We start from the raw sequence: 438,930 nt of genomic DNA, 5'->3' as shown, positions 1-438,930 counted from the left end.
TCGCGTCTTCCCCGTTCGCGGGGAGCGTGGAAGAAGGGCGGCCTCCGGGCCGCCCTTTTTTTGTTGCCGCCAGGGGATGGCAATCCTTCGGGGCGCCGGCAAGCAGGGGCGGAAATCGTTCTCGGCGGTTCCTGGTCGCCATCTTCCGGGCAGGCGGCGCTCCTGAGCGTCGTTGCCACGGGTACCCGGCACACGCTTTGGGCGAGGCCATTGCAGCCGTCATACGCGACCGGCCGGGATGACAGGATCGGACGCAAGCGTCAGCCGTCGAACGGATCCGTGCCCAGCGTTTCGACCACGTGGTCGACGAAGCAGGTGATCCGCGCGGCCAGTGCGGTGTTGCGGTAGTAGACCGCGTTGACCGGCTGGCGCACGTCCAGCGTCTGCGCGGCGAACAGCGGTACCAGCCGGCCCGCGTGGCGGTCCTGGCGGGTCATGAAATCGGACAGGCAGACGATGCCCTGTCCGGCCAGGGCCAGATGGCGCAGCGTCTCGCCGCTGGAGGACGCGACCGTCGGCCGGATGCGCAGCACGTTGCCGGCCGCATCGCGCAGCGGCCAGTCGTTGAGCGTTTCGGGCTGGGTGAAGCCCAGCAGGGAATGCCGGGCCAGGTCGCCGGGTTCGGCCGGCATGCCGTGGCGTTCGAGATAGGCGGGGCTGGCCAGCACCCGTACACGGCTGCCGCCCAGCGGGCGGGCGTGCAGGGTGGAGTCCTTCAGGCTGCCGATGCGGAACGCCACGTCGGTGCGCTTCTCGATCAGGTCGACGATGCCCTCGTTCGAATTCAGTTCCAGCTCGACCTCCGGGTAGCGCTCGCGGAAGCCGGCGACCAGCGGCACCAGCACGTGCAGCATGAAGGGCGTGGCCGCGTCGACCCGCAGCCGCCCCGCCGGGCGCATGCGCCTGGCGGCCATCTGCTCCTCGGCCTCGTCCACCGACGCGAGGATGGCGCGTGCGTGCTGCAGGAAGGTGGCGCCTTCCTCGGTCAGCTCCAGGCGCCGTGTCGTGCGCCGCAGCAGGGTGGTCTGCAGCTTTTCCTCCAGGCGCCCGAGCGCACGGCTGGTGGCCGAGATCGTCAGCCCCAGCAGTTCCGACGCGGCGGTGATCGACCCGGCGTCCACCACGGCCACGAAGGCCTGCAGTTCATCGAGGGTGGTCTTCATTGTTGATCCTGATTCAAATGAATAATGAAGACCACCCTCGATGATTGGTCGATACAGGGCTTAATCCGCAAATATTAGCCGGGCACACTGCGCGCCATGAAATCTTCCAACGCCCTGTTCGCCCTCGCCATCGGTGCCTTCGCCATCGGCACCACCGAATTCACCCCGATGGGACTGCTGCCCGTGATCGCCGATGGCGTGCAGGTCGGCATTCCCACCGCCGGCATGCTGGTCTCCGCCTATGCGATCGGCGTCATGGCCGGTGCGCCGGTGATGACCCTGCTGTTCAGCCGCTTCGGCAAGCGCGCGGCGCTGATGTGGCTGATGGTGCTGTTCACCGTCGGCAACCTGCTGTCCGCCTCCGCGCCGGGCTACACGACCCTGCTGCTGTCGCGCCTGGTCACCAGCCTCAACCACGGCGCGTTCTTCGGCATCGGCGCGGTGGTTGCCGCCAGCGTCGTGCCGAAGGACAGGCAGGCCAGCGCCATCGCCACCATGTTCATGGGCCTGACCATCGCCAACATCGGTGGCGTGCCCGCCGCGACCTGGATCGGCCAGCAGGTAGGCTGGCGACTGGCCTTCGGCGGTACTGCCGTGCTGGGCCTGGTCACCATCGCCGCGCTGTGGCTGGCGCTGCCCAAGGGCGAGCCGGGCACGCGCCCGGACGTGCGCCGCGAACTGAAGGTGCTGGCCCGCCCCGAGGTGCTGCTGGCCATGGGTACCACGGTGCTCGGCGCCGGCGCGATGTTCGCGCTCTATACCTATGTGGCGCCGGTGCTGGCCGAGATCACCCATGCCAGTCCGGGCTTCGTGGCCTTCGCGCTGGTGTTGATCGGCATCGGTTTCACCCTGGGCAACAGCATCGGCGGTCGCCTGGCCGACTGGTCGCTGGACGGCGCGACCAAGCTGATCCTTGGCGTGCTCGCGCTGGTCATGGCGGTGCTGCCGTTGGTGATGACCACCCATGTCGGCGCCGCCATCGGCCTGGTGGTCTGGGGCGCAGCCGCCTTCGGCATCGTGCCGCCGGTGCAGATGCGGGTGATGCAGGCCGCCGCCCAAGCGCCCGGCCTGGCCTCGTCGGTCAACGTGGGTGCGTTCAACCTCGGCAACGCGGTGGGGGCGGCCCTGGGTGGCGCCGTCATCGGCCAGGGGCTGGGCTACGCCGCCGTGCCGCTGGCCGGCGCCGCGCTGGCAGCGGGCGGCCTGGGCCTGGTGTGGCTGGGCAATGCCGGCCGCCGCCGGGTGGTACAGGGCGCCTGACCAACCGGTCCGCCGCGCGCGGACAGCCTCCATTTCCTTTCCTGCAGGAGTCATTCCATGAGCATTCCTTCCTTCGGTCTCGGCACTTTCCGCCTCACCGGCCAGACCGTCATCGATTCGGTGAAGTCCGCGCTCGAGCTGGGCTACCGCGCCATCGACACCGCGCAGATCTACGGCAACGAGGCCGACATCGGCCAGGCCGTCGCCGAAAGCGGTGTGCCGCGTGCGGACCTGTTCCTCACCACCAAGATCTGGGTCGACAACTACGCCGCCGACAAGCTGATCCCGAGCCTGCGCGAGAGCCTGGCCAGGCTGCGCACCGACCATGTCGACCTGGCCCTGATCCACTGGCCGGCGCCCGGCAATGGCGTCGAGCTGGCCGAATACATGGCCGCGCTGGCCGAAGCCAAAGAGCTGGGCTTGACCCGGCAGATCGGCGTGTCCAACTTCAACATCGAACTGACCCTGCAGGCCATCGCCGCCGTCGGCGCGGGCGAAATCGCCACCAACCAGATCGAACTCAGTCCCTACCTGCAGAACGGCAGGCTCACCGCTTTCCTGAAGGAACAGGGCATCGCCGTCACCTCCTACATGACCCTGGCCTACGGCAAGGTGCTCAAGGACCCCGTGCTGGCCGGGATCGCCGCCAGGCACGGCGCCACCGTGGCGCAGGTTGCCCTGGCCTGGGCGATGCAGCTGGGCCATGCGGTGATTCCGTCCTCGACCCGCCGCGAGAACCTGGCCAGCAACCTGCTCGCCCGCGACCTGGAGTTGGACGCCGAAGACATGGCGCGCATCGCCGCGCTCGAGCGCAATGGCCGCGAAGTCAACCCGGAAGGTCTGGCGCCGGCCTGGGACTGAGCGACAGCGGTCTGGCCGCCGGGGCCGCATCCGTAACGCCGGCTTGTGGGGCGGCGGCTGTCCGGGCGCCTCGGGCCGGCGCTGCATGCCGGATCACGGCGGCCTCCGCCGGCCGGATTTTCATGCGCTGGCGCGTGCTCTGGCGATGTGGGGCGCGCTGCGGTGATGCGGCGCAGGTGCCCCAGGGGGCCAACAAGCCGATGGCCGGTGCCATCGGCTCTCCGGCATTCTCCAGGGACGTACTCGACCAGTGTTGCAAGCCAGGGACCCCTCGCGCGGTCCCTTGGCGTTTGCGGATGGCGGAAAACGCCCGTTGCCCCGCTCTTGTATCCATGGGCCGCGCATGCGCGCGCACCGGCCACGGCACCGCCATGACCTTCGCTACGTGAAGCGGGGCGGCGGATGCGCCTAAGGTGTGTGATGGCCGTGCCACCGGCAGGAAAAACGCGAGGAGAAAACGGGATGTTGCGAATGACGGGACAGGGGCGGCGCAGGGCGCTGGCAGTGGCGCTGGCGGCGTTCGCCGCGGTGGCGCAGGCGGCGGCACCATCGCCGAAGGAGCACTTCGGTTTCACCATCGGCGACGATTACATGCTCGCCAACTACACCCAGACCGAAGCGTATTTCCGCAAGGTCGCGGCCAGCTCCGACCGTTTCCGGCTGGTCGAACTGGGCAGGACCTCGGAAGGCCGCCCGCAGCTGATGCTGATCGCCTCCTCGCCGGCCAACCTGGCGAAGCTGGACGAATACCGCGGCATCTCCGAGCGCCTGGCTCGGGCGCGCGACGACGAAGCGGTTGCGCGCCGGCTGGCCGGGCAGGGCAAGGCGGTGGTGTGGATCGACGGCGGCCTGCACGCCAACGAGACCGTCGGCGCGCACCAGCTGATCGAGACCGTCTGGCAGCTGGCCAGCCGCGACGACGCCGAGACCCGGCGCATCCTCGACGACACCATCGTGCTGCTGGTCCACGCCAACCCGGACGGGCAGGAACTGTATTCGGACTGGTACATGCGCGAACCGGTACCGGCCAGGCGCGTGCTCGACAAGCCGCCGCGCCTGTACCAGAAGTACGCCGGGCACGACAACAACCGCGACTTCTACATGGCCGCGCTGCAGGAGACGCGCAACCTCAACCTGGCCATGTACACGCGCTGGTACCCGCAGATCGTCTACAACCACCACCAGACCTCGCCCAAGGGCACGGTCATCGTGATCCCGCCGTACCGCGATCCCTACAACTACAACATCGACGCGATGATCCCGGTCGGGCTGGAGTCGCTGGGCTCGACGATGAACCTGCGCTTCCTGCAGGAGAACAAGCCCGGTGCGGTGTCCAAGGGCGGCAGCGTGTATTCCACCTGGTGGAACGGCGGCCTGCGCACCATGCCGTACTTCCACAACATGCTGGGCGTGCTGACCGAGATCACCGGCAACCCGACGCCGATGCAGATCCCGTTCCTGCCGGACCGGCAGCTGCCGGACAGCAACCTGCCGGCGCCGGTGCCGGCGCAGACCTGGCATTTCCGCCAGTCCATCGACTACAGCCTGACCGCCAACTGGGCGCTGCTGGACTACGCCTCGCGCAACCGCGAGCAGTTGCTGTGGAACATCTACCGCATGGGCCGCAATTCCATCGAGCGCGGCAGCCGCGACAGCTGGACGGCCAGCCCGAGCGCGCTGGCCAGGGCGCGCGAGGCCGCCGGCAAGGACGGCAAGCCGGCCGCGGAGCTGGACGCGGCGCAGGTGAAGGCGCTGCTGCGGCGCCCGGAGCAGCGCGACCCGCGCGGCTACATCATCCCCGCCGACCAAGCGGATTTCCCGACCGCGACCGCCTTCGTCAACGCGCTGCAGCTGGCCGGCGTCGAAGTGGAGCGCGCCACCCGGCCGTTCGCGGTGGGCGGCCGCAACTACCCGGCCGGCTCGTTCGTGGTCAAGGCCGACCAGGCGTTCCGGCCACATGTGCTGGACATGTTCGAGCCGCAGGACCACCCGCACGACTTCGAATACGCAGGGGGTCCGCCGATCGCGCCCTACGACTCGGCCGGCTGGACGCTGGCCTTCCAGATGGGCGTGGCATTCGACCGCGTGCTGGAGGGCTTCGACGGCCCGTTCGAGGCGCTGCCGGCCGGGCAGCTGCAGGTGCCGGCCGACGCGCCGGTGCCGGCTTCGGCCAATGGCTACCTGCTCGATGCGCGCGCCAACAACAGCGTGATCGCGGTCAACCGCCTGCTGAAGGCGGGCGTGCCGGTACGGCGCCTGCAGGACCGCGACGGGGCCTTCTTCGTGCCGGCGGCCTCACCCGAGGCGCTGGCCGCCGCCCTGCGCGGCACCGGCGTGCGGGCCGTTGCCGCCGATCGCCGCGTCGATGGCGGCGTGCCGGTGAAGGCGCCGCGGATCGCGCTGTGGGACCACTACGGCGGTTCCATGGTCTCGGGCTGGACCCGGCTGGTCCTGGACAGCTTCGGCTTCGACTATGAAGTGGTGTACCCGCGGCAGATCCTCGACGGCGACCTGCGCAGCCGCTTCGACGTGCTGATCCTGCCCAGCGGCGCGCTGCCGCTGCCCCGGGAACTGGCGATCGAGGGCAAGGCCGGGCGTGCGCCGGCGTCGCCGGACTCGGCCACCATCCCGGCCGAGTTCCACGCCATGCTCGGCGAACTGGACGGCGAGCCGGCGGTCGCCGCGCTGCGCCGCTTCCTGCAGGCCGGCGGCCATGTCGTCGCCACCGGTTCCTCCAGTGGCCTGGCGCTGCAGCTCGGCCTGCCGCTGCGCAGCCACCTGCTCGGCAAGGGGCCGGACGGCCAGCCGCGCGCGCTGAGCCAGCGCGAGTACTACATCCCCGGCAGCGTGCTGCAGGTGGCGGTGGACAAGTCGCGCCCGCTCAACTGGGGCCTGCCGCCGCGCCTGGACGTGTACTTCTCCGACGGCCGCTGGGACAATGCGCCGGTGTTCGACCTGCCGGCCGGCCGCGGCGACATCCGCCCGCTGCTGCGCTTCGACTCCGCCACGCCGCTGCGCAGCGGCTGGGCCTGGGGCCAGGAGCACCTGCAGGGCGGGGTGCTGGCCGCCGAGGCCGATGTCGGCGCCGGGCGCCTGACCTTCTTCGGCACCGACATCACCTTCCGCTCGCAGACCCACGGCTCGTTCAAGCTGCTGTTCAACAGCCTGCTGCAGGCTGGCGCCACCGCCGAATGAGGCGCGGGGCAGGGGGCGCGGCAGCGCGCCTCCGCCCCGGCATGGCCGGCAGCTGAAGCGCAAGAGGCGAAGAGCCCCCGGGACTTGCAAAGCCCAGGAAATGCTGACAGAATGCACGACCACTCGCGGGACTCATGCTTGCATGGGCTCCGCAACCAGCGAAATGAAGGGCAGGACGCGCTTCGTATTCGCCAGACTAAGGACAGGTCGCGTGGGTCGCTCCAGGGCATCGGGGCGCTTTCTGCGCGTTTGTTTGTGTCTGGGGCGGGCCGGGAAACCGGGCCGCCTTGCTGTTTTGAAGGGATTCGCGCGACGGCCGGGTGGCAAGGCCGCGCATTCATGGGGTCCGGTACACAAGAGGCCGGGCCTGTCGCTCTTTAGACCTATAGGAACACCGTCATGGCGGACCAAAAGATCCGGATTCGGCTGAAGGCGTTCGATCATCGCTTGATCGACCGCTCGGCCAGCGAGATCGTTGAAACGGCCAAGCGGACCGGCGCGCAAGTGCGTGGCCCGATCCCGCTGCCGACCAAGATCGAACGTTACACCGTTCTGGTTTCCCCGCACGTCGACAAGGACGCGCGTGACCAGTACGAAACCCGCACGCACAAGCGCGTGCTCGACATCGTCGACCCCAACGACAAGACCGTGGACGCGCTGATGAAGCTCGAACTGGCTGCCGGCGTCGACGTTCAGATCAAGCTGACCTGAGGACTGCGACCATGACGAAGAAGTATTCGTTGGGCTTCGTGGGCCGCAAGGCCGGCATGAGCCGCGTTTTCACTGAAGATGGCCAGTCCATCCCGGTGACCCTGATCGAAGCCACCCCGAACCGCATCGCGCAGGTCAAGACCGTCGAAACCGACGGCTACAGCGCCGTGCAGGTGACCGTCGGCGCCCGTCGCGCCGCCCTGGTGAACAAGCCAGAAGCCGGCCACTTCGCCAAGGCCAAGGTCGAAGCCGGCCGTGGCCTGTGGGAATTCCGCGTCGAGGACGCCCAGATCGGCGATTACGCCGTCGGTGGCGAAGTCAAGGCGGACATCTTCGCCGTCGGCCAGAAGGTCGATGTCCAGGGTGTCACCAAGGGCAAGGGCTTCCAGGGCACCATCAAGCGCTACAACTTCACCATGGGCGACGCCACCCACGGTAACTCGCTGTCGCATCGCGCGCCGGGTTCGTTGGGCCAGCGCCAGACCCCGGGTCGCGTTTTCCCGGGCAAGAAGATGGCCGGCCACATGGGTGCCGTGCAGCAGAGCACGCAGAACCTGGAAGTGGTCAAGGTCGACGTCGAGCGTGGTCTGATCGCCGTTCGTGGTGCCGTTCCGGGTGCTGCCGGTGGCGACGTGATCGTGCGTCCGGCGAGCAAGGCATAAGGAGAGATGACGATGGAACTCGTTATCACGGGTAGCAACAACAAGGTCTCGGTCTCCGAAGCCGTGTTCGGCCGCGATTTCAGCGAAGATCTGGTCCACCAGGTCGTCGTTGCCTACCGCAACGCCGCTCGCGCCGGTACCAAGGCACAGAAGACGCGCTCTGAAGTGGCCGGCACCACCAAGAAGTCGAAGAAGCAGAAGGGTGGTGGCGCTCGCCACGGTGCCCTGACCGCTCCGATCTTCGTCGGCGGTGGCGTCACCTTCGCGGCCAAGCCGCGCAGCTTCGAGCAGAAGGTCAACCGCAAGCAGTATCGCGCCGCCATGTGCGCCATCCTGTCCGAGCTGAACCGCCAGGGTCGCATCAAGGTCGTCGAGGCCTTCGACGTCGACGCCGTCAAGACCAAGGGTCTGGTGGAAAAGCTGGCCGGTCTGGAAGTGGGCAAGCGCCCGCTGATCGTGACCGAGGACGCTTCCGAATCGCTGTACCTGTCGGCCCGCAATCTGCCCTACGTGCAGGTGCGTGACGTGCAGGGTCTGGATCCGGTCGCGCTGGTCGGTGCCGACACGGTCGTCATCACCGCCGATGCGGTCAAGAAGGTCGAGGAGTGGCTGGTATGAGCAGCAACGAAAAAATCTTCAGCGTGCTGCGCGCTCCGCGAGTCTCCGAAAAGACCGCGCGCCTGCAGGAACTCTCCAACCAGTACGTCTTCGAAGTCTCGAACGAAGCAACCAAGGCCGATGTGAAGGCCGCGGTCGAGCAGCTGTTCGACGTCAAGGTCGAGGCAGTCAACGTGGTCAACGTCAAGGGCAAGAGCAAGTCCTTCCGTAACCGCGCTGGCCGTCGCGGCGATTGGCGCAAGGCGTACGTGCGTCTGGCCGATGGCCAGTCCATCGATGTAACGGCCAAGGCCTGAGGTACATCCCATGCCATTGATGAAATTCAAGCCCACCTCCGCAGGCCGTCGTTCGGCCCTGCGCGTGGTCACGCCCGATCTGCACAAGGGCGCACCGCACGCGGCGCTGGTGGAGTCGCAGAGCAAGTCCGGTGGTCGCAACCACCACGGCCGCATCACCACCCGTCACGTGGGCGGTGGCCACAAGCAGCACTACCGCATCATCGACTTCAAGCGCAACAAGGAAGGCATTCCGGCGCGCGTGGAACGCATCGAATACGATCCGAACCGCACCGCCCACATCGCCCTGCTGTGCTACGTCGACGGTGAGCGCCGCTACATCATCGCCCCGAAGGGCCTGAAGGCGGGTGACCAGGTCATCTCCGGCGCGCATGCGCCGATCAAGACCGGCAACACCCTGCCGCTGCGCAACATCCCGGTCGGTACCACCATCCACGGCATCGAGCTGAAGCCGGGCAAGGGCGCCCAGATCGCCCGCGCCGCCGGTGCTTCGGTGCAGCTGGTTGCCCGCGAAGGCATCTACGCCACCCTGCGCCTGCGCTCGGGTGAAATGCGCAAGGTGCCGGTCGAGTGCCGCGCCACCATCGGCGAAGTCGGCAACGACGAGCACAACCTGGAGAAGCTGGGCAAGGCCGGCGCCAAGCGTTGGCGTGGTGTCCGCCCGACCGTCCGCGGTGCCGCCATGAACCCGGTGGACCACCCGCACGGTGGTGGTGAGGCCAAGGCCGGCCAGGGTAACCCGCATCCGGTCACTCCGTGGGGTGTCCCGACCAAGGGCTACAAGACGCGCCATAACAAGCGCACCCAGCAGTTCATCGTCCGCGATCGTAGGGGCTAATCGACCATGGCACGTTCACTCAAGAAGGGCCCGTTCGTCGATCACCACCTCGTCAAGAAGGTGGAGGCCGCTGCGGGCAGCAAGAAGCCGATCAAGACCTGGTCGCGCCGTTCGATGATCCTGCCGGAAATGGTAGGCATCACCATCGCCGTGCATAACGGCAAGAACCACGTACCGGTTCTCGTCAACGAGAACATGGTCGGCCACAAGCTCGGCGAATTCGCCATCACCCGGACCTTCAAGGGTCACGGTGCTGACAAGAAGTCGGGCAAGTAAGGAGAGATGACGATGGAAGCGAAAGCAATCCTGCGCACCGCGCGCATCTCCCCGCAGAAGGCCCGTCTGGTCGCTGACCAGGTGCGCGGCCTTCCGGCCGAGCGTGCGGTCAATCTGCTGAAGTTCTCGGACAAGAAGGCTGCCGCCCTCATCAAGAAGGTGGTGGAGTCGGCCATCGCGAACGCCGAGAACAACCAGGGCGCCGACGTCGATGAGCTGAAGGTCAAGACCATCATGGTTGATGAAGGTCCGAGCCTGAAGCGCTTCATGGCCCGCGCCAAGGGCCGCGGCACGCGCATTCTCAAGCGCACCAGCCACATCACCGTGGTCGTGGGCGAGGGCAAATAACGATGGGTCACAAAGTTCATCCGATTGGTATCCGCCTGGGCATCGCCAAGGACTGGAACTCCAAGTGGTACGCCAACAAGGCCGAGTTCGCCAGCTACCTGGCGGCCGACCTGAAGGTCCGCGAGATGCTTCGCAAGAAGCTGGCGCAGGCCGGTATCTCCAAGATCCTGATCGAGCGTCCGGCCAAGACCGCGCGCGTGACGATCCACACCGCCCGTCCGGGCGTGGTGATCGGCAAGCGTGGTGAGGACATCGAGAAGCTGCGCAAGGAAGTGAGCGAAGTGATGGGCGTCCCGGCGCACATCAACGTCACCGAAGTGCGCAAGCCGGAGCTGGACGCGCAGCTGGTCGCCGAGTCGATCGCGCAGCAGCTGGAGCGTCGCATCATGTTCCGCCGCGCGATGAAGCGTGCGGTCGGCAACGCGATGCGCCTGGGTGCCCTGGGCATCAAGGTCAACGTGGCTGGCCGCTTGAACGGCGCTGAAATCGCCCGTTCGGAGTGGTACCGCGAAGGCCGCGTGCCGCTGCACACCCTGCGCGCCGACATCGACTACGGTTTCGCTGAGGCCAGCACCACCTACGGCATCATCGGCATCAAGGTCTGGATCTACAAGGGCGAAGTCTTCGATTTCTCCCAGGTTGGCCAGGAAAAGCAGGACGACAGCCCGCGCGGCGATCGCAACGATCGTGGCGATCGTGCCGACCGTCCGTCGCGCCCGGCTCGTGAAGCGAGGTAACGGCAATGTTGCAACCCAAGCGAACCAAATACCGCAAGATGTTCAAGGGCCGCAACGACGGCCTGAGCTGGAGCGCCAACGCCGTCAGCTTCGGTGAGTACGGCCTGAAGGCCACCGCTCACGGCCAGCTGACCGCGCGCCAGATCGAAGCGGCCCGTCGTTCGATCAGCCGTTACGTCAAGCGTGGCGGCAAGATGTGGATCCGCGTTTTCCCGGACAAGCCCATCACCAAGAAGCCCATCGAAGTCCGAATGGGTGCCGGTAAGGGTGGCGTGGAGTACTGGGTCGCCCAGATCCAGCCGGGCCGCATGATCTATGAAATCGAGGGTGTTTCCGAGGAAGTGGCGCGCGAGGCGTTCCGCCTGGCGTCGGCCAAGCTCTCGGTCACCACCACTTTCGTGACCCGGACGGTGCGCTGATGGACATCAAACAACTCCGCGAGAAGTCGGCTGACGAACTCAAGGCCCACCTGGTCGACCTGCGCAAGGAGCAGTTCTCGCTCCGCATGCAGGCCGCCACCGGCCAGCTGCCGAAGACCCACGAAACCCGCCGGGTGCGCCGCGAGATCGCTCGCGTCAAGCACCTGATCGGCAGCACGAAGTAAGGATGGCTGCGATGAGCGAAAATACTGAAAGCAAGACGCTGCGCACGGTCGAAGGCCGTGTCGTCAGCAACAAGATGGACAAGACGGTCACCGTGTTGGTGGAGCGCCAGGTCAAGCACGCCCTGTACGGCAAGTACATCAAGCGCTCGACCAAGCTGCACGCGCACGACGCCGAGAACACCTGCAATGAAGGTGATTTCGTGCGTGTGACCGAGATTGCGCCGCTGTCCAAGACCAAGAACTGGCGAGTGGTGGAAATCATCACCCGCGCAGCGAAATAAGGAGCCTGAATCATGATCCAGATGCAGAGCTACCTCGACGTCGCTGACAACTCCGGTGCCAAGGAAGTGATGTGCATCAAGGTGTTGGGCGGCTCGAAGCGCCGTTATGCCCACATCGGCGACATCATCAAGGTCACCGTGAAGGACGCGATCCCGCGCGGCAAGGTCAAGAAGGGCGAAGTGTACGACGCCGTCGTGGTGCGTACCCGCAAGGGTGTGCGTCGCGCCGACGGTTCGCTGATCCGTTTCGACGGCAACGCCGCCGTCCTGCTGAACAACAAGCAGGAGCCGATCGGCACCCGCATCTTCGGGCCGGTGACCCGTGAACTTCGTTCCGAGAAGTTCATGAAGATCGTCTCGCTCGCTCCCGAAGTGCTGTGAGCGACAGGAGATAATCATGGCTAACCGTATCAAGAAGGGCGACCAGGTCGTCGTCAACACCGGCAAGGACAAGGGCAAGCAGGGCGAAGTCGTCCGCGTCGACGGCGACCGCGTGGTCGTCGCCAACGTGAACATCGTCAAGCGCCACACCAAGCCGAACCCGCAGGCAGGCGTTGCCGGCGGCGTGGTCGAGCGTGAAGCTTCGATCCATATCTCCAACGTCAATGTCCTGAACCCGGCTTCGGGCAAGGGCGAGCGCGTTGGCTTCAAGGTGCTGGAGGATGGACGCAAACTGCGTGTGTTCCGCTCCAGCGGTGAGGCGATTGACGCCTGAGGAATGAGCTGATGACTTCCCGTCTCGAAAAAATCTACAAGGAAGAAGTGGTGCCGGCGCTGATGAAGCAGTTCGGCTACACCAATCCGATGGAAGTGCCGAAGCTGGTCAAGATCACCGTCAACATGGGCGTCGGCGAAGCCGCGACCAACAAGAAGGTGCTCGAGAACGCCGTGGCCGACATGACCAAGATCACCGGCCAGAAGCCGGTGGTCACCAAGTCGCGCATCTCGGTGGCCTCGTTCAAGATCCGCGACGGCTGGCCGATCGGCTGCAAGGTGACCCTGCGCCGCAACACCATGTTCGAATTCCTGGACCGCCTGATCAACATCTCGCTGCCGCGCGTGCGTGACTTCCGTGGCGTGTCGGGTCGTTCGTTCGACGGTCGCGGCAACTACAACATGGGCGTGAAGGAACAGATCATCTTCCCGGAAATCGACTTCGACGCCGTCGATGCGATCCGCGGCATGGATATCGCCATCACCACCACCGCCAAGACCGATGCGGAAGCGAAGGCGCTGCTGGCAGCGTTCAAGTTCCCGTTCCGTAACTGATCCGTCGAGGAAACCGAAATGGCAAAGACCTCCATGGTCAACCGCGACATCAAGCGGGAAAAGCTGGCCAAGAAGTACGCCGACAAGCGTGCGGCTCTGAAGAAGATCGTGTCCTCGGTGGACGCGAGCTACGAAGAGAAGATCGAAGCGGCGGCCAAGCTGTCCAAGCTGCCGCGCGATTCGTCGCCGAGCCGTCAGCGCAACCGCTGCGAACTGTCGGGCCGCCCGCGCGGCGTGTACCGCAAGTTCGGCCTGGGCCGCAACAAGCTGCGCGAAGCCACCATGCGTGGCGACGTGCCGGGCCTGCGCAAGGCCAGCTGGTAAGAAACCCCGCGCCGGGCCGCCAAGGCCCGGCCGGCGGGCCGGAAGGGCGACCTGCCGGCAATACAGGGAGTCCGACGCAAGTCGGACTTTTTGTCGTATACTCCCGCGTCTTGCCCGCTTGAAAACGTGGGCGACGTTGGAAAGGGCCCCGGCCCATCCCGGGAAAACTCGAGATTTTCGCGAAAGCGGATATCGGTGCACTCAAAGGCATATACATGAGCATGACTGATCCCATCGCCGACCTGCTGGTCCGCATCAAGAATGCGGCCGCGGTTGGCAAGCAGACGGTGAAGGCGCCGTCGTCCAAGATCAAGGTGGCGATTGCCCAGGTCCTGAAGGACGAGGGCTACATCACCGACCTGCGCGTCAACCAGCTGGAAAACAACAAGGCCGAGCTGGAAATCGTCCTGAAGTACTTCGAGGGCAAGCCGGTCATCGCGACCCTGAAGCGCTACTCGCGTTCGGGCCTGCGCCAGTACCGTGGCAAGAGCGAGCTGCCGAAGGTCCTCAACGGCCTGGGCATTGCCATCATTTCCACCTCCAAGGGCATCATGACCGATGCGCAGGCGCGCCAGCAGGGCGTCGGCGGTGAAGTCCTGTGCTTCGTGGCCTAAGCGAGAAGGAGTAGAACATGTCCCGCGTAGCCAAGAAGCCGATCAACCTGCCCAAGGGCGTTGAACTGAACATCCAGCCGGAATCCGTGAGCGTGAAGGGCCCGAAGGGCACCCTGTCGCTGAACAAGGCCGCTGGCGTTGAAATCACCATCGACAACGGCGTTGCCACGCTGAACCCGAAGGACCCGTCCTTCGATGCGCTCACCGGCACCGTCCGCGCGATCCTGGCCAACATGGTCAAGGGCGTGTCCGAAGGCTTCGAGAAGAAGCTGGAGCTGGTGGGCGTGGGTTACCGCGCCGCCATGCAGGGCAAGGACCTGAACCTGTCGCTGGGCTTCTCGCACCCCGTCGTGTTCGTGGCGCCGGAAGGCATCACCCTGGCCACCCCGACGCAGACGGAAATCGTCGTGCAGGGCGCGGACAAGCAGGTGGTCGGTGAAGTCGCCGCCAAGATCCGTGGCTACCGCCCGCCGGAGCCCTACAAGGGCAAGGGTGTGAAGTACGCCGGTGAGAACATCATTCGCAAGGAAGCCAAGAAGGCCTAATTCCTAGGTTTTCAGCTTTCGAGGATAAAGATCATGAACAAGAACATCGCTCGCCTGCGCCGCGCCAAGTCGACCCGTTCGCACATCCGCACCCTGGGCGTGCCGCGCCTGTCGGTGCTGCGCACCGGCCAGCACCTGTACGCGCAGGTCTTTACTGCCGACGGCTCGAAGGTGCTGGCTGCCGCCAACACCACCCAGGCCGACGTCAAGGACGGCCTGAAGAACGGCAAGAACGCCGACGCCGCCGCCAAGGTGGGCCGCATCGTTGCCGAGCGCGCCAAGGCCGCCGGCGTCGAGAAGGTCGCCTTCGACCGTTCGGGCTACCGCTACCACGGCCGCATCAAGGCCCTGGCGGACGCCGCGCGCGAGGCCGGCCTGCAGTTCTAAGGCACAAGGGCAGGGGGCTTCGGCTTCCTGCCCGCCTGCTCGCCGGCCTGAGTGAGGCCGGACGGCGCCGCTCTTCTGCAGCGGCCCACCGGAACGACGCGTCACTTCACAACCATAAGCGGCCCCGAGCCGTACATACCCAACAACCAAGGAATCAACATGGCAGAAGAGCGTCAGCAGCGGGGTCGCGATCGCGACCGTAACCGCGAAGAGAAGATCGACGACGGCATGATCGAAAAGCTGGTCGCGGTCAACCGCGTCAGCAAGACCGTCAAGGGCGGTCGTCAGTTCACCTTCACCGCCCTGACCGTGGTCGGCGACGGCGAAGGCAAGGTCGGTTTCGGCTATGGCAAGGCGCGCGAAGTGCCGGTCGCCATCCAGAAGTCGATGGAACAGGCCCGCAAGAACCTGGTCAGCGTGGACCTGCACAACGGCACCTTGTGGCACACCGTCAAGGACGGCCACGGCGCGGCCCGCGTGTTCATGCAGCCGGCTTCGGAAGGTACCGGCGTGATCGCCGGCGGCGCCATGCGTGCCGTGCTGGAAGCGGTGGGCGTGAAGAACGTGCTGGCCAAGGCCACCGGTTCGCGCAACCCGATCAACCTGGTGCGCGCCACCGTGAAGGGCCTGGCGGGCATGCAGTCGCCGGCGCGCATCGCGGCCAAGCGCGGCAAGAAGGTGGAGGAACTCAACCATGGCTAATGAGTCCAACAAGACCGTGAAGGTGCGCCTGGTGCGCGGCCTGCGTGGAACCCAGTCGCGTCACCGCCTGTCGGTGCGTGCCCTGGGCCTGAACAAGCTCAACGATGTGCGTGAACTGAAGGACAGCCCGCAGGTCCGCGGCCTGATCAACAAGGTTCAGTACCTCGTCCAGGTTGAGGAGTAATCGACCATGACTCTGCGTCTCAATGAACTGAGCCCGGCACCGGGCGCCCGCACCGAGCGCACCCGCGTCGGCCGCGGCATCGGCTCCGGCCTGGGCAAGACCGCCGGCCGCGGTCACAAGGGTTCGTTCGCCCGCAAGGGCGGCGGCAAGATCAAGGCTGGCTTCGAAGGCGGCCAGACCCCGATGCAGCGCCGTCTGCCGAAGATCGGTTTCCGTTCCAAGACGGCCAAGGACACCGCCGAAGTGCTGTCCTACCACCTGGATCGCCTGGAAGCCGGCGAGATCGACTTCGCGGCCCTGCGCGCGGCGAAGCTGGTCCCGACGACGGCCAAGAAGGCCAAGATCGTCCTGAAGGGCGAGCTGACCAAGGCGTTCACCCTGAAGGGTGTGGCGGCTACCGCCGGCGCCAAGGCTGCGATCGAAGCTGCCGGCGGCAGCGTACAGGAGTAACTGAAACATGGCGCAAGCTGGCATCGGTAACCTCGCGGGCGGAATGGGCAAGTTCACTGAACTTCGCCAGCGTCTTCTGTTCGTAGTCGGGGCATTGCTCGTCTACCGCATCGGCTGCTACGTGCCGGTGCCGGGCGTCAATCCCGATGCCATGCTTGCGCTGATGCAGGCGCAGGGCGGCGGTATCGTGGACATGTTCAACATGTTCTCGGGCGGCGCCCTGCACCGTTTCAGCATCTTCGCGTTGAACGTGATGCCGTACATCTCGGCATCGATCGTGATGCAGCTGGCCGTGCACATCTTCCCCGCGCTCAAGGCGATGCAGAAGGAAGGCGAGTCCGGCCGCCGCAAGATCACCCAGTATTCGCGCATCGGCGCGGTGCTGCTGGCCATCGTGCAGGGCGGTTCGATCGCCTTGGCGCTGCAGAACCAGCTGTCGCCGGGCGGTGCGCCGGTCGTCTATGCGCCGGGCATGGGCTTCGTGCTCACCGCCGTGGTCGCGCTGACCGCCGGTACCATCTTCCTGATGTGGGTCGGCGAGCAGGTGACCGAGCGCGGCATCGGCAACGGCGTGTCGCTGATCATCTTCGCCGGCATCGTCGCCGGCCTGCCGGCCGCGGTCATCCATACGCTGGAGGCCTACCGCGACGGCAACATGAGCTTCATCTCGCTGCTGCTGATCGTCATCGTGGTGCTGGCGTTCACCTACTTCGTGGTGTTCGTCGAGCGCGGCCAGCGCCGCATCACGGTCAATTACGCCCGCCGCCAGGGTGGCCGTAATGCCTACATGAACCAGACCTCGTTCCTGCCGCTGAAGCTGAACATGGCGGGCGTGATTCCGGCGATCTTCGCTTCCAGCATCCTGGCCTTCCCGGCCACGCTGGCGATGTGGTCCGGCCAGGCCAGCTCGGCTACCTGGCTGCAGAAGGTGGCCAACGCGCTGGGTCCGGGCGAGCCGCTGCACATGATCGTGTTCGCCGCGCTGATCACCGGTTTCGCGTTCTTCTATACCGCGCTGGTGTTCAACTCGCAGGAAACCGCCGACAACCTGAAGAAGTCGGGCGCGCTGATCCCCGGCATCCGTCCGGGCAAGGCCACGGCCGAGTACATCGACGCCGTGCTGACCCGCCTGACGGCCGCCGGCTCGCTGTACCTGGTGATCGTCTGCCTGCTGCCGGAACTGATGCGCACGCAGCTGAACGCCTCGTTCTACTTCGGCGGCACCTCGCTGCTGATCGTGGTGGTGGTGGTGATGGACTTCATCGCGCAGGTGCAGGCGCACCTGATGTCGCACCAGTACGAAAGCCTGCTGAAGAAGGCGAACCTGAAGGGCGGCAACCGCGGCGGTTTTGCGCGCGGCTGATTCCCCCGCTATACTTTCCGCTTCATAGCGCGAAGCGCCGCCCCGGCTCCCGGGGCAGGCCTTCAAGACAGAAGGGCGGCCCCCGCAGCGGTCTCGGGTGGGGGTGTGATGTGGTTGTTCCGCGCGGGAGTAGCGCGGGCGGCTCGGAGAGGAATCTCCCTGCCAGGCACATCCGGCGCCGGAGCATGGGCACACTCCCCACGCCGGGTCCATGGAACCTTGTGTTCCACGGACTTCCAAGCAAACCGGGACCTTGTTAGAATCGCTAGTTCACTTTTTTGATCCATCCTGCCGGAATGGCGCGCCACGCGGTGCGCATTCGGCCATCACTCAGCTGGAGAACCGCGTCATGGCGCGTATTGCAGGCGTCAACCTGCCAGCCCAGAAGCACGTCTGGGTCGGGTTGCAAAGCATTTACGGCATCGGCCGTACCCGCTCGAAGAAGGTCTGCGAAGCCGCAGGCGTTACTTCGACCACCAAGATCCGCGACCTGTCGGAGCCGGAAATCGACCGTCTGCGCCTTGAAGTGGGCAAGTACATCGTCGAAGGCGACCTGCGTCGTGAAGTCGGCATCGCCATCAAGCGCCTGATGGACCTGGGCTGCTACCGCGGCTTGCGTCACCGTCGCGGCCTGCCGCTGCGTGGTCAGCGCACCAAGACCAATGCCCGCACCCGCAAGGGTCCGCGCAAGGCGCTTAAGAAGTAAGGGACCTAGAAAATGGCTAAGCCCGCTGCTGCTAAGACCAAGAAGAAGATCAAGCGCGTCATCACCGACGGCGTCGCCCACGTCCACGCTTCTTTCAACAACACCATCGTGACCATCACCGACCGCCAGGGCAATGCACTGTCCTGGGCGACCTCCGGTGGTGCCGGCTTCCGCGGTTCGCGCAAGTCGACTCCGTTCGCCGCGCAGGTCGCCGCCGAAAAGGCTGGCAAGGCCGCGCTGGACTACGGCGTGAAGTCGCTGGAAGTCCGCATCAAGGGCCCGGGTCCGGGCCGTGAGTCGGCCGTGCGTTCGCTGAACAACGTCGGCTACAAGATCACCAACATCATCGACGTGACGCCCATCCCGCACAACGGGTGCCGTCCGCCGAAGAAGCGTCGCGTCTAAAGGAGCGATAAGAAATGGCTCGTTATATCGGTCCTACCTGTAAGCTCGCCCGTCGCGAAGGCGCCGACCTGTCGCTGAAGAGCCCGGCCCGCGCGCTGGACTCCAAGTGCAAGCTGGAGCAGAAGCCCGGCCAGCACGGCGCCACCGCCCGCAAGGGCAAGCTGTCCGACTACGCCACCCAGCTGCGCGAGAAGCAGAAGGTCAAGCGCATCTACGGCCTGCTGGAGCGCCAGTTCCGCAACTACTACAAGAAGGCCTCGACCAAGAAGGGCAACACCGGCGAGAACCTGCTGCAGCTGCTGGAAACCCGCCTGGACAACGTCGTCTACCGCATGGGCTTCGCCGTGACCCGCCCGGCCGCGCGCCAGCTGGTCTCGCACCGCGGCGTCACCGTGAACGGCAAGTCGGTCAACCTGGCCTCGTACCAGGTCAAGGCCGGCGACGCGATCGCCCTGTCGGAAAAGGCTGCCAAGCAGCTGCGCGTGCAGGAAGCCCTGACCATCGCCGAACAGCATGACCTGAGCCCGTCGTGGGTCGAAGTCGATTCGAAGAAGTTCAGCGGCGTGTTCAAGGCCGTGCCGGATCGCGCCGACCTGCCGGCGGACATCAACGAAGCGCTGATCGTCGAGCTGTACTCGAAGTAATTCACATTGGAGAGCCCCCGGCGACGGCCGGGGGTTCACTAGGAGAACCCGCAACATGACGGTTACCGCCAACCAGGTTCTGCGTCCCCGCGGTCCGCAGATCGAACGCCTTACCGACACCCGCGCCAAGGTCGTTATCGAGCCCTTGGAGCGGGGTTACGGGCATACGCTGGGCAATGCCCTGCGTCGCGTGCTGCTGTCGTCCATCCCGGGCTTCGCCATCACGGAAGTCGAGATCGACGGCGTGCTGCATGAATACACCACGGTCGAAGGGCTGCAGGAGGACGTGCTCGAAGTCCTGCTCAACCTGAAGGACGTGGCCATCCGCATGCATTCCGGCGACAGCGCCACCATTTCCCTGTCCAAGCAGGGTCCGGGTGTGGTGACTGCCGCCGACATCAAGGTCGACCACAACGTCGAAGTCCTCAACGGCGAGCAGGTCATCTGCAACCTGACCAAGGACACGGCGATCAACATGCGCCTGAAGGTCGAGCGTGGCTTCGGCTACCAGCCGGCGGCTTCGCGTCGTCGTCCGGACGAAGAAACCCGCGCCATCGGCCGCCTGGTCCTGGACGCCTCGTTCTCGCCGGTCCGCCGCGTCGCCTATGCCGTGGAAGCGGCCCGCGTCGAACAGCGCACCGACCTGGACAAGCTGGTCATCGACATCGAAACCAACGGCACGATCGATGCCGAGGAAGCCGTGCGCACCGCCGCCGACATCCTCAGCGACCAGCTGTCGGTGTTCGGTGACTTCACCCACCGTGACCGCGGTGCGGCCAAGCCGGCCAACAACGGCGTGGATCCGGTGCTGCTGCGCCCGATCGACGACCTGGAGCTGACCGTGCGTTCGGCCAACTGCCTGAAGGCCGAGAGCATCTACTACATCGGCGATCTGATCCAGAAGACCGAAGTCGAACTGCTCAAGACCCCGAACCTCGGCAAGAAGTCGCTGACCGAGATCAAGGAAGTGCTGGCCCAGCGTGGCCTGTCGCTCGGCATGAAGCTGGAGAACTGGCCGCCGGCCGGAGTCTCCGCGCACGGCATGCTGGGTTGATGACAGCACCTGTTCCCCCGCATGGGCGACCATGCGGGGGAATGTCGTAGGCAACACCCGCGCCGACGGCTTCAAAGCCGCGGCGCCGGTCGTCCACGGAAAGGGCGGCCAGGACCATCCGCAGTCCACAGCAGCAACGCCAGGATGGCGACAACGAAGTCCAACGAACCATCATTGACCAAGGAATAGACCCATGCGCCACCAGAAGTCGGGCCGCAAGTTCAACCGCACCAGCGCCCACCGCGAAGCGATGTTCAAGAACATGGCCGCCTCGCTGTTCAAGCACGAGCTGATCAAGACCACCCTGCCGAAGGCCAAGGAACTGCGCCGCGTCGCCGAGCCGCTGATCACCCTGGCCAAGGTCGACTCCGTCGCCAACCGCCGCCTGGCCTTCGCCCGCCTGCGTGACAAGGAAGCCGTCGGCAACCTGTTCACCGTGCTGGGCCCGCGCTACGCCACCCGTCCGGGCGGCTATCTGCGCCTGCTGAAGTGCGGTTTCCGCGCCGGCGACAACGCGCCGATGGCCTACGTCGAGCTGGTGGACCGCCCGGCCGCCGTCGCCGAGGAAGTGGCCGAGTAATCGCGCCTTCCGCAGCACGCAGGTGCGAAACGAAAAGCCCGGCCCTTGGCCGGGCTTTTTGCTTCTGGGTGATCGGTCTCGGGGCAATGCTTCAAGGCTGGGGGATTTCCCGGTTGCGGGCGCTGTGCGGTGGCGCGTGAGCAAGGGCCGGTGGTGGATCAGGGTGGCTCCCCGCAGCAAGGCGCAGGACGGACGCGGCGTGCGCTCATGCAGGATCGTCATGCCGGGCGATGCTGTCCTGCAGCTGCCGGCCTGTTACGCTTGCCGGATCATTGATCGGGAATGACACGATGAATCCTTTGCGGTGGAGTTTCCGCGCGCAGTGCCTGCTGGGCTTGCTGGCCTGCGCCGGCCTTCTGGCGTTCGCCATCTGGATGCAGCTGAAGATGGGGCTGGAGCCTTGCCCGCTGTGCATTTTCCAGCGCATCGCCTTCGCCGCGCTGGGCCTGGTGTTCCTGCTGGGCGCGCTGCATGGGCCGTCGTCGCGTGGCGGTCGTGGTTTCTACGGCGTGCTGGCGTTCATCGCCGCGGCCGTGGGCGCAGGCATCGCCGGGCGGCACGTCTACGTACAGCTGCTGCCGAAGGACCTGGGCAGCAGCTGTGGCCCGCCGTTGGGCTTCCTCAGCGAGACCATGGGGCCGTTCGAGGTGTTCCGCACGGTGCTCACCGGCACCGGCGACTGCGGCAACATCGACTGGACGTTCCTTGGCCTGAGCATGCCGATGTGGAGCCTGGTGTGGTTCGTGCTGCTCGGCGGCTGGGCACTGTATGCCGGCCTGCGCGCGCGCAGGACGCGCCTGTTCTGATTCCCCTTTCCCTGCTGTTTCCCTCAAGCACCACAACGGTAATCGCATGAACCTGTCCCCGTCCTTGTCCCCGGCCGCTTCCGCATCACCGTGGGCGCCGGACAGCTGGCGAGGGCGACCGGCGCTGCAGATGCCGACCTATCCCGATCCGCAGGCGCTGGAAGCCGCGCTGGCGCAGCTGCGCCAGCTGCCGCCGCTGGTGACGTCCTGGGAGATCCTCGCGCTCAGGCAGCAGCTGGCCGAGGCGCAGGAGGGCAGGCGCTTCCTGCTGCAGGGCGGCGACTGCGCGGAGAATTTCGCCGACTGCGAATCCGGCACGATTTCCAACCGGCTCAAGGTGCTGCTGCAGATGAGCCTGGTGCTGGTGCACGGCCTGCGCAAGCCGGTGATACGGGTAGGGCGCTTTGCCGGGCAGTACGCCAAGCCGCGTTCGGCCGACACCGAGACCCGCGACGGCGTGACCCTGCCCAGCTACCGCGGCGACGTGATCAACGCGCCGGAGTTCACCGAAGCCGCGCGCGTGCCCGATCCGCAGCGCATGATCGTCGCGCATTCGCGTTCGGCGCTGACGATGAACTTCGTGCGCGCGCTGATCGATGGCGGTTTCGCCGACCTGCACCATCCCGAGTACTGGAACCTGAGCTGGATGGGCTGTTCGCCGCTGGCGGCGGAATACCAGGAAATGGTCGGTGCCATCGGCGATGCGGTGCGTTTCATGGAAACGCTGTCCGGCGCGCAGGTGCACAACCTCAACCGGGTCGATTTCTACACCTCGCACGAGGCGCTGCTGCTGCCCTACGAGCAGGCGCTGACCCGGCAGGTGCCGCGCCAGCACGGCTGGTTCAACCTGAGCACGCATTACCCGTGGATCGGCATGCGCACCGCCGCGCTGGACGGCGCGCACGTGGAGTACCTGCGCGGCGTGCGCAACCCGATCGCGATCAAGGTGGGCCCGTCGGTGCAGCCGGACCAGCTGCTGCGCCTGATCGACGTGCTCAATCCCGACGACGAGCCGGGCCGGCTGAGCTTCATCCATCGCATGGGCGCGGCGCAGATCGCGGAGAAGCTGCCGCCGCTGCTGGACGCGGTGAAGCGCGACGGCCGGCGCGTGCTGTGGGTATGCGACGCCATGCACGGCAATACCGAAAGCACCCGCAACGGCTACAAGACCCGCCGCTTCGACAATATCCGCAGCGAGGTGGAGCTGTCCTTTGATCTGCACGCGGCCGCCGGTACGCGCCTGGGTGGCGTGCACCTGGAACTGACCGGCGAGGATGTCACCGAATGCACCGGCGGCGCGCGCGAACTCACCGAGCTGGATCTGGAACGGGCCTACCGTTCGACCGTGGATCCACGCCTGAACTACGAGCAGTCGCTGGAGATCGCGATGGCGATCGTGCGCAAGCAGCAGGCGCCGGCGGCCTGACGTACGGGCGCCGGCGGCCTGACGTACGGGCAGGCTTGCCGGGTGGGCGGCGCGCAGAACGAAGGCGCGTCCGCAGGGCGGCAGGTGATCGCGGCGGGAAGCGGCACGCCCGCGGCATGACATCGCGCTCATGCCGCCTGGCGCATCATGCGCGGCACATCCTTTCGTTTCCCTGGAGGATACGCATCGATGGCCGACTGGACCGTCACCCGCGCCTATGCATTGCCGTTGGGGGCGGCGATTCTCGCCGGCTTCGTCGTCTGGATGCTGATGCTGTGGCTGTTCCGGCGTACCCAGGGGCGTGACTACCGCCGCGCGCGCATCGTGCGCGTGGTGAGCCTGCCACTGGCGTTCTTCCTGCCGCTGCTGTTCCTGGAGATGGCGCTGGGCGCGACTCCGCTGCAGGGGCGGGCGCTGCAGGCCACGCAGCAGCTGCTGCATGTCGGCGTGGTGGCGTGCCTGACCTGGCTGCTGGTGCGCGCGGTCGCCGCGGGCGAGCGCGCGATCCTGCGCAGCCACCCGATCGAAGTGGCCGACAACCTTGCCGCACGCCGCATCCAGACCCAGGCCAGGGTGCTGAGCCGGGTGCTGATGGGCGCGATCGTGCTGTGCGGCGTGGCCGTGGTGCTGTTGACCTTTCCGCAGGTACGGCAGGTCGGCAAGACCCTGCTGGCCTCGGCGGGCATCGTCGGCCTGGTGGCCGGCATCGCCGCCAGGCCGGTGTTCGGCAACCTGATTGCCGGGCTGCAGATCGCGCTGACCCAGCCGATCCGGCTGGACGACGTGGTGATCGTGGAAGGCGAATGGGGCCGGATCGAGGAGATCGGCAGTTCGTACGTGGTGGTGCGGATCTGGGACGAGCGGCGCATGGTGGTGCCGTTGTCCTGGTTCATCGAGAACCCGTTCCAGAACTGGACCCGGCGCAGCGCCGATCTGCTGGGAACCGCGTTCCTGTGGCTGGACTACCGGACGCCGGTCGCGGCGGTGCGCGCCGAACTGGAGCGGATCTGCCGCGGCACGCCGCTATGGGACGGGCGGGTCTGCGTGACGCAGGTGACCGAGACGAGCGAACACGCCATCCAGGTGCGGCTGCTGGTGAGCGCACGCAGTTCCGGCGATGCCTTCGACCTGCGCTGCATCGTGCGCGAGCGCATGATCGAGTTCCTGGCGCGGGAGCATCCCCATGCCCTGCCGCGGCTGCGCGCGGAGATCGGGCGCCAGGCCAACGCGCCGCGCCCGTTGCGGGACAGTGGCACGGAGGACGTGCGTTCGCCAGGCGCCGAAGACGGCGCGCCGGCGTAGCCGCCGCTGGCGTCAGTGGCCCTGCGTCGTGTCGGCGAACACTGGCGGCCTGCGCGCCCGCGTCAGCTGTTCGTAGGCGTGGCCCAGCTCCAGCAGGCGTGGTTCGCTCCAGGCGGTGCCCATGAACAGCAGGCCCAGCGGCAGGCCATCGGCGTGGCCCATGGGCACGCTCAGGCTGGGGTAGCCGGCCACCGCGGCGGCGCCGTAGCTGCCGCCGGGATAGGCGTCGCCCTGGCCGGGCGTGGTGCGCCAGGCCGCGCCGGTGGTGGGGGCGATCAAGGCATCCAGCCGGTCGGCGCGCAGGGTGGCATCGATGCCCTCTGGGCCGGCCAGGCGGCGGGCATTGCCGCGCGCGGCAATGTAGGCCGGATCGTTGAGCGAGCCGGCCTGTTCGGCCTGCAGCAGCAGCTCCTGGCCGAAGTAGTGCAGTTCCTGCGTGGCATGGGCCTCGTTGAAGGCGATCAGCGCGCCCAGCGAATCCACCGGCGTGCGCCATTGCCGGAAATAGCGGTTCAGCCCGCTCTTGAATTCGTACAGCAGGACCGTGTGCTCGTCTTTTTCCCAGCCGTCCTCGTTGGGCAGGGTGGTCTCGATGACGGTGGCGCCGGCGCCGCGCAGGGTCGCCACCGCCTGGTCCAGGAGCGGCTTGATCTCGGCGCGTTCGGCGAGCGCGTTGCGCAGCACGCCGATGCGCGCGCCGCGCAGCGCGTCCGGGCGCAGGCGCGCGCCGTAGTCGTAGACGGCGCGTCCGGGCATCGCCGCGGTGGCGGGATCGGATTCGTCGCGTCCGGCGATCGCCGCGAGCAGCAGGGCGGCATCGGCGACGCTGCGCGTCATCGGTCCGGCCGTGTCCTGGCTGAAGGAAATGGGGATGATGCCGTCGCGGCTGACCAGGCCCACGGTCGGCTTGAGCCCGACGATGCCGTTGACCGCCGCCGGGCAGACGATGCTGCCATCGGTCTCGGTGCCGATGGCGGCCACGGCCAGGTTGGCGGCGACGGCCACGGCACTGCCGGAGCTGGACCCGCAGGGGTTGTGGTCGAGCGCGTACGGATTGCGGGTCTGGCCGCCCACCGCGCTCCAGCCCGAGGTCGAACCGGTGGAGCGGAAGTTGGCCCATTCGCTCAGGTTGGTCTTGCCCAGGATCACCGCCCCGGCCTGGCGCAGGCGCTGCACCAGGAAGGCGTCGCGCTGCGGGCGGAAGGCCTTCAGCGCCAGCGAACCGGCGGTGTTGTGCATGGGCGTGGCGCCGATGTTGTCCTTGAGCAGGATCGGCATGCCGTGCAGCGGGCCGCGGACGCGGCCGGCACGGCGTTCGGCGTCGCGCTGCGCGGCCTCGCGGCGCGCGGCGGGGTTGATCTCGATCACCGAGCGCAGCGCAGGGCCGGCGCGGTCCAGCAGGGCGATGCGGCGCAGGTAGGCGTCGGTGAGCGTGACGCTGTCGAGTTCGCCGGCGGTCATCCGCGCCTGCAGTTCGGCGATGCCCGCTTCCTGGTAGGGGAACGGCGGTTCGCTGGCGGGGCCGGGGCTGGACGTGCGCTGGCAGGCGCCGCACAGCATGGCCGCCAGCATCGGCAGGAGCAGTCGGGAATACGTCGGGATGGGCCGCATGCCGCGCAGGCTATCGGGCCGGACCGGCCTTGGCAAACCGTTGTAGCGCTGCGGCGGGGTTGGGCGCGAACCGGAATCGGACCCGCCGTGGGAGCGTGCGCGTCCAGCCAGTGCCCGGCGGACGCTCGTCAGTGCGTGGCAGGCGGGCGGCGTTTGCCGATGTCCCGGCCCAGCACCCAGACCACGAGCAGGTTCACGGCCAGCAGCAGCCACGAGGCCCAGCCGGGATGGCGGACGATGGCGTAGACATCCAGCGGCAGGTACAGCGCCGCGGAGATGCAGCCCAGCCACGAAGCCCAGGCCCTGGCGCGCCACAGGCCCCAGGCTTCCAGCGAGCGCAGCAGGCCATAGGCGACCAGGGCGATGGCGCCGACATGCACGGTGTCGGGCGTGATCATGTCCAGCAGCGTGGAGAACGAGCCGTGCTCGGGATCGGCGCCAACGCGGCGGATCAGCGTATTGACGATGGTGCGCAGGGGAGCGGGCCCGGAAATCTCCAGGCCCGCGGCGGCGAGGAAGGCCAGCACGGCCTTGACCGCTTCCAGCAGGGCGATGGCGGCAAGTCCCGGATGCGCGTGCGGATCCGGGTTGTAGGGCTTGCGCGCGGTCAAGTCGATCAGCCGGCGCGGGACGCGCGCTTGCGCTCGTTCTCGGTCAGGTGCTTCTTGCGCAGGCGGATTTCCTTCGGCGTGACTTCCACCAGCTCGTCGTCCTCGATGAAGTCCAGCGCCTGCTCCAGCGAGAACTTCAGCGCCGGGGTCAGCTTGATCGCGTCGTCCTTGCCCGAAGCGCGCATGTTGGTCAGCGGCTTGGTCTTGATCGCGTTGACGGTCAGGTCGTTGTCCTTGGAGTGGATGCCGATCAGCTGGCCTTCGTACACCTGGTCGCCTTCGGCGGCGAACAGGCGGCCGCGCTCTTCCAGCGGGCCCAGCGCGTAGGCCGGGGTCGGGCCGGGGGCGTTGGCGATCATCACGCCGTTCAGGCGCTTGGCGATGGCGCCCTGTTCCTTCGGGCCGTAATGGTCGAACACGTGGAACAGCAGGCCCGAGCCCTGGGTCAGGGTCTTGAACTCGTTCTGGAAGCCGATCAGGCCACGCGCCGGGATCTTGAAGTCCAGGCGCACGCGGCCCTTGCCGTCCGGCTCCATGTTCTCCAGCAGCGCCTTGCGGGTGCCCAGCTTCTCCATCACGCCGCCCTGGTGCTGCTCCTCGATGTCGATCACCAGCTGTTCGATCGGCTCCATCATCTGGCCGTCGATTTCCTTGATGATCACTTCCGGGCGCGACACGGCCAGCTCATAGCCTTCGCGGCGCATGGTCTCGATCAGCACCGACAGGTGCAGCTCGCCGCGGCCGGAAACGAGGAACTTGTCGGCGTCCTCCAACTGCTCGACCTTCAGCGCCACGTTGTGCACGGTCTCGCGCTCCAGGCGCTCCTTGAGCTGGCGGCTGGTCAGGAACTTGCCGCCGGACAGGTCCTTGTTGCCGGCGAACGGCGAGTTGTTGACCTGGAAGGTCATGGAGATGGTCGGCTCGTCCACGGTCAGCGGCGGCAGCGCCTCGGGGGCCTCCAGCGCGCACACGGTGTCGGAGATGGTCAGTTCCTGGATGCCGGAGATGGCCACGATGTCACCGGCCTGGGCCTCTTCGACCTCGATGCGTTCCAGGCCCATGAAGCCCAGCACCTGCAGCACCTTGCCCTGGCGCTTGTTGCCCTCGCGGTCGATGACGATGACCGGCTGGTTCTTGCGGACCTTGCCGCGCTGGATGCGGCCGATGCCGATCACGCCGACGAAGTTGTTGTAGTCCAGCTGGCTGATGCGCATCTGGAACGGACCTTCGGCCTCGACTTCCGGTGCCGGCACGTACTTCATGATCGCTTCGTACAGCGGGGTCATGTCGCCGTCGCGCACGGTGTCTTCCATGCCGGCATAGCCGTTCAGGCCCGAGGCGTAGACGATCGGGAAGTCCAGCTGCTCGTTGGTGGCGCCGAGCTTGTCGAACAGGTCGAACACCTGGTCGATCACCCAGTCCGGGCGCGCGCCGGGGCGGTCCACCTTGTTGACCACGACGATCGGCTTGAAGCCCATCGCGAAGGCCTTCTGGGTGACGAAGCGGGTCTGCGGCATCGGGCCGTCCATCGCATCGACCAGCAGCAGCACCGAATCCACCATCGACAGCACGCGCTCCACCTCGCCGCCGAAGTCGGCGTGCCCGGGGGTGTCGACGATGTTGATGCGGTTGCCGCGCCAGTTGATGGCGGTGTTCTTGGCCAGGATGGTGATGCCGCGTTCCTTTTCCTGGTCGTTGCTGTCCATCACGCGCTCTGCCAGCACCGTGCGCTCGGACAGGGTGCCAGACTGCTTCAGCAACTGGTCGACGAGGGTGGTCTTGCCATGGTCGACGTGGGCGACGATGGCGATGTTGCGAAGGTTTTCGATGGACATGCGAAAGACGGCCAGCCGGTGCCGTGAATGGGGAAAAGAAGTCCAACATTATACGGGCATGCGGCCGATCCGCGAAAAGGGGCGGTGACGGGCCCCGGGGCGGGCATTCAGCCGGGGGCGGGCGCGGTGAGGGCGGGGGAGGCCGGCCGCCGGGGGCGGGTGTATCCTATGCGGTCTGCGATAGACGTCTTCTCCCACAAGGATTCCCATGTCCCTGACCGCCCATTTCGACACCTCCCGCGGCCCGATCACGGTCGAGCTGTTCGCCGACAAGGCGCCGCTGACCGTGGCCAATTTCGTCAACCTGGCCAGGCGCGGGTTCTACGACGGCCTGAATTTCCACCGCGTGATCGCCGATTTCATGATCCAGGGCGGCTGCCCGGAAGGTTCCGGCCGCGGCGGCCCGGGCTACCGCTTCGAGGACGAGACCAGCAACGGCGTGCGCCACGAGCGCGGCGTGCTGTCCATGGCCAATGCCGGCCCGAACACCAACGGCAGCCAGTTCTTCATCACCCACATCAAGACCGACTGGCTGGACGGCAAGCACACCGTGTTCGGCAAGGTCACCGAAGGCCTGGACGTGGTTGATGCGATCAAGCAGGGCGACCTGATCAACCGGATCACCATCGAGGGCGATGCCGACGCCGTGCTGGCCGCCAAGGCCGACCGCGTGGCCGAGTGGAACAAGGTCCTCGCCGCCTGATCCTGCCGACGGCCACCCGCACAGGTGGCCGTTTCCGGTATTGCGCACCCATTCCGGCCCGCCTCCGCGACCGCGAAGTCCGGGCCAACCCGATGACACCTTCTTAGCAGAGGAAACCCCCATGAAAGCTCCCGTACGTGTCGCCGTGACCGGCGCTGCCGGCAATATCGGCTACGCCCTGCTGTTCCGCATCGCTTCCGGCGAAATGCTGGGCAAGGACCAGCCGGTCATCCTGCAGTTGCTCGAGATCGACAACGAAAAGGCCCAGGCCGCGCTGAAGGGCGTGGTCATGGAGCTGGAAGACTGCGCGTTCCCGCTGCTGGCCGGCGTGGTGACCACCGCCGACCCGCTGGTGGCGTTCAAGGACGTCGACGTGGCCCTGCTGGTCGGCGCGCGTCCGCGCGGCCCGGGCATGGAGCGCAAGGACCTGCTGCTGGAGAACGCCAAGATCTTCACCGTGCAAGGCAAGGCGCTGAACGCCGTGGCCAAGCGCGACGTGAAGGTGCTGGTGGTCGGCAACCCGGCCAATACCAATGCCTACATCGCCATGAAGTCGGCGCCGGACCTGGACCCGAAGAACTTCACCGCCATGCTGCGCCTGGACCACAACCGCGCCCTCAGCCAGCTGTCGGCCAAGACCGGCAAGGCCGTGGACAGCTTCGAGAAGTTCACCGTGTGGGGCAACCACAGCCCGACCATGTACCCGGACTACCGCTTCGCCACCACCGGCGGCGCCTCGGTGGCCGAGCTGATCAACGACCAGGAATGGAACGCCAATACCTTCATCCCGACCGTCGGCAAGCGCGGCGCGGCCATCATCGCCGCCCGTGGCCTGTCCTCGGCCGCGTCGGCCGCCAATGCCGCCATCGACCACGTGCATGACTGGGTGCTGGGCAGCAACGGCAAGTGGGTGACGATGGGCGTGCCGTCCGACGGCTCCTACGGCATTCCGGAAGGCGTGGTGTTCGGCTTCCCGGTGATCACCGAGAACGGCAGGTACACCATCGTCAAGGACCTGCCGATCGACGACTTCTCCAGGAAGTACATCGACATCACCCTGGCCGAGCTGGAAGAAGAGCGCGCCGGCGTGGCCGACCTGCTGTAACCGCAGCGGTCCGATGCACGACGAACGGGGAAGCTCAGGCTTCCCCGTTCTGTTTTGACATCGCCTGCGCGGACGCTGCACCAACCGTTCCCGATCGCCGCATGTATTCCGACATCGCGCTGCACCACATCGACGAGGCCCTGCTGGTGGCGGAAAAGCCGGCCGGCCTGCTGTCCGTGCCCGGGCGACTGCCGGAAAACCAGGACTGCCTGGTATCGCGCCTGCAGGCGGTCTATCCGGACGCACTGACCGTGCACCGCCTGGACCAGGTGACCTCCGGGCTGATGCTCTACGCGCGCGGCAGGCAGATGCAAGTGGCGTTGTCGGCGCAGTTCGAACAGCGCCGTGTCGGCAAGCGCTATGAAGCCGTGGTCGAAGGCATGCTTGCGGATGACGCCGGCGAGATCGACCTGCCCTTGATCTGCGACTGGCCGAACCGGCCGAAGCAGAAGGTGGACCCCGTGCATGGCAAGCCGGCATTGACGCGCTGGCGGGTGCTGGCGCGGGATGTGGCGACCCGCCGCACGCGGGTCGAACTGGAACCGGTGACCGGGCGCAGCCACCAGCTGCGGTTGCACATGGCCAGCCTCGGCCATCCCATCGCCGGCGACGTGCTGTATGGCGCCACGCCGGCCGCGCGCGTGCACCTGCATGCGTGCCGCCTGGCGTTCGCGCATCCGCTGACCGGTGAAGCGCTGGCGTTCGCTTCGCCCTGTCCGTTCTAGCGGCTGCGGCTTTCGTCGTACGACCATCGTCGCAGGGAGCGGCGTCCGCCCCGGGACTATGCTCGAAGCGGACCAGGCAGGTGCCGGAGGACGTCGTGCAGTACGAGCAGATCCATCGCCGTTCCATCGAGGAGCCCGAGGCGTTCTGGGCCGAAGAAGCCAGGGCCATCCACTGGCATCGCCCGCCGCAGCAGATCCTGGACTACTCCCACCCGCCGTTCCGGCGCTGGTTCGTCGGCGGCCTGACCAACCTCTGCTACAACGCCGTCGACCGCCACCTGCAGGAGCGGCCCGACCAGCTGGCGCTGGTGGTCGTTTCCACCGAGACCGGCACCACCCGGGAGTTCACCTACCGCCAGCTGCACCGCGAAGTAAACGCCTTCGCCGCGGTGCTCAAGGCGCTGGACGTGGGCCGTGGCGACCGCGTGGTGATCTACATGCCGAACATGGCCGAGGCGGTGTTCGCCATGCTGGCCTGCGCGCGCATCGGCGCGGTGCATTCGGTGGTGTTCGGCGGTTTCGCCGCGCACAACCTGGCGCTGCGCATCGACGATGCCCGGCCGAAGCTGCTGATCGCGGCGGACGCGGGCATGCGCGGCGGCAGGGTGATCCCGTACAAGCCCATGGTCGACGCGGCATGCGCCGAGGCCGCCAGTCCGCCGCCGAAGGTACTGATCGTCTCGCGCGGGCTGGATGCGGCGCTGCCGAAGGTGCCGGGCCGCGACGAGGATTACGCCGCGCTGCGCGCGCAGGTGGACGAGGCTGACGTGCCGGTGGAATGGCTGGAATCCAACGAACCCAGCTACCTGCTCTATACCTCGGGCACCACCGGCAAGCCGAAGGGCGTGCAGCGCGACGTCGGCGGCTACGCCGTGGCGATGGCGCAGTCGATGCGCACGGTGTTCGACTGCGCGCCGGGGCAGGTGATGTTCTCCACTTCCGACGTCGGCTGGGCGGTGGGCCATTCCTACAACGTGTACGGGCCGCTGATCGGCGGCTGCACGTCGCTGCTGTACGAAGGGCTGCCGACCCATCCCGACCCCGGCATCTGGTGGGCGCTGTGCGAGCAGTACGGCGTGCGCACGATGTTCTCATCGCCCACGGCGATCCGCGTGCTGAAGAAGCACGACGTGGACTTCATCCACCGCCACGACCTGTCCGGGCTGAAGTACCTGTTCCTGGCCGGCGAGCCGCTGGACGAACCCACCGCGCAGTGGATCAGCGACGCGCTGCGCAAGCCGGTGATCGACAACTACTGGCAGACCGAGACCGGTTGGCCGGCGCTGACGCTGCTGCCGGGCCTGGACATGAAGCCGGTGAAGTTCGGTTCGCCGGGTTTTCCCAACCTCGGCTACCGGATGAAGGTGATCGACGAGCAGACCGGCGCGGAAGTCGCGCCGGGGCAGAAGGGCGTGCTGGTGATCCAGCCGCCGCTGCCGCCGGGTTGCATGAGCACCGTCTGGAACGACGATGCACGCTTCCTCGGCAGCTATTTCAGCCATTTCGACGAACTGCTGTACAGCTCGCTGGACTGGGCCATCCGCGACGCGGACGGCTACACCTTCATCCTCGGCCGCACCGACGACGTGATCAACGTGGCCGGGCACCGGCTGGGCACGCGCGAGATCGAGGAGGCCATCAGCAGCCACCCGCGCGTGGCCGAGGCGGCGGTGATCGGCGTGCACGACGAACTGAAGGGGCAGGTGCCGCTGGTGTTCGTCACCCTCAGGCAGGCGGCCGCTGCGGATGAGCTGGCGGCGCTGTCGGCGGAAATGACGCAGCGGGTCACCGCTTCGCTGGGGGCGGTGGCGCGCCCGGCCCACGTCCACGTGGTCGGTGCGCTTCCCAAGACGCGTTCGGGTAAGCTGCTGCGGCGTTCGCTGCAGGCTCTGGCGGAGCGGCGCGACCCGGGCGACCTGTCGACGCTGGACGACCCGGGCGCACTCGAGGAAATCCGTCGCGCGCTGGGGACATAGCGCGGGCCGCTGATGCGGCGATCGCAGGGGGCGATGCGCGTGCAGGCAGGAAGGACGGGGCGGGGGCCCCGGATGCCGGTCGCGCGCATCGTGGTTGCGATGCACAAAATGCGGGAGGGGGAATGGCATTGATCCATGCCAAGACGGCGGCTGGCCGTCGCGAGATCGAGGACCGCGGCCTGCGCCTGGCGCCGGCGCTGCGTTCGGTATTGCTGCTGGTGGACGGGCAGCGCGACAGCCACGAGCTGCAGCAGATGGCGCAGGGGCTGCGGGCGCCGGCGGACGTGCTGGAACAGCTGCTGGCGCTGGGGCTGATCGAGGCGGTGGGCGGCAGCGTCGAGCGCGCGCCGGAGGTCCCGGTCACCACGCAGCTGGGCGACGATCCGCTGCGCTGCCAGCAGCTGCGCGACTGGATGGCCGAGTCGGTGCGCAGGCATCTCGGGCTGAAAGGCTATCTGATCCAGCTCAGGATCGAGCGCAGCCGCAATGCGGTGGGGCTGGAACAGCTGTGGCCGGAAGTGGCGGCCGCCCTGGGCAAGGCCAAGAGCCCGGCCTTTGCCAACCGCTGGCTGGAAGAAACCCGGGCGTTGGTACTGGGGTGACGCCTGCGGCGGCGGTCGGGACGCGCGGCGCTCCCGCGCGGACCTGACCGCCTGCCGATGGCCGGCCCTATCATGCGGCCACTTACCCAGGGAGCTCCCGGCATGGATCGACAGGACGGCGAAGACACCGGCACCGCCGGATGGGATGCCATCAACGCGGCGTTGCGCGCGTTGTACCCGGGGCAGGAGCCCAGGCACTACGGCACGCCGGTATCGCACACGCTGGGTGGCGACGCTCCGCTGGACGGCATCAGCGTGTACTGGAACGAATCGCCGCGCCCGCATTGGCACTACGTCACCTACGGCTTCTCCGAGCTGTACGGCAAGCAGAGCGACGATCCGCAGGAAAGCGGCTTCGGTTTCGAGTTGACCTTCCGCCTCGCCACCGGCGATGGCCGCGATGGCGGGGTCCCCACGTGGCCGCTGAACCTGCTGCAGAACGTGGCGCGCTACGTGTTCGGCAGCGGCAACGTGTTCGAGGCCGGACACCACCTCGATGCCAATGGCCCGATCGCGCTGGACGTCGACACGCAGCTGCGCCACCTGGCCTTCGTCGCCGATCCGCGGCTGCCGGCGATCGGCACCCCCAACGGGCGCGTGGCGTTCCTGCAGATGGTGGGCGTGACCGACGATGAGATGGCGGCGATCCGGCGCTGGTCGACGCTGGGCGTCATGGCCACGCTCGAACCTGCGATGCCGTCGTGGGTCACCGTGCTGGAGCGCGCTTCGCTGCTGGGCGATCCTGCGCTGGCCGCGCAGGTGGAGGCGGGGAGCCGGCGCGAGGGGTCCGGCACCGGCATGCTGTTCGTGGACACGCTGGACTGGTCCGCCGACGGTACGTGCATCACCCTGGTATTCGGCGCCGCGCAGGTGGAAAGCGTGCTCGAACTGCTGCCGCTGCGCCTGCCGCACGACAGGCCGCTGGTGGTGCTGGGCCGGGAGCGGCAATGGCGCTTCGAGCCGGGCGTGGCGGACGACCTGCAGCTGGACGAGGACAGCGCGCGCTGCGTGCTGTCCGACGCCACGCTCGCGGCGATGCTGGGCACCGTCCGTGCCGAGCGTGGCGTCTACGCGCTGCCGGGCGCAAGGCTGCAGGTGGAAGTGGTGCCGACGCAGCTGCGCGACGGCCGCGGCAACGTGATCCGCGAGATCGGCTGAGCGGTCCGGCCGCCCGCCGTCATCCGGCGGCGGGCCTGCGGCCTGCGGCCGCCAGCGAAAAGACGAACACCGCGCCGGCATCGCTGGCGGCCAGTTCGATCCTGCGCTGGTGCAACTGCAGGATGCGATGCACGATCAACAGGCCGAGGCCGCCGCTGTCCGGGCGCCGGCTGTCGAGCGCGGACGGCGCGCTGAACAGCTGCGTGCGCCGCTCCGGGGCGATGCCCGGGCCGGTATCGGCGATGCGGACCTCGACATCGTCGCCGGCGGCGCGCAGCGTCACCGTGATGCGGCCGCCTTCGGGCGTATGGCGTATGGCGTTGTCGAGCAGGTTGGTCAGCACGCGTTCGACCAGGCCGAGGTCGGCCAGCACGGCGGGCAGGCCCGGCGGGATGTCCGCGGCCAGCGACTGCCGCCTCGCCCGTGCGGCCAGTTCGAATTTCTGGAACACGTCCTGCACCAGGTCCGGCAACGAGAACGCCTGCGGCTCCAGCACCACGCCGCCATGTTCCAGCCGCGCCAGTTCGAACAGCGCCTGCGCCAGGCCGCCGACCTTGCTGCTCTGCGCCAGCGCGATGGATAGGTAGCGTTGGCGTTCGCCGGCGTCGAGCGTGGCGTCCTTCAGCGCCAGCGTTTCCAGGTAGCCGTGCAGCGACGACAGCGGCGTGCGCAGGTCGTGGGAAATATTGGCGACCAGGTCGCGGCGCTGCTGGTCCTGCAGGCGCAGCTGCCGCCACTGCTCGCCGATGCGCTGCGCCATGTGCGCGAAGCTGTGCTGCAGGATGGCCAGTTCGTCGCGTTCGCCCGGCCGCAGCGGCGCCGGCGGCACCGGCAGCGTGGGCACGGCGGCGTCGACGTCGAAGGCCTGGATGTCGTGGGTCAGCCGGCGCAGCGGCCGCGTGACCCAGCGGAAGGCGACGATGCCGGCGAGCAGGCCGATGGCCGCCACGATGGCCAGCGACCACAGCGTGGTGCGCAGGCTGGCGCTGGCGGCGATGTCCGCTGCCAGCGCCTCGCGCTGCTCGCCGGCCAGCACCACGTAGATGTAACCGACCTGGCGGCCCTGCACGCGCAGCGGCGCGGCGTTGAAGATCTTGCGTCCTTTGTCGCTGCGCGGGTCGTCGCCGAGGATGGGCAAGGGCGCGCCGGCCAGCAGCGCCCGCACCGGCGCCAGGTCGACGCGGTCGCGCCGGAGGTGCCCGTCCGGCGCGTCGTGGCCGAGGATGCGGCCCTGGTCGTCGAGCAGGTAGACCTCGACGCTGGGGTTGACCGCCATCAGCTTGCCGAACAGCGCGCGCACCTCGCCGTCGCGCAGGCCGCGCGCGTCCATCAGCTCGCCGCTGCGCGCGATGTGCTCGGCCAGCCCGCGCGACAGGCGCTGCACGGTTTCCTGCTCGTGCATGCGCGTGCTGCGCATCTGCATCCACGCCAGCGCGCCGCAGCACACCAGCAGCAGCGCGCAGAACACCAGCGCCAGCCGCTGCGAGAGCGTCAGCCGGTTCATGCCCCGCTCCCGGGGCCGCCGGCCAGCTTGTAGCCGCGCCCCCACACGGTGAGGATGCGCCGCGGCACCGCGGGGTCGCGCTCGATCTTGTTGCGCAGGCGGTTGATGTGGGTGTTGACGGTGTGCTCGTAGCCGTCGTGGCGGTGGCCCCAGACCTGGTTGAGCAGGTCCATGCGCGAATACACCTGGTCCGGATGGCGGGCGAAGAAATACAGCAGGTCGAATTCGCGTGGCGTCAGTTCCAGCGCAGCGCCGTCGACCTGGGCGGTGCGCGCGACTGGATCGATGCGGAGGCCGGCCACCTCGACCGCGCCGGCGTCGATACGCGCGTTCTGCGCCATCGCCTCGGCCCGGCGCAGCAGCGCCTTGACCCGTGCGACCAGTTCCAGCATCGAGAACGGTTTGGCCAGGTAGTCGTCCGCGCCCAGCTCCAGGCCGAGGATGCGATGCACCTCGCTGGCGCGCGCGCTGGTGATGATGATGGGCGTGTAGCGCGTCATCGCGCGCGCACGCCGGCAGATCTCCAGGCCATCGACGCCGGGCAGCATCAGGTCCAGCACCAAGGCGCTCCAGGTGTCGTTTTCGAGCAGGCGCAGGCCCTCGTCGCCGGTGGCCGCGTGGGTCACGTCATAGCCTTCGTCGCGCAGGTGCATGCGCAGCAGGTGGGCGATGTGCGCGTCGTCCTCGACGATCAGCACATGTCTGGCGCGGTTCATCGGCACGTCGGGCCTGCTGGGAGGTGGCATCCATTGTCGGCCGAACCCGGCGTCGATGTGTCACGGAAAATTTAACTCCGCGTGAGGATTCGTTGATCGCCGCGGGCGCAGCATGGCCGTGTCGTTCCTGCCTGGAGACCGCCCATGTCCCTCACCCGACGCAAGCTGCTGGGCATCGGCGGCACGGTGGCCGCGGCCGGCCTGTTCGGCGTGGGCGCCTGCAGCCGGGCCGCCCCGGTGCCGCCGGCCAGCCGCGGCAACTTCGAGATCATGCGCAGCGACGCCCAGTGGCGCCGGCAGCTGACCCCGGCGCAGTACGCGGTGCTGCGCGGGCAGGGCACCGAGCGCGCCTTCAGCAGTCCGCTCGACGGCGAGCACCGGCGCGGCACCTTCCACTGCGCCGGCTGCGCGCTGGCGCTGTTCTCCTCGGCCACCAAGTTCGACAGCGGCACCGGCTGGCCCAGTTTCTGGGCGCCGCTGCACGGCGCGGTCGGCGAGGACCGCGACACCACCTTCGGCATGTTGCGGGTGGAGGTGCACTGCCGGCGCTGCGGCGGCCACCTCGGCCACGTGTTCGACGACGGGCCACGCCCGACCGGGCTGCGCTACTGCATGAACGGCGTGGCCATGACCTTCGCAGCGGCCTGAGCGCCGCATCCCCGATTCCACAAAGGACACTCCATGTTCCTGCTCCTGCTGGCCTACCTCGGCGGTGTGCTCACGCTCCTCAGCCCCTGCATCCTGCCGGTGCTGCCATTCGTATTCGCGCGTGCGGACCGGCCATTCCTGCGCAGCACCCTGCCGCTGCTGGCGGGCATGGCGCTGATGTTCGCCGCCGTCGCCAGCCTGGCGGCGGTGGGCAGCCGCTGGGTCGCGCAGGCCAACCAGGCCGGACGCTGGATCGCGCTGGCGGTGATGGCGGTCTTCGCGCTGGCCCTGTTGTGGCCCGCGCTGGCCAACCGGCTGCTGTCGCCGCTGCAGCGGCTGGGCGGGCGGCTGGACGCGTCGGCCGGCGAAGGCGGTGGCGTCGGCAGTTCGCTGCTGGTCGGCGTCGCCACCGGATTGCTGTGGGCGCCCTGTGCCGGGCCGATCCTGGGCCTGATCCTCACCGGCGCGGCGCTGCAGGGCGCGAACATCGGCACCAGCGGCCTGCTGCTGGCCTACGCGCTGGGGGCGGCGACGTCGCTGGCGCTGGCGGTGTGGATCGGTGGCCGCGTATTGGCCACGCTGAAGCGGCATCTGGGCGCGGGCGAGTGGATCCGGCGCGGGCTGGGCGTGGCCGCGTTGCTGGCGGTGGTCGCGATCGCGATGGGCTGGGATACCGGCGTGCTGACCCGGCTGTCGACGGTGAGCACCGCGCGCCTGGAGCAGGGGCTGCTCGATGCGCTGCCCGCGCAACGACCGGCGGCGGGCGCGTCGATGATGATGATGGCGGCGGGCAATGCCGCGCGGCCGGCGTTGCCGGTCGAAGGCACGCTGCCGTCGCTGGCCGGTGCCACCGGCTGGCTCAACAGCCCACCGCTGGATGCGCAGGCGCTGCGCGGCAAGGTGGTGCTGGTCGACTTCTGGACCTACTCCTGCATCAACTGCCTGCGCGCGCTGCCGCACGTGCGCGCATGGTACGAGCGTTATCGCGACCATGGGCTGGTGGTGGTCGGCGTGCATGCGCCGGAGTTCGCGTTCGAGCGCGACGTACGCAATGTGCAGCGGGCGGTGGAGGACCTGGGCGTCACCTGGCCTGTCGCGCTCGACAACGATTTCGCGATCTGGCGCGGCTTCGACAACCGCTACTGGCCCGCGCATTACTTCATCGATGCGCAGGGGCGCATCCGTGCTCATCATTTCGGCGAGGGCGATTACGAGGACGCCGAACGCATCATCCGCCAACTGCTGCGCGAGGCGGGCAACGCCTTGCCCGGCGATGCGGCGCCGGCGATGACGGTGGCCGCGGCGCCTGGCGGGGTCGAGCGCGAGGCGGACATGGACAACCTGCGCTCGCCGGAAACCTACATCGGCCATGCGCGCGCGGAGAACTTCGCGTCGCCGGGCGGGCTGCGCGCGGACCGCGCGTTCGACTACACCGTGCCGCCCACGCTGCGGCTCAACCAGTGGGCGCTGGGCGGACGCTGGTTGGTCGGTGACGAGGATGCGCGGCTGCAGCAGGCCGGCGGCCGCATCGTATTCCGTTTCCATGCGCGCGACCTGCACCTGGTGCTGGCGCCGGACGCGGCCGGCAGGCCGGTTCGTTTCAGGGTGCGCATCGATGGCCATGCGCCAGGCGCCATGGCCGGCGGCGACGTGAGCGCCGATGGCGACGGGCAGGTGGACGGCAATCGCCTCTACCAGCTGATCCGCCAGGGCGGCGCCGTGAAGGAGCGCAGCTTCGAAATCGAGTTCCTCGATCCGGGCGTGCGCGCCTACGCTTTCACCTTCGGTTGAAACAAGGAGCCCGGCGATGAAACCTGCGATGGACAAACTCGTTGCCGGTGGCGTTGCCGCCCTGGTCGCCGGCCTGCTGTTGCTCGCCGCATCCGGCCTCGACCGGCCGGTGCACGCCGCTTCCCCGCCGGTGAGCGTGCCGGTGCCCACCGGTGCCGCCGACCTGCGCCAGCCGGGCGTGGCGCATGCGCGCGTGGTGTTCGCCGGCGGCTGTTTCTGGGGCGTGCAGGGCGTGTTCCAGCACGTGAAGGGCGTGGAGAGCGCGGTAGCCGGTTACATCGGCGGCAGCGCGGCCGACGCCCGCTATGCGCGCGTGGGCACGGGCAGGACCGGCCATGCCGAAGCGGTGCAGGTGACCTACGACCCGGCGCAGGTCGGCTACGCGCAGCTGATGCAGGTGTTCTTCTCGGTGGTGCACGACCCCACGCAGCTGGACCGGCAGGGCCCGGACCATGGCAGCCAGTACCGCTCGGCGGTCTATGCCGACGACGCGCCGCAGCGCGCGGCGACGCTGGCCTACATCGACCAGCTGCGGCGCAGCGGCGTGTTCGCCGCGCCGCTGGTGACGCGGGTCGAAGGCGGCAGACGCTTCTACCCGGCCGAGGATTACCACCAGAACTATCTGGCCCTGCACCCGGACGCGCCGTACATCCGCATCAACGACCTGCCCAGGGTCGAGGCGCTGAAGCGGCAGTATCCGGCGCTGTACCGCGACAAGCCACGCCTGATCGCGACGCTGTCGGTGCGCTGAAGCCCGGCCCTGAAACGCAACGGGCCGCCGGTCGTGCAACCGGCGGCCCGTCGTTCATGCGGCAAGGCGTCCGCTTACTCCAGGCCTTCGGCCTTGAGCGCGGCCTGCACCGCAGGATCGGCCCGCATGCGCTGCTCGAAGCGGTCCAGCGCGTCCATGCCGGCCAGGTCGATCTTCAGGCCGCGCGCCCAGCGCAGGGTCACGTAGGTGTAGGCATCGGCGATGCTCGGGCGCGGCGTGCCGCCCAGCCAGTCGACCTGCGCCAGGCGGTCGTTGAGGCGCTGGTACAGGCCCTTGAGCTTGTCGCGCGAGTTCTGCTGGGTGCGGGCGATGACCGCTTCGTCCTCCAGGTACTTGGTCGAGCCGAAGATCGGGTAGTACACCGGGTGCAGGTCGGCGTTGACGAAGGACAGCCAGCGGTTGACCTCGGCGCGGGTGCGCGGGTCGCTGCCGCCCTCCAGGCCGGCGGCCGGCGCCTTGTCGCAGATGTAGTGCAGGATGGCCGCGTTCTGGGTCAGTACCCAGCCCTCGTCCTCCAGCACCGGGACCGCGCCGGCCGGGTTCATGGCCAGGTACTGCGGCGACTTCATGGTCGCGTGGTCCACGATCTGCACCTCGAAGGGCAGGCCGGACCAGATCAGCGCGATGTGGTCGGCCAGGGAGCAGGCGCCGGGTTTGGTGTAGAGCTTCATCGGGTACCTCGGGGGTGGAATGACCCCCGCATTATCGTCCCGGGCGCGTCGGCCGGTGTGACTGCTGGTACCGCTCTTGCGTGGCATTGCGCCTCAGGAGGCGCGCGGCTTGAGCGACTGCACCTTGTAGAAGGTATGCCCGCCGATGGTGGCGACCTGGTAGGCATTGCGCCAGCTGGGGCTGGCGATGGCGTGGGCGGCGAAGTGGCTGGCGCCCGGCACGATCTCCTTGCGCTGGCCGGCCGGCAGGGCCCAGTTGCGCTCGGCGGCGAAGGCCACGTCCACGGCTTCGGCCCAAGCGTCGTTGTTGCGCAGCTGGGTGTCCGGCGCCACCAGGGTGGGGGCGAACTGCTTGCGTGCGGTCACCACCTGGCACATCGAGTCGCCCCACAGCCCGCTGTCGAGGCGGCGCAGCGCGACTTCGGCCACGGCCTGCTGGCCGCGCAGGGTCTGGTCGCGGGCTTCCAGATAGACGGTGGTACTCAGGCACAGCGAATCGGCGGCCGGCTGCGGCAACAACTGCGACAGCCAGAGAATCCAGGCCAGTTTCATAGGTCTCCTTGCTCCGTATGGGCCGCAACCTGCCTGTTCCTCGCAATGGGAGGGGAACCGGAGGGCTGGGGCTTGGCGTCATGGGGAGGCGGCCATGGCATCGGGGCCGCCCCGTGGGCAGTCCCCGGTCACCGACCGTGGGGCTGCGCCGTGCTCACCAGAACTGGGGGGTGAGCGGAAAGTCGGCGCAAGGTAGGGGGGCTATCCCAAACTCATCCTGAATGCGCTTTCTTGACATTCAGCTTCGTTGCCTGGGCCGGAATCGTCGCCGACAGCCGGCGCGCGCGGCCCGCAATGTGGTTTCCATCACGAAAAATCGGCGTTTTTTGCCGCCGACAGGGGGCGCGTGGGCAGGGGACGAACGCTGTCCACGCGGTTGTGCCGTGGGGTGCCGTTGTTCACGTCCGGGCCGGCGCGAGGCCGGTACCCCTGCATGCCGGAACGGTGCTAGAGCGCGGCGGCCAGGCGGCTGCCTTGGTCGATGGCGCGCTTGGCGTCCAGCTCGGCGGCGACGTCGGCGCCGCCGATGACATGGGCGCTGACGCCGGCCGCCGCCAGCGCATCGGCCAGGGCGCGCATCGGTTCCTGCCCGGCGCAGACCACCACGGTGCCGACGTCCAGCAACTGCTCGGCGCCATCGGCGCGAATGCGCAGGCCACGGTCGTCGACGCCCAGGTATTCCACCCCGCCCAGCATCTGCACGCCCTTGGCCTTGAGCGTGGCGCGGTGGATCCAGCCGGTGGTCTTGCCGAGGCGGGCACCGGGCTTGCCGGGGCTGCGCTGCAGCAGCCAGACCTTGCGCGCCGGCGCTTCCGGCCGCGGCTGCGCCAGCGCGCCGCGGCCCTCGAAGCTCGCATCCACGCCCCATTCGGCCATCCACCGCGCCGGGTTCAGCGACGGCGAGGGGCCTTCCTGCACCAGGAACTCGCCCACGTCGAAGCCGATGCCGCCGGCGCCGATGATGGCCACCTTGTCCGCGGCCTGGACACGGCCCTGCAGCACGTCCAGGTAGCTGACCACCATCGGGTGGTCGGCACCGGGGAAATCCACCCTGCGCGGCGAGATGCCGGTGGCCACCACCACCTCGTCGAAGCCGGCCAGCATCGGCGCATCCACCCGGGTGCCCAGGCGCAGGTCCACGCCGGTGTCGGCCAGGCGGTGGCGGAAATAGCGCAGGGTCTCGTGGAATTCCTCCTTGCCGGGAATACGCTTGGCCACGTTGAACTGGCCGCCGATCTCGTCGGCCGCATCGAACAGGGTGACGGCGTGGCCGCGTTCGGCGGCGACGGTGGCGCAGGCCAGGCCGGCCGGGCCCGCGCCGACCACCGCCACGCGTTTTGGCGCACCGGTCGGGCGGTAGACCAGCTCGGTCTCGTGCGCGGCGCGCGGATTGACCAGGCAGGTGGCGCGCTTGTTGACGAAGATGTGGTCCAGGCAGGCCTGGTTGCAGGCGATGCAGGTATTGATGGTCTCCGGCCTGCCGGCGCGGGCCTTGGCCGGCCACTGCGGGTCGGCCAGCAGCGGCCGCGCCAGCGAGACCATGTCGGCCTGGCCATCGGCCAGCACCCGTTCGGCCACGTCGGGCATGTTGATGCGGTTGACCGCGATCACCGGCACGCCCACGTGCGGGCGCAGCTTGGCGGTGACGCCGGTGAAGGCCGCGCGCGGCACCGAGGTGGCGATGGTCGGCACGCGCGCCTCGTGCCAGCCGATGCCGGAATTGATCAGGGTGGCGCCGGCGGCTTCGATGGCGCGGGCCTGCCGCAGGATTTCTTCCCAGTTGCTGCCGTCCTCCACCAGGTCCAGCAGCGACAGCCGGTAGATGATGATGAAGTCCGGGCCGCAGGCCTCGCGGATGCGGCGCACGATCTCCACGGCGAAGCGCATGCGCCTGTCGGCGTCGCCGCCCCACGCATCGCTGCGTTTGTTGGTGCGCGGGGCGATGAACTCGTTGATCAGATAGCCTTCCGAGCCCATCACTTCCACGCCGTCGTAACCAGCCTCGCGCGCCAGCCGCGCGGCGCGGGCGTAGCTGGCGATCTGGCGTTCCACCCCCCGCGCCGACAGCGCGCGCGGGGTGAACGGATTGATCGGCGCCTTCAGCTTCGACGGCGCCACCTGCAGCGGGTGGTAGGCGTAGCGCCCGGCATGCAGCAGCTGCAGGCAGATGTGGGCGCCGTGGCCGTGCACGGCGGCGGTGACCTGCCGGTGCCGGCCCACTTCCCACGGCCAGGACAGCTTGCTGCCGAACGGCGCCAGCCAGCCGGCGATGTTCGGCGAGAAACCGCCGGTGACCAGCAGCGCGGCGCCGCCCGCCGCGCGCTCGCCGAAATAGGCGGCCAGCTTGGGAAAGTCGCGCACATGGTCCTCGAGCCCGGTGTGCATCGAGCCCATCAGGATGCGGTTGCGCAGGCGGGTGAAGCCCAGGTCCAGCGGGGCGAACAGGTGGGGGTAGGCGGTGTCGGTGGCGGGCGTCATGATGGATACGCTTGCGTACGGATCACCCCAGCGTGCCGCGAAACCCCGCCTGCGGCAAGGGGTTCAGTCCGCCGGCGGTGCCGCGGCCGGCGATGGCGCCGGAACGCGGCGGTCGAACAGGGGCAGCGTGATCCCGCACAGCGGCCCGATCAGCAGCGCGAAGGCCAGGGTGCCCAGGCCGGCGTTGCCGCCCAGGCACCACCCTGCCGCCAGCGCCGCCGCCTCGATCAGGGTGCGCACCTTCCAGATGGCCCAGCCGCTGCGCGCGTGCAGCCCGGTCATCAGCCCGTCGCGCGGCCCCGGGCCCAGGCGCGCACCTATATATAGGCCGGTGGCGATCGCCAGCAGCACCAGGCCCGCGGTGAACAGCAGCACCTGCCCCGGCAGTCCCTGCGCGGCGGGCACGGCGTACAGGCCGACCTGGGCGCTGGGACCGATCAGCAGCACGTTCAGCACCGTGCCCAGCCCCGGGCGCTGCCGCAGCGGCCACCACATCAGCAGGACGGCGACGCCCACCAGGTTGGTGACCAGGCCGAAGGCCAGCCCGCTGCGCAGGGAGATGCCCTGCGCCAGCACGTCCCAGGGCGCGATGCCGATACCGGCGCGTATCATCAGCGCCGAGGCGATGCCGAACAGGAACAGCCCGAGCAGCAACTGTAGCAGGCGCAGGACGAACGGAAAGGACGGCATCGGCATGGGGAAACGCGGGGAAAGGGGCGCGGGGAAGCGGCGGTCCCGCTTTCCACGCCCCGTGCCGGTCGTGTTGCTCCTCAGTCCCAGCCCTCGAGCACCAGCTTGCCGATGGTGCTGCCCGATTCCAGCAGCCGGTGCGCCTGGCGCAGGTTGGCCGCGTTGATCGGGCCAAGGCGCCGGGTCAGCGGGGTACGCAGTTCGCCGGCATCGATCAGGCTGGCGGCGCGGGTGAGGATGCGGTGCTGCTCGATCATGTCGGCGGTACGGAAACGCGCGCGCGCGAACATGAACTCCCAGTGGATGCCGATGCACTTGGCCTTGTACGGATCGCCGATGCGCAGGTCGCCGGCCGGCTCCACGATCAGGCCGACATGCCCCTGCGGCGCCAGCAGCTCGCCGAGCGCCTGCCAGTAGCGGTCGGTGTCGGCCAGGTTCACGGCCGCGTCCACCTGGTCGATGCCCAGCGCCTGCAGCTGCGGCGCCAGCGGCTGGCGATGGTCGATGACATGCTCGGCGCCCATCTGCCGGCACCAGGCACGGCTTTCATCGCGCGAGGCGGTCGCCACCACGGTGAATCCCGCATGGCGGCCGAGCTGGATCGCCATCGAACCCACGCCGCCGGCGCCGCCGATGACGAGCAGGGTCCTGCCGGCGTTGCGCCGCCCGTCCAGCTGGTAGGGCATGCGCTGGAACAGCAGTTCCCAGGCCGTCAGCGTGGTCAGCGGCAGCGCCGCGGCCTCGGCGAAATCCAGCGTGGTCGGCTTGCGCCCGACCAGCCGTTCGTCCACCAGCTGCAGCTGCGCATCGCAGCCCGGCCGGGTGACATCGCCGGCGTAATAGACCTCGTCCCCCACCTCGAAGGCGGTGACATCGGGGCCGACGGCCAGCACGGTGCCCGCGGCGTCGAAGCCGAGGATGCGGGGCGGAACGTTCTCGCCCTTGCCCGAGCGCCGCAGCTTGGTGTCCACCGGATTGACCGACACGGCCTGCACCCCGACCAGCAGGTCCCGCCCCTGTGGCGCCGCGGGCGAGGGCAGTTCGAAGTCTTCCAGGGCCTGGGGATCCTCGATTGGCAGGGAGCGGCTCAGACCGACAGCTTTCATGGAAAAAGTTCCGTTCGGTGAGGGGGAGGCCACCATGATACGCAGGGACGGTTCAGGCACAGATGACATCCAGCGCTGCAGGCATGACATCCGCGCCGCAACCCGGAGCCTCCCCGTGTCGCGGTCGGCGGCCCCGGAAACGCCCGTCAGGCCTGGCTCTTGCGTGTCTTTACCAAGCTGTATAGGGTTGCCATTCGCCGGTCATTCCGAAGTCCGGGGCTGCGTCATTTGTTACGCAGCTGTTAACGTCGTCTTCACGGGCCAGCGCATAATGTGCACCGCGTTGGCGTGCGGAAACGGCCATCTTTCGGACGCGACGAACGAAATCGCTGTGCTGGACCATGCCATTACCGGTTTCATACCCCCGAAACAAGGAGTTGTATTCATGAACAAGAAGATCCTTACCGCCGCGCTGCTGGGTGGTCTGGCATTTGCCCAGGCCGCGTCGGCCCAGGAATTCGACGACCGCTGGTACCTGACCGGTTCGGCCGGCTTCAACTTCCAGGACGGCGACCGTGGCACCAACGATGCTCCGTTCGGCACCCTGGGCCTGGGCAAGTTCATCAGCCCGAACTGGTCGCTGGACGGCGAGCTGAACTATCAGAACCCGAACTTCGACAAGAATCAGGACCTGAACTGGTCGCAGTACGGCGTGTCGCTGGATCTGCGTCGCCACTTCATCCAGGACGGCCGCGGCTGGAACCCGTACCTGCTGTTCGGCCTGGGCTACCAGAAGGCCGAGGAAGAGTACGTCATCAACTCGCCGAACTCGCCGGCTGAGCGCAAGGACGGCAACCTCGCCGCCAAGGTCGGCGTTGGTCTGCAGACCACCTTCGAGAAGCGCGTCGCCGTGCGTGCCGAAGTGGCCTACCGCGCCGATTTCGACGACCAGAGCGTGAACCCGCGCCTGGCCGGCAAGGACAACGACTGGTTCGGCGACGTGCTGGCTTCGGTCGGCGTCGTGATCCCGCTGGGCCCGGCTCCGGTCGCCGCCGTTGCTCCGCCGCCGGCTCCGGTCGCGCCGAGCTGCGCCGACCTGGACGACGATGGTGACGGCGTCAACAACTGCGACGACAAGTGCCCGAACTCGCAGGCCGGCCAGATCGTGGGTCCGGACGGCTGCCCGGTGCCGGTGTCGATCGACCTGAAGGGCGTGAACTTCGACTTCGACAAGTCGACCCTGCGTCCGGATGCCGTCGCGATCCTGAGCGAGGCCAGCGAGATCCTGAAGCGTTACCCGGAACTGCGCGTTGAAGTCGCCGGTCACACCGACTCGAAGGGTACCGACGCCTACAACCAGAAGCTGTCCGAGCGTCGCGCCAAGGCCGTGTACGACTACCTGACCACCAACGGCGTCGAAGCTTCGCGTCTGGTCGGCCCGATCGGCTACGGCGAGAGCCGTCCGATTGCTCCGAACACCAACCCGGATGGTTCGGACAACCCGGAAGGTCGCGCCAAGAACCGTCGCACCGAGCTGAACGTCCAGAACTGATCGGACGTATCGGTTGATTCGAGCAAGGCCCGGCGAAAGCCGGGCCTTGTTTTTTGCGTCGCAGGAGCGGGCGTGTCCGTGGCCCCGATCACCGGTCGGTCGCCTTTCATGGGCGCACGAGAACCCACTTTCCGCGAACCCTGCCACGATGGTTGAAAGCCCTGCGGGGCATGCCTACACTCGCGGCGTCCCTGCACGAATGGAAATACCGATGCTGCGTATCGCACTGGCCGGCGCCGTCGCCCTGGTCCTCGTTCCCGCCGCCCACGCAGCCGTCGATTGCTCGGCCAGCGCCATCGTGCCGCCGCCGCTGCCGGCCACGGTGATCGAGCCGGTCGCCGTGGAACTGTATGCCCGTCCGGGGCAACTGGGCATGCCGTCGGGTGTGCTGACCTCGAACGCCGGCGACGAGCAGTCGCTCGACCGCGTGCTGATGCGCCTGCGTGTGGAAAGCTGCAACAACGTCGCCAGCGCGATGCCGGCGCGGCCGGCGATCAATCCCAATGACCCGGCCGCCTATAAGCCGCAGACGCAGTACGACAATACGCCGTGGCGCTTCGACATGAGCCAGGGCGGCAAGCGCATGACCGCCGACGAGTTCGACGCCTGGATGAAGGCGCGCGGCGTGCGTGTGGTCAAGGCGGCAGCCCCGGCCGCCGAAGGCGCGGCCGAAGCCAAGCCCGCGCCCGAGGTCAAGTAACGCAAGCTGCCTGGATGCCGCGCAGGATTTCCCGCGATGCCCGCCCTGCCAGACAGGGCGGGCATTTCGTTTCGCCTTCCGCAACCGGCGCGAAGAAGGCCGCCGCGCCGCGCCATGGCCTGGCGCGCGTGCTGTCCAAGGCGGGCGTGTGTTCGCGCGCCGAAGCCGCGCGCCGGGTGCTGGCCGGCCGGGTCGCCGTGGATGGCCGGGTGGTCCGCGACCCTGAGTTCCCCGTCGTCCTCACCCGGCAGCGGGTCACGATGGACGGCGAGCCCCTGGTGGCGGCGCGCCGCCTGTACGTGGCCCTGAACAAGCCGCGTGGCCTGGTCACCAGCGTGCGCGACGAGCAGGGCCGGGACACCGTCTATCGCTGCTTCGATGGTGCCGGCCTGCCATGGCTGGCGCCGGTCGGCCGTCTGGACAAGGCCAGCGAAGGCCTGCTGTTCTTCAGCAACGATCCGGAATGGGCGGCGCGGCTGACCGACCCCGCGACGGGGCCGCTGAAGACCTACCGCGTGCAGATCGATGGCGTGCCCGACGCGGCGCAGCTGGCGCGCATGCAGGAGGGCATCGAGGATGCCGGCGAGCACCTGGCCGCGCACTCGGTTGCCGTTCTGCGCCGGAGCGAGCGCACCGCATGGCTGGAGATCGTGCTCGACGAAGGGCGCAACCGGCATATCCGGCGGCTGCTGCAGGTGCTGGGGTTCGAGGTGCTGCGGCTGGTGCGCGTGGCGATCGGGCCGGTGTCGCTGGGCGAACTGGGCAAAGGGCAGTGGCGCATGCTCGAGGCGGCGGAACTGGAAGCGCTGGCCGGCGCGGCTGCTGGATCGCACGCCAATTCATAAAATTCTCCATGTAATTCATGCAAATAGCTTGATTTCTTCAAGTGCATGATTAGGCTGTAGGCCTGTTCCCAGAGAGGTCGAGCGGCCATGCCAGCTTCCATCCGCGGTGTTTTCATGACGCACATCCCTGTGCGTCACCCTTTCGGGCGGCTTCGCCGTGAAGAACGGCCGTCCTGCCGTTCTTTCATGACGCACATCCCTGTGCGTCGCCTTTTGGGGCGGCTTTGCCGTGAAGAACGGCTGTCGTGCCGTTCTTTCATGACGCACATCCTTGTGCGTCACCCTTTCGGGCGGCTTCGCCGTGAAAAACGGCTTTCCTGCCGTTCTTTCATGACGCACGGCTCCGCGATGAAAAACGGCATTCCCGTTGCTTTTGCACTGGCGGCTGCCGCGGTTCTGGCCGGTTGCGCCTCGTCCGGCAAGCCGGTGGCGGTGGCCGTCGAGGAAAAGCCGATCACGGTGACGGTGGAGGCGCCGATGGCGGAAAAGGACGCGCTGGGCAACTACCGCTTCCTGATGCAGCAGGAAGGGCAGAACATGAGTGCCGACCAGTTCGATGCCTGGATGAAGGCCAATGGCATCCGGGTAGCGCGCGGCAATACGCCTGACGGGGCCTCCGCGGAGCCGGCACAGGCCGCCAAGAACTGAGTCGGCGTTCCCGCGGGCCAGCGTCGTGCACATGAAGCGTGGATGCCGGCGCAGCGTTCGCAGGCCGGATACGGAACAGGCGCCCTTGGGCGCCTGTTCTCGTCTGTGAAGCCGGGCCGGATCAGCCCTTGATGACGCCCAGCTCCCGGCCGATGCGGGTGAAGGCATCGATGGCGCGATCCAGGTGTTCGCGGCTGTGCGCGGCGCTCATCTGCGTGCGGATGCGCGCCTGGCCCTTGGGCACCACCGGGAAGAAGAAGCCGATCGCATAGATGCCTTCTTCCAGCAGGCGCTGGGCGAATTTCTGCGCCAGCGGTGCGTCGTACAGCATCACCGGGCTGATCGGGTGCACGCCCGGCTTCACGTCGAAGCCGGCGGCGGTCATCTTCTGGCGGAAATACGCGGTGTTCTCGGCCAGCTTGCGGCGCAGGTCGTCGGCCTTGTCGAGCATGTCGAAGGCCTTGATGCCGGCGGCGACCACGTGCGGCGGCAGCGAGTTGGAGAACAGGTAGGGGCGCGAGCGCTGGCGCAGCAGTTCGACCACCTCGGCGCTGGCGCAGGTGAAGCCGCCCAGCGCGCCGCCCATGGCCTTGCCCAGGGTGCCGGTGATGATGTCGATCTTCTCCAGCACGCCCTTGACCTCGGCCGAGCCGCGGCCGGTGGCGCCGAGGAAGCCGGTGGCGTGGCATTCGTCGATGTGCACCAGCGCGTTGTACTTCTTCGCCAGCGCGGTGATCTCGTCCAGCGGGGCGATGAAGCCGTCCATCGAGAACACGCCGTCGGTGGTGATCAGTTTGGTACGGCAGCCGGCGGCGTCGGCGGCCTGCAGCTGCGCCTCCAGATCGGCCATGTCGCAGTTGGCGTAGCGGAAGCGTTTGGCCTTGCACAGGCGCACGCCGTCGATGATCGAGGCATGGTTGAGCGCGTCGGAGATGATCGCGTCGTTCTCGCCGAGCAGCGGCTCGAACAGGCCGCCGTTGGCGTCGAAGCAGGCGGCGTAGAGGATGGTGTCTTCCTTGCCGAAAAAGTCGGCGATCTGCTTCTCCAGCTGCTTGTGCAGGTCCTGGGTGCCGCAGATGAAGCGCACCGAGGCCATGCCGAAGCCGTGGCTGTCCAGCGCGTCCTTGGCGGCCTGGATCAGGTCCGGGTGGTCGGCCAGGCCCAGGTAGTTGTTGGCGCAGAAGTTCAGCACGGTGCGGCCGTCGTCCAGGGTGATCTCGGCCGACTGCGGGCTGGTGATGATGCGTTCGGACTTGAACAGCCCCTGCGCGCGGATGGCGTCCAGTTCCTCGGCGTAGTGCCGGGTGAGCGGGGAAGTGTTCGCGGTTGCGGTCATGGCAGGGTCTTGCGGTGGAAGGAGTGCCGATTCTAGCGGTCGGGCGGGGTCGCCGCCGGTTTCATGGGGAATGGCTATAAGCGTCGCGGCCGAAGTCATTTCCCGGCCGGCGTGTGCGCCCGCAGCATCGACGCTCCCTCCCCACCCAACTCAAGGAGCCGCCGATGAGCGCGTCCCCCCTCCCGTCCACCGTGCCGACCAGGAAGCTGCTGTGCCTCAGCCTGGCCGTGGCGCTGTGCGGGGCGGCGGCATCGGCGCAGGCGCAGCAGCCCACGGTGGAACAGCTGCAGCAGCGCCTGGAGCGGCTGGAACGCCTGGCCGGCGTATCCGGCGACGCCGCCGTCGAGGGCGTCGGCCTGGCCGACCTGGACCAGCGCCTGCGCATCCTCGAGCGCCGCCTGGAACTGCAGGAAGAAGAACGCGTGGCCGCGGCCAGGGCGGCGCCGAAGATCACCGTCGACCAGAAGGGCGCCGCGTTCAAGTCCGGCGACGGCAATTACGAACTGAAGCTGCGTGGCCTGCTGCAGGGCGATGCGCGGGTGTTCCTCGGCGACAGCGGCCAGAACGACACCTTCCTGCTGCGCACCGCGCGGCCGACGCTGGAAGGTTCGCTCGGCACGCTGGTGGCCTACCGCTTCACCCCCGAGTTCGCCGGCGACAGCGCCAGCATCGTCGATGCCTATGCCGACCTGCGCTTCGATCCGGCCTATACGGTGCGCGTGGGCAAGTTCACCTCGCCGGTCGGGCTGGAGCGCCTGCAGTCGTCCTCGGCCCTGGTCGATGTCGAGCGCGCGCTGGCCAGCGAACTGGCGCCCAACCGCGATCTCGGCGTGCAACTGCAGGGCGAGGCGGCCAAGGGCAGATTCAGCTACGCATTGGGCCTGTTCAACGGCGCGGTCGATGGCCGCGACGCGGTGACCAGCAATCCGGACGACGATTTCGAGGTTGCCGGCCGCGTGTTCTTCGAGCCGCTGAAGGGCACGGACAGCGCCTGGGCGGGGCTGGGCTTCGGCCTGGGCGCCAGCAGCGGCGAGAAACACGGCACCGGCAGCAACTTCCTGCCGCGCTACCGCACACCGGGTCAGGCGACCTTCTTCAGCTATCGCGGCACGGTGCTGGCCGACGGCAGCCACCGCCGCTGGTCGCCGCAGGGCTGGTTCTACCGCAACGGCTTCGGCCTGCAGGGCGAGTACATCGTCTCGCAGCAGCAGGTGGCGCGCGACGGCCGGCGTGCGGAACTGGACCATCGCGCCTGGCAGGCCACGGCCAGCTACGTGCTCACCGGCGAGGACGCCGGCTACCGCGGGGTGACGCCGTCGCGGCCGTTCGGCAGCAACGGCGGCCTGGGCGCCTTCGAACTCACCGCGCGCTACGGCGTGCTGGACATCGACGATGCCGCGTTCCCGTTCTATGCCGACCCGGCCGCCTCCGCCTCGCGCGTGCGCGCCTGGACGCTGGGCGCGAACTGGTACCTGACGGCCAACCTCAGGCTGGCGACCAACTACCTGCACAGCCGCTTCGACGCCGCCGCCGGCGGCGCCGCCCTGCCTGCCGAGAAGGCCGTGTTCTCGCGCCTGCAGGTTTCCTTCTGACGGAGCTTCCCCCATGACGCAGATCTTCCGTTCCCGTGCCGGCCTCGCCTCGCTGGCCTTCCTGCTGGCCCTGGTCGCCGGCGGCGCCTTCGCCCGCGACGTGCAACTGCTCAACGTGTCCTACGACCCCACCCGCGAGCTGTACCGCGATTTCAACGCCGCCTTTGCCCGCCACTGGAAGGAAACCAAGGGCGACACCGTCACCATCGAGACCTCGCACGGCGGTTCCGGCAAGCAGGCGCGCGCGGTGATCGACGGCATCCAGGCCGACGTGGTGACGCTGGCGCTGGCCTACGACGTGGATGCGATCGCGCAGAAGGCGCGGCTGCTGCCGGCCAACTGGGAATCGCGCCTGCCCGACAACAGCGCGCCGTATACCTCGACCATCGTGTTCCTGGTGCGCAAGGGCAACCCCAAGGGCATCCGCGACTGGCCGGACCTGCTGCGCGCCGGCGTGTCGGTGGTGACGCCCAACCCGAAGACTTCCGGCGGCGCGCGCTGGAACTACCTCGCCGCCTGGGCCTACGCCGAACACATCTTCAACGGCGACCGCGCGCGCATCCTCAACTACATGCGCGCGCTGTTCCGCAACGTGCCGGTGCTGGACACCGGTGCGCGCGGCGCCACCACCACCTTCGTCCAGCGCGGCATCGGCGACGTGCTGCTGGCCTGGGAGAACGAGGCCTTCCTGGCGCAGGAGGAACTGGGCCCGGACAAGTTCGAGATCGTGGTGCCGCGGCTGTCGATCCTGGCCGAACCTTCGGTGGCGCTGGTCGACCGCAACGCCGACCGCCACGGCACCCGCGAGGTGGCGCAGGCCTACCTGCAGTACCTGTATTCGGCCGAAGGCCAGCGCATCGCCGCGCGCCATTACTACCGCCCGCGCCACCCCGAACTGGCCGACCCGGCCGACGTGGCGCGCTTCCCGCAGGTGCGGCTGGTGACCATCCGCGAAGCGTTCGGTTCGTGGGAGAAGGCGCAGGCCGAGCACTTCGCCGACGGCGGCGTGTTCGACCAGATCCAGGCGGGCAAGTAGGTGAATGCCGGCGTGCAGGCATTGCCGCCCGCGCGGCGCCAGCGCCGGGTCCTGCCCGGCTTTGGCATCGGCATGGGCATCACCGTGTTCTGGCTGGGGTTGATCGTGCTGATTCCGCTGGCCGGCGTGTTCCTGCGCGCGGCCGGCCTGGGCGTGGACGGCATCTGGCGCATATGGAGCGAGCCGCGCGTGCTGGCGGCGCTGCGGCTGAGCTTCGGCACCGCGTTGGCCGCGGCGGCGTTCAACACGCTGATGGGCACCTGGGTGGCCTGGGTGTTCGTGCGCTACCGCTTCCCGGGCCGGCGCCTGTTCGACGCGATGATCGACCTGCCGTTCGCCCTGCCCACCGCGGTGGCCGGCATCGCGCTCACCGCGCTGTACGGCGGGCAGGGCTGGGCCGGGCGCTGGCTCGAACCGCTGGGCCTGAAGATCGCCTATACGCCGCTGGGGATCATCATTGCGCTGGTGTTCGTCGGCCTGCCGTTCGTGGTGCGCATCGTGCAGCCGGTGCTGGCCGAAGCCGAACGCGAACTGGAGGAAGCGGCGGCCACCCTGGGCGCCAGCCGCTGGCAGACCATCACGCGCGTGGTCGTGCCCGCGCTGTGGCCGGCGATGCTGACCGGTTTCGCGCTGGCATTCGCGCGCGGCGTGGGCGAGTACGGCTCGGTGATCTTCATCGCCGGCAACCTGCCCAACGCCACCGAGATCGCGCCGCTGCTGATCACCATCCGCCTGGAGGAATTCGACTACGCCGGCGCCACCGCCATCGCCGCGGCGATGCTGCTGCTGTCCTTCGCCGTGCTGCTGCTGGTCAACACCCTGCAGGCGCGCCTGCAGCACCGGGGCGCGCGATGAGCGAGCTGGTGTCGGAACTGCCGGTACAGGCTGCGCATGAAACGGCAGTGCGCGCCCCGCGCGGCGTCACCACCGAGCCGGGCTGGGTGCAGGCGCTGCTGGTCCTCGGCGCGCTGGGCTTCCTGCTGTCGTTCCTGCTGCTGCCGCTGCTGCTGGTATTCGCCGAGGCGCTGCGTGGCGGCGTGCAGGCGTTCTGGAGCGCGGTGAGCGATGCCGACGCGCTGTCGGCCGTGCGCCTTACCCTGCTGGTCACCGCCATCGTGATCCCGCTGAACCTGGTGTTCGGCGTCGCCGCGGCCTGGGTGGTGAGCAAGCACCACTTCCCCGGCAAGCGCTGGTTGGTGACCCTGATCGACCTGCCGTTCTCGGTGTCGCCGGTGGTGGCCGGGCTGGTGTTCATCCTGCTGTTCGGCCGCGACGGCTGGCTGTGGCCGCTGATCGAGGACGGGCTGCGCCTGCACCTGCCGGTGGCCGGCGAGGTGCTGCTGCAGCTGCCGCGCATCGTGTTCGCGCTCCCCGGCATCGTGCTGGCGACCACCTTCGTCTCCTTTCCGTTCATCGCCCGCGAGCTGATGCCGCTCATGGAGCAGCAGGGCAGCGACGAGGAACTGGCGGCGCTGACCCTGGGCGCCAACGCCTGGCAGATGTTCTGGAAGGTGACCCTGCCCAACATCCGCTGGGGCCTGCTGTACGGCGTGCTGCTGTGCAGTGCGCGGGCGATGGGCGAGTTCGGCGCCGTGTCGGTGGTGTCCGGGCACATCCGCGGGCGCACCAACACGCTGCCGCTGCACGTGGAGATCCTCTACAACGAGTACGCCTACGGCGCCGCGTTCGCCTGTGCTTCGCTGCTGGCCGGTACCGCGCTGCTGACGCTGGTGCTGAAGACTTTCCTGGAATGGCGCCACGGCCAGTCGCTGGCCGCCGCGCATCGCCCGAGGTGACATGAACATCCGCATCCAACAACTGGGCAAGCGCTTCGGCGCGTTTCCCGCGCTCGATGGCGTCAGCCTGGACATCCGCAGCGGCGAGCTGCTGGCCCTGCTGGGGCCGTCGGGGTCGGGCAAGACCACCCTGCTGCGCGCGCTGGCCGGGCTGGAACAGCCCGAACAGGGCCGCATCCTGTTCGACGGCGAGGATGCCACCGCGCTGAGCGTGCAGGCGCGCCGCGCCGGTTTCGTGTTCCAGCACTACGCGCTGTTCCGGCACATGGACGTGCGCGCCAACATCGCCTTCGGGCTGGAGGTACGGCGTGGCGCGCAGCGCTGGCCGAAGGCGCGCATCGACGCGCGCGTGGAGGAACTGCTGGCGCTGGTGCAGCTGGACGGCCTGGGCGGGCGCTATCCCACGCAGTTGTCCGGCGGCCAGCGCCAGCGCGTGGCGCTGGCGCGTGCGCTGGCGATCGAGCCGCGCGTGCTGCTGCTGGACGAGCCGTTCGGCGCGCTGGACGCGCAGGTGCGCCGCGACCTGCGCCGCTGGCTGCGCGAACTGCACGACCGCACCGGCCTGACCACCGTGTTCGTCACCCACGACCAGGAAGAGGCGCTGGAACTGGCAGATCGCGTGGCCATCCTCAACCGCGGCCGCATCGAGCAGGTCGGCAGCCCGGGCGAGGTCTACGACCGGCCCGCATCGCCCTTCGTCTACGGCTTCGTCGGCGAGGCCAACCGCCTGCCGGCGCGGGCCGAGGGCGACGCGCTGGAGGTCGCGGGCGCGCGCTGGTCGCGGCCGGCGGGCCTGCCGGAGGCCGCTGCGCTGGAGGTCTACGTACGCCCCGAGGACATGCGTGTCGGCGATGCCGGCGACTGGGTGGGCACGGTGCTGTCGGTGCAGCGCAGCGGCGCCCGCGCGCGGCTGCGGGCACGCCTGCGCGCGGCCGCCGTGGACGTGGAGGTCGAGCTGCCGCCCGATGCGCCGGCCTACGCGGCGGGGCAGCTCGTCGCGCTGGCGGCGCGGCGCCATGGGGTGTTTCCGGCGTCCGTTGCCGGTTAGCGGGAAGAGGGGCATGCCGGTTGTCGGGTCCCGGCACGAAACGCTGGCGCCGCGGTTCATTCTGGTTAAGAATTCGTGAATTCTGCGCCGTGGCGGCGCCGAACCCCCACCCCGGAGACCCCCGCATGATTCCCTGCAAGCGCCTTGCCGCCGTTGCCTGTGCCGGCCTGCTGTCCCTCCCGTTCGCGGCCTGCGCCGAAGACGCCGCATCGCCCCTGAGCTGGGAAGTCGGCGCGGTCTCGGACTACCTGTTCCGCGGCGCCTCGCAGACCGACGAGAAGCCGACGGCGCAGGGCAGCATCACCTGGACCTCGGCGAGCGGCCTGTACGTGGGCGGCTTCGCCTCCGGCGTGGATTTCGGCGAAGGCAGCCCCGACGTCGAGGTCGACTACTTCGTCGGCTATGGCTTCGACCTCAGCGACAAGGTCAACCTCGATGTGATGCTCAACCGCTATACCTACCCGGGTGCCAGCGAGATGGCCTACAACGAGCTGGTCACCACCACCACCATCGCCGAGCACTGGAAGGTCAACGTCAGCTACACCAACGACGTGTGGGGCAGCGACACCACCGGCTGGTACTACGGCGTGGGCGGCGAATGGGGCCTGCCGAACGACTTCAGCCTGAACGCCAGTGTCGGCCGCAGCGTGTTCAACGACAGCGACGTGGCGCAGGACTACACCGACTGGGGCGTGGGCGTCGGCCGCAGCTTCGGCATCGCCGATGTCTCGCTGGGCTACTACGGCACCGACGGCAAGGGCCGCGACAACTTCGGTAAGCTGGCCGACAGCCGCGTGGTGCTGGCGGTGAAGATCGCGCGCTGAGCGCGGCACGGGTGCGCTAACGAAAAACGGCAGGACAGCCGTTTTTCACGGCGCAGCCGCCAAGGGTGACGCACAGGGATGTGCGTCATGAAAAAAGGCGCCGTCAGGCGCCTTTTTCCTTTCGTCGCGTCCTGGGCGGGATCAGTTCCAGCTCAGCACGACCTTGCCGGCCTTGCCCTGTTCCATCAGGTCGAAGCCTTCCTGGAAGCGGTCCACCGGCAGCTGGTGGGTGAGTACCTTGCCGAGCGGGAAGCCGGACAGCACCAGCTGGGTCATCTTGTACCAGGTCTCGTACATCTTGCGGCCGTAGATGCCCTGCACGGTCAGGCCCTTGAAGATGATCTTGTCCCAGTCGCAGCCGGCGCCCTTGGGCATGATGCCGAGCATGGCGATCTTGCCGCCGTGGTACATGCAGTCGAGCATGTCGTTGAACGCGCGCGGGTTGCCGCTCATCTCCAGGCCCACGTCGAAGCCCTCCATGTGCAGGTCGGCCATCACGTCCTTCAGCGACTGGTTGGCGACGTTGACCACGCGCGTGGCGCCCATGTCGGCGGCCAGCTTCAGGCGGAAATCGTTGACGTCGGTGACCACCACGTTGCGCGCGCCGATGTGCTTGCAGATGCCGGCGGCGATGATGCCGATCGGGCCGGCGCCGGTGATCAGCACGTCCTCGCCGATCACGTCGAACTCCAGCGCGCAGTGCGCGGCGTTGCCGTAGGGGTCGAAGAACGCGGCCAGTTCGGACGGGATCTGGTCCGGGATCGGCCACAGGTTGCTGGCCGGCATCACCATGTACTCGGCGAAGGCGCCGTTGACGTTGACGCCGATGCCCACGGTGTTCGGGCACAGGTGCGGGCGGCCGCCGCGGCAGTTGCGGCAGTGGCCGCAGACGATGTGGCCTTCGGCCGACACGCGCTGGCCGATGTCATAGCCGGTCACGCCGGGGCCGATGCCGGCGATGCGGCCGACGAACTCGTGGCCGATGGTCAGGCCCGGCTTGATGGTGCGCTGGCTCCACTCGTCCCACAGGTAGATGTGCAGGTCGGTGCCGCAGATGGCGGTCTTCTCCAGCTTGATCAGCACCTCGTTGGGGCCGGGCACCGGCACCGGCACCTCTTCCATCCAGATGCCCTTGGTCGCCTCGCGCTTGACCAGCGCGCGCATCGTGTTCTGTGTCATTGCCGGAAAGCCGCAGTGGGAAAGAGCGGCGATTATATGCTTTCGGCGGTAACCGCCCGCACCGGCAGGCGGGGCTGCGGCGACGGTTTCACCCGCTACAATCGGGGCTTCCATTCTTCGGGGATACGCCTCATGCGTCTGAATCTTCTCGCTTTTTCCGTCGTCGCCGGGCTCGGCCTAGCGCAGGCGGCCAGCGCCGCCGAGGGCATGTGGGTGCCGCAGCAGCTGCCGCAGATCGCCGGGCCGCTGAAGCAGGCCGGGCTGAAGCTGGACCCGCAGCAGCTGGCCGATCTGACCGGCGACCCGATGGGCGCGGTGGTGGCGCTGGGCGGCTGCACCGCCAGCTTCGTTTCGCCGCAGGGCCTGGTGGCCACCAACCACCACTGCGCGTATGGCGCCATCCAGCTCAACTCCACCGCCGAGAAGAACCTGATCAAGGATGGTTTCAGCGCGGCCAGCTTCAAGGATGAGCTGAGCGCCGGCCCGAACGCGCGCATCTACGTGCTGGACGACATCACCGACGTCACCGCCCAGGCCAGGGCCGCCATCGCCGGCGCCGGCAGCGACCCGCTCAGGCGCACCGAGGCGCTGGAGGCGCTGGAGAAGAAGCTGGTGGCCGAGTGCGAGGCCGACGACAGCTACAGCTGCACGCTGTACAGCTTCTCCGGCGGCAACACCTACCGCCTGTTCAAGAACCTGGAAATCAAGGACGTGCGCCTGGCGTACGCGCCCCCGGGCAGCGTCGGCAAGTTCGGCGGCGACGTCGACAACTGGATGTGGCCGCGCCACACCGGCGACTTCTCGTTCTACCGCGCCTACGTCGGCAAGGACGGCAAGCCGGCCGCATTCTCGGCCGACAACGTGCCGTACCAGCCGAAGCACTGGCTGAAGCTGGCCGACCAGCCGCTGGGCGAGGGCGATTTCGTGATGGTGGCCGGCTACCCCGGTCGCACCGACCGCTATGCGCTGGTGAGCGAGTTCGAGAACACCGCCGGCTGGAGCTATCCGGCCGTTTCCAGGGCCTACAAGGACCAGATTGCGCTGGTCGAGGCCGCGAGCCGGGACAACAAGGACATCGCGGTGAAGTACGCCGCGAGCATGGCCGGCTGGAACAACACCAGCAAGAATTTCGACGGCCAGCTGGACGGCTTCAAGCGCAACAACGTGCTGGCGCAGAAGCAGAAGGAAGAGGCCGCGGTGCTGGAATGGCTGCGCGGGCAGGGCGAGAAGGGCAAGCCGGCGCTGGACGCCTATGCGCAGCTGCAGGCGCTGGGCACCCAGGCGCGCCGCACCCAGCAGCGCGATTTCACCCTGGGCATGTTCAACCGCACCGGCACGCTGGGGACCGCCGTGCGCCTGTACCGCCTGGCGATCGAAAAGGCCAAGCCCGACGCGCAGCGCGAAGACGGCTACCAGGAACGCGACCTGCCGGCCATCGAGGGCGGCCTGAAGCAGATGGACCGCCGCTACGTGGCGGCGATGGACCGGCAGTTCCAGCAGTACTGGCTGCAGCGTTACGCCGAACTGCCGGCCGACCAGCGCGTGCCGGCCTTCGACGCGTGGCTGGGCGGCAGCGACGCCGCGGCCGTGGATGCCGCGGTGGCGCGCCTGGACGGTTCGCGCCTGGGCGACCTGGCCGAGCGCATGAAGTGGTTCAACGCCGACAGGGCCGCGTTCGAGGCCAGCACCGACCCGGCCATCCAGTACGCGGTGGCGGTGATGCCGGCGCTGCTGGAGATCGAGCACCAGAACAAAGTCAAGCGCGGCGAGGAACTGGTGGCGCGCCCGCTGTTCCTGCAGGCCATCGCCGACTACAAGCAGAGCAAGGGCGAGTTCGTCTACCCGGACGCCAACCTGTCCCTGCGCATCACCTTCGGCAACGTGAAGGGTTACACCGGCCTGGACGGCAAGGTGCAGCAGCCGTTCACCACCATCGAAGGCGTCGCGGCCAAGGAAACCGGCGTCGATCCGTTCGACTCGCCGAAGGCGCTGCTCGATGCGGTCAAGGCCAGGCGCTACGGCGGCCTGGAAGACAAGCGCCTCGGCAGCGTGCCGGTGGACTTCCTGTCCGACCTGGACATCACCGGCGGCAACTCCGGCTCGCCGGTGCTGGACGCGCACGGCCGCCTGGTCGGGCTGGCGTTCGACGGCATCTGGGAATCGGTGGCCAGCAACTGGGTGTTCGACCCGGTGATGACCCGCATGATCTCGGTGGACCAGCGCTACATGCGCTGGATCATGCAGGAGGTGGCGCCGGCGCCGCAGCTGCTGAAGGAACTGGAAGCCGCGTCGAAGTAAGCCGCGCTCCGGTTTGATCGAGGACCCCGGACGGGAAAGCGTCCGGGGTTTTTTTGTTGGCGCCCTTCCCGATGGCAAGCCTTCGCTCCATCGACGGGCCGCAGGTGTGCAGCTCGCCCCACGCCGGCTTTCTCCTGGCGGTCATGCGCGGCAAGCCCCGCTTCTGCGAACCGTGTTGCGGGAAGCGCGCCATGGAATGTCGCGGGAGCGGGCCGGACCCGCAGGCGCCTCAGCGGTACGGTCCGGGCCCGCGCCAGACCAGTTCGCCGCGCCGGTAGACGTACATCACCGTGACCACATCGCGCGCATCGCCGATGGAGCGCAGTTCCGGCGCGTCGGGTGGAAGCAGGCGGCACTTGCTGGAGCCGCGCCTGAGCGCGACTTCCGCCGGGCAGACCATCAGGTAGGTGGTGCCGGGCAGGGGGATGGAGAGCTCCTTCATGCCCTGTTCCATCCAGGTGCGCAGCCGCGTTTCGGCGAGCAGGTCGTAGACGATCTGGTAGCCGCCCACTTCCATGGCCGGTTCGCCGGCGGCCGCGTCGTTGCGGTAGCCGTTGCGGTTGAGCGGCCCGGCCGAGCGCCCGTCGTCGGGCGCGGTTTCCCTGGGCTGCCAGCCCGGAGGACGCCCGGTCCAGGTCTGCGGCCGGCGCTGGACGCTTTCCGGCGGACTGGTGGCCGCGGCCTGCGCCGCCTCGGGCGCGGGCGGCTGCTCGCTCCTGTCCGGCTTCTGCTCCGGTTCGGCCGGTGGCTCGATGTACCGGGCCTGCGGCACCGGCCTGCGTGCATCGGCCTGCCGGCGTGCCACCGGCTTGGAAGGCCGCTTGCGATCATCCACCGGCTTCGGCCCCGGCGGCTGCTGCGCGGTGGGCGGGGAAGGCGGCGCTTGGCCGACGAAATCCACCTTGACCCGGCCGCCGCCGGATGTCCCCTGCGGCGTGGTCACCACCGGCGGCGTGGAGTGCAGCAGGAGCAGCAGTACCAGCAGGTGCAGCAGTGCGCTCAGGACCGCCGCCGCCCAGGGTTGCAGGCGTTCGTTCCAGGTCTTGCGGCCAGGCCGTGGGGAAAGCGAAGGGCTGCTCATGCCACTCTGGGGGCGTGGGAGGTGCTGGCCCTCATGTGGAAGTCACACCGTGCAGCGGATGGGGCCGCCATGGTAACGCCTGTCGTTGGCCTGCAATGCGCCGTTCGCAACGGTGCGCCGCGCCGCGCGGGGGCCGCCAAGGATTTTCGTAACGTGGGCAACCGTAGCCTGCGCCGTGGCGGCGACAGGCTATGATGCGGGCCCCCCGCCACGGACTCCCCACTGCATGCGCATCCTGCTTGCCCGCCACGGCGAAACGCCGTGGAACGCCGAAGGCCGCTACCAAGGCCAGATCGACATTCCGCTCTCGCCGGTGGGCGAGGCGCAGGCCAGGGCGCTGGGCGAACGCCTGCAGTCGGTGGAGATCGCGCGTGCGGTGGCGTCGCCGCTGTCGCGCGCGCAGAGCACCGCCCGCGCCGCGCTGGGCGGCGCCCGCGAGTCGATGCTGCAGACCGATGCGGACCTGCAGGAAATCGCCCACGGCGAATGGGAAGGGCTGCTCGCCAGCGAGATCAACGACAAGGACCCCGCGCGCCTGCGCGCATGGCGCGAGGAACCGGACACGGTGCTGATGCCCGGCGGCGAATCGCTGCGCCAGGTGCTGGACCGCAGCTGGCGCGGCCTGGCCCGCGCCGCCGAGGGACTGGGCGCGGACGACACCCTGCTGGTGGTCGCGCACGACGCGGTCAACCGCGTGATCCTGTGCAGGGTGCTGGGCCTGCCGATCGGCAAGCTGTGGACCTTCCGCCAGGCGCCGACCACGCTGAACCTGCTCGAGGGCCCGGACGTGGAGCACCTGGAAGTCGTGCGCCTGAACGACTGCGCGCACCACACCCCGTTCTTCGGCGAGGCCAGACACCGGGCGCTGTGATGGCCGGCCCACAAGCGCGCATGCGCTGGCTGGCGGCCGCGCTGTGCGCGCTGCTGCCGCTGCCGGTCGTGGCGCAGCCGCCGGGCGACGCCTGCCCGCCATTCGCCGCGCAGGACAACCGCGCGCCGTCCTATCCGCCTTCCGAGCTCTGGCGGCTGCTCGGTTACACGATCAACGTGATCATCGAGGCCGACGCCTGCGGGCGGGTGACCGGCGCGCGCGTGGAGCAGGCCGGCGTGGCGGCACTGGACGCGGAGGCGCTGGCGGCGGCCCGCGCCTGGACCGTGCCGCCCGCGTACCGCGGCCAGCCGCGCTACCGCCTGCCGTTCGCGTTCGAACCGCTGCCCGAGGACAGGCCGGCGCGGAGCGGGCAGCGCCCGCGCGATCCGTTCTTCGACGAACGCAGCAGCGGCCAGGTGCCGGCGGCGGCGCTGGACGACGACGGCACGCTGCCCGGCTATATCGCCGATCCGTATCCGATCGGTTTCCTGCAGATCCCCGAGGCGATCGCCACCCTCGGCCCGCTGGCGCTGTTCCGCCGCTACGGCGGGCAGGCCAACTTCTGGCTGCATGACGAAGAAGGCCTGAGCCTGTTCCAGCTGGAAGGCGCGATGATGGTGCGCAACCGGCTGGTCAGCGACGGCCGGCACCGCTTCGTGGTCACCAGCGTGCTGTGCGGCAACGACCTGGATGCCTGCCGCCAGTCGCTGGCCGACCTGCGCGCGCGCCGCGGCCGGCAGCGGCCGCAACCGGTGGCGCCGGACCCGTCCTAGCGCGCCGCGCCGGGGCACGCCGCGGCGCGGCTGTATCATGTGCGCCCCATCCGCGCCGCCGCACCGCGCCGGCGCGCGTCACCCGAGAAACCCGCATGCCTTCCGCACGTCCCGCCACGCTCGAACAGTGGCTCGCCCATATCGACCGACAGCATCCGCAGCCCATCGCGATGGGGCTGGAGCGCGTGCGCGAGGTGGCCGCGCGCATGGGCCTGGAGCGTCCGGCGCGGCGCTGCATCGTGGTCGGCGGCACCAACGGCAAGGGCTCGACGGTGGCCTTCATCGAGGCCATCGCCCGCGCCGCCGGCTGGAAGGTGGGCGCCTACACCTCGCCGCACCTGCTGGCCTACAACGAGCGCGTGCGCATCGACGGCGCCGACGTGGACGACGCCACCCTGGTGGCGGGCTTCAACGCCGTGGAGGACGCGCGCGGCGACACCGCGCTGACCTATTTCGAATACGGCACGCTGTGCGCGCTGTGGGCGTTCGCGCGCGCCGGCCTGGACCTGGCGGTGCTGGAAGTGGGGCTGGGCGGGCGCCTGGACGCGGTCAACATCGTCGATGCCGACGTATCGGTCATCACCACCGTGGACATCGACCACGCCGACTGGCTGGGCAGCGACCGCGAAACCATCGGCGCGGAGAAGGCCGGCATCATCCGCGGCTGGAAGCCGGTGATCCTGGGCGAGATCGATCCGCCGTCCAGCGTGCTGCGCCGCGCCTACGTGCTGGGCGCCAACGCCATCCGCTTCGGCAGCGACTTCTTCGCCGACGCCATCGACGCCGACACCTGGCGCTGGCGCGACGTGTCCTTCCGCATCGAGCTGCCGCAGCCGGCGCTGTGGGCGCCGGTGCAGCGCGCGAACGCGGCCGCCGCCATCGCCGCGCTGCGCGCGCTGGACCGCCCGCTGCCGCGCGCGGCGTGGGCGCAGGGCGTGGCCGCGGCGCAGGTCGCCGGGCGCCTGCAGCGCTTCGAGCGCAACGGGGTGGAAGTGCTGGTCGATGTCGGCCACAACCCGCAGGCCGCCGCCGCCCTGGGCGCCGCGCTGCAGGCGCGCCCGGCCACCGGGCGCACCCTGGCGGTGTACGCGGCACTGGCGGACAAGGACGCACCGGGCGTGGTCGCGGCCCTGCAGGCGCGCATCGACCGCTGGTACCTGGCCGGGCTGGACGGCGCGCGCGGGCAGAGCGCCGCGCAGCTGCGTGAGCGGCTGGCCGGCACCGCCGCCGCCTGCGCCACCTCCTGCGCGGACGTCGAGCAGGCGCTGGCCGCCGCACTGGAACAGGCCCGGCGCGGCGACCGCGTGCTGGTGTTCGGCTCCTTCCATACCGTGGCCGAGGCGCTGCCGCTGCTGCGGCCGTGACCGGCCCGCGGAAGCGCGCCGCGGCGCGCGGCCAGGCTCTGCGCGCGATCGCATCGCATCGACGCGCGCTCCTGCCTGTTCAGCTGCGGCGGCGTTGCCCGGCGATGGCGCCGCATATAATCGGCGGACATTCCGCCCTGCCGCCATACGCCTTGCCGTGGATACTCCCCTGAAACAGCGATTGATTGGCGCCATCGTCCTGGTGGCCCTGGCCGTGATCTTCCTGCCCATGCTGGTCAAGGGCCCGGCGCCGGACAGCGGCGTGCAGGACGTGCCGCTGCGCGCGCCCGATGCGCCCGCCGATGGCCAGTTCGAAACCCGTGAGCTGCCGCTGGTCGCGCCCAACGCGCCGGCTGCCGGCAGCGCCACCGGCATGCCGGCCGCGCAGCCCGTGGCCGAAGCCGCCCCGCCGGCGGACACCGGCGGCGGCGCGCTGCCGCCGACCGCTGCCGCCGGCAACTACGCGGTGAATTTCGGCGCCTATGCGACCGAGGCCGATGCCGATGCGGTGATCGCCCACCTGAAAAAGTCGAACCTGCCGGGCTTCCGCCAGCAGGACACCATCAACGGCCGCCCGGCCTGGCGCGTGCGCATCGGCCCCTATGCCGACCGTGCGCAGGCCGAGCTGGTCCGCCTGGAGGCGGGCAAGGTCCGCAACGACGTGAACGCGCAGGTGGTGGTGCTCGACGCCGGCAAGGAACCGGCCGCCGCACCGGTCGCCGCCCAGGCCGCTCCGGCACCGGCGCCCGCCACCGCAACGCCGCCGGTGCGTACCGAAGCCCTGCCCGCGGAGCCGGCCAGGCCGGTGGCCGCCGCGCCGAAGCCGGAAGCCCCCAAGCCCGAAGCCCCCAGGCCCGCCGCGCCCAGGCCTGCGGCGCCGGAGCGCACCGCCCCTGCGGCTTCCACCGCGCCGGCGGCCAGCAAGGTCGGCTTCGCCGTGCAGCTGGGCGCGTTCGGCCAGCCGGCCGACGCCAACGCGCTGCGCGACCGGGTGCGCGCGGCCGGTTTCAGCGCCTTCGTCGAACAGGTGCGCAGGGGCGATGGCGTGCTGCTGCATCGCGTCCGGGTCGGACCGGTGGCCAACCGCGCCGACGCCGAGCAGCTCAAGGCGCAGGTGGCGGCCAAGGTGGGCATTGCCGGCATCGTCAGTCCGCACCCCTGATGCGGCGACCGGCCTGATGCCCGGGCAGGGCAGACCGTGATCGACCTGCTGCTGCTGGGGCTGATCGTCGTATCGGCCCTGTTCGGGCTGATGCGCGGCCTGCTGGCCACCGTGTTCGGCGTGCTGGGCTGGCTGCTGGCCGGCTGGGCCGCGTTCCGCTTCGGCCATGACGCCACGCTGGTGTTGAGCGGCGGCGCCGCGCCGGGCATGGGCCAGTACGCCGCCGGCCACGCCATCGTGTTCTTCGGCGTGCTGCTGGGCGTTTCGGCCATCGGCATGCTGCTGCGCGGCGTGGTCGATTCCACCCTGCTGCTCAAGGGGCCGGACCGCCTGCTCGGCTTCGGCCTGGGCCTCGTGCGCGGCGTGCTGCTGGCCGTGCTGGCGGTGCTGGTGCTGGGCTTCACCTCGCTGGCCGAGGGCGAGGAATGGCGGCGCTCGCAGGTGGTCGGGTGGCTGCGCCCGCCGGCCGACTGGCTGCGCGCGCGTCTGCCGGAGCTGCCGGAACTGCCCGCCGTGCCGGAACATGCGCTGCTGGACTTGGGCAAGGCGGTGCTGGCAGGCGATAATGCCGCGCTCAGCGAACATGAAGCGGGCAGCGGACTGCCGCATGCGGTGCCGGAAGGGGCGGAAGACGCCCGGCCGGCCGCGACCGGAGGCAGCCGCCAGGACCCGGCGAAGGCGTGGCCTTCCAACATCGATCCGGCGCAGGTGCGCACGGATCACCCCGGTCCGGCACGGACCGGGCCATCGGGCCAGGCACGGCCCCCTTCACGTTAACCGGGCCACGGCCCAGCGGAGATCGCGCAACATGTGTGGCATCGTCGGAATCGTCGGCAACCAGAACGTCGCCGGGCAGCTCTATGACGGCCTGACCGTCCTCCAGCACCGCGGCCAGGACGCTGCCGGCATCGCCACCGCGCACGGCACACGCCTGCGCGTGGAAAAGGGCAACGGGCTGGTGCGCGACGTGTTCGACGAACGCCGCATGGCGCTGCTGCAGGGCCGCATCGGCATCGCCCACGTGCGCTACCCGACCGCTGGTTCGGAAGGCACGGACGAGGCGCAGCCGTTCTACGTCAACTCGCCCTACGGCATCGCCCTGGCGCACAACGGCAACCTGATCAACACCGAGGCGTTGCGCCAGCAGGTGTTCGAGGCCGACCGCCGCAACATCAACACCGATTCGGACAGCGAGGTGCTGCTGAACGTGTTCGCCTACGAACTGGACGCGCAGCGCATGCTCACCCCGGAAGCGGCGATCCGCGCCGTGGCCGGCGTGCATCGCCGCTGCAAGGGCGGCTACGCGGTGGTCAGCGTGGTGCTGGGCCTGGGCCTGGTCGCCTTCCGCGACCCGCACGGCATCCGCCCGCTGGTACTGGGCAGGCGCAGCCATGCCGAAGGCGAGGAATACATCGTGGCTTCCGAGTCGGTGGCGCTGGACGTGCTCGGCTTCGAGCGCGTGCGCGACGTGGCCCCGGGCGAGGCGGTGGTGATCACCGAACGCGGCGAACTGTTCACCGAGGTCTGCGCCACCACCACGCAGCAGACCCCGTGCATCTTCGAGTACGTGTATTTCGCGCGCCCGGATTCGATGATCGACAACGTGTCGGTGCACAAGGCGCGCATGCGCATGGGCCAGAAGCTGGGCGAGAAGATCCTGCGGCTGAAGCCCGACCACGACATCGATACCATCATCCCGATCCCGGACACCTCGCGCGACGCGGCGCTGGAAATCTCCAACGTGCTCGGCGTGAAGTACCGCGAGGGCTTCGTCAAGAACCGCTACGTCGGCCGCACCTTCATCATGCCGGGGCAGGGCGAGCGGGTGAAATCGGTGCGCCGCAAGCTCAACCCGATCCACCTGGAATTCCGCAACCGCGTGGTGCTGCTGGTGGACGACTCGATCGTGCGCGGCACCACCAGCCAGCAGATCGTGCAGATGGCGCGCGACGCCGGCGCGCGCAAGGTGTACCTGGCCAGCGCCGCACCGCCGGTGCGCCACCCCAACATCTACGGCATCGACATGCCGGCCGCCGAGGAACTGGTGGCGCACGAGCGCAGCGTCGAGGACATCGAGAAGCACCTGGGTTGCGACTGGCTGGTCTACCAGGACCTGGAAGACCTGGAAGCGGCGGTGCGCGAGGGCAACCCGGAGCTGAAGGCGTTCGATTCGTCCTGCTTCAACGGCCACTACGTCACCGGCATCGAGCCGGGCTACTTCGAGCGCATCCAGCAGCTGCGTTCGGACGAGGCCAAGAACAAGCGCCGCGCCTGACGCAGCGAAGCGCATTTGAAGTCCCTCTCCCTTCGGGAGAGGGGTTGGGGTGAGGGGCAAACGAAGTGGCAATGTGCGACGTCCAATGACAATGCAACAAGCGCCCACCCCTTCGGGAAACCAACCCTCATCCGGCGCTGCGCGCCACCTTCCACCCCATGGGCACCCGGTCCCGGAGGGAGAAGGGAACACCACCACCCTCCTCGACGCAGCCCGCATCTGCTTGGCCGAAGCCGACCCGCTTGAGAAGGTCGCCCTCACCCGGCACTACGCCACGCAGTTCCGCGCCGGCAAGCTGCAGCTGCCGGAAAACGCGCCCGATCCCGAGCCGATCCGCATGCCCGGCCGCCCCGCGCGGCTGCTGCTGGTGCATCCGCGCGACCTGCCGCGGCGCGGCCTCGGCAGCCCGGAAGGCCGCGCGGCCTTCATCCATGCCATCGCCCATATCGAACTGAACGCCATCGACCTGGCCTGGGACGCGGTGTACCGCTTCCGTGGGCTGCCGGGCAGTTTCCATGCCGACTGGGTGAGCTGCGCCGACGACGAAGCGCGCCATTTCCTGCTGCTGCGCGAGCGCCTGCTGGCGCATGGCCACGATTACGCCGATTTCCCCGCCCACAACGGCCTGTGGGAAATGTGCGAGAAGACCGCGCACGACGGCCTGGCGCGCATGGCGCTGGTGCCGCGCGTGCTGGAGGCGCGCGGCCTGGACGTGACGCCGGCGATGATCGCCAAGCTGCGCTCGCTCGGCGACGACGCCACTGCCGACGTGCTGGAGGTGATCCTGCGCGAGGAAGTGGCGCACGTCGCCGCCGGTTCGCGCTGGTACCGCTGGTACTGCGCGCGCGCCGGCGTCGAGCCGCGCGCCCGCTTCAAGGAACTGCTGCGCGAATACGCCGGCGGCTACCTGCATGGCCCCTTCAACGTCGAGGCGCGCCTGCTGGCCGGTTTCGACGCGGACGAACTGGCGGACCTGGTCGAACAGGCCGGATGATGGGGTGGGCAGGGGCGGTTCCCTGCCTGGAGCCGGACGCCGTCAGCCGCGTGGATCGCATGGCGTTTACCCGGCGCGTGCGATGCTGGCCGCCATCGTGTTCCGCAGCCCTGGAGAATCGCATGCCTTCCTTCCGCCTCCTGTCGATCGCCTTGCCGATGGCGGCGTTGCTGGCCTGCAGCCCGGCCACGCCGGATGCCGATACGCCTGCGCGCGAAGCGGCCGCGGCGCAGGTGGATGCGGGCATTGCCGCATTCCCGGCGGCCCTGCAGGCCGCTGGCGTCGAGCCGTTCTGGGGCGTGAAGGTGGAAGGCGACGCCCTGACCTATACGACGCCGGACACGATGGACGCGCCACGCCAGCTGCGGGCCACGCGCCGCGTCGACGCCGATGGCCTGCACCTGGAGGGCGAGGACGGCGGTACGCCGTTCCGGCTGGACGTGCGCCGCGAACCCTGTTCGGACGGCATGTCCGACATCAGCTACCCCTTCAGCGTGTCATGGCGGCTGGACGGCAGGACGCAGAAGGGCTGCGCCTTCGATCCGGCGTCGCCGCCACCGCCGCAGTGAGCCATGGCGCGTCCGGCGGAGAGTCGGGTACGTTCCTGATCTGCATCGACGCGCTCAGGACGGCGCCCGAGCAGGCCCCCTGCAATTTCGCCGAGGCGGGAACGCCTGTCCCTCGAAGCCAGCGCAAGGCGTTGCCGCGCAGGGCGGCGTGCTCTCGTTGCGACGGCCGCCCGTCCGGCACGGGTTTCACCGACCAGGCTTCAAGCGGGGCGCGCCCCGCATCTACGGTGCCAGCGCTTCCAGCCGGTAACCGTCGGCATCCACGCGCAGCACCGAGCCCTGTTCGTACCAGTCGCCGAGCACGATGCGGGTGCAGGTGGCGTCGCCGGCCTGCACGCTGTGCACGGCGGGGCGGTGGGTGTGGCCGTGGATCATGGTGTCCACGCCATAGCGCCGGAACGTGGCGACGACCTCGGCCGGGGCCACGTCGGTGACGGTCTCGAACCGGGCGCGGTCGCCTTCCTTCATCTCCGACTGGCGCGCCTGGCTGGCCGCGCGCGCCTTCTGCGCGAAGGCGATGCGCGCTTCCAGCGGCTGCGCCAGGAACTGGGCGATGAAGGCCGGGTCGCGGGTCTGCGCGCGGAACGCCTGGTAGGCGGTGTCGTCGGTGCACAGCAGGTCGCCGTGCTGCAGCAGCACCGGCTTGCCGTACAGCGTGATCACGCACGGATCGGGCAGGATGCGCATGCCGGCGCGGCGCGCGTAGTCCTCGCCGACCAGGAAGTCGCGGTTGCCGCGGATGAAGAACACCGGCACGCCGGCGTCGGCCAGTCCGCGCAGGGCGGCGGCGACCGCATCGGCGGCGGTGGAGGGCGTGTCGTCGCCGATCCAGGCCTCGAACAGGTCGCCGAGGATGTACAGCGCCTCGGCCTGCCGGGCCTGCCCGCGCAGGAACTCCAGGAACAGTTCGGTGATGGCCGGACGGCTGGGGTCCAGGTGCAGGTCGGAAATGAACAGCGTGGTCATGGCGGTATTGTAGGGGCAACGCCGCGATGTCACGGACAACGTGCCGGCCATCGGCCGGCCCGCTCTCAGAACGGCAGCGGCATCAGCTGCAGCGAGGCGGTGCCCAGCAGCAGGGCGATGCCGGTGGCGGCCAGCACGTCGCTGGGGTAGTGCAGGCCGAGCACCACGCGCGACAGCGCCACGCCCGCGGTGAACGGCAGCAGCAGCGGCGCCAGCCACGGGTAGTAGGCCAGCGCGACCACGCTGAACGACACCGCGTGCAGGGTGTGGCCGGAGGGGAAGCTGTATTCGTCCAGCGGCGCGACCCAGGCGCGGATGCGCAGGTCGGCGGCGAACGGGCGCGGGCGCCGGGTCCAGCGCTTGAGGGACTTGTAGAGGGTGAGCGCGACCACGCCGGTGGCGGCCATGTGCGCCGAGGCGCGCAGGCCGTCCATGCCATCGGCCAGCACCAGTGCGCCCATCAGCAGGTACCAGAACATGCCGTCGCCCAGCCGGCTGATGGCCGCGAACAGGGTGCGGATGCGGCGGCGCCGGCAATAGTGGTTGGCCCGCCGGCACCAGCGCGTTTCGCGGGCGAGCAGGCCGTCAGGCGGCAGCAAGGGCATGGGCGCGTCTCCGTTGCGACAGTTCCTGCAGCAGCGCCTCGAATTCGGCGACCACGTGGTCCGGGTGCAGGCGCCGCATCGCCAGGCTGGCGTTGGCGCCGAGCGGCGCGCGCAGGGCGTCGTCGCCGGCCAGGCGCAGCGCCGCGTTGATGAAGTTGTCGTCGTTGTCCACGGCCACGCCGCTGTGCCCGCTCTGCAGATGTTCGCGCGCGGCGCCGTAGTCGAAGGCGACCGTGGCCACGCCGCTGGCCATGGCTTCCAGGGTGACGTTGCCGAAGGTCTCGCTGCGGCTCGGGAACAGGAACAGGTCGCCGCTGGCGAAATGGCGGGCCAGCGCCTGTCCGCGCTGGATGCCGCAGAAGACGAAGTCGGGGTTTTCCTGCGCGATGCGCTCGCGCAGCGGCCCGTCGCCGACCCAGACGAAGCGCGCGTCCGGGCGCTGCTGCTGGATCCGGCGGAATGCCTGTATCGCCAGGCCAAGGTTCTTCTCCGCGGCGATGCGGCCGACGTGGATCACCGCCAGTCCGCGCGGGTCCAGCCCCCATGCCCGGCGCAGCTCCGCATCGCGCTGCCGCGGCGAGAACTGCGAGGCATCCACCGCGCGCGCCAGCAGGCGCGGATGGTGGAACCCGTTGCCGTCCAGGAAGTCCTGCAGTTCGCGGGTGGGCACCAGCGTGGCATCGCCCCGGTTGTGGAAGCGGCGCATCCAGGCCAGGGCGACGGGCTGCAGCCAGGCCGCGCCGTAGTCGGGCAGGTAGGTATCGAACCGGGTGTGCAGGCCGGTGGCGACCGGGATGCCGAGCCGGCGCGCGGCACGCAGCGCCGACCAGCCCAGCGGGCCCTCGGTGGCGATGTAGACCGCATCGGGGCGCTGCCGGCGCCAGTGCCGGGCCAGCCGGTATGGCAGCGGAAGCCCGAAACGCAGGCCGGGATAGCGCGGCAGCGCCACGCCGCGCACCAGCAGTTCGTGCGGCTGCGCCGCGTCCTGCGGCTGGCGTGGGCGCACCACGTCCACCTCGTTGCCACGGGCGCGCAGGCCGCGCTCCAGGCCCTGCACGGTCAGGGCGACGCCGTTGACCTCCGGCGGATAGGTCTCGGTGACGATGGCGTAGCGCATGCGCGTTCTCCCGTTTGCATCAGCATGGGGAGGGGCGGTGGCAGCGCCGTTACCGGCATGCGTCACGGGTGTTACAGCAGGCAGGCCGTGGCCGAAGGGGGCGCGACACAATCCGGCGGCGGGCCGGCTTCAGTCGCGATGGGCTCTGGCGGGAAAGCTCCGTCGGGGAAGCCTCTTCGCGGCTGAAGCCGCTCCTACCTACGGTGCGCGCGTTCAGGCCACAAACGGCCGGAACGTGATGCCCAGGCCGGCCATGCCTTCGGTCTCGCCGACCAGGTCGGCGCGCAGCAGCGGGCGGGCGTCGATGAAGGCCTTGTCCAGCACCAGCGACAGGGTGTTGCCGTCCACGCTCAGTTCCAGCGTCGGGATCGGGTCGTCCTCGTGTGAGCGGTGCAGCAGCACCGCCAGCCGCAGCAGCGCGGCGGTACGCCGGGCCGGCAGCAGCAGGCGGTCGGGCAGGGCGTCGAAGGCGGCCTTGGGCACGCCGCGGCGGTGGGTGCGGATCAGCGCGGCCAGCATCTGCTGCTCCTGGCGCGAGAAGCCGGCGATGTCCGAGTGCTCGATCACGTAGCTGCCATGGGTGTGGTAGCCGCTGTGGGCGATCATCAGCCCCAGCTCGTGCAGGCGCGCGGCCCAGCCCAGCATGCGGGCGTCGTCCGAATCCAGTTTCCAGCTCTCGGCGACCTGCTCGAACAGGCGCAGGGCGGTGGCTTCCACGCGCAGCGCCTGGGCGGCGTCGATATCGTAGCGGCGGGTCAGCGCGGCCACCGATTCGTCGCGCGGGTCGTTGTCGCTGGCGCGGCCCATGATGTCGTGGAGGATGCCTTCGCGCATCGCCGCCTTGCTGACCAGCAGTTTCTGCAGGCCCAGCGACTGGAACGCGGCCTCGAGCACCAGCACGCCGCCGGCGATGATCGGCCGCCGCTCGCTGGACAGGGTCGGCAGGTTGATGTCGTCGATGTGGCGGGCGCGCAGCAGTTCCTCGCGCAGCTGCGGCAGCGCCTGCGCGGTGATCGCGCCCTTGCTCAGCTTCATCGCCGCGCAGATCTCGCTGATCGCCTTGTGGGTGCCGGACGAACCCAGCGCCTCGTCCCAGCCCAGCGCCCGGTATTTGGCCGCGAACGGCTGGAACTCGGCGCCGATCTCGGTCAGCGCGTCCTTCCAGCGCTTCTTGCTCAGCTTGCCGCCGGGAAAGAAACGGCGCGTGCTGGCGATGCAGCCGGCCTGCAGGCTCTCGCGCTCCAGCGGCTGCATGCCGCTGCCGATGATGAACTCGGTGGAGCCGCCGCCGATGTCGATCACCAGCCGGCGCTGGCCCGGTTTGGGCGGCTGCGCATGGGCCACGCCCAGGTAGATCAGGCGCGCTTCCTCGCGGCCGTTGACCACTTCGATGGCGTGGCCCAGCGCGGTCTCGGCCGGCATCAGGAACGACAGCGGCGAGCGCAGCTGGCGCACGGTGTTGGTCGCCAGCGCGCGCACCCGGTACGGCGGGATGTTGCGGATGCGCTGGCCGAAGCGGGCCAGGCATTCGAGCGCGCGCTGCCGCGCCTCGGCCGACAGCCCGCCCTTGCCGTCGAGCCCGTCGGCCATGCGCACGGTCTCGCGCAGGCGGTCGACCACCCGCAGCTGGCCGAGCAGGTAGCGGGCGATGACCATGTGGAAGCTGTTGGAGCCCAGGTCGATGGCGGCCAGCAGGTCGCCGTCCTGCAGGGGGGGGAAGGTCGGGGAGGACTGGGGCATGGCGGAATGGTAGTGGATGGCCGGGGGGGCATGTCACCCCGGACGCGATAGGGGCAGCGCCTTCCGTAGGAGCGGCTTCAGCCGCGAACGGGGCTTCCCCGGCCAACCGGCCCGATGACGCGGGTGGGATAGTGCAGGCAAGCCCCGTTCGCGGCTGAAGCCGCTCCTACGGGCGCTGGTGGATGTCCTACAGCGCTTCCAGCAGCGCCTGCTGCGCCGAGTGCGGCGGCTGGCCGGGCTGCGGCGTGCACTTGCGGTAACGGCCGTCGGCCTGCAGCTCCCAGGCGTTGAGGTTGTCGTCCAGGTAGTTCTGCAGCACCTCGCGGTAGATGCGCCGCGCCAGGTCGCTGTCCAGGATCGGGAAGCAGGTCTCCACGCGCCGCAGCAGGTTGCGCTCCAGCCAGTCGGCACTGGCGCAGAACAGCTCGGGCGCACCGTTGTTGCCGAACCAGTACACGCGGCTGTGCTCGAGAAAGCGGCCGACGATCGAACGCACGCGGATGTTGTCCGACACGCCTTCCACGCCGGGGCGCAGGGTGCAGGCGCCACGCACGATCAGGTCGATCTGCACGCCGGCCTGCGAGGCCGCGTACAGGGCGCGGATCACCTGCGGCTCGTTGAGCGCGTTCATCTTGGCGATGATGCGTCCCGGCTTGCCGTCCAGCGCCAGTTGGGTCTCGCGTTCGATCCGCTGCAGCAGCCCGGCGTGCAGGGTGAACGGCGATTGCAGCAGGCATTCCAGCTTCATCTTCGAGGCCAGCCCGGACAGCTGCTGGAACAGCTGGTGCACGTCGTTGCCGATGTCCGGATCGGAGGTGATCAGGCTCAGGTCGGTGTAGGCGCGCGCGGTGCCGCTGTGGTAGTTGCCGGTGCCCAGGTGCACGTAGCGGCGCAGCTTGCGGCCCTCGCGGCGCACGATCAGCAGCATCTTGGCGTGGGTCTTGTAGCCGACCACGCCGTAGACCACCTGCACGCCGGCGTCCTGCAGGCGGTCGGCGAGACCGAGGTTGGCTTCCTCGTCGAAGCGCGCGCGCAGCTCCACCACCACGGTCACGTCCTTGCCGTTGCGCGCGGCCTGGATCAGCGCCTCGACAATGCCCGAGTCCTTGCCGGTGCGGTACAGCGTCTGCTTGATCGCCAGCACGTTCGGGTCCACCGCCGCTTCGCGGATCAGCTCCAGCACGGTGCTGAACGAATCGAACGGGTGGTGCAGCAGCACGTCCTCGCGCGCCACCGCCTCGAAGATGCCTTCGGAGGTCTTGAGCACGCGCGGCGTCATCGGCGGGTATTTCAGGTCCGGCCGCTGCACCAGGTCGTAGACCTGGATGACGCGGTTGAGGTTGACCGAGCCGTCGATGCGGTAGGCCGCGTTCTCGGACAGGCCGAAGTTCTGCAGCAGGGTCTGCACGATCGGGCGCGGGCAGTCGTGGGCGATCTCCAGCCGCACCGCCGGGCGGTAGCCGCGGTCCACCAGCTCGTCGCGCAGCGCCAGCGCCAGGTTCTCCACTTCCTCCTCGTCCACCACCAGCTCGGAGTTGCGGGTGACGCGGAACTGGTAGGCGCCGCGCACGTCCATGCCCGGGAACAGTTCGTTGACGAAGGTGGACAGCACCGCCGAGAGCAGCACGAAGTCCTGCGAGCCGCCCAGCGACCTGGGCAGCTGGATGATGCGCGGCAGCGAACGCGGCGCGCGCACCAGCGCCAGGTGGCCGGCGCGGCCGAAGGCGTCGGTGCCCTTGAGCACGACGACGATGTTCAGCGACTTGTTGAGGATCTTCGGGAACGGGTGCGACGGGTCCAGCCCCAGCGGCGAGAGCACCGGCATGATCTCGTTGCGGAAATAGGCGCGCAGCCAGCGGCGCTGGCGCGCGGTCCAGGTCGACGGCGACAGGATGCCGATGCCGGCGTCCTGCAGGGCCGGGCGCAGCACGTCGTTCCAGCAGCGGTACTGCTGCTCCACCAGTTCGGCGGCGCGGTCGTGGATGGCGGCCAGGATTTCCTGCGGGCTCAGGCCGTCCGGCGCCGGCGGCAGGCCGAACTCCTGCGCGTGGCGCACGGCCGCGGCGCGGATCTCGAAGAATTCGTCCAGGTTGGTGCAGGAAATGCACAGGAAGCGCAGCCGTTCCAGCAATGGCACCTGCTCGTCCATCGCCTGCGCCAGCACGCGGAAGTTGAAGTCCAGCTGCGACAGCTCGCGGTTGATGTACAGCGCCGGATCGCGCAGCGGATCGTTGCCGGGGGCCGCGGCGGCGGGGGACGGGGCGGGAGCGTTCATGCCGGGAAATCTTCCGTGGACGGGGACGAGGGGAGGGCGCTGCGCGGACGCACGTGCTCGGCGTCGAAATGGCAGGCGAAGGTGCTGCCCTGGCCGACTTCGCTGCGGATTTCCAGCCGCGCCTGGTGCAGGCCGAGGATGTGCTTGACGATGGACAGGCCCAGGCCGGTACCGCCGCTCTCGCGCGAACGGCTGCTGGACACGCGGTAGAAGCGTTCGGTCAGTCGCGGCAGGTGGTTGGCCGGAATGCCGTAGCCGGTGTCGGTCACCGCCAGCACCGTGCCCTGGCCCTCGCGGGCGAAGGTCAGGGTGATGCGGCCGCCGGCCGGGGTGTAGCGCACGGCGTTGGTGACCAGGTTGGAGAACGCGCTGTGCAGCTCCTTGTTGGAGCCGGCCAGGTCGATGCCGGCGCTGTCCTCGACGATGATCGTGTGGCGGCCCTGGCTGTGCGCTTCGGCTTCGCGCCGCAGCGAGGCGAGCATCGAGGTCATCGCCACGGTTTCCAGCTCGGTGTGCTGCTGCGATTCCAGCCGCGACAGGGTGAGCAGGTCTTCCACCAGCTGCGCCATGCGCTGGGACTGTTTGCGCATCTCCGCCAGCATCGGCCCGGTATCGGGGAAGTCCTCCGGGTCCATCATGTCGAGGTAGCCATGCACCACGGTCAACGGCGTGCGCAGCTCGTGCGAGACGTTGGCGACGAAATCGCGGCGTACCTGTTCCAGGTGCAGCAGCTTGGTGACGTCGCGCGCCACCAGCAGCCAGTGGTGGTCCGAATACGGGATCAGGCGCAGGTGCAGGCGGATGCCCGGATCGACCGGCGAATTGGCGTCCAGGATCGGTTCGGCATTGCGGCCGCCGGCCAGCCAGTGCGCCAGCGGCAGCGGCTGCAGGCGTTCGACCAGCGGCGCGTCCATGTCCGCCGGGTGCTGCAGGCCGAGCAGCGAGGTGGCCGCTTCGTTGAACCACTGCACGCGCTGGGTGTTGCGGTCCACCACCACCACCGCGTCGGGCAGCGCGGCGGCGGCGGCACGGTAGCTGCGCAGCATGTCGATCAGGCGCCGCTTGCGCGCGCGCATTTCCTGCTGGTTGCGGTGGAGCAGGCGGTCCAGCTCGTTCCACACGCCGGTGCCGTCCGAGGTTTCCCAGCGCTGGCGCGCGGTCAGGCGCAGCAGCACCTGGCGCAGCCGCCAGTAGTGCCAGCCCAGCACGCCCAGCGCGCCCAGCGCCACCACCAGCGCCGGGTGGCCGAGCAGGGCGCCGATCAGCAGGGCCGACAACAGCAGCACGGCCACGGTGGCCAGTGTCTTCAACCAGGCGGATCGGAATTGGCGGGGCATTGCGCTCTCGGGTGGTGCGGATGGATCCGTCGGAACTGCGACCGGTTATAGCAGGAAGCGCCGGGGCCGGCCGCGGCCCGGGCGCTCAGACCGAGGCCGAGAAGCGGTAGCCTGCGCCACGCACGGTCTGCACCATGTTCTCCGCGCCGAACGGTTCCAGCGTCTTGCGCAGGCGGCGGATGTGCACGTCGATGGTGCGTTCCTCCACGTACACGCTGCCGCCCCACACGTGGTCCAGCAGCTGCGAGCGGGTGTAGACGCGCTCGGGGTGGGTCATGAAGAAATGCAGCAGGCGGTATTCGGTGGGGCCGATCGAGACCGGCGCGTCGCCGGCGAACACGCGGTGGGCGGCGCCGTCGATGCGGATCGGGCCGATCGCGACGCTGCCGTCCTCGTCGTCGTCGCGTGTGCGGCGCATCACCGCGCGGATCCTCGCCAGCAGTTCGCGCGCCGAGAACGGCTTGACCACGTAGTCGTCCACGCCGGCTTCCAGCCCGCCGACGCGGTCGTTTTCCTCGCCGCGCGCGGTGAGCATGATGATCGGCACGTCGCGGGTCAGCGCCTCCTTGCGCCAGCGCCGGGCCAGCTCCAGCCCGCTGGTGCCGGGCAGCATCCAGTCCAGCAGGATCATGTCCGGCACGCGGTCGGCGATGGCGGTCTGTGCCTCCAGCGCGTCGCCGGCATGCACCGGCTCGTACTCGCCCTTGCGCAGGGCGAAGGCGACCATGTCGCGGATCGCCGGTTCGTCGTCGACGATGAGGATGCGTTTCTGCACGTCTTGCCTGCCGTAAAGCCCATCAGGACCGGGATGTGCCCAGTAGACTACGGTTTGATGACAGGTTTGTGACAGCGCGGGCCGGGCTGGCGCGACGCGGTTCGCAGAATGGCGCGCCGTCCCACGGAAGCCCTCAGCGCCGTTCCATGTCCGGGTCGCGCACGCCCAGCCGGCGCATTTCCAGCACGGTGGGCATGATCGCCTCGATCCGCGCATCGACCCGGGAGCGGCTGATGTAGTCCAGGTCCGGCTGCTTGAGCAGTGCCTGGAACTGGAGCAGGGCCTGCTCCGGGCGTCCATTCAGGTAGGCGGCCTCGGCGTAGGCCTCGCTGGCGCGCACGGTGTCGCCGGCCAGCTCGCAGGCGCGGGCGAAGGTGCGCTGGAACACCGGGTCGTCGCCGGCGCGGGCCAGCAGCGGGCGCAGCATGGCCTGGGCGCGTTTGCCGGCCTCCACCCCGCCCTGTTCGTTGAGCACCTGCGCGTAGGTCAGCGCCACCGGGCGGCTCTGCGGCAGCTTCTGCAGCAGGGCGTCGAAGCGGCGGTTGGCCTCGGCGTGGCGGCCGTTGCGCGACTCGGCCTCACCCAGCGCCAGGTTCACCCAGAGGTTGTCGGGATGTTCGGACTGCAGCTGCTGCAGGTCCTGCAGGGCCTGCTGGACCGCGCTGCCGCCGTCGCGCAGCTGGGCGATGGCCACGCCATAGCGCTGCGGATCGCTGAGGCCGTTCTTCTGGCTGCGGCGCAGGTCCTGGTATTCGCGCACCAGTTCGGACGGGGTGGGCGCGCTGAGCACGCGCAGGCGCTCACGCGCCCAGTCGAACTGGCCGCTGGGCCCCCGCGGCAGGCCGATCGACGGCAGCGACAACTGCATCGAGCCAGGCAGCAGCGGGTTGCCGCTGGCCTTGATCGGGTCGGTGCTGGGTTCGGCCGGGTTCACCCGCTCCTGGCGAACGCCGGTGGGCGTGGCCGTGGTCAGCAGCACCGTGTCCTTCTTCATCTGCTCGGCGCGGGATTTGGCCTCGCTGATGCGGGTGACGGTGACCGGGTGGGTGCGCAGGAAGTCCGGCGTGGAATAGCCGCCCTCGTTGCCGCGCATGGCCGCCGACATGCGCTCGAAGAAGCCGGCCATCGCATCGACGTCGTAGCCGCTGCGCGCCAGCGTGCGGATGCCGAGACGGTCGGCCTCCGACTCATTGGAGCGGGTGAAGTTGATCTGCAGCTGCTGCATCAGGCCCATGCCCGAGGTGATCGCCGCCATGGTGGCGTCGCCGGAGGAGTTGCCGCCGGCCTGCTGCGCGGCGACCACCGCCGCCAGCATGCCCAGCAGGATCGGGATCTGGTCGCGCTGGGCCTTCTCGACGCTGCGCAGCACATGCTGCTGGGTGACGTGCGAGATTTCGTGCGACAGCACCGCCGCGACCTCGTCCTCGCGCTCGGCGGTCAGCACCAGACCGGCGTTCATGCCGATGTAGCCGCCCAGGGTGGCGAAGGCATTGATTTGCCGGTCCTTGAGCATGAAGAAGGTGAACTTCTGCTGCGGCTGGGCGCTGTTGGAGCCGAGCCGGGTGCCCATGGCCTGCAGCCAGTCGTCGACCAGCGGGTCGTCGACCAGGTAACCGTAGTTGCGCAGCTCGCGCAGCATCATGCCGCCGTACTCGGCCTGCCGCGCCGGGGTAAGCAGTTCGCCGGCGGACGAGCCGATGTCGGGCAGCTTGCTGTCCTGTGCCCGGGACAGGGGGGCGGCCAGGGCCAGGGCGACGGCGGTGGCGAGCAGCAGGGTACGCAAACGTGAGGCTCCGATGGGGCTGGGCGGAGGATGACGGGGAAGCAGGGGCCGGGTGTGAAGCACAGGTTAACCCGCAGTGTTCCAGCGTTGGCCGGTGTGTTCCGGCACGCCGCTACCATATAGGGACAACATTTACCGCGCGGAGTTTCCCGTGAGCAGCCAGACCCCCGAGATCACCATCTATTCCACCGCCGTCTGCCCCTACTGCGTGGCGGCCAAGAACTTCCTCAAGAGCAAGGGCCGCACCTGGAACGAGGTGCGCATCGACCTGGACCCGGCCGAACGCGAAAAGATGATGGCGCTGACCCGCCGCACCAGCGTGCCGCAGATCTTCGTCGGCGACGTCCACGTCGGCGGCTACGACGACATGATGGCGCTGCACCGCGCCGGCAAGCTCGAGCCGCTGCTGGCGGGGCAGGGCGCATGAGCGGCGGCGACAGGGACCGCGTGGCCGAATTCACCGAATTCCGCCAGCGCATGAACCAGCGCATCCTGGCCGAGCCCAACCAGGTGGTGCGGCGCTTCTTCGCCCTGGACACCCAGACCTACCAGGCCGGCGCGCTGGATGTGAAGACCAAGGAACTGCTGGGCCTGGTGGCCTCGCTGGTGCTGCGCTGCGACGATTGCATCAGCTACCACGTGGCCCAGTGCAAGGACGCCGGGGTCGGCCGCGAGGAGTTCTTCGAGACCTTCTCGGTGGGCCTGGTGGTCGGCGGCTCGATCGTGATCCCGCATCTGCGGCGCGCGGTGGACTTCCTGGACCAGCTGGAGTCCGGGGCCGCGCAGGCGCCGGCCGGGCACGACCACGGCTGAACCTGCGACCTTGGTCCAGTTGGGGCGGGGCGGGCGGATCAGGCATAATTGACAGTTGAAACTTTTGGATGCGCCTGATTCCGGGCAGCCGGCCGGCGCGCTCCCCCACCCAGTTCGGAACCCAAATCATGACGCAGACAATCACCGTCATCCGCGGCGATGGCATCGGCCCGGAAATCATGGACGCCACCCTGTTCGTGCTGGACAAGCTCGGCGCCGGGCTGTCCTACGAATTCGCCGACGCCGGCCTGGCCGCGCTGGAAAAGCACGGTGAGCTGATCCCGGCCAGCACGCTGGAATCGATCAAGAAGAACAAGGTGGCGCTGAAGAGCCCGCTGACCACGCCGGTCGGCGGCGGCTTCAGCTCGATCAACGTCGCCCTGCGCCGCCAGTTCGACCTGTACGCCAACGTGCGCCCGGCCATCTCGTTCCCGAACACCAAGTCGCGCTACGAGAACGTCGACCTGATCACCGTGCGCGAGAACACCGAAGGCGCCTACCTGTCCGAAGGCCAGGAAGTGTCGGCCGACGGCGAGACCGCGTTCTCCGGCACCCGCATCACCCGCAAGGGTTCCGAGCGCATCGTGCGCTACGCCTTCGAACTGGCCCGCAGCACCGGCCGCAAGAAGGTCACCGCCGTGCACAAGGCCAACATCATCAAGTCGACCTCGGGCCTGTTCCTGAACGTCGCCCGCGAAGTGGCCGCGAACTATCCGGAAATCGAGTTCCAGGAAATGATCGTGGACAACGCCTGCATGCAGCTGGTGATGCGTCCGGAGCAGTTCGACGTGATCGTCACCACCAACCTGTTCGGCGACATCATCTCCGACCTGTGCGCCGGCCTGGTCGGTGGCCTGGGCCTGGCCCCGGGGGCCAACATCGGCGAGGGCGCGGCCATTTTCGAAGCCGTGCACGGCACCGCGCCGGACATCGCCGGCAAGGGCATCGCCAACCCGTGCGCGCTGCTGCTGGGCGCGGCGCAGATGCTGGACCATGTCGGCCAGCCGGAAAACGCCGAGCGCCTGCGCAAGGCCATCGTCGCCACCATGGAAGCCAAGGATTCGCTGACCGGCGACCTGGGCGGCACCGGTGGCACCATGGATTTCGCCAGGGCCATCGCCAGCCGCCTGTAAGCGGCCCGGCGAAGCATGCAGCGACACGAAGAAGGGCGCCGGTGGCGCCCTTCTTCGTTCAGTCGTCGTTCCCGGCAGGAGCGCACCGACGTGCGCCCTGCGGAAGGGGCGGCAGCGATCAGTTGCGCGACTGCAGCTTGGACAGCAGGCGCAGGAATTCGATGTACAGCCACACCAGGGTCACCATCAGCCCGAACGCGCCGTACCACTCCATGTACTTCGGCGCGCCGGCGTCCACGCCGCTTTCGATGAAATCGAAATCCAGCACCAGGTTCAGCGCGGCGATCACCACCACGAACAGGCTGAAGCCGATGCCGATCAGCCCGGACTCGTGGATGAAGGGGATGCTGATGTTGAAGAAGCCCAGCACGATGGTCGCCAGATAGACCAGCGCGATGCCGCCGGTGGCCGCGACCACGCCGAGCTTGAAGTTCTCGGTCGCCCGGATGAGCCCGCTGCGGTAGGCGAACAGCAGGGCGAACAGGGTGCCGAAGGTCAGCAGCACCGCCTGGAACACGATGCCCTCGAAGCGCGCCTCATAGATCGCCGAGATCGTGCCCAGGAACAGGCCTTCGGCCAGTGCGTAGAGCGGTGCGCTCACCGGCGCCCAGGTCTTCTTGAAGATGGTGACCATCGCCAGCACGAAGCCGCCGATCAGGCCGCCCCACAGGTACAGCCGTGCGCCGCTGGCGAGCTCGCCGGTGTCGGTCAGCGTGTGGTTCCAGGCGAAGGCCGCGGTCAGCACGGCCAGCAGCAACAGCAGGCCTGTCTTGTTGACGGTGCCGTTGAGGGTCATCGCCCCGGCGCCGCGCGAGACCACGGCGCCGCTGCCGAGGTCGAGGAAGGTGGAGTCGGAAAGGGCGGGATTGCCGCTGCGCATGAGGGGCTCCTTGAGGGGCGGGAATGCCGGAAGCATAACCAACGCCGTCGCGATGAAATCCGCCGTTGACAGAGCGCCCGACAGTTCCGACAATAGCCGACCTTTCGGGGGGAACCTCGGGAGATTCACCGCCGGGGTATAGCGCAGTCTGGTAGCGCGCCTGCTTTGGGAGCAGGATGTCGGGGGTTCGAATCCCTCTACCCCGACCATCCGATGCGACCAGCGCGTATTGGAGTGCGACGATCCGGTCAGAGCGCCCGTAGCTCAACTGGATAGAGCACCGGCCTTCTAAGCCGGCGGTTACAGGTTCGATTCCTGTCGGGCGCGCCAATCGGCGCAAGCGGTGGGTTGTTGGTTTTCAGTGGTGGCTGTAGCTCAGTTGGTTAGAGTACTGGATTGTGATTCCAGTGGTCGGGGGTTCGAATCCCCTCAGCCACCCCACTGAACAAAAGGCTTCGGAATGTGCATTCCGGGGTTGAAAGAACTGAAGGGCGCAGGTAACATTCGCACCCTGATTTTCAGGGCCGTTAGCTCAGTTGGTAGAGCAGTTGACTCTTAATCAATTGGTCCAAGGTTCGAATCCTTGACGGCCCACCAATAAGGACAGCCACCTGGTACACCAGGTGGCTGTTTTCCTCTCCAAAAGTGAGAGGGCCTGCATTCCAAGGCAGGCATCCGGTGTCGCAGGCAGCAGCGCGCACCGAAGTTTCAGGGCTGTTAGCTCAGTTGGTAGAGCAGTTGACTCTTAATCAATAGGTCCAAGGTTCGAATCCTTGACAGCCCACCAGACAAGGGCATCCGCTGCGGCGGGTGCCCTTTTCTTTGTCTCCTTCCTGCTGAGGAGCTCGGGCCGCGGCGTGATGCGCCCGGTGGCTGCCCGGCTGGCTGGCGGCGGTTCCTTATTTGTCCGCAGGTCTGCAACAATGCCGGCCGGACGCGAAAGTGGCGGAATTGGTAGACGCCCTGGATTTAGGTTCCAGTGCCGCAAGGCGTGGGGGTTCGAGTCCCCCCTTTCGCACCATCCGTGTGTTGGCCGGATGGTCTCCCGGGCGGACCTGTCCGGCGGCAGGCTGGAAGCGCCAGCCGGAATCGGCGAAACTACAGGGCTGCGGCGGAATCATGTCCGTCGGAACCGTTCATCTTCCACATCGTACCGGCGGCCTGGGCGCCACCGGTGGCAGGAGTCCACATGCAAGCTTCGATCGAATCCACCGGCAACCTGGAACGCCGCCTGACCTTCTCCCTGCCGGAGGAGCGCCTGCAGAGCCACATCAGTGGCCGGCTCGGCGAGATCGCCCGCACCGTGCGCATCAAGGGCTTCCGTCCGGGCAAGGTGCCGGCCAAGGTGGTCGAGCAGCGTTTCGGCCAGCAGGTGCGCGCCGAAGCGATGGACGGCCTGCTGCGCGAAACCTTCGACGCCGCGCTGCGCCAGCATGAGCTGCGCATCGCCGGCAACCCGCGCATCGACAAGGCCGGCGACGGCGAATTCGATTTCGTCGCCACCGTCGAACTGGTGCCGGACTTCGGCGATATCGACGTGACCAAGCTGACCGTGGTGCGCCACACCGCCGAGGTCACCGATGCCGATATCGACCAGATGATCGAGAACCTGCGCCAGCAGCGCCGCAGCTGGAAGACGGTCGCGCGGGGTGCGCAGGAAGGCGACCTGGTCGCGCTGGAAACCTGGTCGCAGGCCGGCGACGAGCGCCTGCCGCCCGAAGGCGCCGAGCAGGGCACCATCATCATCGGCCAGGGCATGATGTTCGAGCAGATCGAGAAGGGCCTGGTCGGCCTGGCCAAGGGCGAGGAGAAGACGCTGGACGTCGAGTTCCCGGCCGACTGGCGCGTGCCGGCGCTGGCTGGCAGGAACGTCAAGGTCACGGTCAAGGCCACCGAGGTGTCCGAGCCGGTGGTGCCCGAGGTCGATGCCGCCTTCATCAAGAGTTTCGGCGTGAAGAACGGTGGGCTGGAGCAGTTCCGCGCCGACATCCGTTCCAACCTGGAGCGCGAGCTCAAGGGCGCGCTGATGAACCGCCTGCGCCGCGAAGTGGGCGAGCAGCTGATCGCCGCCTACGCGTCGGTGGAGCTGCCGCCGCGCCTGGTCGAGAACGAAGCCCGCGCCATGCTGGCCCAGCAGATCGACGCGATCCGCCGCCAGGGCGGCAATCCCGGCCAGGTGCCGGCCGACGCGCACGAGGGCTTCAAGGACGCCGCTTCCAAGCGCGTGCTGGTCGGCCTGCTGGTCGGCGAAGTGGCGCGCAGGAACGACCTGCGCCTGGACCCGAAGCGCCTGAACGAAACCATGCGCCTGATCGCCTCGACCTACGAGGAGCCCGAACAGGTCATTGAGATGTACCGCAACGATCCCCAACTGATGGGGGGCCTGCAGAACCGCGTGATGGAAGAGCAGGTCATCGACTGGATCGCCGAGCGTGCCCAGCACACCGAGCAGGCGCTGTCGTTCCAGGAAGCGATCCGCCCGTAAGGCGGCCGCTCCACCCGCCCCGCGCCTTCGCGCGGGGCTGTTCCTCCCGACAAGACAGGTGCCTCACGTAATGGACAACCGAACCAAAGCCTTGAACCTGGTTCCGATGGTGGTCGAGCAGACCAGCCGCGGCGAGCGCGCCTACGACATCTATTCGCGCCTGCTGAAGGAGCGCCTGATTTTCCTGGTCGGTCCGATCGACGACCACATGGCCAACCTGGTGGTGGCGCAGCTGCTGTTCCTGGAAGCGGAAAATCCGGAAAAGGACATCAGCATCTACATCAACTCGCCCGGCGGCGTGGTCACCGCCGGCATGGCGATCTACGACACCATGCAGTACATCAAGCCGGACGTGAGCACCATCTGCGTCGGCCAGGCCGCCTCGATGGGCGCGCTGCTGCTGGCGTCGGGCGCGGCCGGCAAGCGTTTCGCGCTGCCGAATTCGCGGGTGATGATCCACCAGCCGCTGGGCGGCTTCCAGGGCCAGGCCACGGACATCGACATCCACGCCCGCGAGATCCTGACCCTGCGCGCGCGCCTGAACGAGGTGCTGGCCAAGCACACCGGCCAGTCGCTGGAGACCATCGCGCGCGACACCGAGCGCGACAACTTCAAGAGCGCCGCCGATGCGCAGGCCTATGGCCTGGTGGACCAGGTCCTGGAGCGTCGTCCCGACGAGTCGATCCAGCCGGCGTGACCGGTACAAGTAGCCGAAAACACGGCGTTTTCTGCAGGGTCGGAACTGGACTGGCGTCCATCCGGCCCTGTGCTATTCTCGAAATCGAACCCCCTGTTCATGGGGGGAGCAACTGGGTAAGCGAAGCATGAGCGAAGACCGGCAAGGTCGTTCCGGAGACAGCGGCAAGATTCTTTACTGCTCGTTCTGCGGCAAGAGTCAGCATGAAGTACGCAAGCTGATCGCGGGTCCGAGCGTATTCATCTGCGATGAATGCGTGGAGCTGTGCAACGACATCATCCGCGAGGAACTCGAGGAGAAGGCGCAGTCGGCGCGCAGTTCGCTGCCCAAGCCGCGCGAGATCCTCGAGGTCCTGGACCAGTACGTGATCGGCCAGAACCGCGCCAAGCGCACGCTGGCGGTGGCCGTATACAACCACTACAAGCGCATCGAGAGCCGTCAGAAGAGCGACGACGTCGAGCTGTCCAAGTCCAACATCCTGCTGGTCGGCCCGACCGGCTCGGGCAAGACGCTGCTGGCCGAAACGCTGGCGCGCCTGCTCAACGTGCCGTTCACCATGGCCGACGCCACCACGCTGACCGAAGCCGGCTACGTGGGCGAGGACGTGGAGAACATCATCCAGAAGCTGCTGCAGAAGTGCGACTACGACGTCGAGAAGGCGCAGCAGGGCATCGTCTACATCGACGAGATCGACAAGATCTCGCGCAAGAGCGAGAACCCGTCGATCACCCGCGACGTGTCCGGCGAAGGCGTGCAGCAGGCCCTGCTGAAGCTGATCGAAGGCACCGTGGCCAGCGTGCCGCCGCAGGGCGGGCGCAAGCATCCGCAGCAGGAATTCCTGCAGGTGGACACCAAGAACATCCTGTTCATCTGCGGCGGCGCGTTCGCCGGGCTGGACAAGGTGATCCAGGCGCGCTCCAGCGACGCCGGCGGCATCGGCTTCGGCGCCAAGGTCAAGAGCAGCGAGCGCAAGCAGGAAGTGGGCAAGGTGCTGGCCGAGGTCGAGCCGGAGGACCTGATCAAGTTCGGCCTGATCCCCGAGTTCGTCGGCCGCCTGCCGGTGGTGGCGACCCTGGAAGAGCTGGACGAGGCGGCGCTGATCAAGATCCTGACCGAGCCGAAGAACGCCATCACCAAGCAGTTCAGAAAGCTGTTCGAGATGGAGAACGTCGAGCTTGAGTTCCGCCCCGACGCGCTGTCGGCCATCGCCAGGAAGGCGCTCAAGCGCAAGACCGGCGCCCGCGGCCTGCGCACCATCGTCGAGTCGGTGCTGCTGGATACCATGTACGACCTGCCGTCGCAGGAGAACGTGAGCAAGGTGGTGGTCGACGAATCGGTCATCGAGCACAAGTCCGAGCCCTACGTGATCTACCAGACGCCGCCGGCCAAGGCCGCTTCAGGCGACTGAACAGGCAGCCTGGAGTGCGCTGCCGGAGCTGCATGAAGCCCGGTTCAGGCCCCTCCGCCGACGCCACTTGCATCACCCCGCCGATGGCCCCATAACGGGGCCATCGGCTTTTTCATGGCCACCCCCGAATCCAAGTGGAGCCCCCCATGGCCCAGTCCCAAACCGAAATCCTCGACCTGCCGGTCCTGCCGCTGCGCGACGTGGTGGTGTTCCCGCACATGGTCATCCCGCTGTTCGTCGGGCGCGACAAGTCCATGCAGGCGCTGGAGCGGGCGATGGAAGCGGACAAGCGCATCCTGCTGGTCGCGCAGAAGTCGGCCGAGACCGACGACCCCACTGCCGCCGACCTGTATGCCGTCGGCACGCTGGCGCAGGTGCTGCAGCTGCTGAAGCTGCCCGACGGCACCATCAAGGTGCTGGTCGAGGGCCTGGCGCGCGTGGCCGTGGAGAAGATCCGCGAGCAGGACGGCGCGCTGCAGGGGGCCGGCACCGAGCTCGAATCGGACGAGTCGCGCGAGCCGCGCGAGATCGAGGCGATCGCGCGCTCGCTGATGTCGCTGTTCGAGCAGTACGTCAAGACCAACCGCAAGCTGCCGCCGGAACTGCTGCAGACCCTCAATGGCATCGAGGAGCCGTCGCGGCTGGCCGATACCATCGCCGCCCACATCGGCGTGCGCCTGGCCGACAAGCAGAAGCTGCTGGAAACGCTGCAGGTCGGCGACCGGCTGGAAATGCTGGTCGGCCTGGTCGATGGCGAGATCGACGTGCAGCAGCTGGAAAAGCGCATCCGCGGCCGGGTCAAGTCGCAGATGGAGAAGAGCCAGCGCGAGTACTACCTCAACGAGCAGATGAAGGCGATCCAGAAGGAACTGGGCGACCTGGATGACGCGCCGGGCGAGCTGGACGAGCTTGCCCGCAAGATCGCCGAGGCCGGCATGCCCAAGGCGGTCGAGGCCAAGGCGAAGAACGAACTCAACAAGCTCAAGCAGATGTCGCCGATGTCGGCCGAGGCCGCGGTCGTGCGCAACTACCTGGAGTGGCTGCTGGGTGTGCCGTGGAAGAAGCGCACCAAGGTGCGCAAGGACCTGAAGGTCGCCCAGGACACGCTCGATGCCGACCATTACGGCCTGGACAAGGTCAAGGAACGCATCCTCGAATACCTCGCCGTGCAGTCGCGGGTGAAGCAGATGAAGGGGCCGATCCTGTGCCTGGTCGGGCCGCCGGGCGTGGGCAAGACCTCGCTGGGCCAGTCCATCGCCAAGGCCACCAACCGCAAGTTCGTGCGCATGAGCCTGGGCGGGGTGCGCGACGAGGCCGAGATCCGCGGCCATCGCCGCACCTACGTCGGCTCGATGCCGGGCCGCATCGTGCAGAACCTCAACAAGGTCGGCAGCAAGAACCCGCTGTTCGTGCTCGACGAGATCGACAAGATGTCCATGGACTTCCGCGGCGATCCGTCGTCGGCGCTGCTGGAAGTGCTCGATCCCGAGCAGAACAACGCGTTCAACGACCATTACCTGGAAGTGGACCTGGACCTGAGCGAAGTGATGTTCGTGGCGACCTCGAACTCGCTCAACATCCCCGGGCCGCTGCTGGACCGCATGGAGGTGATCCGCATCCCCGGCTACACCGAGGACGAGAAGCTCAACATCGCCACGCGCTACCTGGTGCCCAAGCAGCTCAAGGCCAATGGCCTGCAGCCGGAGGAGCTGGCCATCGAGGAGGGCGCCATCCGCGACATCGTGCGCTACTACACGCGCGAGTCCGGCGTGCGCAACCTTGAGCGCGAGATCGCCAAGATCTGCCGCAAGGTGGTCAAGGAGATCGCGCTTGCCGGCCCGCAGCCGGCGAAGAAGGCGGCAAAGAAGAATGCAAAGAAGCCCAAGGCGCGGGTGGTGGTCGACGCGGCCAACCTGGACAGGTACCTGGGCGTGCGCCGCTTCGACTTCGGCCGTGCCGAGGAGGAAAACGAGGTCGGCCTGGTCACCGGCCTGGCCTGGACCGAAGTCGGCGGCGACCTCCTGCAGATCGAGTCGACGCTGATCCCGGGCAAGGGTGCGGTGACGCTGACCGGCCAGCTGGGCAACGTGATGAAGGAGTCGGCGACGGCGGCGCTGTCGGTGGTGCGCGCACGCGCGCAGACGCTGGGCATCGACGTGGACTTCCTGCAGAAGCACGACGTGCACCTGCACGTGCCCGACGGCGCCACGCCGAAGGACGGCCCCAGCGCCGGCATCGCCATGGTCACCTCGCTGGTGTCCACGCTGACCCGGGTGCCGGTGAAGGCCGATGTCGCCATGACCGGCGAGATCACCCTGCGCGGCCGCGTCACCGCGATCGGCGGCCTGAAGGAGAAGCTGCTCGCCGCGCTGCGTGGCGGCATCCGCACGGTGATCATCCCCGAGGAGAACCGCAAGGACCTGGCCGACATCCCGGCCAACGTGACCCGCGACCTGGACATCATTCCGGTGAAGTGGATCGACGAGGTGCTGGACATCGCGCTGGAGGCGCCGCTGGCGCCGAAGAAGGCCAGGAAGAACGGCCAGCGCGTGGCGGTGCGGGGGCGGGCGAAGGCAGCTCCGGCGGCGCGCGTCAAGCACTGATGATGAACGCAAAACCCCTTGAAACCCGCGCCGTTATTGGCTTTTCGGCTTGCGCGGGTAGGGGGGCGCTGGTATAAAAGTGCGACTCACGCGCCCGCTCGATGAGCGGGCGACGTGTTTGCAGGATCTTACGGTTGCCGCCGCTGCAGTGATGGCGACGACCAACCCAATCTATTCCGCGGGTTGCCGCATAGGGAGTTTTACATAATGAACAAGACCGAATTGATCGATGGCGTTGCCGCTGCTGCTGACCTCTCCAAGGCCGAAGCCGGCCGTGCGGTCGATGCCGTCGTCGCCGAGATCACCAAGGCGCTGAAGAAGGGCGACGCCGTGACGCTGGTCGGCTTCGGCACCTTCCAGGTCCGCGAGCGCGCCGAGCGCACCGGCCGCAACCCGAAGACCGGCGACACCATCAAGATTGCCGCTTCGAAAAATCCTGCGTTCAAGGCTGGTAAAGCCCTGAAGGACGCTGTAAACTAAGCGGCTCACCGGGGGTGCTTAGCTCAGTGGTAGAGCGTCTCCCTTACAAGGAGAGGGTCGGGGGTTCGAAACCCTCAGCACCCACCACGTAAAAGCACCGTCGAGCAGTATTGAAAGTGGAGCGGTAGTTCAGCTGGTTAGAATGCTGGCCTGTCACGCCGGAGGTCGCGGGTTCGAGTCCCGTCCGCTCCGCCAGTTTCAAGAAGGCCCCTGAGCGATCGGGGGCCTTGCTTTCTCTCCACTCTCCTGGAGTGCGATGGAAGGCGAGCCAATCAAGCGCGGAGCGGTAGTTCAGCTGGTTAGAATGCTGGCCTGTCACGCCGGAGGTCGCGGGTTCGAGTCCCGTCCGCTCCGCCAGTTCCACCCGCCACTGCATGCAGTGGCAACCGGTCGCGGTGTCGGCCGGCAACGGTTTCAATATGCGGAGCGGTAGTTCAGCTGGTTAGAATGCTGGCCTGTCACGCCGGAGGTCGCGGGTTCGAGTCCCGTCCGCTCCGCCATTGATTCCAAGCCCCGGGCCAGAAGCCCGGGGCTTTTTTTTGCCCGGCGCCCGGGTATGGCCGGAAACGCCCGGTGGCGTCCGCATGGCGGGAAGTTTCCGCCGCCGCCGGCGCAGGGGCGCCGGTTGGGAGTAGGGCGGGAAGCGGGTTACACTGCCCGGCTCGCCAATCAGGCCTTGATTTTTCCCATGCTGCAGAAACTCCGCGACAAGACCTCGGGCTGGATCGTGACCGTGATCCTGGGGCTGCTGATGATTCCGTTCCTGTTCGTGATCGACAACAGCTATCTCGGCGGTGTCGGCGCGCAGAACGTCGCCAAGGTGTCCGCACCGCCGTCGTGGTGGCGCTCGGCGCCGTCGTGGTGGCCGATGTCGTTCCTGTGGAACCACCACGAGATCAGCGTCGAGGAATTCCGCACGCGCTTCGAGCAGGCGCGCATGGAGGCCCGCGAGCAGCAGGGCGACAACTTCGACCCGCGCGAGTTCGAGACCACCGAGAACAAGCTGGCCGTGCTCGACCAGATGATCGACGAGCAGGTGGTCCGCCTGGCCGCGGAAGACGCGCATATCGTGGTCGGCGACGAGGCGGTGCGCAATTACATCGCCAGCATCCCCGCGTTCCAGCGCGACGGCAAGTTCGATGCGGAGCAATACCGCCTGGTGCTGGCGCAGAGCCAGCCGCCGCGCACGCCGGCGATGTTCGACCAGGTGGTGCGCACCAGCCTGCAGCAGTCGATCATCCCCACCGCGCTGGCGCAGTCGGGTTTCGCCACCAAGGGCGAGAGCGAGCGGCTGCTGAAGCTGCTGGGCGAGACGCGCGACGTGGAGTTCGCGATGCTGCCGGCGCCGGAAGCCGATACCTCGGCAGTGGACGACGCGCAGATCAAGCAGTGGTATGACGCCCATACCCGCGATTTCATGCAGGCGGAAAGCGTGTCCATCGAATACGTCGAACTGGACGCGGCGCGCATGCCGGCGGCCGCGCCGGCGGACGAAGCGGCCCTGCGCCGCCGCTATGAAGAAGAGAAGGCGCGCTTCGTCAAGCCGGAACAGCGCCTGGCCTCGCACATCCTGATCAGCGCCGGCAGCGATGCCGCCTCGCAGAAGGCCGCCGAAGCCAAGGCGGCCAAGCTGGCGGCCGACGCCAGGCAGCCGGGCGCCGATTTCGCCGCGCTGGCCAAGGCCAATTCGGACGACCCGGGCTCCAAGGCCGAAGGCGGCGACCTGGGCTGGGTCGAGCATGGCGTCATGGTGAAGCCGTTCGAGGACGCGCTGTTCGCCATGCAGCCGGGCGAGATCGCCGGCCCGGTGAAGACCGAGTTCGGCTACCACGTGCTGAAGCTGCGCGAGGTCAAGGGGGGCGAAGGCCGTCCGTTCGAGGAGGTGCGCGACCAGCTCGCCGCCGAGCAGCTGCAGGCCGACAGCGAGCGTGCGTTCAACGACCTGAGCGGCCGCCTGGTGGACCTGGTCTACAAGAACCCGACCGTGCTGGAATCGGCCGCCAGGGAAGTGAACCTGCCGGTGCAGACGCTGGGGCCGTTCACCCGCGCCACTGCCAGTGGCATCGCCGCCAACCCGGCGGTGCTGCGCGCGGCCTTCTCCGATGCGCTGAAGGAAGACGGCACCGTCAGCGACCCGATCGAGCTCGGCCCGAACCACAACGTGATGATCCGCGTGACCGCGCATACGCCGGAGCAGGCCATCCCGCTGGCGCAGGCGCGCGAAAAGGTGATCGCCGCGGTGCATGCGCACCGTGCCGAGGAGGCGGCGAAGAAGGCCGCCGATGCACTGCTGGCCAAGCTGCAGGGTGGCCAGACGCTGCAGGCGCTGGCCGAGAGCGAGAAGCTGCAGCTGCTGCCGATGCCGGGCCTGCCGCGCACGGCGCCGATGCCGACCGCCGCCGCCAACCGCGCCGTGTTCAGCGTGGTGCCCCCGGCCGAAGGCAAGCCGAGCTACGGCAAGGTGGAATTGGAGGACGGGCGCTATGCGGTGTTCGCGGTCACCAAGGTCACCCCGGGCGACCTGAAGGAAGTGCCGGAGCCGCAGCTGGTGATGCTGAAGCAGCAGCTGAGCCAGATCGATGGCGCGGCGGCGGCCAAGGCCTTCGTGGAAGGCCTGCGCAAGCGCTTCAAGGTGCAGGTGCAGGAATCCCAGCTCTGAGCCCCTGTGGAGCCGGGGCGATCCCGCGAGGGAACCCCGGCTTCCATGACGTCAAAGCCCGGCTCGCAGCCGGGCTTTGACGTTTCCGGTGCCCGGCGAACCGGGCGGCCCCTCAGCGGCTTTCTTCGAAGCGCAGCACCATGCCGGGCCTGAGGACAGCCTTGGCGTCCAGGTTGTTGCGGGAAAGCAGGGTCTTGACCGGGATGCCGTAACGGCGCGCGATCGACCAGGCCGATTCGCCGCTGCGGACCGTGTGGCGGCGCCCGCTGCCGGCATTGCTCGTGGCCGCCACGGTGGTGGTGGCGACATCGACCGCGGCGGGGGCGGGGAGGGCGGCCATGCTGCCGGAAGCTGCCATGGCCAGGCTTCCGGGGTCGATGCCGGTGTCCGGCAGGGCCGGCGCCAGCACCCGGATGCCGGCACGCTTGCCGGTGACCGCCGGGTTGAGCCGGGCGATGCGCGCCGGGTCCAGCGCGTTGCGGGCCGACCAGTCGGCCAGGGTGGTGCCCGCGGGCAGCGCATGCCCGCGCAGGACCGGCACCGGGCGGTCGAGGGCCGCCATCAGGTCCGGTTCCTTCTCGGCCTGTTCAAGCACGCAGGCCAGGGCGTGGAGCTTCTCGACGTAGGCATGGGTGATGGGGGACAGGCCGGGCAGTTCGGCCGGGCGCGCGTTCTGCGCGTTCATGCCGGCGCGGCGCAGCGCCTGCAGGATGCGGTACTCGCCTGCGTTGTAGGCCATGACCGCCAGTTGCCAGTCGCCACCGAACATGCCGTACAGCGTTTTCAGGTAGCGCACCGCGGCCCGGGTGGAATCCACCGCCGACAGCCGGCCGTCGTAGCCGTTCTCCATCGGTACCCGGTGGTTGCGCGCGGTGGTGGCGATGAACTGCCACAGCCCGGCCGGGCCGCTGGCGTTGCGCGCGCCCGGGCGGTAGCCGCTTTCCACGAACGGGATCAGCGCGAACTCGGTGGGCAGGCCTTCGGCGCGCAGTTCGTCCACCACGTAGCCGAACAGCGGCAGGGCGTCATCCTCGACATTGCCCAGGCGCGATGGCGCATGCGCGAACTGCTTGCGCCAGCGCGGGCTGGTGGCGTCCGCGTCGCACTGCGCCATCGCCAGCCCCTCGCGGAAGCTGGTGAATATCTGGTGGCCGTTGCGGGTGAGCGGTGCCGGCAGCGCGGCCGGGTCGGCCGGCAGGGCCGCAAGCGAGGCAATGTTCTGGGTCAGGCCGGCGCTGGCCGGCAGCGACTGCGCGCCGGCGGTGACGCCGGCACCGGCGCCGAGCAGCAGCCCCAGCGCCAGGGACAGGCCACGCCGCTTCACGCGCGGAAACCGTCTTTCCAGCGCCGCAATTCGGCGAACACTTCCACCTGGTCCACCGGCGCGCGGCCCAGCCGCGCGGCGACGGCCTGGCGCACCGGGTCGGCATGCGTGCGCAGGAAGGGGTTGCATTCCAGTTCGCTGGACAACAGCGAGGGAACGGTCGGGCGGGAACGGCTGCGCATGTCCATGGCTTCCTGTTGGCGGCGGTGCAATGCCGCGTTGGTGGGATCGACATGCCGCGCGAACACGGCATTGCCCAGCGTGTACTCGTGCCCGCAGCAGACCCGCGTCTGCCCCGGCAGCGCCGCCAGCCGCTCCAGCGAGGCCAGCATCCGGGCGGGCGTACCTTCGAACATGCGTCCACAGCCGAGGCTGAACAACGTGTCGCCACAGAACAGATGACCGTGGCCATGGAAGGCGATATGGCTCCGGGTGTGGCCGGGAACGGACAGCACCGTGAAATCGAAGCCGGCGGATTGTACCCGGTCGCCTTCGCCGACCCTTTCACATTCCAGTTGAATCCGTTCATCTTCCGGTGCGAACACTGGCAGGGTGGGCCAGCGTTCCCGCAGTTCCGCCACGCCGCCGATGTGGTCGTCGTGGTGGTGGGTGAGCAGGACCGCCGCCGGCCGCATGCCTTGCGCGGCCGCCTCCAGTACAGGCCGCGCCTGGCCCGGATCGACGAACACGGCGCTCCCGTCGGACGCCTGCAGCGCCCAGATGTAGTTGTCCTGGAATGCAGGCAGGGCGGTCAGTCGCATAGAATTGGACCATGCCTGCCGCCCCGTTCCCCCGTCAAGCTGCAGTCTCGGCCTGGTTTGAGAAGGCTGGAGCGGAGGCGATGCGGGCCGCGGAGCAGCGCCACCTGCTCGACCAGGTCCGGCGTTTCCCCGCGCAGCCATGGCTGTGGCTGGCGCCCTGTGCGGCCTGGCTGCCCGACGAAGCGCCCAGCGGACGCGGGGTGCGGCTGCACCGGGCCGCTGACGGGCGGGGATGGGCAGGGGATGTGAGCTGCGCCCTGCCGCTGCCGCTGCCCTCGGAGGCGGTCAACGCCATCGTCCTGCAGCATGCCGCCACGCTCGAACTGGAGCCGCTGCTGTCCGAATGCGCGCGCGTGCTGATGCCGGGCGGGCGGCTGTGGATGACCCTGCTCAACCGCTACAGTCCCTATCGCGCGCGCTGGCAATGGCAGGGCGCGCGGCCACCCTCGGCGATGCATTGCCAGCTGCGGCTGCAGCGGGAAGGGCTGCGGGTCCGCTCGGTGCGCCATTTCGGGCCGCTGTGGAGCGAGTCCGGGCAGGCCGGCGGCAAGGCCTTGCCGGCGTTGCGCGCGGTCTGCGTGCTGGAATTCGAAAAGCGCGCGGCCGCCTTCATCGGCCCGGAAGCCGCCCGCCCCGTGGGCTGGCGCGGGCCGGTGGCGACCTGACGCTTCATCAACGGAACGACATGAAATCGATTGAAATACATACCGACGGTGCCTGCCTCGGCAACCCGGGGCCGGGTGGATGGGCGGCGCTGCTGCGCTACAAGGCGCATGAGCGCGAGCTGTCCGGCGGCGAAGCCCATACCACCAACAACCGGATGGAACTGATGGCGGCCATTGCCGGGCTGGAGGCGCTCAGCGAGCCCTGCCGGATCATGCTGCAGACCGATTCGCAGTACGTGCGCCAGGGCATCACCGAGTGGATGCCGGGCTGGGTGCGGCGCAACTGGAAGACCGCCGGCGGCGACCCGGTGAAGAACCGCGACCTGTGGGAGCGCCTGCATGCGGCCACCGGGCGTCACCAGATCGAGTGGCGCTGGGTGAAGGGCCACAATGGCGACCCGGACAACGAGCGCGTGGACCAGCTGGCCCGCGATGCAGCAATCCGCGTGCGCGACACCGCCGCAAGCCACTGAGGAAGCCGATGCGCCAGATCGTACTTGATACCGAAACCACCGGCCTGGAGTGGAAGAAGGGCAACCGCGTGGTCGAAATCGGCTGCGTCGAACTGCTCGAGCGCCGGCCCAGCGGCAACAACTTCCATCGTTACCTCAAGCCCGACTGCGAGTTCGAAGCCGGCGCGCAGGAGGTGACCGGCCTGAGCCTGGAGTTCCTGGCCGACAAGCCGCGCTTCGAGGAAATCGTCGACGAGTTCCTGGCCTACGTGGATGGCGCCGAGCTGATCATCCACAACGCCGCGTTCGACATGGGCTTCCTCGAGAACGAGATGGCGCTGTCCGGCCGCGGGCCGCTCGCCGAACGGGTGACGGTGACCGACACGCTGGCGATGGCGCGCGAGCGTTTCCCCGGCCAGCGCAACTCGCTGGATGCGCTGTGCAAGCGGCTGGGCGTGGACAATTCGCACCGTCATCTGCACGGCGGCCTGCTCGACGCGCAGATCCTGGCCGACGTCTACATCGCGCTGACCTCGGGGCAGGAGGAAATCGGCTTCGGCCTGCCGGAGGCCGAGACCGCCGGCGCCACGGGCGTGGTGCAGGCCTTCGACGCCGCGGTCCTGCTGCCGCGCCCGCGGGTGGTGGCCACGGCATCGGAACTGCAGGCGCACGAGGCGCGGCTGGAGCGCCTGCGCAAGAAGGCCGGCCACGCCTGGTGGGACGGCGCGAAAGCGGAAGAAGCGGTCAGCGCGTAGGGGGCGGCGCCGACCCGCATGCCCATGGCAGGCGGCGTCATGCCGGGCAGGCCCGGCACCTGCGAGGCGGGTTGCGGCATGACGGGGGTTTCAAAGGCAGCGTACGAGGATGGCGGTGACGTTGTCCGAGCCGCCGCCGTCCAGCGCCGCGGCCACCAGCGTATCCACGCATTCCTGCGCGCTGCAGTCGGCCTGCGCCAGTGTCTGCGCCAGGCTGCGGTCATCCACTTCCTCGGTCAACCCGTCGCTGCACAACAACAGCTGCATGCCCGGGCGCAGTTCCCCGGTCATGATGGCCACGTTGAGGTGCGCCGGGTCGGTCACGCCCAGGGCCTGGGTGACGACGTTGCGGTGCGGATGGGCGCGGGCCTGCTCGGCGGTCAGCGAGCCCTGGGCGATCAGTTCCTGCACATAGCTGTGGTCCTGGCTGAGCTGGGCCAGCTTGCCGTCGCGCCACAGGTAGGCGCGGCTGTCGCCGACCCAGGCCACCTCGAAACGGTTGCCCTGCACGCGCGCGGCGACCACGGTGGTGCCCATCGGCAGGCTGTCGTTGCGCCGGCGCGAGGCGCGGATGATTTCCTCGTCGGCGATGCGGATGGCCTGCGGCAGCGCGGTGCCGGCGCGGACCTCGCGCACGATGGCCTCGCGCGCCAGCGCGCTGGCGACTTCGCCGCAGGCATGGCCGCCCATGCCGTCGGCGACCAGCCACAGTCCCAGCTCGCCGTCGCCGTAATAGGTGTCCTCATTGAGTTGCCGGCGCAGGCCGACATGGCTGAGGTGTCCGAATTCGATCATGGGCGCCCGCAGGGGGCCGTTTCCAGCGGAAAGGTTTTTCATGATCGCGTCCGCACCGGTGCACGGCAAGGGCCGGCGCCACGCCGGCCCGGGCCGCGATCGGGGAAGGGCGGACGGGGGCGGAAGGCGGCGCGGCGCAAAAAAAACAGCTTGTCCGCGCTGCCAAGGCCTCGTATCATTCGCAGCCCGGTTCGCCGGGAACCACCGGGAAGGTGGCAGAGTGGTTGAATGTACCTGACTCGAAATCAGGCATACGTTAATAGCGTATCGGGGGTTCGAATCCCCCCCTTCCCGCCAAGCATACATAAACCCCTGTTTTTACAGGGGTTTTTTGTTGGCGTGAAATTCGCGGGCAGGGCACAAATCGGGGCACAACTCCGATGGGTTTCCCTCATTGCGCCTCACCCGCAGCGCTTCGGGCCTTTACGTCTTCCGCATGCGCGTCCCCGCCGATCTTCGCGAGGCGCGATGGGGCGGGGCGCGGCAAAAGCCTACGCCGGACCATGAAGAAGAAGCGCAAGGCGGCCCATGCCGCGCGCCAAGGGAAAAAGACCGGAAAAATGCGCGGTAGCTTGGCGCGTTAGTGGCGATGGCTTGACAGCGCGCTCGCCCGTTTTTCGGTCCACGTTTCAGTCCTTTCGAAAGGTCAATCCCAGATAGGTCATCACCTCGCTCCCCGCATCTGTGCTGAAGGACACCGCATCGCCCGTCATGCTCGGGCCCAGCCCGCCGGTCCGCGCCTCGTCTGCGGCGACCGGCACCATCGGATAGGTGAATGTGCCGGTGTTGTAGCTGACCCGCAGCACTGGCAAGCCATCGTCCTGCAGACGCACCTCGGCCTCGGCGATCTTCTCGAACCCCGGCATCGTGTAGCCGAACGGCCGGTAGCGGCCCAGCCGCTGCTTCCACACGGAACCGAGCGCTTCGCTCGCGATGCGGTAGCCCAGCTGCCGCTCACGCTGCCCTCGGCGCCAGAACAGCACGTGATACGGCCCGATATCGCGGAAGTAGTAGAGATCGCCGTCCGCCTCGCCGGCGGCCTGCACGGCGAACACGCCAGGCGATGTCTCGGTCGCCGGGTAGGTTTCCGCGTCGCGCCGGATGGACAGGCCCGCTTCGGTTTCCTCCACCTTCGCGTAGCCGTTCTTCTGCGCGTAGTAACCCGCATGCTGCGAACGGGGAGTATCGGAAGATACAGGCAGTGGCGCGGGTTCGGGGACGATATCCTTCACCGAAAGGCCATGGGTTTCCAGCCAGCGGAACGCGAATTGCTCGCAGACCGCATCGCTACCCACGGTGTTGGCCAGGATGACCGCGGCCGTCTTCTGTTCCGGGATCAGTAGCACCGCGGCATTGGAGTAGAACGTGCTGCCGGCATGGTAGGCGGCGAAGCGGCCGTCGTTGCGGAACAGGAACCACCCCAGTCCCTTCTTGTTGGTATCGATCGGGATATCGGTCCGCAGGGTGAACATCGACCGGATCGTGGCCTCTTTGACCAGAGGGGACGGCTCGCCGTGATACGCGTCCATCAAGGCCGCCGCGTAGGCGGCCAGGTCTTCCGCCGTGGAGTAGATGCCGCCGGAGGCGATGTCGCGCAGTTCGAAGACCGCCGCCTCGGCGCCGTCCGGCCCGTAGGCCTTGCTCCGGCCGGCCGCATGCGGGTCGCCGGAGAATCCGGTGTTCTTCATGCCCAATGGCGCGAAGATCCGCTGTTTCAGGTAATCCGGGTAATCGACCCCGCTGGCCTTAGCCAGCGCATGCCCCAGCAGGTTGTAGCCGGCGTTGGAATACAGGCCCACCGTGCCCGGCGAATGCGCCAGTGCGGTCCGGTTGAGCAGCGTCACCACATCGGTGTAGCGGGCCTGATCGCTCTGCATGTCGCGGAAGACATCGGTCGGCACGCCAGAGCTGTGGGTGATCAAGCGTCTGAGCGTGACCTGGTCGCGGTCTTCGCCATGCGTGCGGATGCGGAACTCAGGCAAGTAGCGGGACAACGGCTGGTCGATATCGACCAGGCCTTGCTCCTGCAACTGCATGGCCGCCAACGCGGTGAACGTCTTGGTCACCGAGCCGATACCGACCTGGGTGCTGGGGGTCATGGCGATGCCGGCGTTCTTGTCCGCATAGCCGAACCCCTGTTTCCACACCACCTTTCCGTCCACGACCAACGCGGCTGACACGCCGACCACGCCACTGTCCTGCTGGCGTTGCGCCAGCCATCGGCTGAACTCTGCGATATCGGCGGACGTCTGCGGCTCGGCGCCCCACGCCATCGCGGGCAGGATTGACCACAGCACGGCCAGGAACACGGCGATGTTCTTTGCTTTCATGGCGTTGCTTGGACTCCGTCGGGTTTGAGGCGCGATGGAAAGTGCAGTTGAGGCCTACTTTTCATCCCGAAGCACGAACGTATCCATCTCGTGCTATCGGCTCAAGGCCAGAAGTCACTTTTGACCCCAAGCGTGCGCGTCAAGGGCATGTCTCTCAAAGCAGGGGAGCTTTCCGAAAAGCTTATTGCAGAGAAAAGGCCAACCCGCAGCGCTTTTACTGCTTCCGGCAAGCAGATCGGCCGCGCGTCGCGCGCTTGCACCAACTCGCTGCTACTGGTTGCGGCTTCAGGGCCTCATCCCGGGCGAGTTCTCCCTGTCATCTTCTTCTTGCTGCTGGGCACGTTCGCGATCTGCTTCCGCCTGCTTGGAGGCAGCGTTCTCTATGAAGGCTGCTTTCTCTGCATAGTGGGCGATCTGTTGCTCTGCTTGGATAGCCGCGATCGTGGTCCGGACTTTGCTGAGCAACTTTTGCTGGCGAGCCTGCAAACCCTCCCGTGCTGGACCAGGGGGGATATCACTGGATAGTTGCTCGACAAGTGTTTCGACTCTCCCCAGTAATCCCGGGCTCGGAGAGCCAACGGTGAGCGCTTCGTTCTCAGCCTCCAACTCGGCCGTGCGCACTTCCAGAGCGGCGAAACGACGCTCGATTTCCTCTTTCTCCATGGGGCCCCGGGGGAGTTGGCTTGGAAGCCCGATTCTGCCACTGGCATGCCGCCGCAAGGCGGCCAAGGAGCGCTTCCGCAGGCTAGCCGCCCAACCGGCTGATCGACTAAACTGCGCTGGGCACAAAACAGGGCACAATCCCGGTTTGTGAATGCCGGCGCCTTCAAGGGGTTGGGGTGGACTCAACTACATCCCCCCCTTCCCGCCAGATCTGGAAACGGCCCCCGACGGGGCCGTTTTCGTTTCCGGGCCCGGGTGGCGCCGCGCGCGCCGGTGCCGGCCATCCACCCCGGCCGCTACACTGCCCGCTTCGTTCCCCCTGGTGTCCGTCATGTCCGAAATCCTGGTGCCCGTTTCCTTCGGCGAGCTGCTCGACAAGATCTCGATCCTGCAGATCAAGTCCGAGCGCATGAGCGATCCGGCCAAGCTGGCGAACGTGCGCAACGAACTGGCGGCGCTGGAGCGCACCTGGAACGCGCATCCGGCCGCGACGCGGGAGATCGACGACCTGCGCGTGGCGCTGAAGGCGGTGAACGAGCGGCTGTGGGACATCGAGGACGACATCCGCCTCAAGGACAGGGCGCAGGCCTTCGATGCGGAGTTCGTCGAACTGGCGCGCAGCGTGTACTTCGAGAACGACGAGCGGGCGCGGATCAAGAAGGCGATCAACCTGGCCCTGGGCTCGGGCTACGTGGAAGAGAAGTCCTACGCGGACTACCGCGCGCGCTGAGCCGGCGTCCATCGGCAGGGGGGGCGGGATGTGCCAGGAGCGCACCAGAGGGCGCTCCGGCCTGCGTTGCAGGTGTTTCAGCCGCGGTGATCGGCCACGTAGCGCTCGAACGCGGCGATGCCGTCGTCCACGCTGACCAGCTCCATCACCCCGTCGAACTCGATCTTCGTACCCCATTTCAGTTCGGCCGCGGGCCTGCGCAGGAAGCGGCGGGCCGCGTCGTCGTAGCGGTCCACGCAGTAGCGGCGGTCCGAGTACGGGCCGCTGCGCGCCGGGTTGCTGGCCGCGTGCAGGCCCAGCACCTTGGTGCCGACCGCATTGGCGATGTGCATCGGGCCCGAATCGGGCGTCATCAGCAGGTTGGCGCGTGCCAGCAGGGCAGGCAGCTGCTTGAGCGTGTCCCTGCCCACCAGGTCCAGCGCCGGCGCGCGCATCGCCGCCAGGATCGCGTCGGCGGTGCGGCGTTCCAGCTCGCTGCGGCCACCGCACAGCACCACCCGCCAGCCGCGCGCGGCGGCATGGTCGGCGACCGCCGCGTAGCGGTCGGCGTACCAGTTGCGGCGCTCGTGGCTGGAGCAGGGCGAGATCATCAGCACCGGCCGGCCATCGTCATCCCACTGCGCGCGCGCCCAGTCGTGGGCGTCGGCCGGCGTGGCCAGGTCCCAGCTCACCGTGGTCTGCTTCATGCCCAGCGGCTCGCAGAAGCTGCCGATCGCATCGAGCACATGGATGCCGGGGCGGTCGGGAATGCGTTCGTCGATGAACAGCCCGTGCAGGTCCCTGGAGCGGGAACGGTCGTAGCCGATGCGGCGCCGGGCGGGGATGAAGGCCGACAGCACGTTGGCGCGCAAGGCGACCTGCATCTGCAGCAGCGCGGCGAAACCCGCGGCGGGCAGTTCGCGGCGCAGCGCGCGCATGCCGGCCAGGCCGGACTTCTTGTCGTAGACATGGAACACCACGCCGGGCAGGCCTTCCAGCAGGCGATGGCCGGCCTTGTCGATCACCCAGTGCAGTTCGATGCCCGGACGGCCCTGCTGCAGCGTGCGCACCAGCGGGACCACGTGGGTCACATCCCCGAGCGCGGACAGGCGCAGGAGGCACAATGGGGAGGACGCTGGAGGCATGGTGTTGTTAGACTCGCGGTGAATGGTCGCTTTCGACGCCACTGAAGCGCTGACGCCTTGCCGCGAAGGCCGCGGCTATGGCGCCATTCTGTTCGACCGCCAACATCTGCGGCAAGCCGAAACCGCCTTGTTTTCGCCTGCGCACTGGGGCGGCAGGGCGCGTCCGGTGGGCGAGGGCGGGCGTGGCGGGGCGTGGTTCGTGGACGCGCCGTTCGGGCACTGCGTGCTGCGCCATTACCTGCGCGGTGGCGTCGCCGCCAAGCTCAGCCGCGACCGTTACCTGTGGCAGGGCGCCGACCGCACCCGCAGCTTCGCCGAGTTCCGGCTGATGCGGAAGCTGATCGCGCTGAAACTGCCGGTGCCGCGGCCGCTGGCGGCGTTCTACATGCGCCAGGGCGCGACCTACCGCGCGGCGATCCTGCTGGAACGGCTGGACGGCGTGCGCTCGCTGGCCGACCGCGCGCTGGTGGCCGGGCGCGGCGCGCCGTGGGAGGAGGCCGGGCGCCTGATCGCGCGCTTCCACCGCGCCGGCCTGGACCATGCCGACCTCAACGCGCACAACATCCTGTTCGACGCCGGCGGCCATGGCTGGCTGATCGATTTCGACCGCGGCGTGCTGCGCATTCCCGCCACGCGCTGGCGCGAGCGCAACCTCAGGCGCCTGCTGCGTTCGCTGCTCAAGCTGCGTGGCGAGCGCAGCCGCGAGGACGTGGAGAAGGATTTCGCGCGCCTGCGCCGCGCCTACGACCTGGCCTGGAACCGGGGCGTGTGATGGCGTGGTCCCTGCGCTTCCTCGGCGTCGGCAACGCCTCGGCGGTCGAACTCGGTTCGCCGATGGCGGTGATCGAGCGCGACGGCCAGCCGTGGCTGACCATCGACTGCGGCGGCGAAGGCTTGACCGCCTACCAGGCCCGCTACGGGGCGATGCCGGACGCCTTGTTCGTCACCCACGTGCACCTGGACCATGTGGCCGGTTTCGAGCGCCTGTTCGTCGATGCGTATTTCAATCCGCGGCGGCGTGGGCGGGTGCGGCTGTACGTGCCGGCGCCGGTGGTGCCGCTGCTGCACCGGCGCGTCGGCGATTACCCGAACGTGCTGGCCGAGGGCGGCGCCAATTTCTGGGATGCGTTCCAGCTGATCGTGGTCGGCGAGGCGTTCTGGCACGACGGCGTGCGCCTGGAAGTCTTCCCGGTGCGCCACCACTGGCCGGAAACGGCCTGGGGCCTGCGCCTGCAGGGCGCGCTGGTATGGAGCGGCGATACCCGGCCGATCCCGGAGATGCTGGCGCGCCATGCGGACGACGGCGAGCTGGTGGCCCACGACTGCGGCCTGCATGGCAACCCGTCGCATACCGGCGTGGACGATCTGGAGCGCGAATACCCGGCCGAGCTGCAGGCGCGCATGGTGCTGTACCACTACGCCAGCGCGGCCGACGGGCAGGCGCTGCGCGCGCGTGGCCACCGCGTGGCCGACCCGGGCGAGAGCGTGGCGCTGGCCGAACCGACCGCGCCGCGGGCGGTACCGTTTACGGGCTGAATCGCCGCCTGCAGTGCCGGCATTGGCTGGCCGCATTCACGAGGGGCTATTGCGGCGTGGTGCGGACGTTCACCACGCGGCCACGCATGCAGGCAGTGCATGCAACGGTGCGCGGGGGCCCAAAAAGGTGGCGGCCCCGCCGGCTGACCTCGGCGCCCGCGTCGATCGATACCGTTGCTGCCTTCCGGCCCTGGCGGGATTTTCGACCTAGCGTCGCGAGGGGCCGACGGGGCCACCATAGACGCGGGCCGCGCAACGCGCGGCCCGGTTTTCGATGTTCCGGACGAACCGGACATGAATCTGGCGGAGAGAGGGGGATTCGAACCCCCGAAGCGCGGTTTAGACGCTTACACACTTTCCAGGCGTGCTCCTTCAACCACTCGGACACCTCTCCGGGACCTGCCGCCACCCGAAGGCGCTGCAGGGGCGCAGATTCTATAGGGCCGGCGCGGCGGCCACAAGTCAAACCTGTCCACGCAGGTGCGGAACGGCACCGGGCGCGGTGCCGGTGCGTGGATGCAGGCGGAATACCGCCACCTTCCGCGCCGGTCGGCTGCTGCAGCGAGCGTGCCGACGCGGCGACTTCTTCCGCCCCGGCCGCGTTCTGCTGGGCGGCGCCATCGATGTGCACCATGGTCGGCTTCGCCCAGGCCGCCCGTACACTGGCCCGTCGCCTGTGCCCGCATGATTCCGGCCGTTCCCGGTGGAGTGGGGGGCAAGCCGCCGGCGGGTGGGTCCGTCACCTGCCGCATCCGTTCATGGGACGCATCGCTGCCCGGATATCGAGCGGCCGGCGTGGGGCGGGCGCGGCAGGGGCGTGGCACAATGGCGGCTCAGATGAAGACGGTTGCCTGATGTCCTATCTCGTCCTCGCCCGCAAGTGGCGCCCGAAGCGTTTCGCCGAGCTGGTGGGCCAGGAACACGTGGTCCGCGCGCTGAGCAATGCGCTGGACAGCGGTCGCGTCCACCATGCCTTCCTGTTCACCGGTACCCGCGGTGTCGGCAAGACCACCATCGCCCGCATCTTCGCCAAGTCGCTGAACTGCGAGCACGGCACCAGCGCCGACCCCTGCGGCCAGTGCCCGGCCTGCCTGGACATCGACAGCGGCCGCTACATCGACCTGCTGGAGATCGACGCCGCCTCCAACACCGGCGTGGACGACGTGCGCGAGGTGATCGAGAACGCGCAGTACATGCCCTCGCGCGGCAAGTACAAGGTCTACCTGATCGACGAAGTGCACATGCTGTCCAAGGCGGCGTTCAACGCGCTGCTGAAGACGCTGGAGGAGCCGCCGGAGCACGTGAAGTTCCTGCTGGCCACCACCGACCCGCAGAAGCTGCCGGTCACCGTGCTGTCGCGCTGCCTGCAGTTCAACCTCAAGCGGCTGGACGAGGAGCAGATCCGCGGGCAGATGACGCGCATCCTCGGCGCCGAGCAGATCGAGTTCGACGACGGCGCGATCGTGCAGCTGGCGCGCGGCGCCGATGGCTCGCTGCGCGACGGTCTGTCGCTGCTGGACCAGGCCATCGCCTACGCCGGCGGCGCGCTGCGCGACGACGTGGTGCGGGCCATGCTCGGCACCGTCGACCGCACCCAGGTGGCGGCCATGCTCGACGCGCTGGCGGCCGGCGACGGCGCGCGGCTGCTGCAGGTCGTGGCCACCCTGGCCGATTTCTCGCCGGACTGGAGCGGCGTGCTCGACGCGCTGGCCGAGGCCCTGCACCGCATCCAGGTGCAGCAGCTGGTGCCGGGCGCCACGGTGCCCGGCGACGGCGTCGACGCGGCGGCGTTCGCCGCGCGGCTGCGCCCGGAAGTGGTGCAGCTCTGGTACCAGATGGCGCTCGGCGGGCGTCGCGACCTGCATCTGGCGCCGAGCCCGCGCGCCGGTTTCGAGATGACCGTGCTGCGCATGCTGGCGTTCCGCCCGGCCGGCGCGGTGCCGGCGGTACCGGAAGGCGCCGGGCCGGAGGGCGCGGTGTCCTCGGCAAGCGGCGCCGCACCGGGCGCATCAACGGCTGCGGTCGCAGCCGCGCCGGCGCAGCAGGCACCGGTCCCGGCGGTGGAAGCGGCATCCACGACGTCCGCCCCGGCAGCCCGGGCGCCAGCGAACCCCATGACCGTCGCGCCCGAGCCGCTGCGCGTGCGCGAGCCGCAGCCCGAACCGGCGCCTGCCGCGCCGCCGGCAGCGTCCCGCAACGACGACGACCTGCCGCCGTGGATGGAGGAAACCGCCGCCGCCCAGGCGCGCGACGACGCGGCGGAGGCCATGCCGGCCGCGCCGCGCCAGGCGCCGCCGTCCCCGTTCCGCGCCGAAGGCATCGCCATCGCGCCGCCGACGCCTGCCGCGGCACCGGCCGGCAATCCGCCGCGCGCGCTGGAAACCGCCGAACAGTGGCTGGACCTGGTCGCCGCCAGCAGCCTGTCCGGGCCCTCGCGCGAGCTGGCCGCCAATGCCGCCTTCGTCGGTTACCGCAACGGCGTGCTGCGGCTGGCGCTGCTGCCGGGCTTCGAATACCTGCAGTCCGAACGTTCGCTGGGCGCGCTGGCGCAGACCCTGGCGCAGGCGCTGGGCAGCGCGCCGAAGATCGTGATCGAGACCGGCAACGCCGAAGCCGAAACCCTGCACGAGCGCGCCGACCGCCAGCGCGGCGAACGACAGAACGCGGCCGAGGCCGTTTTCATGGCCGACCCCCAGGTGCAGCACCTGCTCGCGCAGGGCGCCCGGGTCGTGCCCGATTCCATCCGTCCCTTTGAAGAGTAGGAAACCATGCGCGGCAACATCGCCCAACTGATGCAACAGGCCCAGAAGATGCAGGAAAACCTGCAGAAGGCCCAGGAAGAACTGGCCAAACTGGAAGTCACCGGCAGCGCCGGCGGCGGCATGGTCAGCGTGACCCTCACCGGCACCAAGGAGTGCCGCAAGGTGCGCATCGACCCGTCGGTGCTGTCCGACCAGGAAATGGTCGAGGACCTGATCGCCGCGGCGTTCAATGATGCCTCCAACAAGATCGACGCCGAATCGCAGAGCCGCATGGGCTCGGCCACGGCCGGCATGAAGCTGCCGCCGGGCATGAAGCTGCCGTTCTGAGGGCGGTGGGCGCCAGCCATCGAGCCCCTCTCCCTTCGGGCGAAGGGAGAGGGCAAGGGCAAGGCCCTCGGCGCCTTTAGATCGCAAGGGGCTTCGCCCGTCCCCTCATCCGCCCCTGTGGGGCACCTTCTCCCGGTGGGAGAAGGAAACAGCCGGCATCGTCAGGCCCTCACGACTCTCCGTGTCTTCTCTCCTCGAACAACTGATCGAAGCCTTCCGGGTGCTGCCCGGGGTCGGCCAGAAGAGCGCCCAGCGCATGGCCTACCACGTGCTCGAGCGTGCGCGCGACGGCGGCCTGCGCCTGTCGCAGGTGCTGGCCGAGGCGATCGAGCGGATCGGCCACTGCGCGCAGTGCCGCGATTTCAGCGAGACCGAGGTCTGCCCGCTGTGTGCGAGCAGCAGCCGCGAGCGGCAGACACTGTGCGTGGTGGAATCGCCGGCCGACCGCCTGGCCATCGAGCACGCCACCAGCTACCGCGGCCTGTACTACGTGCTGCAGGGCCGGCTGTCGCCGCTGGACGGCATCGGCCCGCGCGAACTCGGCCTGGACCAGCTGGAAGCGCGGCTGGCGCAGGGCGAGGTCGCCGAGCTGATCATCGCCACCAACTCCACCGTCGAGGGCGAGGCCACCGCGCACTATCTGGCGCAGCTGGCGCGCCGCCACCAGGTGCGGCCGAGCCGGCTGGCGCAGGGCCTGCCGCTGGGTGGCGAGCTGGAATACGTGGACCGCGGCACGCTCTCGCACGCCTTCGGCAGCCGCAGCGAAATCCCGTAGCGCCGGCCGCCGGCCGGCATTGCTGAAAAAACCACAGGCATCCTCATTCCTGCGGTCGCCGGCCGGCATTACCTTGGTGGCGTTGCATACAATGCTGGCGATATTCCGCCGAGGCAGGCCATGAGCAACGACACGATTTTCGGCAAGATCATCCGCCGCGAGATTCCCGCCACCATCGTCTACGAGGACGAGGACGTGCTGGGCTTCAAGGACATCGCGCCGCAGGCGCCGGTGCATGTCCTGTTCATTCCGAAGCACGAGGTCATCCCGACCCTGGATGACGTGCAGCCGGCGCAGGCGCACCTGATCGGCAAGCTGGCGCTGGCCGCGGCCGAATACGCGCGTCGCGAAGGCTTCGCGCAGGACGGCTACCGCATCGTGATGAACTGCCGCGAGAACGCCGGGCAGACGGTGTTCCACATCCACCTGCACCTGCTGGCCGGCGCGCCGCTGGGGCATTTCGGCGCGGCCTGAGCGGGCGCGGAACCCCGTCTCCATCCGATGGGAGGAGCCAAGATGCGGCAATTCGTCCGCAGTTGTATCTACCTTGCGCTGTCGCTGGCCGCATCGGCCAGCGCGATGGCCCAGGCGCCACTGGAGCCGGCCCCGGCCATGGCGGCATTCCAGCGCATGCAGTCCCTGTGCGAAGCCGATGCCGGGAAGGCCTGGGGCGTGGACCTGTGCGGTCCCACCCTGCTGGCCGACCCGGCGACGCGGCGCTTCGTGGCCAACATGGAGGGGCTCGAAACCTCCCTGGAACGGGACGGAGCGCTCTTCCACGGGCGCCTGCCCGACACGGTGCCGGTCGCCAACACCGCGGTGAAATGGAACGGGCGCACCTGGACCATGCTGATGTTGCCCCTGCCGCAGGCAGAGCCGGCGCTTTCCATCCTGCTGATGCACGAGGCCTGGCATCGCATCCAGGGCCAGATCGGGCTGGCGGCGACCCATGCCGACCAGGACCAGCTGGAAACGGAGCAGGGGCGGCTATCGCTGCGCCTGGAACTGCGCGCGCTGGCGGCGGCCGTCGCCGCCACGGAACCGAAGACACGGCAGCGCGCCATCCACGATGCGCTGGTCTTCCGCGCCTGGCGGCAGGCGCGGTTCCCGCAGGCGCAACAGGCCGAAGATGCGATGGAGCGGCATGAAGGGATCGCCGAGTACACCGGCCGGCTGCTGTCGCAGGACCCCGCCATGGCCGCGCACCTGGCCGATCACCTGCGCAAGGGCGATGGCGTCGCCGCCTATGCCCGTTCCTTCGCCTATTACACGGGCCCCGCGTACGGCGTGCTGCTGGACAGTACGTCCCCGGGCTGGCGGACGGCCTGGAACCGGCACGATGGTTTGCCGGCGATGCTCGCCTCCGCCTTGGGCCTGACCGTTTCTTCCGGCGATGCGGCTTTCGCGCGGAGCGGAGCGCGTTACGGCATGGAGGGGATACGGGCCGAGGAGGCCGCGCGGGCCGTCAGGCAGGCTGCCGTGTCGGCGGCGTTGCGCGCCCGGCTGGTCGATGGGCCGGTGCTCATCGCACCGGTGAATGGCGCCAGTTTCAGCTTCGATCCGAACCGGGTGACACCGTTGCCGCCGGAAGGCGCGGCGTACGCAACCCTCCGTGCGGCGGCGACCTGGGGCGTGCTGGACGTCCAGAAGGGCGGCCTGCTCTCGGCGGACTGGTCGCGCCTGTCCGTGCCGTACCCGGGCGCGGTGGCGTCCGCCGACGGCCTGCAGGGGGAAGGCTGGTCGCTGTCGCTGAAGCCGGGCTGGGTGCTGGTGCCGGGCGCGCGGGACGGCGACTGGACGATCCGCGCGCAGGACTGATCCAGGGCCCCGGCCGGCGGCCACCTGCGCGGCGGTGGTCGATCAAAAAAGACGCCGCCCGAAGGCGGCGTCTGTCCTGGATACAGAGGTGGGCCCGGCCCGGCCGATCACCACCAGCCGCGCCAGCCCCAGCCCCAGCCGGGGCCCCAACCCGGGCCCCACGGGCCGTACGGGTAGGCCGGCACCACTTCGACCTCGCGCTGCACCGGCCACAGGTACACCACGTCGGCGGCGATCTTCGGCAGCGGGTAGTCGTATTCGCCGATCTTGGTGGTCTGGTAGCCCTCGACGCGGCCGATGAAGGTCACGTCGCGGCCCGGCTCGAACACCGCCGGATCATAGAAACCGGCGCGGCAGGCGAGGAAGCGGCCGTCGCTGGCATCGGCGGAGGTGGTGCTCGGGCGGCCATTGCCGTTGAGCGGGCGGGCGATCATCTGGAAGCAGGTTTCGCCCTGGCCGGGGATGGTCTCGATGATGCGGCCACCCCAGCGTACCGGCGTGCCGGTCTGCTTCTGCGCGACGGTATCGCGCGGGGACACGGTACTGAACTGCCCCTGCAGCGGCTTGGGAGCGGTGGCACAGGCGGCCAGGGCAAGGCTGGCGGCGACGGTAAGGAGGATGCGGGTCTTCATGTTCGTGCTCCGGTTCGTACTCCGGGTTGAGGGCGGTGCCTGTGCAGGTCACGCAATAATGAAGCGAGGTCCGACGAGGCGCCAGCGTAGCGCGCGTCGCTGAAACGCCGGCTGAGTGCATCCAGGCCGCTGCCGGGCCGGGCGGCTTCCACGCGGGCGGCCCAGTCGCCCGCCGTTTCGTGCGCCTGCCGGCCCAGGCCGAGGCGGGCGTAGCGGCGGTCGAGCCGGTGCCAGGCGCGCAGCAGCGGGTCGCGTTCGCGCTCGCCGCGCGCCAGCAGCCAGGCCATGGCGGCGATGGCGACGAGCGCGAAGCCGGCGAGCAGCCCGACCAGTTGCGAAGGATCCAGGCGCTCGATGCCGAAGGGGCGCAGCAGCTGCTGCTGGCGCCGCGCGTCGAAGGACAGGACCATGCCGTTCCAGTTGCGGCGCAGCCAGTCGCCGGCCTGCGCCAGCTGCAGCCAGCGCGTGCCCAGGTCCAGGTTGCCGCCTTCGGCATCGCCGCGCGCCAGGCGGTCTTCCAGCGTGTCGCGGATGCGTTCGGGCGCCACCGCCGCGGTCGGGTCGACGCGGGTCCAGCCGCGCTGCGGCAGCCAGACCTCGGCCCAGGCGTGGGCGTCCATGCGGCGTACCAGCCAGTAGCCGCCATATCGGTTGCGGGTGCCGCCGGCATAGCCGGTGACCACGCGCGCGGGAATGCCGGCGCCGCGCATCAGCACCACGAAGGCCGAACTGAAGTGCTCGCAGAAGCCGGCCTTCCAGTCGAACAGGAATTCGTCGGCACCGTGCCGGCCGGGCAGCGGCGTGCTCAGGGTGTAGCTGAAATCGCGGCCGATCCACTGCATCGCGCGGCGGACGATGGCCGCGTCGTCGGTGCCGGCTTCAAGACGCCACTGCCGGGCCAGTGCCAGCGTGCGTGGATTGAAGCCGGCGGGCAGCTGCAGCGCCTGTTCGCGCAGGGCGGGCGGGAGGTCCAGCTGGAAGCGTGCCGGTGGCGCGGAGCGCAGGTGCCAGCGGGTCAGCACGGTCAGCGGGCGCGCGCTCACCAGGGTGTAGTCGGCATCCAGGCGGGTTTCGTCCGGCGCGGCCAGCAGCAGGTCCAGCGTCACCAGTTCGCGCCGCTCGGTGGGTTCGTACTCGATCTGGTAATCCCACTGTGCGGGCGCGGTGGCGAGGGGCGGCGGCGCGCTGCGGCGCTGGCTTTCCAGCCGCGTCCAGGTGCGCCCGTCGAAGCGGGTGAGCACCGGCCCGCGCCAGTAGCGTTGTGCGGGCGCGGGCACCGCGCCGGCGAACTGCACGCGCAGCGCCGGGCTGTCGTCGGCCATCAGGTCCAGCCACTGCCCGGGTGCCATGGTGTCGGACAGGCCCGGCTGCGCCACGGCCCGCTGCGGGATGCCCCACAGCGGCGTCGGCAGCCGCGGCAGCAGCCAGAAGGCGGCCAGTGCCAGCGGCAACGCGACCGCCAGCAGCCGGCCGACCGTCCGCAGCTGGAATGCGACCGGCCGCGGCGCCGTGCCGGTCTCCGCGTCGGCCAGGCGCTGCAGGCCGAGCAGGGCGCAGGCCAACGCCGCCAGCGACAGCAGCAGCGTGCCGGGACCCTGGTCGAGCAGGAAGGCGGCAAATGGCGCGAACAAGGCGAAGCCGAGCAGGCTGCGTGCGTCGCGCAAGCTGCGCAGTTCGCTGGACTTGATCGCCAGCATCGCCGCCAGCAGCGCGCAGCCGGTGTCGCGGCCCGGCGAGGCGCCCATCTGCCAGTAGATCGCCACCAGCATGATGGCCACCAGCAGCAGGCGCAGCGGCAAGGGCACCTGCCGTCGCCAGGACAGCGCCGCCACCAGCAGCGCCGCGGCGGCGAACACCCCGGCCAGCATGCCCGGCAGCTGCAGCAGCAACGGCAGCAGGGCCAGCGCGGTGGTCAGCAGCGCCCAGCCGCGCGCGGCTGGATTCAGGGGTGGGAGCGGTGTGGCGGCGTTCATGGCGCACATCCCTGTGCGCCGCCCTTGGGGCGGTTTCGCCGTGAAAAAAGGCTGTCCTGCCGTTCTTTCACGGGGCGCATTTCCGTGTGCCACCCTCCGGGAGGCTTTGGCGCGAAAAACGGCTGTCCTCGTTGCTTCATGCGTCGGGCATCAATGCCAGCGCACGCAGGCACTGGTGGCGATGGGCGTCGCCGGAGGCCGGGCCCAGGGCCGGCTGGCCGGGCAGCAGCAGGCGATAGCGGCGGCCCTCGCGCTCGGCATCGTCCACCCAGCGCGCCAGCCGTGCGATGCGGCGCTCATGCGGCAGCGCGCCCAGGGCCTGCCAGTCCAGCAGCAGTTCGGTGCCGGTCGGGCGTTCGTACTCGCGCACCAGTAGCGTGTCGCGGCGGGCGGAGTGCTTCCAGGCGATGGTGCGGCGGGCGTCGCCGTGCCGATAGGGGCGCAGCTGCTGCAGTTCATCGCCGAGCGGATGCTGACGGGTGCGGGCCGAGGTGCTGCCGGTATCGGGCAGCGGCGGGGCAGGGTGTTCCGGGGCGGGATAGACCAGCACCGGCGCTGCCGGCCAGACCCAGCTCCAGGCGCGCACCAGGCCCAGCGGCTGGGTGGTGGACAGGCGGATCCGCTGCAGGTCGAGCCAGCCGCGGCGGACGGTGGGCAGCCACAGGTCCACTTCCGTGCGGTCGGCATCGGCGAGCTCGGCGCTGGCCGTGGCCGGGCCGCGGGTCACCTGCAGCCCGCGACGCCGACGGCGGTCGTCGCGGGCCAGTGCCAGCCGCAGCCGCAGCGGCGTGCCGGCCGCCACCGGTTCGGCCGATACCGCATCCACGCGCAGCCCGGCCAGCTGCAGATGCGCCTGCAGCGCGCTGGCCAGCGCCGTGGCCGCGAGCAGCAGGGCCAGCAGCAGCGCCGGGTTGTTGTTGTAGTTCAGCGCGCCCACCAGCATCACCGCCAGCAGCGCGGCGAGGAACAGGCCGAAGCCGGTGGGCAGGACATAGATGCGATGACGGTCGAGCCTGACCGGCAGCGGTTCGGGCCGGCGCGGGCGCGCCAGCCACTGCAGGGCCTGCAGGCGGGTGCGCAGACCGCCGCGCATGTCAGTCGACCTGGACGCCAAGCAGGATGATGCTGGCCAGCGCGGGCCCGGAGGACGACTCCGCCTCGGCGACCAGCCGATGCCCGGCCACGGCGACGAACAGCGCCTGCACGTCCTCCGGCAGTACGTGTTCCCTGCCGGCCAGCAGCGCATGCGCCTTGGCCGCGCGCAGCAGGGCGATGCCGGCGCGCGGCGACAGGCCCACGCGCACGCCGGGCTGCTGGCGGCTGCGCGCGAGCAGGCGCTGCACATAGTCGACCAGCGCGTCGCTGGCATGCACCTGTTCGACGGCCATGCGCAGGTCGCGGATGTCCTGCTCGGCCAAACTCGGCAGCGTGCGCGCGATCAGTTCGCGGCGGCTGGCGCCGGCGAGCAGCGCGCGTTCGGCGCCAGCGTCCGGATAGCCGAGGGTGAGCCGCAGCAGGAAGCGGTCCAGCTGCGAATCCGGCAACGGGAAGGTGCCGGACATGTCCACCGGGTTCTGCGTGGCGATCACGAAGAACGGATCGGGCAGCGCGTGGGTGGTGCCGTCCAGCGTCACCTGCTGTTCGGCCATGGCTTCCAGCAGCGCGCTCTGCGTGCGTGGCGGCGCGCGGTTGATTTCGTCGGCCAGCAGCACGTTGCTGAACACCGGGCCCGGATGGAAACGGAAACCGCGGCTTTCCGCCTCGTAGATGGAAATGCCCAGCACATCGGCGGGCAGCAGGTCGGAGGTGAACTGCACGCGCTGGAACTGCAGCCCCAGCGTGGAAGCCATGGCATGGGCGAGCGTGGTCTTGCCCAGCCCGGGCAGGTCCTCGATCAGCAGGTGGCCGCCGGACAGCAGCGCGACGAACGCCAGCCGCACCTCGGCGGTTTTGCCCAGCAGCAGCGCGTTGACCTGTTCCTGCGCCTGCTGCAGGGACCGCAACGCTACTTCGGGTAGCATTCCTGTCTGCGCCGAGGGCATCTGTTGTCTCGCAAATGGGGAATCCAGGGGGAGTGTAAGTGGCAATGCAGGGTGAACAGCGCATGCGGACGATTTTTCTGCTTCTCTGGGTCGTCGTGACGTTCCTCAAGGTGATCGTCGCCTGGCGGCTGCCCTTGTTCGTGGACGAAGCGTTCTATTGGCAGGAAGGGCAGCATCTGGCGGCGGCCTATTCCGATCTGCCGGGCCTTACTGCATGGCTGACCCGGCTCGGGGTGGAAATAGGTGGAGGGCATCGGCTTGGCCTGCGCCTTCCCTTCCTGCTGCTTGGTGCGCTGTTGCCGTGGATGGTGGCGGGAATCTCCGCGCGCTGGTTCGGTGAACGGGCCGGCTGGCAGGCGGGTGTGCTGACGCTGCTGATGCCTCTTTCGGCGACGCTCGGGATCCTGGCGGTCCCGGATGTCCCCATGGCCATCGCCGCCGTGCTGTGCCTGGACGCGGGCGCCCGGCTGCTGCGCAGCGTTGATGCCGGCGCGGCCTTGCTGCTTGCGGCGGGGCTGTTGATCGGCGCCCTGAGCCATTACCGGTTCATCGGCGTGATCGGTTTCGGCTTCGTCGCGCTGCTGCTGCTGCCGGAAGGGCGCAGGATGCTGCGCGATGCGCGGGTATGGATGGCGTTGTCGCTTGGCATTCTGGCGTGGCTGCCCTTGATGTCATGGAATCTGGACAACCAGGACGCCGGGCTGCGGTTCCAGATCGTCGAGCGCCATCCATGGTCCTTCCACTGGACAGGCCTGTGGTTCCTTGTGATCCAGCCGCTCCTGGTCACGCCCTTGCTGGGTCTGGCGATGTGGCAGGCAGGGAGTGCAGGCCTGCGGCCCTCCGTAGAGGGAGGGCACAAGGTGCAATGGCGTTATTTCGCCCTTGTTGGCGGTGTTTCCACGCTGGCGATCTTCCTGCTTGGATTCTTCACCGACGTCGAACGCGTCAGTTTCCATTGGCCGTTGCCCGGGTATCTGGCGTTGCTGGTGGCCGTGCCTTCGGTGGTCAACCGTTGGCGGCGCTTCTGGCGCAGGGCCGCCTGGGGAGTGGCAGGCGTCGGCCTGGTCCTGGCGCTGGGCTATTACCTGGTGGCGGCGACCCCGGCTTTGCGGGAGCAACTGGCGGACAGCAAGTTCTATCCACGCAACTTCGCAGGCTGGAGGCCGTTGGCCGAGGCGGTAGAGGAAGAGCTGAAGGAGATGCCCGCCAACACGAGGGTATTGGCGAGCAGTTTCAAGATCGGCTCCGAGCTCGGTTTCCAGCGCGGCGATGCGTCCATCCTGGTGCTGCCGCATTCCCTCAACGACAGGCATGGGCGGACCGCGCAGCTGGCGTTGTGGAAGCTGCTCAGCGACGGCAATCGCTCGGAGCCGCTGCTGCTGGTTGTCGCGCCCGGCGACCAGCGCTATCGCGAACTGCTTGACCGGTACCATCAGATCTGTGATCTCGTCGGGCCGTTGCCACCTCCGAAAGTGGTGTCCATCGATCACGGTTATCAGCGCTTTCTGCTCTTCCGCCTTCCGCCGGCAAAGCAGGCGGGTCCCTGTGTCACGCCCGCCATGGCGTGGGTGGATTCCCCATTGCCCGACGCTGCCCTGAAGGGTGCCTTCGAGGTGCGTGGCTGGGCGTTCAAGGACGGTGTGGGGTTGGTGGGGGTCGATGTACTGGTGGATGGAAAGCCGGCAGCCAAGGCGGATTACGGCCTCGATTACGATGTCACCGGCTTCTGGAAAATATCCACCGACCCGCACCATCCCCGCGTGGGGTTCAGGGCGGAGGTGGATGTCGAGGGCCTGTCCCCCGGCAGGCACTGGCTGGGCCTGCGCCTGCATGGCACCGACGGCAGTGTCGAGGAGTGGCAGGAGCAGCCTTTCGATGTGCCGGAGCGTTGAGCGGCGCCGATCTCAGGGCAGGGTGAATCCCGCTTGCCGCAACAGCCTGCAAAGCGCGATCAGCGGCAGCCCGACCAGCGCGGTCGGGTCCTGGTTGTGGATGGCGTCGAACAGCGCGATGCCCAGGCCTTCGCACTTGAAGCTGCCGGCGCAGTCCAGCGGTTGTTCGGCGTCGACGTAGCGCGCGATCTCATCCGCGCGCAGCGTGCGGAAGCGGACCCGGGTCAGGTCGGCCGCCTGCAGGTGCCGTTCGCCGTCGCTCACGCAGACCGCGGTATGGAACAGCACCTCGCGGCCCGACATCGCGGTCAGCTGCGCGCAGGCGGCTTCGCCGGTGCCGGGCTTGCCGAGCGGCGCGCCCGCCAGTTCGGCCACCTGGTCCGAGCCGATGGCCCAGGCGCCCGGGTGGCGCGCGGCCACGGCGATGGCCTTGGCCCGTGCGAGCCGTACGGCCAGCGCGGAGGGCGATTCGCCGGAAAGCGGGGCTTCGTCCACCTCCGGGGCTGCGCAGCTGAACGGCAGCCGCAGCCGGGACAGCAGTTCTGCCCGGTAGCGGGACGTGGAGGCGAGGATCAGGGCGGGCATGCGAGAATACCGGCGTGGAAGCCGCGCCGAGTCTGCGTTGCCGCTGCCCCCATGGCAATGGCCGGCCGGGCGGATTTGACAGCGGGTTGGCTCGTCCTTAACATTCTGCAGCTTATGTCCGCGAACGTGCCCGAATTGCTGGATGCCTGGCGGATGGTCGCAGCGCGCAGGCGCTTCGAGGGCCGGGTGCCGTTGTCCGCGCTGGGCCGCCTGCAGGGGCTGGTCGCCGATGCCGAAGGAGAGTGCAGCTATGCGCTGGAATTCGGCCGCGACGAGGTCCTGTGGGTCGCCTATGTCGAACTGACCATCGATACCGCGCTGCCGTTGATCTGCCAGCGCAGCATGCAGCGTTTCCTGCTGCCGGTGAACATGGTGCAGCGTCTGGGCCTGGTCCGCGACGAAGAAGAGGAACAGGCGCTTCCGCCGGATTACGAAGCGCTGCTGGTGCCGGAAGACGGCAGCCTGCGGCCGCTGGACCTGGTGGAGGACGAGCTGGTGATGGCGGTGCCGGTAGTGCCGGTGGCGCCGGGAAGCGAAGCGGTCGAGCGCGACTTCTCCGCAACCAGCGAGGAACTGGGCAAGGCCAATCCGTTCGCGGCATTGGCGGCGCTGAAAAAACAATAGCAGCCGGTTGTCGTCGGCGGCTGCGGCGAAAGCAAAACCAGTGCCGGATGCCTGCATCCCGCGCACTGCAACGACGAAACGAACGAACCGAGTTTGGAGCAATCCCATGGCTGTGCAGAAATCCCGTGTTACCCCGTCCCGCCGCGGCCAGCGCCGTTCGCACGACTCGCTGAGCGCCAAGCAGCTGTCCACCGACCCGACCACCGGCGAAGTGCATCTGCGTCACCACATCACCGCCGACGGCTTCTACCGCGGCAAGAAGGTGATCACGACCAAGACCTCGGTCGTCGAAGAAGATTGATCCGCGTCGGGCCGCCACCGCGAGGTGGCGGCCCGCACCGATTTCTTCCGGGGCCGCCGCAGCGCGGGCCCGTGCAACAGGAACCAGCATGAGCAAGCGGATCTACTCGAGGATCGCGGGCACCGGTAGTCATTTGCCCGAGAAGGTGTTGACCAATGACGATCTGGCCAGGATCGTCGACACCAGTGACGAGTGGATCCAGTCGCGAACGGGCATCCGCGAGCGGCACGTCGCCGCCGAGGGCGAGACCACGGGCGACCTGGGCTACAACGCCGCGCTGCGTGCCCTGGAAGCGGCCGGCATCGAGCCGTCGCAGCTGGACATGATCGTCGTGGGCACCACCACGCCGGACCTGATCTTCCCGTCCACCGCCTGCCTGATCCAGGCGCGCCTCGGCGCGGCCGGCGCGGCGGCGTTCGACGTCAACGCGGCATGTTCGGGCTTCCTGTATGCCCTGAGCGTGGCCGACAAATTCATCCGCAGCGGCGACGCCAGGCATGTGCTGGTGATCGGTGCGGAAACCCTGACCCGCATCGTCGACTGGAACGACCGCACCACCTGCGTGCTGTTCGGCGACGGCGCCGGCGCCGTCGTGCTCAAGGCCGACGAGGAAACCGGCATCCTCAGCACCCATCTGCATGCCGACGGCAGCAAGAAGGAGCTGTTGTGGCACCCGGCCGGCGTGTCCACCGGCCTGGACAAGCCGGGCAAGCTGACCATGAAGGGCAACGACGTGTTCAAGTACGCCGTCAAGGCGCTGGATTCAGTCGTGGACGAGACCCTGCAGGCCAATGGCCTGGACAAGTCCGACCTGGACTGGCTGATCCCGCACCAGGCCAACCTGCGCATCATCGAAGCCACGGCCAAGCGCCTGGAGATGTCGATGGACCAGGTGGTGGTGACGGTGGACAAGCACGGCAACACCTCGGCGGGCTCGGTGCCGCTGGCGCTGGATCATGCGATCCGCTCCGGCAAGGTCGAGCGCGGCCAACTGCTGCTGCTGGAAGCCTTCGGCGGCGGCTTCACCTGGGGTTCGGCGCTGCTGCGCTATTGATAGACCGGATTGACCGGGGGCATGAGGCTCCCGGCGCGGCCAGGGGCCGCCGTTTCCGGGAGGTACCGTCATGGCTGAACCCATTCTCATCGAAGGGCAGCGCGCATGGCTCAAGCATTATGGTGAGAGCAGCCGGGCAGTGGCCCTCGGGCTGCTGAATTTCGTTGCGCGCCGTTTCCAGCTCGATGCACTGCGGCCGCCGCCGCACCGTGGCGGCGCGCAGGCGCGCGAGATCGAGGCGCGGCGCCTGGTCGAACTCAAGGCGCAGGGCGTCCATGTTCCCGACGTGATCGGGGAGGGCAGGGCCGCGCTGGTGCTCGAGCATACCGGCGCCTCGTTCAATACCTGCCTGCGCGAGGCCGATGCGGCCGGGCGCGACCGCCTCGTGGCGGCCGCCATTGAGGCCATCGCCGAGGCGCACCGGGGTGGCGCGTATTTCGGCCAGCCCCTGCCGCGCAACATGACCTGGGACGGGCAGCGCGTGGGCTTCATCGACTTCGAGGAAGACCCGCTGGAGGTCATGGACCTGGACCAGGCGCAGGCCCGCGACTGGCTGATGTTCGGCTATGGCGTGGCCCGGTACTACGAGGAGCGCCCGCAGGTGCTGCGGGCGATGCTGGCCGACGCGATGGAGGCCGCGGACCGGCCGGTGGTCGCGCACGCGCACGAGGTGACCGGCCGCCTGCAGCGCCTGGCCCGCGTGCTGCGGCGTGCCGGCAAGTCGGGGCGCGCGCTGGCCCACGCCATCCTGGTCGTGCACGCGGCCACCACGTTCGGTTTCATCGCCCTGGCGGTGCTGTCGCTGGACTGGCTGGCCGACGGCGAGCTGGACCTGCTGGCGCTGCTGACCTGAGCCGGCCGGGAGCGGCCTGCATACGCGCCAGTACAGACGAGCGGGGGCATTCACGCTTATGATGCGCCGCTTCGATTCATGCAGCAGATGACCGCGTGACTGATTCCCGACTCGCTTTCGTATTCCCCGGCCAGGGTTCCCAGTCGCTGGGCATGCTCGCCGAACTGGCAGAACTGCACCCGCAGGTGCGCGATACCTTCGCCGAAGCCTCGGAAGGCGCCGGCGTCGACCTGTGGGCGCTGTCGCAGGGCGGCCCGGAGGAGCAGCTCAACCGTACCGAATACACCCAGCCGGCCCTGCTGGCCGCGGGCATCGCGGTGTGGCGGCTGTGGAATGCGCAGGGCGGGGCCAGGCCGGCGCTGCTGGCCGGGCACAGCCTGGGCGAGTACACCGCGCTGGTCGCCGCCGGCGCGCTGTCGCTGCGTGACGGCGCGCACCTGGTGCGCCTGCGCGGCCAGCTGATGCAGGAGGCCGCGCCGGCCGGCGTCGGTGCCATGGCCGCCGTGCTCGGTGCCGAGGATGCGCTGGTGCAGGAGGTCTGCGTGCAGGCCAGCGGCAGCCAGGTGGTGGTGCCGGCCAATTTCAATTCCCCGGGCCAGATCGTGATCGGCGGCGACGCCGCGGCGGTGGACCGCGCGCTGGCGCTGCTGGCCGAGAAGGGCGTGCGCAAGGCGGTCAAGCTGGCCGTGAGCGTGCCCTCGCATACCCCGCTGATGCGCGAGGCCGCCAACCGGCTGGCCGAAGCCATGGCCGGGCTGGACTGGCGCCAGCCGGCGCTGCCGGTGGTGCAGAACGTCGATGCGCAGGCGCATGACGGCGTGGAGGCCATCCGCGACGCGCTGGTGCGGCAGCTGTACCTGCCGGTGCAGTGGACCGGCTGCGTGCAGGCCCTGGCCGCGCGCGGCGCCAGCCGCGTGGCCGAATGCGGCCCGGGCAAGGTGCTGACCGGCCTGGTCAAGCGCATCGACAAGAGCCTGGACGGCCGTTCGCTCGCCACCCCGGCCGATTTCGCCGGCGCGCTGGAAGAGTGGGCCGCCTGACCCCTACGATACGGCCGGCGCGCGCATTCGCGCCCGGCCCCGACCTGCAGCCGCGATGCGCGGCGCACCAAGAGGAAACCGCATGAGCAAGCCATTGCAGGGTGAAATCGCGCTCGTTACCGGCGCCAGCCGTGGCATCGGCGCGGCCATCGCCGACGAACTGGCCGCGCAGGGCGCGACCGTCATCGGCACCGCCACCACCGAATCCGGCGCCGCCGCCATCGGTGCGCGCCTGGCCGCGCAGGGCGGCCACGGCCGCGCGCTGAACGTCACCGAGCCGGGCGCGGTCGACGCGCTGATCGACGCGGTGGCCAAGGAATTTGGCGCCATCAGCATCCTGGTCAACAACGCCGGCATCACCCGCGACAACCTGCTGATGCGCATGAAGGACGAGGACTGGCAGGCCATCCTCGACACCAACCTGACCAGCGTGTACCGCACCTCCAAGGCGGTGATGCGCGGCATGATGAAGGCGCGCAAGGGCCGCATCATCAACATCGCCTCGGTGATCGGCGTGACCGGCAATGCCGGCCAGGCCAACTACGCCGCGGCCAAGGCCGGCATCATCGCCTTCTCCAAGTCGCTGGCCAAGGAGATCGGCAGCCGCGGCGTGACCGTGAATGTCGTGGCGCCGGGCTTCATCGATACCGACATGACCAAGGACCTGCCCGAGGACGCCAAGACCGCGATGCTCGGCCAGATCGCCCTCGGCCGCCTCGGCGAGCCGGCGGACATCGCCCGCGCGGTGGCATTCCTGGCCGGCCCGTCGGCCAGCTACATCACCGGCGAAACCCTCCACGTGAACGGCGGCATGTACATGCCGTAAGCGTGCGGCGCAGGGACTGCGCCCAAGTGGTTGATCGCCGTGGCTTTTTGCCAGAATGCATGGCTCCGGCGCTTTCCACTACACTATCCCACGGCCATCGCTTCCGATGGCGCCTTTTGAACCACTACTCCATCTGGAGCGATATCCAATGAGCACCATCGAAGAACGCGTCAAGAAAATCGTCGTCGAACAGCTTGGCGTCAAGGAAGAGGAAGTCACCAACAGCGCATCGTTCGTCGATGACCTGGGCGCTGACTCGCTGGACACCGTCGAACTGGTGATGGCGCTGGAAGAAGAGTTCGAGTGCGAGATCCCGGACGAAGAAGCCGAGAAGATCAGCACCGTGCAGGCCGCCATCGATTACATCAAGGCCCACGTCAAGGCCTGATGGCCGGCGGCCGATGCGTGGCGGCGGCCTGGCCGCACGCCGCGCACGGCAAGCCCATGGGGCCGCGACAAGCGGCCCCATCCCCATTGGGGTGCTGGCCGCGCAGCGTCCAACCCCTTCGGGTGTGGCCGCAGCGGCCCCATCCGACCCGTGTAAGCTGCGGCAGCGGCTGACCACCAAGTCTGGAATCTGGCCGCAAGCGGCCTTTGCAAGAGCGTCCCCCGCGTCATACCCGCATCGAGCATCGGGTCAGGAGAAACCGCAATGAAGCGTCGCGTCGTCGTTACCGGCCTGGGCATGGTCTCGCCCCTGGGCAATGATCTGGCCAGCAGCTGGCAGGGCATCATCGAAGGCCGCTCCGGCATCGGTCCGCTGACCCATATCGCCGACGCCTACCTGGAGCGCTTCACCACCAAGATCGCAGGTGAGGTCAAGGATTTCGACATCACCGCCGACAACGAACAGTTCGGCAAGTACCGGGTCAGCGGCAAGGATGCCAAGAAGATGGACCCGTTCATCCATTACGGCCTGGGCGCCTCGTTCATGGCCCTGCACGATTCGGGCCTGGAGATCACCGAGGCCAACGCCGAGCGCGTCGGCGCCATCGTCGGCGCCGGCATCGGCGGCCTGCTGGGCATCGAGGAACAGACCATCGAGTTCCACGAGGGCAAGAAGATCTCCCCCTTCTACGTGCCCAAGACCATCATCAACATGCTGCCGGGCCAGCTGAGCATCATCGCCGGCCTGAAGGGGCCGTCGTTCTCGGCGGTCTCGGCCTGCGCCACCTCCAACCACTCCATCGGCACCGCCATGCGCATGATCCAGTACGGCGACGCGGACGTGATGGTGGTCGGCGGCGCCGAGCGCGGCTCCTCGCCGACCGCGGTGGGCGGCTTCTGCGCGATGAAGGCCATGTCCACCCGCAACGACGACCCGACCCGCGCCTCGCGGCCGTGGGACAAGGACCGCGACGGCTTCGTGCTGGGCGACGGCGCCGGCATCCTGATCCTCGAGGAATACGAGCACGCCAAGGCGCGCGGCGCGAAGATCTACTGCGAGCTGGCCGGCTTCGGCGCCAGTTCCGACGCCTACCACATGACCGCGCCGAGCGAGAACGGCGAAGGTGCCGCGCGCTGCATGGTCGCGGCCATGAAGGACGCCGGCGTCACCCCGGAACAGGTGGGCTACCTCAACGCGCACGGCACCTCGACGCCGCTGGGCGACCTGGGCGAGACCATGGCGATGAAGACCGCCTTCGGCGACCACGCGTACAAGATGATGGTCAGCTCCACCAAGTCGATGACCGGCCACCTGCTCGGCGCCGCCGGCGGCGTGGAAGCCATCTTCTCGGTGCTGGCGCTGCGCGACGACGTGATCCCGCCGACCATCAACCTGGACGAGCCGGGCGAAGGCTGCGACCTGGACTACGTGCCCAACGAGGCGCGCCAGGCCAGGGTCGACGTGGTGATGTCCAACGGCTTCGGCTTCGGCGGCACCAACGGCACGCTGGTGTTCAAGCGCGTCTGATGCCGTTGGTCCCTCTCCCTGCGGGAGAGGGGTTGGGGTGAGGGACAACGCGGTCCAGGCGGTTCGAACATCGCGGGTCGCGTTCGCGCCCTCATCCGCCCCTTCGGGGCACCTGCATTCGGCACATCCCTGTGCCTCACCCTCCGGGCGGCTTCGCCGTGCAGCCCGGCAATCCTGCCGGACTGTCTCCCACCGGGAGAACGGCTGGCTCTCCTGGACTCTCCTGGGGCGACGATGCACCTCTTCCCCCTGCACGCCGACACCGACCTGCTGGCGCTGCATCGGCTCGCTCCGCAGCGTTATCCGCTGCTGCTTGAATCCACCGCCGCGGGGCGCCAGGGACGCTGGGATCTGCTGCTGGTCGCCGATGGCGGGCAACTGCGCCTGGAAGCCGATGGGCAGGTGCGGCGCGAGGATGGCAGCCGGGTCGAAGGCGGCTTCCTCGATGCGCTGGACCGCGACTGGCAGGCGATGCGCACCGCGCGCGAACCGGCCGATGCCGGTGTTCCGTTCCGTGGCGGCTGGGCGCTGCTGCTCGATTACGAACTGGCCGCACAGATCGAACCGGTGCTGCGGCTGCCGCACCGCGCCGACGGCCTGCCCGCCGCGCTGGCCCTGCGCTGCCCGGCCGCCGTGCTGCGCGACCGCGTGAGCGGGCGCTGCATGGCGGTGGCCGAGGAAGGGCATGACGCGCTGCCCGGGCAGCTCCACGAGGACCTGCAGGCGCTGCGCCACCAGCCGGCGTTGCCGGCATGGCAGCCGCCGCTGGCCATCGACGAGGACACCGATGCGCGCTTCATCGAGGGCGTGGGGCGCGTCATCGATTACCTGCATGCCGGCGACGTGTTCCAGGTCAACCTCTCGCGCGGCTGGCAGGCCCGCTTCGAGCAGCCGCTGGCGCCGGCGGCGCTGTACGCGCGCCTGCGCCAGGCCAACCCGGCGCCGTTCGCCGGGCTGTTCGATGCGGCCGGGCGCGCGGTGGTCAGTTCCTCGCCCGAGCGGCTGGTCTCGGTGGAAGGCGACGTGGTGCAGACCCGGCCCATCGCCGGCACGCGCCCGCGCTTCGTGGGCGACGACGATGCCGCCCGCATCCGCGAACTCGTGGGCCACCCCAAGGAGCGCGCCGAGCACGTGATGCTGATCGACCTGGAGCGCAACGACCTGGGCCGCATCGCGGTGCCGGGCAGCGTCGAGGTGGACGAACTGATGACGGTCGAAAGCTATGCCCACGTGCATCACATCGTCAGCAACGTGCGCGCGCGGCTGCGGCCGGAAGTGACGCCGGGGCAGGTGATCGCGGCGACGTTTCCGGGCGGCACCATCACCGGCTGTCCCAAGGTGCGCTGCATGGAGATCATCGCCGAACTGGAGCGGACCGCGCGCGGCGCCTACACCGGTGCCTTCGGCTGGCTCAACCGCGACGGCGACATGGACCTGAACATCCTGATCCGCACCGCCGAGGTGCAGGGCGACACGGTGCGTTTCCGCACCGGCGCCGGCATCGTGGTCGACTCCGATGCCTCCAGGGAGCTGGACGAGACCCGCGCCAAGGCGCGTGGCCTGCTGCGCGCGCTGTAGCGGGGCAGGCATCGATCCGCTGCCGCCCTCGCTGGCGGCGACCTCCAGGCGATGCCAGGAACCGCTCCTGACGGTTCCCTTTGTTCCCGCCGTCCCCGGCGGGGACCCTCCGGGCCATCGGCAGGCGGTGTCGGGAACCGCTTCCTGCGGTTCCTTTGTTGTCGCTCCTTTGGCGGCTGCGAGGCGGTGCGCGGTATCCTGCACGGCAGGATCGGACTTCGAGGTAATCCATGGCGCGAGCCAAACGCGGCTGTCTTCTGGTGGTGCTGATGCTGCTGCTGGTCGTGGCGGGACTCGCCGCCGGCGTAGCCGGCTGGCTCTACTACCGGCAGGTGCAGTTCGCCGATGTGCGGCTGACGCCGAGCCAGCAGAGCGTCGTGGTCGCCCGCGGCGACGGCCTCAATGCGGTGCTTGGCAAGCTGCGCCAGGCTGGCATCGAGGAAGGCAGCAACTACCAGTGGCAGCTGCTGGCCCGCGAGCTCGACGCTGCCGGCAAGCTCAAGGTCGGCGAATACGCGCTGGACGACACGCTCACCCCGCGCGAACTGCTGCTGCGCATGCGCCAGGGCAAGGTGCTGCAGCACCGCGTGACCCTCGTCGAAGGCTGGAACATCCGCCAGCTGCGCGCCGCGCTGCGCCGCGCCGAGCCGCTGCTGCACGAGACCGACGCGCTGGACGATGCCGAACTGATGCGCCGCCTCGGTTTCCCCGACCAGCACCCGGAAGGCCGCTTCCTGCCGGAAACCTACGTCTACCAGCGCGGCGACAGCGACATCGACGTGCTCAGGCGCGCGCACGCGGCGATGGAAAAGGAACTTGCCGCGGCCTGGGCCGCGCGCAGCGACGACCTGCCGCTGGCCTCGCCGTACGAATTGCTGGTGCTGGCCTCGATCGTCGAGAAGGAAACCGGCCTGGCCGCGGAGCGGCCGCAGATCGCCGGCGTGTTCGCGCGCCGGCTGAAGCTGGGCATGCGCCTGCAGACCGACCCGACCGTGATCTACGGCATCGGCAGCGCCTACGACGGCAACATCCGCAAGATCCACCTGACCACCGACACGCCGTACAACACCTATACGCGCGCCGGCCTGCCGCCCACGCCGATCGCCATGCCCGGCAAGGACGCGCTGCTTGCCGCGGCGCGGCCGGCCGCGGGCGACGCGCTGTACTTCGTCGCGGTGGGCGATGGCAGTGGCGCGCATGTGTTCTCCGCCACCTATGCCGAGCACAACGCCGCCGTCGCGCGTTACCTGCGCCAGCTGCGCGAGAACCGTGGCGCGGAGGTGCAGCAGTGAACGATGGCTTCGCCCCCTGGCAGCAGCGCGCCTACGAACAGACGGTGGCGGCGCTGGACGCCGGCCGCCTCGGCCATGGTCTGCTGTTGTGCGGGCCGGCCGGCATGGGCAAGCGCGCCGTGGCGATGGCGCTGGCCCGGCATGTGCTGGGCACCGGCATGGACGCGGCGGGCCGCGAGCGCAACGCCCAGCTGATCGCCGCCGGCACCCATCCGGACCTGCAGGTGGTCTCCTTCATCCCCAACAAGACCGGCGACAAGCTGCGCACCGAGATCGTGATCGAGCAGGTGCGCGAGATCTCGCAGAAGCTGGCGCTGACGCCGCAGTACGGCGCGGCCCAGGTGGTGATCGTCGATCCGGCCGATGCGATCAACCGTGCCGCCTGCAATGCGTTGCTCAAGACGCTGGAAGAACCGGCGCCGGGCCGTTACCTGTGGCTGGTCAGCGCCGATCCGGCGCGCCTGCCGCAGACCATCCGCAGCCGCTGCCAGCGGCTGGAGTTCCGCCTGCCGCCGCGCGAGGAAGCGCTGGCCTGGCTGCAGCGCCAGGGGCATGGCGAAAGCGCGGCGCGCGAGGCGCTCGATGCCGCGCGTGGCCACCCCGGCCTGGCCGACCGCTGGCTGCAGGGCGAGGGCATGGCGCTGCGCCGGCAGGTGGCCGATGAACTGGACAGGCTCGCCGCCGGCCGCGTCGGCGCGGTGGAACTGGCCCAGCGCTGGAGCGGCGACGAACACGCCGACCTGCGCCTGCGCCACGCCGCCGACCTGGCCCTGCGCCGGGCCACGGATGGCTTGACCGATCCGGAGCGATTGAACAAGCTGGCCGCCTGGTTCGACGCCGCCAACCGCACGCGCGACCTGCTGCGCACCACGGTGCGCGCCGACCTGGCCGTGGTGGAACTGCTGCTGGGCTGGGCTGCGGCCAACCAGGTGCCATCCAGAGGGAACATCCGATGAGTGCGACGAACGCCCGCCAGGGCATCCTTTCCCTGGCGGTCAAGGACAAGGCCGCGCTGTACAGCGCCTACATGCCGTTCGTGAAGAACGGCGGCGTGTTCGTGCCCACGCCCAAGCGCTATTTCCTGGGCGACGAGGTGTTCCTGCTGCTGACCCTGCCCGACTCCAGCGAGCGCCTGCCGGTGGCCGGCAAGGTGGTCTGGGTCACGCCGCTGGGCGCGCAGGGCAACCGCCAGGCCGGCATCGGCGTGCAGCTGGCCGATGGCGCCGACGGCGAGGCGATCCGCGGCCGGATCGAGACGCTGCTGGCCGGCACCGCCACGTCCGACAAGCCGACCCACACCATGTAAGGGTTCCGGGTGCGCCGGGAGGCCCCGGAAAGCCCCGGAAAGCGCCCGCAGGGAGGCTGCGATCGGCATGCCCGCGGCGGCCAGCGGAAGGGGCTGCAGAAAATTGCATCCATCCGTTGACGTCTTCGCGATTCCCCCTATAATGAGCGGCTCGCAACACGGGCGGTTAGCTCAGCGGTAGAGCATTGCCTTCACACGGCAAGGGTCGCAGGTTCGATCCCTGCACCGCCCACCAAGCGAAGAAAGAACCGGCCCCATGGCCGGTTTTTTTGTTTCTGCCGTTCATGGCGGAAACCCCGCGGGCATCGGCGAGCGGTGGCAGAACCGCTTCCGGCGGTTTTTGCCGCCGTTCCCCATCGAGGCACCAGCGCGCATGCCCGTGTGCAAGCGCATGCTGTGCGATGCGCATGCGCTTCACTCGGCTTTTGTCGGGCCGCACGCTATCGTTGCGCCGCCGAAAGGGCACAGCGGAATGGAGCGATGGCGATGGCGGCGGGTGGCGGTGCAACGAACCGGCATGGAAACAGCGGCTTGCGGGCGCTGCCAGGGCCGGCGGGCAGGGAACGGGGGCGTGCTTGATCACCGATGAGCAGGGCGCCCTGCGCCGGGTGCTGCGCGGGATCGGTGGCGCCGTCCTGATGCTCGCCTGCCTGGCGATGGGCGTCTGGGGCGGATTGGCGCTGTGGTTCCAGTTCCCGGGCAATACCGTTGCCCGGGTGGTGGCGATCCTGGCCTGGTGTGTCCCCTGCGTCTGGGCGCTGCGCGCCAGTTTCGCGCGCCGGCGGCGCTGGCATTCGCTCGCCGTGTTCGCTGCGGGTTTCGTCCTGCTGCTCGGCTGGTGGGCAACGATCCAGCCGCGGCAGGACCGGCAATGGGCCGACGACGTCGCCCAGCCGCTGCATGCCCGCATCGACGGCGACCGCCTGCTGCTGGACAACGTGCGCGATTTCCACTGGCGCGGCGAGGACGACTACGACGTGCGCTGGGAGCGGCGCGAATACGACCTGTCGCAGGTGCGTTCGGTGGACCTGCTCCTGTCCTACTGGATGGGGCCGGCGATCGCGCACACCCTGGTCTCCTTCGGTTTCGCCGATGGCCGGCAGCTGGTGTTCTCGCTGGAGATCCGCAAGGAGCGCGGCGAATCGTTTTCGGCGCTGGGCGGTTTCTTCCGCAGGTTCGAGGCGGTGCTGGTGGCCGCCGACGAGCGCGACATCGTGCAGGTGCGCACCAGCGTGCGTGGCGAGGATGTCTATCTCTACCGGCTGCACGGTCTGGACCAGGAGGAGATGCGACAGCTGCTGCGCTACTACGTCGCGCAGGCGCAGGCCCTGGAGCGCGCGCCGGCGTTCTACAACACGCTGACCAGCAACTGCACCACCATCGTCTACGAACTGATGCACCGCATCGTGCCGACGCTGCCGCTGGACCATCGGCTGCTGCTTTCCGGTTACCTGGCCGAGTATGCCGCCGACGTGGGCGGGCTCGCCCCGGGCGTGCCCTACGCGGAGCTGCGCGAACGCGGCCGCATCACCCTGCGTGCCCGCGAGGCGGGCGACACGGCCGATTTTTCCCGGCGGATCCGCGAAGGCGTCCCGGGCATTCCCGAAGGAGGCGCTCCATGAGACAGGGACTACAGGTACACCTGCGCCGCTGGCTGGTTCCGCTGCTCGCCGCCACGCTGCTGCTGTCCAGCGGCTGCGCGATGGTGAAGATCAAGCAGGTCACCCCGGCCGACTACGCGATGCTCAAGCGCGACGACATCCTCAACAGCGGCCGCCTGAGCGCGCTGTCGCAGGAGTCGTTGAGTGTCATCGGCCTGACCGCGGCGCAGTGCGCCAAGGACCTGCCCGCCTGCCGGCAGACGGTGGCCAGCATCGACGGGCTGCAGACCGAGCAGCGGCTTTCCACGCTGGCGGAACTGTGGATGCAGCAGGCGCTGGCGCTGACGCCCAAGGCCAAGGTGGGCGAGACGCCGCCGCTGTCGGATGCCGCGCTCGACGCCTGGCTGGAGACCGCGCGCTATTCCTACGCCTACCTGTTCTTCAGCGGGCGGACGCCGGCCGAACGCGCGCTGGAGGACCGGCTCACCCAGGTGCGCGACTATTACAACTACGCGGCCGAGCAGACCGCCTCGGTGGTGTTCCAGTACACCCGCGCCCGCGCGCTGGAAGGCGCCGACTACCGCAGTCCGGTGCAGGTGGACCGCTGGACGATCCGCTCCGATTTCGACCGCCTGCAGCTGGACGGCATCCCGCGGCAGCTGGTGTCGGCCACCGCGGTGAGCTTCGCCGGCCTGCGCAGCACCTACCGCCGCGATGGTTTCGGCGCCGAGCTGGTGGTGGTGATGGACGCGCCGACGCTGGCGACCCCGGTGGACGGCGAGAGCCGGGACGCCTCGCCGGTGTTCAGCGAAATGCCGGCGATCAACGCCACCGCGCTGCTGCGTTTCAGCGGAAACAGCCTGGACGAGGTGCTGGCCACGCGCGACATCCTCCTGGAAGGCTGGTCGCCGGATACGACCACCAGCATCCAGCTGGAAGGGCAGCAGGTGCCGCTGGCGGCCAATTTCACCGCGGCCTACGGGCTGTGGATGGCGCAGTCCGGCTTCGCCACCGAGTCGCTGCGCACCCTGTTCGGCCGCGGCGAAGGCATCCGCGAGCCGCATATCTACCTGATGCAGCCCTATGACCCGGACCGCCGCATCATCTTCCTGCTGCATGGCCTGGCCAGCAGCCCGGAAGCCTGGGTCAACCTGGTCAACGAGATCATGGGCGACCCGGAAATGCGCCGGCACTACCAGGTCTGGTCGGTCTACTACCCGACCAACGCGCCCATCGCGCTGAACCGCTACACGATCAGCAATGCGTTCAACCAGACGCTGGACCATTTCGACCCCAAGCGCACCGCGGCGGCGACGCACGACATGGTGTTCATCGGCCACAGCATGGGCGGGGTGATCGCGCGGCTGATGCTCAGCGAATCGGGCGATACGTTGTGGAACGGCGCGGTGGAGCGCTTCAACCTGCACGGCGAGCGCCTGCGCAGGGTGGAGGCGCGGCTCGGTCCGCTGGTGCGTTTTTCGCCGCAGCCCGATGTCGGGCGCGCGATCTTCATCGCCTCGCCGCACCGGGGCACCAATATCGCCGGCGACCGGCTGGGTCGGCTGATCGGCAAGCTGGTGCGCCTGCCGTTGACCATCCTGGGCAAATTCGAGGAGGTGTTCCTGGCCCTGCAGGATGCCGGCGAGCCCGGCGCCAAGCCGAAGGCGCCGCGCATCGACACCAGCATCGACAACCTCAAGGCGAGCGATCCGTTCATCCGCGCGTCGTCGGCGCTGCCGATGGCGCCGCAGGTCAGGTACCACTCGATCATCGCCAGGCGCAAGGCGGAGGGACCGCTGGCCGACGCCGACGACGGGCTGGTGCCGTACTGGAGCGCGCACCTGGACGGCGTGCTGTCGGAGAAGGTGATCGTCTCCGGGCACAGCGTGCAGGAAACGCCGGAAGCCGTGCTCGAAGTGCGCCGCATCCTGCGCCAGGACCTGCGCGAACACGCCGGCGGCACGGGCCACTGAACGGACGCGGCCGCCAGCGAAGCGGCGGAGTGGCTGGCCGCGTGTGATGCGTTGCCGCCCGGGGCGAGGCTGGCGTCAGCCGGCGCGCGCCAGTTCCCGTCCGCGCCGCGTGGCCGCGGCCACGGCCTTGCCCACCAGTTCGTGGAAGCCACCCTCGGCCAGCGTTTCCAGCGCGGCCTGGGTCGTGCCGTTGGGCGAGGTGACCGCCTGGCGCAGGGCGCCCGCGCTCTGCCCGCCCTCGGCGAGCATGCGCGCCGCGCCAAGGATCGTCTGCACCACCATCTGCCGCGCCGCTTCGTCCGGCAGTCCCTGCGCGCGCGCGGCGTCCTCCATCGCTTCGGCCAGCGCGAACACGTAGGCCGGGCCGCTGCCGGACACCGCGGTGACCGCGTCCATCAATGCCTCTTCGTCGATCCAGCGCGTCTGTCCGGCGCCGGCGAGGATGGCCTGGGCGGTCTGCCGGCCGGCGCTGTCGACCTCGGCGCCGGCGTACAGGCCGGTCATGCCGGCGCCCAGCAGCGCCGGGGTATTGGGCATGGCGCGGACCAGCACCGCGCCACTCCCCAGCCACCCGCGCAGGGCGGCCAGCGGAATGCCGGCGGCGATGGACACGACAAGGGTGCCGGCGGCCAGCCGCGGCGCCAGCTCGGCGCAGACGGCCGCCATCACCTGCGGCTTGACCGCCAGCACCACCACCTGTCCGTCCAGCGCCGCCGAGGCGATGGCGCTGGCCGTGCGCACGCCGTGCTCCTGCTGCAGGGTCTGGCGCAGGGCGACCTGCGGTTCCACGACCTCGATCGAAGCGGCGGGCACGCCTGCCCGGGTCACGCCCGCGATCAGGCTGCGGGCCATGTTGCCCCCGCCGATGAAGGTGATGCCGGAGGGAAGGGAAGACGTGGGGTGGTTGCCGCTCATGCAGGCCTCGGTAGCGATCGGGTGGCGTGTGGCGGGCATCCGGCGGAAAACCGGCGCCCGTCGGGACAGTGTAGCCAGCCCGGCCGGAGCGGGGGCCGGCAGGAAGGCGCGGCCCGGGGGATGGCCGCGGGGCTACCCGCCGGTCCGGCTGCCGGGCCGCGCGCCGGTCGCCGCCGGAGCGTTGTGACGCGCTGCCTGCAACCGGCGGATGCGCATCGACCTCTTACGCCGGAGGGCTATACTGCGTGGCAGGGGAAACACCTTCCAGCCATCCGCAACCTCGGGGAAACGCAGCGCATGGACATCGCTGAACTTCTGGCGTTCTCGGTCAAGAACAAGGCCTCGGACCTGCACCTGTCCGCCGGCCTGCCGCCGATGATCCGCGTCGACGGCGACGTGCGCCGCATCAACATCCCGGCCCTGGACCACAAGCAGGTCCACGCGCTGGTATACGACATCATGTCGGACAAGCAGCGCCGCGATTACGAGGAATTCCTCGAAGTCGACTTCTCCTTCGAGATTCCCTCGCTGGCGCGCTTCCGCGTCAACGCGTTCAACCAGAACCGCGGCGCCGGCGCGGTGTTCCGCACCATTCCCTCCGAAGTGCTGACCCTGGAAGACCTGGGCTGCCCGCCGGTGTTCCGCCAGCTGATCGAGCAGCCGCAGGGGCTGATCCTGGTCACCGGCCCGACCGGTTCGGGCAAGTCGACCACGCTGGCGGCGATGGTGGACCACATCAACAAGAACGAATACGGCCACATCCTCACCGTCGAGGACCCGATCGAATTCGTGCACACCCCGCAGAAGTGCCTGATCAACCAGCGCGAGGTGCACCGCGACACGCATGGCTTCAACGAGGCCCTGCGCTCGGCGCTGCGCGAGGACCCGGACTACATCCTGGTCGGCGAACTGCGCGACCTGGAAACCATCCGCCTGGCGCTGACCGCCGCGGAAACCGGCCACCTGGTGTTCGGCACCCTGCACACCAGCTCGGCGGCCAAGACCATCGACCGCATCATCGACGTGTTCCCGGCCGGCGAGAAGCCGATGGTGCGCTCGATGCTGTCCGAGTCGCTGCGCGCGGTGATCTCGCAGGCGCTGCTGAAGAAGGTCGGCGGCGGCCGCATCGCCTCGCACGAGATCATGGTGGCCACCCCGGCCATCCGCAACCTGATCCGCGAGGACAAGGTGGCGCAGATGTACTCGGCCATCCAGACCGGCCAGCAGGTGGGCATGCAGACGCTCGACCAGAACCTGCAGGACCTGGTCAAGCGCAGCCTGATCACCCGCAACCAGGCCCGCGAGTACGCCAAGGACCGGCGCCTGTTCGAATAAGGCCGGACGACGGCGCGGGAAGCCGCGTCGCCGCCGTACCGGCGAAGGCGTACAGTCCGTACCGGCAGCGCCGTCATCCAGGGGGACGGCGCCGGCATGCAGATCATGGTTCCACAGGAGCCCATCATGAGCACCATCGATTTCACCTCCTTCCTCAAGCTGATGGCGCACCAGAAGGCGTCGGACCTGTTCATCACCGCCGGCATGCCGCCGTCGATGAAGGTGCACGGACGCATCAGCCCGATCACGCAGACGCCGCTGACCCCACAGCAGAGCCGCGACATGGTGCTCAACGTGATGACGCCGGCGCAGCGCGAGGAGTTCGAGAAGACCCACGAGTGCAACTTCGCCATCGGCCTGTCCGGGGTGGGCCGCTTCCGCGTGAGCTGCTTCTACCAGCGCAACCAGGTCGGCATGGTGCTGCGCCGGATCGAGACGCGCATCCCGACGGTGGAAGAGCTGAACCTGCCGCCGGTGATCAAGACGCTGGCGATGACCAAGCGCGGCATCATCCTGTTCGTCGGCGCCACCGGCACCGGCAAGTCGACCTCGCTGGCGGCGATGATCGGCTACCGCAACCAGAACTCGACCGGGCACATCATCACCATCGAGGACCCGATCGAATTCGTGCACAAGCACGAGGGTTGCATCATCACCCAGCGCGAGGTCGGCATCGATACCGAGAGCTGGGAAGCGGCGCTGAAGAACACCCTGCGCCAGGCGCCGGACGTGATCATGATCGGCGAGGTGCGCACCCGCGAAGGCATGGACCACGCCATCGCCTTCGCCGAGACCGGCCACCTGGTGCTGGCCACGCTGCACGCCAACAACGCCAACCAGGCGATGGACCGCATCATCAACTTCTTCCCGGAAGACCGCCGCAACCAGCTGCTGATGGACCTCTCGCTCAACCTCAAGGGCGTGGTCGCGCAGCAGCTGGTGCCGACGCCGGATGGCAAGGGCCGCCGCGTGGCGATGGAAATCCTGCTGGGCACGCCGCTGGTGCAGGACTACATCCGCGACGGCGAGATCCACAAGCTCAAGGAAGTGATGAAGGATTCGGTGCAGCTGGGCATGAAGACCTTCGACCAGAGCCTGTTCGAGCTGTACCAGGCCGGCGAGATCAGCTATGACGACGCGCTGCGCTACGCCGATTCGCAGAACGAGGTGCGCCTGCGCATCAAGCTCTCGCAGGGCGGCGATGCCAAGACCCTGTCGCAGGGGCTGGACGGGGTGGAGATCGCCAGTACGCGCTGAGCCGGCGTTCCAGCTTTGCCGCGAAGCCCGGCCCTCGAGGCCGGGCTTCGTGTTTTCCGGGGGCGGAGATCAGCCGCGCATCCACGGCGGGTCGTGGGCGGCGATCTCGGCCATCACCGGGCAGTCGGCGCGGTGCGCGCCGGGCAGGTAGCCCAGGCTCATCAGGAATTCGCCGGTGATCTCGCCGCCGGTGAAGCGGAAGGTCTTCCTGAACAACTTCACCCAGTCGGCCCTGGGCCGCGGGTGGTGGGCGTCCAGCCATTGCGCGAAACCGCCGTGCGAATCGCGCAGGCCACGGATCACCCCGGCGTTGTGGATGGCGGCCAGCACCTTGAGCCGGTTGCGGATGATGCCGGCGTCGCCCAGCAGGCGGGCGATGTCGGCCTCGCCGTAGGCCGCCACGGTGTCCACGTCGAAGCCGTGGTAGGCGCGGCGGAAGCCCTCGCGCTTGCGCAGGATGGTTTCCCAGCTCAGGCCGGCCTGGTTGATCTCCAGCAGCAGGCGCTCGAACAGCTCCCGTTCCGCGCGCTGCGGAAACCCGTATTCGTGGGCGTGGTAGTGCGCGTGGACCGGGTGGCCGGGCGCGAGGTCGCAGTAGGCGCTCATGGGCGGCGATGGAGCGTGGGCGGGCCAGTATAGGCCGCCGCCACGGCGCACTTGCCCGCGGGCGCCGCCTCGCGCATCGTGCGCTTGCCCCCAGCAGAACCGGATTCCCGATGTCGCGGCCCTTCGTCGTTCGTCTGCTCCATGCCCCGTCGGCGGCCATGCGATGGCTGCGCGAGGTTCCCATCGACGACCCGGTGGACCGCCGCAATGCGCCGGTGATCCAGGTGATCGCCCTGCTGCTGGCGGTGCTGCCGCCGCTGATGTGGCTGCTGCGCGCGCTGGTGCCGGGCGTGCCCTGGCGGCCCGGCGAGGTCGCCTCGATGCTGGTGGGGCTGTCGGTCAGCGCGCTGGCGGCGCTGAGTTTCGGGCTGGTGCGCGGAGGGCGCTTCGTCGCCGCATCGCGCCTGCTGCTGACCGGGTTCGCCGCGTCGGCGATGCTGGCCTACGCCGCCACCGGCTTCGCCGCCCAGCGTTTCGAACAGCCGGTGCTGGGCGTGTGGATGGCGATCGCCGCGCTCACGCTGGGGCGGGGCACGCTGTGGCTGATGTATGCGGCCGTGCTCGCCGCGTTCGGCTTCGGCATCGCGGTGGATATCGGCGCACAGGGCGACATGGCCGCGCGCCTGACCGACCTCGCGGTCAGCGCGGCGATCTTCCTGATGCTGTCGGTGGTGCTGGACCGCAGCTCGGCCGCCCTGCGCGACAGCCTGCGCGAGGCCACCGCGCGCGGCCATGCGCTGGAAGCGGCCAACGCGCGGCTGCAGGCGGAAATGGCCGAGCGCGAACGCACCCACGCGCAGCTGGTCCAGGCGCAGAAAACCGAGGCCATGGGGCGGCTGGCCAGCGGCGTGGCGCACGACTTCGGCCACCTGGTGGGCCTCATCCAGGGCCACGCGCACCGGGGCCGGAGCACGGACGACGTGGCGCGCATGCGCGCCGCGCTCGCCGGCGTGGAATCGGCCGCGACCCGCGCCGCCGTGCTCACCCGGCGCCTGCTGGCATTCGCGCGCGCCGACGAGGAGGCGCGCGAATGGTTCGACCCGGCGGAGGCGATCGCCAGCCTGGAACCGCTGCTGCGCCAGCTGCTGTCGCCGACGGTGGCAGTTCGCATCTCGGTGACCGCGCCGCTGCCGGAAATCCATTTCGACCGTACCCGCTTCGAGCTGATGGTGCTCAACATCGCCGCCAACGCCGACCACGCCATGCCCGGGGGCGGCACGTTCACCCTGGGCGCGCGCGAGGACGCGCATGGTCATCTGCTGCTGACCCTGGGCGACGAGGGTGCGGGCATGGAGGCGGCGGTGCTGGCGCGCATCTTCGAGCCGTTCTTCACCACCAAACCGCGCGGGCAGGGCACGGGGCTGGGGCTTTCGGTGGTCAAGGAGCTGGTGGAAGCCGGTGGCGGCAGCATCCATGCCGAGAGCGAGCCGGGGCGAGGCAGCACATTCTTCCTGCGCATCCCGGGGCGGGTGCCGGAGGCGCGGCATGTCGCCGCGGCGTGAGCGCGCGCGGGCGGGGCTGCGTGGCTGACGGTAGAATGCCGCCATGTCCACGCACTTCGACAACCTGGCCAATCACCTGCTGGTCGCCTTGCCCACGCTGACCGATCCGGGGTTCGCGCGCAGCGTCGCGCTGATCTGCCAGCACGACGACAACGGCGCCATGGGCGTGGTGGTCAACCAGCCGTCGGAATACACGCTGGGCGAAGTGCTCTCGCAGATGGAGATCGACACTGGCGACGAGCGCCTGCGCGCGCTGCCGGTGCTCAATGGCGGCCCGGTGCATACCGGCCGCGGTTTCGTGATCCACGACGACGCCCGCGACTGGGATTCCAGCCTGGCGGTGGGCGAGGGCCTGTACCTGACGACCTCGCGCGACATCCTCGAGGCCATGGCCCGCGGCGATGGCCCGCGCAATGCGCTGGTCACGCTGGGCTGCGCCGGCTGGGGCGCGGGGCAGCTGGAACAGGAACTGGCCGAGGACAGCTGGCTGACCGTGCCGGCCGACCCGGTGGTGCTGTTCGATGCGCCGCTGGACGAACGCTGGCAGCTGGCGGCCTCGCGCATCGGCGTGGACCTGTTCCGCCTGGCCGGGTACAGCGGCCATGCCTGAACCGGCCGCGCTTTCGCCCGACAGCACCGTACTGGGCTTCGATGTCGGCTCGCGCCGGATCGGCGTGGCCATCGGCAGCGCCTTCAGCGTCGGCGCCCGCGCCCTGGCGGTGATCGACGTGCGCGGCGACGGCCCGGACTGGGCCGCACTGGACCGCCTGCACAGGGAGTGGCGACCGCACGGCCTGATCGTCGGCGACCCGCTCACCCTCGACGGCGACGACCAGCCCAACCGCAGGCGCGCCCGGGCCTTTGCCCGCCAGCTGCAACAGCGCTACCGGCTGCCGGTGCTGCTGGTGGACGAACGCTCCAGTTCGGTGGAAGCCGCGCGCCGTTTCGCCACCGAGCGCGCCGAGGGCCGCAGGCGCCGCCGCGATGCCGCCAACCTGGACGCGGTCGCCGCCGCGGTCATCATCGAACGCTGGCTGTCCGCCCCGGGCGACGCCATTCCTGTTTCCTGACCCCCCAAGACCTGCCATGACCGCCTCCCAACTCGATGCCGACGGACGCCTGCGCCACCTGCTGACCCTGGAGGGCCTGCCGCGCGAACACCTGCTGCAGCTGCTGGACCGCGCCGGGCAGATCCGCGATGCGGCAGTGGGCCGGGTCGGCAACAAGCGCGGCGTGCTGGCCGGCACCGCGGTGTGCACGCTGTTCTTCGAGCCGTCCACCCGCACCCGCAGCTCGTTCCAGCTGGCCGCGCAGCGGCTGGGCGCGGACGTACTGAACTTCGACGCCTCGACCTCGTCCACGCGCAAGGGCGAGACCGCCTGCGACACGCTGCGCAACCTGGAAGCGATGGGCGTGCGCGGCTTCGTGGTGCGCCACCCCGACGACGGCGCCGTGGCCGAACTTGCCGCCGCCGCGGGCGAGGGCACGGCGCTGATCAACGCCGGCGACGGCCGCAGCGCGCACCCCACCCAGGGCCTGCTGGACATGCTGACCCTGCGCCAGGCCAAGGGCGCCGACTTCTCGAAGCTGAAGGTGCTGATCGTCGGCGACGTGAAGCATTCGCGCGTGGCGCGCACCGACCTGCACGCGCTGCGCACGCTGGGCGTGGGCGAGATCCGCGTCTGCGGCCCGCAGTCGCTGCTGCCGGACGACGACACCCTGCGCGGCTGCGTGGTCGGGCAGGACTTCGACGCCATGCTCGAAGGCGCCGACGCGCTGATGATGCTGCGCCTGCAGCGCGAACGCATGGAGGAAGGCCTGGTGCCGTCGCTGGAGCAGTACCACGCCGAGTACGGCCTGGATGCCGCGCGCCTGCGCCGCGCCGCCACCGACGCGGCGGTGCTGCATCCGGGCCCGATCAACCGCGGCGTCGAGGTCACCGACGAAGTGGCCGACGGCCCGCAGTCGTGGGTGCTGCGCCAGGTCGCCAACGGCGTGGCCGTGCGCATGGCGGTGCTGGAGACGCTGCTGGGCTGACCCGCCTGCGGTAGAGCCGGCCGTTGCCGGGCGCTACCGCATCAGCGTTCCTGCGCGAACAGCCAGCGCCACATCGCCGGGTCGGCGTAGGCCGCATCCCAGGCGTTGTGGTTGCCCTGCGGATACTCGGTGTAGCGCGCATCGCGGGCGCCGGCCACCTGGAAGGCGGCGTACAGCCTGCGGTCGTCGTCTGGCGGCACCACGTCGTCGCGCGCGCCATGGAAGATCCAGACCGGCGTTTCCTTCAAACGCAGGGCCATCGCGGTGTAGGGGTCGGCTTCCTGCGCGACGGCCTCCACGCGCAGGCCCTGCCGCTCGCTGCGCGGCGCGCGCACCGCGCCGCACACCGGCACGATCGCGGCGAAGCGCAGCGGTTCGGCCAGGGCGATGTTCCAGCTGCCGTAGCCGCCCATCGACATGCCGGTCAGGTACTGGCGCCGCGGGTCGGCGCCGAACTCGCGCATCGCCGCGTCGAGCGCGGCGACCGCCAGGCGGTTGTTGCGCCCGCTCCATTCCTCGCCTTCGGCGACCTGCGGCAGTACCGCCAGCGCGGGGAAATCCCCCGCATGGGCACGCAGGTAGGGGCCCAGCCCGGCCTCGGTCTGGCGGACGCCGTCACTGCCGCGCTCGCCCGACCCGTGCAGGAACAGCACCACCGGCGGCGCGCCGGGTCCGCGCGCCGATGCGGCGGGCACGAACACCTGGTAGGGCATGCGCACGCCGTCGAGTTCGACGCTGCGGGCGACGAAGCGGCCATGGCTGGCGTCGGGTGTCGAGGCGCAGCCGGCGATGGCGGCCATCAGCAGAAGCAGGGCAAGGCGATGCAGGCGGGGGATGGCCATGGAACGCTCCGCGTCGGGGGTGCGCCCATCGTAGCGGCGGTGCCGTGTTCCTGCCCGGTGCGGCGCATCATCGGGGGCGCGGCGCGCTGGCGAGGATCGCCAGCTGCTCGCCTGCCTCGGCATTGCCGGCCGCCGCCGCGGCCTGCACCTGCGCCAGGTCCGGATGGAGCACCACCAGCAGAGGAAACTCGCACTGCGGGCAGGCGTATTCGCTCTGCTCGTCGTGCAGCTCCATTTCCATCTGCCGGGAATTTCCCTGCCACCCGCAGGCGGGGCAGGCGTGCTCGTGTTCGCGCCAGCCTGGCTGGTAGTAATCGGTGACGGTGGTGGTCATGGCGAAGTGTCCGGCGTGTCGCCCGCATGATAGCCGGCGGGCGCCGCCGTCCGTCGGAACGGGGGCGGACGCGGGCGCGCTTTCCGCTAGAATCGCCGCGCCCGTCGGGGCGTCCATCCACACAGGAAGTGAACGCATGAAGAAGGAAATCAGGGCCGCCTGCGCCGGTGCCGCCGTGCTGGCGGCGATGGCCTGGATGCAGGACGCGCAGGCGCAGCGCGCGCCGTGGTGGGAGCGGCAGAAGGCGGCGCAGGCCGCCGCGCAGGCGGCCGGCGGCAATGAAGCCGTCGCACAGGCCGGTGCCGCGCAATCGCCGCCGCCGCAACAGGCAGCGCCAGCGCCGATGGTCAGGCGCGAGAAGATCGAGGGGCCGGGCTACACGTGGATCGAGGCCGGCGTGGTCCGGCTGGACGTGGACCTGTACGACGCCAGCGAGCACGGCAACGGCGGTTATGCGCGCGGTTCGGCGGCGGTGACCGACACCCTCTACGTGTTCGGCGGCTACGACCGGGTGTCGAAGCAGTGGAACATGGGAAGCGAGCGCCTGGAGATCGCCATCGACCAGGCCGAGATCGGCCTTGGCTCGCGCCTGTCCCTCTCCCCGCGCGTGGATTTCGTCAGCGAAGTGTCGCTGCTGCGACTGGGTGCGAAGCTGGACTACCGGGACCGGGAATACCCCGAAGACGATTTCAGCGGCCGCGACTACCTGTATGCCGGCAAGCTGATGCTGGGCATCCGCGCCCGGCCGGTGCAGAACCTGGAGCTGTGGGCCAAGGCGGGCTACCTGCGGGTGGACGACAACCTGCTGGTCGACCATTCGATGGTCGGCAATATCGGCCTGCAGTACCGCTTCTCCCCGCAATGGGGGCTGGTGGGCGAAGCCGAGTTCTACGAGGACGCGCGCTTCTACCGCCTGGGCGTGCGCGCCAGCTTCTGACCGGCAAAGCGGGCCGGGGGCGCCGGGACCGCGGTTGCGGTTTCCGGCGCGCCGCGCTCAGCGCAGCAGCACCAAGGTCGCCAGCCCCAGGAAGGTGAAGAAGCCCATCGAGTCGGTGATGGCGGTCAGGAAAATGCCGCTGGCCAGTGCCGGGTCGAAGCCGAGCCGCTTGAGCGTCATCGGGATCAGCACGCCGGCCGATGCGGCCAGCAGCAGGTTGCAGGTCAGGGCGATGAAGATCACCAGCGACAGCCCCGGGTTGTGGAACCAGGCCAGCACGATCAGGCCCAGCACCGCGCCCATCAGCAGGCCGTTGAGCAGGGCCACGCGCAGCTCCTTCCACAGCAGCGTCCTGACGTTCGAGGCGCCCACCTGGCCCAGCGCCAGGCCGCGCACCATCAGCGCCAGCACCTGGGTACCGGCATTGCCGCCGAGGCCGGCGACCATCGGCATCAGCACCGCCAGCGCCACCAGCTGGTCGATGGTGCCTTCGAACTGGCCGACCACGTTGGCGGCCACGAAGGCCGTGCACAGGTTGACGAACAGCCACACCAGGCGCCGGCGCATCGCGCGCCAGACCGGGCTGAACAGGTCCTCGTCCTCGTCCAGGCCGGCGGCGCCCAGCGCCTGGTGCTCGGCCTGGGCGCGGATGATGTCCACCACGTCGTCGATGGTGATGCGCCCGATCAGGATGTTGTTGTCGTCGACCACCGGCGCCGATACCCAGTCGTGGTCGGAAAACTGCCGGGCGACCTCGTCGGCGCTCTCGCCCACGTCGATGGCCGGCTGCTCGTCGTCGACCAGGCGGTTGATCGGGGTGCCGTCCTCGTGGGTGACCAGCGAGGCCAGCGAAACCCGGCCCAGGTACTGGTGGCGGCGGCTGACCACGTACAGGTAGTCGGTGTGGTCGGGCAGTTCGCCGCGCAGGCGCAGGTAGCGCAGCACCACGTCGATGTTGACGTCGGCGCGCACGGTGACCACGTCCGGGTTCATCAGGCGCCCGGCGGTGTCCTCCGGGTAGGACAGCACCTGCTCCAGCCGCTCGCGGTTCTCGCGGTCCATCGACTTGAGGACCTCGTCGATGACCGTGTCGGGCAGGTCCTCGACCAGGTCGGCCAGGTCGTCGATGTCCAGGTCCTCGACCGCGGCGATGATCTCGTCCGGGTCCATGTCGGCCAACAGGCTCTCGCGCACTTCCTCGCCGACGTGGACCAGCACCTCGCCGTCGTCTTCCTGGTCGACCAGCCCCCACACCACTTCGCGCTTGCCCGGCGGCAACGACTCGAGCAGGTTGCCGATCTCCGCCGGCGCCAGCGTGTTGACCAGCCGCCGCACCGGCCCCAGCCGGCCGCTGTCCAGCGCGTCGGAAAGCATGCGCAGCTGGCGTGCGGTCTTGTCGTGGCGTACGGCTTCGGCCATCGGGACTCCGGGAAGGGGAGGGCCGCGCTGCAGGATGCGGCAAGGGAGGTGTCGGGCGCGTCATTATCACGCGCGGATGTTTCAGTGCACACCCTCTGCGTCGATGCGGGCGCGGGTGCAGATGCCGGAAGCTGCCGGTTTGCTGCCTGGGCCGGGCGATTCGGGGAGAACTCCAGCGCAGCAGGCTGCTCTGCAAGGCGTATTGCCGGCCTGTCCGCAGGGCCCTGCCGGGCGGCCAGGGTCAGGATGGAGTGGCGTCCGCGATCCAGCGCTCGATGCCACGGCGGTCGCGCGCCTGCAGCAGCTTGCCGGCGCGTGCGCGCAGCTCGGCGTGGTTGCAGTCGCGGATGGCGCGGCGCACTTCCAGCAGGGTGGCCGGGTGCAGGCTGAACTCCGCCAGGCCCAGGGCCAGCAGCAGCGGCGTCATGCGCGGGTCGCCGGCGATCTCGCCGCAGACCGACAGCGGCGTGGCATGCGCGCGGGCGGTGTCGATCACCTGCGCCAGCAGCTGCAGCACCGCCGGATGCAGCGGCGAGTACAGCTCGCCCACCGCCTCGTTGTTGCGGTCGGCCGCCAGCAGGTACTGCACCAGGTCGTTGGTGCCCACGGACAGGAAATCCACCTGGTCGATGAAGGTCGGCAGGGCAATGGCCGCGGCCGGTACCTCGATCATCGCCCCGACCGGCACGTGCTCGGCCAGGGCGTGGCCTTCCTCGCGCAGCGCCGCCAGCAGCCGCGCCATGCGGCGCTTGAGCGCGAGGATTTCCTCGCGGGTGCTGACCATCGGCACCAGGACGCGCACCGGGCCATAGCCGGAGGCGCGCAGCAGCGCGCGCAGCTGGGTGTCGGCGACCCTGGGGTGGGCCAGCAGCAGGCGGATGCCGCGCAGGCCCAGCGCCGGGTTCTCCTCGCGGCCCAGCACCAGCCCGCTGCGGTCGGCCTTGTCCGCGCCCAGGTCGAGGATGCGGATGGTGACCGGCCGGCCGCTCATGCCGAGCACGGCGTCGCGGTAGTGATGGAACTGCTCTTCTTCGTCCGGCAGGCCGTTGCGTTGCAGGAACAGGAACTCGGTGCGGTACAGGCCCAGCCCGTGCGCGCCCAGGGCGTGCGCGCGCGCCACGTCCTCGCGCGACTCGGCGTTGGCCAGCAGGGTGATGTCCACGCCGTCCACGGTGCGGCTCGGCTTGGAACGCAGGTGGCCGAGCTCGCGCTGTTCGCGCGCCAGTTCGCGCAGGCGCTGGCGGTACTGGCGCAGGTCCTCGGCGGCCGGTTCCAGCACCACCTCGCCGCTGCCGCCGTCCACGATCAGCACGTCGCCGTCGTTGATCCGGTGCAGCACGCCGCTGGCGCCGACCACCAGCGGCAGGTGCAGGCTGCGGGCCAGGATGGCGCTGTGCGACAGCGGGCTGCCGGCGCTGGTGACGATGCCGACCACGCCCTGCGACTGCAGCTGGGCCAGCTCCGAAGGCGCGACGTTCTCGCACACCAGGATTTCGCCGGCCAGGCCCTTCATGCCGGCCGGGCGCTTGTGCAGGAAGGCGTTGATGCGGCCGATGACGTGGTCCAGGTCGTCCAGCCGGCTGCGCAGGTAGTCGTCCTCCATGCCCTCGAACACCTGCGCCAGGGTGTCGCGCTGCAGGCGCAGGGCATAGGCGGCGCTGTAACGCTGGCGGCGGATGCGCTCGTCCAGCGCCAGCAGCAGTTCGGGATCGTCCAGCAGCATGGCGTGCAGGTCGAGGAATTCGCCGACCTCGGCCGGCAACGCGCCCTGCAGGCGCTGGCGCAGTTCGCGCATCTCCGCGCGCGCCGATTCGATGGCCTGGTGCAGGCGCTGCAGTTCGGCATCGACGGCGTTGGCGGGAATGCGCTTTTCGGTGACCTCCTGCGCATGCGGCAGGCGCACGCGGGCGCGGCCGAGCGCGCTGCCGCGCGAGGCGCCGTGGCCGTGCAGGCGCAGCGTCGTCATGCCGCCGCGCCTTCCGGCGCGGTGCTGGCAGGGGCCGACGCTGCGTCGGGCGCCATCAGCTGTCCTCGTCGAAACGACGCTCGAACAGGTCCACGACCGCCGCCATCGCTTCGGCTTCGTCCTCGCCCTGTACCCGCACCGTGACCGGCGTGCCCTGGCCGGCGGCCAGCAGCATCACGCCCATGATGCTCTTGGCGTTGACCTCGCGGCCCTTGGCCACCAGCGTGGCGTTGGCGCGGAAGCCGGACAGCAGCTGCACCAGCTTGGCGGTCGCGCGGGCATGCAGGCCCAGGCGGTTGGATACGGTGAGTTCGCGTTCAAGCATCGTCGACGATGGCTCCATTGCGGGCGCCCGCCGCGGCGGTGGCGGGCAGTTGGTCCAGTCCCTGTTCCGGGTAGTTCATCACCCGCAGCAGCATCGGCAGGCTCAGCGCCGACACCCGCCGCACCGGCGTGCCCAGCCGCGCCAGCCGCGCCGCCAGGTTGCTCGGGCTGGCCCCGTACAGATCGGTCAGCACCAGCACGCCGCCTTCGCCCTCCACCCGCCGCATGGCCGCCGAGGCCAGCGGCAGCTGCGCGTCCAGGTCCGCGTCGAACGGCACCTCGAAGGCCTCGGCCTTGAGCGGAAGCTGGCGCAGCAGGCGCGTGGCCACTTCCAGCAGGGAAGAGCCGACGCCGGGATGGGTCACGAGGAGGATGCCGCAGGTCATTACTGAACGTTAACAGGTCAGGCGCAGTCCGCGATAGCGCCCGGATCGTGTCTTCTGTGTGCCATTCAGTCCTGTTCCCGGTGGAACGTGGCCACGTCCTGCCAGCCCTGCGCGCGGGCGTGCCGGGCCATGCGTTCGGCCAGGTAGACCGAGCGGTGCTTGCCGCCGGTGCAGCCGAAGGCGACAGTCACGTAGCTGCGGGTATCGCTGCCCAGCTTGGGCAGCCAGGTATCGAGCAGGTCCTCGAGCTGGGCCGCGTAGCGGGCCACGTCCGGCTGCGCATCCAGGTACTCGCGGACACCGCGGTCGCGGCCGGTCAGCGAGCGCAGCTCCGGATCCCAGTGCGGGTTGGGCAGCACCCGCGCATCGAACACGAAGTCGGCTTCGGCCGGCACGCCGCGCTTGTAGGCGAAGGACTCGAACAGCAGCGACAGGCTGCCGCCATGGCCGAGCGCGTACTCGGTGATCAGCTTGCGCCGCAGCTGGTGCACGTTGAGCTGGCTGGTATCGACGACCGCGTCGGCTTCGCGGCGCAGCGGCGCGGTCAGTTCGCGCTCGCGCGTGATGGCCTCGGGCAGGGACAGGCCCAGCTGGCTGAGCGGATGGCGCCGCCGGGTGTCGGCGAAGCGCGCCAGCAGGGTGTCGTCGTCGGCCTCGAAAAACAGCAGGGTCGCGTCGATGTCGTAGTCGCGCGCGCGCTGCCGCCACTGGCCGAGCTGGCTCAGGTCGCTGCGGCCGCGCACGTCGATGCCCAGCGCCATGCGCTGCGGGCGCCCCGGGCCGCGTTCGCCGAGCACGCCGCGCACGAACTCCGGCAGCAGGTTCACCGGGATGTTGTCCGAGCAGTAGTAGTCCAGGTCCTCGAAGGTCTTCAGCGCCACTGACTTGCCCGAGCCGGACAGGCCGCTGACGATGACCAGCACCGGGGACGGCGTGGCGTTCATGGGGTGCGTTGCTCCAGCAGGTTGCTGTGGCGGGCGATGAACATCGCCGCCGGGTCGATGCCCTTGGTGCGCAGGATGTGCAGGCGGGTGGCGGCCTCGGTCAGCACCGCCAGGTTGCGGCCGGGCATCACCGGCAGGGTGATCAGCGGCACGTCCAGGTCGAGCACGTGGCGCTTGCCGGAATCGCCGGTCAGGCGTTCGTAACCGTAGCTGCCGGGTTCGGTCATCGGTTTGGTCAGGTGGACGATGAGCCGAAGGTACTTGTTCTTCTTTACAGATGTGTCACCGAACATCTGGCGCACGTTGAGCACGCCCAGGCCGCGCACTTCCAGCAGGTCCTGCAGCAGTTCCGGGCAGGTGCCGTCGAGCACGTCCGGGGCGATCTGGGTGAACTCGGGGGCATCGTCGGCCACCAGCCGGTGGCCGCGGCTGAGCAGTTCCAGCGCCAGTTCGCTCTTGCCCGACCCGGCCTCGCCGGTGATCAGCACGCCGATGGAGTAGATCTCCATGAACACGCCGTGCAGGATGATCCGCGGCGCCAGCGTGCGCGCCAGGTGGTAGGACAGGTGGTTGAGCAGTTCGTGGCCGCGCCGCGGCGACACCCACAGCGGGGTCTGCGATTCGTCGGCGGCCGCGCGCAGGTCTTCCGGGCAGCCGTGGCTCTTGGTGATGACCAGCGCCAGCGGCCGGGCCTGGATGATGCGCTCGATCACTTCCCAGCGCTGGCGCGAATCCAGCGAGTCCAGCCAGGACAGTTCCTCGGTGCCGAGGATCTGCACCTTGTTCGGGTAGATGGTGTTGAGGTAGCCGGCCAGCGACGGGCGCCGCGCGACGGTGTCGCCGGCGTCCAGTTCGCGGTTGCCGCCGGCCTGGCCCGCGGCCCAGCGCAGGTCCAGTTTCTCGCGCTGCTGGTCGAACAGTTCGCGCGCGGTGATGCGGGTGTTCATGAGGGACGGATCCGCTGCGGATGGTCGAGGATCTGCTTGAGCGCGCTGCCGTCGTTGGCCGCGCGCAGGGCGTTGCGGACGTGGGCGTCGGAGAAGATCTCCGCCAGTTCGGACAGCAGCATCAGGTGCTGGTGGGTGTAGTGCTCGGGCACGGCCATGGCGAAGACCAGGTCGACCGGCTCGGCACCGCCGAAATCGATGGGCCGCAGCAGCCGCAGGAAGGCACCGCGCGGGCGTTGCAGGGTGGGGGAGCGGCCGTGCGGGATGGCGATGCCATGGCCGATGGCGGTGCTGCCCACGCTTTCCCGGTCGCACAGGCTGCGGAAGATGCTTTCGGCGCCGGCTTCGCGGCAGGCGAGCAGGCCGGCGGCGGCGCGCAGGGCGCTGTCGCGGTCGGCGGCCGCGAGTACCCGGGTACTCACGGCCGCCATCAGGTCATTCAGGGGCATGACTGCAACGGACGGTGACAGATGTCAGCCATTGTCGCGCAGTGCATGGGAGGCGTGGGGAAGATGCTTTTCCTTGTGCTTGATCACCAGCCGGTCCAGCTTGTCGGCCAGCACGTCGATCGCCGCGTACATGGTCTGGCCGCCGGCCTCGGCGTGCAGGGTCTGGCCGGGAAGGTTGGCGCTGGCATCGACATGGTGCTCGTTCTTCTGCAGCGACAGGGTCACCCTGACTTCGCAGTGCTGGTCGAAGTGCTTGCCCAGCCGTTGCAGTTTGGTTTCCACGTACTCCTTCAGGGCGGGGGTGACTTCCACGTCTTTGCCAAACGTTTCGATACGCATCGGATGCCTCCTGTGGTTCGGGGTTGCCAATGAACCCTGCCGCCGGCCGCGAGCGTTTCAGACAAGGCGTACGCGTTCGTGGGAGGCGGAGATGTTCATGGCTTCACGATACTTCGCCACGGTGCGGCGCGCCACCGGTATTCCGCTGCTCTTGAGCAGGTCGGCCAGCTTGGCGTCAGAAAGCGGCTTGCGCGGGTTCTCGGCCTCGATCAGGCGCCGGATCATCGACTGGATCGCGGTGCTGGACGCCTCGCCGCCACCTTCGGTATCGATGCCCGAGGCGAAGAACGCGCGCAGCGGCAGGGTGCCGCGCGGGGTGCGCACGTGCTTGCGCGCGATGGTGCGCGAGATGGTGGATTCGTGCAGGTCCAGTTCGGCGGCGATCTCGCGCAGGGTCAGCGGGCGCAGCGCCTGCGCGCCGAACTCGAGGAACCCGGCCTGGTGGTGCAGCAGGCTGTTGACCACGCGCAGCAGGGTTTCGCCGCGCGCCTCCAGGCCCTTGAGCAGCCAGCGCGCTTCCTGCAGCTGGGCGCGCAGGTAGCTGGCGTCGGCTTCGCCGCAGCGGCGGATCAGCTGCTCGTAGCCGCGGTGGATCACCACCCGCGGCCCGGCATGGCCGGCCAGCGCGGCCTTCCAGACGCCGCGCTGGCGCCAGACCACGCAGTCGGGAACGATGTAGTCGTCCTGGGACACCTCGCCCAGCTGCCGGCCCGGGCGCGGGTCCAGCGAGCGCAGCAGCTGCACGGCTTCCTCGACGGCGTCAGCGGGCTGCCGCAGTTCGGCGGCGATGCCGGCGACACCGGCGCGCGGCAGGCGTTCCAGCGGGCCTTCGGCGATCCGCCGGGCCAGGCACAGGCCCGGGGTGTCGGCGGACAGGGCGTCCAGCTGCAGCGCCAGGCATTCGCCCAGCGTGCGCGCGCCGACGCCGGCGGGGTCGAAGCGCTGGATGCGGTGCAGCACGGTGAGGATCTCGTCCTCGCCGGCGGCGATGTCCGGGCGCAGGGCCTCGGCGATGGCCGGCAGCGGTTCGCGCAGGTAGCCGTCCTCGTCCAGCGCGTCGATCAGGGCGACGCCGATGGCGCGGTCGCGCGCGCTGAGGTGGGAGAGGTGCAGCTGCCACAGCAGGTGGTCGGCCAGGGTGTCGACCTCGGCGATGCGCTCGCCGGCATCGCCGTCGTTGTCGTCGAACGAGCCGCCCTGGCTGCCGCTCCATTGTTCGCCCTCGCCGGGCCATTCCGCGCCGTCGTCGCCGCGGCCGTCATCATCGGTGCCGGCCTGCGCGGGCGCATCGGCAGCCTCGCCGGCCGGCTCCGCCGGCGCGGCGTCCTCGGCCCATTCCAGCAGCGGGTTGGTTTCCACCGCTTCGGTCAGTTCCAGCTCCAGCTCGGCGCTGGACATCTGCAGCAGGCGGATGGCCTGGCGCAGCTGCGGCGTCATGACCAGCTGCTGTCCCAGCGATGTCTGCAGCCGTGCTTTCATCCGGGTTCCCGGCGGAAGGAGGGGCGACCCGCCATGCCGGATCAGAGCGTGAAGCTGTCTCCAAGGTAGACACGGCGGACGTCGGTATTGGACAGCAGTTCTTCCGGCGCCCCCTGCGCCAGCACGCTGCCTTCGGCGAGGATATACGCGCGGTCGCAGATTCCCAAGGTCTCGCGCACGTTGTGGTCGGTGATCAGCACGCCGATGCCGCGCTGCTTGAGGTGGGTGACGATGCGCTGGATCTCGCCGACCGAGATCGGATCGACGCCGGCGAACGGCTCGTCGAGCAGGATCAGGCGCGGCCTGGCGGCCAGCGCGCGCGCGATCTCGCAGCGGCGGCGCTCGCCGCCGGACAGGCTGGCGCCGGCCTGGTCGGCGACATGGCCGATCTGCAGTTCGTCCAGCAGCGCCGACAGTTCGCGTTCGCGGCCGTCCGCGTCCAGGTCCTCGCGCAGTTCCAGCACCAGGCGGATGTTGTCGGCCACGCTGAGCTTGCGGAACACCGACGGCTCCTGCGGCAGGTAGCCGACGCCGAGCTTGGCGCGCGCGTACATCGGTTCGCCGGTGATGTCGCGGCCGTCCAGTTCGATGCGGCCGGCATCGCTCTCGACCAGGCCGACGATCATGTAGAAACAGGTGGTCTTGCCGGCGCCGTTGGGGCCGAGCAGGCCGACCACCTCGCCGGCATCGAGGGTGAGGCCGAACTCGCGCACGACCTCCCGGTTCTTGTAGCGCTTGCGCAGGCCCTGGGCGACGAGCATTACTTCTTCTCTCCCGCCGCGGCCGGCGCCTTGTTCTTGGGCTGGATCACGGTGCGCACGCGGGTGCCGTCGCCGCCGCTCTGCATGTCGCCGGTGCGGGTGTTGTAGACCATGCGCTGGCCGGCGTTGGAGCCGCGCTCGGAATCGACCTTGTAGTTGCCGGTCAGCACGATCACCTCGCTGTTGACGTTGTAGTCGAGGTTGTCGGCGCGGGCGTTCATCCAGGTGCCGTCGTCCATCTGCTGCTTGAGCGTGGCTTGCCTGCCGGTGAGCACAACGCGTTCGGTCTCGCCGTTCTTCTGGATCACGTCGGCGGTGTCGGCGTGGATCTCGAGCGTGCCCTGGACGATGACCACGTTGCCGGTGAAGCGGCACTTGCCATTGTCGCCGACCAGGTTGCAGTTGCTGCCGGTCGAGTCGATGGTCATTTCCTGGTTGCGGTCCGAGGCCTTGCTCCATGCCAGCGCGGGAACGAGTGCGGCGGCGAGCAGGACGGTCGGCGCGAGCCTGGCGAGCTTAGCGGGCCTGGCGGGCAGCGTTGGGTTCATAGCGGGTCTTGACCTGGGAAAGGAGGGAGTACTGCTGCGATTTCAGGTCGGCCTCGAAGCCGACGCCAGTCTGCTCCAGGCCCGGGCGGGTCAATGTGACGCGCTCGGCGGTACGGGCCTGGTTGCGTTCCGGGAAGACGTCCAGCGCGGTGGTGCGGAAGGTGGTGGGCGGGGTCCTGCCGTCCTGCGGGCTGTCGCCGGCGACGTTGCCGCGCAGGCGCAGTTCCTCGCCCTTGGCGCTGACCCAGCCGGTATCGGCCTGCAGCTTCCAGTGCTGACCGGCGGCGTCGGGCAGCAGGAACACGGGGCGGGCGATGGTCGAGGTCTGGTCGGCGGCGTTGCGCTCCATGGACGGCGCGCGCAGCGTGGCCGCTTCCTTGCCGTCCTTGTCCAGGGTGACGATCTCGAAGTTGCCCAGCACGTAATCGGCGCGCACCTGGGTGGCGCCGGACGGCGCCCTGGTCTCGCGGTGCCGCCACGCCGACCAGCCGCTGGCCAGTGCCGCCAGCAGCAGGCCGATGCCGATGACCATGCGCCAGCTCATCGCGCGTACTCCGCCACGACCGTGTCCAGCCGGCCCTGCAGCGCCAGCAGCACGTCGCACAGTTCGCGCGCGGCGCCGCGGCCGCCTTCGGCGCGGGTCTGCCAGTGCACGCGTGCGGCGACCAGCGGGTGCGCATTGGCCGGCGCCACCGCCAGCCCGACCGCGCACAGCGGCGCCAGGTCCGGCAGGTCGTCGCCCATGAACGCCACCTGCTCCAGGCCGATGCCGAAGCGCCCGCACAGCGCGCGCACGCTGGCCAGCTTGTCGCCGACGGCGATCTGCGTGTCGATGCCCAGGTCGGCGCCGCGCCGCTGCGCCGACAGGCTGTTGCGCGCGGTGATCAGCACCGGGTGGATGCCGTGTTTCTGCAGCAGCTTCAGGCCCAGGCCGTCCTGCACGAAGAACGCCTTGCTCTCGTTGCCGGCGTGGTCGTAGAACAGCCGCCCGTCGGTCAGCGTCCCGTCCACGTCGAAGCACGCCAGCCGGATGTTGGCGGCGGCGGCGTGCAGCGCGGCGGGGAAATGGGCGAGGGGAGACCAGGGCATGGTGCGGGCGATCCGTTGCGGCGGGAGGGGCCATCTGGCCCGGAAGCGTGATTGTGCGGGCTTTTAAACCACTTTTGCCCGCAACAGGTCATGAATGTTCAGGGCGCCGACCGCGCGGCCGGCGCCGTCCACCACGATCAGGCCGTTGATCTTGTACTGCTCCAGCAGGCGCGCGGCCTCCACCGCCAGCTGGTCGGCGCCGATGGTACGCGGCGCGCGGGTCATCACCTGGGCGATGCCGGCGGTGCGCACGTCCAGGTCGGTGTCCAGCGCCCGGCGCAGGTCGCCGTCGGTGAACAGGCCGACCAGGCGGCCCCCGGCGTCGACCACGGCGGTCATGCCCAGGCGCTTGCGGCTCATTTCCATCAGCGCTTCGCTGAGGCTGGCGTCCTCGCGCACGCTGGGCAGGTCGTCGCCGCTGTGCATCACGTCGGTGATGTGCAGCAGCAGGCGCCGGCCGAGGCTGCCGGCCGGGTGCGAGCGGGCGAAGTCGTCGGCGGTGAAGCCGCGCGCGTCCAGCAGGGCCACCGCCAGCGCGTCGCCCATGGCCAGCGAGGTGGTGGTGCTGGAGGTGGGGGCCAGCGCCAGCGGGCAGGCCTCGTGGTCCACGTTCACGTCCAGGTGCACGTCCGCGGCGCTGGCCAGGCTGGACTGCGGCCGGCCGGTCATGGCGATCAGCGGGTTGCCCTGGCGCTTGAGCACCGGCAGCAGCATCAGCACCTCGTCCGACTCGCCCGAATAGGACAGCGCCAGCACCACGTCGTCCTCGGTGATCATGCCCAGGTCGCCGTGGCCGGCCTCGCCCGGGTGCACGTAGAACGCCGGGGTGCCGGTGGAGGCCAGGGTGGCGGCGATCTTGCGCGCGATGTGCCCGGACTTGCCCATGCCGGTGGCGACCACGCGCCCGCGCGAGCCCAGGATCAGCCGGCAGGCGGCGGCGAACTCGGCGCCGATGCGGCCGCCGACCCGCTCCAGCTCGGTGCGCTCGATCTCGAAGACGCGGCGGCCGCTGGCCACCAGGTCGGCGTCGTGCAGCGTATCCAGCGAAAGGGGGGAAGCAGCCATGCGGGCGCCACTCGGAGGGTAGAATGGGCGTTCATTTTATTAGGAAAGCGCCTTGGACGCCGAGACCATCCAGAACCTGATCGAAGCCGGCCTGCCCGGCGCCCGCGCCGAGGTGCGGGGCGATGACGGCGTGCACTTCGAGGCCACCGTGGTCTGCGAGGCCTTCGCCGGCAAGCTGCCGCTGGCCCGGCACCGCATGGTCTATGCGACGCTGGGCGAGCTGATGGGCGGCGCGATCCATGCGCTGGCCCTGAAAACCGTCACTCCCGGCGAAGCCGGCTGAGCCGGCCCCCTCCCAACCTACTGGCCTGCATATATGGCGAAAATCGTGGTCACCGGCGGCAACGCGCTGAACGGTGAAGTGAATGTCTCCGGCGCCAAGAACGCCGTCCTGCCCATCCTGTGCGCGACCCTGCTGGCCGATGCGCCGGTGGAGATCACCAACGTGCCGCACCTGCACGACGTGATCACCACGGTGAAGCTGCTCGGCGAGCTGGGCGCCAAGGTCACCATCGACCAGGGTACGCTCTCGCGCGGCAGCGCGATCGTGGTCGACCCGCGCAGCGTCAACCAGCATGTGGCGCCGTACGAACTGGTCAAGACCATGCGCGCCTCGATCCTGGTGCTCGGCCCGCTGCTGGCCAAGTACGGCGCGGCGGAAGTGTCGCTGCCCGGCGGCTGCGCGATCGGTTCGCGCCCGGTGGACCAGCACATCAAGGGCCTGCAGGCGCTGGGCGCGGAAATCACCGTCGAGAACGGCTTCATCAAGGCGCGTGCCGAGCGCCTGAAGGGCGGCCGCTTCACCTTCGACATGGTCAGCGTCACCGGCACCGAGAACGTGCTGATGGCCGCGGTGCTGGCCGAAGGCACCACCGTGCTGGAAAACGCGGCGATGGAGCCGGAAGTCACCGACCTGGCGCACTGCCTGATCGCGCTGGGCGCGAAGATCGAGGGCCTGGGCACTGCGCGGCTGGTGATCCAGGGCGTGGAGCGCCTGGACGGCGGCCGCCACGCGGTGCTGCCGGACCGCATCGAGACCGGTACCTTCCTGGTCGCCGCGGCGATGACCGGCGGCCGCGTGGTGATGCGCAACGCGCGCCCGGACACGCTCGACGCGGTGCTGGCCAAGCTCGTCGAGGCCGGCGCGGAGATCGAGACCACCGAGGACAGCATCACCCTGGACATGCGGGGCCGGCGGCCGAAGGCGGTCAACCTGACCACCGCGCCGTACCCGGCGTTCCCGACCGACATGCAGGCGCAGTTCATGGCGCTCAACTGCGTGGCCGACGGCGTGGGCGTGGTCAACGAGACGATCTTCGAAAACCGCTTCATGCACGTCAACGAACTGCTGCGGCTGGGCGCGGACATCCAGATCGAAGGGCATACCGCCATCTGCCGCGGCGTCGAACGCCTGAGCGGGGCGCCGGTGATGGCTACCGACCTGCGCGCCTCGGCCAGCCTGATCCTGGCCGGCCTGGTGGCCGATGGCGAGACCACCATCGACCGCATCTACCACCTGGACCGCGGCTACGAGAACATCGAGGAAAAGCTCGGTGCGCTCGGGGCCCGCATCCGGCGGGTGCCATGATCCTGCGCGGCAGGTTCACCCCGCGGCGCCGCGCGCTGTTGGTCCTGGTGCTGCTGGCGCTGGGCTGGCTGGGCTGGGCCTGGTACGCCGGCATCGCCATCACCCGCGGCGTGGAGAAGGAGCAGATGGACTGGAACGGCGACGGCCAGGTCAGCCGCGACGAGTTCTTCCAGGCCTTCTACGCGGTGAAGGTGGCCGACACCCAGGAAGGCAACCGCCACTGCCGCAGCTTCAGCTGGCGCAGCAGCGGCGAGGAATTCCGCCGCGACTGCCGGACGGTGTTCAAGGCGGACGGCGCGGACGCGGCGGAAACCGCCAGGCCGTAACCGGCATCGCAGGAGCGCACCGGGAGTGCGCTCCTGCACGTGCGCCCGGCCCGCCGGGGCCATCTCCGCCGCCGCAGCAACAAAAGGCCGCCTGGAGCGGTTTTTGACATCGCCTGTCGATGGCCCGAAGGATTCCCGCCAGGTATGGCGGCAACAAAAAAAACGCCCCTCGCGGGGCGTTTTTCGTTGCGCGCGGATGCCGGCAGCTCTTACTTGCGGCTCATGCGGGCGTTGCGCTGGCCGGTGGCGGCGGACTTCTCGCCGGCGAACGGGTTGAGCTTGCGGGCGATCCACGGGTACTTCGGCCAGTCGCCCTGCAGCCACGGGTGGCCGGGCTCGTTCAGCTCCAGCACGCGGCGGGCGTCGTCGGCCAGGGTCTTGTTGCCCAGGTGGACGTAGGACTCGCCGAGCAGGGCCACCGCGTCGTTCTGGAAGGCGCTCTGCGGGTAGGTTTCCAGCAGGTAGGTGGCGCGGCCGGCGGCCGAGACCCAGGCGCCGCGGCGCGCGTAGTACAGGGCGTTGTCCATTTCGTGCTGGGCGAACACGTCGCGCAGTTCGATCATGCGCTGGCGCGCATCGGCGGCGTAGCGGCTGTTCGGGTAGCGCTCGGCCACGATGTTGAAGTCGGCATAGGCCTGGCGCGGCGTGGACAGGTCGCGGCGGCTGGAGTCCAGCGACCACACCCGGCGCAGGAACACGGTGTCGCTGTTGCCGTTGGCCAGCCCGCGCAGGTAGTACAGGTAGGCGATGTTGCGGTGGGTCGGGTAGGTGCGGATGAAGCGGTCGATGCTGGAGACCGCGTCGTCGTTCTTGCCGGCCTTGTACTGGGCGTAGGCGCTTTCGATCATCGCCTGCTCGGTGTACGGGCCGTACGGGTACTGGGCGATCAGCCGCTTGAAGCTGTTCTCGGCGCCGGACCAGTTGCCGCCCTCCATCAGCTTGTGGCTCTTTTCGTAGAGCTGCTCGACCGGCATGCCTTCGTCCGCGTTCTTGCCCTTGGTGCCGCGATGGCAGCCAGTGGCGGCGAAGACCAGGACCAGCAGCAGGGCGGTGATGCGGACGGGAGCGGACAGCAGCGGGGAGCGTCGGATCATGGGTCGGGGCGGGACGCGGCAGGAATACGAAGGGGCGATGATAGCCTAGTGGCCTGTCCTGCGACTGACTCCCGTCGCCCGGCCCCCCCGAATTCCGCCGATACCCCCCTGCCATGTCCGACAACGCTTCCCTTCCTTCCCGCCAGGCGCGGGTGCCCGATGCCGCCGCCGGCCGTCGTTTCGACGCGGTGCTGGCCGAGCTGTTCCCCGAGTTTTCCCGGTCCCGCCTGAGCGAATGGATCAAGTCCGGGGCGGTCCTGCTCGACGGCTCCCCGGTGCGCGGCCGCGACCCGGTGCGCGGCGGCGAGCTGGCCACCCTGAATGCGACCCTGGATACCGAGACCGACGCCCAGCCCGAGGACATCCCGCTGTCGGTGCTGTACGAGGACGAGCACGTCTTCGTGATCGACAAGCCGGCCGGGCTGGTGGTCCACCCGGGCGCCGGCAACCCCACCGGCACCCTGGTCAACGCCCTGCTGTTCCGCGACCCGTCGCTGGCGGCGGTGCCGCGCGCCGGCGTGGTCCACCGGCTGGACAAGGACACCAGCGGGGTGATGGTCGTGGCCCGCACCCTGCAGGCGCAGACCGCACTGGTCGAACAGCTGTCCGCGCGCGAGGTGCACCGCCAGTACCTGGCGGTGGTGAGCGGCGCGCTGGTCTCCGGCGGCACCGCCGACGCGCCGATCGACCGCCATCCACGCGACCGCCTGCGCATGGCCGTGCGCGAGGATGGCCGCGACGCCGTCACCCACTACCGCCTGCGCGAGCGCTTCCGCGCCCACACCGCGCTGGAGTGCCGGCTGGAAACCGGCCGCACCCACCAGATCCGCGTGCACATGGCGCACCTGAAGCACCCGATCATCGGCGACCCGCTGTACGGCGGCGCGCTGAAGCTGCCCAAGGGCGCCACCGACGAACTGGTCGCGCAGCTGCGCGGCTTCCGGCGCCAGGCGCTGCATGCCGAGACGCTGGAGTTCATGCACCCGATCACCGGCGAGGCGATCCGCAACAGCGCACCGGTACCTGCGGACATGCTGGCGCTGATGAAGGCGCTGCGCGAGGACTCGCAGCTGTTCGCCGAACGCGAGCGGCGCTGAGCCATGGCCGCCGTGTTGCCGCTGCTGCAGGCCGGCTGGCCGGCGCCGCCGGGCGTGCATGCCTTCACCACGCTGCGGCATGGCGCGGGCGGCTCGCTGCCGCCGTTCGACAGCTTCAACCTGGGCAACCGCAGCTTGCCCGAGGGCGACGACCCGCTGCAGGTGCAGCGCAACCGCGACGAACTGCAGCGGCTGGCGGGCCTGCCGTCGGCGCCGCACTGGCTGCGCCAGGTGCACGGCACCGGCGTGCTGCGGTTCGACGCGCCGCCCACGGCGCAGGGCGTGGACGCCGAACCCGTCGCCGACGCGGCGGTGACGTCGCAGCCCGGCGTGGTGCTGGCCATCCTCACCGCCGACTGCCTGCCGGTGGTGTTCGCCGCCGGCGATGGCGGCGAAGTGGCCGCCGCCCACGCCGGCTGGCGCGGGCTGGCCGACGGCATGCTGGAAGCGACGCTGGCGGCGATGCGCACGCCGCCGGCCGGAGTCGTGGCCTGGCTCGGCCCGGCCGCCGGACCGGCGCGCTACGAGATCGGCGCCGACGTGCGCGATGCCTTCCTGGCGCATTCGGCCGACGCCGCAGCGGCGTTCACCGCCACCCGGCCCGGGCACTGGCGCGTGGACCTGTACGCGCTGGCGCGGCAACGGCTGCAGGCCGCCGGCATGGCGCCGGCCGCGATCCACGGCGGCGACCAGTGCACCCTCGCCGATCCGGCGCGCTGGTTCTCGCACCGCCGCGACCGCCGCAGCGGGCGCATGGCCACGCTGGTGTGGATGGCGCGATGAACCGGCCGCTGTTCGGGCGCGTGCTGGGCGCCGCGTTCGTGCAGCTGCCGCCGCTGCTGCGCGCGCTGCATTCGGTGCCGCGGCGGCAGGCCTGGCGCGGCCAGGGCCGCGTGCGCCGCGGCGAGCACTGGCTGGTGGCCCCCTGCGCCTGGCTGGCGCGCCTGCCGCCCAGCGCGGACGCGGTGCCGGTGACGGTCGAGTTCGTGGTGGACGACGGCGGCGAACGCTGGAACCGGCGCTTCGGCGCCGCGCGCATGGCTTCGCGCCTGTGGCAGCGCGACGGGCGCCTGTTCGAGCGCCTGGGCGCGCTGCGCTTCCGTTTCGCGCTGCAGGTCGTGGACGGCGAAATCCACTGGCGGGCCGAGCGGGTCTGGGCGTTCGGCGTCGTGCCGCTGCCGGCCGCCTGGTTCGCGCAGGTGCGCTGCCGCGAACGCGAACATGGCGGCCGCTACGAGTTCCTGGTGGACGTGGCGCTGCCGCTGCTCGGCCCGCTGGTCCGCTACGAAGGCTGGCTGCTGCCCGCGCAGGAGCCGGCATGAGCGATGGCGGCGCGGTGATCGTGTTCGACGGCGTCTGCGCGCTGTGCAGCCGCTGGGTGCGCTTCCTGCTGCGCTTCGACCGTCGCGGCCGCTACCGTTTCGCGGCGATGCAGGGCGCGCACGGGCGGCAGCTGCTGGCCGCGCACGGGCTCGACCCCGACGACCCGCTGTCGTTCCTGCTGGTCGAGCAGGGCCGCGCGTACACCGATACCGACGCGATCGTGCGCGTGCTGGCGGGCCTGGGCGGTATCTGGAAGCTGGCGGCGCTGGCACGGCTGCTGCCGCGGCCCCTGCGCGATCGCGGCTACCGCTGGCTGGCGCGCAACCGCTACCGCTGGTTCGGCCGCCACGACGCCTGCTACCTGCCGACGCCGGCGCAGGCGGGGCGTTTCCTCGACTGAGGTCGAGGAAGCGCGCGGCGTTCGTGCGGGCTTGCCCTGCAAGGAGGCTGCCCCGGCCAAGGCAACGTAGCGGGCGCGCAGGAGCGGCTTCAGCCGCGAACGCTCCGTGCTGGCCATGCTCGAAGAGCGTTCGCGGCTGAAGCCGCTCCTACGGGCATCCTCGTGGCCGCTCAGTTGCCTTCCAGTGCCTGCAGGTAATCGCGCCGCCAGCGGTTGATGTCGTATTCGCGCAGGTGCTGCATCATCGCCTGCCAGCGTTCGATGCGTTCGCCGCGCGGCATGTTCGCGGCGGTGGCGATGGCATCGGCAACGCCGTCCAGGTCGTGCGGGTTGACCAGCAGCGCCTGCTTCAGTTCGTCGGCGGCGCCGGCCAGCAGCGACAGCACCAGCACGCCGGGATCGTCCGGGTCCTGCGAGGCCACGTATTCCTTGGCCACCAGGTTCATGCCGTCGCGCAGCGGCGTGACCAGCCCCACCGCCGCTTCGCGGTAGAAGCCGGTGAGGGTGCTGTGCGCGTAGTTCTGGTTGACGTAGCGCAGCGGCGTCCAGTCGGCCTCGGCGTGCCCGCCGTTGATGTGCCCGGCCAGCCGCTCCAGCTCGCTGCGCAGCGCGCGGTACTCGGCCACGCTGCCGCGCGAGACCGGTGCGATCTGCAGGAAGGTCATGCTGCCCTTCTGCTGCGGGTAGCGCTCGAGGTAGCGCTCGAAGCCGTGGAAACGCTCGGGCAGGCCCTTGGAATAGTCCAGCCGGTCCACGCCGATGGCCAGCTTGCGCTGCTGCAGGCTCTGCCGCAGCGCGCGCACCGCGCTGTTGCCGGTGGCCGCGCGCGCCTGCCGCGCGATGTGCGCGGTGTCGATGCCGATCGGGAAGGCGGCGATGCGCACGCGGCGGCCGTCGGGGGACTCGATGTGCTCGCCGTCGATGGCGCGCCCGTCGCCGAACAGCCGCGCCCAGGAGCGGAAGCGGTCCACGTCGCGCCGGGTCTGGAAGCCGAGCAGGTCGCAGGCGTACAGCGCCGAGAACAGCGAGCGGTGTTCGGGCAGCGCCTGTACCAGGTCGGCCGACGGGACCGGCACGTGCAGGAAGAAGCCGATGCGGCAGCCGATGCCGCGTTCGCGCAGCAGCGCCGCCAGCGGGATCAGGTGGTAGTCGTGGATCCACACCGTGTCGTCGTCGCGCAGCATCGGCGCCAGCCGGTCAGCGAACAGCGTGTTGACCCGCCAGTAGCCCTCACGCTTGCTGCGGTCGTAGTCCACCAGGTCCAGGCGGAAATGCAGCAGCGGCCACAGCGCGCGGTTGGAAAAGCCGTTGTAGTAGCTGTCCAGGTCGACCCTGGACAGGTCCAGCGTGGCGTAGCGGATGGCGCCGTCGCTCTGTTCGTGCAGTTGGCCGCTGGCGCCGGCCACGCTGCGCCCGCTCCAGCCGAACCACAGGCCGCCACGCTCCTTCAGCGCCGCCAGCAGGCCCACGGCCAGGCCGCCAGGACGGTTTTCGCCGGGCAGTGCGACCCGGTTGGAGACCACCACCAGACGGCTCACGACGCCTCCTGCCAGCTGCGCGACAGCCGCATCGCCGCGGTGATCAGGCCCACGTGCGAATAGGTCTGCGGGAAATTGCCCCATTGCTCGCCGTCGCTGAAGGCCAGGTCCTCGGACAGCAGGCCAAGATGGTTGCGACGCGCCAGCACGCTTTCGAACAGCGCCCGCGCCTCGTCGAGGCGGCCGATCGCGGCCAGCGCGTCGATGTACCAGAACGTGCAGATGGTGAAGCTGGTCTCCGGCGCGCCGAAGTCGTCCGGGGCGATGTAGCGGAACAGCGCGTCGCCGCGGCGCAGGCCGTGGCCGATGGCATCGACCGTGGCGACATAGCGCGGGTCGGCGGCGTCGATGAAGCCGATGTCGGCCAGCAGCAGCAACGAGGCATCCAGGTGGCTGCCATCGAAGGTGTCGGTGAAGTGCCCCAGCTGCGCGTTCCAGCCGCGCGCCAGCACCCGCTGGCGGATGCTGTCGGCGCGTTCGCGCCACAGCGCGGCGCGTCCGCTCAGTTCCAGCCGGGCGGCGATCTTGGCCAGGCGGTCGCAGGCGGCCCAGCACATCGCCGCGGTATAGGTGTGCACCGCGGTGCGGCCGCGGAATTCCCACAGCCCGGCATCGGGCACGTCGTGCAGCGCATAGGCGCGCTCGCCCAGCGGTTCCAGCCGGCCGAAGGTGTGCAGGTCGCCCGGGTCCTTCAGGCGCTGGTCGAAGAACAGCTGGGTGGAGGCCAGCACCACCGAGCCGTAGACGTCGTGCTGCTGCTGCAGCCAGGCCAGGTTGCCGCGCCGCACCGGGCCCATGCCGCGGTAGCCTGCCAGCGACGGCACCTCGTGTTCGTCCAGCCGTTCCTCCATGCCGATGCCGTACAGCGGCTGCAGGCTGCCGTCGGTGGTGGCCAGGTTGAAGATGTAGCGCAGGAAGTCCTCCATCGACTTGGTCGCGCCCAGGCGGTTGAGCGCGCGCACCACGAAGGCGGCGTCGCGCAGCCAGCAGTAGCGGTAGTCCCAGTTGCGCGCGCTGCCGGGCGCCTCGGGGATGGAGGTGGTCATCGCCGCGATGATCGCGCCGCTGTCCTCGTACTGGCACAGCTTGAGGGTGATGGCGCTGCGGATCACCGCGTCCTGCCATTCCAGCGGAATGGACAGGTAGCGCGTCCATTCGCGCCAGTAGTCCTCGGTGCGCTGCTGCGCTTCCTGCGCATAGCTGGCGAGGGCGCGGTCCAGGGTCTCGTCCACGCCCAGTACCAGTTCCATCGGGTGCGCGAGCACGAATGGCAGCGCCTCGCGGATGAAACGCACCGGCACGTCGGTGGTCAGGCGCAGGGTGAAGCCAGGCAGCAGCCAGCGCAGGTGGTTGCTGCCCCAGGTGGATTCGGGAACACGCGCGCCCCAGTCGGCCAGCGGCCGCGCCAGCACGCGGATGCGCGGGCTGCCGGCCAGCGGGCGGATGCGGCGGATCACGCTGGGCGGGCGGTAGAAACGGCCGTTGCGGCGCCAGCGCGGCGCGAAGTCGATCACTTCCACCTGGCCACCGCGGGTGTCGTGCAGCACCGTGCGCAGGATCGCGGTGTTGGTGATGTAGTGCTGTTCGCTGCCGGCGTAGTCCTCCAGCTCGATGGCGAAATCGCCGCCTTCATGCGCGCGCGGCGACAGCAGCGCGCAGAACGCCGGGTCGCCGTCGAACGCCGGCAGGCAACTCCACACCAGGCGCGCGTGGCGGTCGATCAGGGCGCCGAAACTGCCGTTGCCGATGACGCCCATCTCGAGGTTGGCTCGAAGCATCGTTTCCTCCTTGCTGGCCGGGAGGCCAGGGCCTCCCGGGTGATACGGCCGCACGCGACGCCGGCGCCGCGGCGCGGGATCAGGCCGCGCCCACGCGCAGCCAGTCGTGCATCGCGGCGATGTCGGGCAGGGCATGGCGCGCCTGGCTGCCGGCACGCGCGCCGACCAGGATGCCGTAGCCGCCCAGCCGCGCCGCCGCGGCGAAGCCGTCCTCGTCGGTGAGGTCGTCGCCGACGAAGACCGGAACGCGGCCGGCGAACGGCGCGGTGCCCATCAACGCCGTCACCGCGGTGCCCTTGTCGTGGCTGGCGGACACCAGTTCCACCACGTGGTTGCCCGGCTGCAGGCGCACGCCGGGCAGCAGCGGCAGCTGCGCGTGCGCGAAGGCGATCACCGCCTGCGCCGCGGCCGGCGCGTTGCGCCAGTGCAGGGCCAGGGCCTGGCCCTTGGCTTCCACCCGCACGCCGGGATGCGCATGCGCGAAACGCATCGCCTGCAGGTGCAGTTCGTGCAGCCACCGCGCGGTCTCCGCGGCCTGTGGCGTTTCATCGGCGCTGCGCCGCAGCTGCGTGCCGTGCAGGCCGGCGGCCGGCAGGCGCAGCGGCGCGAACAACTGGTCCAGCTGCGCCAGCGGGCGGCCGCTGACCAGCGCCAGCGCACCGTCCAGGCGTTGGCCGATGCGGGCGATCCAGTCGCGGACCTGCGGCGACAGGCGGACATCCTCGGGTTGCGCGGCGAACCCGACCAGTGTGCCGTCCACGTCGAGGAACAACGCACAGGCGGGATCCAGCGCGGGGGGCGGGCTGGGAGACGCAATGACCATGCGCCCACCATGCCATGCGCGGCGTGAGCGGAAAGTTATCGAAGGTGGACGCGGAGCAGACGCCGCCTCCACGAGCGCACGATCAACAGCAACGGATGCGGGTCCGCGGCACGGGGAAAACCACTTCCCCGTGCCCGCTTCCCCTTTCCCGTCCTCAGAACGCGTAGCGCACGCGCCCGTACCAGTACGCGCCGTTGCTGCCGATCGGCGAGAGCACGTCGTAGGGCAGGTTGCCGAAGTAGTGGATGTCCTCGTTGGAGCGGTCCGGGTAGTTGTCGGTCAGGTTCTGCCCGCCCACGGCCACGCTCCACTTCGGCGTGATGCGGTATTCCACTTCCGCGTCCAGCTGCCATTCCGCGGCATAGGTCTGGGTCGGGATGTAGCCGCCGCCGAAGTCGAACACGCGCCGCGCGCTGCCATGGCGGCTCAGGCGGCTGCTCAGCGACCAGCGATCGTCGGCCCAGCTGGCGGCCAGCTGCGCGCGGGTGCGCGGCGCGGCGTCGGTGAGCGTATTGCTTTCCTCCACGCCGAACAGCACGTAGTCCGGGTCCAGCGCCAGCAGCTGCGCGGGCGTGGCCAGCACGTTCTTCAGCTCGGTCTTGGCATAGCTCCAGGTGCCGGTCAGCAGCAGGTCGCCGCCGCCCAGCGTCTGCCGCCAGTTGGCGACGAACTCGGCGCCGCGGGTGCGGGTGTCGGCGGCGTTGACGAAGTAATGCGCGCTCTCCAGCCCGCTCACGCCGAAGCGCTGCTGCACGAAGTCGGTCAGCGCCTGGCCGGTGATGCTTTCGGAAAGCGCGATGCGGTCGTCGATGTCGATCTGGAACAGGTCCAGCGACAGGTCCAGGTGGCTGCCGATCTGGCTGGTGAAGCCCAGGCTGTAGTTGATCGACTTCTCCGGCTTCAGGTCGGTGGCGCCCAGCGCGCGCGCGATGGGGTTGTTCACCGACAGCAGGCGGCCCTGCACCAGCTGGCCGCCGGCGGTGTAGCCGGTGGAGGTGGACTCGAAGCCGGTCTGGCTCAGCGACGGCGCGTGGAAGTTGTTGGAGATGGCGCCGCGCAGCGCGAACGCCGGCGCGAAGGCGTAGCGCGCGCCGAGCTTGCCGGTGAGCTGGCCGCCGAAGTCCTGGTAGTGCTCGTAGCGGGCGGCGACGTCGGTGGAGAACTTTTCGCCGAAGGTCGAGGACAGGCTGCTGTAGGCGCTGAACACATCGCGGGTGAGGTGCGCCTCGTCCTGCGGGGTCAGGCCGCCGCCGGCCTGCGAGCCGGTCGGGCGGTCGGTGAACGGACCGGCGGCGTAGCTGGCCGGGTCGCCGGCGCCGGTCTCGTAGCGTTCGCGGCGCGCTTCCACGCCGAAGCCGAGGCTGTGGCTGTCGTCCTGGCGCACGAAGATGCGGCCGACATCGAGGTTGGCCACGGTCTGGTCGAAGGCGTAGTCGCCGGTCTTGAAGCGGGTCGGGCTGGCCGGGCCGAGCGAGGCGTTGAGCGAATCGCGCAGGCGGTAGGTGAACGCGTTGCGGCCGTGGTCGAGGCTGGCGTCGTAGTTCCAGTCGCCCCACTGGCCGCGCGCGCCGGCCACCAGCTGCACGTCGAGGTTCTCGCCTTCGGACACCGGGCGGTAGCCATGCGGGTAGAGCTGCTTCCAGTTGGCTTCGCCGTCCGGGTAGCGGAAGTAGTTGGCGCCCTCGGTATCGCGCTGGTTGTAGGTGCCGAAGGCATAGGCTTTGGACGTGGCGCCGAACGGCACCTCGGCGTTGAACCAGGCGTTGAGGTCCTTGCTGGCGCCGTCGCCCAGCGAATAGTTGCGCCTGCCGGCCAGGGCCAGGTTGTCCGGGGTCTGCGCCTCCCACGGCGGGATCTGGTCGAAACCGGCGCGGTTGGTGGCCTCGCGGTTCTTCAGTTCCAGGCCCACGCGCAGGAAGCCGCCTTCGTCGCTCAGCGCGGTGCCGACCTTGGCGCTGAAGTAGCTGGTCTGGCCGTCGGTCAGGGTGCGGCCGATCGGCTTGAGGTCGGTGTGGTGCGCGCCGAAGCTGGCCTCGATGGCGCCGCCTTCCGGCGCGTCGTCGAGGATCACGTTGATCACGCCGGCCACCGCGTCCGAGCCGTACAGCGCGCCGGCGCCGTCGCGCAGCACCTCGATGCGCTTGATCGCGCTGACCGGGATGGCGTTGAAGTCCACCGGCGTGGTGCCCTTGCCGATCTTGCTGTCGGTATTGACCAGCGCGCTGTTGTGGCGGCGCTTGCCGTTGACCAGCACCAGCACCTGGTCCGGCGACAGGCCGCGCAGCTGCGCCGCGCGCACGTGGTCGGCGCCGCCGGAGTTGGACTGGCGCGGGAAGTTGAACGAGGGCAGCAGCGCCTGCAGCGCGCTGCCGAGTTCGCCGTTGACCACGCCGGCCTTGCGGATGTCCTCGGCGCTGAGCACGTCCACCGGCGAGGTGGATTCCAGCACGGTGCGGTCGGTGGCGCGGGTGCCGGTGACGATCACGGTGTCGAGCGTGGTCGCCTGGCCGGGCGCGTCCTGGGCGTGGGCGGGGCAGGACAGCGCCAGCGCTACGGCCAGGCCGAGCGGAGCCGGGGAAATACGGGGCATGGTGGAACTCCGGGATGACGTGGGGAAGGGGGTTCCGGATGTCTTGTTACATTCATCCGGATGGAGCGATATGTTATCTTCGCGTGATGCCGGCCCCGGGTGCAAGTCCCGCACGGCATCAGTTCATCCGTAAACGTGATATGCCGGTGCAGTGGCGAGGATGCCACCCTGCAGATCCCCCGACCGAGGTCATCCATGAAGTTTTCCGCTTTCCTGTTCCCGTTGCTGCTGTGCCTGGGCGGGGCTGCCTGCGCCTCCTCACCGGCGGCCGATCCGCCGCCTACCGCCGCGCTGCACGGCGACGCCGCACGTCCCGCCGAAGGCGCCCACTGGGTGCGCAGCGAACTGTATTTCGGCGTGGGCCAGGAAAGCGGCGACTCCAGCCGCGAGCAGACCGACGCGATCAGCGAGACGCAGTGGCGCGCCTTCCTCGACAAGGAGGTGACGCCGCGCTTCCCCGATGGCCTGACCGTGTTCGATGCCTATGGCCAGTGGCTGTTCCGCGGCGCGCCGCAGCCCGAGCGCCTGCGCACCAAGGTGCTGGTGGTGCTGCACGAAGACACCCCGCAGCGCCGCAACGACATCGAGGCGATCCGCCTGGCGTGGAAGCAGGCCACCCACCACCAGTCGGTGCTGTGGTCGCGGCAGGCGGTCGAGGTGTCGTTCTGAGCATCGCGTGAGCCGGGCTGGAACGCGGCGCATGCGTTCCGGCCCGGCTTCATCTCTTTTCCTTCCGGTCTGCCCATGGCTCACATCCCCGCTTCCGCACGCCCGCGCTGGTTCGTCGCCGGCGACCTCAACGGTTTCTTCGGCCTGGTGGTCGACAACCTGTCCATCCTCGGCTTCATCGCCATGGCGCTGGTGGGCCTCTTCCAGTTCCCGGCCGAGGTGGTGTTCGGGCGCATGTTCCCCGGTACCGCGTTCGGCGTGCTGGTCGGCAACCTGCTGTACACGCTGATGGCGCGGCGGCTGGCCGCGCGCAGCGGCCGCGACGACGTCACCGCGATGCCGCTGGGGTTGGATGCGCCGACCAGCATCGGCATGGCGCTGCTGGTGCTGGGCCCGGCCTTCGCCGGTTTCCGGCAGCAGGGCATGGAGCCGCAGGCCGCGGCGATGGCCACCTGGCAGCTGGGCATGGCGGCGCTGGTGATCATGGGCGCGCTCAAGCTGGTGCTGTCCTTCTTCGGCGAGGCGGTGACCCGCGCGCTGCCGCGCGCCGCGCTGCTGGGCTCCATCGCCGGCATCGCGCTGGTGCTGATGGGCCTGCTGCCGCTGCTGGAAGCGCTGCGCTCGCCGGTGGCCGGTTTCGTCACCCTCGGCCTGCTGCTGTACGTATTGATCGCCAAGGGCCGGCTGCCGGTGCGGGCGCCGGGCGTGCTGGTGGCCTTCGTCGTGGGCACCGCGCTGTACTACGGGCTGGGGCTGGCCGGGCTGGGCGCGCCGGGCTTCGCGCTGCCGCAGTGGACGCCGCCGCAGGTGGTGCTGCCGCTGCCGACCCTGGGGTTCATCGACGGCCTGCCGGCGGCGATGGACTACCTGCCGCTGCTGCTGCCGTTCGGCCTGCTGATGGTGGTCGGCGGCATCAACGTGTCCGAGAGCGCGCGCGCGGCCGGCGACGACTACCGCACCCGCGACATCCTGCTGGTCGAGGCGGTGGCCACGCTGGTGGCCGGGCTCTGCGGCGGCGTCGCCCAGACCACGCCCTACATCGGCCAGCCGGCCTACAAGCACATGGGCGCGCGCAGCGGTTACACGCTGCTGACCGGCCTGTTCGTCGGCATCGGCGGCATGCTCGGGGTGATCTCCGGGCTGGTGCAGTGGCTGCCGCTGGCGGTGCTGGCGCCGATCATCGTGTACGTGGCCATCGACATCACCACCCAGGCGTTCGAGGCCACGCCCAAGCGGCACGCCGCGGCGATGGTGCTCGGCTTCCTGCCGTCGGTGGCCTACCTGCTGGCGATCAAGGCGCCGGGCTGGATCGCCCCGCAGCGGTTGGCCGAACTGACCACCGCCCTGGACGGCCACGGCCTGCCGGAACTGGCGGTGATCTTCGCCCTCGGCAACGGCTTCATCATCACCGCGATGCTGTGGATCGCCACGGTGGTGGCGATGATCGAGCAGCAGCTGCGCCGCGCCTCGGTGCTGCTGCTGGTCGCCGCCGTGCTGACCCTGTTCGGCCTGATCCATTCGGTCGACCCGCGCGGCGGCGTATACCTGCCGTGGACGCTGGAAGGGCTGCAGCGCAGCATCAGCTGGCAGCTCGCCGGCGCCTACGTGGCGCTGGCGGCGGTGCTCGGCCTGCTGTCGCTGCAGCGGCCGCGGCCGGCCGGCTGAGCCGGCGCGGGGAACCCCTGGCGATCTCCCGGGTCACACCCGGGGTGATCGCAACGACAGAGGTGGTTCCCGATGCAGGACAGGAAAGCGGTATGGCCGTGGGCCGTGGCGGGCGTGCTGGTGCTGGGCGGCGCGGGATGGTGGCTGTTCCGCGATGAGCTGCGGACGGTCACGCCGGCGGCCTTGCCGCCTGCGGCGCAGGCGCCGGCCGACGGCAGCCGCATCGTTCCCGCCGACAGGCCGGAAGCGCCGGGCGCGCCGGCGCCGGCCCGGCATCCGCTGCCGCGCGACGCCGCCATCGACGCCGCGCTGCCTTCGCTCGAGGACAGCGACGCGCGCGTGCGCGAAGACCTCGGCACGTTCTTCCCCGAGCCGGTGCTGGCGCTGCTGCTGCCCGACCACCTGATCCAGCGCCTGGTCACGCACATCGACAACCTCACCCAGCCCAGCGCGCCGGCCACCGCGCTGGCGCTGCGGCCGCTGCCCGGCAGCCTGCAGGTCGAAGGCGACGCCGCGTCGGGCATCACCTTCGCCGGCGGCAACGCCGCGCGTTATGCGCCGTACGTGGCGGCCTTCAGCGCCGCCGACGCCGACACGCTGGCGGCGGCCTACATGCGCCTGTACCCGCTGGTGCAGCAGGCCTACCGCGAGCTGGGCCATCCCGGCGGCCACTTCAACGACCGCCTGGTCACGGTGATCGACCACCTGCTGCAGACCCCCGAGCCGGCGCGGCCGCCGGCGTTGGAGCGCGATGCGCGCGGCCGCTACCGCTTCGTCGATCCCGACCTGCAGGCGCGCTCGATCGGGCAGAAGGCCCTGCTGCGGCTGGACGCGGAGCAGGCGCAGGCGGTGAAGCGGCAGCTGCGCGCGATCCGGCTGGCGGTCACGCGCGGCGGATCGGCCTGATTGCGCCGGATCAAGGCAGCGCGGCCGCGCCCGCCGATACTGGAAGAGCGGGGGCGGCCGCGGCTGAACGGGCTCCGGGCCCGGGCTTGAATCACACCGCCGCAACCGCATCTGAACGAGTATCGCCGGCAGCGCCGGCCTCCAGATTCGGGATGACCACCATGCGGATGGACAAGCTCACCTCCAACTTCCAGAAGGCCCTGGCCGACGCGCAGTCGCTGGCCGTGGGCCGCGACCACAACATCATCGAGCCGGTGCACGTGCTGGCCGCGCTGCTCGACCAGGCCGGCGGCAGCAGCCGGCCGCTGCTGGCCCAGGCCGGCGTCAACGTGCCGCTGCTGCGCGAGCGCCTGGGCGAGGCGCTGGACGCGCTGCCCAAGGTCTCCGGCCAGGCCGGCAACCTGTCGATGGGCAACGACCTCAGCCGCCTGCTCAACGCCACCGACAAGCTGGCGCAGCAGCACAACGACCAGTTCATCGCCAGCGAGTGGTTCCTGCTGGCCGCCACCGACGACAGCGGCGCGGCCGGCATGGCGCTGCGCGCGGCCGGCGCCGACAGGAACAGGCTGGAGGCCGCCATCGACAAGCTGCGCGGCGGCGAGACCGTGCAGAGCGAGAACGCCGAGGAGCAGCGCCAGGCGCTGGAGAAGTACACCATCGACCTGACCGCGCGCGCCGAGAGCGGCAAGCTCGACCCGGTGATCGGCCGCGACGAGGAAATCCGCCGCACCATCCAGGTCCTGCAGCGCCGCACCAAGAACAACCCGGTGCTGATCGGCGAGCCCGGCGTGGGCAAGACCGCGATCGTCGAGGGCCTGGCCCAGCGCATCGTCAACGACGAGGTGCCCGAGGGCCTGCGCGGCAAGCGCGTGCTGTCGCTGGACATGGGCGCGCTGATCGCCGGCGCCAAGTTCCGCGGCGAGTTCGAGGAGCGGCTGAAGGGCGTGCTCAACGACCTGGCCAAGAACGAAGGCCAGATCATCCTGTTCATCGACGAGCTGCACACCATGGTCGGCGCCGGCAAGGCCGACGGCGCCATGGACGCGGGCAACATGCTCAAGCCGGCGCTGGCGCGCGGCGAGCTGCACTGCATCGGCGCGACCACGCTGGACGAATACCGCCAGTACATCGAGAAGGACGCCGCGCTTGAGCGCCGCTTCCAGAAGGTGTTCGTCGGCGAGCCGAGCGTGGAGGACACCATCGCCATCCTGCGCGGGTTGAAGGAGAAGTACGCCGTGCACCACGGCGTGGAGATCACCGACCCGGCCATCGTCGCCGCGGCCACGCTGTCCAACCGCTACATCACCGACCGCCAGCTGCCGGACAAGGCCATCGACCTGATGGACGAGGCCGCCTCGCGCATCCGCATGGAGATCGACTCCAAGCCGGAGGAGCTGGACCGCCTCGAGCGCCGCCTGATCCAGCTCAAGATCCAGCGCGAGATGCTGAAGAAGGAAAAGGACGAGGCCTCGCGCAAGCGCCTGGCCGACCTGGAAGCCGACATCGACGGGCTGGAGCGCGAGTTCTCCGACCTCAACGAAATCTGGAAGTCGGAAAAGGCCGCGCTGCAGGGCACGACCAAGGTCAAGGAGCAGATCGAACAGGCCCGCCTCGAACTGGAGGCCGCGCAGCGCCGCCAGGACTTCGCCCGCATGAGCGAGATCCAGTACGGCCTGCTGCCCAACCTGGAAAAGCAGCTGGCCGCCGCGCAGGAAGTCGAGCGCAAGGACTTCCGGCTGGTACAGGACCGCGTGACCGACGAGGAGATCGCCGAGGTCGTTTCGCGCTGGACCGGCATTCCGGTCAGCAAGATGCTCGAGGGCGAGCGCGACAAGCTGCTGCGCATGGAAGAGGTGCTGCATGCCCGCGTGGTCGGCCAGGAAGAGGCGATCCGCGTGGTGTCCGACGCGGTGCGCCGTTCGCGCGCGGGCCTGTCCGACCCGAACCGCCCGAGCGGCTCGTTCCTGTTCCTCGGCCCGACCGGCGTGGGCAAGACCGAACTGACCAAGGCGCTGGCCGACTTCCTGTTCGACAGCCCCGACGCGATGGTGCGCATCGACATGAGCGAGTTCATGGAGAAGCACAGCGTCGCGCGGCTGATCGGCGCGCCCCCGGGCTACGTCGGCTACGAGGAAGGCGGCTACCTCACCGAGGCGGTGCGCCGCCGCCCGTACAGCGTGATCCTGCTGGACGAGGTGGAGAAGGCGCATCCGGACGTGTTCAACATCCTGCTGCAGGTGCTGGACGACGGCCGCCTTACCGACGGCCAGGGCCGCACCGTGGACTTCCGCAACACCGTCATCGTGATGACCTCCAACCTGGGCTCGCACCAGATCCAGGAACTGAGCGCGGACGATTCGCCGGAGGCCTACCTGCAGATGAAGGCGGCGGTGATGGGCGTGGTGCAGGCGCACTTCCGCCCGGAGTTCATCAACCGCCTGGACGACATCGTCGTGTTCCACCCGCTGGACAAGCAGCAGATCCGGCAGATCGCGCGCATCCAGATGCGCGGGCTGGAGAAGCGGCTGGGCGAGCGCGGGCTGAAGCTGGACGTGGCCGATTCGGCCTTCGACCTGCTGGGCAACGTCGGCTTCGACCCGGTGTACGGCGCGCGCCCGCTCAAGCGCGCGATCCAGCAGCAGCTGGAAAACCCGCTGGCGCAGAAGATCCTCGCCGGCGAGTTCGCCAGCGGCGACACCATCCACGTCGAGGCCGGCGGCGGCCAGCTGCGCTTCGCCAGGGGCTGATGCCGCAGGCGGGCACCCCGCGCCGGGGTGCCCGCTCATGCGCACGGGTTATCGGCTCATCGCCATCGGGCAGCAGTAACCGCTGCAACCAGCGGCCATGAGCGCTGCGGGCTCGGCTATGGTCTGGAGCCACTCCCCGCATCGAGCCCGCGATGTCCCCGCCGAACTGGAAGCCCGAAACCATCGCCGTGCATGGCGGCTATCGTCCCGACCCGACCACCCGCGCGGTGGCGGTGCCGATCTACCAGACGGTGGCCTATGCCTTCGACGACACCCAGCACGGCGCCGACCTGTTCGACCTGAAGGTGCAGGGCAACATCTACACCCGCATCATGAACCCGACCACCGACGTGCTGGAACAGCGCATCGCCGCGCTGGAAGGCGGCGTCGGCGCGCTGGCGCTGGCGTCGGGGCAGGCGGCCATCACCTATGCGATCCAGACCATCGCCGAGGCCGGCGACAACATCCTGGCCTCCAGCGCGCTGTACGGCGGCACCTACAACCTGTTCGCGCACACCCTGCCGCAGTTCGGCATCCAGACCCGCTTCGCCGACTACCGCGACCCGCAGGCGTTCGCGGCGCTGATCGACGAACGCACCAAGGCGGTGTTCGTCGAGTCCATCGGCAACCCGCGCGGCAACATCACCGACATCGAGGCCATCGCCGCGATCGCGCACGCGCACGGCGTGCCGCTGATCGTCGACAACACCGTGGCCACGCCGTACCTGCTGCGGCCGTTCGATTTCGGCGCCGACATCGTGGTGCATTCGCTGACCAAGTACCTGGGCGGGCATGGCACCAGCCTGGGCGGGGCGATCGTCGATTCCGGGCGTTTCCCGTGGGCCGAGCACAGCCGGCGCTTCCCGCGCCTCAACACGCCGGACGTGAGCTACCACGGCGTGGTCTATACCGAGGCGCTGGGCCCGGCGGCGTACATCGGCCGCGCGCGGGTGGTGCCGCTGCGCAATACCGGCGCGGCGATCTCGCCGTTCAACGCCTTCCAGATCCTGCAGGGCATCGAGACCCTGGCGCTGCGCATGGACCGGATCAACCGCAACACGCTGGCGGTGGCGAGCTACCTGCAGCAGCATGCCAAGGTGGCGTGGGTGAACTACGCGGCGCTGCCGGACCACCCCGAGCACGCGCTGGTGCGCAAATACCTGCGCGGGCAGGGCTCGGGCGTGCTGACCTTCGGCCTGCCCGGCGGCCGCGAGGCCGGCGCGCGCTTCCTCGACGCGCTGCAGCTGTTCACGCGGCTGGTGAACCTGGGCGACGCCAAGTCGCTGGCCACGCACCCGGCCTCGACCACCCACCGCCAGCTGGACGAAGCCGAGCTGGAGAAGGCGGGGGTGACACTGGACACGGTGCGGCTGTCGGTCGGCATCGAGCACATCGACGACCTGCTGGCCGACCTGGAGCAGGCGCTGGCGCAGGCCTGAGAACGGCACGTCCCGCTCCGGCGGGAAGAAGCCGGCGTGCTGCCGGCCGTCGCGATCCGAGCCCCTCTCCCTTCGGGAGAGGGGGCGGGGAGAGGGGCGCCGCGCCGGCCCGCTTCACCACGCGATGGTGAAGCGCTGGCGCAGGTGCCGCGGCTGTTCCAGTTCGTCGACCAGGGCCACCGCCAGGTCCTCCGGACTGATGGTGCCGGGGCCGTCGGCGGCCATCAGCGGCGTGTCGGTGCCGGTGCGGTAGCGGCCGGTGCGGCCGCTCGGGCCGCCGGCATGGAAGGCGACCGGCGGGCTGAGGAAGGTCCAGTCCAGCGTCGACTCGCCCTTCAGGTCCTCCAGCGCGTCGCGCGCGGCGCGGGCGCCGTCGTGGAAGGCCGGCGGGAAGTCGGGGGTGTCCACCAACTGCACGCCGTCGGCGGTGTACAGGCTGCCGGCGCCGCCGACCACCAGGTAGCGCTTCACCCCGGCGGCGCGGGTGCCGGCCACGATCGCGCGCGAGCCGCGCATGAAATCGCGGTAGATGTCCGGGTTGTCCCAGCCGGCGTTGTAGGCGCTGAGCACCGCGTCATGGCCGGCCACCGCGGCCTGCACCTGCGCGGCGTCCTGCACGTCGGCGCGGACCACGCGCAGGCCGTCGCGCGCGGCCAGTTTTTCGGGGTGGCGGACCAGGGCGGTGACGGCGTGGCCACGGGCCAGCAGTTCTTCGAGCAGGGCGCGGCCGACGAAGCCGGTGGCGCCGATCAGGGCGACGTTCATGGCGATTCCTCGCGGGGTTGGGAGGCCGCCAGTGTCCTCCCGCGCCGCTGGCGGCGGCAGTCCCCGGGGGCCACAATCACCTTGAAGCCAGGCTTCACGGTGGCCGGACGACAGGAGGGGCGGTGGAGAATCCCAGGCGCATGGCGCTGTTCGCGCAGGTGGTCCAGCACGGCTCGATGAGCGCGGCGGCGCGCGCGCTGGGCATGAGCACCTCGGCGGTCAGCCAGCAGCTGCGCGCGCTGGAGCGCGAGGCCGGCGTCGCCCTGCTGCACCGTTCGACCCGGCAGCTGTCGCTGACCGACGTGGGCAGCCGCTACTACGCGGCCTGCGCGCGCCTGCTGGACGCGGCCGGTGAGGCCGAGGCCGAACTGTCGGCCGCGCGCCACGCGCCCAGCGGCGAGCTGCGCCTGTCCGCGCCGCTGGGCATGGCCGACCACATCGGCCCGGCGCTGGGGCCGTGGCTGCGCGAGCACCCGCAGCTGCGCCTGCACCTGCATTTCGAGGACGGCTGGACCGACCTGGTGCAGGCGCGCATCGACCTGGCGCTGCGCTTCGGCCGGCTGCCGGACAGCGACTGGATGGCGCAGCGCCTGGGCACCCTGCAGCGCTGGCCCTGCGCCGCGCCCGGCTGGCTGCAGCGGCATGGCGAACCGGCCGATCCGCTGCAGGTGCCGGCCGGCGAATGGCTGGGCCTGGCGCAGGTGCCGGGGCTGGCGTGGCGGCACCGGGTGTCCGGGCAGGAGCGCCTGGTGCCGGCGCATCCGCGCCTGGTCAGCCACAACCAGCCGGCGGTGCGCCAGCTGTGCGAGTCGGGGCTGGGCGTGGCGGTGCTGACCAGCCTGGACGTGACGCCGCTGCTGGCCGACGGCCGGCTGCTGCGGCTGCTGCCCGAATGGGACGTGCCGGCGCTGCCGGTATGGGCGGTGACCCCGCACCGGCAGACCCAGCCGGCCAAGGTCCGCCAGGCCATCGAGCGGCTGGGCGATTACCTGGCGCGCCTGCCCGGCGCCGTCGCTGCCGGGGCCTGAGCGGCCCGGCAGCGCGTTTCCCTCAGGGGGCGGCGCCGGCGCGCATCGCGCGGTACGGCGGCGTGGCCATGACCATTTCCGCCAGCGAGTGCGCCAGCTCGCGCTCGGCCATCACCGTGCCGTCGGCGCCGTGCTCGAGCAGGTGCTTGACCTCGGCATCGCTGTGCGCGCGCGCCAGCAGGGTCAGGCCGGGGTTGATGGCGCGCAGCTTGGCCAGCGCCTCGCCGGCTTCCAGCGGCTGCGGGATGGCGAGGATGGCGATCTTGGCGTGCTCGGGGTGCGCTTCGGCCAGCACCTTGTCGGCGGCGGCGCTGCCGCGGATGCCGGGGATGCCGGCCGCGTGCGCGCGCTCGACGTGGTCGCGGTTGTCGTCGATCACCAGCACCGGCACGCCGCGGTCGCGCAGCACCTGCGCCAGGGTGCTGCCGACGCGGCCGTAGCCGATGACGATGGCGTGGTCGTGCAGGTCCAGCGACGGGCCGGGCGGGATGTCCGGCGTCTCCGGCACCGGCAGCGCGTCCTTGTGCCGCGCCTGCCAGCGGTCGAGCAGGCCGAACACCAGCGGGTTGAGCATGATCGACACCAGCGCGCCGGCCAGCACCAGCGACTGCCCGGTGGCGGGCAGGATCTTCAGCGCCACGCCGAGCCCGGCGATGATGAAGGCGAACTCGCCGATCTGCGCCAGCGACGCGGAAATGGTCAGCGCCGTGGCCTTGGAGTGGCCGAAGGCGCGCACGATGAAGAACGCCGCCGCCGACTTGCCGAACATGATGATCGCCACCGTCGCCAGCACCTGCCACGGGTGCTCGACCACGATCATCGGGTCGAACAGCATGCCCACCGAGACGAAGAACAGCACCGCGAACGCGTCGCGCAGCGGCAGCGAATCATGCGCGGCCTTGTGGCTCAGTTCCGACTCGTTGAGCATCATGCCGGCGAAGAACGCGCCCAGCGCGAACGACACGCCGAACAGCGCGGCCGCGCCGAACGCCACGCCCAGGGCGATGGCCAGCACCGACAGGGTGAACAGCTCGCGCGAGCCGGTGCCGGCGATGCGCTCCAGGATCCACGGGATCACCCGGCGCCCGACCACCAGCATCACCGCCACGAACAGGCCCAGCTGCACGAAGGTCCAGCCGATCGAGGCCAGCACGCTGCCCACGCTGTGGTTCTGGCCCTGCGCCTCGGGGCCGAACACGCCGGCGATCACCGGCATCATCACCAGCGCCAGCACGCAGGCCAGGTCTTCCACGATCAGCCAGCCCACCGCGATCTTGCCGCGCGTGGTCTCCAGCAGGCGCCGTTCCTCCATCGCGCGCAGCAGCACCACGGTGGACGCGGTGGCCAGCGAGAAACCGAAGATCACCCCGTGCAGCGGCGGCCAGCCCATCAGCGTGGCCACGCCCCAGCCCAGCACGGTGGCCACGGCGATCTGGCCGATGGCGCCGGGAATGGCGATGGCCTTCACCGCCATCAGGTCCTTGAGCGAGAAATGCAGGCCGACGCCGAACATCAGCAGCATCACCCCGATCTCGGCCAGCTGGTTGGCCAGCGCCTGGTCGGCGACGAAGCCGGGCGTGAACGGCCCCACCACCACCCCCGCGACCAGGTAGCCCACCAGCGGCGACAGCCGCAGCCGGTTGGCCAGGGCGCCAAGCACGAAGGCCAGGCCCAGGCCGATGGCGATCATGTTGATCAGGGCGGTGTCATGGTGCATCGGAACTCGCAGGGGTGGGGGATGGAGCGATTCTACGGGGGCGAAGCGTGCAGACAAGAAAACGCAGCACGCAATGTCGCGGCGGCGGGCGCAAAAACAATGCCCCGGTTTCCCGGGGCATTGCGCGACGCGTCCGGCGGCTCAGGCGCGGCTTACCACTTGTAGCCGATGCGGCCGTAGACGTAGGCGCCGTTGAAGCCGGCCGGGGAGTAGTTGCTGTACGGCATCTGGCCCCAGGCATTGACCCCGGTGAAAGCCGGGTTGATCTTGTCCGGGTGCGAATCGAGCACGTTGTCCGCGCCCACGGTCAGCGTCCACTGCGCGCTCGGCCTGAAGCTGGCCGACACGTCCAGCACCCACTGCGGGTCGTAGCTCTGGTCCTGTGCGGCGTTGAGCTGGCGCACGGTGAACCTGCCGTAGCGGGTGGCGTTCAGGCCCAGCGTCCACTGGTCCGAGGTCCAGGTGCCGCCGAGGATGGCCTTGTCGCGCGGGAAGGCGTCTTCCAGGCGGCCGATCTCGTCGCGCGCGACCAGCGGCGTGGTCAGGCCCAGGCTGGTCAGCACGCCCGGCGAGGGCGCCAGCCGCTGCACCTCGGTCTTGTTGTAGCTGTAGCTGGCGGTCAGATCCAGCGCGCTGGCGGCCAGCGGGATGTTGTAGCTGCCCACCACGTCCACGCCGCGGGTGCGGGTGTCGGCGGCGTTGTTGAAGTAGCGGAACGCGGTGACGTTGTTGATGCCCAGCGAGGTCAGCAGGGCGTTGGTGGCCGCGTTGGTGGTGATGGTGGAGGACAGCAGGATGCGGTCGTCGATGTCGATCTGGAACGCATCGATGGTCAGGTACAGGCGCTCGGCCGGCTGCAGCACCAGGCCCAGGCTGTAGGAGGTCGAGGTCTCGGCCTGCAGCGGCCTGGAACCCAGCGCCTGCGCCACGGCGCTGGTCGCCGGGAAGGTGCCCGATTCGACGAACACGCCGCTGGAGTAGTTGCTGGTGATGACCTGGTAGCTCTGCTGGGCCAGCGACGGCGCGCGGAAGCCGTTGGAGACGGTGGCGCGCAGCGCCACCTTGTCGGTGAACGCATAGCGGGCCGAGAGCTTGCCCGAGGTCTTGCTGCCGAAGTCCGAATAGTCCTCGTAGCGCGCGGTGGCGCCGGCGGACAGCCGGTCGCTGAGGTCGGCTTCAAGGCCGGCGTAGAGCGCGTAGTTGTGGCGGTCGGCGTGCACCGCGTTGATCGGGGTGAAGCCGCCGAAGCCCTGCGCGCCGGTGCCGAGGTAGGAGTTGGGCTCGCCCGGCGACTGGTTCCACTTCTCCTGGCGGTACTCGCCGCCGAAGGACAGGGTGACCGGGTAGGCCAGGCCCCAGTCCAGCGCCTGCGAGAAGTCGGCGTTGACGATGTTGTGGGTGTACTCCAGCGCGCCGTCGTGGAAGCTGGTCGGGCTGCTGGCGCCCAGCGCGTAGTTCATCGTATTGCGGGTGGCGAAGTCGATGCGGCTGTAGCCGTAGTTGTAGCTCACGTCCCAGTTGAAGCCGCCCTCGGTGCTGCCCTTCAGCCCGGCGACCAGCGAACGGTCCTTCAGGTACTGGTTGATCTGCGGCACGAAGCCATCGGGATACAGCAGCGAGGTGGCCGCGTTGTGGTTCTTCGAGCGGTAGAACGCGAACGAAGTGATGTCGCGGTTGCTGGCGATGGCGGTGGCATAGCCGTGCAGGTTGTCGCTGAAATCGAAACCGGCGTTGCCCGACACCGCGCGGGTATCCACTTCGGGGTCGCCGACGACGAAGGTCTTCTCGCCCACACCCGGGTAGTTGCCGGTGTTCGGCTGTACATTCGGGGGCAAAGGCAGGCCGTAGGCGTTGAACGGGCCGGCGCGGTTGGTGCGGTCCTGGTGGGTGAGCTGGCCGGCGAAATGCACCGTGCCGCGGCCGTCGGCGAAGCTGACGCCGGTGTCGCCGGAGAGCTGGTACTGCCTGCCGTCGCCGGCCGAGTACTGGCCCAGGTCCAGCGCCAGGCTGCCGCCGCTGCCGGCGCCCTTGAGCACGATGTTGACCACGCCGGCGATGGCGTCGGAGCCGTACTGGGCCGAGGCGCCGTCGCGCAGCACTTCCACGCGCTCGATCGCCGACACCGGGATGGTGTTCAGGTCCACCGCCGACGAGCCGCGGCCCATGCTGCCGTTGACGTTGAGCTGGCCGGACAGGTGCCGGCGCTTGCCGTTGACCAGGATCAGCACCTGGTCCGGCGACAGGCCGCGCAGCTGCGCCGGGCGCACGCCGCTGGTGCCGTCGGTCAGCGCCGGGCGCGGGAAGTTGAGCGAGGGCAGGGCGCGCGACAGCGCGGTGGCCAGTTCGGTGGAGCCGGTGGCCTGAAGGGCCTCCGGGGTGATGATGTCGATGGGCGACTGCGACTCGGCCACGGTGCGGTCGGACACGCGGGTGCCGGTGACGATCACGGTGTCGAGGGTCTGCGCGCCGGACTGGGCGAAGGCGGGGGCAACCGGGAGGCCGAGGGCGATGGCGACGGCAGCGGCGAGCGTACTGGACTTGCGGTTCATCAGATTGCAGCTCCGGTATGAATGGGCGGCACCGGCGGACGGGGCAGGCCCGTCACGGAGGGGTGGTGCGGTGCGCCATCATGGATTAATGGAATTTTTACGTTGTGTCAAATGCCCATCGGCCTGCCTATATCGTTGCTTTTGAAAGCATTTCGGCCGGCATGCGCGGTGTGGGCGTGGTCTGGGGGAGGGCGTCCCGGGACGGAGTCCGTGCGCGGGAAGCGTCAGTCAAGTATTCGTTAACGCTAGAATCGCGTCGCAGGAATGTTGCTTGTGTGCACATTCCGTTTCGTTATAACGGACCCCCTCATGATTTCCCTTCGTAATTTCGCCCTGCGCCGGGGCGAGCGCCTGCTGTTGTCCAACGTCGACCTCACCCTGCATGCCGGCTACCGCGTGGGCGTGGTGGGACGCAACGGCGCCGGCAAGTCCAGCCTGTTCGCCGCCGTGCGTGGCGAGCTGGAAGCGGACAAGGGGGACGTGTCGCTGCCGGGCAAGATCCGCATCGCCGACGTGGCCCAGGAAACCCCCGCGCTGCCCGACCGCGCCATCGACTTCGTGCTCGGCGGCGACGACGTGGTGGCCGCGGTGCTGGCCGAGGAAGCCGCCGCGACCGCGCGCGAGGACTGGGAGGCGGTCGCCGACGCGCACCAGAAGATGGCCGAACTGGGCGCCTACGACGCCGAGGCGCGCGCCGGCAAACTGCTGCACGGCCTGGGCTTCCCGGCCGAGACCCATGGCCGCCCGGTGGCGGCGTTCTCCGGCGGCTGGCGCGCGCGCCTGAACCTGGCGCGTGCGCTGATGATGCCCAGCGACCTGCTGCTGCTCGACGAACCGACCAACCACCTGGACCTGGACGCGGTGTACTGGCTGGAACAGTGGCTGCTCAAGTACCCGGGCACCCTGCTGCTGATCTCGCACGACCGCGAGTTCCTCGACAACGTCGCCACCCACACCCTGCACCTGCACGGCGGCAGCGCCAGGCTCTATACCGGCGGCTACACCGACTTCGAGCGCCAGCGCGCCGAGCACCTGCGCCAGCAGCAGATCGCGCACGAGAAGGAACAGGCCGAGCGCGCCCACCTGCAGAGCTTCATCGACCGCTTCAAGGCGCAGGCCAGCAAGGCCACCCAGGCGCAGAGCCGCATGAAGCGCCTGGCCAAGATGACCGGCACCGAGGCGGTGCGCGCCGAGCGCGAGTTCCGCATCGAGTTCTCCGAGCCGGCCAAGCTGCCGTTCTCGTTGATCCGCCTCAACCACGTCGATTGCGGCTATCCCGCAGAGGGTACGGGGCGAAGCCCGCGGGGCGATCAAGCGCACGAGGCTTCGCCCGAACCCTCATCCGGCGCTGCGCGCCACCTTCTCCCGCAGGGAGAAGGCAAGAGCACGGTCATCCTTCATGATGTCGGCTTCGGCCTGGAGGCGGGCCAGCGCGTCGGCCTGCTCGGCCCCAACGGCGCCGGCAAGACCACCCTGGTCAAGACCCTGGTGGGCGACCTGCCGCCGCTGGCCGGCGAGCGCAGCGCGCACCCGGACATGAAGATCGGCTACTTCGCCCAGCACACGGTGGAATCGCTGCGCGAGGGCGCCACGCCGATGGACCACTTCCGCGAGATCGACCCGGACGGGGTCAACCAGAGCTTCCGCGACTTCCTCGGCAAGTGGAATTTCCCGGGCGACCGCGCCTTCGAACCGGTGGACGGTTTTTCCGGCGGCGAGCGCGCGCGCCTGGCGCTGGCGCTGATCGCCTGGCAGCAGCCCAACGTGCTGCTGCTCGACGAGCCGACCAACCACCTGGACCTGGAAATGCGCGAGGCGCTGGCCGAGGCGCTGAGCGTGTTCGAGGGCGCCATCGTCATGGTCTCGCACGACCGCCACCTGATCGGCTTGGTCTGCGACACCTTCTGGCGCGTGGCCGACGGCGTGGTCGAGCCGTTCGCCGGCGACCTGGACGAATACGCGGCCTGGCTGCGCACCCGCGCCAGCGCGCAGGGCGCGCGCAGCAAGGCCGACCGCGTCGACAAGGGCGCCAGGGCGCCGGAACCGACGCCCGCGCCGGTCGCGGAAAAGCCGGCCGCGGCGAAGAAGCCGGTCAACCCGCACAAGCTGGAAGCGGCCGAGAAGAAGGTCGAGCAGCTGGGCGCGGCGCTGGCCGACATCGACCGCCAGCTGGCCGACCCGGCCAACTACGCCGACGCGGCGAAGATGACCCGGCTCGGCAGCGAGCGCGACGTGCTCGCCCAGCAGCTGGAGCAGGCCGAAGCGGCATGGATGGAGCTGCTCGACTAGACCGCGCCGCCCCCTGTCTCTCGCAGGAGCGACCGTAGGAGCGACTTCAGTCGCGAAGTAGCTTCACCGGTAAAGCCTCATCGCGACTGAAGTCGCTCCTACCGACGGCCAGCGCCTACGCCCCCTGCGCCTGCAGCCACAGGCGGAAGCGCCGCAGCGGCTCGCGCTCGTGGCGCGAGCGCAGCCGCGTGAGCCAGTAACGGCCCAGGGTCAGGGTCTGCGCGAAGGGCTGCAGCAGGCGGCCATCGGCCAGGTCCTGCTCGAACATGCGCAGCGGCAGCAGCGCCACGCCGGCGCCCGCGGCGGCGGCGCTGGCCAGCGCCAGCGAGGAATCGAACACCGGGCCGCGCGCTTCCACGCCGCTCACGCCGGCCGCCTGCAGCCAGCGCGGCCATTCGTCGTTGCGGTAGGAACGCAGCAGCGGCACCGCGGCCAGGTCGCGCGGCTGGTGCAGGCGCCGCGCCAGCGACGGCGCGCACACCGGCGCGAACGGTGCCTCGACGATCGGCGTGCACTCCTGGCCCTGCCAGTCGCCGTTGCCGAAGCGGATCGCCAGGTCCAGGCCTTCGCCGGCCAGGTCGATGCGGTTGTTGTGGGTCTGCAGGCGCAGCTCGATGTCCGGGTGCGCGGCCTCGAAATCGCCCAGCCGCGGCAGCAGCCAGCCGGTGGCGAAGGTGCCGACCACGCCCACCGTCAGCACCTCGCGGAAGCGGCCGCCGGTGTAGCGGTCCAGGGCGATGGCGATGCGGTCGAAGGCGTCGGTGAGCACCGGCTGCAGCGCCGCGCCCTCGTCGGTAAGCGCCACCCCGCGCGGCAGGCGGTGGAACAGCGTCACCTGCAGTCGCTCTTCCAGCGTGCGGATCTGGTGGCTCAGCGCGGCCTGGCTGACGCACAGCTCCAGCGCCGCGCGGGTGAAGTTGAGGTGGCGCGCGGCCGCCTCGAAGGCGCGCAGGGCGTTGAGCGGGAGCTGGGGACGGATCATGCCTGAGCCATGACGACAGGTGATGGGTGGCCCCATTATTCCTGCACGGCATGCCGGAAGAGTGGGCTTTGCTGCCAATAAATCTAATGGCTTCCGATGGTTTTTCGTGCTGGTGGAAAGCGGCCGCGGCTTCCAATAATCGCCGCCACCCGATGCCCCAGGAGAGCTTCCGCATGATCGCCCGTCGCCAGTTCCTCGCCTTCGGTGGCGCCGCCCTTGCCGGCCTGGTCGCCGCCCCCGCGCTGGCCCGCGCGTCCGGCGCGGCGGCATCCGCGCCCGCGGCCGGCGATTTCGCCGCGCTGGAGGCCGGAAGCGGCGGCCGGCTGGGCGTGTGCCTGTGGAACCCGGCCAGCGGCACCCGCTTCGGGTATCGCATGGACGAGCGCTTCCCGATGTGCAGCACCTTCAAGTTCCTGCTCGCCGCCGCCGTTCTGCACCGCGCCGGGCAGGGCCGGCTGTCGCTGGACCGGCGCGTGCCGGTGCGGGACGCGGACCTGGTCGACCACTCGCCGGTCACCGCGCGCCATGCCGGCAAGGACCTGACGGTGCGCGACCTGTGCCGGGCGACGATGACCACCAGCGACAACGCCGCGGCCAACCTGCTGCTGCCGCTGGTCGACGAGCCGGCCGGGCTGACCGCCTTCCTGCGCGCCCAGGGCGATGCAGTCACCGTCACCGCGCGCTACGAACCGGACGCCAACCGTTTCGCGCCGGACGACCCGCGCGACACCACCAGCCCGGCGGCGATGGCCGGCAACCTGCAGCGCTTCGTGCTCGGCGATGCGCTGGACGAAGCCTCGCGGTGGCAGCTGGCCGACTGGCTGATCGACAACGGGACCGGCGACGCGCGGCTGCGCGCGGGCCTGCCCGAGGGCTGGCGGGTGGGCGACAAGACCGGCAGCAACGGCCGCGACACCACCAACGACATCGCCGTGCTGTGGCCGGAGCGCGGCGGCTCGCCCTGGGTGCTGGCCAGCTACCTGCAGGGCGCCGCGCTGGACGACGCCGGCCGCAACGCGGTCCTGCGCCGGGTCGGCGAACTGGCCGCCGCGCACCTGGGCTGAGCCGCCGCGGGGGCCATGCCGCGACCGGCCACGGCCCGCGTCCGGCCCATGCTCCCGGCGGTACGCGGACAGCAGGCGCGCGTGTACCCTGTGCGCCTTGTCGGAACGGAAACCGGGCGCATGAGCCGCGAACTGGTCTACCTGTCGTTGATCTTCGCGCTGCTGGTGATCCCGCGCGCGCTGCAGCGCTTCTGCGTGCCGGCGCCGCTCACCTGCCTGGCGTTCGGCATCGGCGCGATGCTGTGGCTGGGCGACGGCGCGCACGACCCGGTGGTGACGCTGCTGGCCACGCTGGGCATTTCCTCCCTGTTCCTGTTCGCCGGGCTCGAGGTGGACCTGCAGGACCTGCGGCGCGGCATGTGGCCGCTGCTGGTGCACCTGCTGATCCGCAGCCTGACCCTGGCCGGGGTGGCCTGGCTGGGCTGGCGTTACGGCGGCCTGCAGTGGCAGGCCGCAGGGCTGCTGGCGCTGGCGCTGCTCACGCCATCGACCGGCTTCATCATGGATTCGCTCGCGCGGCTGGGCCTGGACGAGGCCGAACGGTTCTGGGTGAGCAGCAAGGCCATCGCCGGCGAGCTGCTGGCGCTGGCGGCGCTGTTCGTGGTGCTGCAGGCCGGCGATCCCGCGCACATGGCGCTGTCCAGCCTGGCGCTGCTGGCGATGATGGTGGGCCTGCCGCTGCTGTTCGTCGGCCTCGGCCGCTGGGTGGCGCCGCACGCGCCGGGCTCGGAGTTCTCGCTGCTGGTGATGGTCGGCCTGCTCGCGGCCTACATCACCTATTCGCTGGGCGTGTACTACCTGGTGGGCGCCTTCATCGCCGGCCTGGTCGCGCGCCTGCTGCAGCAGCGCATGCCGCTGCTGGCCTCGCACGAGAACCTGCACGCGCTGCGCCTGTTCGCCTCGTTCTTCGTGCCGTTCTACTTCTTCAACGCCGGCACCCACGTGCCCGGCGACGCGCTCAGCCTCGAGGCGCTGGGGCTGGGGCTGGTGATCACCCTGGTGGTGCTGCCGCTGCGCGTGGCGGTGGTCTGGCTGCAGCGGCGGGTGCTGTTCGGCGAGAGCTTCCAGTCCAGCCTGCGGGTGTCGCTGGCGCTGTCGCCGACCCTGATCTTCACCCTGGTGCTGGCCGGCATCATGCGCGAACGCTTCGACGCGCCGGCGGTGCTGTACGGCGCGCTGCTGCTGTACGCGGCCTTGAACACGCTGCTGCCGTCGCTGCTGCTGCGCGCGCCGCTGAGCGTGGACCCGCTGCGCGGCGAGGCCGCGCAGGAAGCGGCGGTGGCGCGGGAAACCGCCACTGTGCCGTCGCCGGACGCCTCGCGCGCGGTCGACGCCGCCCGGCCACCGTCCGGCTAGGCCGCGCGGGGCGGCTCATGCCGGCGCGTGGCATCGCCCGCCTGCGCTGCACCGGCACCGGGGCAGGGGGCGGGGCGGCAACGGGCAGCGCGTGCACGGGCGCTTCGATGCGCCCTGCGGCCTCCATGCTTCGCAGCAGCGGACCGAGCTGACGCAACCGGGTGCCCGATCCCACGGGGAACTGCTGGATGCCGGCGTGCGCGCCGGGCTGGCCGACGGCAAGCAACCGGGGCTCCGGCGACCGTGCGAACGCCTGGCGCAGCCGCGGCAGTGCGCCCGGGCGGCTTGTCGCGGGCGGGGGCAGCGGCTAGGGTCGGGGCATGAAACGTTCCGTGCTCGCAGGTCTCCTGCCGTTGTTCCTCGTTCCGGTGGCGTCGATGGCGGCGCCGGTTTCCCGCGCCACCGATGATGCCGGCGCTGCCGCCTTCCTGGCCGCGCTGGCGCAGCACTGCGGCCAGGCCTTCGCCGGCCGCGTGGTCGCCAACCACCCGGCCAGCGCCGCGCCCGATCCGTTCGAGGGCAAGGCGCTGGTGATGCACGTGCGCGGGTGCGACGCGCCGGAGCAGGAGCTGCGCGTGCCGTTCCACGTCGGCGAGGACCGCTCGCGGACGTGGGTGCTGACCCGCATCGGCGCGCGCCTGCGCCTGAAGCACGACCACCGCCATGCCGACGGCACGGCGGATGCGGTCACGCTCTACGGCGGCGACAGCCGCGAGGCCGGCACCGCGCTGCGCCAGGAGTTCCCGGTGGACGCCGAGTCCGTGGCGATGTTCGGGCGCGAGGGCCTGGCCGGCTCGGTGCGCAATACCTGGGCGATGGAGGTGGAGCCGGGCAGGCGTTTCCTCTACGAACTGTCGCGCCCGGACGGCCGCCTGTTCCAGGTCGAGTTCGACCTGTCGCGCCCGGTGGACGCGCCGCCGCCGCCGTGGGGCGCCACGATGCCGGCCACGGAAAAGGGCGCCTGACCGGCGCCCCCTGGATTCCCGCGCAAGGCCGGCCGTCAGCGTGCGCCGAAGCGTGCGCGGCAGCCGTCGTTCACCCACAGGCTGTTGCCGTTGTAGCCCCAGTTGCGGCCTTCCACGCACTGGGTCCTGGACAACTGCTGGATCAGCACCGGGCGGCCTTGGCGGCGGTCCCAGGCGCAGGAGCGCAGGCGGTTGTCGTCGCTGCTGCATTCGATGCTGTAGTCCGAGCCGCCCCAGTTGCCGCCATGGCCGCCGCCCCAGCCGCCCCCGCGGCCTTCGGCGAACTCGGCGCGGCAGCCGTCGCTGACCCAGACCGCGCCGTTGCTGCTGCCCCAGCTGCGGCCCTCGATGCACTGCGACTTGGACAGCTGCCGCACCAGGGTGGCGCGGCGCCAGTCGGTGCGGCACACGCGCTGGCGGTTGTCGTTGCTTTCGCAGCGGATGGTCTGGCCGTTGCCGCCATTCCAGCCGCCGCCGCCCCAGCCGCCGCGGCCCTCGGCGAACTCCGCGCGGCAGCCGTTGCTGACCCAGACCGAGCCGTTGCCGCTGCCCCAGTTGCGGCCCTCGATGCACTGCGTCCTGGACAACTGCCGGACCAGGGTGGCGCCGCGCCAGCCGGTGTTGCACACGCGCTGGCGGTTGTCGTTGCTTTCGCAGCGGATGGTGCCGTTGTTGCCGTTCCAGTTGCCGCTGCCGCCGCCGCTCCAGCCGCCGCGGCCCGGGCCGAAGTCGGCGCGGCAGCCGTTGCCGACCCACACCATGCCGTCGCGGCTGCCCCAGTTCTGCCCCTCGACGCAGCGGGTGCTGGACAGCTGGCGCACGATGATGGCGTCGCGCCAGCCGGTATTGCAGACCTGCTGGCGGTTGTTGATGCTCTCGCAGCGCACCGCCGCCACCGTGCCCGGGCCATTGCCGTAGGGCGACTGCGCGGCGGCGTCGGCGGCGAGGAAGGCGCCCGGCAGGAGGGCGGAAAGTCCGGCGAGCAGAAGCGGGCGGTACATGGCGGCGTCCCTGTTCAGGTCTGGATGGGGCGAACTATAGGAAGGGGCCGGCTTAAGCGGGCGTGACTGCGGCGCGGATTTGCCCCGTTCGCCGGCCGGCCGCAAAATAGCCGGCTCGCCGGCACCCTCCCGTGCCGGTCATCCCCCTGCGGAGCTTTCCATGCGTACCCACTTCTGCGGCCTGGTCGACGAGACCCTGATCGGCCAAACCGTGACCCTCGCCGGCTGGACCGACGTTGCCCGCAACCAGGGCGGCGTCTGCTTCATCGATCTCCGCGATCACGAAGGCATCGTGCAGGTGACGGTGGAGATCGACAACGCCGAGGTGTTCGCCGTGGCCGCGTCGCTGGGTTACGAGGACGTGCTGCAGGTCGAAGGCGTGGTGCGCGCGCGCCACGCGGTCAACGACAGGATGCGCACCGGCCGGGTGGAAGTGATCGCCAGCCGCATCACCGTGCTCAACAAGGCCGCTCCGCTGCCGTTCCACGCCCACGAAAACCCGGGCGAGGACACCCGCCTGAAGTACCGCTACCTGGACCTGCGCCGCCCGGAAATGCAGCGCATGCAGCGCACCCGCATCAGGCTGGTGCAGGCGCTGCGCCGCCACCTGGACGCGCGCGGCTTCCAGGACATCGAAACCCCGATCCTGACCAAGGCCACCCCGGAAGGCGCGCGCGACTTCCTGGTACCGGCGCGCATGCACCCGGGCGAGTTCTACGCGCTGCCGCAGAGCCCGCAGCTGTTCAAGCAGATCCTGATGGTGGCCGGCTTCGACCGCTACTACCAGATCGCGCGCTGTTTCCGCGACGAGGCGCTGCGCGCCGACCGCCAGCTGGAATTCACCCAGCTGGACATGGAATTCGCCTTCGTGCGCGAGCGCGACGTGCAGGATTTCGTCGAGGACATGATCCGCTCGATCTTCAAGGAAGTCGTGGACGTCGAGCTCGACGCGCAGTTCCCGCGCATGACCTGGGCCGAGGCGATGCGCCGCTACGGGTCGGACAAGCCGGACCTGCGCATCGCGCTGGAGCTGGTGGACGTGGCCGCGCTGGTCAAGGACAGTGAGTTCGCCGTATTTACCGGCCCGGCAAATGATCCTGAAGGCCGCGTCGCCGCGCTGCGCATCCCGGGCGGCGCGTCGCTCAGCCGCAAGCAGATCGACGAGTACGCCGCGCACGCCGCCAAGTACGGCGCCAAGGGCCTGGCCTACATCAAGATCGACGAGGCCGGCGCGGTCAGCTCGCCGATCCAGAAGTTCTTCAGCGAGGAATCCTTCGCCGCGCTGGTCAAGCACGTCGGCGCCGGCAACGGCGACATCGTGTTCTTCGGCGCCGGCGGCTACAACAAGGTCTCCGACTTCATGGGCGCGCTGCGCCTGAAGGCCGGCCGGGACTTCGGCCTGGTCGCCGAGGGCTGGCGCCCGCTGTGGGTCACCGACTTCCCGATGTTCGAATGGGACGAGGAGGAGCAGCGCTACGTGGCCCTGCACCATCCATTCACCGCGCCGGCGGTCGACGACGTGGCCGACCTGCGCGCCAATGCCCGGACCGCGGTGTCGCGCGGCTACGACATGGTGCTCAACGGCAACGAGATCGGCGGCGGCTCGATCCGCATCCATCGCCCGGAAATGCAGAGCGCGGTGTTCGAGCTGCTCGGCATCGGCGCCGAGGAAGCGCGCGCCAAGTTCGGCTTCCTGCTGGACGCGCTGAACTACGGCGCGCCGCCGCACGGCGGCATCGCCTTCGGCATCGACCGCATCGCCGCGCTGATGGCCGGCACCGAATCGATCCGCGACGTGATCCCGTTCCCGAAGACCACCGGCGCGCAGTGCCTGATGACCGACGCGCCGTCGCCGATCGCCGACGCGCAGCTGGCCGAGGTGCACGTGCAGGTGCGTCCGCAGCCGGCCAGGGGCTGAGCGGCGATGGCCGGCGCCATCCGTCGCGCGCTGCCCGATGACGCTGCCACGCTGTGCGCGCTGGCCGGACGTACCTTCGTGGAGACGTTCGGTCACCTTTACCCGCCGCAGGACCTGGCCGATTACCTGGCCGGCGCCTATCCGCTGGAGCTGCAGCGCAGGCAGCTGGAATCGGGCGATTACGCCGCGTGGCTGCTGGAGGTCGGTGGCGAGGCGGTCGGCTTCGCCTTCGCCGGCCCCTGCGGCCTGCCGCATGCCGAGGTACGCCCTGGTGATGGCGAGCTGAAACGGCTGTACGTGCTGCGCGACCACCAGGGCGGCGGCTGGGGCGGCCAGCTGTTCGCGCAGGCCGAGCAGTGGCTGCTGCAGGCCGGCCCGCGCACATTGTGGATCGGCGTCTGGTCGGAGAACCTGGGCGCGCAGCGCTTCTATGCGCGGCACGGCTTCGGCAAGGTCGGCGAATACGAATTCCCGGTCGGCCGCACGCGCGACCGCGAGTTCATCCTGCGCCGACCGGCACGGCACGACTGAACCCATGCGTCCGCGGCGGGGCCGGGCAGCCGGCGCCCGCACCGCGCGGGCGCACCGGCTCAGGGCGCCTTGCCGAGCACGTGCGCGCCGTCGGCGGTGTGGTGTTCGGGGATGCCGTAGACCTCGCCCAGCGCCTGGATGAAGCCTTCCACGTCCTCGCCGCGGAACACGCCGCTGACGCGGTATGACGCCAGCCCCGGGTCGGCCAGCAGCACCGGCTTGAAGCTGTAGCGGCCGAACTCGGCCACCGCTTCCGGCAGCGGCGTGTCGTTGAAGACCAGCCGCCCGGACAGCCAGCCCGGTGCCGAGCCTGCCGCGACCGCCGCGTCGGTCACCTGCATGCGCTGCTCGGCCATGCGCGCGCGCTGCCCCGGAACCAGCACGCCAAGGCGCGTCGCCGGCCGTGCGGCGTCGGTGCCGCCCCGCAGTTCCACGCTGCCCTCGTACAGGGTCACGTCGGCGGCGTCGCCGAGCCGGGATACCTCGAAGCGGGTGCCCAGCGCGCGCACGCTGCCGGCGCTGGTCTGGACCAGGAACGGGCGCGCGCTGTCGCGCGCCACGCGGAAGAAGGCGCGGCCGCCCTCCAGGCGCACCAGGCGCTGGTGAGGGTCGTAGCGCACCTGCACCCGCGTATCCGCGTCCAAGTCCACGCGGGTGCCGTCCTCCAGCTGCAGCGAACGGCGTTCGCCGATGTCGGTGCGGTACGCGCTCTCCACCGCCCGCGGCGCCAGCAGCAGGAAGGCCATGCCGGTGGCGCAGGCGAGCACCGTCGCCGCGGCCGCCGCGGCCAGCCAGCGCCGCCGGCGCGGCGCGCGGGATGCCATGCGCGGACGCGGCATGCGCACGGCGAGCTCGGGCGCGGCGGCGAATTCGCCCAGCGACGACCACAGCGCCTCGACGCGGCCGTAGGCGGTGCGGTGCCCGGGATCGGCGTGCAGCCATTGCTGCCATGCCTGGCGGTCGCGCTCGCTGGCGTCATCGGCGCGCAGGCGGACGAACCAGGCGGTCGCCTGCTGCTCCACGGTGTTGCCGCCGTCGACGGCGGAGAGGTCCGGTCTGCTCATGTTTCCGCCAGTCGCGCCTGCAGGTGCAGCAGGGCGCGCATCATATGTTTTTCCACCGCGCTCACGCTCACCTGCAGCTGCAGCGCGATGGCGGCGTAGGTCATGCCTTCGTAGCGCTGCAGCAGGAAGACCTCGCGGCAGCGCGGCGGCAGTTCGTCGAGCGCCGCCAGGAACCGCTGCAGCCGTTCCCTGCCTGCGTAGACGTGGTCGCTGGCCGGTTCCTCACTGGGCAGCTCGTGCAGGGCGGCGTCGAGCGGCTCATGCTGGCCGGCATGGTGGCTGCGGTCGCGGCGGAAGCGGTCGCGCAGCAGGTTGGAAGCGATCCGCAGCACGTAGGCCTCGGCGTTGTCGACGCGGGCCGGCGAGCGTGCCAGGCGGATCAGCGCCTCCTGGGTCAGGTCCTCGGCGTCGGCATCGTGCTGCAGGTGGCGGCGGAAGTAGCGCAGTAGCATGGGGCGGAAATGCCGGACGTGGTCCGGTTCCCATCGCATGGCCAGGACCTGGTCTGCAGTGAATGGCGGCATCGTGAAGGAATCCACGGTGAGGAGCCCGCCGACGGTAAGCGCAGGTGCGGCACGGGCGCAACCGTGCGGAAAGGGGGGTGAGGAATACGCGTTCCATTGCGTCTGCGTAGGGGGGAGCCTGCCGCAGGCCGCCATCCGACATTGCATTGGGGAGCCAGATGAGAAACACCACACGGGCGTGCAACCGCCCCCGCCGTTCCATTGTCGCCACCGCCCTGGCCACGGCCCTGGGCATCTCGTTGCTGGGCACGGCGCCGGCGTCGTTCGCGCAGCAGGCGGCCACGCACCAGTTCGCCGTCGCCAGCCAGCCGCTGGGCGAGGCGCTCAACCGGCTGGCCGAGACGGCGGGCGTGCAGATCATGGTGCCGCCGGACCTGGTCCGCGGACACATGGCGCCGGCGCTCGCCGGGCAGTACACCGTGGAGCAGGCGCTGGACAGGCTGCTGGCCGGTACCGGCCTGGTCCACCGCAGCACCCGCGGCGGCGTGATCACGCTCGCGCGCGCTCCGGTCGCGACGCCGGAACCACGCCCATCGTCGCCGGCCGCCGCCACCGAGGCCGAAGCCCGCGACATGGCGGCAGTGCAGGTCACCGGTTCGCGCATCAAGCGCGCCGAGGTGGAAGGCCCGTCGCCGGTGATGGTGATCTCCGCCCAGCAGATCGAGAACGAAGGCCACGCCACGGTGTTCGAGGCGCTGGAAACGCTGGTCATGGCCGGTGGCGCGGTGGAGACGGAGTTGTCCGGCGGCTTTTCCGCCAACGCCCATCCGCTCAACCTGCGCGGCCTGGGGCCGGGGCGTTCGCTGCTGCTGATCGACGGCCGCCGCGCCGCCGACTATCCGTTTCCCTATGGCGGCCGCAGCAACTTCCAGAATTTCGGCAATATTCCGTCAGGCGCGGTCGAGCGCATCGAGGTGCTGGCCGGTGGCGCGTCGGCCATCTACGGCGCCGATGCCGTGTCCGGCGTGGTCAACGTGGTGCTCAAGCGCGGCTATGAAGGCGACGTCTTCAAGCTGCGCGGCGGCACCAGCACGATGGGCGGCCGCGACCGTGCCGACCTGCAGTGGACCGGCGGCCGCAGTGGCGACAACTGGAGCGTGACCTACGCGCTGCAGTACTACGCCCAGGAGTTGCTCTATGGTTTCCAGCGCGACGACTGGGACGTGCGCCGGAATCCGCGGATCGACCCGCGCATCGGTGCCGAACCCACCGCCACGCTGCGCATCCGCCGCGGCGGCACCAGCAGCAGCAACCCGCTGATCGCGCTGCCGGAGGGAACCTGCCAGCGGTGGGGCGACGAGTTCGTCGACTGGACCTACCGCCGCATCAGCAGCGGCAGGGTGCAGACCCTGGGCGACGCCTGCGGCAGCTGGAACGACGTGGGCTATGCGCACCTGAGCAAGGGCAAGAACGAGGCGGCCGCCTATGTGTTCGGCACCTACGACTTCAACGATGCGCTGCAGGGCTGGGCATCGCTGCAGGTGTGGGATTCGAAGGCCGAATCGCTGGGTGGCTTCGAGAGCATCACCGGTCCGCATACCGACGGCGTGGGGCGCCGCGGCGACTTCTACGATCCGCAGTTCGGCGCGGTGATCGCCCCGACCCGCTATCTGTCGCCGGTGGACCTGGGCGGCGTGGCGGAGATGAACCAGCACTACAAGGAGCGCTCGGTGGACCTGGCCGTCGGCCTGCGCGGGCGCCTGGCCGAGCGCTTCGACTGGGACGTCACCCTGAGCCGCGCCGAATACGACTTCCAGCGCACGCGCCGGCGCATGGTCGGCAACCTGGTCAACGATTTCTTCTTCGGCCCGCAGCTGGGTACCACCGACAAGGGCGTGCCGATCCACCAGATGAACCTGGAGCGCTGGCTGCGGCCGCTGACGCCGGACGAGTACGCCTCGATCTCCACCTTGGCCCGGTACGAGGCCGAGTCGTGGGTGACCACCGGCAGCTTCGTGCTCACCGGCGACCTGTTCCAGCTGCCCGCCGGGCCGCTGGGCATGGCGGTGGTGATGGAAGCCAGCCGCCAGGGCTATGAACTGGACAGCGACCCGCGCGTGCAGCCGGGCGTGGTGCAGCTGTACAACCTCACCGGCACCAACGGCGGCGGCGAACGCGACCGCTATGCCGCCGGCGTCGAGTTCAGCATCCCCATCGTGGACACGCTGAAGGCCAGCCTGGCCGGCCGTTTCGACAAGTACGACGACATCACCGACGTCAATGACGCCAAGACCTGGAACGCCGGCCTGGAGTGGCGCCCGTTCGATTCACTGCTGGTGCGCGCCAGTCATGCCACCAGTTTCAAGGCGCCGGACATGCACTGGGTGTTCAGCGAAGGCAGCGGCAGCTTCGGCACCAGCACCGACCCCTGGCGCTGCATCGAGGCCGGCGCCAACCCCGGCTGTTCGGGCTACAGCTATTCGATGTTCTCGGTCACCCGCGGCGACCCGGCGCTGGAGGAGGAGACCGGCAAGTCGTGGAGTGCCGGCTTCGTGTGGGACATCGCCGAGGGACTGTCGGTCAATGCCGACTACTGGAACATCGAACTGAACGGCGCGCTCGAGCGTCTTTCCAATACCGACATCCTGCAGGGCGAGGCCGGCTGCCGCACCGGCCGCAAGCTCAACGGCCAGCCGTTCGACTTCGCCGCCGATTCGGGCTATTGCCAGCTGATCACCAGCCTGGTCACGCGCACGCCGGAGGAAGGCCAGAGCATCGGCCGCGTCAGCGAGATCCGCTCCCTGCCGATCAACCAGTCCCACCGCCGCGTGGCGGGCATCGACGCCGGGCTCAACTGGCGGCTGCAGACCGCGCGCTGGGGGCGCTACAACATGCGCCTGAACTGGTCGCACACGCTGGCCTCCGAACGCCAGGTGCAGGCCACCGACCCGGTGCAGAAGCACTGGCGCGACGACCCGGACAACCTGGATTTCCGCAGCCGCATCACCACCGGCATGGACTGGCGGCTGGGCGGCTGGTCGGCGGGCGTGTTCGGCACCCGCTACGGCAGCCTGCCCAAGTACGGCGGCGTGGGCCGCACCGGCGTGCATTTCCTGTGGAATGCCAACGTCGGCCGGAAGATCACCGACAAGGCGGCGCTGAAGCTGTACGTCAACAACCTGTTCAACAACCTGCACCCGCACGACGAGACGAACAGCAGCTTCCCCTACTTCTATGACGTCTACAGCCCGGTGGGCCGTGAAGTGGCGGTGCAGTTCGAGTACCAGCTGCGCTGAGGCCGCGGCCTGCGGAACATCCCGCGGCGGGGTGTTCCGCAGGCGTGCACGTCGAGGACGGGTGATGACGCCGGCCGGGCGGATGCGGGACACTGCCCACATGAGCACCGTGCCTGCAGACAATCCCCGCGTCATCGTGCTGCACGGCATCTGGAACGCGCGGGCGTGGGTGGGGCCGCTGGCCTGGCGCCTGCGCGCGCGCGGCTTCGAGGTCAGCACGTTCGGTTATCCCAGCGTATTCGGCGGCCCCGACGTGGCGGTGCCGTCGCTGATCGAGCGGCTGCGCGGGCAGGGCAGGGTGTCGCTGGTCGGCCACAGCCTGGGCGGACTGGTCGCGCTGGAGGCATTGCGGCAGGCGCCCGGACTGGACGTGCCGCGCGTGGTCTGCCTGGGGTCGCCGCTGTGCGGCAGCGAGACCGCGCGGGCGCTGGCCGGGCATGGCTGGGCGGCGGCGCTGGGGCGCAGCGGCGGCCTGCTCCTGCACGGCCTGCCGGAATGGCACGGGCGCGCCGAAGTGGGGCTGGTGGCCGGCAGCGTGCCGCATGGCCTGGGCGCGCTGATGGGGGCCCTGCACGGCGACTCCGACGGCACCGTGGCATTGGCCGAGACCCGCCTGCCGGGCCTGGCCGACCACTGCGTGGTGCCGGTCAGCCACAGCGGGCTGGTGCTGTCGCCCGAGGTGGCCGCCCTGACCGCCGCGTTCCTGCGCGACGGGCGCTTCGGCGCAGGGGGCGCGCAGCGGGCGGCATGACGGGGCGCGGTGCGGGGATCGGGTAGAATCCGCCCCCTGTTCCCGACAGATGTACGGTAGATCCCCATGGGTAGAGGTCCTTCCATCGAAGCCCGCAAGAACGCGTCCGACGCGAAGCGCGGCAAGATTTTCACCAAGATCATCCGCGAGATCGGCGTGGCCGCCCGCGGCGGTGGAGGCGACCCCAACAACAACCCGCGCCTGCGCGTGGCCATGGACAAGGGCCTGGCCGCGAACATGTCCAAGGACGTGATCGAGCGCGCCATCAAGAAGGCCACCGGCGAGCTGGAGGGCGTCGAGTACGAGGAAGTGCGCTACGAGGGCTACGCGCCGGGCGGTGTGGCGGTCATCGTCGACTGCCTGACCGACAACCGCGTGCGCACCGTGGCCGACGTGCGCCACGCCTTTTCCAAGTGCGGCGGCAACATGGGCACCGAAGGCTCGGTGGCCTTCATGTTCAAGCGCCTGGGCGTGCTGACCTACGCGCCGGGCGCGGACGAGGAGAAGATCACCGAAGCCGCCATCGAGGCCGGCGCCGACGACATCGTCGTCTACCCGGACGACGGCTCGATCGACGTGGTCACCGCGCCGGAGCATTTCCAGTCGGTGAAGGACGCGATGGACGCCGCCGGCCTGGCCGCCGACCACGCCGAGATCACCTTCCGCGCCGACAACGACATCGCCGTGGCCGGCGACACCGCGCTGCAGGTGAAGAAGCTGCTGGACATGCTCGAGGACCTGGACGACGTGCAGGACGTGTACTCCAACGTCGACCAGGCCGGGCTGGAGCAGGCCTGACGGCGCGCCCGCGTCCCGTCCCGTGAGACGGCGGCCGCCGATCATGGCGGCCGTCCCTTCCCGGCCGCCACGGCAATGACCCGCATCCTCGGCATCGACCCCGGCTCGCAGCGCACCGGCATCGGCATCATCGAAATCGATGCCGGCGGGCGCGCCCGCCATGTCCACCACCAGCCGCTGGTGCTGCTGGGCGCGGCGGATTTCGCCCAGCGCCTGAAGCGGCTGGTGCACGGGGTGCACGCGCTGATCGACGAGTACCAGCCGCAGGAAGTGGCCCTCGAGAAGATATTCATGGCCAAGAACGCCGACTCGGCGCTCAAGCTCGGCCAGGCGCGCGGCGCGGCGCTGTGCGCGGTGGTGCTGCGCGACCTGCCGGTCAGCGAGTACGCGGCCAGCGAGATCAAGCTGGCGGTGGTCGGCCGCGGTGGCGCCGAGAAACAGCAGGTGCAGCACATGGTCGGGCTGATGCTCGGGCTGCAGGGCAGGCTGCAGGCCGACGCCGCCGACGCGCTGGCCGTGGCCATCACCCATGCGCACGTGCGCGCCACGGCCGGGCGCCTGGGCGTGGACGTGCGTTCCGCGTGGAGCCGGAAATGAACGAGGCGCGCGCGGACTCAAAGCCCCTCTCCCTGCGGGAGAGGGGGTGGGGTGAGGGGCAACGAAGTCATGATGGACAACATTCAATGCAGCAGAACGAACTCTGCCGTTCGCCTTCCTTGACTCCGTTCACCCCTCATCCGGCGCTGCGCGCCACCTTCTCCCGAAGGGGGAAGGAAACAGCACCAGGAGCACTCGAATGATCGGTCGTCTGCGCGGCATCCTCGCCCACAAGGCTCCCCCGTGGCTGGTGATCGACGTGGGCGGCGTCGGTTACGAGCTGGAGGCGCCGATGAGCACCTTCTACGACCTGCCCGACATCGGCCGCGAGGTGGTGCTGTTCACCCACTACGCGCAGAAGGAGGACAGCGTGTCGCTGTACGGCTTCCTGCGCGAAGGCGAGCGGCGGCTGTTCCGCGACGTGCAGAAGGTCACCGGCATCGGCGCGAAGATCGCGCTGGCGGTGCTGTCCGGCGCCAGCGTCGACGAGTTCGGCCGGCTGATCCAGGCCGGCGACATCACCGCGCTGACCCGCATCCCCGGCATCGGCAAGAAGACCGCCGAGCGCATGATCGTGGAGCTGCGCGACAAGGCGGCCGATTTCGCCGGCGGCGGTTCGCCGGTGGCCGGGCCGCTGGCCACCGACCCGGTGTCCGAGGCGACGGTGGCCCTGCAGCAACTGGGTTACAAACCCGCCGAGGCGGCGAAGATGGCGCGCGACGCGGCCACCGAGGGCGACGATGTCGCCGCGGTGATCCGCAGGGCGCTGCAATCGGCGCTGCGCTGACGCATTCCCCCTTCATGGGCGATCGAGACCACCATGTCCCACGCTTCCAAGCCTGAAACCTCCGGCCACCACGGCAGCCCCGGCGCCGCCGGCGGCCTGGCGCTGGTCATCGGCGCCATCGGCGTCGTGTTCGGCGACATCGGCACCAGCCCGCTGTACACGCTCAAGGAAGCGTTCTCGCCGCACTACGGCCTGGACAGCGACCACGACACGGTGCTGGGCGTGCTGTCGCTGGCGTTCTGGGCGCTGAACATGGTGGTCACGCTCAAGTACGTGACCATCATCATGCGCGCCGACAACGACGGCGAGGGCGGCATCATGGCGCTGATGGCGCTGGCCCAGCGCACCCTGCGCAACGGCTCGCGCTCGGCCTACGTGGTCGGCATCCTCGGCATCTTCGGCGCCTCGCTGTTCTTCGGCGATGGCGTGATCACCCCTGCGATCTCGGTGCTGGGCGCGGTCGAGGGCCTGCAGGTGGCCGCGCCGGCGCTGGGCCATTTCGTGGTGCCCATCACCCTGGTGGTACTGGCGGCGGTATTCGCCGCGCAGCGTTTCGGCACCGAGAAGGTGGGCAAGGTGTTCGGCCCGGTGATGATGCTGTGGTTCCTGTCGCTGGCGGCGATCGGCATCTGGAACGTCTTCGCCGCGCCGGAAGTGCTCAAGGCGTTCAACCCGTGGTGGGCGGCGCGCTTCTTCATGGAACACGGCTGGCACGGCATCTTCATCTTCGGCGCGGTGGTGCTGGCGGTGACCGGCGGCGAGGCGCTGTACGCGGACATGGGCCACTTCGGCGCGCCGCCGATCCGCCATGCCTGGTATTTCTTCGTGCTGCCCTGCCTAGTGCTGAACTACCTGGGGCAGGGCGCGCTGGTGCTGCAGCGGCCGGACGCGGTGGCCAACCCGTTCTTCGAGGCGGTGCCGGGCTGGGCGCTGTACCCGATGATCGTGCTGGCGACCATGGCGGCGGTGATCGCCAGCCAGTCGGTGATCACCGGCGCGTTCTCGGTCTCGCGCCAGGCCATGCAGCTGGGCTACATCCCGCGCATGCGCATCCTGCACACCTCGCACGACACCATCGGCCAGATCTACATCCCCGGCATCAACTGGGGCCTGGCGCTGATGGTGTTCGGGCTGGTGCTGGCGTTCCGCAGCTCCAGCAACCTGGCCGTGGCCTACGGCATCTCGGTGTCGGCGACGATGCTGATCGACACCCTGCTGCTGGCGCTGGTGGCGCGCGCACTGTGGCCGCGCGCGCAGCGCTGGATCCTGGCGCTGTGCGTGGTGTTCTTCATGATCGACCTGGGCTTCGTCGTCGCCAACGGCGCCAAGCTGCTGCAGGGCGCGTGGTTCCCGGTGGCGCTGGGTATCGTGCTGTTCACCATGATGCGCACCTGGCGCCGCGGCCGCGAGCTGCTGCGCGACGAGGTGCGCAAGGACGGCATCCGCATCGACACCTTCCTGCCCGGGCTGATGCTGGCGCCGCCGGTGCGGGTGCCGGGCACCGCGGTGTTCCTGACCGCCGACCCGACGGTGGTGCCGCACGCGCTGATGCACAACCTCAAGCACAACAAGGTCCTGCACGAGCGCAACGTGTTCCTGCACGTGGAAACCCTGCCGGTGCCGTACGCGGCGGCGGGGCAGCGGCTGCGGATCGAGCCTGTGGGCGACGAGTTCTACCGCATCTACGTGCGCTTCGGCTTCATGGAGACGCCCGACGTGCCGCTGGCGCTGATGCGCTCCTGCGACCATGGCGGGGTCTACTTCGACCCGATGGACACCACCTTCTTCGCCAGCCGCGAGACCATCGTCGCCAGCGCCAACCGCGGCATGCCGGTGTGGCGCGACAAGCTGTTCGCCTTCATGCACCGCAACGCCGCCCCGGCGACCAACTTCTTCCGCATCCCCGGCAACCGGCTGGTGGAACTGGGCGCGCAGGTGGAGATCTGATGGGGCAGGGGCCGGGCGCGGCGGGCGGCGCGAAGGTGTGGCCGGGCGCCTCCGGTACACGCGCCGGCGCCGCTTCTCCGCCATAATCCACGCATGACCGACAACCGCATCATCGCCGCCGGCGCCACCCGCGAGGACGAAGCCGCCGATGCCAGCATCCGCCCGCGCCGCCTGGCCGACTACCTCGGCCAGGCGCCGGTGCGCGAGCAGCTGGACATCTACATCCAGGCGGCGAAGTCGCGCAGCGAGGCGCTGGACCACGTGCTGATCTTCGGCCCGCCCGGGCTGGGCAAGACCACGCTGAGCCACGTGATCGCCAACGAACTGGGCGTGGGCCTGCGCGTGACCTCCGGGCCGGTGATCGAGAAGGCCGGCGACCTGGCCGCGCTGCTGACCAACCTGCAGCCCTACGACGTGCTGTTCGTCGACGAGATCCACCGCCTGTCGCCGGTGGTCGAGGAAGTGCTGTACCCGGCGATGGAAGATTTCCAGATCGACATCATGATCGGCGAAGGCCCGGCCGCGCGCTCGATCAAGCTCGACCTGCCGCCGTTCACCCTGATCGGCGCCACCACCCGCGCCGGCCTGCTGACCGCGCCGCTGCGCGACCGCTTCGGCATCGTGCAGCGGCTGGAGTTCTATTCGGCCGAGGAGCTGACCCGCATCGTGCGCCGCTCGGCGGCCATCCTCGGCATCGACTGCAGCGCCGAGGGCGCCGGCGAGATCGCGCGCCGCTCGCGCGGCACCCCGCGCATCGCCAACCGCCTGCTGCGGCGCGTGCGCGACTACGCCCAGGTCAAGGCCGGCGGCCACATCGACGATGCCGTGGCGCAGGCGGCGATGCAGATGCTCAAGGTCGATCCGGAAGGCTTCGACGAGCTGGACCGGCGCCTGCTGCGCACCCTGGTGGAATATTTCGACGGCGGCCCGGTCGGCATCGAATCGCTGGCCGCGGCCCTGTCCGAAGAGCGCGGCACGCTGGAGGACGTGGTCGAACCCTACCTGATCCAGCAGGGTTTCCTGGTGCGCACCGCGCGCGGCCGCATGGCCACCCACAAGGCCTACCGGCACATGGGGCTGAAACCCAAGGCCGCGCCCGCCGACCTGTTCGTGGAGCAGCCCGATGTCGATTGAGGCGCGGTTCAGTTGGCCGACACGCATCTATTGGGAAGATACCGACGCTGGCGGCGTGGTCTACCACGCGCGCTACGTGGCCTTCATGGAGCGCGCGCGCACCGAATGGATGCGGGCGATGGGCTATGGACAGGAAGCCATGCGCAGTGGCGATGGGCAGGTGTTCGTGGTCCGCGCGATGACGCTGGATTTCCTGAAGCCCGCGCGGCTGGACGACGCGCTGCAGACCACGGTGGAACTGCTGCAGTGCCGCCGTGCCAGCCTGGTGATCGGCCAGGCGGTGCTGCGCGACGGCCAGCCGCTGGTGACCGCGCAGGTGCGGCTGGCCGCGGTCGGCGCCCGCGATTTCCGGCCGCAGGCCATGGACGACACGCTGTACGCCACGCTCAAGCAGTTCCAAACCCAACACGCGCAAGATTGAGGAACAACGGATGATCGCTTTGCTTCTGGCCCTGCAGGCCACCGTGACCGAGGCGCTGCCGGCCGATGTCAGCGCCGCCGCGGCGCAGACCGTGGCCGGCGCCAGCCACGGCGGCATCAACTACCTGGACCTGATGCTCAAGGCCAGCATCCCGGTCAAGCTGATCGTGCTGCTGCTGCTGGCCGGCTCGTTCATCAGCTGGGTGATCATTTTCCGCAAGGCGCGCGTGTTCAAGGCCGCCGACCGCGCCGCCGACGACTTCGAGAACCGCTTCTGGTCCGGCGCCGACCTCGGCAAGCTGTACGCCTCGGCCGCCGACCGCAACCGTTCGGTCGATGGCCTGGAGGCGATCTTCGAGTCCGGCTTCCGCGAATACAGCCGCCTCAACGGCCGCCGCGGGCTGGACAGCCGCACCCAGCTGGAAGGCACCCAGCGCGCCATGCGCACCACCTTCGCCCGCGAGGTCGACGGGCTGGAGCGCAACCTGGAGCTGCTGGCCAACATCGGCTCCAACGCCCCCTACGTGGGCCTGGTCGGCACCGTGTTCGGCATCATGGTGACCATGCACGACATGATCAGCAGCGGCGAGCAGGCCGGCATCGCCTCGGTGGCGCCGGGCATTTCCGAGGCGCTGTTCGCCACCGCCATCGGCCTGTTCGTGGCGATCCCGGCGACGTGGGCCTACAACCGCTTCACCACCCGCGTGGAACGGCTGTCGGTGCGCTACGAGACCTTCGCCGAGGAGTTCAGCTCGATCCTGCAGCGCCAGTCCGGCGCCGACGAATGATGCCGGCCACGCGCACCAGCACGCACAGGAACAGCCCATGATTTCAGGCATTTCCCGGCGCAAGCGCCGCAAGCTCAAATCCGAGATCAACGTCGTGCCGTACATCGACGTGATGCTGGTGCTGCTGATCATCTTCATGGTGACCGCGCCCCTGCTGACGCTCAGCTTCGAGGTCGACCTGCCGACCTCCAACGCCAAGGCGCTGGAGAGCAAGCAGGACCCGGTCATCGTCTCGGTGCTGGCCGACGGCCAGCTGAGCCTGAAGCTGCCCGAGGCCAAGAGCCCCGAGCGCATGGAGGCGGCCGCGCTGCAGGCGCAGCTGGGCGCGATGGCGTCCCAGGACAAGAACCTGCGCGTGATCGTCGCCGCCGACCGCGCCGTGGCCTATGAAAAAGTCGTGTCCGCGATGGACGTGATCAAGGCGGCGAAGATCGAGAAGGTGGGTCTGGCGACCGATGCACGCTGACGCTCTGCCGCCGCCGCGCGACCCCGGCAACGAATGGGGCATGCCCGTCGTACTGGCGTTGCTGGTGCACGTGCTGGTCGCGCTGGTGTTCATCATCGCCTGGCTGTGGTCGCCTTCGCGCAGCACCGAGGCGGCCGCCGGCGACCCGGCGGTGGAGGCCAGCCTGCAGCTGTCGGCGGCCGAGGCCGCGGCCGCGCGCAGCGCGCTGCGCGCCTCGGAGAAGCTGCCGCCGCTGCCCGAGCCGGTGCAGGACGTGCAGCCCGAGCCGGTACCGGAGGACACCCTTCCGCCGCCGCAGCCGATTCCCGAACCCCGCCCGCAGGACGCGCCCACGCCGCAGCAGCACAATGCGCAGGAGCGCATCGCCCAGCCGGATACGGTCGACCAGGAGCGGGTCAGCGCGCTGGCCATCTCCGAAGAGAAGGCCAGGCAGGAGCAGGAAGCCAAGCGCCGCCAGGAGCAGATCGACCTGACCGAACGCAAGCGCGTGGAAGAGGCCGAGCAGAAACTGCGCCTGGCCAGGCAGCAGGAAGAAGCCGACCGGCAGAAGAAGCTGGCCGAGGAACAGCGCAAGGCCAACGAGGCCAAGGCCGAGCAGGAACGCCAGCAGAAGATCGCCGAGATCCGCCGCAAGCGCGAGCAGGCCGAGCGTGAGCTCAAGCTCGCCGAGCAGCGCGCGCGCCAGGTCGCCGACGCCCAGGCGCGCGCGCAGGCCGCTTCGTCCAGCGCCTCGCCGGCCAGCGGCACGCCGCAGGCGTCGCCGGGGCAGGGCGGCACCAGCAACGACCTGACCGCCAAGTACGCCGCGGCGATCCAGCAGGCGGTGCTCAACCAATGGGTGCGCCCGGACACGATCCCGCGCGGCCAGCGCTGCCGCCTGACCATCCGCCAGCTGCCCGGCGGCGAGGTGGTGGACGTGCAGTTCGCCGCCGGCTGCCCCTACGACGACGCCGGCCGGCGTTCGGTCGAGGCGGCGGTGCTGCGAGCCCAGCCGCTGCCGTACCGTGGCTTCGAGTCGGTGTTCCAGCGCACGCTGAACTTCACGTTCGAGGCGCAGGACCGCTGAATCGCGGTGGCTTCACGCCGCCATCGGCACCCTCGGTGACGCTTCCTGCCGGCCCGTCGGCGCCGATTCCGGTGCCGGGGGCTGGATTTCACGGGATTTTCGTTCACGATTGCGAAAATGTTCATCCGCCTGCTGCTATCCCTTGTCCCCCTGTTCATCCGATCGTTGAGCACCCCATGAAGAAACCGCTTCGCTGGCTGGCCGCCCTGACCGTACTGCTGTTGCCCCTGGTGGCGATGGCGCAGCAACGGGGGCTGGAGATCGACATCATCGGCGGCAACGCATCGGCCCTGCCGATCACCGTGGTGCCCATGCCCTACCAGGGCAGCGCCGGTGCGCCGGCCACGGACGTGGCGGCGGTGGTGCGCGCGGACCTGGACCGTTCCGGCCAGTTCCGCACCCTGCCCGAGGCGCAGATCGTGCAGCGCCCGACCCGCGGCAGCGAAGTGGAATACCCGACCTGGCGCGCGCTCAAGCAGGATTACCTGGTGGTCGGCCGCGTGCTGGACGCCGGCGCCGGCGCCTACCGCGTCGAATACGAGCTGTTCGACGTGGCCAAGGGCGAGCGCATGCTCGGCCTGGCGATGACCGCGCGTTCCAACGCCATGCGCGACGTCGCCCACCAGATGGCCGACGCCATCTACGAGAAGATCACCGGCGTGCGCGGCGCCTTCTGGACCCGCATCGCCTACATCACCGCCAGCGGCCGCGGCGACGCCATGCGCTACGCGCTGATGGTGGCCGATTCGGACGGCTACAACCCGCAGACCATCGTGCGTTCGGCCGAGCCGCTGCTGTCGCCGTCGTGGAGCCCGGACGGCGGCCGCCTGGCCTATGTCAGCTTCGAGCGCGGCAATTCGGCCATCTACATCCAGAACATCGCCACCGGCGCTCGCGAACTGGTCGCCAGTTTCCGCGGCATCAACAGCGCCCCGGCATTCTCGCCCGACGGCCGCCGCCTGGCGCTGACCCTCTCGCGCAGCGGCAACCCCGAGATCTACGTGATGGACCTGGGCAGCAAGCAGCTGACCCAGCTGACCAACCACTTCGCCATCGATACCGAGCCGACCTGGAGCGCGGACGGCAACACCATCTATTTCACCTCCGACCGTGGCGGCCGCCCGCAGATCTACCAGGTGCCGGCTTCCGGCGGCAGCGCCAGCCGCGTCACCTTCCAGGGCAACTACAACGCCAAGGTGTCGGTGTCCTTCGACGGCAAGAAGCTGGCGATGGCGCAGGGCAGCGGCAACAGCTACAAGATCGCGTTGATGGACAGCAGCCTGGGCTCGCCGCGCTGGAGCACGCTGTCGCCGGGTTCGCTGGACGAATCGCCCAGCTTCGCGCCCAACGCGGGCATGGTGTTGTATGCCGCCCGCGAGGGCGGGCGTGGTGTGCTGTATGCCGTATCGGCCGACGCGCGGGTCCGCCAGCGTCTGGTCCTGGCTGACGGTGATGTGCGCGAACCCGCATGGGGTCCGTACCGCACCGCGCGTTGATAAAATGTTAATATCCGACTCGCCTTAAACCCCATCATTGGCTCAGGAGCCTTTAGGTATCGCCATGAACAAGTCCACTCGCGTTCTGCTTGTTTCGCTTCTGTCGGTTGCCGCGCTGGCCGGCTGCTCGAAGAAGGTGAAGGAACAGCCGGCCCAGCCGGCGGTCGACACCACCCCGACCACTCCGTCGACCGGTCCGTCGACCTCCGGCCTGTACGGCCCGGGCGACCTGGACACCGATGCCTGCCTGCGCCAGCGCGTGGTCTACTTCGACTTCGACAAGGAAGAAGTGAAGTCCGAGTTCCAGGCCATCATGGCCTGCCATGCCAAGTACCTGCGTGACCGTCCGTCCTCGCGCATCACCCTGCAGGGCCACACCGACGAGCGCGGCAGCCGCGCCTACAACCAGGCCCTGGGCGAGCGTCGTGGCAATGCCGTGAACTCGGCCCTGCAGGCCAACGGTGGCTCTGCTTCGCAGCTGACCGTCGTGTCCTACGGCGAAGAGCGTCCGGTCTGCACCGAGTCGAGCGAGTCCTGCTGGTCGCAGAACCGCCGCGTCGAAATCGTCTACACCGCGCAGTAATCGATGCGTACCGGCATCAAGGCGATGATGCTCGTGGTTGCGGCAGCCCTCGTGGCTGCCGCACCCGCTCATGCCCAGCGGCAGAGCCTGGCCGACCGGGTCGGCGCACTGGAACAGCAGGTCCAGAACAGCCAGGCCAACACCGACATGCTCAACCAGCTGCAGCAGCTGCGCAGCCAGATGCAGGCACTGCAGGGCACGATCGAGCAGCTTCAGCACGAGAACGAACAGCTCAAGCAGCGCAACCGGGACCAGTACCTGGACCTGGACGGGCGCCTCAACCGCCTGGAAGGTGGTGCTGCTGGCGAACCGGCGGGCACGCCGGCCCTGCCGGCCGCTCCCGCGGCCAACCCGGCGGCGGCAGCCGAGAAGCCGCCGACCGTGCGCGGCGATGCCGGCGCGGTCGCCGCGGCGGGCGACGAGCGCAGTGCCTACAACGTGGCGTTCGATGCGCTCAAGGCCGGCAATTACGACGAGTCGGCGCGCCTTTTCCAGGGTTTCCTGGAGCAGTATCCAAACGGCGTCTATGCCCCCAATGCGCTGTACTGGCTGGGCGAGAGCTACTACGCCACCCGCAATTTCCAGCTGGCCGAGGCGCAGTTCCGCGACCTGGTGGCGCGCTACCCGACCCACGACAAGGCCGCCGGCGGCCTGTTGAAGCTGGGCCTAGCCCAGTTCGGCCAAGGCGATGCGGCCAAGGCCGAGCAGACGCTCGAGCAGGTCGCCACGCGTTTCCCCGGCAGCGACGCCGCGCGGACCGCGCAGGACCGGCTGCAGTCGATCCGGCTCGGCCAGCAGATCCGCTGAACCCGGGCGGCAGTGTTTCCAGGGAGCCGGGCCATGCCCGGCTGCTTTCGTTTGCGGCATGGTCGCTGCCGCCCGTCTTCCAGAAGTTTCCGCCATGACCGCCGTTTCCCTTTCCAGCGCCGCCGCCACGCCCAGCGAGATCGTGCAGTCGCCACTGCCACGGCTGAAGATCACCGAGATCTTCCTTTCCCTGCAGGGCGAGGCGGACGCCGCCGGCTGGCCGACGGTGTTCGTGCGCCTGACCGGCTGCCCGCTGCGCTGCGGCTACTGCGACACCGAGTACGCCTTCCATGGCGGGCAGTGGCGCGACATCGACGACATCGTCGCCGAGGTGCGCGGCCATGGCGTGCGCCATGTCTGCGTGACCGGCGGCGAGCCGCTGGCGCAGAAGCGCTGCCTGGTGCTGCTGCGCGCGCTGTGCGACGCCGGGCTGGAGGTCTCGCTGGAAACCTCCGGCGCGCTGGACATCGGCGGCGTCGATCCGCGCGTGTCGCGCGTGGTCGACCTGAAGACGCCCGGCTCGGGCGAGATGGCCCGCAACCGGCTGGAGAACCTGCCGCTGCTGACCGCGCGCGACCAGGTCAAGTTCGTGCTCTGCGACCGCGCCGACTACGACTGGGCCAGGGAGATGGTCGCCGCGCAGCGCCTGCACGAGCGCTGCATGGTGCTGTTCTCGCCGTGCAAGGACCGGCTCGACGCCCGCGCGCTGGCCGACTGGATCGTCGCCGACCGCCTGCCGGTGCGTTTCCAGATGCAGCTGCACAAGATCCTCTGGAACGACGAGCCGGGCAGGTAAGCGCGCTCGTTCCCATCTCCGTACCGGCGCGGGACAGCGTGCTGGCGTTCCCTCCCCAACCGGAATATCACTCCATGAAGAAGGCAGTCGTGCTTCTTTCCGGCGGCATGGATTCGGCCGCCGTCGTCGCCATGGCCCAGGAACAGGGCTACGCCGTGCACGCGCTGAGCGTGCGTTACGGCCAGCGCCATACCTCCGAGCTGGATGCGGCCGCGCGCGTGGCGCAGGCGCTGGGCGTGGCCGCGCACAAGGTCGTGGACGTGGACCTGCGCAGCATCGGCGGCTCGGCGCTGACCGACGACATCGACGTGCCCGACGCCGGCGGCGACGGCATCCCGGTCACCTATGTGCCGGCGCGCAACACCATCATGCTGTCGCTCGCGCTGGGCTGGGCCGAGGTGCTGGGCGCCAACGACATCTTCTGCGGCGTCAACGCGGTCGATTACTCCGGCTACCCGGATTGCCGCCCCGAGTTCGTCGCCGCCTTCCAGGCGCTGGCGAACCTGGCGACCAAGGCCGGCGTGGAGGGCGCGGGCATCCGCGTCCATGCGCCGCTGCAGTACCTGAGCAAGGCGCAGATCGCCAGCGAAGGCGCGCGGCTGGGCGTGGATTTCGCGCTGACCGTTTCCTGCTACCGCGCCGACGCGCAGGGACGCGCCTGCGGCCATTGCGATGCCTGCCGCCTGCGCGCGGACGGCTTCGCCGCCGCCGGCCTGCCGGATCCGACCCGCTACGCCTGAGTGCCGCGGCTGCGCCGGGAGCCAGGGCGCGTGCGTTGCGTCGTCGGGTTCCCGCCGGCGCTGCGCCGCTTCGTCCCGATCCCGGCAGGCGCACGGGCCGCACGCGGCCCGGTTCCGAATTCTGTTTTCAGGCATCTTGCGCTAGAATGCGCACCCCGGCGCCATGCCGGGTCTTTGTTTGGGCCGTTAGCTCAGTCGGTAGAGCAGAAGACTTTTAATCTTTTGGTCGAAGGTTCGAATCCTTCACGGCCCACCATGATCGAGCGAGGTCCCGCATGCCGGGGCCTTTCTTTTTTCAGGAACCTGCGCACGGTTTCGCCGCGGCGTGCAGGTTGGCAGTGGGGGGAGCCGCTCCTACCATGGGGACGGCTGGATTTTCCGGCAGCATGGGGGACGCTTGGGTACGCAGATCACGCAACTCCTGCACCGCTGGCAGGGAGGCGACGCGCAGGCGCGGGAGCAGTTGTTCGAAGCCTTGTATTCGGACCTGATGCTGATCGCCCGCAACCGGCTGTTCAACGACACCGGCGGCACCCTGCAGCCGGCGGCACTGGTCAACGAATCGCTGCTGCGCCTGCTGGGCTCGGAAGTGGATTACAGGGACCGCGCCCATTTCATCGCGGTGGCGGCGCTTAAGATGCGTTCGGTGCTGGTCGACCACCTGCGCGCGCGGGCCGCGGACAAGCGCGGCGGCAACCTGGTGCAGCTGACCCTGTCCCACGCCAGCGACGTTGCCGACGACGACGGCAGCGCCTACGACGTGATGGCGCTGCACCAGGCCCTGAGCCAGCTGGCCGAACTGGAGCCGCGGGCGGCGAGCATGGTGGAGCTGACCTATTTCGGCGGCATGAGCCGCGATGAGATCGCCCTGGTGATGGGAGTGTCGGCGCCCACCGTGGACCGCGACCTGCGTTTCGCCCGGGCCTGGCTCAACCGACAGCTGGCCTGATGGCGGGCGCGGACGACGGCGGCGCGGCGCGCTGGCGCCAGGTCCGCGACCTGTTCGATGCCGTGTGCGACCTGCCGGGCGCGCAGTGGCGCCAGCAGCTGCAGGAACGCTGCGACGATCCCGCGCTGGTCGAAGACGTGCTGCAGCTGCTGCAGGCGCAGACCCAGGGCCTGCGCCGGGTCAGCAGCCGGCTGGATACGGCGCTGGCGCGCGCGCTCACGCCGGAGCTGGCGGTGGGCCAGCGGCTGGGGCCGTGGCGCCTGACCGCGCGCATCGCCCGCGGCGGCATGGGCACAGTGTTCAAGGCCGAACGCGACGACGGCCTCTACCAGCGCACGGTGGCGATCAAGCTGCTGCATGGCCTGCCGGGCGCGGGCGAGGTGGAGCGGCTGCAGGCCGAGCGCCAGGTGCTGGCCGGGCTGAACCTGCCCGACGTGGCCCAGCTCTACGACGGCGGCACCACGCCGGACGGCTACCCGTACCTGGTGATGGAATACGTCCAGGGCCTGCCGCTGGACCGCCATTGCGCCGGCCACGCGCCCGGACTGGAGCAGCGGCTGCGCCTGTTCCTGGACATCTGCGCGATCGTGCGTTCGGCGCACGAGCGCCTGGTGCTGCACTGCGACCTCAAGCCGGGCAACGTGCTGGTGCGGCCCGATGGCCGGCCGGTGCTGCTGGACTTCGGCCTGGCGCGCCTGCTCAACGATGCGCGCCACCGCGAGGAAGGCGGCTACTGCACGCCGGCCTATGCCAGCCCGGAACTGGTCAACGGCGAGCCGGTGGGCGTGGCCAGCGACGTGTACAGCCTGGGCGTGCTGCTGGTGGAGCTGCTGTCCACGCGTCCGTGCGAGCGCACCCTGCAGGACAGCGCCGCGCCGGTGGTCCTGCCCTCGGCCCATGCGCCCGAGGGCCTGCGCTGGCGCAGGGCGCTGCGCGGCGACCTCGACGCCATCGCCGGCAAGGCCTGCGCGCGCGATGTCGCCGGCCGCTACCGGTCGGTGGAAACGCTGATGGCCGACGTGACGCGCTACCTGGAGCGGCGGCCGGTGGCCGCGCGCCAGGCCGGCCGTGTGTACCGGCTGGCGCGCGGCATGCGGCGCAACTGGCGTGGGCTGGCGGCGGCCGTGGGCGCGTTCTCGCTGGCCGTGCTGTTCGTGGCCGGGCTGGTGCAGGCGCGGCGCCAGGCCGAGGAGGAAGCCGCCATCGCCCACCAGGTCGGCGCCTTCATGGTGGGCGTGTTCGAGACCGCCGACCCCTTCCTGCGTACCGAGCGCGGGCAGGACGCGCTTTCCTCGCGGCAGCTGCTGGACAAGGCGGCGCTGCGCGTTTCCCAGGACCTGGCCGACGCGCCGGCGCAACTGGCGCGGATGCGCGCCGTGCTGGGAACCGCCTACCGCAACTCCGGCGTCCCGCGCCAGGCCGAAGCGCTGCTGCAGCAGGCCTATGACGGTTTCATGGACGCGCGGGTGAACCGCCCGGCGGATGCGGCGGCGGTGCTGGTCGATCTGTCGGTGCAGAAGACGCAGGGCGGCAATGGCGTGCTGGGGCAGGCGCTGGCCGAGCGCGGGCTGGCGCTGCTGCCTTCGGCCGGCGCCACGGTTACGCGCGCCAGACTGCATGGCGCGCGTGGGCTGGCGCTGGTGAACCAGCAGCATTTCGACCGCGGCGAGGCCGCCTTCGACACCGCGATGGACCTGTACGGGAAGCTGCCCGATGGCAGCGTCGCCACCGAGAAGCTGGCGCTGATCCACAACAAGGGCCTGATGTACCTGCGCTGGGGCCGGCTGGCCTCGGCCGAGCGCGAATTCCGCCAGGTGCTTGCCGGCGCGCAGGGCCGCGGCACCAGCATGGCCCTGGCCGCGGAAATGCGCCTGGCGCAGATCCTGCGCGAGCAGGGGCGGTTCGCGCAGGCGCTGCCGCTGCTGCAGGCCGGGCTGCGCCACGCCCAGGACCTGTACGGGCCGCAGAGCAGTTTCGTGCTGATGCAGCACGACGGGCTCGCCGACCTGTACCGCGACTGGGGCGATTACGCCGCCGCCGAACGCCAGTACCGGCAGCGCCAGCAGCTGAGCGCGCTGATCGATGGCACCGGTTCGGTGGAGTACTCGATGGGCCTGTACAACTATGGCGAGCTGCAGGAACTGCGCGGCGACGTCGGCCAGGCCGAGCAGCTCTACCGGCAGGCCTGGACGATCCGCCGCGAGCGGCTGGGCGGGGAATCGCCCACCAGCCTGCGCGCCGAGTCGGGGCTGGGCGCGCTGCTGATGCGCCTGGGGCGGATGGACGAGGCGGGCGGCCTGCTGCTGCACGCCGACGCGGGGCTGGACGCGGCGCTGCCGCCGGATGCGCCCGGGCGCATCGAAGCGCGCCTCAATCGCGTCGACTGGCACGTCCTGCGCGGCGACACCACGCAGGCGCAGGCGCTGCTGGAGCAATTGGGCGCGTGGGTGCCGACGACCCTGCAACTGCGCCTGCTGCGCACGCGCGCGGACCTGGCCGAACGGCGCGGCGACGCCGCGGCCGCGCTGGCGCTGCGCCGCACGGCGCTGGAATACGCGCGTTCGCTGCATGGCGAGGACAAGGTCGACACCGCGGCCTGCCGCCTGGACCTGGCCGAAACCCTGCTGCGCCTGGGGCCACCGGCAACCGGCGCTGGAGGCGCTGCGGCAGGCGGCGCCGGCGCTCGAACGCCAGCAGGTCGAGGACGCGCCGGCGCGCCGCCGGCTCGAGGGCCTGTTGCTGCTGGCCCGCGGCGGGCAGGGCTGAACGCCTAGCCCTGCTCGCGCACGATCTCGACCAGCCGCTGCCCGTAGCGGGCCAGCTTGCTGCCGCCGATGCCACCGACCCGGCCCAGCGCATCAAGGCTGGTCGGGCGCTGCTCGGCGATGTTGCGCAGGGTGCTGTCGTGGAAGATGACGAAGGCCGGCACGTTCTGTTCGCGCGCCAGCTCGGCGCGCAGGCCGCGCAGCGCGTTGAACAACGCCAGGTCCTGCGGCTGCACCGCCACGCCGGTGCGCGGGGTGCTGCTGCGGTCGCGCTCGCCACGCGTGGCGGCCGGCTCGCGGCGCATCATCACCTGGCGGCGGCCCTTGAGCACGTCGCGGCTGGCGTCGGTCAGGCGCAGGCCGCCATGCGCTTCCGGGTCCACTTCCAGCAGGCTGGCGGCGACCAGTTGCCGGAACACGCCGCGCCAGCTGCGTGCGTCCAGGTCCTTGCCGATGCCGAAGGTGCTGAGCTTGTCGTGGCCAAGCTGGCGCACGCGCTCGCCGTCGCTGCCGCGCAGGATGTCGATCAGGTGGCCCACGCCGAAGCGCTGGCCGCTGCGGTAGACACAGCTCAGCGCCTTCTGCGCGGGAATGGTGGCGTCCCACGCGGCCGGCGGGGTCAGGCAGTTGTCGCAGTTGCCGCAGGGCTGTGGGTAGGTTTCGCCGAAGCCGGCCAGCAGCACCTGGCGGCGGCACTGCATCGATTCGCAGTAGCCGAGCAGGTGATCGAGCTTGGCGCGCTCCAGGTGCTTGCGCTCCTCGCCGGCCTCGCCCTGCTCGATCATCTGCTTGAGCAGCACCACGTCGCCCAGCCCGTAGCACAGCCACGCTTCGGCCGGCTCGCCATCGCGGCCGGCGCGGCCGGTTTCCTGGTAGTAGCCTTCCATCGACTTGGGCAGGTCGGTGTGCGCGACGAAGCGCACGTCCGGCTTGTCGATGCCCATGCCGAAGGCGATGGTGGCGCACATCACGATGCCGTCCTCGCGCAGGAAGCGGCGCTGGTTGGCCGCGCGCACCTCGGCCGGCAGGCCGGCGTGGTAGGGCAGGGCATCCAGGCCTTCGGCACGCAGCATGTCGGCGGTTTCCTCGACCTTGCGCCGCGACATGCAGTAGACGATGCCGGCCTCGCCACGGTGCCCGCGCAGGAAATCCAGCAGCTGGCGCCTGGCGTTGTCCTTCTGCACCACGGTGTAGCGGATGTTGGGGCGGTCGAAGGAGCTGATGAAGTGCTCGGCCTGCGCCAGGTCCAGGCGCTCGGCGATCTCGCGCTGGGTGGGCGGGTCGGCGGTGGCGGTCAGGGCGATGCGCGGGACCTGCGGCCAGCGCTCGTGCAGGACCGTCAACTGCCGGTACTCGGGGCGGAAATCGTGGCCCCACTGCGACACGCAGTGCGCTTCGTCGATCGCGAACAGGGCGATGCGGCTGCGCTCGAGCAGCGACAGGAAACGCCCGGTCAGCAACCGCTCCGGCGCCACGTAGAGCAGGTCCAGGGTGCCGGCCAGCAGTTCGCGCTCGACCCGGCCGGCGCTCTCGGCGTCCAGCGTCGAATTGAGGAATTCGGCGCGCACGCCGAGCTGGCGCAGCGCTTCCACCTGGTCCTGCATCAGCGCGATCAGCGGCGAAACCACGATGCCGCAGCCCTCGCGCAGCAGCGCCGGCACCTGGTAGCACAGCGACTTGCCGCCGCCGGTGGGCATCAGCACCAGGGCGTCGTTGCCGGCGGTGACGTGTTCGACGATGGCCTGCTGGTTGCCGCGGAAGGCGTCGTAGCCGAAGACGCGCTTCAGCAGTTCGTGGGCGGGGGAAGACATGCCGCCTAGGATAACTGCCCGGTCAAGCCCGGCTGTCCGTCAGTACCCCGCGCCCGCGTCGGGAAAACCGGGGCATGTTCATGTTCCGCAGGGCAGGAGGCGGACCTGTCCGCACTTCCGCGCGGCGCCCAGGTGAAGCGGGGCCAGCGTTCCGCCAGACGGAACCCTGGAAAACCGCAGGGCGAACGCCCGAAGGTCAGCAACCACATCCACCAATCCCTCTGGAGAAGAGCCCCCTTTAGTAAAGGGGGCGCGCCGAAGGCGGGGGGGCTGGCAGGCAGAAGAAGCAGGGTCCAGGGTTCCGCAACGCGGAACCCTGGTAAACCGCAGGGCGAACGCCCGAAGGTTTACTGCAACCACACCCACCAATCCTTCTGGAGAAGAGCCCCCTTTAGTAAAGGGGGCGCGCCGAAGGCGGGGGGATCTGGCAGGCAGATGAAGCAGGGTCCAGGGTTCCGCCACGCGGAACCCTGGAAAACCCGCAGGGGCGAAGCCCCAAAGGGTTTACTGCAACAGCGACCGCAGCATCCAGGCGTACTTTTCGTGGGTCTGCAGGCGCTGGGTGAGCAGGTCCTCGCTGGGCGCGTCGCCGGCCTTTTCGGCCTGTTCCAGCACCCGGCGCGCGGTGCGGCACACCGCCTCGTTGCCCTGCACCAGCTGGCGCACCATCTCGCGCCAGTCGGCGCTGTCGGTCAGGCCCGGTTCCTCGGCGATCGAGGTCAGGGCGACGAACTCGCGGTAGGAGCCGGGCGCGTTGAAGCCCAGCGCGCGGATGCGCTCGGCGATCTCGTCCAGCGCCGTCCACTGTTCGGTGTACTGCGCCTCGAACATGGTGTGCAGCGAATTGAACATCGACCCGGTGACGTTCCAGTGGAAGTTGTGGGTCTTCAGGTACAGGGTGTAGGCGTCGGCGAGGAAGTGCGACAGGCCGTCGGCCACCTTCTTGCGATCGGCATCCTTGATCCCGATATCGATACCGGGCGCCGACGGCGCGGAGGCCGCCAGCTTCTTCTTGCCGGTCTCGGGTTTGCTGCTGCTCTTGGCCTTGGCCATGCTGCTTTCTCCTTGGCGGGTTGAATGGCTTCACAATAGTCCCATTGGGACCCTACCGGTATTTCAAGTTTTCTCGTTGAACGATTGATGAGCGCTATCGAAAAGGATATTGCCGCGCGCCTGCGCGAAGCCCGCCAGGGCATCGACGGGGCAATGAGCCGCGACCGCGGGCGCCTGCTCGGGCTGTTGTCGCGCTGGCAGGGCCGGCCGGCCGACAGCGCCGCCGAGGCGGCGTTCCGGCAACTGCTGGAACAGTCCCGCGGCCAGCGGCGGCAGCGCGCGGCGCAGCCGCTGGCGGTCAGCATGGACGAGGCGCTGCCGATCGCGCGTGAAGCCGAACGCATCACCGCGCTGATCCGCGACCACCAGGTGGTGGTGATCGCCGGCGAGACCGGTTCGGGCAAGACCACGCAGCTGCCCAAGCTGTGCCTGGCCGCAGGCCGCGGCGAGGCCGGCATGATCGGCTGCACCCAGCCGCGCCGCATCGCCGCGCGCGCGGTGGCCACGCGCGTGGCCGAGGAACTGGGGACCGAGCTGGGTTCGGTGGTCGGCTACCAGGTGCGCTTCACCGACAAGGTGGGCGAGGACAGCCGCATCAAGTTCATGACCGACGGCATCCTGCTGGCCGAGATCGCCTCGGACCGCTGGCTGTCGCGCTACGACACGCTGATCATCGACGAGGCGCACGAGCGCAGCCTCAACATCGATTTCCTGCTGGGTTATCTCAAGCAGCTGCTGCGCAGGCGCCCGGACCTGAAGCTGGTGGTGACCTCGGCCACCATCGACACCGAACGTTTTTCCCGCCATTTCGACGATGCGCCGGTGGTCAGTGTCGAGGGCCGCACCTATCCGGTGGAGGTGCGCTACCGGCCGCTCGACGAGCTGCGGCCGGCGCCGGCCGCGGAGGCGAAGGGACGCGGCGACCCGGCCGAGTCGGACCCGGTATCGGTCAACGACGCCATCGTCGCCGCGGTGGACGAGATCACCCGCGCCGACCCGCGCGGCGACGTGCTGGTATTCCTGCCCGGCGAACGCGAGATCCGCGACGCGCACCAGGCGCTGGAACGGCGCAAATACCGCGAGACCGAGGTGCTGCCGCTGTACGCGCGGCTCTCGGCCAAGGACCAGGACCGGGTGTTCAACCCGGGGCCGAAGCGGCGCCTGGTGCTGACCACCAACGTCGCCGAGACCTCGCTGACGGTGCCGCGCATCCGCTACGTGGTCGATCCCGGTTACGCGCGGGTCAAGCGCTACAGCCCGCGGCAGAAACTGGACCGGCTGCACATCGAACCGGTGTCGCAGGCCAGCGCCAACCAGCGCAAGGGCCGCTGCGGGCGCATCGCCGAGGGCGTGTGCTACCGGCTGTACGCCGAAGCCGATTTCCAGTCGCGGCCGGAGTTCACCGATCCGGAAATCCGCCGCTCCTCGCTGGCCGGGGTGATCCTGCGCATGCTGCAGCTGGGACTGGGGCGGATCGAGGATTTCCCGTTCCTGGAGCCGCCGGACGAACGCGCGGTGGCCGACGGCTGGCAGCAGCTGGCCGAGCTGGGCGCGATCGACGGCGAACGCAGGCTCACCGCCATCGGCCGGCAGATGGCGCGGTTGCCGGTGGACGTGAAACTGGCGCGCATGCTGGTGGCCGCGCAGAAGGCCGGCTGCGTGCACGAGATGCTGGTGATCGCCTCCTTTCTCGGCATCCAGGACCCGCGCGAACGGCCGCCGGAAGCGCGCGAGGCCGCCGACAACGCGCACGCCGCCTTCGCCGACCCGCGCTCGGAATTCCTCGGCATCCTGCGCCTGTGGGAGGGCTACCGCGCCGCCCACGAAGAGCTGACGCAGTCGAAGCTGCGCGACTGGTGCGGCCGGCATTTCCTCGGCTTCCTGCGCATGCGCGAATGGCGCGAGCTGCACCGGCAGCTGCGCCTGCTGTGCGAAGAGCTCGGGTGGGAAAGCGGCAGCGACGGCGTCTTCGGCAAGGCGCTGCTGGCCGCGCCGGCGGCAATGCCGGCGGGCGGCGATGGCGAAGCCAGGCGCAGGACCACGCGCGGCGAACTGCACAGGGCGGCGCGGCTGGCGCGCGAAGGCGCGAAGCCGGAGGCGGCATCAGCTTCCTCCAGCAAAAACGCAGCAGCCCGGCAGGGCCGGGAGAAAACCGACCCAGGCGCGGATTCCACCTCCATTCCCGAGAAGGCCCGCGCCGCGGCCTACCAGGCCCTGCACCGCGCCATCCTCGCCGGGTTGCCGACGCAGATCGGCCACCGCACCGACAAGGGCGATTTCCAGGCGCCGCGCCAGCGCCGCTTCCATCTGTTCCCCGGTTCGGCATTGTCGAAAAAACCGCCGCCGTGGGTGCTGAGCGCGACCCTGCTCGACACCCAGCGCGTCTGGGGCCTGACCAACGCCGCCATCGAGCCGGACTGGGCGATCGCCGAGCTGCCGCACCTGCTGGCGCGCAAGCACTTCGACCCGCACTGGTCGCGCGCGCAGGGGCAGGTGCTGGCCGCCGAGCAGATCAGCCTGTTCGGACTGGTGCTGGCGCCACGCAGGCCGGTGCACTATGGCCGCATCAATCCCGGCGAGGCGCACGACATCTTCGTGCGCCAGGCGCTGGTCACCGGCGAGATCAATACCCGCGCCGGCTTCGTCGCCGACAACCTCAAGGTGCTGGAACAGGCGCGCGAGGAAGAGGCCAAGCTGCGCCGCGCCGGCATCGTCGCCGACGAGGACTGGCAGGCGCGCTGGTACCTGGACCGCATCCCGGCGGAGATCCATTCGGCCAGCGCGCTGGAGGCATGGTGGACGGCGCTGCCGGCCGAGCAGCACCGCGCGCTGCGCTGGTCGCTGGCCGATCTGCTGCCGGGCGAGGGCAGCGAGCAGGAGCGCTACCCGAAGTACTTCGCGCTGGGCGACGCGCGGCTGGCGATGCATTACCGCTTCGAACCCGGCGCGCAGGACGACGGCGTCACCCTCGACGTGCCGCTGCACCTGCTGGGCGCGCTGGACCCGGCGCGGCTGTCGTGGCTGGCGCCGGGCTTCGTCGCCGACAAGGCCGCGGCGCTGATCCGCAGCCTGCCCAAGGCGATGCGCCGCAACTACGTGCCGGCGCCGGATTTCGGCCGCGCCTTCTTCGAGGCCTGGCCGCAGCCTTCGGCCGACGACATCCGTGGCGAGCTGGCGCGGTTCCTGTCCAAGGCCACCGGCGCGGCGGTGGCGGCCACCGATTTCGACGAGGCCGCGCTGGAGCCGCACCTGCGCATGAACCTGCGCCTGGCCGACGGCGATGGCAGGGTGCTGGCGATGTCGCGCGATCTGGACGCGCTGCGCGCGCGCTTCGGCGAGCGCGCCGGCCAGGCGTTCGCCGCGCGCGCCGGCAAGGCGCTGGCGGCGGAGGGGCTGCGCGAATTCCCGGCCACGGCCATCCCCGAACAGGTGCCGGGCGAAGCCGGGGTGCCGGCGTATCCGGCGCTGGTCGATACCGGCGAGGCGGCGGCGCTGCGCATCTTCGCCGACCGCGGTGCCGCGCGGCTGGCGCATCCGGGCGGCGTGCGGCGCCTGCTGGAAATCGCCCTGGCCGACAAGGTCAAGCAGGCCCGCAAGCAGTTGCCGGTCTCGCCCAAGACCGGTCTGCTGTACGCGGCGATAGAGTCGCAGGAAAGGCTGCGCGGCGACCTCGTCGACGCCGCCATGAACGCGGTGCTGGCCGAGGGCCTGGGCGATATCCGTTCGCCCGAGGCGTTCGAACTGCGCCGCGCCGATGCCGGCAGGCGCCTGTTCGGCGAAGCGATGGAGCGGCTGAAGCTGGCTGAAACCATCCTTGGCCTGGTGGGCGAGCTCAAGCCGCTGCTGGAAGCGCCGTTGATGGGCTGGGCGCGCGGCAACCTCGACGACATGGAGCGGCAGCTGGCCTCGCTGGTCCACGCCGGTTTCCTGCGCGAAACGCCGGCCGATGCGCTGGCGCAGTTCCCGCGCTACCTCAAGGCGATGGTCCTGCGCACCGAACGGGCCAAGCGCGACCCGCCGCGCGACCAGGCGCGCATGCTCGAACTCAAGCCCTTCGTCGATGCGCTGGAGGAAGCGCAGGCGCAGGGCCTGGCGGCGCGACCGGAATGGTCGGCGCTGCGCTGGGACATCGAGGAACTGCGGGTATCGCTGTTCGCGCAGGAGCTGGGCTTCCGCGCCGGCATCTCGCCGAAAAAGCTGGCGCAGCGGGTCGCCGCCCTGCGCGGCTGATCACCGCCGCCGGCGGCGCGCCGCAACGCCCGTGCGGGGCAAACCCCGCACCTACGGCGTCGGGCGGTACTGCTCCACGCAGCGCCGGCGCGCGGCGCTGACCTGCTCATGGGCGTAGGCGTGCTCGCGGCTGATCGCGCGGCGCAGGTTGGCCATGCGCGCCTGCAGCGCCTCGCTGCGCTGCGCGTCGGCCGCGTTGCCGAGCTGCTCGTTGAGCATCGTCATCTGCTGCTGGTAGGTCGCCACGCGGTCGTTGGACGGGCCGTAGATCGACGCGGTCGCGTTGGCGATGCACTCGCGTTCGGCCGTGCGGTCCGGTGCCGGGGCGGGCGGCGGCAGGCCCTCGCTCTCGCGCAGCGGCGACGCTTCCGGTTCCACCGGCGGTGACGGTGACGGTGGCGGAGACGCGGACGGACGTTCGTCGCGCAGCTTCATCGGCTGCGCATGGGCGTCGCAGGGGTGCTCGGAATAGGCGGTTTCCCCGGATTTTCCCTTGCACTTGTAGACCTGGGCCGAAGCGCCGGCCGGCAGCAGGAACAGCAGCACGAGCAATACGATGGCGGGCATGGTGGGCAATCGTCGTGGGCGGGCCTGTCGGCCCGGGGCGGAGGCCGCGCGGGGGCGTGGCCTGCCGGCTTGCGGCCGCAGCCGGCGCAGGCCGGCGCGGGCGGTCTGCTGTTATTTGGTGCGGCGGACCTTGGCGCGGGTGTTGAGTCCTTCGACCTGCAGGTACCACGCGCCCATCACGCCGGGGGTGATCTTCACCCCGGGCGCCTGCCTGCGCACGCCCGAGACGCGTGCATCGTCGGTCTGTTCCCAGACCTGTCCATTGTCCAGCGTGTACTGGCGGCCCTTGCCGAAGCCGTTGAATTCACCGGCCAGCGCCGCCTCGATCGGCTCGCTGGAGCCGAAGTCGAAGAAGCCGCGGTTCTTCACGATCACTTCCTGGCGACCTTCCTCGCGCGCCTGCTCGACGGCGCTGGTGGTGGCTTCCCGCACCTTGCCCTGCAGCCAGGCGTTGAGCGCGGCCAGTTCGTCGGCGGAGAGCTTGTCCAGGCCGGCGGCCTTGAACTCGGCGGCGGACATCTGCTGCTGCAGGTCGCCTTCGACGACGCGTTGCGCCTGTGCGGCGAAGGCCGGCGCGAGCAGCAGGGTGGCGGTGAGCAGGAGACAGAGGCGGGACGGCAGCATGGGCGATTGTTCCCGTGGACGGTTGGGCGCTAGTGTAGGGGCATCCGCCCGCGATCGACCGCTGTGAACCGTTCTTCCCTCTCCGGCCTGGATGCCCTGCTGCAGCGCCCGTCCTGCGGCGCGCTCTCCGATACCCTGCGGCAGGCCCTGCTCGCCGCCTGGCGGCAGCCCGATACCGACGCGCAGCCGCGGCTGCCGTGGCCGGTGCTGGCCGACACGCTGGATTCGCTGGCGCTGCTGTCCGCCGACGAGGCGGTGATCGTGGCCGCGCTGCTGTTCGACCTGCCGGGCCTGCGCGCGCGGCTGCCGGAGCTGCCGCTGGGCAGCGCGGCTGGCGCGGTACGCGGCCTGCTGGACGGCCAGGACGCCGCCGACCAGGTATGGGCGCTGCACGCCGGACGCGACGCCGGCCGCAACAGCGAGGGCCTGCGCCGCCTGCTGCTGTCCATCGTGCACGACCTGCGCGTGGTGCCGGTGTTGCTGGCGCGGCAGCTGGCCTGCATGCGTGCGGCCGACCGCCTGCCCGATGAACAGCGCCGCGCGCTGGCACAGCTGACCCGCGACATCCATGCGCCGCTGGCCAACCGCCTGGGCATCTGGCAGCTGAAGTGGGAGCTGGAGGACCTGGCGTTCCGCTTCCTCGAGCCGGACACCTACCGCCACATCGCGCGCGAAGTCGACGAGACCCGGCTGGCGCGCGAGCGCTATGTCGAGGCGGTCAAGCGCCGCCTGTCCGCGGCGCTGGGCGAGAACGGCATCCGCGCCGAGGTCAGCGGCCGGCCCAAGCACATCTACAGCATCTGGCGGAAGATGCAGAAGAAGAAGCTGGCCTTCGACCAGCTCTACGACCTGCGCGCAGTGCGGGTGATGGTGGACGACGTGGCCGCCTGCTACGCCGCGCTGGGCGTGGTGCACGCGCTGTGGACGCCGATCCCCAGCGAGTTCGACGACTACATCGCCCGGCCCAAGGCCAACGACTACCGCTCGCTGCATACGGCGGTGATCGGCCCGGAAGGGCGCACCGTGGAAGTGCAGATCCGCACCCACGAGATGCATGCGCAGGCCGAGCTCGGTGTGGCCGCGCACTGGAAATACAAGGAAGGCGGCAAGGGCGCGGAGAAGGCCTTCGACCGCAAGATCACCTGGATGCGGCAGCTGCTGGAGCAGGCGCAGGATGCGGCCAACCCCGAGGACCTGGCCGGCGCGCTGGATGCCGAACTGATCGAGGACCGCGTCTACGCGCTCAGTCCCAAGGGCGAGGTGATGGACCTGCCGGCCGGCGCCACGCCGCTGGATTTCGCCTACCACGTGCACACCATGGTCGGGCACCGCTGCCGCGGCGCCAAGGTCAACGGCCGCATCGTGCCGCTGACCTACCGCCTGCGCAGCGGCGACCGGGTCGAGATCATGACCGCGCGCGAAGCCGACCCGCGCCGCGACTGGCTGCTGCCGGCCAACGGCTTCCTCGCCAGCAGCCGCTCGCGCGAGAAGGTGCGCACCTGGTTCCACAAGCTGGACCGCGCGCGCAACGTGCAGGCCGGGCGCGAACTGCTGGAGCGCGAACTCAAGCGGCTGGGCCTGCAGCAGGCCGACCTGATGGTCGCGGCCAGGCGCTTCCACGCCGACAGCGTCGACGACCTGTACATCCAGGTCGCGCTCGGCGATACCGGGCCCAGCCAGGTCAGCCGCGCGCTGCTGGAGGCGGAAAAGGAAAAGAGCCAGCCGGCGCCGGCGGCACCGCCGCTGCCACGGCCGACCGCGCGCCGCGAGGGCATCGGCCGGTCCGATTTCACCGTGCAGGGCGTGGGCAACCTGCTGGTGCAGCTGGCGCGCTGCTGCCAGCCGGTGGCCGGCGAGCCCATCGCCGGCTACCTCACCCGCACCCGCGGCGTCACCGTGCACCGCGCCGACTGCCCGGCGCTGGCACGGCTGTCGGCCGCGCACCCCGAGCGCGTGCTGCCGGTGGAGTGGGGGCGCGCGGGCTCGGGCTACGAGGTGGACGTGATGGTCCGCGCCATGGACCGGCGCTGGCTGCTGAAGGACATCACCAACCTGATCGCGCAGGAAGACGCCTACGTGCTCAACATCAACAGCGATCCGCTGCGCGACAGCGGCCGCATGCAGCTGCGCCTGCGCCTGAAGGTGAGCGACTACGGCCAGCTGTCCACCCTGCTGGGCAAGCTCGACGCCCTGCCGGGCGTGGACGAAGCGCGGCGCATGGGCTGAGGGCGAGGCGACACGCAGTGCCGTGGCGGGCTGCTAGGCTGGTCGCATGCACCACGAGTACCCCCACCTCCCGCGATGGCTGGCGCTGGTCGTCGGCCGCCTGCGCCTGTATGGGCGCTGGTGGGTGGCGCGCGGCTGGGACAGCCCGCGCGCCTGGCGTTCGATCGCTGTCGGCGTCGCGGCGCTGGCGCTGCTGCTGACACTGTTCCGGCAGCCACTGGGCAACCTGCTGTGGCCGGAGACCCGCATCCAGCAGCTTCTCGACGACGGGCAGGACGCGCTGCGCCAGGGGCGCCTGACCGCCGCCGACGGCAGCGGCGCGCGCGAACTGTTCGAGGCCGCCGCGGCGCTGGACCCGGACCGCGGCGACGTGCGCGACGCGCTGGCCGCCACCGGGCGCAAGGCGCTGGAACAGGCGCAGCGGCAGCTGGCCGCCGGCGACGTACCGGCCGCGCGCGCGGCGCTGGACCTGGCGCGGCAACTGCAGGTGCCGCGGGCGCAGCTGGATGCCATCGCCGCGCGCCTGCACCGCCAGGCGCAGGAGCCGGACGGCATCGACGACCTGCTGCGGCGCGCCGAGGCGGCGCAGGCGCAGGGCCGGCTGGACGACGGCGCGGACAGCGCGCTGCCGCTGTACCAGCGCGTGCTGGCGGTGCGGCCGGACCACCTGCGGGCGCTGCAGGGGCGCGACGACGCCCTGTCCGACCTGCTGGCCGAAGCCGGGGCCGCGGCGCGGCGCGACGACACGCAGGCGGCCGCGGGCCTGCTGCACCGGGTGGAAGGCTATGACGCCGGCCACGCCGAACTGCCCGACGCCCGCGCCGCGCTGAACACCGCGCTGGACCGGCGCCGCGGCCAGGCCGCGCGCGACCTGGCGCGCGGGCGCCTGCGCCAGGCCGCGGACGGCTACGCGCAGGTGCTCGCGGTGGGCGAGGACCCGACGGCGCGGCAGGGACTGCAGCGGGTGGCGCTGGCCTGGGCCGGCGAGGCCGCGCGGCTGGCCGGCGATTTCCATTTCGAACAGGCGCGGCAGGCGCTGGACCAGGCGCGCGCACTGGCGCCGGACAGCCCCGAGGTCGCCGCCGCCGCGCAGGCGCTGCAGCGCGCCCAGGGCGCGCACCGGGCGCTGGAAACCCGCCTGCCGGCCGCCGAGCGCGAACGCCAGGTGCGCGCGCTGCTGGCGCAGGTGGAGAGCGCCGCCGCGCAGGGCCAGTGGCTGCTGCCGCCGGGCGCCAGCGCCTACGACCGTTTCAAGGCCGCGCAGGCGCTGGCGCCGCGCGACGCGCGGGTGAAGCAGGCCGGCGCCCGCATCCTGCCGGCCGCGCGCCACTGCCTGGACGACAATCTCCAGGGCAACCGCCTGCAGGCGGCGCGCACCTGCCTGGACGCCTGGCAGGCGCTGGCGCCGGGCGACCCGCTGCTGCCGGCGGCGCGGCGCCGGCTGGCGCAGCGCTGGCTGGCGGTCGGCAGCGAACGGCTGGGCGCGGGCGACGTCGCCTTCGCCAGCCGCGCGCTGGACCAGGCGCGCGAGCTCGATGCGGCCACCCCGGAGCTGCCGGCTTTCGCCGAGCGGCTGGGCAATGCCCGGCGCTAGCTAGGACAGGAACACCCGCGCCACGGTCGCGCGCGCGGCGTCCATCGAGAAATGCCGGGCGATGTTGTGCAGGCCATTGGCCGACAACTGCCGCCACAGGGCTTCGTCGTCGTACAGCCGCACCACCGCGTCGGCGAAGGCTTCGGCGCCGTCGGCGACCAGCACGTCCTGGCCGTCGCGCAGGTGCATGCCTTCGGCCGCGCAGGGCGTGGCCACCACCGGCTGGCCGTGGGCCATGCTCAGGTTGATCTTGCCCTTGACCCCGGCGCCGAAGCGCAGCGGCGCCACCGCGATGCGGCCGCCGGCCATCCACGGCACCACGTCGGGCACGTAGCCATGCACCTGCACGCCGGGCTGCGTGGCCGCCAGCGCCTGCAGGCTGCCGGGCACGTCGGCGCCGATGCAGTGGAAGCGAACCTGTGGCAGGCGCTGCCGGATCCGCGGGAACACCTCGCCGATGAACCACTGCATCGCATCCAGGTTCGGCGGGTGGCGGAAACCGCCGACGAACACCAGGTCATGCCGCTGCGCCCAGTCCAGTCCCTGGCCGGCCACTTCGTGCAGGTTGGACAGCAGTTCCACCCGCACCTGCGGCGCGTCGATGGCCAGCTGTTCCTTTTCGGCGGCGCTGACCAGCAGGGTGACGTCGGTGGCGGCCATCACCGCCAGCTCGCTGGCGCGGGTGCGCTCGGCGGCGCGTACCAGGCGCGGGTCGCCGGCCAGCTCGGCGCCGCGGCGCTCGCGCAGGTAGTGCAGGTCCACGGTGTCGAACACGGTGCGCGCCTGCGGCGCATGGCGACGCAGCAGCGGCAGGCATTCGCTGGCGACGTGGTGGCGCACCAGCATCGCCACCTGGAAGCGCGGGCCGTGCGCGCGCAGCCAGGGGCCCACGCCCTTGAGCCAGGGCGCATGCCAGACCTCCACGCCCAGCGCCTGCAGCGCTTCGGTGGCGGCGCCGCCGTGTTCGCCGCGGGTCGGCAGGAACACCACGTGCGCGCCACCGGCCAGCAGCATGCGGATCAGGTTGAACTGGCGCAGCGAGGCCGAGTCGCGGTCCGGGCGCGGCACCGCTTCGTCGATGATCAGCACCTGCCGCTGGCCGCGGTGCAGCCGTGCGGGGCCGGGCACGCTGCCGGCCGGCAGCTGCCGCGCCAGCGCGGCGTGCCACTTGTCCGCGAACACCTGCTGGTTGCGCACCTGCCAGGCCTTGATGCCGCTGCCGGTATCGGTGCCGTTGCTGGTGCCTTCGTCGTGCACCACGCGGCTGGCCGGCTGCACCAGCACGCGGCGGCCGGCGGCGCGCACCTTGAACGCCAGGTCGGTGTCCTCGTAGTAGGCCGGCGCATAGCGCGTGTCCAGCCCGCCCAGTTCCTCGACCAGGGCGCGCGGAATGGCCAGCGCCGCGCCGGAACAGTAATCGGCGTCGCGCAGGCTGGCGTAGCGCGGGTCTTCGGCCGACTCGAAGCGGCCATAGCTCCAGCAGCTGCCGTCGTCGAACACCACGCCGCCCGATTCCTGCAGGCGGCCGTCCGGGTACAGCAGCTGCGCGCCGACCAGGCCGGCCTGCGGCACGCGCGCGAAAGTGTCGAGCAGGGCGTCCAGCCAGCCTGGCTGCGGCACGGTGTCGTTGTTCAGCAGCACCACGTACTGGCCGCGCGCCAGCCGCAGGCCGTCGTTGCAGGCGGCGATGAAGCCGCCGTTGCGCGCACGGCGGTGGTAGCGCAGGCCGTCGATCTGCGCCATCCAGTCGCCGGTCTCGTCGCGGCTGCCGTCATCGATCACCAGGATCTCGCAGGCCGCCGCCGGCGGGTGCGCGGCCAGCGCGCGCAGGCAGGCCAGGGTGTGCCGGACGTGGTTGTAGACCGGGATGACAATGCTGGCCACCGGCTCGGCGCTGGCGGGCACGGCGAAGGGCGCGAACGGGGCGTCGGCGGGCGCGTACAGCGGTTCGCGCCGCGGCGGCGGCTGCCGCCGCAGGTGCACGCCGACGCGCTGCAGGGTGGTGCGCCAGCCGCGGGTGCGCAGGCTGGCCAGGCCGCGGCGGATCAGGCCGACGATGCGGGCAAGGTGGTAGCGCGCATCGGCCGGGGACATCGACATTCGGTTGCAACTCCAGCTTAAGCAGGTGGGAGCCGGCAGCCGTGCCGTGGCGCACGGCTGCGTTAGACTCGCCTGAACCTACATTCTCGCATCCCCGTGCCGCGACGCTACGATTCCGACGAACTGGACGACGATACCGACGATCTCGGCACGCCCTGGCGCAGCCGGCTGATCACCTGGGGCCTGGCGGCAGCGGCCCTGGGCCTGGGTTTCCTGATTCCCTACACGCTGTACCTGAACTCGCAGGTCACCCAGCGCTTCGGCGAACTGCGCTGGCAGATCCCGACCCGGGTGTATGCGCGGCCGCTGGTGCTGGCGCCGGGGCTGGCGATGGACGTGGACACGCTCAAGACCGAGCTGGCGGCTTCGGCCTACCGCGACGACGGCGTCGGCCGGAGCCCGGGCACCTACCGGCTGCAGGGCGGCCGTTTCACCATTTCCAGCCGCGGCTATGTCGACGTGGACGGGCGCGTGGCGCCGCGCCAGGTCGAGGTGGCCGTTTCCGGCGGGCAGGTGGCCTCGCTGCGCGACGGCGTCGAGCGCAAGGCGCTGAAGGCTGCGCGCCTGGACCCGGCGCGCATCGCCACGCTGTACGGGCAGAAACAGGAAGAGCGGCGGCTGGTGCGCATCGCCGAAACGCCGGAACTGCTGGTCACCGGCCTGCAGGCGGTGGAGGACAGGGATTTCAACAGCCACCACGGCATCGACCTGAGCGGCATCGCGCGCGCGGTCTGGGTGACCGTGCGTTCCGGCGGCAAGGTGCGCCAGGGCGCCAGCACGCTGACCCAGCAGCTGGCGCGCAGCGGCCTGCTCGGCATCGGCAAGGAACAGACCCTCACCCGCAAGTTCAACGAGGTGCTGTACGCGCTGATCATGGAGGCGCGCTACGACAAGCCGGTGATCCTGGAGGCCTACCTCAACCAGGTCTACCTCGGGCAGCGCGGCAGCCAGGCCATCCATGGCGTGGCCTCGGGCGCCGAATTCTGGTTCGGGCGCGACCTGAATTCGCTGACCACCGAGCAGGTGGCGCTGCTGATCGGGCTGGTGAAGGGGCCGTCCTACTACGACCCGCGCCGCAATCCCGAGCGCGCGCTGGACCGGCGCAACTTCGTGCTCGGCAAGCTGCACGAGAACGGGCTGATCGACCAGGCCGAATACCAGCGCGCGCTGAAGGCGCCGCTGGGCGTGCCCAAGGTGCCGGGGCTGGTCGCGGCCAACCGCTTCCCGGCCTACATCGACCTGGTCCGCCGCCAGCTCGGCCACGACTATCCGGAAAGCACCCTGCAGGGGGCCGGCCTCAATGTCTTCACCGGCATGTCGCCCTCGGCCCAGGCCTATGCCGAAGGCGCGGTGGCGCATACCGTCAAGTCGCTGCAGAACAAGCGCCGGCCCGAGCTGCAGGCCGGCCTGGTGCTGACCGACGTGCACAACGGCGACGTGCTGGCGGTGGTCGGCAGCCGCGACGTGGCCGAGCCGGGCTTCAACCGCGCCATCGACGCGCAGCGCCCGGTCGGCTCGCTGCTCAAGCCGTTCGTCTACCTGCTGGCGCTGGCGCAGCCGGACCGCTGGTCGCTGGCGACCTGGGTCGAGGACACGCCGGTCACCGTGCAGCTCGGCCGCGGGCGCAACTGGACGCCGGGCAACGCCGACAACCGCAGCCACGGCACGGTGCGCCTGATCGATGCGCTGGCCCGCTCCTACAACCAGGCCACGGTGCGCGTGGGCATGCAGGTCGGGCCGGAGCGGCTGACCCAGCTGATCCACGTGCTGGCCGGGCTCAAGGCCGAGGCCAACCCGGCGGTGATCCTGGGGTCGACCGACCAGAGCCCCTACGGCATGACGCAGCTGTACCAGTTCCTCGCCTCCGGTGGCGAGATCCAGCCGCTGCACGCCGTGCGCGGCGTGGTCGACGCGCAGGGCAGGCTGCTCAAGCGTTACGACAAGACCCCGGCGCCGGCGCAGGAAGGCGATTCCATCGCCGCCAACCTGATCAGCGTGGCGCTGCAGCAGGTGGTGGCCAGCGGCACCGCGGCCGGGCTCAATGCCGACGGCCTGGGCCGGCTGCAGCCGGCCGGCAAGACCGGCACCACCAACGACGGCCGCGACAGCTGGTACGCCGGCTATACCGGCGACCACCTGGCGGTGGTGTGGATGGGCAACGACCAGAACGAGCAGGCCGGCCTGTACGGTGCCACCGCCGCCATGCGGGTGTGGGCCGGCATCTTCCGCAACCTGCCGAGCAAGCCGTTGCGGGTGAGCAGCAAGGGCCTGGACTGGCAGTACGTGGCCGCCGAAGGCAACAACAGCACCGACGAAGGCTGCCCCGGCGCGCGCCGTTTCCCGTTCGTGGCCGGCTTCGCCCCGGCCTACGCGCCCTGCGCGCCACCGCCGGCACCGGAAGAGGAAACGCAGGAAGGCGGCGGCTGGCGCAGCTGGTTCGGCCTGGACCGCAAGGAAGCGGCGCCGGCGTCCAGCCCGTCTTCAGAACCGCCTGCGCGATAATGCCCGCCATGAACAGCACGCTCCCGATCCGCCACGCGCTGGCCGTCCTGGCCGTTTCCCTCGCCCTGTCCGCCTGCACCAGCACGCCGCCGCCTCCGCCGCCGGTGGTCGATGCGACCACGCCCGCGCAGCGCATGGCCGCGGTGCAGAACATCGCCGGCGTCGACGACAAGGAAGTATCGGTGCAGCCGCTGCGCGACCCGCAGGTGGACGACCTGCGCGAGGCCGCCGGCGAGCGCCGCGCGGCCGGCGACCTGGCCGGCGCCGCCGACGCGCTGAACCAGGCGCTGCTGCTGGTCGAGGACGACCCGGGCGTCCTGCAGGAGCGCGCCGAGATCGCGCTGCTGCAGGGCGACTGGGCGCGCGCCGAGACGCTGGCGCGCAAGGCGGTCTCGCTGGGGTCGCGTACCGGCCCGCTGTGCCGCCGCCATTGGGCCACCATCGAACAGGCGCACCTGGCGCGCGGCGAAAAGGAAAACGCCGCCTCGGCGCATGCGCAGATCGAAGGCTGCACGGTGCCGGGGATCATCAGGTATTGATCGAAGGCAGGGAAGGGGGAACGGGGAGCGGGGAATGGACGCCTGCCTCGTCCCGTTGTCCCCCGCGGTTGCCGGCCATTTCCCATTCCCTGTTCCCTTGTCCCCGTTCCCGGCTTCCGCATGCTTTCCCTAGCCGCCGCCAGCCGTGAGGCCCTCAGCGCAGATGGCGCGCTCGCGCGGCAGCTCGACGCGTTCACGCCGCGTGCGGCGCAGCTGCGGCTGGCCGAGGCCATCGCCGACGCGTTCCAGCAGTGCGACACGCTGCTGGCCGAGGCCGGCACCGGCACCGGCAAGACCTTCGCCTACCTGGTGCCGGCGCTGCTGTCCGGGCTGAAAACCATCGTCAGCACCGGCACCCGCGCGCTGCAGGATCAGCTCTACCACCGCGACCTGCCGCGGGTGCGCGCCGCGCTCGGCGTCGGCCACCGCAGCGCGCTGCTCAAGGGCCGCGCCAACTACCTGTGCCGCTACCGGCTGGACCAGGCGCGCGGCGAACCGCGCTTCGCCTCGCCCGAACAGGCCGCGCAGTTCCAGCGCATCGTCGCCTGGGCCGGGCGCACGCAGTTCGGCGATGTGGCCGAACTGGATGGGCTGGCCGACGACTCGCCGCTGCTGCCGATGGTCACCTCCACCGTCGACAACTGCCTGGGCAGCGACTGCCCGTTCTGGAGCGAGTGCTTCGTGGTGCAGGCGCGGCAGCGCGCGCAGGAGGCCGACCTGGTCGTGGTCAACCACCACCTGCTGCTGGCCGACCTGGCGCTCAAGCAGGAAGGCTTCGGCGAGATCCTGCCGGGCGCGCAGGCGTTCGTGATCGACGAGGCGCACCAGCTGCCGGAACTGGCGGCCAGTTTCTTCGGCGAAGGCTTCGGCATGCGCCCGTGGCAGGAACTGGCGCGCGACTGCCTGGCCGAAAGCCGCGGCGTGGCCGGCGCGCAGCCCGCGCTGCAGGCGCCGGTGGCCGCGCTGGAAATGGCGCTGCGGCAACTGCGCGCGGCGATGGAACCGCTGCCGCCGCGCGGCACGCAATGGCGCGCGCTGGCGGTGCCGGAAGTGGCCGAAGGATTCGACGTGCTGGCCACCGCGCTGGCGCAGCTGCGCGAGGCGCTGGCCGGCGTGCGCGAGGCGTCGCCGGGCCTGGACGCCTGCCACGCGCGCGCGGTCGAAGGCGCCGCGCGGCTTTCGCGCTGGCTGGGCGAGGATGCGCCGCTGCCCGATTTCGAGGCCGACGACGCGGGCGAGGCCGCCGCCGGCAACGACGTGCTGTGGTACGAGCTGACCCCGCGCGGCTTCCGCTGCCAGCGCACGCCGCTGGACGTGTCCGGGCCGCTGCGCGAACACCGCCAGCGCTCGCACGCGGCCTGGGTGTTCACCTCGGCCACGCTTACCGTCGATGGCGGTTTCGACCACCTGGCCGCGCGTCTGGGCCTGGACGATCCGGACACGCTGGTCCAGCCCAGTCCGTTCGACTGGCCGGTGCAGGCGCTGTGCTACCTGCCCAGGCAGCTGCCCGATCCGGCCGCGCGCGGTTTCGGCGCCGCGCTGATCGCCACCCTGCGGCCGGTGCTGGAAGCCTCGCAGGGCCGCGCCTTCCTGCTGTTCGCCTCGCACCGCGCGCTGCGCGAGGCCGCCGATGCGCTGCGCGGCGGGCCGTGGCCGTTGTTCGTGCAGGGCGAGGCGCCGCGCGCCAGCCTGCTGCAGCATTTCCGCGAATCCGGCAACGGCGTGCTGCTCGGCTCGGCCAGCTTCCGCGAAGGCGTGGACGTGGCCGGCGACGCGCTCAGCGTGGTGGTGATCGACAAGCTGCCCTTCGCCGCCCCGGACGACCCGGTGTACGAGGCGCGGCTGGACGCGATCCGCCGCGAGGGCGGCAACCCGTTCCGCGACGAGCAGCTGCCGCAGGCGGTGATCGCGCTCAAGCAGGGCGTGGGCCGGCTGATCCGCAGCGAAACCGACCGCGGCGTGCTGGTGCTGTGCGACCCGCGCCTGCTCAGCCGCGGCTACGGGCGCGTATTCCTCGATTCGCTGCCGCCGTTCCGCCGCACCCGCGAACTGGCCGACGTGCAGGCCTTCTTCGAAGCCCCTCTCCCCACGGGAGAGGGGTTGGGGTGAGGGCTGGGGCGAAGCCTTCCTGAGGCACGATTGCATGAGGCTGCGCCCTTGCCCTCATCCGGCGCTGCGCGCCACCTTCTCCCGATGGGAGAAGGGAAGTGACCCGCTCGATCGAAGGGGGCGCATGGGCACAGTGCTACCCTTGCTCCCTGTTTTCCCGTCCTTTGCCCCATGAACCTGCTCGCCCTGGAAACCGCCACCGAAGCCTGTTCCGTCGCCCTGCATGTCGATGGGCAGGTGCTGGAACGCTTCGAGATCGCGCCGCGCCGGCATGCCGAACTGACGCTGCCGTGGGCCGAACAGCTGCTGGCCGAAGCCGGCATCGTGCGTGCGCAGCTGGACGCCATCGCCCTGGGGCGCGGCCCCGGCGCCTTCACCGGCGTGCGCCTGGCCATCGCCATCGCCCAGGGCATCGCGCTGGCGCTGGACCGGCCGCTGCTGCCGGTGTCCACGCTGCAGGTGCTGGCGCTGCAGGCGCCGGACGACGCCACCCACGTGCTGGCCAGCATCGATGCGCGCATGGGCGAGGTGTACGCCGCGCGCTGCCTGCGCCGCGACGATGGCCGGTGGGACGCGCAGGGGCCGGAAGTGGTGATCGCCCCGGACGCGCTGCAGCTGCCCGACGACGGCAGCCGCTGGGCCGGTGTCGGCACCGGCTTCGCCGCCGCCGACGGCCTGCTCGCCACGCGCCTGCAGGCCCGGCTGTCGTCGGTCGATGCGCAGGCGCTGCCGCGCGCTTCGGACGTGCTGAAGATCGCCGTGCCGGCCTTCGCCCGCGGCGAGGGCATCGCCCCGGAGCTGGTGCAGCCGGCCTACCTGCGCGACAACGTCGCGCTCACCCTGGTCGAACAGCAGGCGCTGCGCGCTTCGCGCTGAGGCATCGTGGAGATCCGGCAGGAGCGCGCCAAGCGCGCTCCTGCAATCCTGCATCTACTTCGCCGGCAAGGCGCTGCGTGCGGACTCGACCGCCTGGATGGAGCCTGCAAGGCGCTCCTCCCGCTCGTGCCATATCTTGTTGGCGGCCAGCGTCGAGCGCACGTGCCGAAGAAGATCTCTGGACGGACCGGACCTCCCTGTTTTTCCAGCCAGGCCGATCATGTTTCTCAACAGGGTGATGGGTGTCCCCAGGATGCCCCACGGAAATCCCCACCATCCGGCGACGGCGGATTGAAGCAGCGCGATGGCCTGGGTCTTCGCCGCACAGCGCTTGCAGCAGAGCATGGCTTTGCTGCGCCATTGGGTCGCGAGCAGGAAGGACACGATGGTGTGGGCGTAGTGCAGGTCGACGGGGCCGTTGCCCTGTTTGCATGTGGGACAGGTGGAGCGGTGAATCTTCATCGCCTCGAGCCGCGTGTGCTCCTCGGGAATGGTGCGGGCGACCTGATGGATCGGGCCGATGGCGGCGCATTGCTCATTGCAGTATCGGTGCTCCCCGGCCTTCTTCGCGAGCAGCACGGTGCTTCCACAGCAGGCACATGACAGCATGTGTTCCCCCTTCCTGGATGGTTGATCGGTAGTGCGGGTTCCCCGGGGCCCAGTGTAGTGGGGAATGTTCCCGCCCCGGCTACCAGTCGATGGTTCCGCGGATCACCGTCTGCACCTGGCCGCCGGACCACACCTCGCCGTGTTCGTCGATGCGCAGTTCCAGCAGCGCGTCGTGGCCGACCTCGCGGCCCTGGCTGGCGGTGTAGCGCCTGCCGCGGCCGGGCAGGGCGTTGCGTTCGTCCAGCCACGCGGCGAGCACGGCGTTGGCCGCGCCGGAGGCGGCGTCCTCGAAGCGGCGGCCGTTGCCGACGAAGGCGCGCACCGCCAGGTCGTGGGAGGGCGCGTCGCTGCGGGCATAGGCGAACACGCCCATCGCGCCGCTGGCCTCGGCCAGCGTGGCGATGGCGTCCCAGTCGGGGGCCAGGGCGCGCAGCGTGGTCTCGTCGGCCAGTTCCACCAGCCACCAGCGGCGGCCGCCGTCCATCAGCACCGGCGGCAGCGCGCCCAGCGACCAGCCGGCGATGGCCGGGCGCAGGCGCGCATCGGCGGCATCCACCACTTCCGCCACCGCGGCGCGCGGCGTGCGGATGGCGATGCGGCGCACGCCATCGGCCTCGTCCACGCGCAGCGGCAGTTGGCCGGCGATGCCGTCCTGCACCAGCAGGCCGTCGACCGGCGCGGCCAGTCCGCATTCCAGCACCGCATGCGCGCTGCCGACGCTGGGATGGCCGGCGAACGGCACCTCCTTCTGCGGCGCGAACATGCGGATGCGGTAGCTGCTGCCCGGCGTGGTGGGCGCGAAGACGAAGGTGGTCTCGGGCAGACGGGTCCAGCGGGCGATGGCCTGCATGGCGGCATCGTCCAGGCCGTCGGCGTCGAGCACCACGGCCAGTGGGTTGCCGGTGCCGGGGCGGGGGGCGAAGACGTCCAGTTGCAGGAAGCGGCGGGTGGTCATGGGATTTTCGTGTGTCTGGTGGGGTACAGGTCGAGGGGGGAGTCCCCTCATCCGCCCCTTCGGGGCACCTTCTCCCGGCGGGAGAAGGAACGAGTCTGTCTTTTCCTCTCCTTCCGGGAGGCGGGCTTACCAGTCCAGATGGCCGTCGATGACCGGCTGCACTTCGCCGCCGATCCAGACATGGCCATCGGCGTCCACCTGCACGTGGACCTCGCCGTTGCGGCCGCGCTCGCGGCCCTGGCTGGCGCGGTACTGCTGCCCCGGCGCGAGCCGGCCCTGCGCCAGCAGCTGCGCGGCGACCAGCGCGTTGGCGCTGCCGGTCACCGGGTCTTCGTCCACGCCCACGCCCGGGGCGAAGGCGCGCACCACGTACTGGTAGCCGACGTCGGGCCGCGCCGCCGCGGCGAACACGGCGAGCTTGCCCTTGCCGGGCAGGGCGGCGATGGCGGCCAGCTCGGGTTTGTAGCGGCGCAGCGCGGTCTCGTCGGTCGCTTCCAGCAGCCACCAGTCCGGGCCGTTGTTCCACAGCGCGGGTTCCGCGCCGGGGTGCGCCAGTCCGGCCAGGCCAGGCGGCAACGGCGCTGCGGCGATGTCGCGGCGCTGCGCCTGCGGGCTGCGCACGTGCAGCAGGCGGAAACGGCCGCCGCCCTGCACGCGCACCGGCAGCAGGCCGGCCGCGCATTGCTGGACCAGCCGGCCCTGGTCGTCGGGCGTGGCCAGGCCCAGTTCCACCGCGGCCCAGGCCGCGCCGACGCTGGGGTGGCCGGCGAAGGGCAGTTCCATCTTCGGGGTGAAGATGCGGATGCGGTAATCCGCGCCGGCTTCCGGCGGCAGGAAGAACACCGTCTCGGACAGGTTCAGCCAGGCGGCGATGGCCTGCATGGCGGCATCGTCCAGGCCGTCGGCATCGACCACGGCGGCCAGCGGATTGCCGGCGCCGGGGCGGGCGGCGAACACATCCAGCTGCAGGAAACGGCGTGCGGACATCGGGCGGCAACTCCAGGGAAGGATGGCGCGCAGCTTAGCCTGTAGTCGCGCCGGGCCGCGCTTCAGAGGCCGTGCCGGCGTGGTTGGCGCGGCCGCCGCCATGACGCACGGCGCAGGCGGCGTCTGCAGGATCACCGTGCCGGCAGCGCTACCAGTGCACGCTGCCGTCGATCACGCACTGCACCTGGCCGCCGATCCACGCCGTGCCCTGCGCATCGACCCGTACCTGCACCTGGCCGTCCCGGCCCACCTCGCGGCCCTGGCTGGCGACATAGCCGTCCCCGCCGCCGGGCAGGGCGCCGCGCCGGTGCAGCCAGGCGCCGATCAGCGCGTTGGCGCTGCCGGTCACCGGGTCCTCCGGCACGCTCACCGCATCGCCCGGGCAGAACGCGCGCACCACCCGGGCGTGGCCGGCGCCGGCTTCGTCGGCGAACACCGCCACGCCGGTCGCGCCGGTGGCATTGGTCCAGTCGCGCAGGGCGGCCATGTCCGGCTGCAGGCCGCGCACGGCGGCGGCATCGCGCAGCGGCAGCAGCCACCAGCGCGGCCCGTTGTCCCACAGCTCCGGGACATGGCCGGCGGCGGCCAGCGCCAGCAGCGCCGGCGGAACCGCGCCGGGCGCGGTGTCCCGCTGCCGCGCCGGCGGGCTGGCCAGCTCGACATGCGGTGCGTCGGCCGCGCCGCCCACCCGCACCGGCAGCAGGCCGGCGGCGCACTGCTGCAGCAGCGCGCCGTCGCGGGGCGTGGCCAGGCCGCAGCGCACCGCCGCCCAGGCGGCGCCGACGCTGGGGTGGCCGGCGAACGGCAGCTCGCTGCTGGGGGTGAAAATGCGGATGTGGTAGTCGGCGCCCGGCGCGTCGGGTTTCAGGAAGAACACCGTCTCGGACAGATTCAGCCACGCGGCCAGTGCCTGCATCCGCGCGGCGGGGAGCCCGTCCGCGTCGAACACGACGCCCAGCGGGTTGCCGGTGCCGGGGCAGGGGGCGAAGACGTCCAGTTGCAGGAAACGGTGGGTGGTCATGGCGGAGGCGTCGGCGAGGGCGGGCCAGCATAGGCCCGGCGCGCTCCGGCCGCGAGCGCTGCGCGGCATGCGGCCCGCCGTTGGCGGGTGTGCCGGCGCTGCAATGCTGTCGCCCGCAAGCGGCGGCTCCGCGCGGCGGGGCATGGCTATAGAATCGACGGTTCCGCCCGCCTGTCGGGTCTTTCCCCCAACGTGAACCCCCACCCCAATGTCCTCTTCCCCCCTCGTCGATCGCTGGATCGTCCTCAAGTTCGGTGGCACCTCGGTGTCGCGTCGTCATCGTTGGAACACGATCGGGGAACTGGCGAAAAAACGTGCGGAGGAGACCGGCGGTCGGGTGCTGGTAGTGGTGTCCGCGCTGTCGGGCGTGACCAATGAACTGACCGCCATCGCCGATGGCGCCGCCGACAGCCGCGAACGGGTCGCCGCGCTGGTCGCGCGCCACAACGACTTCCTCGCCGAGCTGGAACTGGGCGCCGAGGTGCTGGCCGGACGGCTGGCGGCGCTGGCCGCGCTGCTCGACGACCCGCGCGCGGCCCGCCGCCCGCTGGACTGGCAGGCCGAGGTGCTGGGCCAGGGCGAACTGCTGTCCTCGACCATCGGCGCGGCCTACCTGCGCGGCAACGGCCTGGATTTCGGCTGGATGGACGCGCGCGACTGGCTGCAGGCGCAGCCGCCGGCGCCGAACCAGAGCGCCTGGTCGCAACGCCTGTCGGTGAACTGCCAGTGGCAGGGCGAGGCCGGTTTCAGCGAGCGCTTCAACGCCCAGCCCACGCGCATGCTGATCACCCAGGGTTTCATCGCCCGCCATGGCGATGGCGGCACCGCGATCCTCGGCCGCGGCGGTTCCGATACCTCGGCCGCGTATTTCGGCGCGCTGCTGCGTGCCAGCCGCGTGGAGATCTGGACCGACGTGCCGGGCATGTTCAGCGCCAACCCGAAGGACGTGCCGGACGCGCGCCTGCTCACCCGGCTGGACTATTACGAGGCGCAGGAAATCGCCACCACCGGCGCCAAGGTGCTGCATCCGCGCTCGATCAAGCCGTGCCGCGACGCCGGCGTGCCGATGGCCATCCTCGACACCGAGCGCCCGCACATGCCGGGCACCAGCATCGACGGCAGCGCCGAGCCGGTGCCGGGGGTGAAGGCGATCAGCCGCCGCAACGGCATCGTGCTGGTGTCGATGGAAGGCATCGGCATGTGGCAGCAGGTCGGCTTCCTCGCCGATGTATTCGAGCTGTTCAAGAAGCACGGCCTGTCGGTGGACCTGATCGGTTCGGCCGAGACCAACGTCACTGTCTCGCTGGACCCGTCCGAAAACCTGGTCAGCACCGACGTGCTGGCCGCGCTGTCGGCCGACCTGTCGGCGATCTGCAAGGTCAAGGTGATCGTGCCGTGCGCGGCCATCACCCTGGTCGGCCGCGGCATGCGCTCGCTGCTGTACAAGCTCTCGGACGTGTGGGCCACGTTCGGCAAGGAGCGCGTGCACATGATCTCGCAGTCGTCCAACGACCTGAACCTGACCTTCGTGATCGACGAGGCCGACGCCGATGGCCTGCTGCCGATCCTGCACGACGAGCTGATCGACAGCGGCGCCATGCCGGTGTACGAGGAGCAGGTGTTCGGCCCGCGCTGGCGCGAGATCATCGGCCGCGTGCGCCCGCGCGCGACGCCGTGGTGGCGCGCGCCGCAACAGCGCCGGCAGCTGCTGGAACTGGCCGCGCAGGGCACGCCGCGCTACGTCTACCACCTGCCGACGGTGCGCGAGCGCGCCCGCCAGCTGAAGGCGGTGGCGGCGCTGGACCGCCGCTACTACGCGATCAAGGCCAACCCGCACCCGGCCATCCTGCGCGCGCTGGTCGAGGAAGGATTCGGCCTGGAATGCGTGTCGCTGGGCGAGGTCGAGCACGTGTTCGCCACGTTGCCGGCGCTGCCGCCCTCGCGCGTGCTGTTCACCCCGAGCTTCGCCCCGATCGACGAATACGCGGCGGCGCTGGCGCGCGGCGTCAACGTCACCGTCGACAACGTCGAACTGCTGCGGCGCTGGCCGGACGTATTCCGCGACCGCGCGCTGTGGCTGCGCATCGACCTGGGCCATGGCGACGGCCACCACCGCAAGGTCAACACCGGCGGCAAGGAAGCCAAGTTCGGCCTGTCCGCGCAGCGCGTGGACGAATTCCTCGACGTGGCGCGCGGCCTGGGCGTGCGCGTCACCGGCATCCATGCGCACCTGGGCAGCGGCGTGGAGAACAGCGGCCACTGGAAGCAGATGGTGGACGAGCTGGCCGGCTTCGCGCGCCGCATCGGCAGCGTGGAGATACTCGACATCGGCGGCGGCCTGCCGGTGCCGTACAGCGACGACGACGAGCCGTTCGACCTCGAGGCCTGGGCCACCGGCCTGGCCGAGATCAAGGCGGTGCACCCGGCGTTCCAGCTGGCGGTCGAACCGGGCCGCTTCCTGGTCGCCGAGGCCGGCGTGCTGCTGGCCCGCGCCACCCAGGTGGTGGAGAAGGACGGCGTGCGCCGCGTCGGCCTGGACGCCGGCATGAACGCGCTGCTGCGCCCGGCGCTGTACGACGCCTGGCACGACATCGCCAACCTGTCGCGGCTGGATGACGCGCGCGACGTGGATTTCAGCGTGGTCGGCCCGATCTGCGAATCCAGCGACGTGTTCGCGCAGCGGGTGAAGCTGCCGTCCGCCACCGCGCCGGACGACGTGATGCTGATCGCCGACGCCGGCGCCTATGGTTTCAGCATGGCCAGCCACTACAACCACCGCGCGCTGCCGCGCGAGGACGTCATCGACGATGCGCAATGACCTCCATGCCCCGCCCACCCCTTCGCTCCGCCGCGCCAACGCGCCACCGCACGCCGCGCCCCGCTTGATTCCGGATACGCCATGACAGCTTTCGACAAAGACCAGGTTTCCCGCTTCCGTTTCGTCCGCTGCGATTTCGCCGCGGATACCGGCGTGGCGCGGCTGGTGTACGCCTTCGACGACGGCCCGGAGATGACCGAGACCGTCACCGTGCCGGGTGCGCCGTTCCAGCTGGACGGCGAACGCGCGGCGGCGGTGCAGCGCGCCCTGCGCCTGCTGCACCTGGTTGCCGGGGTGAGCTACTACAAGGCGGCGGTGCCGGCGCAGGTGTGCATCGACGGCTACGCCATCGACGCCGATACCGCGGCGCTGGTGGAAACGATCTACCTCAACGGCCTGGGCGAATTCGCCTACCGCAACGGCCTGGACCTGCGCGGCCGCTTCAGGCTGCCGGTTTCGCCCCCCTCTCCCTCCGGGAGAGGGGCCGGGGGTGAGGGGACGGCCGCCACTGCGGTTGCCGGAGCCGCTGCTGCCTCCGTCGAACCCTCACCCCAACCCCTCTCCCAAGGGGAGAGGGGCTCCTCGGCTGCACCCGTACTCAGCCTGCGCGAACACGCGCTGGTCGCCATCGGCGGCGGCAAGGATTCGCTGGTCAGCATCGAGGCGCTGCGCCACGCCGGCGTCGCCGAGACCGTCACCTGGATCGGCGGCTCGCAGCTGATCCGCGCCTGCGCCGAGCGTACCGGCCTGCCGATGCTCAACATCGGCCGCACGCTGGCGCCGGAACTGTTCGAACTGAACCGCCAGGGCGCGTGGAACGGCCACATCCCGGTGACCGCGGTGAACTCGGCGATCATGGTGCTGGCGGCGCTGCTGCAGGGCGTGGACCAGGTGGTGTTCTCCAACGAACGCTCGGCCAGCTACGGCAGCCAGATCGCCGGCACCGGCGAGGTCAACCACCAGTGGTCCAAGGGCTGGGCGTTCGAGAAGGCGTTCGGCGAATACGTGCAGCGCCATGTCGCCGCCGACCTGCACTACTACTCGCTGCTGCGGCCGCTGTCCGAGCTGGCGGTGGCGCGGCAGTTCGCGAAAACCGACTACTACGACGCGCATTTCTCCAGCTGCAACCGCAATTTCCACATCCTCGGCGAGCGCCCGGTGAACCGCTGGTGCGGTGTCTGCCCGAAGTGCCACTTCGTCTTCCTGGCGCTGGCGCCGTTCATGCCCAAGACCCGGCTGGTGCGCATCTTCGGCCGCAACCTGCTCGACGACGGCGACCAGGCCGGCGGCTTCGACGCGCTGCTGGAATTCCAGGACCACAAGCCGTTCGAATGCGTGGGCGAAGGCAGGGAGTCGCGCGCGGCGCTGGCGACGCTGGCCGCGCGCCCGGAATGGAAGGAGGACGTGCTGGTCAAGCGTTTCGCCAGCCTGATCCAGCCGACGCTGGCGGCCGACGAACTGAAGATCGAGCCGCTGCTGGTGATCGATGGCGAGCACCGCATCCCCGCGGCCCTGTGGGAGCGCCTGCGTGCGGATTTCGCAGCTTGAGGGCAGGCGCGTCGCGCTGTGGGGCTGGGGCCGCGAAGGCCGTGCCGCCTTCCACGCGCTGCGTGGACGCCTGCCCGGCCTGCCGTTGACCCTGTTCTGCCCCGAGGCCGAAGCCGAGGGCGCGCGCGCCGAGGGCGGCGGCGCGCTGCAGGTGGAAACCGAAGTGACCGGCGATGCCCTGTCGCGTTTCGAGGTGGTGGTGAAATCGCCGGGCATCAGCCCGTACCGGCCCGAGGCAGTGGCCGCCGCGGCGCGCGGCACGCAATTCATCGGCGGCACCTCGTTGTGGTTCAGCGAGCACGCGCGCGCCGACGGCACGCTGCCCGGCACGGTGTGCGTGACCGGCACCAAGGGCAAGAGCACCACCACTTCGCTGCTGGCGCACCTGCTGCGCGCGGCCGGGCACCGCACCGGGCTGGCCGGCAACATCGGCCTGCCGCTGCTGGAAGTCCTGGACCCGCAGCCGGCACCCGAGTACTGGGCGGTGGAACTGTCCAGCTACCAGACCGGCGAGGTCGCGCGCAGCGGCGCGCGGCCGGACGTGGCCATCGTGCTGAACATTTTCCCCGAGCACCTGGACTGGCACGGCAGCGAGCAGCGCTACATCGACGACAAGCTGTCGCTGGTGACCGGCGGCCACCCGCGCGTGGCGGTGCTCAATGCCGCCGATGAACACCTGCGCGCGCTGCAGCTGCCGCACAGCCGGATCGTGTGGTTCAACCAGCCCGAAGGCTGGCACATGGTCGGCGAGGTGGTGCACCGCGGCGCGCAGCCGGTGTTCGATACTTCGGACACGCCGCTGCCGGGCCGCCACAACCGCGGCAACCTGTGCGCGGTGCTGGCGGCGCTGGAGGCGCTGGGCCTGGACGCGGTGGCGCTGGCACCGGCGGTACGCAGCTTCCGGCCGCTGCCCAACCGCCTGCAGCTGCTGGGCGAGCGCGATGGCCTGCGCTGGGTCAACGATTCGATCAGCACCACGCCGCACGCTTCGCTGGCGGCGCTGGACTGCTTCGCCGGGCAGCGCATCGCGCTGCTGGTCGGCGGCCATGACCGCGGCCTGGACTGGCACGACTTCGCCGCGCGCATGCGCGACGACGCGCCGCTGGAAATCATCACCATGGGCGCCAACGGGCCGCGCATCCACGCCCTGCTGCAGCCGCTGGCCGACGCAGGCCACTTCGGCCTGCATGCCGCCGGCGACCTGCCGCATGCGGTTGAACTGGCGCGCGCCGCGCTGGGCGCGCAGGGCGGGGTGGTGCTGCTGTCGCCGGGCGCGCCGAGTTTCGGTGCCTACAAGGATTACGTGGCGCGCGGCCGTCATTTCGCTGAACTGGCCGGGTTTGATCCGGACCTCATCAGCGCGATTCCCGGGTTGGGCGTGGGCTGAGTTTGTCGCTGGCTTCCTGGGCCAGGAGCTTCCCTCACCCCAACCCCTCTCCCGTGAACGGGAGAGGGGCTCGGATTGCTGCGGCTCGTAGCGCACTGGGGTGAGGGCAGCGTTTGCCCGTAGACTCCGCGGGACAACCCAACCCGGAGCACTCCCATGCAGGCAGCACGAAAGTGGCAGTTGGCAGCGTTGGCATTGTGCGTTTCGGCGGCCATGCCCGCCATGGCGAAGATGCAGCAGCGTCCGGTCGAATGGCAGCACGGCGGCACCACCTACAGTGGGGTGCTGGTCTATGACGACGACGGCGATGCGCGCCGCCCGGGCGTGGTGATGGTGCCCAACTGGCGGGGCGTGAACGCCTCGGCCGTCGCCAAGGCCGCGCAGATCGCCGGCGACGACTACGTGGTGCTGGTGGCCGACGTCTACGGCAAGCAGGTCCGCCCGAAGGACAACGATGAAGCCGCCGCGGCCTCTAGGCCGCTGCGCGAGAACCGCGCCGAACTGCGCGCACGTGCCGGGGCGGCGCTTGAGGCGCTGAAGGCGCAGGCCGGCAAGGCGCCGCTGGATGCCGCCCGTATCGGCGCGGTGGGGTTCTGCTTCGGCGGCACCACGGTGCTGGAAATGGCGCGCGCCGGCATGCCGCTGACCGGCGTGGTGAGCCTGCACGGTGGGCTGGCGTCGCCGGCACCGGCCGCGGCGCACAGCGCCAGGGTGCCGATGCTGGTGCTCAACGGCGCCGCCGACCAGGGCGTGACCGCCGAGGACATCGCCGCTTTCGGCAGGGAAATGGACGCGGCCGGCGCCGACTGGCAGTTCGTCAACTTCAGCGGTGCGGTGCACTGCTTCGCCGAGTCCGACGCCAACAGCCCGCCGGGCTGCGTCTACGACCCGCGCGCGGCCAGACGTGCCTGGAAGATGATGGACAACTTCCTGGAAGAACGCCTGGGCGATTGACCCGTAGCGGCGTAGCCTGCCCCGCAGGGGAGCTTTCCCGGCACAACCTCGGCGAAGGCGGATCAGCGGACCAGGCTGGTTCGGGCGGCGTCGATCGCGCCCGTGATCGCGGCGCGCGCCTGCGGGCTGTTGCGCCAGCAGCTGCTGCCCAGCATCGCCGCGGCCTGGCTGACGATGTCGCCGGGCTCGGCCCGCGCCAGTTGCCGCAGCGTGTGGAAACCCAGTTGTTCCAGCCGCGCCACCACGGTGGCGCCGACGCCCTTCACCGCCAGCAGCACGGCGCGTTCTTCGTCGCTGAAGCGGTGCAGCGCCGTCATCGGGCTCAGTGGCTGCGTTCGACCGCGTAGCGGGCCAGGCCGCGCAGGGCGGCGACCGCCTCGCTTTCGGGCAGGCCATCGAGCGCGCGCTCGGCGGCGTCGGCGTACTCCACCGCGCGCTGGCGGCTGTATTCCAGGCCGCCGGTGGCGTGGATGGCGGCCAGCACTTCCGGCATCGCCCCGGCATCGCCTTCCTGCACGATTTCGCGCAGGCGTTCGCGCACGGCGGCATCCGAGTGCGCCATCGCGTGGATCAGCGGCAGCGTGGCCTTGCCCTCGGCCAGGTCGTCGCCCAGGTTCTTGCCCAGCTCTTCGGCGTTGGCCGAGTAGTCCAGCACGTCGTCGGCGATCTGGAAGGCATAGCCCAGCGCCATGCCGTAGTCGTAGAGCTGCTGCTGCACGACTTCGCCGGCGCCGCTGGCCAGCGCGCCCAGGCGGGTGCCGGCGGCGAACAGCACCGCGGTCTTGCGCTCGATCACGCGCAGGTAGGCGGCCTCGTCGGTGTCCGGGTTGTGGACGTGCAGCAGCTGCAGCACCTCGCCCTCGGCGATGCGGTTGGTGGTGTCGGCCAGGATGCGCATCACCGGCATGCGGTCCAGCTCGACCATCAGCTGGAAGCTGCGCGAGTACAGGAAATCGCCGACCAGCACGCTGGGCGCGTTGCCCCAAAGCGCATTGGCGGTGCTGCGGCCGCGGCGCAGGTCCGACTCGTCCACCACGTCGTCGTGCAGCAGGGTGGAGGTGTGGATGAACTCGATGATCGCCGCCAGCTGGTGGTGTTCGGGGCCGGCGCCGCCGGCGGCGTGGCCGGCCAGCATCACCAGCATCGGCCGCAGGCGCTTGCCGCCGGCGGAAATGATGTGGTCGGCGATCTGGTTGATCAGCACCACGTCGGAGGACAGGCGATGGCGGATCAGGGCATCGACGGCGGCCATGTCCGGGGCGGCCAGGGTCTGGATGGCGGGCAGGCCCAGCGCGGGGCGGAGGTCTTCGGCGATGCTCATGCGATGGCGTCGGGGGGCGTGGGGCAATTATAGGCGGTGCCGCCGAGGACCGGGCGTGAGCGCCCGCGCGGCCGTGAATACGTATGCACAGCGCGCCATGGCTCCGGTGCCGCCGCTAAGCTGGTCGGGTTCATCCATGCCCGGCCGCGGGCACGCACAGCCCGGAGGGGCGCTCGATGTCGAACACTCCCTGGTGGCGGGGCGCCGTCATCTACCAGATCTATCCGCGCAGCTTCCTGGACACCGACGGCGATGGCGTCGGCGACCTGCCGGGCATCATCGACCGGCTCGACTACGTCGCCTCGCTGGGCGTGGATGCGATCTGGGTATCGCCGTTCTTCCGCTCGCCGATGGCCGATTTCGGCTACGACATCGCCGACCAGCGCGACGTCGACCCGCTGTTCGGCACGCTGGACGACTTCGACCGCCTGCTGGCGAAGGCGCACGCGCTGGGCCTGAAGGTGATGATCGACCAGGTGTTCAGCCACACCTCCGACCAGCACGACTGGTTCCGCGAGAGCCGGCAGAGCCGCGACAACCCCCGGGCCGACTGGTACGTGTGGGCCGACGCGCGCGAGGACGGCACGCCGCCCAACAACTGGCTGTCGATCTTCGGCGGCGTGGCCTGGAAGTGGGAGCCGCGCCGGCGCCAGTACTACCTGCACAACTTCCTGTCCTCGCAGCCGGACCTGAACTTCCACAACCCGGCGGTGCAGCAGGCCACGCTGGACTACGTGAAGTTCTGGCTGGACCGCGGCGTCGACGGCTTCCGCCTGGACTCGATCAACTTCTGCTTCCACGACGCGCAGCTGCGCGACAACCCGGCCAAGCCGGAAAGCGAGCGCGTGGGCCGCGGCTTCAGCCCGGACAACCCGTACGCGTTCCAGTACCACTACTACAACAACACCCGGCCGGAGAACGTCGGCTTCCTCGAGCGCCTGCGCGCGTTGCTGGACCAGTACCCCGGCGCGGTGACGCTGGGCGAGATTTCCTCCGAGGATTCGCTGGCCACCACCGCCGAGTACACCGCGCCGGGCCGCCTGCACATGGGCTACAGCTTCGAGCTGCTGGTGGACGACTACAGCGCCGGCTACATCCGCGCCACGGTGGAGAAGCTGGAAGCGACGATGCGCGACGGCTGGCCGTGCTGGGCGGTGTCCAACCACGACGTGCAGCGCGCGGTGACGCGCTGGGGCGGCGCGCCGGCCGATCCGTCGATGGCGAAGATGCTGGCCGCGCTGGTGTGCTCGCTGCGCGGTTCGGTGTGCATCTACCAGGGCGAGGAGCTGGGCCTGGGCGAGGCCGAGGTGCCGTTCGAGGCGCTGCAGGACCCCTACGGCATCACCTTCTGGCCCAACTTCAAGGGCCGCGATGGCTGCCGCACGCCGATGCCGTGGACCGGCGCCGAGCTGGCCGGTTTCAGCAGCGCCAGGCCGTGGCTGCCGATCCCGGCCGAGCACCGCGCGCTGTCGGTGCAGGCGCAGGAAGCCGCGCCGGGTTCGGTGCTCAATGCCTTCCGCGCCTTCCTGGCCTGGCGCCACACGCAGCCCACGCTGGTGGGCGGCGCGATCCGCTTCCTCGACAGCGCCGAGCCGGTGCTGCTGTTCGAGCGCACGCTCGAAGGCGAGACTTTGCTGCTGGCCTTCAACCTGTCGTCCGCGCCGGTGCGGCATGCGTTGCCGGCCGGCCCGTGGCAGGCCCTGGACGTGCCCGGCCCGGTCGCCGGCCATGTTGAGGACGGCGAGCTGGTGCTGCCGGCGCACGCGGTGTACTGCGCACGGCGCGGCTGAGCGGCCGATACACCGGCAGAGCAGGGCGGAGAGCGATCTCCGCCCTTTTTGTTGGGCATCGCCTGAAGCGTGCGTAGAGGAAAACAGGCGATGGCTTCTACCTCGTAGGAGCGACTTCAGTCGCGATGGGGCTTTACCGGTGAAGCCTGTTCGCGACTGAAGTCGCTCCTACGGGAGCAGGCGGGGTGGGGCTGGGTGCTGTTCTGGCTGGTGCATCCCGTCGTTGGATACTGCGGATTCCATCCAGCGCACTTGCGCATCCGGCCTCCCGCGCCCGAAAAACTCGCTGCCTGCGCGACGGCTGCGACAGAACCGGCGCAGGCAATGGCGCGCCCTTCGTAGGAGCGACTTCAGTCGCGATGGGGCTTTGCCGGTGAAGCCTCATCGCGACTGAAGTCGCTCCTACGGGGGGGCAGGCGGGGTGGGGCTGGCTGCTGTTCTGGCTGGCGCATCCCGTCGTTGGCGGATTCCATCCAATGCACTTGCGCATCCGGCCTCCCGCGCCCGAAAAGCTCGCTGCCTGCGCGGCGGTTGCGACAGTACCGGTGCAGGCAATGGCGCGCCCTTCGTAGGAGCGACTTCAGTCGCGATGGGGCTTTACCGGTGAAGCCCTTTCGCGACTGAAGTCGCTCCTACGGGTGCAGGGCGTGGCGGCTGGCGACGCCCACCCGGGCACGAAAAAGCCCGCTGCCTGCGCAGCGGGCCTTGTCGCGCAACAACCGGCGCCGGATCAGAACTTGTAGTTCACGCCGATCTGGTAGCTGCGGCCCCATTCCACGGTTTCCAGCGGGCGGTCCTTGCTGCCGGCGTAGGTCTCGTACTTCGAGTTGGTCAGATTGCTGGCCTGCAGGAACAGGCTCAGGCCCCGGAACATCGTGCCGTCGCCGAAGCTGTAGCCCAGCTGCGCGTCCAGCACGTTCTCGCCCTTGACGTAGCGCAGGGTGCGGTTGCCGTTGAAGTTGCCGATCTCGCCGATGAAGTCCGAGCGCTTGCGCTGGTTCAGGCGCACTTCGAAGCCGTCGTTCTCGTAGTAGGCGGTGAAGTTGTACACGCGCTTGGACAGGCCCGGCAGCATGATCGGGTCATTGCCGACGCTGGAGGTGGTGCCCGGATCCGGCGGGATGTGGATGTTGCTGTCGTTGAAGCTGGCGCTGGCGACCACGCCGAAGCCGCGCAGGGCGTCGGCGAACAGGTCCAGCGGCAGCGAGGCGGTCAGTTCCGCGCCGCGCAGGCTGCCGCCGCTGCCGTTGAACGGCGCGGTGTAGGTGCCGGTCATCTGCGCCGGCGCCTGGAGCTGTGCTTCGTTGGCCGGGATCTTCAGCCACTCGACGACCTGGCTGGTGAAATCGTAACCATCGCGCTTTTCGGTGTAGATGTAGGTTTTCAGGTCCTTGTAGAACACCGCGGCGGCAATATAGGCCTTGTTGCCGAAGTATTTTTCCCAGGACAGATCCACGGCATTGGCCAGCCACGGCTTCAGGTGCGGATTGCCGCCGCTGGCGCCGGGCTTGCCCTGGCCGGTGTCCATGCCGAATTCCATCGAGGCGCGCATCTCGTCCACGCGCGGGCGCGCCGCCTGGCGGGCCAGGGCGAAGCGCACCGTATTCTCGGCCGGCAGTTCGAAGGCCAGGTTCAGGCTGGGCAGGAACTTGAAGTACTTGCTGCCCTCGTCGATCGGAATGACCTGGCTGCCAGCCGGCTGCGAACCGTCCCAGTAGTTGGACTGCGAGGACTGGTCCGCGCGCTGGCCCTGGATGCCGATGTTGCCGCGCACCGGGATCGAGCCGATCTGGGTGCTGATGTTGGCGCGCAGGAACATCGTGGCGATCTGCTCCTCCACGGTCCACTGCTTGGGAATCAGGTAGCTTTCGGTGGTGGTCGGCTTGAACACCATGTACCTGGCCACGGCCGCCGGGACGTTCCAGGCCGGAATATAGCCGGCGCCGGCGAAGCCCAGGTCGACCGGCGCGTACTGCAGGTCGGAGGCGATGCTGGTGATGCCCTGCGCGCCGAGGTTGATGTTGCCCTCGGCCTGGGTCTTGTCCTTGCTGCGGTCGGCGTAGTTGAAGCCCACGTCGATGTCGCTGAACCAGCTGAAGCCCTCCGGCGCCGGGAAGTTGGCCGCCAGCCTGAAGCCCTTCAGCTCGTCGTCCACGTGCGGGGTCTTGCCGTAGCCCGAGCCGTAGATGGTGTTGGTCAGGTACAGCTTGCCGTAGTCCGAGTAGTCCAGGCCCGGCGTGAACCGCGGGAAGTTGCCGCCGGCGAAGTCGAGCTTCACCGAATCCAGCTGCGGCGCCGGCAGCAGCTGCAGGTTGTTTTCCAGGTTGATCTCGTCGCGCTCGGCCTTGGACCAGCTGACGTCGGCCACCACGCGCACGTCGCCGAAGGTGAATTCGTTGTTCCAGCCAAAGGCCTTGATGCTGTCTTCGCGGTGGTTGTACATGCCGCGCACCAGCGGATAGACGTTGTGCGCGGTGCCGCTGACGAAGCTGCCGTCGCGGGTCACCACGTCGGTGAGGTACAGCGGGTCGTAGCCGCCGTTGTAGCCGCCCAGGTGGATTTCCAGCTGGTTGGCGGTGTCGTATTCCTTGGCCTTGGTGTAGAACGCATCGAGCGTGCTGGTCCAGGCGTTGTTGGGGCGGAACTGCAGGGTGGCCATCACGCCGTCGCGCCTGGCGTTGCCGGTGCGGCGCAGCGCCTTGATGCCGTCGGAGTAGAACGTGCCGGCGGCCACGCCCGGGCGCCAGTCGTTGCCGCCCAGCGCCTGCCACGGTTCGTACAGGCCGACCTGGTTCTCCTGCTTGGCCATGTCCGAATGCGAATAGCCGATGGCCAGGCCGAGGGTGTCGTCGGCGAATTTGTCCACGAAGCTGATGTTGAAGCGGTTGCCGTAGGGGTCGACGTTGGCGGCTTCGCCCAGCGAGTTCTTCTGGTAGCGGCCGCTGATGGCGATCACGCGGTCGCTGTAACTGAGCGGACGCACGGTCTGCATGTCCAGCGTGCCGGACAGGCCCTGGCCGACCAGGCCGGCGTCGGGCGTCTTGTACACGGTCACGCCGCTGATCAGCTCGGACGGGTACTGGTCGAACTCGACGCTGCGGTTGTCGCCGGTGCTGACCATCTCGCGGCCGTTGAGCAGGGTGGTGGCGAAGTCCGGCGACAGGCCGCGCACGCTGATCACCTGGGCGCGGCCGGCCACGCGCTGGGCGGCCAGGCCGGGCAGGCGGGCGATGGATTCGGCGATGCTCACGTCCGGCAGCTTGCCGATGTCCTCGGCCGAGACCGCCTCGACGATCGAAGTGGCATCACGCTTGACCGAGATCGCGCTCTCGATGCCGCGGCGGATGCCGGTGACGGTGACCGTGTCCAGTTCGACGGCGTCGGCCTTCTTCTTGCCGTCGTCCGTGCTGCTCTGCGCGTATGCGCCGCTGGCCTGCAGGGCCAGCGCGGATGCGAGCGCCACGCTCAACAGGTTGCGCTTGGTGTTCAACATTCTCCCCTCTCCCAGGTGATGTCGTTTGGTTGTTCCGTGCGTGCGCCCGGTTCGGATTCCGGGCCCTCGTCGCCGATGCGATGCGGTCTGATTGCGACTGTCATGCATGGTAATCAGCGGGCAACGTCGTGGAATCGGCCTGCATACGTATTCAATGCGCCGGGCCGCGCCACGCCCGGCAGGTTTCTGGATGACAACGATGGCAACGGCGCCAGGAGGCGTCGTCGGTCATGCGCAGTCGCGGTAGCCGATGCCGGGCTTGCCCGGCATGAGGCGGCCGAACAGCCATGCGGGGCAGGCGTCGCACCACGGCGCAATCAATCCAGCGGCACGAAGCGGATCGCGGCGCCGCCGCCGGGCGCGAGCTTCAGCACGATGCGGTCGCCGCTGCCGACCTCCCGGGTCTCGCGCGCGAAGGCGAACGGCTGGTCGCGCCAGTTGGCGCCGTCGCCGTCGCGGTAGATCTCGGCGCGGTAGCGGCGGCCCGGTTCGAGGAAGGACAGCGGCGTGTCCAGTTCGCGCGGCTGGTCGTCGCCGACGCTGCCCAGGAACCATTCGCCGCTGCCGCGCGCCCTGCGCGCGATGGTCGCGAACTGCCCGACCTCGCCGTCGAGCACATGGCTTTCCTCCCAGTCCACCGCCACGTCGCGGATGAACTGGAAGGCATCGGCATGCTGCGCGTAATGCTCGGGCAGGTCGGCCACCATCTGCACCGGGCTGTACAGCACCACGTACAGCGCCAGCTGCTTGGCCAGGGTGCTGCGCAGCGGCAGGCCGTTGCGGCCCTTCAGGCTGACGATGCCGGGGGTGTAGTCCATCGGCCCGGCCAGCATGCGGGTGAACACCAGGGTGGCCTCATGTTCCGGCGGATTCGGCGGCGCGCCCCAGGCGTTGTATTCCATGCCGCGCGCGCCCTCGCGCGAAACCCAGTTCGGGTACGTGCGGCGCAGCCCGGTGTCCTTGATCGGCTCGTGCGCGTTGACCGCGATATGCCGCTGCGCCGCCTGCCGCACCACGCGCAGGTGGTGGTTGCTCATCCACTGGCCTTCGTGCCATTCGCGCACCACCGGGCCGCCTTCCTCGTCCTGGCGCTGGATGTCGCCGGCGTCGCAGACGTAGCCGGTCTTGACCACGTCCACGCCGTTGCGCGCGTACAGCTCGAGCGCGGCCGGCAGCTGGCGCTCGTAGTGGCTGACCGCGCAGGCGGTCTCATGGTGGCCGATCAGGTGCACGCCCTTGCCGGCGGCGTACTTCGCCAGTGCCGGCAGGTCGAAATCGGCGGTGGCGCGGGTGAAGTCGAAGCCCCAGCCATTGGCGAACCAGTTGCCGTCCCAGCCGGGGTTCCAGCCTTCCACCAGCACGCCGCGGAAACCGTTGGCGGCGGCGAAATCGATGTAGCGGCGCGTGTTGGCGGTGGTGGCGCCATGCTTCGCGCCGGTCGCCCAGGTCTCGGTCTCCAGGTGCAGCGACCACCACACGCCCACGTACTTGGCCGGGGTGAACCAGCTGACGTCGCCGATGGCGTTGGGTTCGTTGAGGTTGAGGACCAGGCTGGATTCGGCCAGGTCGCCGGCGCGCTCGCCGACCTGGATGGTGCGCCACGGCGTGTGGAACGGCAGCGTGCGCACCACCGCGGCGTCGCCGCTGCCGGGGGTGAGCGCGGCGCGCAGCACGTCGCCGTCGCCGCGGGCCAGGTTCATGCCGGCGTAGTCCACCAGCGCGGCTTCATGCAGGGAGATGTGCAGGCCGCTGTCGTCGCGCAGGGTGAGCGGGGTCTGCGCGGTGCCGATTTCGCGCAGCGGCGTGCGGCGGTACAGGTATTCCTCGCGGTTCCACTCGAACGCCGGAATCCACCACGCGGTGGCGGGGCGGGCGAGCGCGAACTCGGTCAGCTCGGCGCGGATGCGGGCCTGCTGCATCGCCGCCTGCTTCGGGAACTCATAGCGCAAGCCGACGCCATCGTCGTAGACGCGGAACACCACGTCGAAGCGGCGCCCGGGATGGGTGGCGTCCACCGCCTTCTCGGCGAAGCTGGCGCGCAGCTCGTTGTAGTGGTTGCGGGTCAGGCGGCGCTCGCCCCAGGGCTGTTCCCAGGTCTCGTCGAAGCTGCGGCGGGATTGCCCGACCAGTTCGAGATTGCGTTCCAGCCGGCCGTCGCCGAGCAGGAAACCCAGCCGCGACGGCGCGATCACCGCCTGGCCCCCGCGTTCGACGCGGTAGGCGATGCGCCCTTCGTGCTGCGCTTCGAGCGCGACCGTGAGCACCCCGCCGGGCGAACCGATGCGGGCCAGCTCGGCCGCCTGCGCCGCGGGCAGGCCGGCCAGTAGCAGGACGAAGGCGAGTTTCATGCGGAACAGGCGGGAGCAGGGGCGTGGCGGGGCCATGGCGGGTATCGACTCCGGAGTGCGGGAACGGAAAGCGGGTGTCGCCACTATTCCAGTTGGTGCGCAGCGTCATTGCCGGCAGCGGCACTGAATACGTATGCACCGGCGGTGCGCATCCGCCGGGCGGCCTCTACCATGGCCCGGGCGCATCGGCGCCGCACATCGCATCCGTGATTCCCGGAGGGGGGAAGCGCTTGATGAAAAGCAAACCGCAGCTGTCGTTCTGGCAGATCTGGAACATGTGTTTCGGGTTCCTCGGCATCCAGTTCGGCTTCGCGCTGCAGAACGCCAATGCCAGCCGCATCTTCGAGACGCTGGGCGCGTCGATGGAGGCGGTGCCGGGGCTGTGGATCGCCGCGCCGCTGACCGGCCTGCTGGTGCAGCCGGTGGTCGGCTACCTGTCCGACCGCACCTGGACCCGCTGGGGCCGGCGCCGGCCGTTCTTCATGGCCGGCGCGGTGCTGACCACGCTGGCGCTGCTGCTGATGCCCAACTCGCCGACGCTGTGGATCGCCGCCGGCACGCTGTGGGTGCTGGACGCCTCGATCAACGTGTCGATGGAACCGTTCCGCGCCTTCGTCGGCGACCAGCTGGCGCCGCGCCAGCGCCCGGCCGGCTACGCGATGCAGAGCTTCTTCATCGGCGTCGGCGCCATCGTCGCCAGCCTGCTGCCCTACCTGCTGGCGCACTGGGGCGTGGCCAACACCGCCGCGCCGGGCGAGGTGCCGGACACGGTGCGCTATGCGTTCTACTTCGGCGCGGTGGTGCTGCTGGCGGCGATCGCGTGGACGGTGTTCAGCACCCGCGAATACGCGCCGGCGGAGCTGGCGTCCTTCGACGACGCCGAACCCGCCGCCGGGCACCGCGCGGCGGCCAGCGGCGCGCCTTCATGGGCGCAGGCCGGCGCGTGGCTGCTGCTCGGCATCGCGCTTGCGGTGCTGATCGCCTGGCGCCAGGGCGACAGGATGCTCTACGTGCTGGCCGGCCTGTGCGCCGCCTACGGCGTGCTGCTGGCGCTGGCGCGGCTGCTGCCGGGCACGCACATGCTGGCGGCCATCGTCGGCGACCTGCGCGCGATGCCGCCGACCATGCGGCGGCTGGCGTGGGTGCAGTTCTTCTCCTGGTTCGCGCTGTTCGCGATGTGGATCTACACCACCGCGGCGGTGGCCGGCACCCATTTCGGCTCCACCGACCCGCAGTCGGCCGCGTACAACGAAGGCGCCAACTGGGTGGGCGTGCTGTTCGGCGCCTACAACGGCTTTGCCGCGCTGGCGGCGCTGATCATTCCGGCCATGGTGCGGGCCCTGGGCCTGCGCTGGAGCCACCTGCTCAACCTGTGGCTGGGCGGCGCCGGCCTGGTCTCGCTGATGTTCATCGCCGACCCGGCATGGCTGCTGTTGTCCATGGTCGGGGTGGGCTTCGCCTGGGCCTCGATCCTGTCGCTGCCGTATGCGCTGCTGTCCGACAGCGTGCCCGCGGCGAAGATGGGCGTGTACATGGGCATCTTCAATTTCTTCATCGTGATCCCGCAGCTGGTGGCCGCCAGCGCGCTCGGCTTCGCCCTGCGCGCGTGGCTGGGCGGCGTGCCGATGCACGTGCTGGTGCTCGGCGGCTGCAGCCTGTTCGTGGCCGGCCTGTGCGTGCTGCGGGTTCCGTCCCGTCCGGAGGTGGTGTGATGCGCGTGCGTCTGTCGATGGCCAGCCTTGCGCCGGCGCTTTCCCTTGCACTGCTGGCCGGCGGCGCGGCGGCCGGCACCCGCCCGGACTACGTCGGCACCACCGAGCCGTTCGCCAGCGACGCGGTGTACTTCGTCGTCACCGACCGCTTCGTCAACGGCGACCCGGCCAACGACCACCGCGACCAGGGCGGCGCGCACCGCACCTTCGACATTCCGGTGCACTGCCCGGACGGCATCGACGGCAACATCGGCTACCTCGGCGGCGATTTCAAAGGCGTGCTCGACAACGCCGGCTACATCCGCGGCCTCGGCTTCGGCGCGGTCTGGATCACGCCCATCGTCGACAACCCCGACCAGGCCTTCACCGGCAGCAGGCCGGTCACCTGCACCAGCACCCTGACCGACCGCGGCAAGACCGGCTACCACGGCTACTGGGGCGTCAATTTCTACCGGCTCGACGAACACCTGCCGAGCGCGGACCTGGATTTTTCCGGTTTCACCCGCGGCCTGCACGACGCCGGGCTGAAGGTGGTGCTGGACATCGTCGGCAACCACGGCTCGCCGGCGTGGACGATGCCGGTGCGGCAGCCGCAGTTCGGCCAGCTGTTCGACAAGGACGGCAAGCTGGTTGCCGACCACCAGAACCTGCCGCCGCCGCAGCTGGACCCGGAGCACAACCCGCTGCACGCCTTCTACAACGCCATCGGCCCGGTGGACGGCGCCACCGGCTCGATCTTCGACGGCAACCTGGCCGAACTGTCCGATTTCAACCAGGACAACCCGGCGGTGATGGACTACCTGGCCGGCGCCTACCTGCAATGGACGGCGCAGGGCGTGGACGCGCTGCGCATCGACACCATCGGCTGGCTGCCGCATCCGTGGTGGCATGCCTTCGTCAAGCGCATCCGCGGCGAACACCCGGGCATGTTCATGTTCGGCGAGGCCTTCGATTACGACGCCGCGCGCATCGCCGAGCACACCTGGCCGGCCAACGCCAACGTCAGCGTGCTGGATTTCCCGCTGCGCGGCGCGCTGTCGGCGGTGTTCGGCAGGGAAGGCAAGGGTTTCGAGGCGCTGGCCGGGCCACTGCACCTGCAAGGCGGCCCCTACGCCAACCCGTACGCGCTGATGACGTTCTATGACAACCACGACATGGCGCGGCTGGACGCCAGCGACGACGGCTTCATCGACGCGCACAACTGGCTGTTCACCGCACGCGGCATCCCGGTGCTCTACTACGGTTCGGAAACCGGCTTCATGCGCGGCCGCGCCGAGCATGCCGGCAACCGCGCCTACTTCGGCCAGGAACGCATCGACGCGGCGCCGCGCAGCCCGATCTTCGCACCGCTGCAGCGCATCGCGCGTCTGCGCGAGACCACCCCGGCGCTGCAGCGCGGCCTGCAGGTCAACGAACGCCTGCAGGGCGACCAGGCGGTGTTCTACCGCGTGCTGCAGCACGGCGACACCGCGCAGACCGCGCTGGTGCTGCTCAACAAGGGCGATGCGGAGCAGAGCGTCGAGGTGCGCCGCTACCTGCAGGCCGGCACCTGGCGCGACGCGCTGGATGGCGGCGCGGCAGCAGTGCGGGACGTGCTGAAGGCGCGGGTGCCGGCGCATGGCGTCAAGGTGTACGTGCTCGACGCCGAGGTGCGGCAGCCGGAACTGCAGGCGCAGCTGGACGCGGCGATGGCCGACCAGGCCGCCCGCGACGCGCGCCTGGCGCGCTGACGCGCCCCCCGTAGGAGCGGCTTCAGCCGCGACGGGGCCTGCCTGCGGATCCTGCCGGCCGCGCGGGAGGTCACAGGGGAAAGCCCCATCGCGGCTGAAGCCGCTCCTACAGTTGCCGCGCGGCGCCGACGGTACAATCCTCGCCCCGCCGATACCCACCCGCCATGGACACGCTTCCCCCGCAGACTCCGCTCGAAACGCTGCTGAAGGCGGCCATGGACGGTGCCGTGCCGATCAAGGCCTTCATGCAGGCCTTCGTCGCCTCGGAGGTGGTGCTGCTCACCGGCAGCCTGGTCACGCCCGACGGCAGCGGTTTCGATCCGCTGCTGTTCGACAAGCAGGGCGTGCTGCACGTGGCGGTTTTCACCGACATGGCGCGCGTCGGTTTCCACACCCAGCAGGCGCCGCATACGCTGCGCTGGCCGATGCTGGACGTGCTGCGGCGGGTGCCAGGCGGCTACGGCGTGGTGGTCAATCCGGGCACGCCGCTGGGCTTCGAAATCTCGCCTTCGGGCATAGGCGAGCTGCTCAAGGATTTCGCCTGATCCCCTGGATGCGGGGCTGGCCCCGCATGGCGCTTTCCCGGTAAGGCCTCATGTCGCAGGAGCGGCTCCGGGTGGCTTCGGGCCATCAGCCGCGATGGCGCTTTCCCGGTAAGGCCACGAAAGCGTTCGCGGCTCAAGCCGCTCCTACGGTTGCTCCCGCGCCCGCGACGACTCGCGCACCACCAGCTTCACCGGGATGCTCTGGCTCTCCACCGGCTCGCGCGCGATCAGCGCCAGCAGCTTCTCCACCAGCAGCTGCCCGGCCTGCTTGGTGTCCTGCTGCACCGTAGTCAGCGCCGGCGACACCGAGGCTGCCAGCGGAATGTCGTCGAAGCCGGTGACCGCCACGTCCTGCGGTATGCGCAGGCCATGCTCGCGCAGGGCGCGCAGCGCGCCGATGGCGATCAGGTCGCTGGCCGCGCATACCGCGTCGAAACGCTGCCCGCCGGCGAGCAGGGCGGCGCAGGCGGCGTGGCCGGATTCCTCGGTGGTGATGGCGTCGTGCTGCAGCGCCGGCTCGGCCGCCAGGCCGCGCGCGCGCAGCGCCTGCGCGTGGCCGCGGTAGCGTTCCTCGAACTCCGGGTAATGGCTGGAGGCATGGCCGAGGAAGGCGATGCGGCGCCGGCCCTGGTCGAGCAGGTGCGCGGTGATGTCGTAGCCGCCCTGGAAATTGTCGCTGCCCACCGATACGCCCGGCTGGCCGGGCAGGGCCGCGCCCCAGCGCACGAAATGGGTGCCCTGTTCGACCAGCCGCTGCAGCCTTTCCACCGATTCGTGGTAGTCGCCGTAGCCGAGCAGGATGATGCCGTCGGCCTTGTTGCTGTCCTCGAAATCGGCGTGCCAGTCGCTGGACAGCTGCTGGAACGACACCAGCAGGTCCTGTCCCTTCAGCGCGCAGGCGCGGGTGATCGAGCCCAGCATCGAGTGGAAGAACGGGTTGATCAGCGAGTCGTCTGGGGTCGGGTCCTCGAAGAACAGCAGCGCCAGCGTGCCGGACTGCTGGCAGCGCAGGCTGGAGGCGTTCTTGTCGACCTTGTAGTTCAGCTGCCGGGCGATCTCCAGGATGCGCCGGCGCGTCTCGGCGTTGACCATCGGGCTGCCGCGCAGGGCACGCGACACCGTCGGCTGCGAAACGCCGGCCATGTGCGCGATATCCAGTGACGTGGCTTTGCCCTTGATGACCATCATGACCGGCAGCGTGAAGGTGCCGGCCATCATGCCATGCGGCGACGGCGAGGGCGCCGCCGCGCCGGGTCAGCGCAGCGGCGTGGCGCCGGTCCGCCGGCAGACCTCGGCCAACGCGTCCTGCAGCAGGCGCGCGCGCTCGAATTCATGCAGGTCCGGTTCGTCTTCCAGTTCCAGCGCGTCGTGCCATTCGAACGCCCCGGCGCCGTGCGTATTCCAGGCCTGCTGCAGCGCACGGTGCGGATGGTTGCCCAGGCGCAGGGTGAACCACAGCCGGTTGCCGATGGTGGACAGGTCGTTGGCCGGCCCGGCCCAGCTCTCGCCGCTGGCGGTGCAGTGCACCTGGTAGATGCCGCGGCGGACCGGGCGGCGTTTGTAATCGGCGATCTGTTGCCGGCGCTGGTGCTTGTCCATGGGGTTGGTCCTGAAGAAGAGGAATATATTGCCCGGGTAAAAATAGCGTGGCAATATTACCCGGGTCAAATATGGAGACGCTGCATGAACGATCCCCTGAAGGCGCCCCACGCCCTGTTCGAAGGAAGCCGCCTGCTGGCCCGCGGCGAACTGCGGCAGGTGGTGCGGGAAGCCGTCGCGCGCGCGGGCGTGGCGGCCGATGGGCGGCCCCTGCTGCTGCTGGACGACCGCACCGGGCAGAGCCTGGACCTTGACCTGCGCGGCGATGCCGGCGAGGTGCTGGAGCGGCTGCGGGCGTGCTTCCCGGCGCCCGATGAAGCGGAACCGCCCGCGCCGAAGGAACGCGGCCGGCCGCGGCTGGGCGTGGTGGCGCGCGAGGTCACCCTGCTGCCGCGCCACTGGCAATGGCTGGCGGCCCAGCCCGGCGGGGCGTCGGCGACCCTGCGCAGGCTGGTGGAGGAGGCGCGCCGGCGCGAAGGTGGGGCCGGCGGCCAACGCCAGCGCCGCGAGGCGCAGTACCGGGCGATGCTGGCGCTGGCCGGCGACCTGCCGGGCTTCGAGGAGGCCAGCCGCGCCCTGTTCGCGGGCGACGCCGCCGGCTTCGCCGGCCGCGTCGGCCAGTGGCCCGCCGACGTAGGCGCTTACCTCACCAGCCTGTCGGCGGACGACGCGGGATGAGGCGACGGGGTGGGCGGGAAGGGGATGGGTTGTTACCATCCCGTGTCCCGTCCCCTCCCGGCGCCTGCACCCGGGAACCACGGATGCCGGCTGCAGCCGGCACAAACCCCGGCACACAACGCAAAGAGCGAATCCCATGGCGCGCGGCATCAACAAAGTCATCCTGGTCGGCAACCTCGGCAACGACCCGGACGTGAAGTACACCCAGAGCGGCATGGCCGTGACCCGCATCAGCCTGGCCACCACCAGCGTGCGCAAGGACCGCGACGGCAACAACCAGGAACGCACCGAGTGGCACCGCGTGGTGTTCTTCGGCAAGCTCGGCGAAATCGCCGGCGAGTACCTGCGCAAGGGTTCGCAGGTCTACGTCGAAGGCGAGATCCGCTACGACAAGTTCACCGGCCAGGACGGCGTGGAGAAATACACCACCGACATCGTCGCCAACGAGATGCAGATGCTCGGCGGCCGTGGCGAAGGTGGCGGCTACGGCGGCGAGCGCCCGCAGCGCCAGTCGGCCCCGCGCCCGCAGGGTGGCGGCGGTGGCGGCTACGGCAACCAGGACCAGGGCGGCGGCTACGGCCAGCGCCCGCAGCGCCAGGCACCGGCCCAGCAGCCGGCCGCGCCGCCGATGGACGACTTCGCCGACGACGACATTCCGTTCTGAGTCGCGCCAGCGGCAGCATCGATGTCCAGCAGGAGCCCCGATACTTCGGGGCTCTTTGTTTTTGAGGCATCCGCCGAGGCGGGAATCAGGATTTCTCCCGATGCGCCGGCACGGTTTCGGCGCCAGGATCATGCAACGGAGCTGGTGATCCGGCCCCGCATGCGCTGTGGAGCGGAGAAGCATCCTGTACCGTGGCGCGGTGCCCATCTGCCCCGCTGGAGATCGCCGAATGATGAAGCCCTGGTCCATCCTGCTGTTCGCCCTGGCCGCCGGTGGTGCGGTGTCGGCCACGTCCGCGGCCGAGCAGCGGCCGCGGGCGCGCGAGGCGGGCGTGGTGATCGGCACGCTGCCGACCGGGCCGCGCAATGCCATCACCGACGTGGCCGGGGTCGGCGTCGGCCACGCCACGCTGCGCGAGGGCACGCGCCTGCATACCGGCGTCACCGCGGTCCTGCCGCATGCCGGCAATGTGTACCGGCAGCGGGTGCCGGCCGCGATCGTCGTCGGCAACGGCTACGGCAAGCTGGCCGGGATCACCCAGGTGCAGGAACTGGGCGAGCTGGAAACGCCAATCCTGCTGACCGGCACGCTGAGCACGTGGAAGGTTGCCGATGCGGCGGTGGACTGGCTGCTGCGCCAGCCGGGCATGGAGCAGGTGCGCTCGATCAATCCGGTGGTCGGCGAGACCAACGACGGCTACCTCAGCGACATCCGCGCGCGGCCGCTGACGCCGGCGCTGGTGGAGCGTGCCCTGGCCACGCCGTCCTACGCCGAGGTCGAGGAAGGCGATGTCGGTGCCGGCGCCGGCACGGTCGCCTTCGGCTGGAAGGGCGGCATCGGCACCAGTTCGCGGCAGCTGCCCGCGGCCGGGGGCGGTTATACGGTCGGCGTGCTGGTGCAGAGCAATTTCGGCGGCGAACTCACCATCGCCGGCGTGCCAGTCTGGAAGGTACTGCCGGACCCGGCGGCCTACGCGCGCAGCCTGGCGGTGCCGCCCCCCAGCACCGGCGACGGCAGCATCATGATGGTGGTGGCCACCGATGCGCCGCTGGACGCGGCGCAGCTGCAGCGCCTGGCGAAGCGGGCGCTGGTCGGGCTGGCGCGTACCGGTTCGGTGATGTCCAACGGCTCGGGCGACTACGTCATCGCCTTCTCCACGGCGAAGGAGAACCGGCGCGATCCGGAGGTGGCGGCGCAGCCGGCGCGCAGCCTCGCCGGCGAAGCCATGTCGCCGCTGTTCCAGGCCGCCGCCGAGGCGACCGAGGAGGCCATCGTCAATTCGCTGTTTCGTGCCCACACCGTGCAGGGACACCGCGGCACCGCCGCGGCCCTGCCGCTGGAGCCGGTACTGGACGCGGTGCGGCGCGCGAAGGTGGCGGCGCCAGCGTCGCGCTGAGGCGCGCATCCGCGCGCGCACGTGCTGGCACGCCGCGGGCCGCGGGCCGCGGGCCGCGGCGGCCATCGTCATCGCGCACTCGTCCCGGCCGGCTCACGTCTGCCTGGATTGTATGCCTTGCCATGATCCGCCGGTTTCCCGGTCGTTCGGTCGCTCGGTTTTCAGGTGGCCAGCATGGCCCAGCATGCCGCTGGCGACGCATGTCCTCGGCAGGCTTGAAGAACGCCGGTTCGTGCAGGCGGCGAGGCCATGGGCCGACCCCGCATGCAGGGCCACGCGAATGGCCCACGGCGGCTCCGCGTTGGTTCCACTGAAGTGAGGCAAGGCCGCGCTTCGCCCGCTCAGTTCAGCAGCCGTGCCAGCTGCGTGCGGTTGGCGACATTCAATTTGCGGAAGATGGAGCTGATCTGCGACTCGATGGTCTTGCGCGAGCGGCACAGGCGCTCGGCGATGGCCGCGTTGCGCAGTCCCGAGGCGACCAGGCCGGCGACCTTGCGCTCGCTGGGCGACAGGCACCTGAGCAGGGGCAGGGCGCGGGCGGAGAGCGCTTCGGCCATTTCCCCGGCTTCGCCCGCGGGCGCGAGGATCAACAGGTGCTGCGCGTGGCGCAACGAATTGCCGGGTGCCGAACTGATCTCCACGCGCAGGGTTTCGGTGGGCCGCTGCGGATGGGCGATGGCGAAACTGGCGCGCTGGCCAGGCGCCATGGTCGTGCCGGTTGCGTCCTCCATCCAGCGGCGCAGTGGCGCTTCGATCGCGCGCGGCAGGCGCCCGCCGCGTTCGCCGTCCGTGCTCCAGCGCCGGCAGATGCGCCTGGCTTCGCGCGACATGTAGGACGGCGCCAGGTCCCCGTCCACCAGCAGCGCCGCCAGTGGCAGCTCGTACAGCAGGTCTTCCACGGCCTTGTGCCGCAGGCGGTCGGATTCGAGCAGGCGCACGCGCTGCAGGCTCGCGTCCAGCAATGGGTACAGCCCGGCCAGGAAGCCCAGTTCGGCGTCGGACAGTTCGCTGTGCGCGGCGAGGATGCGGATGCTCAGCACCGCCTCCAGCCGCGTGCCGTCCCAGAACGCCAGGTGGATGAACTCGCGCCAGGCCGGCGCCGGGTTCTGCGCCTTGAGCCGTTCCGGCGCCAGCGCGTCCTGCGAGGCGATCTGCGAGAACGTGTACCAGCGGATCCGCGGATTCGCGTCCAGGTAGGGCGCGGCCACCTCCAGGCTGGTGACCAGGCGGCTGTCCCCGTCGCCGGCATCGGCCAGGTGATGGCGGCCCTGCAGCGGCCGGTAGCCGTCGATGTCGAACAGCAGGCTGCAGGAATGGCAGGGCAGGGCCTTGTTGACCAGCGCCGCACAGGCCTGCCACAGCGAGGCCATGTCGAGCGCCTTCACCAGCGCCGCGCGCTCGGCGGCCATGCCGTCCGCGGTGGCGGAGGCGCCGGTGGCATCGAGCATCAACATGGCATCTCCCGGAAGGTGCGGACAACGTGGCGACGGCGCCGCATGCAGGCCAGCGGCGGGTGGCGTTCCGGCTATGTAGCAGCGGCTCCGCGGCGCTGGCAAGCCGCAGCGGCGGCCCCTGCAGCAGCCGCGCTCGATGCTGACAGGAACATCCGGGTTTTTCCCGATTCGCCGCACCGCGCGATATGGTCGAATGGCAACGGGCAGATCCAGCCAGGGCAAAGGTGACAGCGATGCGGTACACGAATGAACGGTGGCAGGCGGCAAGGGAGGCGAAACCATGAGCGCGGCACCCGGCAGGCTGGTCCTGCACATGCCCTACCTGTTGTTCCTGGGCGAGGAGACCAACCCGCTGAAGGCCAAGACCGCCTTCGGCCTGCGCGACTGGACCGCGCAGGGCTGCATCGGCCAGACGCGGCTGCCCGGCGGCAGCATCGACCTCGGCCTGCCGGAGATGGACCCCGCCGCCGCGGCCGCGGCCGGCGCGCGTTCGCTGGTGATCGGCGTCACCCCGGTCGGCGGGCGCATTCCCGCGCATTGGGGACCGCTGCTGATCGCCGCGGTCGAAGCGGGCCTGGACATCGTCAGCGGCCTGCACACGCCGCTGGAATCGGTGCCCGGCCTGGCGCAGGCGGCGACGCGTTCGGGGGCGCGGCTGGTGGATGTGCGGCGGCCACCGGACAACCTGCCGCGCGCCACCGGCAGGCGGCGCAGCGGCAAGCGCGTGGCCATGGTCGGCACCGACTGCGCGCTGGGCAAGAAATACACCGCGCTGGCGCTGGCGCGGGCGATGCGCGGGCAGGGCGTCGATGCCGATTTCCGCGCCACCGGCCAGACCGGAATCATGATCGCCGGCGCCGGCATCGCCGTGGACGCGGTGATCGCCGACTTCATCGCCGGCGCGGCCGAGTGCATCTCGCCCGACGCCGCGCCCGACCACTGGGACCTGATCGAAGGCCAGGGCTCGCTGTTCCATCCGGCCTATGCCGGCGTCACCCTCGGCCTGCTGCACGGCTCGCAGGCCGACGGCCTGGTGTTGTGCCACGACCCGCTGCGCACGCACCTGGTCAGCTGGCCGGATTACCCGGTGCCGACCCTGGCGGTGGCGCGCGACCTGTACCTGCAGGCGGCGCGGCTGACCAACCCCGGCGCGCGTCTGGTGGGGGTGAGCCTGAACACCTCGGCGATGGACGATGCCGCCGCACAGGACGCCTTGGAACGCGCCGAGCGCGAACTGGGCGTGCCCGCCTTCGACCCGATGCGCAGCCGCCTGGACCGGGCCGTCGCCTCGATCATGGGGTGAAGCCGTCATGGCGCGCATGCTGCATGCCAGGCCGCACGCCTGGAGACTGAAGGAGCCCTTCGCCATCGCCCGCGGCGTGCGCAGCGAGGCGTGCGTGGTCATCGTCGAGCTGCACGAGGACGGCCTGCTCGGCCGTGGCGAGGCTGGCGGCATCGGCTACCAGGGCGAGACGCCGGAAAGCATGCTCGCCCAGATCGAACAGGTGCGCGGGGCGCTGGAACAGGGCTGCGATCGCCACGACCTGCTGCGGCTGCTGCCGGCCGGCGGCGCACGGCATGCGCTGGACGCGGCGCTGTGGGATCTGGAAGCCCGGCGCAGTGGCGTGCCGGTGTGGACGCGCGCCGGCATCCGTCACTGGCAGCCGGTCGAAAGCGCGGTGACCATCGGCATCCGCGACATCGCCGCCTACGAAGCCACCGCGCGCGCGCATGCGGATTACCCCTGGCTCAAGGTGAAGGTGGGCAAGGGCTCGCCGCTGGACGCGGTGGCCGCCGTCCGTCGTGGCGCGCCGCGGGCGCGGCTGATCGTCGACGCCAACCAGTCGTGGAGCGTGGACGAACTGCGGGCCTGGGTGCCGGCCCTGCAGCCATTCGGCGTGGAACTGCTCGAACAGCCGATAGCGGTGGCGGACAGCGATGGCCTGCTCGGTTACGACGGTGCGATTCCGGTCTGCGCCGACGAGGCGCTGTCCACGCTGGACGACCTTCCCGCGCTGGTCGGCCGCTACCAGTTCGTCAACATCAAGCTGGACAAGACCGGCGGCCTCACCGCCGCGCTGGAGCTGGCCGCGGCCGCGCGCGCGGCGGGCTTCCGGCTGATGGTGGGCTGCATGCTGGGCGGTTCGGTGTCGGTCGCGCCGGGCATGGTGCTGGCGCAGCTGTGCGAAGTTTGCGACCTGGACGGCCCCTGGCTGCAGGCCGAGGACTGGCCGGGCGGCATCGTCTACCAGCGCGGGCGCATGGCGATGCCGGAACCGGCGGTATGGGGTTGAGCATGCGTTGACCGCAACGACCGGGCCGGTCGCGCAGACAGCGCAACCGGCCTTCGCATCAGTCCTGCGAACTGGACCAGTCGACCGCCGGGTAACTCCCCGGTCCCATGAACGCACGCAGCACCTGTTTGTACGCGCCCGGCCCGTTCTCGCTGTTGGTGAACAGCACCAGGCTCTCGCCGCTGGCCGGGTCGAGCATGAAGAAGGCCTTGAAGCCGGGGTTGTCGCCCCAGTGCCAGACCAGCCGCCTGCCGTCGGCGTCCTGCAGGCCGACGCCCAGGCCCCAGGCGATGAACGGATCGGCCGGCCTGGGCGAGGCCGGATCGTCGGCATCGCTGGATGGCGCGGACATCAGCGCGTGCGTGGCCGGTTTCAGCCCTTCGCCGCGGTACAGCGCCCTCTGGATGAAGTTGTCGTAGTCGTGGGCGTTGGTGACCAGGGTCCACGCCGTGTTCTCCCAGGTGAACACCCGGTCCGGCTCGGGCGCGCCATCCTTGCCGTGGCCGGAGGCGGTGCGCGCGTCGAACCCGGGGACGGTGAGGTAACTGCTGCTGGGCATATCGAACCGCGAAAACACCTCGCGTGCCGCCAGCGCGTTCCAGCGGGAACCGGTGATGTGCTCGAGGGTGCGCTGCAGCAGGTAGAAACCCTCACCGGAGTAGGCGTAGTGCTCGCCGGGCGCGAACTTGCTTTCCAGCGGCGTGCGGTCGATCGCCGGGTCCGAGGGCGATATCTGCCAGTTGCGCAGTCCGCTGGTGTGGTTGAGCACCATGCGCGCGGTGATCCTGCGCGCCAGCGGGTTGTCCCTGGTCCTCGGCGAATGCCAGTAGTCCCACAGGGGTGTATCCAGGTCGAGTTTTCCCGCATCGACCAGGCGCAGCGCTATGTAGGCGGCGACCACCTTGGACAGCGACGCGGCCTGGAAAACCGTGTCGTCGCCGACCTTCGCCGCGCCATGGTTGTTCAGCACGCCATGGCAGTACGCCTCGGAAATGCCGCCGCGCGTATGGACCAGCTGCGCGCCGGGAATGGCCTGCGAACGCATCGCCGCCTCGAAGGCTTCGCGGCTGCCCCGTACAGCCTCCGTTTCCTCCGGCGCGAGCGTGTCGCATCCATGTCGGGCCACGGTGGCGGGTGCGGACGGGCCGGAATGCGCGTCGGCCATGGAAAACAGTGCCAGTGCCAGAACGGCCATGCGTGGTGCCTGGATCTTCATCTTTTCCCCGGTCTGTTCGAAAAGGTGCCGCATGTATCGCGAAGCATGCAGGAATGGCGCGGCCTGTGGCGACGTGGGATACACGCCAGAGCGCATCGGGCGGCGGCAACCATACCGCATCGGCAAACGCATCAAGCCTGCCTGAAGACACTTTTCGCAGGTCGTCCTTCATTGTTTCCGACGTGGCGGAGCGGGCGGCGAAAGCCACTATCACGGGCAGAATCGGGGTTTCTGCCGAGCGGCAGGCCGGGCAGCGTCCCTGGCGGGAATGGAGATGGGGCACTCCATATGACGCCGATGTGCCGCGTGGCTAGAATCCCGCTGGCAGTGGGCCGGATGCCCCAGGGGAGAATGGAATGAGAGCAGGCAGGTTGTGGGGGCTGCTGCTGGCCCTGTCGATGCCGGCGGTGCAGGCGGATGCGGCGGTGGATCTGGGGCAGTTCATCCGCAAGGATGAGTTCAACGAGATCAAGATATCTCCGTCAGGCGAGTACTACGCGGCGACGGTGCCGCTGGAAGGCAAGACCGCATTGGCGATCTTCCGCCGGGCCGATCTCAAGCCCACCGGTACGTTCATGCCGGTGCGCAACGCGCACGTGGGTGATTTCGAATGGGTGAACGATCAGCGCGTGCTCATCGGCATCGCGGAGAAGTTCGGCATGCTCGACCAGCCGCAGCCGACGGGCGAGATTTATGCGATCAACGCCGATGGTGGGCAGGCCGACCTGCTGGTCGGCTTCCGGGTGCAGGGCAATGGCGCCGGCACCCGCATCCAGCCGAAGAAGGTCGAGGACGTGGCTGCGTTCCTGACCGACGTACTGCCGAACGACGACCGCCATGCGGTGATTTCGGTATGGCCGTTGCTGGGCGACGAGCCCTTCACGCGGGCGGAGCGGATGGACGTACGCAGTGGCCGCCGTACCACGCTGGCGCGTGCGCCGGTGCGGCGCGCGAGCTTCGTGACCGACAACGGCGGCGAGGTACGGTTCGCGTATGGCGCCAATGTGGACAATGTCAGCAGGCTGTACTACCGCGATGCCACCGGCGCCGAATGGCGCCTGGTCAACGACCAGAACGCCAGCAGGAAGATCGAGATTCCGCTGGGGTTCTCGCAGGACAACCGGCTTGCCTACCTGCAGGTGCGTGGCGAGGATGCCGGCACCGACCGCATCGTCGCCTGGGATCCGGCGACCAACGTACGCACGACGGTGCTGCATGACGCCGGCGCCGACCCGCTGTCGATCATCCATCGCAATGGCACCTCGATTCCGGTCGGCGCGCAGGTGATGGATGGGCGGCATCGCAATCTTTTCTTCGATGACGCTTCGCCGGAAGCCCGCCAGTACCGCAGTCTGGAGGCCGCCTTTCCCGGCCAGTCCGTTCGTATTACTTCCAGCACCCGCGACGGCAAGCTGCTGTTGATCAGGGTATGGTCGGGCAACAGCCCCGGCGACTTCTACCTGTTCGACACGGCGAACAAGCAGGTGGCCCATGTAGTGAGCAGCGGCAGCTGGATCGATCCGGATGCCGCGGCCCCGGTCGAACCCTTCACCTTCAATGCCCGCGATGGGCTTGCCATCCATGGCTATCTGACCCGGCCGCGCGTCGCATCTGGCGCCCGGCCGATGGTGGTGATGCCGCATGGCGGGCCGTTCGGCATCTTCGACGCATGGCAGTACGACCGCGACGCGCAGATGCTGGCGGCGGCCGGTTATACGGTCATGCAGGTCAATTACCGCGGTTCGGGCAACTATGGCTGGGCGTTCCAGAATGCCGGCGCCCGCCAATGGGGCGGTGCCATGCAGGACGACCTGACCGATGCCACGAAATGGGCGATCGCGCAGGGCCACGCCGATCCGGCGAAGATCTGCATCTACGGTGCCAGCTATGGCGCCTATGCGGCGCTGATGGGCGTGGCGAAGGAGCCTTCGCTGTATCGCTGCGCGGCCGGTTACGTGGGTGTCTACGATCTGCCGATGATGCAGCGCGAGGATGGCCGCAAGCGGCGCAGCCTCGGGAACTGGTCCAGGGACTGGGTGGGCGAGGACATGGCCGCGCTGGCCGCCGTTTCGCCCAACCGCATGGCCGAGCGGATCAAGGTCCCCGTGTTCCTGGCGGCGGGCGGCGAGGATGAGATCGCCCCTGTCGAGCACACGCGCATGATGGAGGCCGCATTGAAGAAGGCGGATGTCCCGGTCGAATCCCTGTACTACGACACCGAGGGCCACGGTTTCTATACCGAGCCGCACCAGCGCGAGTACTACGGCAGGTTGCTGGCGTTCCTCTCGCGGCATCTGGGCGGCGAGACCGCGAAGTAGGCGCGGCGCGCGGGCAGGAAAAGCAACGGCACTTCACGGCGCCGTTGCTTCACCATGGAGCGGCTCAGCGCACGCCGTGCATCATTCGCTTCAGCAGCGGCGAGGCGAGCAGGGCGAGCACCGCGCAGCCCAGGCCGATCCACATCAGCAGCCAGAACAGGTGCTCGTAGCGGGCCGCGGCCTGGGCGATGTCCATCACCTCGCCCTCGGGCACGTCGATGGCGGCGAGCTTGCCGAACAGGGCGGCCAGGGTTTCCGAGAAGGCGGTGGCCAGGAACCAGGTGCCCATCATCAGGCTGACCACGCGCGGCGCGGCCAGCTGGGTGACGGCCGACAGGCCCACCGGCGACAGGCACATCTCGCCGATCTCCAGGACCAGGTAGGCCAGCACCAGCCACCACACGCTGGCCATCTGCCCGGTGGCGCCGACGTGCTGCGCGGCCAGCGCCAGCGGCACGAACGACAGCGCGCCGAACAGCAGGCCGAACGAGGATTTCACCGGCTTGGACGGGTCCAGGCCGCGCCGGTCCAGCCAGGCCCACAGCGCGGCGAACAGCGGCGCCAGCAGCACCAGGAACAGCGCGCCGAGGTAGGTCAGCGAACCGGCGGTCTGCGGCAGCACCAGGCAGTCGCGCACCAGCATCACCAGCATCGCCGCGACGATGGCGGCGAACAGCACGCGCGGCGCATTCGAGGCCGGGTCGCGCTCGGACAGGCGCGCGGCGACCACGAAGCCCAGTGGCGCCAGCAGCAGCGAGGCGATCGACCATGGCAGCGGCGTGCCGTCGCGGACCACCAGCGACGGCACCAGGTCCTTGGTCAGCAGGCGGTCGGTGAACGTGACCCATGAGCCGTAGGTCTGCTCGTACAACGTGAAGAACACCAGCGCCATGAAGATCAGCGCCATCAGCGCGATCATCTGCTGGCGCTGCACCGGCGTGCAGCGGGTGCCGGTGAACCAGGCGAACCACAGCAGTACGCCGCCCAGCACCACGATCATCAGCATCAGCGCCAGGCTGATTTCGCCGCCCAGGGCGAAGGCGCCATTGGCCGCGGCCCACATCAGCGCGGCCACCGGCAGCACGCCGGCGATGGCGATCGCATAGATCAGCCATTCGCGCGGCAGCCCGGCCACGCGCTCGCGCAGCGCCGCCGGCTGCGGCGGCTCGGCATGGCCCTGCAGGTATTTCTGGCCCCACAGGAACATCGCCAGGCCGACCAGCATGCCGATGCCGGCGGCGCCGAAGCCGTATTTCCAGCCGTAGGCCTCGCCGAGGAAACCGCAGACCAGCGAGGCGAACAGCGCGCCGAGGTTGATGCCGGCGTAGAACAGCGAGAAGCCCGAATCGCGGCGCGGGTCGTTCTCGGGGTAGAGCTTGCCGACGATGGTGGAGATGTTGGGCTTGAGGAAGCCCACGCCCATGATGATCAGCGCCAGCGACAGGTAGGTCGCGCCCAGCGCGGCGTCGTCGCGCACCACCTCGCCGCCGACGCGGTGCGCCGCGTGGCCCTCGAAGGCCATGCCCAGGTGGCCCAGCACCAGCAGGATGCCGCCGAACACCACCGCCTTGCGCATGCCCAGCCAGCGGTCGGCGAGCAGGCCGCCGAACACCGGCACGCAGTACACCAGGCCGCCATAGGCGCCGAGCAGGTCCAGCCCGGCCTTGTCGCCGAACAGGTGGTACTTGGTCAGGTAGAGCAGCAGCAGCGCCTTCATCCCGTAGAAGGAAAAGCGCTCCCACATCTCGGTGAAGAAGCAGACGTAGACGCCCTTGGGGTGGCCGAGGAAGTCGCTGGACGGGGAGGCGGCGGTGGCGTGCATCGGGGAGCCGGCGGCGGAATCGGCGGCAAGTATAGGAGCCGGGCACGGCTCGGGCCGCGGACCCAGGGCCGTCCGCCCCCGCGGGAGCGCACTTCCATGCGCGAACGGACAGCACCGGCAAAGCCGCGTGGGGTACCAGGGTGTGCGCCTGCGGTCCGACGACCGCCGCCGCCCCGGCGCATGCTGCGGCACGGCTGGACTTGCCGTTAAGCGGACGTTAGCGTTGCAGCGTTTTTTGCCAGCGGGAAACCTCCATGAACAATGCTGCACCCCCGCAGCTCACCTTCCGCGCGGTGGTCCTGGCCATCGTGCTGGCGGTGGTGCTGTCCGCCGCCAACGCCTACCTGGGCCTGTTCGCCGGCCTGACCGTGGCCACGGCCATTCCCGCCGCGGTCGTCTCGATGGGCGTGCTGCGCCTGCTCGGCGGCGGCACCATCCTGGAAAACAACATCGTCCAGACCGGCGCCTCGGCCGGTTCGTCGATCGCCGCCGGCGTGATCTTCACCATCCCGGCGCTGATCCTGATGGGCTACTGGCCGGACTTCAAATACTGGTGGGTGCTGGGCATCGCCGGCCTCGGCGGCCTGCTGGGCGTGCTGTTCTCGGTGCCGCTGCGGCGCTCGATGATCGTCGAGGAGCCGCTGCCGTTCCCCGAAGGCAAGGCCGCGGCCGAAGTGCTCAAGGCCGGTGAGAACCCGGGCCCGGGGCTGAAGATCCTCGGCATTTCCGCCGCCATCGGCGGCGTGGTCAAGCTGGCCGCCGCCAATGGCCTGAAAGTCATTCCCGACAGCTGGGCGATCGCCGGCTATTTCGCCAACAACAAGGTGATCGGCTACCTCGGCACCGGGCTGTCGCCGGCGCTGCTGGGCGTGGGCTACATCGTCGGCCTGAACGTCGGCATCGTGGTGCTGTCCGGCGCGATCCTGTCCTGGCACATCGCCATCCCGCTGTACCACGCGCTGTTCCTGGGCAGCGACCCGCAGCTGGCCGCGGGCATCGCCGGCGCGCCGGCGGCGGATGCGGCCTTCGCCATCTGGTCGTCCAAGATCCGTTTCCTCGGCGTCGGCGCGATGCTGGTGGGCGGGGTGTGGACCCTGTTCTCGCTGCGCAAGTCGCTGCTGGCCGGCATCAGGAGCGGCTTCGCCGCGGCGCGCAAGAGCGCCGGCGCCACGCAGCTGGCCGAGACCGAGCGCGACCTGCCGATGAAGTGGATGCTGGTGGCGCTGGTGCTGTTCGTGCTGCCGCTGCTGGCGCTGTACCAGGCCATCGTCGGCCAGTGGCACGTCAGCGTGCCGATGACGATCATCATGATCGTGGCCGGCTTCCTGTTCGTGTCGGTGTCCGGCTACCTGGCCGGCCTGGTCGGCTCGTCCAACAACCCGGTCTCGGGCATCACCATCGCCACCATCCTGTTCGCCTCGGTGGTGCTGCTGTTGCTGCTGGGCGAGGGCGGCAAGGTGCAGGTCGGCGGCGCGCCGCTGGGCGCGGTGGCGGCGATCATGATCGGCGCGGTGGTGTGCTGCGCGGCCGCAGTCGGCGGCGACAACCTGCAGGACCTCAAGACCGGCTACCTAGTCGGCGCCACGCCGTGGAAGCAGCAGCTGATGCTGGGCATCGGCGCGTTCTCCTGCGCGCTGATCATGGCGCCGGTGCTGAACCTGCTGCAGGAAGCCTACGGCATCGGTTCCAAGACCCTGCCGGCGCCGCAGGCCAACCTGATGGCCTCGGTCGCGAAGGGCCTGTTCGGCGGCGACCTGCCCTGGACCATGATCATCATCGGCGGCGTCATCGGCGCGGTGGTGATCGCCATCGACGGCTGGCTGAAGAAGACCGGCAAGCGCTTCCGCGTGCCGGTGCTGGCCGCGGCCATCGGCATCTACCTGCCGCTGGAACTGATGGTGCCGATCTTCCTTGGCGGCCTGCTGGCGCACCTGGTCGAGCGCTTCCACAAGGTGCGCGCCGACGACGAGGCCGCGCTGGACCGCGTGCACCGCCCGGGCGTGCTGTTCTCCGCCGGCCTGATCACCGGCGAGGCGCTGATGGGCATCGCCATCGCCCTGCCCATCGTCGTTACCCAGAACCCGGAGGTGCTGGCGCTGCCGCTCAGCCTGGGCGCCGCGGCGCAGTGGGTGGGCCTGGCGGTGCTGTTCCTGGTCGGCTGGCTGCTGTACCGGGTCGGGAAGAAGGGCGAACAGGCCACGTCGGCCCAGGGCTGATTCCGGCCCGTCCCCCGTTCCGCGCGCAAGGCCCCGCTCCGGCGGGGCTTTGCCGTTGCGGGCGGCAGCCGGGGGCATGACTTCAAGCCTTTGCACGGCGGCGCCGGCCGCGCCTACCATCCGTGGTTTGCCTTGTTCCGGGAGAATCCCATGAAGCTCCGTCACGCCCTGCTCCCCTTGTGCCTGCTCGCCGCGCTGCCCTCGCTGGCCAGCGCCCGCGGCTTCGAAGTCCGCGACATGGTGAAGCTGGACCGCGTGTCCGCGCCGCTGCTCACCGCCGATGGCGCCCAGGTGATCTTCGCCAAGCGCGTGGTCGATGCCGACCTGAAGGCCAGCAGCAGCCTGTGGATCCGCGACCTGCGCACCCGCGACATGGCACCGCCGAAGCAGCTCTCGCCGGAAGGCTGGAACGTCAACTCGGCCGCGCTGTCGGCCGATGGCCGCACCGTCTACTTCCTCAGCGCCAAGAACGGCAGCCAGCAGCTGTACGCGATGCCGGTGGCCGGTGGCGCGCCGCGCCAGCTGACCGATTTCGCGCTGGACGTGGACAGCTACCGGGTCTCGCCGCAGGGCGACCGCGTGTTGTTCAGCACCGGCGCGTTCCAGGACTGCGGTTCGGACCTGTCCTGCACCGCCACGCGCCTGAAGGAGCGCGAGAAGGCGAAGAACAGCGGCGTGGTGTTCGACAGCATGTTCGTGCGCCACTGGGACACCTGGGCCGATGGCCGCCGCAACACCCTGTTCGTGGCGCCGCTGCCGGCCGCCGGCGCCGCCGCCGCGAAGACCGCCACGGCGATCAGCGCCAGCCTGGCCGGCGACGCGCCGTCCAAGCCATTCGGCGGCAACGAGGACTTCGTGTGGTCGCCGGACGGCAGCGCGGTGGTGGCCAGCATCCGCGTGCAGGGCCGGCAGGAGCCGTGGTCGACCAACTTCGACCTGTACCGGCTCGATCCCGCCGGCCGGCAGGCGCCGGTCAACCTGACCGCCGCCAACCCGGCCTGGGATGCCGGCCCGGTGTTCAGCGCCGACGGCAGGACCCTGTACTACCGCGCCATGAAGCGCCCGGGCTTCGAGGCCGACCGCTTCGGCCTGATGGCGCTGGACCTGGCCAGCGGCAAGGCGCGCGAGATCGCCCCGCAGTGGGACCGCTCGGCCGACGGCATCACCCTGTCCGCCGATGGCGGCACCGTCTACACGACCGCCCAGGACATGGGCGAGCACCCGCTGTTCGCGGTGAAGCTGGCCGACGGCGCGGTCAGCAAGGTGGTGGGCGAGGGCAGCGTTTCGTCCTTCGACATCGCCGGCGACGCGCTGGCCTTCACCCGTAATTCGCTCAAGAGCGGCGACCAGGTGTTCACCACCACCACCGCCGGCGCGCCGCTGCGCGCGATCACCCCCAGCGCCGGCGAGATGCTGCCGGACGTGGACTTCGGTGAGTTCGAGCAGTTCTCGTTCAAGGGCTGGAACGACGAGACCGTGCACGGCTACGTGGTCAAGCCGCACGACTACCAGGAAGGCAAAAAGTACCCGGTCGCGTTCCTGATCCACGGCGGCCCGCAGGGCAGCTTCGGCAACGGCTGGAGCTACCGCTGGAACCCGCAGACCTATGCCGGCCAGGGCTACGCGGTGGTGATGATCGATTTCCACGGTTCCACCGGCTACGGCCAGGCCTTCACCGACGCGATCAGCCAGCACTGGGGCGACCGCCCGCTGGAAGACCTGCAGAAGGGCTGGGCCGCGGCGCAGCAGAAGTACGGCTTCCTCAACGGCGACAAGGCCTGCGCGCTGGGCGCCAGCTACGGCGGCTTCATGGTCAACTGGATCGCCGGCAACTGGAACGGGCCGTGGAAGTGCCTGGTCAACCACGACGGCGTGTTCGACCAGCGCGCCATGGGCTATGCCACCGAGGAGCTGTGGTTCACCGAGTGGGAGCAGGGCGGCACCCCGTACGACGTCCCGCAGAACTACGAGAAGTTCAACCCGGTCAACCACGTCGCCAACTGGAGCAAGCCGATGCTGGTGGTGCAGGGCCAGCAGGACTTCCGCATCCCGGTGGAGCAGGGCCTGGCCACGTTCACCGCGCTGCAGCGCAAGGGCATCGAATCGAAGCTGCTGTACTTCCCGGACGAGAACCACTGGGTGCTCAAGCCGCACAACAGCGTGCAGTGGCACGACACGGTCAACGCCTGGCTGAAGCAGCACATCGGCCAGTAATGCAGGAAGAGGGCATGCCACCGGCATGCCCTTTTTCGTGGCGGGGCGGCGGCAGCCCGGATGCGGGCCGCGCCCGGCCATGGGCCCCTTCCCCCGCAGGCGGTGGAGGGGCGCGACCAGGACGGTTGCGATCTTCAGGTCCCTCTCCGCAGGCGGCGGGGAACGGTGGCCGGACATGGCTGCGCATCCGGGGCCCTTCTTCCGTCGTCGGCAGAGGGGAGCGGGGGCAGCTCCCGACACTCACGCACCAAGGGGAAAGACGATGACGGCAGCCGCCTCCGGCGCACTCATCAGCAACGACATCATCGTGTTCGGCCTGATCGCCGCCACGCTGGGCGCCATTTTCTGGACATCGGGCAGCAGCAACCGGCTGCTGAAGAAGTTCTACGGCGTCGTGCCGGCGCTGCTGCTGTGCTACTTCATCCCCGGCGTCTACAACACCTTCGGCCTGATCGACGGCGAGACCACCCGGCTCTACAACCCGATCGCGCGCGACGTGTTCCTGCCGGCGGCGCTGGTGCTGCTCACCCTGTCCATCGACCTGAAGGGCATCCTCGGCCTGGGCTGGAAGATGCTGGCCATGTACGTGGCCGCGGTGCTGAGCATCATGCTCGGCGCGCTGGTGGCGTTCTGGCTGATGGGTCTGATCCACCCCGATACGGTGGCGGGCAGCACCTGGGGCGGCATGGCCGCGCTGGCCGGCAGCTGGATCGGCGGCGGCGCCAACATGCTGGCGATGAAAGAGATCTTCGAGGTCGATGCCACCACCTTCGGCCAGTTCGCGGTGGTCGACGTCGGCGTCGGCTACGTGTGGATGGCGGTGCTGATCTTCTTCGCCTCGCGCGCGCCGGCGATGGACCGGCGCAGCGGCGCCGACACGACCGCGCTGGACGACCTGCGCGACCGCGTCGCCAGCTACCAGGCGCAACACGCGCGCATCCCGGCGCTGGGCGACCTGATGGTGATGGCCGGCGTGGCGTTCGGCGCGGTGGCGGTCTCGCACGCGGTGGCCGCGCCGCTGGCCGGCTGGTTCGCCGCCAACGTCGGCTGGTCGGCGTCGGTGAGCCTGGACAAGCCCTTCGTCTGGGTGGTGCTGCTGGCCACCTTCATCGGGCTGGGCCTGAGCTTCACCCGCGCGCGCGAGCTGGAAGGCGTGGGCGCCTCGAAGTGGGGCTCGATGTTCCTGTACTTCCTGATCGCCTGCATCGGCATGCAGATGGACCTGCTGGCGCTGCTGGAGAAACCCTGGCTGTTCCTGCTGGGCGTGCTGTGGATCGGCGTGCACATCGTGCTGCTGTGGCTGGCCGGCAGGCTGCTGCGGGTGCCGTTCTTCTATTTCGCCATCGCCTCGCAGAGCAACATCGGCGGTCCGGCCTCGGCGCCGGTGCTGGCCTCGGCCTTCCACCCGGCGCTGGCGCCGGTGGGCGTGCTGCTGGGCACGCTGGGCTACGCGGTGGGCACGGGCGCGGCCTACGTGGTCGGTATCACCCTGCGGGCGATGGCCGGCGCGGGTTAAAAGCGCCCCGTAGGAGCGGCTTCAGCCGCGAAAAACGCCATGTCGGGGAGCGCGGTTTCGCGGCTGATGGCCCGAGGCCACGTCGAGCCGCTCCTACAGGCAGGCTGACCGCTCCGCGGCCGGGGCCGCCCCTTCGCCGCTCGCCCCGTGCTAGGCTTCGCCTCCCCACGCCACGTCACCAACGTGGCGTTTTTGTTTCCCTTCGATCGACAGGAACTGGCCCTATGCCGACCGAAAGCAGTACCGCCCTCATCACCAACGACATCGTCGGCCTTGGCTTGATCGCCGCCACGCTGGCCCTGATCTTCTGGCTGGCCAGCGGGCCGACCCCGTTCTGGAAGAAAGTCTTCGCCTGGGTACCCGCCCTGCTGCTGTGCTATTTCGTCCCGGCCATCTACAACACCGCCGGCCTGATCGACGGCCACGGCACCAAGCTCTACAACCCCATCGCCCGCGACGTGCTGCTGCCGGCCGCGCTGGTGCTGCTGACCCTGTCCATCGACCTGAAGGGCATCGCCCGGCTCGGCCCCAAGCTGCTGATCATGTTCGTCACCGGCACCGTCGGCATCGTGCTGGGTGCCGCGCTGTCGTTCCAGATCATGAAGCTGGTCCATCCGGAAACGGTGGCAGGCGATACCTGGGCCGGCATGGCCGCGCTGGCCGGCAGCTGGATCGGCGGCGGCGCCAACATGGCCGCCATGCGCGAGACCTTCAACGTCGATGCGACCACCTTCGGCCAGTTCGCGGTGGTGGACGTGGCCTGCGCCAGCCTGTGGATGGCGGTGCTGCTGTGGCTGGCGGGGCGCTCGCAGGTCATCGACGCGCGCACCGGCGCCGACACCTCGGCCATCGACGACATGAAGCGCCGCATCGCCGAGTACGAAGCCAGGAGCGCGCGCAATCCCAGCCTGACCGACCTGATGGTGATCGTCGGCGTCGGCCTGGGCGTGGTCGGCCTGGCGCATGCCCTGGCGACGCCGCTGGCGAGCTGGTTCGGCGCCAACGTCGCCTGGGCGAGCCGCGCGTCGCTGGATTCGGCCTTCGTCTGGGTGGTGATGCTGTCCACCGTCGCCGGCCTGCTGCTGAGCTTCACCCGCGCGCGCAACCTGGAGGCGGCCGGCGCGTCGAAGATCGGCACGCTGTTCCTGTACTTCCTGATCGCCTGCATCGGCATGCAGATGGACCTGCTGTCGCTGGTCGACCGGCCGTGGCTGTTCCTGCTGGGCGTGATCTGGATGGGCGTGCACATCGGCCTGCTGTACCTGGTCGGGCGGCTGTTGCGCACGCCGCTGTTCTTCTTCGCCATCGGCTCGCAGGGCAACATCGGCGCGGCGGCCTCGGCGCCGGTGGTCGCCGCCGCGTTCCACCCGACGCTGGCGCCGGTGGGCGTGCTGCTGGGCACCGTGGGCTACGCGACCGGCACGGTCATCGCCTACATGACCGGGCTGATGCTCAAGTGGATGGCCGGCGCGTAGCGCCGCTGCCGCAGGTCGGGGCTATATCCCCGGCCACCTGCCTGGGTAGATGCCGGGGCGTGCCCCGCATCTACATGAAGCAGGTTTCCGATACGGGAAGGCCGCCTTTCGGCGGCCTTCTGCGTTCCTGCACCGTCGCCGGCTCAGCAGCAGCGGAATCCCTTGCCGCCGCCGAAGCGCGCCTCCTGCCGCTCGCGGAAGAAGGTTTTGTAGTCCATGACCTCGCGCTCGGGGTGCTTTTCGCGCATGTGCCGCACGTAGTTGTCGTAGTCCGGCACGCCGCAGCACAGCCGCGCGGTCTGCACCAGGCGCCGCCAGGTGCGGCGGAACGCCTGGTGCTGGCCGGCGGGGACCAGGGCGGTGCCCATTACAGGTCCACCTCGTGCGGCTTGAGCGCCACGTACGGCGTTTCATGGTCGGTGCGCACCGGCGAGCGGCGCGCCGCGGCGATGGTTTTGACCGAATACACCAGCACCGCGAACACCACGAACAGGAACAGCGCGGTGAGGCCGGCGTTGATGTAGTTGTTGACCATCACCTGGTGCATCTGCCCGAAGTCCTTGGACGGCGGCAGCAGGTTGCCCGCGGCGATGGCGTCGCGGTACTTGTGGGCCTGCGCCATGAAGCCCACCGCCGGCTCGCTGGAGAAGATCTTGATGAAGCCGGCGGCGGTGGTGCACACCAGCAGCCACAGTGCCGGCAGCACCGGCACCCAGGCGTACTTCTCCTTCTTGGCCTTGAACAGCACCACCGCGCACAGCAGCAGGGCGACGCCGGCCAGCATCTGGTTGGCGATGCCGAACAGCGGCCACAGCATGTTGATGCCGCCCAGCGGGTCGGTCACGCCCTGGTACAGGAAGTAGCCCCACAGCGCGACGCAGCCGCCGGTGGCGATGAAGCTGGCCACCCACGAATCGGTGCGGCGCAGCGCCGGCACGAAGTTGCCGAGCAGGTCCTGCAGCATGAAGCGGCCCGAGCGGGTGCCGGCATCGACCGCGGTGAGGATGAACAGCGCCTCGAACAGGATGGCGAAGTGGTACCAGAACGCCATCATGCCGTCGCCCGGCAGCACCGCGTGCAGGATCTGCGCGATGCCCACCGCCAGCGTCGGCGCGCCGCCGGCGCGCGAGAGGATGGTGTTCTCGCCGATCTCGGCGGCGGTGGCGGTCAGCTGCTCGGGCGAGATGGTGAAGCCCCAGCTGCTCACCACCTGCGCGGCGTTGGCCACGTCGGTGCCGATCACCGCCGCCGGGCTGTTCATGGCGAAGTAGATGCCCGGCTCGATGATCGAGGCCGCGACCATGGCCATGATCGCCACGAACGATTCCATCAGCATGCCGCCGTAGCCGATGTAGGCGGCGTGGCCTTCGTTGGCCAGCAGCTTGGGCGTGGTGCCGGAGGAAATCAGCGCATGGAAGCCGGACACCGCGCCGCAGGCGATGGTGATGAACAGGAACGGGAACATGCCGCCCTTCCACACCGGGCCGCTGCCGTCGGTGAACTGGGTCAGCGCTGGCATCTTCAGTTCCGGCATCACGATCAGGATGCCGATCGCCAGGCCGACGATGGTGCCGATCTTGAGGAAGGTGGACAGGTAGTCGCGCGGGGCCAGCAGCAGCCACACCGGCAGCACCGCGGCGACGAAGCCGTAGCCGATCAGCATCCAGGTGATCTGCACGCCGGTGAAGGTGAACATCGGCCCCAGCACCGGGTCGGCGGCGACCTTGCCGCCGTACCAGATCGCCGCCAGCAGCAGGACCAGGCCGACGATGGAGATCTCGCCGATTTTGCCCGGGCGGATGTAGCGCATGTACAGGCCCATCAGGATGGCGATGGGCATGGTCGCGATGACGGTGAACATGCCCCACGGGCTGTCGGCCAGCGCCTTGACCACGATCATCGCCAGCACCGCGAGGATGATGATCATGATCATGAACACGCCGAACAGGGCGATGGTGCCGGGCACCGGCCCCATTTCCTCGCGCACCAGGTCGCCGAGCGAACGGCCGTTGCGGCGGCTGGAGATGAACAGGATCATGAAGTCCTGCACCGCGCCGGCCAGCACCACGCCGGCGATCAGCCACAGCGTGCCGGGCAGGTAGCCCATCTGCGCGGCCAGCACCGGGCCCACCAGCGGGCCGGCGCCGGCGATCGCCGCGAAGTGGTGGCCGAACAGCACGTGCTTGTTGGTCGGCACGTAGTCCAGGCCGTCGTTGTGGATCACCGCCGGGGTGGCGCGGGTCGGGTCCACGCCCAGCACCTTGTTGGCGATGAACAGCCCGTAGTAGCGGAACGCGACCAGGTACAGCGAGACCGCCGCGGCCACGATCCACAATGCGTTGATGTGTTCGCCGCGGCGCAGCGCCACGACACCCAGGCAGAACGCGCCGATCAGGGACAGCAGCGCCCAGCCGGCCTTGGAGAAACCTTTCATCGAGTCACCTCGCGGGAAGACCGTTGCAAGAGTCCTCCCGACGCGGCCGGGGGTCAACGCTCCGGCGGCCCCGGAGGCGTGCGACTTTGGTCTTAGGCCGTCGTCCCGCCGGCGCATGGCCGGCGCGCGACGCGCCGCTAACGCCGGGGCTGGAACGATCGGTTGCGGCGGTGGCGATTGGCGCGGCCGCGCCTGGCGCCCATTGTCCGGGCATTGCTAAGGGAGGCTTGACCATGAGCGACCAGAACCTCGCGCGCGTGCTGCGCGGCATCCGCGGCATGCCCACGTCCGACGGCGCCGGCGTGCGCCTGACCCGGGTCATCGGCACCCCGGCGCTGCCCGACCTGGACCCGTTCCTGATGCTCGACGAATTCGGCACCGACCGCGCCGAGGACTATATCGCCGGCTTCCCCGAGCACCCGCACCGCGGCTTCGAGACCGTCACCTACATGCTCGACGGGCGCATGCGCCACCGCGACAACCACGGCAACGAAGGCCTGCTCACGCCCGGCAGCGTGCAGTGGATGACCGCCGGCCGCGGCCTGGTGCATTCGGAGATGCCCGAGCAGGAGTCCGGGCGCATGCGCGGCTTCCAGTTGTGGGTGAACCTGCCGGCGCGCGACAAGATGACCGAACCGAAGTACCAGGAATTCGCCCCGGACCGCATTCCGCAGGCCACGCCGGCCGAGGGCGTGACCGTCAAGGTGATCGCCGGGCAGGTGGGCGAGGTCCTCGGCCCGATCGTGCAGCCGGCCACCGACCCGCTGTACCTGGACGTGGAACTGGCGCCGGGCCGCAGCTGGTCCCACGAACTGCCGGACGGCCACAACGCCTTCGCCTACGTGTTCGAGGGCGGGCTGACCCTGGGCGGCGGCGACACCGCGCGCGAGGTGGCGCGGCAGGAACTGGCGGTGCTGGGCGGTGGCCGCGGGCTGCGCCTGCAGGCCGGCGCGGAGGGCGCGCGCCTGATCGTGGTGGCCGGGCGCCCGCTGCGCGAACCGGTGGCGCGCCACGGGCCGTTCGTGATGAACACCCGCGAGCAGCTGATGCAGGCCTTCATCGACTACCAGGAAGGGCGCTTCTGACGCCGCCGCGCAGGCCGGCTGCATTCCGGCCTGCGCCCCGCGGCGGCGTTGGCCGCAGCGGCGGAATCACGGACCAGGGCTGCGACCGCTGCCACGCCCAGGCCGGAGCGCCTACTTCCCGGCGAAAGTGGCGGTGGCGTCGTCCAGGGTGCCGGTCAGCTGCTGCAGGCTGGCCAGTTCGCCGACGTCGCCGGCGTCTATCCAGATCTGCGCGTAGCGGTTCCTGGCCAGCTTGACGGTGGTGATGCGCCGCGCTTCCAGCCCGGGCAGGTCGCGCCCGCCCATGTCCAGCCTGTACCAGTACAGCTCCTGGCCGGCGAAGCTGCCCTTCTCGGCGCGCAGGGCGCGGGCCAGGGTCAGCGCCGGGTCGCGCGCGGTCAGCATCACGTTCAGCACGGTGCGGCCGTCGCCGGTGGTGGCCTTGCAGACGATGAAGTCGCTCTGGGCCTGCTCCTGCCACTGCAGGCCGCTGTTGGACGGCAGCAGCGGGCATTGCCCGGCCTGCTGCGCGGACGCGGTGGCGCTGCCGGCCAGCAGCAGCGCACAGGCAACGATACGGACGTGTTTCAGCATGCATTCCCCCGGAACGTCGGCCACGGCGGGCCGGCGGCAATGTTGACTGTCTGGAATGGATCACACCTGCGGGCGGTGTTGCCCCTGCCCGATGCGCGCGTCCCCGTTGCGCGCCAGCTGTGTTTCCACGGTATTACAAAAGCGCCGGCCGCGGCAAACCGCCGGCGGCGGAAAACGCGACGGCCCCCGTGCGGGGGCCGTCACGCGTGCATGCCGCGGGGAAGGTCAGCGCTGGTCGCTGCCCACCCACTTGTAGGCCAGGCCGCCGATCAGCGCGCCCAGGAACGGCGCCACCCAGAACAGCCACAGCTGGCCGATCGCGCCGGGGCCGGCAAACAGCGCCACCGCGGTCGAGCGCGCCGGGTTCACCGAGGTGTTGGTGACCGGGATGCTGATCAGGTGGATCAGGGTCAGCGCCAGGCCGATCGCGATCGGCGCGAAGCCCGCCGGCGCCTTGCCGTGGGTGGCGCCCATGATCACCACCAGGAACATGGCGGTCATCACCACTTCGCACAGGAACGCGGCGGCCACGCTGTAGCCGCCCGGCGACAGCGCGCCGTAGCCGTTGCTGGCGAAGGCGCCGGCCTGGCTGCCATCGATGGCGAAACCGGCCTGGCCCTGCGCGATCTGCAGCAGGATGAAGGCGGCCAGGATGCCGCCCAGCACCTGCGCCACGATGTAGGGCACCAGGTCCTTGCCGGCGAAGCGGCCGCCGGCCCACAGGCCCAGGCTCACGGCCGGGTTGAAGTGCGCGCCGGAGACATGCCCGAACGCATAGGCGCCGGTCAGCACGGTCAGGCCGAAGGCCAGCGCGACACCGTGGAAACCGATACCCAGTGGATTGCCGTCACCGCCGAACTTGGCCGCCAGCACGGCGCTGCCGCAGCCGCCCAGCACCAGCCAGAAGGTGCCGAGGAACTCGGCCGCCAGTCGCTTCCCCATGCTCATCGTTCACTCCCCGCAATGGCCCGGAATGGGCAGGGGGAACATAACCAAGAACCGTGACGGCGGCGTATCGAAAACGTTAACCGGCGCCTCATCCCGGCAGCGGGATGAACTCCTTGTCGTCGCCGGGAATGGTGCCGAAGCGGCCTTCGCGCCAGTCGTCCTTGGCCTGCTCGATGCGTTCCTTCGAGCTGGAGACGAAGTTCCACCACAGGTGGCGCGGGCCATCGAGCGGCTCGCCGCCCATCAGCATCGCCTTGAGCGGGGTCTTGGCGCGCAGGCGCCCGCGCGCGCCCGGCTCGGGGATCACCAGGTGCTGGACCGGGATGTCCACGCCGTCGAGCTGGGCTTCGCCCTCCAGCACATAGAGCGAGCGCTCCACGTGCGAGGTGTCCAGGTCGATCTCCGCGCCCGGTTCCAGGTCGATGGCGACGTTGAGGGTGTCGGCGAACACCCGCACCGGCGATTCCTCGCCATAGGCGCGGCCGGCGATCACCCGCAGCCAGGCGCCGCCGCGGCGCTGCTGCGGCAGCTGCGCCGCGCTGAAATGATGGAACTCGGGCGCGGTTTCCTCGTGCGCCTTCGGCAGCGCCACCCAGGTCTGCATGCCGTGCAGCGGGTGGTCGTGCTCGCGTTCGGGCGGCGGCGTGCGCTCGGAATGGGCGATGCCGCGGCCGGCGGTCATCCAGTTGACGTCGCCGGGGCGGATGACCTGTTCCGAGCCCAGCGTGTCGCGGTGGCCGATGGCGCCGGACCACAGGAAGGTGACCGTCGCCAGGCCGATGTGCGGGTGCGGGCGCACGTCGATGCCCTGGCCGGGCGCGAATATCGCCGGGCCCATGTGGTCGACGAACACGAACGGCCCGACGCTGCGCGCCTGCAGCGTCGGCACCGCGCGGCGCACCTGGAAACCGCCGAGGTCGTGGACGCGGGGGCTGATGATCGTGGTCATGGCGGGGCTCCGGTACGGGGACGGGCAGGATGGCACGCGCCGCGCGCGTTTGCCGGCGGCCGCGCCGTAACGGACTGTTGCTGCGATGGAATCAGCCGCCGCCGTCGCGGCGCGAGGCGATGCGGTCGGCCAGGCGCGTGGGCTCGGGCAGGCGGTAGCGGGTGAGGCAGGCCAGCACCAGCGGCAGGCAGGCCTCCACCGAGACGTGGTTGCCCGGCGAGATGAACAGCGGATTGCAGCGCGGCCTGCTGCGCAGCACCCAGCCGACCTGGCGGCCCCGGTGGAACAGCGGCGTGTGGTCGCCGCGGTCCGGTCCGGGTTCGGTGTAGTCGCCGACCAGCCGGCTCTTGCCCACGCCGATGCTGGGCAGGCCGGTCAGCACGCCGAGGTGCGCGGCGATGCCGAGCCCGCGCGGGTGGGCGATGCCGTGGCCGTCGACCAGCACCAGCTGCGGCGCTTCCTGCAACTGCTGCAGGGCCTGCAGCACCGCCGGCAGTTCGCGGAAGCTGAGCAGGCCGGGGATGTAGGGCAGGGCGGTGGGCAGGCGCGCCAGTGTCGATTCCACGGGCTGCAGGCTGGCGCCGTCGACCCGCACCGCCACCGAGCGGGTGGTGCGGCCCTCGTCCTCGAAGCCGCTGTCCACCCCGGCCACGCGCGCCGGCAGGGCGGACAGGCGGTCGTCCAGCTGCACGCGCGCGGCCAGTTCGACCTGCTGGCGGCGCAGCTCGGCCAGGGTGGCGGGGGCGATGTCGGCGGGAGGCTGGAAGCGCATGCGGCCAGCCTGCCACTTCGGCCGTGGGCGCGCAGTGCAGGCGGGCGCGCGAAGGGATGCGGCTACAATCGTCCGGTTCCTTCCCCTCGACCCGGAGACTTTCGCAGTGACCCGCAAACTCGTGCTGTTGCGCCATGGCCAGAGCCAGTGGAACCTCGACAACCGTTTCACCGGCTGGGTGGACGTGGACCTGACCGAGCAGGGCCGCCGCGAAGCCGCCGCCGCCGGCCGGCTGATGAAGGAGGAAGGGCTGCAGTTCGACGTCGCCCATACCTCGGTGCTCAAGCGCGCCATCCATACCCTGCAGGGCGCGCTGGCCGAACTGGGCCAGGACTGGCTGCCGGTGAACAAGTCCTGGCGCCTCAACGAGCGCCACTACGGCGGCCTGCAGGGCCTGGACAAGGCCGAGACCGCCGCCAGGCACGGCGAGGAGCAGGTCAAGGTATGGCGCCGTTCCTACGACATCCCGCCGCCGCCGATGGACCTTGAAGACCCGGGCCACCCGATCCACGACCGCCGCTACGCCGGCCTGGACCGCAACGCGCTGCCGGCCACCGAATCGCTGGCCACCACCCTGGACCGCGTGCTGCCTTACTGGCACGACGCCATTGCCCCGCAGCTGAAAGAGGGCCGGACCGTGCTGGTCACCGCCCACGGCAACTCGCTGCGCGCGCTGTACAAGTACCTCAACAACGTGAGCCGCGAGGAGATCCTGGAACTCAACATCCCCACCGGCATCCCGCTGCTGTTTGAGTTGAACGAGGACCTGAGCGTGCAGTCGTTCCGCTACCTGGGCGACCCGGAAGCGGCGAAGAAGGCGGCCGAGGCCGTGGCCAACCAGGGCAAGGCGAAGTAACCCGCCCTGCCTTCGCGCTGCACCGACACACCCGGCCCCGGCCGGGTGTTTTCGTTTGCGCGTACCGCGGGCCGGGGAGAGCGGTGAAGGATTTCTTGAAAATCGAGAATCGTTATCATCTAATAATGATTCTCAGTAGCGAGGCATTCCGCCCCGCCCTCCTCAAGGCTCTTCCCCCCATGCCCTCCAAGCTTTCTTCCCGCCCGTTGATCCTGGCCATCGGCGCCGTTCTGACCGGCGCCCCCCTGGCGACCCTGGCCGCCGAGCCGGGCGGGGACGACGGCGCTGCCAGCGCCACCGAACTGGACGCCGTGTTGGTCGTGGCCCACCGCGCCGGGCGCGTCAGCAGCGGTGCCACCAACCTCGACCTGGCGATCAAGGACACCCCGCAGTCGATCAGCGTGGTGAACGGCGAGCAGATGCGCCAGTTCGGCGCCCACAGCGTCAACGCGGCGCTGAAGCTGGCCACCGGCATCCAGGTGGACGAGTGGGAGACCAACCGCACCAGCTACAGCGCGCGCGGCTTCGACATCCTCAATACCCAGATCGACGGCGTCGGCCTGCCCAACGGCTGGGGCGTGGCCACCGGCGCCACTGACACCTTCGGCTACGACAAGGTGGAGGTGATCCGCGGCGCCAACGGCCTGCTCACCGGGGTCGGCAATGCCGCCGGCACCATCAACTACGTGCGCAAGCGCCCGACGAACGACGCCCGGGGCACGTTCGGCATCAGCTATGGCTCCTGGAGCACCCGCCGCGCCGAGCTGGACTATTCGACGCCGTTCACCGACGACGGCCGCTGGGCCGGGCGCGTGGTGGCCGCGCACGAGGACGGCGATTCCTGGCTGCGTGCCAACCGGAACGACCGCAATTACCTCTACGGCGTGGTCGACGGCCAGATCGGCGAGAACGGCACCCTGACCCTGGGCTACTCGTACCAGCGGGCGAAGTCCGACGGCATCATGTGGGGCGCGCTGGTGTTCATGAACAGCGACGGCACGCAGGCCGAATGGCCGACCAGCGCCTCGACCACGCAGGACTGGACCTACTGGAACACCACCACCGGCAACGCCTTCGCCGAATACACCCACCGGCTCGGCGGGGACTGGCAGCTGAAGGCTTCGTACAACTACCGCCGCGCCACCGGCGACCAGAAGATGTTCTTCGCCTACGATGCCTCGGGCGCCGGGCTGGACCCGGCCACCGGCCTGGGCCTGGTCGGCTATCCGTGGGGCGGCAGCGACAAGGCCACCAGCCACCTGGGCGCGGTGACGCTCACTGGCCACTTCCCGCTGTTCGGCCGCGACCAGGAAGCCATGCTCGGCGCCAGCCTGGCCCGCAGCGAATCGAACAGCTGGGAACGCAGCGCCGATCCGTCCTCGCCCGCCTGGGGCGCGTTGCCGGCATTCCCGTATGCGCCCGATGCCATCCCCGAGCCAGGCTGGGGCGATGCCTCGCAGTATTCGCTGCTGAACCAGCGCCTGAAGCGCGCCTACGGCGCTGCCCGCATCGCGCTGAGCGACCGCCTGAAGGCCATCGTCGGCGCCAATTACGCGCAGTACCGTCGCGACGGCCGCTCGTACGCGCTCGACTTCGACCAGACCAGCAGCCACACCAGCCCCTATGGCGGGCTGACCTTCGACTTCAACGAGCACGTGCTCGGCTATGTCAGTTATTCGGACATCTACCAGCCGCAGGACCAGGTCGACGCCAACGACCGCTATCTCGATGCCAGCAAGGGCGTGAACTACGAAGCCGGCCTCAAGGCCGACTGGCTGGACAAGCGCCTGCTGACCACGCTGGCGGTGTTCAAGGCCGACCAGAACGGGCTGGCCACGCCCACCGGCCAGTACAACCAGTACGGCCAGTCGATCTACGCGCCGGTGGACGTGCAGTCCAGAGGCATCGAGCTGGAGGCGGCCGGCAGGCTCGGCGACAACCTGGACGTGGTGCTCGGCTACACCGCGCTGAAGCTGGATGGCCTCAACGGCAGCGACACCTATTCGTGGGTGCCGCGGCGCACCGCCAACCTGCTGCTCAGCGGTCGCCTGCCCACGTACCAGGCGCTGACGCTGGGCCTGGGCGGGCGCTGGCAGAGCGTGATCTCCAACGTGGAATCCAGCGGCCATCGCGTGCGCCAGGACAGCCATGCGGTGTTCAACGCGTTCGCCGCCTGGGACTTCCTGCCCAACGCCACGCTGCAGCTCAACGTCAACAACATCACCGGCGAGAAGTACATCAACACCCTGCGCTACAGCGGCTATTACGGCGCGCCGCGCAACTACACGCTCAGCCTGGACTGGCGTTTCTGAGCGCCCACCCACCACGCAGAGACCCGCCCGACGCCATGTCCCGCAACCCCGCCATCGCCCGCCCGGTCCGCCAGCGACGCCTGCAGCTCGCTGCGCGGCTGGCCGCCGCCGTACTCGGCGGCTACGCCTTCACCTGGGGCTTCATCGCCGCCGCCATGGCCGTGCTGTTCAAGGCCGGCATGGAATTCCACGACGCCGAGTTCCTCGCCAGCGCGCTGGGGCTGCTGCTGTTCCTGGCGCTGTTCCTCTACATCGTCGCCAGCCGGCGGCGGCCGGCGATGATCTGGCTTGCACTGCTCGGTGGCGGCGCGCTGCTGGCCGCGGCCGCGTCGCTGCTCCAGGCCAGCGTGGCCTGAGCCGGCATGCGACAGGGAGAATCCATCGTGTTCCAGAGTTTCCGCCAGGCCATGGCCTGGCTGCATACATGGTTCGGCCTGGTGCTGGGCTTCGTGCTGATGGCCGCGTTCTTCTTCGGCGCGCTGTCGGTGTTCGACCGCGAGATCGACCGCTGGGCGATTCCCTCCAGCCGCTTCGAGCCGCAGCCGATGCCGTCCTTCGAGAAGGTGCTGCGGCCGGCGTTCGAGCGCATGCAGCCGCTGCCGGCGTCGATCGAGGCGATGCGGCCGCGGGTGGACGGGCCGATGCCGGCGCATTACGACAGCATCGCCTACTGGAGCGCCTACACCACCCATCGCGACCCGGTGCTGGCGCTGTACGCCGGCTACCAGGTGCCGGGGGCGAAGAATCCGGAGGAACTCCTGCTGGCCGAGGCCACCATCGACCCGCGTGACGGCCGGGTGCTGCCCAACGACCAGCTGAAGATCGGCAGCGGCTTCTTCTACCCGCTGCATTACAGCCTGACCCTGGACTGGAAGAACCTGGGTTTCTGGATCGTCGGTTTCTCGGCGCTGGTGATGCTGGCCGCGCTGGTCAGCGGCGTGGTCATGCACCGCAAGCTGTTCCGCGAACTGTTCACCTTCCGTCCCGGCAAGGCACGGCTGCGCAGCGTGCTGGACCTGCACAACCTCACCGGCGTGGTGGCGCTGCCGTTCCACTTCTTCTTCGCCTTCACCGGGCTGGTGATCTTCGCCAGCACCTACTACTTCCCGATCGGCCACACCCAGCTGCACGAACTGCACGAGCTGCACGAGAAGCACGAAGCGCAGGAGCTCGGCCTGCCGCACGGCCGCGCCGGGGTGCCGGCCGGGCTGGCCAACGTCGATGCGATGGTGGCGCAGGCGCAGCGGCGCTGGGAAGCGCGGGGCATGGCCGGCGACGTCGGTTTCCTGGTGCTGCAGCATGTCGGCGACGCCAACGGCTACGTCAGCGTCTACCGCGCCGGCACCGACCGCATCGCGCTGGTCGGGCAGGGCGTCCACTTCAAGGCGTCCACCGGGCAACTGCTGCGCGAGGACCCGCCGGCCACGGCGGTCGGCCGCGTCAGCGAGTTCCTCACCGGCCTGCACCTGCAGCATTTCCGCCACTGGCTGCTGCGCTGGCTGTACGTGTTCGGCGGCCTGGCGGGCTGCGCCTGCATCGCCACCGGCTTCGTGTTCTTCGTCGAGAAGCGCAAGCGCCAGCACGCCACGCTGGGCAGCCAAGGCGCGCGCGTGGTCGATGCGCTGGCCGTCGCCACGGTGGCCGGCATGGGGGTGGCGGTGCTGGGCATGCTGGTGGCCAACCGCCTGCTGCCCGAAGCGCTGCCGGCGCGCGGCGACTGGGAACGCCATGCGTTCTGGGGCGCCTGGCTGCTGTCGCTGCTGCACGCGGCCTGGCGCAGCGGGCCGGTGGCCCGCGGCCTGCCCAACCCGGCCTGGCGCGAGCAGGCCTGGGCCATTGCCGTGCTGGCGCCGCTGGCGGTGCTGTTGAACTGGATCACCACCGGCGACCACCTGCTGCGCACCCTGGGTGCCGGCTACTGGCCGGTGGCCGGGCTGGATCTGGCGCTGCTGGTCGTGGCCGTCATCGCCGCGGCCAGCGCGCGCCGGCTCGGCCGCCGTGCCGGCGCGTGCAGCCGCGATGCCGCCGAAGACGTGGAGGCCGCCCATGCATGACCCGACGCACGCGGGCTGGCTGCTGGCCGCCGCACTGGCCGCCTGCCTGGCCGGCATGGGCTGGCTGGCGCTGGGCATGGACGTGCATGCGCGGCAGGCCTGGGGCCGCGCGCTGTCGCCGGCCGAGGCCCGCAGCCTGCGCCTGCCCGGCTGGCTGGCGCTGGTGGCGGGGCTGGGGCTGTGCCTGGGGGCGGACCACCCGAGCATGGCGGCGCTGGTCTGGGTGATGGCGCTGGCGGTTTCGGCGCTGTCGGTGGCGTTCGTCCTGGCCTGGCAGGCGCGCTGGCTGGGCGTGCTGGCGCCGTGGGTGCGGCGGGCGCGGTAAACACGATCGCACGGCTCCCCGGCCCGCCTGCGGGGGACGAAGGTGGCCGCGCCGCAGCGAAAGCCGTCAGTGCATCGCGATGGCGTCGTGGCAGATGCCGATGCCACGCAGGCACGTTCGTGACAACACCGCCTCGCAGTGTGTGTCGCCCCCCCCATGGCCCGACGCGCCGGCGGTTCGAACGAATGTGCGGAGCGCCTGTCTTCCGCACGGAGCGACCAAGGGCCCGAGGGGCGGGTGGCGCCGCCGCGCCGGTGTGCCTGCCTGCCGGGCTATGCTTCGGCCACGGCGATGCGGCCGGCTTCCATCAACGCACAGGGGAACCGCATGAACACGTCCACGGAACGACGCCATTTCTGGCGTGCCCCCTTCCATTCACCGGCCCGGCTGGTCCGCGCCGATGGCAGCGTGCATGTCGGGCAGGTGCACGATGTATCGCTGAAGGGCGCGCTGTTCGAGGTGGACGCCGGCGGCGACTGCCGGCGGGACGAGCGCTGCCAGCTGCAGGTCGATCTGTCCGAAGACACGCCCATCCGCATGCAGGCCACCGTGATGCATGTGGAAGGGCGCAACGTCGGGCTGCGCTGCGACGAGATCGACCTGGACAGCATCACCGCGCTGCGTCGCGTGATCGAACTCAACGCCGCCGATCCGGCCCTGCTGGAACGCGAACTTGGTGCCTTGGTGCGGCCAGGCTGAGCAGGCGCGCGCTCAGCGGAAGAACCGGCTCGGCGTCAGCCCGAAGCGGCGCTTGAACATGGTGGCGAACGCGCTGGGGCTTTCGTAGCCCAGCGCCAGCGCCACGTCGATGACCTTCTCGCCGACCGCCAGCCGTTCCAACGCGCGCAGCAGCCGCGCCTGCTGCCGCCACTGGCCGAAGGTCATGCCCAGTTCGCGCGCGCACAGGCGCTGGATGGTCTTTGCATCCACCTGCAGGCGCGCGGCCCAGTCCTGCAGGGTGGAAGCGTCGTCCGGCTGTCGCTCCAGCCGCCGGCCGATCGCGCGCAGGCGCGGGTCGGCCGGTTCGGGCAGGTGCAGCGGCAGCACCGGCAGGGTCTGCATCTCGTCCAGGATCAGGCGCATCAGGCGGCCGTCGCGCGAGTCCTCGACGTAGGGCTGCGCGACGCCGGCCGCGGCGCGGATCAGCGCCGCCAGCAGCGGCGTGACCGACACCGCCGAGGCGCCGGCCGGCGCCTGCGGCATGGCGGCAGGCGTGACATAGAGGCTGCGCATGCGCACCAGGCCGATGCAGTGCACCACGTGGCCGGTGCCGGCCGGTATCCAGATCGCGCGCGTGCTGGGCACCACCCAGCGGCCCATGCCGGCGCGCACGACCAGCACGCCGCTCTCGGCGTACACCAGCTGGTGGCGGTCGGGGTGGTGGTGCAGCGGGATCAGCGTGCCGGGCGCGTAGTCGCGGGCCTTGCAGTACACCGCCGTCTCCGGGCCGGCGGGCAGCGGCAGGCGCCGCCCGCGGCGGCTGCCACTGTCCTTTTCGAGAGGGTGCATGACCATATCGCGCAGGAAGGGCGTGGCCGGCGACTTTACCATGCGCGCCGCTCCCCACTGCCCGGTACCGCCATGTCCTCCGCCGTTCCCGCTGCCGCTTCCTCCACGACCGCGCGCCGCCCGGTGGCGGTGGGCGTGCTGGCCGCGATCAGCAGTTCGCACCTGGTCAACGACATGATGCAGTCGCTGATCCTGGCGCTGTATCCGATCTTCAAGGGCCAGTTCCAGCTGAGCTTCGCCCAGATCGGCCTGATCACCCTGACCTACCAGCTCACCGCCTCGCTGTTCCAGCCGCTGATCGGCCTGCGCACCGATCGCCGCCCGGCGCCGTATTCGCTGCCGATGGGCATGACCTCGACCCTGTGCGGCCTGCTGCTGCTGGCCTATGCGCCGAACTTCGCCACGGTGCTGGTGGCGGCGATGCTGGTGGGCATCGGCTCGGCGGTCTTCCATCCCGAGTCCTCGCGCATCGCGCGGCTGGCCTCGGGCGGGCGCCATGGCCTGTCGCAGTCGGTGTTCCAGCTCGGCGGCAACGCCGGCACCGCCATCGGCCCGCTGCTGGCGGCGGCGGTGATCGCGCCCAACGGCCAGCGCAGCGTGGCCTGGTTCGGGGGCGCGGCGCTGATCGGCATCGGCCTGCTGACCTATGTCGGCCGCTGGTACCAGCAACACCTGGCCGTCAGCGCCGCCACGCCGAAGGCGGGCGTGGCCGGCAGCGGACCGCTGCTGCCCAGGCGCACCGTGGCCTGGGTGATCGCGGTGCTGCTGGTGCTGATCTTCAGCAAGTACTTCTACATCGCCGGCCTGAGCAGTTACTACACGTTCTACCTGATGCAGAAATTCCACGTGTCGGTGCAGAGCGCGCAGCTGCACCTGTTCGGTTTCCTGCTGGCGTCGGCGGCCGGCACCCTGATCGGCGGGCCGGTGGGCGACCGCATCGGCCGCAAGCCGGTGATCTGGGTCTCGATCCTGGGCGTGGCGCCGTTCGCGCTGATCCTGCCCTACGCCAACCTGGAATGGACGACGCTGCTGACCCTGGTCATCGGTTTCGTCCTGTCCTCGGCGTTCTCCGCCATCCTGGTGTACGCGCAGGAACTGATGCCGCACCGCATCGGCACCGTGTCCGGCCTGTTCTTCGGCTTCGCCTTCGGCATGGGCGGGCTGGGCGCGGCGGTGCTGGGCGTGCTGGCCGACCATACCGGCATCGTGTGGGTCTACAAGGCGATCTCGTTCCTGCCCCTGCTGGGCATGGTGGCGGCGCTGCTGCCGGATCCGCGCGCGCGGGCAGGCTGAGCGCCGCGCCGTCAGCCACATGCACGGGGAGTGAGGGCCGCGCGCGGGCGCTGCGCTACGATCCTGCGTTCCGGCACCGGGCGCGTCGCCTGCCGGCTTTCTTCCGCGAGCGAGGAAACCGCGATGATTCCCAGGAACACGATCTGCCTGTGGTACGACGGTACCGCCCTGGAGGCGGCCACCTTCTACGCCGAGACGTTTCCCGACAGCCGCGTGCTGGCCGTGCACCGCGCGCCCGGCGACTATCCCGCCGGCAAGCAGGGCGATGTGCTGACGGTGGAATTCACCGTGCTCGGCATCCCGTGCCTGGGCCTGAACGGTGGCCCGGCGTTCAAGCACAGCGAGGCGTTCTCGTTCCAGGTCGCGACCGACGACCAGGCCGAGACCGACCGGCTGTGGAATGCGATCGTCGGCAACGGCGGCGAGGAAAGCGCCTGCGGCTGGTGCCGCGACAAGTGGGGGCTGTCGTGGCAGATCACGCCACGCGCGCTGACCGCGGCGATCACCGATCCCGACCCGGCCGCGGCCAAACGCGCGTTCGAGGCGATGATGGACATGCGCAAGATCGACATCGCCACGATCGAGGCGGCACGCCGCGGCTGATCCCGGGCCCGGCGCGGCAGCCGGGTGCGTTGCGCGCGGGCATGACCTTCGGCCTATCCGCGGCGCGGCGCCATCGCCTACGCTCGGGGATTGGCCGCGCGCAGGCGCGGCGTTCCCTGCAAGGCCGGAGATCCGCATGACCCTTTCCAAGCTCGTCCCGTTGTCCCTGACCGTCGCCATCGCCGCCTCGCTGGCGGCCTGCGGCAAGACCGAAGCCCCTGCCACCGAAGCGGCCAAGCCGGCCTTCGACCTGTCGCAGATCAAGACGCCGTCGGTGTCGTTCAACGTCGCCGACCTGGACCCGGCCGTGTCGGCCTGTACCGACCTCAACGGCTTCGTCAACGGCAAGTGGCTCAAGGCCAACCCGGTGCCGGGCGACCAGGTGACCTGGGGCAGCTTCGAAATTCTGCGCGAGCGCTCGCTGGAAGTGCAGCACGCGCTGGTCGAGCAGGCCGCCGCGGCCAACGCCAAGGCCGGCACGGTGCAGGCGCAGATCGGCGACATCTGGAAGAGCGGTTCGGACGAGGCCGCCATCGAGGCGGCCGGCATCACGCCGCTGCAGCCGGAGCTGGACCGTATCGCCGCGCTGAACGACACCGCCGCCATCGCCGGCTACCTGCGCGAGGCCTATGCGCAGGGCCAGGGCTTCCTGTTCTCGCTGTACGCCAGCCCCGACTTCAAGGACTCGGGCAACGTCATCGCCTACGTCGGCCAGGGCGGCCTGGGCCTGCCGGAGAAGGGCTATTACTTCGACGAATCGCAGGCCAAGATCCGCGAGGCCTACGTGGCCTACATCGAACAGATGCTGGCGCTGTCCGGCGTGGACGCCGCACAGGCGAAGGAGCAGGCCAGGGCGGTGATGGAGTTCGAAACGCGCCTGGCCAAGGCCTCGCTGTCGCGCATCGAGCTGCGCGACCCGGCCAAGCGCTACAACCCGGTCAGCGCCGCCGATGCCGACAGGCAGACCCCGAACTTCAGCTGGACCGCGCTGTTCGACACGCTGAAGGTGCCGGCCAAGGACAAGTTCTCGCTGGCGCAGCCGGGCTTCTTCGGCGAAGTGGACAAGATGCTGGCCGACGTGCCGGCCGCCACCTGGCAGGCCTACCTGCGCTTCCACACCGTGGACAACGCCGCGCCGTACCTGAGCAAGGCCTTCGAGCAGGCCAACTTCGACTTCTTCAGCAAGACCCTGCGCGGCCAGCAGGAAATGCAGCCGCGCTGGAAGCGCGTGCTGGAATCGGTGAACGGCGCGATGGGCGAGGCGCTGGGCCAGCTGTACGTGGACGCGGTGTTCCCGGCCGAGTCCAAGGTGGCCATGCAGCACCTGGTGGAGAACCTGTCGGCGGCGCTGAAGACGCGCCTGGAAAACCTGCCGTGGATGGGCGAGGAGACCAGGAAGAAGGCGCTGGAGAAGTGGGCCAGCTTCACCCCGAAGATCGGCTACCCGGACAAGTGGCGCGACTGGTCGGGCCTGGCTACCAGTGGCGACAGCTACCTGGGCAACATGCAGGCCGCGCGCGCGTTCAATTACCGCTACATGCTCGACAAGATCGGCAAGCCGGTGGACAGGACCGAGTGGGGCATGACCCCGCAGACGGTCAACGCCTACTACAACGCGACCAAGAACGAGATCGTGTTCCCGGCGGCGATCCTGCAGCCGCCGTTCTTCGACGCCAAGGCCGACCCGGCGCTGAACTACGGCGGCATCGGCGCGGTGATCGGCCACGAGATGATGCACGGCTACGACGACTCGGGCAGCCAGTTCGCCGCCAACGGCAACTTCGACAACTGGTGGACCGACGCCGACCGCAGCGCCTTCAACGGCCGCACCGACCAGCTGGTCGCGCAGTTCGACGGCTATGAGGCGCTGCCGGGCGTGAACGTGAAGGGCAAGCTGACCCTGGGCGAGAACATCGGCGACCTGGGCGGCCTGACCGTGGCCTACGACGCGCTGCAGATGGCGCTCAAGGAAGACCCGTCGAAGAACGTGGCCATCGATGGCTACAGCCAGGACCAGCGCTTCTTCATGAACTGGGCCACGGTGTGGCGCCGCAACTTCACCGAGGGCGAGCTGCGCGTGCGCCTGAACACCGACCCGCACGCGCCGGCCAACTTCCGCGCCAACGGCGCGCCGTCGAACATGCCGTCCTTCGCCGCCGCGTTCCAGTGCAAGGCGGGCGATGCGATGGTGCGCGGCGACGACAAGCGCGTGGTGATCTGGTAACCGGTCCCGGACGCAGGCCGGCATCCCGGCCTGTCGACGGCAGCAGGCGACGCCCCCGGCCAACACCGGGGGCGTCGCTGTTTCTGCCGCCTGGGCCGGGATGGACGCAGGTCCAGCGGGAAGGCGCCCGCCCGTGGAAGGGGCCTGCATGCGGGCTTCCGCGATGGGCCCCATGCGGCAAGCCCGCGCCCGGGGGCCTGGCATGCGCGGCCGGGGAGTGTGGTATTGATCCGGCAACGTCCCGGGCACGGGCCGTCCAACACGGGAGGTCGCAGGGCCGGCATGGATGAAGCGCATGCGCCATTGCAGCTGGGCATCACCGCCCTGGTATTCGCCGCGCACCTGCTGGTCGCCGCGCGTGCGCTGACCCGCGCCAACCGCGCCCCGGCCTCGCGCGCGGCGTGGGTGGCGGTGGTCATGCTGGCGCCGGTGGTGGGCATGGTCGCCTACCTGCTGCTGGGCGAAACCAGCATCGGCCGCGCGCGCTTCCGCCGCGTGGAGCGCGCGCTGCAGCGGATGGGCAGGGCGGCGGCCGCTACCGCCACGCTGCCCATGGCCGCGCCGGTGGAAGACAACGCCGCGCCGCTGCTGGAACTGGCGCGCTCCATCAATGGCCTGCCGGCGGTCGGCGGCAACCGCGTAGTGCTGCTGGGCGACGCCGACAGCCCCGCGGATGCGCCGGAGAACGACAGCCGCCACGCGCTGGACGCGCTGGTGGCCGACATCGGGCAGGCCCGCGAGAGCGTGCACATCGCCTTCTACATCTGGCTGGACGACGGCGCCGGCGGCCGCGTCGCCGACGCGGTGGCCGCCGCCGCGCGGCGCGGCGTGGCCTGCCGGGTGATGGTCGATGCGCTGGGCTCGCGCGCCTTCATCGATGGACCGCGCTGGAAACAGCTGGGCCAGGCCGGGGTGAAGCGGCTGAAGACGCTGGACGACATCAACCGCCTGCAGCACCTGGCGTTCAGCCGCATGGACCTGCGCGACCACCGCAAGATCGTGGTGATCGACAACCGCATCGCCTACTGCGGCAGCCAGAACTGCGCCGATCCGGAGTTCCGGGTGAAGCCGGCCTGCGCGCCGTGGATCGACATGCTGCTGCGCTGCGAAGGCCCGGTGGTGGCGCAGGTCCAGTTCCTGTTCCTCAGCGGCTGGATACCGGAGACCGGCGAGCCCGGGCTGGACGGCTATGCGGTCGCGGCCACGCCGCAATGGCACGATGGCGGCTGCGTCGCCACCGCCTTCGAGACCGGCCCGATCACGCGGCCCAACGCCATGGCCGACATGTTCGTGGCCTGCCTCTACGCCGCGCGCCGCGAGCTGGTGATCACCACGCCGTACTTCGTGCCCGACGAATCCATCCTGCGCGCGCTGTGCGCCGCGCCGCGACGTGGGGTAAGCACGAAACTGCTGCTCCCGCGCCGCAACGATTCGTGGCTGGTCGGGCAGGCCAGCCGCAGCGCCTATGCCGACCTGCTGCGCAGCGGCGTGGAGGTGCACGAATATCCGCTGGGCCTGCTGCACGCCAAGTCGCTGACCGTCGATGGCGCCATCAGCCTGGTGGGCTCGGCCAACATCGACCGGCGCAGCCTGGAACTCAATTTCGAGAACAGCCTGCTGTTGGCCGACGCGGGCGTCACCGCGGCGATCCGCCGGCGCCAGGAAAAATACCTGTCCGTGTCGGTGCCGGTGACGGCCGAACAGGTCGATGCCTGGTCGTTCGCCACGCGGCTGGTGCAGAACGCGGTGGCGATGATGTCGCCGGTGCTGTGAGCGCCGGGGCGGCGCGCGCGCCCAGGCCGCCGGGACCCGCCGCGCATCAAGCCGCGGGTGCTTGCTGCGCTCGAACGCGGCCGGGGTCGGGATGCGGCAGCACGTCGTCGCGGACGCCGATGCTGCCGACGGTGTGGAAGCGCGCGGCATCCATGCCCGCGCAGCCTATTCGGCCCACCGGGTGTCGCCGGTGAACACCACGGTCAGCCATCGATGTGGCCCCTCTTGGCCGATCGCCGTGCCGACCTCGTCGCGCAGCGCGTCCCATGCGCTCATTGCGCGGTCGTCGCCGTCGCGCACGATGAAATGCAGCTCGATGACGTTCGAGCGGCCCACCCGCGCCGTGTAGGCGCGATAGGACGCCAGCCCGTGCTTTTCCACGAACGCCGCGGCGACCTGCTCGACATGCTCCCTGAGGCTGTCGGGCGTCATCAGCAGCACGTCCGACAGCGCGCGCCGCACGGTAGCGAACGGCACAGGAAGGATGGCCAGGCAGACCAGCGCGAGGACGGCGGGGTCGACGTAGGGCGACAGCCAGGCGTAGCGGGTGCCCTGGATGAAGTAGCCGATGCAGAACGCCACCAGCAGCGCGGCCGTTATGCCCGTGGACATGACCCAGCCCGATATGTCGAGGCGGACGAAATCCGAATCGATCTTCCGGTTGGCGCGTATCTCGACCAGCGCGATGGTGCCGCCGAGCACGATGGTGATCACGGCGTAGACGATGGCGACGCCGAACGCCAGGTCGCGGCCGCCGGCGAGAAGGCTGCTGACCGCGTTGAACAGCGCGTACAGCGCGACGCTCATCAGCAGGATCCCGTTCAAGCCGAGCACCATCGGCTCCAGGTGCCAGAACCCCATCGAAAAACGCTCGCGCAGCCGGCGCGGCAGGTCCCTCGACACCGCGTGCGCGGTGATGAGGTTGACGACCATCAGCGAAAGGCCGCTCATGCCGAGGTCGACGAGCGAATAGAAGCCGTCGAACATGATCGAGAACGATCCGGACGCGAGCCCGAAGCCGATCCCCAGCGCCGAAATCACGAAGCCGACCGCGATTCCCGTCCTGAGGACGCCGCGTTCGCTCGCCAGATCGAACAACCGTTCCTTGTCCGCCATCCGTCCGCGTCTTCTGCAGCCTTGCCGGGGGAGAGCCTACACCAGCTTTCGCCCGCACCCTGTCGCAGGGGCATCCGCCCGCGCCGCTGTACGGCGATTCCGTGCCGATAGCGCCCGGTCAGAGCGCCGTCGAAGCGCGCCCGCGCAGCAGGCCGCGGAACTCGCCGAACAGCCGTGCGTCGATGCGCCGGTGCTTTTCGCGGTCGAGCACGGCCAGGGCGTCGTCGGCATCCAGCGGCCCGCGGTAGGGACGCTGCGAGGTCAGCGCGTCGTAGCCATCGACGATGCCCAGGATGCGCGCCTCCAGCGGAATGTCCTCGCCCTGCAGGCCGTGCGGATAGCCGCTGCCGTCCCATGCCTCGTGGTGGTGCAGGATCAGCCGCGCCACGGCGGCGGCATCGTCGCGGCCGGTGGCCGCGAACAACCGCGCGCCGCGTTCGGGATGGGTGCGCATCTTGCGCATGCGCGCTTCGTCCAGGCGGCCGGGGTGCAGCAGCACGTCGTCGCGGATGCCGATCTTGCCGACGTCGTGGAAGCGCGCGGCCAGCGCCAGTTGCTCCAGCCGCGCGCCGGACAGTCCGCAACGCTCGCCCAGCGCGTGCGCCAGCAGCGAAACGCGGTCGCAGTGCTGGTCGGTGTAGCTGTCGCGCTCGTCCAGCGCGGCGGCGAGCACGGCGATGCCGCAGCGGTCGTTTTCAGGCGGAAGGGACAGGCCCGGGGCCGGGGGAATCGGGAACATGGGGCGCCGTACCGCGCTGATGGCGGGCTGGCCGGGAAGAGGGCGGCCATTGTCCCCGCCGCCCCCGTTCCTGGCAAACCTCACATGCGCTCACGCCGGCCGCAGCGTGGCCAGCAGCGCGCGCGCGGCGTTGAAGCGGTCCGCGCCTTCCGGCAGCGGGTGCTTGATGCGCAGCTTGTCCGGGCCGTCCATCTGGTACAGCTTCGGCTGCTTCTGGATCAGCTGGATCACCGCCATCGGGTCGATGTCCGGCTTGGCTTCGAACACGATGCGGCCGCCGTTCCCGCCCAGTTCCAGCTTGCGGATGCCCAGCGCGTTGGCCTGCAGCTTGAGCTCGGCGATGGCGAACAGGTGCTTGACCGCGTCCGGCAGCAGGCCGAAGCGGTCGATCATCTCCACCTGCAGCTCGCGCAGGGCGGCGCTGTCGCGCGCGGAGCTGATGCGCTTGTACAGGGTCAGGCGGGTATGCACGTCGGGCAGGTAGTCTTCCGGAATCAGCGCCGGCACGTGCAGCTCGACCTCGGCGCCGCGCACTTCCTCGCCGGCGTCCAGGTCGGGCAGCTTGCCGGCCTTGATGGAACGCACCGCGCGCTCCAGCAGTTCGGTGTACAGGCTGAAACCGACCTCGGCCATCTGCCCGCTCTGGTCCTCGCCGAGCAGTTCGCCGGCGCCGCGGATCTCCAGGTCGTGCGTGGCCAGAGTGAAGCCGGCGCCCAGCTCGTCCATCGAGGCGATGGCATCCAGCCGCTTCTGCGCGTCGGGCGTGATCGAGCGCTTGTCCGGCACCACCAGGTAGGCGTAGGCGCGGTGGTGCGAACGGCCGACGCGGCCGCGCAGCTGGTGCAGCTGGGCCAGGCCGAAGCGGTCGGCGCGGTTGATGATGATGGTGTTGGCGTTGGGGATGTCGATGCCCGATTCGATGATGGTGCTGGCCAGCAGCACGTTGAAGCGCTGCTTCTGGAAATCCAGCATCACCTTCTCCAGCTCGCGCTCGGGCATCTGGCCGTGGGCCATGCCGATGCGCGCCTCGGGCACCAGCTCGGACAGCTCGCGCTGCATCCGGCCCATGCTCTCCACGTCGTTGTGCAGGAAGTACAGCTGGCCGCCGCGCGACAGCTCGCGCTGGAACGCCTCGCGCAGCTGCGCGTTGTCCCACTGGGTGACGAAGGTCTGCACCGCCAGCCGGTTGGGCGGCGGCGTGGCGATGATCGACAGGTCGCGCAGCCCGGCCATGGCCATGTTGAGCGTGCGCGGGATCGGCGTGGCGGTGAGCGTGAGCAGGTGCACGTTGGCGCGCATGGCCTTGAGCGCTTCCTTCTGGCGCACGCCGAAGCGCTGCTCCTCGTCGACGATGACCAGGCCCAGGTCCTTGAATTTCACGTCCGGCTGCAGCAGGCGGTGGGTGCCGACGATCACGTCGATGCCGCCTTCGGCCACCTTGTCCAGCTCGGCCTTGATCTCCTTGGTGGATTTGAAGCGCGACAGCACTTCCACCTTGAGCGGGTAATCGGCGAAGCGGTCGCGGAAATTGCGGTAGTGCTGCTCGGCCAGCAGGGTGGTGGGCACCAGCACGGCGACCTGCTTGCCGCCGCTGGCGGCGGCGAAGGCGGCGCGCACGGCGACCTCGGTCTTGCCGAAGCCGACGTCGCCGCAGACCACGCGGTCCATCGGCTGGCTGGACTGCAGGTCGCGCAGGGTGGCTTCGATCGCGGCCAGCTGGTCGGGCGTTTCCTCGAACGGGAAACCGGCGGCGAACGGCTCGTACATGGCGCGGTCGATGTCCAGCGCCAGGCCGGCGCGGGCCTGGCGCCGCGCCTGGATCTCCAGCAGTTCGGCGGCGACGTCGCGCACCTTCTCGGCGGCCTTGCGCTTGGCCTTGGCCCATTGCTCGCCGCCCAGCGAATGCAGCGGCGCGGTTTCCGGCGAGGCGCCGGAGTAGCGGCTGATCAGGTGCAGCTGCGCCACCGGCACGTACAGGCGGTCGCCCTTGGCGTACTCGATTTCGAGGAACTCGCCGGGCATGCCGCCGACGTCCATCGCGATCAGCCCGCGGTAGCGGCCGACGCCGTGGTCCTCGTGCACGATGGGCGCGCCTTCGGTCAGCTCGCCGAGGTCGCGGATGATCGCTTCCGGCTCGCGCCCAGCGCGGCGCGTGCGGCGCGGCTGGCCGGCGCGTTCGGGGAACAGCTGGCGCTCGGTGAGCACCGCCAGCGCCGGCTCGGCCAGGGCGAAGCCGTCGTCCAGCGGCGCCACGGTGATGGCGAAGCGCGGCGCGTCGTCGGCCAGGAAGGCCGGCAGGCCCGGCACCACCGGCGGCCGCAGGTCGGCGGCCTGCAGCACTTCCAGCAGCGCCTCGCGGCGGCCCGGCGAATCGGCGGCGACCAGCACCCGGCCGGGGTAGTGGTCGAGGAAGGATTTCAGCGCCTGCCCGGCCGGCGCGTCCTTGGCCGCCACCGGCAACGGCGGCAGCGGCTGGTCGCCCAGTGCCTGCGCCTCGGCGATACGCGGGTGGTCGGCCGGCCACACTTCCACGCGCGGCTGCCGGTTGAACTGCTCGCGCAGGCTGTCCGGCGACTGGTAGATCTCCTCCGGCGGCAGCAGCGGCCGTTCGATGTCGTGACGGCGCTGTTCGTAGCGGCTGCGGGTCTGCGCCCAGAACGCATCGGCCGCTTCGCCCACGCCGGGCGCGACCACGGTCAGGAAGCCCTCGGGCAGGTAGTCGAACAGCGTGGCGGTTCTGTTGAAAAACAGCGGCAGGAAATACTCGATGCCCGAGGGCAGCACGCCGGCCTTCAGGTCCTGGTAGAGCGGGCTGCGGCGGGTATCCACGTCGAAGCGCTCGCGCAGCGTGGCCAGTACCTTCGCCAGGGCGGCCTCGTCCATCGGCACTTCGCGGCCGGGCAGCATCCTCACCGCGCCCACCTTGTCCAGCGAACGCTGCGATTCGGGGTCGAATTCGCGGATCGAGTCGATGTCCTCGTCCAGCAGTTCGATGCGCAGCGGTGCGTCGGCGCCCATCGGGTAGACGTCGAGCAGGCCGCCGCGCACGGCGAAATCGCCCGGATCCATCACCTGCGGCACGTTGCGGTAGCCGGCGCTTTCCAGCCTGCGCTTCTCCGCGTCCATGTCCAGGCGCTGGCCGACCGCCAGGTCGAAACTGCCGCCGACGATGTAGCTCAGTGGCGCCAGCCGCTGCAGCAGGGTCTGCACCGGCACCACCACGATGCCGCGCGCGAGCGCCGGCAGCCGGTGCAGCGCGGCCAGGCGCTGGGAAATGATGTCCGGGTGCGGGCTGAACTGGTCGTAGGGCAGGGTTTCCCAGTCCGGGAACGGCACCACCGGCAGCGCCGCGTCGCCGCCCAGCAGGGTCTGCAGGTCGGCGACGGCCTGGTGCGCGCCGTGGTTGTCGCGGGTGACCAGCAGCAGCGGCGCGGTGTGCGCCTGCGCGGCGCGGGCCACGTGCCAGGCCAGCGCGCTGGTCGATGCGGGGGCGCGCCACCAGGCGCGGAGCTGGCCCGCGCGGGGCAGCGGCGGAACGGGATAGGGGGCGTGATGCGGCATGAGACCGCGGATTTTACCGCAGTGCCGGCCGGCGGCCGGCAAGTCCGGGAATCAGTGCCATCACGGGTGCCGGCCAGTGGTCGGCGCTGCACGGATCCACCACGAGGGAAGCCCCGGGTCGCCGGTGGCGAAGCGGCGGCGGGCGGGGAGCGCGCGGAGGAAGCGGCAGGAGCGGTGCGATGCGATGGGCTGAAGGGCGCCCGCCGGGCATGATGGCGGGCGCAACGCGGTGCCGCGTCCGGGCCCTCAGCTGCCCAGTTCCAGCACCATCCGCACCAGGCCCGGCGTGCCGGACGGGTGCGGCACCTGCTTGAAGCCCAGCGAGCCGGCCAGCTGCAGCATCGGTTCGTTGTCCTGGGCGATGTCGCCGTACATGCGGTCCAGGTACTTGCCGCGGGCCCATTTGACCAGTTTGCGCATCAGCTGCCGGCCCAGGCCCTGGCCGGCGAGGAAGCGGCTGACCAGGATGGCGTACTCGGCGTCGCGGGTGCCGGGAATGATCGAGGCCCGCGCCACCGCGCCGACCACGGCCTCGCCCGGCGGCAGCGGCTCGGCCGCGACCAGCGAGATTTCGGTTTTTGGATTCGGGTGGGTCAGGCGCTGCGCGGTTTCGTCCGACAGCACGTCCACGGCCTGCAGGAAGCGGTCGCGTACTTCTTCCGGCCCGAACAGCGCGAACGCGCCCTGCAGCGGAGCGCCGTCCTCGGGGCGGATGGGGCGGATGAGCAGTTCGCGGCCGCTGGGAGCCTTGAAGTTTTCATGCCACGGGGGCATGCGGTTGCGGGTAGCCATGACTGCGGTTCCTCCAGAGTCCGCCGATTCTTGCACCTGCAGCGTGAGGTTCTGTGAACGCGATTCAACCGCGGCGACAGGCCGGGCGCAGTGGATTTCCGCAGCCGTAGGACCACCTGCCGCGGCCGGGCGGGACCGGAAGAACCCCGCGGCGCGGCCCTTGCCGCCTGCTGCGGTGGTCCGTGGCCGGCGGGCTCAATCCCCGTTCTTGAGCCACTCCAGGCGGGTGGAGGCGCCGGCTTCGCCCAGTTCGCGCTGCAGCACCGGCAGCGCCGGGGCCAGCGCCTGGTCGAACTGCCAAGGCGGGTTGAGCAGCAGCATGCCGCTGCCGTTCAGTCGCAGCGGCGAGTCGTCCGGGCGCACCATCAGCTCGGCCAGCAGCGCCGACTTCACCGGCAGCGCGGCCGCCTTGCGGAAGAACGGCAGCAGGCTGCGGCGCTGCTTGATCGGGTACCACACCGCGCACTGGGCCTGCGGCATGCGCGCCAGGATCTCGCGCACGGTGGCGATGATCTGCGGGTATTCGGCGTCCTGCGCCTCGTAGGGCGGGTCGATCAGCACCAGGGCGCGGCCGATCTTCGCGGCGCCGGCCCTGGGCGGCAGCAGGGCGCGGATGCTGTCGTAGCCGTTGGCGGCCAGCACCTGCACGCGGCGGTCGCGGGCGAACAGCTCCTTCAGCGCCGCCGCTTCCTCCGGCTGCAGCTCGCAGGCGGCCAGCCGGTCCTGCTCGCGCAGGGCCTGGGCGGCCAGCAGCGGCGAGCCGGGGTAGGCGACCAGCCCGCCCACCGGGTTGTTGGCCTGGATCGCGCGCAGGTAGCGCTCGATCACTTCCGGCAGGGCGGGCGCGGCCATCAGCCGGCTGATGCCCTCGTCGGCCTCGGCGGTCCTGCGGCTTTCCTCGGCCGACAGCAGGTAGCGGCCGCGGCCGGCGTGGGTGTCGAGCACGAAGAACGGCGCGTCCTTGCGCCTGAGCGCGTCGATCAGGGCGAGCAGGACGATGTGCTTGAGCACGTCGGCGTGGTTGCCGGCGTGGAAGGCGTGGCGGTAGTTCATCGGCGCAGTGTACGGGCGCCGCCCCGGGGCGGCTATGCTGGCGCCATGTCCGAACAGCCCGCCCGCGTGCTCGTCGTCGAAGACGAGGCCGCCATTGCCGATACCGTCCTGTACGCGCTGCGCAGCGAAGGCCACGCCGCCGAGCACTGCGCGCTGGGGCGGCAGGCGCTGGAACGGCTGCGCCAGGGCGGCATCGACGTGGTGGTGCTGGACGTGGGCCTGCCCGACGTGGGCGGCTTCGAGGTCTGCCGCCAGCTGCGTACGTTCAGCCAGGTGCCGGTGATCTTCCTCACCGCGCGCAACGACGAGTTCGACCGGGTGCTGGGCCTGGAGCTGGGCGCGGACGACTACGTGGGCAAGCCGTTCTCGCCGCGCGAACTGGTGGCGCGGGTGCGTGCGCGCCTGCGCCGGCCGGCGCAGCCGGCCGCGGCCGAGCCGGGCTGGGTACGGCAGGGCGCCTTCGCGATCGACCGCGAGGGACGGCGGGTGCGCTACCGCGACGCGCCGCTGGACCTGACCCGCTACGAGTACGCGCTGCTGGCGGCGCTGCTGCAGCGGCCGGGGGCGATCCTCAGCCGCGCGCAGCTGATGGAGCGCGGCTGGGACCACGCCAGCGACAGCGCCGACCGCACGGTGGACACGCACGTGAAGACCCTGCGCGCGAAGCTGCGTGCGGCGGGGGCGGAGGAGGATCCGATCCGCACGCACCGGGGCGTGGGGTATGCGCTGGATGTCTGATTGCGGAAGATCAAAGGCTTTCGCCGCCCTTCGAAGCGCGGGTTGTTTCTCTTTGCCTGTGCAAAGGGAAGCAGCCAGGGCAAAGCACGGGCCGGACGCGAGCCGATGCGATCAAGCAGCATCGGTGCCCTGTGCTCCTTGCGGGCCAGGGAGACGACGCACAGCGCGCTTCATTCAGACGTGTGCGCATGTTCACTCCTCGGGCCGCTGCGGTACTCGGCTCGCTTTACGGCCATTGGAAGTCAGAATCCAAGAGCAAAAGCACAGTCGCGGCACCTGCCGGAAGGCAATGCTGGACGATGGCAGCCAAGAGCGGCGGAATAGCGTCAGCTGCTTTTGCCTTTCAGAATCCCCTTCCGCAGCGACGGAGCCGGCGGGAAAAACCCGAAGGGCGACGTGCATGGATGCACGTCGTTTTTCTACGCGACAGGGATGTCGCGTAGAAAAATCCCGCCGGCGGAGTGGACCCGATGCGCTTGCGCATCGGGCGCGGAGGCAGGGGCGTGCTTTCTCTTGGTTACTTCTCTTTGCACGAGCAAAGAGAAGTAACTCGCTCCCCAAAGGGGAGCGAAAGCCTTTGCTCCAGAAACGAAGGCGGCGATAAATGCGCCTCGGCCTGAAACTCTTCCTCGGCTTCTTCCTCATCGTCGGCATCGCCGCGTTCTTCGTGATGCGGGTGTTCGTCGACGAGGTCAAGCCGGGCGTGCGCCAGGCGATGGAGTCGACCCTGGTCGACGCGGCCAACGTGCTGGCGGTGATGGCCGGGCCGGACCTGAAGGCCGGGCGCATCGCCGACGGCCGCTTCGCCGCGCAGATGGCGACCGCGCAGCGCCGCGACCCGCGCGCGATGGTGTGGCGCTTCCCCAAACGCAGCATCGATTACCGCGTCACCGTGACCGACGCGCGCGGCATCGTCGTCTACGACTCGCGCGGGCAGGACGTGGGCCGCGACAACTCGCGCTGGAACGACGTCTACCGCACCCTGCGTGGCCAGTACGGCGCGCGTTCCAGCCCGGGTACGCCGGGCGACGCGGACAGCACGGTCATGCACGTGGCCGCGCCGGTCTACAACCCGGCCGACGGGCGCACCCTGATCGGCGTGCTGACCCTGGCCCAGCCCAACGACAGCATCGAGCCGTTCATCACCGCCAGCCAGCGCGCCATCGTCGCGCGCGGCGCATGGCTGATCGGCTCGGCGGCGCTGATCGGGCTGCTGATGACCTGGTGGCTGGCGCGCGGCATCGGCGGGTTGAGCCGCTATGCCAAGGCGGTCAGCGCCGGCGAACCGGTGCCGCCGCCGAAACCGCGCGGCGACGAGATCGGCGACCTCGGCCGCGCGCTGGAAACCATGCGCCGCAAGCTCGAGGGCAAGGCCTACGTCGAGCAGTACGTGCAGTCGCTGACGCACGAGATGAAGAGCCCGCTGGCGGCGATCCGCGGCGCTGCCGAACTGCTGCAGGAGCCGCTGCCCGAAGCCGAGCGGCAGCGTTTCGCCGCCAACATCGTCCAGCAGGAGCGGCGCCTGACCGAGACCATCGACCAGCTGCTGCGGCTGGCCGAAGTGGAACAGCACGGCTGGCTGCAGCGGCGCACCACGGTGGACCTGGCGGCGCTGTGCCGGCAGCTCGCCGAGGACGCCGGGCCGCGGCTGCAGGCCGCGCGCCTGTCGCTGCACTGCGGGCTGCCCGCGCATGCGCCGGTGCAGGGCGATGCGTTCCTGCTGCGCCAGGCGCTGGTCAACCTGCTGGACAACGCCATCGCGTTCTCGCCGGAAGGCGGCTGGATCGGCCTGCGGCTGGGCGCGGAAAACGGGGGCTGGGAAGTGGAGCTGTCCGACCAGGGGCCGGGCGTGCCGGACTATGCGCTCGAGCGGGTCTTCGAGCGTTTCTATTCGCTGGCGCGCCCCCGCAGCGGGCAGCGCAGTTCGGGGCTGGGCCTGCCGTTCGTGGCCGAGGTGGCGCGCCTGCATGGCGGGCACGCGCGCCTGCGCAACCGCGTGGAAGGCGGTGCGGCGGCGAGCCTGTGGTTGCCGATGACGTAGATGGCGGGCCTGCCCGGCGCGGGCTGCGCCGGGAACGCTTCGTGCGGGGCGGGCCCGGCCTCTACACCGGCGGTGATGCGCCGCCGTGCGGCGGTGCAGGGTCGGCGAAGGCCGGATGGTCGGCGCGCGGCCTGTCCAGGTGGTAGCCCTGCACCATGTCCACGCCCATGCCGCGCAGCATCTGCAGCGTGGCTTCGTCCTCGACGAACTCGGCCACGGTCAGCTTGCCCATGCCATGCGCCACCTCGATGATGGCGCGCACGAACACCTGGTTGTCGTGCTCGCTGGGCAGGCCGCGGATGAACATGCCGTCGATCTTGAGCACGTCGGCCTGCAGGTTCTTGAGGTAGGCGAACGAGGAGAAGCCGGTACCGAAATCGTCCAGGCAGATCGGGCAGCCGGTGTCGCGCAGCGCGGCGATGAAACGCGCCGCGTCGCCCATGTCCGAGACCGCCGAGGTTTCGGTCAGTTCCACCAGCAGGCGCCGCGGCGCGACATGATGGCGGCGCAGCTGGCCGCCGATCCAGGCCGGCAGTTCGGGGTCGTCGAAGGAGCGCCCGGAGATGTTGACGGCGATGGCCGGCAGCTGCGGGTGCGTGGCCAGCAGGCGGATGCTCTCGCCGATCACCCAACGGTCGATCTCCAGGATCTTGCCGCTCTTCTCCGCCGGCTCGATGAACTGCGCGGGCATGATGAACTGGCCGGGGTTGGCTTCGTCCTCCATGCGGATCAGCGCTTCCAGGTGCGCCAGACGGCCATCGCCGGCGTGGTGCACGCCCTGGAAATGCAGGCGCAGCAGGTCGTGTTCCAGCGCGCGCGCGATGCGGTCGTTCCAGGCCAGCCGGGTGGCCATTTCCCGCGAGCTGTCGCGGTCGGGGCGGTAGATGTTCCAGCGGTTCTTGCCGGTGTGTTTGGCCTGGTACATCGCCGCGTCGGCGTGGGCGACCAGGTCCTCGGCGTTGTCGGCATGGGTAGGGAAGTGGGCGATGCCCAGGCTGGTGGTCAGGCGCACGGTGTGCTCGTGCAGGCACAGCGGCGTCTGCGCGATGCGCAGCACGATGCGTTCGGCCAGGTGCTGGGCGTCGTCCAGGCTGGCCTGCGGCATGAGCACGGCGAACTCGTCGCCGCCCAGCCGGAACAGGGTCTCGCCGCTGCGCACCAGGGCGCGGATCTCGACCGCCATGCGGTTGAGCACCGAGTCGCCGGCGCGGTGGCCGAAGGTGTCGTTGATGTACTTGAACTCGTCCAGGTCGAAGAACAGCAGCGCGGTCTGGCTCGGTGTGCGTTCGGCGGCGTGGAAGAAGCGCGCCAGCTCGTCCTCGAAGCGGCGCCGGTTGTACAGGCCGGTCAAGGGATCGTGCTGCGCCAGCCGTACCAGCTGCTCGGCGGTCTGGCGCTCGTGGGTGACGTCCTCCTGCACCCACAGGCGGCCGATGAGATGGTCCTGCGCGTCGCGCACCGGGTAGGCGTCGTGCATGACGATGCGGCCGTCGTGCAGGCGGATTTCCAGGCGCTTGTGCAGCTCGGGCGAGACCGCGGCCTCGTCCAGGTGCCGGCGGAATTCCTGCGGGTCGATCATCAGCCGCTGCGAGGCCTCCAGCCACTGGTCGGTGGTGCTGCCGACCACGGTGATGCCCTCGGGGAAGTCCCACATGGCCAGGAAGGCGGCGTTGCAGTAGGTGGCGCGGTTCTCCTCGCCGACGAACAGGATGCCCAGGTTCATCGCGCCCAGCAGCGCCAGCAGGCGCGCGCGTTCCTCCTCCAGCCGGGTCATGAACTGGCGGCGTTCGTCGATCTCGGTCTGCAGCGCCTGCGCATGCGCGAACTGCAGGGCGCGCTGCTGCACCAGTTCCTCGACCATGTCGTCGAACGCGTCGGCCAGGTGCCCGAGCTCGTCGTTGCCCTGCATCGCGATCGGCCTGGGCTCGCGGCCCTGGCTCAGTTCGTCCACCGCCTGGGTCAGGCGCCTGAGCGGCACCGCGAACAGCGAGCCCACCCGGCGGCGCAGCAGCCACATGGCCGGCAGCAGGCCGAGGATGCCGAAGCCGGAAACCGCCAGCAGGCCCCACATCAGCACCTGGTCCACCCGCGCCTGTGGCAGCAGGAATACCTGGTACCAGCCGGGACCGTGGATCTTCGACCACGCCACCCAGTGGCTGCCGTCCGGCGAGCGGCCCACGCCGCTGTCGGCGCGGGCGTACGCGATCATGCCGTGCACCTGTGCCAGCAGCGGGTCGTCGAGCGCGGACAGCTTCAGCTGGCCGTCGGCGGCGGCGATGCGGCTGCGGAACTGCGGATGCGCGATCAGCGCGCCGTCCGCGCCCATGACCAGTTGCACCACGGCGCCATCGGCATCGGCGGCCCGGTCGATCAGGCTCTGCACCGAGACATCGTGGCCGAGCGTGCCGACCCAGCGGCCCTGCCAGTCCAGCGGCTTGATCACCGACACCATCCAGGTGTCGGCCTGGCGGTCCAGGTAGACCGGCGTCCAGAACACGCCGCGCTGCGGGTTGCGGCGCGGGTCCGAGCCCTGCATCGTCGGGTAGCCGGCATTGCTGGCGCTGGCATCGGCCCGGCTGCCCCAGTCCATGCCATGGGCATAGACCATCAGCCCGTCCTCGACGAAGTCCATGTACACCGAGAAGAACGGCGGCACCAGCGCCGGGCCCTGTTCGCGCAGCAGGTCGTAGGCGACCACCGCGCGCAGCCGCGTCGATTCGTCCAGTCCCTGTGGCGGCTGATGCAGGTACAGGGTGGGCGCGCGTTCGGGATCCAGCTGCGCGGGCTGCAGCCGCCACAGGCCGTCGGCGCTGCGCGCGAACAGGCGGTCGAAGCGCGCCAGGGTGGCGTCGCGGTCGGCATGGTCCAGCCGCCACAGCAGCTCGCGCTGCAGGCGCAGCACGCTCTGCTCGGCTTGCAGGAACTGGCCTTCGTTGGCGCGCGCGCGCAGGTCGACGGTGCGCTGCGCCACCATCGGCACGACGCGGTCGGTCACCACGCGCATGGCCAGGTAGCCGAACGCGGAAAGCAGCAGGAGGAGGGCGAGGAACAGGCCCCATATGCTCAGGGACAGCCGGTGGATCAGCGAAGTACGCGACCTGGCATGCAGCACGTGGGGTTCCTTCGGGGATGGCGGCGCAGCCGGTGAATGCCGGGCGGCGGGGCAACGCGGATTCATACTATGCCGCGGCAGGTATCCGCAACCGGCCACGGTCATCGCCGCGGGCGCCGGTCGCTTCACGCCCACTTCAAATTCGCCACAAACCGCGCACATCCGGCACCGCCACGCTGTGCCCGTTTCCACACGAGGACGGGCCATGACTTCCCTGAAACTGCTGTTGCGCTTCGCCGTGGTCGGCGGGCTGGTGTTGCTGCTGTTGATTCCCCTGATGCTGATCCGCGGCACGATCGGCGAACGCGAGCGCTACCGCGACCAGGCCATCGAACGGGTCGCGCAGAGCCGTGCCGGCGCGCAGTCGCTGATCGGCCCGGTGCGGGTGCTGCCGTGGACGCAGCAGCGCGAGGTCGAGGTGGTCGAGGCGGGCATGCGCAAGACCGAACTGCAGACCGAGCACGGCTACGAGCTGCAGATGCCGCGGCAGCTGCGCGTGCAGGGCGAGATGCGCCCGGACGAGCGCCGCGTCGGCCTGTTCCGGGTGCCGGTGTACAGCTGGCACGCGCGCCTGCAGGCCGAGTTCGCCGACACCGCCTATGCCGCCGTGCCCGGCCGTGTCTACGGCCAGCCCTACCTGGCGCTGGGCATCGCCGACGTGCGCGGCCTGGTCGGCACGCCGAACCTGCGCGTGGACGGGCGCGCGTTGCCGCTGCAGGCCGGCGCGCGGGCGCTGGAGCGCACCTCCAAGGGGCTGCATGCCACGCTGCTGCCGCTGGCCGATCCACGCCAGGGCACCCTGGCCGAAGGACGCAGGGTCGAACTGGAGTTCGTGCTGGACGGCACGCGTTCGCTGTCGGTGGTGCCGGTGGGCGACGACACCCGCGTGGCGCTGTCCTCGCCGTGGCCGCATCCGCTGTTCGGCGGCAGCTTCCTGCCCAACGAGCGCAGCATCGACGATGCCGGCTTCAAGGCCGACTGGGCGGTGTCCTCGCTGGCCTCGGCCGCGCAGGAACAGCTGCGCCGCAGCCTGCGCAGCGAGGCCGGCGGCGTGGAGACGCTGGAGGTGGCGCTGGTCGACCCGGTGGACGTGTATACGCAGGCCGACCGCGCCAGCAAGTACGGCATCCTGTTCGTGCTGCTGACCTTCGTCGGCTTCGTGCTGTTCGAACTGATCAAGCGGCTGAAGATCCACCCGCTGCAGTACCTGCTGGTCGGCCTGGCGCTGGCGATCTTCTTCCTGCTGCTGCTGAGCCTGTCCGAGCACATCGCCTTCTGGCAGGCCTACCTGGTGTCGGCGGCGGCCTGCATCGGCCTGCAGGGTTTCTACCTGAGCGGCGCGCTGCACAGCTGGAAGCGCGGCCTGGGCTTCGCCACGCTGCTGACCCTGCTGTACGGCGTCCTCTACGTGCTGCTGGCCTCGGAGAACAACGCGCTGCTGATGGGCTCGCTGCTGCTGTTCGGGATCCTGGCGGCGATCATGTGGATCACCCGCCGGGTGGACTGGTACGACGTCGGCAGCGGCCTGCGGTGAACGCGATGCGACTGCATGCACGAGTGATCCGGCGGCTGCGGCGACTGCTGCCGCCGGGCCTGGCCGGGGCGGTGCTGCGGCTGGAGCAGGGCGCCGGCTGGTCCGCTTCGCCGCTGGCTGCGCTGGGACTGGGCACGGCCGCGCGCCACGGCTGTCTGCGCCTGCAACTGGACGGCGCGCTGGCGGAGCGGATCCGCCAGCGCGGCGCCGAAGGCCTGCCCGCGCTGGACGGCGTAGGCCGCTGGCAGGCGCTGGGCCGCCGCGGCCTGTGTTTCAGGGCGGTGTTGAGGCAGCGCCAGGTGGTGGTGTGCGACGCCGTGCACCAGCGCCTGTGGCTGCTGTGGCGCGAGCCCGGAACGGCGCGATGCGCACGCGCCTACTGAGGCCGGGATGGGGAGCGGCATGATGCCGCTCCCCCATGCCATGGCGTGCCCCGCGCTGCCGCTACTGGCGATCGTCGCGGCTACCATCGGTGCGGGGTACGGCAAGGTCCCGGCCATTGCCGTGCTGCTGCCGGTATTGGCGGCGACGGGGCTGGCCTTCGCTCTCAAACTGCCGGCCGCATACCGGTGTCCGGGCTCGTGGGATGTCAGCTTCGCCACGCCGCGGCTGCTCACGCCGGAAGAACCCAGGACCCTGCGGCGCATGCCGCCGCTGTGCCCGATGCGCCGCCGAGCCCAGCGCGACGGCCGCGAGGAATGCCTCGTTTCGGACAAGGATGGCGGCGCCTTCGCCGGCTGCGGCTGGGGTACGGGGCGGCGCTAGAATTCCGCCATGGACGTTTCTCCCATCGTCACCGCCCTGCGCGGTCCCGACCTGCTGCCGGTACTGGACGACGTGGCGCGCCTGCGCATCCGCGTGTTCAACGACTGGCCTTACCTTTACCAGGGCAGCCTGGACTACGAGCGCGACTACCTGGCCGCCTACGCGGCCACGCCCGATGCGGTGTGCGTGGTGGCGCGGGCCGGCGACGAGGTGGTGGGCGCCTCCACCGGGCTGCCGCTGCTCGACGACGGCCCGGCCTTCCGCCAGCCGTTCGAGGCGGCCGGCATCGATCCGGCACGGGTGTTCTACTTCGGCGAGTCGGTGCTGTTGCCGGCGTGGCGCGGGCGCGGCATCGGCCACGCCTTCTTCGACGCGCGCGAGGCGCATGCGCGCGCGCTCGGGCGCTTCGCGATGACCGCGTTCTGCGCGGTGGACCGCGCCGGCGACGACCCGCGCCGGCCCACCGGCCACCGCGACAACGACATGTTCTGGCGCAGGCGTGGCTATGCGCGGCAGCCGGGCATGACCATGCACCTGCGCTGGGACGAGGTCGGCCGCGGCGAGGTGTCGCATCCGCTCACGTTCTGGACCCGCGCCCTGGAGCCGGCCGCATGAAGATCGCCGTCGCCCGCTACCGCATCGGCGCGCCAGCCGGTTTCGACGCCTTCGCGCACCGCCAGCGCCAGGAACTGGGTGAAGCCGCGGCGGCCGGCGCGCGCATCGCGGTGCTGCCGGAATACCTGTCGCTGGAGCTGGCGGCCACCTTCGCGCCGCACGTCCAGCGCGACCTGCCGGCCTCGCTGGCCGCCCTCCAGCGCTACCGGCAGGCGTGGCTGGAGCTGTTCGCCGGCCTGGCCCGCGAACTGGACATGCACGTGGTCGCCGGCAGCTTCCTGCTCGACACCGGCGGTGGCCGCTACCGCAACCGCTGCGACTGGCTGACGCCGCAGGGCGCGCACCTGTGGCAGGACAAACTGCAGCTCACCGGCTTCGAAAAGGCCACCGGGCTGATCGACGGTGGCGATGCGCTGAAGGTGTTCGAGATCGACGGCATCCGCGCCGCCGTGGCGGTCTGCTACGACAGCGAGTTCCCGCTGCCGGTGCGCGCGCAATATGAGGCCGGCGCGCGCCTGCTGGTGGTGCCCAGCTGCACCGACACCGAGGCCGGCGCCACCCGCGTGCGCGTGGGCTGCCTGGCGCGGGCGCTGGAGAACCGCATGTTCGTGGCGCAGGCGGTGACCGCGGGCGTGGCCGAATGGAGCCCGGCGCTGGACGTCAACACCGGCGAGGCGACGGTGTATGCGCCGATGGACCGCGGGTTTCCGGACGACGGCGTGCTGGCGCGGACCGGCGATGGCCGCTGCTGGGCGATCGCGGAGCTGGATTTCACCGCGTTCGAGGCCAGCCGCGCGCAGGCGCAGGTGGCCAACGACCGCGACTGGCCGGGCCAGTGGCAGCCGGCGCTGCAGCGCGCGGTGCGGGTCCCCGCCGGCGATGGAACGACGCCGTAGGAGCGGCTTCAGCCGCGAAGATGCTCTCCCGATAAAGCTCCCGTCGCGGCTGAAGCCGCTCCTGCGGAAAGCGGGGCCGCGTTCACCGCATCCATGACCATTGGCCGGCTCGGCCGCCCCCCGGCGCTGGCTAGACTCGGGCCTTTGTCGTGAGTGGCCATGGGCCGGGGGAAGTAATGATCAAGCGGTGCTTGCTGGTATTGGGCATGGGGCTGGCGTTCGCCGGCGGCGCGGGCGCGGCCGAGCAGGTGGACCTGGACATGGTGGGCAAGATCCGCCAGGAAGCGTTCCACCGTTCGCAGGTGATGGACACGTTCTCCCATCTCACCGAATCCATCGGCCCGCGCCTGACCAACTCGCCGGCCATGGCCCAGGCCAACGCCTGGACCCGGCAGAAGTTCGGCGAATGGGGCCTGGTCAACGTGCATGACGAGGCCTTCGACGGCTTCGGCCGTGGCTGGGAATTCGAGTCGGCCAGCGTGGAGATGCTGGAACCGCGCCAGACCCAGCTGTACGCGCTGCCCAAGGCGTGGACGCCGGGCACCGGCGGCACCGTGGAAGGCGAGGTGATCAAGGTCGACATCAAGAAGCTGGCCGACCTGGAGCAATACAAGGGCAAGCTGCGCGGCCGGATCCTGCTGCTGGGCGACGCGCGCGAGTACAAGCGCGGCACCGAGGCCGATTCGCACCGCCACGACGCCACCTCGCTGGAAGGGCTGCAGGAATTCACCATTCCAAAATCCGCGGACAAGGAGCGGGCGAAGCGGCTCAAGGAATACGCCGAGCGCCAGGAACTGGTGCGCGCCACCAATGCCTTCTTCGCCGAGGAGGGCGCGCTGGCGTCCATCAGCATCAGCGGCTGGGACAACGGCATCATCCGCGTCGGCGGCGGCGGTTCGCGCAAGGCCGGCGAACCGGTGGGCATCCCCGAGCTGGCGATGATCGCCGAGCACTACAACCAGCTGGCGCGCGCGCTCGAGCGCAAGCAGCCGGTGAAGCTGAGGGTCAACGTCGATGCGCGCTTCACCGACGAGACCGACCAGCCCGGCCACAACACCATCGCCGAGATCCGCGGCAGCAGCAAGGCCGACGAGATCGTGATGCTGGGCGCGCACATGGATTCCTGGCACACCGGCACCGGCGCGGCAGACAACGCCGCCGGCGTGGCGGTGATGATGGAGGCCATGCGCATCCTCAAGGCGGTGGGCGCCAAGCCCCGGCGCACCATCCGCGTGGCGCTGTGGAGCGGCGAGGAGCAGGGCCTCATCGGCTCGCAGGCCTACGTGGCCCGGCACTTCGCGCACTATCCGGAGCCCACCGACCCGGCGCAGAAGGCGCTGCCGGCCTCGCTGCGCGAGCCGACCGGCCCGCTGCAGAAGCTGCGCGATTACGAGAAGTTCTCCGTGTACTTCAACATGGACAACGGCTCGGGCCGCTTCCGCGGCATCTACGCGCAGGAGAACATCGCCGCGATGCCGATCTTCGAGGCCTGGCTGAAGCCGTTCAACGACGTCGGCGCCTCCACCGTGGTCACCCGCAATACCGGCAGCACCGACCACATCAGCTTCGACCGCGTCGGCCTGCCGGGCTTCCAGTTCATCCAGGACCGGCTGGACTACTTCAGCAACGTCCACCACAGCAACCTGGATACCTGGGACCACGCCGAGCCGGAAGACCTGAAGCAGGCCGCGGCCATCGTCGCCTCGTTCGTCTACAACGCCGCCATGCGCGAGGAGAAGATGCCGCGCAAGCCGCTGCTGGAAGACTGACGCCGCGTTGCCGCGCCGGAAACGACGAGGGGCCGCGGTGCGGCCCCTTCGTCTTTGCGGATTCCGGAACGACGTCGCCGGGTCAGGCAGCGTTCCGCGCCGCGCGGTGGAAAGCGGCCAGCTTGAACGCCAGCGCGGTGCCGACATACCCGCTGCCGGTCAGCAGCAGGTTCCAGAGGACGCGGCCGAGCGGCCGCGTGGTGCCATGGGCGAAGGCATCGACCACCGCGATGGCGGCCGGGTGGAGCACGCGCCGCACGAACAGCGCGGTGCAGGGCGCGACCCGTTCCCGGTAGACATCGAGCAGCTGCAGGCCGGCCAGGCCCAGCAGCAGTTCCAGGCCGAGCGAATCCAGCAGCGGGACCAGCAGGCGCAGTTCCGGATGGCTGATGAAGGCAAGGATCAACAGCCAGGTGAGGATCTGGAAGACGCGCTTCCAGAACTTCCGGTTCCTGAAAACCGCGTGCATGGCAGACCCTGTTGTCGAATTCAGGTGGATGCGGCGCGCACCGCGTCCGGCAGCGGTGCGCTTTTGCCGGTCTGCGTGTCCATCCACACCACCACCACGTTGCCGTCGGAGTACAGCCTGTTCTCGTCCTTCTGGTCGACGATGCGGTGGCCGATGGTCACGCTGCTGTTGCCCAGCCGCTCGACGAACAGCTCGACGACGATGTCGTTGGGCCACACGATCGGCAGGCGGTAGTTGATGTTGGTATTGGCCACCACCGGCGCGATGCGGTCGTTCATCGACACGCCTTCCACGCCCAGCATCCAGCGCACGCGCGCCTCCTCCAGGTAGGAGACGTACTTGGCGTTGTTGACGTGGCCCATCGAGTCCATGTCGCGCCAGCGCACGCTGATCGGCACGCGGGCCAGCTGCTTGTGTTCGGTGCTCATCACGAAACCTTCTTCCTGCTGGTGGCGGCCTTCTTCGCGGCCGCCTTCTTCACGGGTTTTTCCTTGCGCGGCGGCCGCGCGTCGGGCTTGTTGGCCACGGCCGCGGGCTGCTCCGGGCGCGCCGTGGTGGAGGGCAGCATCCTGGCCAGGAACTGGCCGGTGTACGACGCCGGGTGCGCGGCCACGTCCTCCGGCGTACCGGTGACCAGGATGGTGCCGCCGCGGTGGCCGCCTTCCGGCCCGAGGTCGACGATCCAGTCCGCGGTCTTGATCACGTCCAGGTTGTGCTCGATCACCACCACCGTATTGCCTTCGTCGCGCAGCTTGTGCAGCACGCCGAGCAGGGCCTCGATATCGTGGAAGTGCAGGCCGGTGGTCGGCTCGTCGAGGATGTAGAGCGTGCGCCCGGTGTCGCGGCGCGACAGCTCCTTGGACAGCTTCACGCGCTGCGCCTCGCCACCGGACAGCGTGGTCGCGCTCTGGCCCAGCTTGATGTAGCTCAGGCCCACGTCCACCAGCGTTTCCAGCTTGCGGGCGATGGCGGGCACCGGCTCGAACAGCTTCAGCGCATCCTCGACGGTCATTTCCAGCACGTCGTTGATGCTGTAGCCCTTGTACAGGATCTCCAGCGTCTCGCGGTTGTAGCGCTTGCCGTGGCAGACGTCGCAGGGCACGTACACGTCCGGCAGGAAGTGCATCTCCACCTTGATCAGGCCGTCGCCCTGGCAGGCCTCGCAGCGGCCGCCGCGCACGTTGAAGCTGAAGCGGCCCGGCGCGTAGCCGCGCGCACGCGCTTCCGGCACCTGCGCGTACAGCTCGCGCAGCGGCGTGAACAGGCCGGTGTAGGTGGCCGGGTTCGAGCGCGGGGTGCGGCCGATCGGCGACTGGTCGATGTCCACCACCTTGTCGAACAGGTCCAGGCCATCGACTTCCCGGTACGGCGCGACCGGGTGCGAGGCGCCGTTGATCTCGTTGGCGGCCAGCGAGAACAGGGTGTCGTTGATCAGCGTCGACTTGCCCGAGCCGGACACGCCGGTGACGCAGGTCAGCAGGCCGGCCGGGATGTCCAGGTCCACGTCCTTGAGGTTGTTGCCGCTGGCGCCGCGCAGGTGCAGCGTCATCTTCGGGTTCGGCCGGTGCCGGCGCGCCGGGATCTCGATGGCGCGCTTGCCCGACAGGTACTGGCCGGTCAGCGAACGCGGCGCCTCCAGCAGGTCCTGCAGGGTGCCCTGGCCGACGATCTCGCCGCCATGCACGCCCGCGCCGGGGCCGATGTCCAGCACGTAGTCGGCCAGGCGGATCGCGTCCTCGTCGTGTTCCACCACGATCACCGTATTGCCGAGGTCGCGCAGGCGGGTGAGGGTGCCGAGCAGGCGCTCGTTGTCGCGCTGGTGCAGGCCGATGGACGGCTCGTCGAGCACGTACATCACCCCGACCAGGCCGGCGCCGATCTGCGAGGCCAGGCGGATGCGCTGCGCCTCGCCGCCGGACAGCGTGTCGGCCTTGCGCTCCAGGGTGAGGTAGTCCAGGCCGACGTCGACCAGGAAGCCCAGCCGCTCGCTGATCTCCTTGACGATCTTGGTGGCGATCTCGCCGCGCCAGCCCGGCAGGCTCAGCTCGCCGAAGAAGCGCTTGGCCTCGTCGATCGGCAGCACCGCCAGTTCCGGCAGCGGCCGGTCGGCGACGAACACGTTGCGCGCGGCCTTGTTCAGGCGTGCGCCGTTGCATTCGGGGCAGGGCCGCTCGCTGATGAACTTGGCCAGCTCCTCGCGCACCGCCGGCGACTCGGTCTCGCGGTAGCGGCGCTCGAGGTTGGGGATGATGCCCTCGAAGCGGTGCTTGCGCTGGCTGCGGCCGCCGTTCTCGGTGAAGTAGGTGAAGGTGATCTGCTCCTCGCCGCTGCCGTACAGCACGGCCTGGCGCACGTCCTCCGGCAGCGACTGCCACGGCGCGTCCACGTCGAAGCGGTAGTGCTTGGCCAGCGAGGCGATCAGCTGGAAGTAATAGGCGTTGCGGCGGTCCCAGCCGCGCACCGCGCCGGCGGCCAGCGACAGCTCGGGATGCACGACCACGCGACCGGGGTCGAAGAACTCGGCCATGCCCAGGCCGTCGCAGCCCGGGCAGGCGCCGACCGGCGAATTGAACGAGAACAGGCGCGGCTCCAGTTCCGGCAGCGCGTAGTCGCAGACCGGGCAGGAGTACTTGGACGAGAACAGCTGCGGCACCGCCTGCGCGTCGTCCAGCGACTGCACCGTGGCCATGCCGTCGCCCAGCTTGAGCGCGGTCTCGAAGCTTTCGGCCAGCCGCTGCTTGAGGTCCTCGCGCGGGCGGAAGCGGTCGATCACCGCCTCGATGGTGTGCTTCTGGCGCAGCGCCAGCGGCGGCACCGCGTCGATCTCGTACAGCTCGCCGTCCACGCGCACGCGCACGAAGCCCTGCGCGCGCAGCTGGTCGAACACCTGCGCGTGCTCGCCCTTGCGCTCGCGGATCACCGGCGCCAGTAGCATCCAGCGCTGCTCGCCGTCGAGCGCCAGCACCTGGTCCACCATCTGGCTGACGGTCTGCGCTTCCAGCGGGTAGCCGTGGTCCGGGCAGCGCGGGCTGCCGACGCGGGCGTAGAGCAGGCGCAGGTAGTCGTAGATCTCGGTGATGGTGCCCACGGTCGAGCGCGGGTTGTGGCTGGTGGACTTCTGCTCGATCGAGATCGCCGGCGACAGGCCCTCGATGTGGTCCAGGTCCGGCTTCTCCATCACGCTCAGGAACTGGCGCGCGTAGGCCGACAGCGATTCGACGTAGCGGCGCTGGCCTTCGGCATAGATGGTGTCGAACGCCAGCGAGGACTTGCCCGAGCCGGACAGCCCGGTGATCACGATCAGCTTGTCGCGCGGCAGGTCGAGGTCGATGTTCTTGAGGTTGTGCGTCCGCGCGCCGCGGATGCGGATGAAATCCATCGCCATGGGTGGTCCGTTCTTGGCCGCGGCCAGCGGGGAGCGGGCGCGGAGGGGGGCAGGGGATGCAGCTGACGGCAGTCGATCAGCCTAGCGAGCTTGCGATTTGGGGGCAATTGCCGGAATTGCCAGCGTGCATCCGCGGGCTGCGGGCGCGGCGCAGCCCGCTGTTCATGTCGCACATCCGTGCGCGCCCCTTTCGGGCGGCTTCGCCGTGGAAAAGGGCGCTCCCGCCGCTTTCCGGGCATGGTTTCCCGGCCTGGGGGTGGCTTGACCCGGGGAGCCGCCTGCCGGTAAAATCCCGCTTCTGACCGCCCTCGATGGTGGGCAGATCCCAAGAATAACTACAGAAGAGACATCCCATGTATGCAGTCCTGGTAACTGGCGGCAAGCAGTACCGCGTCGCGCAGGGTGAAACCCTCCGCGTTGAAAAGCTCGAAGCCGAAGCCGGCAGCGAGATCAAGTTCGATACCGTCCTGATGCTCGGCGACGCCGACGGCATCAAGATCGGCGATGCCCTCAAGGGCGCTTCGGTGACCGCCAAGGTCGTGGCCCACGGCCGCGCCGACAAGGTGAAGATCATCAAGTTCCGCCGGCGCAAGCACCACATGAAGCGCCAGGGCCACCGCCAGTACTACACCGAAATCGAAATCACCGGCATCGCCGGCTAATCCAAGGAGAATCCGTCATGGCACATAAAAAGGGCGTAGGCTCCTCGCGCAACGGCCGCGACTCCAACCCGAAGTACCTGGGCGTCAAGATCTTCGGTGGCCAGGCCATCGAAGCCGGCAACATCATCGTGCGCCAGCGCGGCACCCAGTTCCACCCGGGCGCCGGCGTCGGCCTGGGCCGTGACCACACGCTGTTCGCGCTGGTCGACGGCAAGGTCGAGTTCTCGGTGAAGGGCCCGAACAAGCGCCGCACCGTCAGCGTCGTCGCGGAAGTCTGATCTCCCGCACGCGCAGGCGCCCAGGCCACGGCGTGGGCGCCGCCGACGAAAGCCCCGCTTCGGCGGGGCTTGTCGTTTCCAGATGATGCGCCGGTTGGCGCGCGGGCAGGAGTCAGGGAAGGTGATCCGTTATTGGGCTGCGGCCCTGCTGGCCGGCCTGCTGGCCTGCGCCGGATGCGCGGCCGATGTTCCCAGCGACCGCGCCACCCTGGCGGTGAGCGGTCCGCTGGCATCGTTGCAGGCCGATACCCTGACGCTGCCGCCAGGTTCGCCGCAGTTGCCGGCCCTGCTGGCCGACCCGCAGGGCTGGCAGCCGCCGCCCGCCGCCGCAGGCGTCGAACGCAGCAGTGTCCGTGGCGATTTCGATGCCGGGGGCTGGCTGCGCACCACGGTTTTCAGCTGGGACGGCAGCCAGGGTTGGGGAGTCCACATGGCCTATGGCGAAGGCGGGCAGTCGCCGCCGGCCGCGGTGCGGATCTGGCTGCGGGCGCCGCCCGGCAGCGGGCAGCCGGACTGGCCGATGGGCGAGGGCAAGGTCCGCTATGCTGGCGCCACGCGCACCCTGAGCTATGAAGGCCGGCGGCCGGGCATCGAAGGCCGCGAGGACTTTGAAAGAAGCTTGACTCTTGGCCCATCCGGCTGGGTCGAGCTGGAAGAATCCACCAGCGTCGCGCCCGATGGCGCCACCGTCCGCAAGCGCCGCCAGGTCGTGGCGCGCGATGCGCAGGGGCGTCCGCTGGACGACGCGGAACTGCTGGAGGGCGTGGAATACCGCGTCTCCAACCAGTATTTCCTGCCCGACGGGCAGGGCAACCCCCGCCGCATCGTGCGCCTGTACCGCGCCGCCGGCGCGGCGCAGGACGCGCCGGTGCTGCGGGCCGAAGTAATTCTGAGAACCTTGCGATACCAAGATGAAACTCGTTGATGAAGCCGAAATCTCTGTAATCGCCGGCAACGGCGGCAATGGCTGCGTCGGTTTCCGCCGCGAGAAGTTCATTCCGCTCGGTGGTCCGGACGGCGGCGACGGCGGCGATGGCGGCAGCGTCTGGCTGCGCGCCGACGAAAACCTGAACACCCTGGTCGATTTCCGCCACGAGCGCATCTTCAAGGCGCAGCGCGGCGAGAACGGCATGGGCCGGCAGGCCTATGGCAAGGGCGGCGAGGACCTGGTCATCACCGTGCCGGTCGGCACCGTGGTCATCAACGTCGACACCGACGAGGTGATCGGCGACATGACCCGCCATGGCGACCGCCTGCTGGTGGCCAAGGGCGGCAAGGGCGGCCTGGGCAACATGCACTTCAAGAGCTCGACCAACCGCGCGCCGCGCCAGGCCCTGCCGGGCGAGGAGGGCGAACAGCGCCTGCTCAAGCTGGAGCTGAAGCTGCTGGCCGACGTTGGCCTGCTGGGCTTCCCCAATGCCGGCAAGAGCACCCTGATCCGCGCCGTCTCGGCAGCGACGCCGAAAGTGGCCGACTACCCGTTCACCACCCTGTACCCGAACCTGGGCGTTGTGAAGGTGGAGAACTACCGCAGCTTCGTGATCGCCGACATTCCCGGCCTGATCGAGGGTGCGGCCGATGGCGCCGGCCTGGGCGCGCAGTTCCTGCGCCACCTGCAGCGCACCCGCCTGCTGCTGCACCTGGTGGACATCTCGCCGATGGAGGGGGGCGTCGAGGGTGTTTCCCCGGTCGAGCAGGTGCGCGCCATCGAGCGCGAGCTGGGCAAGCACGACCCGGAGCTGCTGGAGAAGCCGCGCTGGCTGGTGCTGAACAAGGCCGACCTGATGTTCGAGGACGAGGCGCGGGCCGCGGCCGAGCAGGTGGTCAAGGAGCTGGGCTGGACCGGGCCGTGGTACCTGGTCTCGGCGCTGGGCCGCGAGGGCACCTGGCCGATCATGAAGGACATCATGGCCTTCTTCGACCAGCAGAAGCTGCTCGAGGCCGAGGAGCGCGAGGCGCAGGGCTGAGGCCGGCCCGCTGCCCCGCAACCCAGGAAAAACCCGGCCAAGGCCGGGTTTTTCGTTCCCGTCGGCGCCATGGCATGTCGGCCGCAGGAACGGCTTCAGTCGCGATGGCGCTTTCCCGGGGAGGTCCCGGCGCGGCGGAGGCCGCTGCTGCCAAGGGGCAGGGCGCATCCGGGCAACAAAAAACCCGGCCGGGGCCGGGTTTTTCGCGGCGGAAGCCTTGCGGCCTCCGTTGATCGCACGGATCAGGCGGCCCTGAGGGCCTTGATGCGGGCGGTCAGGCGGCTCTTGTGACGGGCGGCCTTGTTCTTGTGGATCAGGCCACGGGCGCTGAAACGGTCGAGAATCGGCTGGGCGACAGCAAAGGCAGCCTCGGCGCCGGCGGCGTCATTGGCGTCCAGAGCCTTGATCACCTTCTTGACGGCGGTGCGCAGCATCGAACGCTGAGCCGTGTTACGCGCGTTGCGCACGACGGTCTGCTTGGCGCGCTTCTTGGCGGACTTGATATTGGCCACGGTGGTGGTTTCCTGAAAATCGGTATGGTGGGAACAGCAAGCACGCAAGTATGATGGTTGGCCGAATGAACGTCAAGTCAAGTTGTCAAGGGGGCCGTGGGTGAGTTCACCGCGCATGTTGCGGGGGCTGCTGTCGTTCAGCAGCATGACGATGGTCTCGCGAGTGCTGGGGCTGGTGCGGGACCAGGCCATCTCCATCACCTTCGGCGCCAATGCCACCACCGACGCGTTCTGGGTGGCGTTCCGCGTCCCCAATTTCCTGCGCCGCCTGTTCGCCGAGGGTTCGTTCGCCACGGCTTTCGTGCCGGTGTTCACCGAGGTGAAGGAAACCCGGCCGCATGCCGACCTGCGCGAGCTGATGGCGCGGGTGTCCGGCACCCTGGGCGGGGTGCTGCTGGTGCTGACCGCGCTGGGCCTGATCTTCACCCCGCAGATCGCCTGGCTGTTCGCCGACGCCGACGCGGCCGACCCGATCAAGTACGGCCTGCTGGTGGACCTGCTGCGGCTGACCTTCCCCTTCCTGCTGTTCGTGTCGCTGACCGCGCTGGCCGGCGGGGCGCTGAACAGCTTCCAGCGCTTCGCCATGCCGGCGCTGACGCCTGTGATCCTCAACCTGTGCATGATCGCCGGCGCGCTGTGGCTGGCGCCGCGGCTGGAAGTGCCGATCCTGGCGCTGGGCTGGGCGGTGCTGGCCGCCGGCGTGCTGCAGCTGCTGTTCCAGCTGCCGTCGCTGAAGGGCATCAACCTGCTGACCCTGCCGCGCTGGGGCTGGAACCACCCCGATGTGCGCAAGGTGCTGACCCTGATGGTGCCGACCCTGTTCGGCTCGTCGGTGGCGCAGATCAACCTGATGCTGGACACGGTGATCGCGGCCCGGCTCAGCGACGGCTCGCAGTCCTGGCTGTCGCTGGCCGACCGCTTTCTGGAACTGCCGCTGGGGGTGTTCGGCGTGGCACTGGGAACGGTGATCCTGCCGACACTGGCCCGGCACCACGTCAGGACCGATGGCGAAGGCTTCTCCAACGCGCTGGACTGGGGCCTGCGCATGACCCTGCTGATCGCGGTGCCGGCCATGCTCGGCCTGCTGCTGCTGGCCCAGCCGCTGATCGCCACGCTGTTCCAGTACCGCCAGTTCACCGATTTCGACACGCGCATGACCGCGCTGTCGGTCTACGGCCTGAGCTTCGGCCTGCCGGCGTTCGCCCTGCTGAAGGTGGTGCTGCCGGCGTTCTATTCGCGCCAGGACACCCGCACGCCGGTGCGCGCCGGCGTGGCGGCGCTGGTCGCCAACATGGTGTTCAACTTCGCCCTGCTGGCGGTGCTGTACCAGGTGATGGTGCCGGAGGCGCTGAAGGCGCAGGGCGTGATGGCTGCGCTTGCGGCGCAGCCGGGCCTGCACCTGGCGCTGGGCATCGCCAGCGCGCTGTCCAGCTACCTGAACCTCGGGCTGCTCTGGTACTGGCTGGGCAGGACCGGGGTCTACCGGCGCCGTCCGGGCTGGGGCGGCTACGTCCTGCGGCTGGTGCTGGCCTGCGCGGCGATGAGCGCGGTGCTGCTGGCGCTGCTGCACTGGCTGCCGGGCTTCACCGGCATGGACAAGTGGCAGCGCATCGGCGCCCTGGCCCTGCTGGTCGGCGGCGGCGGGCTGACCTATCTGCTGGCGATGGTGGCCATGGGTTTCCGCCCGCGCGACCTGCGCGGGCAGTGAGGCGGGCATGCCCGCGCCGCCGCTATACTTCCCGGCTACACATGACGAAGCGCCGGCCTGCGAGGGCCGGACCCGGGTTTGAATGAGCAGGCTGTTTAGAGACGTCGAAGGCGGGGTGCTGTTCCCGCAGGGAAGCGTGGTCTGCATCGGCGCCTTCGATGGCCTGCACAGGGGCCACCGGGCGCTGGTGCGCCACGCGGTCGAGCGCGCGCGCGCGCTGGGCGTGCCGGCGGTGGCGCTGGCGTTCGAGCCGCTGCCGCGCGAGTTCTTCGCCCGCGACAACCCGCCGCCGCGGCTGATGCTGGCCCGCGACAAGGTGGCCACGCTGCGCGCACTGGGCATCGACAGCGTCGGCCTGCTGCGCTTCGACGCGAAGATGGCGGCCATCACCGCCGAGGACTTCGTGCGCGACATGCTGGTGCGCCGGCTGGGTGCGCGCGAGGTGTGGATCGGCCCCGGTTTCCATTTCGGCAACCGCCGCGGCGGCGACCTGGCCCTGCTGCAGGCCATGGGCGCCGAGCTGGGCTTCGCCGCCGGCGAGATCGCGCCGGTGCACCTGGACGGCGAGCGCATTTCCAGCACCCGCATCCGCGAACTGCTGGTGGCCGGCGAATTCGCCCATGCCGCCGACCTGCTGGGCCGGCCGTATACGATCGGCGGCCGGGTGGTGCGTGGCCGGCAGCTCGGGCGCACGCTGGGCTTCCCGACCGCCAACTTGCGTTTTCCGCGCACGCCCGCACTTTCAGGTATCTACGCCACCTGGGTGCACGGCGTCTCCGGCGATTCTGGCAGGAGCGGGCCCTGGCCGTCGGTGTCGAGCTTCGGCACGCGCCCGACCGTGCAGGGCGTGGAGCCGCTGCTGGAAGCCCACCTGTTCGATTTCCAGGGCGACCTGTACGGGCGCCACATCGAAGTCGAGTTCGTCGCCAAGCTGCGCGACGAAGAGAAGTTCGACGACCTGCCGGCGTTGACCGCGCAGATGCACCGCGACGCCGAGCAGGCGCGCACCCTCCTCAGCGAACATGCGAGTCCCTCGCAACAGCCCGCACATCCATGTGCGGACGCCGGAAATGCGAGTCCCTCGCAAAGGCCCGCACATCCATGTGCGGACTCTTCAATAACAGCCGTGCAAGGGTAAGTACCCGTGACCCAAGACTACAAAGCCACCCTCCACCTGCCGGCGACGGAATTCCCGATGCGCGGCGACCTGCCCAAGCGCGAGCCGGGCATCCTGGCGCGTTGGGAAGAGCAGGGCATCTACGCGCAGCTGCGCGAAAACGCCAAGGGCCGGCCGCTGTTCGTGCTGCACGACGGCCCGCCCTACGCCAACGGCCAGATCCACCTGGGCCACGCGGTCAACAAGATCCTCAAGGACATCATCGTCAAGTCGCGCTATCTGGACGGCTTCGACGCGCCCTACGTGCCGGGTTGGGACTGCCACGGCCTGCCGATCGAGATCGCGGTCGAGAAGAAGTGGGGCAAGGTCGGCACCAAGCTCGACGCCGAGCAGTTCCGGCAGAAGTGCCGCGAGTACGCCGAGGAGCAGATCAACCTGCAGCGCGCCGACTTCAAGCGCCTGGGCGTGATCGGCGACTGGGACAATCCGTACAAGACGCTGAGCTTCGATTTCGAGGCCAACGAGATCCGCGCGCTGGCCAAGATCGTCGCCAACGGCCACCTGGTGCGCGGCGCCAAGCCGGTGCACTGGTGCTTCGACTGCGGCTCGGCGCTGGCCGAGGCCGAGATCGAGTACCAGGACAAGACTTCGCCGGCCATCGACGTGGCCTATGCCGCGCGCGATGCGAAGACGCTGGCCGCCAGCTTCGGCGTCGCGCTGCCCGAAGGCGTGGAAGTGGCGGTGCCGATCTGGACCACCACGCCGTGGACGCTGCCGGCGTCGTTGGCGGTGTCGCTGGGCGCGGACATCGACTATGTGCTGGTCGAAGGCCCGGCCCACGACGGCCGCCCGCGCTGGCTGGTGCTGGCTGCGGCGCTGGCCGAACGCGCGCTGGCACGCTACGGCGTGGCCGGGGTGGTGGTGCACGGCCATGCCAGGGGTTCGGCGCTGGAAAACCAGCTGCTGGCGCACCCGTTCTACGCCGAACGCGACATTCCGCTGCTCAACGGCGAGCACGTCTCCGATACCGACGGTACCGGTGCGGTGCATACCGCGCCCGGCCACGGCCAGGAGGACTACGTGGTCAGCCAGGCTTACGGTCTGCTGGAGCACTACAACGCCGGCCAGATCAACCCGATCGATGGCGCGGGCGTGTACCTGCCGTCGACGCCGCCGGCCGGTACGCAGGAACTGGCCGGGCTGCACATCTGGAAGGCGCAGCCGCTGATCGTCGAGGTGCTGCGCCAGAGCGGCGCGCTGCTGGCGTTCGTCGAGATCCAGCACAGCTACCCGCACTGCTGGCGCCACAAGAAGACGCCGCTGGTGTTCCGTGCCACGCCGCAGTGGTTCATCTCGATGGACAAGGCGGGCCTGCGCGCGGATGCGATGAAGGCCATCGACACCGTGGGCTGGTTCCCGGCCTGGGGCAAGGCGCGCATCGCCAGCATGGTGGAGGGGCGTCCGGACTGGACGATCTCGCGCCAGCGCACCTGGGGCGTGCCGATCGCGCTGTTCATGCATCGCGAGACAGGGCAGCCGCACCCGCGCACCGTCGAGCTGATGCAGCAGGTGGCCGACCGGGTGCAGGTCGAGGGCATCGACGCGTGGTATTCGCTGGACCCGGCCGAACTGCTGGGCGATGAAGCCGCGCAGTACGAGAAGGTCACCGACATCCTCGATGTCTGGTTCGATTCGGGCGTCACCCACGAAGGCGTGCTGCTGGCGCGCGGCTTCGGCAAGCCGGCCGACCTGTACCTGGAAGGTTCGGACCAGCACCGCGGCTGGTTCCAGTCCTCGCTGCTGACCGGCGTGGCCATCGACAGGCAGGCGCCGTACAAGCAGTGCCTCACCCACGGTTTCACCGTGGACGAGCACGGCCGCAAGATGTCCAAGTCGCTGGGCAACGGCATCGAGCCGCAGGAAATCATGCGTACCCTGGGCGCGGACATCCTGCGTCTGTGGATCGCTTCGGCCGACTACAGCAACGAGATGTCGCTGTCGCAGGAAATCCTCAAGCGCAACGCCGACGCCTACCGCCGCCTGCGCAACACCGCGCGCTTCCTGCTCGGCAACCTGGACGGCTTCGACCCGGACCAGCACCTGCGTCCGCTGGACGACATGGTCGCGCTGGACCGCTGGATCGTGCACCGCGCGTTCGAGCTGCAGGAGAAGATCAAGGCCGCCTACGCCAGCTACAACATGGCCGAGATCGTGCAGCTGCTGCTGAACTTCTGCAGCGTCGACCTGGGCTCGCTGTACCTGGACGTGACCAAGGACCGCCTGTACACGATGCCGGCCGATTCGCGCGGCCGCCGCTCGGCGCAGAGCGCGATGTACCGCATCGCCGAGGCGTTCGTGCGCTGGGTCGCGCCGATCCTGACCTTCACCGCCGAAGAGCTGTGGGGCTACCTGCCGGGCGCGCGCGCCGGGAACGTGCTGTTCACCACCTGGTACGACGGCCTGGCGCCGCTGCCGGCCGATGCGCAGCTGTCGGCCGCCGACTTCGAGCAGTTGCTGGCGCTGCGCGAGCAGGTGGCCAAGGTGCTGGAACCGATGCGCGCCAACGGCGCCATCGGCGCCGCGCTGGAAGCGGAAATCACCGTGGCCGCGAACCAGGAGCAGGCCGCGCACTGGCAGCCGCTGGCCGATGAACTGCGTTTCCTGTTCATCAGCGGCGACGTGAGCGTGCGCCCGGCGACCACCGACGAGGTGTTCGTCAGCGCCCAGCCCACCGGCAAGGCCAAGTGCGTGCGCTGCTGGCACCATCGCGCCGACGTCGGCCACCATGCCGGCCATCCGGAACTGTGCGGCCGCTGCGTCAGCAACATCGAAGGCCCCGGCGAGGACCGCCGCTGGTTCTGATGCGCAGGCCGGAGGCCAGGGTCCGGGGGCCGGGAAGGCGCTCGGACCGGGCCCCGCGCCGTGTCATTGCTTTTCACCGACCCCTGGCCCCTGGCCCCTGGACCCCGACATGAAAGATTCCCCCAAGCCCAACGCCCTGATCTGGCTCCTGCTCTCGGCGGCCGTCATCGGCCTGGACCAGTGGAGCAAGGCCTGGGTGCTGGCCAGCCTGCCCGAGTTCACGCCGGTGCCGGTGATCGACGGCTTCTGGAACTGGTACCGCACCTACAACACCGGCGCGGCGTTCAGCTTCCTCAGCGATGCCGGCGGCTGGCAGCTGTGGTTCTTCACCGCGCTGGCGGTGGCCATCAGCGGGCTGATGGCGTTCTGGCTGTCGCGCATCGCGCGCGGCAACTGGCGCAGCGCGCTGCCGTATGCGCTGGTGATCGGCGGCGCCATCGGCAACGTCATCGACCGGCAGATCCACGGCCACGTGGTGGATTTCATCCAGTGGTACGTCGGCGACCACTACTGGCCGTCGTTCAACATCGCCGATTCGGCGATCGTGGCCGGCGCCATCGGCATCGCGCTGTCGGGACTGTTCGATGGAAAGAAGCGGGAACAGGGAACAGCGAACAGGGAATGACGCAGCACGATTTCATTCCCGTTTCCCTTCTTCCCCGTTCCCGCCCTTAGAATCACCGCATGGACGTACTGCTTGCCAACCCCCGCGGCTTCTGCGCCGGCGTCGACCGCGCCATCGAGATCGTCAAGCGCGCGATCGAGACGCTGGGCGCGCCGATCTACGTGCGCCACGAGGTCGTGCACAACCGCTTCGTGGTCGACGACCTGAAGCAGCGCGGCGCGATCTTCGTCGAGGAGCTGGACGAAGTGCCCGACGGCAACACGGTGATCTTCAGCGCGCACGGCGTGTCGCAGGCGGTGCGCGACGAGGCCGGGCGGCGCGGGCTCAAGGTGTTCGACGCGACCTGCCCGCTGGTGACCAAGGTGCATTTCGAGGTCGCGCGCCATTGCCGCGCCGGTCGCGACGTGGTGCTGATCGGCCACGAAGGCCACCCCGAGGTCGAGGGCACGATGGGGCAGTGGCGCAGCGAGGCCGGTAGCGGTTCGATCTACCTGGTCGAGGACGAGGAAGACGTCGCCGCACTGGCCGTCGGCCAGCCCGACAATCTGGCCTACACCACCCAGACCACGCTGTCGGTGGACGACACCCGCAGCGTGATCGCCGCGCTCCGGGCCAAGTTCCCCGCCATCCAGGGGCCGAAGAACGACGACATCTGCTACGCCACGCAGAACCGCCAGGACGCGGTGCGCGAACTGGCGCAGCAGTGCGACCTGGTGCTGGTGGTCGGTTCGCCGAACAGTTCCAATTCCAACCGCCTGGCCGAACTGGCCCGCCGCGAAGGCGTGGAGTCGTACCTGATCGACGGCGCGCACGAGATCGACCCGCAGTGGGTGGCCGGCAAGCGCCGCGTGGGCCTGACCGCCGGCGCCTCCGCGCCGCAGGTACTGGTCGACGGCGTGATCGAGCGCCTGCGCGAACTCGGCGCCGGCAGCATCGCCGAACTGGCCGGCGAACCGGAGTCGATGGTGTTCGCGCTGCCCAAGGAACTGCGCCTGCGCCTGGTCGATTGACCGTCCGGGCGGCGAGCCTCTAGAATTCGCGGCTCCGCCGGAATAGCTCAGTTGGTAGAGCGGCGCATTCGTAATGCGTAGGTCGCAGGTTCGACTCCTGTTTCCGGCACCAGCATCGAAGAAAGGCCAGACGTCCGCGTCTGGCCTTTTCTTTTGTTGCCGCCCGCCGTGGCGGCCCCTTCGGGCCATCGGCGAGCGCTGTCAAAACCCACTCCCGGCGGTTTTCGCCGCACAGGCAACGGATGTGTCAGTGGAACTGCAGGGTGAGCTGGAAATAGCGCCCCAGTGGATCGTCCAGCCCGGTGGACAGGCCGCCATTGCCGGGCAGGTAGTTGACCGGGTTGGTGTCCAGCAGGTTGAGGATGTCCAGCGCCACGCTCATGCGCGCGCCGATCCGGCGGTCCAGGTGCAGGTTCCAGCGCAGCTGCGCCGGGTTGCTGCAATGGTTGCTGCCGCGCTGCGGGGCAGGGCAGGCGCCGCCGGCCGGCCAGGCGCGGGTGCTGCCGGCATGGCGTGCATGCAGGGTGGTTCCCCAGCGTGCGCCCTGCCATTGCAGCGACGCGGTGGCGGCGGTGCCGGGCGTGGCATGGCCACGCAGGTCGATCCAGCGGCCGCTGGCGCGTTCCCGGCGGCGCAGCGTCTGCTGGTGGATGGCGTCGAGCGAGAGCCGCCATTGGCCGCTGGACACGGCGCGCAGGTAATCGCCGTGCAGTACCCAGTTGCGCGAAACCGTGCGCCCGATGTTGTCGAAGTACAGGCGCAGCGACTGCAGCCGGCCGCGTTCGTCCAGCAGCCAGGTATCCGGGTTCCAGGCGGCATCGGCCGGGCGCAGGGCCAGGATCTCGTTGCGCAGTTCGACGCGGTTGTGGGTGAGCGACAGGGTGAGCTCGGGGCGTGGATTCCAGATTGCGCCCAGGCTCTGGTTGCGCGAGGTCTCGGCGCGCACGCCGTCGTTTTCGACGACCTGCACGTCCACCAGGCAGGCGCCGTCCGCGGCATGCGCGCAGGGCGGGAGGCCGGCCGACCACGGCACACTCTCGGCGGCGAAATAGCCCGGCGGCCGCCGGCGTTCGAACAGGCTGGGGGCGCGGTAACCGCGGCCGCCGGACAGCAGCAGCGACCACGCGGCCGACGGGTTCCAGCGCAGGCCGGCGCGGGGCGAGAACGAGACCTCGCCCGCGTCGTGGTCCAGGCGCGCGGCCAGGTCCACGCGCAGGGGTTCGGCCAGTGGCAGGCCCAGTTCGACATAGCCGGCGTTGCTCTGGCGGGAAAGGCGGCGGCGCCCGGTGGGCAGGCCCAGCGCCAGTTCGCCGTCCTCGAGCAGGCGGTCCGGGCGCGAGGTCCAGGTTTCATGGCGCAGGTCGATGCCGCCGGCCAGTTGCGCCGCGCCGCCGGCAAGCTGGCCGAGGTCGCGGCGCAGTCCCCACCACGCCAGCCACTGGTCGGTGCGGCCGCGGTTGCGGGTACGCGGGAACAGCTGTTCGCGCAGTGCCGGGTCCAGTGGCGTGAACCCCGGGTAGTAGCCGTCCGCCACGGCCTCGAACAGGCGCGCGCTGCGCACCGCGCCCTCGGTCGACAGGGTGGTCTGGCTGCGTTGCCGGCTCAGCCCGGCGTCCCAGCCGCGGTCGCCGTCGTCGCGGCCGAGGCCGGCGGCCATGTCCAGTTCGAGGCTGCGGATCGTGGGCCGCACGCTGCCGCCTTCTTCGAACACGTGGTTGATCAGGTCGCCGCCGGCCAGGCGCAGGGCCGCCGCGGTCGGGCCCAGTTCGTAACGCTGGCGGGCCTGGCTGGCGCGCAGTTCGGCATGGGCATGCAGGCCGTTGCCCGCGTCGTGCCGCCAGTGCGTGTACAGCGAGGCGGTGGACGAGGCCGGCTGCAGCGAGCGCGGGCGCGAGCTGTCGTACCAGCAGCCGCTGTCCTCGCGCATGCCCGACGGGCACAGGAAGGCCGGCAGGTAATAGCCGTCGCGGGTCAGCAGGCCGATCGGATAGCGCTGCCGCTCGCGGTGCCAGTCGCGGCGGTCGCCGGCGACGTGGTCGGCCCGCTGCAGGTCGATGCCGAGGAACCAGTCGTCGCCCTCGCCGCCGCGGCCGGTGGCGGCCTGGACCCGGTACTGGGCGCCGTCGCCCTGGTTGCTGGTGCCGGTCTGCAGCATGGCCTCGGGACCGTCGGCGTGGTCGCGCAGCACGATGTTGACCACGCCGGCCATGGCGTCGGCGCCGTAGATGGCCGACGCGCCGCCGCGGACCAGCTCGATGCGTTCGACGAAGCTCAAGGGAATGCCGCCCAGGTCGGTAAGCGCGCCCTGCTGCAGCGACACCATGGGGTAGCGCGGCAGGCGCCGGCCGTTGACCAGGAACAGGGTGGCGCGCGGCCCCATTCCGTCCAGGCTGGTGGCCGCGGCGGCGCCACCGGGCAGGTAGGGCGAGTCGCCGTCGCGCGAGGCGTCCACCGGCGGCCGCCCGTTCATTCCGGGCAGGTGGCGCAGCAGGTCGAACAGCGAGCCGTAGCCGCTGCGGCGGATGTCGTCGCGTTCCAGTACATCCACCACCATGGTGGCCTGCAGCGAGGTGCGCGGCAGGCGGCTGCCGGTGACATGCACCGGGGCGAGTTCGACCTGCGGCGCCGCCGCCGGTTCCGGCGCGCGCGTGGCGGCGGCGGTGCGTGGCGGCGGCCGTGGCGCCTGCACGCGTCGCACCGTGTATATCCCCGCCGGCGAGCGCGCGAGCCGCACCGGCAGCCCGTGCAGCAGTTTTTCCAGGGCGGCCCGGGGCGGCAGCGTGCCGCTGAGCCCGGCGCTGTCCAGTCCGTCCAGTTCGTGGGCGTCGAACAGCAGCGCGGTGTCGCCCTGCCGCGACCATTCGCGCAGGGCCTGCGCCAGCGGTCCGCGCGCGACCTGGTAGTGCACGGCAGTGTCCGCGTCGGCGGCCATGGCCGGTGTCGCGGCCACCAGGGCCAGGCACAGCGCGGTCCGGCGCAGGCGGCGGAGCAGCGCGTCCATCGCGGCGTTCAGCGCGTGCCGCGCAGTTCGAGCGCCCCATCGGCCCGCGCGTGGGCGCTGACCGACCAGCCCAGCTCCAGCGCGGACAGCAGCGCGGCCTGGTCGCCGGCGGCGAACGTGCCGCTGACGGCCAGCGGCGCCAGCGCCGGATCGCCGATGACCAGCGGCGTGGCGGTATAGCGGTTCATGCGCGCGATGGCGACCGGCAGCGGCGTGGCATCGAAGCGCAGCCGGCCCTGCGGCCAGGCCTCGGCCTGGGGCGCCAGCGCCTGCGCCGGTTCGATCCGGCCTGAGGGCAGCACCTGCAGCTGTTGCCCTGGTTGCAGCGGGCGGTGCATGCCCTGCGCGCCGCGGCTGGCGATCTCCAGCGCGCCGTCGAGCAGGGCGATGTCGACCCGCCCGTCGTCCAGCAGCTCGACCTGGAAGGTGGTGCCGATGTCACGCAGCGTGCTGTTGCCCGCTTCCACCCGCATCGCCTTGCGCGACGGGGCTACCTGCAGCTGCATCCGGCCCTGCTGCAGTTCGATGTCGCGCCGGCGCCAGCCGAACCGCGCGGTCAGGGTGGTGCGCGCATCCAGCACCGCGACGCTGCCGTCCTCGAGTACCTGGCGCTGGGGCGCCAGGCCGCTGTTGACATAGGTGTGCGGTGCGGGCCGGCCATCGGTGACCAGCGCCCAGCCGGTTCCCACCGCCAGGCACAGCGCCGCGGCGGCGGCCAGTCCGAACAGCGGCCGCCGGTACAGCGGGCGCCGGACCACATGGCGCGCGCCGGCGCGCAGCCAGGGGTCATCGCGCAATGCCGCCGCGCGCGCATGCAGCCGTTCGGCTTCGGCCCAGGCGCGCACGCGGGCAGGGTCGGCGGCAAGCCAGTCCTCGAAGGCCTCGCGTTCGGCGCGCGTGCAGTCGGCCGCATCCAGCCGCGCCACCCAGGCCGCGGCCCGGGCGAACAGCGCATCGCGGGGCGTTGCGTCGCGTTCCATCAGTCCTCCCCGCCCGTGCCGAAGGCATCGGCGCCCAGTTCCTGGCGCAGGCCCTGCAGGGCGCGCGCGACCTGCTTCTCCACGGTCTTGGCGGTGACGCCGCGATGCCGGGCGATCTGGCTGTAGCTCATGCCGGTGATGCGGTTGAGCAGGTAGACCTCGCGGCAGCGTCCGGGAAGTTTCAGCAGCGCCTGGCGCAGGGCGTTGAGCATCTGCCCCGATTCGGCCTGGCGCAGCGGCCCGGGCGTGGAGAACGGCGCCTCGCTGGGCAGGTCGTGCTCGGCCAGGGGCAGGTGCGGCGCGGCCTGCGCGGAGCGGCCGCGGTCGGCCAGGCGGTTGCGGGCGATCCGATACAGCAGCAGCTTCAATTCGTCGTGCGGATGTTCCCGGTACCGGATCAGCCGTTCCATGCAGTCCTGCACGATGTCCTCGGCGTCCTCCTCGCCGGCACCGCGCGCGCGCAGGAAGGCGCGCAGCGGTCCGCGCTGTTCGCGCAGGAACAGCGCGAAGGCATCGCCGACGGGGGGCGTCGCGCCGTCGGCCGGGGCGGGATGAGCGGACAGTCGGGCAATCCGGTTGCGAAGGATGCCCGAGAGTGTACGCAGCGCGGCGCCGGCGGGAAGCGCCCTCGGGGAATGCGGATGCCGGGATGAATGTGTTCATTTTCATGCGGCGCGGGGACTGGGGGAGAAGGGCGCCCCTGCGCGTTCTGCTGTGGTCCCGCAGGCGCGGGAGGGGCGGGGGGCTCCCGCTGCAACCATGGAGAGAGAAGTGCGAATGAAACGATCGGTATTGAGTACGGCGCTGTCCGGCCTGCTGGCCACCGCCGCGTTCGGCATGGCCGCGGATGCGAACGCGATGTCGGTGCACGTCAACGGCGACCGCATCTTCCTGAGCGGCGATGTCACCCTGGCCGACATCGTGGCGCTGCCGGCCATGCTGGCCAAGGCGCAGGCCGAGGGCCGGCCGTTCCGCGAGGTGGTGCTGCGCACCTCCAACGGCGGCGCGCTGATCAGCGGCGAATGGCTGCAGGCGGTGATCCGTACCGCCGGGCTGAACACCATCGTTTCCGGCCACTGCATCTCCTCCTGCTCGATCATGCAGTCCGGCGGCGTGGAGCGTTACATGGCCGGCGACCTGCCGACCGAGGTCGACTCGGTGCAGATCCACGCCGCCAGTTCCGGCGGCCGCGTGACCTACGGGCCGTCGCCGCGCATGTTCGGCATCTACACCGGCAACTACGGCGGCGGCATGGACGAGGAACTGCTGTACAAGGCGCTGTTCCAGGTCACCCAGCCCAACGGCCTGCTGGTGTTCTCGGATCCGGCGCGTACCCGCGGCGACTCGGTCAGTTTCGACCCGGACGGCAGCGGCCGCATGGAAGAGACCTTTCCCGGCCAGGACATGTTCAACAACAACATCATGACCTCGGCCGACTACAACAACCCGGGGGATACCCTGCAGGTGACGGCCGACGTGACCGGCGACATCAACCCCGGCTACCTGCGCAGCGGCCGGCTGCTGCAGGCGCTGGTGGACGACGACTTCGCGCGCTGGAACGACGACGAGTTCAACACCACCTACATCAACCTGGCCGTGACCATCTACAACCTGGCGCAGGACGGCCCCAACGGCATCGGCCAGTTCTCGATCCAGGACTACCTGGGCGACCCGGGCATCCAGGCATTGCTGCGCTCCAAGCTGCGCCTGGACGAGCTGGATGTCTCGGCCCTGGCCGATTCGGCGGGCGTGATCAGCATCGGCAACGGCGCGGTATGGCGGACCGCGGCGACCACCGGCGCCGACCTGATGCGCGTGGACAGCGGCGCCATCGCCCTGGAGGGCGGCGCCCTGCGCACCACCGAACTGCGCGTGCAGCGCGACGGCGCGCTGATCGGCCACGGCGACATCGCCTCGGCGACCATGGATGCGGACGCGCTGCTCGGCGCGACCGGCCCGTCGTGGCGCGAGGACGGCTTCAGCCGCGTGGTCGTCAACGGCCTGCTGATGCCGCGCGGCGGCGACCTCACCACCCATGGCTACGTCAACATCCAGCCGGGCTCGCTGGTGGCCTTCGACGTGACCGAAGCCGGCGGCGCGGCGGCCGGCCGCCTGCGCGTGGGCGGTTTCTACGACGGCGGCATGAACGAGGGCGCGCTGGTCGTGGCCCCGGGCGCGCAGCTGGCGCTGAACGTCGCCGAGGGCTTCTACGGCGCCGACTACACCCGCGAACTCATCGACGGACCGATCTACATGGCCGGCCCCTACCAGGGCTTCGAGCAGGTCGCGCGCCTGGGCGACGCCGGCTACAGCGCCAGCATCGCCGACGGCGAGGTGTTCCGCCCGCGCCACAACTCGCTGCTCAGCTTCAACGTGCACCAGACCGCCGACGGCCTGTGGCTGACCGCCAACACCGGCTTCGAGCAGACCGGGCTGTTCGCCGGCACGCAGGCCGGCGATGGCCTGGGCCGCGCGCTGGCCGCCGCCGCCAGCGGCGGCCACGCCGGCATGAAGCCGCTGCTGGGCGCGCTGCAGTTCGCCGATCGCGACGTGATCCGGCAGCAGGCCGGGGCGCTGCGCGGCGACGCGCATGCCACCCTGCAGCTGGCCGATGCCGCGCTGGTCGGCAGCATCGGCAGCGTGATCCAGCACCACCAGTTCGACCTGCGCAGCAACGGCGGCGACGCCGACGGCCTGGCCGCGCAGGCGGCGCAGGCGGCCTCGGCGCAGCCGGGCATGGGCAATGGCAGCCTGTTCAGCCAGTTGGCCATGCACCTGGTCGAGCCGGCCGCCAGCGGCGAAGGCGAGGGCGGCCTGCAGGGCGGCGACAGCCGCCGCGGCGTCGGCATCTGGGGGCGCGGTTTCGGCAGCCAGGGACGGATCAAGGCGCAGGGCGACGTCGCCGGCATGAACCAGAACATCGGCGGCATCGTGGTCGGCGCCGACACCCGCGTGGCCGACGACAGGGTGGCCCTGGGCGTGAGCGTGGCCGCGGCCGACATGTCGGCCAGGGCGCGCGATGGCGTGGATTTCCACGGCGATGTGCGCGCGCTGGACATCGGCGGTTACCTGGACGCGGCCTATGCCAAGGGCTACGTGGCCGCCTCGGTGCGCTACACCGACCTGCGCCACGATACCCGTCGCGGCATCGCCGGCATCGAAGGGCTGGAAGGCCCGCTGCGCGCCAGGTACGACAGCAACGCGCTGTCGGCGCGGCTGGAGCACGGGCTGTCGTTCACCACCGCCGGTGGCGCCGTGGTGCAGCCGCTGCTGCCGGTGGTCGACTACACCCGCCTGTCCGATGCCCGCTTCAACGAAGGCCAGGGCGCCGGTGCGCTGGCCGGCCGCAGCGGCAGCCTGGAGAGCCTGCGCGTCGGCGCCGGCCTGCAGCTGTTCAAGACCTTCGACGGCAGCAACGGCGAGCGCATCACCCCGCACGCGCGGGTGCTGTGGCAGAAGGAACTGCGCGACACCCAGGCGCGCTTCACCTCGGCCTTCGCCGCGGCGCCGGACCTGACCTTCGGTGCGGCCAGCCAGACGCTGGGCGAGCAGCTGCTGTCGTGGAACCTGGGCGTCAGCAGCCGCGCCAGCGAGCGCCTGTCGGTAATGCTGGACTACGTGGGCGAGCGCCGCGACGGCCAGACCGTGAATGGGGTCATGCTCGGCCTGGGCTACCGCTTCTGATCCACCGCGCCCTCCCGGTGGCCGGCGCCGGCCACCGGGAGGCGGCGCAGAAATGCCGCGCTGCGCGCGGGTGCGACAACATGTCGCATGCTGAACCGGGCTCCCGCTGCGCCGGATCATTGTCAATGCCTTTCTAAAGTGGTGTGCGGCGCCTAGAATTGCCGGGCTGAATCCGGCAGTCCCGTATACGTTTTCCCCGATGGGCAACCCCGCGGGTGGTCGTTTCGCGCAAGCGTGCAAGGGAGTGCCGGACAAGGCCCCCCCTCGCAATTGGATCGACCGATGATTCCGTTGAAATCACTTGGACGCAGCCTGCGTCCGGGCCTGCTGCTTGCCTTGTCCGCGCTGTTGGCGGGCTGCGACGCGGCCATCCTCAACCCCAAGGGCCAGATCGGCCACGACGAGAAGACCCTGCTGATCACCGCCACGGTGCTGATGCTGCTGGTCGTCGTGCCGGTGATCGTGATGACCCTGGCGTTCGCGTGGAAGTACCGCGCGTCCAACACCAAGGCCCGCTACGAGCCGAAGTGGTCGCATTCCACCGCCATCGAGGTGGTGGTGTGGTCGATCCCGTGCATGATCGTGCTGGTGCTGGCGGTGCTGACCTGGCGCTCCTCGCACGCGCTGGATCCCTACCGGCCGATCGAATCCGAGCACACGCCGGTCGTGGTCGAGGCGATCTCGATGGACTGGAAGTGGCTGTTCGTCTACCCGGAAGAGAACGTGGCCGTGGTCAACGAGCTGACCTTCCCGGTCGATGCGCCGCTGAACCTGAAGATCACTTCCGACACGGTGATGAGCGCGTTCTTCATCCCGCGCCTGGGCAGCATGATCTATTCGATGGCGGGCATGGAGACCAAGCTGCACCTGGTCGCCAACGAGGCCGGCGAGTTCGAGGGCATGGCCTCGCATTACAGCGGCGCCGGCTTCAACAAGATGCACTTCACCGCGCACGCGGTGAGCGAGGAGCAGTATCGCGCCTGGCTGGACAAGGTCCGCGCCGGCGCCAAGGTACTGGACAAGGCCGCCTTCACCGAACTGGGCGCCGAGAAGAACCACGACTGGTACCCGGTGACCTACTACGGGCGCACCGAAGCCGGCCTGTTCGACTGGGTGCTGGCCCGCCACATGGGCGACAACCACCACTTCGGCATGAAGAAGCACGACCACGCGGCCGCGCCGCAGGATGCCGCCGCGCACGAGGGCCATGAAGGCCACGACGCCGGCGACAGCCAGCCGGACGCTGCCGGCGACGCCGGACACAACGCTGACGAGCACGCCGCCCATGCCGGGCACGGCGCCTCGGGAGAATGACAATGCTGGGCAAACTGACTATCGAAGCGGTCCCGTACCACGAGCCGATCATCATGATCACGCTCGGCGCGGCCGGGCTGATCGGCCTGCTGGTGCTGGGCCTGATCACCCGCGCCAGGCTGTGGGGCTACCTGTGGAACGAATGGTTCACCTCGGTGGACCACAAGAAGATCGGCGCGATGTACCTGATCGTCGCCTTCATCATGATGCTGCGCGGCTTCGCTGACGCGATCATGATGCGCCTGCAGCAGGCGGTCGCCGCCGGCGGCGCCGAGGGCTATCTGCCGCCCCATCACTACGACCAGATCTTCACCGCCCACGGCGTGATCATGATCTTCTTCGTGGCGATGCCGCTGATCACCGGCCTGATGAACCTGGTCGTGCCGCTGCAGATCGGCGCGCGCGACGTGGCCTTCCCGTTCCTCAACTCGCTCAGCTTCTGGCTGTTCGTGGCCGGCGCGGGCCTGGTGATGATCTCGCTGGGCGTGGGTGAGTTCGCGCAGACCGGCTGGCTGGCGTTCCCGCCCCTGTCGGGCAAGGAATACAGTCCCGGCGTCGGCGTGGATTACTACATCTGGGGGCTGCAGGTCTCGGGCCTGGGCACCACGCTGAGCGGCATCAACTTCTTCATCACCATCCTCAAGATGCGCACCCCGGGCATGAAGCTGATGCACATGCCGGTGTTCAGCTGGACGGCGCTGGTGACCAACGTGCTGATCATCGCGGCCTTCCCGGTGCTGACCGTCACCCTGGTGCTGCTGACCCTGGACCGCTACCTGGGCATGCACTTCTTCACCAACGACGGCGGCGGCAACGCCATGCTGTACATCAACCTGATCTGGATCTGGGGCCACCCCGAGGTCTACATCCTGGTGCTGCCGGCGTTCGGCGTGTTCTCCGAGGTCATCGCCACCTTCTCGCGCAAGACCCTGTTCGGCTACAAGGGCATGGTGTACGCGACGGCCTGCATCGGCGTGCTGTCCTTCATCGTGTGGCTGCACCACTTCTTCACCATGGGCTCGGGCGCCAACGTCAATGCCTTCTTCGGCATCACGACGATGATCATCTCGATCCCCACCGGCGTGAAGATCTTCAACTGGCTGTTCACGATGTACCGCGGCCGCGTGCACTTCACCTCGCCGGTGCTGTGGACCATCGGCTTCATGGTCACCTTCGTCATCGGCGGCATGACCGGCGTGATGCTGGCGATCCCGGCCATCGACTTCGTGCTGCACAACTCGCTGTTCCTGATCGCGCACTTCCACAACGTCATCATCGGCGGCGTGGTGTTCGGCATGTTCGCCGGCATCACCTACTGGTTCCCGAAGATGTTCGGCTTCAAGCTGGACGAAACCTGGGGCAAGCGCGCGTTCTGGTGCTGGTTCATCGGCTTCTACGTGGCCTTCATGCCGCTGTACGTGCTGGGCTTCATGGGCGTCACCCGCCGCCTGCAGAGCTACCCGAACGCGGACTACCAGCCGTACTTCGTCGTGGCCATGATCGGTGCCTTCATCATCGGCGCCGGCATCCTGTGCCAGATCATCCAGATCGTCGTGTCCATCCGCGACCGCAAGAAGAACGTGGACCTGACCGGCGACCCGTGGGACGCGCGCACCCTGGAGTGGGAAACCGCCTCGCCGGTGCAGTTCTACAACTTCGCCACCCTGCCCAAGGGCGAGGAGCTGGACGATTTCTGGGAGCGCAAGCAGCGCGGTGAAGCCTGGCCGAAGCCGGCCCGGTACAGCGACATCCACATGCCGCGCAACACCGGCACCGGCGTGGTGATCGGCGCCTTCAGCCTGGTGTTCGGCTTCGCGATGATCTGGCACATCTGGTGGCTGGCGATCATCGGCCTGGTCGGCATGATCGGCACCTTCATCTACCGCACCTTCGACAAGGACGTGGACTACTGGGTGCCGGCCGCCGAAGTGGAACGCATCGAAAACGAACATCGCCGCCACCTGGAAGCCCAGGGGCTGGTGAAGACCGAGGTGAAGGCATGAGCACGACCGCCCACACGCTGAACCATGGCCACGCCGCGCACGCGGCGGACCATGGCCACGACCACGAGCACCACCACGACGCCGGCGAGAACACCGTCTTCGGCTTCTGGGTGTACCTGATGAGCGACCTGCTCATCTTCGCCTCGCTGTTCGTCACCTACGTGGTGCTGTCCGGCGGCACCAACGGCGGCCCCGGCGCCAAGGAACTGTTCGACCTGAAGTTCGTGGCCGGCGAAACCGCGCTGCTGCTGGTGTCCTCGCTGACCTTCGGCCTGGGCATGATCGCCATGCACCAGAAGAAAGTCGGCCTGATGTTCGCCTGGCTGGTGGTGACCTGGCTGCTGGGCGCGGGCTTCATGGTCATGGAAATCTGGGAGTTCCAGCACCTGGTGCACGAGGGCTACGGCCCTGACCACAGCGCCTTCCTGTCGGCGTTCTTCGCCCTGGTCGGCACCCACGGCCTGCACGTGAGCGCCGGCCTGCTGTGGCTGCTGGTGATGTTCATCCAGCTCAAGCAGAACGGCCTGACCCAGACCAACAAGACCCGCATGGCGTGCCTGAGCCTGTTCTGGCACTTCCTGGACCTGGTCTGGATCGGCGTGTTCTCTGTCGTCTACCTGTCGGGAGCCCTCTGATGTCCGCACATGACAACCACGCCCACGGTGCCGGCGGCGAGAGCCACGGCAGCGTCAAGTCCTACCTGATCGGCTTCGTGCTGGCCGCCATCCTGACCATCATCCCGTTCTGGGTGGTGATGAGCGGCGGCCTGTCCTCGACCTTCGCCACCGCCATGGTGATCCTGGTCGCCGGCGTGCTGCAGCTGCTGGTCCACCTGGTGTTCTTCCTGCACCTGGACCGTTCCTCGGCGGCCCGCTGGAACGTCAATGCCGGCCTGTTCACCGTGGTGGTGATCGGCATCATCGTCGCCGGCACGCTGTGGGTCATGTGGAACATGAACTACCACATGATGCACTGACGTCGGACGACGCCCTGATCGCAAAGACCGCCCTTCGGGGCGGTTTTTTTTTGCGGCTGCGCTCCTCGGGTGAGCTCGGGACTGGCGGCGGGCGATGCCGGAGGTCGGCCCGGGCGAGGTCCGGCCGGGGATGTCGGCGGGTGTGGTCCGAGCTGCATGCAGGCGGGGTGCTGCCGCGCCGTGGCACTTCGCCGGGAAGGCCCCGGTGCGGCGTTGCCTGTTCTACGTGCAGCGATTCCCGCACGATCTCCGGCCGTTGGCGGGCAAGCTCCGGTGCCGTGCGGAGGGAGCCGGGCAGGGCGCTGGAGGGCGCGCGGCAGGCGCGCGCCGCCGTCGCTCAGCCTGCCTGGCTCAGGAATGTTTCCGGGTCCATCGGCTTGCCGAGGTGGTAGCCCTGCAGCAGGTCGCAGCCCAGCTGGTCGAGGAAATCGCGCTGGGCCTCGCTCTCCACGCCCTCGGCCACGACCTGCAGCTGCAGCGAGCGGCCGAGCGCGACGATCGAGGAGACGATGGCCGCATCCTCGGTGTTGCTCTCCAGGTCGCGCACGAAGGCGCGGTCGATCTTCAGTTCCGAGGCCGGCATGCGCTTGAGGTAGAGCAGGCTGGAGTAGCCGGTGCCGAAATCGTCGATGGCGATCTTCACCCCCATCGCGGTCAGCGCATTGAGCAGCTGCAGGCTGTTCTCCACGTTCTTCATCGCCGTGGTCTCGGTGATTTCCAGCGTCAGGTGCGCCGGATCGAGCGCATGGCGCTGCAGCGTGTCGCGCACCGTGTCCAGCAGCGAGGGCGAGGTGAACTGCAGCGGCGACAGGTTCACCGCCATCGTCCAGTCCGGGTGGCCGGCGTCGTGCCAGGCGCGCAGCTGGGCGCAGGCGCGGTCCAGCACCCAGTCGCCGATGGACAGGATCAGGCCGCTGCGCTCGGCGATGGGGATGAAGCTGTCCGGGCCCAGCAGGCCGAGTTCGGGGTGCTGCCAGCGCAGCAGCGCCTCGGCGCCGATCACCGGCTGGCCGCTGGCCGGGAACTTGGGCTGGTAGTGCAGCAGCAGTTCGTCGCGGGCGACCGCGCGGCGCAGGTCCTGCAACAGGCGCAGGCGGCGGCTGGCGCTGGCCTGCATCGCCGGGGTGAAGAAGGTATAGCCGTTCCGGCCCGACTGCTTGGTGTGGTACATCGCCGCGTCGGCGTGGGCCATCAGCTCGCGCTCGCTGGTGGCGTCGTCCGGATACAGGGCGATGCCGAGGCTGGCGCTGAGCTGCAGCTCGGCCGCGTCGATCACGAACGGCTCGGCCACCGCCGCGGTGATGCGCTCGGCCACCACCACCGCGTCGTCGGTGGATTCCACGCCCAGCACCACCACGAACTCGTCGCCGCCGAGGCGGGCGAGGGTGTCCTGCGGCCGCAGCAGGTCGCGCACCCGTTCGGCCATCTGCATCAGCAGGCGGTCGCCGAACTGGTGGCCATAGACGTCGTTGACCAGCTTGAAGCCGTCCAGGTCGCAGAACATCACTGCCACCGAGGTGCCGCGCCGGCGCGCCTTTTCCAGGGCCTGCTCGATGCGGTCCTGCAGCAGCATGCGGTTCGGCAGGCGGGTGAGCGGGTCGTGCAGCGCGGCCTCCACCAGTTCCCGGTTGGCGCGGGCCAGCGAACTGGCCAGGCGGTCGGTGCGGTTGTGCAGGCGCTTGTCGAACAGCGAGGCGATCAGGGTGATGCCGATGATGCCCAGGGTGGTGACGATCACCAGCACCGCCAGCCAGCGGTTCTCCAGCCCGCCGTCGACCGCCGCGCCGCAGATGCTGCCCGGCGGAAAGCTCGCGGCGGCCATGCCGGTGTAGTGCATGCCGACGATGGCCAGGCCCATCACCAGCGAGGCGGCCAGGCGCAGCCGCCGCGTATGACGGCCCTCGCGGCGCAGGCGCAGGGCGATCCACAGCGCCGCGCCGGAGGCGCCGATGGCGACCAGGATCGAGGCGGCGAACCAGAGCGGGTCGTAGTCGATGCCCGGCTGCATGCGCATCGCGGCCATGCCCAGGTAGTGCATGGTGGCGATGCCGCTGCCCATCAGCACCGCGCCGGCCAGCAGCCGCGGCAGCGGCAACTGTGGCCGCGATACCAGCCACAGCGCGTAGGCCGAAGCGCCGACCGAGGCCGCCAGCGAGTACAGGGTGATGGCCAGGTCGTAGCCGACCGGGATCGGCAGGTGGAAGGCCAGCATGGCGATGAAGTGCATCGACCAGATGCCCAGGCCCATCGCCAGCGCGCCGCCGGCCATCCAGCCGTACACGCCGCGGCCGCTGGCCGTCGCCAGCCGCCCGGCCATGTCCAGGGCGGTATACGAGGCGAGGATGGCAACCAACAGGGAAAAAACGACCAGGGTCGGGTTGTAGGTGCCAACCATGCGGGAATGTCCGACGTTTCGTGGGTGGAAGAGTGCATCAACTGCTGGCCGGACGCCATGCACCATTTAGTCGTAGGGTCGCATCGGCTGCGACGGCCGGCGGGTATCCTGTGCGCGCATCCACCCGGGGAACCTTCCATGGCGAAAAACCGCACCGCCTATGTCTGCAGCGAATGCGGCGCCGAGTACAGCAAGTGGCAGGGCCAGTGCACCGAATGCGGGGTCTGGAACGTGCTCGGCGAGGTCGTGCTGGAAAGCGCGGCGGCGGTCAAGGCGCCGGCGGCGCGGCGCGGCGGCTGGGCCGGCAAGGTTGAATCACCGAAAATCACAGCGCTCAAGGATGTGCAGCAGAGCGAGCATGCGCGCGTGTCCACCGGCATTGGCGAGTTCGACCGGGTGCTGGGCGGCGGCCTGGTCGAGGGCGCGGTGGTGCTGGTCGGCGGCGACCCCGGCATCGGCAAGTCGACCCTGCTGCTGCAGGCCCTGGCACGCATGGCCGGGACCCTGCCGGTGCTCTACGTCACCGGCGAGGAATCGCTGGCGCAGGTGGCCGGCCGCGCGGTGCGCCTGGACCTGCCGCTGGACGGCTTGAACGCGCTGGCCGAGACTGGCATCGAACTGATCCTGCAGCATGCCGCCGCGGCGCGGCCGAAGCTGATCGTCGCCGACTCGGTGCAGACGCTGTGGACCGAGACGCTCACCGCCGCGCCCGGTTCGGTCAGCCAGGTGCGCGAGAGCGCGGCGCGGCTGGTGCGCTTCGCCAAGGAGACCGGCACCGCGGTGTTCCTGGTCGGCCACGTCACCAAGGAGGGCGGCATCGCCGGCCCGCGCGTGCTCGAGCACATGGTCGACGCGGTGCTGTATTTCGAGGGCGAGAGCGGCAGCCGCTTCCGCGTGCTGCGCGCGTTCAAGAACCGCTTCGGCGCGGTCAACGAGCTGGGCGTGTTCGCGATGGGCGAGAAGGGGCTGAAGGAAGTGCCCAACCCCTCGGCCATCTTCCTGTCCGGCGGCAGCACGCGCCAGCCCGGCAGCTGCGTGATGGTCACCCGCGAGGGCACCCGGCCGCTGCTGGTGGAGGTGCAGGCGCTGGTCGATTCCTCGCCGTTGTCCAACCCGCGCCGGGTCGCGGTGGGGCTGGAGCAGAACCGGCTGGCGATGCTGCTGGCGGTGCTGCACCGCCATGGCGGGGTGATGGTCGGCGACCAGGACGTGTTCATCAACGTGGTCGGCGGCATCCGCGTGCAGGAAACTGCGGTCGACCTGCCGGTGCTGCTGGCGGTGCTGTCCTCGCTGCGCGACCAGCCGCTGGCGGAGAAGACGATCGCCTTCGGCGAGGTCGGCCTGTCCGGCGAGATCCGCCCGGTGCCCAACGGCGAGGAGCGCCTGCGCGAGGCGGCCACGCATGGTTTCAGGCGCGCCATCGTGCCCAGGGCCAATGCGCCCAAGGCCGGGTCGGTGAAGGGCATGGAGGTGATCGCGGTCGAGCGGCTGGCCGAGGCGATCGAGGCCGCCTGAGCCTTGCGCCCGCGGCTGGTCGCCCGGCCTGCCTGGCGCGCATCGCAGGGATCGGGCCGGAGTGCCGCCAGCACGACGACTGCCGGCGGGTCGATGATCTGCTCACTTGCGGCGGGTCCAGGCGCGCGTTCCTGGAGCGGCCGCCCGCCTGATGGCAGCGGCCCGGCTTGGTCAGCGCGCGTGGCCGAACACCAGCTCGATCACGAACTGGCTGCCGAAGAAGGCCAGCAACAGCAGCACCATCGCGCTCAGGGTCCAGTGCACGGCCTTCACCCCGCGCCAGCCATGGCGGCGCCGGCCGACCAGCAGCGTGCCGAACACCAGCCACGACAGCACGCTGAGCACGGTCTTGTGCACCAGCTTCTGCGCCAGCAGGTCGTCCACGAACAGCACGCCGGTGACCAGGGTCAGGGTCAGCAGGCAGAAGCCGACCGTGATGGTGCGGAACAGCAGCATTTCCAGGTCGGCCAGCGGCGGCAGGGCGCGCAGCCAGGGCCGGAAATCGCGGCGGCGCAGCGCGCGTTCCTGCAGCCACAGCATGATCGCCAGCAGCGCGGCGATGCTCAGCGTGGCGTAGGCCAGCAGCGCCAGCCAGGCATGGGTGGCCAGCTGCCAGCCCAGCGCCCTGCTCGGTTCATGCCCGTAACCGTGGTAGGCCAGCAGCAACAGCGCGGCCAGCGGGAACACCAGCACGCCCAGCGCCGCCATGCGCCCGCGCGCGCCCACCAGGGTGGTGAGCAGGGCCATGCCCAGCGCCACCAGCGACAGCGCGGCGAAGAAATGCATGTCCGGCCCGCCGCTGGTGCGCATCGCCACGCTCAGGTGGTAGCCGCCGTGCAGCGCCACCGCCGCGGCCGCCGGCCACAGCCAGGTACGCGACGCGGCGGCGCGCCCGCTCGCCAGGCCACGGACGAGCAGGCCGGTGGACAGCAGGTAGAGCGCGGCGGCGATGAGAACGATTGTCATCGCCACAGTTTCGCATACGGGCCCGCCGCTGGCGATGCGCGCGGGGCCAAGGGCGGCGGCCGGCGCGGGTGGCCGCTATAATTTCGATCTCTTTGCCAACGTTCCCGCAGGTTGCACCGCATGTTCGAGTCCCTGACCCAGCGCCTTTCCGGCACCATCGAGCGCCTGCGCGGCCGTGGCCGCCTGACCGAGGAGAACATCCGCGAGGCGACCCGCGAGGTGCGCATCGCGCTGCTGGAGGCCGACGTCGCGCTGCCGGTGGTGCAGGCGCTGATCGAGAAGATCAAGGTGCGCGCGGTCGGCCAGGAAGTGCTCAAGTCGCTGACCCCGGGCCAGGCGCTGATCAAGGTGGTGCGCGACGAGCTCACCGCGGTGATGGGCTCGCAGGCCACCGACCTGAACCTCAACGTGCCGGCGCCGGCCATCATCCTGATGGCGGGCCTGCAGGGCGCCGGCAAGACCACCACGGTCGGCAAGCTGGCCAAGCACCTGAAGGAAAAGCGCAAGAAGAAGGTGATGGTGGTTTCGGCCGACGTCTACCGCCCGGCCGCGATCGAGCAGCTGAAGACTCTGGCCGAGCAGGTCGGCGTGCTGTTCTTCCCGTCCGCCGCCGAGCAGAAGCCGGTGGACATCGTGCGCGCCGCGATCGACGACGCGCGCCGGTCCTTCGTCGACGTGCTGATCGTCGATACCGCCGGCCGCCTGGCCATCGACGAAGCGATGATGGCCGAGATCAAGGCCCTGCACGCGGCGGTCAACCCGGCCGAAACCCTGTTCGTGGTCGATTCGATGACCGGCCAGGACGCGGCCAACACCGCCAGGGCGTTCGGCGAGGCGCTGCCGCTGACCGGCGTGGTGCTGACCAAGACCGATGGCGACGCCCGCGGCGGCGCCGCGCTGAGCGTGCGCTACATCACCGGCAAGCCGATCAAGTTCACCGGTACCGGCGAGAAGGTCGACGGCCTGGACGTGTTCCACCCCGAGCGCGTGGCCAGCCGCATCCTGGACATGGGCGACGTGCTGTCGCTGGTGGAGCAGGTCGAGCAGCAGGTCGACAAGGACAAGGCGCAGAAGCTGGCCGAGAAGGTCGCCAAGGGCAAGAAATTCGACCTCAACGACATGCGCGACCAGCTCGAGCAGATGCAGAACATGGGCGGCATCGGCGGCCTGATGGACAAGCTGCCGGGCCTGGGGCAGATCCCCGAGCACCTCAAGCAGCAGGTGCAGCAGAGCAGGGAAGTGCCGCGCATGATCGCCATCATCAACTCGATGACCAAGAAGGAACGCCGCAACCCGGGCCTGCTCAACGGCTCGCGCCGCGCCCGCATCGCGCGCGGTTCCGGCACCCAGCCGGCCGACGTCAACAAGCTGATGAAGCAGTACATGCAGATGGAAAAGATGATGGGCAAGCTGTCCGGCGGCGGCATGAAGGGCATGATGCGCAACATGAAGGGCATGCTCGGCGCCATGGGCGGCAAGGGCGGCCTGCCGTTCCGCTGAGCCCTTCGGGCGACCGGGGAAACCGGGCTGTGTCCTGGTCGCCGGGCCAGCATGCCGTCCTTCTGGGCCTGGCGCTGGTGCTGGCGCTGCGGCTGGCATCGGGCTGGGCCGCGCTGCCGGCCACGCTGGTGCTGTGGGTAGCACTGCTGCTGGCGGCAGGGTTGGTCGATGCCCTGTTCCGGCGGCGGCGTGCCGGCGCACCCGCGGCGCAGGGAGGGCACGAGCCCGCCGCCCCTGCGGGCGCCGCGCTGGCGCCACTGCATGGCCCGGTGCCGCGCGCCATCGCGATGGCGATGCCGTCAGCGGCTCCGGCCGGGCGCGAATGGCGCCGCCATGTCGCCGATCTGGCGCCGTTCCACAACGAGCGCTACCCGCGCGCGGACATCTGCGCCACGCACGAGGTGTTCCTGCGCGCAGGCGACGTGCTGCTGCTCCGCTTCCACCCCGATGCACCGGACGGCGGCGACGTGCCAGCGCACTGGTCCTGCGACTTGTGCGCGCCGGAACCGGGCGCGCGGCGCTGGTTCGAGGTCGGCAGCGGGGACGAGACCCGCATCGCCATCGAACGCAGCGGCGTGTATTCGCTGGGCATCGGCCAGGACGCGCCGGGCGCGCCCGCGGCCGCCGGCAGCATCGGCATCTGGCTGGCCGTGCCCACGCCGGATGCGCTCTCGCTGCCGCTGGAGCCGGCGCACGGCGCGGGCTGCCGCTACGAGCGCGACGCCGATGGCGGCGTGCGGGTGCGGATCGAAGGCGAGCGCGTGCTGCAGACGCATGCGCGCCTGCCATCGCACACGGTCCGCGAGGTGCCGCACGGCGCGTGCCTGCTGTTCGCCAGCGCCGCCGATGCGTGGGACGTGTCGGGCGTGGGCGATCCTGCCAGCGACTGGCTGGCGCAGTACCGGCACCTGCACCGCTGGTACCTGCAGCTGAGCCGGGGCGACGTACTGGTGCTGGAACAGGCCTGGCGGACCGGCGAACTCGACCGTCCGCTGCCGCGCGACGACGGCGCGACCGGCTTCACCGACGCCCGCCTGCGCCTGTACGCCTTCGTGCGCGGACCGTCCCTGCATGACGGCAGCGCGGTGGATGGCCGCGATGCGCTCACCTGTGGCGCCGACGGCTTCCACTGCCTGGAACTGGAACTGCACGGCCCGCCCGAATGGCGCGGCCGCCCGGCCACGGATTTCGTCGACCTGCGCCTGTGGGGCGCCTTCCTGCAGCGCCCGCAGGCGCTGCGCGATTTCGACCTGCGCGATGGCCGGGTCGAGGACTGGTACCGGATGCCGATGCCCGTGCCGCGGGACCTGGGGTGAGCGGCGACCGGCATTGGCGCCGCTGGACGGCTCGGCGATGATGGCGGCTCCCGATTGGAGTGCGGCATGAACCCGGACATCCGGCAACGCGCGGACCGCTTCTGCCAGCGGTTCGGCATCGAACTTCCGCTCCTGCTGGCGCCGATGGCCGGCGCCTGCCCGGTGGCCCTGTCCGCCGCCGTCGCCAATACCGGCGGCATGGGCGCGATGGGCGCGGTGCTGTCCACCCCGGAACAGATCGGGCAGTGGATGGACGACTTCCGCCGGCAGTCGCACGGCCCGGCCCAGGTCAACGTGTGGGTGCCCGACCCGGCGCCGGCGCGCGATGCCGTGGCCGAAGCGGCGAGCCGCGCCTTCCTCGAACGCTGGGGGCCGGCGGTACCGGCCAGTGCCGGCGATGCCGGGCCGGCCGATTTCGACGCGCAGTTCGATGCCCTGGTCGCGGCGCGGCCGGCGGTGGCCTCGACCATCATGGGCGTGTTTTCCGCGGCGCAGGCACAACGCCTGAAGACCGCCGGCATCGCCTGGTTCGCCTGCGCCACCACGCTGGACGAGGCGCTGCAGGCGCAGGCGGCTGGTGCCGACGCGGTGGTCGCGCAGGGCATGGAGGCCGGCGGCCATCGTGGCGCGTTCGAGGCCGGGCGCGCCGAGGCGCAGATGAGCGGCCTGTTCGCCCTGCTGCCGCGCCTGGCCGACCGGCTCGAGGTGCCGGTGATCGCCGCCGGCGGCATCGGCGACGGCCGTGGCGTGGCCGCGGCGCTGGTGCTGGGCGCCAGCGCGGTGCAGGTGGGCACGGCCTTCCTGGCCACCGACGAATCCACGATCCCCGACGCCTGGAAGCAGGCGCTGCCTGCGACGGAGCCAGAACAGACCCGCGCCACCCGCGCTTTCAGCGGCCGCCTGGGCCGCGCGCTGGACACCGCCTACGTGCGCGCCGCCGAGGCCGCCGATGCGCCGCGCCCGCAACCGTATCCGGTGCAGCGCGGGCTCACCGCCGCGATGCGCCGGCAGGCGCAGGCCGACAACCGCCTGGACGCGATGCAGGCCTGGGCCGGGCAATCGGCCTGGATGGCGCGGCGCGGCCCCGCCGCCGCCGTGGTGCAGGCGTTATGGCGGCAGGCGCAGGCGCTGCTGTGACCCTGCTGTCCTGCAACGGCGAGCCGGTCGAGGCGGCGCTGGTGGGCGCGGCCCTGGTCAATTACGGGCATTTCACCTCGCTGCAGGTGCGCGGCGGCGCGGTGCAGGGCTGGGCGCTGCACATGCGGCGCCTGCAGCAGGGCACGCGCGAACTGTTCGACGCGGAACTGGACGAGGCGCAATTGCTGGGCTGGCTGCGGCGGGCGCTGGAACGCAGCGGCATGACGGACGCCTCGCTGCGCATCACCGTGTTCTCGCGCGCCTTCGACTTCCGCCAGCCGCTGCGCGCGGTGCCGGTGGACGTGCTGGTCGCCGTCGCCGCGCCGGCCACGGCGCCGGCCGATGCCCGGGCGGTATTGCCGGTGCGCTACCAGCGCGAACTGCCGCAGCTCAAGCATGTCGGCACCTTCCCGCTGTTCCAGCACCGGCGCCAGGCCCTGCGCCAGGGCTTCGACGATGCCGTGTTCGTCGATGCGGCCGGGCGGGTGAGCGAGGGCAGTACCTGGAACCTCGCCTTCCTGGCCGGAGACGAGGTGCTGTGGCCGCAGGCGCAGGCGCTGCGCGGCACCGCCGAACAACTGCTCATCGCCGGGCTGGAGCGGCTGGGGCGGGCGCAGGCGTGGCGGGAAGTTCCGCTGGACGTCCTGCCGGGCTGCTCCGGGGCGGTGGCCTGCAATGCCACCGGGCTGTGGCCGCTGGCGCGCATCGGCGACTGCCGGTTCGGCGACTCGCAGGCGCTGCTGGAACGCTTGCGGCAGGCGCTGGCGCAGGAGCCCTGGCGGCCGCTCTGACCCGGCCTGTTCAGGCAGGGCAGGGGGCGGGCTTGGAATGGGACAGGGGCGCGGCTATAATCGCCGGCTTACCGCGCCATCCTGGCGACTGGGCTACAAAGGAAAAACCACCATGGTCAAGATCCGACTGACCCGCGGCGGCGCCAAGAAGCGTCCGTTCTACCACATCATCGTCACCGACGTCCGCAGCGCCCGCGACGGCCGCAACATCGAGCGCGTCGGTTACTACAACCCGGTCGCCCAGGGCGCCGAGCAGCGCGTGGTGCTGGACATCGCCGCGGTCGACAAGTGGGTCGCCAACGGCGCCCAGCTGACCGACAAGGTTCGCAACCTGTACAAGGAAGCGACCAAGGCCCAGGCCGCAGCGGCCTGATCCTGGCGGGCCGCGCGCAAGCGCGGCCCGACTGCTTCATGAAGAAAGATTCCGAGCGCCGGATCCTGCTGGGCAGGGTGACCGGCGCTTTTGGTGTGCGCGGCGAGCTCAAGCTCGAGTCCTGGACCGAGCCGCGGCTGGCCATCTTCAACTATCAACCCTGGATCCTGCGCAGCCCGTCCGGGCAGGAGTCGCAGATCAGCGGCGTGCGCGGCCGCGAGGCCGGCAAGACGCTGGTGGCGACCTTCCCAGGCGTGGACGACCGCAACGTGGTCGAGGCCATGCGCGGTACCGAGATCTACATCGCGCGCAGCGCGCTGCCGCCGCCGAAGCCGGACGAGTACTACTGGGTCGACCTGGAAGGCCTGGACGTGCAGACCGTGGACGGCGTGAAGCTGGGCCGCGCCTCGCACCTGTTCAATACCGGCGCCAACGACGTGCTGGTGGTGCGCGGCGACCGCGAGCGCATGGTGCCGTTCGTGATGGGCGACTTCGTCAAGTCGGTCGATTTCGACGCCAACCTGATCGTGGTCGACTGGGATCCGGAGTTCTGATCCCGATGCGCATCGACGTCATCACCCTGTTCCCCGAGTTCATCGCGCAGTCCGCCGCGCTGGGCGTGGTGGGCCGCGCGCAGGAGCGCGGCCTGCTCGAGCTGCACGGCTGGAACCCGCGCGACCACGCCGAGGGCAACTACCGCCGCGTGGACGACCGCCCGTTCGGTGGCGGCCCGGGCATGGTGATGCTGATCGAGCCGCTGCGCGCGGCGCTGGCCGCCGCGCGCGCCGCCGACCCGACCCCGGCGCCGCTGATCTACCTGAGCCCGCAGGGCCGGCCGCTGACCCAGGCCCGGGTGCGCGAACTGGCGGCGCTGCCGCGCTTGATCCTGCTGTGCGGCCGCTACGAGGGCGTGGACGAGCGCTTCCTGGCCGCCGAGGTGGACGAGGAGATTTCCCTCGGCGACTACGTGCTGTCCGGTGGCGAGCTGGGCGCGGCGGTGATCGTCGACGCGGTCACCCGCCTGCAGGAAGGCGCGCTCAACGACGCCGAATCGGCGGTGCAGGACAGTTTCGAGGGCGATGGCCTGCTCGACTGCCCGCACTACAGCCAGCCGGCCAGCCACGCGCTGGGCGAGGTGCCGGAAGTGCTGCGCTCGGGCAACCATGCCGCGATCGCGCGCTGGCGCCGGCAGCAGTCGCTGCTGCGCACGGCCCTGCGCCGCCCCGACCTGCTGGACGAAGCCAGCCTGGACAAGGCCGACCGCCGGCTGCTGGACGAGGCCCGCGGTAAATTGCCGTAGGCGCAGGGGCTGCCCCGCACGAGGCTTCCCCGGCCAGGGCCCGGCGCAGGCCAGCCCGACCCCGCGGTAGAAGCTGCTGGCGCAGCGCCGGAAGCTCATCTATAATGCGCGGCTTGCTGCTGCCTGACCGGCGGCCGCGGTTCCAACTACAACAAACGTGCAGCGCAATCCGGTGACTGCATGAGACCCCGCTGTCGAATCGACACGCCCACCCCGAATACATCGGTGCAATCATGAGCAAGCTGAACAAATCCATCGTCGCGGACTTCGAATCCGCCCAGATCACCCGCGAACTGCCGAAGTTCAGCCAGGGCGACACCGTCGTCGTCAACGTCAAGGTCAAGGAAGGCAACCGCGAGCGCGTGCAGGCCTACGAAGGCGTCGTGATCGGCACCAAGAACGCCGGCCTGAACTCCTCGTTCACCGTGCGCAAGATCTCGCACGGCTACGGCGTGGAGCGCGTGTTCCAGACCCACAGCGCGCTGATCGACTCGGTCGAAGTCAAGCGCCGCGGCAAGGTCCGCGCCGGCAAGCTGTACTACCTGCGTGGCCTGGAAGGCAAGGCTGCCCGCATCAAGGAAGACCTGGCCGCCGCCGCGCAGGCCAAGGCCGCCCGCCAGGCCGCCAAGTCCGCCGAGTAATACCGCCGCAGGCCTCGCGCCTGGCGCAGCAACGGCCGCCTCCGGGCGGCCGTTTGCGTTTCCGCTCTCCGGCCGCGGCGGGCGGGCGATCAAGCCTGGTCCGGATGCGCGCCTGCCCACGCTGCCATCGTCATTGCTCCGGGGGAAAAGGGCGGCACATCACACCGCCTGCCTGACCCCTAGGGACTGCCAGACCGCATGGCGAAATCGCCGAAGGGCGAGGTGCGGGGTATGCGGCGGCAGGGGCTCCGCAGGGCGATGAGAAGGCGGCGAAGCCCTGGTCATCAGGTTGCGGCCCTCACCCCAACCCCTCTCCCGCGGGGAGAGGGGCTTTGTACGCGGTCAGGCGTCGGCGACCACGACCTCGATGCCGCGGCGCTGCAGCCCCTCGCGGGTCGCCTCGTCGATGCCGGCGTCGGTGATCACCGCATGGATCTGCTCCAGGTAGGCGATGCGGTGCAGGCTGACGCGGCCGAACTTGGAGGCGTCGGTCAGCACCACGATGCGCCGCGCGCGTTCGACCATGCGGTGGTTCAGGCGCGCCTCGGCCTCGTCGTGGGTGGTCAGGCCGAACTGCAGGTCCAGGCCGTCCACGCCCAGGAACAGGGTGTCGAAGCTGTACGGATTGAGGCTGGCCTCGGCCTGGCTGCCCTGCAGCGACAGCGACTGCTTGCGCAGCTGGCCGCCGGTGAGCAGCACGTTCACGCCCGGCGCGTTGGCCAGCTCCCAGGCGATGTTCAGGCCGTTGGTCATCACCGTGACGTCGCGGTGCCCGCGCAGGTGGCGGGCCAGGGTCATCGTGGTCGAGCCCGAGTCGATGATGATGTTGTCGCCGGGCTGCACCAGCTGCGCGGCGCGCGCGCCGATGGACTCCTTCAGCGGCAGGTTCAGCGCATCCTTCTCGTGGATGTCCTGTTCCTGCGGCGGCGTGCGCACCAGGGTGGCGCCGCCGTGGGTGCGCGTGGCCAGGCCCTGTTCCTCGAAATGGCCCAGGTCGGTGCGGATGGTCACCGCCGACACGCCGTAACGCCCGACCAGTTCGGCGACCTGCACCGAGCCCTGCTCGATCAGCTGCTGCAGGATCTGCTGTCGGCGGGAACGGGTGTTGCGCATGGCCATCTCGTGCTTGCTCCGTGAAAGGTCGAGCTTAGCCGTTCGCAAGGTCCGGTTGGGCGGAACTTTCGTTGCGCTTGCGCATGCCGGCGGTATTGGCCGAACAGGCGCGCGCGTATTCGTCCAGGCACAGGCCGATGCGGTGGCGCACCAGCGCGCCGGGCGTGTTGGCCAGCGTGCCTTCGCGCACCGCGCGGAACTGCTCCGGCAGGTACTGGCTGAGCAGCACCAGCGGCGGCGCGTGCCGTTCCAGGTTGGCGAACAGCGTGCGCACCGCCTCCAGCAGCGCCGGCTCGCCCCAGTAGTAGCGGCAGCGGTCGCTGAAGGCGAAGGCGCGCAGCAGGCGCAGCGTGGCTTCGTCGCCGTGGTAGTGCGCCTGCCAGTACTTCGGCTGCGCCCGCATCACCTCTTCCAGCACCTGCGGCAGGCGCGAGCACTGCGCGGCCGGCAGCAGTTCGGCTTCGATCGCGGCCAGCGCGAACAGCGCCTCGCGGTAGGCGAAGGTCGCCGCCGGGCCGACCTTGAGGATGGCGAAGTGGTCGCGCACCAGCGCGTGCAGGCCGCTCTCGCGCTGGTAATCGGTGGAGTGCGCCTCGAACACGATGCGCGGCTGGCGCTCGAGGAAATCGGCCAGTTCGCTGGCGGCGGCCGGGTCGTAGTCGTGCACGCTGCTGTGGTCGAAATCCACGCCCGGCTGCACCACCATCGCGATCACCCGCTGCCAGGCATCGCGCAGCAGCGGCGTGTCGAAGGCCTGGCGGTGGATGTCCAGCGTCTGCGCGGCCGCGGCCGGCGTGGTCACCGCCAGCCCGGCGTCCAGCGAGGCTTCGCCGCCGGGCACCGGCACTTCGGTGCCGATCACGTAGACCGGCGGCGGCAGGCCGTTCGCGGCGGCGGTGCGTTCGGCGATTTCGGCCAGTTCGGCCGAGCGCGCGGCGACGATGGCATCGGGCAGCGGCACCGGGTCGTCGGCGCAGGACATGCTGCAGTCCAGGTGGATCTTGTGGAAACCGGCGGCGACATAGGCCTCGATCAGCACGCGCGCATGCGCCATCGCCTCGGCGGCCGGCTGCTTCTGCCAGGCGTTGGGGCCGAGGTGGTCGCCGCCGAGCACCAGCCGTCCGCGCGGAAAGCCTTCCTCGTCGGCCAGCGCCTGCACGTAGTCGCGGTACTGCGGCGGGGTCATGCCGGTGTAGCCGCCGAACTGGTCGACCTGGTTGGAGGTGGCTTCGACCAGCAGCACGGTGCCGTGGCGCGCGGCCACGTGCATCGCCGCGCGCAGCACCTGTTCGTTGCTGCAGCAGACGCTGTACAGGCCGACGTTGTGGCCGGCGCGATGGTCGGCGAGCAGGGATTGCAGCGGGGACATGGACGGGCTCCCGGTATCAGGAAAAGGCGGGTTGGCAGGCGAGCAGGGCGGCGCCGCGCGCGCCGCCGGCATCGCCGAAGCGGGGCGGCACGATCGGCGGCACCTGCACGCCGGCGAAAAGGTGCGTGGCGATCGCCGCCGGCAGTTGTTCGTACAGCGGCGCGTACTGCGACAGGCCGCCGCCGAGCACGATGACGTGCGGGTCCAGCGCCAGGATCAGCGCCGCGAAGCTGTGGCCGAGCAGGTCGCGGTGGATGTCCAGCGCCTGCCGCGCGCGCGCGTCGCCGGCTTCGGCCAGGGCGATGACGTCGCTGGCGTTGGCGGCGCTGCCGCCCAGGTGGCGTTCGATCATCGCCACGCCGCTGCCGGAGACATAGCGCTCCACGCAGCCGCGCAGCCCGCAGCCGCAATCCAGCAGCGGCAGGTCGTGGCGCTGCAGCAGGTTGGCCGGCACGCTCCAATGGCCCCATTCGCCGGCCAGGCCGTTGAAGCCGCCGATCAGCCGGCCCTGCACGCAGTACCCGCCACCGGCACCGGTGCCGAGGATCGCGCCGAACATGCTGGCGTAGCCGTCGGCGGCGCCGCCGTGCGCTTCGGACAGGGCGAAGCACTGCAGGTCGTTGCCGAACCGCAGCGGTCGCTGCAGGCGCGCCTGCAGGTCCTGCGCCACGCACTGGCCGGTGAGCGCCGGCACGTTGGCGCTGAGCTGGCGGCCGCTGCGGCGGTCGCGCACGCCGGGCAGGGCGATGCCGATGGCGTGCGCGGTCCGCGCAAGCGCCGCATCGGCGTCGGCGACCAGCGTTTGGACCGCCTGCAGGAAGCCGGCGTAGTCGCCCTGCGGCGTGGCGATGCGCTTGCGCCAGGTCACCTGCAGGGCCGCGTCGCAGGCCACCAGTTCGGTCTTGGTGCCGCCGATGTCGATGCCGTAGCAGGTGGCGGTGGACTCAGCCATGGTGGATGGTGACGCCCTTGACCACGCGGTTGACGGTGCCGTCGGGGAACGGGTTGTCCGGCGTCAGCCCCAGCGCGGCCGAGCGGCGCAGCGCGTAGAGCTGGGCGAACGGCAGCCAGGCCGGCGCCAGCCAGGCGTCGGGCAGGGCCGGCACCGGCAGGGTGAAATCGTCGCCGGCGCCGATGTCCGAATGCGGGCCCAGCGACAGCACCTTGCCGGCCACGCCGTCGCCGCGCAGCTCTTCCAGCAGGTCCTGTTCGTAGCGGCGCGCCAGCGGCTGCACGCTGCGCAGCATCACCACCAGGGTGCGCGGGTCGAGCGTGGACTTGGGGCCGTGGCGGAAGCCCAGCGGCGTATTGGCCATCGCCAGCACGCGGCCGGCGGTGAGTTCCAGCACCTTCAGCGCGGCTTCGCGCGCCAGCGCTTCCAGCGGGCCGCTGGCCAGGTAGATCACCCGGTCGAACGGCTGCGCGGCGAGCGCGGCCACCGGCGCATCCCACGCGCGCAGGCCCTGCCGCGCCAGCGCGGCGACCTGGCCGATGCGTGCGCCGCGTTCGTTCCACGGCGCGCGGTCGAACACCGCCAGCGCCGCCAGCAGCATGCAGCTCAGGCTGCTGGTCATGGCGAAGGCGCGGTCGCAGCTGGCCGGCGGCATCAGCAGGGTGCAGGTGTCCTCGCGCCCGGCACCGCGGCGCGCCAGCTCGCCGTCGGCGTTGCAGGTGATGTCCAGGAAGCGGGCGTCGTCCACGTCGGCGCGCACGCGCTCGACCGCGGCCACGCTTTCCGGGCTGGAACCGCTGCGGCCGAAGGACACCAGCAGGGTCGGGCGCTCGCGCTGCAGGTACAGCGCCGGGTGGGTCAGCAGGCTGGTGGTGTGCACCGCGCGCACTTCCGCCGGGAACGAAGCGTTGATCGTGTCGGCCACCATCTCGGCGATGAAGCCGGAGCTGCCGGCGCCGGTGAACAGCACCCGCTGCGCCGGATCGGACAGGCGCTGGCCGAGGAAGGCCTGCAGGCGCTCGCGTTCGCGTTCCAGGTCGGCGGCCAGGGTTTCCCACAAGGCGGGCTGCTGGGCGATTTCGGCGGCGGTATCGGCTCCGCCCAGGCGCTGCCAGGCGGACAGATCGGTAAGCAGGGTGGCGTCCATTCTTGGTTCCTGTTGGGCCTGCGCACGATCTGCTTTTTCTTTCGAAATGTCAAACATCGAAAGAAAAAGGAAAGAAATCTTTCGGGGTCATGATGCCGCGGCGCCGCAGGGGCGGAACGAAAGTTTTTGCGGTATCGACTTTCGCTGCACGGGTTTCACGCATCTGCAGCGCATAAGGAAAGTGGTGCTTTGCACAATCTTTCGCTTCCAGGGAAAATCCTTGTCTTTTGCTTTCATTTTATTGACATCTTTCGAATTGCTGCCCTAGAGTCGGCGCAACGCCATCGAATGCCCGCCTGGGCCTGGGGAGCAAGGTGCACAACCGCGTACGTCGTCTGCCACTGCCGGTGGCGCTGCTTTCGGTCCTGCTGCTGCCGGCGCTGCCGCTGCACGCCGAGCCGGTGGGCAACCTGCGCACGGTCAGCGCCAGCGACGGCCGCGACGGCGTGCGCGGCTGGGACCTGCTCACCGATACCGGCGCGCGCATCCGCATCGAGCTGCCGGCCACCGACATCGTGCGCGTGCAGGCCGGCCGCAAGGGCAGGTTGACTGGCGCTGGCGACAAGGCCGCGCCCATCGTGCTGCCGCAACCGCGGGCCGACGTGCAGGCGCAGCTGGAAGAGGACGCGAAGGAGATCCGCGTGCGCACCGACGCGCTGGTGCTGCACGTGCAGCGCCAGCCGCTGCGCCTGCGCCTGGAACGCATGGAAGATGGCCAGCCCACCGCGCTGTGGCAGGAACTGCAGCCGCTGGACCTGGATGCGGCGCAGAGCGTGCAGGTGCTGTCCTCGCAGGCCGACGAGGCCTTCTTCGGCGGCGGCCAGCAGAACGGCCGCTACCAGTTCAAGGGCCGCGAGCTGGAGATTTCCTATTCCGGCGGCTGGGAGGAGGGCGACCGCCCGAGCCCGGCGCCGATGCTGCTCAGCTCGCGCGGCTGGGGCATGCTGCGCAACACCTGGAGCGATGGCAGCTACGACCTGCGCCAGCCCGACCAGGCCACGCTGCTGCACCGCGAGGACCGCTTCGACGCCTATTACTTCGTCGGCGCCGACCTGCCGAAGCTGATCGAGCGCTACACCCGGCTGACCGGCCGCCCGAATATGGTCGCGCGCTGGGCGCTCTCCTACGGCGATGCCGACTGCTACAACGACAGCGACAACGTCAAAAAGCCCGGCAGCGTGCCCGAAGGCTGGAGCGACGGCCCCACCGGCACCACGCCGGACGTGATCGACAGCGTCGCCCGCCAGTACCGCGAACACGACATGCCCGGCGGCTGGATCCTGCCCAACGACGGCTACGGCTGCGGCTACAAGCAGCTGCCCGAGACCGTGCAGGGCCTGGCGAAGTACGGCTTCAGGACCGGCCTGTGGACCGAGAACGGCGTCGACAAGATCGCCTGGGAAGTGGGCAAGGCCGGCAGCCGCGTGCAGAAGCTGGACGTGGCCTGGACCGGCAAGGGCTACCAGTTCGCGATGGACGCCAACCGCGAGGCGTTCAACGGCATCCTCGACAACTCCGATTCGCGCCCGTTCCTGTGGACGGTGATGGGCTGGGCCGGCATCCAGCGCTATGCGGTGGCCTGGACCGGCGACCAGAGCAGCAGCTGGGACTACATCCGCTGGCACGTGCCGACCCTGGTCGGCTCGGGCCTGTCCGGCATGGCCTACGCCAGCGGCGACGTCGACGCGATCTTCGGCGGCAGCGCCGAGACCTTCACCCGCGACCTGCAGTGGAAGGCGTTCACGCCGGTGCTGATGGGCATGAGCGGCTGGTCGTCGAGCGCGCGCAAGCACCCGTGGTGGTACGACGAGCCCTACCGCAGCATCAACCGCGACTACCTCAAGCTGAAGATGCGCCTGACCCCGTACATGTACGGGCTGGTGCACGAGGCGGCGCAGACCGGCGCGCCGCCGGTGCGCGGGCTGATGTGGGACAACCCGCGCGATCCGCATGCGCGCGACGAGGCCTACAAATACCAGTTCCTGCTCGGCCGCGACCTGCTGGTGGCGCCGGTGTACCGCAGCCAGGCCGCCAGCCGCGGCTGGCGCCGCGACATCCACCTGCCGGCCGGCGGCTGGATCGACTACTGGGACGGCCGTCGTGTGCAGGCCGGCGCCGAGGGCCGCCAGCTCGACCGCCAGGTGGACCTGGCGACGCTGCCGGTGTTCGTGCGCGCCGGCGCGATCCTGCCGATGTACCCGGCCATGCTGTTCGACGGCGAGAAGCCGCTGGATGAAGTCACCTTCGACCTGTATCCGCAGGGCGATTCCAGCTACACGCTGTACGAGGACGATGGCAGCACCCGCCGCTACCAGCAGGGCGAATCGAGCACGCAGCAGATCCGCGTGCAGGCGCCGGCGCAGGGCAGCGGCCCGGTGCAGGTACGCATCGACGCGGTGCAGGGCCAGTACCGCGGCCAGCTGGCGCAGCGCCGCTACGGCCTGCGCGTGCTCAACCGGCAGGCGCCGGCGGCGGTACGGCTGGACGGCCGCGCGCTGCCCGCGCTCGCCGATGCCGCCGCTTTCGACGCGGCCGGCGAAGGCTGGTACTTCGACGCCGGCGAGCGCCGCGGCACCCTGCATGTGCGCACCGCCGTGGTCGACATCCGCCAGCCGCTGCAGCTGCAGCTGGATTTCCCGGTGGCCGCCGCCGTGGCCGACGACGCGTTCCCGGCCGCGCCGGAACAGGGCCGCGCGCTGCCGCCGGACAGCCTGCTGGTGGTCAACCGCCCGGCCGAGGAAAAGGGCTATCCGCTGGAAAACGCCTTCGACGACGACCCGGCCACCTGGTTCCGCAGCGTGCGCAACCAGGCCATCCGCAGCGGCGCCCACGAGTGGGTGATCGGCTTCGGCGAGCGGCGCATGATCGACGGCGTCGAACTGGCCCCGCGCAACGACCAGCACTGGAAGCACGGCCAGGTACGCGACTATGAGATCTACATGGGCGACAGCAACGGCGAATGGGGCGAACCCGTCGCGCGTGGCCGCCTGCAGCTGAAGGAAGGCGTGCAGCGCATCGATTTCCCGGCCCACGCCGGCCGCCTGCTGCGCTTCCGCGTGCTCGGCGTGCAGAACCCCGACGGCGATGGCGCTTCGGGCAGCGACCCGATGGTCAGCGCCGCGCAGGGCGGTGGTGCCGCGCGCGCCATCGACGCGCTGCAACCGCGCGACGTCGGCCCGATCGCGCTGTCCACCTTCCGCATCCTCGAACAACAGCTACCGGAGCGGCCGGCACGGCAGCAGTACCTCTCCCAGCTGCCGCTGCCGGCCGCGCTGGCCGGGCAGGTGCAGGCCGACCGCTCCTTCCGCGGCGACGCCGCCATGCGCATGAACGGCTTGCAGTTCCGCCGCGGCCTGGGCGTGGGCGCCGACAGCCGCGTCGACATCGCGCTCAACGGCCGCTGGCACCTGCTGCGCGCCGACCTCGGCATCGACGACGCCTGCCGCGCCGCCGGCGGCATGCAGTTCCAGGTCTGGGGCGACGGCCGCCTGCTCTACGACAGCGGCCTGGTGAAGGCGCCCGGCGTGATCAAGCCGGAGCTGGACATCCGCGGCCTGTCCTCGCTGAGCCTGCGCACGCTGGGTGCGCAGGGCAGCCAACCCGCCCAGGTCTGCGGCAACTGGGCCAATGCCGTGCTGATCGGCGAGGAGGGCGATTCCGCCGAACTCGTCGCCCCATGACCCCCGCGTAACACCGCTGCTCCCCCACCACACCGACCACGGCCGCCGCGGCCGTGGAACGGGATCGCCATGCCCGCCATCCGCTGTTCCGTGCGTCACCGCCAGGAGAGAACCCCGATGTTGCCAGCCCGCCGCAATCCCAACCGCTGCCTGATCACGCCGCTGTCGCTGGCCGTGGCCAGCGCCCTGATCGCCGTCGCCGCGCCCGCCCTCGCGCAGGACGCCGCCACGGACAAAGACAAGACCACCGAGCTGGCCCGCGTCGAGGTCACCGGTTCCAACATCCGCCGCACCGACGTGGAAACGCCTCGCCGGTGCAGGTCATCAGCAAGCAGGACATCCAGAACATGGGCGCCCGCACCCTGCTGCAGGTGCTGGACAACCTGCCGGCCGCGCGCCCGGCGCAGGTGGATTCCAAATCGCTGTTCACCGGTTCCGACGGCGCCTCGCAGGCCAACCTGCGCGGCCTCGGTCCGCAGGGCACGCTGGTGCTGCTCAACGGCCGCCGCCTGTCGTACTACGGCGCGCCGTCGGGCTTCCAGGCCCAGTTCGTCAACATCGACGCCATTCCCGCCGCCGCCATCGAGCGCATGGAGGTGCTGACCGACGGCGCCTCGGCCGTGTACGGCACCGACGCGGTGGCCGGCGTCATCAACGTCATCACCAAGCGCGACTACCAGGGCCTGGAAGTCAGCGGCACCTGGGACACCGCGCCGCGCTTCGATTCCTACGGCGAGAAGCAGGCCAGCATCACCGGCGGCTTCGGCGACCTGGCCACCGACCGCTACAACGTCTACGCCAGCGTCAACCTGTACGAGCGCAACGGCATCCCGGACAGCGAGTGGTACGACAAGAACCCGGCGCAGTTCTACGTCAACAACCCGGACTACATCAAGAACCTGCGCCTGGACACCGGCAGCGCGCCGGGCGTGTTCAACCCCGGCTACTACTTCGCCTTCGATCCGGTGACCAAGGCGCGCGTGGACGAGGCGGCGCCGGGCTGCAACAACGTGCTGCAGGTGAGCAGCGGCACGCGCTGCATCTGGCAGACCTGGATGAACCGGCAGATCAACGGCGGCGCCGATTCCCGGCGCGTGACCGCCTACGTCAACGGCCACTTCCAGCTGAGCGACGCCACCGAGGCCTTCGCCGAGGTCACCTATACCGACATCGACCTGCGCGCCAACGGCGGCACGCCGCGCGCCTATGGCACCACCACCGGCAACCCGCAGAGCTGGTTCTCGCGCAACACCGGCAACACGGTCAACCAGTTCCTGTATCCGTTCCTGGGCCCGAACAACGAATACAACCATGCCAGCCCGGAAATGAAGGCGCTGATGGGCGGCGTGGTCGGCCTGAGCTACCTGCTGCAGGACGTGGGCGGCAACCACTTCGGCCAGCGCAACACTGACAAGAGCTACCGCGCAGTGGCCGGCCTGCGCGGCAGCCTGGGCGACAGCGACTGGAACTGGGAAACCGCCTTCGCCACCGCCGGTTCGCATTCGGTCACCTACCAGACCACCAACGTCAACCTGCGCGGCTTCGAGAAGGCCTTCGGACCGTACACCATCGACCCGGGCACCGGCCGCGTGATCATCTCCGACCACCCGGCGTACAAGTTCGGCGAGATCAGCGAAGCCAACGCCGCGCTGATCCGCGAGGCGTTCCCGACCTTCGACATCCAGTCCTGGACCCGCCTGCATACCCTGGACGGCAAGGTCGAAGGCCCGCTGTTCACCCTGCCGGCCGGCGAGGTGCGCGCGGCGTTCGGCTTCAACGCCACCCGCGAGACCTTCTACACGCCGGGCAACCAGGACGCCGCCGATGGCCTGATCACCCAGCAGGGCGGCTCGTGGTTCGACGGCAAGCGCAACACCTACGCGCTGTTCTCCGAAGCGGTGGCGCCGATCACCGACAAGCTGGAACTGGACGCCGCGCTGCGCCTGGACAAGTACCCCGGTTTCAGCGCCAACCTCGCGCCGAAGATCGGCCTGAAGTACCAGGCGCTGCCGCAGCTGATGCTGCGCGGCACCTATTCGGAAGGCTTCCGTGCGCCGAGCCTGGCCGAGTCCGGCACCGGCGGCGTGTACGCGCAGATCGGCGGCTACCGCGACGAAACCCGCTGCGCCGAGACCAACGCCATCGCCGGCCTGCTGCGCCAGTCCAACCGCACCGTCGACAGGGACCTGGGCAACAGCCTGTGGAACAGCGACTGCAGCCGCAACGTGGCGCGCATGACCCAGCCCAACCCGGACCTGAAGCCGGAGAAGGCCAAGATCGCCACGCTGGGCTTCGTGCTCGAGCCGACCGACTGGCTGTCGGTGTCGGCCGACTACTGGTTCGTGTACCGCCGCAACGAGATCGTCGCGCCGGATTACAGCAAGCCGGAAGAAATCAGCGAGATGACCCGCTTCCCGATCACCGAGACCGACCTGGCCAACCTGGCCGCGCTGGCCAGCATGTGCGCCGACCCGGCCAGCGGCGTGACCTGTCCGGCCACCCTGCCGGGCTACAGCACCGGCAACGTGGCCAGCGTCATCGGCCAGTACAAAAACCGCGGCCGCACCCTGATCGACGGCCTGGACGTGGACGCGCGCGGCCGCTTCGACCTGGGCGAGTGGGGCCGGCTGAACATCGGCGTGGCCGCGACCATCGCCAACCGCAACATGTACAACGCCGACGACGCCGACGGCTGGTACTACGGCAACGTCGTGGGCTACTACAACAACCCGCGCCTGCGCGCCACGTTCAACACCAACTGGACCTACGGCAACTGGGACACCGGCTTCTACATCAACTACGTCGGCGGCACCAAGTGGGCGTACGACCGCGTCGACGCGGAAGACAACAACGCCGAAACCTGCACCGGCAGCTATGTCGCCGTATCGCCCAGCCAGTGCGAGGGCGCGCCGTCGTGGTGGACCGCCAACCTGAGCGTGAACTGGCGGCCGATCGAGAAGCTGAGCGTGGGCGTGACGGTGAAGAACCTGTTCAACCGCCTGCCGTTCTACGACCCGAACGACTGGATGAACTTCCCCGGCTACACCAACAACTTCGGCCGCATCTACAGCGTGACCGCCACTTACAAGTTCTGATGCTGGCCGTTGCGTCCTCCCCTCTGCGCATGGCATGAAGGGGAGGGCGCTGCTTCGCCCGCCCGGCGCACCCTCCAGCCGCATCGGGCGCGATTCCAAGTGAAAGAGGACATGCAATGAAACGCAGGGAATTCATCCTGGCCGGCGCGGCGCTGGCCGCCACCAGCCTGTTGCCGGATACGCCGGCCTGGGCGCGCGGGCGCAAGGTGCGGCTGGGCATGATCGGCACCGGCATGCGCGGCCAGGTGCTGCTCAAGGAACTGCTGCGCCGCGACGACGTGGACGTGGTGGCGCTGTGCGACATCGAGCCGATCATGCTCGGCCGCGCCACCGCCATGGTCGCCAAGGCCGGCAAGCCGGCGCCGAGGACCTATGGCGCCGACGGCGACGGCAACGCCTGGAAGCGCCTGCTCGAACAGCGCGGCCTGGACGGCGTGGTCATCGCCACGCCGTGGGAACTGCACGCGCCGATGGCGATCGCCGCGATGCAGGCCGGGGTCGCGGTCGGCTGCGAAGTGGTGGCCGGCATCACCCTGCAGGACCACTGGGACGTGCTCAACACCCAGCTGCAGACCGGCACGCCGTACATGCTGCTGGAAAACGTGTGCTACCGCCGCGACGTGATGGCGGCGCTGCAGATGGTGCGCGAGGGCCTGTTCGGCGAGCTGGTGCACCTGCAGGCCGGTTACCAGCACGACCTGCGCGGGGTGAAGTTCAACGACGGCAACCCTGACCACCCCTACGGCAGCGGCGTCGAATTCGGGCCCAGGGGCTGGTCGGAGGCGCGTTGGCGCACCGAGCACTCGGTCAGGCGCAACGGCGAGCTGTACCCCAGCCACGGCATCGGCCCGTGCGCGATGTACACCGGCATCAACCGCGGCAACCGCTTCACCCGCATCAACGCCTTCGCCAGCAAGGCGCGCGGCCTGCACGAATACACCGTGGCCAAAAGCGGCGGCACCACGCATCCGAGTACCAAGGTGCAGTTCAGGCTGGGCGACATCGTCACCACCACCCTGGCCTGCGCCAACGGCGAGACCATCCTGCTGCAGCACGACACCTCGCTGCCGCGCCCGTATTCGCTGGGCTTCCGCGTGCAGGGAACCAAGGGCCTGTGGATGGACCTCAACCACGGCATCCACATCGAGGGCCGCAGCCCGCCGCACGAGTGGGAGGACTTCAAGGCCTACCAGGACCAGTACGAACACCCGCTGTGGAAGCAGCACGCCGACACCGCCGCCGGCGCCGGCCACGGCGGCATGGACTGGTTCGTGATCCATGCCTTCGTCGAGGCGCTGAAGGCGCGGGCGCCGATGCCGATCGACATCTTCGACGCGGTGACCTGGAGCGCGATCACGCCGCTGTCCGAGCAGTCCATTGCCAACGGCTTCCAGACCCTGGACTTCCCGGACTTCACCGGCGGCCTGTGGCAGCAGCGCAAGCCGATCTTCGCGTTCGACGGCAGCTACTAAGCCCGCAACCCTCCACCCGTAGGAGCGACTTCAGTCGCGACCAGGCTTTCCCGACGAAGGTCCCGTTCGCGGCTGAAGCCGCTCCTACGGTGGGTAGGCGATCTTTCAGGCCTGGGCGTTCGCGTCGGTCACTTCCGCCACATTCCCGTAGGAGCGACTTCAGTCGCGAAAGGCTTTTCCGACGAAGGCCCGGTTCGCGGCTGAAGCCGCTCCTACGGTGGGTAGGCGATCTTTCAGGCCTGGGCGTTCGCGTCGGTCATTTCCGCCACATTCCCGTAGGAGCGACTTCAGTCGCGAAAGGCTTTTCCGGCGAAGGCCCGGTTCGCGGCTGAAGCCGCTCCTACGGTGGGTAGGCGATCCTTTCAGGCCTGGGCGTCCGCGTCGGTCATTTCCGCCACATTCCCGTAGGAGCGACTTCAGTCGCGAAAGGCTTTTCCGACGAAGGCCCCGTTCGCGGCTGAAGCCGCTCCTACCGTGGTAGACGATCTTTTCAGGTCTCTGCGTCCGCGTCGGCCACCGGCGAGGGCGGGCAGGCCGGTACTTCGGCCGGCGTGGCCAGCTCCGCCGCATGCGACGGAGCGGCCATCATCTTCGCCCTGCGCCAGCCGCCCCAGCGGTAATAGGCCAGCGACAGCAGCATCGACACCAGCGAACTGGCCGGGAAGCTCCACCAGATGGCGTCCGCGCCCCAGTACGGCTGCAGCAGCTCGGCGAAGGGCACGCGCACGCCCCACAGCGAGGTGGCCAGGATCAGCAGCGGCGCGATCACCGCGCCGGTGGAGCGCACCACGCCGGAGATCACGAAGCTCACGCCGAAGAACAGGAACGACCACACCGCGATGTGGTTCAGGTGCCGCGCCACCGCCAGCGCCTGGCTGCCGTCGGGCAGGAACAGCGCCAGCGAGTGCCGGTCCAGCAGGATCAGCGGCAGGATCAGCACCCCGGTGAGCAGGAAGTTGAACAGCACGCCCTTGCGCGCGGTGCCGCGCACGCGGTCCCAGCGCCGCGCGCCGACGTTCTGCGCGGCCATCGACGAACACGCCGCGCCGATCGCCATCGCCGGCATCTGCACGTAGGTCCACAGCTGCAGCGAGGCGCCGTAGGCCGCGGCGGTGTCGGTGCCGTAGTCGTTGACCATGGTCATCAGCATGATCATCGACAGCGAGATCAGCACCATCTGCAGGCCCATCGGCACGCCCTTGACCACCAGTGCGCGGAGGATGGCCGGGTCGATGCGGAACAGCGCCATGTCCCGGCGGCCCAGCCACAGCACGTGGCCGCGGTGGCGCATGTAGGCCAGCAGGCCGAGCAGCGACAGCGACTGCGCCAGCAGCGTGGCCCAGGCCGCGCCGGCGATGCCCAGCTGCGGGAACGGGCCGACGCCGAAGATAAGCAGCGGGTTGAGCACGATGTCCAGCGCCACCGACACCAGCAGGAAGCGGAACGGCGTGCGCGAATCGCCGGCGCCGCGCAGCGCCGCGCTGAGGAAGGCGAAGGCGTACAGCGTCGGCGTGGCCAGGAAGATGATGCGCAGGTAGGCCTCGGCCAGCGGCAGCGAGGCGGCCGGCGTGCCCATCGCCGCCAGCAGCGGGTGCGCCATGAACCAGCCGGCGATGGCGATCAGCACCGAGATGCCGATGAAGAAGGTGGCGCTGGTGCCCATCACCCGCCGCGCCTGGGCCACGTCGCGCGCGCCCATCGCCTGGCCGATCAGGATGGTGGCGGCCATGCCGATGCCGAACACCGAACCGATCAGGAAGAACATGATGTTGTTGGCGTTGGCCGTGGCGGTCAGCGCCGCCTCGCCGAGGAACTTGCCGACCCAGATGGCGTTGACCGAGCCGTTGAGCGACTGGGCGATGTTGCCGGCCAGGATGGGCAGGGCGAACAGCAGCAGGTTGCGCCCGATCGGGCCTTCGGTCAGCGAGCGGGTGGGGTGGGCGGCGGCGGTCATGGGCGCGGGTCGGTGGCTGAATGCGGACACTAGCACCGCCGGTGTGACGATGCCCGCAGCAGTCGTTACGATGGCGCCTGCGGGTATCCGGAGGAGGAACGGGAATGCTGAAACAGTTGTGTGGCGCGATGGCGGTGCTGGCCTTGTCGGCCTGCGCCAACTCCGAACGCCTGATGGACGCCAGCGTGCGCCCGTCCGACCATGCCGACTGCCTGGTCGGCAACGCGCGTGCCGATGCGCAGGACAAAAACGCCATGCCGTCGATGCGCAGCCGTCGCTGCAATCCCGACGACAGCCTGAACTGGACCATCGGCCAATCGCGCAAGGATGCGATGGAAGTGGATTTCACCAAAAAGCATGACTGAAACGCAGAATGCGCCGGCGGCCGCCGTGCGCCTGGATGTCTGGCTGTGGGCGGCGCGCTTCTTCAAGACCCGCAGCCTGGCCAAGCACGCGGTGGAAACCGGCAAGGTCGAGATCGACGGGCAGCGCCCCAAATCCTCGCGCGCGGTCCGCGTCGGCGATGCGCTGCGCGTGCAGCGCGGCGAGGAGACCTTCGAGATCGGCGTGCGCGGCCTCAGCGACACGCGCGGCCCGGCGCCGGTGGCGCAGGCCCTGTACGAGGAGACCGAGGCCTCGCGCCGGGCGCGCGAGGAACAGCGCCTGCAGCGCGCCGCCGCCCGCGACGGCTACCTGCCGCCCGAGCACAAGCCGGACAAGCGCGCGCGCCGGCTGATCCGCGCGCTGGGCGACATCGACGCGCTCTGACCGTCCCGGCAGCGCCGGGTCCGGGTCGGGTTCAGTGGGAAGCCATGGCCGCCGGAACGGAAAACGCCACCGCGAGGTGGCGTTTTCGTTCTCCATGGTCCCGCCGTCGGCGGCTGTCAGCGCTTGCCGCTGCCCAGCAACCCGCTGCCGAGCTTGATCAGGTCGGACACGCCGAACTGGCCGTCGCCGTCCTGGTCGAACAGGCTGCCCAGCAGGCCGCCGCCGACGCCGCCCTGCTGCACCACCCGCTGCTTTTCCTGGCCGAGCATCTGGCTCAGGCTGCCGGCATCGGCCTGGCCGCCGCTGGACATGCGCTGGGCCAGATAGGCCATCACGATCGGGGCGAGGATCTTCAGCAGTTGCCCGGCGCGGTCGCTGCTCAGGCCGGTGGCCTGCGCCAGCCCGGCCTCGGCACGGCCCTGGCTGCCGCCGAAGATGTGGCCGAGGATGCCGGCGCCGTTGGTGGCCGGGCTGTTGCCGCCGCCCAGCACCGAGCCGAGCACGCTGCCGATGTCCAGGCCGCTGTGGTTGTTCTGCAGGGCGCCGAGCAGGGCTTCGGCGCCCTGCGGCCTGGCGGCGTTGCTGCCCAGCGCGCCCATCAGCAGCGGCAGCGCGGCGCCGATGGCGCCCGAGGCCTGCTGGCTGTCGAGGCCGAGCTGCTGGGAGACCTGCTGCAGCGGTGCGCCCTGCAGCTGGGAAAGAAGGTCGTCGGTGAGGCTCATCGGGGCGTGGTCCTTGCGGTGGGTGAACACGGCCATGGTAGCGCCGTGGGGAGCTGGAGTGAGCGTGCCGGCCGGGAAGGCGGCGGGGCGGTGCCGGCGCCCCGCCGCAGCCGCCTCAGAGCACGATGTCCTCGGCGCCCGGCGTGGCCCGGGGGAACTCCGCTTCCGGCTGCGCCGGTGCGAACGGATCGGCCGGCGGCATCGCCGCCCGCTTCTTCAGCGCCGCCGCCACGCCGGCGCCATAGGCCGGGTCGGCCTTGCTGCAGTTGTCCACGTGGCGCTGCTTGATGAAGTCCGGCGCATCGCCCATGGCCCGCGCGGTGTTGTCGAACAGGCGCTGCTTCTGCGCGTCGTCGTAGCTGCGGAACAGCGCGCCGGGCTGGCTGAAGTAGTCGTTGTCATCCTCGCGGAAATTCCAGAAGTCGGCGTCGCCGCGGATGCGCAGCGGCGGCTCGCGGTACTGCGGCTGCTCCTGCCACTGGCCGTAGCTGTTGGGCTCGTAGTGCGGCAGCCCGCCGTAGTTGCCGTCCACGCGCATGGCGCCGTCGCGGTGGTTGCTGTGCACCGGGCAGCGCGCCGCGTTCACCGGGATCTGGTGGTGGTTGACGCCCAAGCGGTAGCGCTGCGCGTCGGAATAGGCGAACAGGCGCGCCTGCAGCATCTTGTCCGGCGACGGGCCGATGCCCGGCACCAGGTTGCTCGGCGCGAACGCGGACTGCTCCACGTCCTGGTACCAGTTGTCCGGGTTGCGGTTGAGCTCGAACTCGCCCACCTCGATCAGCGGATAGTCGCTCTTGGGCCACACCTTGGTCAGGTCGAACGGATGGAAGCGATAGGTCTCCGCGTCCAGCTCCGGCATGATCTGCACGAACAGCTTCCACTTCGGGAACTCGCCGCGCTCGATCGCCTGGAACAGGTCGCGGCCATGGCTCTCGCGGTCCTTGCCGGCCAGCACTTCGGCCTGCGCGTCGGTCAGCGCCTCGATGCCCTGCTGGCTGTGGAAGTGGAACTTCACCCAGAAGCGCTCGCCGGCGGCGTTGGTGAAGCTGTAGGTGTGCGAGCCGAAGCCGTGCATGTGGCGGAAGGTGCGCGGGATGCCGCGGTCGCTCATCACCACGGTCACCTGCATCAGCGCTTCCGGCAGCAGGGTCCAGAAATCCCAGTTGTTGCGCGCGCTGCGCAGGTTGGTGTGCGGGTCGCGCTTGACCGCCTTGTTGAGGTCGCCGAACTTGCGCGGGTCGCGTAGGAAGAACACCGGCGTGTTGTTGCCGACCAGGTCCCAGTTGCCTTCCTCGGTGTAGAACTTCAGCGCGAAGCCGCGGATGTCGCGCTCAGCATCGGCCGCGCCGCGCTCGCCGGCCACGGTGGTGAAGCGGGCGAACATCTCGGTCTTCTTGCCCACCGCCGAGAAGATCTTGGCGCGGGTGTAGCGGGTGATGTCGTGGGTGACGGTGAAGGTGCCGAACGCACCGGACCCCTTGGCGTGCATGCGCCGCTCGGGGATGACCTCGCGGTTGAGGTTGGCCAGCTTCTCCAGCAGCCATACGTCTTCCATCAGCAGCGGGCCGCGCGGGCCGGCGGTCCGGCTGTTCTGGTTGTCCACCACCGGCGCGCCGAAGGCGGTGGTCATCGGCGTCACCGGCGCGTCGCCGTGCTTCTGCGCGGGCGTGGTGCTGGTATCGCGCTGCGACTGCGCGGCCTGCGCCGGCGTGGGCGCGGCATGGTACGGGCAGGTGGGTTTGCTGTCGTTGCTGCTCATGGCGGGCTCCTGGCTGGCGTGGGAAACATCCTGCGACGACGATAGCTACGGGTTGATGAAATGGAAAATCGAATGATCCGCTCGCGGCCATAGGAATTGCCTATGGCACCGGACGGGGGCGCGGGCCTTCAGTCGCGGTCGGGCGCGCCCAGCGGGAACAGCGGCCGGTAGGGCCGGGCTTCCTCGACGGCGCGCGCGAACGACGGCCGGGCCAGCAGGCGCGCGCGGTAGCCGCGCAGCACGGGCATCGTGTCGGGGATGCGGTGGGTCCAGTCGGCGTAGAACAGCGCCGGCGCGGCGGCGCAGTCGGCCAGGGTGAACGCCTCGCCCGTCGCCCATTGCCTGCCGGCCAGCTGCTGCTCGAGCCAGCTGTAGGCCAGTTCCAGCCGTTGCTCCGCGTCCGCCCGCGCCTCGGCGGCCTTGTCGCCATCGCCGCTCAGCGCGCCGCCGACCGCGTGCTGCACCGGGCTCATCACGTGCAGGTCGAAGAAGCGGTCGAGGAAGCGCGCCTCCAGCGCCGCGGCCGGATCGTCCGGCAACAGGCGCACCGGGCCGCCGTGCTTCTGCTGCAGGTACTCGATGATGATGCTGGTCTCCACCACGCTGCGGCCGTCGTCCACCAGCAGCGGGAACTTGCGCAGCGGCCAGCGCTGCAGCCACTCGGCCGCGTTCTGCGGCGTGTCCGGGCCGAGCATGCGGAACTGGAACGGCGTGGCGTTCTCGTACAGCGCGATGAGCACCTTCTGCGTGTACGACGAGAACGGATGGCCATAGAGCAGCAGCGACATGGAAGCTCTCCGGAGCGGGGGGCCGAGAGGGCACTGTGTTGCCAACGCCGGTCCGGCGCAAGGGGCACGCCGGACGGCCGCGCCGATGTCCGTGGCGCCCCGTATCTGCCAGACTCCGCAGCGCCCATCGAACCGCCCCGGACGCACCGCATGACCGAACGCGCCACCCGCCTGCTGCACCTGCTGGACGAACTGCGGCGGCGCCGCAAGCCGGTGCGCGGCGCGCAGCTGGCCGAGCGGCTGGGGGTGAGCCTGCGCACGCTGTACCGCGACATCGACGCGCTGCGCGGGCAGGGCGCGGACATCGTCGGCGACCCCGGCATCGGCTACCAGCTGCGCGGGGGTTTCCTGCTGCCGCCGATGATGTTCTCGGCCGAGGAACTGGAGGCCATCGTGCTCGGCGTGCGCTGGGTGGCCTCGCATGCCGACCCGGACCTGGCCGTGGCCGCCGGCGCGGCGCTGGACCGGGTGACCGGCGTGCTGCCGGAGGACCTGCGCCTGCAGGTGGAGACCAGCGGGCTGTACGCGCCGCAATGGCATCCGACCGCGCCGGAACCGTGGCTGCCCGCGCTGCGCCGCGCCATCCGCGCCGGCAACCGGGTGCGCATCCATTACCGCGATGGCGAAGGCCGCGCCAGCGAGCGGATGATCTGGCCGTTCGCCATGGCCTTCCTGGCCGAGGTCCGGCTGCTGGCCGCCTGGTGCGAGATGCGTGGCGACTTCCGCCATTTCCGCGCCGACCGCGTGGTGGACCTGGACGACACCGGCCAGCGCTACCCCGAGCAACGCCACCATCTGCTCAAGCGCTGGGGCGAACAACGGCGGCAGCGCGAGGCGCGTTGACTGCTGACAGCGGCTGTCAGCAGCCCCCGCGCACACTGCGGGCTCCTTCCAACGCAGGAACCCGCCATGACCGCCACGCTGACCTTCTACACCCACCCCTTTTCCCGCGGCCGCGTCGCGCGCTGGATGCTGGAGGAAACCGGCCTGCCGTACGAGGAAGTGATCCTCGATTACGGCACCACGATGAAGGCGCCGGAGTACCTGGCCATCAACCCGATGGGCAAGGTGCCGGCGCTGCGCCACGGCGACGGCGTGGTGACCGAGAACGCGGCCATCTGCCTGCACCTGGCCGATCTGGTGCCGGAGAAGGGCCTGCTGCCGCCGCCCGGCTCGCCCGAGCGCGGCGCCTGTTATCGCTGGATGCTGTTCGCCGCCGGCCCGCTGGAATCGTTCATCACCGCGCGCCGGCACGGCGCGCTGGCGCCGTCGGTGGAGGCGGGCTACGGCAATGAGGCCGACCTGATGCGCACGCTGGAGAACGCGGTGACGGGCAGGAAGCATCTGGTGGGCGAGCGTTTCACCGTCGCCGATCTGTACATGGCCGCGCTGCTTGGTTACTACATGCGCGTCGGCGAGCTGGCACCGACGTCGGCGTTCGAAGCCTATGCGGCGACGCACCTGCAGCGGCCGGCGGCGCAGCGGGCCAATGCGCGGGACGATGCGTTGGTGGCGGAACGGGCGGAGAGCGCCTGAGCGCGGCACGCTGCCGCCGTTGCCGTTGCCGTTGCCGTTGCCGTTGCCGTTGCCGTTGCCGTGCTTGTGAAGTTGCTCTGTTTTTGACTTCCGTATCCCCTTCCGCAGCGACGGAGCCGACGGACGAGACCCCGAAGGGGCGACGTGCAGGGACGCACGTCGTTTTTCGACACGACAGGGATGTCGTGTCGAAAAATCCCGGCGGCGGAGTGGACCCGGCGCGCGTAGCGCGTCGGGCGCGTAGGCAGGGGCGTGTTTCTTTGGGCCACGTTTCTTTGCACGAGCAAAGAAAGGTGGCTCGCGCCCCGAAGGGGAGCGAAAGCCTTTGATCCTGTTTCTGCCCTTGCTCTGGCTTCTCCTGGAGGCTTGTGCCAAAGCGATAGGCAAAGGACCAAGCCAGAGGCCAAGCCAGTGCCAGAGGAAAAGGATAGAGTCCAAGGCAAAGCGCAAGGCAAAGCGCAAGGCAGAGGCCAAGCATGAAGCGGAAGCTTGAAAGCAGAGCTTTCGCCCCTGCTTCGCAGGAGCGAGTTACTTCTCTTTGCTCGTGCAAAGAGAAGTAACCAAGAGAAAGCACGCCCCTGCCTCCGCGCCCACGGCACTGCGTGCCGCGGGTCCACTCCGCCGGCGGGATTTTTCGACGAGACATCCATGTCTCGTCGAAAAACGGCGTGCGTCCCTGCACGCCGCCCTTCGGGTTTTTCCCGCCGGCTCCGTCGCTGCGGAAGGGGGCCCGGAAATCAAAAGCGGGAGAGCAACAGCACAATACGGGCAACCGCAACCGCAACCGCAACCGCAACCTCAGGCGCGCGCGATCTGCGAGCGTGCGCTCACAGCAACGACTTCATCCGGTACAGCGCCTCCAGCGCCTGCTTCGGCGTCAGCTCATCCGGATCGATCGCCTGCAATGCCTCCAGCGCCGCCGAGGACACCGGCGCGAACAGGCCGAACTGCTGCGGCGCGTCCAGTGCCTGCGGCGCCATCTGCGCCGCGTGCGTCTCGCCGCCGCGCTGCTCCAGCTCGGCCAGCCGGCGCCGCGCCTGCGCCACGGTGGCGCGCGGCAGGCCGGCCAGCGCCGCTACCTGCAGGCCGAAACTGCGGTTGGCCGGGCCGTCCTTGACCGCGTGCATGAACACCAGCGCCTCGCCATGCTCCACCGCGTCCAGGTGCACGTTGGCGATGCCGCTGGGGCCGCCTTCGTGGGTCTCGTCGGCCAGCGCGGTCAGTTCGAAGTAGTGCGTGGCGAACAGGGTGTAGCAGCGGTTGGCGTGGGCGAGGTGGCGCGCCACCGCGTCGGCCAGCGCCAGGCCGTCGTAGGTGGAGGTGCCGCGGCCGATCTCGTCCATCAGCACCAGCGAGTGCGCGGTGGCGTGGTGCAGGATGTAGCTGGTCTCGGCCATCTCGACCATGAAGGTCGACTGGCCCTTGGCCAGGTCGTCGCCGGCGCCGATGCGGGTCAGGATGCGGTCGATCGGGCCGATCACCGCGCGGCTGGCCGGCACGAAGCTGCCGATGTGGGCCAGCAGCACGATCAGCGCGTTCTGCCGCATGTAGGTCGATTTACCGCCCATGTTCGGGCCGGTAATGACCAGCATGCGCCGCTGCGGGTGCAGGTCCAGGTCGTTGGGTTCGAACGGCGCCTCGCGCACCGCCTCCACCACCGGGTGGCGGCCGCGCTCGATCTTCAGGCACGGCGCGGTTTCCAGCTCCGGCTGCGACCAGTCCAGCGCCTGCGCGCGTTCGGCGAAGCAGGCCAGCACGTCCAGTTCGCTCAGCGCGGCGGCGCAGCGCTTGAGCGGCTCCAGGTGCTGGCCGATGGTGTCGAGCAGGCCTTCGTACAGCAGCTTCTCGCGCGACAGCGAGCGCTCGCGCGCGGACAGCACCTTGTCCTCGAAACTCTTCAGTTCTTCGGTGATGTAGCGCTCGGCGTTGGTCAGGGTCTGGCGGCGGGTGTAGTGCACCGGCGCCTTGTCGGCCTGGCCCTTGCTGATCTCGATGTAGTAGCCGTGCACGCGGTTGTAGCCGACCTTCAGGGTCGGGATGCCGCTGCTCTCGCGCTCGCGGATTTCCAGGTCGATCAGGAACTGGTCGGCGTGGGTGGACAGGCGCCGCAGCTCATCCAGCTCGGCGTCGAAGCCCTCGGCGATCACGCCGCCGTCGGACAGCTTGAGCGGCGGCTGTTCGGCGATGGCGCCGGCCAGCAGGCGTGCGCTGTCGTCGTGCGAGCCGAGTTCGGCGCGCAGCTGCTGCAGGCGCGGCGAATCCAGCGCTTCGAGCTGCGCGGCGATGGCCGGCAGCATGCCCAGGCCGTCGCGCAGGGTGGAAAAATCGCGCGGGCGCGCCGAGCGCAGCGCCATGCGGGTGAGGATGCGCTCGATGTCGCCGAGCGCGCGGAAGGATTCGCGCAGGTCGGCATCCACGCCGCGGTCGATCAGCGTCGCCACGGCATGGTGGCGCTGCTGCAGCACCTCGCGCAGCCGCAGCGGGCGGTGCAGCCAGCGCCGCAGCAGGCGCCCGCCCATCGGCGTGACCGTACTGTCCAGCACGCCCAGCAGGGTGTTGCGGGTGTCGCCGTCCACACGCGTGTCCAGCTCGAGGTGGCGGCGGGTGGCGGCATTCATCGCGATCGCCTCGCCGGCGTTCTCCATCGCGATGGCGGTCAGGTGCGGCAGGCGCTGCTTCTGGGTTTCCTCGACGTAGCCGAGCAGGGCGCCGGCGGCGGCGGTGGCGCGTGGCTTGTCGTCGATGCCGAAGCCGGAAAGATCGTGCAGCTTGAAGAAATTCAGCAGCTGCCGGCGGCCGCTGTCGGCGTCGAACAGCCACGGCGCGCGGCGGCGCACGCCGCTGCGCTGGCGCAGGAATTCCGGCCAGTTCTCCTCGTCCGGGACCAGCAGCTCGGCCGGTTCCAGCCGCGCCAGTTCGGCTTCCAGCGCGTCGTCGGTTTCGACCTCGTTGACCAGGAAACGGCCGCCGGCCAGGTCGGCCCAGGCCAGGCCGTAGCCCTGTTTGCTGCGCGACAGCGCCATCAGCAGGGTGTCGCGGCGTTCGTCCAGCAGGGCCTCGTCGGTGACCGTGCCGGGGGTGACGATGCGCACCACCTTGCGTTCGACCAGGCCCTTGGCCAGCGCCGGGTCGCCGATCTGCTCGCAGATCGCCACCGACTCGCCCAGCGCCACCAGCCGCGCCAGGTAGCCCTCGTAGGCGTGCACCGGCACGCCGGCCATCGGGATCGGCGCGCCGCCGGAGCTGCCGCGCTGGGTCAGGGTGATGTCGAGCAGGCGCGCGGCCTTGCGCGCGTCGTCGTAGAACAGCTCGTAGAAGTCGCCCATGCGGAAGAACAGCAGCAGGTCCGGGTGGTCGGACTTGGCCGCGAAGTACTGCTTCATCAGCGGGGTGTGTTCGACCGCGCCGTTGTCCTGGCGGCCCTTCTTGGTGGGTTCGACGTGTTGCAAGTGCTTGGCTTCCGGCGGATGGCCCGTGCCGCCGGCCGCTGGGGCGGCGGTGCGGGCGTGGTGCATGGATGGCCCCATGATACGGGGCGCGGCCGCAGGCGACGAACCGGGCCGGCGCGCGCCACGGGCGGGGCGGGCGCGCGCCTTACCCCGCGGCGTCTTCGAGGAAGCCGGCCGGCGGCGCGAAAAACAGGTTGCCGCTGACCGTGCGGCTGAAATCCAGCAGGCGGTCGTGGTTGCCCGGCGGGTTGCCGATGAACATGTTGCGCAGCATCTTCTCGATGCGCGTCGGCGTGCAGGCGTAGCCGATGAAGAAGGTGCCGTATTCGCCCCTGGCGGCGTCGCCGAAGGACATGTTGCTGCGCAGGATCTTCAGTTCCCTGCCGTCCTCGACGATGTTGGTCAGCGCGTTGTGCGCGTAGCTGGGCTTGGCATCGTCGTCCAGTTCGATGTTGTCCAGCTTGGTGCGGCCGACGATGCGTTCCTGCTCGGCCACCGGCACCGCGTTCCAGCCCTGCAGGTCGTGCAGGTATTTCTGGGTGACGACATAGCTGCCGCCGGCGAAGCCGGGGTCGTCGGCGCCGACCAGGGCGGCCTCGCGGGCTTCGTCGTCCACCGGGTTCTCGGTGCCGTCGACGAAGCCGATCAGGTCGCGGCTGTCGAAATAGCCGAAGCCGTTCACCTGGTCGGCGCTGGCCACGGCGTCGCCCAGCCGCGTCATCAGCTGCGTGGCCAGTTCGAAGCACAGGTCCATGCGCCCGGCGCGGATGTGGAACAGCAGGTCGCCGGGCGTGGCGACGGCGCGGTGCCTACCGTCGATTTCGATGAAGGGGTGCAGTTCCTTCGGGCGCGGCGCGCCGTACAGGCGGTCCCAGGCCTCCGAGCCGACGCCGGTCACGCAGCACAGCCCGCCGTCGAGCACGCGCGAGCCGATCGAGCGCACCAGGGTGGAGACGTCGCCGCACACCGCGCGGGCGCGGGCGCTGGCCTGCGTGTCGGGCCTGAGCGTGACGACGAGGAAAATGGCCGCGCGGCTGAGGCCGGCGGTGACGGGCTGGGCGGTGGTGGTCATGCGGAACCTGCGAGGTGGCGGTGCGCGGGCAGGGCCGCCCGCGTGGCCGGAGGATTCTAGCCGCTCAGTCGTCCGCGTCCGGCACGCCCTCGGCAAGCGGCACCCGGGTGCCGTCGAGCAGGCCGCGGCTGAGCCGGCCGTCCTCGATGAACAGCAGTTCGCCGTTCTCGCCCTTCTTGATGCTGCTGTCGATGGCGATGATGCGGCCGCCATGGAAGCTGCTGACGTGCGGCATCGAGGTGTGGCCGACGACGATGCGCTTCAGCCCCAGCCGGTCGAGCAGGTCCTGCACGCCGGCGGTATCCAGGCGCCCGTCGAAATAGCCGCGGTACCAGATCGGGCTGGTCTTGCCGTCGTACAGCGGCGCGGTGGCCGGGTCGGCCTTGACCTCGGCCTTGGGCCGGCCCAGCGAGGCCTGGTAGGCGGCGTTGGTGGCGGCCGGGTCCAGCGCCAGCGGCAGCGCCTCGGGCGAGATGCCGCCATGCAGGAATAGGGTGTCGCCGATGCGCAGCAGCACCGGGCGGGTGCGCAGCCACTGCCCGATCACCGAATCGGCGCCGTACAGCTGCGGGTAGCTGCGACCCAGCAGCTGCGCGCTGCGCAGGTACTTGGGATTGACGTAGCGCAGGTCGTCGTACAGCACCATGGTCTCGTGGTTGCCGAGCACGAAATGCACCGCGCCGCCGGCCGCGGCGGCCTGCTGCTGCAGGCCGTACAGCAGCCAGAACGCCTCGGTGACCTGCGGGCCGCGGTCGAACACGTCGCCGGCGATCACCAGGGTGTCGCGGCCCAGCGTCCAGCGGTCCTCGCCGTCGATCACGCCATGGGCGCGCAGCAGCTTCACCAGCAGGCCGTACTGGCCATGGATGTCGGACACGGCGACGATGCGCGGCGCCTGCGGCAGCACCGCCGTGGCCACCGGCGCGGGCGGCGCGACCGCCACCGGATGCGCATAACCGCAGCGCGGGGGCACCGTTGCCTGCGCCGCGTCCCAGGCCTGTTCCTGCACCGCGTCGTCGCAGATCCAGCGGGCGCGCAGGCGGCCGTCCTCGCGGAACACGTAAGGACCGTCGGCATCGACATGCGCGGCCGGCACCGGAGGCTCGGCGGCGAAGCCGGGCGCGGTGGCCAGCAGCGCCAGTGGCAGCAGCAGCGCGCGGAGGCAGCGGGAACTCGGCATCGGGCTTTCCTCGGTCGATGGAAGACCACACAAGGGTAGGCCAGCACGCCCCCGCGGGCATGTGTCATCGGTCCTGCGCGGGGAAGGAACAGCCGCCGCTCCGGCGCTGTCCTGTCTTTCGACGGCGCCGCACGGACAACACGCCATCCGGCACTGATCTTCATGGTGCGCAGGCACTAGACTCCACGCTGATTCCTTCCGCGAGAACAGTCCATGCCGGTTTCCCGAACCCTGCGCGCCGCCGTCGCGGCCTTCCTGTTCGCGGCGAGCGCCGCCCAGGCCGGCGAACCGCGCCTGTCGCCGGAGCAGGCGCAGCTGCTGTCCAGCATTTCCGCCGATGCGATGCGCGGGCACCTGGCCTTCCTTGCCTCGGACGCGCTGGAAGGCCGCGGCACGCCGTCGCGCGGGCTGGACATCGCCGCCGAATACATCGCCTCGCAGTTCCGCGCCGCCGGGCTGGAGCCGCTGGGCGATGAGGGCTATTTCCAGACCGCGGACTGGCGCGAGATCGCGCCCGAGCGCGAGCGCGCAAAGTTCGCCGACGCGCCGGCGCCGCTGCCGGTGCGCAACGTGGTCGGGCTGCTGCGCGGTTCGGACCCGGCGTTGAGCCGCACCTACGTGATGGTGACGGCGCATTACGACCACCTGGGCATCCGCGAAGGCAAGGGCGATGACCCCATCTACAACGGCGCCAACGACGATGGCAGCGGCACGGTTTCGGTGATCGAGCTGGCGCGCGCGTTCGCCGCGCAGGCGCAGCGGCCGAAGCGCAGCATCGTGTTCATGACGGTGTTCGGCGAGGAACACGGGCTGGTGGGCTCGCGCTACTACGGCGCGCACCCGCTGGTGCCGGTGGCCGACACCGTGGCCAACATCAACCTGGAGCAGATCGGCCGCACCGACGACAGCGAGGGCCCGCAGGTGCGGGCCGCCGCGCTCACCGGCGCCGACTATTCCGAGGTGGGCGACGTGCTGCGCAAGGCCGGCGAGCTGACCGGCACGCGCATCACCCGGCACCCGGTGAACAGCGACCGCTATTTCGGCGCCAGCGACAACCAGGCGCTGGCCGATCTCGGCGTGCCGGCGCACACGGTCAGCGTCGCCTACGCCTTCCCCGATTACCACGGCCCCGCCGATACCTGGGACAAGATCGACTACGCCAACATGGCGGCGATCGACCGCACCGTGGCGCTGGCGGTCCTGACCCTCGCCAACGATCCGCAGGCGCCGCGCTGGAACGCCGACAACCCCAAGGCCGCCAAGTACCTGGAGGCGGCGCGCGCGCTGCGCGCCGGGAAGTGATCAGCGCCGGTCCGTTTCCGCTGATGGCGGTGCTGGGGCTCGTCGCCGCCTTCATCGCCTGGCTGTTCGCGCGCGCGCTGGCCGTGGCGGCCGACGGCGCGCGCGGCCGCGCCGGCGCGGTGGTGGTCGACGCGTTCCTGCTGGGCGTGCTCGGCGCGCGCCTGGCGCATGTGCTGTGGCACCTGGGCGACTACCTGCCGCAGCCGCTGTCGATCATCCGCCTGGGCGACGGCGGCTATTCGGTGTGGGCCGGCGCGATCGTGGCGGCGGCGTATGCGCTGTGGCGGACGCGGCGCCATGCGCCGCGCCGGCCGGTGCTGCTGGGGCTGGCGGCCGGCGCCGCGTTCTGGCTGGTGGGCGGCATGGCGCTGTTCGCCGTGCAGCGCTCGACCATCGTGCTGCCCGACATCGTGCTCGCCGACGTGCACGGCGCTGCGGTGCCGCTGTCCACCCACGCGGGCAAACCGCTGGTGGTGAACCTGTGGGCGAGCTGGTGCGGCCCGTGCCGGCGCGAGATGCCCACGCTGGCGCGCGCCCAGGCCGAGCACCCGCGCATCGGCTTCGTGTTCGCCAACCAGGGCGAGGACGCCGCCGAGGTGGCCGACTACCTGCGCAGCGAAGCGCTGGCGCCGGGGAACATCCTGCTGGATCCGGGGTCGGAGCTGATGCGCCTGACCGGCGCGCGCGCGCTGCCGACCACGCTGTTCTTCGACGCCGACGGCCGGCTGCGCGCCGCGCACATGGGCGAACTGTCGCGGGCGACGCTGGAAGCGCGCCTGCGCGAACTGCAATGACTTTCCGATTCCCCCGAAGAGAAACGCGATGATCCGTTCCCGACCGACCCTGTTCCTGCTCGCGGCCACCCTGCTGGCGCCGGCCGCCTGCGCCCGCGATGGCGGCGCCGCGCCGCCCGCCGCCGGCAAGGCCGGCACCGCCGCCGCCGAGCCGGAGGTGGTCAAGACCCTGCGCGGGCAGGGCGTGGAGTTCATGGGCACGTTCCAGACGCCGGTGGGACTGACCGGCTATGCCGGCGTCGCCGGGCAGCGCCCGCTGGCGGTGTACGTGTCCAGCGACGGGCAGCACGCGATCGTCGGCACCCTGATCAATGCCAAGGGCGAGGACGTCGGCGCGGCGAAGCTCAAGGAACTGGTATCCGGGCCGATGGGCGCGAAGCTGTGGCAGCGGGTCGAAGCCAGCCACTGGGTGGCCGATGGCCGCGCCGACGCGCCGCGCGTCGTCTATGCCTTCAGCGATCCCAACTGCCCGTACTGCAATCGTTTCTGGGAAGCGGCGCGGCCGTGGGTGGAGTCGGGCAAGGTGCAGATCCGGCAGATCCTGGTGGGCGTGATCCGCGAGGACAGCGCCAACAAGGCCGCGGCGATCCTGGGCGCGGCGTCGCCGGAGCAGGCGCTGCAGCAGAACGAACGCAATTTCGCCCGCGGCGGCATCAAGGGCCTGGCCAGGGTGCCGGCCGACGCCGAGGCCAAGCTGCGCGAGAACGAACTGGCGATGCTGGAACTCGGTTTCCAGGGCACGCCGGGCATCGTGTTCAAGGACGCCGACGGCAGCGTGCAGACGCGCTCGGGCCTGCCGCAGGGCGAGGACCTGCAGGCGGTGCTGGGGCCGCGTTGACGCCGGCCTGCGCGGCATGAACGCGGCCGTGCCGCAGGCGGCGATGTAATAGTCTCCGCCGCGGCACGCTGACTAAGCTGGCGCGGTCCTGCCAGGAGCCCGCCATGAGCCACGACCACAACCACCTGCCCAGCGAGATCCGCCACGAAAAGCCGCTGTGGTGGGCGCTGGCGCTGACCTCGTCCTACCTGGTGGTGGAAGTGGTCGGCGCGTTCATGACCAACAGCCTGGCGCTGCTGTCCGACGCGGCGCACATGGCTACCGACGCGCTCGCGCTGGTGATCGCGCTGACCGCGGTGCGGCTGAGCCGGCGGCCGCCCGATGCGCGCCGCACCTACGGCTATGCGCGGCTGGAAGCGCTGGGCGCCCTGGTCAACGGCGCGCTGCTGTTCGTGGTGGGCCTGTACATCCTGTGGGAAGCGGTGGACCGCTTCCGCGAGCCGCAGGCCATCGCCTCGACCGGCATGCTGTGGGTGGCCGGCTTCGGCCTGCTGGTGAACCTGGTCGCCATGCGCCTGCTCAGCGCCGGCAGCGGCGAGAGCCTCAACGTCAAGGGCGCCTACCTGGAAGTGTGGAGCGACATGCTCGGCTCGGTGGCGGTGATCGTCGCCGCGCTGGTCATCCGCCTCACCGGCTGGACCCTGGTCGATCCGATCCTGGCGGTGCTGATCGGCCTGTGGGTGCTGCCGCGCACCTGGGTGCTGCTGCGCGACGCGTTGAACGTGCTGCTGGAAGGCGTGCCCAAGGGCATGGCGCTGGCCGACGTGGAACAGGCGCTGCGCGGGCACGCCGGCGTGGCCGACATCCACGACCTGCATGTGTGGGCGCTGGGCTCGAGCACGCCGGCGCTGACCGCGCACGTGGTCACCGCCGGTGGCCAGGACGCGGATGCGCTGCGGCGCGCGCTGGCCGCCATGCTGCATGAGCGCTTCGCCATCGACCACGTGACCCTGCAGGTGGAAGCCGACCACTGCGGCGATGCCTGCAGCGCGCATGCGCCGCCGGCGCGGCACGATCATGGCGATCACGATCACGAAGGCCACGACCACCGGCACTGACGCGGGCAGGTGCGAGGCTTGCCTCGCACGCGGGTGCCACGACGGGAAAGGCCCCTGCGGGGCACGCCCCGCCTCTGCGCGCAGGGGCCGGTGGCTCCGCATCCGGCAAGCCGTCACTAACGGGGCATGCAGCCCAGCGCGCCGAGCACGCCCTGCAGGGCCGGCACCTGCATCAGCCACGGCGCGGCGATGGTCAGCAGACCAGCAGCCAGCACGACGCCGGCCAGGGCCACGCGCAGGCCGGGGCGCTGCAGCCAGCGGCCCATGCGCGCGCCCGACCAGGTCAACGGCAGCATCACCGGCAGCGTCGCCAGGCCGAATACCGCCATCACCAGCGCGCCGCCCAGCGCGCTGGCCTGCAGCCAGGCCACGCCCAGCAGGCCCAGGCTGAGGCCGCAGGGCATCCAGCCCCACAGCGCGCCCAGCGCCACGCGGCGCCAGCCGCGGTCGGCCGGCAGTAGGTGCCGGTGCAGCGGCCGCAGCCACTGCCACAGCTGCCGGCCGGGGCGGGCCAGCAGATCGAAACGGCTGCCGCGGCCGAGCAGGCGCAGCGCCAGCAGGACCAGGGCCAGGCCGGCGGCGACACGCACGCCCAGCGCCAGGCCGTCGCTGCGCGCCAGCCGCAGGATGCCGCCGCCGAGCCCGCCGGCCAGCGCGCCGGCCAGCGTGTAGCCGCCGATGCGGCCGAGATTGGCCTGCCAGGCAACGCTCAACGCGCGGCCCGGCGCCATCGCCGGGAAGCCGGTGGCGATGCCGCCGCACATCACCGCGCAGTGCAGGCCGCCGAGCAGGCCAGCGACGAGAGCGGCGGCCAGGACCGGGATGTCCAGCGGCAGCATGGTCAGCGTCCGCGCGCCGGGTCCGCGGCGCGGACATCCGCGTCGGCCGGCTGGCCGGCGGGCGGGGCGGGGCGGTCGTTGTCCTCGAGGATGTCCAGCGCCGGCGTATCGAGATCGTCGAACTGGCCGCGCTTGACCGCCCAGACGAAGGCGGCCACCGCCAGCCCCAGCAGCACCAGGCTGATCGGGATCAGCATCAGCAGGATGGCCATCAGCGTGCCTCCGGTGTCTTGAGCCGCGCCAGGCGCAGCGCGTTGAGGGTCACCAGCAGCGACGACAGCGCCATGCCCAGCGCCGCCAGCCACGGCGTGACCCAGCCGGCCGCGGCCAGCGGCAGCGCCAGCAGGTTGTAGCCGGTGGCCCAGGCCAGATTCTGGCGGATGATGCGCCGGGTGGCGCGCGCCAGCGCGACCGCGGCGGGAATGCGGCGCAGGCCACCGCCGGTGGTGACCAGGTCGGCGGCGCGGTGCGCCAGCGGGGCGCCTTCGCCCATGGCGATGGAAACATCGGCGCCGGCCAGCACCGGCGCGTCGTTGAGGCCGTCGCCGACCATCGCCACCACCCGGCCTTCGGCCTGCAGCCGCCGCACCAGCGCCAGCTTGTCCTCGGGCGACTGCCGCGCGTGCGCCTCGCCCAGGCCCAGCGCCGTGGCCATGCGCCGCACCGCCGCCTCGCCGTCGCCGCTGGCCAGGTGCAGGCGCAGGCCCTGCGCGCGCAGCGCGGCCAGCGCCTGCGCGGCATCGTCGCGGGCGCGTTCTTCCAGCACGAAGCGGGCGGCGGCGCGCTGGCCGTCGCCCAGCCACAGCGCGCCGTCGTCCTCGCCTGCGGCGGCGAAGTCGGCCCGCCCCAGCCGCCAGTGGCGGCCCTCGACCCGGCCCTGCACGCCGCGCCCGGGCACCGCTTCGACCTGGGCGGCGGCCAGCGCGGCGGCATCGCCCGTTGTGAAGGCGGCGGCCAGCGGGTGGCCGCTGTCGCGTTCCAGCGCCGCGGCGATCCGCAGCGCGGCGGCCGCATCCAGCGTGTCGTCCAGCACCTGCGTGGCGGCCAGCACCGGGCGGCCGTCGCTGAGCGTGCCGGTCTTGTCGAACACGATGTCGGTGGCGCGCGCCAGCGTGTCCATCGCGTCCGGCCGCACCGCCAGCAGGCCGATGCGGGCCAGCGCGCCGTGCGCGGTGGCCAGCGCCGCCGGCACCGACAGCGACAGCGCGCAGGGGCAGCTGATGACCAGCAGGGCCAGGGTGACTTCCAGCGCGCGCCCGGGCTGGTAGTGCCACCAGCCGGCGAACACCGCCAGCGCCACCGGCAGCAGCGCCAGCACGAAACGGCTGCCGATGCGGTCGGCCAGGCGCGCCAGCGCGGGGCGATGCTCCTGCGCCTGCTCGACCAGCCGCGCCAGCTGCGACAGGCGGGTGGCGGTGCCGGTGGCGGCAACGCGCAGCCGCGCCGGGCGTTCGCGGCAGACGGTGCCGGCGTAGACCGGCTCGCCGGGCTGCCTGCGCACCGGCGCCGATTCGCCGGTCAGCAGCGCTTCCTCGAACCAGGCTTCGTCGCCGTCGTCGCCGAGCAGCACGCCATCGGCCGGCACCGCTTCGCCGGCCGCCACGCAGGCCACGTCGCCCACGCCCAGCGCCGCCAGCGGCACCGACTCGCGGCGGCCGCCGGCCAGTTCGCGGGTGGCGAAGGCCGGGCGCGCGCGCGCCAGCGCGTCGACCTGGGCGCTGGCCACGGCGCGCGCGCGCTGTTCGAGCATGCGCGCGGCCAGCAGCAGGAAGACGAACATCACCGCCGCGTCGTACCAGACATGCGGACCGCCGCGGATCGTCTCCAGCAGGCTGGCGAAATAGGCGAGCAGGGTGGAGCCGGCGATCAGCACGTCCATGCCCAGGCGGCGTTCGCGCAGTTCGCGCATCGCCCCGGACAGGAACGGCCAGCCGGAATAGAACACCACCGGCGTGCACAGCAGGAAGGTCAGCCAGCGGAAGAAGTCGCGCGTGGGCACCGGCATGGTGCCGTTGAAATCCAGGTACAACGCCTCGGCCAGCATCATCGCCTGCAGCATGCCGAGCCCGGCGATGCCCAGCCGCAGCAGCCAGCGCCGGCGCTCGCCGGTGCGCTGGCGCTCGGCGGCCTCGCTGCCGGCCAGGTACGGGCGGTAGCCGAGCATCGCCAGCCGCCGCAGCGGCGTGGACAGCGCGGTGCGCGCCGGGTCCCAGGCGATGCGGATGCGGCCGGTGACGGCGTTGGCGCCGCAGTCGATCACGCCCGGCTCGCGCGCCAGCGCGCGGTCGATCAGCCAGGCGCAGGCGGCGCAGCGCATGCCGTCGGTGAGCAGGGTGATCTCGCGGCCGCCCGCTACCGGCCGGCTGTGTTCGTCCTGCACGTCGTCGCGGTCCCAGACCGCCAGGTCCGGCAGGTCCTCGCCCACGCGCGCGGCGTTGGCGCTGCGCAGGCGGTAGTAGCCGTCCAGCTCGGCGCTGGCGATCCACTCGGCGGCCGCGGCGCAGCCGGGGCAGCAGAAGGCGTGCGTGCCGGTGCCCGTTGCCGCCCGGTGCGGCTGCGCCGGCAATGCTTCGCCGCAGTGGTGGCAGATGCCGGTGGCCACCGCGACGGCGGGCGACAGGGCCGGATGGGCGCTCACGGCCAGGCTCAAGGTTCTCCGCCCAGCAAGGGGGAGAGGCGGGCGGCATGCTGCTGTTTCGGCAGCCGGCCATGCAGGCGCCAGCGGCCTTCGGCGTCGCGCAGCTGCACGACCCAGTCGTGCCCGGCGTCCACGGCCGTTTCGACGCGCCAGCCCGGTCCCTGCGGCGCCAGTTCCAGGCGCAGGTCGCCGGACTGGCGGGTGGGGTGTTCCAGCACCAGCTGCAGCGGCGCGCCGGTGGCGAAGCGGCCGGTGGCCGGCAGCACTTCGACGATGCCGTCCTCCACGCGCAGCACCGCGCTCAGGCCCTGCTTGCGTGCCGCCTCGTCCGCGCCGAGGTCGGTGGTCTGGATCTGCGACACGCGCTGCACGGGGTCGGACACGACATCGGCGCCGCCGGAGCGCACGGCGACGATCACCAGGCCGACGCCGGCCACGATGGACAGCAGCGGCAGGCCGACCACCAGCCAGAACGCGGGGATGCGCCAAGGGGATTGGGAACGTTCGTTCATTGCACCGGACCAAAGAAGCTGCTTTCGACGACGCGCTTCTCGCCGCCGTCCTCGCGTTCGACCACGAAGCGCAGGGCGCGGCGGCCGCCGGCCTCGCCATCGGCGACCACGCTCAGCGCCACCGGCAGCACCTGCTCGGGGCCGGCCTGCACCTCGGCCTGGCCCTGCAGGCGCAGCCCGGCGTCCGCCGGCTCCAGCGTGATGCGGTAGCGCCGGGCCTGCTGGCTCTTGTTGATCAGCTTGAGCGTGTAGTCGTTGGCGATGCTGCCATCGGCGGACTGCCGGTACAGCGCGTTGCGGTCGCGCAGCACTTCGGCGATCAGTTCGCTGCGGTGGCTTACGCCCCACGCCCACGCGCCGCACAGGCCCAGCAGGAGCAGGCCGTAGACGAGGATGCGCGGGCGCAGCACGCGGGTGGGCCTGCCGTCGATGGCGTTCTGCGTGGAGTAGCGGATCAGGCCGTGCGGGTAGCCCAGCTTGTCCATCACCTCGTCGCAGGCGTCGATGCAGGCGCCGCAGGCGATGCATTCGTACTGCAGGCCGTTGCGGATGTCGATGCCGGTGGGGCAGACCTGCACGCAGATGGTGCAGTCGATGCAGTCGCCCAGTTCCTCCGGCGCGAACTTCGGCAGCGGCGCCACCTCGGCCAGTTCGCCGTCCCAGGTGATCGTGCCCTTGGCGTGCGCGGCCTGGGTGGCGGCGGAGGGATGGCGGCTGCCGCGGAACACGTAGTCATGGGCGACCGACGGCGCCAGCAGGCCGCGCGCGCGTTCCAGCACGCTGGCGAGGCCGCGCTTGCGCGGGCCGCGTGGCTCGCCGCGCATCGGGTCGTAGGCGATCAGCAGGGTATTGCGGTCGAACATCGCGCTCTGGAAGCGCGCGTACGGGCACATGTACTTGCATACCTGCTCGCGCAGCACGCCGGCGTTGCCCCAGGTGGCGAACGCGTAGAACAGCACCCAGAAGGTTTCCCAGCCGCCCCACGCGAACGGCAGCAGGCGCGCGCCCAGGTCCCGGATCGGGGTGAAGAAGCCGACGAAGGTAAAACCGGTCCACAGCGCGAACAGCAGCCACAGCAGGTGCTTGCCGCCCTTGCGCAGCACCTTCTCGCCGTTCCACGGGCCGGCGTCGAGCTTCATGCGCCGCGCGCGGTCGCCCTCGGTCCAGCGCTCGATCCACAGGAAGGTCTCGGTCCACACCGTCTGCGGGCAGGCATAGCCGCACCACAGGCGTCCGGCCAGGGCGGTGGAGAAGAACAGGGTCATCGCCGCGATGATCAGCAGCAGCGCCAGGAACAGGAAATCCTGCGGCCAGAACACCAGGCCGAAGATATGGAACTTGCGTGCGGGTAGGTCGAACAGCACCGCCTGGCGGCCGTCCCACGACAGCCACGGGAACAGGTAGTACATGCCCAGCAGCCACGCCACCGCGGCCACGCGCAGCCGGTTGAAGCGCCCGGAGACATCGCGCGGGTAGACCTTGCGCTCGCTGACGTAGAACGAGTTGCCCTGGTCGTCCACGACATCCAGCGGAATGCGCCTGCTCATGGCGTGCGTTCCATGGCGGCCGCCGCGGACGGCGAGATAGGGGGCGGGAACGGGCGGATGGCGGTCATGGCGTGGCGTGCGGCTGCGCGGAAACGATCGGTGGGGGACGAGGGGCGGGAGCGGGGGAATGCGCGGCGCCGTTCAACGGTCCGGCGGCAGGGCGCGGTTGAAGCGGCTGGCGGGTCGCAGCAGGATCCAGGTGAACAGGCTGGACGAGGCGGTGGCCAGCCAGAACATGGCAAAGCCCAGCGTATAGCCGAGCTCGCGCGAGATCCGCAGGGTGGGGAAGGTCATGTCGCGCAGCGTCAGCGGGTCGACGAAGGCGAAGAACACCGTCGTCGCCACGCCGGCGGCGAAGAAGCTGGGCCAGGCGATGGCCCCCACGCGCTGCGCCAGCGGGCGTGGGGGATGGTCGAAGCGTGGCGCGCTGAAGCCGGTCACTTCGCGCCTGCCCCGGGCTTCGCGCCGGCCGCATCGTGCGACAGCGACCAGACGTAGGCGGCGACCAGGCGGGCGCGGGTCTCGCCGAGCAGTTCGCGGTGCGCCGGCATGCTGCCGTGGCGGCCTTCGGTGATCGTCGTGTACAGGCTTTGGCGGCTGTTGCCGTACAGCCAGTAGTCGTCGGTCAGGTCCGGCGCGCCGATGTCCTGGTTGCCCTTGCCGTCCACGCCATGGCAGGCCACGCAGACGCCGTCGTACAGCTTCTTGCCGCGCGCGGCCATGTAGTTGTTGTGCAGCGTCTCCGGGGCCGACAGGGTGCGCACGTAGGCGATGGTGTAGTCGATCGCTTCCGGGCCGCCCATGCCGGTCAGCACCGTGCCCCACTCGGGCATGATGCCTTCGCGGCCGTCCAGCACCGTTTCCAGCACGCGTTCGGGCGAACCGCCCCAGTGCCAGATGTCGTCGGCCAGGTTCGGGTAGCCGATGGCGCCCTGGCCCGAGGAGCCGTGGCAGGTGGCGCAGGTGTTGCCGAAGATCGAACGGCCCAGCGCCAGCGCCTTCGGGTCCTTCGCCAACTGGTCGATCGGCTGCCCGGCGTAGGGCTTGAAGGTCTGCTCGAGCTTGGCGTCCTCCACGGCCTTCTCCCTGGCGTGCTCGCCCCTGGAGGTCCAGCCGCTGTAACCGGGAACGTTGCCCAGGCCGCCGTACCAGAACAGGTAGCCGATGCTGAAGACGATGGTCAGGTAGAACAGGTTGATCCACCAGCGCGGCAGCGGCTTGTTGTACTCGGTGATGTCGCCGTCCCAGGTGTGCAGCGTGTCCTCCGGCTTCGGGTCGCCGGGGCGGCGGCGCGCGGTCCACCACAGCAGCCATACGCAGCCCAGGATGTTCAGCGCAACCAGGGCGATGACGTACCACGTCCATCCCATGCTCATCATCGGCGCTCTCCCCCGTTGCCGTATCGCACGTTGTCCTCTTCCAGCGGCAGGCGTGCCGCATCCTCGAATTCACGCTTGCGCTTCGGGCTCCAGGCCCAGATCCAGCCGCCGACGAACAGCGCCAGCAGCAGCGCGGTCACGATGCCGGAGATCATGGCTGGCCCCCCCGCGGCGCATGCCGCCCCAGGCCCTGCAGGTAGGCCACGACCGCATCCAGTTCGGTCCTGCCCTTGACGTCCTCGGCGGCGCTGGCGAGCTGCTCGTCGGTGTACGGGTCGCCCAGGGCCTTGAGCGCGCCCATGCGCCTGGCGACGGTGGCGCCATCCACTTCGTTCTTCTCCAGCCACGGGAAGCTGGGCATGTTCGACTCGGGCACCACGTCGCGCGGGTTGATCAGGTGCACGCGGTGCCAGGCGTCGGAGTAACGGCCGCCGACGCGCGCCAGGTCCGGGCCCGTGCGCTTGCTGCCCCACTGGAACGGGCGGTCGTAGACCGATTCGCCGGCCAGCGAGTAGTGGCCGTAGCGCTCGGTCTCGAAGCGCAGGGTGCGCACCATCTGCGAATGGCAGTTGTAGCAGCCTTCGCGCACGTAGATGTCGCGCCCGGCCAGTTCCAGCGCCGGGTAGGGCTCCACGCCTTCCAGCGGCTTGATCGCCTCGGCCTGGAACATCAGCGGCACGATTTCGGCCAGGCCGCCGAAGGACACGGCCACCGCGATCAGCACCGCCATCAGGCCGACGTTCTTCTCGACTTTCTCGTGGGGATTCTTGTTCTCGCTCATGGGTTTCCTTCCTCCTCAGGCACGCACTTCGGAGGCGTCGACGGGCAGCAGCGGCTGCGCTGCGATCGCGGGGGCGGTACGCCAGGTACGCCACACGTTCCAGGCCATCAGGCACATGCCGCCCAGCACCACCACGCCGCCGCCCAAGCGGATCAGGTAGTACGGGTAGGTGAACCTGAGCGACTCGACGAAGGTGTAGGTGAGGGTGCCGTCGTCGTTGGTCGCGCGCCACATCAGGCCCTGCATCACGCCGGCGATCCACATCGAGGCGATGTACAGCACCACGCCGATGGTGTGCAGCCAGAAGTGCGTGTCGATGGCCTTGACCGAATACATCTGCTCGCGGCCGAGCAGCCTGGGCATCAGCGCGTAGATCGAGCCGATGGAGATCATCGCCACCCAGCCCAGCGCGCCGGCGTGGACGTGGCCCACGGTCCAGTCGGTGTAGTGCGACAGCGAGTTGACCGTCTTGATCGACATCATCGGGCCTTCGAACGTGGCGATCATGTAGAACGACACGGCCACGATCAGGAACTTGAGGATCGGATCGGTGCGCAGCTTGTGCCACACGCCGGACAGGGTCAGCACGCCGTTGATCGCGCCGCCCCAGGACGGGGCCAGCAGGATCAGCGAGAACACCATGCCCAGCGACTGCGCCCAGTCGGGCAGGGCGGTGTACTGCAGGTGGTGCGGGCCGGCCCACATGTACACGGCGATCAGCGCCCAGAAGTGCACGATCGACAGGCGGTAGGAATACACCGGGCGGCCGGCCTGCTTGGGCACGAAGTAGTACATCATTCCCAGGAAGCCGGCGGTCAGGAAGAAGCCCACCGCGTTGTGGCCGTACCACCACTGCACCATCGCATCCACCGCGCCGCTGTAGACCGGATAGGACTTGTCCAGTCCGGCGGGGAGGGAAATGTTGTTGACGATGTGCAGCAGGGCGACGGCGATGATGAAGCTGGCATAGAACCAGTTCGCCACGTAAATGTGCTTGACCCGGCGCCTGGCGATGGTGCCGATGAACAGCACCGCGTAGGCCACCCACACCGCGGCGATCAGGATGTCGATCGGCCACTCCAGTTCGGCGTACTCCTTGCCCTGGGTGTACCCCAGCGGCAGGGTGATGGCCGCGGCCACGATCACCAGCTGCCAGCCCCAGAACACGAAGGCCGCCAGCCTGTCCGAGATCAGCCGCACGTGGCAGGTACGCTGCACCACGTGCAGGCTGGTGGCGAACAGGGCGCAGCCGCCGAAGGCGAAGATCACCGCATTGGTATGCAGCGGCCGCAGCCGCCCGTAGCCCAGCCACGGAATGCCCTCGCCGAGCGTCGGCCAGTAGAGCTGGGCGGCGATGACGACGCCGACCAGCATGCCCACGATGCCCCAGACCACGGTCATCACCGCGAACTGGCGCACCACCTTGTCGTTGTATGTCCCCTGCACGCTTTGCATGCGGCCTGATCCTCGGTCTGAACGGGGCGGATCATCCGCGCCGGGTGCGCGCCGGGCATTGACCTGGATCAATGCGTGGGCGGGCGTTTGCGGCCCCCGCCGTTCGCGGTGGCCGCCGGATCCCGGGCGGTGATGACACGGGCCCGGGCGGTAACCAACCCGGGGCGCGCTTCAAGAAAAATCAGCGGGTTACGACCAGCCGGCCCTTCATCAGCGCCGAATGGCCGGGGAAGGAGCAGTAGAAGCTGTAGTCGCCGCCGGCGCGGAGCCGGTTGCCGGGGAAGCGGACCTGGGTCGTCTGCCCGCCGCCCACCACGGAGGTATGGGCGATCACGCGGGCGTCGTTGGCCGGCACGTAGTGGCTGGCGGCGCCGGCGCGGATCGCGTCGCGGCTGACGCCGGCCATGTCGGCGGTGGTGGACACCACCACGTTGTGGCCCATGACCGTGGCCGGGAGCTTGCCGGTGTGGGCCAGTTCGACGGTGATGCTGGCGCAGCCGGCCGAAACGGTGGCTTCCTTCAGGTCGAACTGCATCGCGTCGTTGCCCTTGAGCGAGACGGTGCAGTTGCCGGCGGCCTGGGCCGCACCGGTGGCGCCGACCAGGGCCAGGGCGAGGAGAAGGCGACGCGGGGTTTTCATGGAGTGCTCCTGTGGACGTGCGAGGGATGCGGTGGCCCGGCGCGGGCGTGCGCCGGGCGACGCGCATAGCCTCGGCCCGGGCGCATCGCGTCGCCTTGATCTGGGTCAATCGCCACGCAGGCGGCGCGGGCCGGCGGCCTGTCCGAAGTCGCCTCCATGCAGCAGCCGGAAACCGCCATGGGTGGTTTCCGGCATCGCCTGCCGATGGCCGATGGGGGCGCCGCCAGGGCGGGCGGCAACAAAAAAGCCGGGGCTGCAGTGCAGCCCCGGCGTTTGTCGTCGTACCGCCTGGTGGACGGTCAGGCGATGGGTTCGCGCAGCACCGGCATGTCCCAGCCCGGGCGCGGCGCGAAGCGGTCGCCGTGGCGCGCCTGCAGGGTGCGCAGTTTGTCCACCAGCGCATCGGCGCCGGTGGCGCGGATGTGCTGGATCGGGCCGCCGCGGAACGGCGCGAAGCCGGTGCCGAAGATCACGCCGGCATCGAGCAGGTCGGCGTCGGCCACCACGCCGTCGTGCAGGCAGGCCACCGCCTCGTTGAGCAGCGGCAGGATCAGCCGGTCCTCCAGGTCCGACGGCGCCTGGTAGTCCCTGGCCACGTCGGGTTTGACCGCGCGGCCGTTCTCCCACTTGTAGATGCCCTGGCCGTCCTTCTTGCCGCGCCGGCCCGCTTCGACCGTCGCCAGCGCGGCCGGGATCTGCAGGCCCAGGAACGGCGCCAGTTCCCTGCCGACGCTGGCGGCCACGTCCAGGCCCACGGTGTCGAGCAGTTCGATCGGCCCCATCGGCATGCCGAACTTCACCGCGGCGCGGTCGATGACCGGGCCGGGGATGCCCTCGGCGTAGGCGGTGGCCGCTTCCAGCATGTAGGGGAACAGCACGCGGTTGACCAGGAAGCCCGGGGTGCCGGCCACCGGCACCGGGAACTTGCCCAGCGCCTTGCAGAACGCGGCCAGCCGCTGCGCGGTTTCCGGCGCCATGCGGTCGTGGTGGATGATTTCCACCAGCGGCATCTGCGCCACCGGGTTGAAGTAGTGCAGGCCGGCGAACTGCGCCGGACGGGCGATGTGCTCGCGCAGTTCCACCAACGGGATCGAGGAGGTATTGCTGGTCAGCAGCGCGTCGGCCTTCATGCGCGGCTCCAGCGACTGGTACAGCTCGCGCTTGGCTTCCGGGTTCTCGATGATGGCCTCGATCACCAGGTCGGCCCTGGCCACGCCTTCGCCGGCCAGGTCGGCCTTCAGCCGCGCCGCCACCTCCGGGCGTTTGGCCGGGTCCTTCACCTTCTTCTCGAACAGCGCCTGGGCGCGGGCCATGGCCGGGTCGATGAAGCGCTGCTCGCGGTCCTGCAGGGTGACGTCGAAGCCCTTGTAGGCCGCCCACGCTGCGATGTCGCCGCCCATCACGCCGGCGCCGACCACGTGCACGTGGCGGATGCCAGCGTCCTTGCCGCCCAGGCCCTTGAGCCGTTCGGTCAGGAAGAAGATGCGGATCAGGTTGCGCGCGGTCGGGCCGCCGGCCAGCTTGACCACCGCGCGGCGCTCGGCGTCCAGGCGCGCCTGGATGCCGCTGCCGCCGCTGCGTTCCCAGGTCGAGATCAGCGCGTAAGGCGCCGGGTACTGGTCCTTCCTGGCCTTGCGCGCGACCTGCTTGACCATCTGCGGGGCAAGGATCCTGCGCGCCAGCCAGGTATTGGTGGCCCAGGCGGTGGCGCGCTGCTTGAACGGCCGGGTCACGCCGGACTGCAGCAGCGACACCGCCGCGTCGACCAGCACCGCCGGCGCGGCCACCTTGTCGACCAGGCCGATGCCGCGCGCGGCCGAGGCCGACAGCGTGCGCCCGGTCAGCATCATGTCCATCGCCGCCGGCGCGCCGACCAGCCGCGGCAGGCGCGCGCTGCCGCCCCAGCCCGGGAAGATGCCAAGCTGGGTCTCGGGCAGGCCGATGCGGGTGGACGGATCATTGGAGGCCACGCGGTAACGGCAGGCCAGCGCCAGCTCGGTGCCGCCGCCCAGGCAGTGGCCGTGGATCGCGGCCACGGTCGGGCAGGGCAGCTCGGCCAGTTTCTGGTAGGTGGACTGGCCGCGGCGGATGGCGTCGTTGACGGTGCCGCGGCGGTCGAACTCCTGGAATTCCTTCAGGTCGGCGCCGGCGATGAAGCCGGCGGCCTTGGCCGAGCGGATCACCACGCCCCTGGGCGGGTCGATCGCCAGCCGCTCGACGATGTCGCCCAGTTCCAGCAGCACGTCCTGCGACATCGCGTTGACCGGACTGTCGCGGCGGTCCAGGGCGAGCACGACGATGCCGTCGTCGCGGATCTCGGCCTGCCAGTGAGTGAAGCGGAGCCCATCGAAACCTGAAAGCATGGGACGTTCCATCCGGTTGTGTATGGAGAAGATCGCTATGATCCAGAGGTTGTTTCCCCGGCGTCAAATCCCAATGCTTGGGAGGCATGGGCGTTCGCGCCGGCCGGTCATCGCCGACAGGCTATCCGAACGCAGGCTGGAACGTGTCTACATCCCCGTCGCGCGCGTCACGGCGCCGCGGGTGCGGTGGCCGCTATGCTCGCGTGTTGCGCGCACGCCGGCCGCGGCCGGCGGAATGTAAACATGCTCTGAAGGATGGCGCGGCGCCCCGGCAACGGGACGCTGAACTTTTTCCGCCACAGGCGGTCTCATTGCCCGACGTCGGTTGGGCTGACAGGAGTGCGGCCCTTTATGGCCGAGGTTGAAACACCGCAGGAGCTGGATCTGGAGCTGGTCCGGCGCGTGCAGCGCGGCGAGAGCGCGGCGTTCGATGTCCTGGTGCGCAAGTACCAGCACCGCATCGTCGCGCTGATCGGGCGCTACATCGCCGACTGGAGTGAATGTCAGGACGTGGCCCAGGACACTTTCGTGCGCGCCTACCGCGCGATCGGGAATTTCCGTGGCGACGCCCAGTTCTATACCTGGTTGCATCGAATCGCAGTGAATACCGCCAAGAACTACCTTGCCGCGCACAACCGGCGCCCGCCGACCGACGACGTCGAGATCGGCGACGCCGAACAGTTCGACGCCGGCGCGCGCCTGCGCGACACCGACACGCCCGAACGCGAGCTGATGCGGCAGGAACTGGAACAGACCGTGATGAAGGCGGTCGACGCGCTTCCCGAGGAACTGCGTTCGGCCATCACGTTGCGAGAGGTGGAAGGCATGAGCTACGAGGAAATCGCGCAGAAGATGGGCTGCCCGATCGGCACGGTGCGTTCGCGGATCTTCCGCGCCCGCGAGGCCATCGACGTCCAGCTGCGCCCGCTGCTGGACACCGCCAGCGCCACCCGTGAAAGGAGCCGCGCATGAACGTTTCCGGTCGTGTCGATGCGGCGGGCGATGCCGCCGACAAGTTCGAGCTGCATTACCGGCAGCAGCTGTCGGCCCTGGTCGACGGCGAACTGCCCACCGACGAGGCGCGCTTCCTGCTGCGCCGGCTGGAGCACGACGGCGAACTGTCCGGGTGCCAGGAGCGCTGGCAGCTGCTCGGCGACGTGCTGCGCGGCCGCGCCTGCGCGCCGGCGCCGGCCGGTTTCGAATTGAAGGTCCGCGAAGCGGTCGCCGCCGAAGCCCGGCACGCGCCGCCGGCGGCGGAGCGGCAGGCGCGCCGCGCCGGCTGGCGGCGCTGGGGCGGCGGCGCCGCGCTGGCGGCCTCGGTCGCGGCCGTGGCGCTGTTCATGACGCGCGAACAACTGCCCGGACCGGGTGTGCCGGAAACCGTGATCGCCACCGCCGCGCAGGTCCCGGCGCCGGCGGTCGTGGCCGATGCCGGCCAGGCGCCGGATGCCGGCGGCCAGGCAGGCCTGGCCGCCGCCGCGCCCGCCGTCGCCGTGGCCGCCCTGCGGCGCGCGGAGGCCCCGGCACGCCGCGGCAGCGCCACCCGCACCCAGCAGGTGGCGCGCAGCGCCGCCCTGCGCCAGGCCGAGCCGGCGCGCGCGGTCGCCGCGCAGGCGCCGGTGCCGGCGTTGCGCACCGACCCGTTCGCCGACCCCGGCAACGTGCTGCGCGCGCGTCCCTGGCCGCGCTCGACGCTGTCGCCGGCGCTGTCCAACCATGCCTTGAATGCCAGCCTCGTGCCCTCCGAGGGCGGGGCGGCCTTCTATCCGTTCGAACCGCGGATGCCCTCGCAGGGCATGTCCGTGGAGCCCGACGCGCAGCCGCGGCACTGAGGCGGCATTCCTTTCCCCGCACCCGCGGCCTGCGCGGGTGCCGTTCCCCGGGATTTCCTTGTCCGGCGGCCGACGCCGGGCGGAAGGTGTTTCCTACTCTTTCAATCGGAGGCTCGATCCTGATGACCCACCGTATCCCTGCGCGGCTGTTCGGCCTGCTGGCGATGACCCTGCCGCTGGCCGCCTGCGCCCAGAGCAACGCACCCACCGCGCCGGCGGAGCAGGCGGTCGCCGCGCGCCCGGCCGCGCCTGCGCCGCAACTGGTCAGCGGCCTGCCTGACTTCACCCAGCTGGTGGACCAGGTCGGGCCGGGCGTGGTGAACGTCGAAACCGTCATCGGCCCGCGCCGCGATCCGCGCATGGCCGCCAGGCGCCCGGACATGGACCAGCTGCCGGATTTCTTCCGCCGTTTCTTCGGCCCCGATTTCCAGATGCCCGGCGACGCGCCGGACAACGGCCCGCGCGGCCGCGGCATGGGCTCGGGCTTCATCATTTCCGCCGACGGCTACGTGCTGACCAACCACCACGTGATCGACGGCGCCGAGACGGTCAAGGTCAAGCTCAGCGACCGCCGCGAGTTCGACGCCAAGGTCGTCGGCAGCGACCAGCAGTACGACGTGGCGCTGCTGAAGATCGACGCCAAGGGCCTGCCGACCGTGCGCGTGGGCGACTCCAACACGCTCAAGCCCGGCCAGTGGGTGGTGGCGATCGGCTCGCCGTTCGGCCTGGACCACTCGGTCACCGCCGGCATCGTCAGCGCCACCGGCCGCAGCAACCCGTATGCCGAGCAGCGCTATGTGCCGTTCATCCAGACCGACGTGGCGATCAACCAGGGCAATTCCGGCGGCCCGCTGCTCAATACCCGCGGCGAGGTGGTCGGCATCAACTCGCAGATCTTCTCCGCCTCCGGCGGCTACATGGGCATCAGCTTCGCCATCCCGATCGACCTGGCGATGAGCGCGGTGGAGCAGATCAAGAAGACCGGCAAGGTCAGCCGCGGGCAGCTGGGCGTCATGGTCGGCGCGGTGACCGCCGACATCGCCCAGGGCTTCAAGCTGCCCGACAGTCGTGGTGCGCTGGTCAACCAGATGGTCGAGGATTCGGCCGCGGCCAAAGCCGGCGTGCAGCTGGGCGACGTGATCCGCTCGGTCAACGGCACCGAGATCGCGACTTCCAGCGACCTGCCGCCGCTGATCGGCGCCATGCCGCCGGGCAGCAAGGTCCGGCTCGGCATCCTGCGCGATGGCCGCGAGCGCGAGATTACCGTGACCCTGACCGAGCTGGCCGAGGACGCGGCGCGGCCCGCCAGTGGCCCGGCCGCCGGCGGCGAGGACAAGCCGATGGCGGGTGCCAATGCCCTGCTGGGGCTGGAGGTGGCCGACCTGACGGCCGCCGAGCGCAGGCAGCTGGGCCTGGACGCCAACGAGGGCGTGCGCATCACCGGCGTGAACGGGCAGGCTGCGCGCGAAGCGCGGCTGTCGCCGGGCATGGTGGTGCTGCAGGTCGGCCGCACCCCGGTCGGCAGCGTCGCCGCGCTCAACCGCGAACTGGCCAACTACAGGAAGGGCGACGTGGTGATGCTGCTGGTGCGTGCCGGCGGCAACAGCGCCTTCGTCGCGGTCCGGGCCGGCGACTGAGGCCTGTCCTTCATCAAGCTGTACGCAGGGGCCGCCTCCGGGCGGCTCCTGCCGTTCCGGCCCGCGCCGGTGCGGGCTGCCTGCCGGGCGTGCGATAATGCCGCGTTATCCTGACGACGCGCCGCGCCGCCGCCACCTTATGTCTGCCGATCCGATGCGGAACATCCGCAATTTCTCCATCATCGCCCACGTCGACCATGGCAAGTCCACCCTGGCCGACCGCATCATCCAGATCTGTGGCGGCCTGACCGCGCGCGAGATGGAAGCGCAGGTCCTGGACAACAACCCGATCGAGCGCGAGCGTGGCATCACCATCAAGGCGCAGTCGGTGTCGTTGCCGTATACCGCGCGCAATGGCGAAACCTATTACCTGAACTTCATCGACACCCCCGGCCACGTCGACTTCTCCTATGAAGTCAGCCGCTCGCTGGCCGCCTGCGAGGGCGCGCTGCTGGTGGTGGACGCCGCCCAGGGCGTGGAAGCCCAGTCCGTGGCCAACTGCTACACCGCGGTGGAGATGGGCCTGGAAGTGGTGCCGGTGCTGAACAAGATCGACCTGCCCACCGCCGACACCGAGCGCGCCAAGGCGGAGATCGAGGCGGTGATCGGCATCGACGCCACCGACGCGGTGCCGGTATCGGCCAAGACCGGCCTGAACGTGGAAGAGGTGCTGGAGGCCATCGTGCACCGCATCCCGCCGCCGGCCCCGCGCGAAACCGACAAGCTGCAGGCGCTGATCATCGACTCCTGGTTCGACAACTACCTGGGCGTGGTGTCGCTGGTGCGGGTGATGCAGGGCGAGGTCAAGACCGGCGACAAGCTGCTGGTCATGTCCACCGGCCGCAACCACCAGGTCGACGCGGTGGGCGTGTTCACGCCCAAGCGCAAGGTCACCGGCAAGCTGTCGGCGGGCGAGGTGGGCTGGATCACCGCGTCGATCAAGGACGTGCACGGCGCGCCGGTCGGCGACACCCTGACCCTGGCGGCCGACCCGGCGCCGGCGCCGCTGCCCGGTTTCCAGGAAATGCAGCCGCGCGTGTTCGCCGGCCTGTTCCCGGTCGACGCCGAGGACTACCCGGACCTGCGCGAGGCGCTGGACAAGCTGCGCCTGAACGATGCCGCGCTGCGCTTCGAGCCGGAAAGCTCCGAGGCGATGGGTTTCGGCTTCCGCTGCGGCTTCCTCGGCATGCTGCACATGGAGATCGTGCAGGAGCGTCTGGAGCGCGAGTACGACCTGGACCTGATCAGCACCGCGCCGACCGTGGTCTACGAGGTGCTCAAGAGCGACGGGTCCATCGTGATGATGGACAACCCGGCCAAGCTGCCGCCGATCAACCAAGTTGAGGAGATCCGCGAGCCGATCATCCGCGCCAACGTGCTCACCCCCGAGGAGTACATCGGCAACATCATCAAGCTGTGCGAGGAAAAGCGCGGCACCCAGATCGGCATCAACTACCTGGGCAGCCAGGTGCAGATCAGCTACGAGCTGCCGATGGCCGAGGTGGTGCTGGACTTCTTCGACAAGCTCAAGTCGGTCAGCCGCGGCTACGCTTCGCTGGACTACCACTTCGTGCGTTTCGAGGCCGGCCCGTTCGTGCGCGTGGACGTGCTGATCAACGGCGACAAGGTCGACGCGCTGTCGCTGATCGTGCACCGCAGCCACGCCGACCGCCGCGGCCGCGAGCTGTGCGAGAAGATGAAGGACCTGATCCCGCGGCAGATGTTCGACGTGGCCATCCAGGCCGCCGTCGGCTCGCAGATCATCGCCCGCACCACGGTCAAGGCCATGCGCAAGAACGTGCTGGCCAAGTGCTATGGTGGCGACGTTTCGCGCAAGAAGAAGCTTCTGGAAAAGCAGAAGGAAGGCAAGAAGCGCATGAAGCAGGTCGGCCGCGTGGAGATCCCGCAGGAAGCCTTCCTGGCCGTGCTGCAGATGGACAACAAGTGATGAGGCGGGGAACGGGGAACAGGGAACGGGGAATGTCGGGATCCGGTGCGCCGGTACCGATGGCGTCCTGTCCCATTCCCGGATCCCCGTTCCCTGTTCCCGCTTTTAGGAATTTCCATGAAATGGTTTGAAATCGCCCTGGTGGTGCTGACCCTCGGCTCGGGCCTGGTGCTGCTGCTGGACAAGCTGTTCCTGGCCAGGCGCCGCGCGGCCAGGGGCGGCCTGCTGGACAGCGAGGAGCCGGCGCTTGTCGACTACTCGCGCGCCTTCTTCCCGGTGCTGGCCGTGGTGCTGGTGCTGCGCAGCTTCATCGCCGAGCCGTACAAGATCCCGTCCAGCTCGATGATGCCCAACCTGCTGATCGGCGATTTCATCCTGGTCAACAAGTTCGCCTACGGCATCCGCCTGCCGATCACCAACACCAAGGTGATCCCGACCGGCGAGCCGAAGCGCGGCGACGTGGTGGTGTTCCAGTTCCCGGGCCACCCGGACATGCCGGGCGACCCGCAGCGCGGCGAGAACTTCATCAAGCGCGTCATCGGCCTGCCGGGCGACCGCATCGGTTTCCATGGCGACACCCTGTCGATCAACGGCCAGCCGCTGGCCTACGAGGTCAGGGGCGAGTACGTCGGCAAGGGCCGCGGCGCGGAAATGAACGGCGCCACCCTGCTCAGCGAGGCGCTGCCGGGCCGCACCCATACCGTGCTGGAATACCTGGGCCGCGCCAATCCGGCCGGGCAGGGCGACTGGGAAGTGCCGCAGGGCCAGTACCTGGTCATGGGCGACAACCGCGACAACAGCGACGATGGTCGTTTCTGGGGCTTCCTGCCGGAGCAGAACCTGCGCGGCAAGGCCTTCCTGATCTGGCTCAACTGCAGCGGCTGGTTCTGCAAGGACGGCTTCGAGCCGTCGCGGATCGGCTCGGGCATCCAGTAACGTAGGCGCAACCGGGGAGAACGCTATGAATCGCAAGCAAGGCGGCATGACGCTGACGTCGTTCCTGATGGTGTTGGCGGTGGTGGGTTTCGCGGCGTACATCGGCATGAAGCTGTTCCCGATGTACCAGGAGTTCTATGCGGTCAAGACCTCGATGAAGGCCCTGGCCAAGGAGCCGGGCAGCGCCGATCCGGTCAAGGCGCAGGAGATGTTCTTCAAGCGCATGGACATGAATTACTCGGACAGCGTCAAGCGCGAGAACGTCAAGTTCGACCGCATCGACGGCGGCGTGCGCATGAACGTGAGCTACGAAGTGCGTCGCCCGCTGGTCGGCAACCTCGACATCGTCGGCCGTTTCGAGAATTCCCAGGACCTGACCTCGCACGGTGAGTAGGACGGTGACACGGGGTGACCGCATCGGCCACCCGTTCAAGGACCAGGGCCTGCTGCGGCAGGCCCTGACCCATCGCAGCGCCGGCGCGCCGCACAACGAGCGCCTGGAATTCCTCGGCGACAGCATCGTCAACCTGATCGTGGCCGAGGCGCTGTTCGCGCGCTGGCCCAAGGCCGACGAGGGCGCGCTGACCCGGGCGCGGGCGGCGCTGGTATGCGAAAGCGCGCTGGCGGCCATGGCCCGCGACCTGGAACTGGGCGAGCGCCTGACCCTGGGGCCGGGCGAGATGAAGTCCGGCGGCCACCGCCGCGATTCGATCCTGGCCGACGCCTTCGAGGCGGTGGTGGCGGCGATCTACCTGGACGCCGGTTTCGAGGCCTGCCGCGCGCGGGTGCTGCCCTGGTTCGAGGCGCCGATGGCCGCGGTGCCGGTTGGCAAGCCGGAGAAGGACCCCAAGACCCGCCTGCAGGAATGGCTGCAGGCGCGGCAGAAGCCGCTGCCGGTGTATGAACTGGTATCGGAAACCGGCGATGACCATGCCCGGCATTTCCGGGTACGCTGCCGCCTGACCGACCCGGACCTCACCACCGAGGGCGAAGGCAGCTCCCGGCGGCTGGCCGAACAACAGGCGGCTGCGGCCGCGATCGAGCAACTGGATTCCAAGTGAACGACACCACCTCCCACCGCTGTGGCAGCGTCGCCGTCATCGGCCGCCCCAACGTCGGCAAATCGACCCTGACCAACGCCCTGGTGGGCGCCAAGGTCAGCATCGTCTCCAACCGGCCGCAGACCACGCGCCACCGCCTGCTGGGCATCGCCACCTTCCCGGAAGGCCAGCTGGTGCTGGTCGATACCCCCGGGCTGCACCGCCAGCAGAAGCGGGCCATGAACCGGGTGATGAACCGCGCCGCGCGCGGCTCGCTGGAAGGCGTGGACGCCGGCCTGCTGGTGATCGAGGCCGGGCGCTGGGACGAGGAAGACACCCTGGCCTTCAACGTGCTGCGCGATGCCGGCATCCCGGTGGTGCTGGTGGTCAACAAGGTCGACCGCCTGAAGGACAAGGGCGCGCTGCTGCCGTTCCTGCAGGAAATCACCGAAGGCCGCGACTTCGCCGGCGTGCATCCGATCTCGGCGCAGAAGCGCAACGGCCTGGAAGCGCTGGTGCGCGACGTGCTCAAGCTGCTGCCGGAAGCCCCGCCGATGTTCGGCGAGGACGAGATCACCGACCGCAGCCAGCGTTTCCTGGCCGGCGAACTGGTGCGCGAGCAGCTGATGCGCCAGCTGGGCGAGGAACTGCCGTACGCCACCACGGTGGAGATCGAGCGTTTCGCCGAGGACGGCAACCTGCTGCGCATCGGCGCGGTGATCTGGGTCGAGCGCGAGGGCCAGAAGGCCATCGTGATCGGCAAGGGCGGCGCGCGCCTGAAGGAAATCGGCGCCAAGGCCCGCCTGCAGATGGAACGCCTGTTCGGCGCCAAGGTCTTCCTGGAAACCTGGGTGCGCGTGCGCGAAGGCTGGTCGGACGACGAGGCCGCGCTCAAGGCCTTCGGCTACGAGTGAAGCGCCGGCCGCACCGATTCCGTAGGAGCGACTTCAGTCGCGAAAGGGCTTTACCCTTGACCTGCGCATTCTCGGTAAAGCTTGTTCGCGACTGAAGTCGCTCCTACGGCAAGCCGGACGAGGCGAGCGGAGCATCCTTCCCATGCGCATCGACGACGAACCCGCCTACGTCCTGCATGCGCGCCCCTGGCGCGAGACCAGCCTGCTGGTCGAGGCGCTGACGCGCGAGCATGGCCGCATCGGCCTGCTGGCGCGCGGCGTGCATGGACCGAAGAAGCAGACCCTGCGCGCGGCCCTGCAGCCGCTGCAGTCGATCCGCCTGGACGCGGTGATGGCCGGTGAGCTGGCGCAGCTGCGCCGCGCCGAGAGCCAGGACGCGGCACCGCGCCTGCACGGGCAGGCGATGCTGGCCGCCTTCTACATCAACGAGCTGGTGCTGCGCCTGGCGCCGCGCCATGACCCGCTGCCCGAACTGCATCATGCCTATGGCCAGGTGCGCGGCCGGCTGGCCGACGCGGCCGGGCTGGCGTGGGCGCTGCGCCGCTTCGAGCGCGACCTGCTCGAGGCGCTGGGGTTCGGCTTCGACTGGACCAGCGCCGCGGACGGGCAGCCCATCGACCCGGCGGCGCGTTACCGGCTGGACCCGCAGGAAGGGCCGCTGCGCTTGCTCAGCGAGCGCAATGCCGCCGAGCGCCGCGGCCTGGCCACCGGTGCGGCGCTGCTGGCGCTGGGCGAGGACCGCATGCCCGATGCGGCCGACCTGGCCAGCCTGCGGCCGCAGATGCGCGCGGTACTGCTGCACCACCTGGGCGGGCGCGGGCTCAAGTCGTGGGAGATGCTGGGGGACCTGAAAGGCCGCAGCTAGGGCTTCAATGCAGCAGCGCGCTCACCGCCGCGTCGAACTGGCGCCGCGCCATGTCCGACTCCGGCGCCTGGTGCAGCTGCCGCACCGCGCGGCCCAGCCGCGAGGCGCCGACGAAGCCGCAGCTGGCCTGCAGCCGGTGCAGCTGCCGGCGCAGGGCGCCGTCGTCGTGCTGCCGCAGCGCCACCGACACCGCATCGCGCGCGACCGGCAGTTCGGACAGGAACAGCTCGCGCAGCGCCACCACGTGGGCCTGCTGGCCATTGAGCGCGCTCAGCGCCGCGTTCTCGTCCCAGTCCGGCGTGGCCGGCTCCTCGGCCGGGGGCGGCTCGCTGGCGCCGGCCGGTCCGAGGCTGGCGCGGACGGCATCGAGCAGCTCGGCGCGGCGCATCGGCTTGACCAGCAGCCGCTCGAAACCGGCCTCGTGCAGCGACTGCTGCATGCCCGCGCCGTTGTCGGCGGTATGCGCCAGGGCGGGCACGCCGGGGTGCAGCGCGCGCAGGCGCTGCAGCAGCTCCTGGCCGCTGCCGTCGGGAAGGTTGGCGTCTATCAGCCACAGATCGTGGCGCGTCGCCGCGCCCATCTGCAGCGCCTGCGCGACCGAGCCGGCGATATCGACCGTGGCCGGCAGCGCTTCCAGTGCGGCGCGGAAAAAGCCCTGGCTGGTCGCGTCGTCCTCGACCAGCAGCAGGCGTGGCGGGGTGCCCTGAGCGTGCGTATTCATCTGCTGCCTCCATGTCAGCCGTGTCAAGCATGATTGGCGATGTGGCGCAGCCGCGCAAGCGGCGGAAGTCAGGCCCATGTGCATCTGCGACAATGGCGCCCCTTTTTGCCCGCAGCCGTCCGCCACGTGGCCCGATCCAGATCCCGCATAGACAAGACCCCGTTCCAGACCGACATCCTCGACCTCAGCCATGACGGCCGCGGCGTCGCCCGCCGTGAAGGCGAGGGCGGCAAGGTGACCTTCGTGGCCGGGGCGCTGCCTGGCGAGACGGTGATGGCCGAGCAGACCGGCAGGAGCCGCCATTTCGACGAAGCCCGCACCGTGGAGGTGCTCACCGCCTCGCCGCACCGCGTGCAGCCGCGCTGCCCGCATTTCGGCGTCTGCGCCGGCTGCGTGCTGCAGCACCTGGAGGAGGGCCAGCAGATCGTGGCCAAGCAGCAGGTGCTGATGGACAACCTGACCCGCATCGGCCATGTCAGCCCGGGGACGGTGCTGCCGCCGCTGGTGGGCGAGAACTGGGGCTACCGGCGCAAGGGGCGTTTCTCGGTGCGCCGCGTCGAGAAGAAGGACAAGACCCTGGTGGGGTTCCGCGAGCAGGACCCGCGCTTCGTCGCCGACCTGTCGCAGTGCCTGACCGTGATCCCCGAGATCGGCACCAAGGTGTCGGCGCTGTCGGCCTTCATCGAGGGCCTAGAAGGCAAGCGCGACATCCCGCAGATCGAATTCATCGGCGGCGATGCCGCCATCGCCCTGACCGTGCGCCACCTGCAGCCGCTGTCCGACGCGGACCGGCAGGCGTGGCAGGCGTTCGGCCAACAGCATGGCTTCGCCATCTACCTGCAGCCCGGCGGCCTGGAATCGGTGCACCCGCTGTGGCCGGCCGAAGGCGTGCCGCTGTCGTTCGCGCTGCCGCAGTGGAACGTGGAGCTGGCGTTCCGCCCGCTCGATTTCATCCAGGTCAACGCCAGGCTCAACCAGCAGATGATCGCGCATGCGCTGACGCTGCTGGACGCGCAGCCGGACGAGCGCGTGCTCGACCTGTTCTGTGGCCTGGGCAACTTCACCCTGCCGCTGGCGCGTACCGTGCGCGAGGTGGTGGGCGTGGAAGGCGAGGCCGGGCTGGTGGCGCGGGCGAAGGAAAACGCGCAGCGCAATGGCCTGGACAACGCGCAGTTCTTCGCCGCCGACCTCACCCAGGACCAGCGCAACGCGCCGTGGATGCGGCAGGGCTTCGACAAGCTGCTGCTCGACCCGCCGCGTTCGGGCGCCATCGACGTGCTGCAGCAGCTGCCGCTCAAACAGTTCAAGCGTATCGTCTACGTCAGCTGCCACCCGGGCTCGCTGGCGCGTGATGCCGGCTACCTGGTCAACGAGCAGGGCTTCACCCTGGTGTCGGCCGGCGCGATGGACATGTTCCCGCATACCGCGCACGTGGAAAGCATCGCGGTGTTCGAGAAAAAGTGAAATCCGCGCACATGGATGTGCGCTGCCCTTGCGAAGGATTCGCACAAATGAAAATCCGCGCAAATGGATGTGCGCTGCTCCTGCGAAGGATTCGCACAAGTGAAATCCGCGCACAGGGATGTGCGCTGCCCTTGCGAGGGATTCGCACAGATGAAATCCGCACACACGGACGTGCGCCGCTTCTGCGACGGACCCGCATCAACGAGGTTGTGAATGGGCATCGAGATCGAGCGCAAGTTCCGGGTCACCCATGACGGCTGGCGCGCCGCCGCGCACGCGGTCGTCCCGATGGCGCAGGGCTACATCAACGACATGGCGGCGATGGACAGCGGCGCGCAGAAGGCCTCGGTGCGCGTGCGCATCCAGGGCGATGCGGCGTACCTGAACATCAAGTCGCGCGAACTGGGCCACACCCGCCAGGAGTTCGACTACCCGGTGCCGGTGGCCGAGGCGCGCGAGCTGCTGGCGCTGTGCGTCGGCGGCCTGATCGACAAGCGCCGCCACCTGGTCAGGCACGGCGGTCTGCTGTGGGAAGTGGACGAGTTCCTCGGCGACAACGCCGGGCTGGTGGTGGCCGAGGTGGAACTGGAAAGCGCCGATCAGCCGTTCGACAGGCCGGACTGGGCCGGTGCCGAAGTGACCGACGAGCCGCGCTACTACAACCTGGCGCTGGCCTCGCACCCCTACACGCGATGGAGCGCCGCCGAGCGCGCCTGAGCCCTACGAGAAGAAGGAATTCCCATGCGCATCGACATCTGGTCCGACGTGGTCTGCCCCTGGTGCTGGATCGGCAAGCACCGCTTCCAGCGCGCGCTGGCGCTGATGGGCGACAAGGCGCCGCAGGTCGAGGTGCGCTGGCATCCGTTCCTGCTCGACCCGGACGCAGACGCCACGCCGGTGCCGCTGCGGCAGGCCTATGCGGCCAAGTTCGGCGGCGCCGAACGCACCGAACAGATGCTGGCGCAGACCCAGTCCGCCGCCCGCGCCGAAGGCCTGCCGATGGACTTCGACCGCGGCCAGGTCAAGGTCACCACCCTGCCGGCGCACCGCCTGCTGTGGCTGGCCGGGCGCGAGGGCGTGCAGGAGCCGGTGGGCGAGGCGCTGTTCCGCGCCCATTTCGAGCATGGCCGCAACCTGGCCGATCCCCAGGTGCTGGCCGAGGCGGCCGCCGCCGGCGGCATCCCGGCCGCGCGCGTCGAGGCCCTGCTGGCCTCGGACGAAGGCCTGGCCGAGGTCCGCGCCGGGCTGGGCCAGGCGCAGGCGCTGGGCATCCAGTCGGTGCCGACCTTCGTCATCAATGGCCGCTACGCGGTGCAGGGCGCGCAACCGCCGGAGGTGTTCGCGCAGGTACTGGAGAAGGTGGCCGCCGAGCTGGCGCCGGCCCCGGCCGCCGGCGCGGATGAACCGGCCTGCGGGCCGGACGGCTGCAGCCTCTGACGCGGCGGGCGCCATCTGCGACAATGCCGGGCTTGGTTGTATGGGAATCCGCACATGCTTCTGATCGGCGTCGCCGGCACCGAACTGACTGCCCAGGAACGCGACTGGCTGCAGCATGACGCCGTGGCCGGCGTGGTGCTGTTCAAGCGCAATTTCGCCTCGCGCGCGCAGGTGGTCGAACTGACCGCCGCGATCCGCGCCGCCACCGCGCGCCCGCTGCTGATCGCGGTGGACCAGGAAGGCGGGCGCGTGCAGCGTTTCCGCGAGGGCTTCAGCGACCTGCCGCCGCTGGACGGCTTCGGCCGGCTGCACGCCACCGACCCGGAGGCCGCGCTGGCGCTGGCCGAACAGCATGCCTGGCTGATGGCCAGCGAGATCCGCGCCAGCGGCCTGGACCTGAGCTTCGCGCCGGTGGTGGACCTGGGGCGCGGCAACCTGGCCATCGGCAACCGCGCCTTCGCCGAGGACCCGCAGGTCGTCGCGGCGCTGGCCCAGGCCTATGTGCGCGGCATGCACGGCGCCGGCATGGCCGCCACGCTCAAGCACTTCCCCGGCCACGGCACGGTGCGCGAGGACACCCATGTCGACACCGCCGTCGACCCGCGCCCGCTGCACGAACTGGAAACGCAGGATCTGCTACCGTTCCGCGCCGGCATCCAGGCCGGGGCCGATGCGGTGATGATGGCCCACGTCATCTACCCGCAGGTCGCGCCGGAACCGGCCGGCTATTCGCCGCGCTGGATCAACCAGATCCTGCGGCAACAGATGGGCTTCCGCGGCGTGGTGTTCTCCGACGACATCGGCATGGCGGCCTCGTTCGCCGCCGGTGGCGTCAAGGCCCGGGTCGATGCCCACCTGGATGCCGGCTGCGACGTGGTGCTGGTCTGCCACCCGGAGCTGGTCGAAGAATCGCTGCAGGCCGTGGCCGGCCGCAGCCTCAACACCGCCGCGCTGCTGGGCCTGATCGCCCACGGCGCCATGGGCTGGGGCGGCCTGCTGGCCGACGCCCGCCACGGCGACACCCAAACCCGTCTGCTCGAAACTCTCGGAAGAACCGCCTGATGTCCAAACTCACTCTCGAACAAGCCGTGGCCCAGGCCGACCTGCTGGTCGATCGCCCCGCCATCGACCAGGCCATCGCCGGCATCGCCGACGCCATCGCGCGCGACTACAGGGGCGAGGTGCCGGTGTTCCTGTCGATCATGAACGGCGCGCTGCCGTTCGCCGGCCAGCTGGCGCTGGAACTGGGCGCGCGCGGCCAGGATGCGCAGTTCGACTACATGCAGGCCTCGCGCTACCACGGCGAGAGCGGCGGCGAACTGGTCTGGAAGCACCGCCCGGTGTCGGCGCTGTTCGGCCGCCGCGTGCTGCTGGTGGACGACATCCTCGACGAGGGCTTCACCCTGCAGGGCGTGCGCGAGTGGTGCCTGGAACAGGGCGCCACCGACGTGCGCATCGCCGTGCTGGCGGTCAAGAAGCACGACCGCTGCCTGCCCGACGTGCAGGCCGACTACGCCGGCATCGAACTGCCGGACCGCTTCGTGTTCGGTTTCGGCATGGACGTCAGCGAATCGCTGCGCCCGCTGCCGGCCATCTATGCGATGAAGCAGTGAGTTTTGCGGGGGCCGGGGACCGGAGGCCGGAGGTCGGGGAGGAGCAGACGCTGCGCCTTCGGACCCGGCTTCTCCCCGGCCTCTGACCTCCGGCCCCTGACCCCTGGAACCCCCCATGCAACCCATCGCACTGGCCGTGATCGGCGGCACCGGTGTCTACAAGCTGGCCGCGCTGGACGACGTCCAGTCCCATGAAGTGCAGACCCGTTACGGCGCGCCGTCCGGCCCGGTCCGTGTCGGGCTGCTGGATGGCCGGCGCGTGGCCTTCCTCGCCCGTCATGGCGAAGGCCATTCGATCCCGCCGCACAAGGTCAACTACCGCGCCAACCTGGCCGCGCTCAAGCAGCTGGGCGCTACCCGCGTGCTCGCGCTCAACACCGTCGGCGGCATCACCGACGACTTCGGGCCGCGCGTGCTGGCCTGCCCGGACCAGCTGATCGACTACACCTGGGGCCGCATTTCGACGCTGTGCGAGGAAGCGGGCAGCGAAGTGCTGCACGTGGACTTCGGCCACCCGTACACACCGGCGCTGCGCGCGCAGGTGCTGGCCGCGGCGCGCGCGCGCGGTGTCGCCGTGCACGACGGCGGCTGCTACGGCGCCACGCAGGGGCCGCGCCTGGAAACCATCGCCGAGATCGCGCGCATGCGCCGCGATGGCTGCGACCTGGTCGGCATGACCGGCATGCCCGAGGCCGGGCTGGCGCGCGAACTGGGCCTGGACTACGCCTGCCTGGCCATCGTCGCCAACTGGGCGGCCGGCTGCGGCGATGCCGCGGAGATCACGATGGACGAGGTGCTGGCGAATGTCGCCGCGGCCTCGGCGGGCCTGCCCGCGCTGATCGGGGAATTGGCCCGGGGGTGATTGTCATCCCGGCCCAAGCTTTGCATACTCCGCCAGTACGCCATTCAGCGTGCATCAATCCATTCATCGAACAAGGTCTCGCATCACCATGCCGAACGGTACCGTCAAGTGGTTCAACGACGCCAAGGGATTTGGCTTCATCTCACCGGAGGACGGCAGCGCCGATGTCTTCGCGCACTTCTCCGCGATCAATTCCAAGGGCTTCCGCAGCCTGCAGGAAGGACAGCGCGTCAGCTATGACGTGACCCAGGGCCCGAAGGGCGCCCAGGCTTCCAATATCACGCCGGTCGAGTGATCCACTCGGCTGTGCCGAAAGAACCCCGCCGAGGCGGGGTTTTTTTTTAGCGCCGCAGGAAACGCAATGAGCAGGTCGCTGGATATCGCCATCGTCGGTTACGGCACCGCCGGCCAGTCGCTGGCCGTGCTGCTGTCGCGCGACGGCCACCGCGTGCAGGTGTTCGAACGGGCCGCGCGCCCCGGGCCGGTGGGCGCCGGGTTCCTGCTGCAGCCCAGCGGGCTGCAGGCGCTGTGGCAGATGGGCCTGTTGCCACAGGTACTCGCCCATGGCGCGGTGGTGCGCCGCCTGTACGGCGAAACGCCCTGCGGCCGCGCGGTGATGGACATGTGCTATGCCGGCCTGGACGCGCGCCTGCACGGCGTGGGCATGCAACGCGGCGCGCTGTTCGCGCTGCTGGACGCGGCATGGGAGCGCGGCGACGGCGCGCTGCACGTGGACAGCTGCATCGACGCCATCGACGACGGCCTGCGGCGGGTGCGCGACCAGCACGGGCAATGGCACGGGCCGTTCGACCTGGTGATCGCCACCGACGGCGCCGCGTCCGGGCTGCGCGCGCAGGTGCGCGGCACGCGGCTGGACCGTCCCTATCCGTGGGGCGCGCTGTGGTGCCTGCTGCCGTGCGGCGACTGGGCGTTCGCCGACGAGCTGCGCCAGCGCTATGTCGCCGCGCGCAAGATGATCGGCCTGCTGCCGGTGGGCACCCGCCCCGGCGACGAGGTGCCGCGGCTGAGTTTCTTCTGGAGCCTGCCGCGCGACGGCTTCGAGGCCTGGGAGCGCGCCGGGCTCGCGCCTTGGCTCGACGAGATCGGGCAGCTGTGGCCGGAGGCGCGGCAGCGCCTGCAGGGCATCACCGTGCAGGCGCAGCTGGCGCGGGCCAGCTACCGCGACGCGGTGCTGGACCGCTGGTACCGCGGCCGGCTGGTGCTGGCCGGCGATGCCGCGCATTCGATGAGCCCGCAGCTCGGCCAGGGCGTGAACATGGCGCTGCTCGACGCGATGGCCCTGCGCGATGCGCTGCGCAGCGAAGCGGACGTGGATGCGGCGCTGGCGCGCTACCAGGCCGCGCGCCAGGCGCATGTGCATCTGTACCAGTTCTGGAGCCGCTGGCTGACGCCGGTGTTCCAGTCCGATCGCGACTGGATCGCGCATGCGCGCGACCTGTTGTTCAAGCCGATGGGCCGCATGCCGGGAGGGCGCGGGCACATGCTGCGCGTGCTCAGCGGCACCCAGCTGGGCGTGTTCGGCAAGCTGCCGCTGGCGCCGGAATTCATCCAGGCGCTGGCTGGAGACGACTGAGCCGGCGCACGCAGGGCGGCGTCATTCTCGCCGGGCCGACACCGGCCTGCGGCAGAATGCGACGCATCGTCCATCGCGCAGGGCCGGCCATGAGCATCGAGGCAGTTCCGTTCGAAACCCACGTGGTGCTCAACCAGCCGCCGCCGTTTCCCGAGCGCAACCTGTGGCGCGACGACATTGCCTTGCGCGAGGCGGTCGCGCGCGAAGGCGGCGAAGGGTTCGCCGCGGCGCTGGACGACTACGGCGCGCTGGCAGGGGGCGAGCTGTACCGGCTCGGCTTCGATGCCAACCGCAGCAGGCCGCTGCTGCGTACCCACGATGCGCAGGGCCACCGCATCGACACCGTGGATTTCCACCCCGCCTGGCACCGTTTGATGGATGCGGCCAAGGCGCACGACGTGGCCGGGCTGTCGTGGCGGCAGCCGCAGGCGGGCGCGCATGTCGCGCGTGCCGCGTTGAGCTTCCTGCATCACCAGGCGGAGGCGGGCAGCAGCTGCCCGCTGACCATGACCCACGCCGCCGTGCCGGTGCTGCGCCGCGAGCCGGCGCTGGCGGAGTGGGCCGCCAAGGCCGCCGCGCCGCATTACGACCCGCGCGACGTGCCCATCGCGCAGAAGGCCGGCATCACCGTGGGCATGGGCATGACCGAGAAGCAGGGCGGCTCGGACGTGCGCAGCAACCGCACCTGCGCCACGCCGCTGGCCGGCGAAGGCGAGTACGCGCTGGTCGGGCACAAATGGTTCTTCTCCGCGCCCATGTCCGATGGCTGGCTGGTGTTGGCGCAGGCGCCGGGTGGATTGAGCTGTTTCCTGATGCCCCGGCGCCTGCCCGACGGCGCGCGCAACGCCTTCCGGTTGATGCGCCTGAAGGACAAGCTCGGCGACTGGGCCAACGCCTCCAGCGAGGTCGAGTTCTGCGGCGCCTGGGCGCGGCGCATCGGCGAGGAAGGGCGCGGGGTGGCGACCATCATCGAGATGGTGATGCTGACGCGGCTGGACTGCATGCTCGGCGCCGCCGCGGAAATGCGCATGGCGCTCGCGCAGGCGCTGCACCATGCACGGCATCGCAGCGCCTTCGGCCGGCGCCTGGTCGAGCAGCCGCTGATGGCCAACGTGCTGGCGGACCTGGCGCTGGAATCGGAGGCCTCCACCGCGCTGGCGCTGCGCGTCGCGCGTGCGGCGGACGCGGCCGCGCGCGCGCCGCAGGAAGCGGCGTTCGCGCGCGTTGCCACGGCCATCGGCAAGTTCTGGCTCTGCCGGCGGGCGGCGGGTTTCGTCAACGAGGCGCAGGAGTGCCTGGGCGGCGCCGGCTACATCGAGGAGTCGATGCTGCCGCGGCTGTACCGGCAGGCGCCGCTCAATTCGATCTGGGAAGGCAGCGGCAACGTGCAATGCCTGGACGTGCTGCGCGCGCTGTCGCGCGAACCCCAGGCGCGGCAGGCGCTGGCGCGCGAGCTGGAGCAGGCGCGTGGGCGCGACGCTGCCTACGATGCGGCGCTGGAGGCCTTGCCGCCCTTGCTGGACGAGGGAACGGTGGCCGAAGCCGCGGCGCGGCGCGTTGCCGCCACGCTGGCGGTCCTGCTGCAGGCTGCCGTGTTGCTGCGTGCCGGCAGCCCCGTGGCCGGCGCGTTCGTCGCCTCGCGCCTGGCGGCCGCCACGCCGCCGGCCTACGGCATGCTGGAGGCGTCGCTGCCGTTCGCGGACATCCTGGAACGGGCCTGGCCGTCAACCTGAGCGGCATCGTGATGCCGCCCTGGACGGAGGCGGAAGCGCCGCGCCTTCCTCCAGGCACCGGAAGGGAACGCGCAGCCGCCCCATGAGGCGGCTGCGCGGTGAAACAGGAATCAACGCTTGGCGTCGTTGGCCTCCTGGCGGGCCTTCTCGGCGGTGTCGTGCGCATGGTCGGCGACCTTCTGCGCGGCGTCGGCAGTCGCGGCGCTGGCATTGGCCGCCGCTTCCCTGGCCGCGACAGCGGCGTCATCGGCGGCGGCGGTGGTCGCATCGGCCGCGCGGTCCAGCGCCTGCTCGGACTTGGCGGCGGCTTCGCGGGTGGCGTCCGCGGCGCGGTCGGCGGCGCTGCGGGCCGCATCGGCCGCGGATTCGCCCGCGTTGCGCGCCGCTTCGGCGGCATGGTCGGCGGCGGCCGCGGCGTCGCGCTTGGCCTGTTCGGCGTTCGGGTCGTTGCAGGCGGTCAGGGCCAGCATCAGGCTGCCGGCCAGCAGCGGGACAAAAAGCTTCATCGCGTTCTCCTGGGTTGGGGGACGACGCGCGCAGCGTAGGAGGGAGCGGATTCAGATTGCGTCAACGCCGCCGGGGACGGCAGCAGCGCAGGGTGGGCATGCCTGCGGGTTCCGCCGGTCGCGGTGCCGGAGGCCCGCGGAGCAGTGGCGAGCCCATGTTGGTCGACGGCGCCATCAAGGGACGACAGGACGGGCCCCGCCGGATGGCGCCAGGGAAGCCGCCGGGCGCGGTTCCCGACATCGCCTGTCGATGGCCGAAGGTTGCCGCCACGAGGGCGGCAACAAAAAAGCCGCTGGCGAACCAGCGGCTTTTCAGACTTGCGTCGAAGAAGAAGTTATTACTTCTTGGCTTCTTCGGCAGCGTCCTTGGCCTTGTCGGCCACGTCTTCGGCAGCCTTGGCGGTGTCGGCAGCGGCGCCGGCAGCGGCGTCGGTGGCAGCGCCAGCGGCGGCGGCAGCGGCGTCACCAGCGGCGTCAGCAGCGGTGGCGGCGGTGTCGGCAGCAGCCTGGGCGGCGTCGGCGGTTTCGGCGCCGGCGGCAGCAGCCTGGTCAGCAGCGGCCTGGGCGTCGGTGGCGGCTTCGTTGGCCGAAGCAGCGGCGTCCTGGGCAGCTTCCTGCTTCGAGCAGGCGGCCAGAGCCAGGCCCAGGGCCATCGCGATCAGCAGCTTGTTGATGCTCATTGTGTGAATCCTCGTCGTTAGATTAGGCAACGCGCCATTGCGCGCCTTGAACATGATGACAAGCCCATTTCGACTGTCAAGCGACCGCGCATTCATTTTTGTCGAACAGGCATTAAGTCCAATCAAATCAATTCGATGGCGATGGCCGTGGCTTCGCCGCCGCCGATGCAGAGGGACGCAACGCCACGCTTGAGGCCACGGCTGCGCAGGGCGTTGACCAGCGTGACCACAAGGCGCGCGCCCGAAGCGCCGATCGGATGGCCCAGCGCGCAGGCGCCGCCGTTGACGTTGATCTTTTCGTGGGGGATGCCCAGCTCGCGGATCGGCGCCATCGCCACCACGGCGAAGGCTTCGTTGATCTCGAACAGGTCCACGTCGCCGACCTGCCAGCCGGCCTTGTCCAGCACCTGCCTGACCGCACCGATCGGCGCGGTGGTGAACCACTCCGGCTCCTGCGAGAAGGTGGCATGGGCGACGATGCGGGCCAGTGGCTGCACGCCGCGGCGCGCGGCCTCGTCGGCGGCCAGCAGCACCACGGCGGCGGCGCCGTCGGAGATGCTGGAGGAACTGGCGGCGGTGACGCTGCCGTCCTTCCTGAAGGCCGGCTTCAGGGTCGGGATCTTGGCGATGTCGGACCTGCCCGGCTGTTCGTCCTGGTCGACCTCGATCTCGCCCTTGCGGGTGGCGACCTTGACCGGGACGATCTCGTCCTTGAACGCGCCACTGGCCTGCGCCGCCTGGGCGCGCTTGACCGATTCGATCGCGTAGGCGTCCTGCTCCTCGCGGGTGAAACCGAACCTGGCGACGGTGCCCTCGGCGAACACGCCCATGGCCTGGCCGTCGTAGGGGTTGGTCAGGCCGTCCCAGGCCATGTGGTCCACCGCCTGGAAGTTGCCGTAGCGGTTGCCGGTGCGCGAATTGGGGATCATGTGCGGCGCGTTGGACATGGATTCCATGCCGCCGGCGACGACAATGCTGGCCGAGCCGGCTTTGATCAGGTCGTGGCCGAGCATGATGGCCTTCATGCCCGAGCCGCACACCTTGTTGAGCGTGGTGCAGCCGGTGCTGGCGGGCAGGCCGGCGGCGAGCGAGGCCTGGCGCGCCGGCGCCTGACCCAGGTTGGCCGGCAGCACGCAGCCCATGATCACCTCGGAAACGTCGGTGGCGGGAATGCCGGACTGCTCCATGGCCGCGCGGATCGCGGTGGCGCCGAGGGTCGGGGTGGGGACGCCATTGAACTGGCCGAGGAAGGAGCCGATGGCGGTGCGCTTTGCGGCGGCGATGACGATGTCGGACATGTGCGGTCTCGGTTGTATCCTGCAACGATTATCGAAAGCCGCTGGCGGCGTGCCCATTGGACCAACGGCACATCCCGGCAGGCAGCGGTTTGTCGTTGCAGTATAGAAGGTGTGCCATCGCATGGCCGGGCGGTGGCAATACCTGAATGCACATCGGTGTCCGGCGAGTCATGGGGGAAGAGCAGATGCGCAGCGCACCACGGGGCCGCAACATACTGGCCGCTTCATTGACGCTGGCCCTGGCCGCATGCGGCGGCGGTGGCGGCACCAAGTCCACGCCGCCGCCGGCCAGCCCGCCGCCGCCCTCGCCGCCGCCCACCTCCACCACGCCGCAGCCGGCGATGGACGCGCACCTGGCGCTGACCAATGCCAGGGCCGCGCAGGCGGCGGGCTACACCGGCGCCGGCATCCGCATCGGCGTGGTCGACTCGGGGGTGATGCGCAACCATCCCGCGCTGGCCGGGCGGGTGGTGGCCAATTTCACCTACGTGGACCCGCGCAGGAACAACCTGGCGGTGGATGACGTGGTCGGCCACGGCACCACGGTGGCGCAGCTGGCCGCCGGCGCCGCCACCGGGCAATGGCCCGGCGGCATCGCGCCGGGCGCGCAGATCGTCTCGGCGCGCATCATCAACGACGAACGGCCCAAGGACGACGGCTCGGGCCAGGGCAACGAGGTGACCGGCGGGTTGGGGATGACGGAGATCCACGACGACCTGATCGCCGCCGGCGTACGCATCATGAACAACTCCTGGGGCGGCCTGTACTGGACCCGGCCCAACGTGACGGCGCAGATCGCCGCCGAATACCGCCCCTTCATCGTCGGCAACGACGGGCTGGTGGTGTTCGCCACCGGTAACGAGTCGCGCGCCAACCCCAGCGACATGGCCGCGCTGCCGAGCCAGCCCGGCGACGGCGGCACGCGGCCGGCGGCGGACCTCGAGCGCGGCTGGCTGGCGGTGGCGGCGCTGGACACGGCCAACCCGGACCGGCTGGCCAGCTACTCCAACGCCTGCGGCGTGGCTAAGAACTACTGCCTGGTGGCGCCGGGCACCGCCGCCTTCCTTGGCGCCAACGCCACCTCGTCGAACCTCTCGTACTACTACGGCAGCGGCACCTCCTATGCCGCGCCGCTGGTATCCGGCGCGGCGGCCCTGGTGTGGCAGGCGTTCCCGTATTTCGACAACACCCTGGTGCGGCAGACGCTGCTGGGCACCGCTACCGACCTGGGCGATCCCGGCCCGGACGCGGTGTTCGGCTACGGCCTGCTCAATGTCGGCAAGGCGGTGCAGGGGCCGGCGAAGTTCGACTGGGGCGACGTGACGGTCAACGTCAACCGGACCGGGCTGGATTCGGTGTGGAGCAATTCGATCAGTGGCGCCGGCGGCCTGGTCAAGCGGGGCATCGGCGCCCTGGTGCTGGCCGGCAGCAATACCTACGGCGGCGCCACCCGCATCGAACAGGGCACGCTGGCCTTGCGCGACGGGGCCTCGATCCGCTCCAGCGTCACCCTGCTGGCGCAGGCCAATCCGGCGCAGGCGGCGTTGCAGTTCATGGGCGGCACCACCCGGGTGACCGGCAACGTCGACAACGGCGCCAGCATCATCATGCTCGGCGGTGGCAACCGCAGCACCATCGACGGCAATTACGTGCAGCGCGATGGTTCGCAATTGATGATCGCGCTGGGGGTCAATGCCCTGCAGGTGACCGGCACGGCGACGCTGGAGGGCGGTGGCGTGCTGGTCAACGGCATGGTTTCCGGCTACGTGGCGCAGGATGGCAAGCGGCAGGACCTGATCCATGCCGACGGCGGCGTCAGCGGGAAGTTCAACGTGGCGGCCCGCGCCACCCAGAACGCCGGTATCGCCTTGCTGCAGGCCGATTACGGTTATGACAGCCAGAACGCCTGGCTGGACCTGCAGCGGGTCAGCGTGACCGCGGCTGCGCAGAGCGCGGGGGCGAGTGCGATGGCGATGGCGTCGGCGCAGCGGGTGGAGCGTGCCTTCGAACTGCTCGATGGCGATGCCGGCCTGCGGGCGGGGGCGTTCGCGGCCGGTGCCAGTGCCCTGCAGCAGGGCGGCGGCGGTTTCAACGGGCTGGGCGCGAGCCTGCGCAGCCTGTCGGGCGAGGCGCATGCGCTGGCGACGGCGATGACCTTCGACAGCATCGACATGAGCCGGCGCGCGTTGTCGGCCCAGTTCGGCGAGGGCAGCGGCGCGCGGGTCGACGGCGCCTGGTCGCGTTCGCTGGGCGGCGGCGGGCAGGGCGGCTATGCCGGCAGCGACTACAGCCTGGGCGGCTGGATGCTGGGCCGCGAGGCCGGCATCGGCGCGGCGCGGATGGGCCTGGCCTTCGGCCAGACGCGCGCCGACGTCGCCGGCGGCCTGGCCGGGGACCGCGGCCGCGACCGCCAGACCCAGGCCCGCTTCTACGCCGGGCAGCAGTGGGGGCAGGCCTACGCGCTGGGGCAGATCGGCTTCGGCCGTTACCAGCGCGAGCTGGACCGCGGCCTGCTGCTGGGGGCTGAGCGTGCCGGGGTGAGCGCGCGCTACGACGGCCGTTTCCTGTCCGGCAGCGCCGAGGCGGGCTACCGTTTCGGCGGCGCGGGTGCCTCGCTCACGCCCTACCTGGGGGCCGACTACGCACGCATCGACAGCGACGCGTTCGACGAGCAGGGCGGCTACGGCTTCGGCCTGAGCGCCGGCGGCTGGCGTTCCAGCCAGGTGCGGGCCATGGCCGGCCTGCGCGGCAATTACCGCTGGCACGGGCTGGAAGTGAACGGCTACGCCGAATGGCAGCAGGCGCTGTCGGCCGGTGGCACGTCGCTGGAGGCGCGCTTCACCGGCGTCGATGCCTGGGCGCCGCTGTACGGCCTGCAGCCTGCGCGCGCGGCCGGGCTGTTCGGCGTGTCGCTGGATGCCTGGCTGGCGCGCGATGCGCGGCTGTCGCTGGGCTACGACCAGCGCTTCGGCGGGCGCGGCGACAACCGGCAGCTGTCGCTGCGTTTCCTGCGCGCGTTCTGAGCTGCCGGCGGCAGGCACGAAAAAAGCGGGCGACAGCGTCGCCCGCTTTTTATCCGCGCAATGCCGCGCCTATTCGCCGCGCAGGCGGCTCATGCGCGGGGTGGCGCGGCCCATCGGCATCTTCAGCTTGCCGATGGATTCGATGCGGGCCTCGGCGATGCGGTCGGCCGCGCGCTGCGGCGAAATGCCGTCGCGCTCGGACAGGTCGAAGATGCGGCCCAGGTTGTGGTAGATGCTGCGGATCAGGCGCATGGCGCGTTCGCGGTTGTAGCCGTCGATCTCCAGCGACACGTTCATCACGCCGCCGGCGTTGACCGCGTAGTCCGGCGCCCACAGCACGCCGCGTTTGTACAGCTCGTCGCCCACGGCGTGGCTGGCCAGCTGGTTGTTGGCGGTGCCGCAGATGACCTTGGCCTTGAGCCGGTCCAGCGTCTCCATGCCGATGGCGCCTTCCATCGCGCAGGGCGCGAACACGTCGGCGGCCACGTCGTAGATGGCGTCGGGCTTGACCGCCTCGCAGCCGTACTCGGTGACCGCGCGCTGCACCAGCACCGGGTCCAGGTCGGTTACGTACAGCTTGGCGCCGCGCTCGCGCAGCAGCTTCACCAGCTCCATGCCGATGTGGCCCAGGCCCTGCACGGCGATGCTGACCTTGCCCACTTCCTCATGGCCGAACTTGCGGTTGACCGCCGCCATCAGCGCCTGCAGCGCGCCATAGGCGGTGAACGGCGCCGGGTCGCCGGAGCCGCCATGGACCTGGTGCACGCCGGTGACGTAGCCGGTCTCCAGGTAGATCTGCTCCATGTCGTTGACGTCGGTGCCGACGTCTTCGGCGGTGATGTAGCGCCCGCCCAGCGCCTCGACCTGGCGGCCGAAGGCGCGGAACAGCACCTCGCTCTTGTCGGTGCGCGGGTCGCCGATGATCACCGCCTTGCCGCCGCCGACGTTCAGCCCGGCCAGCGCGTTCTTGTAGGTCATGGTGCGGCTCAGGCGCAGCACGTCGCGCAGCGCGTCGTCACTGTTGGCGTAGGGGCGCATGCGCACGCCGCCCAGCGCCGGGCCGAGGGTGGTGTTGTGGACGGCGATGATCGCCTTCAGGCCGGCTTCGCGGTTGTGGCAGAACACGACCTGTTCGTGGCCGGAAGTGGCGAGGGTTTCGAAAAGCATGGAAGCTCCGATGGGCGTTACTGCGACAACGTCCGTGATCCTGCAGGCAACTGGCGGTCCAGAAAACAAAAAATGCGACTTCGTCCTGGGGGTGACGGGTCGCGTGGGCGCCATTCTAATGCATTCGGCGGCCAGCGCATGTTCACATCGCCCGGCGGCGCGGAGGGGAAGGGCGGGCCGCGGTCACGCTGCGCTGCAACCTGACCTGCGCGGCCCGCGGCCCTATCATCGGTTTCAACAGAAACCGAGATGTCGCACGGCCCATGAGTACTCCCGCCCCCCACCTTCCGCAGACCCAACCGGAGACCAGCCCGCTGCGCTTCGTCACCGCCGCCAGCCTGTTCGACGGCCACGATGCGGCCATCAACATCATGCGCCGGCTGATCCAGGCGCAGGGCGCGGAGGTGATCCACCTGGGCCACAACCGCTCGGTGGAGGACGTGGTGCGCGCGGCGCTGCAGGAAGACGCCGACGCCATCGCGCTGTCGTCCTACCAGGGCGGCCACGTCGAGTACTTCAAGTACATGGTGGACATGCTGCGAGAGCGCGGCGCCGGCCATGTCCGCGTATTCGGCGGCGGCGGCGGCACCATCACCCCGGAAGAGATCCGCGAGCTGCAGGACTACGGCGTCGAGCGCATCTACCACCCCAACGACGGCATGAAGATGGGGCTGGTGGAGATGATCGAGGACGTGGTGAAGCGCGCCGATGGCGCGCGGGAACGGGGAATCGGGAACGGGGGACGCGAGGTTTCCGCCAAACCCGACATCAATGACGAAATCGGCATCGGCCGCATGCTCAGTGCGCTGGAGGACGGGCGCTTCAGCGATGCCGAACTCGAGAAGCTGCGCAAACACTGGGCCAGGGCGGACGGCGATTCCCCGTTCCCTGTTCCCCATTCCCGGCTCGCCCCCGTCATCGGCATCACCGGCACCGGCGGCGCCGGCAAATCCAGCGTCACCGACGAACTGCTCAACCGTTTCCTGGCCAGCTTTCCGCAGATGCGCATCGCGGTGGTGTCGGTCGACCCGACCCGCCGCCGCACCGGCGGCGCGCTGCTGGGCGACCGCATCCGCATGAACTCGCTGCGCAGCCCGCGCGTGTACATGCGCTCGATGGCCACCCGCCGCCAGCACGCGGCGATCAACACCGTGCTGCGCGACTGCATCGCCTTCCTCCGTTCGCTGGCTTACGACCTGGTCATCGTCGAGACCGCCGGCATCGGCCAGAGCGACTCGGAAATCGTCGACCTGGTCGATTTCCCCATGTACGTGATGACCAGCGATTTCGGCGCGCCGAGCCAGCTGGAAAAGATCGACATGCTCGACTACGCCGAACTGGTGGTGCTCAACAAGTTCGACAAGCGCGGCGCCGAGGACGCGCTGCGCGACGTGCGCAAGCAGTGGAAACGCAACCGCGTGGCGTTCGCGATGAAGGACGAGGACGTGCCGGTCTACCCGACCATCGCCTCGCAGTTCAACGACCCGGGCATCAGCTGGATGTTCGCCAACCTGTGCCGGCTGCTGCGCGAAAAGCGGGGGACGGGGAACGGGGAAGCGGGAGGGGAGGGGCATTGCGATTTCGTCCCTGCCATCGATACCACGCTGAAGGAGCCGCGCGCCACTGTGCTGATTCCCGGCAGCCGCGTGCGCTATCTGGCGGAGATCGCCGAGCAGGGCCGCGCCATCAACGCCCGCATCGAATCGCAGGCCGACGTGGCCGAGCGCGCGCAGGGCTGCTGGCAGGCCCTGAAGGAACTCGGCGACGCCGCGCTGCCGGCCGCGCTGGACCTGTACCCGGCCGATGCCCTGACCGACGCGGCCGCCGACACCAGCCTGCGCACCCTGCGCCAGCGCTACAACGATGCGGTGCAGTCGCTGGATTCGGAGGCCCTGCGCCTGCTGCGCGAATGGCCGGCGCGGCTGAAGTCGATCACCGACGAGGTCAACGAATACCAGGTGCGGGGCAAGACCATCCGCGTGGAGAACTACCGCGAATCGCTGAGCCACCAGCAGATTCCCAAGATCGCCGCGCCCACCTACCGCAGCTGGGGCGAACTGCTGGTGTTTCTGCAGAAGGAAAACCTGCCCGGTTCCTACCCGTACACCGGCGGCGTCTACCCGTACCGCCGCAGCGGCGAGGACCCGATCCGCATGTTCGCCGGCGAGGGCACGCCCGAGCGCACCAACCGCCGCTTCCATTACCTGAGCGTCGGCCAGCCGGCCGCGCGCCTGTCCACCGCCTTCGACAGCGTGACCCTGTACGGCGAGGACCCGGCGCCGCGCCCGGACATCTACGGCAAGATCGGCAACTCCGGGGTCAACATCCCCACGCTGGACGACATGAAGAAGCTGTACTCCGGCTTCGATCTGTGCGCGCCGACCACCTCGGTGTCGATGACCATCAACGGCCCGGCGCCGATGATCCTGGCGATGTTCATGAACACCGCCATCGACCAGCAGGTGGAGAAATACCTGAAGGCCGACCCGGCGCGCTGGGCCGAGGCCGAGAAGAAGATCGCGGCGATGTTCGCAGGCCGCGCCCGCCCGCAGTACCACGGCGAACTGCCGCCGACCAACGACGGCCTCGGCCTGGGCCTGCTGGGCGTCACCGGCGACCAGCTGGTGGACGCCGACACCTACGCGCGCATCAAGGCCGAAACGCTGTCCACGGTGCGCGGCACGGTGCAGGCCGACATCCTCAAGGAAGACCAGGCGCAGAACACCTGCATCTTCTCCACCGAGTTCGCGCTGCGCATGATGGGCGACATCCAGCAGTACTTCGTCGACCACGGCGTGCGCAATTTCTATTCGGTATCGATCTCCGGTTACCACATCGCCGAGGCCGGCGCGAACCCGATCAGCCAGCTCGCTTTCACCCTGAGCAACGGCTTCACCATCGTCGAGTACTACCTGGCGCGCGGCATGAAGATCGACGACTTCGCGCCCAACCTGTCGTTCTTCTTCTCCAACGGCATGGACCCGGAATACACCGTCATCGGCCGCGTCGCCCGCCGCATCTGGGCGCGCGCCATGCGCGAGCGCTACGGCGCCAACGAGCGCAGCCAGATGATGAAGTACCACATCCAGACCTCGGGCCGCTCCCTGCACGCGCAGGAAATCCAGTTCAACGACATCCGCACCACGCTGCAGGCGCTGTACGCCCTGTTCGACAACTGCAACAGCCTGCACACCAACGCCTACGACGAAGCCATCACCACCCCGACCGAGGAAAGCGTGCGCCGCGCGGTGGCGATCCAGATGATCATCAACAAGGAGCTGGGGCTGAACTTCTGCGAGAACCCGTGGCAGGGCAGCTTCATCGTCGACAAGCTCACCGACATCGTCGAGGAGGCGGTGTACAAGGAATTCGAGGCGATCAGCGAGCGCGGCGGCGTGCTCGGCGCGATGGACACCATGTACCAGCGCGGCAAGATCCAGGAAGAAAGCCTGTACTACGAACACAAGAAGCACGACGGCAGCCTGCCGCTGGTCGGCGTCAACATGTTCCTGCCGAAGGAGCATGCCGGCGAGGTGGCGACCGAGATCGAGCTGATCCGCTCGACCGAGGAGGAGAAGGGGCAGCAGATCGAGAACGTGCGCACCTGGCAGCGCAACCGCAATGCGCTGGCACCCGCCGGCGAGACCTCGCACAGCCACGAGGTGGGCGGCGCCGCGAACGAGGACGAGATCCACGACGGCCATGGCCTGGCCTACCTGCAGCGCACCGCACGCGAACGCCGCAATGTGTTCGAGGCGCTGATCGAGGCGGTGAAGACCCACAGCCTCGGGCAGATCAGCCACGCCCTGTACGACGTGGGTGGGGAATACCGGCGGAATATGTGACCGACCATGCAACAAGGCCCGCAATGCGGGCCTTGTTGCTGCGCCTCTTGTATTCCATAGCTGTCCTGGGGCGGATGAAGCAGGTCAGAGGCGCCTGCCTTGGTGGATGCGATCAACTGGTGTGACAGGCGGGACAACAGTACCAGCAGCCATTGGATTTCCAATAGCTCTTTTGGGCTTGCTGGACGGCAGAGGCGCAGTTCTGGTGGTAGCCCAGAGCGAGCTGGTTGCCAGCAAGAGGAAGACGATTGCATGCCCCCGATGTGAGGTCATGGACTTCGTGATCGCCATTGGACTGTGCATTCTTGTTTACGCAGTAGTAGGGCATGGTTTTCCTCCACTTCAGTGAGTGCGGGTGATGTTGCCTCCCCCATTTCTCACAAGCTGAGATCGTCATTGGAAGGCGGCGATCTCCGGCAGCGACCGTCTCGGCCAGCATCGGATGGCCTGCCGGCAGTGTTGGATGGACGACGAGCAGGCCGCCCGCTGGCCGTCGTTTACACGGCGGGCATCAGGCATGCTGCTCCCGCCGCTTGCCGGCGCGATGGCGCTCGGTGACCATAGCCCCGTATGCCCGCCGCCCCCACGCCGTCCACCCACCTGCTGCAACTGCTGCCCGAGGCGGTGGTGCAGACGGATGCGCTGTGGCAGATCACCTACCTCAATCCGGCCTGGCATGGGCTCACCGGGCATGCGGTGGAGGAGGCGCTGGGCCGGTCCCTGCTTGAATTCGTGCACCCGGACGACACCGGCACCCTGCGCTCGGGCATGCCGGTGTTCCGGCTTTGCTTCGCCGACGGGGATTACCGGTGGGTGCGGCTGCAGCTCCATCCGGAGACGGACGCGGCGGAGCGGGTGATCAGCCGCCAGGGGGTGCTGATCGAGATCACCGAGGTGACCGAGCAGGTGCTGGTGGAGGTGCGCCAGCGGTTCCTGCGGCTGCTGGAAACCATCGATGGCGTGGTCTGGGAAGCCGAGCGCGGGGTGGGCAATACCTTCCTCAGCCCGCAGGTGGAGCGGCTGTTCGGCTATACGGTGGAGGAGTGGCGCGCCGATCCGGGTTTCTGGCGCTCGCGCGTGCATCCGGACGACCTGGCCGAGGCGCTGGTCATCGACGAGGCCGCGTACAACGCGACGCACAGCTATGCCTACGAGATGAGTTACCGGCTGATCGCCCGGTCCGGCAAGGTGGTGTGGGTGCGCGACCTGTGCCGCGCGGTGGTCGAGCCGGGGCGACCGAACCGCATGATCGGGCTGATGATCGACGTGACCCGGCAGAAGAATACGGAGCTGGAGCTGCTGCGGTCGGAGAACCGCTATGCGCTGGCCACCCTCGGTTCCAACGACGGCATCTGGGACTGGGACCTGCGCACCGACGTGCTGCATGTGTCCGGGCGTTTCCACGAGATCGTCGGGCTGGGCGACGCCGATCACGTGCATGGCGGCGGCTGGGACTTCCTGCACCGGCTCATCGATCCCGACGACCGCGCGCGCGTGCAGGCGGCCTGCCGCCGGCACCTGGCGGGCGACAGCCCGAACTTCTCGGTGGATTTCCGCGCATTCCATGGGGCCGGGCGGCTGGTGTGGGTGAACTGGCGCGGGGTTGCCCAGTTCGAGGACGGCGTTGCCGTGCGCATGGCCGGCTCGTTGAGCGACCTGGCCGAACGCGGCAGCTCCTACGACGCGCTGACCAGCCTGCCGGGCCGGCCGTTGTTCCGCGATCGCCTGGCGCATGCCATCGCGCTGCAGCGGTACGAGGCGGCGAAGGACGACGACGGGCCGGCGCGGATGGGGACCACGGGGTTCGCCGTGCTGCTGCTGGACCTCAACCGCTTCAAGGCGGTCAACGATACCCTCGGCCACCATGTCGGCGATCAGCTGTTGCAGCAGGTGGCGCGCCGGCTCGAGTCCTGCGTGCGCACGGTCGACCTGGTCGCGCGCATGAGCGGGGACGAGTTCAACGTGCTGCTCGAGTCCATCGATGCCGCCGAGGCGACCGAGCGGGCCCGGCAGATCGCCGCCGCGCTCGAGACGCCCTATGAGATCGGGGGGCACACGGTGCGCAGCGGCGCGAGCATCGGCCTGGTCTGCAGCGCGCCGGGCCTGGCGACCATCGATGACTATCTGCGCGCCGCGGACGCCGCCATGTACCAGGCCAAGAGCCGGTCCATGGGGGTGTGCGTTTTTGCATGACGCACAGCCCTGCGCGCGACCCTTCGGGCGGCTTCGCCGTGGACAACGGGCGGAAATGAGCTGAGGAAGCCGGCATGCGGTCCGGCCCTGCACGCGTCGGCATTCCGCGGCCTGTTGCGAGCGGCTTGCGCCACGAGGGCCTGCCGGACACGGTCGCGTGGATGAGTCGAGGGAAGGGCTTCGCCCCCGTCCTGTCGCCGCAGGCCCGGTTGCTTCACCGATGGCAGTCCATGACAGAACGTGCGGCATCCATGCCGCACGGTTATGGATGCGATGCGGTTCCATCGTCGCCGAACGCATCAGGGGCCTTGCGCCAGGCGCTTTCTTCCCTGGCGGGCACCGGTTTTCCCGACGCCGGAACCGCACTGTCGGGCACGGCGGCCGGTTGCTACCCTCGGCCGGACTTTCTCCAGACAGGCGGTGGCATGGACAGGCGGCGATTCATCGGCGGCACGGCGTTGGCGGGCGCGTTGCTGCCCCTGATGGGCACGGGCAGCGCGCTGGCGGCGCAGCGGGGCGGGCGCCTGCTGCCGCTGCCGCTGGAGAAGGGCGACACGGTGGGGCTGGTCAGCCCGTCGGCGGCCAGCAGCGACGAGCTCAGCCTGCAGCTGGCGCGCGAAGCGATGGAAGCGCTGGGCTTCAAGGTCAAGACCGGCGCGCACTATGGTTCCCGCTACGGGCATCTGGCGGGCACCGATGCCGAGCGCGCCGGTGACCTGAACGCCATGTTCGCCGACCGGCAGGTCAAGGCCATCGTCTGCGTGCGCGGCGGTTCCGGCGCGGCGCGGCTGCTGCCGCTGCTGGATTACGCCGCCATCCGCGCCAATCCCAAGGTGCTGCTGGGCTATTCGGACATCACCGCCCTGCATTGCGCGATCCAGGCGAAGACGGGGCTGGTGAGCTTCCACGGGCCGATCGGCTCGGGCAGCTGGAACCGCTTCAACGTGGACCAGTTCGATCGCCTGTTCTTCAAGCGCGAGCTGATGGAGTACCGCAACAGCGTCGATGCCGAGGACGAACTGGTGCCGCGCAAGAACCGCACCCGCACGATCACCGGCGGCACCGCGCGCGGCGAACTGGTGGGCGGCAACCTGACGGTGCTGACCGCGCTGGCCGGCTCGCCATACATGCCGGACTTCGACGGCAAGATCCTGTTCCTGGAAGACGTGGACGAGGCGCCGTACCGCATCGACCGCATGCTCAGCACGCTGAAGCTGATGGGCGCGCTGGACCGGATCGCCGGTTTCATCTTCGGCGAATGCACCGGCTGCACGCCCGGCGATGGCTACGGCTCGCTGACCCTGGACCAGCTGTTCGCCGACTACATCGCGCCGCTGAAGATCCCGGCCTTCCGCGGCGCGATGATCGGCCACATCCGCGAGCAGTTCATCGTGCCGGTCGGCGGCCGCGTGGAAATGGATGCCGACGCCGGTACGTTCCGGTTGCTGGAACCGGTGTTCGCCGGGCGCTGAGGCGGCGGGCGTGACGGCGCGATCCGTCATCCGGGCGAGGCCTATACTGGCGCCGCCGTCGGATGGCGGCGCCGGCCCGTTTCATGGAGAACCGTCATGTCCATCGCCCGGTTGATGCGTCCGCTGTGGTTGCTGTGGGGGGTGTGCTTCGCGCTGCCCGCGTCCGCCCAGAACGCGGCGGACGAAGGCGAACTGCTGTTCCGCGGGGTGCGGGTGCTGGACACCGCGCGTGGCACGCTCGGCGCGCCGACCGACGTGCTGGTGCGGGGCAACCGCATCGCCGCCATCGGCGCGGCGGCGACGCCGGCACCGGCGGCCCGGGTGATGGAAGGCCGCGGCCGCACCCTGATGCCGGGGCTGATCGACGCGCACTGGCACAGCACCTTCACCGCGCTGTCGCAGGCGGACATGCTGGCCCTGGCCGCCACCCCGGAAAAACTGGCCGCCCGGGTGGCCAGCGAATCCGAGCGCACCCTGCTGCGCGGCTTCACCAGCGTGCGCGACGTGGGCGGACCGATCTTCGAGCTGAAGGCGGCGATCGATGCCGGCCGCGTGCGCGGCCCGCGCATCTGGCCCTCGGGCGCCACCATCAGCCAGACCGCCGGGCATGGCGACATGCGCCAGCCGCACGAGCGCTCGCGCCGCTTCTTCGGCAAGCCGGCGCTGGCCGAGGAGATGGGCGCCACCTTCATCGCCGACGGACGCGACGAGGTGCTGACCGCGGTGCGCGAGAACCTGCGCATGGGCGCCAGCCAGATCAAGCTGATGGCCGGCGGCGGCACATCCTCGGCCTACGATCCGGTGGACGTCACCCAGTACACGCTCGACGAGATGCGCGCGGCGGTGGAGGCGGCCGAGGACTGGGGCACCTATGTCACCGTGCATGCCTACACGGTGCGCGCGGTGCGCCGCGCCATCGAAGCCGGGGTGAAGTGCATCGAGCATGGCCAGATGCTGGACGAGGACACGCTCAGGCTGATGGCCAGCCGCGGCGTCTGGCTGTCCAGCCAGACCCTGCGCGCGAGCACGGAGAACATGGACCCGCTGCGCCGCGAGAAGCGCAGGCCGGTGATCGAAGGCCAGGCGCGCATGTGGGCCATGGCCCGGCGCGCCGGCGTGCGCATGGCCTGGGGCACCGATTTCCTGTTCGAGCCGGCGCTCAATACCGAGCAGAACGCCTTCATCCTCGGCCTGCGCGAATGGTTCACCCCGGCGGAGATCCTGAAGATGGTCACCCACGACAACGCCGAACTGCTGGCGCTGTCCGGCCTGCGCAGTCCCTATGCGGGGCGGCTGGGCGTGGTGGAGGAGGGCGCGCTGGCCGACCTGCTGCTGGTCGAGGGCAATCCGCTGGAAGACCTGCAGCTCATCGCCGATCCGCGCAATTTCGCGGTGATCGTCAAGGACGGCCGCATCGTCAAGGGCGGCGACTGACGGCGGCGGGACGGGGATGGTGGCACCGCCGCGGTGCCGGCAGAATGCCCGCTGTCCTCCCTGCCGGCCGATGCGCGATGAAACCGTCCTTCAAGCCTGGAGTCCTGCTGCTGTGCCTGGCGCTCGTCGCCGCTGCCGGATGCGCGCACCGGGCGCCGGCCGTGGCCGCCGATGCGCCGGCACCGGAGGCGCACATCGTGCCCCTGCCGCGCTCGATCCAGACGCACCCCGGCGAGCTGCGGCTCTCGGCGGTGGCGGTGGAGGGCGGCAACGCCGCGCCCATGGCCGCGCGTGCGCTGGCCGAACTGCTGGCGACGCTGCGCATCGCCACGAAGGAGGCGGCCACGCCCATCCGGCTGCAGTTGGTCGACGATGCGGCGCTCGGCGAGGAGGGCTACCGGCTGGAGGTGGGCGATGCGATCCAGCTGAGCGCGCGCACCGACACCGGGCTGCTGTACGCGGTGCAGAGCCTGCGCCAGCTGCTGCCGGCGCGGGCCGCGCCGGAATACCGGCTGCCGCGCATGGCGATCACCGACGTGCCGGCCTACCGCTGGCGCGGCGTCTCGCTGGACGTGGCCCGCAGCTTCCTGCCGCTCGAATACCTGGAAAAGCACATCGACCGCATGGCGCTGTTCAAGTTGAACCGGCTGCACCTGCACCTGACCGACGACCAGGGCTGGCGCATCGAGATCAGGCGTCATCCGCAACTGGTGCAGGTAGGTGGCGCCAGCGCGGTGGCCGGTGGGCGTGCCGGTTATTACACGCAGGAGGAGCTGAAGCGCCTGGTGGCCTACGCGCAGGCGCGCGGCGTCACCCTGGTGCCGGAGATCGACATGCCCGGGCATGTGCAGGCGGCGCTGGCCTCGTACAACGAACTGGCGTGCAGGGACGTGGCGAACCTGTCCACCTACTCCGGCGTGGAAGTGGGCTTCAGCGTGCTGTGCCTGGACAAGCCCGACGTCGTGTATCCCTTCGTGCGCGACGTGCTGGAGGAGGTGGCGGCGATCTTCCCGTCCACTGAAATCCACATCGGCGGCGACGAGATCAGGCACCCGCTGTACGCCGATTTCGTCGGGCGCGCGGCGGCGATGGTGGATGCGATGGGGCGCACGCCCATCCTGTGGGAGGAAGGGTCGGTGGCCGACCTGAAGCCGGGCGCGCTGCTGCAGCTGTGGAACGACGGCTATGCCATCGACGCCGCGGTCGCCAGGGGGCATGCGTTGATCCTGTCGCCCTGTTCGTACCTCTACATCGACCACGGCAACTACGCGGGCCAGCCCGGCGCCGACTGGTGCCGCGCCGGGGGCGTGCCGCTGGCGCGGGTCTACGCTTTCGACCCGACGCCCTTCAGGACCGCGGTGGGGGTCGAAGCGGCGTTGTGGACCGAGTTCGTGCACGGCGAGGCGGCCGCCGACGAGCGCCTGTGGCCGCGGCTGGCGGCGGTGGCCGAGGTGGCGTGGAGTCCGGCCGGGCAGCGCGGCTATGACGGCTTCGTGCGGCGCATGGGGGCGCTGGGTCCGCAGCTCGACGCCCTGGGCGTCCAGTATCACGCCGAACCGGACCTGGGCTGGGCCGACGCGAAGGATGCGCGTTGAGGCGCGCGCCGGCGTCGGCGCCGTGGCGCATGCGTGCCGGGTGCGCGCCGCGCTCGGTTAGCATGGCGCATCGCCCATGAGGGAAGCCCCGACCATGCACCGCCTGCTGGTGGTCGACGACGACAGTGACATCCGCGGACTGCTGGCCGAACAGCTCGGCCGTACCGGCTACACGGTGAGCACCGCCCGCGACGGCGCCGAGATGCGCCACGCGCTGGCGCGCGAGCACATCGACCTGATCGTGCTCGACCTCAACCTGCCGCGCGAGGATGGACTGGCCCTGTGCCGCGAACTGCGCGCGCGCTCCAGCACGCCGGTGATCATGCTCACCGCCCGCGCCGAGCCGATCGACCGCGTGCTCGGCCTGGAGATGGGTGCCGACGACTACCTGGCCAAGCCGTTCGAGCCGCGCGAACTGCTGGCGCGCATCCGCAGCGTGCTGCGCCGGACCGAGGCGCTGCCGGCCAACCTGGAGCCGCTGGCGATGCGCCAGGCGACCTTCTCCGGCTGGGTGTTCGACCTGGAGCGGCGCCACCTGGTCGATCCGGCCGGGCGCGTGGTGATGCTGTCCGGCGCCGAGTTCCGCCTGCTGCGGGTGTTCGTCGGCCATGCCAACAAGGTGCTTTCGCGCGAGCAACTGGTGGCGCTGAGCAGCGGCCGCAGCTACGAGGCGCAGGACCGCGCCATCGACCTGCAGGTCAGCCGCCTGCGGCAGAAGCTCGGCGACGCCGGCAGCCTGATCCGTACCGTGCGCAGCGAGGGCTATGTGTTCGCCGGCGTGGTGACCCTGGGATGATGGACCGGCTGCGGCGGTTCCTGGCGTCCATGGCCGGGCGGCTGTTCGTGATCCTGCTGGTCGGCATGATGGCCGCGGCGATCGGCGCCACGCTGCTGGCCGAGGCGCACCGCCGCCAGGAGTTCGAGCATCAGAACCTGATGCGCATGGCCGACCGCCTGCAGGGCTTCGTCGCGCTGCTGGAAAACAACCCGGAACTGCGCCCGCGCCTGCTGGAAACCGGCGGGGCGAGCGTGCGCGAAATCCGCGGCGAGGTCCATGTCGGCCCGGAGGATACGGCGCTGATGGCCGTGCTGGGCGACCGCGAAGGGCCGGTGGCCGATGCGCGCGTGCACGCCACCCCGTTCCGCACCTGCCTGCCGCCGCTGCCGGAACTGCTCCCGCAGCGCACGCGGCTGTCCCACCACCTGCGCAACCGCTATCCGGCGGTGGTGCCGCCGCGCTGCCGGCTGGTGGAGCTGACCCTGGGCGACGGCACGCCGCTGCGGCTGGCGCTGCAGTACCCGGCCACCGCGCGCATCAGCATCTTCGCCTTCGATCCGCTGTTCCTGTCGCTGTTGTCGCTGGCCATCGCCGGCCTGGCTTATGGGGTGGCGCGCATCGCCAGTTCGCCGCTGCAGCGCTTGGCCGATGCGGCCACCGATCTGGGCGAGGACCTGCAGCGCGACCCGCTGCCGGTGGACGGGCCGCAGGAGGTACGCCGCGCGGCCGAAGCCTTCAACGCCATGCAGCAGCGCCTGCAGCGGCACATCGGCGAGCGCACGCAGATGCTGGCGGCGATCACCCACGACCTGCAGACGCCGCTCACGCGGCTGCGGCTGCGGCTGGAGAACGTGGCCGACGCGCCGCTGCGCGAACGCCTGGTCGCCGACCTGGCGGCGATGCAGGCGCTGATCCGCGAGGGTCTGGAACTGGCGCGCAGCGCCGAGAGCGCCGAGCAGCGCGTGGTGCTGGACCTGGATTCGCTGCTGCAGAGCGTGGCCGAGGATGCGGCCGAAGCCGGGCACCCGGTCCAGTTCGAGCAGGGCTGCGGCGCGGTGCTGCGGCTGCGGCCGCTGGCGATGCACCGGCTGTTCTCCAACCTGGTGGACAACGCGGTCAAGTACGGGCATTCGGCGCACATCCGCGCGCAGGCGCGCGACGGGCAGGTCGAGGTGCGCATCCGCGACCGCGGGCCGGGGCTGGCGCCGGACGAGCTGGAAGCGGTGTTCACCCCGTTCCTGCGCCTGGAGACGTCGCGCTCGCGCGAGACCGGCGGCGCCGGCCTGGGCCTGACCATCGCCCGCACCCTGGCCGAGAAGAACGGCGCCACCCTGGTCCTGCGCAACCACCCCGGCGGCGGGCTGGAAGCGGTGGTCGCCTGGCCGGCGCCGGAGGCGGCGCGCCGGGGCTGAGCCCGGCCCCGGTGCCGGCCCGGTGCTGCGCGGGGCCGGCAATGCCCCTACCATGTGCGCACTCCCCCCCGTTCGTGCACATGACGCCGCCGCAGCAGCCTGTAGGCATCCGCCTCCGCCGGGGACGGCCATGCCGTTGAACCGCCGCCGTGCCTCGGCCCGCTGCAACCGCCATCCCGGGCGGTGGGCCTGCCATGTCCTGCTGGCGCTGCTGTGCCTGCTGCTGCCGGTGGGCGGCGTGGCCGCCGCGGAAGGCGCGCCGGCGCTGCGTGACTATGCCGTGGACATGTGGACCTCGCGCGACGGCCTGCCGCACAACTCGCTGCGCGACATCGCGCAGACCCCCGAGGGCCACCTGTGGTTCGCCACCTGGGAAGGGCTGGTGCGCTACAACGGCCTGGATTTCACCGTCTACGACCGCGGCTCCACGCCGGGCCTGCTCGACAACGGCGTCGGCGCGCTGCATGTGGACCGCGACGGCGCGCTGTGGGTCAGCGACTCGCGCGGCGACGTGCTGCGGCGTTCGCTGGATGGCCGCTGGGACAGCTGGCCGTGGCGCGCGCCGGCGCCGAACGTGCTGATCCAGGCCATGCGCAAGGACAGCAAGGGGCGCCTGTGGCTGCTGTACGAAGGCAAGGGGCTGGGTTTCCTGGCCCCGGATGGCACGCTGCACTATGAGCCGTCGCCGGCCGACGTGCCGATGAACATGACCTTCACCTGGTTGGCCGTCGATGCCCAGGACCGGGTCTGGGTGGGCACCCTGGATGGACTGGTGGTGCGCGGCAGCGACGGCGTGCTGCGGCGCGCGCCGGCCAGTTTCAACCTGCCGCGCGGGGTGGTCTGGCCCTACCGCGGGCCGGATGGCGTGTTGTGGATCGTGGCCGATGGCGGCCTGTACCAGCTGCAGGGCGAGCGCCTGCGGAAGGTGCGTGGACTGCCGGGCATTTCGCATCCGACGGCGATGCTGGTGGACCGCCACGGCGAAGTCTGGCTGGGCACGGAGAACCAGGGCCTGTTCCGCATCGGCCGCCACGGCATCGAGCAGATGCCGGCCACCCGGCTGCCGCCCAAGGGGCGCATCACCAGCCTGTTCGAGGATGCCGAGGGCAGCATCTGGGTCGGCGCCAATGGCGGCCTGTTCCGCCTGCGCGAAACCCTGTTCAGCAGCTACACCACCCAGGACGGGCTCAGCGGCGACTACGTGCGCACCGTGCTGGAGGACCGCGACGGCCGGCTGTGGGTGGGCGGCGCCGCGGGCCTGGACCGCATCGGGCGCGATGGCCGCATCGGCGCGGTGCCGCTGCTCAACCGCGCCGGCAGGCAGTCCTCGGTGCTGAGCCTGGCGCAGGACGGCGCGGGCGGCGTGTGGGCGGGCACCTTCGGCGACGGCGTGTACCGGATCGACCGCGACGGCCGCGTCCGCCATTACGACGGCCAGGACGGCCTGCCCGGCGGCAACGTGCGGGTCATGGCCACCGACCACGACGGCCGCGGCATGTGGATAGGCACCCAGCGCGGGGTGGTGCGGATCGACGCCGACGGCGTGCACGTGCCGGCCGCGGCCGGCCTGCCCACCGGCCTGGTCACGGCCCTGTACAGCACGGCCCAGGGGCTGTGGATCGGCACCATCGAGGGCGTCCGCGTGCTGCGCGGGAACACGGTGCAGCGGCTGGACCTGGACAGGCTGGGCGGCGGCCGCACCGTCTTCGGTTTCCTCGACATCGACGGCGCGATGTGGATCACCTCCGACCGAGGCCTCTACCGCTACCGCGACGGGCAGCTGGCGCGGGTCGGGCTGGAGCAGGGCATGCCGGTGGATACGGTGTTCCAGATGGTCCCCGACCGCATCGGCAACGTCTGGATCAGCAGCAACCGCGGCGTGCTGCGCACCACCCTGGCGGCGCTGGACGAGGTGGCCGACGGCCGCAGCGCGCGGATCGAGGTCGAGCGCTACAACGAGATCGACGGCATGTACAACGCCCAGGCCAACGGCAGCACCGGGCCGTCGGCGACGCTGCGCGGCGACGGCACCTACTGGGTCGCCACCGCCGGCGGCCTGAGCATGGTCGACCCGCTGCGGCTGCAGCGCTTCCACGAACGCCTGCCGCCGCCGGTGGTGGTGGAAAGCGTGCAGCTGGACGGCGTGCCGCTGCACTGGCAGGCGCAGGGCCGCACCCGCATCCCGGGCGGACGCCGGCTGACCGTGGGCTACGTGGGCCTGAGCTACCTGATGTCGGACCGGATCCGCTACCGCACCCGCCTGGAAGGGCTGGACCGCGGCTGGATCGAACGCGGCAACCAGCGCAGCGTCGAGTTCATCGGCCTGCCACCGGGCGACTACACCCTGCACGTGTCGGCGATGCACCCGGGCGGGCGCTGGAGCGGGAGCGAAGCAGCCTGGCAGTTCACCGTCGAACCGCTGCCGTGGCAGCGGCGCAGCGTGCAGGCGGTGGCCGGCGTGCTGTTGCTGCTGGGGCTGGTGGCGCTGTACCGCTACCTGATCCACCGCTACAAGACCAGCAACATCCGCCTGGCGCGGCAGGTGGCCGAGCGCACCGCCGACCTGCAGCTGCAGGCCGAACGCCTGCTGGCGGCCAACCAGGAGAAGACCGAACTGGCCGAGCGCCTGCGCCAGCAGGCCGAGGCGTTCGAGCGGCAGGCGCACGAGGACCCGCTCACCGGCCTGCCCAACCGCCGCGCCTTCGACGAGGGCCTGGCGCGCGATTTCGCCCGCTCCCAGCGCAGCGGCCAGCCGCTGAGCCTGCTGGTACTGGACATCGACCACTTCAAGACCGTCAACGACACCTGGTCGCACAGCGTCGGCGACCAGGTGCTGTGCGAGGTGGGGCGGCTGCTGGCCGCCAGCTGCCGCGACTCCGACCTGCCGGCGCGGCTGGGCGGCGAGGAGTTCGCGCTGCTGCTCAACGACACCGCGCTGGACGAGGCGCAGCTGGTGTGCACGCGCCTGCAGGGCCTGTTCCATGCGCAGCGCAACTGGGCCGGCGTCGAAGGCCTGCGGGTGACGTTCAGTGCCGGGCTGGTGCAGCTCGGCGCCGGCGACCGCACGCCGCTGCTGCTGTTCCAGCGCGCCGACCGGGCGCTGTACCAGGCCAAGAGCGACGGCCGCGACCGGATCTGCCTGGGGTAGGGCATCCGCGCGATGGGGGCCTTCGGGTGGAGGCCCCGCCACGCGCTGAAGCGCGCTCCTACACGCGGGGCCAGCTGTTGACGATCTGGCAGAACAGGCGCGCGGTCTGTTCGGTGTCGTACACCGCGCTGTGCGCCTGGCTGGCGTCCCACTCGAAGCCGGCGGCCTGTACCGCCCGCGCCAGCACGGTCTGGCCGTAGGCCACGCCGGCCAGCGTCACCGTGTCGAACACGCTGAAGGGGTGGAACGGGTTGCGCTTGTGGCCGCTGCGCGCGACCGCGGCGTTGAGGAAGTTCAGGTCGAAGTGGGCGTTGTGGCCCACCAGGATCGCGCGCTGGCAGTTGTATTTCTTCAGCGCCGCGCGCACCGGCGCGAACACGTGCTCCAGCGCCTCGCGCTCGGGCTTGGCCAGCCGGAACGGATGGTCGAGCACGATGCCGGTGATCTCCAGCGACTTGGGGTCGATGTCGGTGCCTTCGGCCGGCACCACGTGCGCGCAGCTGGTCTGGCCGGGCAGCAGCAGGCCGTTCTCATCCATGTCCAGGGGGATGACGGCGATTTCCAGCAGCGCGTGCCGGTTCCAGTCGAAGCCGCCGGTTTCCACGTCCACCACCACCGGCAGGAAGCCGCGGAAGCGTTGCGCCATCGGCGTGAAAACAGGAGCGGTGGCCGAAGGGGCAGCAGGTGGGTTCATCGCGATAGGGTAACAGAGGCCCGTGCCGGCCCTCCGGCGCTCAGAGCGCGGGCACCCGGCGGCCGTGCTTGACCGCGTACATGTCGGCGTCGGCGCGGCGCAGCAGGGTTTCCGCGTCGCGGCCGTCGACCGGGCAGCAGGCCACGCCGATGCTGACGCCGATGCGGGAAAACGGCACTGGCCCCTGGCTGGCGTCAAGCCCGGCCTGCAGCACGTCGGCCACCGCGCGCGCGTCGGCGTGGCTGGTACAGCCCGGCAGCAGCACCACGAACTCGTCGCCACCGACGCGGGCGATGAAGTCGCCGTGGCGCAGCGCGCGCCGCAGGCGGTCGGCGGTCTCGCACAGCAGGCGGTCGCCCTGCGCGTGGCCGAGGCGGTCGTTGACGGCCTTGAAGCCGTCCAGGTCCAGGTACAGCACCGCCAGCGGCTGCGCGCCGTCGCCGAGGGCGCGTTCCAGTTCCTCGCGCAGCCGGTAACGGTTGGGCAGGCGGGTGAGCGGATCGTGTCCGGCCATGAACTCCAGCCGGCGCTCGAGGTCGCGCAGCTCGGTGACCGGGTGGCCCACGGCGATGCGCACTCCGTACTCGGGCAGCCATTTGGCCGACCACTGCATGTCCACGATCCGGCCGTCGCGGTGCACGTAGCGGTTGCGGAAGTTCGGCAGCGGCCGGCCTTCCATGACCCGCTGCACCGCCTGCGCGGTGATGCCATGGTCCTCGGGATGCACCAGTTCGATCATGCGCCGGCCCAGGACTTCGTCCGGTCGGTAGCCGATGATCTGCTCGAACGCGGCATTGACCGCCAGGTAGCGGCCTTCCGGATCGACCACGCACACCATGTCGGGCAACAGGTCGAGGATCTCGCCCAGGGGCGGCAGCGTCGAAGGCATGCGGGGCACGGCAAGGCGGGGCGGTGAGGAATTATTACGCCGCCACGGGTGTCCAGCGGAAGAGGGGCGCGCACCGGCCGCCGCCTGCGGCGTTTGTTACCCTGTGCCGCTTTTCGATGGCGGCGCCGGCCCGCACCTCGCGAGATATTCCCCCATGAAATGGTTCCGCATCGTCCCGATCCTGCTGCTGATCGCGCTCAACACCCTGCTGCACTGCCTGCCGCTGTTCGCGGTGGCGCTGTTCAAGGCGGTATTGCCGCTGGCGGCCGTGCGGCGCGCCTGCAACCCGCTGCTGACCGGGCTGGCCGAGAGCTGGATCGGCGTCAACAGCGCGATGATGGAGGCCTTCACCCGTACCCGCTTCCAGCTCGACGTGCCGCCGGCGCTGGAGCGCGACGGCCATTACCTGGTGCTGGCCAACCACCAGAGCTGGGTAGACATCCTGGTGCTGCAGAAGGTGTTCAACCGGCGCATCCCGCTGCTGCGCTTCTTCCTCAAGCGCTCGCTGTTCTGGGTGCCGGTGCTGGGGCTGGCGTGGTGGGCGCTGGATTTCCCGTTCATGGGCCGCTACAGCCGCAGGCAGATCGCCCGCAACCCGGAACTGGGCCGGCGCGACATGGAAGCGACACGGCGCGCCTGCGCCAGGTTCCGCGACATCCCGGTGGCGGTGATGAACTTCGTCGAGGGCACGCGCTTCACCCGCGCCAAGCACGACGGCCAGGCCTCGCCGTTCCGCCACCTGCTCAAGCCCAAGTCCGGCGGCGTGGCGTTCGTGCTGGATGCGATGGGGCAGGGCCTGCATGCGCTGCTGGACGTGACCATCGTCTACCCCAGGGGCATCCCCTCGATGCTGGACCTGATGGCCAACCGCGTCCCGGAAGTGAAGGTGCTGGTGCGGCAGCGGCCGATCCCGGCCGAGCTGGTCGCCGGCGATTACCAGGGCGACCGTGCCTTCCGCGCGCGCTTCCAGCAATGGATGAACGGCCTGTGGCAGCAGAAGGACGAGGACATCGCCACGCTGCTGGAAGCGCCGTAGCGCGCAGCAGCGCCGGTAGGAGCGACTTCAGTCGCGATGGGGACTTCCCGGGAACGCCCCATCACGACTGAAGTCGCTCCTACAGTGCCGGCCGCCGAACGGTTTAGAGTGTGCAGCCCCCTGCAACCCGGAGCCGCCATGACCGCCACCACCGCCTTCTATCCCATCGGTACCCCCGGCCAGCCCTGGGGCGCGGCGGAACGGGCGCAATGGCTGGCGCGGCAGCACGTGCAGCGCAGTCATGCCGTCGAAGTGCTGGCCCGCATCGACGCCCTGCGCGACCGCTTCGAGGTGGCGCAGTACGGGCAGCTGGACTACCCCTCCGGCCAGTACCCGCTGCTGGCGATCCGCAGCCGCGACTGGGACGACGCCCTGCCGGTGGCGCTGGTGACCGGCGGCGTGCACGGCTACGAGACCAGCGGCGTACAGGGCGCGCTGAAGTTCGTCGACCGGCACGCGGCCGACTATGCCGGCCGCTGCAACCTGCTGGTCGCGCCCTGCGTGAGCCCGTGGGGCTACGAGCGCATCCAGCGCTGGAACGCGCTGGCGCTGGACCCCAACCGTAACTTCAC

Annotated in this window: 379 protein-coding genes, 15 tRNA genes, 1 other RNA gene and 3 pseudogenes (1 of these 398 cut by a window edge); 262 read left to right on the top strand and 136 right to left on the bottom strand. The window is 70.0% G+C overall.

From position 1 onward, the window contains the following. Positions 1–260: 260 nt before the first annotated feature. Positions 261–1,163, bottom strand: a complete 903-nt coding sequence (locus tag AC06FP_RS09435; RefSeq protein ID WP_456118285.1) for a LysR substrate-binding domain-containing protein — start codon at positions 1,161–1,163, stop codon at positions 261–263. Between the two features lie 96 nt (positions 1,164–1,259). On the opposite strand from AC06FP_RS09435, the gene AC06FP_RS09430 reads away from it, so the two are divergent. The 33 genes from AC06FP_RS09430 (at position 1,260) to AC06FP_RS09270 (ending at position 24,611) form a co-directional block, all read left to right on the top strand. Further along, positions 1,260–2,423 carry an MFS transporter gene (locus AC06FP_RS09430; protein WP_456118286.1) on the top strand — a complete coding sequence of 388 codons (1,164 nt, stop codon included), beginning with the start codon at positions 1,260–1,262 and terminating at the stop codon, positions 2,421–2,423. A gap of 57 nt (positions 2,424–2,480) precedes the next feature. Next, positions 2,481–3,284, top strand: coding sequence for a 2,5-didehydrogluconate reductase DkgB (gene dkgB / locus AC06FP_RS09425; protein ID WP_478075287.1), 804 nt, complete (start codon positions 2,481–2,483; stop codon positions 3,282–3,284). Positions 3,285–3,746: 462 nt separating this feature from the next. Then, positions 3,747–6,479, top strand: coding sequence for a M14 family metallopeptidase (locus AC06FP_RS09420; protein ID WP_478075286.1), 2,733 nt, complete (start codon positions 3,747–3,749; stop codon positions 6,477–6,479). Between the two features lie 399 nt (positions 6,480–6,878). After that, complete coding sequence (rpsJ, locus tag AC06FP_RS09415; protein ID WP_005408208.1) at positions 6,879–7,190, top strand: 30S ribosomal protein S10; 312 nt, start codon at positions 6,879–6,881, stop codon at positions 7,188–7,190. An 11-nt stretch (positions 7,191–7,201) separates the two neighbouring features. Then, entirely contained in the window at positions 7,202–7,852 is a 651-nt protein-coding gene (gene rplC, locus AC06FP_RS09410) for a 50S ribosomal protein L3 (RefSeq protein WP_054663304.1), read from the top strand. A 12-nt stretch (positions 7,853–7,864) separates the two neighbouring features. After that, positions 7,865–8,470, top strand: coding sequence for a 50S ribosomal protein L4 (rplD, locus tag AC06FP_RS09405; RefSeq protein WP_478075285.1), 606 nt, complete (start codon positions 7,865–7,867; stop codon positions 8,468–8,470). After that, positions 8,467–8,766, top strand: coding sequence for a 50S ribosomal protein L23 (gene rplW, locus AC06FP_RS09400; protein ID WP_054663307.1), 300 nt, complete (start codon positions 8,467–8,469; stop codon positions 8,764–8,766). The genes rplD and rplW overlap by 4 nt, the downstream gene beginning before the upstream one ends. A gap of 10 nt (positions 8,767–8,776) precedes the next feature. Beyond that, entirely contained in the window at positions 8,777–9,604 is an 828-nt protein-coding gene (gene rplB, locus AC06FP_RS09395; protein WP_056931946.1) for a 50S ribosomal protein L2, read from the top strand. A 6-nt stretch (positions 9,605–9,610) separates the two neighbouring features. Next, the gene (gene rpsS, locus AC06FP_RS09390) at positions 9,611–9,880 is read left to right on the top strand and encodes a 30S ribosomal protein S19 (protein WP_104938139.1); all 270 of its coding nucleotides are present in this window, start codon (positions 9,611–9,613) and stop codon (positions 9,878–9,880) included. Between the two features lie 12 nt (positions 9,881–9,892). After that, entirely contained in the window at positions 9,893–10,228 is a 336-nt protein-coding gene (gene rplV, locus AC06FP_RS09385) for a 50S ribosomal protein L22 (protein WP_054668596.1), read from the top strand. 2 nt (positions 10,229–10,230) lie between these two features. After that, complete coding sequence (gene rpsC, locus AC06FP_RS09380; protein WP_433853784.1) at positions 10,231–10,965, top strand: 30S ribosomal protein S3; 735 nt, start codon at positions 10,231–10,233, stop codon at positions 10,963–10,965. 5 nt (positions 10,966–10,970) lie between these two features. Next, positions 10,971–11,384, top strand: a complete 414-nt coding sequence (rplP, locus tag AC06FP_RS09375; protein ID WP_054663318.1) for a 50S ribosomal protein L16 — start codon at positions 10,971–10,973, stop codon at positions 11,382–11,384. Beyond that, complete coding sequence (gene rpmC, locus AC06FP_RS09370; protein WP_055767495.1) at positions 11,384–11,569, top strand: 50S ribosomal protein L29; 186 nt, start codon at positions 11,384–11,386, stop codon at positions 11,567–11,569. Before rplP ends, rpmC begins: the two co-directional genes overlap by 1 nt. Positions 11,570–11,580: 11 nt before the next feature. Then, a complete protein-coding gene (gene rpsQ / locus AC06FP_RS09365; protein ID WP_055767498.1) occupies positions 11,581–11,850 on the top strand; it encodes a 30S ribosomal protein S17 in 270 nt (89 codons plus the stop codon). A 12-nt stretch (positions 11,851–11,862) separates the two neighbouring features. Next, positions 11,863–12,231, top strand: coding sequence for a 50S ribosomal protein L14 (gene rplN, locus AC06FP_RS09360; RefSeq protein WP_003479595.1), 369 nt, complete (start codon positions 11,863–11,865; stop codon positions 12,229–12,231). A gap of 16 nt (positions 12,232–12,247) precedes the next feature. Beyond that, entirely contained in the window at positions 12,248–12,565 is a 318-nt protein-coding gene (gene rplX / locus AC06FP_RS09355) for a 50S ribosomal protein L24 (protein ID WP_054663326.1), read from the top strand. Positions 12,566–12,576: 11 nt separating this feature from the next. Continuing rightward, positions 12,577–13,119 (top strand): 50S ribosomal protein L5, encoded by a 543-nt coding sequence (gene rplE / locus AC06FP_RS09350; protein WP_104938140.1) that lies wholly within the window; start codon positions 12,577–12,579, stop codon positions 13,117–13,119. An 18-nt stretch (positions 13,120–13,137) separates the two neighbouring features. Then, positions 13,138–13,443: a 30S ribosomal protein S14 gene (gene rpsN, locus AC06FP_RS09345; RefSeq protein WP_054663332.1), complete on the top strand. Its 306-nt coding sequence runs from the start codon at positions 13,138–13,140 to the stop codon at positions 13,441–13,443. A gap of 215 nt (positions 13,444–13,658) precedes the next feature. Further along, on the top strand, positions 13,659–14,057 hold the full coding sequence (gene rpsH / locus AC06FP_RS09340; protein WP_456118289.1) for a 30S ribosomal protein S8: 399 nt from the start codon (positions 13,659–13,661) through the stop codon (positions 14,055–14,057). 17 nt (positions 14,058–14,074) lie between these two features. Further along, complete coding sequence (rplF, locus tag AC06FP_RS09335) at positions 14,075–14,602, top strand: 50S ribosomal protein L6 (protein ID WP_433853787.1); 528 nt, start codon at positions 14,075–14,077, stop codon at positions 14,600–14,602. A 33-nt stretch (positions 14,603–14,635) separates the two neighbouring features. Beyond that, positions 14,636–14,989: a 50S ribosomal protein L18 gene (gene rplR, locus AC06FP_RS09330; RefSeq protein WP_054663339.1), complete on the top strand. Its 354-nt coding sequence runs from the start codon at positions 14,636–14,638 to the stop codon at positions 14,987–14,989. Between the two features lie 159 nt (positions 14,990–15,148). After that, positions 15,149–15,691, top strand: a complete 543-nt coding sequence (rpsE, locus tag AC06FP_RS09325; protein WP_055767513.1) for a 30S ribosomal protein S5 — start codon at positions 15,149–15,151, stop codon at positions 15,689–15,691. Then, on the top strand, positions 15,684–15,875 hold the full coding sequence (gene rpmD / locus AC06FP_RS09320; protein WP_005408214.1) for a 50S ribosomal protein L30: 192 nt from the start codon (positions 15,684–15,686) through the stop codon (positions 15,873–15,875). The genes rpsE and rpmD overlap by 8 nt, the downstream gene beginning before the upstream one ends. Positions 15,876–15,881: 6 nt before the next feature. Continuing rightward, positions 15,882–16,325: a 50S ribosomal protein L15 gene (rplO, locus tag AC06FP_RS09315; protein WP_456118290.1), complete on the top strand. Its 444-nt coding sequence runs from the start codon at positions 15,882–15,884 to the stop codon at positions 16,323–16,325. 7 nt (positions 16,326–16,332) lie between these two features. Then, a complete protein-coding gene (gene secY / locus AC06FP_RS09310; protein WP_456118291.1) occupies positions 16,333–17,688 on the top strand; it encodes a preprotein translocase subunit SecY in 1,356 nt (451 codons plus the stop codon). 349 nt (positions 17,689–18,037) lie between these two features. Next, positions 18,038–18,394: a 30S ribosomal protein S13 gene (rpsM, locus tag AC06FP_RS09305; RefSeq protein WP_054663350.1), complete on the top strand. Its 357-nt coding sequence runs from the start codon at positions 18,038–18,040 to the stop codon at positions 18,392–18,394. 12 nt (positions 18,395–18,406) lie between these two features. Then, on the top strand, positions 18,407–18,799 hold the full coding sequence (gene rpsK / locus AC06FP_RS09300) for a 30S ribosomal protein S11 (RefSeq protein ID WP_054663352.1): 393 nt from the start codon (positions 18,407–18,409) through the stop codon (positions 18,797–18,799). 14 nt (positions 18,800–18,813) lie between these two features. Next, positions 18,814–19,443 (top strand): 30S ribosomal protein S4, encoded by a 630-nt coding sequence (gene rpsD / locus AC06FP_RS09295; protein WP_054663355.1) that lies wholly within the window; start codon positions 18,814–18,816, stop codon positions 19,441–19,443. 55 nt (positions 19,444–19,498) lie between these two features. Continuing rightward, positions 19,499–20,497, top strand: a complete 999-nt coding sequence (locus AC06FP_RS09290; protein WP_104938143.1) for a DNA-directed RNA polymerase subunit alpha — start codon at positions 19,499–19,501, stop codon at positions 20,495–20,497. Between the two features lie 193 nt (positions 20,498–20,690). Next, entirely contained in the window at positions 20,691–21,077 is a 387-nt protein-coding gene (gene rplQ, locus AC06FP_RS09285; RefSeq protein WP_456118292.1) for a 50S ribosomal protein L17, read from the top strand. 290 nt (positions 21,078–21,367) lie between these two features. Then, positions 21,368–21,883 carry a disulfide bond formation protein B gene (locus AC06FP_RS09280; RefSeq protein WP_456118293.1) on the top strand — a complete coding sequence of 172 codons (516 nt, stop codon included), beginning with the start codon at positions 21,368–21,370 and terminating at the stop codon, positions 21,881–21,883. Positions 21,884–21,929: 46 nt separating this feature from the next. Beyond that, positions 21,930–23,309, top strand: a complete 1,380-nt coding sequence (locus AC06FP_RS09275) for a class II 3-deoxy-7-phosphoheptulonate synthase (protein ID WP_456118294.1) — start codon at positions 21,930–21,932, stop codon at positions 23,307–23,309. A gap of 189 nt (positions 23,310–23,498) precedes the next feature. Beyond that, entirely contained in the window at positions 23,499–24,611 is a 1,113-nt protein-coding gene (locus AC06FP_RS09270) for a mechanosensitive ion channel family protein (RefSeq protein WP_478075284.1), read from the top strand. Between the two features lie 12 nt (positions 24,612–24,623). On the opposite strand, the gene AC06FP_RS09265 is transcribed toward AC06FP_RS09270, so the two are convergent. From AC06FP_RS09265 to typA, 3 genes are all read right to left on the bottom strand, one after another. After that, positions 24,624–26,222: an amidase gene (locus AC06FP_RS09265; RefSeq protein ID WP_478075283.1), complete on the bottom strand. Its 1,599-nt coding sequence runs from the start codon at positions 26,220–26,222 to the stop codon at positions 24,624–24,626. 128 nt (positions 26,223–26,350) lie between these two features. Next, positions 26,351–26,833, bottom strand: coding sequence for a DUF2127 domain-containing protein (locus AC06FP_RS09260; RefSeq protein WP_456118297.1), 483 nt, complete (start codon positions 26,831–26,833; stop codon positions 26,351–26,353). Between the two features lie 5 nt (positions 26,834–26,838). Then, complete coding sequence (gene typA / locus AC06FP_RS09255) at positions 26,839–28,668, bottom strand: translational GTPase TypA (RefSeq protein WP_456118298.1); 1,830 nt, start codon at positions 28,666–28,668, stop codon at positions 26,839–26,841. A gap of 208 nt (positions 28,669–28,876) precedes the next feature. On the opposite strand from typA, the gene AC06FP_RS09250 reads away from it, so the two are divergent. From AC06FP_RS09250 to AC06FP_RS09225, 6 genes are all read left to right on the top strand, one after another. Continuing rightward, positions 28,877–29,371 carry a peptidylprolyl isomerase gene (locus tag AC06FP_RS09250; protein WP_456118299.1) on the top strand — a complete coding sequence of 165 codons (495 nt, stop codon included), beginning with the start codon at positions 28,877–28,879 and terminating at the stop codon, positions 29,369–29,371. Between the two features lie 121 nt (positions 29,372–29,492). Next, positions 29,493–30,476 carry a malate dehydrogenase gene (locus tag AC06FP_RS09245; protein ID WP_456118300.1) on the top strand — a complete coding sequence of 328 codons (984 nt, stop codon included), beginning with the start codon at positions 29,493–29,495 and terminating at the stop codon, positions 30,474–30,476. A 101-nt stretch (positions 30,477–30,577) separates the two neighbouring features. Further along, positions 30,578–31,201, top strand: a complete 624-nt coding sequence (locus AC06FP_RS09240) for an RluA family pseudouridine synthase (protein ID WP_478075282.1) — start codon at positions 30,578–30,580, stop codon at positions 31,199–31,201. An 80-nt stretch (positions 31,202–31,281) separates the two neighbouring features. Beyond that, entirely contained in the window at positions 31,282–33,177 is a 1,896-nt protein-coding gene (gene prpE, locus AC06FP_RS09235; protein WP_478075281.1) for a propionate--CoA ligase, read from the top strand. Between the two features lie 122 nt (positions 33,178–33,299). Then, the gene (locus tag AC06FP_RS09230; RefSeq protein ID WP_478075280.1) at positions 33,300–33,779 is read left to right on the top strand and encodes a hypothetical protein; all 480 of its coding nucleotides are present in this window, start codon (positions 33,300–33,302) and stop codon (positions 33,777–33,779) included. A gap of 102 nt (positions 33,780–33,881) precedes the next feature. Beyond that, a complete protein-coding gene (locus AC06FP_RS09225; protein ID WP_478075279.1) occupies positions 33,882–34,937 on the top strand; it encodes a suppressor of fused domain protein in 1,056 nt (351 codons plus the stop codon). Between the two features lie 19 nt (positions 34,938–34,956). Here AC06FP_RS09225 and AC06FP_RS09220 read toward each other — a convergent pair whose 3' ends face one another. Both AC06FP_RS09220 and AC06FP_RS09215 read right to left on the bottom strand, forming a co-directional pair. Continuing rightward, positions 34,957–36,441, bottom strand: coding sequence for a sensor histidine kinase (locus AC06FP_RS09220; protein ID WP_478075278.1), 1,485 nt, complete (start codon positions 36,439–36,441; stop codon positions 34,957–34,959). Further along, positions 36,438–37,157 (bottom strand): response regulator transcription factor, encoded by a 720-nt coding sequence (locus AC06FP_RS09215; protein ID WP_478075277.1) that lies wholly within the window; start codon positions 37,155–37,157, stop codon positions 36,438–36,440. The genes AC06FP_RS09220 and AC06FP_RS09215 overlap by 4 nt, the downstream gene beginning before the upstream one ends. Before the next feature lie 144 nt (positions 37,158–37,301). On the opposite strand from AC06FP_RS09215, the gene msrB reads away from it, so the two are divergent. From msrB to msrA, 3 genes are read left to right on the top strand one after another with little or no spacing between them, the layout of a single operon-like run. After that, entirely contained in the window at positions 37,302–37,805 is a 504-nt protein-coding gene (gene msrB / locus AC06FP_RS09210) for a peptide-methionine (R)-S-oxide reductase MsrB (protein WP_478075276.1), read from the top strand. A 33-nt stretch (positions 37,806–37,838) separates the two neighbouring features. Next, positions 37,839–39,596 carry a cytochrome c biogenesis protein DipZ gene (locus AC06FP_RS09205; RefSeq protein ID WP_478075275.1) on the top strand — a complete coding sequence of 586 codons (1,758 nt, stop codon included), beginning with the start codon at positions 37,839–37,841 and terminating at the stop codon, positions 39,594–39,596. A gap of 16 nt (positions 39,597–39,612) precedes the next feature. Continuing rightward, positions 39,613–40,347: a peptide-methionine (S)-S-oxide reductase MsrA gene (gene msrA / locus AC06FP_RS09200; RefSeq protein ID WP_478075274.1), complete on the top strand. Its 735-nt coding sequence runs from the start codon at positions 39,613–39,615 to the stop codon at positions 40,345–40,347. A 74-nt stretch (positions 40,348–40,421) separates the two neighbouring features. Here msrA and AC06FP_RS09195 read toward each other — a convergent pair whose 3' ends face one another. From AC06FP_RS09195 to AC06FP_RS09175, 5 genes are all read right to left on the bottom strand, one after another. Continuing rightward, positions 40,422–41,039 (bottom strand): glutathione S-transferase family protein, encoded by a 618-nt coding sequence (locus AC06FP_RS09195; protein WP_478075273.1) that lies wholly within the window; start codon positions 41,037–41,039, stop codon positions 40,422–40,424. Between the two features lie 93 nt (positions 41,040–41,132). Next, entirely contained in the window at positions 41,133–41,591 is a 459-nt protein-coding gene (locus AC06FP_RS09190; protein ID WP_055767569.1) for a cell wall hydrolase, read from the bottom strand. 447 nt (positions 41,592–42,038) lie between these two features. Continuing rightward, the gene (locus AC06FP_RS09185; protein WP_478075272.1) at positions 42,039–44,069 is read right to left on the bottom strand and encodes a 2,4-dienoyl-CoA reductase FMN-binding domain-containing protein; all 2,031 of its coding nucleotides are present in this window, start codon (positions 44,067–44,069) and stop codon (positions 42,039–42,041) included. Positions 44,070–44,132: 63 nt separating this feature from the next. After that, the gene (gene yczE, locus AC06FP_RS09180; protein ID WP_456118312.1) at positions 44,133–44,759 is read right to left on the bottom strand and encodes a membrane protein YczE; all 627 of its coding nucleotides are present in this window, start codon (positions 44,757–44,759) and stop codon (positions 44,133–44,135) included. A gap of 80 nt (positions 44,760–44,839) precedes the next feature. Then, the gene (locus AC06FP_RS09175; RefSeq protein WP_478075271.1) at positions 44,840–45,865 is read right to left on the bottom strand and encodes a zinc-binding alcohol dehydrogenase family protein; all 1,026 of its coding nucleotides are present in this window, start codon (positions 45,863–45,865) and stop codon (positions 44,840–44,842) included. A 385-nt stretch (positions 45,866–46,250) separates the two neighbouring features. Here AC06FP_RS09175 and AC06FP_RS09170 point away from each other — a divergent pair, with 385 nt between their 5' ends. The 4 genes from AC06FP_RS09170 (at position 46,251) to AC06FP_RS09155 (ending at position 49,550) form a co-directional block, all read left to right on the top strand. Then, entirely contained in the window at positions 46,251–47,357 is a 1,107-nt protein-coding gene (locus AC06FP_RS09170; RefSeq protein ID WP_456118314.1) for an OmpA family protein, read from the top strand. Between the two features lie 211 nt (positions 47,358–47,568). Continuing rightward, complete coding sequence (locus AC06FP_RS09165; RefSeq protein WP_456118315.1) at positions 47,569–48,057, top strand: hypothetical protein; 489 nt, start codon at positions 47,569–47,571, stop codon at positions 48,055–48,057. Between the two features lie 14 nt (positions 48,058–48,071). Then, entirely contained in the window at positions 48,072–48,902 is an 831-nt protein-coding gene (locus AC06FP_RS09160) for a pseudouridine synthase (protein WP_478075270.1), read from the top strand. 87 nt (positions 48,903–48,989) lie between these two features. Next, a complete protein-coding gene (locus AC06FP_RS09155) occupies positions 48,990–49,550 on the top strand; it encodes a hypothetical protein (RefSeq protein WP_478075269.1) in 561 nt (186 codons plus the stop codon). Between the two features lie 121 nt (positions 49,551–49,671). Here AC06FP_RS09155 and kbl read toward each other — a convergent pair whose 3' ends face one another. After that, positions 49,672–50,886: a glycine C-acetyltransferase gene (gene kbl, locus AC06FP_RS09150; protein WP_478075268.1), complete on the bottom strand. Its 1,215-nt coding sequence runs from the start codon at positions 50,884–50,886 to the stop codon at positions 49,672–49,674. A gap of 164 nt (positions 50,887–51,050) precedes the next feature. Between kbl and AC06FP_RS09145 the strand changes: the two genes are divergently transcribed. The 6 genes from AC06FP_RS09145 to AC06FP_RS09120 all read left to right on the top strand — a co-directional run bounded on the left by AC06FP_RS09145 (position 51,051) and on the right by AC06FP_RS09120 (position 57,182). Further along, positions 51,051–52,478, top strand: a complete 1,428-nt coding sequence (locus AC06FP_RS09145; protein WP_478075267.1) for an OprO/OprP family phosphate-selective porin — start codon at positions 51,051–51,053, stop codon at positions 52,476–52,478. 13 nt (positions 52,479–52,491) lie between these two features. Next, positions 52,492–53,514: a sulfate ABC transporter substrate-binding protein gene (locus AC06FP_RS09140; protein WP_478075266.1), complete on the top strand. Its 1,023-nt coding sequence runs from the start codon at positions 52,492–52,494 to the stop codon at positions 53,512–53,514. Beyond that, positions 53,515–54,369: a sulfate ABC transporter permease subunit CysT gene (cysT, locus tag AC06FP_RS09135; RefSeq protein ID WP_478075265.1), complete on the top strand. Its 855-nt coding sequence runs from the start codon at positions 53,515–53,517 to the stop codon at positions 54,367–54,369. Continuing rightward, a complete protein-coding gene (cysW, locus tag AC06FP_RS09130) occupies positions 54,366–55,310 on the top strand; it encodes a sulfate ABC transporter permease subunit CysW (protein ID WP_478075264.1) in 945 nt (314 codons plus the stop codon). The genes cysT and cysW overlap by 4 nt, the downstream gene beginning before the upstream one ends. Position 55,311: 1 nt before the next feature. Beyond that, positions 55,312–56,358 (top strand): sulfate/molybdate ABC transporter ATP-binding protein, encoded by a 1,047-nt coding sequence (locus AC06FP_RS09125; protein WP_456118322.1) that lies wholly within the window; start codon positions 55,312–55,314, stop codon positions 56,356–56,358. Positions 56,359–56,483: 125 nt separating this feature from the next. After that, the gene (locus AC06FP_RS09120; protein WP_478075263.1) at positions 56,484–57,182 is read left to right on the top strand and encodes a TorF family putative porin; all 699 of its coding nucleotides are present in this window, start codon (positions 56,484–56,486) and stop codon (positions 57,180–57,182) included. Positions 57,183–57,323: 141 nt separating this feature from the next. Here the strand turns inward: AC06FP_RS09120 and tdh are convergent, their stop codons facing one another. Further along, positions 57,324–58,346: an L-threonine 3-dehydrogenase gene (gene tdh, locus AC06FP_RS09115; protein ID WP_456119396.1), complete on the bottom strand. Its 1,023-nt coding sequence runs from the start codon at positions 58,344–58,346 to the stop codon at positions 57,324–57,326. 147 nt (positions 58,347–58,493) lie between these two features. Between tdh and AC06FP_RS09110 the strand changes: the two genes are divergently transcribed. Next, on the top strand, positions 58,494–60,659 hold the full coding sequence (locus AC06FP_RS09110; protein ID WP_478075262.1) for a S46 family peptidase: 2,166 nt from the start codon (positions 58,494–58,496) through the stop codon (positions 60,657–60,659). Positions 60,660–60,888: 229 nt separating this feature from the next. Here the strand turns inward: AC06FP_RS09110 and AC06FP_RS09105 are convergent, their stop codons facing one another. Next, on the bottom strand, positions 60,889–61,740 hold the full coding sequence (locus AC06FP_RS09105) for a type II toxin-antitoxin system RelE/ParE family toxin (RefSeq protein ID WP_478075261.1): 852 nt from the start codon (positions 61,738–61,740) through the stop codon (positions 60,889–60,891). Positions 61,741–61,966: 226 nt separating this feature from the next. Here AC06FP_RS09105 and AC06FP_RS09100 point away from each other — a divergent pair, with 226 nt between their 5' ends. The 8 genes from AC06FP_RS09100 to AC06FP_RS09065 all read left to right on the top strand — a co-directional run bounded on the left by AC06FP_RS09100 (position 61,967) and on the right by AC06FP_RS09065 (position 69,748). Continuing rightward, positions 61,967–62,611 (top strand): histidine phosphatase family protein, encoded by a 645-nt coding sequence (locus AC06FP_RS09100; protein ID WP_478075260.1) that lies wholly within the window; start codon positions 61,967–61,969, stop codon positions 62,609–62,611. Beyond that, positions 62,611–63,384 (top strand): TonB family protein, encoded by a 774-nt coding sequence (locus AC06FP_RS09095; RefSeq protein WP_478075259.1) that lies wholly within the window; start codon positions 62,611–62,613, stop codon positions 63,382–63,384. The genes AC06FP_RS09100 and AC06FP_RS09095 overlap by 1 nt, the downstream gene beginning before the upstream one ends. Positions 63,385–63,479: 95 nt before the next feature. Continuing rightward, positions 63,480–64,748, top strand: coding sequence for a bifunctional tetrahydrofolate synthase/dihydrofolate synthase (gene folC, locus AC06FP_RS09090; protein ID WP_478075258.1), 1,269 nt, complete (start codon positions 63,480–63,482; stop codon positions 64,746–64,748). A 157-nt stretch (positions 64,749–64,905) separates the two neighbouring features. Beyond that, positions 64,906–65,910 carry an SPOR domain-containing protein gene (locus tag AC06FP_RS09085; protein WP_456118330.1) on the top strand — a complete coding sequence of 335 codons (1,005 nt, stop codon included), beginning with the start codon at positions 64,906–64,908 and terminating at the stop codon, positions 65,908–65,910. A gap of 36 nt (positions 65,911–65,946) precedes the next feature. Then, a complete protein-coding gene (locus AC06FP_RS09080; protein WP_478075257.1) occupies positions 65,947–66,687 on the top strand; it encodes a CvpA family protein in 741 nt (246 codons plus the stop codon). Positions 66,688–66,718: 31 nt separating this feature from the next. After that, positions 66,719–68,185: an amidophosphoribosyltransferase gene (purF, locus tag AC06FP_RS09075; RefSeq protein WP_456118332.1), complete on the top strand. Its 1,467-nt coding sequence runs from the start codon at positions 66,719–66,721 to the stop codon at positions 68,183–68,185. Positions 68,186–68,402: 217 nt separating this feature from the next. Continuing rightward, positions 68,403–69,179 carry a ferritin-like domain-containing protein gene (locus AC06FP_RS09070; protein WP_456119397.1) on the top strand — a complete coding sequence of 259 codons (777 nt, stop codon included), beginning with the start codon at positions 68,403–68,405 and terminating at the stop codon, positions 69,177–69,179. 122 nt (positions 69,180–69,301) lie between these two features. Continuing rightward, entirely contained in the window at positions 69,302–69,748 is a 447-nt protein-coding gene (locus AC06FP_RS09065) for a COG3650 family protein (RefSeq protein WP_478075256.1), read from the top strand. 222 nt (positions 69,749–69,970) lie between these two features. On the opposite strand, the gene lpxH is transcribed toward AC06FP_RS09065, so the two are convergent. The 8 genes from lpxH to AC06FP_RS09025 all read right to left on the bottom strand — a co-directional run bounded on the left by lpxH (position 69,971) and on the right by AC06FP_RS09025 (position 80,346). Then, positions 69,971–70,714, bottom strand: coding sequence for a UDP-2,3-diacylglucosamine diphosphatase (gene lpxH, locus AC06FP_RS09060; protein ID WP_456118334.1), 744 nt, complete (start codon positions 70,712–70,714; stop codon positions 69,971–69,973). A gap of 65 nt (positions 70,715–70,779) precedes the next feature. Then, positions 70,780–71,319 carry a phosphatase PAP2 family protein gene (locus AC06FP_RS09055; protein WP_456118335.1) on the bottom strand — a complete coding sequence of 180 codons (540 nt, stop codon included), beginning with the start codon at positions 71,317–71,319 and terminating at the stop codon, positions 70,780–70,782. Beyond that, entirely contained in the window at positions 71,300–72,436 is a 1,137-nt protein-coding gene (locus tag AC06FP_RS09050) for a glycosyltransferase family 4 protein (protein ID WP_478075255.1), read from the bottom strand. Before AC06FP_RS09050 ends, AC06FP_RS09055 begins: the two co-directional genes overlap by 20 nt. Positions 72,437–72,649: 213 nt before the next feature. Further along, positions 72,650–74,176 (bottom strand): exopolyphosphatase, encoded by a 1,527-nt coding sequence (ppx, locus tag AC06FP_RS09045; protein WP_478075254.1) that lies wholly within the window; start codon positions 74,174–74,176, stop codon positions 72,650–72,652. 187 nt (positions 74,177–74,363) lie between these two features. Beyond that, on the bottom strand, positions 74,364–76,451 hold the full coding sequence (gene ppk1 / locus AC06FP_RS09040) for a polyphosphate kinase 1 (protein ID WP_478075253.1): 2,088 nt from the start codon (positions 76,449–76,451) through the stop codon (positions 74,364–74,366). Then, positions 76,448–77,788, bottom strand: a complete 1,341-nt coding sequence (gene phoR, locus AC06FP_RS09035) for a phosphate regulon sensor histidine kinase PhoR (RefSeq protein WP_478075252.1) — start codon at positions 77,786–77,788, stop codon at positions 76,448–76,450. The genes ppk1 and phoR overlap by 4 nt, the downstream gene beginning before the upstream one ends. An 85-nt stretch (positions 77,789–77,873) precedes the next feature. Beyond that, on the bottom strand, positions 77,874–78,563 hold the full coding sequence (gene phoB / locus AC06FP_RS09030; protein WP_054663482.1) for a phosphate regulon transcriptional regulator PhoB: 690 nt from the start codon (positions 78,561–78,563) through the stop codon (positions 77,874–77,876). Between the two features lie 133 nt (positions 78,564–78,696). Beyond that, positions 78,697–80,346: a M48 family metalloprotease gene (locus AC06FP_RS09025; protein ID WP_478075251.1), complete on the bottom strand. Its 1,650-nt coding sequence runs from the start codon at positions 80,344–80,346 to the stop codon at positions 78,697–78,699. 130 nt (positions 80,347–80,476) lie between these two features. Between AC06FP_RS09025 and grxC the strand changes: the two genes are divergently transcribed. The 3 genes from grxC to AC06FP_RS09010 all read left to right on the top strand — a co-directional run bounded on the left by grxC (position 80,477) and on the right by AC06FP_RS09010 (position 82,292). Next, positions 80,477–80,773 (top strand): glutaredoxin 3, encoded by a 297-nt coding sequence (gene grxC / locus AC06FP_RS09020; protein WP_456119398.1) that lies wholly within the window; start codon positions 80,477–80,479, stop codon positions 80,771–80,773. Further along, positions 80,770–81,159: a carboxymuconolactone decarboxylase family protein gene (locus AC06FP_RS09015; RefSeq protein WP_478075250.1), complete on the top strand. Its 390-nt coding sequence runs from the start codon at positions 80,770–80,772 to the stop codon at positions 81,157–81,159. The genes grxC and AC06FP_RS09015 overlap by 4 nt, the downstream gene beginning before the upstream one ends. A gap of 128 nt (positions 81,160–81,287) precedes the next feature. After that, complete coding sequence (locus tag AC06FP_RS09010) at positions 81,288–82,292, top strand: isocitrate dehydrogenase (RefSeq protein WP_433853847.1); 1,005 nt, start codon at positions 81,288–81,290, stop codon at positions 82,290–82,292. Between the two features lie 118 nt (positions 82,293–82,410). Here the strand turns inward: AC06FP_RS09010 and AC06FP_RS09005 are convergent, their stop codons facing one another. Next, positions 82,411–83,172, bottom strand: coding sequence for a Bax inhibitor-1/YccA family protein (locus tag AC06FP_RS09005; protein WP_456118342.1), 762 nt, complete (start codon positions 83,170–83,172; stop codon positions 82,411–82,413). 132 nt (positions 83,173–83,304) lie between these two features. Here AC06FP_RS09005 and AC06FP_RS09000 point away from each other — a divergent pair. The 16 genes from AC06FP_RS09000 to AC06FP_RS08925 all read left to right on the top strand — a co-directional run bounded on the left by AC06FP_RS09000 (position 83,305) and on the right by AC06FP_RS08925 (position 93,504). Continuing rightward, a tRNA-Pro gene (locus AC06FP_RS09000) sits at positions 83,305–83,381 on the top strand. A 44-nt stretch (positions 83,382–83,425) separates the two neighbouring features. After that, positions 83,426–83,502: transfer RNA gene (locus AC06FP_RS08995), tRNA-Arg, on the top strand. Between the two features lie 34 nt (positions 83,503–83,536). Then, positions 83,537–83,613 (top strand) — tRNA-His (locus tag AC06FP_RS08990). Positions 83,614–83,693: 80 nt separating this feature from the next. Beyond that, positions 83,694–83,769 (top strand) — tRNA-Lys (locus tag AC06FP_RS08985). 114 nt (positions 83,770–83,883) lie between these two features. Next, positions 83,884–83,959, top strand: a tRNA-Lys gene (locus AC06FP_RS08980). A gap of 149 nt (positions 83,960–84,108) precedes the next feature. Further along, a tRNA-Leu gene (locus tag AC06FP_RS08975) sits at positions 84,109–84,193 on the top strand. A gap of 168 nt (positions 84,194–84,361) precedes the next feature. Further along, the gene (gene tig / locus AC06FP_RS08970; protein ID WP_478075249.1) at positions 84,362–85,657 is read left to right on the top strand and encodes a trigger factor; all 1,296 of its coding nucleotides are present in this window, start codon (positions 84,362–84,364) and stop codon (positions 85,655–85,657) included. Positions 85,658–85,727: 70 nt separating this feature from the next. Next, complete coding sequence (gene clpP / locus AC06FP_RS08965; RefSeq protein WP_456118344.1) at positions 85,728–86,354, top strand: ATP-dependent Clp endopeptidase proteolytic subunit ClpP; 627 nt, start codon at positions 85,728–85,730, stop codon at positions 86,352–86,354. Between the two features lie 127 nt (positions 86,355–86,481). Then, positions 86,482–87,762, top strand: coding sequence for an ATP-dependent Clp protease ATP-binding subunit ClpX (clpX, locus tag AC06FP_RS08960; RefSeq protein ID WP_456118345.1), 1,281 nt, complete (start codon positions 86,482–86,484; stop codon positions 87,760–87,762). Between the two features lie 146 nt (positions 87,763–87,908). After that, on the top strand, positions 87,909–90,365 hold the full coding sequence (lon, locus tag AC06FP_RS08955; RefSeq protein ID WP_456118346.1) for an endopeptidase La: 2,457 nt from the start codon (positions 87,909–87,911) through the stop codon (positions 90,363–90,365). A 207-nt stretch (positions 90,366–90,572) separates the two neighbouring features. Further along, positions 90,573–90,845, top strand: a complete 273-nt coding sequence (locus AC06FP_RS08950; protein ID WP_054663508.1) for an HU family DNA-binding protein — start codon at positions 90,573–90,575, stop codon at positions 90,843–90,845. A 12-nt stretch (positions 90,846–90,857) separates the two neighbouring features. Next, positions 90,858–90,932: transfer RNA gene (locus AC06FP_RS08945), tRNA-Val, on the top strand. Positions 90,933–90,963: 31 nt separating this feature from the next. Next, positions 90,964–91,040 (top strand) — tRNA-Asp (locus tag AC06FP_RS08940). Between the two features lie 85 nt (positions 91,041–91,125). Next, positions 91,126–91,202, top strand: a tRNA-Asp gene (locus AC06FP_RS08935). A gap of 66 nt (positions 91,203–91,268) precedes the next feature. After that, a tRNA-Asp gene (locus AC06FP_RS08930) sits at positions 91,269–91,345 on the top strand. A gap of 188 nt (positions 91,346–91,533) precedes the next feature. Further along, a complete protein-coding gene (locus tag AC06FP_RS08925; protein WP_478075248.1) occupies positions 91,534–93,504 on the top strand; it encodes a peptidyl-prolyl cis-trans isomerase in 1,971 nt (656 codons plus the stop codon). Between the two features lie 112 nt (positions 93,505–93,616). Here the strand turns inward: AC06FP_RS08925 and AC06FP_RS08920 are convergent, their stop codons facing one another. Continuing rightward, complete coding sequence (locus tag AC06FP_RS08920; protein ID WP_478075247.1) at positions 93,617–94,828, bottom strand: lytic transglycosylase domain-containing protein; 1,212 nt, start codon at positions 94,826–94,828, stop codon at positions 93,617–93,619. Beyond that, a complete protein-coding gene (gloB, locus tag AC06FP_RS08915) occupies positions 94,825–95,589 on the bottom strand; it encodes a hydroxyacylglutathione hydrolase (protein WP_478075246.1) in 765 nt (254 codons plus the stop codon). The genes AC06FP_RS08920 and gloB overlap by 4 nt, the downstream gene beginning before the upstream one ends. An 80-nt stretch (positions 95,590–95,669) precedes the next feature. Between gloB and AC06FP_RS08910 the strand changes: the two genes are divergently transcribed. The 3 genes from AC06FP_RS08910 to dnaQ are packed head-to-tail and all read left to right on the top strand — an operon-like array spanning position 95,670 to position 97,461. After that, the gene (locus AC06FP_RS08910) at positions 95,670–96,254 is read left to right on the top strand and encodes a class I SAM-dependent methyltransferase (RefSeq protein WP_478075245.1); all 585 of its coding nucleotides are present in this window, start codon (positions 95,670–95,672) and stop codon (positions 96,252–96,254) included. Positions 96,255–96,274: 20 nt separating this feature from the next. Continuing rightward, complete coding sequence (rnhA, locus tag AC06FP_RS08905) at positions 96,275–96,727, top strand: ribonuclease HI (RefSeq protein WP_478075244.1); 453 nt, start codon at positions 96,275–96,277, stop codon at positions 96,725–96,727. An 8-nt stretch (positions 96,728–96,735) separates the two neighbouring features. After that, entirely contained in the window at positions 96,736–97,461 is a 726-nt protein-coding gene (dnaQ, locus tag AC06FP_RS08900) for a DNA polymerase III subunit epsilon (protein WP_478075243.1), read from the top strand. 90 nt (positions 97,462–97,551) lie between these two features. Here the strand turns inward: dnaQ and AC06FP_RS08895 are convergent, their stop codons facing one another. After that, positions 97,552–98,256, bottom strand: a complete 705-nt coding sequence (locus tag AC06FP_RS08895; RefSeq protein WP_456118352.1) for a PP2C family protein-serine/threonine phosphatase — start codon at positions 98,254–98,256, stop codon at positions 97,552–97,554. Positions 98,257–98,462: 206 nt separating this feature from the next. On the opposite strand from AC06FP_RS08895, the gene AC06FP_RS08890 reads away from it, so the two are divergent. After that, positions 98,463–98,553, top strand: a tRNA-Ser gene (locus tag AC06FP_RS08890). Between the two features lie 332 nt (positions 98,554–98,885). On the opposite strand, the gene AC06FP_RS08885 is transcribed toward AC06FP_RS08890, so the two are convergent. Together AC06FP_RS08885 and AC06FP_RS08880 are read right to left on the bottom strand one after the other, a co-directional pair. Then, a complete protein-coding gene (locus AC06FP_RS08885) occupies positions 98,886–100,586 on the bottom strand; it encodes a serine hydrolase domain-containing protein (RefSeq protein ID WP_478075242.1) in 1,701 nt (566 codons plus the stop codon). Between the two features lie 285 nt (positions 100,587–100,871). Continuing rightward, a complete protein-coding gene (locus tag AC06FP_RS08880; protein ID WP_478075241.1) occupies positions 100,872–101,249 on the bottom strand; it encodes a hypothetical protein in 378 nt (125 codons plus the stop codon). Positions 101,250–101,580: 331 nt separating this feature from the next. Between AC06FP_RS08880 and AC06FP_RS08875 the strand changes: the two genes are divergently transcribed. Further along, positions 101,581–101,979 (top strand): DUF6165 family protein, encoded by a 399-nt coding sequence (locus tag AC06FP_RS08875; RefSeq protein ID WP_478075240.1) that lies wholly within the window; start codon positions 101,581–101,583, stop codon positions 101,977–101,979. Between the two features lie 77 nt (positions 101,980–102,056). Here AC06FP_RS08875 and AC06FP_RS08870 read toward each other — a convergent pair whose 3' ends face one another. Beyond that, on the bottom strand, positions 102,057–103,103 hold the full coding sequence (locus AC06FP_RS08870) for a glycosyltransferase family 9 protein (protein WP_478075239.1): 1,047 nt from the start codon (positions 103,101–103,103) through the stop codon (positions 102,057–102,059). 22 nt (positions 103,104–103,125) lie between these two features. On the opposite strand from AC06FP_RS08870, the gene AC06FP_RS08865 reads away from it, so the two are divergent. Together AC06FP_RS08865 and AC06FP_RS08860 are read left to right on the top strand one after the other, a co-directional pair. After that, on the top strand, positions 103,126–103,875 hold the full coding sequence (locus tag AC06FP_RS08865) for a 3-deoxy-D-manno-octulosonic acid kinase (RefSeq protein WP_478075238.1): 750 nt from the start codon (positions 103,126–103,128) through the stop codon (positions 103,873–103,875). Continuing rightward, complete coding sequence (locus AC06FP_RS08860) at positions 103,875–104,639, top strand: MBL fold metallo-hydrolase (RefSeq protein ID WP_456118356.1); 765 nt, start codon at positions 103,875–103,877, stop codon at positions 104,637–104,639. The genes AC06FP_RS08865 and AC06FP_RS08860 overlap by 1 nt, the downstream gene beginning before the upstream one ends. Positions 104,640–104,772: 133 nt before the next feature. Here the strand turns inward: AC06FP_RS08860 and ffs are convergent. Together ffs and AC06FP_RS08850 are read right to left on the bottom strand one after the other, a co-directional pair. Beyond that, positions 104,773–104,869: signal recognition particle sRNA small type (gene ffs / locus AC06FP_RS08855), an RNA gene on the bottom strand. A 71-nt stretch (positions 104,870–104,940) separates the two neighbouring features. Further along, positions 104,941–105,033 (bottom strand) — tRNA-Ser (locus AC06FP_RS08850). A 460-nt stretch (positions 105,034–105,493) separates the two neighbouring features. Here AC06FP_RS08850 and dnaX point away from each other — a divergent pair. The 5 genes from dnaX (at position 105,494) to AC06FP_RS08825 (ending at position 110,321) form a co-directional block, all read left to right on the top strand. Beyond that, positions 105,494–107,401, top strand: coding sequence for a DNA polymerase III subunit gamma/tau (dnaX, locus tag AC06FP_RS08845; RefSeq protein ID WP_478075237.1), 1,908 nt, complete (start codon positions 105,494–105,496; stop codon positions 107,399–107,401). Positions 107,402–107,407: 6 nt separating this feature from the next. Continuing rightward, positions 107,408–107,728: a YbaB/EbfC family nucleoid-associated protein gene (locus tag AC06FP_RS08840; protein ID WP_153192288.1), complete on the top strand. Its 321-nt coding sequence runs from the start codon at positions 107,408–107,410 to the stop codon at positions 107,726–107,728. 181 nt (positions 107,729–107,909) lie between these two features. After that, on the top strand, positions 107,910–108,503 hold the full coding sequence (recR, locus tag AC06FP_RS08835; RefSeq protein WP_478075236.1) for a recombination mediator RecR: 594 nt from the start codon (positions 107,910–107,912) through the stop codon (positions 108,501–108,503). 120 nt (positions 108,504–108,623) lie between these two features. Further along, a complete protein-coding gene (locus AC06FP_RS08830) occupies positions 108,624–108,977 on the top strand; it encodes a histidine triad nucleotide-binding protein (RefSeq protein ID WP_478075235.1) in 354 nt (117 codons plus the stop codon). Positions 108,978–109,004: 27 nt separating this feature from the next. Then, positions 109,005–110,321, top strand: coding sequence for a hypothetical protein (locus AC06FP_RS08825; RefSeq protein ID WP_478075234.1), 1,317 nt, complete (start codon positions 109,005–109,007; stop codon positions 110,319–110,321). Positions 110,322–110,428: 107 nt separating this feature from the next. Here the strand turns inward: AC06FP_RS08825 and AC06FP_RS08820 are convergent, their stop codons facing one another. The 4 genes from AC06FP_RS08820 to AC06FP_RS08805 form a co-directional block, all read right to left on the bottom strand. After that, positions 110,429–110,953 carry a Slp family lipoprotein gene (locus tag AC06FP_RS08820; RefSeq protein WP_456118361.1) on the bottom strand — a complete coding sequence of 175 codons (525 nt, stop codon included), beginning with the start codon at positions 110,951–110,953 and terminating at the stop codon, positions 110,429–110,431. Further along, a complete protein-coding gene (locus AC06FP_RS08815; protein WP_478075233.1) occupies positions 110,950–112,926 on the bottom strand; it encodes a transglutaminase TgpA family protein in 1,977 nt (658 codons plus the stop codon). Before AC06FP_RS08815 ends, AC06FP_RS08820 begins: the two co-directional genes overlap by 4 nt. A 136-nt stretch (positions 112,927–113,062) precedes the next feature. Continuing rightward, positions 113,063–114,019 (bottom strand): DUF58 domain-containing protein, encoded by a 957-nt coding sequence (locus AC06FP_RS08810; RefSeq protein WP_478075232.1) that lies wholly within the window; start codon positions 114,017–114,019, stop codon positions 113,063–113,065. A 1-nt stretch (position 114,020) separates the two neighbouring features. Beyond that, complete coding sequence (locus AC06FP_RS08805) at positions 114,021–114,968, bottom strand: AAA family ATPase (protein WP_478075231.1); 948 nt, start codon at positions 114,966–114,968, stop codon at positions 114,021–114,023. Between the two features lie 44 nt (positions 114,969–115,012). Here AC06FP_RS08805 and AC06FP_RS08800 point away from each other — a divergent pair, with 44 nt between their 5' ends. Next, positions 115,013–116,860, top strand: a complete 1,848-nt coding sequence (locus AC06FP_RS08800) for an ArnT family glycosyltransferase (protein ID WP_456118365.1) — start codon at positions 115,013–115,015, stop codon at positions 116,858–116,860. Positions 116,861–116,872: 12 nt separating this feature from the next. Here the strand turns inward: AC06FP_RS08800 and AC06FP_RS08795 are convergent, their stop codons facing one another. Beyond that, a complete protein-coding gene (locus AC06FP_RS08795) occupies positions 116,873–117,445 on the bottom strand; it encodes a Maf family protein (protein WP_478075230.1) in 573 nt (190 codons plus the stop codon). Positions 117,446–117,559: 114 nt separating this feature from the next. Between AC06FP_RS08795 and AC06FP_RS08790 the strand changes: the two genes are divergently transcribed. The 15 genes from AC06FP_RS08790 to AC06FP_RS08720 all read left to right on the top strand — a co-directional run bounded on the left by AC06FP_RS08790 (position 117,560) and on the right by AC06FP_RS08720 (position 131,808). Then, positions 117,560–118,069 (top strand): YceD family protein, encoded by a 510-nt coding sequence (locus AC06FP_RS08790; protein WP_478075229.1) that lies wholly within the window; start codon positions 117,560–117,562, stop codon positions 118,067–118,069. 106 nt (positions 118,070–118,175) lie between these two features. After that, a complete protein-coding gene (gene rpmF, locus AC06FP_RS08785; protein WP_054663666.1) occupies positions 118,176–118,370 on the top strand; it encodes a 50S ribosomal protein L32 in 195 nt (64 codons plus the stop codon). 88 nt (positions 118,371–118,458) lie between these two features. Beyond that, complete coding sequence (locus AC06FP_RS08780; RefSeq protein ID WP_456118368.1) at positions 118,459–119,424, top strand: beta-ketoacyl-ACP synthase III; 966 nt, start codon at positions 118,459–118,461, stop codon at positions 119,422–119,424. A 70-nt stretch (positions 119,425–119,494) separates the two neighbouring features. Continuing rightward, a complete protein-coding gene (locus AC06FP_RS08775) occupies positions 119,495–120,277 on the top strand; it encodes a BUD32 family EKC/KEOPS complex subunit (protein ID WP_478075228.1) in 783 nt (260 codons plus the stop codon). 95 nt (positions 120,278–120,372) lie between these two features. Then, positions 120,373–121,317, top strand: a complete 945-nt coding sequence (gene fabD / locus AC06FP_RS08770) for an ACP S-malonyltransferase (RefSeq protein ID WP_456118370.1) — start codon at positions 120,373–120,375, stop codon at positions 121,315–121,317. Positions 121,318–121,399: 82 nt separating this feature from the next. Next, the gene (fabG, locus tag AC06FP_RS08765; protein WP_456118371.1) at positions 121,400–122,143 is read left to right on the top strand and encodes a 3-oxoacyl-ACP reductase FabG; all 744 of its coding nucleotides are present in this window, start codon (positions 121,400–121,402) and stop codon (positions 122,141–122,143) included. 148 nt (positions 122,144–122,291) lie between these two features. Next, entirely contained in the window at positions 122,292–122,531 is a 240-nt protein-coding gene (gene acpP / locus AC06FP_RS08760) for an acyl carrier protein (RefSeq protein ID WP_005415509.1), read from the top strand. A gap of 264 nt (positions 122,532–122,795) precedes the next feature. Next, positions 122,796–124,058: a beta-ketoacyl-ACP synthase II gene (gene fabF / locus AC06FP_RS08755; protein WP_478075227.1), complete on the top strand. Its 1,263-nt coding sequence runs from the start codon at positions 122,796–122,798 to the stop codon at positions 124,056–124,058. 234 nt (positions 124,059–124,292) lie between these two features. After that, positions 124,293–125,636, top strand: a complete 1,344-nt coding sequence (locus AC06FP_RS08750) for an aminodeoxychorismate synthase component I (RefSeq protein ID WP_478075226.1) — start codon at positions 124,293–124,295, stop codon at positions 125,634–125,636. A gap of 230 nt (positions 125,637–125,866) precedes the next feature. Continuing rightward, entirely contained in the window at positions 125,867–126,928 is a 1,062-nt protein-coding gene (gene mltG, locus AC06FP_RS08745) for an endolytic transglycosylase MltG (protein WP_478075225.1), read from the top strand. Next, positions 126,925–127,884: a DNA polymerase III subunit delta' gene (locus tag AC06FP_RS08740; protein ID WP_478075224.1), complete on the top strand. Its 960-nt coding sequence runs from the start codon at positions 126,925–126,927 to the stop codon at positions 127,882–127,884. Before mltG ends, AC06FP_RS08740 begins: the two co-directional genes overlap by 4 nt. After that, the gene (locus tag AC06FP_RS08735) at positions 127,881–128,234 is read left to right on the top strand and encodes a PilZ domain-containing protein (protein ID WP_456118376.1); all 354 of its coding nucleotides are present in this window, start codon (positions 127,881–127,883) and stop codon (positions 128,232–128,234) included. Before AC06FP_RS08740 ends, AC06FP_RS08735 begins: the two co-directional genes overlap by 4 nt. 160 nt (positions 128,235–128,394) lie before the next feature. Next, positions 128,395–128,469 (top strand) — tRNA-Val (locus AC06FP_RS08730). Positions 128,470–128,872: 403 nt separating this feature from the next. Next, positions 128,873–129,856 carry an Lnb N-terminal periplasmic domain-containing protein gene (locus AC06FP_RS08725; RefSeq protein ID WP_478075307.1) on the top strand — a complete coding sequence of 328 codons (984 nt, stop codon included), beginning with the start codon at positions 128,873–128,875 and terminating at the stop codon, positions 129,854–129,856. Continuing rightward, positions 129,853–131,808, top strand: a complete 1,956-nt coding sequence (locus AC06FP_RS08720) for an esterase/lipase family protein (RefSeq protein WP_478075223.1) — start codon at positions 129,853–129,855, stop codon at positions 131,806–131,808. The genes AC06FP_RS08725 and AC06FP_RS08720 overlap by 4 nt, the downstream gene beginning before the upstream one ends. 75 nt (positions 131,809–131,883) lie before the next feature. On the opposite strand, the gene proC is transcribed toward AC06FP_RS08720, so the two are convergent. Further along, on the bottom strand, positions 131,884–132,723 hold the full coding sequence (gene proC / locus AC06FP_RS08715) for a pyrroline-5-carboxylate reductase (protein WP_478075222.1): 840 nt from the start codon (positions 132,721–132,723) through the stop codon (positions 131,884–131,886). A gap of 297 nt (positions 132,724–133,020) precedes the next feature. Between proC and AC06FP_RS08710 the strand changes: the two genes are divergently transcribed. Together AC06FP_RS08710 and AC06FP_RS08705 are read left to right on the top strand one after the other, a co-directional pair. Beyond that, positions 133,021–134,058, top strand: a complete 1,038-nt coding sequence (locus tag AC06FP_RS08710) for a type IV pilus twitching motility protein PilT (RefSeq protein WP_153192246.1) — start codon at positions 133,021–133,023, stop codon at positions 134,056–134,058. A gap of 126 nt (positions 134,059–134,184) precedes the next feature. Beyond that, on the top strand, positions 134,185–135,315 hold the full coding sequence (locus AC06FP_RS08705; RefSeq protein ID WP_456118379.1) for a PilT/PilU family type 4a pilus ATPase: 1,131 nt from the start codon (positions 134,185–134,187) through the stop codon (positions 135,313–135,315). Between the two features lie 69 nt (positions 135,316–135,384). On the opposite strand, the gene AC06FP_RS08700 is transcribed toward AC06FP_RS08705, so the two are convergent. Next, positions 135,385–135,921 (bottom strand): DNA-3-methyladenine glycosylase I, encoded by a 537-nt coding sequence (locus tag AC06FP_RS08700; protein ID WP_478075221.1) that lies wholly within the window; start codon positions 135,919–135,921, stop codon positions 135,385–135,387. Positions 135,922–136,031: 110 nt separating this feature from the next. Here AC06FP_RS08700 and AC06FP_RS08695 point away from each other — a divergent pair, with 110 nt between their 5' ends. The 4 genes from AC06FP_RS08695 to AC06FP_RS08680 are packed head-to-tail and all read left to right on the top strand — an operon-like array spanning position 136,032 to position 139,460. Then, a complete protein-coding gene (locus AC06FP_RS08695; protein ID WP_478075220.1) occupies positions 136,032–137,423 on the top strand; it encodes a sensor histidine kinase in 1,392 nt (463 codons plus the stop codon). Positions 137,424–137,466: 43 nt separating this feature from the next. Continuing rightward, positions 137,467–138,033, top strand: a complete 567-nt coding sequence (locus tag AC06FP_RS08690) for a YqgE/AlgH family protein (RefSeq protein ID WP_478075219.1) — start codon at positions 137,467–137,469, stop codon at positions 138,031–138,033. Continuing rightward, positions 138,026–138,493 (top strand): Holliday junction resolvase RuvX, encoded by a 468-nt coding sequence (ruvX, locus tag AC06FP_RS08685; RefSeq protein WP_478075218.1) that lies wholly within the window; start codon positions 138,026–138,028, stop codon positions 138,491–138,493. Before AC06FP_RS08690 ends, ruvX begins: the two co-directional genes overlap by 8 nt. A gap of 16 nt (positions 138,494–138,509) precedes the next feature. Beyond that, the gene (locus AC06FP_RS08680; RefSeq protein ID WP_478075217.1) at positions 138,510–139,460 is read left to right on the top strand and encodes an aspartate carbamoyltransferase catalytic subunit; all 951 of its coding nucleotides are present in this window, start codon (positions 138,510–138,512) and stop codon (positions 139,458–139,460) included. A 41-nt stretch (positions 139,461–139,501) separates the two neighbouring features. Here AC06FP_RS08680 and AC06FP_RS08675 read toward each other — a convergent pair whose 3' ends face one another. Together AC06FP_RS08675 and AC06FP_RS08670 are read right to left on the bottom strand one after the other, a co-directional pair. Further along, on the bottom strand, positions 139,502–140,302 hold the full coding sequence (locus AC06FP_RS08675) for a carboxylesterase family protein (RefSeq protein ID WP_478075216.1): 801 nt from the start codon (positions 140,300–140,302) through the stop codon (positions 139,502–139,504). A gap of 67 nt (positions 140,303–140,369) precedes the next feature. Continuing rightward, positions 140,370–140,636, bottom strand: coding sequence for a hypothetical protein (locus tag AC06FP_RS08670; RefSeq protein WP_456118385.1), 267 nt, complete (start codon positions 140,634–140,636; stop codon positions 140,370–140,372). 136 nt (positions 140,637–140,772) lie between these two features. Here AC06FP_RS08670 and AC06FP_RS08665 point away from each other — a divergent pair, with 136 nt between their 5' ends. Beyond that, the gene (locus AC06FP_RS08665; RefSeq protein WP_478075215.1) at positions 140,773–141,573 is read left to right on the top strand and encodes a hypothetical protein; all 801 of its coding nucleotides are present in this window, start codon (positions 140,773–140,775) and stop codon (positions 141,571–141,573) included. A 57-nt stretch (positions 141,574–141,630) separates the two neighbouring features. Here AC06FP_RS08665 and mgtE read toward each other — a convergent pair whose 3' ends face one another. The 14 genes from mgtE to AC06FP_RS08595 form a co-directional block, all read right to left on the bottom strand. Continuing rightward, on the bottom strand, positions 141,631–142,992 hold the full coding sequence (gene mgtE, locus AC06FP_RS08660) for a magnesium transporter (RefSeq protein ID WP_456118387.1): 1,362 nt from the start codon (positions 142,990–142,992) through the stop codon (positions 141,631–141,633). A gap of 241 nt (positions 142,993–143,233) precedes the next feature. After that, positions 143,234–144,958 carry a phosphoenolpyruvate--protein phosphotransferase gene (ptsP, locus tag AC06FP_RS08655; protein WP_478075214.1) on the bottom strand — a complete coding sequence of 575 codons (1,725 nt, stop codon included), beginning with the start codon at positions 144,956–144,958 and terminating at the stop codon, positions 143,234–143,236. Positions 144,959–145,013: 55 nt separating this feature from the next. Then, a complete protein-coding gene (locus tag AC06FP_RS08650; RefSeq protein WP_456118389.1) occupies positions 145,014–145,283 on the bottom strand; it encodes an HPr family phosphocarrier protein in 270 nt (89 codons plus the stop codon). Continuing rightward, complete coding sequence (locus AC06FP_RS08645) at positions 145,276–145,668, bottom strand: PTS sugar transporter subunit IIA (protein WP_456118390.1); 393 nt, start codon at positions 145,666–145,668, stop codon at positions 145,276–145,278. The genes AC06FP_RS08650 and AC06FP_RS08645 overlap by 8 nt, the downstream gene beginning before the upstream one ends. Before the next feature lie 65 nt (positions 145,669–145,733). Further along, a complete protein-coding gene (gene rapZ / locus AC06FP_RS08640) occupies positions 145,734–146,612 on the bottom strand; it encodes an RNase adapter RapZ (RefSeq protein ID WP_456118391.1) in 879 nt (292 codons plus the stop codon). Continuing rightward, positions 146,609–147,559, bottom strand: coding sequence for an HPr(Ser) kinase/phosphatase (gene hprK / locus AC06FP_RS08635; protein WP_456118392.1), 951 nt, complete (start codon positions 147,557–147,559; stop codon positions 146,609–146,611). Before hprK ends, rapZ begins: the two co-directional genes overlap by 4 nt. Beyond that, on the bottom strand, positions 147,556–148,008 hold the full coding sequence (locus AC06FP_RS08630) for a PTS sugar transporter subunit IIA (RefSeq protein WP_478075213.1): 453 nt from the start codon (positions 148,006–148,008) through the stop codon (positions 147,556–147,558). Before AC06FP_RS08630 ends, hprK begins: the two co-directional genes overlap by 4 nt. Before the next feature lie 24 nt (positions 148,009–148,032). Beyond that, positions 148,033–148,347 carry a ribosome hibernation-promoting factor, HPF/YfiA family gene (hpf, locus tag AC06FP_RS08625; RefSeq protein WP_054663771.1) on the bottom strand — a complete coding sequence of 105 codons (315 nt, stop codon included), beginning with the start codon at positions 148,345–148,347 and terminating at the stop codon, positions 148,033–148,035. A 57-nt stretch (positions 148,348–148,404) separates the two neighbouring features. Further along, complete coding sequence (locus AC06FP_RS08620) at positions 148,405–149,826, bottom strand: RNA polymerase factor sigma-54 (RefSeq protein ID WP_478075212.1); 1,422 nt, start codon at positions 149,824–149,826, stop codon at positions 148,405–148,407. Between the two features lie 41 nt (positions 149,827–149,867). Further along, positions 149,868–150,587, bottom strand: a complete 720-nt coding sequence (gene lptB, locus AC06FP_RS08615) for an LPS export ABC transporter ATP-binding protein (protein WP_055767868.1) — start codon at positions 150,585–150,587, stop codon at positions 149,868–149,870. Continuing rightward, complete coding sequence (gene lptA / locus AC06FP_RS08610) at positions 150,587–151,135, bottom strand: lipopolysaccharide transport periplasmic protein LptA (RefSeq protein WP_478075211.1); 549 nt, start codon at positions 151,133–151,135, stop codon at positions 150,587–150,589. The genes lptB and lptA overlap by 1 nt, the downstream gene beginning before the upstream one ends. After that, positions 151,104–151,679: an LPS export ABC transporter periplasmic protein LptC gene (gene lptC, locus AC06FP_RS08605; protein ID WP_456118396.1), complete on the bottom strand. Its 576-nt coding sequence runs from the start codon at positions 151,677–151,679 to the stop codon at positions 151,104–151,106. The genes lptA and lptC overlap by 32 nt, the downstream gene beginning before the upstream one ends. After that, a complete protein-coding gene (locus tag AC06FP_RS08600) occupies positions 151,676–152,224 on the bottom strand; it encodes a KdsC family phosphatase (protein ID WP_478075210.1) in 549 nt (182 codons plus the stop codon). Before AC06FP_RS08600 ends, lptC begins: the two co-directional genes overlap by 4 nt. Positions 152,225–152,287: 63 nt before the next feature. Next, positions 152,288–153,289 carry a KpsF/GutQ family sugar-phosphate isomerase gene (locus AC06FP_RS08595; protein ID WP_478075209.1) on the bottom strand — a complete coding sequence of 334 codons (1,002 nt, stop codon included), beginning with the start codon at positions 153,287–153,289 and terminating at the stop codon, positions 152,288–152,290. A gap of 52 nt (positions 153,290–153,341) precedes the next feature. On the opposite strand from AC06FP_RS08595, the gene AC06FP_RS08590 reads away from it, so the two are divergent. From AC06FP_RS08590 to AC06FP_RS08580, 3 genes are read left to right on the top strand one after another with little or no spacing between them, the layout of a single operon-like run. Further along, positions 153,342–153,572: a BolA family protein gene (locus tag AC06FP_RS08590; protein ID WP_456118399.1), complete on the top strand. Its 231-nt coding sequence runs from the start codon at positions 153,342–153,344 to the stop codon at positions 153,570–153,572. Between the two features lie 33 nt (positions 153,573–153,605). After that, positions 153,606–154,877: a UDP-N-acetylglucosamine 1-carboxyvinyltransferase gene (murA, locus tag AC06FP_RS08585; protein ID WP_478075208.1), complete on the top strand. Its 1,272-nt coding sequence runs from the start codon at positions 153,606–153,608 to the stop codon at positions 154,875–154,877. After that, the gene (locus AC06FP_RS08580; RefSeq protein ID WP_456118401.1) at positions 154,874–155,203 is read left to right on the top strand and encodes an EF-hand domain-containing protein; all 330 of its coding nucleotides are present in this window, start codon (positions 154,874–154,876) and stop codon (positions 155,201–155,203) included. The genes murA and AC06FP_RS08580 overlap by 4 nt, the downstream gene beginning before the upstream one ends. Before the next feature lie 209 nt (positions 155,204–155,412). Here the strand turns inward: AC06FP_RS08580 and AC06FP_RS08575 are convergent, their stop codons facing one another. Continuing rightward, a complete protein-coding gene (locus AC06FP_RS08575) occupies positions 155,413–156,297 on the bottom strand; it encodes an outer membrane protein assembly factor BamD (protein WP_456118402.1) in 885 nt (294 codons plus the stop codon). Positions 156,298–156,410: 113 nt separating this feature from the next. Here AC06FP_RS08575 and rluD point away from each other — a divergent pair, with 113 nt between their 5' ends. The 4 genes from rluD to AC06FP_RS08555 are packed head-to-tail and all read left to right on the top strand — an operon-like array spanning position 156,411 to position 159,117. Further along, complete coding sequence (rluD, locus tag AC06FP_RS08570) at positions 156,411–157,394, top strand: 23S rRNA pseudouridine(1911/1915/1917) synthase RluD (protein ID WP_456118403.1); 984 nt, start codon at positions 156,411–156,413, stop codon at positions 157,392–157,394. 3 nt (positions 157,395–157,397) lie between these two features. Then, positions 157,398–158,177 (top strand): peptidoglycan editing factor PgeF, encoded by a 780-nt coding sequence (gene pgeF / locus AC06FP_RS08565; protein ID WP_478075207.1) that lies wholly within the window; start codon positions 157,398–157,400, stop codon positions 158,175–158,177. Next, complete coding sequence (locus tag AC06FP_RS08560) at positions 158,174–158,716, top strand: DUF4166 domain-containing protein (protein ID WP_478075206.1); 543 nt, start codon at positions 158,174–158,176, stop codon at positions 158,714–158,716. The genes pgeF and AC06FP_RS08560 overlap by 4 nt, the downstream gene beginning before the upstream one ends. Next, positions 158,713–159,117: a thiol-disulfide oxidoreductase DCC family protein gene (locus AC06FP_RS08555; RefSeq protein WP_456118406.1), complete on the top strand. Its 405-nt coding sequence runs from the start codon at positions 158,713–158,715 to the stop codon at positions 159,115–159,117. The genes AC06FP_RS08560 and AC06FP_RS08555 overlap by 4 nt, the downstream gene beginning before the upstream one ends. A gap of 170 nt (positions 159,118–159,287) precedes the next feature. Here the strand turns inward: AC06FP_RS08555 and otsA are convergent, their stop codons facing one another. From otsA to AC06FP_RS08535, 4 genes are all read right to left on the bottom strand, one after another. Next, complete coding sequence (gene otsA / locus AC06FP_RS08550) at positions 159,288–160,655, bottom strand: alpha,alpha-trehalose-phosphate synthase (UDP-forming) (RefSeq protein ID WP_478075205.1); 1,368 nt, start codon at positions 160,653–160,655, stop codon at positions 159,288–159,290. Further along, positions 160,652–162,433 carry a glycoside hydrolase family 15 protein gene (locus AC06FP_RS08545; RefSeq protein WP_478075204.1) on the bottom strand — a complete coding sequence of 594 codons (1,782 nt, stop codon included), beginning with the start codon at positions 162,431–162,433 and terminating at the stop codon, positions 160,652–160,654. Before AC06FP_RS08545 ends, otsA begins: the two co-directional genes overlap by 4 nt. A gap of 79 nt (positions 162,434–162,512) precedes the next feature. Further along, entirely contained in the window at positions 162,513–163,256 is a 744-nt protein-coding gene (gene otsB, locus AC06FP_RS08540) for a trehalose-phosphatase (protein ID WP_478075203.1), read from the bottom strand. A 154-nt stretch (positions 163,257–163,410) separates the two neighbouring features. After that, positions 163,411–165,846, bottom strand: coding sequence for a TonB-dependent receptor plug domain-containing protein (locus AC06FP_RS08535; RefSeq protein WP_478075202.1), 2,436 nt, complete (start codon positions 165,844–165,846; stop codon positions 163,411–163,413). 195 nt (positions 165,847–166,041) lie between these two features. Between AC06FP_RS08535 and AC06FP_RS08530 the strand changes: the two genes are divergently transcribed. From AC06FP_RS08530 to AC06FP_RS08510, 5 genes are all read left to right on the top strand, one after another. Next, the gene (locus AC06FP_RS08530; protein ID WP_478075201.1) at positions 166,042–166,515 is read left to right on the top strand and encodes a DUF3574 domain-containing protein; all 474 of its coding nucleotides are present in this window, start codon (positions 166,042–166,044) and stop codon (positions 166,513–166,515) included. Positions 166,516–166,566: 51 nt separating this feature from the next. Continuing rightward, positions 166,567–168,180 (top strand): SulP family inorganic anion transporter, encoded by a 1,614-nt coding sequence (locus tag AC06FP_RS08525; protein WP_478075306.1) that lies wholly within the window; start codon positions 166,567–166,569, stop codon positions 168,178–168,180. A gap of 72 nt (positions 168,181–168,252) precedes the next feature. After that, positions 168,253–169,086 carry a DUF3014 domain-containing protein gene (locus AC06FP_RS08520; RefSeq protein WP_478075200.1) on the top strand — a complete coding sequence of 278 codons (834 nt, stop codon included), beginning with the start codon at positions 168,253–168,255 and terminating at the stop codon, positions 169,084–169,086. 161 nt (positions 169,087–169,247) lie between these two features. Continuing rightward, complete coding sequence (gene clpB, locus AC06FP_RS08515; protein ID WP_456119402.1) at positions 169,248–171,833, top strand: ATP-dependent chaperone ClpB; 2,586 nt, start codon at positions 169,248–169,250, stop codon at positions 171,831–171,833. 152 nt (positions 171,834–171,985) lie between these two features. Next, the gene (locus tag AC06FP_RS08510; RefSeq protein ID WP_456118414.1) at positions 171,986–173,272 is read left to right on the top strand and encodes an O-acetylhomoserine aminocarboxypropyltransferase/cysteine synthase family protein; all 1,287 of its coding nucleotides are present in this window, start codon (positions 171,986–171,988) and stop codon (positions 173,270–173,272) included. Positions 173,273–173,386: 114 nt separating this feature from the next. Here AC06FP_RS08510 and AC06FP_RS08505 read toward each other — a convergent pair whose 3' ends face one another. Beyond that, positions 173,387–174,037 carry an NAD(P)-dependent oxidoreductase gene (locus AC06FP_RS08505; protein ID WP_478075199.1) on the bottom strand — a complete coding sequence of 217 codons (651 nt, stop codon included), beginning with the start codon at positions 174,035–174,037 and terminating at the stop codon, positions 173,387–173,389. Between the two features lie 122 nt (positions 174,038–174,159). Between AC06FP_RS08505 and AC06FP_RS08500 the strand changes: the two genes are divergently transcribed. Then, positions 174,160–175,065 carry a LysR family transcriptional regulator gene (locus AC06FP_RS08500; RefSeq protein ID WP_478075198.1) on the top strand — a complete coding sequence of 302 codons (906 nt, stop codon included), beginning with the start codon at positions 174,160–174,162 and terminating at the stop codon, positions 175,063–175,065. A 22-nt stretch (positions 175,066–175,087) separates the two neighbouring features. Here the strand turns inward: AC06FP_RS08500 and ybaL are convergent, their stop codons facing one another. Both ybaL and AC06FP_RS08490 read right to left on the bottom strand, forming a co-directional pair. Beyond that, the gene (gene ybaL / locus AC06FP_RS08495; RefSeq protein WP_478075197.1) at positions 175,088–176,782 is read right to left on the bottom strand and encodes a YbaL family putative K(+) efflux transporter; all 1,695 of its coding nucleotides are present in this window, start codon (positions 176,780–176,782) and stop codon (positions 175,088–175,090) included. Positions 176,783–176,934: 152 nt separating this feature from the next. Then, positions 176,935–179,331, bottom strand: coding sequence for a TonB-dependent receptor plug domain-containing protein (locus AC06FP_RS08490; RefSeq protein WP_456118418.1), 2,397 nt, complete (start codon positions 179,329–179,331; stop codon positions 176,935–176,937). Positions 179,332–179,640: 309 nt separating this feature from the next. On the opposite strand from AC06FP_RS08490, the pseudogene AC06FP_RS08485 reads away from it, so the two are divergent. Both AC06FP_RS08485 and AC06FP_RS08480 read left to right on the top strand, forming a co-directional pair. Further along, a pseudogene (locus AC06FP_RS08485) lies at positions 179,641–180,606 on the top strand (ABC-F family ATP-binding cassette domain-containing protein); the annotation flags it as partial. A 111-nt stretch (positions 180,607–180,717) separates the two neighbouring features. Continuing rightward, positions 180,718–181,620 (top strand): annotated as a pseudogene (locus AC06FP_RS08480) (ATP-binding cassette domain-containing protein); the annotation flags it as partial. Positions 181,621–181,735: 115 nt separating this feature from the next. Here the strand turns inward: AC06FP_RS08480 and AC06FP_RS08475 are convergent. After that, complete coding sequence (locus AC06FP_RS08475; RefSeq protein WP_456118419.1) at positions 181,736–182,602, bottom strand: LysR substrate-binding domain-containing protein; 867 nt, start codon at positions 182,600–182,602, stop codon at positions 181,736–181,738. A 173-nt stretch (positions 182,603–182,775) separates the two neighbouring features. Between AC06FP_RS08475 and blaCESS the strand changes: the two genes are divergently transcribed. The 3 genes from blaCESS (at position 182,776) to AC06FP_RS08460 (ending at position 185,987) form a co-directional block, all read left to right on the top strand. Continuing rightward, entirely contained in the window at positions 182,776–183,666 is an 891-nt protein-coding gene (blaCESS, locus tag AC06FP_RS08470) for a CESS family extended-spectrum class A beta-lactamase (protein WP_478075196.1), read from the top strand. Between the two features lie 120 nt (positions 183,667–183,786). Further along, complete coding sequence (locus AC06FP_RS08465) at positions 183,787–185,022, top strand: cation:proton antiporter (RefSeq protein ID WP_456118421.1); 1,236 nt, start codon at positions 183,787–183,789, stop codon at positions 185,020–185,022. Between the two features lie 320 nt (positions 185,023–185,342). Beyond that, the gene (locus tag AC06FP_RS08460) at positions 185,343–185,987 is read left to right on the top strand and encodes a hypothetical protein (protein ID WP_478075195.1); all 645 of its coding nucleotides are present in this window, start codon (positions 185,343–185,345) and stop codon (positions 185,985–185,987) included. Positions 185,988–186,022: 35 nt separating this feature from the next. Here AC06FP_RS08460 and AC06FP_RS08455 read toward each other — a convergent pair whose 3' ends face one another. Continuing rightward, positions 186,023–186,988, bottom strand: coding sequence for a DUF3011 domain-containing protein (locus tag AC06FP_RS08455; protein ID WP_478075194.1), 966 nt, complete (start codon positions 186,986–186,988; stop codon positions 186,023–186,025). Between the two features lie 160 nt (positions 186,989–187,148). Between AC06FP_RS08455 and aspS the strand changes: the two genes are divergently transcribed. Both aspS and AC06FP_RS08445 read left to right on the top strand, forming a co-directional pair. Next, the gene (aspS, locus tag AC06FP_RS08450; RefSeq protein ID WP_478075193.1) at positions 187,149–188,906 is read left to right on the top strand and encodes an aspartate--tRNA ligase; all 1,758 of its coding nucleotides are present in this window, start codon (positions 187,149–187,151) and stop codon (positions 188,904–188,906) included. A 6-nt stretch (positions 188,907–188,912) separates the two neighbouring features. Next, positions 188,913–189,437, top strand: a complete 525-nt coding sequence (locus AC06FP_RS08445) for an N-acetyltransferase family protein (RefSeq protein WP_478075192.1) — start codon at positions 188,913–188,915, stop codon at positions 189,435–189,437. A gap of 59 nt (positions 189,438–189,496) precedes the next feature. Here AC06FP_RS08445 and AC06FP_RS08440 read toward each other — a convergent pair whose 3' ends face one another. Both AC06FP_RS08440 and AC06FP_RS08435 read right to left on the bottom strand, forming a co-directional pair. Next, entirely contained in the window at positions 189,497–190,501 is a 1,005-nt protein-coding gene (locus tag AC06FP_RS08440; RefSeq protein WP_478075191.1) for a FecR family protein, read from the bottom strand. After that, positions 190,498–190,992, bottom strand: coding sequence for an RNA polymerase sigma factor (locus tag AC06FP_RS08435; protein WP_456118426.1), 495 nt, complete (start codon positions 190,990–190,992; stop codon positions 190,498–190,500). Before AC06FP_RS08435 ends, AC06FP_RS08440 begins: the two co-directional genes overlap by 4 nt. Positions 190,993–191,183: 191 nt before the next feature. Between AC06FP_RS08435 and AC06FP_RS08430 the strand changes: the two genes are divergently transcribed. The 19 genes from AC06FP_RS08430 to AC06FP_RS08340 all read left to right on the top strand — a co-directional run bounded on the left by AC06FP_RS08430 (position 191,184) and on the right by AC06FP_RS08340 (position 211,160). Continuing rightward, the gene (locus tag AC06FP_RS08430) at positions 191,184–194,261 is read left to right on the top strand and encodes a TonB-dependent receptor domain-containing protein (protein ID WP_478075190.1); all 3,078 of its coding nucleotides are present in this window, start codon (positions 191,184–191,186) and stop codon (positions 194,259–194,261) included. Between the two features lie 100 nt (positions 194,262–194,361). Further along, positions 194,362–195,012 carry a lipase family alpha/beta hydrolase gene (locus AC06FP_RS08425; RefSeq protein ID WP_478075189.1) on the top strand — a complete coding sequence of 217 codons (651 nt, stop codon included), beginning with the start codon at positions 194,362–194,364 and terminating at the stop codon, positions 195,010–195,012. Positions 195,013–195,078: 66 nt separating this feature from the next. Continuing rightward, entirely contained in the window at positions 195,079–195,810 is a 732-nt protein-coding gene (locus AC06FP_RS08420; protein WP_478075188.1) for a YebC/PmpR family DNA-binding transcriptional regulator, read from the top strand. Positions 195,811–195,885: 75 nt separating this feature from the next. Next, positions 195,886–196,407, top strand: a complete 522-nt coding sequence (gene ruvC, locus AC06FP_RS08415; RefSeq protein ID WP_478075187.1) for a crossover junction endodeoxyribonuclease RuvC — start codon at positions 195,886–195,888, stop codon at positions 196,405–196,407. 199 nt (positions 196,408–196,606) lie between these two features. Next, positions 196,607–197,194: a Holliday junction branch migration protein RuvA gene (ruvA, locus tag AC06FP_RS08410; RefSeq protein WP_456118431.1), complete on the top strand. Its 588-nt coding sequence runs from the start codon at positions 196,607–196,609 to the stop codon at positions 197,192–197,194. 33 nt (positions 197,195–197,227) lie between these two features. Continuing rightward, on the top strand, positions 197,228–199,141 hold the full coding sequence (locus tag AC06FP_RS08405; protein ID WP_456118432.1) for a potassium transporter Kup: 1,914 nt from the start codon (positions 197,228–197,230) through the stop codon (positions 199,139–199,141). A 93-nt stretch (positions 199,142–199,234) separates the two neighbouring features. Beyond that, complete coding sequence (ruvB, locus tag AC06FP_RS08400; RefSeq protein ID WP_456118433.1) at positions 199,235–200,275, top strand: Holliday junction branch migration DNA helicase RuvB; 1,041 nt, start codon at positions 199,235–199,237, stop codon at positions 200,273–200,275. Next, entirely contained in the window at positions 200,265–200,696 is a 432-nt protein-coding gene (gene ybgC, locus AC06FP_RS08395) for a tol-pal system-associated acyl-CoA thioesterase (RefSeq protein WP_456118434.1), read from the top strand. The genes ruvB and ybgC overlap by 11 nt, the downstream gene beginning before the upstream one ends. A 10-nt stretch (positions 200,697–200,706) precedes the next feature. After that, a complete protein-coding gene (gene tolQ, locus AC06FP_RS08390) occupies positions 200,707–201,483 on the top strand; it encodes a protein TolQ (RefSeq protein WP_456118435.1) in 777 nt (258 codons plus the stop codon). Positions 201,484–201,520: 37 nt separating this feature from the next. Next, positions 201,521–201,949 carry a protein TolR gene (gene tolR / locus AC06FP_RS08385; RefSeq protein WP_456118436.1) on the top strand — a complete coding sequence of 143 codons (429 nt, stop codon included), beginning with the start codon at positions 201,521–201,523 and terminating at the stop codon, positions 201,947–201,949. Continuing rightward, positions 201,939–203,015 carry a cell envelope integrity protein TolA gene (gene tolA / locus AC06FP_RS08380; RefSeq protein ID WP_478075186.1) on the top strand — a complete coding sequence of 359 codons (1,077 nt, stop codon included), beginning with the start codon at positions 201,939–201,941 and terminating at the stop codon, positions 203,013–203,015. Before tolR ends, tolA begins: the two co-directional genes overlap by 11 nt. Positions 203,016–203,191: 176 nt before the next feature. Then, entirely contained in the window at positions 203,192–204,511 is a 1,320-nt protein-coding gene (gene tolB / locus AC06FP_RS08375; RefSeq protein WP_456118438.1) for a Tol-Pal system beta propeller repeat protein TolB, read from the top strand. Between the two features lie 64 nt (positions 204,512–204,575). Then, entirely contained in the window at positions 204,576–205,094 is a 519-nt protein-coding gene (gene pal, locus AC06FP_RS08370; protein ID WP_456118439.1) for a peptidoglycan-associated lipoprotein Pal, read from the top strand. Positions 205,095–205,097: 3 nt separating this feature from the next. Further along, positions 205,098–205,901 carry a tol-pal system protein YbgF gene (gene ybgF / locus AC06FP_RS08365; protein WP_456118440.1) on the top strand — a complete coding sequence of 268 codons (804 nt, stop codon included), beginning with the start codon at positions 205,098–205,100 and terminating at the stop codon, positions 205,899–205,901. A gap of 94 nt (positions 205,902–205,995) precedes the next feature. After that, positions 205,996–206,697, top strand: a complete 702-nt coding sequence (queE, locus tag AC06FP_RS08360) for a 7-carboxy-7-deazaguanine synthase QueE (protein WP_456118441.1) — start codon at positions 205,996–205,998, stop codon at positions 206,695–206,697. 74 nt (positions 206,698–206,771) lie between these two features. Next, the gene (queC, locus tag AC06FP_RS08355) at positions 206,772–207,437 is read left to right on the top strand and encodes a 7-cyano-7-deazaguanine synthase QueC (RefSeq protein ID WP_456118442.1); all 666 of its coding nucleotides are present in this window, start codon (positions 206,772–206,774) and stop codon (positions 207,435–207,437) included. Between the two features lie 180 nt (positions 207,438–207,617). Next, positions 207,618–207,693, top strand: a tRNA-Lys gene (locus AC06FP_RS08350). Positions 207,694–207,834: 141 nt separating this feature from the next. Next, positions 207,835–208,386 carry an ECF-type sigma factor gene (locus AC06FP_RS08345; RefSeq protein ID WP_456118443.1) on the top strand — a complete coding sequence of 184 codons (552 nt, stop codon included), beginning with the start codon at positions 207,835–207,837 and terminating at the stop codon, positions 208,384–208,386. Then, entirely contained in the window at positions 208,386–211,160 is a 2,775-nt protein-coding gene (locus AC06FP_RS08340) for a tetratricopeptide repeat protein (RefSeq protein WP_478075185.1), read from the top strand. The genes AC06FP_RS08345 and AC06FP_RS08340 overlap by 1 nt, the downstream gene beginning before the upstream one ends. Here the strand turns inward: AC06FP_RS08340 and recQ are convergent. Both recQ and AC06FP_RS08330 read right to left on the bottom strand, forming a co-directional pair. After that, entirely contained in the window at positions 211,157–212,962 is a 1,806-nt protein-coding gene (gene recQ, locus AC06FP_RS08335; RefSeq protein ID WP_478075184.1) for a DNA helicase RecQ, read from the bottom strand. The genes AC06FP_RS08340 and recQ overlap by 4 nt on opposite strands. A gap of 504 nt (positions 212,963–213,466) precedes the next feature. Further along, positions 213,467–214,015, bottom strand: coding sequence for a Dps family protein (locus tag AC06FP_RS08330; RefSeq protein WP_456118446.1), 549 nt, complete (start codon positions 214,013–214,015; stop codon positions 213,467–213,469). Positions 214,016–214,102: 87 nt separating this feature from the next. On the opposite strand from AC06FP_RS08330, the gene hrpA reads away from it, so the two are divergent. Next, entirely contained in the window at positions 214,103–218,245 is a 4,143-nt protein-coding gene (gene hrpA / locus AC06FP_RS08325) for an ATP-dependent RNA helicase HrpA (protein WP_478075183.1), read from the top strand. 51 nt (positions 218,246–218,296) lie between these two features. Here hrpA and AC06FP_RS08320 read toward each other — a convergent pair whose 3' ends face one another. Further along, the gene (locus tag AC06FP_RS08320; RefSeq protein ID WP_478075182.1) at positions 218,297–218,812 is read right to left on the bottom strand and encodes a DUF4124 domain-containing protein; all 516 of its coding nucleotides are present in this window, start codon (positions 218,810–218,812) and stop codon (positions 218,297–218,299) included. A 111-nt stretch (positions 218,813–218,923) separates the two neighbouring features. Further along, positions 218,924–219,436, bottom strand: a complete 513-nt coding sequence (locus tag AC06FP_RS08315) for a hypothetical protein (protein ID WP_478075181.1) — start codon at positions 219,434–219,436, stop codon at positions 218,924–218,926. Between the two features lie 63 nt (positions 219,437–219,499). On the opposite strand from AC06FP_RS08315, the gene AC06FP_RS08310 reads away from it, so the two are divergent. Beyond that, positions 219,500–221,662: a RelA/SpoT family protein gene (locus tag AC06FP_RS08310; RefSeq protein ID WP_478075180.1), complete on the top strand. Its 2,163-nt coding sequence runs from the start codon at positions 219,500–219,502 to the stop codon at positions 221,660–221,662. 46 nt (positions 221,663–221,708) lie between these two features. After that, a complete protein-coding gene (locus AC06FP_RS08305; RefSeq protein ID WP_478075179.1) occupies positions 221,709–223,256 on the top strand; it encodes a hypothetical protein in 1,548 nt (515 codons plus the stop codon). Here the strand turns inward: AC06FP_RS08305 and AC06FP_RS08300 are convergent, their stop codons facing one another. Continuing rightward, positions 223,257–225,356 (bottom strand): glycosyltransferase, encoded by a 2,100-nt coding sequence (locus AC06FP_RS08300; protein ID WP_478075178.1) that lies wholly within the window; start codon positions 225,354–225,356, stop codon positions 223,257–223,259. A gap of 96 nt (positions 225,357–225,452) precedes the next feature. Here AC06FP_RS08300 and mrcB point away from each other — a divergent pair, with 96 nt between their 5' ends. The 4 genes from mrcB to tsaB all read left to right on the top strand — a co-directional run bounded on the left by mrcB (position 225,453) and on the right by tsaB (position 231,382). Then, on the top strand, positions 225,453–227,858 hold the full coding sequence (gene mrcB / locus AC06FP_RS08295; protein WP_456118453.1) for a penicillin-binding protein 1B: 2,406 nt from the start codon (positions 225,453–225,455) through the stop codon (positions 227,856–227,858). A gap of 8 nt (positions 227,859–227,866) precedes the next feature. Beyond that, positions 227,867–228,397 (top strand): hypothetical protein, encoded by a 531-nt coding sequence (locus AC06FP_RS08290; protein WP_478075177.1) that lies wholly within the window; start codon positions 227,867–227,869, stop codon positions 228,395–228,397. Between the two features lie 120 nt (positions 228,398–228,517). Next, positions 228,518–230,506 carry an ATP-dependent DNA helicase gene (locus AC06FP_RS08285; RefSeq protein ID WP_478075176.1) on the top strand — a complete coding sequence of 663 codons (1,989 nt, stop codon included), beginning with the start codon at positions 228,518–228,520 and terminating at the stop codon, positions 230,504–230,506. 171 nt (positions 230,507–230,677) lie between these two features. Further along, positions 230,678–231,382: a tRNA (adenosine(37)-N6)-threonylcarbamoyltransferase complex dimerization subunit type 1 TsaB gene (gene tsaB, locus AC06FP_RS08280; RefSeq protein WP_478075175.1), complete on the top strand. Its 705-nt coding sequence runs from the start codon at positions 230,678–230,680 to the stop codon at positions 231,380–231,382. A 54-nt stretch (positions 231,383–231,436) separates the two neighbouring features. Here tsaB and AC06FP_RS08275 read toward each other — a convergent pair whose 3' ends face one another. From AC06FP_RS08275 to AC06FP_RS08260, 4 genes are all read right to left on the bottom strand, one after another. Then, positions 231,437–231,961, bottom strand: coding sequence for a hypothetical protein (locus AC06FP_RS08275; protein WP_478075174.1), 525 nt, complete (start codon positions 231,959–231,961; stop codon positions 231,437–231,439). A gap of 109 nt (positions 231,962–232,070) precedes the next feature. Continuing rightward, positions 232,071–232,946, bottom strand: a complete 876-nt coding sequence (locus AC06FP_RS08270; protein ID WP_478075173.1) for a PhzF family phenazine biosynthesis protein — start codon at positions 232,944–232,946, stop codon at positions 232,071–232,073. Positions 232,947–233,072: 126 nt separating this feature from the next. Then, positions 233,073–233,933 carry a PhzF family phenazine biosynthesis protein gene (locus tag AC06FP_RS08265; RefSeq protein WP_478075172.1) on the bottom strand — a complete coding sequence of 287 codons (861 nt, stop codon included), beginning with the start codon at positions 233,931–233,933 and terminating at the stop codon, positions 233,073–233,075. A 148-nt stretch (positions 233,934–234,081) separates the two neighbouring features. Further along, positions 234,082–234,954, bottom strand: coding sequence for a PhzF family phenazine biosynthesis protein (locus AC06FP_RS08260; RefSeq protein WP_478075171.1), 873 nt, complete (start codon positions 234,952–234,954; stop codon positions 234,082–234,084). Between the two features lie 208 nt (positions 234,955–235,162). Between AC06FP_RS08260 and AC06FP_RS08255 the strand changes: the two genes are divergently transcribed. The 4 genes from AC06FP_RS08255 (at position 235,163) to AC06FP_RS08240 (ending at position 241,661) form a co-directional block, all read left to right on the top strand. After that, positions 235,163–237,772, top strand: coding sequence for a bifunctional aspartate kinase/diaminopimelate decarboxylase (locus AC06FP_RS08255; protein WP_478075170.1), 2,610 nt, complete (start codon positions 235,163–235,165; stop codon positions 237,770–237,772). Positions 237,773–237,853: 81 nt separating this feature from the next. Beyond that, positions 237,854–239,320: a UDP-N-acetyl-alpha-D-muramoyl-L-alanyl-L-glutamate epimerase gene (gene murL / locus AC06FP_RS08250; RefSeq protein ID WP_478075169.1), complete on the top strand. Its 1,467-nt coding sequence runs from the start codon at positions 237,854–237,856 to the stop codon at positions 239,318–239,320. Beyond that, positions 239,301–240,707, top strand: coding sequence for a UDP-N-acetylmuramoyl-L-alanine--D-glutamate ligase (gene murD, locus AC06FP_RS08245; RefSeq protein ID WP_478075168.1), 1,407 nt, complete (start codon positions 239,301–239,303; stop codon positions 240,705–240,707). Before murL ends, murD begins: the two co-directional genes overlap by 20 nt. Positions 240,708–240,863: 156 nt before the next feature. Then, positions 240,864–241,661, top strand: coding sequence for a dienelactone hydrolase family protein (locus tag AC06FP_RS08240; RefSeq protein ID WP_478075167.1), 798 nt, complete (start codon positions 240,864–240,866; stop codon positions 241,659–241,661). 62 nt (positions 241,662–241,723) lie between these two features. Here AC06FP_RS08240 and AC06FP_RS08235 read toward each other — a convergent pair whose 3' ends face one another. Beyond that, positions 241,724–241,978 carry a helix-hairpin-helix domain-containing protein gene (locus tag AC06FP_RS08235; protein ID WP_478075166.1) on the bottom strand — a complete coding sequence of 85 codons (255 nt, stop codon included), beginning with the start codon at positions 241,976–241,978 and terminating at the stop codon, positions 241,724–241,726. A 5-nt stretch (positions 241,979–241,983) separates the two neighbouring features. After that, positions 241,984–242,982, bottom strand: coding sequence for a polyprenyl synthetase family protein (locus AC06FP_RS08230; RefSeq protein ID WP_478075165.1), 999 nt, complete (start codon positions 242,980–242,982; stop codon positions 241,984–241,986). 176 nt (positions 242,983–243,158) lie between these two features. Here AC06FP_RS08230 and AC06FP_RS08225 point away from each other — a divergent pair, with 176 nt between their 5' ends. Next, positions 243,159–244,772, top strand: coding sequence for an alpha-glucosidase (locus AC06FP_RS08225; protein ID WP_478075164.1), 1,614 nt, complete (start codon positions 243,159–243,161; stop codon positions 244,770–244,772). 730 nt (positions 244,773–245,502) lie between these two features. Here the strand turns inward: AC06FP_RS08225 and AC06FP_RS08220 are convergent. Then, positions 245,503–248,265, bottom strand: a complete 2,763-nt coding sequence (locus AC06FP_RS08220; RefSeq protein ID WP_478075163.1) for a TonB-dependent receptor — start codon at positions 248,263–248,265, stop codon at positions 245,503–245,505. Positions 248,266–248,582: 317 nt separating this feature from the next. Then, the gene (locus tag AC06FP_RS08215) at positions 248,583–250,649 is read right to left on the bottom strand and encodes a glycoside hydrolase family 97 protein (RefSeq protein WP_478075162.1); all 2,067 of its coding nucleotides are present in this window, start codon (positions 250,647–250,649) and stop codon (positions 248,583–248,585) included. A gap of 197 nt (positions 250,650–250,846) precedes the next feature. Between AC06FP_RS08215 and AC06FP_RS08210 the strand changes: the two genes are divergently transcribed. The 3 genes from AC06FP_RS08210 (at position 250,847) to AC06FP_RS08200 (ending at position 254,600) form a co-directional block, all read left to right on the top strand. After that, positions 250,847–252,325 (top strand): MFS transporter, encoded by a 1,479-nt coding sequence (locus AC06FP_RS08210; protein WP_478075161.1) that lies wholly within the window; start codon positions 250,847–250,849, stop codon positions 252,323–252,325. After that, the gene (locus tag AC06FP_RS08205; protein WP_478075160.1) at positions 252,325–254,055 is read left to right on the top strand and encodes an alpha-amylase family glycosyl hydrolase; all 1,731 of its coding nucleotides are present in this window, start codon (positions 252,325–252,327) and stop codon (positions 254,053–254,055) included. Before AC06FP_RS08210 ends, AC06FP_RS08205 begins: the two co-directional genes overlap by 1 nt. A gap of 164 nt (positions 254,056–254,219) precedes the next feature. After that, positions 254,220–254,600: an SseB family protein gene (locus AC06FP_RS08200; RefSeq protein WP_478075159.1), complete on the top strand. Its 381-nt coding sequence runs from the start codon at positions 254,220–254,222 to the stop codon at positions 254,598–254,600. Between the two features lie 144 nt (positions 254,601–254,744). Here AC06FP_RS08200 and AC06FP_RS08195 read toward each other — a convergent pair whose 3' ends face one another. Both AC06FP_RS08195 and AC06FP_RS08190 read right to left on the bottom strand, forming a co-directional pair. Further along, positions 254,745–255,785, bottom strand: a complete 1,041-nt coding sequence (locus tag AC06FP_RS08195) for a LacI family DNA-binding transcriptional regulator (RefSeq protein ID WP_478075305.1) — start codon at positions 255,783–255,785, stop codon at positions 254,745–254,747. A 69-nt stretch (positions 255,786–255,854) separates the two neighbouring features. After that, complete coding sequence (locus tag AC06FP_RS08190) at positions 255,855–256,199, bottom strand: GIY-YIG nuclease family protein (protein WP_478075158.1); 345 nt, start codon at positions 256,197–256,199, stop codon at positions 255,855–255,857. Positions 256,200–256,283: 84 nt separating this feature from the next. Here AC06FP_RS08190 and AC06FP_RS08185 point away from each other — a divergent pair, with 84 nt between their 5' ends. The 3 genes from AC06FP_RS08185 to AC06FP_RS08175 all read left to right on the top strand — a co-directional run bounded on the left by AC06FP_RS08185 (position 256,284) and on the right by AC06FP_RS08175 (position 258,937). Beyond that, positions 256,284–256,877: a DUF2239 family protein gene (locus AC06FP_RS08185; RefSeq protein WP_478075157.1), complete on the top strand. Its 594-nt coding sequence runs from the start codon at positions 256,284–256,286 to the stop codon at positions 256,875–256,877. 136 nt (positions 256,878–257,013) lie between these two features. Next, the gene (locus tag AC06FP_RS08180; protein WP_478075156.1) at positions 257,014–257,541 is read left to right on the top strand and encodes a single-stranded DNA-binding protein; all 528 of its coding nucleotides are present in this window, start codon (positions 257,014–257,016) and stop codon (positions 257,539–257,541) included. 232 nt (positions 257,542–257,773) lie between these two features. Beyond that, positions 257,774–258,937 (top strand): DmpA family aminopeptidase, encoded by a 1,164-nt coding sequence (locus AC06FP_RS08175; RefSeq protein ID WP_478075155.1) that lies wholly within the window; start codon positions 257,774–257,776, stop codon positions 258,935–258,937. 341 nt (positions 258,938–259,278) lie between these two features. Here AC06FP_RS08175 and AC06FP_RS08170 read toward each other — a convergent pair whose 3' ends face one another. Continuing rightward, positions 259,279–260,391, bottom strand: coding sequence for a helix-turn-helix transcriptional regulator (locus AC06FP_RS08170; protein ID WP_478075154.1), 1,113 nt, complete (start codon positions 260,389–260,391; stop codon positions 259,279–259,281). A 280-nt stretch (positions 260,392–260,671) separates the two neighbouring features. Between AC06FP_RS08170 and AC06FP_RS08165 the strand changes: the two genes are divergently transcribed. Together AC06FP_RS08165 and dgcA are read left to right on the top strand one after the other, a co-directional pair. Beyond that, positions 260,672–261,694: an N-acetyltransferase DgcN family protein gene (locus AC06FP_RS08165; protein WP_478075153.1), complete on the top strand. Its 1,023-nt coding sequence runs from the start codon at positions 260,672–260,674 to the stop codon at positions 261,692–261,694. A gap of 7 nt (positions 261,695–261,701) precedes the next feature. After that, the gene (dgcA, locus tag AC06FP_RS08160; RefSeq protein ID WP_478075152.1) at positions 261,702–262,685 is read left to right on the top strand and encodes an N-acetyl-D-Glu racemase DgcA; all 984 of its coding nucleotides are present in this window, start codon (positions 261,702–261,704) and stop codon (positions 262,683–262,685) included. A 58-nt stretch (positions 262,686–262,743) separates the two neighbouring features. Here dgcA and AC06FP_RS08155 read toward each other — a convergent pair whose 3' ends face one another. Continuing rightward, positions 262,744–263,880 (bottom strand): serine hydrolase domain-containing protein, encoded by a 1,137-nt coding sequence (locus tag AC06FP_RS08155; protein ID WP_478075151.1) that lies wholly within the window; start codon positions 263,878–263,880, stop codon positions 262,744–262,746. Between the two features lie 377 nt (positions 263,881–264,257). Between AC06FP_RS08155 and AC06FP_RS08150 the strand changes: the two genes are divergently transcribed. Further along, on the top strand, positions 264,258–266,219 hold the full coding sequence (locus AC06FP_RS08150; protein ID WP_478075150.1) for an alpha/beta hydrolase family protein: 1,962 nt from the start codon (positions 264,258–264,260) through the stop codon (positions 266,217–266,219). A gap of 64 nt (positions 266,220–266,283) precedes the next feature. On the opposite strand, the gene AC06FP_RS08145 is transcribed toward AC06FP_RS08150, so the two are convergent. Further along, on the bottom strand, positions 266,284–268,041 hold the full coding sequence (locus AC06FP_RS08145; protein WP_478075149.1) for a peptide MFS transporter: 1,758 nt from the start codon (positions 268,039–268,041) through the stop codon (positions 266,284–266,286). Positions 268,042–268,295: 254 nt separating this feature from the next. Here AC06FP_RS08145 and AC06FP_RS08140 point away from each other — a divergent pair, with 254 nt between their 5' ends. The 4 genes from AC06FP_RS08140 (at position 268,296) to AC06FP_RS08125 (ending at position 275,462) form a co-directional block, all read left to right on the top strand. Then, on the top strand, positions 268,296–270,257 hold the full coding sequence (locus AC06FP_RS08140) for an OPT family oligopeptide transporter (RefSeq protein ID WP_478075148.1): 1,962 nt from the start codon (positions 268,296–268,298) through the stop codon (positions 270,255–270,257). Positions 270,258–270,407: 150 nt separating this feature from the next. Beyond that, positions 270,408–272,471, top strand: coding sequence for a dipeptidyl-peptidase 5 (locus AC06FP_RS08135; protein ID WP_478075147.1), 2,064 nt, complete (start codon positions 270,408–270,410; stop codon positions 272,469–272,471). Positions 272,472–272,733: 262 nt separating this feature from the next. Beyond that, the gene (locus AC06FP_RS08130) at positions 272,734–273,987 is read left to right on the top strand and encodes a DUF819 family protein (RefSeq protein ID WP_456118484.1); all 1,254 of its coding nucleotides are present in this window, start codon (positions 272,734–272,736) and stop codon (positions 273,985–273,987) included. 224 nt (positions 273,988–274,211) lie between these two features. Further along, complete coding sequence (locus AC06FP_RS08125) at positions 274,212–275,462, top strand: DUF819 family protein (RefSeq protein ID WP_478075146.1); 1,251 nt, start codon at positions 274,212–274,214, stop codon at positions 275,460–275,462. Between the two features lie 143 nt (positions 275,463–275,605). On the opposite strand, the gene AC06FP_RS08120 is transcribed toward AC06FP_RS08125, so the two are convergent. Together AC06FP_RS08120 and AC06FP_RS08115 are read right to left on the bottom strand one after the other, a co-directional pair. After that, positions 275,606–275,830: a YbdD/YjiX family protein gene (locus tag AC06FP_RS08120; RefSeq protein ID WP_054664081.1), complete on the bottom strand. Its 225-nt coding sequence runs from the start codon at positions 275,828–275,830 to the stop codon at positions 275,606–275,608. Next, positions 275,830–277,896 (bottom strand): carbon starvation CstA family protein, encoded by a 2,067-nt coding sequence (locus AC06FP_RS08115; protein WP_456118486.1) that lies wholly within the window; start codon positions 277,894–277,896, stop codon positions 275,830–275,832. The genes AC06FP_RS08120 and AC06FP_RS08115 overlap by 1 nt, the downstream gene beginning before the upstream one ends. Before the next feature lie 233 nt (positions 277,897–278,129). Here AC06FP_RS08115 and AC06FP_RS08110 point away from each other — a divergent pair, with 233 nt between their 5' ends. Next, the gene (locus tag AC06FP_RS08110) at positions 278,130–278,981 is read left to right on the top strand and encodes a pirin family protein (RefSeq protein WP_478075145.1); all 852 of its coding nucleotides are present in this window, start codon (positions 278,130–278,132) and stop codon (positions 278,979–278,981) included. A gap of 111 nt (positions 278,982–279,092) precedes the next feature. On the opposite strand, the gene AC06FP_RS08105 is transcribed toward AC06FP_RS08110, so the two are convergent. The 4 genes from AC06FP_RS08105 to nfi form a co-directional block, all read right to left on the bottom strand. Further along, positions 279,093–279,554, bottom strand: coding sequence for a hypothetical protein (locus tag AC06FP_RS08105; protein WP_456118488.1), 462 nt, complete (start codon positions 279,552–279,554; stop codon positions 279,093–279,095). Positions 279,555–279,779: 225 nt separating this feature from the next. Further along, positions 279,780–280,502 (bottom strand): aquaporin Z, encoded by a 723-nt coding sequence (gene aqpZ, locus AC06FP_RS08100; RefSeq protein WP_478075144.1) that lies wholly within the window; start codon positions 280,500–280,502, stop codon positions 279,780–279,782. Between the two features lie 88 nt (positions 280,503–280,590). Continuing rightward, positions 280,591–281,451, bottom strand: coding sequence for a pirin family protein (locus AC06FP_RS08095; RefSeq protein ID WP_456118490.1), 861 nt, complete (start codon positions 281,449–281,451; stop codon positions 280,591–280,593). Between the two features lie 91 nt (positions 281,452–281,542). Next, positions 281,543–282,223: a deoxyribonuclease V gene (nfi, locus tag AC06FP_RS08090; protein ID WP_478075143.1), complete on the bottom strand. Its 681-nt coding sequence runs from the start codon at positions 282,221–282,223 to the stop codon at positions 281,543–281,545. A gap of 106 nt (positions 282,224–282,329) precedes the next feature. Here nfi and gpmA point away from each other — a divergent pair, with 106 nt between their 5' ends. The 6 genes from gpmA (at position 282,330) to AC06FP_RS08060 (ending at position 288,469) form a co-directional block, all read left to right on the top strand. After that, positions 282,330–283,079, top strand: a complete 750-nt coding sequence (gene gpmA, locus AC06FP_RS08085; protein WP_478075142.1) for a 2,3-diphosphoglycerate-dependent phosphoglycerate mutase — start codon at positions 282,330–282,332, stop codon at positions 283,077–283,079. A gap of 179 nt (positions 283,080–283,258) precedes the next feature. Further along, complete coding sequence (locus AC06FP_RS08080; RefSeq protein ID WP_478075141.1) at positions 283,259–285,391, top strand: TonB-dependent siderophore receptor; 2,133 nt, start codon at positions 283,259–283,261, stop codon at positions 285,389–285,391. A 35-nt stretch (positions 285,392–285,426) separates the two neighbouring features. Continuing rightward, the gene (locus tag AC06FP_RS08075) at positions 285,427–285,747 is read left to right on the top strand and encodes an iron uptake protein (protein ID WP_478075140.1); all 321 of its coding nucleotides are present in this window, start codon (positions 285,427–285,429) and stop codon (positions 285,745–285,747) included. A 6-nt stretch (positions 285,748–285,753) separates the two neighbouring features. After that, positions 285,754–287,445: a PepSY-associated TM helix domain-containing protein gene (locus AC06FP_RS08070; protein ID WP_478075139.1), complete on the top strand. Its 1,692-nt coding sequence runs from the start codon at positions 285,754–285,756 to the stop codon at positions 287,443–287,445. After that, on the top strand, positions 287,438–287,770 hold the full coding sequence (locus tag AC06FP_RS08065; protein WP_478075138.1) for a DUF3325 domain-containing protein: 333 nt from the start codon (positions 287,438–287,440) through the stop codon (positions 287,768–287,770). The genes AC06FP_RS08070 and AC06FP_RS08065 overlap by 8 nt, the downstream gene beginning before the upstream one ends. A gap of 327 nt (positions 287,771–288,097) precedes the next feature. Next, positions 288,098–288,469, top strand: a complete 372-nt coding sequence (locus AC06FP_RS08060; RefSeq protein WP_478075137.1) for a PilZ domain-containing protein — start codon at positions 288,098–288,100, stop codon at positions 288,467–288,469. 12 nt (positions 288,470–288,481) lie between these two features. Here the strand turns inward: AC06FP_RS08060 and AC06FP_RS08055 are convergent, their stop codons facing one another. After that, positions 288,482–289,279 (bottom strand): AraC family transcriptional regulator, encoded by a 798-nt coding sequence (locus AC06FP_RS08055; protein WP_456118498.1) that lies wholly within the window; start codon positions 289,277–289,279, stop codon positions 288,482–288,484. 72 nt (positions 289,280–289,351) lie between these two features. On the opposite strand from AC06FP_RS08055, the gene AC06FP_RS08050 reads away from it, so the two are divergent. The 4 genes from AC06FP_RS08050 (at position 289,352) to cls (ending at position 295,172) form a co-directional block, all read left to right on the top strand. Further along, complete coding sequence (locus AC06FP_RS08050) at positions 289,352–290,572, top strand: MFS transporter (RefSeq protein WP_456118499.1); 1,221 nt, start codon at positions 289,352–289,354, stop codon at positions 290,570–290,572. A 123-nt stretch (positions 290,573–290,695) separates the two neighbouring features. Continuing rightward, positions 290,696–291,175, top strand: a complete 480-nt coding sequence (locus AC06FP_RS08045; protein WP_478075136.1) for a VOC family protein — start codon at positions 290,696–290,698, stop codon at positions 291,173–291,175. A 136-nt stretch (positions 291,176–291,311) separates the two neighbouring features. Continuing rightward, positions 291,312–293,399: a M13 family metallopeptidase gene (locus AC06FP_RS08040; protein WP_456118501.1), complete on the top strand. Its 2,088-nt coding sequence runs from the start codon at positions 291,312–291,314 to the stop codon at positions 293,397–293,399. Positions 293,400–293,681: 282 nt separating this feature from the next. Next, a complete protein-coding gene (gene cls / locus AC06FP_RS08035) occupies positions 293,682–295,172 on the top strand; it encodes a cardiolipin synthase (protein WP_478075135.1) in 1,491 nt (496 codons plus the stop codon). A 165-nt stretch (positions 295,173–295,337) separates the two neighbouring features. On the opposite strand, the gene AC06FP_RS08030 is transcribed toward cls, so the two are convergent. From AC06FP_RS08030 to AC06FP_RS08010, 5 genes are all read right to left on the bottom strand, one after another. Next, the gene (locus AC06FP_RS08030) at positions 295,338–296,288 is read right to left on the bottom strand and encodes a cation diffusion facilitator family transporter (protein WP_478075134.1); all 951 of its coding nucleotides are present in this window, start codon (positions 296,286–296,288) and stop codon (positions 295,338–295,340) included. 118 nt (positions 296,289–296,406) lie between these two features. After that, positions 296,407–297,027, bottom strand: coding sequence for an HD-GYP domain-containing protein (locus AC06FP_RS08025; RefSeq protein ID WP_478075133.1), 621 nt, complete (start codon positions 297,025–297,027; stop codon positions 296,407–296,409). A 90-nt stretch (positions 297,028–297,117) separates the two neighbouring features. Further along, positions 297,118–300,588: a transcription-repair coupling factor gene (mfd, locus tag AC06FP_RS08020; protein WP_478075132.1), complete on the bottom strand. Its 3,471-nt coding sequence runs from the start codon at positions 300,586–300,588 to the stop codon at positions 297,118–297,120. Positions 300,589–300,834: 246 nt separating this feature from the next. Further along, a complete protein-coding gene (locus AC06FP_RS08015) occupies positions 300,835–301,380 on the bottom strand; it encodes a GNAT family N-acetyltransferase (RefSeq protein WP_456118509.1) in 546 nt (181 codons plus the stop codon). Positions 301,381–301,575: 195 nt separating this feature from the next. Next, positions 301,576–302,433 carry a 23S rRNA (adenine(2030)-N(6))-methyltransferase RlmJ gene (locus tag AC06FP_RS08010; protein ID WP_478075131.1) on the bottom strand — a complete coding sequence of 286 codons (858 nt, stop codon included), beginning with the start codon at positions 302,431–302,433 and terminating at the stop codon, positions 301,576–301,578. A gap of 45 nt (positions 302,434–302,478) precedes the next feature. Between AC06FP_RS08010 and creB the strand changes: the two genes are divergently transcribed. Together creB and creC are read left to right on the top strand one after the other, a co-directional pair. Further along, positions 302,479–303,171 (top strand): two-component system response regulator CreB, encoded by a 693-nt coding sequence (creB, locus tag AC06FP_RS08005; RefSeq protein ID WP_456118512.1) that lies wholly within the window; start codon positions 302,479–302,481, stop codon positions 303,169–303,171. Positions 303,172–303,775: 604 nt separating this feature from the next. Beyond that, a complete protein-coding gene (gene creC / locus AC06FP_RS08000) occupies positions 303,776–305,212 on the top strand; it encodes a two-component system sensor histidine kinase CreC (RefSeq protein ID WP_478075130.1) in 1,437 nt (478 codons plus the stop codon). Between the two features lie 61 nt (positions 305,213–305,273). Here the strand turns inward: creC and AC06FP_RS07995 are convergent, their stop codons facing one another. Continuing rightward, positions 305,274–308,324 carry a putative bifunctional diguanylate cyclase/phosphodiesterase gene (locus AC06FP_RS07995; protein WP_478075129.1) on the bottom strand — a complete coding sequence of 1,017 codons (3,051 nt, stop codon included), beginning with the start codon at positions 308,322–308,324 and terminating at the stop codon, positions 305,274–305,276. A 205-nt stretch (positions 308,325–308,529) separates the two neighbouring features. On the opposite strand from AC06FP_RS07995, the gene creD reads away from it, so the two are divergent. The 6 genes from creD to AC06FP_RS07965 all read left to right on the top strand — a co-directional run bounded on the left by creD (position 308,530) and on the right by AC06FP_RS07965 (position 313,903). Next, positions 308,530–309,858: a cell envelope integrity protein CreD gene (gene creD / locus AC06FP_RS07990; protein WP_478075128.1), complete on the top strand. Its 1,329-nt coding sequence runs from the start codon at positions 308,530–308,532 to the stop codon at positions 309,856–309,858. A 5-nt stretch (positions 309,859–309,863) separates the two neighbouring features. Further along, positions 309,864–310,241, top strand: a complete 378-nt coding sequence (locus AC06FP_RS07985; protein ID WP_478075127.1) for a hypothetical protein — start codon at positions 309,864–309,866, stop codon at positions 310,239–310,241. Positions 310,242–310,260: 19 nt separating this feature from the next. Next, positions 310,261–310,623 (top strand): hypothetical protein, encoded by a 363-nt coding sequence (locus AC06FP_RS07980; protein WP_478075126.1) that lies wholly within the window; start codon positions 310,261–310,263, stop codon positions 310,621–310,623. 9 nt (positions 310,624–310,632) lie between these two features. Further along, the gene (locus AC06FP_RS07975) at positions 310,633–311,238 is read left to right on the top strand and encodes a GNAT family N-acetyltransferase (protein ID WP_478075125.1); all 606 of its coding nucleotides are present in this window, start codon (positions 310,633–310,635) and stop codon (positions 311,236–311,238) included. Continuing rightward, positions 311,235–312,134, top strand: a complete 900-nt coding sequence (locus tag AC06FP_RS07970) for a carbon-nitrogen hydrolase family protein (RefSeq protein WP_478075124.1) — start codon at positions 311,235–311,237, stop codon at positions 312,132–312,134. The genes AC06FP_RS07975 and AC06FP_RS07970 overlap by 4 nt, the downstream gene beginning before the upstream one ends. Before the next feature lie 176 nt (positions 312,135–312,310). Further along, entirely contained in the window at positions 312,311–313,903 is a 1,593-nt protein-coding gene (locus tag AC06FP_RS07965) for a M20/M25/M40 family metallo-hydrolase (RefSeq protein ID WP_478075123.1), read from the top strand. A gap of 82 nt (positions 313,904–313,985) precedes the next feature. Here AC06FP_RS07965 and AC06FP_RS07960 read toward each other — a convergent pair whose 3' ends face one another. The 3 genes from AC06FP_RS07960 to uvrA are packed head-to-tail and all read right to left on the bottom strand — an operon-like array spanning position 313,986 to position 317,757. After that, positions 313,986–314,372, bottom strand: a complete 387-nt coding sequence (locus tag AC06FP_RS07960; RefSeq protein ID WP_478075122.1) for a hypothetical protein — start codon at positions 314,370–314,372, stop codon at positions 313,986–313,988. 20 nt (positions 314,373–314,392) lie between these two features. Continuing rightward, complete coding sequence (locus AC06FP_RS07955; RefSeq protein WP_478075121.1) at positions 314,393–314,800, bottom strand: acyl-CoA thioesterase; 408 nt, start codon at positions 314,798–314,800, stop codon at positions 314,393–314,395. Next, on the bottom strand, positions 314,800–317,757 hold the full coding sequence (gene uvrA, locus AC06FP_RS07950; RefSeq protein WP_478075120.1) for an excinuclease ABC subunit UvrA: 2,958 nt from the start codon (positions 317,755–317,757) through the stop codon (positions 314,800–314,802). The genes AC06FP_RS07955 and uvrA overlap by 1 nt, the downstream gene beginning before the upstream one ends. Before the next feature lie 353 nt (positions 317,758–318,110). On the opposite strand from uvrA, the gene rplU reads away from it, so the two are divergent. The 4 genes from rplU to obgE all read left to right on the top strand — a co-directional run bounded on the left by rplU (position 318,111) and on the right by obgE (position 320,664). After that, positions 318,111–318,419, top strand: a complete 309-nt coding sequence (gene rplU / locus AC06FP_RS07945) for a 50S ribosomal protein L21 (protein WP_054664165.1) — start codon at positions 318,111–318,113, stop codon at positions 318,417–318,419. 17 nt (positions 318,420–318,436) lie between these two features. Then, complete coding sequence (gene rpmA / locus AC06FP_RS07940) at positions 318,437–318,697, top strand: 50S ribosomal protein L27 (protein ID WP_456118534.1); 261 nt, start codon at positions 318,437–318,439, stop codon at positions 318,695–318,697. Between the two features lie 121 nt (positions 318,698–318,818). After that, positions 318,819–319,622: a hypothetical protein gene (locus AC06FP_RS07935; protein WP_478075119.1), complete on the top strand. Its 804-nt coding sequence runs from the start codon at positions 318,819–318,821 to the stop codon at positions 319,620–319,622. Beyond that, complete coding sequence (gene obgE / locus AC06FP_RS07930; RefSeq protein ID WP_456118538.1) at positions 319,609–320,664, top strand: GTPase ObgE; 1,056 nt, start codon at positions 319,609–319,611, stop codon at positions 320,662–320,664. The genes AC06FP_RS07935 and obgE overlap by 14 nt, the downstream gene beginning before the upstream one ends. Positions 320,665–320,906: 242 nt before the next feature. Here the strand turns inward: obgE and rpsT are convergent, their stop codons facing one another. Continuing rightward, a complete protein-coding gene (gene rpsT / locus AC06FP_RS07925; RefSeq protein WP_478075118.1) occupies positions 320,907–321,176 on the bottom strand; it encodes a 30S ribosomal protein S20 in 270 nt (89 codons plus the stop codon). Between the two features lie 115 nt (positions 321,177–321,291). On the opposite strand from rpsT, the gene murJ reads away from it, so the two are divergent. The 6 genes from murJ (at position 321,292) to AC06FP_RS07895 (ending at position 328,610) form a co-directional block, all read left to right on the top strand. Next, complete coding sequence (gene murJ / locus AC06FP_RS07920; protein WP_478075117.1) at positions 321,292–322,884, top strand: murein biosynthesis integral membrane protein MurJ; 1,593 nt, start codon at positions 321,292–321,294, stop codon at positions 322,882–322,884. Between the two features lie 82 nt (positions 322,885–322,966). Continuing rightward, on the top strand, positions 322,967–324,022 hold the full coding sequence (locus tag AC06FP_RS07915; RefSeq protein WP_478075116.1) for a bifunctional riboflavin kinase/FAD synthetase: 1,056 nt from the start codon (positions 322,967–322,969) through the stop codon (positions 324,020–324,022). Between the two features lie 6 nt (positions 324,023–324,028). Beyond that, complete coding sequence (gene ileS / locus AC06FP_RS07910; protein ID WP_478075115.1) at positions 324,029–326,863, top strand: isoleucine--tRNA ligase; 2,835 nt, start codon at positions 324,029–324,031, stop codon at positions 326,861–326,863. 109 nt (positions 326,864–326,972) lie between these two features. Next, entirely contained in the window at positions 326,973–327,488 is a 516-nt protein-coding gene (gene lspA / locus AC06FP_RS07905; RefSeq protein WP_478075114.1) for a signal peptidase II, read from the top strand. Positions 327,489–327,547: 59 nt separating this feature from the next. After that, the gene (ispH, locus tag AC06FP_RS07900; protein WP_456118546.1) at positions 327,548–328,498 is read left to right on the top strand and encodes a 4-hydroxy-3-methylbut-2-enyl diphosphate reductase; all 951 of its coding nucleotides are present in this window, start codon (positions 327,548–327,550) and stop codon (positions 328,496–328,498) included. Positions 328,499–328,534: 36 nt separating this feature from the next. Further along, a tRNA-Thr gene (locus tag AC06FP_RS07895) sits at positions 328,535–328,610 on the top strand. 135 nt (positions 328,611–328,745) lie between these two features. Here the strand turns inward: AC06FP_RS07895 and AC06FP_RS07890 are convergent. From AC06FP_RS07890 to AC06FP_RS07880, 3 genes are read right to left on the bottom strand one after another with little or no spacing between them, the layout of a single operon-like run. Next, a complete protein-coding gene (locus AC06FP_RS07890; RefSeq protein WP_478075113.1) occupies positions 328,746–331,499 on the bottom strand; it encodes a TonB-dependent receptor domain-containing protein in 2,754 nt (917 codons plus the stop codon). Between the two features lie 8 nt (positions 331,500–331,507). After that, complete coding sequence (locus tag AC06FP_RS07885) at positions 331,508–332,479, bottom strand: FecR family protein (protein WP_478075112.1); 972 nt, start codon at positions 332,477–332,479, stop codon at positions 331,508–331,510. Beyond that, complete coding sequence (locus AC06FP_RS07880) at positions 332,479–332,982, bottom strand: RNA polymerase sigma factor (protein ID WP_456119406.1); 504 nt, start codon at positions 332,980–332,982, stop codon at positions 332,479–332,481. Before AC06FP_RS07880 ends, AC06FP_RS07885 begins: the two co-directional genes overlap by 1 nt. Positions 332,983–333,256: 274 nt before the next feature. Here AC06FP_RS07880 and AC06FP_RS07875 point away from each other — a divergent pair, with 274 nt between their 5' ends. The 5 genes from AC06FP_RS07875 to cyoD all read left to right on the top strand — a co-directional run bounded on the left by AC06FP_RS07875 (position 333,257) and on the right by cyoD (position 340,456). Next, the gene (locus AC06FP_RS07875; protein WP_478075111.1) at positions 333,257–336,163 is read left to right on the top strand and encodes an autotransporter domain-containing protein; all 2,907 of its coding nucleotides are present in this window, start codon (positions 333,257–333,259) and stop codon (positions 336,161–336,163) included. 282 nt (positions 336,164–336,445) lie between these two features. Continuing rightward, the gene (gene cyoA / locus AC06FP_RS07870; RefSeq protein WP_456118554.1) at positions 336,446–337,477 is read left to right on the top strand and encodes a ubiquinol oxidase subunit II; all 1,032 of its coding nucleotides are present in this window, start codon (positions 336,446–336,448) and stop codon (positions 337,475–337,477) included. A 2-nt stretch (positions 337,478–337,479) separates the two neighbouring features. Then, the gene (gene cyoB / locus AC06FP_RS07865) at positions 337,480–339,480 is read left to right on the top strand and encodes a cytochrome o ubiquinol oxidase subunit I (protein WP_456118556.1); all 2,001 of its coding nucleotides are present in this window, start codon (positions 337,480–337,482) and stop codon (positions 339,478–339,480) included. After that, positions 339,477–340,115 carry a cytochrome o ubiquinol oxidase subunit III gene (gene cyoC / locus AC06FP_RS07860; protein ID WP_456118558.1) on the top strand — a complete coding sequence of 213 codons (639 nt, stop codon included), beginning with the start codon at positions 339,477–339,479 and terminating at the stop codon, positions 340,113–340,115. Before cyoB ends, cyoC begins: the two co-directional genes overlap by 4 nt. Continuing rightward, positions 340,115–340,456 (top strand): cytochrome o ubiquinol oxidase subunit IV, encoded by a 342-nt coding sequence (gene cyoD, locus AC06FP_RS07855; protein ID WP_456118560.1) that lies wholly within the window; start codon positions 340,115–340,117, stop codon positions 340,454–340,456. Before cyoC ends, cyoD begins: the two co-directional genes overlap by 1 nt. A gap of 337 nt (positions 340,457–340,793) precedes the next feature. Here cyoD and AC06FP_RS07850 read toward each other — a convergent pair whose 3' ends face one another. After that, the gene (locus AC06FP_RS07850; protein WP_478075110.1) at positions 340,794–342,851 is read right to left on the bottom strand and encodes a putative bifunctional diguanylate cyclase/phosphodiesterase; all 2,058 of its coding nucleotides are present in this window, start codon (positions 342,849–342,851) and stop codon (positions 340,794–340,796) included. 138 nt (positions 342,852–342,989) lie between these two features. Here AC06FP_RS07850 and radA point away from each other — a divergent pair, with 138 nt between their 5' ends. Further along, entirely contained in the window at positions 342,990–344,366 is a 1,377-nt protein-coding gene (radA, locus tag AC06FP_RS07845; protein ID WP_456118564.1) for a DNA repair protein RadA, read from the top strand. Between the two features lie 171 nt (positions 344,367–344,537). On the opposite strand, the gene AC06FP_RS07840 is transcribed toward radA, so the two are convergent. Next, complete coding sequence (locus tag AC06FP_RS07840; RefSeq protein WP_456118566.1) at positions 344,538–345,332, bottom strand: cytochrome C assembly family protein; 795 nt, start codon at positions 345,330–345,332, stop codon at positions 344,538–344,540. Between the two features lie 120 nt (positions 345,333–345,452). On the opposite strand from AC06FP_RS07840, the gene ffh reads away from it, so the two are divergent. The 8 genes from ffh (at position 345,453) to rplS (ending at position 352,390) form a co-directional block, all read left to right on the top strand. After that, positions 345,453–346,832: a signal recognition particle protein gene (gene ffh, locus AC06FP_RS07835; RefSeq protein WP_456118568.1), complete on the top strand. Its 1,380-nt coding sequence runs from the start codon at positions 345,453–345,455 to the stop codon at positions 346,830–346,832. Positions 346,833–346,861: 29 nt separating this feature from the next. Beyond that, on the top strand, positions 346,862–348,148 hold the full coding sequence (locus tag AC06FP_RS07830; protein ID WP_478075109.1) for a hypothetical protein: 1,287 nt from the start codon (positions 346,862–346,864) through the stop codon (positions 348,146–348,148). 66 nt (positions 348,149–348,214) lie between these two features. Then, positions 348,215–349,285: an NAD(P)H-dependent flavin oxidoreductase gene (locus tag AC06FP_RS07825; RefSeq protein ID WP_478075108.1), complete on the top strand. Its 1,071-nt coding sequence runs from the start codon at positions 348,215–348,217 to the stop codon at positions 349,283–349,285. Continuing rightward, complete coding sequence (locus AC06FP_RS07820) at positions 349,282–350,076, top strand: aminotransferase class IV (RefSeq protein ID WP_478075107.1); 795 nt, start codon at positions 349,282–349,284, stop codon at positions 350,074–350,076. Before AC06FP_RS07825 ends, AC06FP_RS07820 begins: the two co-directional genes overlap by 4 nt. Before the next feature lie 112 nt (positions 350,077–350,188). Continuing rightward, positions 350,189–350,449 carry a 30S ribosomal protein S16 gene (gene rpsP / locus AC06FP_RS07815; RefSeq protein ID WP_054664242.1) on the top strand — a complete coding sequence of 87 codons (261 nt, stop codon included), beginning with the start codon at positions 350,189–350,191 and terminating at the stop codon, positions 350,447–350,449. A 38-nt stretch (positions 350,450–350,487) separates the two neighbouring features. Next, positions 350,488–351,003, top strand: coding sequence for a ribosome maturation factor RimM (rimM, locus tag AC06FP_RS07810; protein ID WP_456118576.1), 516 nt, complete (start codon positions 350,488–350,490; stop codon positions 351,001–351,003). A gap of 5 nt (positions 351,004–351,008) precedes the next feature. Next, positions 351,009–351,749: a tRNA (guanosine(37)-N1)-methyltransferase TrmD gene (gene trmD / locus AC06FP_RS07805; protein ID WP_478075106.1), complete on the top strand. Its 741-nt coding sequence runs from the start codon at positions 351,009–351,011 to the stop codon at positions 351,747–351,749. Between the two features lie 233 nt (positions 351,750–351,982). Then, positions 351,983–352,390, top strand: coding sequence for a 50S ribosomal protein L19 (rplS, locus tag AC06FP_RS07800; RefSeq protein ID WP_054664251.1), 408 nt, complete (start codon positions 351,983–351,985; stop codon positions 352,388–352,390). Positions 352,391–352,732: 342 nt separating this feature from the next. Here rplS and AC06FP_RS07795 read toward each other — a convergent pair whose 3' ends face one another. From AC06FP_RS07795 to AC06FP_RS07780, 4 genes are read right to left on the bottom strand one after another with little or no spacing between them, the layout of a single operon-like run. Beyond that, positions 352,733–353,509: a DeoR family transcriptional regulator gene (locus tag AC06FP_RS07795; protein WP_478075105.1), complete on the bottom strand. Its 777-nt coding sequence runs from the start codon at positions 353,507–353,509 to the stop codon at positions 352,733–352,735. 28 nt (positions 353,510–353,537) lie between these two features. Then, on the bottom strand, positions 353,538–354,872 hold the full coding sequence (locus tag AC06FP_RS07790; RefSeq protein ID WP_478075104.1) for a D-tagatose-bisphosphate aldolase, class II, non-catalytic subunit: 1,335 nt from the start codon (positions 354,870–354,872) through the stop codon (positions 353,538–353,540). A gap of 16 nt (positions 354,873–354,888) precedes the next feature. Further along, complete coding sequence (locus tag AC06FP_RS07785; RefSeq protein WP_478075103.1) at positions 354,889–355,824, bottom strand: ROK family protein; 936 nt, start codon at positions 355,822–355,824, stop codon at positions 354,889–354,891. Next, entirely contained in the window at positions 355,817–356,971 is a 1,155-nt protein-coding gene (locus AC06FP_RS07780; protein ID WP_478075102.1) for an SIS domain-containing protein, read from the bottom strand. Before AC06FP_RS07780 ends, AC06FP_RS07785 begins: the two co-directional genes overlap by 8 nt. Before the next feature lie 314 nt (positions 356,972–357,285). Between AC06FP_RS07780 and AC06FP_RS07775 the strand changes: the two genes are divergently transcribed. From AC06FP_RS07775 to AC06FP_RS07765, 3 genes and pseudogenes are all read left to right on the top strand, one after another. Continuing rightward, positions 357,286–360,651 carry a TIM-barrel domain-containing protein gene (locus AC06FP_RS07775; protein WP_478075101.1) on the top strand — a complete coding sequence of 1,122 codons (3,366 nt, stop codon included), beginning with the start codon at positions 357,286–357,288 and terminating at the stop codon, positions 360,649–360,651. A 117-nt stretch (positions 360,652–360,768) separates the two neighbouring features. Further along, positions 360,769–363,746 (top strand): annotated as a pseudogene (locus AC06FP_RS07770) (TonB-dependent receptor domain-containing protein). A gap of 116 nt (positions 363,747–363,862) precedes the next feature. Continuing rightward, positions 363,863–365,218: a Gfo/Idh/MocA family protein gene (locus AC06FP_RS07765; protein WP_478075100.1), complete on the top strand. Its 1,356-nt coding sequence runs from the start codon at positions 363,863–363,865 to the stop codon at positions 365,216–365,218. Between the two features lie 490 nt (positions 365,219–365,708). On the opposite strand, the gene AC06FP_RS07760 is transcribed toward AC06FP_RS07765, so the two are convergent. After that, positions 365,709–367,172, bottom strand: coding sequence for an MATE family efflux transporter (locus AC06FP_RS07760; protein WP_478075099.1), 1,464 nt, complete (start codon positions 367,170–367,172; stop codon positions 365,709–365,711). Positions 367,173–367,276: 104 nt separating this feature from the next. Between AC06FP_RS07760 and AC06FP_RS07755 the strand changes: the two genes are divergently transcribed. Both AC06FP_RS07755 and AC06FP_RS07750 read left to right on the top strand, forming a co-directional pair. Beyond that, positions 367,277–367,537 (top strand): hypothetical protein, encoded by a 261-nt coding sequence (locus tag AC06FP_RS07755; protein ID WP_478075098.1) that lies wholly within the window; start codon positions 367,277–367,279, stop codon positions 367,535–367,537. Then, positions 367,530–367,940, top strand: a complete 411-nt coding sequence (locus AC06FP_RS07750) for an RNA-binding S4 domain-containing protein (protein WP_456118599.1) — start codon at positions 367,530–367,532, stop codon at positions 367,938–367,940. Before AC06FP_RS07755 ends, AC06FP_RS07750 begins: the two co-directional genes overlap by 8 nt. A gap of 116 nt (positions 367,941–368,056) precedes the next feature. On the opposite strand, the gene AC06FP_RS07745 is transcribed toward AC06FP_RS07750, so the two are convergent. The 3 genes from AC06FP_RS07745 to AC06FP_RS07735 all read right to left on the bottom strand — a co-directional run bounded on the left by AC06FP_RS07745 (position 368,057) and on the right by AC06FP_RS07735 (position 371,209). Further along, positions 368,057–368,662: a DUF937 domain-containing protein gene (locus AC06FP_RS07745; protein ID WP_478075304.1), complete on the bottom strand. Its 606-nt coding sequence runs from the start codon at positions 368,660–368,662 to the stop codon at positions 368,057–368,059. Positions 368,663–368,777: 115 nt separating this feature from the next. Then, complete coding sequence (locus AC06FP_RS07740; RefSeq protein WP_478075097.1) at positions 368,778–370,421, bottom strand: catalase; 1,644 nt, start codon at positions 370,419–370,421, stop codon at positions 368,778–368,780. Positions 370,422–370,549: 128 nt separating this feature from the next. Continuing rightward, a complete protein-coding gene (locus tag AC06FP_RS07735) occupies positions 370,550–371,209 on the bottom strand; it encodes a glutathione S-transferase family protein (RefSeq protein ID WP_478075096.1) in 660 nt (219 codons plus the stop codon). 150 nt (positions 371,210–371,359) lie between these two features. Between AC06FP_RS07735 and AC06FP_RS07730 the strand changes: the two genes are divergently transcribed. Together AC06FP_RS07730 and AC06FP_RS07725 are read left to right on the top strand one after the other, a co-directional pair. Next, positions 371,360–372,052, top strand: a complete 693-nt coding sequence (locus tag AC06FP_RS07730; protein ID WP_456118605.1) for a helix-turn-helix transcriptional regulator — start codon at positions 371,360–371,362, stop codon at positions 372,050–372,052. Between the two features lie 66 nt (positions 372,053–372,118). Next, the gene (locus tag AC06FP_RS07725) at positions 372,119–372,745 is read left to right on the top strand and encodes a glutathione S-transferase family protein (protein ID WP_478075095.1); all 627 of its coding nucleotides are present in this window, start codon (positions 372,119–372,121) and stop codon (positions 372,743–372,745) included. 827 nt (positions 372,746–373,572) lie between these two features. Here AC06FP_RS07725 and mutS read toward each other — a convergent pair. The 3 genes from mutS to AC06FP_RS07710 all read right to left on the bottom strand — a co-directional run bounded on the left by mutS (position 373,573) and on the right by AC06FP_RS07710 (position 378,446). Then, positions 373,573–376,128, bottom strand: coding sequence for a DNA mismatch repair protein MutS (gene mutS, locus AC06FP_RS07720; protein ID WP_478075303.1), 2,556 nt, complete (start codon positions 376,126–376,128; stop codon positions 373,573–373,575). A 211-nt stretch (positions 376,129–376,339) separates the two neighbouring features. Further along, on the bottom strand, positions 376,340–377,266 hold the full coding sequence (locus AC06FP_RS07715; protein ID WP_478075094.1) for a Dyp-type peroxidase: 927 nt from the start codon (positions 377,264–377,266) through the stop codon (positions 376,340–376,342). Between the two features lie 64 nt (positions 377,267–377,330). After that, a complete protein-coding gene (locus AC06FP_RS07710; RefSeq protein WP_478075093.1) occupies positions 377,331–378,446 on the bottom strand; it encodes a metallophosphoesterase in 1,116 nt (371 codons plus the stop codon). 213 nt (positions 378,447–378,659) lie between these two features. Between AC06FP_RS07710 and AC06FP_RS07705 the strand changes: the two genes are divergently transcribed. From AC06FP_RS07705 to AC06FP_RS07690, 4 genes are all read left to right on the top strand, one after another. After that, positions 378,660–379,748 (top strand): M28 family peptidase, encoded by a 1,089-nt coding sequence (locus tag AC06FP_RS07705; RefSeq protein WP_478075092.1) that lies wholly within the window; start codon positions 378,660–378,662, stop codon positions 379,746–379,748. Beyond that, positions 379,745–380,542 (top strand): prolipoprotein diacylglyceryl transferase family protein, encoded by a 798-nt coding sequence (locus tag AC06FP_RS07700; protein WP_478075091.1) that lies wholly within the window; start codon positions 379,745–379,747, stop codon positions 380,540–380,542. The genes AC06FP_RS07705 and AC06FP_RS07700 overlap by 4 nt, the downstream gene beginning before the upstream one ends. 28 nt (positions 380,543–380,570) lie before the next feature. Continuing rightward, a complete protein-coding gene (gene dsbG / locus AC06FP_RS07695; RefSeq protein ID WP_478075090.1) occupies positions 380,571–381,380 on the top strand; it encodes a thiol:disulfide interchange protein DsbG in 810 nt (269 codons plus the stop codon). Positions 381,381–381,484: 104 nt separating this feature from the next. Continuing rightward, complete coding sequence (locus tag AC06FP_RS07690; RefSeq protein WP_478075089.1) at positions 381,485–382,438, top strand: cation diffusion facilitator family transporter; 954 nt, start codon at positions 381,485–381,487, stop codon at positions 382,436–382,438. Between the two features lie 116 nt (positions 382,439–382,554). Here the strand turns inward: AC06FP_RS07690 and AC06FP_RS07685 are convergent, their stop codons facing one another. From AC06FP_RS07685 to AC06FP_RS07630, 12 genes are all read right to left on the bottom strand, one after another. Further along, positions 382,555–383,277, bottom strand: coding sequence for a sulfite exporter TauE/SafE family protein (locus tag AC06FP_RS07685; protein WP_478075088.1), 723 nt, complete (start codon positions 383,275–383,277; stop codon positions 382,555–382,557). A 2-nt stretch (positions 383,278–383,279) separates the two neighbouring features. Beyond that, positions 383,280–383,489 (bottom strand): cbb3-type cytochrome oxidase assembly protein CcoS, encoded by a 210-nt coding sequence (ccoS, locus tag AC06FP_RS07680; RefSeq protein WP_478075087.1) that lies wholly within the window; start codon positions 383,487–383,489, stop codon positions 383,280–383,282. Next, a complete protein-coding gene (locus AC06FP_RS07675; RefSeq protein WP_478075086.1) occupies positions 383,489–385,915 on the bottom strand; it encodes a heavy metal translocating P-type ATPase in 2,427 nt (808 codons plus the stop codon). Before AC06FP_RS07675 ends, ccoS begins: the two co-directional genes overlap by 1 nt. 8 nt (positions 385,916–385,923) lie before the next feature. Beyond that, positions 385,924–386,427 carry a FixH family protein gene (locus AC06FP_RS07670; RefSeq protein ID WP_478075085.1) on the bottom strand — a complete coding sequence of 168 codons (504 nt, stop codon included), beginning with the start codon at positions 386,425–386,427 and terminating at the stop codon, positions 385,924–385,926. Then, a complete protein-coding gene (locus tag AC06FP_RS07665; protein ID WP_478075084.1) occupies positions 386,424–387,974 on the bottom strand; it encodes a 4Fe-4S dicluster domain-containing protein in 1,551 nt (516 codons plus the stop codon). Before AC06FP_RS07665 ends, AC06FP_RS07670 begins: the two co-directional genes overlap by 4 nt. A gap of 141 nt (positions 387,975–388,115) precedes the next feature. Further along, on the bottom strand, positions 388,116–388,415 hold the full coding sequence (locus AC06FP_RS07660) for a hypothetical protein (RefSeq protein ID WP_456118631.1): 300 nt from the start codon (positions 388,413–388,415) through the stop codon (positions 388,116–388,118). Beyond that, positions 388,412–389,350 carry a cytochrome-c oxidase, cbb3-type subunit III gene (gene ccoP, locus AC06FP_RS07655; RefSeq protein ID WP_456118633.1) on the bottom strand — a complete coding sequence of 313 codons (939 nt, stop codon included), beginning with the start codon at positions 389,348–389,350 and terminating at the stop codon, positions 388,412–388,414. Before ccoP ends, AC06FP_RS07660 begins: the two co-directional genes overlap by 4 nt. Then, the gene (locus tag AC06FP_RS07650) at positions 389,350–389,508 is read right to left on the bottom strand and encodes a cbb3-type cytochrome oxidase subunit 3 (protein WP_456118635.1); all 159 of its coding nucleotides are present in this window, start codon (positions 389,506–389,508) and stop codon (positions 389,350–389,352) included. Before AC06FP_RS07650 ends, ccoP begins: the two co-directional genes overlap by 1 nt. Then, positions 389,505–390,134 (bottom strand): cytochrome-c oxidase, cbb3-type subunit II, encoded by a 630-nt coding sequence (ccoO, locus tag AC06FP_RS07645; protein WP_478075083.1) that lies wholly within the window; start codon positions 390,132–390,134, stop codon positions 389,505–389,507. The genes AC06FP_RS07650 and ccoO overlap by 4 nt, the downstream gene beginning before the upstream one ends. 15 nt (positions 390,135–390,149) lie before the next feature. Next, entirely contained in the window at positions 390,150–391,589 is a 1,440-nt protein-coding gene (gene ccoN, locus AC06FP_RS07640; protein WP_456118639.1) for a cytochrome-c oxidase, cbb3-type subunit I, read from the bottom strand. Positions 391,590–391,770: 181 nt separating this feature from the next. Beyond that, positions 391,771–392,229, bottom strand: a complete 459-nt coding sequence (gene azu / locus AC06FP_RS07635) for an azurin (RefSeq protein ID WP_478075082.1) — start codon at positions 392,227–392,229, stop codon at positions 391,771–391,773. Between the two features lie 299 nt (positions 392,230–392,528). Then, positions 392,529–394,592 carry a 3-hydroxyacyl-CoA dehydrogenase NAD-binding domain-containing protein gene (locus tag AC06FP_RS07630; protein ID WP_478075081.1) on the bottom strand — a complete coding sequence of 688 codons (2,064 nt, stop codon included), beginning with the start codon at positions 394,590–394,592 and terminating at the stop codon, positions 392,529–392,531. Positions 394,593–394,943: 351 nt separating this feature from the next. Here AC06FP_RS07630 and rpoE point away from each other — a divergent pair, with 351 nt between their 5' ends. The 9 genes from rpoE to recO all read left to right on the top strand — a co-directional run bounded on the left by rpoE (position 394,944) and on the right by recO (position 403,764). Beyond that, positions 394,944–395,564, top strand: a complete 621-nt coding sequence (gene rpoE / locus AC06FP_RS07625) for an RNA polymerase sigma factor RpoE (protein ID WP_153192518.1) — start codon at positions 394,944–394,946, stop codon at positions 395,562–395,564. Next, positions 395,561–396,424 carry a sigma-E factor negative regulatory protein gene (locus tag AC06FP_RS07620; RefSeq protein WP_478075080.1) on the top strand — a complete coding sequence of 288 codons (864 nt, stop codon included), beginning with the start codon at positions 395,561–395,563 and terminating at the stop codon, positions 396,422–396,424. The genes rpoE and AC06FP_RS07620 overlap by 4 nt, the downstream gene beginning before the upstream one ends. Positions 396,425–396,546: 122 nt before the next feature. Further along, positions 396,547–398,061 (top strand): DegQ family serine endoprotease, encoded by a 1,515-nt coding sequence (locus tag AC06FP_RS07615; RefSeq protein WP_478075079.1) that lies wholly within the window; start codon positions 396,547–396,549, stop codon positions 398,059–398,061. Positions 398,062–398,215: 154 nt separating this feature from the next. Beyond that, a complete protein-coding gene (gene lepA, locus AC06FP_RS07610) occupies positions 398,216–400,009 on the top strand; it encodes a translation elongation factor 4 (protein WP_456118649.1) in 1,794 nt (597 codons plus the stop codon). A 117-nt stretch (positions 400,010–400,126) separates the two neighbouring features. Then, positions 400,127–400,945: a signal peptidase I gene (lepB, locus tag AC06FP_RS07605; RefSeq protein WP_456118651.1), complete on the top strand. Its 819-nt coding sequence runs from the start codon at positions 400,127–400,129 to the stop codon at positions 400,943–400,945. Positions 400,946–400,970: 25 nt separating this feature from the next. Continuing rightward, the gene (locus AC06FP_RS07600; protein ID WP_456118653.1) at positions 400,971–401,339 is read left to right on the top strand and encodes a DUF4845 domain-containing protein; all 369 of its coding nucleotides are present in this window, start codon (positions 400,971–400,973) and stop codon (positions 401,337–401,339) included. Continuing rightward, positions 401,332–402,006: a ribonuclease III gene (gene rnc, locus AC06FP_RS07595; RefSeq protein ID WP_456118655.1), complete on the top strand. Its 675-nt coding sequence runs from the start codon at positions 401,332–401,334 to the stop codon at positions 402,004–402,006. The genes AC06FP_RS07600 and rnc overlap by 8 nt, the downstream gene beginning before the upstream one ends. Beyond that, positions 402,003–402,899 carry a GTPase Era gene (gene era, locus AC06FP_RS07590; RefSeq protein WP_456118657.1) on the top strand — a complete coding sequence of 299 codons (897 nt, stop codon included), beginning with the start codon at positions 402,003–402,005 and terminating at the stop codon, positions 402,897–402,899. The genes rnc and era overlap by 4 nt, the downstream gene beginning before the upstream one ends. Before the next feature lie 142 nt (positions 402,900–403,041). Continuing rightward, positions 403,042–403,764, top strand: coding sequence for a DNA repair protein RecO (gene recO, locus AC06FP_RS07585; protein WP_478075078.1), 723 nt, complete (start codon positions 403,042–403,044; stop codon positions 403,762–403,764). Positions 403,765–403,768: 4 nt separating this feature from the next. Here recO and AC06FP_RS07580 read toward each other — a convergent pair whose 3' ends face one another. Next, complete coding sequence (locus tag AC06FP_RS07580) at positions 403,769–404,485, bottom strand: Hpt domain-containing response regulator (RefSeq protein WP_456118661.1); 717 nt, start codon at positions 404,483–404,485, stop codon at positions 403,769–403,771. Between the two features lie 126 nt (positions 404,486–404,611). On the opposite strand from AC06FP_RS07580, the gene rlmD reads away from it, so the two are divergent. The 9 genes from rlmD to AC06FP_RS07535 all read left to right on the top strand — a co-directional run bounded on the left by rlmD (position 404,612) and on the right by AC06FP_RS07535 (position 413,188). Next, entirely contained in the window at positions 404,612–405,949 is a 1,338-nt protein-coding gene (gene rlmD / locus AC06FP_RS07575; RefSeq protein WP_456118663.1) for a 23S rRNA (uracil(1939)-C(5))-methyltransferase RlmD, read from the top strand. Positions 405,950–406,162: 213 nt separating this feature from the next. Continuing rightward, positions 406,163–406,666, top strand: a complete 504-nt coding sequence (locus AC06FP_RS07570; protein WP_478075077.1) for a CYTH domain-containing protein — start codon at positions 406,163–406,165, stop codon at positions 406,664–406,666. A gap of 24 nt (positions 406,667–406,690) precedes the next feature. Then, entirely contained in the window at positions 406,691–407,386 is a 696-nt protein-coding gene (locus tag AC06FP_RS07565) for a DsbA family oxidoreductase (protein ID WP_478075076.1), read from the top strand. Between the two features lie 54 nt (positions 407,387–407,440). Next, positions 407,441–408,448 (top strand): beta-N-acetylhexosaminidase, encoded by a 1,008-nt coding sequence (gene nagZ / locus AC06FP_RS07560; protein ID WP_456118669.1) that lies wholly within the window; start codon positions 407,441–407,443, stop codon positions 408,446–408,448. Further along, entirely contained in the window at positions 408,448–408,999 is a 552-nt protein-coding gene (locus tag AC06FP_RS07555; protein ID WP_433851051.1) for a hypoxanthine-guanine phosphoribosyltransferase, read from the top strand. The genes nagZ and AC06FP_RS07555 overlap by 1 nt, the downstream gene beginning before the upstream one ends. 115 nt (positions 409,000–409,114) lie before the next feature. Then, positions 409,115–409,861, top strand: coding sequence for an S-methyl-5'-thioinosine phosphorylase (locus AC06FP_RS07550; RefSeq protein ID WP_478075075.1), 747 nt, complete (start codon positions 409,115–409,117; stop codon positions 409,859–409,861). A gap of 88 nt (positions 409,862–409,949) precedes the next feature. Beyond that, the gene (gene cspE / locus AC06FP_RS07545; protein WP_003488188.1) at positions 409,950–410,156 is read left to right on the top strand and encodes a transcription antiterminator/RNA stability regulator CspE; all 207 of its coding nucleotides are present in this window, start codon (positions 409,950–409,952) and stop codon (positions 410,154–410,156) included. Between the two features lie 66 nt (positions 410,157–410,222). Next, complete coding sequence (locus AC06FP_RS07540) at positions 410,223–411,455, top strand: FAD-dependent oxidoreductase (RefSeq protein ID WP_478075074.1); 1,233 nt, start codon at positions 410,223–410,225, stop codon at positions 411,453–411,455. Positions 411,456–411,544: 89 nt separating this feature from the next. Then, positions 411,545–413,188 (top strand): isovaleryl-CoA dehydrogenase, encoded by a 1,644-nt coding sequence (locus AC06FP_RS07535; protein ID WP_478075073.1) that lies wholly within the window; start codon positions 411,545–411,547, stop codon positions 413,186–413,188. Between the two features lie 110 nt (positions 413,189–413,298). Here AC06FP_RS07535 and AC06FP_RS07530 read toward each other — a convergent pair whose 3' ends face one another. From AC06FP_RS07530 to AC06FP_RS07520, 3 genes are all read right to left on the bottom strand, one after another. Beyond that, positions 413,299–413,694 carry a hypothetical protein gene (locus AC06FP_RS07530; protein WP_456118697.1) on the bottom strand — a complete coding sequence of 132 codons (396 nt, stop codon included), beginning with the start codon at positions 413,692–413,694 and terminating at the stop codon, positions 413,299–413,301. A gap of 338 nt (positions 413,695–414,032) precedes the next feature. Next, complete coding sequence (locus AC06FP_RS07525) at positions 414,033–414,374, bottom strand: hypothetical protein (protein ID WP_054664409.1); 342 nt, start codon at positions 414,372–414,374, stop codon at positions 414,033–414,035. Between the two features lie 122 nt (positions 414,375–414,496). Continuing rightward, entirely contained in the window at positions 414,497–415,672 is a 1,176-nt protein-coding gene (locus tag AC06FP_RS07520; RefSeq protein WP_478075072.1) for a thiolase family protein, read from the bottom strand. 185 nt (positions 415,673–415,857) lie between these two features. Between AC06FP_RS07520 and AC06FP_RS07515 the strand changes: the two genes are divergently transcribed. After that, positions 415,858–418,695 carry a S8 family serine peptidase gene (locus AC06FP_RS07515; RefSeq protein ID WP_478075071.1) on the top strand — a complete coding sequence of 946 codons (2,838 nt, stop codon included), beginning with the start codon at positions 415,858–415,860 and terminating at the stop codon, positions 418,693–418,695. Positions 418,696–418,764: 69 nt separating this feature from the next. On the opposite strand, the gene AC06FP_RS07510 is transcribed toward AC06FP_RS07515, so the two are convergent. Then, positions 418,765–419,862: a Glu/Leu/Phe/Val dehydrogenase dimerization domain-containing protein gene (locus AC06FP_RS07510; protein ID WP_478075070.1), complete on the bottom strand. Its 1,098-nt coding sequence runs from the start codon at positions 419,860–419,862 to the stop codon at positions 418,765–418,767. A 263-nt stretch (positions 419,863–420,125) separates the two neighbouring features. Between AC06FP_RS07510 and AC06FP_RS07505 the strand changes: the two genes are divergently transcribed. From AC06FP_RS07505 to AC06FP_RS07470, 8 genes are all read left to right on the top strand, one after another. Continuing rightward, a complete protein-coding gene (locus AC06FP_RS07505; protein ID WP_478075069.1) occupies positions 420,126–423,707 on the top strand; it encodes a methylmalonyl-CoA mutase family protein in 3,582 nt (1,193 codons plus the stop codon). A gap of 570 nt (positions 423,708–424,277) precedes the next feature. After that, positions 424,278–425,900, top strand: coding sequence for a PAS domain-containing protein (locus AC06FP_RS07500; protein WP_478075068.1), 1,623 nt, complete (start codon positions 424,278–424,280; stop codon positions 425,898–425,900). Between the two features lie 425 nt (positions 425,901–426,325). After that, positions 426,326–427,372, top strand: a complete 1,047-nt coding sequence (locus AC06FP_RS07495) for a S66 peptidase family protein (RefSeq protein ID WP_478075067.1) — start codon at positions 426,326–426,328, stop codon at positions 427,370–427,372. Positions 427,373–427,468: 96 nt separating this feature from the next. Beyond that, positions 427,469–428,806 (top strand): metal-dependent hydrolase family protein, encoded by a 1,338-nt coding sequence (locus AC06FP_RS07490; RefSeq protein WP_478075066.1) that lies wholly within the window; start codon positions 427,469–427,471, stop codon positions 428,804–428,806. Between the two features lie 77 nt (positions 428,807–428,883). Next, positions 428,884–430,401, top strand: a complete 1,518-nt coding sequence (locus AC06FP_RS07485; protein WP_478075065.1) for a beta-N-acetylhexosaminidase — start codon at positions 428,884–428,886, stop codon at positions 430,399–430,401. Positions 430,402–430,495: 94 nt separating this feature from the next. Then, on the top strand, positions 430,496–431,197 hold the full coding sequence (locus tag AC06FP_RS07480; RefSeq protein WP_456119409.1) for a response regulator: 702 nt from the start codon (positions 430,496–430,498) through the stop codon (positions 431,195–431,197). After that, positions 431,197–432,591, top strand: a complete 1,395-nt coding sequence (locus tag AC06FP_RS07475) for an ATP-binding protein (protein WP_456119410.1) — start codon at positions 431,197–431,199, stop codon at positions 432,589–432,591. Before AC06FP_RS07480 ends, AC06FP_RS07475 begins: the two co-directional genes overlap by 1 nt. 136 nt (positions 432,592–432,727) lie before the next feature. After that, on the top strand, positions 432,728–435,739 hold the full coding sequence (locus AC06FP_RS07470; protein WP_478075064.1) for a two-component regulator propeller domain-containing protein: 3,012 nt from the start codon (positions 432,728–432,730) through the stop codon (positions 435,737–435,739). 58 nt (positions 435,740–435,797) lie between these two features. Here the strand turns inward: AC06FP_RS07470 and rnt are convergent, their stop codons facing one another. Continuing rightward, a complete protein-coding gene (gene rnt, locus AC06FP_RS07465) occupies positions 435,798–436,433 on the bottom strand; it encodes a ribonuclease T (RefSeq protein WP_478075063.1) in 636 nt (211 codons plus the stop codon). A gap of 40 nt (positions 436,434–436,473) precedes the next feature. Next, entirely contained in the window at positions 436,474–437,322 is an 849-nt protein-coding gene (locus tag AC06FP_RS07460) for a diguanylate cyclase domain-containing protein (protein WP_478075062.1), read from the bottom strand. 154 nt (positions 437,323–437,476) lie between these two features. Between AC06FP_RS07460 and AC06FP_RS07455 the strand changes: the two genes are divergently transcribed. Both AC06FP_RS07455 and AC06FP_RS07450 read left to right on the top strand, forming a co-directional pair. Further along, complete coding sequence (locus tag AC06FP_RS07455) at positions 437,477–438,358, top strand: acyltransferase (protein ID WP_478075061.1); 882 nt, start codon at positions 437,477–437,479, stop codon at positions 438,356–438,358. A gap of 138 nt (positions 438,359–438,496) precedes the next feature. Further along, on the top strand, positions 438,497–438,930 hold the beginning of the coding sequence (locus AC06FP_RS07450; RefSeq protein WP_478075060.1) for a M14 family metallopeptidase. Its footprint extends 490 nt past the window's final position; 434 of the gene's 924 nt are visible here — the first part of the coding sequence; its start codon is at positions 438,497–438,499; the stop codon falls past the right edge of the window.

Source organism: Stenotrophomonas sp. Steno-Z2, assembly GCF_056393235.1.
The sequence above is the reverse complement of the archived record's forward strand: the minus strand, read 5'-3'. Positions and strand labels throughout refer to the sequence as shown.

Bases quoted from the DNA above. Each gene is read 5' to 3' on its own strand.
- cyoB (WP_456118556.1), top strand. From the start codon at position 337,480: ATGCTGGGCAAACTGACTATCGAAGCGGTCCCGTACCACGAGCCGATC.
- AC06FP_RS07525 (WP_054664409.1), bottom strand. From the start codon at position 414,374: ATGAGCATCAACAAGCTGCTGATCGCGATGGCCCTGGGCCTGGCTCTG.
- AC06FP_RS07570 (WP_478075077.1), top strand. From the start codon at position 406,163: ATGGGCATCGAGATCGAGCGCAAGTTCCGGGTCACCCATGACGGCTGG.
- rimM (WP_456118576.1), top strand. From the start codon at position 350,488: ATGAAGAAAGATTCCGAGCGCCGGATCCTGCTGGGCAGGGTGACCGGC.
- AC06FP_RS07580 (WP_456118661.1), bottom strand. From the start codon at position 404,485: ATGAATACGCACGCTCAGGGCACCCCGCCACGCCTGCTGCTGGTCGAG.
- AC06FP_RS07790 (WP_478075104.1), bottom strand. From the start codon at position 354,872: ATGTCCCCGCTGCAATCCCTGCTCGCCGACCATCGCGCCGGCCACAAC.
- AC06FP_RS09165 (WP_456118315.1), top strand. From the start codon at position 47,569: ATGCTGCGTATCGCACTGGCCGGCGCCGTCGCCCTGGTCCTCGTTCCC.
- yczE (WP_456118312.1), bottom strand. From the start codon at position 44,759: ATGCCGTCCTTTCCGTTCGTCCTGCGCCTGCTACAGTTGCTGCTCGGG.
- AC06FP_RS08285 (WP_478075176.1), top strand. From the start codon at position 228,518: ATGCTTTCCCTAGCCGCCGCCAGCCGTGAGGCCCTCAGCGCAGATGGC.
- folC (WP_478075258.1), top strand. From the start codon at position 63,480: ATGCCTTCCGCACGTCCCGCCACGCTCGAACAGTGGCTCGCCCATATC.
- AC06FP_RS09005 (WP_456118342.1), bottom strand. From the start codon at position 83,172: ATGCGCAGCGGCAATCCCGCCCTTTCCGACTCCACCTTCCTCGACCTC.
- rplC (WP_054663304.1), top strand. From the start codon at position 7,202: ATGACGAAGAAGTATTCGTTGGGCTTCGTGGGCCGCAAGGCCGGCATG.
- obgE (WP_456118538.1), top strand. From the start codon at position 319,609: ATGAAACTCGTTGATGAAGCCGAAATCTCTGTAATCGCCGGCAACGGC.
- AC06FP_RS08340 (WP_478075185.1), top strand. From the start codon at position 208,386: ATGGCGGGCGCGGACGACGGCGGCGCGGCGCGCTGGCGCCAGGTCCGC.
- AC06FP_RS07500 (WP_478075068.1), top strand. From the start codon at position 424,278: ATGCCCGCCGCCCCCACGCCGTCCACCCACCTGCTGCAACTGCTGCCC.
- ruvB (WP_456118433.1), top strand. From the start codon at position 199,235: ATGACCGACAACCGCATCATCGCCGCCGGCGCCACCCGCGAGGACGAA.
- AC06FP_RS08070 (WP_478075139.1), top strand. From the start codon at position 285,754: ATGCGACAGGGAGAATCCATCGTGTTCCAGAGTTTCCGCCAGGCCATG.
- AC06FP_RS07565 (WP_478075076.1), top strand. From the start codon at position 406,691: ATGCGCATCGACATCTGGTCCGACGTGGTCTGCCCCTGGTGCTGGATC.
- AC06FP_RS07630 (WP_478075081.1), bottom strand. From the start codon at position 394,592: ATGCTTTCAGGTTTCGATGGGCTCCGCTTCACTCACTGGCAGGCCGAG.
- AC06FP_RS09100 (WP_478075260.1), top strand. From the start codon at position 61,967: ATGCGCATCCTGCTTGCCCGCCACGGCGAAACGCCGTGGAACGCCGAA.
- rplE (WP_104938140.1), top strand. From the start codon at position 12,577: ATGACTTCCCGTCTCGAAAAAATCTACAAGGAAGAAGTGGTGCCGGCG.
- AC06FP_RS09250 (WP_456118299.1), top strand. From the start codon at position 28,877: ATGTCCCTGACCGCCCATTTCGACACCTCCCGCGGCCCGATCACGGTC.
- AC06FP_RS08780 (WP_456118368.1), top strand. From the start codon at position 118,459: ATGAGCAAGCGGATCTACTCGAGGATCGCGGGCACCGGTAGTCATTTG.
- rplS (WP_054664251.1), top strand. From the start codon at position 351,983: ATGAGCAAGCTGAACAAATCCATCGTCGCGGACTTCGAATCCGCCCAG.
- AC06FP_RS08145 (WP_478075149.1), bottom strand. From the start codon at position 268,041: ATGCACGCCACCGCCGCCTCCCCGTCCAGCGACTTCCTCGGCCACCCC.
- AC06FP_RS07780 (WP_478075102.1), bottom strand. From the start codon at position 356,971: ATGGACGCCACCCTGCTTACCGATCTGTCCGCCTGGCAGCGCCTGGGC.
- AC06FP_RS08875 (WP_478075240.1), top strand. From the start codon at position 101,581: ATGTCCGAAATCCTGGTGCCCGTTTCCTTCGGCGAGCTGCTCGACAAG.
- AC06FP_RS08225 (WP_478075164.1), top strand. From the start codon at position 243,159: ATGTCGAACACTCCCTGGTGGCGGGGCGCCGTCATCTACCAGATCTAT.
- secY (WP_456118291.1), top strand. From the start codon at position 16,333: ATGGCGCAAGCTGGCATCGGTAACCTCGCGGGCGGAATGGGCAAGTTC.
- ppx (WP_478075254.1), bottom strand. From the start codon at position 74,176: ATGCCCCAGTCCTCCCCGACCTTCCCCCCCCTGCAGGACGGCGACCTG.
- rplP (WP_054663318.1), top strand. From the start codon at position 10,971: ATGTTGCAACCCAAGCGAACCAAATACCGCAAGATGTTCAAGGGCCGC.
- AC06FP_RS07505 (WP_478075069.1), top strand. From the start codon at position 420,126: ATGAGTACTCCCGCCCCCCACCTTCCGCAGACCCAACCGGAGACCAGC.
- AC06FP_RS08705 (WP_456118379.1), top strand. From the start codon at position 134,185: ATGAGCACCATCGATTTCACCTCCTTCCTCAAGCTGATGGCGCACCAG.
- kbl (WP_478075268.1), bottom strand. From the start codon at position 50,886: ATGACCGCAACCGCGAACACTTCCCCGCTCACCCGGCACTACGCCGAG.
- AC06FP_RS07750 (WP_456118599.1), top strand. From the start codon at position 367,530: ATGACTGAAACGCAGAATGCGCCGGCGGCCGCCGTGCGCCTGGATGTC.
- radA (WP_456118564.1), top strand. From the start codon at position 342,990: ATGGCGAAAAACCGCACCGCCTATGTCTGCAGCGAATGCGGCGCCGAG.
- mltG (WP_478075225.1), top strand. From the start codon at position 125,867: ATGGCGCGAGCCAAACGCGGCTGTCTTCTGGTGGTGCTGATGCTGCTG.
- AC06FP_RS08195 (WP_478075305.1), bottom strand. From the start codon at position 255,785: ATGGTCATCAAGGGCAAAGCCACGTCACTGGATATCGCGCACATGGCC.
- AC06FP_RS08575 (WP_456118402.1), bottom strand. From the start codon at position 156,297: ATGATCCGACGCTCCCCGCTGCTGTCCGCTCCCGTCCGCATCACCGCC.
- AC06FP_RS07885 (WP_478075112.1), bottom strand. From the start codon at position 332,479: ATGGAACGCGACGCAACGCCCCGCGATGCGCTGTTCGCCCGGGCCGCG.
- AC06FP_RS08725 (WP_478075307.1), top strand. From the start codon at position 128,873: ATGCTCGCCTGCCTGGCGATGGGCGTCTGGGGCGGATTGGCGCTGTGG.
- creB (WP_456118512.1), top strand. From the start codon at position 302,479: ATGTCCGAACAGCCCGCCCGCGTGCTCGTCGTCGAAGACGAGGCCGCC.
- AC06FP_RS08115 (WP_456118486.1), bottom strand. From the start codon at position 277,896: ATGAAAGGTTTCTCCAAGGCCGGCTGGGCGCTGCTGTCCCTGATCGGC.
- murL (WP_478075169.1), top strand. From the start codon at position 237,854: ATGACAGCTTTCGACAAAGACCAGGTTTCCCGCTTCCGTTTCGTCCGC.
- AC06FP_RS08735 (WP_456118376.1), top strand. From the start codon at position 127,881: ATGAGTGCGACGAACGCCCGCCAGGGCATCCTTTCCCTGGCGGTCAAG.
- AC06FP_RS09195 (WP_478075273.1), bottom strand. From the start codon at position 41,039: ATGAAGCTCTACACCAAACCCGGCGCCTGCTCCCTGGCCGACCACATC.
- AC06FP_RS09190 (WP_055767569.1), bottom strand. From the start codon at position 41,591: ATGAAACTGGCCTGGATTCTCTGGCTGTCGCAGTTGTTGCCGCAGCCG.
- AC06FP_RS07960 (WP_478075122.1), bottom strand. From the start codon at position 314,372: ATGCACGCGGTTTTCAGGAACCGGAAGTTCTGGAAGCGCGTCTTCCAG.
- ybgC (WP_456118434.1), top strand. From the start codon at position 200,265: ATGTCGATTGAGGCGCGGTTCAGTTGGCCGACACGCATCTATTGGGAA.
- AC06FP_RS09245 (WP_456118300.1), top strand. From the start codon at position 29,493: ATGAAAGCTCCCGTACGTGTCGCCGTGACCGGCGCTGCCGGCAATATC.
- ppk1 (WP_478075253.1), bottom strand. From the start codon at position 76,451: ATGAACGCTCCCGCCCCGTCCCCCGCCGCCGCGGCCCCCGGCAACGAT.
- AC06FP_RS07555 (WP_433851051.1), top strand. From the start codon at position 408,448: ATGTCCAAACTCACTCTCGAACAAGCCGTGGCCCAGGCCGACCTGCTG.
- AC06FP_RS08180 (WP_478075156.1), top strand. From the start codon at position 257,014: ATGGCGCGCGGCATCAACAAAGTCATCCTGGTCGGCAACCTCGGCAAC.
- AC06FP_RS09435 (WP_456118285.1), bottom strand. From the start codon at position 1,163: ATGAAGACCACCCTCGATGAACTGCAGGCCTTCGTGGCCGTGGTGGAC.
- AC06FP_RS08330 (WP_456118446.1), bottom strand. From the start codon at position 214,015: ATGGCCAAGGCCAAGAGCAGCAGCAAACCCGAGACCGGCAAGAAGAAG.
- AC06FP_RS09215 (WP_478075277.1), bottom strand. From the start codon at position 37,157: ATGAACCGCGCCAGACATGTGCTGATCGTCGAGGACGACGCGCACATC.
- AC06FP_RS08080 (WP_478075141.1), top strand. From the start codon at position 283,259: ATGCCCTCCAAGCTTTCTTCCCGCCCGTTGATCCTGGCCATCGGCGCC.
- AC06FP_RS07495 (WP_478075067.1), top strand. From the start codon at position 426,326: ATGGACAGGCGGCGATTCATCGGCGGCACGGCGTTGGCGGGCGCGTTG.
- clpB (WP_456119402.1), top strand. From the start codon at position 169,248: ATGCGGATGGACAAGCTCACCTCCAACTTCCAGAAGGCCCTGGCCGAC.
- AC06FP_RS08805 (WP_478075231.1), bottom strand. From the start codon at position 114,968: ATGCCCTCGGCGCAGACAGGAATGCTACCCGAAGTAGCGTTGCGGTCC.
- ruvA (WP_456118431.1), top strand. From the start codon at position 196,607: ATGATCGGTCGTCTGCGCGGCATCCTCGCCCACAAGGCTCCCCCGTGG.
- AC06FP_RS07600 (WP_456118653.1), top strand. From the start codon at position 400,971: ATGAATCGCAAGCAAGGCGGCATGACGCTGACGTCGTTCCTGATGGTG.
- AC06FP_RS09240 (WP_478075282.1), top strand. From the start codon at position 30,578: ATGTATTCCGACATCGCGCTGCACCACATCGACGAGGCCCTGCTGGTG.
- AC06FP_RS08620 (WP_478075212.1), bottom strand. From the start codon at position 149,826: ATGAAAGCACGGCTGCAGACATCGCTGGGACAGCAGCTGGTCATGACG.
- creD (WP_478075128.1), top strand. From the start codon at position 308,530: ATGACTTCCCTGAAACTGCTGTTGCGCTTCGCCGTGGTCGGCGGGCTG.
- AC06FP_RS07970 (WP_478075124.1), top strand. From the start codon at position 311,235: ATGAAGATCGCCGTCGCCCGCTACCGCATCGGCGCGCCAGCCGGTTTC.
- AC06FP_RS08700 (WP_478075221.1), bottom strand. From the start codon at position 135,921: ATGAGCGCCTACTGCGACCTCGCGCCCGGCCACCCGGTCCACGCGCAC.
- AC06FP_RS08665 (WP_478075215.1), top strand. From the start codon at position 140,773: ATGAAGAAGGAAATCAGGGCCGCCTGCGCCGGTGCCGCCGTGCTGGCG.
- AC06FP_RS08170 (WP_478075154.1), bottom strand. From the start codon at position 260,391: ATGTTGATGCTCGATGCCACCGGCGCCTCCGCCACCGCGGACGGCATG.
- AC06FP_RS08205 (WP_478075160.1), top strand. From the start codon at position 252,325: ATGCGCGTGCGTCTGTCGATGGCCAGCCTTGCGCCGGCGCTTTCCCTT.
- AC06FP_RS08420 (WP_478075188.1), top strand. From the start codon at position 195,079: ATGGGTAGAGGTCCTTCCATCGAAGCCCGCAAGAACGCGTCCGACGCG.
- AC06FP_RS07535 (WP_478075073.1), top strand. From the start codon at position 411,545: ATGAGCATCGAGGCAGTTCCGTTCGAAACCCACGTGGTGCTCAACCAG.
- AC06FP_RS08010 (WP_478075131.1), bottom strand. From the start codon at position 302,433: ATGAACTACCGCCACGCCTTCCACGCCGGCAACCACGCCGACGTGCTC.
- lepA (WP_456118649.1), top strand. From the start codon at position 398,216: ATGCGGAACATCCGCAATTTCTCCATCATCGCCCACGTCGACCATGGC.
- dkgB (WP_478075287.1), top strand. From the start codon at position 2,481: ATGAGCATTCCTTCCTTCGGTCTCGGCACTTTCCGCCTCACCGGCCAG.
- AC06FP_RS09140 (WP_478075266.1), top strand. From the start codon at position 52,492: ATGACGCAGATCTTCCGTTCCCGTGCCGGCCTCGCCTCGCTGGCCTTC.
- AC06FP_RS08530 (WP_478075201.1), top strand. From the start codon at position 166,042: ATGAAGTTTTCCGCTTTCCTGTTCCCGTTGCTGCTGTGCCTGGGCGGG.
- murJ (WP_478075117.1), top strand. From the start codon at position 321,292: ATGTTGCGGGGGCTGCTGTCGTTCAGCAGCATGACGATGGTCTCGCGA.
- AC06FP_RS07915 (WP_478075116.1), top strand. From the start codon at position 322,967: ATGAGCAGGCTGTTTAGAGACGTCGAAGGCGGGGTGCTGTTCCCGCAG.
- acpP (WP_005415509.1), top strand. From the start codon at position 122,292: ATGAGCACCATCGAAGAACGCGTCAAGAAAATCGTCGTCGAACAGCTT.
- AC06FP_RS08240 (WP_478075167.1), top strand. From the start codon at position 240,864: ATGCAGGCAGCACGAAAGTGGCAGTTGGCAGCGTTGGCATTGTGCGTT.
- AC06FP_RS08925 (WP_478075248.1), top strand. From the start codon at position 91,534: ATGCTGCAGAAACTCCGCGACAAGACCTCGGGCTGGATCGTGACCGTG.
- typA (WP_456118298.1), bottom strand. From the start codon at position 28,668: ATGTCCATCGAAAACCTTCGCAACATCGCCATCGTCGCCCACGTCGAC.
- AC06FP_RS07735 (WP_478075096.1), bottom strand. From the start codon at position 371,209: ATGTCGCTGCTGCTCTATGGCCATCCGTTCTCGTCGTACACGCAGAAG.
- AC06FP_RS09270 (WP_478075284.1), top strand. From the start codon at position 23,499: ATGGCCGACTGGACCGTCACCCGCGCCTATGCATTGCCGTTGGGGGCG.
- rpsH (WP_456118289.1), top strand. From the start codon at position 13,659: ATGAGCATGACTGATCCCATCGCCGACCTGCTGGTCCGCATCAAGAAT.
- queC (WP_456118442.1), top strand. From the start codon at position 206,772: ATGAAGAAGGCAGTCGTGCTTCTTTCCGGCGGCATGGATTCGGCCGCC.
- AC06FP_RS07765 (WP_478075100.1), top strand. From the start codon at position 363,863: ATGAAACGCAGGGAATTCATCCTGGCCGGCGCGGCGCTGGCCGCCACC.
- cyoD (WP_456118560.1), top strand. From the start codon at position 340,115: ATGTCCGCACATGACAACCACGCCCACGGTGCCGGCGGCGAGAGCCAC.
- AC06FP_RS09265 (WP_478075283.1), bottom strand. From the start codon at position 26,222: ATGCGGCCCATCCCGACGTATTCCCGACTGCTCCTGCCGATGCTGGCG.
- AC06FP_RS08265 (WP_478075172.1), bottom strand. From the start codon at position 233,933: ATGTCCGCACGCCGTTTCCTGCAGCTGGATGTGTTCGCCGCCCGCCCC.
- AC06FP_RS09185 (WP_478075272.1), bottom strand. From the start codon at position 44,069: ATGACGCCCGCCACCGACACCGCCTACCCCCACCTGTTCGCCCCGCTG.
- recQ (WP_478075184.1), bottom strand. From the start codon at position 212,962: ATGTCTTCCCCCGCCCACGAACTGCTGAAGCGCGTCTTCGGCTACGAC.
- cspE (WP_003488188.1), top strand. From the start codon at position 409,950: ATGCCGAACGGTACCGTCAAGTGGTTCAACGACGCCAAGGGATTTGGC.
- cysW (WP_478075264.1), top strand. From the start codon at position 54,366: ATGAGCGAGCTGGTGTCGGAACTGCCGGTACAGGCTGCGCATGAAACG.
- AC06FP_RS08475 (WP_456118419.1), bottom strand. From the start codon at position 182,602: ATGATCCGTCCCCAGCTCCCGCTCAACGCCCTGCGCGCCTTCGAGGCG.
- AC06FP_RS08505 (WP_478075199.1), bottom strand. From the start codon at position 174,037: ATGAACGTCGCCCTGATCGGCGCCACCGGCTTCGTCGGCCGCGCCCTG.
- AC06FP_RS08290 (WP_478075177.1), top strand. From the start codon at position 227,867: ATGAACAGCACGCTCCCGATCCGCCACGCGCTGGCCGTCCTGGCCGTT.
- rpmD (WP_005408214.1), top strand. From the start codon at position 15,684: ATGGCTAATGAGTCCAACAAGACCGTGAAGGTGCGCCTGGTGCGCGGC.
- rluD (WP_456118403.1), top strand. From the start codon at position 156,411: ATGTCCGACAACGCTTCCCTTCCTTCCCGCCAGGCGCGGGTGCCCGAT.
- clpP (WP_456118344.1), top strand. From the start codon at position 85,728: ATGGACAACCGAACCAAAGCCTTGAACCTGGTTCCGATGGTGGTCGAG.
- azu (WP_478075082.1), bottom strand. From the start codon at position 392,229: ATGAAAACCCCGCGTCGCCTTCTCCTCGCCCTGGCCCTGGTCGGCGCC.
- ccoS (WP_478075087.1), bottom strand. From the start codon at position 383,489: ATGGCCATCCTGCTGATGCTGATCCCGATCAGCCTGGTGCTGCTGGGG.
- ffh (WP_456118568.1), top strand. From the start codon at position 345,453: ATGTTCGAGTCCCTGACCCAGCGCCTTTCCGGCACCATCGAGCGCCTG.
- AC06FP_RS07650 (WP_456118635.1), bottom strand. From the start codon at position 389,508: ATGATCTCCGGCATCGTGACCGCGCTGCTGCTGGCGCTGTTCGTCGGC.
- AC06FP_RS07745 (WP_478075304.1), bottom strand. From the start codon at position 368,662: ATGAGCCTCACCGACGACCTTCTTTCCCAGCTGCAGGGCGCACCGCTG.
- ccoN (WP_456118639.1), bottom strand. From the start codon at position 391,589: ATGCAAAGCGTGCAGGGGACATACAACGACAAGGTGGTGCGCCAGTTC.
- rpsP (WP_054664242.1), top strand. From the start codon at position 350,189: ATGGTCAAGATCCGACTGACCCGCGGCGGCGCCAAGAAGCGTCCGTTC.
- AC06FP_RS08045 (WP_478075136.1), top strand. From the start codon at position 290,696: ATGATTCCCAGGAACACGATCTGCCTGTGGTACGACGGTACCGCCCTG.
- creC (WP_478075130.1), top strand. From the start codon at position 303,776: ATGCGCCTCGGCCTGAAACTCTTCCTCGGCTTCTTCCTCATCGTCGGC.
- lptC (WP_456118396.1), bottom strand. From the start codon at position 151,679: ATGAGCTGGCGCATGGTCATCGGCATCGGCCTGCTGCTGGCGGCACTG.
- AC06FP_RS08030 (WP_478075134.1), bottom strand. From the start codon at position 296,288: ATGGCGGACAAGGAACGGTTGTTCGATCTGGCGAGCGAACGCGGCGTC.
- AC06FP_RS08825 (WP_478075234.1), top strand. From the start codon at position 109,005: ATGGGAGGAGCCAAGATGCGGCAATTCGTCCGCAGTTGTATCTACCTT.
- uvrA (WP_478075120.1), bottom strand. From the start codon at position 317,757: ATGGCGATGGATTTCATCCGCATCCGCGGCGCGCGGACGCACAACCTC.
- AC06FP_RS07965 (WP_478075123.1), top strand. From the start codon at position 312,311: ATGATCAAGCGGTGCTTGCTGGTATTGGGCATGGGGCTGGCGTTCGCC.
- nfi (WP_478075143.1), bottom strand. From the start codon at position 282,223: ATGCGCTTCCAGCCTCCCGCCGACATCGCCCCCGCCACCCTGGCCGAG.
- rpmC (WP_055767495.1), top strand. From the start codon at position 11,384: ATGGACATCAAACAACTCCGCGAGAAGTCGGCTGACGAACTCAAGGCC.
- AC06FP_RS07665 (WP_478075084.1), bottom strand. From the start codon at position 387,974: ATGAGCAGGCGCATTCCGCTGGATGTCGTGGACGACCAGGGCAACTCG.
- ccoP (WP_456118633.1), bottom strand. From the start codon at position 389,350: ATGAGCATGGGATGGACGTGGTACGTCATCGCCCTGGTTGCGCTGAAC.
- AC06FP_RS09230 (WP_478075280.1), top strand. From the start codon at position 33,300: ATGGCATTGATCCATGCCAAGACGGCGGCTGGCCGTCGCGAGATCGAG.
- ybaL (WP_478075197.1), bottom strand. From the start codon at position 176,782: ATGCACCATGACACCGCCCTGATCAACATGATCGCCATCGGCCTGGGC.
- hpf (WP_054663771.1), bottom strand. From the start codon at position 148,347: ATGCGTATCGAAACGTTTGGCAAAGACGTGGAAGTCACCCCCGCCCTG.
- AC06FP_RS07840 (WP_456118566.1), bottom strand. From the start codon at position 345,332: ATGACAATCGTTCTCATCGCCGCCGCGCTCTACCTGCTGTCCACCGGC.
- ruvX (WP_478075218.1), top strand. From the start codon at position 138,026: ATGCCTGAACCGGCCGCGCTTTCGCCCGACAGCACCGTACTGGGCTTC.
- pal (WP_456118439.1), top strand. From the start codon at position 204,576: ATGAACAAGTCCACTCGCGTTCTGCTTGTTTCGCTTCTGTCGGTTGCC.
- rpmF (WP_054663666.1), top strand. From the start codon at position 118,176: ATGGCTGTGCAGAAATCCCGTGTTACCCCGTCCCGCCGCGGCCAGCGC.
- AC06FP_RS07955 (WP_478075121.1), bottom strand. From the start codon at position 314,800: ATGAGCACCGAACACAAGCAGCTGGCCCGCGTGCCGATCAGCGTGCGC.
- dnaX (WP_478075237.1), top strand. From the start codon at position 105,494: ATGTCCTATCTCGTCCTCGCCCGCAAGTGGCGCCCGAAGCGTTTCGCC.
- mgtE (WP_456118387.1), bottom strand. From the start codon at position 142,992: ATGGCCGAAGCCGTACGCCACGACAAGACCGCACGCCAGCTGCGCATG.
- rpsQ (WP_055767498.1), top strand. From the start codon at position 11,581: ATGAGCGAAAATACTGAAAGCAAGACGCTGCGCACGGTCGAAGGCCGT.
- tolQ (WP_456118435.1), top strand. From the start codon at position 200,707: ATGATCGCTTTGCTTCTGGCCCTGCAGGCCACCGTGACCGAGGCGCTG.
- AC06FP_RS08645 (WP_456118390.1), bottom strand. From the start codon at position 145,668: ATGACCTGCGGCATCCTCCTCGTGACCCATCCCGGCGTCGGCTCTTCC.
- rpsC (WP_433853784.1), top strand. From the start codon at position 10,231: ATGGGTCACAAAGTTCATCCGATTGGTATCCGCCTGGGCATCGCCAAG.
- AC06FP_RS08315 (WP_478075181.1), bottom strand. From the start codon at position 219,436: ATGCTGCCGTCCCGCCTCTGTCTCCTGCTCACCGCCACCCTGCTGCTC.
- dsbG (WP_478075090.1), top strand. From the start codon at position 380,571: ATGATCCGTTCCCGACCGACCCTGTTCCTGCTCGCGGCCACCCTGCTG.
- AC06FP_RS08140 (WP_478075148.1), top strand. From the start codon at position 268,296: ATGAACAATGCTGCACCCCCGCAGCTCACCTTCCGCGCGGTGGTCCTG.
- AC06FP_RS08690 (WP_478075219.1), top strand. From the start codon at position 137,467: ATGTCCACGCACTTCGACAACCTGGCCAATCACCTGCTGGTCGCCTTG.
- AC06FP_RS08675 (WP_478075216.1), bottom strand. From the start codon at position 140,302: ATGGCCATCCCCCGCCTGCATCGCCTTGCCCTGCTTCTGCTGATGGCC.
- AC06FP_RS08230 (WP_478075165.1), bottom strand. From the start codon at position 242,982: ATGAGCATCGCCGAAGACCTCCGCCCCGCGCTGGGCCTGCCCGCCATC.
- AC06FP_RS08220 (WP_478075163.1), bottom strand. From the start codon at position 248,265: ATGTTGAACACCAAGCGCAACCTGTTGAGCGTGGCGCTCGCATCCGCG.
- aspS (WP_478075193.1), top strand. From the start codon at position 187,149: ATGCGTACCCACTTCTGCGGCCTGGTCGACGAGACCCTGATCGGCCAA.
- rnt (WP_478075063.1), bottom strand. From the start codon at position 436,433: ATGAACCCACCTGCTGCCCCTTCGGCCACCGCTCCTGTTTTCACGCCG.
- AC06FP_RS08560 (WP_478075206.1), top strand. From the start codon at position 158,174: ATGAACCGGCCGCTGTTCGGGCGCGTGCTGGGCGCCGCGTTCGTGCAG.
- AC06FP_RS07690 (WP_478075089.1), top strand. From the start codon at position 381,485: ATGAGCCACGACCACAACCACCTGCCCAGCGAGATCCGCCACGAAAAG.
- AC06FP_RS08155 (WP_478075151.1), bottom strand. From the start codon at position 263,880: ATGGCCGTTCTGGCACTGGCACTGTTTTCCATGGCCGACGCGCATTCC.
- AC06FP_RS08600 (WP_478075210.1), bottom strand. From the start codon at position 152,224: ATGCCCTGGTCTCCCCTCGCCCATTTCCCCGCCGCGCTGCACGCCGCC.
- AC06FP_RS08865 (WP_478075238.1), top strand. From the start codon at position 103,126: ATGGTCGCTTTCGACGCCACTGAAGCGCTGACGCCTTGCCGCGAAGGC.
- AC06FP_RS07455 (WP_478075061.1), top strand. From the start codon at position 437,477: ATGAAATGGTTCCGCATCGTCCCGATCCTGCTGCTGATCGCGCTCAAC.
- AC06FP_RS07620 (WP_478075080.1), top strand. From the start codon at position 395,561: ATGAACGTTTCCGGTCGTGTCGATGCGGCGGGCGATGCCGCCGACAAG.
- AC06FP_RS08200 (WP_478075159.1), top strand. From the start codon at position 254,220: ATGGACACGCTTCCCCCGCAGACTCCGCTCGAAACGCTGCTGAAGGCG.
- AC06FP_RS07710 (WP_478075093.1), bottom strand. From the start codon at position 378,446: ATGCCGAGTTCCCGCTGCCTCCGCGCGCTGCTGCTGCCACTGGCGCTG.
- AC06FP_RS07890 (WP_478075113.1), bottom strand. From the start codon at position 331,499: ATGGACGCGCTGCTCCGCCGCCTGCGCCGGACCGCGCTGTGCCTGGCC.
- AC06FP_RS09155 (WP_478075269.1), top strand. From the start codon at position 48,990: ATGCCAGCTTCCATCCGCGGTGTTTTCATGACGCACATCCCTGTGCGT.
- AC06FP_RS09125 (WP_456118322.1), top strand. From the start codon at position 55,312: ATGAACATCCGCATCCAACAACTGGGCAAGCGCTTCGGCGCGTTTCCC.
- AC06FP_RS08895 (WP_456118352.1), bottom strand. From the start codon at position 98,256: ATGATCGAATTCGGACACCTCAGCCATGTCGGCCTGCGCCGGCAACTC.
- AC06FP_RS08830 (WP_478075235.1), top strand. From the start codon at position 108,624: ATGAGCAACGACACGATTTTCGGCAAGATCATCCGCCGCGAGATTCCC.
- AC06FP_RS08750 (WP_478075226.1), top strand. From the start codon at position 124,293: ATGCACCTCTTCCCCCTGCACGCCGACACCGACCTGCTGGCGCTGCAT.
- trmD (WP_478075106.1), top strand. From the start codon at position 351,009: ATGCGCATCGACGTCATCACCCTGTTCCCCGAGTTCATCGCGCAGTCC.
- AC06FP_RS08880 (WP_478075241.1), bottom strand. From the start codon at position 101,249: ATGGAGAAAGAGGAAATCGAGCGTCGTTTCGCCGCTCTGGAAGTGCGC.
- AC06FP_RS08405 (WP_456118432.1), top strand. From the start codon at position 197,228: ATGTCCCACGCTTCCAAGCCTGAAACCTCCGGCCACCACGGCAGCCCC.
- rapZ (WP_456118391.1), bottom strand. From the start codon at position 146,612: ATGAACGCCACGCCGTCCCCGGTGCTGGTCATCGTCAGCGGCCTGTCC.
- AC06FP_RS09015 (WP_478075250.1), top strand. From the start codon at position 80,770: ATGAGCGGCGGCGACAGGGACCGCGTGGCCGAATTCACCGAATTCCGC.
- AC06FP_RS07875 (WP_478075111.1), top strand. From the start codon at position 333,257: ATGAAACGATCGGTATTGAGTACGGCGCTGTCCGGCCTGCTGGCCACC.
- lptB (WP_055767868.1), bottom strand. From the start codon at position 150,587: ATGCTCGTCGCCCAGGGCCTGCGCAAGCGCTACAAGAACCGGGAGGTC.
- otsB (WP_478075203.1), bottom strand. From the start codon at position 163,256: ATGGTCATTGCGTCTCCCAGCCCGCCCCCCGCGCTGGATCCCGCCTGT.
- purF (WP_456118332.1), top strand. From the start codon at position 66,719: ATGTGTGGCATCGTCGGAATCGTCGGCAACCAGAACGTCGCCGGGCAG.
- AC06FP_RS08270 (WP_478075173.1), bottom strand. From the start codon at position 232,946: ATGACCACCCGCCGCTTCCTGCAACTGGACGTCTTCGCCCCCCGCCCC.
- AC06FP_RS08815 (WP_478075233.1), bottom strand. From the start codon at position 112,926: ATGAACGCCGCCACACCGCTCCCACCCCTGAATCCAGCCGCGCGCGGC.
- ptsP (WP_478075214.1), bottom strand. From the start codon at position 144,958: ATGACGACGCTGCGCCTGCACGGCCACGGCGCCTCGCGCGGCAGCGCG.
- AC06FP_RS08110 (WP_478075145.1), top strand. From the start codon at position 278,130: ATGAGCGACCAGAACCTCGCGCGCGTGCTGCGCGGCATCCGCGGCATG.
- AC06FP_RS08775 (WP_478075228.1), top strand. From the start codon at position 119,495: ATGGCTGAACCCATTCTCATCGAAGGGCAGCGCGCATGGCTCAAGCAT.
- AC06FP_RS08795 (WP_478075230.1), bottom strand. From the start codon at position 117,445: ATGCCCGCCCTGATCCTCGCCTCCACGTCCCGCTACCGGGCAGAACTG.
- rpsJ (WP_005408208.1), top strand. From the start codon at position 6,879: ATGGCGGACCAAAAGATCCGGATTCGGCTGAAGGCGTTCGATCATCGC.
- AC06FP_RS07460 (WP_478075062.1), bottom strand. From the start codon at position 437,322: ATGCCTTCGACGCTGCCGCCCCTGGGCGAGATCCTCGACCTGTTGCCC.
- gloB (WP_478075246.1), bottom strand. From the start codon at position 95,589: ATGCGACTGACCGCCCTGCCTGCATTCCAGGACAACTACATCTGGGCG.
- nagZ (WP_456118669.1), top strand. From the start codon at position 407,441: ATGCTTCTGATCGGCGTCGCCGGCACCGAACTGACTGCCCAGGAACGC.
- fabF (WP_478075227.1), top strand. From the start codon at position 122,796: ATGAAGCGTCGCGTCGTCGTTACCGGCCTGGGCATGGTCTCGCCCCTG.
- hprK (WP_456118392.1), bottom strand. From the start codon at position 147,559: ATGAACACCCGCATCACCGCGCGCGAACTGTTCGACCAGCAGCGCGAG.
- AC06FP_RS09175 (WP_478075271.1), bottom strand. From the start codon at position 45,865: ATGAAAGCTGTCGGTCTGAGCCGCTCCCTGCCAATCGAGGATCCCCAG.
- ybgF (WP_456118440.1), top strand. From the start codon at position 205,098: ATGCGTACCGGCATCAAGGCGATGATGCTCGTGGTTGCGGCAGCCCTC.
- rplN (WP_003479595.1), top strand. From the start codon at position 11,863: ATGATCCAGATGCAGAGCTACCTCGACGTCGCTGACAACTCCGGTGCC.
- rpsM (WP_054663350.1), top strand. From the start codon at position 18,038: ATGGCGCGTATTGCAGGCGTCAACCTGCCAGCCCAGAAGCACGTCTGG.
- ispH (WP_456118546.1), top strand. From the start codon at position 327,548: ATGGACGTACTGCTTGCCAACCCCCGCGGCTTCTGCGCCGGCGTCGAC.
- cls (WP_478075135.1), top strand. From the start codon at position 293,682: ATGGATGAAGCGCATGCGCCATTGCAGCTGGGCATCACCGCCCTGGTA.
- AC06FP_RS08720 (WP_478075223.1), top strand. From the start codon at position 129,853: ATGAGACAGGGACTACAGGTACACCTGCGCCGCTGGCTGGTTCCGCTG.
- lon (WP_456118346.1), top strand. From the start codon at position 87,909: ATGGCCCAGTCCCAAACCGAAATCCTCGACCTGCCGGTCCTGCCGCTG.
- rplB (WP_056931946.1), top strand. From the start codon at position 8,777: ATGCCATTGATGAAATTCAAGCCCACCTCCGCAGGCCGTCGTTCGGCC.
- AC06FP_RS08165 (WP_478075153.1), top strand. From the start codon at position 260,672: ATGAGCGCGGCACCCGGCAGGCTGGTCCTGCACATGCCCTACCTGTTG.
- tolA (WP_478075186.1), top strand. From the start codon at position 201,939: ATGCACGCTGACGCTCTGCCGCCGCCGCGCGACCCCGGCAACGAATGG.
- AC06FP_RS08215 (WP_478075162.1), bottom strand. From the start codon at position 250,649: ATGGCCCCGCCACGCCCCTGCTCCCGCCTGTTCCGCATGAAACTCGCC.
- rpsD (WP_054663355.1), top strand. From the start codon at position 18,814: ATGGCTCGTTATATCGGTCCTACCTGTAAGCTCGCCCGTCGCGAAGGC.
- rnhA (WP_478075244.1), top strand. From the start codon at position 96,275: ATGAAATCGATTGAAATACATACCGACGGTGCCTGCCTCGGCAACCCG.
- AC06FP_RS07760 (WP_478075099.1), bottom strand. From the start codon at position 367,172: ATGACCGCCGCCGCCCACCCCACCCGCTCGCTGACCGAAGGCCCGATC.
- AC06FP_RS09160 (WP_478075270.1), top strand. From the start codon at position 48,072: ATGCCGCGCAGGATTTCCCGCGATGCCCGCCCTGCCAGACAGGGCGGG.
- AC06FP_RS08910 (WP_478075245.1), top strand. From the start codon at position 95,670: ATGCGGGCCGCGGAGCAGCGCCACCTGCTCGACCAGGTCCGGCGTTTC.
- rpsS (WP_104938139.1), top strand. From the start codon at position 9,611: ATGGCACGTTCACTCAAGAAGGGCCCGTTCGTCGATCACCACCTCGTC.
- AC06FP_RS08555 (WP_456118406.1), top strand. From the start codon at position 158,713: ATGAGCGATGGCGGCGCGGTGATCGTGTTCGACGGCGTCTGCGCGCTG.
- AC06FP_RS08130 (WP_456118484.1), top strand. From the start codon at position 272,734: ATGACGGCAGCCGCCTCCGGCGCACTCATCAGCAACGACATCATCGTG.
- AC06FP_RS07530 (WP_456118697.1), bottom strand. From the start codon at position 413,694: ATGAAGCTTTTTGTCCCGCTGCTGGCCGGCAGCCTGATGCTGGCCCTG.
- AC06FP_RS09220 (WP_478075278.1), bottom strand. From the start codon at position 36,441: ATGAACCGGCTGACGCTCTCGCAGCGGCTGGCGCTGGTGTTCTGCGCG.
- AC06FP_RS09275 (WP_456118294.1), top strand. From the start codon at position 21,930: ATGAACCTGTCCCCGTCCTTGTCCCCGGCCGCTTCCGCATCACCGTGG.
- AC06FP_RS08580 (WP_456118401.1), top strand. From the start codon at position 154,874: ATGATCCTGCGCGGCAGGTTCACCCCGCGGCGCCGCGCGCTGTTGGTC.
- AC06FP_RS08670 (WP_456118385.1), bottom strand. From the start codon at position 140,636: ATGACCACCACCGTCACCGATTACTACCAGCCAGGCTGGCGCGAACAC.
- rplX (WP_054663326.1), top strand. From the start codon at position 12,248: ATGGCTAACCGTATCAAGAAGGGCGACCAGGTCGTCGTCAACACCGGC.
- proC (WP_478075222.1), bottom strand. From the start codon at position 132,723: ATGAGCGGCAACCACCCCACGTCTTCCCTTCCCTCCGGCATCACCTTC.
- AC06FP_RS08440 (WP_478075191.1), bottom strand. From the start codon at position 190,501: ATGAGCAGACCGGACCTCTCCGCCGTCGACGGCGGCAACACCGTGGAG.
- AC06FP_RS07825 (WP_478075108.1), top strand. From the start codon at position 348,215: ATGAACCCGGACATCCGGCAACGCGCGGACCGCTTCTGCCAGCGGTTC.
- AC06FP_RS08885 (WP_478075242.1), bottom strand. From the start codon at position 100,586: ATGAAAGCAAAGAACATCGCCGTGTTCCTGGCCGTGCTGTGGTCAATC.
- recO (WP_478075078.1), top strand. From the start codon at position 403,042: ATGCGCATCGACGACGAACCCGCCTACGTCCTGCATGCGCGCCCCTGG.
- clpX (WP_456118345.1), top strand. From the start codon at position 86,482: ATGAGCGAAGACCGGCAAGGTCGTTCCGGAGACAGCGGCAAGATTCTT.
- AC06FP_RS09110 (WP_478075262.1), top strand. From the start codon at position 58,494: ATGCGTCTGAATCTTCTCGCTTTTTCCGTCGTCGCCGGGCTCGGCCTA.
- AC06FP_RS08460 (WP_478075195.1), top strand. From the start codon at position 185,343: ATGAAACGTTCCGTGCTCGCAGGTCTCCTGCCGTTGTTCCTCGTTCCG.
- AC06FP_RS07980 (WP_478075126.1), top strand. From the start codon at position 310,261: ATGATGCCGCTCCCCCATGCCATGGCGTGCCCCGCGCTGCCGCTACTG.
- AC06FP_RS09430 (WP_456118286.1), top strand. From the start codon at position 1,260: ATGAAATCTTCCAACGCCCTGTTCGCCCTCGCCATCGGTGCCTTCGCC.
- AC06FP_RS07850 (WP_478075110.1), bottom strand. From the start codon at position 342,851: ATGGTTGGCACCTACAACCCGACCCTGGTCGTTTTTTCCCTGTTGGTT.
- AC06FP_RS09420 (WP_478075286.1), top strand. From the start codon at position 3,747: ATGTTGCGAATGACGGGACAGGGGCGGCGCAGGGCGCTGGCAGTGGCG.
- AC06FP_RS08150 (WP_478075150.1), top strand. From the start codon at position 264,258: ATGAGAGCAGGCAGGTTGTGGGGGCTGCTGCTGGCCCTGTCGATGCCG.
- rpsE (WP_055767513.1), top strand. From the start codon at position 15,149: ATGGCAGAAGAGCGTCAGCAGCGGGGTCGCGATCGCGACCGTAACCGC.
- tig (WP_478075249.1), top strand. From the start codon at position 84,362: ATGCAAGCTTCGATCGAATCCACCGGCAACCTGGAACGCCGCCTGACC.
- AC06FP_RS08050 (WP_456118499.1), top strand. From the start codon at position 289,352: ATGTCCTCCGCCGTTCCCGCTGCCGCTTCCTCCACGACCGCGCGCCGC.
- mutS (WP_478075303.1), bottom strand. From the start codon at position 376,128: ATGAAGCAGTACTTCGCGGCCAAGTCCGACCACCCGGACCTGCTGCTG.
- AC06FP_RS08040 (WP_456118501.1), top strand. From the start codon at position 291,312: ATGACCCTTTCCAAGCTCGTCCCGTTGTCCCTGACCGTCGCCATCGCC.
- AC06FP_RS09225 (WP_478075279.1), top strand. From the start codon at position 33,882: ATGGATCGACAGGACGGCGAAGACACCGGCACCGCCGGATGGGATGCC.
- mfd (WP_478075132.1), bottom strand. From the start codon at position 300,588: ATGCCGCATCACGCCCCCTATCCCGTTCCGCCGCTGCCCCGCGCGGGC.
- tolR (WP_456118436.1), top strand. From the start codon at position 201,521: ATGATTTCAGGCATTTCCCGGCGCAAGCGCCGCAAGCTCAAATCCGAG.
- lepB (WP_456118651.1), top strand. From the start codon at position 400,127: ATGAAATGGTTTGAAATCGCCCTGGTGGTGCTGACCCTCGGCTCGGGC.
- rpsK (WP_054663352.1), top strand. From the start codon at position 18,407: ATGGCTAAGCCCGCTGCTGCTAAGACCAAGAAGAAGATCAAGCGCGTC.
- AC06FP_RS08255 (WP_478075170.1), top strand. From the start codon at position 235,163: ATGTCCTCTTCCCCCCTCGTCGATCGCTGGATCGTCCTCAAGTTCGGT.
- AC06FP_RS08860 (WP_456118356.1), top strand. From the start codon at position 103,875: ATGGCGTGGTCCCTGCGCTTCCTCGGCGTCGGCAACGCCTCGGCGGTC.
- AC06FP_RS07730 (WP_456118605.1), top strand. From the start codon at position 371,360: ATGACCGAACGCGCCACCCGCCTGCTGCACCTGCTGGACGAACTGCGG.
- AC06FP_RS07795 (WP_478075105.1), bottom strand. From the start codon at position 353,509: ATGGCCATGCGCAACACCCGTTCCCGCCGACAGCAGATCCTGCAGCAG.
- AC06FP_RS08520 (WP_478075200.1), top strand. From the start codon at position 168,253: ATGCAGGACAGGAAAGCGGTATGGCCGTGGGCCGTGGCGGGCGTGCTG.
- AC06FP_RS09280 (WP_456118293.1), top strand. From the start codon at position 21,368: ATGAATCCTTTGCGGTGGAGTTTCCGCGCGCAGTGCCTGCTGGGCTTG.
- dgcA (WP_478075152.1), top strand. From the start codon at position 261,702: ATGGCGCGCATGCTGCATGCCAGGCCGCACGCCTGGAGACTGAAGGAG.
- AC06FP_RS08210 (WP_478075161.1), top strand. From the start codon at position 250,847: ATGAAAAGCAAACCGCAGCTGTCGTTCTGGCAGATCTGGAACATGTGT.
- AC06FP_RS07755 (WP_478075098.1), top strand. From the start codon at position 367,277: ATGCTGAAACAGTTGTGTGGCGCGATGGCGGTGCTGGCCTTGTCGGCC.
- queE (WP_456118441.1), top strand. From the start codon at position 205,996: ATGACCGCCGTTTCCCTTTCCAGCGCCGCCGCCACGCCCAGCGAGATC.
- AC06FP_RS08135 (WP_478075147.1), top strand. From the start codon at position 270,408: ATGAAGCTCCGTCACGCCCTGCTCCCCTTGTGCCTGCTCGCCGCGCTG.
- AC06FP_RS08120 (WP_054664081.1), bottom strand. From the start codon at position 275,830: ATGGGCACCGCCCTGGTCCCCGCCGGCCAGCACCAGGCGTTCCGCCGC.
- AC06FP_RS08840 (WP_153192288.1), top strand. From the start codon at position 107,408: ATGCGCGGCAACATCGCCCAACTGATGCAACAGGCCCAGAAGATGCAG.
- cyoC (WP_456118558.1), top strand. From the start codon at position 339,477: ATGAGCACGACCGCCCACACGCTGAACCATGGCCACGCCGCGCACGCG.
- AC06FP_RS08095 (WP_456118490.1), bottom strand. From the start codon at position 281,451: ATGACCACGATCATCAGCCCCCGCGTCCACGACCTCGGCGGTTTCCAG.
- AC06FP_RS07515 (WP_478075071.1), top strand. From the start codon at position 415,858: ATGCGCAGCGCACCACGGGGCCGCAACATACTGGCCGCTTCATTGACG.
- AC06FP_RS08650 (WP_456118389.1), bottom strand. From the start codon at position 145,283: ATGCTTGAACGCGAACTCACCGTATCCAACCGCCTGGGCCTGCATGCC.
- AC06FP_RS09105 (WP_478075261.1), bottom strand. From the start codon at position 61,740: ATGAGCAGCCCTTCGCTTTCCCCACGGCCTGGCCGCAAGACCTGGAAC.
- AC06FP_RS08105 (WP_456118488.1), bottom strand. From the start codon at position 279,554: ATGCTGAAACACGTCCGTATCGTTGCCTGTGCGCTGCTGCTGGCCGGC.
- msrA (WP_478075274.1), top strand. From the start codon at position 39,613: ATGAAACCTGCGATGGACAAACTCGTTGCCGGTGGCGTTGCCGCCCTG.
- rplD (WP_478075285.1), top strand. From the start codon at position 7,865: ATGGAACTCGTTATCACGGGTAGCAACAACAAGGTCTCGGTCTCCGAA.
- tdh (WP_456119396.1), bottom strand. From the start codon at position 58,346: ATGCGCGCGCTGGTCAAGCGCGAGGCGACCAAGGGCATCTGGATGGAA.
- AC06FP_RS08445 (WP_478075192.1), top strand. From the start codon at position 188,913: ATGGCCGGCGCCATCCGTCGCGCGCTGCCCGATGACGCTGCCACGCTG.
- rplU (WP_054664165.1), top strand. From the start codon at position 318,111: ATGTATGCAGTCCTGGTAACTGGCGGCAAGCAGTACCGCGTCGCGCAG.
- lpxH (WP_456118334.1), bottom strand. From the start codon at position 70,714: ATGACCACGCTGTTCATTTCCGACCTGCACCTGGACCCCAGCCGTCCG.
- AC06FP_RS08820 (WP_456118361.1), bottom strand. From the start codon at position 110,953: ATGAAGACCCGCATCCTCCTTACCGTCGCCGCCAGCCTTGCCCTGGCC.
- AC06FP_RS09050 (WP_478075255.1), bottom strand. From the start codon at position 72,436: ATGCGCTACGCCATCGTCACCGAGACCTATCCGCCGGAGGTCAACGGC.
- AC06FP_RS09205 (WP_478075275.1), top strand. From the start codon at position 37,839: ATGTTCCTGCTCCTGCTGGCCTACCTCGGCGGTGTGCTCACGCTCCTC.
- AC06FP_RS07520 (WP_478075072.1), bottom strand. From the start codon at position 415,672: ATGTCCGACATCGTCATCGCCGCCGCAAAGCGCACCGCCATCGGCTCC.
- AC06FP_RS09055 (WP_456118335.1), bottom strand. From the start codon at position 71,319: ATGCCCTTGCTGCCGCCTGACGGCCTGCTCGCCCGCGAAACGCGCTGG.
- AC06FP_RS07985 (WP_478075127.1), top strand. From the start codon at position 309,864: ATGCGACTGCATGCACGAGTGATCCGGCGGCTGCGGCGACTGCTGCCG.
- AC06FP_RS08790 (WP_478075229.1), top strand. From the start codon at position 117,560: ATGTCCGCGAACGTGCCCGAATTGCTGGATGCCTGGCGGATGGTCGCA.
- AC06FP_RS07740 (WP_478075097.1), bottom strand. From the start codon at position 370,421: ATGAGCAGCAACGACAGCAAACCCACCTGCCCGTACCATGCCGCGCCC.
- AC06FP_RS08235 (WP_478075166.1), bottom strand. From the start codon at position 241,978: ATGACGGCGCTGCACCGCTTCAGCGACGAAGAACGCGCCGTGCTGCTG.
- hrpA (WP_478075183.1), top strand. From the start codon at position 214,103: ATGAGCGCTATCGAAAAGGATATTGCCGCGCGCCTGCGCGAAGCCCGC.
- msrB (WP_478075276.1), top strand. From the start codon at position 37,302: ATGTCCCTCACCCGACGCAAGCTGCTGGGCATCGGCGGCACGGTGGCC.
- AC06FP_RS07510 (WP_478075070.1), bottom strand. From the start codon at position 419,862: ATGCTTTTCGAAACCCTCGCCACTTCCGGCCACGAACAGGTCGTGTTC.
- AC06FP_RS09290 (WP_104938143.1), top strand. From the start codon at position 19,499: ATGACGGTTACCGCCAACCAGGTTCTGCGTCCCCGCGGTCCGCAGATC.
- AC06FP_RS08810 (WP_478075232.1), bottom strand. From the start codon at position 114,019: ATGCGCGGCGGTCTGCGCACCCGCCTGCAGGCCCTGCAGTGGCTGGCG.
- AC06FP_RS08190 (WP_478075158.1), bottom strand. From the start codon at position 256,199: ATGGACAAGCACCAGCGCCGGCAACAGATCGCCGATTACAAACGCCGC.
- AC06FP_RS08260 (WP_478075171.1), bottom strand. From the start codon at position 234,954: ATGACCACCCACCGTTTCCTGCAACTGGACGTCTTCGCCCCCTGCCCC.
- AC06FP_RS08175 (WP_478075155.1), top strand. From the start codon at position 257,774: ATGAAGCCCTGGTCCATCCTGCTGTTCGCCCTGGCCGCCGGTGGTGCG.
- AC06FP_RS08510 (WP_456118414.1), top strand. From the start codon at position 171,986: ATGTCCCCGCCGAACTGGAAGCCCGAAACCATCGCCGTGCATGGCGGC.
- AC06FP_RS07725 (WP_478075095.1), top strand. From the start codon at position 372,119: ATGACCGCCACGCTGACCTTCTACACCCACCCCTTTTCCCGCGGCCGC.
- AC06FP_RS07715 (WP_478075094.1), bottom strand. From the start codon at position 377,266: ATGACCACCACCGCCCAGCCCGTCACCGCCGGCCTCAGCCGCGCGGCC.
- blaCESS (WP_478075196.1), top strand. From the start codon at position 182,776: ATGATCGCCCGTCGCCAGTTCCTCGCCTTCGGTGGCGCCGCCCTTGCC.
- AC06FP_RS08680 (WP_478075217.1), top strand. From the start codon at position 138,510: ATGACCGCCTCCCAACTCGATGCCGACGGACGCCTGCGCCACCTGCTG.
- AC06FP_RS08065 (WP_478075138.1), top strand. From the start codon at position 287,438: ATGCATGACCCGACGCACGCGGGCTGGCTGCTGGCCGCCGCACTGGCC.
- AC06FP_RS07975 (WP_478075125.1), top strand. From the start codon at position 310,633: ATGGACGTTTCTCCCATCGTCACCGCCCTGCGCGGTCCCGACCTGCTG.
- AC06FP_RS07615 (WP_478075079.1), top strand. From the start codon at position 396,547: ATGACCCACCGTATCCCTGCGCGGCTGTTCGGCCTGCTGGCGATGACC.
- AC06FP_RS08595 (WP_478075209.1), bottom strand. From the start codon at position 153,289: ATGGCTGCTTCCCCCCTTTCGCTGGATACGCTGCACGACGCCGACCTG.
- AC06FP_RS08630 (WP_478075213.1), bottom strand. From the start codon at position 148,008: ATGCCCCTGAATGACCTGATGGCGGCCGTGAGTACCCGGGTACTCGCG.
- AC06FP_RS08870 (WP_478075239.1), bottom strand. From the start codon at position 103,103: ATGCCTCCAGCGTCCTCCCCATTGTGCCTCCTGCGCCTGTCCGCGCTC.
- aqpZ (WP_478075144.1), bottom strand. From the start codon at position 280,502: ATGAGCATGGGGAAGCGACTGGCGGCCGAGTTCCTCGGCACCTTCTGG.
- ccoO (WP_478075083.1), bottom strand. From the start codon at position 390,134: ATGAGCGAGAACAAGAATCCCCACGAGAAAGTCGAGAAGAACGTCGGC.
- lspA (WP_478075114.1), top strand. From the start codon at position 326,973: ATGAAAGATTCCCCCAAGCCCAACGCCCTGATCTGGCTCCTGCTCTCG.
- AC06FP_RS08800 (WP_456118365.1), top strand. From the start codon at position 115,013: ATGCAGGGTGAACAGCGCATGCGGACGATTTTTCTGCTTCTCTGGGTC.
- tsaB (WP_478075175.1), top strand. From the start codon at position 230,678: ATGAACCTGCTCGCCCTGGAAACCGCCACCGAAGCCTGTTCCGTCGCC.
- AC06FP_RS07480 (WP_456119409.1), top strand. From the start codon at position 430,496: ATGCACCGCCTGCTGGTGGTCGACGACGACAGTGACATCCGCGGACTG.
- AC06FP_RS08435 (WP_456118426.1), bottom strand. From the start codon at position 190,992: ATGCGATGGGAACCGGACCACGTCCGGCATTTCCGCCCCATGCTACTG.
- AC06FP_RS08425 (WP_478075189.1), top strand. From the start codon at position 194,362: ATGAGCACCGTGCCTGCAGACAATCCCCGCGTCATCGTGCTGCACGGC.
- AC06FP_RS08490 (WP_456118418.1), bottom strand. From the start codon at position 179,331: ATGAACCGCAAGTCCAGTACGCTCGCCGCTGCCGTCGCCATCGCCCTC.
- AC06FP_RS08545 (WP_478075204.1), bottom strand. From the start codon at position 162,433: ATGCTTCGAGCCAACCTCGAGATGGGCGTCATCGGCAACGGCAGTTTC.
- lptA (WP_478075211.1), bottom strand. From the start codon at position 151,135: ATGAACCCAACGCTGCCCGCCAGGCCCGCTAAGCTCGCCAGGCTCGCG.
- AC06FP_RS09065 (WP_478075256.1), top strand. From the start codon at position 69,302: ATGCCTTCCTTCCGCCTCCTGTCGATCGCCTTGCCGATGGCGGCGTTG.
- AC06FP_RS07485 (WP_478075065.1), top strand. From the start codon at position 428,884: ATGAAACCGTCCTTCAAGCCTGGAGTCCTGCTGCTGTGCCTGGCGCTC.
- AC06FP_RS07670 (WP_478075085.1), bottom strand. From the start codon at position 386,427: ATGAACGAACGTTCCCAATCCCCTTGGCGCATCCCCGCGTTCTGGCTG.
- AC06FP_RS08430 (WP_478075190.1), top strand. From the start codon at position 191,184: ATGAGAAACACCACACGGGCGTGCAACCGCCCCCGCCGTTCCATTGTC.
- AC06FP_RS08320 (WP_478075182.1), bottom strand. From the start codon at position 218,812: ATGCCCGCCATCGTATTGCTCGTGCTGCTGTTCCTGCTGCCGGCCGGC.
- cyoA (WP_456118554.1), top strand. From the start codon at position 336,446: ATGATTCCGTTGAAATCACTTGGACGCAGCCTGCGTCCGGGCCTGCTG.
- AC06FP_RS08185 (WP_478075157.1), top strand. From the start codon at position 256,284: ATGAACGATCCCCTGAAGGCGCCCCACGCCCTGTTCGAAGGAAGCCGC.
- AC06FP_RS09145 (WP_478075267.1), top strand. From the start codon at position 51,051: ATGAGCGCGTCCCCCCTCCCGTCCACCGTGCCGACCAGGAAGCTGCTG.
- AC06FP_RS07685 (WP_478075088.1), bottom strand. From the start codon at position 383,277: ATGCTGCCGCTGGACATCCCGGTCCTGGCCGCCGCTCTCGTCGCTGGC.
- rpsN (WP_054663332.1), top strand. From the start codon at position 13,138: ATGGCAAAGACCTCCATGGTCAACCGCGACATCAAGCGGGAAAAGCTG.
- AC06FP_RS08695 (WP_478075220.1), top strand. From the start codon at position 136,032: ATGTCGCGGCCCTTCGTCGTTCGTCTGCTCCATGCCCCGTCGGCGGCC.
- phoR (WP_478075252.1), bottom strand. From the start codon at position 77,788: ATGCCCCGCCAATTCCGATCCGCCTGGTTGAAGACACTGGCCACCGTG.
- AC06FP_RS08950 (WP_054663508.1), top strand. From the start codon at position 90,573: ATGAACAAGACCGAATTGATCGATGGCGTTGCCGCTGCTGCTGACCTC.
- rplF (WP_433853787.1), top strand. From the start codon at position 14,075: ATGTCCCGCGTAGCCAAGAAGCCGATCAACCTGCCCAAGGGCGTTGAA.
- dnaQ (WP_478075243.1), top strand. From the start codon at position 96,736: ATGCGCCAGATCGTACTTGATACCGAAACCACCGGCCTGGAGTGGAAG.
- ruvC (WP_478075187.1), top strand. From the start codon at position 195,886: ATGACCCGCATCCTCGGCATCGACCCCGGCTCGCAGCGCACCGGCATC.
- rplO (WP_456118290.1), top strand. From the start codon at position 15,882: ATGACTCTGCGTCTCAATGAACTGAGCCCGGCACCGGGCGCCCGCACC.
- AC06FP_RS08300 (WP_478075178.1), bottom strand. From the start codon at position 225,356: ATGTCGATGTCCCCGGCCGATGCGCGCTACCACCTTGCCCGCATCGTC.
- AC06FP_RS09095 (WP_478075259.1), top strand. From the start codon at position 62,611: ATGGCCGGCCCACAAGCGCGCATGCGCTGGCTGGCGGCCGCGCTGTGC.
- AC06FP_RS09010 (WP_433853847.1), top strand. From the start codon at position 81,288: ATGACGCAGACAATCACCGTCATCCGCGGCGATGGCATCGGCCCGGAA.
- AC06FP_RS08075 (WP_478075140.1), top strand. From the start codon at position 285,427: ATGTCCCGCAACCCCGCCATCGCCCGCCCGGTCCGCCAGCGACGCCTG.
- rplQ (WP_456118292.1), top strand. From the start codon at position 20,691: ATGCGCCACCAGAAGTCGGGCCGCAAGTTCAACCGCACCAGCGCCCAC.
- AC06FP_RS08125 (WP_478075146.1), top strand. From the start codon at position 274,212: ATGCCGACCGAAAGCAGTACCGCCCTCATCACCAACGACATCGTCGGC.
- fabG (WP_456118371.1), top strand. From the start codon at position 121,400: ATGAGCAAGCCATTGCAGGGTGAAATCGCGCTCGTTACCGGCGCCAGC.
- AC06FP_RS09120 (WP_478075263.1), top strand. From the start codon at position 56,484: ATGATTCCCTGCAAGCGCCTTGCCGCCGTTGCCTGTGCCGGCCTGCTG.
- rpoE (WP_153192518.1), top strand. From the start codon at position 394,944: ATGGCCGAGGTTGAAACACCGCAGGAGCTGGATCTGGAGCTGGTCCGG.
- AC06FP_RS08535 (WP_478075202.1), bottom strand. From the start codon at position 165,846: ATGCCCCGTATTTCCCCGGCTCCGCTCGGCCTGGCCGTAGCGCTGGCG.
- AC06FP_RS08055 (WP_456118498.1), bottom strand. From the start codon at position 289,279: ATGCACCCTCTCGAAAAGGACAGTGGCAGCCGCCGCGGGCGGCGCCTG.
- tolB (WP_456118438.1), top strand. From the start codon at position 203,192: ATGAAGAAACCGCTTCGCTGGCTGGCCGCCCTGACCGTACTGCTGTTG.
- AC06FP_RS07540 (WP_478075074.1), top strand. From the start codon at position 410,223: ATGAGCAGGTCGCTGGATATCGCCATCGTCGGTTACGGCACCGCCGGC.
- rplW (WP_054663307.1), top strand. From the start codon at position 8,467: ATGAGCAGCAACGAAAAAATCTTCAGCGTGCTGCGCGCTCCGCGAGTC.
- AC06FP_RS08455 (WP_478075194.1), bottom strand. From the start codon at position 186,988: ATGTACCGCCCGCTTCTGCTCGCCGGACTTTCCGCCCTCCTGCCGGGC.
- rpmA (WP_456118534.1), top strand. From the start codon at position 318,437: ATGGCACATAAAAAGGGCGTAGGCTCCTCGCGCAACGGCCGCGACTCC.
- AC06FP_RS08015 (WP_456118509.1), bottom strand. From the start codon at position 301,380: ATGGCTACCCGCAACCGCATGCCCCCGTGGCATGAAAACTTCAAGGCT.
- AC06FP_RS08465 (WP_456118421.1), top strand. From the start codon at position 183,787: ATGAGCCGCGAACTGGTCTACCTGTCGTTGATCTTCGCGCTGCTGGTG.
- AC06FP_RS07550 (WP_478075075.1), top strand. From the start codon at position 409,115: ATGCAACCCATCGCACTGGCCGTGATCGGCGGCACCGGTGTCTACAAG.
- rplV (WP_054668596.1), top strand. From the start codon at position 9,893: ATGGAAGCGAAAGCAATCCTGCGCACCGCGCGCATCTCCCCGCAGAAG.
- AC06FP_RS07475 (WP_456119410.1), top strand. From the start codon at position 431,197: ATGGACCGGCTGCGGCGGTTCCTGGCGTCCATGGCCGGGCGGCTGTTC.
- AC06FP_RS09170 (WP_456118314.1), top strand. From the start codon at position 46,251: ATGAACAAGAAGATCCTTACCGCCGCGCTGCTGGGTGGTCTGGCATTT.
- AC06FP_RS07490 (WP_478075066.1), top strand. From the start codon at position 427,469: ATGTCCATCGCCCGGTTGATGCGTCCGCTGTGGTTGCTGTGGGGGGTG.
- AC06FP_RS08025 (WP_478075133.1), bottom strand. From the start codon at position 297,027: ATGTTCCCGATTCCCCCGGCCCCGGGCCTGTCCCTTCCGCCTGAAAAC.
- AC06FP_RS08060 (WP_478075137.1), top strand. From the start codon at position 288,098: ATGAACACGTCCACGGAACGACGCCATTTCTGGCGTGCCCCCTTCCAT.
- AC06FP_RS07705 (WP_478075092.1), top strand. From the start codon at position 378,660: ATGCCGGTTTCCCGAACCCTGCGCGCCGCCGTCGCGGCCTTCCTGTTC.
- murA (WP_478075208.1), top strand. From the start codon at position 153,606: ATGGCGAAAATCGTGGTCACCGGCGGCAACGCGCTGAACGGTGAAGTG.
- rplR (WP_054663339.1), top strand. From the start codon at position 14,636: ATGAACAAGAACATCGCTCGCCTGCGCCGCGCCAAGTCGACCCGTTCG.
- AC06FP_RS08305 (WP_478075179.1), top strand. From the start codon at position 221,709: ATGCACCACGAGTACCCCCACCTCCCGCGATGGCTGGCGCTGGTCGTC.
- AC06FP_RS07785 (WP_478075103.1), bottom strand. From the start codon at position 355,824: ATGGCTGAGTCCACCGCCACCTGCTACGGCATCGACATCGGCGGCACC.
- AC06FP_RS08710 (WP_153192246.1), top strand. From the start codon at position 133,021: ATGGACATCGCTGAACTTCTGGCGTTCTCGGTCAAGAACAAGGCCTCG.
- pgeF (WP_478075207.1), top strand. From the start codon at position 157,398: ATGGCCGCCGTGTTGCCGCTGCTGCAGGCCGGCTGGCCGGCGCCGCCG.